The sequence below is a fragment of the Rhizobium sp. C104 genome (assembly GCF_022354505.1).
In the GTDB taxonomy this organism is placed as follows: Bacteria; Pseudomonadota; Alphaproteobacteria; order Rhizobiales; family Rhizobiaceae; genus Rhizobium; species Rhizobium redzepovicii.
Genome location: NZ_CP092352.1, coordinates 57672 through 519044, shown reverse-complemented (window position 1 = coordinate 519044; position 461373 = coordinate 57672). Strand labels below are relative to the sequence as shown.

The window sequence follows — 461373 nt, the reverse complement described above, 5'->3', positions numbered from 1 at the left end:
CCATATTTCGCTTTTCCAGACGCCGTATGGCTTTCCGTTACCGACGGCTCGTCGTTGTTCGAAGATCGCCAAGATCCGCATTACGAGCGGACGACCGACGAAAGCGCCTTCATCAAACCCGTCAATGACGAGGAGCCTTCCGATGAGCACTAACAGGAAGAAGCCAAAGTCCACCTTCGTCGGCAAGAGGCTTCGCCCCTACATGAAGTCCGATGGAGCCCCGCTGTCACAAGGAATGAAGGAACGTCTTCCCGAGGTCTTTCTAGTTCACGCGCGAAAATTGGCGCGAAATCGAAGATCAGAGGCAGAACTCGTCGCGCACGCCCGCAGCGATTATCGAAACGCATTTTAGGGGAAACCGTCAATGTCAAAGATTATTGCCACTCCCGTCGCCATGGCGACCACTTTCACTGCCCCCCGACGACCACTACAAAAACCTTTGCACAGGCTATGCTGGTCAACACAGCTTGCGCCCTTGCCGAGAAGCACAGCCGCTTGAAGGCAACGATCGAAATCCGCCGCAAGCACCCAAGAATGGGCCAGCCGATGGGACCGGCTGAAATCGACGCTTGGACGACCGACATCGAGCAGCTCCTGGCTGTCCACGGCGTCTTCCATGTCCAGCATGCGAAGATCAAGGCTGGTCTTGAGCAGTATTTCGCTGACGCGGGCATCCCGTGTCAGCTCCCGGCAAAAACAGTCAGCAAGTGACCGTAAGAGAAACGGAGGCCGCCCGATGAAGAGCACCATTGCGAACATTCTTGAAGATTACGCCCTGCCGTTTCCGGCTCGGTCTGCCCCGCCGGTACGCCCGCTGATCTGGCCGACTGTTGATGAGCTTACCGCAATGATCGTGACCGAATATTGCGCAGCGGCTTCTTACCGTGCCCGCCAAAGCCGCCAGCGGCGGCGTCGGCCAAGCAACTGCGCGGCGGCCATGAATGCGCACTTCATGACCGAAAGCAGCATAGCGGCAATCCCTGCTATCCGCCTGTAATATCAACGAAACATTGCACGCTCGACAACCTCGATTTCGAGGCCAGCGAAGCCATGCCTAAAGGAGGCTACCATGACGAAGCATACTTCAATGATCCAGGCGGCGGCTAGCGCCACTAGCCATACCCCGCACCGTGAACTAGCGAATGCCGCGTACTGCGACGTGATCATGCCGTTCATCGAAAAGTCACGGGTTAACCTGGCCAAGGAGCTGGTCGAGTATGACCAGGAAGCGAAATGCATTCTGACATCCTTTGTGATGCAGTACGCGTCCGCCAAGCGGCCATCTCCGAATTCGCTTCACGCTGAGTGCGTTCAGGCGTTCGCCGAAAAGAATGAAGAACGTGCGGCTAGCGGCCTTTCTCCATTGGAGGTCCCGAAGCACGGCCGGTTCCGTCGCTTTATCCATGCATTGGACGACATGCACTGCATGATGGCACGCCATGGGATCAAACTCGCGGCCAGCCACGCACGCTTCATTACATCGTTGCACGATCAGCCTCCTCAAATGCTCAAGGCGCTTCAGGTGCTGGCCGACGTTGGGAGTGATGTGACCGCCAACTTTACGAACGGCATGGTCACCGGCATCGGGCCGAAAGCCTAACGCAACTCTGCAGCCAATCGGATCCTGACGCCGCCAACATGTACGCCGTCAGGATCATTTCACCTGGTGTAATTCACACAAGGAACCCGCCTATGCGTGATGAACGTCCTACCGGAAACTTGAAGAGGCGCGTCGAGCATGAGCGTGCCGCTCTTCGTCGGAACATGCATCTCCCACCGCTTCTTGCATCACCGTGGACCGAAGAGGAGCCTCTGCTCACCTCCGAGTCCCAGTCGATCTCGCGATATGAATCACTTGGTCCGTCACCTCTTCGCCATGGCGGGGTCCGCAAGACGTCGCGGTCGAGCGAAGCGAACTATACCGGCTCGGAATATTTCAAAAACCGCCAAGTTCAAATCGAAAGCGGCGTCGAGATCCGTATCGCCAAGCTTCTCATGGCTGATCCGCTGACCAAGGAACTCCGGTCCCAGACGCACCGCCTCGTCTACAAGGATGACGATGACGAGGTTCACTCTCACGTGCTGGATCTGTTGCAGATCCGCACAGACGAGAAGGTCGTCGGACATGCGGTCAAAACCGAAGCTAACCGGCCCTATCTCCAGAAGATCGTCGATCACCTGAATGCAACAGGGCATCCGGAGATCGACTGGATCGAGGTCAAGACCGACAAGGATGCTCCGGCGTGGAAGTTGCACAACGCTATGGATTTCCTTTGGGCTCGCGCAAATATGCATGAGACTGATCTGGATATCGTCCGGCGCCGCGCCCTTCGCCTTGGCCACTCGGTAGAGTTCTGGCAGCTGTTCGATCGCGGTGTCCATCACTGGGGCCGCGAAGCCGCAATCTTCTATCTGATCGAGCAAGGCGAACTCGTTCCCGAGTTCGCCGACGACCGGATCACAAAAGTTTCTACGCTCTTGGTGAACATGCGCTGCTAGCGCCCACTAAACGCCCCCCACCAAATTCTGCGCATGCCGTCCGAGATGCAGTCTCGGCACGGGGAAACTCGTCCCAACGAAAGGCAATTTGAATGCTTAATTTCAATTCCGCAAACCCAAGCGTCAGCCCGACGGACATCCTCAATTATCGCGATCAGACCCTGCACGTCTGCGAGGTCGATCAAACCGGCGTCTACCTCTCTCGCGGCGATCAGGTGTGCACCTTCCTTGCGCACCGCGACCTCGTCAAGGCGCTGATCGATGGGACTGCGACGATTGAACACTCGTCGTCGGCACGCGCGGCTCGCACCTAACGCCCCTCATTAAACGCTAGCATAGAAAGGGATCTCGTTATGTTGGCACTCGCCTTCAAGCACGAATACACGCGCATCCAAGTGGGACCCGAGGATAGCGTCTTCGTCCGAGACCGGTATTCCCGGGCGACCGAATGGACAAATGACGGCTTCTATTTCTCGCCGGAAGATGATCATCGCGTTTCGGACTTCATCACCTATCGCGACTTCTACGAAGACCTGCTGTCAGGCGCGGCGAAGGTCAACTACGGCTACCACAGCGGAGCCGCAACGAAGATCCGCGCGACCTTCGGGGAAGGCAAGCAGTTGGAAGGCTTCAAACCGGCGCAGCAACAAGACGCCCGCCGCATGAAGTATTTCATGGATCAGCTTGAGAACGCGATCAGAGCAAACCATGGCGAAATGCCACCGGCGGTGGATCTGATCGAAGCTATCAGTGGCTGGCATGACGATTACAATTCGTTCTTGGCCACGAATGGCGTGTACGTGGAAACCGGTGAGAGTCATAACCACCGTCACAATCACAAGAAGACAATCCTCCAGTATGAAAAGCCGCCGTGCCTCCGCACGGTAAAGGATAAATTCGCACTCTACATGGAGTGCGAAAAAACATCCTCGCGCTCGTCCGCAAGCCGCCGATTTACACTCGACGCAGGAAGGTCGTGTCCGCCGAAAGCCTGGCCCTGTGGAAGAAGTTCGCCTTTAACTACGCTTCACCCCGGCGCCCGAAGGAATCGCACCTGCTGCGCGACCTGCAGGGGGAAGTCGCTCTTCAGAATCTTGAACGAAAGAATACTGGCAACCCAATGCGGCTTGACAAGCCGGGGCGCAAAGCATTCCACCGTCTCATCAAGTCAATGGACGCATGGTGGGTTTTCGCCCGTCGTCGCGGCATCAAGGCCGCCGTTAAAGCATTCCGCGCCCAGCAAACCGGCTTCGAAATTTGGCGTCCTGGCCAGCGCTTCGAATACGACGACTACATGTTCCATCTACAGGCGATCCTCACAGATCTCCAGGTCTGGGACAAGTTTTCCAAGCGCGTCCAGGACGCAATGTCAACGAAGCGCATCTGGCTGACGCTGGGTATCGACGCGTGCACGAGGTATGTCGTCGCGGCGGTCCCCAGCATGGAGCCGAACTCAGACGCTGTTGTCAGCGCATTGGATCTGTCCCTCTCTGACAAAACGTTTATCGCGAAAAAAGCCGGTGCGCGGTCGAAGTGGCTGGGTGGCGTTCGCCCGGAATCTGCGATCGCAGACAACGGTAAACCCTACATCGCTAATAAGACGGAAGATGCTTTCCATAATAGCGGCATTCCGTATTTCCACCCGCCGAAGGGCCAACCTTGGCACCGCGCTTTCGTAGAAAGCATGCTGATGAAGTTCGGCGCCGACATCTTGACCTATTTCGACGGCCAGACTTTCGTCAATAGCGTGGATAAGGGTGAATACGACGCTGAGGGCAAGGCAAACCTTGTTGTCGAAGAGCTGATGGCGCTCATCATCCGCTGGCTCGTCGATGTCTACCACCACGAACCTGTAGCCGAGACAGGTGAGACACCCCACAACGCCTGGGCCAAGTACATCCAGGAAAACCGCGTAAAATTCGCTCCCACCGAACACGAGAAGCGTCACTACTTCGGTATCGACTTCAGCGCCGTCATCCATGGGGAAGGCCTGTTTCACGACGGCATCCGCTATAATTCGCTCGAACTCAACCGCGCACGTCAGGTCCTGGGCAACAAGAAAATTCGGTACCGCGCCCACCCGGACAACATCGAGTACATCTCCATCTGGTTCAACAATCAGTGGGTCCCAGTCCGAAACAAGAGTGCCGTTCGCGAACGTACGAGCATGCGTGAATGGGCCGAGTTCCGCCGTCTGTTTCGCGAACGCAAACGCGCGAAGGCTAGCGAAAACTGGGAGATCATCGCGCGTGCCCGTCGTGAAATTCGCGAGGCCGCTGACAGCGCGGCGGCCCGCAGCAAGTTCTCTCCCGACGCCGAGCGCCCGAAGACACTCTACAAGCTCGTCAAACAGCTGAGCGAAGGGTCTCGCTATGAAGCTGAACTCATCGAGCAGGCCCTGAAGTACGGCCTGACGAAAGACGAACTCCGCGAGTTCGAGGATTTCGTCCCAGGTTCGACGTCCGGTGTCGTCGATGAGACCGCCGACCCGTCAGCGACCGACGCGGCCCCCGCCGAAACTGGAAACGGCACCGAAGCCCCGTCGTCGCCGTCGCAAACCGCCACCGAAACGGTTGCAGACGAAGCCATCAGCACGCCGCCGACGGGCGTTGCGTACCTCGAAGACGATGAAGACGAAGAGGAGGAGGACACAGGCAACTGGTGACCGCGATTAACTGCCCCGCTTCAGCGGGGCGGCGCCCATTCCCTGCACAGTGAGCCAACCGGCGTTGTTTTGCCAGCTACAAGGAGATTCCCATGGCTAACGTACTTGCTGAACTCGATTCCCAGACTGCCTTCGACCGCGTCCTTGCGGAACAGATCCGCATGCGTCAGCACTATGTCAAAACGAAAGTCAATCCGGTCCTTCGCGATCGCTTGAACCAGCTGGTGCGCAACGCTCGTGCCTGCTTGAATGGCGGCGGCATGAAACAGCGTGCCCTCGTTATCATCGGTGAATCGGGCTCGGGTAAGACCACTTCGGTCAATCACCATATCGCCCAGATTCCGGAGATGCAGCCCTATGTCAATGAGGAGGGCCGCTTGATCGATCCGGTGCTGCGCATGGACACGCCTGGTACCAACACAACCAAGTCCTTCGCTATTGCGATGCTTGCAGGGATTGGCATCCCCGCTAGCCAGCGTGCGTCCGAATTCGAACTGTACGCCGTCCTGAAACATCAACTTAAGGAGCAAGGCAAGCTCTTCGTGCTTGCAGACGAGTCTCAACACCTGGTTCGCGCCGCGCAGATCAAGACCGTGGAGAAAGTTCAGGATGTTCTGAAAAATCTCATGCAGATCGAAGGATGGCCGCTCCACATGATTTTCATTGGCACCCCCGCCCTCGCAAAATTCCTTCAAGGCGACAAGCAGCTCGCGAACCGCTGCCGTGTACTTATGCTTCCTCAGCTCGACCCGGCAAAGGACAGCGACTTCCTGGAACGTACCCTTAAAGAGATCGTCGTGGATGTTGGTGGGCTCAACATGGGCTGGAAAGAAAGCGAGGAACTCCCCCAGCGCCTCATCCGCGCCTCTTTCAGCTGCACCGGAACCGCTATCCAGTACATCCAGGAAGCGTGTTTCCGCGCAATGGATGAAGGCAAGACAGTGGTCAAAATCAAGCACTTCGCCAAGGTGTACGAGGCGAACACCGGGTGCAACAAGCAAGACAACCTATTTAGCGTCGTCGCCTGGGAGAAGATCAAACCCGAAAATGCTCTCCAGGAGTTCATGAAAACCGTGGAGGAAAGCGAATGACTTTTCCGATTTGCCTTCCCGTACCTGTGACCCCGCAGCGCGACGTGAACCCCTTGGGGTTCACGCAGCAGCTCGCGATCGCTAACGGGTTTCGCGATATCACCCACTTTGCTCGGATCACGGGCATTCGGCCAACCTTGCTTCTCGCCGGTGACCGCGAGGAGATCGAGTTGCTCGCCAACTGGTGCGGAAAGGATTTGACGCCTCTCTTACGCTATATCGTTCCAACGGGATCGAAGCGCGTGCAGCTGGGCGAGGCGATGGTGACGCGTTCCTATACACAATCCAAGACCACTCGCTTGTGCGCCCATTGCTTGGCGGACGATCTGGCCCAACCTTCCGCAAAACCTCATGATGCCTATGTGCGGGGTTCTTGGTCCTGGCGGCAGATCTTCGCCTGCCCCGTTCATGGTGTTCCTTTTATCGAAGGGCCGCGCATCGAAGAACTTGGAGATTTGTCGCAATGGGCGGCATCGGTGCCCGTGGAATCATTGCCGGATCCGTCCGACAGCTACTTTCACCAGCGTGTACTAGGTGGCGCCAATATTCCATTTCTCGATGCAGTCGATGCCGACGTCGCGACGGAGCTTTGCTCGATCCTTGGTCACCTCGCCAACACCGCGAACGCGCAGCGGATGTTGGAGCGGATCCCCGACGGCTTCGAAAACGCTACCTGCCGCCGGAAAGGCTTCGAGATCGCCAAACTCGGGCAGCAGGCCGTGCTCGATCTCCTTCAGGATCTTCCCGCAGCTACCGACCGCCGTATCAGCGTTCAAAAGGCGCTGTATACGCCGATCATTCGTTGGCTCGACTGGAATATCAACCATCCCAACTACGGTGCAGTCATCGACTTCTTTCAGAACTTCGGCGAGCAAAACCTCCCAATGGCGCCGGGCGAACGGTTCATTCGGGTCGTCAACGAGCGCATCGTTCATTCGATCAAAAGCGCGGCCGCTGAATACGATATTTCCGAGGCTCGCATCGAACGGGTCGTTCGCGAAAATAACGGGTACATTCGTGGCGCAAAGAACTTCAATCGCGCCGCAATGCACGACTGCATCGTCCGTGAGCAGGAAATGGTGACGACCTCGGAAGCGGCCAAGATGCTTGGGTGCACCGCCATCGGTATCGACGATCTACTGAAGGCAGGCTTGCTCGGCTATTCGCCAAATGATGGGCTCGGAGATCGGATCTTTCGGTTTGTCGCCAAGACCGAGATCGAAGAATTCCTGCAAAACCTCACGGAGAGCGTTGAAGAGGTCGACGAGATCGACAGCACCCAGATGCGACCGATCGCGGCCTCAAATTACAAGATCACCAAAGCTGTCCCTCACGTTCTCGGGCGGACGATTAAAGCTGCTGTTTTGTGCGGACATCCGGTCAGGCTTGATACAATTCAGCTGAGTATCGAGGATATGATCAGGGAGAAACGGGCGGAACCGAAGAAACCCGCGAGACGCGCGAAATACGAGGATACCCTTTCCGTCGGCGAAATCCGCGTTCAGTTGGACGTGACCGGCTCCACGGTTGAGGAACTCTTCCGAGTAGGCTTGTTGGTGGGCATGCCACGCCGCGAGAAGGCAAAGAACCACGCGCGTCGAGCTTCGAAGACTGAGATCGAAGCATTCAATAATACCTATATCTCAGCAGAGGAAGTGGCACCAAGCCTTGGCACGGTGACTACTAAGCTGGTCAAGAAGCTTGATCGGTTGGGTATCGACCCGGTCCTTCGCGGCGTCAAGCATGTGGCGAAAATCTATCGCCGGGAGGACTTGGTGAAGCATGCGTTGATCTGAAACTAGCGATCATTCTAAAAAATAGGCCCGACTATGTCGGGCTTTTTTTTATGCTTGGATTACAGACGGGTTAACAATGGAACGCTCTTAAGGGAACAAATGGAAAGTGGTTTTGGTCATTGCTTAGTGAGCCCCCTACAGCACAGGGGATTCCGGCGGGTCGATGGAAGAATGTTAGGGGCATCGACAGAACCCGCTATTTCAGCATCCGACCGGCCGCAAGACGTCCAAGGAATAACGCAATCTTGATCGGCGGCAGCAGTTTACCGAACACGGTATCGACCTATCTGACTGCCAATCACATCAAAAATGCTGGCTCCACAGGCCAGCGATGGGAGGTTGGGGGATGCTCCAAATTCGCAAATTGCTGGCTGCAATGGCAGCCGTCGCCGCGGTTGCCGTGTCGTCGTCCTGCACGACGAGTTCGACCGACTCGGTGCAAACCGGCTCGGTTGGATATAGTAGCGTCGACTACGGACTGAGACCCGCCTGCCGCGACGGCTTCGGCAACGATCGCCCTTGCAGCTATTAGGTTCAACGACGGCTCGAGGGCCAATGCTCTTCCGCTTGGAATCGCCTTGGCACATTGTCGTGCTTCCGGGTTGAAGTTGCCTAGCGGCGGATAGGCAAATCCCAAACGCGGTAGAGTTCGTTGAGCGCATCCCCCGTGCGGCATTCTATGGTTGGCAAGCCGGAATCCAGAAGCGCTTTCGCATATTTGACGTCGCTATGTCGCGTCTTCAGCAGAATCCAGCGAACCATCTCCCATTTGATGCTGTCTCTTGTGCCTTCGAGATGTCCGGCACGATCGGAACGGTTGATCAGCGTGCGCTTGAGATAACGGGCAAACCGCAGCCAATGATTTGAGGTGATCAGAATAGCGCCTGTCGCACGTTTCAAACGCTGCGGCATCAGCCGCGAGTAATTACCTTCCATAATCCACCGCTCTTCAAGAATTGCCGCGTCGTGAAGTTTGGCAAATTCTGCTTCCGGGCGAGTCTGCCAATCGGTATTGGGCAAATGATGCAGTTGGTCGAGATGCACGCTTTGGAAACCGAGCTTGTTCGAAAGGGCGACCGCCAAGGTTGACTTGCCCGTATTAGAAGGGCCAAGGACGACGATGCGTTCGCCAAGGGCGTGCAAAGGCAGCATGGGACACCGGTCGGAAATTTTGAGGTAGCTTCCACTGGCTGCAGTCAGTGTGACTGTCAACACACAATGAGCAGGCCTGCCTAATGCATGTCGCCCGGCAGCGCGCCCTAGACACCGCCGCCCGTCACCGACCCAATCCCCTGAAGCGACGGAATTAGTTGGTGACCCGGCTGTTGGAAAACCGTTACGAACCGCAGCAGGCGTGATACACACCGAGATGTTGCTCTAGGAAAGGCGGTCATGCGGTATCTTCGGTCAGGGCCGCGTCGGCTTCACACCCAGGAGATGGGCGTTCCGCGCGCCAAAGCGGTGGGTTTGAGGTCGGGCGAAATCGCCGACCGGAATATTCGCGTCATCCTGGAAGCGATCCGCCGGCATGGGCCGCTGACGCGCACCGAGCTTGGCCGACATAGCGGGCTGACCGGCCCCGGCATTACCAATATTCTGCGGCGGCTGGCGGAAGAAAAACTGGTCACATCAAACCGCCGCAACGGGCTTGGCGGCGGCGCAACTGCAACGGAATTCGCGTTGCGGCCGGAGGGCGCCTTCTCGGTCGGGGTCAAGCTTCGCCAGACGCGCGGCGAAATCGTCCTCATCGATCTCAGCGGCCAGGTGCACGACCGGGTCTATTTCGACGTGGATCCTGCGCACAGGGTCGGCGCGGTGCATGCCGTCGCCAGGGATATGGTCGATCGCCACGCGGCCTTGCCGGTCATCGGCCTCGGCATCGCCGCCAAAGACTGGACGGAGGAGGAAAGCGACGCGATCGCCGCGATGTCGACGGTCGCGAGGCCCTATGTCGAGAACGAATGCACGGCAAGCCTGCTTGCCGAGCGCACCATCGGCAGCGCCATGCCGGAGGGCTGTCTGGCGATGATCATCATCGACGACGACGTGCAGGCCGGTTTTCTCGTTCGCGGCGTTCCCTATTCCGGCGTGCATGGCCGGGCGGGCAGCATCGGCGAAATGCTGACCGGGCCAGACAATGTCCAGCTCAACACCGTCGTCGGGTTCCATTCCCTGCGCTCACGCATCGGCGACGAGGACTTCGCCCGCCTGCTCAAGGGCGAGGAATTCTCCTGCCCCTTGCTGTCACAATGGATACGCGAAGCCGCCGGCCACCTGCTCGATCCGATCATCGCCATGGCCGGCTTTCTTGCCCCGAGCGTCGTCATGATCGGCGGCGATCTGCCGCAAGGCATGATCGAAGCACTGATCCATCAGCTTTCCATCGAGCGACGCGACACCTCGACGAGACCGCTGCTGACGCCCTGGATTTCGCCGATGAAACCGGCGAGCTTCAGCGGCGGCGGCGTGGCACTCGGTGCCGCCCTCTTGCCCTTCCTCAACACGTTGCTGCTGCCGCCGGCTTCGGCCTGATGCTCAGGTCAGCGCTTCATCGGCATGGCTGAGATCGGAAGCCAGCGCCTTGTCCAGGACCTTTTGGATATTGGCGGCGCGGCGGAAGGACGGTTCCTGCGTCTTGCCGGCCCTTACGGCCTGGACGAAACGCTGGTAGTTGGTTTCGACGGGATCGAAAGACACGTCACGCCAGGTCGCGGTGTGCACGTCTTCGTCAAGACAGGCGCGCAGTGTCGATTGTCCAGTGTTGTAGATCATCTCGATCGAGCCGGTTTCGCCATAAACCCTGAGGCGCAGCTGATCCATCTGGCCAGCGGCCGTGCGCGTCGCCTGGATGGTGCCAATCGCGCCATTGGTGAAATCGACGTTCATCGTGAAGCTGTCATTGGCATCGAGGTCATATTCGCCAATCTTATGATCAGGTGCCTTGTCGAAGGTCTTCAGCCGCGCAAAGACATGGGCGACGTCGAGCCCGGAACCATAGGAGGCGAAATCGACAATGTGGATGCCGATGTCGCCGAGCGCGCCGTTCGATCCATGTTTTTTGCTCAGCCGCCACAGCCATTTGCTTTCGCTCTTCCAGTCGCCCCAGTGGCGGCCGACCAGCCAGCTCTGCAGGTGCGACGCCTCGACATGGCGCACCGCGCCAATTTCACCGGCGAGCACCATCTGCCGGCCTTTCTGCAGGGCGGGCGAATTGCGATAGGTGAAATTGACCATGCCGACCTTGCCCGAGCGTTCGATCGCCTCGGTCATCTCCATCGCCTTGACCGCATCGGTGGCGAGCGGCTTTTCACAGAAGACGTGTTTGCCGGCAGCGATCGCCTGAAGCGTCGTCGGGTGGTGGATGCTGTCGGGCGTGACATTGGCAACCGCGTCGAATTCGCCCCAGGCAAGGGCCTCTTCCAGCGAGGTGAAATGGTTGGCGATGCCATGTTCGCTGCAGAAGGCGGCAAGCCTTTCCGGAACGACATCGACGCCGCCCACGACGCTGACGCCTTCGATCGCCTTGAATCTCGCTGCATGCTGGTTGGCCATGCCGCCGGTGCCGAGAATGAGTAAACGCATCTTGTCCTCCATGAGTTCGCTCCCGGCTACCGCGCAGCCGGGCAAAACCGCACTTGCCATCGCGGCCGTCCGCGATCGCCTCATGCTTCTTCAGGAAAATTGCGGTGGCTGCGCCACGCGTCCGAAAGGGCGCTCCGTCACGGCGATGGCGCAGATCCTTTTCGAAAAATCGATCTCGATTTTCCGGAATTCTGCGCTAGCTGCTGTTGATTGTCGCCAGCATCTCAACCTCCCGGCTCTGGCCTCTCAAGCTGTGGCTTGACATCAAATCAAAGTAACTTAATCTAATTAATGCAGCACGGAAATGAGGAGAGGTCAACTGACCGCCAGGCTGTATTCGTTCAAAATGGGGAGGAGACCCATCATGAAGAGCGCCACCGTCAGCGCATTTGCGCTGAGCACAATATTATTTTCAGCATCCGTTTCATTTGCCCAGGAACTTGCAACCAAGGACCGGATCGGCCTTGCCGATGCGCCAAAATCCCTCGTCGTCCGCCTGACCAACGACAGCCCGAACAATTCCGATCCCGCCATCGCCGAAGGCTATCAGAAGCTCTTCGTCGACTTCATCAAGAAGCATCCCGATTGGAAACTGCAGATGCAGTTCATGTCCTCAGACATCGGCACCGAACAGGCCAAGATGCTGGAGCAGGCCAAGGCCGGCAATGCGCCCGATTGCGCCGCCGTCGACTCCTTCGTCCTCTCGCAGTTCATGGTCAATCATGTGCTGGCTGACTTCACGCCTTACTTTTCGAAGGAAGAAGTGGACGACCTCTTCCCCTTCATCCGCAGCGGCATCACCGACAAAGACCAGACGGTGCGGGCATGGTGGTGGGATACGGATTTGCGCGTGCTCTATCGCAACAAATCGATCGTCGCCGAGGCGCCTGCGACCTGGGACGATCTGAAGACAGCCGCCCTCGCCTCCACCAAGGAGGGTATGGAAGGTGTCCTGTTCAACGGCGGGCGCTGGGAAGGCACGACCTTCGACTGGCTGGCGAACTATTGGGCGCTCGGCGGCAAGCTCGTCGACGATACCGGCAAGCCGGTCTTCGGCGAAGGCGAGAACAAGGAGAAATTCCTGAAGGCGCTGAACTATTTCAAGGATCTCGTCGATTCCGGCGCGGCCCCCAAGCGCGTCAGCACGATCGCCAACTACGACGACATGAATGCTGCTGCGGCGGCGGCGACCACAGCCCTCTTCATCGGCGGCAATTGGCAATATGCCCAGCTGAAGTCCACGCTCGACGAAGCCGAGTTCAAAAACTGGACCTTCTCGCCGATCCCCGGCCCGACGGCCGATCAGCGCTCGACAGGCACCGGCGGCTGGACGATCGCCTCGTTCAGCAAGGACAAGGACAAGGTCGAGATGTGCGCCAACCTCGCACGCGAGGTCTATATGGGGCCGGCAAACGCACTGCAGCAGCAGCTGCCGACCCGCAAATCGCTGTTCGACAAGTATGAAGTCTTCTCGACCGAAGCCAACAAGACCTTCGCCAAGGCTCTGGTCGACGGACAGGCGCGCCCCGGCGTGCCGATCTATCCGGAAATATCAAACCAGATCCAGATCATGATGGGTGACGTGCTCTCGGGCACCAAAAAGCCGGAGGAAGCCCTGGATGCCGCATTCAGCGCGGCGATGGAGGCCTACAAGCGGCTGTGATGCGGTGGCGTCCGTGGCCAGCCCCTCATCCGGCTGCCGCCACCTTCTCCCCGTTGTGATGGGGATAAGGGGACAAGCCGCAACCTCTCCGTCCCTCACAAGCGCCTCGTCCGGCGCGTCCCCTCTCCCCGCAAGCGGGGAGAGGGTTAGGGTGAGGGGCAGCAGCACTCTCCAACGCTTCAGACAACGACGGCGCCTGTCCGCAGGCACCGTCGACATTGCCAAACCCGGACAGGGAAGCCAATGAGCCCTATTGCCATCGAGGTCGACAGCCCGCCTCAAAGCAGAACGTTCATGCGCCGTTTCGCCGGGGCGCCCCTGCCCTGGATCATGCCGGTGATCGTCGTCATCGGCATATTCTACCTCTACCCCGTCATCGACGTTTTCCGGCTTTCCTTCACCAATGCGACGCTGATCGGCGACACTCAGGACTACACGCTGGGCTCGATCGTCAATGCGCTGAGTTCGCCGCAGCTGCCCGACATTTTATGGGCGACGCTGATCTTCGTCGGCGGCAGTGTCGTCGGCCAGCAGATCCTCGGCCTTGCGGTCGCCGTCACCGTCATCCGCGGCGAAAAGCGCGGCCTGTTCGGCACCACCATCCTCAGAACGACGGCGCTCATCGCCTGGGTCGTGCCGGGCATTGCCGGCGGCATCATCTGGCAGATGCTATTTTCCGAAGCGCCTTACGGCGCGCTGAACAGCATTCTGAGATTGATGCATATGCCAACCGTCGCCTGGCTTTCCGATCCCGCCATGGCGCCCTGGTCGACGCTGATTTCCAACATCTGGCGCGGCACGGCCTTTTCGATGGTGGTGATGTATGCGGCGCTGAAGGCGATCGATCCCTCGCTCTATGAAGCCGCCGAAGTCGATGGCGCAACGGCCTCGCAGCAGTTCTTCTTCGTCACCCTGCCGCAGCTGCGCGCCGCCATCCTCGTCAACATGATCCTGATCACCATCCAGACGGTGAATACCTTCGACGCGATCATCACATTGACGGGCGGCGGCCCTGGCCGCGCGACCGAAGTGATCTCGCTCTACGTCTTCAACATCGTTTTCAGAAACTACGATCTCTCCGGCGGCAGCGTGCTCTCCGTGCTCATGCTGATCATCAGCCTCGGCCTTGCCTTCGTCTATGCCTCGTTCCTGCCGAAGGAGGAAGAGCAATGAGCGGGCGGACGGGAACGCGGCTCGGCGATGCCTTGAGCTATCTCTTCATGCTGGTGATGTTCGTCTTCTTCGCCGGCCCCCTCACCTATCTCCTGTCGATGGCGATGCGTGACAAGCGCGAGATCTATCGCGGCGCGGCGCGCTATATTCCTCAGAACCCAACCATCGACAATTTCATCACCGTGCTGAACAACAGCTATTTTCCAATCTATCTCTGGAACGGCCTCAAGCTTGCGGCCTTGAGCGGGATCGGCGTGCTGATCGTGGCGCTGCCCGCCGCTTACGCCTTTTCCCGCTTTCAGTTCCGCGGCAAGGGCCTGTCGATGATGGGACTGCTGCTCTTCCAGATGATCTCGCCGCTTGTCATCATGGTGCCGCTCTACCGCTACATGAACCGGCTCGGCATGCTGGACACCCATTTTGCCGTCGTCATGGTCTATATCGCGCTCGGCGTTCCGCTGGCGACCTGGCTGTTGAAGAGCACGGTCGACGGCATTCCGCGCAGCCTCGACGAAGCCGCCATGATCGACGGCTGCAACCGGTTTTCGGTGTTCTGGCGCATCATCCTGCCCTTGTCGGCGCCGGGTATCGCCTCGGTCTTCATCATCACGGTAATTGCCGGCTGGTCGCAATTCCTGGTGCCTTTCCTGCTGCTCACCAAAAATGACCTGATGCCGATCGGCGTCGGAATCTTTAACTTCCGCGGCATGCAGACCAACTCGTCCATCCAGCTGCTTGCCGCCGCCTGCCTGATCTCGGTCGTTCCGGCGATCGTGGCCTTCCTGTCGCTCCAGAGGCTGATCCTCGGCGCGATGACCAGCGGCGCGGTGAAGGGATGAGCATCGGTTCAGTCTCGATGATTGATGAAGGATTCGACTCTATGAACCAGACACTCGGCGCCAGGCCGTCCCCGATCTGACCGGCGCCAATGTCGAGGATGCCGGTGAGCACAACAGGGCGGTCGTCCTGCGCTGCATTCACCGCCAGGCGCCGATTTCACGCGCCGAAATCGCGAGGCGCACCGGGTTCACCAAACCGGCGATCGCCCGCATCGTCGACCGGCTGTTGGACGAGGGTCTGATCATGGAAGCCCGCCGCCGGCATGGGCTGCGGGGTCAGCCGGCGATCGAACTCGAGATCAATCCGGATGCCTGTTTTGCGATCGGCATCAACATCGACCGCGACCATCTGACGATCCTGGCGGTCGATGCCGTCGGCAATGTCCGCGCCCGCGTGCATCATGAGAAGCGTTTCATCCTGCCGGCGGAATTCCTGCAGCTGACATCAGATGCGATTTCGCATTTCCAACGCAGCCGGCTGATCGACGATGCGCGGCTCGCCGGCATCGGCCTGGCGATGCCGGATTGGCTCGGGGAGATTTCGCTGCTCGGTAAGCCCGAGGCCTATCAGGAGTGGACGGCGTTCGATGTGCGTGCAGCACTCGAAAATCTGACGCAGCATCCTGTCTTCATCGAAAACGAAGCCAATGCCGCAGCCCTTGCCGAGTCTCGATTACGGCCTCGGCGCCGAGAGCAGCAGCTTCTTCTACATCGCCATCAATGCCTGCCCGGGCGGCGGCCTCGTGCTCGACGGCAACGGTCACCGCGGCGCCATGGGCCTCAGCGGCGAAATCGGCTGGCTTCCCATTGCCGACGGCCGGGACGAGAAAGCCCACAAGGTCCAGCTTCTCGGCGAAATATTCTCGCTGTTTTCACTTTATGATTTTCTTGCCCGCCACGACGTCGAGGTGAGTGTTCCGCACGATCTGCTGACGCTCGATGCGCATGGCAGGCGCCTGGTTTCGCAGTGGCTGAAGGAAATGAGCGCGCATCTGGCCGTCGCGGTCAAGCATATCGGCTTGATCGTCGATCCCGACGCCGTCCTCGTCGGCGGCCGGCTGCCGATCCGCATCGTCGACGAGTTGCTGCGCTATGTGCACGAACATCTCGACGCCGAGGACACGAGCCTGCCCTCGCTCCATCGCGCCTCGCTCGGCGAGGATGCCTCCGCAATGGGGGCGGCAGCCATGCCGATGGCGGCGGCCCTGATGCTCGCATCGGCGGATGTCGCTCAACGCGCGCGTTCGCCGCTGAAAAACATGGATCGCCTGAACAGTTGAAACGGCCGGCAAGGCGCCGGGAATTTGATGAAGATGGGAGGATTTTGATGAAGATCGGCTTTTACACTTCGACATTCAATGATCGCCCGCTTGAAGAAGTGTTGGATTTCGCCGCATCGGCGGGGTTCGACGCGATCGAAATCGATGTCGGCGGCCATATCAAAACGCCGGATCGGGTGGAGGCAGCCGTCACGCTTGCCCGCAGCCGCAATCTCTTCGTCTCTTCGATCACCTATTTCGGCAATCAGCTCGATGCCGACCGCGAAAAACGCCGGGAGCTTCGGGCAAGGACCGCCGATTTTGCCGAGGCGATCGGCGATGCCGGCGTCCCGATCTTCGTGATCTTCCCCGGCCGCGACGACAGCGCCAGCGAGGAGGCCAATTATGACGACTTCGCCGATTTCGCAAACGAGTTGATCGGAAAGACGCAGTCCTCCGGCCTCACCTTCGCGATCGAGAATTGGCCGGGACCGAAGGACCATTTCATCGGTACAACGCCGAGAGGATGGCAGGAGCTTTTCCGCAGGATCGAAGATCGCCGCTTCGGCCTGGAATTCGATCCCTCACACCTCATCCGCATCGGCGTCGATCCCTATCAGGCGATGGAGGCGGTGAAAGACCGCATCGCCATCCTGCACGCCAAGGATACGGCGATCGATCATGAGGTGCTGCAAGCTGTCGGCTATCACGGCAAGGGCTGGTGGCAATACAAGCTGCCGGGTCAAGGCCTTCTCGACTGGCCGCGTTTCCTCAGCCAGACGCGCGGGCATGGCTTTGACGGCACGCTGTCGATCGAGCACGAGGACGCCGCCTATGGCTGGCCCGGCAAGGATCTTGCTGCGCGCAAGGAGGGCGAGCGTCTCGGCCTCACTTATCTCAAAACGGTCCTGAGCGGACTTTGACGGCGAATTCGGGAGGACTGTCATGGCCCATGTTTCGGTCAACAATGCACGCAAGGATTACGGCGCGTTCAAAGCCATCAAAGGCGTATCGGTCGACATCGGCGACGGCGAGTTCGTCGTTCTGGTCGGCCCATCCGGCTGCGGAAAATCCACCCTTTTGCGGATGATTGCCGGCCTCGAAGGCATCACCTCGGGCAAGATCCAGATCGGCAAGCATATCGTCAACGAGCTTGCGCCCAAGGATCGCGACATCGCCATGGTGTTCCAGAACTACGCGCTCTATCCGCATATGACGGTCGCCAAGAATATGGGCTTTTCCCTGCGGCTGAAACGCATGCCGAGGACGGAGATCGACCAGCGGGTCGGTAATGCCGCCAAGATCCTCGGCCTCGAAAATCTTCTCGAAAGATATCCAAAGCAATTGTCCGGCGGCCAGAGGCAGCGCGTCGCCATGGGCCGGGCGATCGTGCGCGACCCGGCGGTCTTCCTGTTCGACGAGCCGCTGTCGAACCTCGACGCCAAACTTCGGGTGCAGATGCGCTCGGAGATCAAGGAACTGCATCAGCGGCTGCAGACGACCACCATCTACGTCACCCACGACCAGATCGAAGCCATGACCATGGCCGACAAGATCGTCGTCATGAAGGACGGGCTGATCGAGCAGTCGGGCTCGCCGCTGGAACTCTACGATCGGCCGAACAATCTTTTCGTCGCCGGTTTCATCGGCTCGCCGGCGATGAATTTCATCCAGGGCAGCATGGGAGAAGGCGGCTTCAAAACCGCCGACGGCCTGCTGCTGCCGAGCGAGCGCCGCCCGAGCGATGCCGTGACCTATGGCATCCGGCCCGAGCATATCAGGCTCGACCCCGACGGCATCGAGGTAACGACTGTCGTGGTGGAGCCGACGGGTTCGGAAACGCTTGTTATCGTTCGGTTGGGCACACAGACGCTCACCTGCGTCTTTCGGGAACGGATCAGGGCCGCCCCCGGCGACGTGCTGAGGATCGCGCCCATCCACGATACCGTCCACCTGTTCGGGGCGGACGAACAGCGGATCACCTCTGGTGAAACCCCGCTGAACTGAGCCGGCCGATTGCCCCCTCCCCTTCGGCCGGGCGGCGGCCGGGAGCGCGTTTTCCGCGCCCCGGCCGTGAAATTTCTTCCTGCTCCGACATCCGAGCAGCATCCGCCAAGTGCTTGAACCACCGCTGAAAAGGTTAATATGCGTTAACCTTAAAATTCTTGGCCGGCATCGGAGAATCGCGGATAATAACGGTTAGAAGGGCCTTTGATCCCGAAAATCGTTATCCGAAAGATTGCTGCCGATGAACGCTAATTTGACCGCCTTGAACAAGGCGCCGTTGCATTTCGAGGATCAGATCCTCGAACAGGGCGACGTGATTTCAAAGAAGCTGCATCTGCTCAGTGTGCAGCGCTTTCCGCCGAATGCGAAGAAGACGCTGCGCAACTTCTCCCTGGCGGAGGTCGCCAATTATGTCGGTGCCTCGCAAAGCACGCTGAAGAAGCTGCATCTCGAAGGCAAAGGGCCCTGCCCGCAGACCTCGCCTTCCGGTCGGCGCTCGTATAGCGCCGAGCAGATGCTTGACCTGAGGCGCTATCTCGATGCCCACGGCCGGTCCGAGAGCCGCATGTATGTCCCCCAGCGCCGCGGCCACGAGAAGCTGCAGGTCATCGCGGTCGTCAATTTCAAGGGCGGCTCGGGCAAGACGACGACGGCGGCCCATCTTGCCCAGCATCTGGCGCTGACCGGCCACCGCGTGCTTGCCGTCGATCTCGATCCGCAGGCATCGCTGTCCTCGCTGCACGGTTTCCAGCCGGAGTTCGACCAGGCCTCGTCCCTTTATGAAGCGATCCGCTACGACGGCGAGAAGAAGCCGCTCTCTGACATCATCCATAAGACGAACTTTCCCGGCCTCGATATCGTGCCGGCCAATCTCGACCTGCAGGAATACGAATACGACACGCCGCTGGCGATGGCCGATAAGTCGAGCAATGACGGCAAGACCTTCTTCACCCGCATTTCGCGGGCGCTCGCCGAGGTCGATGACCGCTATGATGTCGTCGTTATCGATTGCCCGCCGCAGCTCGGCTACCTCACGCTGACGGCGCTTACGGCGGCGACCAGCGTTTTGATCACCATCCATCCGCAGATGCTCGACGTCATGTCGATGGGCCAGTTCCTGCTGATGCTCGGCGGCATCCTGAAGCCGATCCGAGCGGCCGGAGCCGAAGTGAACCTCTCCTGGTACCGCTATCTCATCACCCGCTACGAGCCGACCGATGTGCCGCAGGCACAGATGGTCGGCTTCATGTCGACGATGTTCCACGAATTCATGCTGAAGCAGCAAATGGTCAAGTCGACGGCGATCTCGGATGCCGGGATTACCAAGCAGACGCTGTATGAGGTCGAACGGTCGTCGATGAACCGGGGAACCTACGACCGGGCGCTGGAGGCGATGGATGCCGTCAACGTCGAGATCGCTGAGCTTATTCATCGGGCATGGGGGCGGTGAATTTGTCGGCTGACAAATTCACGGTTTCCTTGAACCGAATCAATTGATTGACCGCAATCGGAGGACGTGATGGCACGAAAGAATCTGCTGGAGGGGCTGGCCGACATGCCTGACGAGAATGCAGGCGCGCCGAACTATCCGATGCGCGGGGCGGGCCGGTCGCTCGTCCGCTCGCTGGACGAACTCGCCAAGCAGGCGGAAAAATTCCTGGAGGGCGAGGCGGTCGTCGATCTCGACCCCGATGTCGTCGAGGTCTCCTTCGTCAAGGATCGCCTGTCCGAGGATGACGAGGAATTCCGCGCGCTGGTCGAAGCGATCCGTGCGCGCGGGCAGGACACGCCCATTCTGGTGCGCCCCCACGCCAAGATCGACGGACACTATCAAGTGGTCTTCGGCCACCGGCGGCTGCGAGCCGCCCGCGAGCTCGGCCGTAATGTCAGGGCCGTTGTCAAAGCGATCGACGACCGCACCCATGTCATCGCCCAGGGGCAGGAGAATTCGGCCCGCGCCGATCTTACCTTCATCGAACGGGCGCTCTTCGCCGGGCGGCTGGAAGAACTGGGATACGACAGGGAGGTCATTTCGACAGCCCTTGCCGCCAATGCGGCGTCGATCTCGAAAATGATATCGGTGATGGATCGCATCTCGCCGGAGGTCGTCCAGGCGATCGGCCCCGCACCCGGCATCGGCCGCGAACGCTGGGTGGAGTTGTCGCTGCTCGCCGGCAAATCGGCCAATGCAGCAAGCGTCGCCCAGGTCCTGCAGGACGACAGCTTTCATCAGTTGCCTTCCGATAAACGTTTCGAAACGCTCTATGCGGCGCTCAACAAAAGCGCGCGACCGGTGAAGAAGACGGCAGCGGCAAGGAAGGTGAAATGGCAGCCGCGAGACAAGGCAGTCCAGGCGGAAATGAAGAATGACGGCAAGGCGTTCTCGCTCTCGATGAAAGCGAGGAATGCCGGCCGCTTCGGGGAATTTCTCTCCAGCAGGCTGGATGCGCTCTATGAGCAATTCCTCGCCGAGGAGAGCAAACAAGGAGACTAAACCGCAAAAGAAAAAGGCCCCCAAACGACCTGAGTCGTGGAAGCCCTTCTCCTATCCTTAAGCAAGACAGAGAATCGCATTTTCACGAATCCCAGTCAAGAAGTCCTGCAGCGCTGCGCGTGTCTTTTCAGACGCGTAAAAGACGCTCCAGCGCTCTTATCCTCGCATCGTTTCGGTGAGCGGATTTCTTTTGCCTGATGAGAGGTGAAGGAAATGGAGAGTGAATCTGTAACGACGCCCTTCGGGCGGCGGCCGATGTCGCTTGCCATGCTGCTGAAACAGCGGCGCGGCGAAGCGATCGCGGCCGGGACGACGCGCAACAAATGGAAACTGTTCCGATCTGTCTGCGAAGCCCGGGCAGGGCTCGACGTAACCGACCGGGCGCTGACAGTGCTCGATGCGCTGCTGAGTTTTTATCCGCAGGACGAACTCTCCAGCGAAGGCGGGCTCGTGGTCTTTCCCTCGAACATGCAGCTTTCGCTGAGAGCACGCGGCATGGCCGCCGCCACGTTGCGCCGGCACCTCGCCGTGCTTGTCGAGGCCGGCCTCATCTCCCGCAAAGACAGCCCGAACGGCAAGCGCTATATCAGGCGCAACAGGGAAGGCGGCATCGGCGAGGCCTACGGCTTCAGCCTGGCGCCGCTCCTTGCCCGCGCCGCCGAGATCGAAACGATCGCCGCACGCATTGCCGCCGACCGGCAGATGCTGCGGAGGATGAAGGAGCGGCTGACCATCTGCCGTCGCGACATCGCCAAGCTCATTTCCGCGGCCATTGAGGAAGCGGTTCCCGGCGACTGGGAGCGCATCGCTTCGACGTTCCAGGCGCTGTTGCAGCGCATTCCGAGAGCGGCAAAGCTCGAATACCTCGGGCCAATCCTCGATGAGCTTGAGACGATCCGCCTAGGCATCATCAACACATTGGAATTGCAAGGTAAAATTCAGATAGCGAGCACCAATGAATCCCAGATTGAGCACCACATACAGAATTCGAATCCCGAATCCCCATCTGAATCTGAACCGCGCTTGGAAACCGGGCAGAACCGGCGTTGCGAACCGAGGCCAGGGCTGGAAAGGCGCGAACCGGGAATGGCCGGCGAGGATGGGGAGGGATGGCGGGCCATTGTCCGGACGCATGCCGGGAAATTGAAATCCTTCCCGCTTGGCATGGTTCTCCAGGCCTGCCCTGATATCATCGACTACGGGCCGGGCGGCACGATCGCCAGCTGGCGGGATCTGATGATGGCGGCGGCCGTCGTGCGCTCGATGCTGGGCGTCAGCCCTTCGGCCTATGAGGAAGCAGCCTCGGTGATGGGGCCGGAGAGCGTCGCCACCGTCATGGCCTGCATTCTGCAGAGGGGAGGGCACATCAACTCCGCCGGCGGCTACCTCAGGGATCTCGCCCAGCGCGCCGAACGGAGCGAGTTCACGCTCGGCCCGATGCTGATGGCGCTGTTGCGGGCAAAGGAGCGGTTTTCAGACGGGCCGTCGCATGGGCCAGAGATAGGAACAGATCTCGTTCAGGCAGCGTCGCGATAGGGTCGTGCGCCGGGCTCGGTCCCGCCCAGTTCGAACTGGGTGACCAGTTCGCGCAGGCGCTCCGCCTCGCCAGCGAGCGTGACGCTGGCGGCGGTGGTTTCCTCCACCATCGCGGCGTTCTGCTGGGTCACCTGGTCGAGTTGGTGCATGGCGGAATTGACTTCCGACAGGCTGGTGGCCTGTTCGCGCGCCGAGCCCGCCAGCGCTTCCATGCGCTGGTTGATATCGACGATAAAGCGGCCGATGTCGCCAAGTGCTGCGCCGGTCTGGTTGACCAGCTCGACGCCGCCGGCGACCTTGGCGGATGCCCGACCGATCAGTTCCTTGATCTCCTTGGCGGCTTGGGCCGAACGCTGTGCCAATTCGCGCACCTCCTGGGCGACGACGGCAAAACCCTTGCCGGCCTCGCCGGCGCGGGCAGCCTCGACGCCGGCATTGAGCGCCAGCAGGTTGGTCTGGAAGGCGATCTGGTCGATGACGGCGATGATATTGTTGATCTGCCTGGACGATTCCTCGATCTGGCCCATGGCATCCACCGTCTGGGCCACCACTTTGCCCGATGCGAGGGCGCTGCGATTGGCGTCTTCGGCGACCCCTCGGGCCTCTTTGGCAATCTCGAAGGCTTCGGTGACCTTGGCTGTGACGGCGTTCAGCGCCGCAGCGGTCTGTTCCAGCGTCGCCGCCTGCCGTTCGGTGCGGCCGGAGAGTTCGTTGGAGCCGTTGCTGATCTCGCGGGTGCCGGAATTGATGATCGACACACTTTCGGAGACGGAGAGCAGCGTCCCGCCGAGCTGCTCGACGGAAGCGTTAAAATCATGTCTCAACGGTTCGAATTCCGGCGCGAACCGCTCCGAAAGCTTGAAGGCGAGATCGCCCGCCGCGAGCCGCTTCAGCCCGGCTGCCAGCCCCGATGTGGCGACCGTCAGCCGCTCGGCCGCGCTCCGTTCGGCCTGCTCCTGGTCGACCAGCCGGTTTGCTTCAGCCAGTCGCCGGTTCTCCTCGGCCTCGCTTTCGAGCCGGGTGCGGGCGATGGCGTTCTGACGGAAGACTTCCACCGACCCGGCCATCAGGCCGATCTCGTCGCGGCGCCCGGCATAGGGGATTGCCTTGTCGGTTTCGCCACTCGCGAGCGCCTGCATGGAGTGGGTAATGCGCTGGATCGGGCGCGACACATGCCGGGCGATCGCGATCAGAATGCCGAGGCCGATAATGGCGGCGAGGCCTGCCAATGCCAGTTCGATTTCGATTTTCGTCTCGAGCGCGCTGCCCGCTTCGGCGACACTCTCGGTGGCGATCTTGTCGACGATGGCGTTGACGGCGGCAATGCCGGTCAGGATCGCCTGCTGCGAGCGCGCCAGCTTTTCGGTGGTCGGCACTTCATCCGCCGGCTGCAGGCCGAGGCTGACCTTGACGTCTTTTTCCCAGACATCATGCGCCTGGCGCAGCGAGCGCTCGGCCTCGGTCAAGGACGCTGCAAGATCGATACCGCCGAGCTCGTCGAGCGATAGCGTCAGCGCGCCGTTGCTTTCGTCGAATTCCGTCTTGACCTCGGCCGCCGAGACGAAATTGGTCATCGACAGCACCCGGTCGACGACCGATGTCGCTTGCCTGAACTGCTGTTCGATATGGGCGGAGGCCAGCTTGGCGTTCACCGCCTCCTCCACCACCGCGGCGACCCGGGTCTGGCCGGTGACCGATTGGTAGCCGATCAGGAATGCGCTGCCGAAGCCGACGACGATCGTTGCCACCATGGGCACGAGGATCTGCATGCGTATGGAGAGTTTCATTGCCTGCACCTCAGTTCGGCAGCGTCGGCAAGGGGATGTCTTGCTTTTCCGCGGTCAAAGTTCCCAGAAAGGCGACCAGATCCTTGCTCTCCTCTTCCGTCAGCAGGAAGGGCGACATCGCCGGATCGAGTGACGGACGGCTGACGCCGCCGCTTTCATAGTGGGTGATCACCTCGTCCATGCTCTTCAGGCTGCCGTCATGCATATAGGGACCACGGTAGAGCGTATTGCGCAGGCCGGGCGTCTTGAAGGCATATTTATTGCCGGGGCTGCTCGGATCGATCTTGTAGCGGCCGATATCGTCGCTCGGCAGGCCGATGTCATGGAACTTGTTGTCGGTGAAATTCCAGCCGGAATGGCAGGCGGAACAGCCGGCTGTGCCGGTGAACAACTCGAAGCCCCGCTTGGCGCTGTCGGAGACCGCCTTCTCGTCGCCATCAACCCAGCGGTCGAAGGGCGACCAGTTGGAAACCACCGTCCGCTCATAGGTGGCGATGGCCGTCAGCAGCGTCTCCTTGCTGATGCCCTTGTCCGGGAAGACCTCGCCGAACCACTTCTTGTAGTCGGGTATGTCATGCATTTCACTCACGGCATCGTCGAGCTTGCCATTCATTTCGGCGGCAGCGGTGATCGGGCCCGCCGCCTGCTGCTCCAGGTTCGGCGCGCGACCGTCCCAGAAGAAAGGCGAGACCCAGGCAACGTTCAGAACCGTCGGCGCCTGGCGCCCGAGCGCGGTATTAGCCGCGCCGATCGGCGTCTTCACCGGCGTCTCGAAGCCGAAGGACGGGTTGTGACAGCTGGCGCAGGTCATATTCTTATTGCCGGATAGCCTGGGATCGAAGAACAGCATCTTGCCGAGCGTCGCCAGTTGAGGGGAATAGGCCGTCACCCCTTCGAAAGGCACGGTCAGCGGCCGTTTATAGGCGGAAAGATCGGCAGCCGCGCCGGGTTGGATTGCGGCCAATGCGAAGAGGGAAGCTGCAATCAGGAGACGCATCGTTCTAGCAAGTCCGGAGAAGTTTCTGACTGATGCTAAAATTAGCGCAATTGCATTAATGGTATCTAAAGCAAAATATACTTGAGGCCGACGTGAAGGTTTTGCTGGCTGAAGTTGTATCGCAGATATTTATCCCTGCGAAATACAATAGCAGGTTACTATTCCTCCATTGCAGATGAAAGACGACGCGTTTTAGCCTCACCCTGCTCTGGCTGACGAACTTTTCCTATTGAGAAGGGCTGCGCGAATCTGTTCGTTCTTGCTCAACAGGGGAGGGGGAACCGGTGCAGGCTGCTCCGGCGCCTCGGCCTTGCCGTTATTCTGCTTGAGGCTGAGGAAGCGTTTTTGCGCGACCAGCCGGTCTTCCGAAGACAGCGCTTCGACGGGCTCGCCGTCCACGCCATGGCGCATGGAATCAGGCTGGGCGCTGGCGAAATAGTAGCGCCGGCAATGGACATAGGCGGCGGTCGCGCGTCTCAGCGTCGTCACGCCCGCGTCGGCCTTCAGGAGCGGGCGCAATTCGTTGAAGAGGCCGACGGCAAAGGGGAGGATCGGATCTCCGGGCTTCGCCGGAAGCACGCCGACCGGCCGGATCAACAGCGTGTTGATCGCGTTTGCCTTCTCGACGTCGAGCTCGGTTGCCGCAATCGGCCCGCGGCTGATCTTCCAAGGTTCCATGTATCCTCCATAGCGACCGACTGTAATGGTATCTTGACGGACGGGGGCAATAGCGTTGCGGCTCGCATATTGCCAGCCCCGCTGCAAGTTGCCATTTCCGGGCGGATATAGGCCGGCCTTATCGGCCTGCCATTGCATCTAATCGTTTTTATCGCGGAATATCCATTGACCTCCAGCATCGATTACACTTCTTATCCGCGCCCAAGATGAGTGACCGGCCGCGGGGAGGATATATGCGGGTTTTCTCGAGCATAGACGAGCTGCGCCACACGCTCGATGCGCTGAAGCGCCAGGGACGGACCGTCGGTCTGGTGCCGACGATGGGCTATCTCCATGCCGGTCATATGGAGCTCGTATCGCGCGCACGGGCCGAGAACGATCTCGTCGTCGTCTCGATCTTCGTCAATCCGCTGCAGTTCGGTCCGGCCGAAGATCTCAGCAAATATCCACGCGATCTGGAGCGCGATTCGGCCATGCTCAAGCAGGCCGGCGTCAATTTCCTGTTCGCTCCCGGCGTCGCGGACATGTATGCGCGCCCGATGAAAACCGTGGTCGACGTCCCCGATCTAGGGCGGGAACTCGAAGGCGCGGTCAGGCCAGGGCATTTCGCCGGCGTCGCCACCGTCGTCTCCAAGCTCTTCAATATCGTGCAGCCGCAAACCGCCTATTTCGGGGAGAAGGATTACCAGCAGGTCGTCATCATCAAGCGCATGGTGGATGATCTGGCGGTGCCGGTGCGGGTGATATCGGTGCCGACCGTCAGGGATGCCGACGGCCTCGCATTGTCGTCGCGCAATGTCTATCTCAGTCCTGAGGAGCGTCGTGCCGCGGCAATCGTCCCGCAGACCCTCGACGAGGCCGAGCGCCTGATTGCCGACGGCCTCACGGATGCCAGGGAGTTGGAAGCAAAGCTCACGAAATTTCTCAGTCGCGAGCCTCTGGCAAAACCCGAAGTCGTCGCCGTCAGAGACGCCTCGACGCTTGAGCCGGTCAGCACGATCGAAGAGCCTGTCGTCGTGGCGCTTTTCGTTCGGTTCGGCTCGACGCGGCTTCTCGACAATCGAGTCGTCCGCAACAACCGGGTTGCCGGGGTTATCGGCGGGAAGGGCAAGCCGGGAAAGGGAGTGACGAAATGAGCGCCATCGGATCTCAAAAGCGTCTGACGCCGACCCGCATCTCAGCCATGAAGGGCGGCAAGCCGATCGTCTGCCTCACCGCCTATACGACGCCGATGGCGCGCCTGCTCGATGAGCATTGCGACCTGCTGCTGGTCGGGGATTCGCTCGGCATGGTGCTCTACGGCATGGAGACCACCCTCGGCGTCACGCTCGACATGATGATTGCCCACGGCAAGGCCGTGATGCGCGGCGTTAACAAGGCTTGCGTCGTCGTCGACATGCCGTTCGGCAGTTATCAGGAATCGAAGGAAGTGGCCTTCCGCAATGCCGTCCGCATCCTGCAGGAAACCGGCTGCGATGCCGTCAAGCTGGAAGGCGGCGAAGAGATGGCCGAGACCATTGCCTTTCTGACGAAGCGGGGCATCCCGGTCATGGGGCATATCGGCCTGATGCCGCAGCAGGTCCAAACCGCGGGAGGCTATCGCTCCGTCGGCCATTCCGAACACGAGACTTCGAAGATCCGGCGCGACGCGCATGCCATCGGCGGCTCGGGTGCCTTTGCCGTCGTCGTCGAAGGCACTGTAGAACCGCTCGCCCGGGAGGTCACGTCAGCCATCCACATACCGACCATTGGCATCGGCGCATCCTCCGCCTGCGACGGCCAGGTTCTGGTATCCGACGATATTCTGGGGCTGTTCAACGATTTCACGCCGCGTTTCGTCAAACGCTACGACGAACTCGGCAAGAGGATCGCAGCGGCCGTCTCCGCCTATGCCGACGAAGTCCGGTCGCGAAAGTTTCCGGCCGCGGAGCATACGTTCAAGCGCCGGTCCTGAGCAGGGACATCATCAGGTCCATCACCGCGCGAGCTGTCGTTCGCGCATGATATCGGCTGATCGGCGAACGGCCTCGGAGACCTGCAGCAGCTGTTTGGCCATCGGGGTCGAATTGCGCCAGACCATGCCGATCGTTCGCGATGGCTGCGGAGACTGGAAGCGGGAGATCGAAACCTGCGCCGAGCGCGTTTCCACGGGAACGGCCATCTCCGGGATCAAGGTGATGCCGATGCCGGCGCTGACCATTTGGACCAGGGTGGAGAGCGAGCTGCCTTCCATCACTTCGCGCGGGCGGGCCGAACCGATCTTGCAAAACGACAAGGCCTGATCGCGGAAGCAATGGCCCTCCTCGAGCAGCAGCAACCGCATTTCGCGCAGCGCCTCGCGTTCGGGCACCGGCTTGCCCTCGTCTTCGGGCCGCCGCACCAGCACGAACTCTTCCTTGAAGAGTTCGAGTTCGGTCAGCGATGGTTCCGACACGGGCAAGGCAACGATTGCCGTATCCAGCTGGCCTTGGGTAAGTTCGTGAACAAGCTTTGCCGTCTGCGTCTCGCGCACCTCGATCTGAATTCCGGCGAAAGTTTCGTTCAGATCGTTTATGATAATCGGCAGCAGATAAGGCGCAATGGTCGGTATGATGCCGACGCGCAGCCGCGACAGGAAGGAGTGGCGAGAGGCGCGCGCCAGCTCCCCCAGTTCGTCCACGCCGCGCAGGATCTCGCGGACCTTGAGAGCGAAGGTCTGGCCGAAGGCCGTCAGCTTTACTTCGCGCGCGCTGCGCTCGAAAAGCTCGCTGCCCAACTCCTGCTCAAGTTCTTTGATCTGCATTGAGAGTGCCGGCTGGGAGATGGCGCAGGCCTCGGCAGCGCGCCGGAAGCGGCCATCCCTTGCCAGGGCTTCAAAATAACGCAGCTGTTTCAGGGTCAGGTTCTTCATAAGCTAAGCTTATCGCAGCAATCAGGAAATCCAACTTAAAATTATCATGTGCTTCCGATATGAAGACAGCAAGGAGAGCGGGGGCGCCCACTCGGCAACGTTTGAATGGCAGACAGATCAAGCAATGAAGGAGACAATCATGGACAACCCCACGGACAGCACAGGCAAATGTCCCGTTGCACATCACAAGGCTCCAGCCGGCCGGTCGAACCGCGACTGGTGGCCGAACCAGCTGAACGTGCAGATGCTTCACCACAACTCCGGCCGCGCCGACCCGCTCGGCCAGGCCTTCGACTATGCCGAGGAATTCAAAAAGCTCGATCTCCAGGCGCTGAAGCAGGATCTTCACGCGCTGATGACCGATTCGCAGGATTGGTGGCCGGCCGACTTCGGTCACTACGGCGGCCTCTTCATCCGCATGGCCTGGCATAGCGCCGGCACCTACCGTATCACCGACGGGCGCGGCGGCGCCGGTCAGGGCCAGCAGCGTTTTGCGCCGCTCAACAGCTGGCCTGACAATGCCAACCTCGACAAGGCCCGCCGCCTGCTGTGGCCGATCAAGCAGAAATACGGCAACCGCATCTCCTGGGCCGACCTGCTGATCCTCACCGGCAATGTCGCCCTGGAATCCATGGGCTTCAAGACCTTCGGCTTCGCCGGCGGCCGCGCCGATGTCTGGGAGCCGGAAGAGCTCTACTGGGGTCCCGAGGGCACCTGGCTCGGCGACGAGCGCTACAGCGGTGAACGCCAGCTGGCAGAACCGCTCGGGGCCGTGCAGATGGGCCTCATCTACGTCAATCCGGAAGGCCCGGGTGGCAATCCCGATCCGATCGCTTCGGCGCGCGACATCCGCGAAACCTTTGCCCGCATGGCGATGAACGACGAAGAGACCGTGGCGCTGATCGCCGGCGGCCACACCTTCGGCAAGACGCACGGCGCCGGCGACCCGTCCCTGATCGGCGCCGAGCCGGAAGGCGGCGCGATCGAGGATCAGGGCCTGGGCTGGAAGAGCTCGTTCGGCTCCGGCGTCGGCAAGGATGCCATCACCGCTGGCCTCGAAGTCACCTGGTCGCAGACGCCGACCAAGTGGAGCAACTACTTCTTCGAAAACCTCTTCGCCTTCGAGTGGGAGCTGACGACGAGCCCGGCCGGCGCGAAGCAGTGGCAGGCCAAGAACGCCGAAGCCTCGATTCCGGATGCTTACGAGGCCGGCAAGAAGCATCTGCCGACCATGCTGACCAGCGACCTGGCGCTGCGTTTCGATCCGGTCTACGAGAAGATCTCGCGCCGGTTCCTCGAAAATCCGGCTGAGTTCGCCGACGCTTTCGCCCGCGCCTGGTTCAAGCTGACCCACCGCGACATGGGACCGAAGGTGCGCTATCTCGGCCCGGAAGTTCCGGCGGAAGATCTGATCTGGCAAGACGTAATCCCGGCCGTCGATCATCCGCTCGTCGACGACAAGGACATCGCCGAGTTGAAGGCAAAAGTACTGGCAACCGGCCTTGGCGTGCAGGAACTGGTCTCCACCGCCTGGGCTTCCGCCTCGACCTTCCGCGGCTCCGACAAGCGCGGCGGCGCCAACGGCGCGCGCATCCGCCTCGCCCCGCAGAAGGACTGGGAAGCAAACCAGCCGGCCCAGCTCGCCAAGGTGCTTGGTGTTCTCGAAGGCATCCGGACGGACTTCAACGCCGCTCAGACCGGCGGTAAGAAGATCTCGCTCGCCGACCTGATCGTCCTTGCCGGTGCAGCCGGCGTCGAAAAGGCGGCAACGGCCGGCGGTCAGTCCGTCAGCGTGCCGTTTACGCCTGGCCGCACGGACGCCTCCGAGGCGCAGACCGATGCGCATTCCTTCGCAGCGCTCGAGCCGCGGATCGATGGCTTCCGTAACTATGTGAACGGCAAGCGCCTGCAGTTCATGAAACCTGAGGAAGCGCTCGTCGATCGCGCCCAGCTGCTGACGCTGACCGGCCCCGAAATGACCGTTCTCGTCGGCGGCCTGCGCGTCCTGAAGGTCGGCCAGCCGGAACATGGCGTCTTCACCTCGCGTCCGGAAACGCTGACGAACGACTTCTTCGTCAACCTGCTCGACATGGGTACCCAGTGGGTTCCTGCCGCCGGCCAAGAAGGCGTCTATGAAGGCCGTGACCGCAAGACGGGTGCCGCCAGGTGGACCGGCACCCGCGTCGACCTGATCTTCGGCTCGCACTCGCAGCTTCGCGCCTTTGCCGAAGTCTACGGCCAGGCCGACGCCAAGGAGAAGTTCGTCAAGGACTTCGTCGCCGCCTGGAACAAGGTCATGAACGCCGACCGCTTCGACCTCGTCTGATCGGAAGCATTCGCCCGGGCGCCTTTTCGACCGCGCCCGGGCGTTTTTTTGAATAGCTTCAAATGGAAACAGCGCCCAAGTCCCCTCGCCACCGTGCGGAACTTTCCGGCGATGAACGCATCCTCGGCAGTGAGATAGCGCAAAGCGCCATCCTCCATCGCTCCCGATCTTGAGCGCGCAGGCCAAAGGCCTAAGAGACCGACACCCGCCCGTCAGGCGAGCAGCACCTTGCCGCCCGCCCGGAAGGGAAGCGCGCATTGCAGCGCATCGCCGATCTTTTCAAGAGGAAAGACTTCCCGCACCTCGGTCGCGATCACCTTCGCAACGATCTGCGCCGCCACTTCGGAATAGGCGCGCTGGACCTCGCCCATGTCTTCGGAATGAACCAATTCCCGGAGATGGAAAAAGGAAAAGATGATATCGGGATGGGCAGCCCAGAAGGAATTCGGGATGCTTTGGCCCGAGAGCAGGCCGTAATGGACGAAGTGTCCGCCAGGTTTGAGCGCAGCAGCGAGGATTGAGGCGCGCGCGCCGCCGACGCAGTCGAGCACGGCGTCCAGCCCATGCCGACCGGCAAGCCCGGCGGCCAGATCGCCGTCCGCGCTGTCGACGATGACGGTCTCGAGCCTGCCGCTGAGGCGCGCGCGCGATTCCTCGCTGCGGACGATCGCCACCGGCTCGACGCCGACGGCATTCGCCAGACCGATCAGGATCGATCCGATCGAAGAGGCGGCGGCGTTGACGGCGATGCGCATGCCCGGCCTCAGCCCGATCTTCTTGTGCAGCATCAGCCAGGCCGTCATCGGGTTGACGTAGCTCGTCGCCGCTTCGAAATCGGATAGCCCATCCGGAACACGAAGGCACCAGTCGGGATCGGTATCCTTGAATTCCTGCCATCCCCCGGCGCTGCGCACCGGCAGCACGCGGGTGCCGGGCGCAAGCCCGTAAACGTCCTCACCGCAGGCGTCGACCACCCCGAAGGCTTCAAAGCCGGGGATGAAGGGCAGGGTCGTGCGTCCGGCATAGGCGCCTGAAATGGTGATGATATCGGAGGGATTGATCGACCGCGCCAAGAGCCGCACCCGGACCTGATCGCGGCGTAGCACCGGCAATGCGGCCCGCTCGATCCCGACGACATCCTGAGCCGGTCCGAATTTTCGCACGACCGCCTGATATTGCATTGCATCCCCCGGACAACAGCGGTTAGAACAGCCCACCAATTTTCGGTGATCGCATGAGTGTTGACGACAGGCCTTTAGCATCCTTCCGGGTCTCGATGCGAGACATCGACATCTATGGTCATGTCCATAACTCGGTTTACCTCGATTATTGCGAGGATGCGGTCGTCGAGTTCCTGCGGCACCGGGAAATTCTCAGCCACTTCCGCCACACCTCCTCGGGCGTTGCCTATCACGTGAAGAAGGCCGAGATCACTTTTCACAATCCCATCGACGTCGACGACGTCGTCGAAGCCAAGGTGACGGTCGAGAAAATCGGGCGCACGAGCCTCTCTTTCGCGATCGAACTTTTTCGCCAGCGCGATGGCGCCCATTGCGCCTCGGCCGGATTCGTCTGGGTCTGCGTCGGCCTCTCCGACAGCCGCCCGACGCCGATCCCCGACGCCACCAGGGCAGCTTTGGGCTGACGGCCGATCTTCAAACCAGCGGGTGTCCATGCCGATCCATGCAGAGCTTCTTCGACATGCAACGGAAAGGCCGGATCAGCCGGCCCTGGCGATCGACGGCCGCTCCCTGAGCTACGGCGAACTCCATTTACGCGCCAACGCGATTTACCGCTTTCTCCAGGAAGTGCCGCGCTCGCCCCGTCGCACGCTCGATCTGCCCGGCGTGGAGAGACTTGCGGCCCTCAGCCTCGGCAACCACATCGGCTTCGCCGAATATTTCATCGCCGCCACCGCCTCGCCGCATACCTGCGCGGTGATCGACCCGATGATGCCGCCTGAGAGAATCGAGCGCATCATCGAGCGGCTGGCGCCTGACGTGCTTGTCGTCGACGACGATAGCGGCCCAAGCGCCGAGATCGGCCGCAGGCTCGGTATCTCAGTCATCACCGCCGGAGCCGAGCCCTTCGATCTCGCCGCGACGGAAGGCGAGCTGCCTGGAGAGGCCGAGGGGATTTTCCTGATCGGCTTTACTTCGGGCACCACCGCCGAGCCGAAAGCCTATTATCGCTCGCGCGAGCAGTGGCGCCGGAGCCTCGATCGTGGCCGCATGGTTTTCGAACTGGAAGGCGCGCCGTCCACAATGTGCCCCGGCGCCTTGGCGCATGGCCTCGCGCTTTACGCCATGGTCGAAGCCTTGGATGCCGGCGGCACCTTCCATTCGGTGAGGAAATGGGATGCCGCTGCCGTTGCGCGCATTCTCTCTGCCGAAGCGATCGAACGGCTGGTCGCCGTGCCCACCCATATAGCGGGCATTGCGAGAGCCTGGGCTGGCGAACAGCCTCTCACCTCCCTGCGCGACGTTCTGACTGCCGGCGCGAAACTGGACGTGAACGGCGTCGAAGCCATGCGTCGCCTTTTCCCAAGGGCGCGCATCCGCGAATATTACGGCGCATCCGAGATTGGTTTCATGACCGTCTCCACCCTTGTCGGCGGCGCGGTCGATTTTCCGATCGACCGCGTCGGCCAGGCCTATCCCGGCGTCGAGATTTCCATTCGCGACCCTGATGAAAACGACGTCGGCACCGATGTGCCGGGCACCATCTTCGTCAGGAGCGACCTGATCGCCGACGGCTATCTCTGGGGCGACGACGGTCAGGCGTTCCGGGTCACACCGGTTGGCGCCACCGTCGGCGATCTCGGTGAAATCGACGCCAATGGCATGCTGCGGGTGATCGGCCGGGCAGGCGGCATGATGATTTCAGGCGGCAACAACGTCTATCCCGCCGAAGTCGAGAGCGCGCTGAAAACCTGCCCCGGCGTCGAAGAAGCCGTCGTCTTCGGCCTGCCGGATGACTATTACGGCCAACGGATCGTCGCCGTCGTCTCCGGCGAGGCGATCGATGCGAAAATGCTGGCCGAGGATTGCGCCAGCAAGCTTGCCAGGTTCAAGATCCCCAGGCAATTCTACCATATCGCCTCCTGGCCAATGACGAGCAGCGGCAAGATTTCCAGGGGCCAGGTGGAAGCAGCGGTCATTTCGGGAGACGGCCTTGTCCTACGCCTATCAGCCTGACGAGGATTGGCAGCCGGTCGTGGTTGCGGCCTACCGCACGCCGATCGGCCGGGCCTTCGGTTCGCTTGCGACGGTCGCCGCCGAAGACCTGCTTGCGGCGATCATCCGCCGGATCGTTGCCGAAACCGGCATCGCGCCGGACGATATAGACGACGTGCTGGTCGGCAATGCCGCCGGCGGCGGCGGCAATATCGGCCGGCTGGCCGCCCTCACCGCCGGCCTGCCGTTGTCCGTTCCCGGTGTCGCCGTCGACCGGCAATGCGGCTCGGGCCTGGAAGCGATCATCATGGCCGCCCGCCTGATCCAGGCGAAAGCCGGCGCCTGTTTTCTCGCCGGCGGCGTCGAGAGCGTCAGCACCGCGCCGTGGCGCGTCGAACGGCCGAAAGCCAATGGGGCGCTGCCGCGCTTTTATGGCCGCGCCCGCTTTTCCCCGAAACGGTCGGCGACCCCGAGATGGGCATTGCCGCTGAAAACGTCGCCCGCCAATTCGCCATCGCACGCCAGAGGCAGGACGAATTCGCGCTCCGCAGCCACTGGCTCGCTGTCGCGGCCGCCGAGGCAGGCCTCTTTCAGCCGGAGATCGTCGACATCTCCACCACCCACGGACTGGTGGAACGCGACGAATGCCCGCGCCCCTCCACATCGCTTGAGGCGCTCGCAAATCTCCGGCCGGTCTTTGTCCGCGACGGTTCGGTGACAGCAGGCAATGCCTGCCCGCTGAATGACGGCGCCTGCCTGGTGCTGGTCATGAGCCGTGGAATGGCCAACAGCCTCGGCATCGGCAAGGGCCTCGCCCTCATCGACAGTGCTGCGGCCGGCGTCGATCCCAATCTGCTCGGCATCGGCCCCGTCGCCTCGACCAAAAAGCTGCTGCGGCGTCAGCCCGGGCTCTCGCTCGCCAGCATCGATGCCATCGAATTCAACGAGGCCTTCGCCGCCCAGGTTCTGGCATCGCTGGATCAGCTCGACATCCCTGCCGACACGGTCAACAGGGAGGGCGGCGCCATTGCTTTGGGCCACCCCTTCGGCGCATCCGGCGCGATCCTGGTTACGAGACTGTACAGTCAGTTGGTCCGCGCCGGCGTTCCCGGCGCCACCGGCCTCGCCATGATCGGCATCGGCGGCGGCATCGGACTGACGGCACTGTTCGAGTCTGTCGCGCTTTCCTGAGAAGGACCGCCTGCATCGGCTGGCAGTAAAAGACGGAGAGAGGGATGGGCGACGTTAGCCCCACCCTCCGTCCTGCTCGGCCTTGAGCCGAGCATCCACACCGCATCCACCGGCAGCCGTGGCATGGGTCCTCGGCGCAAGGCCTGGGATGACGGAGAGTGGGGTTGGCTTCTCGCCAAACTCCGCCGGAACCATCCAGCCGCCCCGCCTCCGTCCCTTGCAACACCTGACGACGCAGGTCTCCTTCCATCCCGGCCGAACGGCCCGATCCTAGGGCGAGCCGCCCTACTGCCTTGGCATAGGACGACAGCGACCGAGGGAGAATGGTTCGGCCTGACGATCCGGCGCATTCTCCCGTCCATCGGCTGCGGCCGGCCGCGCCGGAAATTTCGCGTGGCGTCCCCATACCGATGAAGTCGCCTGCCTCGCCGAGGCGGCGATTTCGGCAGCCATCTCAGGTCAACAGAGGAAATCCTCGCTAGGACAAGGAGACTATCCATGAAGATCGTCATTATCGGCGGCACCGGGCTTATCGGCTCGAAGACCGTGGAAAGATTGCGCAGCAAGGGGCACGAGGTGCTGGCGGCATCGCCGAATTCGGGCGTCGACACGATCACCGGCAAGGGGCTCGCGGAAGCGCTGGCCGGCGCCGAGGTGGTGCTCGATCTTGCCAACTCGCCCTCCTTCGAGGACAAGGCCGTCCTGGAATTCTTCCAGACATCGGGCCGCAATCTGCTGAAGGCAGCAGCCGCCGCCGGCGTGAAGCATCATATCGCCCTGTCCATCGTCGGCATGGAGCGGCTGCAGGGCAGCGGCTATATGCGCGCCAAGATGGCCCAGGAACAGCTGATCAAGGCTTCCGGCATCCCCTACACCATCGTCCATTCCACACAATTCCACGAATTCATGGCCGGTATCGCCCAGTCGGGCACATCAGGCCAGATGGTTCATCTGTCGCCGGCCTATGTGCAGCCGATCGCATCGGACGATGTCGCCGACGTCATGGCCGAGGTGGCGCTGGGGGCGCCCGTCAACGGCACGATCGAGATCGGCGGACCGGAGAAAATTCGTCTCACCGATATCGTGACGCGCCTGCTGAAAGCGACGAACGATCCGCGCCAGGTGATTACCGATCCTCACGCCCGTTACTTCGGCGTCGAGCTCGAGGATAATTCGCTGGTAACCGGCGCCAAGGCGCGGCTCGGCCGCATTCGCTTCGACGATTGGCTCAGCCGGCAGCCACAGCAGAAGAAGAGCGCCTGACGGCCGGGGCCGCTCTTCGCGGCCCTTGCCGCAACCGTTTCCATCAACGCAAGGAGACCAGACATGTTAGGAAAAATGATCTCGGCAGGGGCATTCGCCGTTGCCATTGTCACCGGCACCGCCGCGCATGCCGCAGGCGACAAGGCGAAGGTAACCCTCGTCTACGACCACGCGCTTCCCAACGTTCCCGGCAAGAGCATCAAGGCCGTGCTCGTCGAATATAGGCCCGGCGGCACATCGCCAGGCCACACCCACCCGAAATCCGCCTTCATCTATGCCACGGTTCTGGAGGGCTCGATAAAAAGCCAGGTCAATGACGGCCCGGTGAAGATCTACAAGGCCGGCGAAAGCTTTCCCGAATTCCCCGGCGATCACCACAGCGTCAGCGCCAACGGCAGCAAGACCGCGCCCGCGAAACTGCTTGCGGTCTTCGTGGTGAACTCGGACGAGACGGAACTGACGACCGACGACAAGTAAGCTGCCCTCGATGCCCGGCCCCGCCGGGCATCGTTCCTTGCTCTCGGTCAAGCAGATTGCAGCGCCATCTCCAGGTCGGCGATCAGATCGTCCGGATGTTCGATGCCGATCGACAGGCGGATGGTCGATTCCAGCACGCCGATGCGCTGGCGGACATCGGCCGGCACGCCGGAATGCGTCATGGTCGCCGGGTGGCTCGCCAGCGATTCCGTTCCCCCGAGACTGACCGCAAGCTTGAACACCTGGAGCGCGTTCAGGAATTTGAAGGAGGCCGGCTGGCCGCCGCGAATGTCGAAGGAAAAGGTGGAACCGGCGCCGGTGCATTGCGCGGCGAAGGTGCGGCCGGCCGGTGAATCCGGATTGTGGTAAGGCAGGTAGTGAACCTTCTCGACCTTCGGGTGATCGCGCAGAAAATCGGCGACGGCGCGCGCATTGCTGTTTGCCCGCTCCATGCGCAGCTGCAGCGTTTCCAGCGAGCGGCCGAGCATCCAGCAGGAATGCGGATCGAGCTGGGTGCCGATCGCGCCGCGCAACGCCTTGACCTGCTTGATGACTGCCTTGCGGCCGAGAACGGCGCCGGCGATCAGGTCGGAATGGCCGCCGACATATTTGGTCAGCGAATAGAGCGAGATATCGGCGCCGTGTTCGATCGGCCGCTGGAAAACCGGGCCGAGCAGGGTGTTGTCGCAGACGATGATCGGCACATGCCCCTGCTTTGCGCCGATCGCGTCGGCGACGCGCCGGATCATCGCGACATCGATCAGGCTGTTGGTCGGATTGGCCGGCGTTTCGATCAGGATGACGGAAACGCGGCCCTTGGCCATCGCCTCCTCAGCCGCCTTCTGCACCGATCCCTCGCTGACGCCATCGGCAAAGCCGACCGCGGCGACGCCGAAATTGAGGAAGGTCTTTGCCAGCAGGGTTTCCGTGCCACCATAAAGCGGCTGCGAATGCAGGATTGCATCGCCCGGCCGGACGAAGGCGAACAAGGTCGTGGCTATCGCCGACATGCCGGAGGAAAACAGCGCGCCGCTTTCCGTCCGCTCGTAGACGGCAAGCCTGTCCTCGACGATCTCGCTATTGGGATGGTTGAAGCGCGAATAGACGAGACCGGCGCCTTTGCCCGCCGGCGGCTCGCGGCGGCCCGAGACGTAATCGAAGAAGTCGCGGCCATCCTCGGCCGAATTGAAGACGAATGTGGAGGTGAGGAATACCGGCGGCTTGACCGCCCCTTCCGAGAGTTCGGGATCGTAGCCGTAGTTCAGCATCTGCGTTTCGGGATGCAGTGCATGATTGCCGATATGGGTTTTGGAAGGATGCGGGGCCGTCATGATCGTCTCCTCTGTCGGGATTGCCCAAGAACAAATTACATCAAAACCGCGTCTGAGGCGCAGTCATCGATGATGCTCCTCAACGATCAGTTGATGGCCTCGCCCAAAGTGTCTGCAACATAGGCGCCGCGCGCGCCCATCGGCAGCGGCGGGCCCGTCGTCGTGTCTCTCGCGGTCTGATGCTCCAGTTCGGCGTTGAGTTCTGCGCCGATGACGAGAATGACGACGGAAAGCCAGATCCAGATGAGGAAGCCGATCAGCGCACCGAGCGTGCCGTAGGTCGCGTTATAATTGGCGAAATGATCGAGATAGAAGGAGAAGCCGAGCGACATCGCCGCCCAGGCAACCGTCGTCAGAGCCGCCCCCCACGTCATCCACCGAAGCTTGGCAGGCTCCCGGCTGGGGCCGAAGCGGTAGACCGAGGTCACCGCCACCGCCACAACAAGCAGAAGCAGCGGCCACCGCAGGAGAAGCGCCATGTGCTCCTTGAACTGATCGAGCCAGAGATAGGAAAGCACGACCGGCATGACGCCGACAAGCACCACCATGACCACCGTCAGAAGCATTGCGCTCAAGGTGAAGCAGAGGCCGACGAGGTTCAGACGGATAAGACCGCGCTTTTCATTCTCCTCATAGGCCACATTCATCGCATCGAAGATCGCCAGCGTGCCGCTATGCGTGCTCCACAGCGCAATGCCGAGACCGACGAAAAAGGTGATGCCGAGCGCACTGTCGCGCTTGCTGACGAGCTCCTTGATCTGATCGGCCAGAAGGTCGAAGGCCCCCGGCGGCAACAGACCGGCCAGTTCGCGTAGATGCTCCGATATGGTGACCGGATCGGCGACCAGCCCGTAAAGAGACACCAGAGCCGCCATGGCGGGAAACAGCGCCAGCAGCAGATAGAAGGTCACACCCGCGGCAATGAGTGTCACCCGGTCGTTCAGGACTTCACGGTAAACTCGCCAGAACACATCGCGAAGACCGCTGAGCGGAATAGCCTCGGGCGTGGCGGCGCTGCGGCCATGATCGTCCACCGCGCGGCCGGGCTCCGCCGACGGAGCCGGCGCACCACCCTGCTTTGCCTGCAACAACACAAACGCCCCGATCGCCGCTGCCATCATCGCAGCGGCGATGGACAACTTCTTGAGCGGGAGCGCATCTGCCATTACCCTAATCCTCTGATTTGCTGCGTGGATAACGCCGCGTGCCGCAAAAGGATGCAAGCCGTTGCTTTCTTGTGGAGATTCGAAGCGCAGGGGAGGGGAGGCCGCGGCAACAACGGCCGTTTAGGGCAGAAACCCAGTATCATAATATACTGATTTTACTCAATAAGTTATTCGATACGGAAATGAAACAGGAGTTTAGTTTCATCACTGCCGTTTAGACTATATCTGCACCCGGCCGCCGTCGCCGCGATTTATGGGCCCCTGGAACGGGAAATTCGCCGCCACGCATCTTGGAAAGCGCGGCTTGGACCCGAATTCCGTCCACCGCCATCAGCTCGAACGTTGGATATCAAACGCGATAAACGATGCCACCCCTCATCAATAGCGCCGCCGAACATAACCGGCAATAGCCGCTCGCGTTGTTCACGGCAAACATCGCCCTTAGGGTCGAAAATGCCGCCCCCCGAGAAGCCACATCCGAAGGCGCCCCGCAGGAGCCTGGAAGCACGAGGCGGAAGCGCGCCGACGCCGAACGAATACAAGGAGCAACGCTGGAACGCGCCCTTCGAGGCTCCAGCCTTCGGCTTCCGTGCCTCCAGGGTGAGGTCCGTTGGAGGATGCCGCGCCCACCGCCCCCCAGAAGCCTCACCCTGAAGTTCCCCGCAGGGCCTCGAAGGACGAGACAGGAGCGCCCTGCCCAGTCCACGCGAGAACTTCTCCTGATCCCCACAAAGAACGGCGCCGGCGCTTAGGCCGATCCGCTCGAGCTTTAGACACGCAGCCAATGAGCTATTCGGCATTGGCGGCCGCGGGCCTCCTGCGCGCCCGGACAATCTCGCCGACATCGTTGTCATATCGCTCATCGGGGAAGTTTATAGTCCAGATGAGGCGACGCAACGATTCCGGAGCGATGTTTCGATAACCAAGTTTCTTCAGCCGGAGCAGAAGCAGCAAATGGTCGGTAACGACTATCAGCCGGGCGTAAGCGCTAAACTGATGCAACGCAGGGCGCATGGCAGCATAGGAGTTGAAGCCGAATGACGCGGCGATTGCCTCATCGCAGTGCGACGATTTGATGTAAGGATATTGGCCACGCAGAGCGTGCTTTAAGGCGACGACGTTCGAAGGCGAGAACCTGATGGCTGGGTTTAACATAGGACGATCCAGTGCTCTGGTCGAAGTCTGCCGATTACACTTCGACCTTGGGGAACACGGTCGTCGAGAGGTCTCACACGCCCTTCAACCCGGCAGCAGGTTTGGATAGGCCTCCAGACTCATATGGCAACCGTCAAATACCCCACCATCAAGGCATAGGCTCATCTTGAGGCCAACGGGATAGTTGGCGCGAACTCGAAACCCGAAATCGCATACCTGAACGGCTGCCCGCAACATCCGTTGTCCGCGGCGCTCAGATGAATGCTGGAAGTAACGCGGGAGCGTGTCCTTCGACGATAAGGCCTTCGCCTTCCGCATCTCAAGGACGAGGACCGTGGGGGGCGCCACGCGGCTTTCGCCTCGGTTGGCGTCGTTGGCCGCCGATGACCCTCCGAGTAGCAAGTGCCGATATCCCCGGGGACCTCATCCCGAGGCGTCCCGAAGGGGCCTCCAAGGGCGATGCGGGGGCGCCGGCTCCTGGTGAATTGCAAGGAGCAGCGTTGCGGCGTGCCCTTCGAGGCTCCAGCCTTCGGCTTCCGCGCTTCAGGATCAGGCCCGTCGAAGGGGTGCATCGAATGGCTTCCGCCTCGGTTGCCTTCGTTGGTGCACCGATGATCTTCCGGGCGGCAAGCGCCGATACCCAAGGGAGCCTCATCCCGATGCGCCCCGAAGGGACCTCGAAGGACAAGGCGGGCGCGCTGGAAATGGAGCAAAGAAAGGAGCAGCGCTGGAGCACGCCCTTCGAGGCTCCGACCTTCGGCCTACGCACCTCAGGATATGGACCCTCAGAGGATGCCGCGCCGCCACCCGACCCGGCGAACTCAGGATGACGCCCCCTTAAATGATACCGCACCGCCACGCCAGAGAAGCCTTATCCTGATGCGCCCCGCAGGCCTCTAAGGACGAGGCGGGCGCACCGACGCTCAGATGAAAATGCAAAGGGCAGCGCTGGAGTATACCATTCGAGACTCCGGCCTTCGGCCGGCGCGCACCAGAATGATAGAAGATGCCGCACGGCGCTAGAAGCAAGCGAGGATCCGACATGCAAAGGTGGCCGCAAGAACCCGGAATTAATTGCCGTTGTCCGCGGACAACAGAGGCCAACTCCAGAGCGACAGCGCAAGTTGTCCGCGGACAACGCAATGCAGACCCCGCGAGCACCCATCGGACGCCGCAATCATTTCCGACCTTCGTCCGACGTCACTCGCCACGCCGCCCAACCGTCAAGCTTGAATTTGCCGCTTTGCAGCACTACCTCGTGTTGGACCGAGCGCTCACCCCTCCGAGCCGCTTCGGTTCGACGGACAGCATCCCTCCTCCCGGGCTGTCAGTCACTATCGAAGCCCGGCGCCCTCTCCCGCGCCGGGCTTTCGTTATCTCGCCAAACCGCCGTCGTCGCCGACGAGGATGTCCGCACATTTGCCCACTGCCGGAATCTTTCAGGGATCGTCGTAGCAGAGCGCCCATTGATCGCCGATATACCAGCAGCGTCCGATCCGCGGCTCGGTCTTCCAGAGCAGGCTTTTGATGAACTCGATGCCCCCCGCTTGAAGGCAACCGTCAGCGCCTCGATCTCGCTGTCGTCGATCGTCAATCCACCATCGGCACGGACGAAATAGCCTGTACTGATCCAGCGCGCCGCAAGTCCACTGGCGCCGCGCTCGATTCGAAGTGCTGCGCCATGCGATGCATGACGGCCGCCACTCGACGGCCGCCCCTGGCGCGGCACGCCAAGCGGCAACACCAGGCGTCCACCGGGCCGCAGCCTTTCGATCCAGGGCGCCGCCGGACGTCCGACGGCGAAATTGACGTAGACCGCATCCATCTCTTGCCGCGGCCATTGATTTCCGGCAGCGATGACGCTGACATTGGGCCGATCGGCGAGCGCTGTTTGAGCGTGACCAGCCAGATCTCGATCCATCTCGACGGCATGGACATGACCCGCAGCACCCACCAACTCCGCCAGAATAGCGCTATAATAGCCGGTGCCGGCTCCGATATGGGCGATGCGATCGCCGATCTGGACGTCCAGTTCGTCCAGCAGCCGCGCATGCAGCGAAGGGCTGCCATTGTTGATCCCCTTGTCAGGTTGCAAGGCGAACAACGCATCCTGATAGGCCAGAACCAAATCGGAGGAAAGCAGCGGGCGATATCCGCCACCCAGATTGGCGACCTGCCATGGCGGCGCACCGAGGAATTTTTCGCGCGGCACTACGGCAAAGGCGGCCTCGATCCGCGGGTTCGTCGTTCCGGCGGCTGCCGCCACCTGATGGGCGTAGGCCCGACGGACCACCGCAAGTTCGTCGGCCGTGAACATCGCAATGGGCATGGCTCATCTCCGGCTTGTGTTTGAGATCTGTTCCGTTTTACGTCTCGCGTCCTAAGATCTCACGATCGACGGCCGACAGTCTTCTCAAGACCCCGGCAGTCATGACGGAAGTTAATTGTCGGTTTTCTTCCTTTGTGGAAAACTACGCTTTTACGTCAGAGGCTTACTCTAGCCGCTTTACAAAACTCCATTGATCGCAGCTGAGCCGGGCGCGTTGGATGGCCTGGTATGTCTGTCACCCGCCACGTCCCCCTGGTGCCAACGATGAAAAGGATTGAGTTTTTCATCGGGCCATGCCATATGCCCGGACACTCCGTATTGCCGCGGCTGCTGAACCCAGGCAACTCACGGAGAACAACATGAACGCGCCATCATCCATCTGCCGCACCAGCAACATTGCTGGGCATGTCATCAGGTCGGTCGTTGCACACGACGAACCGGAGCCGAGTTTTTTACATTCACTTGCGGACCTTGCAAGAGCTCTGCCATCGCCGGAGGCGTTGACTCGAAAGAGGGCATCGCTTCGTGCCGTCGTCACGACCCCCGACTTTCATCCCGGCAAACCCGTCCCCGTCGGTGTCGTTGCGGACCTTGAAGGTGCGGTTCTCCCGCACATGATCGGCTCGGACATCGGATGCGGGATGCGCATGGTGGTCCTCGAAGACGTTACGGCCGATCAATTATCGACACCACTTCTCGACCATCATCTTCGTCATCTCTTCTTTCAAGGTGGGCGTGATATCGCCCTAACGGGATCGGATCGGCACGCAATTCTGCGCGAGGGTCTACCTGGGCTCCTTGATAACCTACAACGGGCGAGTACTGGCCTGCTGTCCAAACTTGACCTTTCGCGGGCATGGGTCGATCTCGAGCGACATTCGGACAACGGGGTTTTCTCATGTGAAGACATCGATCCTGACTTCGCAGACTATGCGCAGATCGATGACGACCACCGCCGCGATGCTATCCTCGGCACGATCGGTGGTGGGAACCACTTCGTGGAACTCGGTTATGTCGATCACGTTGCGGATGGCGCATTTGCCCGAGCCGCCGGACTGAAGTCCGGCTCAGTCGTCCTTGTCGTCCACTCCGGCTCTCTCGACTTTGGACAGCGAGTGGGCACGGCAACAAAAGAGAGAGCGAGGATTGCTTCAAGATCTGGCGAGGATTGGCGGGTGCTCTCTATGGAGATGCAGCCGCACCTCTACAGACGATACTTGGATGGCCATGCGAATGCGGTGAATGCCGCCTTCGCCAACCGCTTCTTTATCGAACTGGCGGCGGTGGAGGCCGTAGCGCGCGCTTTGGGACGAGAAGTCGACCATCGTCTCGTCTATGACGCCCCACACAACACTGTTTGGCAAAACGGAAATATCGTACGCCATAGAAAGGGTGCGTGCCCAGCTAGGGGCGTCGGTGTCATGGCCTCCAGTCCATATGAATGGCTCGGCGAACCGGTCATCCTTCCCGGCTCAATGGGCGACGGCGCATGGCTACTTGCTGGATGCGGCTCGAGCAGCTTTCTGGAGTCGGCCGCTCATGGAGCGGGACGCAAGCTGTCGAGGCAGGAAGCGCGCTCGAAAACGAATATCGACGGGGGACTGCGTGTAGTCGGTCCCGTTGACCCCGAAGCCCGACTTTGCGGGGCCGGCAGGACGTTGTGGCCGAGATCCAGGCTCGCCTCAAGGAAGAAGCGCCGGCGGCATACAAACCAATCGACAGCGTTGTGGCGCCGATGGTCGAAGCGGACATGATAAAAAAAATTGCGAGGATCAGACCACTAATCACGGTAAAGGGATGATGCACATGGCAATGGCCAGAGACTTTCAGGCCTTAAGCAGGCCGCGTCGCCAACCAATCAGGCGCGCGGCGTCGTGCCACCCATGGCGTTTACGCTGTACCGCTTCGTGATCCTGTCGACGGGCATCCCGTCCTGAAGGGGAACCTGGGCCACCCTGTCATAGGTCTCAAAGCCCATCTTGGCGTAATAGCCAAGGCCGCTGATATTGTCGGCGCGGATGGTCGCATTGATGAATTCGAGTCCGAACGCTTCCGCTGCCGCAAGGGTCGCGGGAAAAAGCGCGCTGCCGACGCCTGCGGTCTTCGGGTTCAAACGGGCAAAGGTTGCAATGTCGGCGACGCCTTTCGGTGGATCGCCGTATAAGCTCAGCGATTGAAAACCGACCAGCGACTGATTGTGCTCGGCTACATGGCAGGCAAGCGGAAACTCGCCATCGATGAACCAGTCGGCGAATTCGGCAGCCGAAAGCGGGGTCTCGAGCGCTGTCGTTCCGCCGGCCCGGATAATCTCGTTCAGGAGAGCGCTCAGTTCCTCGGCGTCGGAGGAGACGGCTTTTCGGATGTGCATGTCTTGGCTACCTCGTTATCCCGACAACCTATCGGCGAGATTTTGAGATGAAAAGTCACCATTTGTCTGCCGAAATGACGCATCATCCAGCCCATCCGACAGCGATTTTCGCAGCCCCGATTGCGCGTAAACTGTCTTCAGGCGTTCAAACGCTGCTGCGTCTGCCGGTCGAAGAAATGAACCTTGGAGGTCTCGAAGGAAAGCTTCACCGGCTGTTCCGGGGCGAGTTCGACACGTTCGCGCACCACCCATGTCAGCTCGCGGCCATCGACTTCCACGGCGACATGGGTTTCCGATCCCGTCGGTTCGACCACCTTGACCACGGCATCGACCCCGTTCTCGCCGCCGAAGGCGATGTCTTCGGGGCGGATGCCGAGCGTCAGCGGCCGGTTGGCGGAATTGGCCGGCGCCCGCGAGAGCGCCACGCGCGACCCGCTGGAGAGCGCCAATGCCGGCTTTCCCGCGTCATCGATCGTCCCTTCGAGAAAGTTCATTGCGGGGGAGCCGAGGAAACCGGCGACGAAGATGTTGCGCGGCCTGTCGTAGAGTTCGAGCGGACTGCCGATCTGCTCGACGCGGCCGCCATGCAGCACGACGATCTTGTCGGCCATGGTCATGGCTTCGATCTGGTCATGAGTGACGTAGACGATGGTGGTCTTCAGCCGCTGGTGCAGCGCCTTGATCTCGGCGCGCATCTTCACCCGCAGTTTCGCATCGAGATTGGAAAGCGGCTCATCGAAGAGGAAGACTTTGGGATCGCGAACGATGGCGCGGCCCATGGCGACGCGCTGGCGCTGCCCGCCGGAAAGCTGGGCCGGCTTGCGGTGGAGAAGCGGCTGCAGGCCGAGAATGGCGGCGGCCTCGCCGACCTTCTTCTCGATCTCCGGCCGCTTGGCGCCGGCAAGTTCCAGCGCGAAGCCCATATTCTGGGAGACGGTCATCTGCGGGTACAGCGCGTAGTTCTGGAAGACCATCGCGATATCGCGATCCTTCGGCTGCAGATTGTTCACCACCCGGCCGTCGATGCTGATCTGGCCGCCGGTGATATCCTCGAGCCCGGCGATCATCCGCAGCAAGGTCGACTTGCCGCAACCGGATGGGCCGACGAGAATGGTGAATTCGCCATCGGCGATCTCGACGTCGACACCGTGGATGATATCGACCGGGCCGAAGGATTTCTTGACGTTTCTGATGCTCAAGCCAGACATGTAGGACCTATCCTCTATCGCTTCCTGCGCACGCGCAGCGCCTGGAACGGCTTGCGCGGGATTTTGACGCCGAAGGAGGCGTCCGGCTTGCCGCCGCGCACGACCGAGCCATGACGGGTCGGATGCGGAACGGGTGCCGCCACCTTCTCGGCCGGCGCGATCGTCATCTCCCAGGTGTCGATGATATCGACATCGTAATCGTCGCCATCTACCGGCAGGCCGGTGGACCAGACGACCGGCTGATGCTCGCCGAAATAGATCAGCCGGAAATCGCCGTCGCCGTCACACGCGCCCGACACGCGCGACCAAGGCCATTCGCCGATGATGCCGAGCGGCTCAAGTCCATGTTTGACGTCGGCTTCCAGGAGATCGCGAAGGAAGCCGATGCGCTTCCAGGCCTCGCCCCGCAGTTCGCCGCCCTTGGCCCACCAGATCAGATCTTCGGGATGGGAATAGGTCTCGCCATGGCCGGCATAGCCGCCGCGCGCCATGGTGATCCAGAAGCGATGCACGAGTTCTCCCGCATGAAGATTGCCCCAGGACTGCAGGATGTCGCCCTCATATTCCGGCTCGTCATTGACGACAGGCTTGCCATAGGCATCGCGCCATTCCTGGGTCCGCTTGACGTCGGGGTTCTGAATGCAGGTGTGGGTGACCCACGGCTTGCGATGATCGAAATTCGCGGTCACGTCGCCATTATGAATGGAGCGCAGGTGCTGGTAGGGATCGTTTTCCTCCAGAATGTGGAAGTAGCGATCCCACTGCGCCATGGGCTTGGTGTCGATGAGGAAGTCATATTCGTTGGCGAGCGACCACCAGACGTTCCGGTAGGCAGAAAGACGGGCGGCCAGATATTCGACATAGCGGAAATCCTGCGCCGCCGACATGTCGGCATAACCCCAGCGGTCATAGGGATGGAAGATGATGATATCGGCTTCGATGCCGAGCTCGCAGAGAGCCGAGACCTGTTTTTCGAAATGCTGGAAGGCCGCGGGGTTGGGCCGGTCGAAATCCTGCCTGCCTTCCGCGCCGCTTTCGAAGCAGGCATGCAGCGGCTCGTTGACATTATAGGGATAGTCCTTCGGGAATACGCCCATACGCATCTTGTTGAAACGCGCGGTCTTCAGCGTCTCCAACGTCTGCTTCTGCATGTCGAGCGGCTGATGCGTCCAGGCGTAGCAGGTCGTTCCGAAGGAGAGGAACGGCGTGCCGTCGGCATACGCGAAGTGGAATTTGTTGCGCACGCGCACCGGGCCGTGATTGCCGGCCGAAGGTGCCACCGCGGTCAAAACGCCGGTCCTGCCGTCAAGCGCCGCGGTCTTGGAGCGCGTCTTGAACGACCACTCACCCTCGCTGTCGGGCATGAAACGGATGCGGTAGGTGCCGTTGCCGTCATAGAAGCCCGGCACGCGCACGTCGCGGCTCTTCTGGGTGAACACGGCATCGAATGCCACGTCGAGATAGGGATTTCCGGCCGCTGGCCCCTCGAAGGCGGCCTCGAACACACCCCATTTTTCGACTGTTGCATCGGACATTCTGTCTCTCCTCGTAGAAAGATTTCGCGATCAGCCTTTGACGGCGCCGGAGGTGAGGCCGGAGACGAAGTAGCGCTGGAACATGAGATAGACAATCGTCGCCGGCAGGACGGTCATGACGATCGCGGCGTTAAGCTGGCCGTAATTGCTGGAGAACTGCCCCTGGAACGACATCAGACCGAGCGGCAGCGTCCACATGTGCTGGTCCTGCAGCAGCACCAGCGCCATGGCGAATTCGTTCCAGGTAGAAACGAAATCGAGGATGAGCAGCGCGGCAAGCACGGGCAGGCAGACCGGCAGGAAGATCCGCCGGAAGATAGTGAAGTGGGTTGCGCCGTCGATCAGCGCGGCTTCCGACAACTCCTTGGGAATGCCCTTGAAGAAGCCATGCAGGATGAAGACCTGATAGGGAACGCCGAAGGCGATATAAGGAAGGATGACGCCGGGATAGGTGTCGATCAGACCGAAGGAATTGACCAGGGTGAAGAGCGGCGCCAGCATCACCTGGAAGGGGATCATCGTGCCGAAGACGACGATGAGCAGCAGCGCCTTGCTGATCTTCAGCTTGATCTTGGCAAGCGCATAGGCGGCCATCGCCGACAGAAACAGGCCGAGCGGCACCTTGATGACCGTGATGATGACGCTGTTGAAGAAGGAGTTGGCGAAATTGCCGCGGCTCCAGGCAGCGCTGTAATTGTCATAGGCGAGCTCGGTCGGCGGCATGAAGGCGCCGGTGCTCGTCACGGCCGCCGGCGTCTTCAGCGAGGTGAAGACGATGAACACAAACGGCGCGACCCAGACGAGGGCGACGATGACAAGCGTGATCCAGAGGCCGATCAGGATGGGATCACGCTTCATCGACGATGGCTGGACGTCGAGATGCACGGCGGCGGTTTCGCTCGGCACTGCTGTCACGATTCGACCTCCTCGTGCTTCTGGGTCCATCTCAAATAGGGAATGACGACGGCCATGGTGATCAACAGCAGCACGACGGAGATCGCCGCACCCCGACCGAAATCGAAGATCTGCATGGCCTGGGTGAAGGCCCAGAGCGCCAGCATCTGGGTGGACTGTGCAGGCCCGCCGCCGGTCAGGCCGTAGACGATATCGAAGGCCTTCAGCGACGAGATGACGGAGAGAACGAGAACAATGGTGATCGTCGGGCGCAATGCCGGCAGCGTTACATGTTTGAACACCGCCCAGCGGCCGGCGCCATCGATCCGCGCGGCCTCGACCAGCGTCTGCGAGACATTCTGCAGGCCGGCCAGGAACAGCACCATGGAGAAGCCGACCGTCTGCCAGAGATAGGCGACGAAGACGGAGTAAAGCGCGATATCCTTGTTTCCCAGCCAGTCCTTGATCCAGCCCTGCATGCCCCAGGAGGTCAGCAGCTGGGCGAACAGGCCGAAGAAGGGATCGTACATCCACTTCCACATGGTTGCGACGGCGATCGGGGCGATGATGACGGGCAGGTAGAAGATCGCCCGCAGCCCGTTGCGGCCGAAGATCTTCTGGTTGAGACTGAGCGCCAGCAACAGCCCGACCAGCGGCGGGAAGATCAGGCTCATCAGGGTCCAGATCACCGTGTTGCGGAAGGCAACCCAGAAGACAGGATCGCGGGTGAAGATCGCCGAATAATTGGCCATGCCCACGAACTGCCGGTTGGCATCCAGCCCGTTCCACTTCTGGAAGCTCAGGATGACGACATTGAGCATCGGGTAGAGCGCGAAGACCGCATAGATCGCCAGCGCCGGCACCAGCAGGATTGCGGCTTGCATACGCGGGTCATGTGTCGATTGTCGAAGTGACATGCTTTCCTCCTGGCGGGGCGCTTGCGCAGCTCACGAAAGAATGTGCCAGCCGATCAACGCGGAGGTCGATCGACCGGCGCTTGGGAGGAATCAGGTTCTGCTTGCGATGAAGGTTTGCAGCTGCTTGGCCGCCTCGGCCGGCTCTGTGTTGCCGGAGGCGACGTCGTTGATGACGCGGAAATATTCCGTCGTCACATCGAGCGGGAAGGCCTGGTCGCCGTTCATGTAGACCTTGCCGTATTTCTGGAAGATCCCCAGCCATTCCGCCTCAAGCGGCTTCTGGTTGGCGTATTTGACATTCTTATTGACAGAGGTCGAGCTCAGCTGGCCGAGCAGATCCTGCTGCACCTTGGTCGACAGGAAATAGTCGAGGAATTTCGCGGCTGTGTCGGGATTCTTGCTCTTGGTGCTGATGTAATTGTACTCGGCGAAACCATAGAGACGCTCGGTATTGGTCGGGAAGGGGAAGATGCCGTAATCGTCGAGATTGGCGCCCGAGCCGTTGAGCTGGCTGACCAGCCAGTCGCCTTCGAGCATCATCGCCGCGCGGCCTGCGGTGAAGAGGCTGTAGGACTGCTTGTTGTCGATGCCCATGAAGGGCTGCAGCGTATAGTCCTTCGTCCACTTGGCGAATTCCGCGAAAGCGTCCGTCGCGCAAGGCTCCTTGGTCCAATCCAGCGTCATCGCCTTCAACGCGTCGTGCTTTTCGGCGCCGCACTTGGTCTCGAGGATGACATCCATCAGGCGCATGACGTGCCAGTTGACCGTGCCGCCGAAGGTGAAGGCGGGGATGCCGGCGGCTTTCAGCTTGTCGGCCGCGGCCAGAAGTTCCTCATAGGTCTTCGGCTCTTCCTTGATGCCGGCCTGTTCGAAAAGCTTCTTGTTGTAATAGACGGCCTCGCCCTTGAAGGTGAAGGGAACACCGTGCTTGCCGCCGGGATAGAGGTCGGCAAAAGCCGCAGCCGAGGGCAGCAGTTTGTCGGTCCATTTATATTCGGTGTAATATTTGTCGAGCGGCAGGGAGAGGCCGGCCTTCACATATTCGCCGCCGAGGCCAAGGCCCGCCCAGCTGAAATAAATGTCTGGGCCCTTGTCTGAGCCGGCTGCGACGCGCAGCGCCGTCTTGTGCTCGTCAACGGCGCGCTGAACGATCTCGACATGCGTTCCCGGGTTCGCCGCTTCGAAATCCGTCGCGACCTTCTTCAGCGCGCCGTTGGCGGCGTTGTTGTCGAAGTTGAGCGTCCAGAGCGTGATGTCTTCGGCAAGAACCGGCGTCGCGGCGAAAGACGCCATGCCATCGCGACGATGCTCGCAGTCTTCAATTTCGCGGATAGGGTCAGCATTACCGTCCTCCTCTTGATAAGCCGGCCCCTTGTCGCAGATGATCATTTACATGTCAACTGGTATGATGAGCTAACCATCACGATGCTGTGTGAATTTTGCGATGGAGGCTATGATGATAGCCGCCGATGCCGCGCCGGGGTCGATATGGCCGATCACCCGATCCCCGAGCCGTGATGCCCGCCCCCTGGCCGCCGTCATATCCCGGGTCGCTTCGCAGCCTTGGCGCGCTGCCCGCTCCGCTATGTCGAAGCATTCAGCAAGGGCCGCTCCCGACGCCCTGGCCTTGAGCGCCGCATCGGCCGCTGGCTTCCAGGCATCGACCATAGTCTTTTCGCCGGGCTCGGCCTTGCCGCGTTCCTGAATGCCCTGCGCCATCGCCGCGAAAACGCGCACGAACTCCTCGTCGCTCAGCTCCGGTCTGTCCTTGACGGCGGCTCCGGCCCGCATGAAAGCCGTCGCATAGAGCGGGCCCGATGACGCACCGACCGCATTCAAGAATGCCTTTGCCGCCGCGTTGAAGACGGCCGTCGGCGCAGTCTGCGCGGGGTCGAGTGCACCGACGGCTTTGGTCGCGGCCTCACAGCCGGCATCCATGGCAAGGCCATGATCTCCGTCGCCGATGGCGCCATCCAGCTCGCAGAGATGATCGCGCTGCGCCCCGATGTCCTCGGCGATTAAGGCAAAGAGGTGCTGCAGGTCTTTCGTCGCAATTGCCATGGTCACCTCGCAAACATGGCGCAATCGCAGGGATGATCGATCAGCCGCTGCAGCTCGTCGTCGAGATGCATGACGGTGATCGACGCGCCGGCCATTTCGAGCGAGGTGCAATAATTGCCGACGAGCGACGTATGAATGACAAGCCCAGCTTGATCGAGCCGCGCCTTGACCCGCCGCATCATGATGTAGAGCTCCATCATCGGCGTCGATCCTCAGCGAGTTGACGAGCACGGCGACACGATCGCCCCGCTCGGCCTTCATCTCACGGAAAATATTGTCCATCAGTTCGTCGGTCACCGCGTCGGCCGTCTTCAACGGCTCGCGGGCAACACCGGGTTCGCCGTGAATGCCCATGCCGATCTCCATCTCCTCCTCGCCGATCAGGAAGTTCGGCTTCAAAGTCTGCGGCAGCGAGCAGGGCGCAAGCGCCACGCCCATCGTATAGGTGCGCGCATTGGCGTGGCGCGCGACGCGCTCGACCTCGTCGAAGGAATAGAGAAGATCGCAGGCAGCACCGGCGGCCTTAAAGATGAAGACGTTGCCGGCAACGCCGCGCCGCTTCTCCCTCTGATCGGCAGGGGCGGAGGCGACATCGTCGGTGGTCAGCACGGTGCGCACCTCGATCTCGTCGAGCGCCAGCATTTCCGCCGCCATGTCGAAATTCATCACGTCGCCGGCGTAATTGCCGTACATGAAGAGCACGCCGGCGCCGCCGTCGACAGCTTTGGCGCAGGCGATGATCGGATCGGGCGGCGGCGAGGCGAAGACATTGCCGATCGCCGCGGCATCCGCCAGCCCCTTGCCGACATAACCGAGAAATGTCGGTTCGTGCCCGGATCCACCGCCGATCACCAGCGCGACCTTGCCCTTGCGTGGCCCGTTTCTGGCAATGATCGCACGCGGCATATCCTCCACCGCATAGAGATGCCGGGGATGGACCGCGAGCACGCCTTGCAGCATTTCATCGACGGCATCTGCGCCTGCATTGATAAGCTTTTTCGTCTTCACGCCGATCCTCCCAGAACGAGCTCCGACTGCATAGATGCGGCTGGCGCGCTGGACGTCAATCCGCGAGTGGCAAGACCGCAGTGGCGAATGGTGCGAGCCGCACCTCTTTGCCCAATGCGTCGCCGTCGACCCGTCGCTCTTCGCCGGTCAGATTGACCACGTAGATCTTGGCGCCGCCAGCATCCCGCGCCACGAAAGACAACACCTGGGAGGGCGAAGACGAAACGCATTCCTGCCAGGACGCGCCGGCGAGTGCCGACAAAGTCTGCACGGTATTGAAGAGCGGCCGCCGCCCGCCTCGTTCGGTCGGTTCATCAGGGCCGGCAATCAGGCCGAACGGGCCGGTCAGTGCCGAAAGCGTCAGGCCTTCGAGACCGGCATCCAGCACCCGGATCGCGTAGCCGAGCGCAAAGGCCTCGGCGAAACGCCCGTTATGACGCGGGTCGCGATTGGCCATCGGAATGCGCCCGCCGGCCGGATTGTCCATGGTCCGGCTGCCATAAGGGTTCTGTCGCATGGGGATCGTCGACGGGCCGATGCGATAGGGCTTGTCGCCGTAGATCGCGCGGACGGATCGCGTGATGAAGGGCAGCGCTTCCAATGTCTGCATGACGCTGAGATCGTCGGCCGCATGCACGATCGGGTTGGTGCAATGGCTGACGAAGTCGATCTCGCCAGCCGGCACGCGTTTGCGGTTGAGCTCGGTGAAATAGCTCAGCATGCCGCCGCCGATGCGAATGCCCGGGAAGGCGGCGCGAGCCGCGGCATAGATCTCTTCGAGGGGAGGGCAGTCCGGCCATTTGCTGCCGGGCGGCGTCGACTGCCGATCGACGGAAGGTGAGACCAGGATTGTATCCGGCCGGAAGTCCGCGCTCCGCATCTGGCGGGCAATCTCGGCCGCCTCGCTTGCTGGCGACACCTTGCAGGCAAGCGCGATCTCCAGGGTCGTGCGGCCGCGATGAGCGGCGGTGATCGCGGCAAATTTCTGCAGCGCTTCGGCGCCATGTCCGGCGTCCGGATCGAAATGGAAGAGAAGCTCGCGAGGCGCGATCTCCGACAGGAGAGAGCGGGCCGAGAGCGTTGCATCGGCCTGCTCCGGCGTAACGACCACGCCGATATCGGGCATGGTGCCGGCCCGTGTTCCGAGTTCGAGCTTTATGACACCGCTCGACGTCGCGGCTGAAAGCGCTGCGGAGCGGCTGGTGTCCCTGATCGTGAGCGACGTCTTCTGCCGAACCGGTTGGTTGGCGGGAATTTTGTAGGGCCAGGGCAGGGCAAGCGGCCTGACATAGGTCTTGTAGGAGGCATCGGACCAGTTCCTCTGATCCTCCATTTCGAAGGTGTCGCCTTCCATCCGGCATTCCGCCGTCACCTCAGGCATGACCTCATGGGAAATGGCGCGCATATCCTTGAACGGCTGCCAGGGCTCGATGATATCGGGAAATCGTGTCTGGACGATCCGGCCGTCGACATGTTCAACCGTTGCCGATGAGCCGGCCACGCCGACGATCGGATGCAGGATGCAGAAGCCGCAGCGATTGGTCTCAAAGCCGGTGTCGCTCGTGGCTTCGGCCTCGAAATCGAGCCGGTCCGGATATCCCCGGATGCGGACGTCGATGACGAGCTTCGTTCCATCCGGCCCCTCGCAACGCGCCCGATAAGCGATGCCGAAACTGTCGTCACCCTGCTCGATCCTGAGATCGGCGATGTCAGGACTGTAAGTGCCCCAGTCCCGGTCGCGGACGAGGTAGGAAATCGCCCGCAGCACCTCGATCCCCTGGTAGCGGATGGAGCGAAGGTTGCCATCGGCGAGATCGGCCGTCAGCTTTCCGGCCGTCAGGCGAACCGGCGGCGTTTCCACAGCATGGGTGCCGCAAAGCTGGAAGGCATCGGCCGTCATCGCAGCATCGCCCCGACATCGATCGTCTGCCCCCTGGAAGCACTGTCATAGGCGGCTTCGACGAGGGCGAAGGTCTTCAGATTGTCGGCGCCCGAGGTCGAATGCTCCGCGCCGCGCTTGAGCTGATCGACCCAATGCTGCTGGATCGCATAGACGCTCTCCTGGATATTGTGCCAGGGCCGCGAGGCCCAGGACAGCAGCTTCGGCGAAACATCCGTTATCGTAGTGCCCTTGGCGTTGGTGATTTCGAGGCCATACTCCTGCCTCAGGCGGATCGTGCCTTCGGCGCCGTCGAGCTCGATCAGGGTCTCCGGGAACGGCTCTTTGGAAAGCTTGGTGGCGTAGCTGACGTCGACGACCGAGGTGGCGCCGTTCTCGTGATCGAGCAAAATGGTCGCGATATCCTCGCCCTTGATGTTTGGATTGACCCGCCTGGTGCGGGCCGTGAGCGAGCTGACGTCGCCGAGGATATAGCGGGCGATATCGAGCGTATGGATGCCGAGATCTTCGATAATGAAGCGCTCGCCTTCGGCGAGATAGGGCTGGCCGGAGAAGACGTCGTAGCCCGAGCGGAAGGAAAAGCGGCCCCAGAAGGGCGTGCCGATGGCGCCGGTATCGAGCGCGGTGCGCAGCGCCTGGATCGGCGTCTGCCAGCGAAAATTCTCGTGCACCATCAGGGCGACGCCGGCCTCGCGACAGGCCTCGACCATCGCCTTCGCATCCGATAGCGTCTTGGCGAAGGGCTTCTGGCAGATGGCCGGCACCTTATTCCGAGCCGCCATTTCCACCAGCGCGCGATGGCTCTGGACGGTGGTGGCGATATCGACGAAATCGAAGCCGCCATCGGCTAACAAGGCCTCGGCATCGCTGTAGCGACGCTCGATGCCGAACTGGCCGCCGACGATGTCAAGCCGCTCCGGGTCGCGGTCGCAGATCGCGACGATCCTGGCGCCCTCGACATCGTTCCAGGCATGCATCTGGTTGATCGCAAAGAAGCCGCAGCCGATCAACGCACCTCTCAATTCAGTCATGTCAACCTGCCTTTGCCATCTGCATGAGGGTGACGCGCTGCTGCAGGCGGCGCTGCGCCTGGTCGACGACCACGGCGATGATGATGACGAGGCCCTTGATGACCATCTGCCAGAAGGAGGAGACGCCCATCATGACAAGCCCGTCGGAGAGAATGCCGATGACGAAGGCGCCGATGATCGTGCCGCCGATCGTGCCGCGGCCGCCCGACATCGAGGTGCCGCCGAGAACGGCTGCCGCGATCGCATTGAGCTCGAAGCTTTCGCCGGTGGCCGGATGGGCGGCCATCAGTTCCGAGGAGATGACGACGCCGACGATTGCTGCGCAAAGGCCGGAGAACATGTAGACGAAGATCTTCACGACATCGACGCGGATGCCGGACATGCGCGCCGCCCGTTCATTGCCGCCGACGGCGAAGATGTGGCGTCCGATCGGCGTCGAGCGGGCGACATAAGCGGCCGCCAGCGCCAGCACGATCAGGATCCAGATCGACACCGGCAGGCCGAGGATGCGGCCAGCGCCGAAGAAGTCGAAGCCGGTCGTGGCATATTCCGGCCGGCCGACGAGGTTGGGAAAGGTCTGGCCATCGGACGACAGCAGCGCCAGGCCACGAGCGACATACAGCGTGCCGAGCGTGGCGATGAACGGCGCGACGTTCAGCTTCGTGATCAACAGACCGTTGATGAGGCCGATGATAAGGCCGATCGACAGCGTGATCAGCACGATCTCGAAGAGGTTGAAATAGATGGTGTAGCCGATCGGCAGTTCGATGCCGTAGAGGATCAGCCCGCCGGCAACCATGCCGCACAGGCCGACGATCGAACCGACGGAGAGGTCGATACCGCCAGTGATGATGACGAAGGTCATGCCCATCGCCAGGAAGGCGTTCAGCGCCACATGTTTCGACATCAGGATCATGTTCGCCGTCGAGGTGAAGTTCGGCGCGAAGATCGCAAAGAAGATGATGACGGCGAAAAGTGCGATGAAGGTTCTGAGCTTCATCAGCGTCAGAAGCGCGGAGCCGTTGGCGCCTTTCGGCGCAAGAGTGGTAGACGTAGCCGCCATCATGACGCGAGTTTCCCTTGATGTCCGTGTCCCTTGGCCGAAGCCGCGATGATCGCTTCCTCAGTCGCCTCGTCCCGGTCGAAGACAGCGACCAACTGGCCGTTGCTCAAGACCGCGATGCGATCGGATAGCGCCATGACCTCTTCGAGGTCGGAGGTCGAAAACAGAATGGCGAGCCCGTTTGCCGCCAGCCGCCGCATGGTGCGGAAGACGTCGGCCTTGGCGCCGACATCGATGCCGCGGCTCGGCTCGTCCATCAGCAGCACCTTCGGATTGGTCATCAGCGCCTTACCGATGACGACCTTCTGCTGGTTGCCGCCGGACATGGAGGTGACCTCGAAATCCGGGTTGGGCGCCTTGATCGAGAGATCGCGGATCGCCTCCTGAATGGCGTTTTTCTCCGCGCCGCTGTCGATATGGAAAAGCCGGGTGAAACGCGAAAGGCTTGCGAGCGTCAGATTGGAGGCAATGGAAAGCACCTGCACCAGTCCTTCCCGCTGCCGGTCTTCCGGGATGAGCGCAAGGCCGCGGCGGATGCGCCGCGTCGTGTCGCGTGCCCGCACTTCCTTGCCGTCGATGAAGATCTTGCCACTCGAATGCATATGGCGCCCGATCACGCATTCGAAGAATTCGCTGCGCCCGGCACCCATCAGGCCGTAAATGCCGAGGATTTCGCCTGCCTTGACCGACAGGGAAACATCGTTGACGGCAAGCCCGCCGGTCGGTCTGGGAAGGCTGATATTTTCGGCGCGGAACATCTCGCTGCCGATGGAATGGGTAACGGATTTCGCAAAATCCTTGGCATCCGAGCCAATCATCGAGCGCACTATCCAGCGTGTATCGATGTCGCGGACCATGGCATGCCCGGTGACCTGGCCGTCGCGCAGCACCGTGATGTAGTCGCCGATCCGCATCAGCTCTTCCAGCCGGTGCGAGATATAGACGATGGCCACACCCTGCGCCTTCAGCTCGGCGATCACCTTGAACAGGATCTCGACTTCGGCCGCCGACAGCGCGGAGGTCGGCTCGTCCATGATCAGGATGCGAGCATTAAGCGACATCGCCTTGGCGATCTCGACGAGCTGCTGCTGGCCGATCGGCAGATCCTCGACCATCGTATCGGCCTCGATGCCGGCATCGAGGCGCCGCAGAAATTCATTGGCTTTCTCGACCTGCGCCTTGTGATCGATGCCGAGCAGGCCGCGAGTGATCTCGCGCCTCGCGAAAATGTTTTCGGCGACCGACATGTTGGCGAAGAGATTGAGCTCCTGGAAGATCATGCCGATGCCGTTGGCCTGCGCGTCGGCCGGACTGTCGAAGGAGACAGGTTTGCCGTCCAGGATGATGCGGCCGAGCGTTGGGCGCTCGACGCCGGCGATGATCTTCATCAGCGTCGATTTGCCGGCGCCGTTCTCGCCGACCAGAACGTTCACTGCGCCGCGGCGCAGCTCCAGATTGGCGCGCTTAACGGCGACGATGCCGGAATAGACCTTCGACACGTCGTCGAGGCGCAGGATGATGTCGTCCTCTCGTGCCTCTGCCGCCGTCATGAGCCGACCTTCAGTTCCGAGGGTGTGACGAACGGAAGCTCCCCGCTTTTCGGCAACGGAAAGGCGCCGATCACCGTCACCGTCTTGCCGGTCAGACCATCGCGCGGAACGGCGGAGAGAAAAGCGGTATTGGCCTTCTCGTTGAACGCCTTGCCGAACTGCGCCCATTCGATCTGGTTCTTGAACTCGTTGAAATTGACAAATTCCAGCGTATCGCGCAGTGCGGTGCCGCGCAGCGCCGGCCCGATCTGCACCTTGGCATCGGCCTTGCCGTCGCCATCGGCGTCGACATCGAGCGTTGCCGCGCGCGAGGCCGTATCGGCTGCGACGACCGTGCCGGTGATCTTCACCGCATAGGTCCAGGGCGAACTGCTCTGCTTGCGCGGATTGCCGTATTTCTCGCCGGCAGCATCCGGATTGGAGGTGGCAAGTTGCATGACGTCCTTCAGCTCGCCGGCGCGCTTTTCGAAATAGGGCACGACCTCAGGCTGCCAGATCGCCTCGACCTTGGCATTCGGGTCGAAAGCGGTCTTGGCCGCTTCAGCCGCCTTCTCCTCCGCAGTCGGCGTCTTGATGATCTTGCAACCGGGCAAGGCCGCCGCCACGACGGCGGCAAACAGGGCGCCCTTCATTCTCAACATGCGGGTAAACCTCGACGTCTTGCAAAATGCATTGCGGAGGGCGCAACGCTGCACCCTCCGCAATTGGTGCTGATCAATTCGTCAGGGCGAAGGTCTCGAGCTTGCCCGAATTGTCGGCGTTAATGAGAACGCAATCCATCAACTGCTTCTCTTCCTTCGGCGTCGTCTTGTTTTTGATGTAGGCGTCGGCCTGTTCCACCGCCAACTGGGCCTGCGCATAGGCCGGCTGCAGCACGGTCGCTTTGATGCCGCCCGACTTGATCGAGTCGCGCACGTCATTGGAACCGTCAAAGCCGACGACGATCACGTCCTTGCGGCCAGCGGCCTGAAGGGCTGCGATCGCACCCATGGCCATGGTGTCGTTGCCTGAGATGACGCCCTTGATATCGGGATTGGCCTGGAGGATGGTTTCCATCTTCGAATAGGCTTCCGTCTGGCTCCAGTTGGCCGACTGCTTGGCGACGGACTTCAGCTCCGGATAATCGTCGATGACGTCGTGATAGCCCTGCGAGCGGATGCCGGCATTGGTGTCGGAACTCCTTGCCTACCAGCTCGACGTAATTGCCCTTCTCGCCCATCAACTTGACGAATTCCTGCGCCCCGAGCTGTGCGCCCTGATAGTTGTTCGAAACGATCTGGGCGACGGCAACGCCGGTGGCGTTGATTTCGCGGTCGATCAGGAAGGAGGGGATGCCGGCATCCTTGGCCTTCTTGACGGCGGCGACGGAAGCGTCGGCGCCGGCATTGTCGAGGATGATCGCCTTGGCGCCGCGCCCGATCGCCGTATCGATCATTTCCGACTGCTTGTTGGCGTCGTCGTCATGGGTCATGACGAGGGTCTCGTAGCCGAGTTCCTTCGCCTTGGCTTCGGCACCGACGGCTTCGGCCTTGAAGAAGGGGTTGTCATGCGCCGGCGTGATGATGGCGATGAGATCGGCCGCAAAGGCCGGCATGGCCGTTCCGAGCGCCATCGCGCTGGCAAAGGCTGCAAGTGTCAGTCTGCGCGTCAGTTTCATTTTTTCCTCCCGTTGTGAATGAAGCCCCGTCTCCGGAGCGGTTACTCCGTCTCCCGGAGCGGTTAAGGGGGAGGGCATGCCTCCCCGGGCCGGTTCAGGTGATGCGCCGGATGCTTTCGGCGATCTCCTGCGGTTCGAAGACTTTCTTCCAGTCGTCGCGCATCAGCGCCGGAATGCCGAACTCGATTGCCTTGTTGCAGGCATCCGAGAACACGCCGTCGACCTCCTTGAAGATGACGGCGCCGAGCACGTTCATATGGCCGAGCAGAAAGTCGCGGGCGGCCTCCGCCGGCACGCCGCGCGCCACGCATTCGTCCATCGCCTGGCGCATGACGACGAGCAGCGAAGCGCAGACCGTTTCGGACAGGCCGGGTTCGAGCATGGCGAGCTGATCAACCGTAACCCTGTGCGAGCGCATGACCGGCGCCCAGATGAGCTTGGCGATTTCCTCACCGAGCGTATAGGCGCTGTCAGGCCCCTGCATCAGCGCCGAGACGATATGCTGTTTGGCAAACAGACCGCCGAAATGGTCCTTCTTGGCCTGCATATCCGTCTCGTCGTTGAAGATCGGCGGATGGCAGGGATGAGTGACGAAATAGGTGAGGTCGTCGCGCTTCGGCAGATGGCCGGCGAATGGGGCGGCGGCATCCAGCGCCACCACCATCGTGCCTGATGTGAGCTTGTCGACGATGCCGGCCGCGACCTTGCCGATCGCCGTATCCGGCACGGCGAGGATGACCACATCAGCGCCGTCGAGCGCGGCATCGACCGGCACGCAATCGAGGCCGAGATCGTTCTTCAAACGCGCCTTGCCAGCGTCGCTCACCTCGACATGGTGCACTTCAAAGCGCGAGCCTTTGAGATTTTTGGCAAGCCGGTATCCCATTTTGCCGCCGGCGCCGAAGAGAGCAATCTTGGTCATGTTTTCCTCACCTTTTCAGTTCTGGATAGGATCATATACTGGTATGATGAGTCAATCACCATATCATTACTTTGGTCGTTTAAGACCCATGTTTTTCGGCATCGAGCCGGTCGATCGCCTCGACGTTGCCGGCCGACGGGCCATCGGGATCGAATTCGGAAGCGAGCCAGACGTCTACGATCGACTTCGCCAGTTCCGGGCCGATCACGCGCGCGCCCATCGTGATGATCTGGGCGTTGTTCGATTTCGCCGCGCGTTCCGCCGAATAGGTGTCGTGGGTGAGTGCGGCGCGAATACCAGGCACCTTGTTTGCGGAAATGCACACACCGATGCCGGTGCCGCAGAACAGGATGCCGCGCTGATGTTCGCCGTCGACGATCGTCTGCGCCAGGCGCTGGGAGAGATCGGCGTAGAAGCCGGACTGGCTGAGATCGTGAACTTCGAGATCCGCCTTGCCGGCGAGATGGGCGGCAATGACATCGAGGAGCGGTTTGCCGGCGCTGTCGGCGCCAATTGCAATCTTCATAGCAGTTTCCTTTCATCGCCCTCAGGCATGGAAATCACCTTTCGATCGCCGCGCTGACGCGACGAAGAATGTCGAGGTAACCGTCGACACCCCAGGCGGAGCGGCCGATAAACAGGCCGTCGATATGCGCCTCGGTGATCAGTTCCTCACAATTTTCCGGATTGACGCTGCCGCCGTAGAGAATCGGCACCGCACGGCCAAGAATGGATTTCGCCACCTCGGCGATCTTGCCGTGCCGCTCCGACGCGTAGTCGGCGGTCGCCGGTATGCCCTTGGCGCCGATCGCCCAGACAGGCTCATAGGCAAGCAGGATCGGAGCCTTGTCGGCCTCCGTGTCGACGCCGCGCAGCGCCGCCTCGACCTGGCGCCGCAAAACCGCATCGGCCCGGCCCTCCTGGCGCTCCTGCAGTGTCTCGCCGATGCAGATCAGCGGCGTCAAGCCATGGCGGATCGCGGCGGAAACCTTGAGGCCGACGGTTTCGTCGGTCTCGCCGAAATGCTCGCGGCGCTCGGAATGGCCGAGCTCGACGATGTCGAGCTGGCAGTCCTTCAGCATCAGAGGAGAAATCTCGCCGGTCCAGGCGCCGGCATCCTCCCAGTGCATGTTCTGGGCGCCGACCTTCACCGAGGTCTCGGCCAGCAGCCGCTTGACCTCGCGCACCGCGGTAAAGGCGGGAATGACGAAGCGCTGCACGCGGGTATCGCGTTCCGCGTCCGTCGCTGCGAGGCGGTGCGCGAAAGCCAGAGCGTCCTCCACCGTCTTGTTCATCTTGAAGCTGGTGCCGACCCAGACGACCATCAGTTCTTCCTTCCCAGACGGATCTGCGCGAAATAGCCGTCCGTTCCGACCTGGCCGCCTTTCAGCGCGATCTGCAGGCCATTGGTCGGCGGGTAATCGCCATGGGCGAGGCATAGCGGCGAACCCGGCGTCTGGGGCAGCGGCAGAAGCGTCGTCAGCGCGTCGATCTTCAATTGCCGGAGCGCATGGCTCGACGTGTCGCCGCCGGCAACGACGGCGCGCGACAGCCCTTCCGCTTCGATCAGCCGTCGCAGGATCGTGCCGAGGGTACTGCCGAGCCGGTGGCGGGCGCCCGGCAGCCGGTCGATATCGGCGCCGCGGTCCGCGGATGGGCCGAGCGCCGTATAGAGGATGACGCTCTTGCCGTCTTTCAGCTTGCTGACACCCGCCTGCACGGCCGCTTCCACGGCGGCTTCGCCATTGGAAACCAGCGCGAGCGGGTCGAGCGCAATGCTCTCGAAACCGTTCTCGGCAGCCGTGCGAATCTGCCGCTCGGTGGTCGGCGAGACGCTGCCGGAGACGACGGCGAGGCGATCGACCGGGCCGATATCGGCAAATTCGGCGCCGATCTCACCGATCAGGCCGGCCTGCCGCCAGGCGCTGAGCAGGGCATATTCGACACCAGAGGAGCCGGCGACGAAACCTCCCGAACGGCCTGTGACCCGCAGCATCTGCCGGCCGGCGGCCGCCTGTGTTGCTGCGGAGTCGACATCGAGGAGCAGTATCCCTTCGCCATTCGATGTCAGCGCGTCGATCCGTTGGTCGGCGTCCGCCGCGGTGATCGCGACGAGATCGGCAAGCAGGACGGGGAGGGAGGTCTGCTTCGACAGATGGAGCGCAAGATCCGCCTCGTCCATCGGCGTGACGGGATGGCGGCTCATGACAGGGTGGCGGTCGATGCGGAAGACGCGGCCCTGATAGGCGGCGAAGAGATTGCCGAAGGCCGTATAGCGCTTCAATTGCGGCGCGCCCACGATAACCGGCACGATGGACTGTCCGAAACGCCTGCGGCCGATTTCGATCGCCTTGCCGATATTGCCGACCCCCGGGCTGGAATCGAAGGTCGAGCAGACCTTGTAATGGCAGATCGAAGCACCGAGCGAACTCAACCAGTCGAAGGCCGGCGCAAGGTGTTCCTCCATCCACGCCGGCGTTTCGCTGCGGCTCGTTCCCGCCAAGCCGATCGCGCGGCAGTGTTTGAAGCGGGCGAAGAATTCCGGCGAGGGAAGGTCGAGGAAGAGCACGGTCTCGACACCGTTCGAGGCAAGCGCCTCCATGACGTCGGTCGAGCCGGTAAAATCATCGCCGTAATAGCTGACGAGACGTCCGTCCATATCGCTCACGCGCCTTTGCCATCGCTGAATTTCGCAATCGAGGCGGCAAGCTCCGGATAATCTCTCGCGTAGACCTCCAGCGGAATGTCGGCGACCGCCGCCTGCCAGGCCTGCTGCACGGCGCGAACGCCGGCGGCCGGGCCGCCGGGATGACTGACGATGCCGCCGCCGCAGAGATAGAGGAGGTCGACGGTGCGGCCGGTGCGCTGATAGGTCTCCGGCGCCTGTCCGCCCCACTGGCCGGAACCTGCGACCGGAAGCGGCCGGTCGGCGGCGTCGAACAGCGGCGCGCTGATGGCCTTGAAAGACGAGACGAAGCTGTCATCGGGCTCCCAATATTTCACCCTGATGCCGTTGATCTGGAACTGGTCGACGCCCAAGAGCCGCCAGAACTGCTGGTAGACCTTGAAGTCCATGCCGGCGCCCGGATCGCGCGTCAGCATGTCCCAGCCGTTTCGATGCGCGTGCAGCACCAGGCTGGAGCGCTTGCGCAGAAAGCTCATGCCGCCGAAACCGATCGAGTTGATGTTGACGACAGCACAATTGCCGCCGGCCGCAGCGACGATGTCGTGGTTGCGCATCATCTCGTCGGGGTCGGCATGCGAGATGCCGAAGGCATACATCACCTTCTTGCCGGTCTTCTGCTCATGATCGAGAATGCGCGGCATGATCGCCGCGACGCGGTCCTTGAGCGGCGAATAGGCCGGGCTCATCAGTTTCTCGTCGTCCTTGATGAAGTCGACGCCCGATGCGATCAACTCGCCGACGAGCTCGGCCGTCTCGTGCGGTCTCAGCCCAAGTGCCGGCTTGACGATCGTGCCGATAATCGGCCGGCCTTCGACGCCGGTGAGGCGCCGACTGCCCGGTATGCCGAATTGCGGCCCGGGATGGGCGCTCTTGAAAGCCTCCGGCAGCTTCATGTCGACGATGCGGATGCCGGTCATGCCCTTGATCGAATAGACGCCGCCGATCGCGATGGTCATCAGAGCGGAGAGATCGGTGCCGATCGCCTCAAGCGGAAAGCCGATGTCGACATCGGCGCGGTGCAGCCGCGTGCCGGGAGCCGCCTCCGGCCAGGTCGGATGACGCCCATCCTCGAGCGGGTGGATCGCCATCACCCGGGCGGCGACACGCGCCTTCAGCTCCTCGGTCTCGCCCGGAACCGGCACGAAGGTCCCGGTCGACTGGTCGCTGGCGATCTTCTCCGCCATCGCCTCGACGCTGCCGGGCGTTTCGATGCGGTAGATCAGGGTAATCATCATGAACGGACGGCTGCTCCTCTCGGCCAACACAGATTGTCATGGCGTCAACTTGTGATCTGGTATAATGAGTATTCCAATCGATGAAAAGCGGAATCTTCGGCCGCGCAAATTTTCGTTGCGCGCTTTGTCCTTGATCCGAAAACTGTTAGGAGGAGACATTTGAGCCAGCGAGATCTCATGACCCAGCCCCTCGAACAGATCGTCCGCCGCAAACTCTCCGACGAAGTGTTTGATCGACTTGAGCGATTGATCACATCAGGCGAGCTCCAGCCCGGCGATGAAATGCCCTCCGAGCGGGTGCTGATGGAACGCTTCGGCGTCGGCCGGCCGGCAATCCGCGAAGCCATGCAGTCGCTCGCCAACAAGGGCCTCGTCAGCATTTCACACGGCGAACGAGCCAAGGTGCTCAGGCTGACGGCAAAGTCGATCTTCCGCCAGGTCGATCTCACCGCCAAGATCATGCTGTCGCAATCGGCGGATTCGCTCGAACATCTGAAGAGCGCCCGCATCTTCTTCGAGCGCGGCATGGCCCGCGAGGCCGCCCAGCGCGCCTCGGCAACCGACATCGCCGATCTCAGGGATATCATCGAGCGTCAGCGCATGTCGCTCGGGCGCGCCGAAGCGTTCATTGACGCCGACATGGAATTCCACACCCGCATCGCCCAGATCTCCGGCAATCCGATTTATGTCGCCGTCAGCGAAGCCATGCTTGCCTGGCTGAAGGAATATCATACTGAGATGCTGATCTGGACCGGCAAGGAAAAGTTCACGCTCGCCGAACACGACGAAATCGTCGACCGCCTGGAAGCCAACGACATCGACGGCTCGGAAACCGCGCTGCTCAAACACCTCGAACGCTCACGAGCGCTTTACGCGAAGTAGGGAGCTTTTGTTTAGCGACTGCTTGGGAACAATGATGTGCCGGCGAGGTTTTGGATAGGCCCGTCAGGCTAAAATCCCAAGGAGGATATGAAAATGCGTATGAAACTCGTAGCAGCTTCGCTTTTCGCAATCGGCATGGCCACATCGGCCTTCGCGCAGTCCAACCCAGCGCCGGCCGGCGCCACGATTGACAAGAACCAGGCCGATCAGGGTGGCGGCGCGGCCAGCGACATGAAGACCAAAAAGCCGATGGCGACCGATTCCACCACGACCAATTCCACGACCAGCGGCACGATGAAAATGGACAAGACCAAGTGCCCGAACCCGGTCAACAACTCGGCCAAACTCCAGACCCAGGGCGGCACCAGTAATGCCACGCCGATGGACGAAGCCTGCGCAGCCCATAACAACTGATCGGCTTCCCCAGACAAAAACCCCGCTTCGGCGGGGTTTTTGCCTCATCTCACAGCCCTTATCGGCGGCATCCCCGAGACAGCCTTGACTCATCGAAATGCGATTGGTATCAAGTTGGGTAATCGATAACCCAAAGCATCGCCCGTGACCACTTCACTCAACGACATAGCTGCCCGTGCAGGCGTTTCCGTCAAGACCGTGTCAGGCGCCTTGCATGGCGGCTCGGCGCGCATGTCGGAGGATACCCGGCAGCGGATCAAGGAGATCGCCGAGGAACTCGGCTATGTCACGAACTTCGCCGCACGCAGCATGCGGCAGGGGTGGATGCCGCTCATCGGCCTGGTCGCGGACGACTTGATCACGTCGCCTTTCGCGACGGAGATTATCAGGGGGCTCGACGGCGCTGTACGCGCCGCTGACATGGCCGTTTTCGCCATGACACTCGGCGGCCATCGCAGCGTGGCGTCGATCCTCGACGAGATGCGGCGGTTTCGCCCGCGGGCGATTGCCTATGCCGCCATGTATCACAAGAGCGTCGACCTGCCGCCCGAATTTGCCGATGCGGTCGGCGTCATGATCAACTGCCGCGATGCCAACGACCGCGTGACCTCGCTGGTGCCCGATGAAGCAGGGGCGGCGCTGGAGATTACCAACTACCTGATCGACGCCGGCCGGCGCAACATTGCCTTCATCAATCTGCCGGGGCTGCTTGCTGGCGACCTCCGCGAACTCGGTTTCCGGCAGGCGCTCGATCATGCCGGCATCGACGGAGCCGGCGCCATCGTCCTGCCTGCCGTCAGCAAGGCGATCTACAATGACCGGGCGCACAGCCTCGTGGGCACGCATGTCCATGCGCTGATGAACGGCCCACGGCGTCCCGATGCCATCCTATGCGGCAATGACCGCGTGGCGATGGAGGCCTATGCGGCGCTGCGCCGGACAGGCGCAAGCATTCCCGATGACGTCGCCGTTGCGAGTTTCGACAACCAGGTCGAGATCGCCTCGCGTCTCGACCCGCCGCTGACCACCATGGCGCTGCCCCATCGCGCCATGGGCCGCCAGGCCGCACAAATCCTGCTTGCCGAAGACCGGGCTCCGGTCGGAGTGCAGAAACTGCCGTTCCAGCTGGTGGAGCGGGCATCCGTATAAATTGAGAAAGTCCCATTCAATTGAGGAGGAATTCAAATGGGTAAACGATTACTTTGGTCTCTGGTCCTGTCCTCGGTGCTATCAGCATCATGGGCGCAGGCAGCCGAGAAAACCGCAATCCAGGTCATGCATCAGGGCGATCCCGGTTTTGTCGCCGCCTACGGCAAAGTCGCCGAACGGTTCGAGGCCGCCAATCCCGATGTCGACATACAGTTCATCTATGCGCCGCACGATGCCTATAACGAGAAGTTCAGCGCCGCCGTCATGGCCAAGCAACTGCCCGACGTCATGGAACTCGATGCGCCGTTCCTCGCCAACTACGTCTGGTCGGGTTATCTTCAGCCGATCAAGCCGCTGATCGACAAGGACCTCCTCGACGACATGACGGAGTCCAACGTCGCCCAGGGCACATACCCGATCGACAAGGACCTCTATGCAATCGGCCTCACCGACTCGTCGGTGGTTCTTTACGGCAACAAAAAATATCTGGAAGCAATCGGCGCCCGCATCCCGAAATCCGTCGACGATGCCTGGACCCGGGAGGAGTTCGAAACCTATCTCGAGAAACTGTCGAAGCTCGACGGGGTGAAGTGGCCGATCGACACTTTCCGCGGCTACGGCATCAAGACCGAATGGATCACCTATGCCTATGGTCCGATCCTGCAATCGGCCGGCTGCGATCTCATCGACCGCAAGGCCTGGAAATCCGAGGGAACGCTGGACAGCGATGCCTGTGTCGATGCTCTCGCCATGATGCAGAAGTGGGTCAAGAACGGCTGGGTCGTGCCGCAATCGGCCGGAACCAACCAGTTCTTCGCCGAAGGCAATCCGGCAGCGCTGGCGCTCGGCGGACACTGGGTTTATGCCGAGGCCGCCGCGACCATGAAGGACAACATCGTCGTCCTGCCGCTTCCGAAGTTCGGCGCCAAGGGTGCGAGCCCCAATGGCACCTGGATCTGGGCGATCACCAAGACGTCGAAACATCCCGATATCGCCGCCAAGTTCATCAGCTTCCTGCTGAAGGACAAGGAGTATAGGGCCTACGTCGCAAGCCAGTCGGGTTATCCCGGCCTGAAGAGTTTTGCGGCCGAATCTCCGCTCTATGCAAATGGTGGCCCGATGGCGATCGCCTTCGAACAGGCGTCCAAGACGGCCGTCTCGCGCCCGCCGCATCCTGCCTATCCGACAATCACCTCGGCCTTCATGCAGGCCGTCGATGAGGCGTTCAACGGCGGCGATCCCAAGGGGGCGCTGACGTCAGCCGCCAAGAAGATCGACGAGGATATCGAGGACAATGACGGGTATCCGCCGTTCGGCGACGGGCAATAAGAGCATCGCCGCCGACAGGTCGAAGCCCTGCGTTGTCTCCGGCAGGCATCGCAGGGTGGACCGGGATTAAGGGTTGGAGAGGAGGAGCTACATGGTCATGCAACAATCGATATCGTCGACATCCGTCCGAAAGGCTCCGGCGCGCCGGCATGACAGGGGACGGCTGATGCAGGAAGCGGCCATGCTCGCGCCGGCGGTGATTCTGTTGACCTTCTTTCTCATCCTACCGTTCCTCCTGTCCTTCTGGACGGCAATGACCAACCAGCCTCTGGTTCCGCGGCCGACGCCCGTCCGCTTCGTCTGGTTCAACAATTTCATCCGTATCTTCCAGGACGATCTTTTCTGGACCGCCCTTTGGAACGTCTCGCGCTTCACCTTCTGGATCATTCCGGCGCAGTGCGGCCTCGCCTTCGCGACGGCGCTGCTCCTGCATCAGAAGCTGCCGTTCCGCAATCTGCTGCGCGGCATGTTCTTCCTGCCGGCGATCACCTCGATGGTCGTGGTCTGCGTCATCTGGGGCACGCTGTTCCAGTATCCCACGGGACCGTTCAACCAGATCCTGGGCTTTCTCTCCGGCGGAGCGATCCAGCCGATCGATTGGCTCGGCGATCCGCAATGGGCGATGTTCTCGCTCGTCCTGCTCTCAGCCTGGCAGGCCTACGGCTTCCAGATGATCGTCTATCTCGCCGGCCTTCAGGGAATTCCGGACGAACTCTACGATGCCGCCAAGATCGACGGTGCGAACGCTTTCCGGCGCTTCTGGCATGTGACCATGCCCGGCCTGCGGCCGACCCATGTCTTCGTGCTGGTGATCACGACCATCCAGGCGTTCAAGCTGTATACCCAGGTGGCCATCCTCACGCAGGGCGGTCCAAAGAGCAGCACCGAAACGGTGGTGCACTACATGGTCCGTTCCGGCTTCGAGGAGCAGAAGATGGGCTACGCCTCTGCCGTTTCGGTCATCTTGTTCGTGATCGTTCTCATCATCGCGCTGATCCAGCGCCAGCTCCTGAGGCGCTTCGATGTCTGATATCGCACTCTCGATCCCGCAGGCCCGCACGGCGCGGCCCCGTTCCCCCGCAACGGTTCTTCGCATCATCCAGACGACATGCATTTTCATCATCGCATTGGTGATCGTGTCTCCATTGCTGCTCCTGGTCGTGGCAAGCCTCAAGGATGACCGGTTCCAGATTCTGGCCGATATGGGCAGCTTCCGCGCCTTCTGGGTTTCGAACCCGACGCTTTCCAACTATGCCGAGGTCGGCCACCTCTCGGGTGAACTCGCCTTCGGACGCTACCTCATCAACTCGCTGATCATCCTGGTCACGACGGTCTGTTCCGGCCTGATCGTGAATTCGATGGCCGCCTTTGTCCTGGCCTGGGGATCGTTCAAGGGCCGCGCCGTCATCCTGTCGATCGTGATCGCGCTCTATGTGATCCCGCAGGAAAGCATCATCATGCCGCTCGTGATCATGGTTTCCCGGGCGGGAATGACCGACACCTTCGCGGTACAGATCGTTCCCTGGGTCGCCAGCCCCCTTTATATCTTCCTGTTCTACCAGTTCTTCGCGCAACTGCCGAAGGAATTGCTGGAGGCCGCCGAGATCGACGGCGCGTCCTTTTCCGGGCGTATCGCTCCATCTTCCTGCCGCTCAGCCTGCCGGCACTCGCCACCGTGTCGATCCTCATGGGGATCGAGACCTGGAACCAGTATCTCTGGCCGATCCTGGTGACGCAGACCGACTATGCCCGGCCGATCGCGGTGGCCATCGCGACCTTCTTCGGACAGGACAGCATCTACTGGGATCGTGCGATGGCTGCCTCCGTTTTGATGATGATCCCGATCCTTGGGCTCTACCTCGCGTTCCAGCGCTGGTTCGTGAGCTCCTTTATTGGCTCCGCCGTGAAAGGTTGAATTGATGACAAGCCAAGCGATTTCTCCGTCCGATCAAGTGGGGCCGGAGACGATCAGCGCCGTCCTGCCCGAGGGGGCCACGATCCACGCCTGGATCAGGGCGCCGCATGCCGGCGCCACGGGTAGGCTGACGGCATATGTCGACGGGGACCCGGCCGGTGCTGTCGAAACATCAAATCCGCATGAATTCGAGTTTCGGCGGCTGACGCTGGAAAGAGGCGGAGAGGCGGCTTTCTCCTACAATCCGGTTACAACCGAAATATCGGTCCTCTATGCTTATCTCCCACCCCGCGTCCTGGAAGAAGGCATCCGGCTGCTGCATGTCCGACAATGCGCCGCCACACCTGAGGTCCCGGGCAGCTATCACTTCCGTCCGCTGTCTGGTTGGATGAACGATCCCAACGGATTCGGAAGGTTCGGCGGCAAGCTGCACCTGTTCTACCAGCATTATCCGCATAGCCCTCGATGGAACAACATGCATTGGGGTCATGCGGTTTCGGAGGACTATCTTCACTGGAAGCATCTCCCGATCTTTCTTTTCCCTTCCGATGAACTCGCTCAGCAGGCCGACGGGCGGGGCGGGGCATTTTCCGGCTCCGCGATCGCTCTTCCCGGCGATGAAGCCGGCCTTCGCATTTTCTTCACCGAGCACATGAAGGATCGGCAACCGGAGGAACAGGTTCAGTTCACCGCCACCAGCCGCGATCTTGTCAATGTCGAGCCGGCGAACCTGATCCTGCCAGCACGTCCCGCCGGGCTCGGCCTGACAACCGACTTCCGCGATCCTTACGTCTTTTCGGGGCCCGACGGCAAATGGAAGATGTTGGTGGGCACACGGGACCGCGAGGGCGGCGTCATCCTGCTCTACGAAACGGATGATCCGGCTGCGGCGACGGGATGGACCTTCCTCGGCATCCTTCACCGCGAGAACCGCTTCGGGATGACGGCGGCGGAGTGCCCCTGCATGGTGCCCCTCGACGGTCCCGCCAACGACCCGATGACGCGCTGGGCCATGATCTTCGGTCTGCTGACCAGCCGCGACCCGGCAACGGGCCGGCGCAACATCACGCTTGCGAGCGTCGGCCGTTTCGACGGCCAAAAGTTCTCCATGCAATTTGAACAGGAATTGGATTTCGGCACCGATGCCTACGCGTTCCAGGCCTTCGTCGACCATGCCGGCCCGATCGGCATCGCATGGCTTGCGAACTGGACGGATATATCAAGAGAAATCGACATGCCGACGGCGATGACCCTGCCGCGCCGGCTGGCATTGCAGAGCGGGGCGCTGATTACGCCGCCGGTCGCCGCTGTGGAAAGCCTGCGGCGGCACCGACTGGATGTCGGAGGCCTTCTGGAAGGCCAAACCGTCGCTCTCGCCAACGGCTCCGTCGAAATCCTGCTCACCTTGAAGGAAGCCGGCAACGCCTTCCGTTTGGAATTCGATCATTCCGAAGCAACCGTTGCGGTTCAGTTGAACGACGATGGGCTGAGCATTCCCTTTTCAGTGACGAATGCCAAGGCATCACCGCGCTATATCGCCGCCGGCGCACGCCCGTCGACCATCCGGATCTTCCTCGATGCGGGCTCGCTCGAGGTCTTTGCCGACGATGGCCGCTGGACGGGAACCAAGCGGTTACCCGGCTTCAAGGGCGTAAGCTCGGTGCGTCTGACCGCGCCCGAGGGCAATGTGTTCGCCGCCGAAATCTGGCAGCTCAGTCTTTAATCGCTGGAGGATGAAACGACATGGCATCGGTTACAATAGACGAAGCCCGCAAGCATTATGGTGCCGTTCCGGTGATCCACGGCGTCTCCGTCGATATTGAGGACGGCGAATTCGTCACGCTCGTCGGCCCCTCGGGCTGCGGCAAGTCTACCCTGCTCAGAATGCTCGCAGGGCTGGAGGAGATCAGCGACGGCGAAATCCGCATCGGCGGCCGGATCGTGAACGACGTGGCGCCGAAAGAGCGGGATATCGCCATGGTGTTCCAGAGTTACGCGCTCTATCCGCACATGACCGTCGCGGAGAATATGGGCTTCGCTCTGAAGCTTCAGGGGCGGAACAAATCGACGATCGAAAAGCAGGTGAAGGAGGCGGCCGACATTCTGGCGCTTGGGCCTCTCCTCGACAGATTGCCCAAACAGCTGTCGGGCGGCCAGCGCCAGCGCGTCGCCATGGGCCGGGCGATCGTCCGTCACCCGCAGGTCTTTCTCTTCGACGAGCCGCTCTCGAACCTCGACGCCAAGCTGCGTGTGACGATGCGGGCGGAAATCAAGGAGCTTCACCAGCGGCTGAAGACCACCACCGTCTATGTCACCCATGATCAGGTCGAAGCCATGACCATGGCCGACAAAATCGTCGTGATGCGCAGCGGCCGTGTGGAGCAGATCGGCAAGCCGCTCGAACTCTTCGACCGGCCGGCAAACACCTTCGTCGCCTCTTTCATCGGCTCGCCCGCCATGAATCTGTTCGGAGGCAAGGTCAGCGGCGGCAGCTTCGTTTTGGACAGAACCAGCCTGCCTCTGCCGCCCGGCCGGCAACCGGCGGACGCCGTCACCTATGGCATCCGCCCCGAGCATCTGTCGATCCGCGAGGACGGGGTGCGGGCCACCATTGTCGTCGTCGAGCCGACCGGATCGGAAACTCTCATCAACGCCAGGCTCGGAAATGCCGATATCACGCTGCTTCTGCGCGAACGGGTCGACTTTCAGCCGGGACAACAAATCTCGATCGCCCCTGACCTGTCGAAGGTGCATTTGTTTGGAACAGGCGGCAATCGCCTGAATTAAGATGGGGCGTTTTGGTCGGCACGCCGATTGCGAGTGTCGTAGAGTCCCCTCGCAAAATGCCCAGTTTTTGCGAGGGACTGCTTTGGTCATGCCATTTATGGATGGACCTTCTGAACATCTGAGGTTTCTAATGTCTCAACCGACAGATCGGAGCCGAGCGCGCTCAGGAAACTCGCGGCATGGAAAATGGCAGCCGGCGGCTTCGCGCCGGTCTCGCGGATCTCCCCGGACAGGATACGCTGGACCGCTTCGCAAATGATCGGCGCCGTGACGGCATAGATGTCCTGTCCCTGGGCGGAACTCCGGCGGCACAGCTCGCCTTGCGTGACGATCACCTCGACGGCGAAGCGCTGCGCCGAACGCCCGGTTTCGTCGATGGCCTGGGGCGAGGGCGTCGAGGGGTCGCGAACATCGCGCAGGGCTGTCGTGCTGAGAAAGGTATGCAGCTCGTTGGTCCTGATGTGGCGAGCGATCAGCGGCACCTCCGAAAATGGAAGCTCGACGAATGTCTGGCGGCCGAACGGGGCCGGCAAGACGGCCACCTTCTCTGCCGGCGGCTGGTGCAAGGGGCCAAGCTGGCCACCGCTGACCGCCAGGCGCTGCGCCCTGTTCTTCTCGCCTGTCACGCGCGTGCCTTTCGTGGGCAGCCAGCTGTCGAGCGCAACCCGGATTTCAACGGTGTCGGCGTGCTGCCATTCGTCCATCAGGGCTGCCACCAGCAGGTCGGCCAGTCCGCCGTAAAATCCCATCGCCGGGATGACGACTACGCCGGCTTTCCGGGCCGCAGCCTCATGCCGGTCGAACGTCGCCTGTACGCTCGGCTGTTCGGCCGTGACGTCGAGATAATGGATGCCGGCCCGCAACGCGGCACGCACGGCTGCGTCGGCCGTGTCCATGAACGGGCCGGCGCAGTTGATGACCGCCGCCGCTCCCGCAAGCGCCCGGTCGAGCGCCGCGTCATCCTCTATCGCTGCTTCGCGGCATTCGACGCCGCGTTCCGCAAAGCCCGCCTCCGCCAATCGTTCGGCGCTCCGTCCGATCGCGATCGGCTTGAGCCCGCGCCGCAACAGTTCGGCGACGACAAAACGGCCGGTATGGCCATTCGCGCCAAGGACCGCCACGGCCTCGGATAATGTTCTGGTGATGTCGGCTTGTTGGGTCGTGGTCATTGCTCTCTCCATCGCTACAGACCTGTCTGTACTCAATAAAACATACAGGTCTGTAGCGCGTCAATCAACTTTCTGCTAGGGTGACTGAATTGGAGATACGCGAATGACGAAAAGCACAGTGAACGCACCCGCCCCAGCCGTGAACGACGTGCGGGACAGAATTCTCGAGATGGCATCGGAACTCTTCTACCGCCGCGGCGTGCGTGCCGTCGGCGTCGATCTGGTGGTTGAAAAATCCGGTGTCGCCAAAACCAGCCTTTACCGCCATTTCGGCACGAAGGACGATTTGATCGCGGCCTTCCTGAAACGCGAGGACCTGGACTTCTGGAACACCTGGGACCAGGTAAACGAACAGCACGCGGATGACGCCGGAGCTGAACTCGACGCCCATTTCGAGTGGATCGGCGAACGAGTTGGCCGGGACAATTACCGGGGCTGCCCGCAGATCAACACGGCGGCCGAGTTTCCGGAGACCGGTCACCCCGCGCGCAAAGTCGCCGAAGCCCACATGCGGGAGATGCGGCGGCGCCTGAGGACCATCGCCGGGAGACTGGCGGTCGCGGCACCCGACCGGCTTGCCGGGCAACTCGCGGTGCTGATCAACGGCGCCTTTGTCAGCATGCAGGTGTTCGAGCCCGGCGAGGCCACCGGTTTGCTTCGTGATGCGGCGCACGCCCTGATCGCCGCCAGCCGCGGCTGACTCCCTGGAGGCAGATTTCTCGGCGTTGGGAAATGGATCAAGAGGAACGGGCCACGCATCGGGATCGAGAGTTCCCGACATTCGTCGATTGCTGTTCAGCCGAAATTTGTACCGCAATATCTCTTGTCGGCGCTCTTGCGCACACAAGGCTTTCGTAACAACAGGCCGCCGGTTCGGATCCCTTCAAGGCGCCCGTGGGCGAACCACTGATAAAGTTCTGGGACGCTCGCGGTCAGCACGAGCCGTACACGCGTCTTCGGGCCGACCCCCGTTAGGTGCCACGGTTCCCAGGCCAGGCCGTGAGTGCGAGATCGATCAGCCGCTTTAGCCGCGCATTGCAGGCGCCATCGCAGGCCTGTGCGGACATGCCCTGGACAATCGCTCCATAGAAGCGCGCGAGCGTATCGGTATCGGTATGCGCCGGCAATTCGCCTTCCTCGACGGCACGGTCGAAGCGGGCTTTGAGGGTCTGCATCGACGTCTCGCGCAACGCCGCTGTCATCCGCGCGACGGATGCGTTTTCTTCTGCATGCTGCAGGACGGCCGTCGAGACCATGCACCCTCTCGGCTTGTCCGGCTGGGTGTCGCCGTCAGCGATATCGTAGAGGTAGAGGCTCAGGGCATCGTAAGCCGGAAGATGGGATTGAAGGATTTCCGACCGGCGGCTGTTTTCACGAGCAATGCTGAAGTCGAGCGCCTGACGGTACAATTCCTCCTTCGAGCCGAACATCGAATAGAGAGTCGGGGATTGATCCCCATGGCCTTCGTGAGGTCGGCGGTCGACGTTCCTTCGTAGCCGCGTTCCCAGAACAAGCGTGCCGCGATGTCGAGCCCAACGTCGCGATCGATCGCGCGCGGTCTGCCTCGTTTGCGGACTAAATTCGTCATTAAAATAGCGATCCCTATTAAATTGTTGACAGGTTCCTTTCGACCATTATTATAGAGGTCACTATTTAATTTAGCAACGGAGTGATCCATGTCCCAAAAACTAGCAAACAAGATAGCCCTCATTACCGGAAGTTCGCGCGGTATCGGCCGGGCGGTTGCTCTCGCGTTTGCGAAGGAGGGTGCCGCACTGATTGGGGTGCACTACACTGCCAACGCGGATGCGGCCAATGCCACCGTACGCGACATTGAGGCGCTTGGTGTCAAGGCCATAGGTGTGAAGTCCGACCTCAGACAGGGCAAAGAGGCGGCCGACAGCCTCTGGGCGCAGTTCAGCGAAGCCGCGCGTACCGAGATGGGCTCGCCCGCTCTGGATATTTTGGTGAACAACGCCGGCATCGCGCCTGCACTGCCGCTGAAGCAGACGAGCGAAGCTGTTTTCGACGAGGTGATGACGATCAACTACAAGGCGCCGTTCTTCCTGATCCAGGCAGTGGCCGACCACATTCGTGACAATGGCCGTGTGATCAATGTCTCCACTGGGTTTACGCGGATCGCGGCGCCAACCCATCCCGCCTATGCGGCCTCAAAGGGGGCGCTGGAGACATTGACACTGGCGCTGGCACCTGAATTTGCAGCTCGCGGGATTACGGTCAATGCCGTGCTGCCGGGTGTAACGGAGACGGATATGAATGCCGAGTGGCTGGCATCGCCGGATGCGCGCGCCGGCGCCGAAGCCCTCTCGGTCTTCTCACGTGTCGGAAAGGCGGAGGACGTCGCCGACGTCATCGCCTTCCTCGCATCGAACGATGCCCGTTGGACGACGGGCCAGATGATTGATGCGACGGGTGGCGCCCGGATCTGATCTATCCATTGCGGAGATGAGAGTTTGCGTCAGAGTGCCCCGTAGCCCTTGGGTCTGGACTTAACCGTGGGGGCAGAACGGGTATGTCGACAAGCTTCCGCCCATCTTGATCTTTGAGGAGTTTCCGCTTTGCCATCGCCCGACTCCATCCACGACCAATCTGCGCGAAGCGTTATCGAGTGGGTCGGACGGAGAAATCAAGACTGGCGCATGTCGATGGCAATCCACAGAGATCAATGCTGCAGATCCGAGCTACGATATCGTTCATGTTCCGTTCGGCCTTAGCGTACGATTTCGGACTGCTCTCCAGTCGACGAGGACAGCCTAATCCGACACTATTCGTTGTCATTGCCGGATCGCCTGGAGATCGAACTGCGGAGACGTAATCACAATCGGCTCGGCTTTGTCATCCAGCTATGTCTGATGCGATACCCGGGTCGAGCGCTGGGGGCAGAAGAAACTCCGCCTAGCGCCATATGCTGAAGGCGCGTCGTCGATCAGGACGACTATGTTGTCGATGAGATGGTCCAGATCCGCCGCGATACCAAGGCCGCCAAGCGATTGCTGACCAGGCTCCTAAGGGTGCAAGGTCTCATGCCGAAGCGCATCGTCGCCGACAAACTGCGCTCGTACGGCGCGGCAAAGTGGGAAGTCATGCCAGATGTCGAACATCGATCTCACAAGGGTCTCAACAACCGCGCGGAGAACTCTCACTTACCGCTGCGAAAACGAGAACGAATGATGCAGGGATTTCGATCGGCCGGCGGCGTGCAGCGCTTCGTATCGATCTTCTCGGCTCTCCGAAATCTCTTCGTCACCCCGCATCATAAACGATCCGCTCTGGCCCCTCACATTCACCGCGTCCGCGCAATCGCATATTGGAAAGCCGTGACCAGCGCGGCTGCCTGATTGTCAGGTACAGCAGGGATAGTTCGATCACAGCTCGATAACGTGACATCTCCCCTTTTGGATATCCAAATTCGAGAACATGGATGCCTCCGTCTTCCAACTTAAGGGCTATTTGACATTCAAAAGGCTGGACACCGTGAAGATGTCCTTGTCACCGCGACCACAGAGATTGACGATGATGATCTTGTCGGAGGGCATGAGCGGGGCTGTCTTTACGACTTCGGCAATTGCATGAGACGGCTCTAGCGCCGGAATGATGCCTTCCACAACTGATAGAAACTGGAACGCTTCAAGGGCTTCGAAGTCGGTTACGGACGCGTAGCTTACGCGTCCCGTGTCCTTTAGCCACGAATGCTCCGGGCCGACGCCGGGGTAATCAAGGCCCGCGGAGATCGATTGTCCCTCGTTGATCTGCCCATCTGCATCTTGCAGAAGATAAGTACGGTTTCCGTGCAGAACGCCGGGCTTGCCTTTCGTCAACGATGCGCAGTGTTGCGATGTTTCAAGCCCTTTCCCGGCAGGTTCAACGCCGACCATGGCGACGCCAGTATCGGCTAGGAACGGATGGAACAACCCAATCGCGTTCGAGCCGCCACCAACCGCTGCGACCAGGAGATCGGGAAGGCGGCCTTCACACTCCAATATTTGCTCGCGCGCCTCTCTTCCGATTACCGACTGCAACGTTCTAACCATTTCCGGGTACGGGTGAGGGCCAGCGGCGGTCCCGATCAGGTAATAGGTGTCATCTACGTTCGATACCCAATCACGCAGTGCCTCGTTCATGGCATCTTTGAGCGTGCCGTTTCCCGACGTGACGGATCGCACTTCAGCACCCAAGAGCTTCATTCGGAAAACGTTAGGGGCCTGTCGCTCAATGTCTTTCGCTCCCATGTAAGGACACAGTCGAGACCGAACCGGGCGGCCATCGTTGCAGTCGCGACGCCGTGCTGGCCTGCGCCTGTTTCGGCTATGATTCTCCTCTTGCCCATCCGTTGGGCGATAAGCGTCTGGCCGAGGCAATTGTTTATTTTATGGGAACCGGTATGATTGAGCTCGTCGCGCTTCAGGTAGATGCGCGCGCCATTCAGGCGCGCGGTCACTCGTTCAGCAAAGTAGAGCGGACTAGGCCTGCCGATATATGTTCGGGACAACTCGTCAAGCTGATCCCAGAACGATTTGTCGGTCTTTGCGGCTTGCCAATTCTCAGTGACTGAGATCAGAAGCGGCATGAGCGTCTCGGCTACGAAGCGGCCGCCAAATATTCCGAAGAAACCGTCTTCATCTGGCAAGGCGTTGGCGTTCAGCGGCATACGATGCATGATTTTGCTCCTGGGTTATCGTCCGATACGGAGCTGGCGCAATTCGGATGGCGCGCGATGTTAAAATTTTTCTGCTGCCCGCCGGCGGCAAAATCGCAGTGTTAATTCTCATCGGCTGAAAGATAGCCCGCGCCATCGTGCTTATGAATGCCTAGACGAGGATTACGGTTGTTCGCTTGAGTGAAGGGCTCCAGTTCTTTTTGGAAACACTGCGTACGACTTCGACCGGCATGAGCTGCGCCGCTTCGCTGTCATTAATAACAGAGCGTGCGCAGCATCCCCTCGACATTGGGTTTTTTCTGGCACGATATTTTCGCCGGCGGCCTATTCTTAACTTGATTTTTGTCGGCGGCAGCAGGTTTGGGGCGAACGTTGTCGTGATGAGAACATCCAGTACAAAAAGAGGACAATATGGCGATGACCGTTAAGCCAAGGATCACTTTCATCGCCCACTCCTTTTTCGGGGCACACCAAATTGGGTTTTCACGAGCCGGATCATACATCTGCTTCATCGAGCGACGTTCCCGAAATTTTTTCAGTGAAGCCAGTAACAATACCGCCGACACACTGGAAAAGTTCACTGCGTGCAAGGCGCAGATACATATGCTGCAGAGGACGGCAATCTTCTATCGCAAAACGGCCATACCCGGTGATCCCAGCCTCTCAGGTACTCGGCCAACAACATTCCTCCCTCGCAAGGCCTCTGTCGTAACCGATCGAATCTTCGAGCCGTGGGACCTACAGCAGCAAAGCCGGTGGCGATCTGTTTGCATCCCAGCGATTTTGCGGCGCAAAGCCCCACCTTCTTCCGGCGATGATACGATAACTGCCTGCGCCCAGGTGTTGGCTGCCCGTCTTAGCGCGTCGTCGACCGCGTTGATTTCGGGCAGCGTCTCGAGTGACGGGTCCTCGACGGTTATCAACATCATTGTCGACAGGGACGGATCCGGACGCGTAAAATCTCTCGGCGGATGAAAATTAGGCTGCGAGGCCGGTTCAATAAAGCCACCTCTTTGGTTTTGAATAAGTCCTAGTAAGCACACCTGCTGTGGCGATGCGGCTTAAAAAGCGATTGGGCTGCCATCATAGGCGAAGAACCCCCCGGAATCAGCAGGCTGGAGGGAGTCAAGCGCTTGTAGAACCGCCTGCGCGGCGTTTTTAGGCTCCAACCTTTGATGGCCAGACGAGAACGGAGCGGAGAGCGAGGTCATGACACTTCCCGGATGCACTGTCACAACCACCGACGCCGGGTTCGCCCTGGAAACCTCGATCGCTGCCGTGTGGACGATCTGGTTGAGTGCTGCCTTTGAGGAGCGGTACGAAATCCATCCACCGAGCTGATTGTCGCCAATCGACCCGACGCGCGCAGACAGGAACGCAACGATTACGCGCCTTTTCCTAGCAAGTAGCGGAGCGAAGTGTTTCAGGATCAGCGCAGGTCCAACGGCATTGGCGGCAAACTGGTTCATCATCGCGTTTTGCGAAAGCTGTCGGATCGACTTCTCCGGCCCGACGCCGTTTATCGTCAGAGCGCCCGTCGCACAGACAACCAGATCGAATGCAGTTTCCCGAAGCCGGTCGGCGGCGCGATGGACGGTTTCCTCGTCCGTTATATCGAGCCCGTCCTCCCGGCGCGAGAGCCGAACCAGGTTCGAACAGCTAAGATCAGCTGCTAAGCAATTGGATATTGCCTGCCCGATGCCGCCGCTGGCTCCTATGACTAGGGCCGAGTAACCGGCCTGCAACGATTTCATCAGCGTATCGGCCATGGAACATTCCCTCCCGCAGTTTGGGTGGACGACCAATCCAGACAGATCAGCCGCGCGCCAACATCATGAAGCGTGACTGGTCCTCAGCTGAGCGCTCAAACTGGCCGATGAACACCGTCGTTATCGTTTTGGCACCCTGTTTCTGAATGCCGCGCATCGCCATGCACATATGCTCGGCTTCGATCATGACGGCCACACCCTTGGGGCGCAGGCTTTCGTCAAAAGCCTTTGCGATCTGCGATGTCATCGTTTCCTGCGTCTGCAGCCGACGGGCATAAATATCCACCAGCCGTGCCATCTTGGAGAGGCCGAGCACGCCGCCTTCCGGGACATATGCAATGTGGGCAACGCCATGAAAGGGAACCATGTGATGCTCGCAATGTGAATGGAATTGTATATCCTTGACGACCACCATGTCGCCGTAACCAGCAACATCGGAGAAAGTCTTTGCCAGAATGTCTTCCGGGGCGGTGTCGTAGCCGGCAAAGAGCTCACGATATGCTTTGGCCACGCGCGCCGGGGTGTCGTGGAGGCCCTCGCGCGATAGATCGTCGCCAGCCCAGCGGATCAAGGTGCGCACGGCGGCTTCTGCTTCCTCCTGCGTTGGGATGTCTGAAGCTCTTAGAAATTCGGTATCGGTGACGATCGCGTCCATCGGAACATGTCCTTCATTTATAACCGCGCTGGTACGTCGGTCGTCTTACGCCGGATCAAATTTCCCAGCATTCGAATAGCAAGTTTTTGATCTGCTACGCGGCCGTGGCGTAAGATCTGCGTGTCTTATGGAGCTCATCCCAATGTCGGCAAAAATCGTGATAGTGGGGAACGGGTCATTTTCGGGAGACGAAGCGGACAAGATCGACAGTTGCGATCTCGTCATCCGCTTCAACGGCTGCCGTTCGGCCGGTGAGGGTGGCATCAGAACCGATGTTGTTGCGGTGTCCAATACAGGCCGTCCCGCAGCGACGATGATCAGGCACAATGCGTGGCGCAACCATCCGGCCGTCAAGAATGCCGCGGAAATTTGGGGCGTTCGCGACGCTTTGAAGTTTGCTGAACTGAAGCCAACCATCGCGATACAGTATCCCGAGCTTGATGACTTCTGTGATGACCACACGGAGGAGTTCGCCAGCTTCTCCGCCGATGGCGGCAAGAGTTTTGCTGTCATTCCCGGCCGATACCATGATCTCCTCGATTTTGAGCTGCGCGCTTTGATGCCAGGCGGTTACGTGGTCCCGAGCTCGGGATTGCGCGCTGTTGCTTATGTGATTGGCGAGGTTGCGGTTCCTGGCGACCAGGTCTTGCTCGCTGGTTTCTCCCATCAGGGATGGGACGGGCAACCGTTTGCCGCCGAGCAGGCGCTTATAAGAATAAGCGGATCAGTAGAATGAAAAGCGATCAGCGCGTCGTGTCGATCGTCTTGACGTATTTGGGCGCATTGCCGTTTTGGCTGCTTATACTCGCGTCGGTGGCCGCCCCGCAGATTGAAGCTCAGCGCGCGTTTATAATTTATGGTGCGATTATCGGCTCATTCATGGCAGGAACGCTTTGGGGGAGTATTCAAAACGGCCGGCACGATGTCTTGGTTGTCGTTTCGAGTAACGTGTTGGCGTTGGTTGCATTCGCGACGCTCCTCATTGGATCCACCACAGTGAGCCTTCTCACTCAGATGATTTCGTTCGGTCTTCTGCTCGCCGCCGACGCCAGGATTATTGCTGAACACGATGACCTCGGCTGGTACTTGAAGCTTCGTGTAAGGGTCACGCTGGTCGTTCTATTCGCTTTCTGTCTGATGTTTGCGTTGCATTGGGCCGGGTAACGCGCAGTTATTGTCATGAGATCTGGACTGCATGGAGTGTTCGTAGGATTTGAGTCAGCCTAGCCGCATAGGAGAAGAGAGGCGACATCACGTCGTGATCCGGTCACGATAAGCAGAGCACGCCATCAGCTCTTTGTAGCATAGTGGATGCGGGGTCGTCCTACGCTGAAGGCCGTGTTGCGAGCCACATCAGTCACCGTAGGGACTACGAATACCTTACGCGCTTCTGGTGTTGTGATGTTTTATGCAGATCATCCGTTAAGCCAAAGCAGGGACGCATTGAGAAGAGAAGCAAATCCGACCCATAAGGCGTAGGGGACAAAGCACAGGCGCGCTGTGAGGTCTGTGGACACAGCGATGAACGAAACGATCAACGCCAGCAAACACAGGACAACGACAAGGCCTAACAACATCGCGTGGGCACCGAAAAACAGCGGTGTCCACAGCCAATTGAGCACCATCTGTCCAGCCCAGATCAAACCGCTCGGCTGCTTGAATCCGCTGGTCACCCATGTTCGCCATGCAGCCACGGCGATAAGAACATAAAGGATTGTCCAGGCCGGAGCGAAAACCCAGTTCGGAGGATTGAAGAATGGTTTATTCAGCGAACCGTACCATTCTCCAGGCCTGATTTTGAACCCGATCAGGAGCCCGACTCCAAGGACCAGCAAAAGGAAAAAAGCGAGTACCGTCGGGCTGCCGAAAGATCTGGACGTCATGTTTTCCATTTTCCTTGAACTTTAATGAGCTCACACGCCCCATCGCCACCAATGCTTATTGCGCCGGGAACTCAAGCCGGCGCACGTCGTAACCCAGCTCGCTTGCCTTTCTGACCATGCGTTGAAGTTTACTTTTGGACGGTACCGTCCGTGCGTAAATCCAAAGGTCGGTCATCGAGGGGTTGGCACTGATAAACCACGATTTGTCCGGGGATTTGTACAAGACCCAGTAATTGAACGTGATGAACCAGGGATAGCGGACGCGCATTTTCGCGTTCGTCGTTCCATAATCGGTGATGGTGCCGACGCCCTTGACGGTCTTCAGTCGGCCTTTTGGCGTATCCACCTTGCAACCATCCTCGACGAGGATCTCGTTACGCGATGGGCCGGGCCTATACGTCGAGTAGCCCGCGACGCAGCCGTCGGTCAGATACATCGGTCTCCTGCCGATCTCGAGCCAGGTGCCGCGATAATGATCAGGTCCGACCTTTACCACATTGGGTTCGGCCTGTGCCAGGCTCGTTGCCGACACAATGACGGCCAGCGCCAGCATCAGCGGCCGGATCTTACGAAGATGATTTTTCATTGAGACCTCCCTGGACTGTTACTCTGAGTTTCCGATGTTGATTGTTGACGCCGAATTCCCGCGTATCGGAGCGCGACAAAGGTCGTCAGGCTGGCGACCGCGAACGCGTTGAGATTTAAGAGTGTAGCCAAGTCGCTTTCGCTCCACACATGCAGCGGCGCACCTACAAATGATCGTGAAGCGACAAAAACGACGAATACAAAGGCAGCCATTCCCCGCTGCCACCATGTCTCCTCGGCACGGAATGACATCGCAGCCAACATGGTGCAGGCCGCAAAAAACAATTCTGTCCCGGAGTTTTGCCCGAATAGTTTCGTCTCGAACAATGTATCGAGTGTTCCAATGAGGGGTAGCGCAATTCTTGCAGCGAGCGGCGACCGCTTGGCCAGAAAAGGGATTGTCAGGAGAAGAGGAGCGGCTGCCAATGTCCAGAGCGACGCATATACGCCATCGCCGACAAGGTACCACACGTAGACCGGATAGAAGGGCTTATTTGCGATGATCACCCACGCAACGGTGACAGTCGCCTCGGTTAGCGGGTCCAGCCGTTGGTCGACAGCTCTCATCGCATCGGTGCCATCAGATAGTGGCCGACGCCCCATACGTCGCCAGCGCCATGGCCGAACAGCCCCGCCGTCGAGAGAAAGAACAGCCGCCAACGACGCTGCCAGAGTGCGGCGTCGGCACCGTATACCCCAGTAAAAGTCGGGCGGATTTGTTCGACGCGTCGATCGAAATTGGCAAGCCAGTCGAGCGCGGTGCGGCGATAATGCATGCCAGACCAACGCCATTCCGCTTCGACCTGGAAGAGATTGCCAAACCTGTGAGGCAGATCGTGAGCCGGCATGATCCCACCCGTGAAGAAATGTTGTGCGATCCAGTCGGCAGGATCGGCGCGGTCAAACCGATAGGATCTGTTTTTGTGGGTGAAGACGTGGAGGAAAAGCTTGCCGTCTGGCTTGGTCCAGCCCCAGATACGATGGAGCAGAGCGCGCCAGTTCGACATATGCTCGAACATCTCCACCGAAACCACGCGGTCGAACCGCTGGCCGGTCTCAAACTCGTTCATATCAGCGGTGATGACGTCGAGATTGCTTAGGCCATGCGTGTTTGCGAAGCCGAGAATATGTGAGCGCTGCGACGCGGAATTCGATACCGAGAGGATCCGTGCGTTTGGGAATTTCTGTGCAAGGTAGAGTGAAAGCGAACCCCAGCCGCAACCAAGCTCAAGAATTCTCATGCCGTCTTCGATTTCGGCATGCCTGACCGTCTCGGCAAGCGCCAACGTTTCCGCCTCAGCAAGAGAGATCGTGGCATCGGGATATAGACAACAGGAGTACTTCCGCTGCGGTCCAAGAACCTGTGCGAAGAATTCCGCCGGCACCTCGTAATGCTGACGGTTGGCTTCGACCGTATGAATGGCGACAGGAAACTGATCCATAGCATCCACGAAAGCCTGTTCCGCTTCGTCGGTCTCCGAAATCAACCGCCGTTTCATTCGGCTGCACAGCAAATCGATGGCGGCAAGCGATATCCTGTCTGGCATGGGCGCACGTTCGGCGGTGTTGATGGCAAAGGCCAGCATATTCATTGAACGTCTCCATTGGGATTGAACGAAGATTTACGGCGCGGGCCGGGGAAGAAGGCATTGACGCGCTGTTGCAGGGAAAGGAACTTGGCGCCGCGAGTGCGCAGCATGTAGTCTTCCAGTGGCGGAATACCGGAGACGTGGACGAGCAGCCAATACATCATTATCGGGGCCAGGAGCGAAAGCCAGCTCCATATAGGCCCGGCAAGCGCAAACAGCGGAAAGCAGCACCAAAACAGCCATTCAAAGAAATAGTTCGGATGGCGGGAATAACGCCACAGACCCACCTCGCAAACTCCTGTTCTTACGCCGGGTGACTTCCGAAATCGTGCCAATTGGGCATCCGACGCTGCTTCGCCGCCCAAGGCAATCAACCCGACCACAAGTGCAAGGAAGTCGAGAGGGCGTAAGAGATATCCGTCATTGGCCGACGCCAGATAAACGGCCAATACGAGGACGAAGGCGGCGACGGCCTGCACCTGCAGGAATACAAACAGCCGCCTCGGCGCGCTATTGCCCCACTCTTCGATGAATTTCGCGTAGCGGGGATCCTCTTTCGCGCCTCTTGTGCGCAGCCCGATGTGGCTGGCGAGCCTCAGCGACCAGATTGCCACGAGGATCAGCACGAGGGAGCGACGACTGAAGCTACCGTCTGCGAAAATTGCCGCTGCTATGCCGCCGGCTCCCACAGTCAAGGACCAGATCGTATCTATCCAGCCGCTGAGGCCAGTCGCGCGCTGTATGGCCCAGGCGCCAGCCATCACCACGGAGAGCCCGATCGCAATGATGACCAAGAGATAGACGTCCATCATATTCCCAACAAATATCTGTTTTGCGAAGGCCTCTACGCCGGGTTCGGCAAGTCGGTTTGCGGATTACGGCCAGAAACGCGAAAAAAACCTGCACGTGAGAAAACCGCAGCGAATTTCATCCGTAGAGATTGTCAATTCATGCCTTAGAATGACGAGAGAGCGTTTATGGAATTTGGACCTCGCAGCGCCGGTTCGCGCCGCCTTAAAGTTGGAATTATTGGTAGCGGTATCTCAGGTCTTTCCGCCGCTTGGCTTCTCGCAAAACATCATGACGTGACCGTATTCGAAGCTGCGGGTCGGATTGGCGGTCACAGCAATACTGTAACGTTTACGGCAGAGAGCGGCGAGGTTGCGGTCGATACAGGCTTCATCGTCTACAACGAAGTGACCTATCCCAATCTCACCGCAATGTTCGACACACTCGATGTCCCGACGGCTGCATCCAATATGTCCTTCGCCGTATCCCTCAACGAAGGAGAATTCGAATACTCCGGCGGCACAGGACTTGGCCTATTCGCCCAGTGGTCAAACGTCGCAAGCTCCCGCTTCTGGTCGATGATGCGCGATCTCCTGCGTTTCTACCGCAATGCGCCGCGCGATCTCGCGATGATGGGCGGCATTTCTCTTGACGACTATCTCTCTGAAACGATTACGGTCGTGCGTTTCGCGAGGATCATCTTTATCCGATGGCCGCAGCGATATGGTCGACGCCGGCAATCCAGGTCGGTGCCTATCCTGCCGCCAGCTTCGTCAAATTCTGCTGTAATCACGGACTTCTCGCTCTCTGGAATAGACCAGCGTGGCGCACCGTCAAGGGCGGCAGTCGGGAATACGTGGCGCGGATCACCGCTAGTCTCCCTGACCGGGTACGGCTTTCGACTCCTGTCAGAGAGATCCGCCGTCTCAGCGATCACGTCGAGGTCCGCGATTCATTCAACAAACGATATACGTTCGATGACGTTGTCGTTGCGACGCACGCGGACCAGGCGCTTCGGATGTTGGCCGATCCGAGTGAAGAGGAGCGAAGGATACTTGGAAGCTTCCGCTACTCGCGGAACGAAGCGGTTCTGCATGGCGATACCGGCTTTATGCCAAAGCGCGCTGCAGCCTGGTCAAGCTGGAATTACGTCGCAGGCAACAGGGGTTCCTATCCGCAGGATCATACGCAGCCTTCGATCACATACTGGATGAACAGGCTGCAGCCGCTTGGTTCTGCACCGCCCACCTTCGTCACGCTCAATCCGAGCCGTCCGCCACGTGCCGAGACGATCATCGCCACAGAGACTTATGAGCATCCGGTTTTCGATCTCGAGACAGACCGCGCCCAGCGCGCAATCTGGTCGCTTCAGGGCTCACGCAAGACATGGTTTTGCGGCGCGTACTTCGGCTCCGGTTTCCATGAGGACGGCATTCAGGCGGGGCTAGCGGTTGCTGAAGATCTCGGCGGTGTGCGACGCCCGTGGAAAGTCAGTGATGAAAGCGGGCGCATTATTCGCGTCCCATCGATGCGATCTTCCGACCTGCTGCCTGCTGATCGGGAAGTGCTTGCATGAGGATCACAAGCAGGACGTCATGGCCTCGCCATTTAGGCTGGTATGTCTCTTGCCGTTCAAACACTAACGAGGCAAGACCCCATGGCGCAGTTTAACGAAGCTACCAACTCACCGATCGCAGGTCCTGGTGAGCAGACGAGGGTTGGCGTTGGTGGGCTTATATTCGGACGGTTGATTAAGAACCTTCAGCACGGTCAGATGACTGTCGTCCTGCCGAATGGGGAAACCGTTACAAAGCGAGGCACTGAAATCGGACCCGAAGCGACGGTTGTCATTCGCCGATGGGATGCGCTTCGCAGGCTTGTGGTGTCTGGTGATCTCGGAGCGGCGGAAGGATATATCCACGGAGATTGGACAACACCGGATCTAACGGCGCTTATACGCTCGGTCGCCGTAAACGCCGATTTGCTGGAGCCAGCTCTGTCCGGAACTCGGATAGCAAGACTGGCTGGCCGCCTTCGTCATATCCTCAACGCTAACACCAAGCGCGGCAGCCGCCGCAATATTGTGGCGCATTACGATCTGGGCAACGAATTTTATGAGCAATGGCTTGATGGCTCGATGCTGTATTCCTCGGCCGTCTTCGAGAATTCCACGCAGACACTTGAAGCGGCGCAGCAAAATCGGCTCCAGCTCATCCGCGACAAGCTGGACGTATCGGATGGGCAACGCATTCTCGAGGTCGGTTGCGGATGGGGCGCTCTGGCGCTCGACCTCGCCACGCATTCAAATGCACATGTGATGGGTATAACCCTGTCGCCTTCCCAACTCGATTGGGCAGACCGCGTCATAGTGGCGGCCGAGAAAACAAGCCAGATCGAACTGAGGCTTCAAGACTACCGTGATGTTTACGGTAAGTTTGATCGTATTGTTTCTATCGAAATGTTCGAAGCGGTCGGTGAAGCCTATTGGCCGGATTACTTCGCGATGGTCAAGCGGTGCATGACATCAGGCGGGCGAACCTTGATGCAGGTCATTTCGATCGAAGAGAGCCGGTTCGACGCCTATCGGGGTAGCACCGATTTCATTCAGAGATACATCTTTCCCGGCGGATTTCTGCCTTCCGACGAGGCGCTGCGAAGCGCGGTCGAACGCGCCGGGCTTAAACTGACCGAAGTCGCGCACTTCGGCAAATCCTACGCCCGCACCCTTCGGGAATGGCGAAGACGGTTTGACGCGAATTGGCCGGCTATCGCTAGTTTGGGCTTCGACGAAACGTTCAAGCGAATGTGGCACTACTATCTTTGTTACTGCGAGGCAGGGTTTGAGGAGGATAGTATCAATGTCGGACTTTACACGATCGAGCATGCCTAAGACGGCGGTCTTCGGCAGGAACAGAATGAAATCGTTTGCGTGGGCAATCCCCGTTATCGTTGTTGGAGCTGCATTCCCGGCTGAAGCCTCCGACATAAACGGCAACTGGGCCCGTGGAGACGGAAATGCGCATGTGCGGATTGCGCCGTGCGGCGCCGATATCTGTGCGGTCAACACATGGATAAAGCCCGGTACGCCGAAGGAGAAGGAAGGCGACAAATTGGTGATGTCCATCAAGGAAGACGCTGAGGGCAGCTACTCTGGCACCGCTTTCGATCCGCAACGCGACCTGAGCTACAAGCTCACCGTGAAAATCGACGGCGACAGGATGACCACGAAAGGCTGTGTTATCGCCGGTCTGATTTGCAAGGGCGTGGACTGGACGCGCATGAACTGAGCCCGAAAATCCATCTGGGAGCCCCGTATGAAAACTTACCTGACAGCCTATACTGCAACACTGATCGCTCTCGTGGCAATCGATTTTGTCTGGCTGAGCACCATGGCCGACCGTCTCTATCGACCGACCTTAGGAGACATGCTGGCGCCGCAGTTCCGATTGGTGCCGGCAGTGGCATTCTATCTGATCTATGCTGCCGGGCTGACCTTCCTCGCTGTCAGGACAGGGTTGATGTCAGGATCGATAGCAACAGCAGTGATCTATGGCGCTGCCGTTGGTTTCATGGCTTATGCCACCTATGACCTGACCAATCAGTCCACCCTAAAAAACTGGTCGACCGTCTTGACGGTTGCCGACCTTATCTGGGGAACCGTCCTGTCGGCGGCAGCGTCAGGCGTCGGGTTTTGGGTCACGCAGCGGATCTTTGGCGCTGTTGCGCGCCCTTGACGCCTGAAGGCGACATCGGCCGACAGGCGCTATCGGGGTCCGAGCAAAAGACCTCGAGGCAAATTTTGGAGTTGATTTTTGATCCAGTAGTAGGCTGATGCGTAGGTTATGCCATGAATATGGAAATGCCGCTTCGAACCGGATTACTTCGAGATACATGCGCCAAGGCGAAAGTGTGGCCGACGTCGTCGTCGGGCGGGGCGCGAAAGGTCGGTCAATTGGAGGAAGAACCCGTCAGCTTAGATGCCGAACGGATCAAGGCGCTGATGTCCGCGGTCGCAGATTCGCGCGATATCGGCGCGTTCGAACTCCTCTATCGGCACCCGCGTGCGCTCTTACATGGTGAAGATGACGAGAGGAAACCGGATACTAGCAGAGGAGCTGGCGCAGGAGACGATGATGCGCGTGTGGCACAAGGCGGCATTGTTCGACCCGTCCAAGGCGCAGGCGTCAACCTGGATATTCACGATCGCCAGAAATCAGATGATAGACTCGGTTCGCAGAGCTTTAAGACCTGACTTCGATCCCAACGATCCGGCGTTCGTGCCAGATGAGTTCGTGGCCGCCGACCTGCTAATCGAGCGAAAGCAAAGCGCTGCAGCGCTGGGCCGGGCAATGACGGCTCTGAAGGGCAGATATGCGGAAGTGCTGCGCATGTCGTTCTTCGAGGGTCTCACCCATTCGACGATCGCGGAAAACCTAAACCTCCCAATTGGTACGGTGAAATCAAGGATACGACTTGCATGCGAGAAACTGCGCACAGCGCTTCAGGACGAAGCCAAATGATCGAACATCATCTGGATGACGACATGCTCCAGCAATATGCGGCCGGGACCCTGGCTGAAGGCTGGAGCGTTGCTGTGGCGTCTCATCTCGCCTTATGCCCGGCATGCAGATCCAAGCTGTCGGTCCTCGAAAGCGTTGGCGGTTATTTTATCGATAGTGAAACTGCTGATGAAACCGATGTCTCGCAAAGTTGGGCAAGCCTTAAAGCAAAAATCGATGCGGGCCAGATGGACAAGGTTGTGCCAATCAAGAAGCGGTCTGCTTCGGATCAGACATACCCGGAACCGCTGAGGACCTATATCGACGCAGCCGGCGGTCTGAAATGGCGTCAGCTTGGGCGCGGCGCTGCCCAAATGATGATACCGACCGGCGACGGAACAACGAAAGTGCGATTACTCAAGATTCCCGCCGGTCAACCGGTTCCGGAGCATTCCCATCGGGGCGTGGAATTAACGCTGGTGCTTGATGGGAGCTTCAGCGACGAGGTTTCGACATTTGCGCGAGGCGACGTCGAAATGGCAGACGACAGCTTGATGCATCAGCCGAAGGCTGATGCCGGCAAAGACTGTATTTGTCTTGCAGTGACCGAGGCGCCGCTCCGCTTCAAGAGCAGATTTTTGCGGTTGATACAGCCAATGCTCGGCATCTGACGGTCAGCATCATCGATCAACCATCGCACAGCTCAAGAGCGCCCGTGAATATTATCTCACCAGATCTTTCTTCAATTTTTGAACTGAAGCGGCCGTCATTCGTACAATCGATACCGAGCCAGGAGGCCGGCATTGAGAGGAGAGGATCACGAAGGAATTTCTGGTAGTTTCGGCCGTCGCGTTGGCGAGCATCATGACATGCAGCATGGCTGCCTATGCAGCCAACCCGAAGGTTGGTGGAGCCGCGATGTTCGAGGAAAAAAACATTGTCGAAAACGCCGCCAATTCGAAGGATCACACGACGCTCGTCGCTGCCGTCAAGGCTGCAGGTCTCGTTTCGACACTCGAAGGGAAGGGTCCGTTCACCGTGTTCGCTCCGACCAACGAAGCTTTCGATGCGCTTCCGAAAGGCACCGTCGAGACTTCTGCTCAAGCCTGAAAACAAAGATGAGCTCACCAAAATTCTGACTTGCCATGTGGTCGCCGCTGACGCGATGGCCAGCACCGTTGCCAAGATGAACAGGGACGATGGCGGCCAGCATGACATCAAGACCGTGGGTGGGTGCGTTTTGAAGGCCAAGGAAAACATGAGCAAGATCACGCTCACTGAAGAGGCAGGTGGCACGGCGACGGTGACGATCGCGGATGTGAAGCAGTCGAACGGTGTGATCCACGTGATCGATAAGGTACTTCTTCCCAAGATGTAACTGCAAGTGCCGGGCCGACTTATCGGCCCGGCATTGTCTCAATCTAAGTCACATCAACTGTTTCGTTGTATCCCGATCGTTCGAACGCCAGCCGAGTTTGACGCATAAATCTTCACCGGCAGCAACGCCACTGCGGGCACTTTCATAAGGTCCTTTGAGTATCGTGGTTTTCCCACGGAAAACAACGATTACTGTCTTTGACACCGGATTGTTGATTTCCACTGAGAGCTGACCCGGCGTTTCCACCGAGAAGTGACCCGCCTTTAGGTATCGTTTGTGTTGGTCGTGGTGGTCAAGTTCCTTCGTTTCTCCTTCGTTGTTTTGGGCTCATGAGCCGAGCTGTTCTTGAAGCGGAAGCTGTCGTTTCCGGTTTCCAGGATGTGGCAGTGGTGGGTAAGCCGGTCGAGCAGCGCGGTCGTCATCTTGGCGTCGCCGAACACGCTGGCCCATTCACTGAAGCTCAGGTTGGTGGTGATGATGACGCTGGTGCGCTCGTAGAGTTTGCTCAGCAGATGGAAGAGCAATGCACCGCCTGAGGCGCTGAACGGCAGGTATCCCAGCTCGTCGAGAATGACGAGATCGGAATGGACGAGTTGATTAGCGATCTGCCCAGACCGACCCTGCGCCTTCTCTTGCTCGAGAGCGTTGACCAGTTCGACCGTTGAGAAGAACCGGACCCGTTTATGGTGATGCTCGATGGCCTGGACGCCGATCGCGGTGGCAATGTGTGTCTTGCCCGTGCCGGGACCGCCGACCAGAACGATGTTGTTGGCGTCGTCGAGGAAGTCGCAGCGATGAAGCTGTTGCACGAGCGCCTCGTTGATCTCGCTGCTGGCGAAGTCGAAGCCGTTCAGATCACGGTAAGCCGGGAAGCGTGCGGTTTTGAGCTGATATGCGGTCGATCGGACCTCTCGTTCCGCAGTCTCCGCCTTGAGAAGCTGGGACAGGATCGGAATGGCAGCCTCAAACGCCGGCGATCCCTGCTCGGTCAGATCACCGACGGCGTGGGCCATGCCGTGCATCTTCAGTTGCCGTAGCATGATGACGATCGCGCCGCTTGCCGGATTATGACGCATGGCGAACCTCCGTCTTTCTCAAGGTATCGTATCGTTCGACATTGGCCTTGGGCTCATTGGTGAGCGTCAGTGCCTGAGGTGCGTCGAGGGTCGGCGGCGTGAAGGATTTGCCGTCGACCAGGCGATGCAGCAGGTTCAACACATGCGTCTTGGTCGGAACGCCGGACTTCAGCGCCATGTCGACGGCCGAGAGCACTGCCTGTTCGTCGTGCTGGAGAACAAGTGCCAGGATATCGACCATCTCGCGGTCGCCACCTGGCTTCTTGAGCAGATATTGTTGCAAGGTCCGGAATGCGTCTGGAAGCTCGGCGAACGGTGCGCCGTTGCGAAGAGCGCCGGGCTTTCGCTGCACCACCGCCAGATAATGCCGCCAGTCATAGATGGTCTGCCCCGGTCGATCATGGGAACGATCGATGACGCGACGGTGCTCGCAAACGATCTGACCTTCTGCCGCGACGACGACACGATCCGGGTAGACTCGAAGGCTCACCGGTCGATTGGCAAAGGATGCCGGAACGCTGTAGCGGTTGCGCTCCAGATGCACGAGGCAGGTTGGCGTGACCCGCTTCGTGTATTCGACAAACCCGTCGAACGGCCTGGAAACGGGCATCAAAGCTGGTGTTTCCTCTGCCCAGATGTCGGCGATGGTGCCACGCATCTGACCATGCGGGGTCTGTGCCCAGAACTCCTTGCAACGCTGCTCAAGCCAGTCATTCAGGGCTTCCAGTGATGGAAAGCGCGGGACCGGTTGGAAGAAGCGATGACGCGCATCCTGAACGTTCTTCTCGACCTGTCCTTTCTCCCAGCCGGAGGCCGGATTGCAGAACTCGGGCTCGAACACGTAGTGGCTGGCCATTGCCATGAAGCGGACGTTGACGTCGCGCTCCTTGCCACGGCCGACCTTGTCGATTGCAGTCTTCATATTGTCGTAGATGCCGCGGCCAGGAATGCCGCCGAAGACGCGGAACGCGTGATTATGGGCATCGAACAGCATCTCATGCGTCTGCAGGAGATAGGCTCGGACGATGAAAGCCCTGGAGTAGCTCAGCTTCGTATGCGCCACCTGCAGCTTGGTGCGCTCATTGCCGATGATCGCCCAGTCTTCCGACCAGTCGAACTGGAAGGCTTCACCAGGCTCGAACGCCAAGGGCACAAACGTGCCGCGGCCTGTCGTCTGCAATTCCCTCTGCCGATCATCACGCCATTCCCGAGCAAATGCCGCCACGCGATTGTAGGAGCCCTCGTAGCCGAGGCTGACCAGGTCAGCATGTAATTGCTTCATCGTCCGCTTCTGTTTGCGGCCCTTCTTGGATTCCGTCTTCAACCAAGCTGACAATCGATCCGCAAACTGGTCAAGCTTGCTCGGTCGCTCCGGGACGTTGAACTTCGGCTCCACGCCGCCGGCACGCAGGTATTTGCGGATGGTATTCCGGGACAGGCCGGTCCTGCGGCAAATCTCCCGGATCGATAGATGCTCTCGAAAATGCCAGCGTCGGATTACGCTCAGTAATGCCATGTCGATCACTCCAGAGCCCCCGCTGAAAACATGCGAGGGACGGTTGAAACATGGGTCAATTCTCAATGGAAATATCTGGCTGCGCCGGGTCAGCTCTCAGTGGAAATCAACAGCAACTAAAAGAAACGGCGGTCTAAAGCGCTATGGCATTTGTCATTCATTTGCATTATCATTCCACCGAAATGTGGAGATAGCTATGGCTGCAAATGCACTGGTACAAACTCGTATTGATGCCGAGGTTCGGGATCGTGCCTCAGCAGTGCTTGGAAATATGGGGCTTACGGTATCGGACGCGGTTCGGATCTTACTCACCCGGACGGCCAATGAGGGTGCGCTGCCGCTGGAGCTTCTTTCAGGCAGTGAGGCCCATGACGCTTGGTTTCGCACCAAGGTACTTGAAGCCCTGAACGATACTCGACCGGACGTTTCGGATGATGAAGTCGAGGCACATTTTGCTGAACGTCGAGCGGCAGCCCGCCTTAACGCGGGTGCTCGCAAATCGTGAAGCTTACCTGGTCGGCGTTCGCGCTATCGGATCGCGATGCCATCTTCACATACATTGAAGCAGAAAATCCCTCAGCCGCCATTCTGGTCGATGAACGGATCGTTGCTGCCGTCCGTCGGTTGGTAGATTTTCCCGCGAGCGGTCGTGTTGGCAGAATTGCTGGCACCCGCGAACTGGTAATTAACGGCACGCCGTACGTCGCGGCGTATGCAATTACCGAAACAGCGGTCCGCATTCTTCGCGTCCTTCATGGCGCGCAGGAATGGCCAGACTCTTTGCCAACGAGCTAGGCTTTGCTCTCGATGCTGAGAATCAAAGGGTTGTTGGTTCGAACTGTTTCAAGGCGAGGGAACTATGCAGATACGATTTCGTCCGCGCATCAATTTCCTTGAAACCTGGCGTCAGGGCGCATATATTGATATCAATGCCATCGTTTTAGCTAGATTGATATCAATGCCGGCTGTCACCATTCGCAATCTTTCTGATGAAACACATCGCGCACTGCGGGTGCGAGCGGCTCACCATGGCCGAAGCACAGAGGCCGAAATCCGGGACATTATCGAGGCCGCCGTTCGCCCATCTGAACGCGTGAAGCTCGGCTCTTTACTCGCGGCCATTGGTCGTGACGCTGAGCTTTCCAATAGCGACGTTGAAGCCCTGCAGCAAAATCGCGATAAGGCGCCCGCTGAACCCATGACTTTCGAATGATCTTGTTGGACACCAACGTGATATCGGAGCCATGGAAACCGGTTCCTGATGGAGCAGTGGTCGCTTGGTTGGACGCCCAAACCATCGAGACTCTCTTCCTTTCCGCAATAACAATTGCCGAACTTCGTTTCGGGATCGCCGCTATGCCCTCAGGCAAACGGCAAACTATCCTTCGCGATCGCCTGGAGGACGAAGTGCTTCCGCATTTTGCCGAACGCATCCTGCCTTTCGATTTTGCCGCCAGTCAATTCTACTCGGAACTGATGGCGCGCGCTCGAGTAGCCGGGAAGGCGATCAGCAAGGCGGATGGATATATTGCAGCCACTGCAGTAGCGAACGGCCTTGCCGTCGCAACTCGCGACACAAGCCCTTTTGAGGCCGCTGGGTTGAAAGTGATCAACCCCTGGATTCCATAAATATCATGTAATTTTAGGTGCCCTCGGTTCGACTCCACAAGGCGGTCAAGCGAGGCCAACGTCGTCAGAGATGCGGCGAACTCTCGCATGAGCCCGGCTACAAAGTGCGCGTTCGCCCGAATGACCGCAGCAACAGATTAAGGGAGACGGCAACCTTGTCGATGTCGCGAATGTCGCGGGAATATTGACCGGTATAGAGTTTGACAATCATGCTGTCACGCGCAGCGCCGCTGAGTTCGAAATACAGGTGCAGGTAATAGGCTTGCTTGTCGCCGCCGCGACTTATGCTGCTTCGTCGTTGAGTGACCTGTCCGAGTCTCCGCTTTGAACGGGGCGAAGCCGGGGAGTTTCAGCATGACCGATTTGGATTGAAATCGGGCCATGCTGGGGACCGCAACGACCGCTTTGTCCAGTGCCAGACTGACGATTTGGCCGGGGACGTCGTCGACGACAGCGGGTTCATCGAGCTTGAACGCATGAAACAAACGCCGGGGTTTCTCAAAGCAGATCAGCGACGCGATGAGCAGGACGACGATATTGATGCCTGACCACCACGCCGCGACCGGTGAAAACTGGCCTTGTACATGCGACGTTTCCGGTACGACGTTGACCAGAAGTCCAAGGACGGTGACCGTGATCATGATTGCGATCCAGGCGAAGCTGTAGCGGTCAAACTGGTTCGCCTCGTTGCCGCTGCCCTTTGGCGTCACCCTGAACGGCTTGCCAAATGGTCTCACCAGGCTGGAGACCACGGTCGGCAACATGCGGAATGTCGAAAAGGTCCCGACGGCGCTTGATATCACAGGCAGATAGCGCGTCGGCGTGATCCACAGCATCAGCAGAAAATAGGCCGCCAGCAGCGGCACCTGATGAGAGACATAATCGGCTATATCGGTGAAATAGAGCGGGAGCAGGCCGAACCAGAGATAGACGATCGGGACCAGCAATATCGTGAAGCGGACCAGATACTGCACCAGCCATGACGCCGGCAGGAACATGATCCGTTGAAAGAGCGTCAATCCCGGACCGCGCAGCGGGCCATTATAGAGGTAAAGGGTTTGAATACCCCCCTGACACCACCGTTCGCGCTGCACGAAATAACCGGTCAGGTTTTCGGCGGCCAGCCCCATCGATAGCCGCTCGTTCAGATAGCGCGTCTTGTAGCCTTTGTTGAGCATCGAAAGCGTTGTCAGCAGGTCTTCGGTGATCGACTCCGTCGGAAATCCGCCTATTGCGTCGACGGCCTCGCGGCGGGCAATCGAGCATGACCCGCAGCAGAAACTGACATCCCAGGCGTCTCGGCTGGGCGCGATCTCGTCGAAGAACAAGCGCTGCTCGTCCGGCCAGATATTCTCCAGACCAAGGTTTGATTGCACCGGATCGACATTGAAGAAGTGTTGCGGTGTTTGGACGATGCCGATGCTGTCATCTGAAAAGAAGGGCAGCGTCCGGCGAAGGAAATGCCGATAGGGCACAAAATCGGCGTCGAAGATCGCAATAAACTCGCCCGAGCTGACCTTCAGCCCGTTGTTCATGTTGCCTGCTTTGGCATGGCTGTTGTCACCGCGCGTGACGTGGATGACGTTCTTTTCTTCGCAATAGGCCTTCAGCCAATCCCGGCGTTGATCGTCAAGCACATACACATTCAATTTGTCGGCAGGATAATCCAGCGAGCGGGCGCCGATGATGGTTCGCTCGAGGACGTCGAGCGGCTCGTTATAGGTCGGAATGAAAACATCGACAGTCGGCAGCTCACGCTGCTCCCGCGCAAAGAAAACGCGTGCCAGCCTGTCCGCTTCCGCGCTGCGGTCGACGTAGCGGCTCATCAATACCAGAAAGAGGATGACTTCGACGCAGGCCAGAATCTCGACGATGAAGAGGATCCAGACCCAGTAGAAACTCGGACCGCCGTCGGGATAGGGAAGCACTGTCTCCGTCAAGCGCCAGAACATGTATCGCAATGCGAATGCACCGACAAACGCGCAGGTCACCACCCGTGTCCAGGTGTGACGGCGTGACCAATTGAACGGCCCCAGGAAAAAGAAGGCCATAACGAGAAAGGTCGGAACCAGCGCTAGAAGATACTGAACCACAGGCTTTTGACCCAGTTGGACACGTCGATGCCGTGTTTGGAAAACCGTACCTGCACTGTGCGCCCTACCTGGCAGGAGTTCGCAAAGTCATCGTTCATGAAGGATGGATCGAGGCGAACCCGAATGCGGGCGTTGCGTTGTGTCGACGGCGGCAAACTGGCGGCAAAGGAATCGGTCTCGACCGAAGCCGAGCTGCCTCTGACAGAAATGACAGTACCCTTGAAGACATCGCTGCGGCCGAACAAGCGCACCTGCGCAACAAGTTCCGGGTAGATCTCGTCATAGTTGACCTCGGGAACAAGGATATCCACAAACAGCTCTCGACAGTCGAGGAGGCGCATCAACTCGTCGTTCAGCACGACGTTGGAACCGTTGACGATACTCCTGGTCCAGACAACGCCGTCGAACGGCGCTATTGCGGTTGCGGATTCAAGGCTGCTGACGCGGTTCGCCTCTTTAACCAGCTGCTTTTGAACTTCGGTCGCTCGCGTCTCGTTTTCCGCAATGCGCGAGTTCAAGTCGTTGATGCGAACGACAACCTCGTCTTCACGCTGTCGCGAATAAGGCACGTCATTCTGTCCGTCGCCGAAGACAAAGATACCCTGGCGGACCGCATTGAGCCTTTGTTGCAATTGATCGACAGTCAGATTGCTGATTTCGACCTCGCCGCCGGTCGCAGCACCGGCCGCACGCGCAGCCTCAACCAGCTTCTGCGTCAGAATGCCTTTTGACTCGAGCTGCATCCGGCGGCTTAGATCGACCTGGGCGACCAGATCCTGAGCTTGCGACACCTCGACTTTCTTCCGCAGGATTTCGACCTCGCGTTCGAGATTGGCAATGGTGGTCTGCTTGTAGACTTCCAATCTGCCAGACAATTCCTCGCGAAGCGCGGAGAGCTCCTCGCGTTCCTTTTTAAGTGCCGCGACGCGGTCGAGCGCCGTGTTGCGATCTGCCTCGAGCGAGGCGAGGATTGCACGATTGACGCGCGTATTTCTAATTTCTGCGAGGGTTTGTCCCGCTTTGACCGGGCTGCCAACCTTGAGGGGTTCTTCCGCAATCGTGCCGTCGATTGGGGCATTAACGACAGCAAACCGCGCATTGACCGTGCCATCAAGGCTCGTAAAGCCGGTAATCGTCGGCAATGAAACGACGGTCACGAGTGTCAGCAGCAGCAGGCCGACAACGATGCGTGTGATGCGATGATTCCAGATCATGTTGGCATCCGAAGGTATCGCTTCTGCAGCCATCCGTCCCAATCGAGCTGGTCCGGATGCAACCCATTCTTGCATAATTTAGCGCATTGAAATTTTTAGACAAGTGATGGTCGCAAGCCTGCAGCAGAAACAGTTCGGCTCTGGACCAAATGCCGCCGGCATAGGCCTGGCATCGTGTCGATTGGCGCAGGGAATGGTCAAGCGATCTCAGGCGCGGCGACTGACGTGATTGGAAATCACTGCGCCGCGCCTGACAATGCTGCCACCTCATCAAGACAAAAACAGAATAATTCCACGCGATCGTTTTTCTAATTCGGTCGAAGTTTTTTGGTCGCGATCAGCATGACGAGATCTTCGGAGGCATCTGCGAGCTCCAATGCCAATTCCGCAGCCGACCATCCGTGTTTCTGCAAACTGACGAGCATCTCCACCATTGCGACTTCGACCTCTCGTCTGCAGCTCGAAATCGGCTTCAATTCGATTTGTTTCTCATCACATGCGGTCGTCATCTTAGCCTCCATTCTGCCAATGGGCAGCGTCACAAAATTCGCCAACGGGTGGATAGGGTAAGGGTTGCGTGCAAGCCTCGGCCTTATTACGCATCGACACAGACGGCCTCAGCCTGCGCGCAACCCCTTCGCCTCCTTATTTGCCGATGTCCGGCCTCAGGAGCGTCTCGCAAGAAGGTGAGCAGAGGAAACCCGCACGATTGGCGATAGGAGTTTTTCCTGGCGCCTGACAGTTATGCGAATAGGAATTGCTGTCGTAAGCCATTGCTCGCGCAAAGCGCGCACGAATATTGCCCCGATAGTTCACGACCTATCCTCCTCTGCTTGCATATTTTGTTGTGATTTAGTGTCGATCACGTTGAGAGTGCTTTGAAACTGCATTGCACTGGCAAGTGAGTATTTGGGCTTTCCAACCGTCCTTCGGAACTAGCCCGTGCTCATTTAAATACCGGAACAGGACGCAATTGTCGTTATCGCCGCATCCCGAAAATTATCGGTCCGTCCATTTCTGCTCGTATAGGAATATGATAAGTAGCTTATGCACGTAGGACTTCAGTCGATTCGGTTTGTCGGATGGGCTGCGCGGACGTTTCAGCCGGCTTATGCGCTGGAGAAATTCGATGGTTACGGAGTCTGGGGATGACCCCGCTGCTGGGAAGGAATGGCCGGCCCACCTGGAGCGGCGGCGCTGGCCGCGCGAACCGTCCCCGCAGAAAGAACATCGGGTGGACGTTCCGCCTGCATTGGTGCCGTTGCGGTTTTCGACGCGAGACCTGCCGCCGAAAGAACAATTCCAGTCCTGGCGATCACATATGGCGCCGCTTGTGGATGTTCACCTGCAGAACGGACAATCTGAGGACGACGGTTTTCTCGCGGAACAGACCGGCTGGCATCTCGGCGATATCCTCATCGTCCAGCAGCGCGTGCAGGCATGCAGCTATATTCGCGATCAGGCCATGCTGCGGTCGAGCCCAATCGATCACTGGAATGTCGGCGTACTTCGCAGCGGCCGGGCCTGGACCGAGGCCAATCGCCATGTCACGGAGACCGGCCCGGGCGAGATATTTTTCAGGTCTCTTGGTTACCCGTACCGCGGGCGGATGACCGATTCAGCCGCCGTGCTCGTCTTCCTACCCTATGAACTACTGACCCGTGATGCGCCTCTTCTGCAGAACGCCCACAACATCGCCCTCTCCGGTAGCCTCGCCGAATTGCTCGTCAGCTATATCGACGGCCTGGAAGCGAACCTCAGCAATTTGACGGTGGAGGAGGCGCCGCGGATCATCAGGACGATCGGCGATATGGTCGTTGCATGCGCTGCATCGTCCGCAAGTTTGGACCGCGGTCAGGAACAGACCAATACGGGGCTGATGGAGCGGGCGCATCGTTATATTCACCTCAATCTTCATTCAGACAGCTTGACGCCTGACGTCATGTGCCGGGCGTTGGGCATCTCGCGGACGCGGCTCTACCAATTGTTCGAAACGAGCGGGGGCGTCTTCAACTACATTCGCAAACGTCGATTGCTACAGGCCTATGCGGATCTAACCAACCCGTCCGACAACAGGCCGATCTCGGAGATTGCCGAGGCCGCCGGCTTCGACGTTGCAGCTAATTTTACGCGCGCGTTCAGCCATGAATTCGGGCTCAGCCCGCGTGAAGTCAGAAAGACCATAGCAACGGAGCGCCCGGCCATCCCGGCGACACGTTTCATGCGGCGTTCTGGGACAACGATCGGCGATTGGCTAACGCTCGCACGTTGATGCGGTGGGCTAGGCTTTCCGCAGTCGAAAGCTGTCATTGCACATAGACCGGTACCATCGCGGAGGTTTCGTCGCGGTAGGGCAGGCGGATTTGGAAGCGGTGCTCACCGCTCTGGATCGGCCAAAAGACGGGTCGGTCGGGGTCGGTGACGGCGAAGGGCTGGCCGTCGACATACCAGACGATTTGCGGCACATGCGGGTGGACATCGGCCTTCAGAGGCAGCCGGTCTAATGAAGCCGGCTGTTCCGGATTGCGCCAGATCTGGCTATTGCGCGCCGGCGTCGAGATGGCAAGATGGATCTTGGGATCGGACGCGTCGGTACTGGCGAGCGAATAGCTCTGGCTCCGCCCCGCTGTTGCACTGATCGGCAAAGGGTTGAGGCTGGCGTCCGAACGAAGCGATAGCGCAGCCGCCTTCGGCATCTCATCGGGCTTCAGCCATTCCACCAGCGTCTGGCTGCAGCTATTGTCATTCGTCTGCCCGTTGACGACGCATACCTCCATCGGTTTGCGGTCCGGCGGCGTCGGAAAACGCGCATCGGCGATGTCTCCAGGCTTGTTGCCGTGGACCCGGTCGATAACGGCGTGCACAAGTCGGGCGGCAGTGCCGGCGCCGGTCATCCGGCTCATGGTGCCGTCATCGCCCCTCCCGATCCAGACGCCGACGATGACCTTTTCCGAATAGGCCACGGCCCAGGCATCCCGGTAACCTTGCGAGGTGCCGGTCTTGATGGCGACCGGGAATGGATATTCCAGCGTCCCGTAGCGGTGGAAGCTTGGCAGCCGCGCCTGCGGATCAGACAGGAATGATGTAATCAACCGGGCCGTATCGAGCGAAATGACCCGCACGGGCTGCGGCTGCGGCTGTTCGCGCGCCCAGCGCAGATCCTGCAATTGGCCGTCGTTGGCGAGCGCCCCATAGGCCCGCATCAGCCTGTCCAGGCGTGTGGGCAATGAGCCGATCGCCATCGACAGACCGAAATAGTCGGCCGGGGTTTCGAGGTCGTGCAGACCGAGATCGCGCAAGAAGCGGAACGTCGTCTCAAGACCGATGCTACGCAGCAGATTGGTCGCGGGCACATTGCGCGAATTCGCCAGCGCCTGGCGGGGCAACATGGGCCCGAGGAATTCGCGGTCCGCGTCGCCGATGCCTGAGGCGCCTTCCGGCAGATCGAGCAGCATGTCGGTCGGCTTCAGCACGCCGCGCTCGAACCCCAGCGCATAAATGAAAGGTTTGAGTGTCGAGCCCGGCGAACGCTGCGTCCGCGTATAGTCGAAGGCGCCGGCATGCCTGCCGTAATAATTGCTCGAACCGACCTGGGCGAGGACCTCGCCGGTTTGCCGCGACACCACCATGACCCCGACTTGCTGCGCGCCCGCAGAGCGCCAGCCATCGAGATAGTCTCGCGCGAGAGCGGTCACGTCGGCCTGCAGGCCAAGGTCGATCGTCGTGTGGATCAGCGGCGCAACCGCGGAGGCAGGCGCTATCTCGCCGTTCTCGATGAGATCGTGATAGCGCAATATCAGGTGCAGGGCGTCCGGGCGGCGGGGCAGGGCGGGCATCCGCATGTCATCGAGCTGGCGGTGGGCGATCTCCGCCTCGTCAGCTTGAATGATCTTCTGTTTTGCCAGCGCGTCGAGGATGACCGCGCTGAACGGCCCGGCGCAAGCCCTCCGGCCGCAGCGGGTTCATCCGGGTCGGCGATTGCGGGATGGCTGACAGCAGCGCGATCTCGGCCCAGGACAAATCCGCCACCGGCTTGTCGAAATAGAGGCGCGCCGCATGGGCGATGCCGTGGCTGCCATTGCCGTAAGGCGCCAGCCGCAAATATTGCGCCAGTGTGGCGTCGCGCCCGTAACGCAGGGTCAGCAAGACGCCGGTGCCGGCCTCGAGCATCTTGTGCACGAAGGTGCGCGATTCCGGCTGCTGCATCCGCGCCACTTGCATCGCAATGGTCGAGGCGCCCGAGCGGCGCTTGACGGCACCGAAATTTTGCCAGGCCGCGCGGCCGATGGCATAGGGATCGACGCCGATATGGTCGTAGAACCGCCTGTCTTCGAGGGCAAGCGTGGCCTTCACAACGCGATCCGGCAATTGCTCCAGCGGCCAATAGCCGTAATCGATGCGCCCGCCGGCGCCGTCGGCATGGCCGATCTGCGCGAGGAAAGCGCCGCTGCGATCATAGAGGATCGGCGTCGGTGCCGGCGCGATCAGCTGCGCACGCTGATGGATGAGATAGGCATAGACCAAGGCGCCCGCTGCAAGAACCAGCGAGGAGAAAAGAACGAGCTTCGATCGGCGGCGTCCCAAGAGTGTCATTGCTCGGCTGGCTGGCTCCTCGCCTGATATCTTCCCTGGCTGCGTGGACTACTTGGCCACGACGATTTGCACGGCAGCGCTCGTTCCCTGCACGCCCTTCTGGTACATGGTTTCGGCGAAGGCCTGCGGCTGTGTATACGAACCGGGGATCAAGGCGCGCGTCCGGTAGGCGAAGGTGTAGTTGCCCTTCGGAAGCCTCTCGGACGCGCAAAACACCTGATCGTCCCCGTAGGACACCCAATCGGTCGGCAGGCTCGGCGCGATTGCCGGTGTAGCCTCGGCCGGGGCGGTGGCGATGTTGGGGTTGAGAGGATCCAGCCCCGCGGCCAGCGGCAGGGTAAGCGCCACATGGGTCCGATCTTCGGACACGACCAGTTCGACCCTTTCCTCTGACACATCGCCCACCTTGAGCTGGATAGCACCTTTGGCATCGGGGATCAGTTTCTCCAGCGGCGCATTGCCGGCGGGGACGCGGTAGAGCGTGCGGGTCAGGGCAAACCCCCGGCTCTCAGCTTGCGCGCTATAGCCGGCTTCAGCAGAGAGATAGGAGGTCTCCACCAGCGCGAGGGCGGGCGCCGTTCCCGTATTTTGGATGGTAACGGCGCTCGGATCCAGAGTGACCTGTCGCAAAACAGGGTCATTGGCGTCGAGCGCCAGATTTTGAACATTGCCGCTCTGGGTCAGCGTCAGCGGCAAGGGCGTCGTCGGCCTCTGCCAGGCGACCGCAAGCGCACGGATCGCAGCCGACGTCGCATTGGTCGAGCCCCAGCCATCGCTGTCGCCGAGCTGCAGCAAGGCGTTTGTCAAGGCGGGATAACGCGGATCCGTTTCAGAGGTCAGAGCCGCCGCGCGCACCATTTCGGCAAGGCTGCGGGCTTCCGAAGGCAGGATGATCGGGCTGCCTCCATCCTCAGCCTGGCCGTCATAAACCAGCTGGCCATTGCGAGAGAGGATGCGCACGCGCGACCACATCGTGTCGGCGAGACCACCGACAAGACGTTGGTCGGCATCGGGCGCACCAGCTGCGGCCGCCGTCATTCTGGCAACGCTGACATTCGGCATCAAGGCAGCCGAACGGGCGAGTTCGGCCATATAGGCGGGGTCGAGCCCGCCGCCTTCGGCCAGCGCCGTCAGAGCCTCGACCCGTTCGCGAACCTCGTCACCACTGAGCAGATGCGGATAATCCGAGCGTAGCGACAGTTTCAGCACGCTCGCAAGACGATCCGTCAAAGCCTTGTCGGTGGGTTCGCCCGCTTTGCCGGCCGCGACCAGGAAAGAATAGGCCCAGGCCGTCAGCGAGACATTGCCCTTGCTGTGCGGCCAGAAGCCGACAAGGCCGTCGGCATCGACCGCCTGGCCGATTATCAGCACGGTGTTGTGCACATCGCCGTCTATGCGCTTTTCAAGCTTCGCCGCTGCCAGGATGGGAGCGAAACTCTTGAACGCGACGCCGGAGGAGGCCAGCGATATCCGCTGCTCGGTGGAGCCGTAGGGAGATTCCACCAAAGTGTTGAGGCCGGCAACGAGCTTCACCAATGTCGGATCGGAGGTCAGCGTCATCGCACGCTGGAACGATCCGGGGCGCACATCTCCCTCAGTTGCGGGCAGCGTTTTCGAGCCGCCCGCCGGGATTTCGACGATCTGGTAATGTTTGGTCGGGATGCGGTCTGGTTTCAACGGCAGCGTGATTTCCACGGCGTCGCTGGCGTGGTCGGCCAGGCGCTCGACCCCGAAACGCAGCCGCACGTCGTCCTTGCCGGGCTTTGGCTCGGGCACCTGGGCGAGAATGCCGATATGAGCCGGCTTGTTCTCTTCCCAGGCAAAGGAAAGATCCTTGCTGCCCTCCAGCGTCAATCCGTCGGAAGCAATGGATGCAGCGCCGGCGCCGGCGCCACCCTCAACGACACGGGCAATGATGCCGGCCTCGAATTGGTCGCCAAAACGCAGGAAGCGAGGCAGGGCGGGTTGAGCGACGATTTCCTGTCGGATCAGCATTTCGCCGGTGCCGTAGCCGAAGCGGTCAGGACCGCTGACGGCCTTGGCACGCAGCTTGAAGACGGTCAGCGAGTTCCGGAAGCTTCACCTTGATCTTGGCAATGCCGTCGGCGCCGACCTTGACGTCGGGAAGATAGATCGGCACCGGCGTGAAATTCTTGCGGACGGAGATATTGTTGTCCGTGCCCCATTCCTCCCGCTCGTCGCCACCCGGCACCTCGTCCAGAGGAATGATGCCGAAGGCCATGTTGCGGGTGTCGCGCAGCGCCATGGTGGATTGGCGCTTGACGATAAAATTCGGCAGCGGATCCAGCGGCTGTTCCGTTGCCAGCGACAGCACGGCCTGGTCGATCATCCAGAAGGTGGCCTCGCCCGCGATCGGCTGACCGGTATCGTCGGCGAGATGCAGCGTGACCTCCACTTCATCGCCGGGGCGGGCCTTCTTCGGGTAATCCAAGGCAACGGCGACGATGTTCTTCACCGGTTTTACCGTCACCGTCTTCGTCGCGGCGATCGTGACAGGCTTGCCCTGGTCGAAGGGCGCGTTCGGCGAGGGGATGCTGGTCTCCAGCCGGCCGCGCATGATGAGGAAGTGCACGGGAATTTCAGGCGTATACTCCTTGCGGACCGGCACAGCATAATGGCCGTATCCATCGGCGATATCGACCCAATCATAACGGAACGTTCCCTCGGGCTCTTCGACGACGGCCAGCGCACGGGCTGTCTGGAAGGGCGATTGGATCAGCAGATTGGCGGTTTCTCCGGGGATGTAGCTGTCCTTGTCCGTGGTCACGACCGCGGTGCGAGCGGGCGGCTGTGCCCAGGTGACCGGCGTGGTGCCGCCGACGAAGAAGTCGACGCTCACCTGCTGTCGGCGGCCGATCCGGTCGCTGGCCTCGAGTTGAATGACGTAGACGCCCGCATCCTTTGCCTCGAGCGCCAGGGTCTGGATATCGCTGGTGCTGGTAATCTTGCGCTCCAGAACGGTCTCGTCCATGACCTGCGTGACGTACTTCGCCGAACCCTGGCTGAAGTCGCTCGCCTGCAGCGTCGACGTCCAGTTGCGATGGATCAGCCGCGCCGTCATCTCCAGCCCGGCGACGGGATCGCCATTGCCGTCGACAGCCAGGATCTCAGGCTCGATGGCGCCGGGCGTCGGCACGTAGCGCGGCACCTTCAGGCCAAGCACGAAAGGCGGGACGGCATAGACGGTAGTAATGCTGCGCACCTGCAGATCGTCGTCGCCGGTGACGGTCGCCTCGACCATGTAGCGGCGGGGTTGCGCCGTCGGCTCGATCGTCGTGTCGAAGCTGATGCGCGAGGCGCCGCCGGCGTCGGTGCTGCCGTCTCGTTCCAGCGCGGGCGAGGATTTGAACTCGTTGCCGCCGGAGTACCGGGAATCCGTCGAAAAAGGAAGCCTTCGTGGCCAGGCGGCGTCCAATTGTAGGGATACTGCACGGCGCGCCAGCGAATGGGACGATCCGCCAGCAGGCCGCCGGCGAAATAGCGCGCGACCAGGTCCACGTTGAAGGAGGAATCGAGAGGCACGGTCTGCGGATTGTTGAGGACCACTTCGAAAGTCGGCAGGCGATAAGCCTCCTTCTTGAAGGAGATGCTGCCGCATTGGACCCTGTTGTCGGCCGCGCTGCTTTGACTGCCGTCGCTCTCGGCGGTCTCGGCAGTATCGGCCTGGCTGTCGCCTGGCTGCGCCTCATCGGTATTGCCGTCGCTCGGACCGTCGGCGTTCTCGTCCTCACCGGAGGTCTGCGCCGGTTGAGTCTGGTCCGTAGCCTGCGCGGTGTCGCCCGGCTCGAAGTGAACTTCGTAATCGCCGGTCGCCGGCGTCTCCGAGTCGAATTTGTGATAAAAGCCGCCGAACGCGTCCAGCCGCACCGGTACGCGCCACTCCTGCTGATCGGGGCCGGTGATGACGATCTGGCCGCCTTGCGCCGGCAGCGTCAGGTGGCCTCCGAGGTAGCTTCGGACATATCCCTTGATATGCACCGGCTCCTCCGGGCGATAGATCGGCCGCTCGGTGAAGACGTGGCAGAGGGTGCGGCTCTGCTCGGTGCGGCTTTCCGCGGGATTGGTGGTCCAATCCAGCCAGGCGGCGGAGGGTTTGGTCCAGTTGTCTTCAGCATATTGGGCCGGGGCATGATCGGGATCGACGACCAGAGTATCCAGCCCCTTCGTCACGATGACGCGCCGGATCTTCGCGTCGGCGCGCTTCTGCAGCTCCCAGGAAAAGAAGCCCTGCGCGTCTGTCGTTCCTGCCGCAAGCGTGACGAATTTGCCGTCGCGCAAACCGTCGAGGCGAATCTGCGCCCCATCCATCGGCTTGCCGCTGGCAAGCGAGGTGACGGCAAAGCGGACCCGGTCCGGCTCCTCCACCGCGCTCAAGGTCAGGTCGGTGACCTGTACGCGAAGCCAATGCCGGGTTTGGCTGTCCACCGCGCGCAGGCCGACGAGATAGCTGCCGGGCTGGTCGGCACCGGCAATCCGGGCAAAAAGCGATTTCAGGTCCAGGCCGAATTTGGTGTCGACGCCGCCCTTGTGAATCGGCAGGTCGACGAACTGGGATATGGCGGGCGAACCCAGGGCCTTGACGCGCGCCTGGATCGCATCGGCTGAAATCTCGTCGTTGTCGGCCCATTTCTGCGGCTCCTTGCCGGGCAGAGGCGGTGCTTCGTCATCATCCGTATCGAGGCCGGATTGCGGGAAAGGCCAAAAATCGCGCGACAGCGGATCGATCGCGTGGATGCGCACATCGGCCCTGTCATAACCGCGCCCGCGCAACGGCACGAGTTGTGGGCCAAAACGCTCGACCACACCCTGCGACGCATCCCAGATGAGCGAAGACTGTTCCGGCGCGAAGGCGAATTTCTGGCCGAAGCCGTCAGCCAGCGGTCTGCCGCGGTCATCCGTCAAGGCGCCGGCAGCGACATCGAGCGTGTAGACCTTGTCGGTGAGAAAGCGGCCATTGACATAGAGACGCCCATCGCTTGCTTCCGCCGTCAGATCGTCCACCGGCGGAGAAATGCGCAAGGCGTCCCGGACCGAGAACTGTTCCCCAACCACCGGATTGCTCGAAAACCGGAAGATCATGCCGCGACCCTGGCGAGCGGCCGGCGCTGCATCGGCATTGTCGGCGGCGTTGCCGTCATCATCGACCGCGGCGCTGTAATCGCTGACGGTCGCGTTGGAGGTGCAGCGCATGATGCCATCGCTCGTAGTGGCGTCGAAGCCCCGCCCGCAATCGGAACTGGTCATGGTGAAGGGCACGGCGGTGCGCACGCGCAATTCAAAGGTCTGATCGCTGAAATCCGGCGTGTCGGCAAGCTTTAGCCGCAGGATGGCGACGCGGCCATCAGGTACGCTCTGATGCAACTTCACCACGTAGGATTGCTGATCGCCGCGGCTGTTGCGTTCTAGCGGCTGGATATCGAAATCTTGCGCCCCCAACATCAGACCGCCTTCGTCGCCAATGCCGGGCGCCGGACGCAGCTCGATCGACAGCAGCCGGCTCAGCGCCGCGACATCGACGGGTTCGGCAAAGGTCAAGGTGATCTGGTCAAGCTCGCTGACGGGATCATCGGTTGCAGCCGGAGCCGTCGATACCGGCACCGGCAGCAGCGGTATCAGTTCCGTCTCACCGCCGGCGCCCTTGTCATGATCCAGCATCTTGACCTTGACGCGGGCAAGGGGCTGCCACTTGTCGGCGGGCCTGAATTGCAGAGCGCGCGGGCCGAGCCACTGCCAGGCACCTGAACCAGCCGGTTCCATCGTCACCAAACGCTCGGGCGAATCTTCCGCGCCGCCGGTTGCGGGGCCGGTATCCGTGGCAAAGAAAATCGTCACGGGATCATAGGCGCGCAAAAACCTCTCCGGCACGATTTTGACGCCGTCGGCGCGCTGCAGAACATCCAGTGCCGGCGAGGGAGCGCCTTGCTGCGCGTGACCGCTTGAGATCAGCGTTGAAGACGCAAGGGCGAGGGCAATGAGAAATGCGATCTTTTTCATTGGTTTCACTTCGATCCCATGGGCTTCAGACCGGCACGCTGCAGATAATCATTGATAATTTCGGGCGGCGGGCCCGCCGGCGGTGGCGACAATCCAACCACCGAAGGCCTGACGATGAGTGTCGGCGCGTTGGCCGGTGCGCGTGCTTCCAGGAGGTAATAGCCTGCCGCAAGTTGCTTGAGCTGATTGACGCCTTCGCCGAGCGCCTGGCCCTTGGCATCCAGTAGCCGGCCGATGGCAAGGTCAGGATCGGAACGCAGGCCGACGCCGATATTGCCGCTATTCCTAACCTCGAAGCCGAACAGGGCGGTCGCGCCCGGTGCAAGCACGACCGGGGCTCCGATGCCGTCATTGACCGGCACGACCGGTGTCGCCGTCATGTCCAGGCTGCCCGACAAGGGGCCTTCATGCGTGGAATAGAGTGTCAGGACCGCCTCACCTGCTGCAAGATAGCGGTGGAACTCCGCTCCCGTCGGAAAGAGTTGCATGTCGCGGTGACCATCCTGCTCCAGGCCGACAATGACAGGTGCGTCGGTGCTGACGTCGAGCACCATCGGCTGGGCCGGGTTAAGACGGAAAGCCATGGCTTCACCCTCGAGCTTTACGCTCTGCGGCAGCGTCATCGATTTTGGTTCGGGCTTCGGCCAGGGCGACTGGCCGCCACGTTCCAGCCACAGCGCCACGAGGCCGGCGCCGTGATCGACGATCAGCTGACCGGGTCCGGAGACGGAAATACTGTCCCCGCGCAAGACCCGACCGTCGGCCCCGATAAACGTCGCCGCGCCGCCGGAAACGTTCAGGACATCTCCCTTCATGGCATCAACCGCGATTTCTTCCGATCCGACCGTCCCGAAAAACCGGCGCTTGATCTGATCGTTGCCGAGCGCAATTGCTTGTCCCGGTGACAGGCTGACGCGCGCCGAGCCGGCATCACCCGTCAGATTGACGAGCCAGATCTCCTCAGTCGACGTCACGATGCTGCGCGACAGGGGAGCTGCGGCCGACCAGACGTTCAACAGCTGAGAGGCTGAGGTGGCGGAGACGACGGCGATCCCGGGCGCCAGGTCGAGCGTCAGCCGTTTCACCCCAGTCGCCAGCTTTACCGGCTGCGCGCTGAAGGCTGGAACGGTTGTCGTCAAGGGGCCGTTCAGCTGCACCGCCTCGAGTTCGGCCGCATCGATCGGCCTCAGCCGCATCTGCAGGCTTTCATCGCTTGCGGCGTTCCAGATGTGCAGATCCTGGTTATCGGAGAGGGCGACCGCGCTGTTGAGGCCGACACCCATGCCGCGTGCGGCCGTGAGGCCCGGCTGGCCGAAGGCCGAATCCGCACGCCACAATCGAACCTTACCCGGCAAGGCAGGGATGGCTGGAATAACCGCCTGATCTCCCGGCGAAAGCGTCAGCGCGATCTCTGCATCGGGTTGCGCGGGGCTCACCCGCACATGGCCGGCGCCACGGGAGACCAGCCATAAACGATCCGATTGCGGAGCAAAAAGTCCCGATGCGGCGGCCGTGAGCGGACGATCGGCACTTGCGCCCGCAAGCAGATCGGCGCTGGCGCCGAGGTCCATGAGGCCGGCCGACGGCGCATGCGCGAGAGCAACGTTGAGAGAGAGATCGAGGCCATCGATGGCCACGGGCTCCAAGGCGATATCGCCGGGCTCCCGCATATCGCCGACGATGCTGCGCGCGGCGATCTTGATGGGTGCTGCCCCACCGTCGAGGGTCCAGACCGATGCGCGCCACTGTGCATCCCCCTCGGAAGCGGGCCAAGCGATAAAGGGTGTGCGGCCACGGGCAAGGGTTTGCGGCTTCCAGCCGCCATCGGCATCTCGTTTTTCGACGGAGAGAACCAGGTCGCTGGTGGACTGCGCCGCGACCAGCGTGAGCCGATCCTTTACATTGGCCGGCAAGGGACCCGGCAGAGGGAAAATAAAGACGGAGGCGCCGTTGACGGAGGCACTGCCGCTCTCTGCAAGCGCCGGCTGCGCTTGCTCCTGCGGCAGGGCGAACTGAACCTCGATATCCCCGAGATCGGCCTGGTCGTCGCCTTCCCCCTGATCATCGCCGTCGGCTTCTTGATCGTCGGGATTTTCATCCGCTTGGCTGCCGGCCGTGCCGGATGCTGCCGCCTGATCAAGCGCCAGTGTATAGGATCCGGCCGGCAGGCGGGTGGACAGCGCGATGTTCCAATCATCGCTGCGCCCCGTCAGGCGTTCGAGGACGGCGCCATGTTCGTCCTTCAGCACGCCCTTGATTTCGGTGCGGCCGAAAGTGCCGAGGCTGACGACACGGTCCGTCTCGACATTGAAGGAAAGCTCGGCCGGCAGGTTGACGAAGCGCGCCTCGCCCGGCTGCAGATCCCTGGTGTTCAGGGTAACCTGGTAATCCAGCCGGTCATCATGGGCGAGGCTCGTGAGGTCGATGCGATAGTGCCCGGCCTTCAATTTGCCGGTGAATTGGGGCGCGGCGACAAATCGGGCGATCTGCTCCTTGTCGTCACGAAACAGCGTGCCGATCATGCCTTCGGTCAGATCGATGCTGATATCCGCATCGGCCAAGAGATCAAACGTCCAGCCGTCGGCAACACGCGCGTCGCCCTTGCCCTGAGGCTCGCGCCACTGAAATGCCTGGCTCTGATTGAAGGCCAGCGGATGCGGTCCGTGGCCCTGCAGCTGCGGCGCGTCGATGACGGGTCTTAGCCGTGCGACAAACCGCGTGTCGACGTCGCGCGGCAGGATCACGAGGCGGTAATGCCCCGCCGTGAAATCCTGACTGAGACTGGAAAGTGGCCCCGGCACTGTGAGCGGCCATCCCTCGGCATCCTCGAGGCGAGCAGTAAGGTCTTCGCCGAGGGAGTAGAGATCAAGCTGATAAGATCCCGCACGTGTTATCTCGATCGGCACGACGGCGCCGCGCCCGCCGGAGAGAATGCCTCGGCTGGTGCCATCGGCGACCAGGGTTGCCGCCGTCGGAAGCGAGGCCGGCGTAACGGCGACGCCAAGATGGCCGGAGGAATTCTGCACGGAGAGGCCGACCTGATAGGTTCCGGCGCGCAGATAGGTTTGCAGCAGCGCATTGTGGCCATCGCCATTGTCCGACGCTTCCCCCAGCCCCGGCAGGAATGACGTGCCAAGGCGCAGCGATGTCTGCAAACGGCCAAGGGTTTCGATGCGGTAAAGCCCCCTTCCGCCACCTCGAGCCGGTAGGATTTCTCCGCGTTCTCGGCGAGATCGAGAAACTGGGATTGGCCGGCAATCAATGGGGATGCGGGGGGCGGGGGTGCAATCTGGCGCGCTGCGACAGCATCAGGCTGCCAACTGACGACGATCGACCGGGCAGCGGAGGGAACCGGGAAGCGCAGGGTCAAGGTCCGGCCTTTTGTGTCGACGCGCTCGTTGCTGGTCGCAAATGCGACCGATGTATTGTGCATGTCGATGGCGGCGATGGTCCCGCCTGGAGGTACGTGGACGTCGATCTGCAGATCCGCGGGTGATGCCGGCCGCGACAGGGCGTTCGCATCGTCATTCGCAGCACCTTTGGCCTGCGGCACGGGCGCCGGCATATTGGACATTGGCTGATCCGGCAGAGGTTGCGGCTGTGCCGCCGCATCGGCGGGCTGCCAGAGCGCCAGTGGCCGCAACTGCAGATCGGCGGGCAAGGCCACGGCACGAGGTCCCGTCAGCAGACCGGGCGCGGCATTGGTGATGATCTGGTAGCGCGTGGCCTTTTCGGCTTCCCGGATGCCAAAGGAAATGGTGGTGCGGGCGGGAGCTGCGGGTTGGACCGGTGGGACGAGGCCCGGCGTGCCGAAGGTGAGGTCGACGATGCCGACAGCATTGTTGTCGGGCAGCAGGCGCAGCAGATAATAGCCGGCGTCCAGATCGAAACGATCAGGATTGCGGCCGTCGACGCGCGGAGCATTGCCGACAAGAACCGGGCTGATGTCGGCATGCAGGGCAACGCCTGAGGTGCGGACCGCGATCTGGCCAGCTTGCGTCATCTCGAACAGCAGCGACGTCGGCCCGCGTAAATTGAAGCGCCGCCGCCAAGCCTGGCCCAGGCCGAGATGAGGCAGGTCGGACGCGACGATCGTGGCTTTGCCCCCACGGTCCTGGCGCAACAGCAGGGCCGTGGCCGGAATTTCATCGCCGCCTTCGCCGGCAATGTCGAGACTGATGAGATTGGCCACTGAGCCTTTAAATTGGGTCTCGGTGCCGAACCGAAGCCCCCGAAGCTGGAAAGGCTGGCCTTCATAGCCCGAGACTTCGACAATGCTCGGCTGGCCGTCTGTTGAAAGCGAAAGCGTGGCTGTCGGTTCGCGGCTGGCCTTATCGATCACGGCACTCTGAAAAGCCGTCGCCGTTTGAGAAGTCCGACCGGCCCGGAGCACCGCCGGCGCCGATTGCGGCAGCTCCAGACGGAAGGTATCGAGATCTGCCGGCGCCTCGAAACGGATCGAGCCGAAGGGTCCGATGACATTTTCGGCTATCCCTCCGGCCAGCGAAAGCTGCGCGCCGGTGCGAATATGGAATGGCTCTGCGGCGTCCGCGCTAGTCCAGACAAGCTTCTGACCGCCATAGGCCGTCACGAGATAGCGGCCGGCCTCGACCGTTCCCGTCAGCGTCCCCCGGCTCATGGGGAGGCCCGGCTTCAATTCGAAGATCGACATTTTCGGCGAGAGATCGGCAATATCGGTGCCGTTCCGCCACAAGCGCAGATCCTGCAGCGAGCGTCCGACCGCCTCGATATCGACGCGCCCGGAATCGGGAATGTCGATCCAATAGGATCTTTGCTGCAGATCGCTGAGATCGGCATGGATGGGGGTGAGCGAGGTCAAGGCGGCGTCGGGCTGTTCAAGCTCCTGATAGGCTTGCGCGGTGAGCTTGACGTCGCCGGCGGCTCCCTTGGCACCGAACACACGGACCTTGTAGGTGCCTTTGTCGAGCAGGGCATCGATCCGGCCGTCGCTGACTCCGGCTGCGCCCATGCGGTCGCCGGGGCCGGCGATCATGTCGACAAGCTGCAGCGCCACACCGGAAGTGCTCTGCGTGCGGATGGTGATATGGCCTGAAGTGTCGACGGTCAGCAAGGTGCTGCCATCCTGATCCGCAGGCAGTTGATCCGGGGCCAAATGCGGCTGCGACACGAGCCGGGGCGGCGCTTTTAAGGGCGCGGGTTGAGGCGCTGCGACGGCCGCCGGCGCCGATGTATCTTGTGCCGCCGCCGGCTGTGTCGTCGGTGCTGTTGATGGTGCAAGCTCGACGGCAGATTCTGGCGGCTTGCGGCTGGGAGAAGCGCCCGCTGCCACAAGCGCCTCAAGGCGCGTCTGATAGCTTGTTGCCAGGCATGCCGTCAGCCGGCCCGGATCGGTGTCTACGCAGGATTTGTTGCGGTCCGCCAACCAGCGGCGCTGCTGCTGGCGTAGATCGTTCAGCCTTGTCGGGTCGCCGTTGAGATCCGCCAATGCCTGCCGATAGGAGGGTGCCAACGCGGTGTCCTGGGCAATCAAGGCAGGGGAGGCACAAATCGCCTTTTCAATGGCGGACTGCGCTTTGCCGCAATCAAAGGATTGCGCATGGGAGGCCGCTGGGAAAAGACAACCACTGAGGGCAACAAGCAAACGCAGGCGAGAGATGAAAGCCATGGATAACTCGTTTTTTGAGTGGCCGGCACACTAGTCAATATGAACTATCCTCGATCAAGACAAGAGCCGGTTGCAGCAAGCCGAGAACCGCAACGCGCTCAATGTTTGACGTGGTTTATAAGTCGGCACTTGGATGTGGAGTGACCCGTAAAAACTCGCTCTTGCGGCAGGAGCGCAGGGCTAATTTCCGGCGTCGGACATGTCACATTTTTCCACTCCCTTCGTCCTTGTGAGCGAAAGGAGATTTCAATGCGACCGCTGCTTCTTGCCCTTTCCGTCCTCCAGCTTTTCAACGGGGTGCTGATGCTGGCTGCACCAGCGCTCTGGTATAGCGTCATACCCGGTGTCACGGAGACTGGCCCGTTCAATTCCCATTTCCTTCGAGATATCGGCCTTGGCTTTCTGAGCGCCGGCTGCGCGCTGGGCATGGCGAGCTGGTATGCGGCGATTGCACGGCCTCTGGTGGCTGTTGCCAGCGTCTTCCTGCTCGGCCATGCGCTGCTGCATCTCGCCGAAATGGGGCTGCATGGAACCGGTCCAGCCCATGCGATGCGGGATATCACGCTGATCGTCGTGCCGGCCTTGATGCCGCTTGCCGTGTTCAAGCGGAGGACCTCCCATGTTTAGGCGGCTCTTTCGGAATGCCGCGCGCAAATTCGGCGCGCGCTATGATTATGATGTCGGCTATATGGAAGATCTCGCCGAGTTGAGCCCGGGCGGATTCGCCAAGCTCGCCTTGCTCACACCCTTCACGCAGGAGCGTTTCGGCGTGCCGGCTGCACCTTATTATGCTGCGAAATTCATCGCGGCGCGCACGGCCGGATGTGGGCCCTGCGCCATGCTGGTGGTTCGCATGGCGGAGGAAGCCGGCGTCAGCGCACAGCAGCTCGCCTCGATCGCCCGGCCGGGTTCGGCGGATGCCGACATGCGGCTTGCCGCCGACTATGCGACAGCCGTTCTCGCGAACTCGTTCGACCTTGCTGACATGATTGAGACGGCCGCTTCGGGGAAAAAGGCCTCTGGGGCTTGCTTCAGCCGTCGCCGCCGGCCAATTCTACCCCACCTTAAAGCGGGGCGTCGGCGCGGCGCTGAGCTGCGACCTGCTGCCGGCTGAGTTTCGGGAGGTCGCATGAGAGCGCCTATGGGGAGGGATGTCGGGCCGATGCCGGAGGCGCTGCGCCGCCGGCTGGTCCGGCTCGCATATCGCTATCTCGGTTCGGTGAGCGACGCTGAGGACGTCGTACAGGAAGCCTCCATCAAGCTCCTTGCCAGCGAAGGTGTCCGCGACCGCGAGGCGTGGCTTGCCCGCGTCGTCACCAATGCCGCGCTTGATCGGCTGAGGCAGCTTAAGGCGCGGCGGGAGACCTATATCGGGCCCTGGCTGCCGGAACCGGTGGTCGAGACGGAGAGCCCGAGCGATCGCGAACTCGACATTTCCTTCGCCGTCATGCGCACGCTCGAGACATTGTCGCCGCTCGAACGCGCGGCCTTCTTCCTGCATGACCTGTTCGGCATGGATTTCGACACGGTGGGCGAGACGCTCGACCGCTCGCCCGCCGCTGTCCGTAAGCTCGCCTCGCGGGCCCGGCAGGCAGTGAAGGAGGGGCGGCCACGCTTTGCGGCGCGACCTGCCGACGTGGAGCGGCTGTTGATGGCGATCAGCGCTGCTGTGCAAAGCGATTCCGTCGACGCTCTTGCCGCCGCACTGGCCGAGGATATCGAGTTGATCTCGGACGGCGGCGGCAAGGTGATCGCGGCGCTCAGGGTTCTTCATGGCCCCATGGAAGTCGCAAACTTCCTCATGCACATCGCCCGCAAGCAGCCGGATGGCGGATGGCGTTTCGGACCCGCCCAGGTGAATGGCGGCGCCGGTATGCTGATCAGTTCCGAGGTCGGCCTTGACACGGTGATGGCCATCGACCTCGATACCGAGGGGCGGGTTGCGGCGGTCTATCTCGTGCGGAATCCGGAAAAGCTCGCCCATGTGGTGGGAAGCTGAGCCGGCGTTGCCACAGTGAAGGCTGCGCTTATGCCTTTGGCGAAACTGCGCTGATCGTAGGCCATGCTTCAACTCGTCCAGCCGGCTACAGTCCGAACAGATCATCATTGTGATAATCTTGCGCCAGCCAAGGTCGATTCGCAGGTGTCGGGATTTTCGCCCCGGAGCCAGGCACGCGTGGTCGTGATACAGGTAAGGAGGCAGCGATGCTGAAAACCGATACCCGCCAAGCGAATTGGCGCCGTGCCAATCCAGGCAAATATGATGCTCACCTCGCCGTGCAGCGAGCAATCAAGGCAGGCGAGCTGGAAAAGCAAACCTGCGAGGTCTGCGGGGTCGAAGCGGTCGATGCCCATCATGATCAATACGACGAGCCCTTAAGGGTGCGGTGGTTATGCCGACGTCACCACACGAGGCTGCACCATTATGGCGAAGACATGTTTCCGATCAGGAATGCACTTTAGAGGGCCGGATCAATCTGGTCTGTATTGGAACGCCGCTCCTCGACATCAAGCCCGATCGCACCATGTTCAAGCCGATCGCGCCGCCGCAGCCCGGAGACTTTCAGGTTGGAAGCGAAACGGCGCGTGTTTGCAAAAAGGGATAGCCGCCGAAGCTCCCGAACAGCCACTGAGGTAATTGTGATGTACGCCACGAAGAACATAGGGCAGGGCGACAAGCGCACCTTCTATCGCGAACTCGCAGGCCAGCTTCAAGGGCTTCTTGAAGGCGAACGCGACGCCGTTGCCAATGCCGCAAACCTCTCGGCGCTTGTCTTCGAGCTCGTTGCCGATCTGAACTGGGTGGGCTTCTATTTCCTGAGATCCGAAAACGAGCTGGTCCTCGGCCCGTTCCAGGGCAGGGTCGCTTGTGTGCGCATTGCCGTCGGCAAGGGAGTCTGCGGTACAGCGGTTGCGGAAGCGCGTTCCGTGCTGGTTCCGGATGTCCACGAATTTCCCGGACACATCGCCTGCGACGCCGCTTCCCGATCGGAGCTGGTGATCCCGCTGGTCAAGGACGGCGGAATTGTCGGCGTGCTCGATCTCGACAGCCCCACGCCTCATCGTTTCAATGCCGAGGATCAAGCCGGGTTCGAGGCGCTCGCCGCAATCTATGTCGCCGCGAGCGTTCTCTAAAGCGATTTTAGATGACCGTTCCAACGGATCAGTCGACTGCGACCATCACGTCGGAAGCCTTGACGACGGCATAGGCATTTCCACCGACGGTGAGACCGAGTTCGTCCACGGCTTCGTTAGTGATCGAGGACGTGACGATGACGCCATTGCCGATGTCAATGCGGACATGGGCGGTCGTCGCGCCTTTGGTCACCTCGATAATCTTGCCTTTCAGGCGATTGCAGGCGCTGATTTTCATAATGTTCTCGTCGTGCCGTCCAACGATCCGGCGGATTCGATCGCAGGCACGGTTTTCCGGATCACTGCCGAAGAACTGGCGGCAGCCGATGCTACGAAGTCTCCGACTACAAGCGTATCGAAACGGTGTTGGCGTCGCGATCCAAAGCATGGGTCTACGTTAAGGCCTGATCTGTTCCTTCATGCCGCCCGAGGAACGCCTCACCATCCGGCCTCAGAGCACGCCCTTCCTCAAGATGAAGTTTCCATAGGGGCGCGATTCAGCCGTCTGAATGATCGCAAACGATCGCATGGCGATCGGATAGTAAGCGAACCTCTCGACAGGTTGGCTGGCGATCGAACGCACTTCTGCCTCACTGCAAACGGCGATGACCTCCCTGTGCACTTCGAGCAACTCGCCTGGCGCGTCGACGGCCTCCATATGCATCAGCGGCGTGTCGCCGAATGTGTCCAAGGGCATCATTTTAAGGATCCCGCGAACTGCAGTCGGTGCATCGACACCCTCCAAGATGAGAAGCTTTCCGCTTGTGGTTTGGGTCGCCACCCGAAAGCCTGAGAAGTTTCGATCGACGATGGCCAGTTCGTCGCCATGACCCATGGAGGCCATAACCCACAACAAGTCGGCCGTGACGAACGGCGGGACGCCTTTCAGCATGTCATTTCCCTCCCAAGAGATGATCACCAGTTGGATCGTATCCGCAAAAAAACGATTGCGCAAACGTTTCGACGGCGCTAGCGTGATCATATTCGCGGATCCTTGGAGAGCCTGTTTAAAGGTTGGAAATCCGCCTGGGAGGAAAATTTGAGACGCTTTGTTGTTGTGCTGCCGGCAAACGCCGGAGCGCGCTCATGACGACGATTTCCGAAGTTGCAAAGGCGGCCGGAGTTTCGGTCTCCACGGTTTCCCATGTTCTCAACAAGACGCGCTACGTTTCGCCCGAGAAGGCGAAGCTCGTCATGGAGGCGGTGGACGAGATCGGATATATCCCGAACGCAGTTGCGCGCTCTCTCAAATTATCGTCGACGGGCACGGTCGGCCTGGTCATTTCCGCGATTTCGAACCCTTACTTCAGCGACATCATTTGCGCGATTGAAGCCGAGTGTTCCAAGCGAGGCTTGATCGTCTTCCTATGTGATACACAGGACGATCCAGATCGGGAACTGGAGCTCATCCGGCATCTGCATCAGCGTCGTGTCGACGGCATTATCCTTGCCGCTTCAGGCGCTCCTAAAAAGTCGCTGGACTATCTATTTGAATGCGATGTTCCCTGTGTGCTCGTCGACAGGCTCTCCGATGATCGTTTCGATCAGGTCGGAACCGACAACACGGCGGCAATCCGCATGCTGGTCGATCATCTCGTCACGCTCCATCACCAACGGGTTGGGATTATCCTCGGCCAGCCGGGATTTTCAACGACCGTCGAGCGCACTGAGGCTTTCCGCGCGGCTATGGCGGAGAAGGGAATAGAGGTCCCGCATGCCTTCATCAGCAATGGCAACCGCAGCACGGCTGACGCCACCGCTTCGACACACCGCTTGCTGGAGTTGACGGAGCCACCGACAGCAATCCTTGCCTCAAACAATCTTGCGATGATCGGCGCGATGAGAGCCATTCGGGAACGGGGGCTACGCGTTCCCGCGGATATTTCAGTGCTCGGAATCGATGATTTCGAATGGGCAGATTACTTCGAACCGCGCCTGACGCTGATGGCCCAGCCTTGCGATGAGATCGGCAGGAAGGCGGCGGACTTGCTGATTGCGCGGATCGGCAGCAAGCACCGCCCGCGCGAGACCGTTCGACTGTCGCCGGTTTTGCGGGTGCGTGAATCGTGTGGAGAAGCAGCATGAACCGGGTTGTTCTTTCGGCGAAAGGGGTCACCAAGCATTTCGGCGGCGTTCAAGCGCTGCGTGGCGTGGACTTCGATCTTAAAGTGGGTGAAATCCATGCCCTGCTTGGAGAGAATGGTGCGGGCAAATCGACGTTGATGAACCTGATGTCCGGCGTGCACACGCCGGACCAGGGAGAGATCTTCATCGATGGCAAACCCGCCCGATTTCACAGCCCGCGGGATGCACAAGCGGCAGGAATTGCAACGATTTTCCAGGAATTGGATCTCGTCTCGAGTTTGAGCGTCGCGGCCAATCTCTTTCTTGGGCGTGAGCTTGTCCATCCACATGGCATGCTCGACGGGAAGGCGATGCTGCGCGAAGCGCGCAAAAGACTGGAGGCAATCGACCGATCGATCGATCCCTCCCAGCTTGTCGGCGAGCTGTCTATCGGCCAGCGCCAGGTCGTCGCCATTGTCAAGGCGCTGTCCTATGCATCCCGCGCTCTGATCATGGATGAGCCGACAGCGGCATTGACGGTCGGCGAAGTCGATCGATTGTTCGATATTATGCGCGGGCTCGCATCGTCAGGCGTCGGTATCGTCTATATTTCGCATCGCCTCGAGGAAGTGCCGCAGATTGCCCATCGCGTGACAGTGATGCGCGACGGCAAGGTCGCCGGCGTTACCGAGCCGAACGCGCCGCAAGCCCAACTGGTGCAGCTTCTTGTCGGTCGTCCGTTGAACGAACTTTACCCGCCTCGATCGGATCGCGTCGGAGACGTGTTGCTGAGGATGCGTCAGGCCTCCTTCCGGCCGCACCGTGCGTCACCCGGGTGGCAGGCGCCATCAAAGATCGACCTCGATGTTCACCGCGGTGAAATTGTCGGCTTGGCCGGCGTGATGGGTGCAGGGCGAACCGAGCTTCTGAGCGCTCTTTACGGGACAGGCGTGCCGGGCAGGTGGCAGGGTGAGGTTACCATTGGCGGCAAACCGGCAAGGCTTCGATCCATCGCCGCCGCGCGCAGGGCTGGTCTCGCATTCGTCACCGACGACCGGCGCGGCGCCGGACTGATGCTGCGTATGTCCGTTGGCCTCAATCTCGTCATGTCGATCATTCGCCGAATTTCCCCAAACGGCTTGTTGTCTGCACGTCGACAGGATGATGCGATCAAGAGCTCGTTCGGGAATTTCGACATCCGTCCCAAGAATCCGGAGATCGCAGTGGGTGCCCTGTCCGGTGGCAACCAGCAGAAGGTCGTGCTTGCCAAGGAAGTGCTGGGCAATCCGAGCCTGTTGCTTCTCGACGAGCCGACCCGCGGTGTGGACGTCGGAGCCAAGGGGGAGATTTACGCTCGCTTGCGCAAATTTGCCTCGGATGGATTGGGCATCCTTGTCGCTTCAAGCGAGATGCCCGAGCTGATCGGCCTATGCGATCGAATAGTGGTTCTGCGCAATGGCTGCAGCGTTGCCGAATTTTCCGGCGGGGTGAGCGAACACGACGTTCTGGCCGCCGCCAACGGGAGGGAGGGATGATGTCCGAACAACAAATTACGTCGAGTTCTCCGATTCAACCCGCAAAGCGCATCGATCCGCTTGCGGTCATCGTCCGCTTCCAAAGCCTGATCGGCCTTGTGCTGGTCTTTGCCGGCGGCATCATCTTCTCGCCGCGTCGGCATGGGGTCATCCTGTTCATTCAACCCGACAATATCGCCAACATCGTCCGTGCGGTGTCCGAGACCGGCATCATCGCGATCGGGATGACCTTCGTGATCATAACCGCCGGGATCGATCTCTCGGTTGGGGCGACCCTTGGTCTTGCGAGCGTCGTCACAGCAACATTGATGGTCTCGGGCGGCTTTGGGCTGATTACAACGGTGCTGGCGGTGCTGCTGATGGGCACCTGTTTCGGCTTGATCCAGGGAGCGATCTCAAGCAAGTTTCGGCTTGAAGCATTTATCGTCACTCTTGCCGGTTTACAGGCAGCTCGCGGGCTGGCGCTCGTAGTTTCGGGCAATCAGTACATCAATATTTCCTATGGCGATGGCCCCGGGCTGGCGCCTCCCATCTTTGCGGTTCTCGGCGGTCGATTGTTCGGCAACGTCGTTCCTGTGGCCACGATCGTCTTCCTGATCTTTGCCTGTATCGCAACGCTGGTGCTGAACTCGACGAGGTTCGGCCGTTACGTCTATGCCGTTGGCGGCAACGAGCGCGCCGCTCGCATCTCCGGTGTTCCGGTCTCGGCAATCAAGATCGCCGTTTACGCCATCACCGGTTTTGCATCCGCGCTGGCCGGCATCGTCCATGCCGGGCAATTCAATTTCGGAAGCGCCAATGATGGCACCGGTTATGAATTGACGGCCATCGCGGCTGTCGTCATTGGCGGAACCAGCCTGTTTGGCGGGTCGGGTTCCATGGTCGGAACGATCGCCGGCACGATCATGCTTGGCGCCCTCGCCAATATTCTTCAGCTCAACAATATCACCCCAGCCATGCAGTTGCTCGCCACAGCGGCAATCATCGTTCTGGCGGCAGTCCTTCAATCCCTCGTTCGTCGCCGCGAAGGATTGGGCAGATAGTGTGGCGGCATCTCCCGGAAGGTGGATCCGGAACCAATGTGGAGGAGAAAGTAATGACACAGAATGCACTTCGATTTTCGAATGCCGGGCGCATGGCACTTCTCGCCGGTTCGTGCCTTTGTATTGCCGGCGTGGCCCAGGCTGCCGATCCGCTTGTGAAGGCTTGCGCCAAAGACGGCGAATTCGTTGTCGGCTTCTCGCAGGCAAACAACGCGGAGCCCTACCGCCAGCACGTCAACGATGAACTGGAAGCCGCCGCCAAGGCGGTCCCGCAGTTCACACTGCAGATCGCCGACGGGGCGGGCAACGTCAACACTCAGACGTCACAGGTCGACAATTTCATTACCCAAAAGGTCGATCTTCTGTTGATCTCGCCTTTCGAGGCGGCTCCGCTGACGCCCGCCGTCAAGCGGGCAATGGACGCGGGTATCCCGGTCATCGAACTCGATCGCAAGACGAACGGTGAAGCAGGCAAGGATTACACAGCTTTCATCGGAGGCGATAATTACAAGATTGCGCTGGCAGCCGGCGAATATACCAGCAAGACACTTCTTCCAGATGGCGGCGAGGCCGCCGTGCTGGAGGGCCTGCCGAGTTCGACGCCCGCAGTCGAGCGGCTCAACGGCTTCAAAGACGGCGTGAAGGCCAATTCGAAAATCCAGATCGTCGCAGAACAGGCGGCAGACTGGCTGCCGGATAAAGCACAAACGGCGTTCGCAGCCATGCTGCAGGCTCATCCGGATATCAAGATGGTCTATGCCAGCAATGACATGATGGCGGCGGGTGCTCTGCTTGCCGCCAAAGGTGCCGGCAAAAGCGTGAAGATCATCGGCACCGATGGCTTGCCTGGGCCTGCCGGGGGAATTGAAGCAGTCGCAAAGGGCGATTGGTCCGCGACCTTTACCTATCCTACCGGCGCGAAGGAGGCGATCGACATGGCAAAGTCGATATTGCTGGACTGCGCATCGTCTGTTGAGCCGACAGTAACAGTCGATACTACAGCCATCACGCCCGAAAACGCCAAGCAGATGATGGGCAAATAAAGTCCCAGGCTCCCCGGCTGGGCGCGTCTGCCCAGCCGGGTGGGACCAAATCGCTTCGTTGCGCGCTTGCATCGCCGCGGCGTTTGCCAGCAACCAGATCGGAAGCCGCTGTCGCACTTCGCCGGTCTATTGCATGAAACGCGCGCCCATCGGTTGGCGCGCGCATCCATAGCGACTAGAGGCGATAACGGCTGCGTTCTTTTGCGACCTGTTCTGGACTATAGGGGTCGAGCGCGTCATCGAACCTGGTCCATCCCTCTTTGGTGTAGGCGGCTCGGCGCTCGACCGGGTCGACCCAGTTGGATTGCTTGAGGATCGCTTCCGCCTCCGGGACAAGTGCGTCTTGAACCCTGGCTGTGACCAACGAGCCACCCCGGCGAACGCCTTCGGCATATACATTCGCGTCCTCGTCAGAGACGCCGGAACTCGTCATCGCACTGATAATGCCTCCTGTCGCACCGCCAGCGACTGCCCCAGCGGCGGCGCCTGCGGCGGTGGCGGCCAGCCAGCCGGCTGCGACGACAGGGCCGACGCCCGGGATGGCCATCAGACCGAGGCCTGTGAGAAGGCCGCCGGCGCCGCCGACGACTGCACCGATGCCGGCACCTGTACCGGCGCCTTCACCTGTATTCGAATGTTCACCGTGGCGACTGTCGGCATTGTTGGAAACGATGCTGATGTCGCTGGAAGGGATACCGGCGGATTCAAGCGCGCTGACCGCGGAGCTTGCGTCGGTATAATCGTCGAAAAGTCCAGTTACGGTTCTCATAGTCATTTCTCCTGAAGGATTTGTTGGGGTCACTTGGCGACGATGTTGCCCTGGTAGTCGAGTGCGATCATGACGGCCTTGCCGTCCTTCATCCCCGATGCCATCCAGATGCCCTTGTCATCCTTCTTGAGGTCTTTGACGTCGGTATAGCCGGCCTTTTCGATGCGGTCCTTGGCCTGCCCTTCGGTGAAGCTGTTGGCACCTTCGACCGGGGCGGTCGCATTGTTCGACCCAGGCGTTGCAATGGCCGGAGTCTTGCCGTCACTTGTCGTTGCGGGTGCCGTCTGGGCCATGGCTGACCATGCCGAAGCGCCCAGAAGCGCTGCGGCTAGAATGAACTTGTTCATGGGAATTTCCTCTCGTGGCGAACCTCTCAGATCCGTGATCACGAAACCCCATCCGACCCTAATCGTTCCACGTACCAGAACTTAAAGCACGAATGCGAATCTTTGCCTGATTTGCTATTGAACTCGCAAAAGTTTTTCTGCGATCGCTTACTGCTTCGTAGACAAAATGGACCCGATAGCGGCGGCCATTGTTGACGCGGAGTTCACTCACGCCTTTGCCCACCGGCTTTACGTCCCCAGGGTTGGGCACGAAAGTCCTTCAGCGTCTTGGACCGGTTCGGACCCAAGATCGCGGACAACGTCGAGTCTGCGATGAACGGTCTTCTGGAAACCTGGAGATCGGGTTATGCCGCGTTCAGAAGTTCAGCGCTAACCGGCATTCCCATATGATAGCCCTGGACGCGGTCGATGCGAAGATCCTTGAGCAGGGACAATTGTGCTGCCGTTTCGACGCCTTCCACCAGGATCGTATTCCCGCGATTGCGGATAAGAGCGACCATGTCCTGAAGCATCGTCAACCCGCGCGGGTTGGAGCAGTCGTGCAGGAATGTCCGATCGACCTTCACCGTCTGAAACTCGATCGCCCTCAGCCAGGAGAGGCCCGCGAAGCCGGAGCCGAAGTCGTCAAGCCAGATTTCGACGCCGAGAGTCCGCAGATCTGCAATGCACTTAAGCACCTCCGACTGCATATCCATATCTAGGCCCTCGGTGACTTCCAAGGCCAGCCGCGATCCGCTGACCCCGCAGCGAATAAGAATGTCAGCGACATTCGCAGCAAAGCCGGGGGAACGCAGCTGTATGGGCGACACGTTGACGCTGACGGTCGCCATGCGATCGGTCATCAGAATGTCACGGCATGCCGTCTCGATCGCCCACTTGCCCAATTCGAGGATAGCACCCGTTCGCTCTGCAACCGGAATGAATGTTTTCGGCGAAACCGCGGTGCCGTCCGGCATCCGAAGCCGCATCAAAGCCTCGACAGCTCTTGCTTTCTCATTCGTCAACTCGAAGATCGGTTGATAAACGAGCGAGACCAGTTTGCGATCAATGGCGGCCGTCAGCAGCGGGACGAGTTTACCGGCATTATCGTCCGGGCGAGGCAACAGCGGATCAAACCTGCGAATGCAGTTTCGGCCGCTTGCTTTGGCATGGTAGAGAGCAAGATCGGCCTCACGCACTATTCGTTCGACCTTCTCTCCAACTTTGTCGCGGGTGAAGGCGACGCCAATGCTGACGGTTACGATTGGGCTGTCATCCGGTCGCCCGTCGTGCTCAATCGCAAGAAACTCGACTTCCATTCTGATCTTTTCGGCCAGGCTCATCGCGATCTTGGGAGTTTCGACCGGCAAGACCACGATAAACTCTTCACCACCATACCTGCCGATCATGCCACCGGACGACTCTACGACGGCCTTCAGCACTTTGGCGATGACAGTCAGGCATCGGTCTCCTTCTTGATGCCCGTAGCGATCATTGAAGCGTTTGAAAAAATCGACGTCGATAAGCAACACGACGAAGTCGCGGCGTTCGTCTTTCCAGGCGGCCCAGCATTCGTCGAGCCGCCGATCCAGGGCGCGCCGGTTGCTTATGCCCGTCAGGTAGTCGGTGTTTGAAAGCTCAAGCAGTGATCGTCCACGCTCGGACGCTTCCCAGTGCTGATATCGGGCCTCCGCCGCGTTCAGCAACACGTTTCGACGCTCCACGTTCAATCGCCAATTAACGAAAGACGTGAAGACGAAGCACGAAATGTAGAACATCCCGAAGGCAAGCTTGTAGGTTTGGCTTGAAGGAAAAAACGCCTCGATCGTAACGAAAAATGCGCCGAGCACGAAGCTGGAAGTGATCACCGAAAGCCGAAACGGGAAACTGAAAAACAGGTTGGCGCCCATCATGAAGATGGCGCCAAATATCATGTAGTACGACATGGCGGTGACGTCGCTGGTGCCAATCGCCGGGTAAAGCCAGCCCAAATATCCGGCAAGCAGTGCGGAGGCGCATGTGATGTCCAGCCAGACGGTTTTTGCTTTGGCCAGTCGCAAGGCTTCGAAAGCCAGCAGCGCAATCGTTGCGACGACGAATCGCGCGGCGATCGTCGCAGGCGCAACATCGGGGATAAGCCATCGGTCGGGAAGTGCGAAGGCCACATAGACGGCGACTGCGATCCAAAGACCGTGCCGTGAGCTTCGCCTTCGGACAGCATCATTTTCAGTTTCCAGAGACTTGCGGGCCTCGGCGAACGAAAAGCTGTCGGTTGATTCGTCGCGCTGCACAGGAGCGTCAGCCGCGCTCATGCAACGATACCAGCCTGACTACAATCTAAAGAAGTTAAAAAGTAAGCCATGCTTCGGGCGCCCTCCAAAATTACGTTCGGCAACCTGCAACCGGTTTGTCTTATTACTTAACATTCGTAGAGGCGCACGTTCCGACCCGCAATAGTAGAATTACCCTTATCCCGTGCAGATTCTAGTCGCATCCCATTTCGAGGTTGATTATGCTTAACGCTATGTCAAGGGAGTCTCGAAATGGCACGAAGTCTTGTCTTGGACGGTGAAAGTCTTGTTGCACCGGGTGAAATTCGGCGGGCAGCAAGGAGGTTTGCTGCGACAAATCCCAGCGACCTTATCGTCGCGAAAGCCGAGCTTGCCGTCAGCCTCGATCTGTCGATCCGTCAGTTCAGATCCGGCGTCGAGCCTCGTGCGATCATCGAGCGGCTTAGCGAAGCCTTGCATCAATTACGGCGCCGCTTTCATCCGGAGGTGTGGGACGTCATCGTTCCGATCGCGCAATCTCATCCAGTTGCTCACTATCTGCACCAGGATCCATTGACCCGCTGGTCGTTTGAAAAGCCGCGCGGCTATTCCGGCGACGCACGTCTTCTCGACTTTATCTACGGCAGGCCTGAGATCGAGGACGATGTCGCATCATCGAGCACCTTGGGACGTTCGATCTACGCCTACACTCGAAATGCTTCGTCATCCGTCGCAGTAAGAGAGCGTCGAGACATTCTGGCGCGGCGCGTCGACGAAATCGCTTCAGCGCGGCCCGGTTCCACCGAAGTCCTGGCCATCGCGTCGGGGCATCTTCGTGAGGGGCCTTTGTCGCACGCGCTCGGCGCCGGCGCAATCAAACGCTGGGTCGCTTTGGATCAGGACCCGATGAGTGTTGGAACAGTCGCCCGCGATTTCGCCGGCACGTCGGTCGAGGCGCTCAACGGGTCGGTCAAATCCCTGCTTGCTGGGAGGCATGCGCTGGGCATGTTCGATTTTGTTTATGCGGCCGGTCTTTATGATTATCTCCCGGACGCTGTCGCTATAAAGCTGACGAAGAAGTGTGTCAGCATGCTTAAGCCTGGCGGCACATTCCTGTTCGCCAACTTCTCCCCGGCCACGGATGTCGACGGCTATATGGAGACATTTATGAACTGGGCGCTGCTGTTGCGCTCGGAACATGAAATGGGCTTGATCGCCAGTGAAAGCGCGGCTGGGGCGGATCTGAAAGTGTCTGTCTGGCCGGGCACGAATCGGAGCGTTGTCTACTGCGAAATTGAAAGACAGCCGTAAGCAGTAGGTTGGCCGAAAGGCAATGGCGTTGCGGGAAACAACGCCGGCGCACGGAAAAGGAGTGGCCGAGAAGCTGGGCTCGGCCGCAACAATGAGCAATAGCGGTAACCGGGTCAGATCAGGCCGTATTGTTCCGCCTTGTTGCGCAGGAACGGCAGCCCCCTTCCCATGACCTCTTCCATATCGCGTGCAACGGGGCGCCAGACGGCCAGGCCATAGGCCACTTCCGGCGGCATGTTGATGAAGCTTTCCATGGCAAGTCCGCCGTTGAAGCCGATTGCGGCGAGCGCGGCGTAGATCGCATCCCAGGGAATGTTGCCATAGCCTGGCGTGCCGCGGTCGCTTTCGGAAAGATGGATATATTTCAGGTGATCGCGGGCAACCAGGATGCCGTTTGCTGCGCCCTTCTCCTCGATGTTCATGTGGTAGGTGTCGAGGTGAACGAAGATGTTATCGGCGCCGACACGCTCCACCATGTCGACGGCCTGCTGGGCCGAATTGATCAGGTGGTTCTCATAACGATTCACGGCCTCGACGCCGAGTTGGATGCCGTACTTCTTCGCGTGCTTTGCGGCAGCGTCGAGCACCTTGGCAATATTGTCGTATTCGCCTTGCGTCGGCGGTATGCCGGTCCGCTCGCCAATGCCGCCGAAGATGACGCCGGACAGCGCCTCGGCGCTCATCTCAGCGGTCTTTTCGATCGCAATCTTCAGGTGCTCAATCGCCGCATCGGGGCGGACGGATGCCCAGGCATGCTCCGGCAGGCCGAGCGAGCAGACCGCGCGCAGCTTGCTCTTCCCAAGCAGCTCCCGGGTGTGTCTGGCATCGACAGCCGGCGCATTGAGCAGCGCAATCTCGATGAAGTCCATTTTATACTGCACCGCTCCGGCAATTGCCTTCTCGGCGCCTGCGCGATCCCAGTTCATGGTCCACATGCTAGTGTGGACGCCGAAACCCTGCATGGTCATATCTCCTATTTCGCGATTGTGATGAACTTGGCCGAGAACCATCGCAGCACCATCACGACGATGAGCAGGATGCCCCAGACGGCAGTGGTGAGATGCTGGTTGGCGCCGAGCAAATTGAGCCCCGAAGAGAGAAGCTGCAGCACGATGAGGGCCACGAAGACGGGCAGGACGCGGCCGAAGCCGCCGAACGGATTGATGCCGCCGAGGAAGCAGGCGAGTACGGTGATCAGCAGATAGGACTCTCCATGGCCGACGCGTACCGAATTGAAGCGCGCAAGCATGATGATGCCGGCCACGGCAGCCATCACGCCGGAGAGCATGTAGACAAGCACCAGGACCTTGCGGGTATTGATGCCTGAATAGCGGGCGGACTCGATATTGGAGCCGATCATATAGGTGGAAAAACCGAGCTCGGATCGCGCGAGCAGGATGTGGCTGGCGATCACGCAGGCGATCAGGATCAACAACGGTATAGGAATGCCGAGAATGCTGCCGTGGCCGATGGGAGCGATGAAGGTTGGGAAACCCGAAATATCGCCGCCGCGCGTCAGGAACTCGCCGAGGCCACGCAGGAAGATCATCATCGAAAGCGAAACGAGGATCGGATGGGCGCGGGTAAAGGCGATGACGAGGCCCATGACCAGGCCGCTTGCCGCGCCGACGACAAGTGCCAGCAGCGAGCCGAGCAGGAAGGCGATCGGGCCGGCATCGATCCCGCCTTTGGCTTGCAGCGTCCAGGCAAGCGTCAGGCCCGCCATGTTGGCAGTGAAGGTGATCGCCAGATTCAGGCCGCCGGTGAGGATCGGCATCAGCATGGCAAGCGTTAGGATGCCGAGCTCGGGAAGCTGAAAGGCGACGGATCCGAAGGTTGCGCCCGTCAGGAAATGTGGCGAGGCGAAACCGAAGACTATCAGCACGGTCGCCAGCGCGGCCAGCGGACCGGCCATATCAGCCCCGAAGATGGCGTTGAAGCGGGCTGCGAGGGTGTTCATCGCTTTTCTCCGCTTGCCGCAGGTTGGCCGTCGGTCGACATGCGGCCCCCAAAGACTGGCGCCAGCGCGCCGATGCGGGCGCTCGACAACGTGATCGCAACGAGGATGATCGCCCCGACGATCATCTTGAAGGCGAAGGGCGAGACGCCCATTAGGTTGAGGCCGTTCTGGGTGATCGAAACGAGCAGCACGCCCAGCACGCAACCGAGCACGGAGCCCTTGCCGCCGCCCAGCCGCGCGCCGCCGAGCACCACGGCAGCCAGGACATCGAGCTCGCGACCATAAAGTGCGTTCGGCACCACCTCCTGTGCGTAATGCGCCTGCATGAGCCCGGCGATGCCCGCCATCAGTCCAAGCCAGCCGAAGGCGATGAACTGCATGGCGCCGATATTGATGCCGAAGCGGCGCGCGCCGTCAGGATTGTCGCCGAAGGCGTAGAGCTGCCGGCCGGTCGTCGTGCGGGTAATGAAGAGCCAGGTGGCGAGCGTGCAGACGGCCATGACGAGAACGGGCAGCGTTATTTCCGCCCAGCTGCCGTCGGCCATTTCCCGCTCGTAAATGACCACGCGCGCGGTCAGCCAATCGGGCAGATTGTAGAGCGATACACCCTTGGTGAAGAACATCAGCAGGCCGAAATAGACGTTGAAGGTCGCGATTGTCGCGACGATCGAGATGATGCGGAAACGGTGGATCAGGAAAGCGTTGATCAGGCCGAGCACGATGCCGATGCCTGCCGCGATCAGGAAGCCGCAGGTCCAGCCACCCCCGCCGATCCGCTCGAGCGCAAGTACGGTGAGATATTGCACGATCGAGGCGGCGACGGCGAAGGAGATGTCGATCCCGCCTGATATCAGCACCACGAGCAGGCCGACGGCGAAGATGATGTTGACGGCGCTGATATTGAGCAGGTCGAAGGCATTGCCGAGTGTGAAGAAACGATCGGTCGCAAACGCCAGGAAGATGCTCATCGCGATGATGACGGCGATGAGCACGCATTCGGTCGTATAGGACAGGAACAGCTTACGCATAGATGGCCGCCTCCAGGCCCTTCAGTGTGGTCGTGCGCGGATCGTGCCAGCCGGCGATGCGGCCCTTTTCCATGTGAATGATCCGGTCGGCGTTGAAATAGACCTCCGGCACCTCGTCCGAGATGAGGATGATTGCCAGCCCAGCGTCGGCGAGACGGGCAACGATTTCGAAGATGCCGGCGCGCGCGCCGACATCAACGCCAACGGTGGGAGCGTCAAGGATCAGCACCTTGGGATCGGTGGCGAGCCATTTGGCGATCGCGACGCGCTGCTGGTTGCCGCCCGAAAGCGTCGAGATCGCATCGTCCTGCTTGCCGATCCTGACGCCGAGATCAGCAATCCAGCCGGCAACGAGCGCGTGCTTCTTATCGGGCGAAATCAGCCGGCCGCTCAGGATGCGGTTGAGCGAGGCCATGACCAGATTGTCGGCGATGGATTGCGGCTGGTTGAGACCGAGTGAAAGACGGTCCTCCGACAGATAGGCGACGCCGGCCGCAATCGCCTCGCGGTTGGACGCAAAATGCACCGCTCTTCCCTCCAGTTTGATCGTGCCGGCGGCCGGCCGACGCATGCCAAACAGCGTAAGCGCAAGTTCGGTGCGGCCCGAGCCGAGCAATCCTGTGATCCCGAGCGTCTCGCCACGGCGCAGATCGAAGGAAATCTCCTCGAACTCGCCAGGCCGGGAAAGCTTGCTGACGGAGAGCATGATCGGGTTCTGCGATCGGTCGCTGGCGCGAACGTTCTGATCGAAGGTCCGCCCGGTCATCAGCTCGGTGATCTTCGACTGTGTCATGCCCTCCACCGGAAAGACCCCGACGAGCGCGCCATCGCGCAGCACCGTGATGCGTGAGGAGATTTCCAGCACTTCCGCAAGACGATGGCTGACGAAGACCACGGCAACGCCCGAAGCCGATAGGGTGCGGACGATTGCCAGCAGATGATCGGTCTCCGTTTGGGTGAGCGAGGCGGTCGGCTCGTCCATGAAGACGATCCGGGCCTGCCCGACCAGCGCGCGGGCAATCGCCACGATCTGGCGCTGCGCGATGGCGAAGTCCTTCAGCGGTCTGTCGACCTCGAGGCTGACGCCGAGCCGAGCAAGCGCACCCTCCGCGATCGTCCGGATCGCGCCAAAGTTGACGAAGCGCGGGCGCGAACCGGAAAGCGTCTGAAAGGCGATGTTTTCCGCCACACTCATTTCCGGAAAGAGCGCAAGGTCCTGCCAGATGATCTGGATGCCGCGGGACTGGGCCATGCCTGGCGTGATGTGGGGTATCGTCTCGCCGTCGAAGACGATCTCGGCGCCCTCGGCAGGCCGATACACGCCGGAGATAACCTTGATGAGCGTGCTCTTACCGGAACCATTCTCCCCGGCCAGACAATGCACCTCGCCCGGCAAAACCTCGAAGGAGACGTTTTTCAGCGCCTTCACGCCGCCGAATGTCATGTTGATGCCGCGGAGCGAAAGAAGAGGCGGGGCTCTCACGCCCTCATCCGTTGCCGTGCTCATGCCGGTTGCCTGTCCGATCGAATGCCATGAAGGGTCGATGGCCCCGGCCTTGGCCGGATACCGCCTTCTTTGCCGAATGTCGGGCCGGTCGGCATGGACCGGCCCGACACCGGGGGAGGGGATCTCTTTCAGAGACCCATTGCGGCCAGGTCGTCGACCGTGTCCTTGTTGATCGGCAGCAACTGGTCGACGATGATGTCGTTGCCGGCCGGCTTGATAACCCCGAGACCTGGAATGTCGTCGCCTTCCTTGATGCTCTCGCCCTTGATCAGCCGATCGGCGAGCGTGACGAACACTTCGCCGGCCTGTTTCGGATTCCACATGAAGCCGCCCGATATCGCGTCTGATTTGATCAGCTTCTGGCCCTGGCCGGGTGAGAACGGGCCGAGGACGAAGATTTTGCCTGTCTTGCGGCGTTCTTCGACCGCGCGCCCAGCGCCGATCGGACCCTGGCTGCCGAAGGCGAGGAAGCCTTTCAGATCCGGATGAGCGGCAATCAGGTCGAGCGCTGTCGAGCGGCTTTTGTCGACGTCTTCCGCAACGCCATAACGATCGCCGACGAGCTTCATGTCCGGATAATTCGCCTTGATATAGGCAATTGCGGCATCGGCCCAGGCATTGTGCAATGGGACGGTCAACGAACCGACAAAGACGGCATATTCGCCCTTGCCGCCCATCTTTTCGGCGAGCAGCTTGCCATGCGCTTCGCCGAATCCGGTGGATGATGCGAGCTCGAAATTCCAGTCGGCACCCTTCTGCGAAGGAGATTCATGGGTAATGACCTTGATGCCGGCCGCCTGCGCCTTGGAAAGCACCGGCTCGAGCACCTTGGCGTCGTTCGGAACCACACCGATCACCTTGACGCCCTGAGCAATCAGGTCCTCGATGGCACGCACCTGCAGGGCCGGGTCGGCGCTGGTCGGCCCGATCATGAAGGCATCGACACCCAGTTTCTGACCCTGCTCCTTGATGCCGGCCTCCATTGCGTTGAACCATGGAATGCCGCCGATCTTGACGACAATGCCGACCTTCGGCGCGTCCTGCGCAAACGCGGCGACCGCGCCGGCAAGCGACAGCGATGCAGCCAATGCCGCTATGATAAGTTTCCTCATCCTCACTCCTCCTCAAAGGTCGCCCATGCGAACGACGACCCCCTGCCGCTTTTGCGGCAAGGTTGCTCCTGGTTGCTTCTTGGCGAGGGATACCCTTGCCTCCCGTCTCGCCTCCTCCGGCGAGCCATCCATGCACAATCGATCTTTCTTTTTGCACAATCGATGGTGCAATGACTATCGAACAAGGCAGGGCTTTCGTCAAGAGGGGTTTGTTTCTAAGGGAACGGCAGAGGAAGGGCAGGGCATGACAGGCATCAGCAAGAAAAAGGCGACCATCTACGATCTCTCGGTGCTATCGGGCGCATCGGCTTCCACCGTGAGCGCCGTGCTGAATGGAAGCTGGCGGAAGCGGCGTATCAAGGAGACAACGGCCGAGCTTATTCAGAAGCTGGCGAACGAGCACGGCTATACGGCGAACCTGCAGGCTCGTGGCCTGCGTTCGTCCCGCTCCGGCCTCGTCGGCCTTCTGCTGCCTGTGCACGACAATCGCTATTTTTCCTCCATGGCGCAGTCCTTCGAGGCCCAGGCCAGGAACCGCGGCCAGTGCCCGCTCGTCGTCAGCGCCTGCCGTGATCCGGAGGAGGAGCGTCAGGTTGTCGAGACGCTGATTTCCTATTCTATCGACGAACTCTTCATCGCCGGTGCAACCGATCCGGACGGTGTCCACGCGGTGTGCGAAAAGGCTGGGCTGAAGCACGTCAACATCGATCTGCCGGGCACGCTGGCGCCGTCGATCATCAGCGACAATTACGAAGGCGCGCGTATGCTGACACGAGCGATCATCGAGCGCGCGCAGGAGGATGGTCCGCTTTCACCCGACGATGTGTATCTGTTCGGTGGCCGCAACGACCATGCCAGCCATGAACGCATTCGTGGCTTTCGCGACGTAAAGCGCGCACTGCTGGGCGCAGATCCGGACATCTGCATCCAGCCGACTGGTTACTCCCCCGCCATGACCGCCCGCGCCTTTGAAGTCTTCTACGAAGGCCATGGAAAGCTGCCGCGCGCATTTTTCGTCAATTCCTCGATCAACCTCGAGGGGCTGATGCGCTTCCTCGCGCTGCATCCGCACGAGACCTTCGCCGATATCATCGTCGGCTGCTACGACTACGATCCCTTCGGCTCCTTCCTGCCGTTCCCCGTCTTCATGATCCGGCAGGACGGCGAGGCCATGATCACCAAAGGGTTTGCCATCCTCGACACCAACCGACCTCCAGTACTGACGCATCTTGTGCAACCATCACTCGTCCCGCCACGCACAGCGCTGACCGGCCCCCTCGATGCCCTGAAAGATATCGAGTAATCCCGTCTCCTTCGTTGGAAAATCTGATGCCAGACGGCGTCGGTGGGCCCGGGTCAATTGCAAATAGCATCGAGACATTCCAAAATCTCCAAAGGGAAGCCGTTGTTTTTTCTGGCATGTCGCACCGGGAAATAGAATGCCCCTTACACCAGCTGCTGTATGTCAAATTAGATAATATACATTATGGAACTTACGCCAACCGATAACGCAGCCAACCGGTGCAGCCAGTCAATCCAGACACAACTTCATCCTGTTGCCTTCTACTCACTCAGCATCGAGACTGAGGAGCGCGAACTCGGCCGGGCGGCGCGCGCCTATCATCCAATTTAGTCCTGATTGGCCGCCACCGGCAAACTGCCCTCGTTCGAATGACGTGTTTCAGTATGCCGTGCGGCGGAGACGAGGCGGCGCTTTGCGCGGATGGCGTGCCATTGCTGGTCGATCAGGACGCCGATGAGGATCACGCCGCCCATGACGGCGAAATTCAGCGACGACGGGATGCCAAGCAGATTGACGAGATTCTGCAGCTCCTGGAGCAGGACCGTGCCGAGCACCACGCCGACGATTGAACCTTCGCCGCCGCGGAGAGAAAAGCCGCCGAGGACAGCGGCGGCGATCGCGTAGAGTTCGTAGAACTGGCCATGGCTCGCCGGCGAAATCGAGCGTGTGTACATGGCGAAATAAGTCGCCGAAAGCGCCGTCAGCAGGCCGCAGATGACATAGGCCGACATGATCATCCGGCCGGTGCGGATACCGGAATAGCGGGCCGCCTCCTCGTTCTTCCCGATTGCATAGAGATAACGCCCGAAGACGGAGCGGTGCAGCATGATCCACATCACGACGGTTATGATGACGAGCGCGATGAAGGTGTTGGGAACGCCGTAGAACCGTCCGGCGGTCAGGAATTCGAGATCCGGGAAGTTCTGGCCGAACGCGAAGCCCGCCGTTCCGTCGGCGGTGTAGAAGCGCGCTGCCCCGCGATAGATCAGCAGGCCGCAGAGGGTGACGACGAAGGGCTGCAGCTTGAGCCGGGTGATCAGCCAGCCGTGGACGGCGCCTATGACCGCGCCAAGCGCGAGAATGAGCGGCAGTGCCAGCATCCAGGGCATGTCCTGGACGGCAACGAAATCGACGAACAGCACGCCGAGAAGGGCGACGAGCGAGCCTACGGAAAGCTCGATACCGCCGGTTATGATGACAAAGGCCTGGCCGATCGACAGGATGCCGAACAGGCCGATCAGGTTGGCGGTGTTGGCAAGATTGATCGGCAGCAGAAAGCGCGGATTGATGATCGCGACGACGATGCCGACGACGACGATCAAAAGCAGCAGTCCGAGATCCTTTTTGACCATTCGAGATCCATTCCCCGATACTTATATGTTGGCCGCAGCCGCTATTTTACCCTTTTGCCGACGGCAAGCAAAAGCACGCTTTCCTGGCTGAATTCATCCTCTTCCAATATGCCGGCGATCTGGCCCTCGTGCATGACGGCGATGCGGTCGGAAACGCCGATCACCTCTTCCATGTCGCTGGAGATCATCAGGACCGCGACCCCGGCATCGGCAAGCGCTCGCATCAGTCCGTAAATCTCGTTCTTGGCGCCGATATCGATGCCGCGCGTCGGCTCGTCGAAGATCATCACCCTCGGGCTCATCGACAGCCATTTGGCAAGCACCACCTTCTGCTGGTTGCCGCCGGACAGAGTGCCGGTTCGCGTCGAAACGGAAGGCGCCTTGATCGCCAGGCGAACCCGCTGCTTTTCGGCCGCCGCCGTCTCTTTTTCAGCAGAAAGCATGAAGCGTCTGGAAAGCCTGGGAAGGTCGGCAAGGGTGATATTCTGGGCGATCGGGAAATCGAGAAGAATGCCGTTGCGCTTGCGATCCTCCGGCACCAGGAAAATGCCGCGAGCGACGGCGTCACGAGCGGAACGGACGGAAATTTCCTGCCCGTCCTGCAGGATGCTTCCGCCATAACTCCGGTCGATGCCGAAGAAGACCCTGGCAAGCTCGGTACGGCCGGACCCGACCAAGCCCGCAAGCCCCATGATTTCTCCATAGCGGATTTCCAGATCGACGGGACGGCCAGGATAGGCCTCGGTGCGCACGCCACTTGCCTTCAGCGCAACCGAGCCCGGCGAGCGCTGCGGTTTTGCGGTCCGGGCCGCAAGCACCCGGCCGATCATCAGCTTGACCATCTGGTCGTGGCCGATGTCTTTCCTGGCGAGCGTGCCGACAAGCGTGCCGTCGCGCAGCACGACGACCCGGTCTGCGACGCGCTCGACCTCGTGGAGGCGATGCGAGATGAAAATGACGCTGATGCCATCCGCTTTCAGCAATTTGATAATGCTGAGCAGCCGCTCGGTTTCGTCCAGCGGCAGGCTGGACGTGGGCTCGTCGAAGATAACGAGCCTGGCGTTGATCGACAGCGCTTTGGCGATTTCCACCATCTGCTGCTCGGCAAGGGAAAGCGACGCCACGGGTGTGTCGGCGGAAAAATGCGCGCCCACGCGCCTCAAAAGCGGCTTCACCATGTCCCTTAGTCGATCGCGATCGACGAGCTTAAGCGGTCCCGCCTTCAGCGGTTCGCGCCCTAGGAAGATGTTGGCAGCGACGTCGAGATTCTCAAAGAGATTGAGTTCCTGATGCACGAAAGCGATGCCGGACGAGATGCTCGATTCCACCGTGAGGAAATGAAGCTCTGCCCCGTCGAGCAGGATCGTGCCCCGATCGGGTGCGATCACACCGCCGAGAATCTTCATCAGGGTCGATTTTCCAGCCCCGTTTTCGCCGACAAGGCCGATGACCTCGCCCGGCACGATGTCCATTGACAGGCCTTCGAGCGCAACGACGCCTGGATAAGTCTTGCCAACGCCGGAAAGCGAAAGGAATGGCGTTCCGGGCGCGCCCGGTGACGGGATGTCGGAACTATGGTTCATCGGCTGTCCATGGCTGCTGATGATGTCGGCATGAAATGCCTTTCGCGGCGGCGAGTGCCGCCGCCGCGAAAGAGGTTACTTTCCAGCCATGGCCTTCAGGTTGGCGGCATATTTGTCAACGTCATCCTTGCCGATGATCACCGTCGGGATGATGATCAAGCCATCGGCGGGAACGCCTGATTTGTCGCCCTTGAGGTAGGCGGCCATCAATTTCATGCCCTGATAAGCCCATTCGAACGGCTGCTGTACGACGGTTGCCGCGATCGTGCCTTCCTTGACACCGCCGAGCGTGATCGGATCGTCGTCAAAGCCGACGACGGTGATCTGGCCGAGTTTGCCGGCGTCGCGTAGCGCCTCATAGATGCGCGGCGTGTTGTAGGAGTAGAAGCCGACCATGCAGGTCAGGTCGGGGCTGGCCACCAGCGCATCCTCGACGTTCTTCTTGGCGCGCGTCTGGTCGATGTCGTCACCGCGAACATCGACAAGCTCGATCTTCGTGCCCTTGAGCCCTTCCTTCATCCCTTCGATGCGTTCGCGGGCGTTATCGGCGCCGAGCAGACCGACGAAACCCATACACTTGCCACCGTCCGGCATAGCCTTCTTAGCGATTTCGGCGGCCTGCTTGCCGGCATCGACGTTTGAAGAACCGATATAGGCGACGCGGTTGGTCTTCGGCGCGTCGCTGTCGGTGGTGAACAGAGCCGTCTGCGAGCCGATCTTATTCAGGCCATCCGTCTGGGTTTTGGGGTCGACAGCGGAGACCATGATCCCTTTAACGCCGGCGCTGACCAGATCTTCCATGAGTCGCTGCTGAATGGCGACAGCCGCCTGCTCAGGGTATTTCAGCTCCATCTGGTAATCCGGCATTTCGCCCTGCGCCTTCTTCACGCCGGCCTCTGCCGCTTTCCAGAAGTCGGACGCTCCGTTGACGACGAATGCAAGTGTCGGCTTGTCGGCGGCATGCGATACGGCAGCCGGTGCCGCGCTCAGCATCAAACCGGCGAAGAACAGGGCTGCATTGCGTTTCAGCTGTTTCATAATACACCTCCCGAGGGGCCGCAGTCGCATGGGCCCGTTTTCGACTTACGGCCGGCCGGATGCGCCCCCTCCAGGGCCGCCGCAAAGCGACGAGTGGCATTGGTCCGATCGCTCCGTGACGGTATAGAAGAATTTTAATTAGTAAATAGTATTATCAATGCGGATCAAAACATTTCATCATGCACCGACCGGGATGCAACTTTGTACTAGCAATGACCAATAACCGCAGGCATTGCAACAGTTGATGCAATTGCCAGCGCTTTCAGATAGATGCTAATAGTAATTACCAAACGACAAAGAGACTGTTCTCCTCGAATGCGACAAGCCAAGCCCCAAAAAAGCAATAAGCCCGCGGTGGACAAGCCTGCCCGCGTGACGATGATGGATATTGCCGCGGCCGCCGGCTGCTCCCAGGCCGCCGTCTCTTTCGTTCTCAACGACACACCCGGCACCCGGATCTCGCAGCAGACCCGCGACCGCGTGTGGGAGGCGGCGCGGGCTCTGGGATATACCGGGACGACGTATACGGCGAAGGCCTCTTATTCAGGGTTAGACAATGTGATCGGTTTCGCCGTGGATCAACTTGCCACCAGCCCGGAAGCGATCGTTGCGATCGAAGGCGCGCGGCAAGCTTCCTGGAACGCCGGCAATGTCCTTCTGGTCGCCCAGACGCTCAGCGATCCGGTCATGGAGCCGAAGGCCATCAAGGCGCTGACGAGCGGAGGCATATCAGCGCTCATCTATATGACGATCTATACCCGCCAGGTGGAGCTTCCGTCCTATGTCAGCAATCTCAACATCCCGACGGTCCTCTTGAATTGTTATACGGCGGACCATGCATTTCCGGCCGTCGTGCCGAGCGAGATTGCGGGAGGGCAGAGCTCCACCCGACATCTGATCACGCACGGACACCATCGCATCGCAACCATCACCGGCGAAATCTGGATGCAGGCTGCGCAGGACAGGCTGACCGGATATCGCCGCGCGCTGGCGACCGCCGATATCCCCTTCGATCCGGAATTGGTTATCGAAGGCGACTGGTCTGCCGGTGCCGGCTATGCCGCCACGATGAAACTGCTTGCTCTGAAAGAGCCGCCGACCGCGATCTTCTGCCAGAACGACCGCACGGCCATCGGCTGCTACGAAGCGCTCAAGGATGCGGGGCTTCGCATTCCCCAGGATATGTCGGTGGTGGGGTATGACGACGAAGAGATTTCACGCCACCTCGTCCCGCCGCTGACGACTTCGGTCCTTCCACATCTTGCCATGGGGCAATGGGCGATCGAACATCTCAACCCGGAAACCGTGCCGGGCAAGCGATATCCTATTGCCAAGCTCGAATGCTCGCTCGTCAAGCGCCACTCCGTCGCCGCGCCGCGGGCCGAGGCGCGGCAGGTTGTCGATGATTTAAGTACCTCGCCATAGGCCCCGGCAGCAGTGGCCGGGAAGACTTACTTGTCGGGCACCCCTCCGACGGCGAACGCAATGCTGACCGCACGGTTCACAGCCGCTGCAAGAACCGACATGTGGGTCTGGCCTGCATAGAGCTCGAATTCGGTACGCAATCCGTCTTCTGTGCTGCTCAATCGCTCCGCCATCTCCTGCGCCAGGAGGATCGTCCGCTCCGCCTTCCTCTTTTCCAGGCGTACGGCTGCATCCTCGTTGCGGTACTGAAAGGGGGCCAACTCGTCGCCTTCATATTCCCCGGCGGACAAATGCAGGAAGGCGGCATTTCCCGGGATGGGTTGACGCTGCGCCTCATTGTTGAGGATTTCACTGTTCTCCCAATAGATGGTCGGGCTGGCCGCAATCCAATTTGCAAACAGACCCGGCCGCTCAAACAGGGCATAGAGGGTAAAGAGGCCGCCGAAGGAATGCCCAAAAAGCGATCGGCGCCGCGGATCCAGGGTCACTATCTCCGCGATCCGCGGTATCAACTCGCTCTCGATGAAATCCGCCAGTTTGCCGGTCCCTCCGATGACCACCGGGGGACCGCCCTCAACAAAGGGCGGATAGGATTTGACCGGTGGAGGACCGAGGTCCCAAGACCGGCGGAGCGCATCATAGGGCTCGTCGGTGGGATAGCCGATCGCCGCGATCACCCCCAGCCGACATTCGTTCCCGTGGGGTAAGGCGCCTGAGTGACCAGGCTGGCAGCCGCGAAGGGGAAAGTGGCGTTGCCGTCGGTCATCACTAGAAGCGGCCATCCCCCCGCTGGCGGCTTCTCCGCCGGAATGGACAGGAATATGCGATAGGGCTCGCCGCCTGCAGCCGGAGCGAGATCGAAAAAGCACGTGCCGGGCAATGAATAGACGCTGACAGGTTCAGTCGTGAGAACGGTTTCTGATGTTTGCATAAGAGGACGTATCTCTCTTAATCGATGATGACGTGCGGCACGAAACGCGACAGGTTGGCGGTTATGCGCGAGCGGTCTTCGCGAACGGCAAGGCCACAGGCGCGATCACCGACGACCCAGCTGCCGAGCACGGCAAAGCCGCCGTCGCTTTCGAAAAGCGGGGCATAGGCCTGGACGACGAAGCCTTCGTCGCCATAATCGCCGGGAGCGGAAACGAATTCCCGGCCATCCCGGAATATCGTGACGTTCTCGCCCTCTCGCGACAGCAGCGGTTTGCGCACATAATCCGTCAGGGTCGCGGCTGCCGGGTCGTCGGCAAAATAGCTCGCCAGCAGGTTGGGGTGATTGCGGTGGCGCTGCCAGAGCAGAGGCAGAAGCCCCTTGTTGGAGAGCACGGCCTTCCAGGCGGGCTCGATGAAAACATCGCCGGAGCGCGCGAGTTCGCGGGCGAACGGCTCGCGCAGCATGAACTCCCATGGGTATAGCTTGAAGCAGCGGTCGATCACCCGATCCTGCAGGTCGGTATAGCGGCCCTCGGCATCGATGCCGATCTCGCGTATGTCGAGAAGCTCGACGCGATGGCCGGCCTGCACTGCGCAGTCCATCAGATAAACCGTCGTGCCTCGATCCTCCTCATTGTCGGTCATCACAGCGAAGTGGAAGATCGGCCCTTTGGGAAATTGCTCGAACGCCTCGACGAGGCTTTCCTGCAGGGAATTATACTGGTCCGCATCATTGGGCAGGGTACCCAAAGCCATCTGGTCGGTCAGCCAGTTGTATTGGAAATAAGCTGTCTCGAACACCGAGGTCGGGGTATCGGCGTTGTATTCGAGCAATTTGACGGAGCCGGCGCCGTCATAGGCAAGATCAAATCGGCCGTAAAGGTGCCGGTCGCGGCGCTGCCAGGAGCGCTGCACCACATCGCGCAGATCCTCCGGAATGGCCAGCCTGTCGAGCGTCTCTTCGCTTCTGACGATATCACCGACCAGATCCATGCACATGTCGTGCAGTTCCTGGCTCGGCTGTTCGATCTGCGTCTCGATTTCGTCGAGCGTGAAAGTATAGGCGGCATCGTCGAGCCAGTAAGGCTCGCCGTACATGACGTGAAAGCCGAAGCCGACGGCGCGCGCCTTGTCACGCCAATCAGGACGGGCCGGAAGGGTGATGCGCTTCATGTCAGCCGCCGAAACTAAACGACGAACGGCCACCAAAGCCTTGACGGGCGACGGTGCGGGTATTGACGTTGACCGGCTTGACGCTCTGGCGCGAGGGCGCAGTCAGACTGTCGTTGCCCGCGCCGCCTGAGCGAACCGTTGTCACCGTCTGCCCGGAGCGATTGCGGTAAATCGGCGTCGAACCGTAGTAATAACCCATCTCCTCCTGGCGCCGGCGATAGTCGGAATAGTCGCCGATGTTGTTCAGTGCCGAAGACAGCATGTAGCCTGCCAGGAACGGCATAAAGAAGCTGCCGCTGCCGCCGGTATTGTTGGGGACTGAATTGGCCGGCTGCTCCGAGCAATGGCCCGCGCCGTATTCGGCCTCGCAGGCGGCCATGCCGTTGAAACGCGGCGCGGTGGCGAGATGAGCCCGCATGGCATCCTGATAGCCGGCCTGGCAGACCTGCCGGTCCATGCCGGATTGCACGCATTGGTCGACGGAGCTGAACATGACCTCCGAAGGCGTCTGGTCGCCGCAACCGGATAGCGCCAGGGTGGAGGCAGCGATAGTGCCTAGGGCCAGGAAGGGTCGTCTGTGCCCGCTCTTACGTCTGCGCATCGTTCCCCTCCCCTCAATAGGTCATGCAGGCGGCGTTGAGAATACCGATGACCAATGCGATGCCGCCGCCCCATATGCCCGCGGCGATATCGTCGGCGGTGATCTTCTCATGCAGGTCCGGCATGGTGAAATTCGCAATATAGAAAGCAAGGATCTGCGCCAGAATGCCGATCACCGCCCATATGATGTAGTCGATGATGCTGACCGAATTGGCGGCGGCCGAAGCCAGCGGCAGGCTGAAACCGACAAGCGCGCCGAGAAATGCCGTCACCGCGGCGAGGTTGCCGGCACGAATGAGCTGAACTTCCTTTTGCGGCGTCAGGAATGTGTAGATCACCGCAAAAACAACGTAGGCGCCAAGACCAACGGCGAAATAACCAAGGAAGGCAGGCAGACCCGCCACGTAATCGAGCATTGAAAAACTCCTCCGTCAAAAATTGATAGTGTGTCAGACGCGGCGGACATCGGCTGGAGCAAGCCCATAACCGATCAGAAATTCCACCGAGCTTCCCGCTTGGCTCTGTCCGAGGTCGAGATCACGCTCGACATTGATCAGAAGCATTTCGCGCGTCGAGCCAAGCGGGCGGTAATACAACATACAGGTCTGGTGAATGGAGCGCTGCGCTTCACCATCCTCGACCTTTTCGACAAATTCCACCAGTTGCGCGCGCTCCGGGCCTTCGCCCCAGAAGCGGCTATAGAGGATACCGTCGGCATCGTAGGATGGCTGGCCGATCAGGCCGCCCGGCCCGGTCCAGCGGTTCCATTCGCTCTGCCCGGCCGGCACGACGCTGTCCCAGGATTGATAAAAGCTGATGTCGTCGACGGCATCGCCCGGCTGGCCCGACGCCGACATCACCTGGATCATCCGGTGGTCCTCATCGTAGTAGCGCGACAGAACCGTTGCGGCATCGAGCGAACTCTCGCCGTAGCCGGCAATGATGAAGGGGCCGCTCCGTGGCAGCGGCATGGCCGGCTCGCCGCCCAAAGCCTCGGCCTCGAGGGAGAGGAAATCGATCTCCAGAGCCCCGCCGATGGCGGCGCCCAAGGGGCCAAGTTCTCTGGGCAAGGGCTTTTCGTTCTTGTCTCTGCCGAACCAGCCGATCATGATACGTCTCCCATTCGAGCCCAAGCGACGGCAGCGGGATCTAGCCGCATTCCGCTGATGTAGTAAAGAGTCTCGCCGCCCCGCATCAGCACCTCGTCCCGGCAATTGAGGTCGGTGATGCCCTGGCTCAGCAAGCCCACCAGCGTGACGTTATGCTCACGCTTGAGGCTTAAAAATACGTCTCCATAGAGCAGTGGCCGTTGCAAAGGCGGAACCGGCAGGGAAAAGGCCGTATCGGTGGAGGCGGCCGATAGCAGCCGTGCGGCGATCTCCGAAGAGCCCGGATCGCGGGCTGCACGCGACAGCAGCTCCTCGGCGAGCGAGCCCACCGCCTCGACGCGCGGCCGGAGTTGTTTGACCATCTGGGCTGTGCGGTCGTCGGCGAAATAAGCGACGATATGGGCATTGGGCGCATGGTCTTCGGCAATCAGCACCGCGGCCAGCGTCTCGTCGTCATTTGCTCCGCGCGCGATGATTGCCCGCGCCTGCGCCACTCCGGCCCGCACCAGAGCGTCCGCATCGGCGAGCCGCTCGGTTCTGATATAGTCGGTGTAATCGCTGGCGGGATTCTCCGCCAGCTCCTTGGCAACCAGAACGCTCATTGGTTCGTTGGCCTGCCGTTCGGCATGCAGCAGCCGCAGCATCTGGTATGTCTGCCCCTCCTGCCAGCCTAAGACGATGATATGACCGCTGCGTTCGCTGTAGTCACCCAATCCGCGCATGCGGTTCCTCCAGATCGTGCCGATCGTTGTCAACAATTTGCCAAGAACGGCGGTGAAGATGGCAATGCCGCCGGGAAGGACGAAGAGGACGGCAATGATCCGGCCAAATCCCGATTTTGGGGAAAGATCTCCATAGCCGACCGTCGTGGCTGTCACCATATAGTAGTAAAGAAAATCGATCGGATTGCCGACGAGATCGCCTTCGCCGCACAGCATAAAGAGCAGGTAGGAGGCGGCCAGATGGATCACGAGAAGAATAAAAAGGGCGGACCAGGCCAATTCGCTGAGCGAGAGATATACACGCCGCAGCAATGAAGCGATAAATGGCACGCGATTCGCCCCCGTTCCCCGTGCGTAACCTAGCGAAATTTATTTACCGCGCCACCCCTTTAAGTGGCATATCGAATACCCAGATATTTTTCGAATTCCAACCGATGGAGGACTTTTTGGAGACCTGGAACCTCACCACTTTAACGCGCCTGTTCGCCGCCGATCCGGCGGCGCTCGGTGATGTGGACGTAGCCGTACCCGAACAGGGCGACGTCATATGCGTCACCCTTAAGGAAAAAGGCGATCTCGACGTCTTCGTCGCGGTCAGCGGAGAACGCGACATTCTTGTCAGCGCCGTTCTTTTGCCGTGCAAGGAGGTGCCCAATCGCGAAGCCTTCGAACGCATGGTGCTCAAGACGCACAAGTTCGTGCCGCTCTCCAGCTTCGGCATCACCACCATCGACGGTGAGGAATGGTATGAATTGTTCGGTTCGCTGTCGGCGCACTCGCCAGCCGACACGGTGGTCGAAGAGGTGGCAATTCTGGCGGCCAATGCCGTCGATGCGGCACACATGATTGATGAGTGGAAACGCGGGGAGATTGCCGCATGAGCACCTGGGGAAAGATTTTCACCGCCATTCGCGGCGGCATCAACGAGGCGGCTGAAGCCGCCGCCGACAACCAATCCATGCGCATTCTCGACCAGGAAATCCGCGACGCCGAACAGTCGCTGCGCCGGGCGCGATCCGATCTGGCCGGCATCATGGCCGCCAACAAGAGCGTCATGCGCCGGCTCGAAGAAAACCGCGCAAAGGAAACCAAGGATACCGACAGCGCTCGCGCCGCGATATCGGCCGGCCGCACGGATCTCGCTCAGGGCCTGGCGCAGCGCATCGCCGCCAGCCGTTCCGAAGTGCAGCGCGACCAGGAAGAGCTCGATCGGCTGCTGCCCCGCCAGCAGCAGATGCTGCGCACGATCCAGGACACCGAAGCACGCATTGCTCAGATGAAGCGCGAGGTGGAGAACGTCAAAGCCAACGAGTCGCTGCTGCGCGCTCAGTCGGCGATCGCCCATAACCAGTCGGGCATCAATACCCGTCTCGGCAGCGCCGTCGAAAGTCTCGAACGCATCAAGAAACGCCAGGAAATCACTGCCGGGCGCATCGAAGCCGGTGCAGAGCTCGCCGCGCTGGAAAACGGCGGCGATCTCGATCGTCAGCTGCGCGAAGCCGGCATTGGCGGTTCCAGCCATTCGGCTGATGACATTCTGGCACAACTAATGCTCCCCAAACATTCGGCCGAGCCGGTCTTGCTGCCCGCCCCCGCCGGCCAGAAAGACTGACAATCCCTGGGAACGGCAGCCTTGCCTGCCGTTCCCAGCACGTCTGCGGATTCGAGCGCCCGCGCGCTTGTTGGTTGAAAGCGGCGCGCGTGCGCCATCTTCTGCGACGAAGCCGGCCGGCATAAGCGAGAGCATGTCGTCGTTTCTAATTGACGCCGAGAAACTGCTTCAGCTCGGCCGTCTGCGGGTTGGCGAAGACCTCCTCCGGCCGGCCCACCTCGTGGACCCGGCCCTGATGCATAAAGACGACGCGGCTACAGACGTCGCGGGCGAACTTCATCTCATGGGTGACCATCAGCAGCGTCATCCCTTCCGCGGCAAGCTCGCGCACGACGGCCAGAACCTCGGCGACCAGTTCCGGGTCGAGCGCCGAGGTGATTTCGTCACAGAGAAGGGCTGCCGGCTGCATGGCGAGCGCCCGGGCGATGGCGACGCGCTGTTGCTGGCCACCGGAGAGTTCGTCCGGATAGGCGTCGAACCTGTGCCCAAGCCCCACCCGCTCCAGCATCTTGCGGGCGATGGCCTCGGCTTCGGCCTTCGGGGTCTTCTTGACCACCGTCTGCGACAGGATGACGTTGCCGCCCGCCGTCAGGTGCGGGAAGAGATTGAACTGCTGAAAGATCATGCCGACCTTGAGGCGCAGGGCCTTCAGATGCACTTCGTCATCGAGGAGTTGCGCGCCGGCCACGGAGATGGAACCGTCGGTGATGGTCTCCAGGCCGTTGATGCAGCGAAGCAGGGTCGATTTGCCCGAACCGCTTTTGCCGATAATGGCGATGACCTCGCCGGCCTGCACATCGAGATTGATGCCTTTCAGCACCTCGGTGGCTCCGAAGCTCTTGCGGACTTCAGTGATTTCGATGAGCGACATTGAGCTTCCTTTCCAGGATCTGGCTGCTTTTCGACAAGGGCCAGCAGAGGGCGAAGTAGATGAGGGCGACGAGCCCGTAGACGGTGAAGGGCTGGAAGGTGGCATTGGTGACCACGGTGCCGGCTTTCGACAATTCGACGAAGCCGATGATCGAGGTCAGCGCCGTTCCCTTGACGATTTGGACGGAGAAGCCGACCGTCGGCGGTATGGCGACCCTGAGCGCCTGCGGCAGGATGACATGGCGCATCTGCTGCAGCCGGCCCATGCCGAGGCTGGCGGAGGCTTCCCACTGACCTTTGGCGACCGATTCGACGCAGCCTCGCCAGATCTCGGCGAGAAAGGCGGCGCTCCACAGGGTCAGCGCCAATCCCGCAGCAAGCCAGGCCGGCACGTCGATGCCGAAGAGTCCGAGACCGAAAAAGGCGATGAAGAGCTGCATCAGCAGCGGCGTACCCTGGAACAGCTCGATATAATATTTCGCAAGCACCCTGAATGGCTTGCGCTTGCTGATGCGCAGGAACAGCAGCCCCAGCCCGACCGCGCCGCCGCCGACGAAGGAGACGAGCGAAAGCAGGATCGTCCAGCGGGTGGCGAGCAGCAGGTTTCGCAGGATGTCCCAAAGGGTGAACTCGATCATCGTGCTTTTCTCCTCGGGAAAATCAAGCCGCCGATCACGCCCAACACCTGCCGAAGCAGGATCGCCATCACCAGATAGATGGCTGTCGAGACGATGTAGGCCTCGAAGGCGCGGAAGGTTCGCGATTGTATGAAATTCGCGGCAAAGGTCAGATCTTCGGCGGCGATCTGCGACACGATCGACGAGCCGAGCATGACGATGACGACTTGCGACGACAGCGCCGGCCAGATACGCTGCAGTGACGGGACGAGCACGACATGGCGGAAGGTTTCGAAGCGCGTCATGGCAAGGCTCTCGCCTGCCTCGAATTGACCCTTCGGGGTTGCCTGGATGCCGGCGCGAATGATCTCGCAGCTATAGGCGCCAAGGTTGATGACCATTGCGAGGTTGGCGGCGGTCAATTCGGGAAGCTGGAGGCCGAGCGACGGCAGGCCGAAGAAGATGAAAAACAGCTGGATCAGGAACGGCGTGTTGCGGATCAGTTCGACATAGGCGGCAACGACAGGTTTCAGCCAGGCCGGCCCGAGTGCGCGCACCCAGGCACAGCCGATGCCGAGCGAAATGCCGAGCAGTCCGCCGATCGCGATCAGTTCCAAGGTGACCAGTATGCCCTTGATGATCTCAGGGTAATATTGAAGCAGCCAACCGAATTCGAAATGATAGCTCAAAGAATTGTCCCCTCTTGCGGTGACGAGCGGATGTCATCCCGCCTGCGGGCGCGGGATGACATCCGTAAGTCCGGGTCGTTCAGAGATCTGACGGGAGATCGGTGCCTAGCCACTTCTGCGATATGGCGTTCAGCGCGCCATTGGTTTTGGCGGCACCGATGATGCCGTTGACCTTCTCCAGAAGAGCTGCCTGCTCTTTGTTGAGGCCGATGTAGCAGGGCGAGTTCTTGATCAGGAATTTGAGCTCAGGGCGCTTGGGGGGATTTTTGGCGAGGATCGCCGCCGCCACGACGTTGCCGGTGGCGATGGTGTCGACCTGGCCGGATAGGAAGGCTGAGATCGTGCCGTTATTGTCCTCGTAACGCTTGATCGTCGCATCGGCCGGCGCGATCTTCGTCAGTTCCAAATCCTCGACCGAGCCGCGCGTGACACCAATGCTCTTGCCGGCGAGGTCTTCCGCCTTGGCAACCGAAACATCGGCCGGCGCGAACACGCCGTTGAAGAAGGGAGCGTAGGCTGTGGAGAAATCGATCACCTTTTCGCGCTCCGCATTCTTGCCGAGGCTTGATATGACCAAGTCGACCTTGTTGGTCTGCAGATAGGGCACGCGGTTGGCGCTGGTGACCGGCACCAGCTCGATCTTGACGCCCAGTTTTTCGGCAATGAGATTGGCGACGTCGATATCGTAGCCCATCGGCGCCATATCGGTGCCGACGCTGCCGAATGGCGGGAAATCCTGCGGAACCGCGACACGCAGCGTACCGCGCGCCGTGATGTCGGCGAGAGCATCGGCACGAGAAGCGGAGCCGATGCCGAGGCCTGCCGCCAGGGTCGCGATTGCGAAGAAAACTCGTATTGTCAGCATGCGTTCATTACTCCTTTGAAGTGCTGTTTTTCAGGGGCTGAGAGGCGGGGACGCGGTCCTGGGCGGGAGCGACAGGGAATTGCGCAGATCCGAAAGCGGGTCCGGGCGGGCGGTGAGGTCGAGGCCCATTTCCACGTCGTCGAGATGCTCGACGGAGAGTTCTGCAGCTCTGACGAAATCGCCCGCCTGCATGGCCTCGAAGATGCGGCAGTGCCCCTCGTGGGATTGTGCGGCGTGAAATTCAGATTGATAGAGCATCGAAATGAGGATCGTCCGCGCGGTCAGGTCGCGCAGGATATCGACGAGGATGGCGTTGCCGCTCAATTCGGCGATGCGGATATGGAAATCGCCCATCAGATAGGTCAGGCGCTGGCGGTCGCCCGCCGCCATGGCATTTCGCTCCTCGGTGAGATGCGCGTCGAGCGCCTTGCTGCCCTCCTCCGTCAGCGTCCGCATGCTGCGCAGCAGCCCGGCCTCGACGATCCGCCGCGCCTCATAGACCGCGATCGCATCTTCCGCGGACGGCTCGACGACAAACCAACCACGCCGAGGGCTGACATGCACGATGCCGCGTGTCTCCAGGCGCATCATCGCCTCCCGGACGCGGGTTCTGGACACGCCGAAGAGCGCTGCCAGCTGGTTTTCGCCAAGTCGCGTACCGGGCCGGATCTTGGCAGAAAGGATGCCGGAGACGATCGTCGCCTCGATGGATTTCTGCGTGGTCTCGGATGTGTGGCTATCTTGCATACAAGACAGAAAGCAAAGCGCATGCCAAAATCCTGTGTTCAGGATTTTCAAGATGTCGCGAATGCTGTGCGGGAAATTTGCCTGCCCGGAATGCAGATTGAACGCAATTTGTGCGGGCGCCGGCGCCCGAAGAAGCTGGTCAGTGCGACCGCGATCTTTCTCATCTGCGGTCGAACTGCCGCGCCGATCGTCTTCGTGCTTTTAGTTGAAACTCGAGGTCTTGAGGAATTCCGCGAGCCGTTCGGTCTTCGGCCGCACAAACATTTCCTTCGGGTCGCCCTCCTCGCAGATGACGCCCTGGTTCATGAAAATGACGCGCGATGAAACCTCGTAGGCGAAACGCATCTCATGGGTGACGAGCAGCATGGTCATGCCGTCGGCGGCGAGCCCCTTGATGACCTGCAGCACTTCGCCCACCAGTTCCGGGTCGAGCGCCGATGTCACCTCATCGAACAGCATCAGCCGCGGCGACATGGCGATGGCGCGGGCGATGGCGACACGCTGCTGCTGGCCGCCGGAAAGCTGACCGGGATAATGGTTGGTGCGAGCGGAGAGGCCGACACGATCGAGCCATTTTTCCGCGACGGCGCGGGCCTCCGGCTTCGTCATTTTCTTCACCTTGACGAGACCGAGCATGACGTTTTCGGCGGCACTCATATGCGGGAAGAGATTGAACTGCTGAAAGGCCATGCCGGTCAGCGCGCGCTGGCGGGCAATCTCTTTCTCGCCCTTGCGGCGGCGGGTTGCGCCGTCGACGCGGTAGCCGATCTCCTCGCCATCGAGACTGATCGTGCCGCCCTGGAATTCTTCCAGCATGTTGACGCAGCGCAGCAAGGTGGTCTTTCCGGAGCCGGACGAGCCGATGATGGAAATAACCTCGCCTTCCTCCACGGCGCAATCGACGCCTTTGAGGACTTCGTGGACGCCGTAAGTCTTGCGCAGACCCTTGATGTCGAGAATGGTCTTGGCCATCGGGGGAACTCCTCAGGACGGCAGGGCGGTCTTGCGCTCGACATATTTGCCGAAGTGCTCGATGCCGTAGTTGACGATGAAATAGAGACCGCCGGCCAGGAAATAAAACTGGAGGCTCATGAAATTGCGGGAGATGATCTCCTGCGTGCGCAGCAGCAGCTCGGCAACGCCGATGACGGAGAGCAGCGTCGAGGCCTTGACCATCTCGGCGGCCGTATTCACCCAGGCCGGCAGGCACTGTCGCATGGCCTGCGGCCACAGCACAGAGGTGAAGGTCTGGGTAAAAGTCAGGCCGATCGCCTTGGCCGCTTCGGTCTGCCCCTTCGGGATCGCCTGCAATGCTCCGCGGACGATCTCGCCGACATGCGAGGAGCAGAAGATCGCAAGGGCGAGCACCCCGGCGGAGAACGGCCCGAGATCGAGCCCAACGGCGGCGGAGACATAATAGCTTGCCAGTACCAGCACGAGTACCGGCGTGCCGCGGATAATATCGGTATAGGCGCGCACGATCAGCCGCAAAATAACGCCGCCATAAACGAGCGCCAGGCCGACGAAGACGCCGAGGACAGACCCTGCGAGAATGGCCAGCAGAGAGATCGACACGGTCACGCCGATGCCGTTGATAATGACGTAGCGGGCGATCCAGAGTTGTTCGAGAAAGGTGTGGGGCATCGGGTCTATCTCGGCAGGGCCAGACGGCGCTCGACGAAGCGCATCACGGCGGCGATCAGGAAACAGGTCGCGACATAGAGGGCGGAGGTGACCATCCAGGTTTCGATGACGCGAAAGCTTTCGACATTAATCTTGCGGGCAGCAAAGGTCAGTTCCGGCACGGCGATGGCGGCTGCAAGCGAAGTGTCCTTGAACAGCGAGATAATCGTCGAGGACAGCGACGGCAGCACGTTGCGCAGCATCAGCGGAGCGATAATGGAGCTGCGGATCTGCATCCCCGTCAGGCCGATGGCGAGGCCGGCTTCCGTCAGCCCTTTCGGGATCGACAGCAGGCCGGCGCGGAACACCTCGGCTAGATAGGCGCCGGAATAGAGGGAGAGAACCAGCACAAAGCTTTTTATCTTGTCGAGGCGCAAGCCCATCTGCGGCAGCGCAAAAAAGGCGAATAGCACCAGAACGAGAATCGGCAGGTTGCGAATGACAGTGACATAGACCCGCGCCGGCACCACCGCCAGGCGGTTTTTGGACGTCAGCGCGAAGGCCACGACCAGGCCTAACACGGCCCCGATCAGGATCGAGATCACCGCCAAACCGAGGCTTAGCGCAAGCCCGCTCAACAGAAAATCGAAATTGCGCCAGACGGCACCGAAGTTCAACGTATAACCCATGCGGGCCGCCCTTTCAGACTAACGCATCGTGCACGATGCGCAGATTCAAAGTGTTGCAGCGTCCTTTGTGCGCCTCGAAAGACGCGCGGGGCTGCAGCGGAGCGGGAGACAGGTCCCGCTCCGCATGGCCGTTACTTGAACTCAACGGGGAAACCGATCTGCGGCGGCGTCAGATCCTTGCCGAACCAGGTCTTGAAGGACTTGGCGTAAAAGTCGAACTCCACGCCGGTCATGGCTTCGTGCAGGGCGGTGTTGACAAAGTTCAACCAGTCCTGATCGCCGCGCTTGACGGCGCAGGCGTAGGTCTGCGGGTTCCAGCCGTAGCCGGCATCTTTATAGCGGCCCGGATTCTGCGTCATGTACCAGGCGAGCGACGACTGGTCGGTGGCAACGGCATCGGCGCGTCCCGACTCCAGGGCCTGATAGATCAGGTCGACGGAATCATACTGATCGACGGTGGCCTCCGGCAATGCCGCGTGCACCATCGTCTCGGCATAGACGTTCTGCAGAACCGAGATGGTGACGGAGGAACCGGCGGCCTTGAGAGCGGCGTAGTCGCCATATTTTCCGTCCGCCTTGAGCATCAGACCGACACCCTCGCGATAATAAGGAATGGTGAAGGCGACCTGCTGGGCGCGTTCGCCGGTAACGGTCATGAACTGGCAGGTGATATCGACCTTATCGGTGGTGATGTTCGGGATGCGAGCGTCGGAGGACTGGTTTACATATTCGATCTTCTCAGGATCGCCGAACAGCGCCTTGGCGATGATATGGCCCATGTCGACGTCGAAACCCTGAAGCTTGTCGTCGGCGCTCTTGAAGTGCCAGGGCGCGTTGGTGCTGCCCGTCCCGAGCACGAGATGGCCGCGGGCCAGCACTTCATCGAGCTTGCTGCCGTCGGCCAGTGCAGGCGTGGAGAGCAGCACAGCGGCGGCCAGCGACATCACGCCGGTGCGAAAGGAAATAGTCATGGCGTTCCCCTTATGGATGGTTCTCGTATATTCCAGTATAATGGACGCTTGTCTGTTTTACTGGAATAGCCTATCAAGTGCCATCAAGGACGAATTGTCAATGGGTCATGCTGAAAAAACGCGCAGCGGCGCACGTGGTGATTTTTTCGGCAGTGCAGCATTTTCCTGCCGCTTGCGAGGCTGATCGCCTGGCTGCGTTCCGACGTATCGGGGAATGCATATGGAGGCCGCAACGCAGCGGCCGGCAATGACTTCATTGCCGAAGCGAGGCAGAAGTCCAACCTTATGACAAGGGCAAGAGCGCGTGCTTCAGGTTATCCAGTGGGGTGCCACGCTCTACTCGAACCCGAGGCGCCGCGCGGCACCGAGACCCTGCGGAGCTGCCCTCAGACCTACGGTGCCGCGCCTTTAGGCGTGCAAGCAACGCTGTCGCTTTGATTTGAACTAAATCAGAATTCTTCCCAATCGGACTTCAGCGCGGCAGCCGCCGTTCCATGAACCGAGGCCGTGCGGACAACTTTTAAAGCCGACGGCATCGAAGGATGACGCCCCGCCTGCGACGACGAAGACCGTGTTTTCGGCCCGTCTTCGAAACGGAACTGCGCAAGGAGCTTGAAGAGTGCGGCAGCCTCCCGTGCAAGGCCATGGCTTGCAGCAGTCTGCTCCTCGACCATTGCGGCATTCTGCTGCGTTCCCTGGTCGACAGTGTTGATGGCCTGGCTGATGCCACCGAGCGCCGTCGATTGCTCGCGCGCCGCCTCGACGATCGCCGTGACGTTGGTATTGATTTCGTGAACCTGAGTGGCGATTTCCCGCAGCGCCGATCCGGCGTTCGTCACCAGGGCGACGCCGTTTGCGACGTGGGAACCGGACGCCGTAATCAGGCTCTTGATCTCTTTCGCGGCCTTCGCCGAGCGCTGCGCCAGTTCGCGCACTTCCTGGGCGACGACCGCAAACCCCTTGCCGGCCTCCCCTGCCCGCGCCGCCTCTACGCCGGCATTGAGCGCCAAAAGGTTCGTCTGGAAGGCAATCTCATCGATAACGCCGATGATGTTGGAAATTTCGTGCGACGAGGTTTCGATCTGATCCATCGCTCCGATGGCATCCCGCACCACCTGGCCGGAATGCTCCGCATGATCCCTGGTACGCGCCACCAGATGACCGGCCTCCTCGGCGCGACGGCTCGAATCCTTGACCGTGGTGGTGATTTCCTCAAGAGCGGCCGCTGTTTCTTCGACGGATGCGGCTTGCTGCTCGGTGCGCTTGGCCAGGTCGTCGGCCGCGGTGCGAATTTCGTTGGAACCGGCCGAAATCGCCTTGGCATTTTCGGCCACCGTTACCATGGCGTCCTTCAGCTTCTCCGAGGCGCTGTTGAAATCGGTGCGCAGCCGCTCCAGCGAAGGAATGAAAGGCTTCGCGATCGTCTGCGACAGGTCGCCGTCGGCAAAGTTTGTCAGGCAGTAAGCAAGTTGTTCGACATTCTCGACGCGAGCCGTAACGTCGGTTGCGAACTTGACGACTTTGAACACTTTGCCGTTCAGGTCGAAGATCGGATTGTAGGACGCCTGGATGTAGACTTTGCGTCCACCCTTCCCCACCCGCATGAATTCGTCGGCAATCAACTGGCCGCTCGCAAGCTTTCGCCAGAAGTCCTTGTAAGCTTCCGACTTCGAATAGTCAGCTTCGCAGAACATCGAATGATGTTTGCCCTGGATTTCGGCAAGCGAATAGCCGAGGGCGGCAAGGAAATTGTCGTTGGCACCAAGCACTTCGCCGCCCGGCGTGAATTCGATGATCGCCTGAGCCCGCGACAAGGCGTCGATCTTACCCGCATCCTCGGCGGATTTCAGCTTCTGCGCGGTGATATCGGTTGCGATCTTGATGACCTTGACCGGTCTCCCGCGCCGGAACACGGGATTGTAGGATGCTTCGATCCAGACCTCGCGGCCACCTTTTCCGAGCCGCTTATATTGCTGCTGCTCGAATTTCCCGGCTGACAGCTTCGTCCAGAAGGCCTTGTATTCCGCCGAGGATGCATAGGCGGGTTCGACGAACATGCGGTGATGTTGTCCAGCGATCTCCCGCAATTCGTAGCCGAGCGCCCTGCAGAAATTTTCGTTCGCGGTGAGGATCATGCCCGACATGTCGAACTCGATCATGGCTTGCGAGTTGGATAGAGCAGCGAGAGCAGCGATAGCATTTGCACCACGATCAAGAATGCTCACTCACAAATCCCCCACAGATTTCATCGCAGTCAATTCGGACACGTCACGAATATTTGCCTATGCCTATTAATGGGGATTTAATGATTAATATAAGGTTTAGCGGTCTGCTTTCGTTCTGAAATGGATGTTGCGCTCATCATGAGCGAGGCCAAAATCACTCAGCCGGTTTTCAATTGCGCCATCGCAAGCAGCGTGTCTGCGCTGATCGTTGCTGAGCCGTTCAGGATCGAAAGTGCTGTCGACGTGGTACCCGTGCCGTTGGCGACATCATACATGGCGGTGAAGCGTTTGATCAAATCGTCGACTTTGTCAGGATCTGCCAGATCCTTGATGTCGATGAAGTTGTCGACCATCTCGGCTTGCTTGTCGACGTCCATATTCGAGACATAACTGGACAGGTTGAAGGTCGTGGTAAAAAACTCGAAGAGCGCGCTGTCGCCCAGAATGCCATAGGCGCTCGATATCTCCGGCGCCTTGCGCTGGAAATAGAGCGCCAGGCGCACGCCGGTGTTGCTGTCACCCTGGTCGTCTTCGAGCGTCAGCCTGACATAGGAGTCGATCGTTTCCAGCACGTCGCCGCGCTGTTGCACCGTCCCTGTGGGATCGGCGGAAATATTGCCGTCCTGATCGAAATTGAACGAGCCGACGAGCTCGGCAAAGCGACTGTCGTCCAGCTTGTTGACGTAACTATCTTCGTCGTCGAGATCGGAAGAAAACATCTTCTCCAATTGGTCCGACGTGACATCGTCCGGGTCGAGCCCCTTTGCCTCGAGCGCAAAACTAACCAGGCGATCATCGGCCAGAAATTCGCTCGCCGTCGTGATCGTCGCCATCTGCTCACGGAAATAGCTGATCTCGTCATCCGCCGCGTCGGTCGCCTCGGTCAGTTCGTCCCCGTCGAGGTAGCGGATCTTGTTCTGTTTATAATAGGCGGCATAGTCGTCGACGACGGATTCCGACATGGCCTGCAAGGGAACGGTGACGTCGCCATCGCTGTCGAAGTTGAATGCTTTGCGAAAGGCGACGAACCGGTCGTCGTCTAGGCTGTTGACATAGCTTTTGGAATCCGTGGGATCGCTTTCGAGAATTTTCCGCACCTGGCTTCTCGAAACGCTGTCCGGATCGATGTCGAAGGCGCGCAACGCCATTTCCCACATTTCCGGGAGATCGTCATTGTCGTCATCGTCATCATCGGCATTTGACACGAGGAAATCATCGATCGAGGTGACGCTGGCGATGCGCGTCGTGTAGTTGTCGACGGCATCTTCCGTGTCGGTATTGGCGATCAGCACCTGATAATTTTCATCGAAGGCTGCCGTGGTCGTGGCGGTCTGTTCCGACGTCTGGGCGGTGTCGCCATCGGCAAGCGCGCCGTCCTCATCGAAATTGAAGGCGTCGTGCAGATCCGACAGGCCGATCGCGTCGGCAATATCGGCGCTTTTAAGCGCCGCGGAAATGAAAGTGTCGGATTCGTCGTCGGTCAGCCCGTAGGCGATCCTGAGATAGCCGACCAGCTTGTCGTCGCTCATCAACTGATCGACGGAGGTGATGTTTCCAATTTCCGCCGCGAAATAAGTGTCATAAGCCTCTCCGGTGTCCGAAGAGGCAATGGTCGAGGAAGCCACCGCATAACCGCTCGTCACCAGCGAGATCTGATCTTCCGACATCACGTCGCCGTCGGTCGAGCCGTCCTCGTTGAAGTTGAAGGCCTTCGCCAGGCTGACATAGACGTCGTCGCCGAGCTGATTGACGAAGCTGTCGGAATCGTCGAGGTCGCTCGTCAAAACCTGCTTCAGGAAACTGCTGGAGGTGTAATCGGTGCTGAGACCGAAAGCGGTCAGCGCATAATTCTTCAGTCTCGAACTCGAGAGGAAATCATCGACCGACGTGATCGACGAGATATTCTCTTCGAAATAATCCGTCTCGTCGGCAATGTCTTCCGCCTCGGTGTCGAAGGACTCCTCATAAGCATCGAGCAGAGTGTCCCGTTGCACATCAGATTGCGCCGTCTTCGTCTCTCCGCCGAATTTGAAGGCGGCGGCGAACTCGGCATAGCGGCCGTCGCTCAAACTGTTGGCGAAGCTCGATGAATCGCTGAGATCGCTTTCCAGCACCTTCTTCATGAAGGCCTTGGCATAGGTCATGTCGTCGAGCCCGTAGGCCTTCATGGCATAGGAGTAGAGCTTGTAATCGCCCATGAACTCGTCGACCGTCGTGACCTTGCCGATGTTTTCCTTGTAATAGGCGCTGTCGCGGGCAACCGTGCCCTGGGACGCCACGCTCGAGAGGCTGGCGTTGAGATTACGCGCGACTGCGAGATAGCTTACGTAGGTGGAAACCAATGCTTGTCCCTTTTCATGGGCGCGGCAGCGCGCGCGAAAGCCTGCCGGCAGCCGCGGTGAAATTTCGATCCTGCTGGGATGTCGTCGCCGGTCATGGCGATGCGCAGCCACATCCATGTGGCCGAATCAATTTAAGAGAACTATATAGTTCTATAATTAATTCAATAGGGAATTGAAAGACAAAAGTCGAAGCATCGCCTTTCGGGTCTACGAAGCCCCGACGCCGGCGGCGAAGATTGCGATGCAGCGGCGAAGATGGGCGAGCAGTCCGGCCCGGTCGGGCCAGGCTTGGGCGCGCCCTTCCGGCGGGCCCATACCGCCGAAGATCATGTCCATCAGCATCCGGGCTCCGCTCGCCGGATCATCAAGGGTCAATCTGCCTTCCGCCCGACGATCGCTCAACCAGTCGGCGAGGTGTTGACGGCTGGCAAGCATGCCTTCGTGCTGCAGAATGTCGATAAGCTCTGGAAACTGCGCCGCTTCGCGAAAGACGAGCTGCAGAAAACCGGCGCGGTCCGCATCCTTCTCCTCATCCATGTCGATCATGAAGATATGTTCGAGGCTTTCGGCGATCGGAAGGTCTTCCGCGGGCCTCGGCAGGTCGAGCATCAGGCGCCGATGGGCGCCCACCACGGCGGCAAACAGCTCTTCCTTGCTCTGAAACAGCTTGTAGAGCGTCTGTTTCGAGACACCTGCCTCGGTGGCCACCACCGCGGTGGTGCTTCCGGCATAGCCGTATTTTACAAAAACACGGCGGGCGATTTCGACGATATGCGTCCGCTTGTCCTCATCGCTGGAGACTTTCGGCCGGCCTCGCTTGCGCGGCTCATCTGCGGGCTCGTCAACACCATCCATGACGATCTAAACCGCTTTACCGAAGCGCACGCCGACGGCCCGGAAAAGCGGACTGCGATTTCTGAGGGATGAGTTTTTCGGTTGTGGCATTAGTAATTTCGATTTAGAGAACTAATCAGTTCTGTAATGCGTTGCATCCCCACCCTCTTTAGCGATGGAGCGCTTATGACGACCATTTCTGCCGCAACATCGATTTCTTCCTATTCCTATAGCAAGAACTCGACATCCGCATCCCAGGACCTCCTATCCTGTAATACGGTTTCGGCAAAAAAATCAACCACAAGCCAGCAGCTCGGCGAAGACTCGACCAACAGCGTCGAAAAACTCATGTCCCAGCTGATGTCGCTGACGATGAACGGCCTTAGCGGACAGTCCGGCTCCAGCGGGGAGCAGGACGGCGACGAAGGCATGGATGTTGCGCAGCTCGACACCGATGGCGACGGCTATGTGAGCAAGGCCGAGTTCGTCGCAGCCAGGCCATCCGACGTGACCGAGGATCAGGCGGGCACGCTGTTCGACAGCTTCGACAGCGAAGATTCCGGCTCGCTGTCGGTCGATGCGCTCACCGAGGCCATGTCCGCCCAGAGATCGGGGCGAGCCGGCGGGCCACCGCCGCCGCCCGAAGGCGATGACGAGCTTTCATCGCTGCTCTCCGATCTCGATACAGATGGAGACGGGCTGGTGAGCAAGGCGGAATTCGTCGCAGGCCGGCCGTCCGACGTGAGCGAGGATCAGGCAGGCACGCTGTTCGACAGCTTCGACAGCGAAAGCGCCGGCTCGCTGTCGGTCGATGCATTGACCGAGGCGATGTCCGCTCAGTCGTCGCAACGCCCCGAGGGACCGCCACCGCCGCCGCCCGCTGACGATGAGCAGACCGCATCCCTGCTGTCCGATCTCGATACCGATGGAGACGGGCTCGTATCATTGGACGAGTTCATGGTTGGCAGGCCGGACGACGTCACCGAAAGCCAGGCGAGCCAGCTATTCGATCTTCTCGACACATCGGGCAGCGGTTCATTGTCCGCAAGCACCACGAGCTGACAGCCGACAAGGAGCGTCGCGTCGCAGTCGCTGGAGAAGCTGCAATGCGGCGGTCTGACAGCGGCCCGGCAATCGAGCCGGCAGAGCTTTCAGCCGGGCCGCTGAACTATCGAAGTATTCACATGGTGCACCGTGACAGGCGCACCGCACCAGCGCGCGGATGAGCCGCAGCGCCTATCGCCATTACGGGGTCAATCCAGACAATCAGATCATCCACCGGTGTGGGCTTTGCCCGGCGCCAGCGATGTCGTGCGCCCGTTATTCGGGCCTGGAGGCCTCTCGTCACATGGCATGTTCCCAAACCTTAAAGGATTGAGCCATGAGCATTTTTGGAAGCATGAAAACCGCCGTCTCCGGCATGAGCGCCCAGGCAAACCGGCTGAGCACGGTTTCCGACAATATCGCCAACGCAAACACGGTCGGCTACAAAGCCGTCTCCACATCCTTCTCGTCGCTGGTGCTGCCGTCGTCCTCAGGCAATTACAATTCCGGCGGCGTCCAGACATCCGTGCGCCAGGCGATTTCTCAACAGGGCGACATTTCCTATACGACCTCGGATTATGACCTGGCGATATCAGGAGATGGCTTCTTCATCGTGCAAAGCGCCGACGGCACGCCGGTCCTCACCCGGGCCGGCGACTTCTCCGTCGACAGCGACGGCAACCTGGTCAACGGCGCCGGATTTACCCTCATGGGATATTCCTATGATTCAGGTGTGCCTGCGGTTGTTGTCAACGGCTTCGATGGGCTGGTGCCGGTCAACGTGTCCCAATCGGGATTGAGCGCGGTTGCTTCGACCAGCGCCTATTTCAGCGGCAACCTGAATTCCGAGGCAACCGTCGTCACCGACACGACAACGCTGCCGAGCGCCAACACGTCCGATGTCACCGACGATACGCAGAAGATGTCGCTGGTTGCCTATGACAGCCTCGGCGGCACCGTCCAGTACGACTACTATTTCACCAAGACGGGTGTCACGACGGATTCCGCCGGCGCGGTCACCGGAAGCACCTGGGAGGTAGCAGTTTACCGCAATGCCGATGCCACCACCGGCGGCACGACGTCCTTCCCTTACTCCTCCGACGCCGTCAGCGTTGCGACACTCTCCTTCGACGCCGACGGTCAGCTGACCTCTGCGACCGATACCGATATCGTCGATGCGGTCACCGCACAGACGATCACCATGGATTATTCGGACTTTACCCAGCTCGCCTCCGACTTCTCGGCGACGGGCTCGGCCGACGGTCAGGCCGCAAGTGCGGTGAGTTCGGTATCCATCGGCACGGACGGGGTGGTGTCGGTTTCCTATGCGAACGGGGCGACCAAGGCTCTCTATCAGATCCCGCTTGCGACGGTCGCCAGCCGCGACAATCTGACGCTGCTCAGCGGCAACGTCTACAGCGCCAACGGCCAGTCGGGCGTTACCGTCACCGGCTTTCCGCAGACAAACGGGCTCGGCTCCATCCAGTCCGGCGCCCTCGAGAGCTCGAACGTCGATCTCGCTGGCGAACTGACGGAGATGATCGAGGCACAGCGCAGCTATACCGCCAATTCGAAGGTGTTTCAAACCGGCTCCGATATCATGGATGTCCTCGTCAACCTGAAGCGATAGAGGGAGCAGCTGAATGTCGCTCACCTCCGCCTTGAACAGCGTCCAAAGTATTTTCAACAATACGGGCCAGCAGAGCAGCGTCGTCTCGACCAACATCGCCAATGTCGGAAATTCCGACTATGTGAGACGGGAGGCGTCGATCACGACGTCTCTCTCCGGCGCCCAGGTCGTCAGCATCAGCCGAGCGCAGGAAACTGCGCTGCTGGCGCAATATCTGCAATCGAACTCCAAGGACAGCGCCCAGCAGACGCTGGTGACCGGCCTCGAAAGCTTGAAGTCGCTGATGGGCGGCCACGACTACGAGACCTCGCCGAGCACATACCTCTCGGCATTTCAGCAGGCGCTGCAGACCTTCGCCACATCGCCGAGCAGCACGACCGCGGCGCAATCGGCCGTCACCGCCGCGCAGGATCTTGCCAATTCGCTGAATACCGCAAGCGACGGCGTCCAGTCGATCCGAGCCGATGCCGATGCGGAGATCGCCACGCAGGTCTCCTCGCTGAATACGCTGTTGTCGCAGTTCGAGACGGCCAACAATGCCGTCAAGCTGGCGACGGCGACCGGCGCCGATACCTCCTCGGCGCTCGACGAACGAGAAAAGCTGTTGAAGCAGATCTCCTCGATCGTCGGCGTCACCACGGCCGTGCGCGACAACAACGACATGGCGCTCTACACCTCCGACGGCACCGTGCTGTTCGAGACCGTACCGCGCACCGTCACATACGTGCCGACGACAACCTATGTGGCCGGAACGGAGGGCAATTCGGTCTATATCGACGGCGTTGCGCTCGACGCCGGCGAGGGATCGACGACCAGCGCCTCGGGCAGCCTGCAGGCGCTGCTGCAGCTTCGCGACGACATCGCACCGACATTCCAGGCCCAACTCGACGAGATCGCCAAGTCGCTCGTTCAGGCCTTCTCGGAAACCGACGGCAGCACCAGCGCGCCCGGACTTTTCGTCTGGACCACCGCGTCGGGGACATCAGGGGGAACACCGTCGGATTCCGACGATATCACCGGCATCGCGTCGTCGATCTCGGTCAATCTTGCCGTCGTTACCAGCGAGGGCGGTGATGCCACGAAGCTGCGCGACGGAACGATCAGCGGCATCACCGATCTCAACAGCTCGGGAGACAGCGGTTTCTCGGACAATCTCGACGCCCTCTATACGGCGTTGACGGAACAGCGCTCGTTCTCCTCGGACGCCGGTCTTTCCACCACGCAAAGCCTGATGGATTACGCCAGCTCCTCCATCGGCTGGTTGGAACAATATCGCAGCGATGCGACGTCGGCCTCCGAAAACACGACTGCCGCGCTGTCGCGCTCCGACGAGGCCTATTCCAACGAAGCCGGCGTCAACCTCGACGAGGAGCTGACGCTCCTTCTCGATATCGAACAATCCTACAAGGCGGCGACGAAGATCCTGAACGTCATCGACGAGATGTTCAAGTCGCTCCTCGACATAGCGAGCTAGTTATGAAAGCCTCTTTTGTCTCATCATCTGCGATGCAGAACGTCCTGCGGCTGACCATCAGCCAGTCCCAGAGCAAGCTGCAGCAGGCCTCGACGGAAGCGACGACCGGAACCTACGCCGATATCGGCGTATCGCTTGGCGCCGGCACCGCAAGAACGATCAACCTCACCAGTGCTATCGACCAGGCCGCCTCATTCCAGACGAGCAACGCCGTCGTCGAACTGCGCATGGACGCATCGCAGACCGCCCTTTCCAGCCTCAAGGATGCCGGCGACAGCCTGGTCTCGAACCTGACCGCGCTCCAGGCGAGCCAGGATACGACCAGCATCGCCGTTGCCCTGCAGACCGCAGCCTCCACGATTTCGCAGCTGATCTCGACGGCAAATACCTCAGTCAACGGCGAGTTCCTGTTTGGCGGAACCAACCTCGACAGCCAGCCGCTGACCGATCAGTCCTCCACGGTTTCGGATGCGATCGTCACGGCGCTCGGCGACTATGCAACCGGTCTTGGAAAAGACGTCAACGAGCTGACCGGAGAGGAAATCGGCACATTCATCATCGACACGGTCGAGCCGATGTTTTCCGAAAGCGGCTGGACGGACGCTTCCACAGGTTGGTCGACTGCCTCCAGCACCGACATGACGAGCCGTATCAGCGGCTCGGAAACCATCACCTCGTCCACCAACGCCAATTCCGAAGGCATGCGCTATCTGGCGCTTGCCTCCGTCGTCGTCTCCGCCCTCTTCGGCCAGGATCTGAGCTCCGATGCGCAGAGCACCGTCGCGACGAAGTCGATCGGTTATGCGGCGCAGGCGACATCGGGCATCGTCACACAGCAAAGCCAGCTCGGCCTCTCGCAGGAGCGGCTCGAAAAGGCAAATGACGCCCTCGATGCCCAGTCAAGCCTGCTCCAGGGAAAGCTCGTCGATCTCCAGGGCGTGGATGCCTACGAGGCGTCGACGCTCGTCAACCAGCTGCAGACGCAGCTGGAAACGGCCTACACGCTCGTCTCGAAACTCCAGGGCCTGAGCCTGGTCAACTATCTCTGACGGATTGAACATGCGGGAATTCAAACGGTTGCAAATGCCGGCCTTAACCAGAGAGCCTAACTCGAGCTGCTCCGAAATCGTGGCGGAGGCGGCCTTCGCGCTTGCCTCCGGCATCATCAACACGATCCCTTTCGTCGGAAACAAACTCGACGAACAACAGGCCCAGGCCTGGCCGCGATCGGGGATTTTCACCGATGACGGCGTCGAGATGACGGGCACGCCGCCTGAAATATTCGAGCTTTGCGAGCTCCTGGCGTCGTATATCGAGAAAGGCTCGTCATTCGACGTCTTCGAGGTTTTCCACAAGATTGCTCGGATCGACCGATTGATCGACTGGCGTCAGGGCGCCTTGCTTTCCCCGAGTCGGAAAACACAAGGCATTGATAGACTATGTAAAATACCCTCCGGAAGGTGTTGTAATCCGGCCCGCGTCGCCAGGGAGCATGGCATAGGTTGGGCTTGCATGTCGCCTGTGCGTTGCGGCAGGGTGGACCTTGCCTTAAAGGAGACCGAGGCTGCTTCCGAAGGTCTTTCGGCAACGGTCTTTCAGGGACCAAGTGTGTTGTCGATGTCAAAGCCGCGCGCGAAGCTGCCATTCTCCGAAGAGACCTCGCAGGCCATGCTGATCCGCGTCCTGCGCCCGCTGGTCAAACTCGCTCTCGCTTCCGGTTTTAACTTCACCGCCTTTACCACCGTGCTTCGCCGCCTTTACATCGAAGTGGCGGAGAAGGAATTCGCGCTGCCGAACAAGCAGCAGACGGATAGCCGCATCTCGCTCCTGACAGGCATCCACCGCAAGGACGTCAACCGGCTACGCGGACTGGCGCTCGACCCCTCATTCCTCACCGTCGGCGTTTCACAGACGAGCCGCATCCTTGCGCGCTGGCTTGCCGACCCGCTCTATTGCGACGCCGAGGACAGGCCGAGCGCCCTGCCCCGAACATCAAGCGACGGCAGTCCGTCATTCGAGAGCCTGGTGAGCGACATCACCAAAGACGTCCACCCGCGCTCCATCCTGGACGAATGGCTGGACCGAGGCATCGTCGTTCTTGATGAGGACGGCCGGGTCCAGCTCGACCTCTCATCGATCGTCCCGAATGCCGGGGACGACGCTCGCCGGCATTATTTCACCCGTAACCTTCGTGATCATGTGCAGGCGTCGGTCATGAACTTGATGAACGAGCCTCCTCCCTATTTCGAACGCGCCGTTCACTATGACGGCATGTCGCCCGCGCTGGCGGCCCGGCTCGACGAGCTTGCGCGCCAGGAAAGTATGACGCTGCTCCTGAAGCTCAACAAGATCGCCCATCAGGCGATCAAGGACGATCCCGGCGGCAGCAGCCGCTGGATCGCGGGGCTCTATATCATGACCGAGGAACGCGAAACGGATCCTGCGGCAGAAACCGCCTCCAATCAGGAGATCGACGAATGAGCCCGTCGGCGATCTCGAGAAGACAGTTTCTGCTGGGCGGCATCGCGCTTCAGGTCCTGCGGCCGGAACTTGCCGCCGCGCAGCCGACAGGCACCAGCGATCACCGAATCGGCGGGTCCGGTCTTGCCATCCAGGGAGGCGGCGAGAACGAAGATCATGGGATCGGCGGAACCGGTATTGTCGGGACCATCCAGGGTTTCGGCAGCATCATCGTCAACAATATCCACATACCGTTCAGCGCGACGACGCCGGTCGAGATCGACGGGCGACGCGTACCCGCGAGCGCGATGAAAGTCGGCCATGTCGCCCGGGTGCTGCTGACCGGAAAGCGCGCGGCCCGCATTACGATCGTCAGCGAGGTTCAGGGCCGTATCGACCGGATCGATAAGACCGGGATAAGGATACTTTCGCAAACCGTCGACACATCGGGTTTAGCGACGAAGGGCTTGCGGAAAGGCAAACGGGTCGCCGTGTTCGGCATCCGCAAACCAGACGGCACGATCATTGCCCGGCGTATCGAGCCCCGCTCCGTGTCCGACGGCGCCCATCTCCGCGGCGTTCCCGTCAAGAGCGGCAACCGCGTCCTGATCGGCGGCCTGTCGCTTGGAAGCACGCATGGCTACCTCGCCGGCAAACAAACGCTCGTGCGTCTCAAGGCGGTCGCCGACCGATTGGTGATTACCCGCGTTCAGACCGAACCCGTGGTGCCGGGCCTCAAACGCGGCACCGTCAATATCGAGACGTTCCGGCCAACGGACAGAGGCGAGGCGGGTTCCGGACTTGGGGCGCACCGTCCGGCTCGATGCGGCTCTCTGCCGATGGTCATGGCTTCGTCGATATCGGCGTCCGCGATTCGAGCAGAATGACCGGCTTTCCCGGAATGGGTCCCGATGGCTTTGGTTCCCGCCCGCCACACGGCCCTGGGGATGGACCGCGGCCCGATCACGCGCCTTTCGGCAGAGGCGGGCCCGGCGGAGATTTTCCCGCTCCGGACAGGCGAGGCCCGCCACCCGGCGCTGGCGAGCCACCTCCGGGGTCGCCGCCCCCGGATCCGGGTCCGCACTGAAAACGCAGTCACCCATATTGACATATGGGAAATTTTCCCATTTTATTGCCCTTGCGAATCCGCATTGGGTGATTCCAGGACGGGTTTGCCGATTGGCTAACGGGTTCGCCCCACGCCCGCTAGCCAATCGCTTGATTTCAAAATGCTTATTAAGACAAACCGCGTGCACGCGTGCGGCGATGGCCCACCGCTCGATGGCGCCGTCCGAACGAGATCGTCATTGCACAAGAGGAATCAGAAATTGCTTTTGCTGGAACGCGAACCGGATATTTCGATCGAGATGGACGAGCCGACCGTCGTCGCGACCTGGGAAAACCGCACGCAAATCATCGAAATCATGCAGAGCGCGCGTGAGATGAGCCAGGAATTCCAAAATCTTTGGAAGAACAGCGGCGAAACGGGCCGGCTCAGCCAGGACGATACGGATAGATTGGTCGAGCTGCTGCGCGAGATCGGCGACCTCAATAATACGCTGATGCGATTGGCCTAACTACCTTCACCGCCTGGTACGCTCGGCCTGACATATCCCACAATGTTCAAGAGCCCACTCGACAATCTCGGCGACCGAGCGATTTTCGCGGCGGGCAAGCCGTGCAAGATCACGTGCCTTTACACTTCGTACGGCAGCCGAAGTTCAGTCATATTGATCTCCTCTTCGATGAACATAACGCTCATTATTCCCGTCAGCGGGACGAAGATGTTGCTGCCAAAATAGCCGTAGTCTCTGATCCCCCCAATTTTGGACGCCTGTTACTGTCCCATACAGGCCAGTCAACTTCTAATCTCCAGAAGAATTAACCATATTTCAGCGTTCGCGCGAAATAATGGGGTACGTAGATCAGGCATCTCGCGAGCGAGAAGCCAAAAATTATTTGGAGACGGTCCTTTGGCTTTTACTATTGCCCGTAGCCTGGTGGCATTTGGTGTCGCCGTTTCAGCAGGTCTTTTCATGTCGATCGGGTTACAGCAATCGGCCCTCGAACGGCTGAAGGTCAACGGCCCGGTTTACGAGCAGGTCGTCTACGGCAAGGATTTGATCGCCGATATTCTGCCGCCGCCGCTGTTTGTGGTCGAATCCTACATGTTGTCCTTCGAGGCCAGCAAGTTTCCCGAGCTCACCGACACCAATCTTGCCAAGATCGCCAATCTCAAGGCCGCTTACGACGACCGCCGCGCCTATTGGAAAACCACCCAGCTACCGCAGGCGTTGAAGGACGAGCTTGAAAACGATGTCATCGCCAAAGGCGACAAATTCTGGGACGTGATGAACCGCGAGATCATTCCGGCGCTGACCGCCAAAGACGAGGACAAGGCGCATGGTGCGATCGAGCAATTACGCGTCGCCTTCCATTCGCACCAGGACGCTGTCGAAAAACTTGTCGCCAATTCCGATGCCTTCCTGAAGGGCGAGGAGCGCAATGCCGCCTCGGAAATCGTCACCTGGACGATCTATGCTGGTGGCGCTGGCTTCGGATCCTTCGCTTTGCTGCTGGTCGGGCTCTATCTCCTGCGCCGCCGGGCCATCGTGCCGCTCGACGGCATGAAAGCCTATATGGGCAACCTCGCTGACGGCGATTTTTCGACCGAGGTTCCCTATGCCAGCCGTTCCGACGAGATCGGCGCCATGTCGAAGGCCGTGGCGGTTTTCCGCCGCAACGCGCTCGAGCGGCAGGACGCGCAAAAGCGCGAGACGGCGCTTCGCGATGCGGAATTTGAACGCGAACGCAGCCAGATGGCCGAAAAGTCCGCCGAAGAGCAGGTCCGCGAAACGGTGATCGCTCAACTGACCCACGGCTTGGACCAGCTATCGCACGGCAATCTCGATTGCCGGATCGCCACACCCTTTGCCGCCACTTACGAGACTTTGCGCGCCAAGTTCAACGACAGCATGGATGCGCTTTGTGCCTCGATGGCCGAGATCGCCCAGACCTCCAAACAAGTGGATAGCGCCTCGGCCGACATTACCGGTGCAACCGAGAGCCTCGCATCGCGCACGGAACAGCAAGCCGCGATGCTCGAAGAGGCCACCGCCGCGCTCGGTGAGATGAACGCCAAGGCGAAAGACGCCTCCGATCATGCCGGCAAGGCGACCGGCATGATGGCCGAGACCCGCAACAGCGCCGAACATTCGGCGGCCGTCGTCCGCGAAGCGATCGCCGCCATGGAACGGATCGAGGGCTCGTCCTCGCAGATCGGCGACATCGTCAACGTCATCGATGAAATCGCCTTCCAGACCAATCTCCTGGCGCTGAATGCGGGGGTTGAGGCGGCTCGCGCAGGCGAAGCCGGCAAGGGTTTTGCCGTCGTGGCGCAGGAGGTGCGGGAACTTGCCATGCGCTCGGCCAACGCCGCCAAGGAGATCAGGGCTCTGATTTCCACATCGTCCTCGCAGGTTTCCAACGGGGTGGAGCTTGTCAACCGCACCGGCAAGGCACTTCAGGAAATCGAAGGACAGGTCGAGCAGGTTGCCGCGCTCATCGCCCGGATCGTGTCCGTATCCTCCGAGCAGGCGGTGGCGATCCGCGAGATCAATGCCTCCGTCAATGCTCTCGACCAAGTGACGCAACACAACGCGACGATGGCCGTCGAAACCGCTTCGGCCTGCCGCGCGCTCGGCACCCAAACGCAGACATTGGAAGGCGTCGTCAGGCGCTTTCAGATCGACGCGGCAGCGAGCATGTCAAGGCCGCGTCAAGCGGCTTGATTGCCGGCCTCTTCAGCCGGTGACGATCGCGACCACGGCGACGCAATCGCCTGATTTGACCAGTCCGGGAAAATGCCGGGCGCAGAGGATGCCATCCATGCCGGCGCGGACCTCGTGGGGGGCCACTCCGGTCCGCCCTGTCGGATAGATGCGAGCGATGACAGCATCCTTACCGACGGCTTCACCGAGATCGATGACGGGCTCGATCAACCCGCCCTCCTCAGCGAAGGAAAAACACCGGCCGTCCGGCATGTCGAGCCAGGCCGTCGGACCGATATCGGCGGCGCCCGCAACGATCCCGGCGTGGCGCAGCACGTTCATGGTGCCGCGCTTGGCAATCGCCGCACTCTTGGCCGTAGCCGTCCCGCCGCCGCCGAGTTCCGTGGTGATGAAGACCTTGCCCATCTCCTCGGCGGCAGTGTCGTACATGCCGACCGCATCGATCTCCAGCATCTTCATCGAATAGGGCGCGGCAAAGGCCGTCACATATTCGAACGCCTGCACCTCTTGCTGTTTGTTCGGCAGGATATGGGCCGCACAGAACGGGAGAAAATCGAGCGTCTTGCCGCCGGAATGAAAATCGAGAACCAGATCGGCCATCGGCAGGAGCACACGCTGGAAATAGTCGGCGATCTTCTGCGTCACCGTGCCGTCCGGACGGCCCGGAAAGCTGCGGTTCATGTTGCCCCTGTCGATCGGCGAAGTCCGGGTTCCCGCAAGGAACGCCGGATAATTCATCGCCGGCACGATAATGACGGCGCCGCGCACCGCCTCGGCCTTCAGCGAGCGGGCAAGGTCGAAAAGCGCGATCGGTCCCTCATACTCGTCGCCGTGATTGCCGCCGGTCAGCAGCGCCGTCGGCCCTTTGCCGTTCCTGACGACCGTTATCGGGATCATCACGGAACCCCAGGCGGAATCGTCGCGGCTGTAAGGCAGCCTCAGGAACCCGTGCTGGACGCCCTCGGCGGTGAAATCCACCGTCGCGCTGATCGGCGACGGCCGCAAGCCAATCTCTGTCATGACAGCCTCAATCCTTGACCATCAGCCTGCGCGGCACATCGGCGAAGCATTCGACGCCGCTTTCGGTGATCAGGATGCTCTCGGTCGTCTCGAAGCCCATGTCGTCGAGCCAGAGGCCGGTCATGAAATGGAAAGTCATGCCGGGCTTCAGCTCCGTCCGGTCGCCCGGCCGCAGGCTCATGGTGCGCTCGCCCCAGTCCGGCGGATAAGACAGACCGATCGGGTAACCGGTGCGGTTATCCTTGACGATGCCGTATTTCTTCAGCACCGCGAAGAAGGCGTTGGCGATGTCCTCGCAGGTGTTGCCGGGCTTGGCGACGGCAAGACCGGCCTCCATGCCTTCGAGCGTTGCTTTTTCGGCATCGAGAAAAGCCTGCGTCGGCTTGCCGAGGAAAACGGTGCGCGACAGCGGCAGGTGATAGCGGTTGTAGCAGCCGGCAATCTCGAAGAAGGTGCCTTCGCCCTTTTTCAGCGGCCGGTCGTCCCAGGTCAGATGCGGTGCGGATGCCTCGACGCCGGATGGCAGCAAAGGCACGATCGCCGGATAATCGCCGCCGATGCCATCGACGCCACGGGTGCCGGCATCATAGATTTCCGCGACCAGATCGCACTTACGCATGCCAACTTCGATTTTGTCGAAGATGCGGGCATGCATCGCCTCGACGATGCGGGCGGCATTGCGCATATATTTGATTTCGGTCTCGCTTTTGACCGCCCGCTGCCAGTTGACCAGCGCGGTCGCGTCGACGAAGCGCGCGTTCGGCAGATGTTTCTGCAGCGCGGCGAAGGCGGCTGCCGAGAACCAGTAATTGTCCATCTCGACGCCTATCGTCAGCTTGCTAGAGCCGCGCTCGGTCAGGATGCCGGAGAGGTAATCCATCGGATGGCGCTCGGTCGACTGCACGTAGTGATCGGGATAGCCGACGATGTTATCGTGCTTCAGATAGGTGGTGAACTTGGCGCCGTTGGCATCCTGCCCGCGGCCAAACCAGATCGGCTCGCCCTCAGGCGGAACGATCACCGCCTGGTGCACGTAGAAGGACCAGCCGTCATAGCCGGTCAGCCAGGCCATGTTCGACGGGTCGCTGACAACAAGCAGGTCGACGCCCTTCGCCTCCATGGCGCGCCGTGTCTTTTCCAGCCGCGCGGCATATTCGCCGAGCGAAAACTTCAGATTGGGCTGGGTCATGTTTCTTCCCTTCTTTTCCGTCGGTCAGCTTTCGAATGCGGTCCCAGCCTTCGCCGCGCCGGCGCGGGCAAAAGCGAGGGTGGCGATGGCGGTATCCTGGATGCCGGTTCCGGTGAGGTCGGCGAAGGTGATCTGGTCGTCGCTGGTCCGTCCCTGCACCCTGCCGGCGACGATCTGGCCGAGTTCGGCGAAGACGGCATCGGGCGCGACTAGGCCGGCGCCGATTGCGTGATGCAACTCGCCGAGACGCCGCGTCTGCATCAGGCTGTCGGCGACATAGAGGCCGGCGTCGGCGATGACGGCCGGATCGATCTCGTTCTTGTGCTCCGCATCCGAGCCCATGGCCGTCAGATGCTGTCCGGGTTCCAGCCACCCGGCCTGAATGATCGGCGCTTCCGAGGGTGTGGTGGTCACGACGATATCGGCGCCGGAGATTGCGCGCCTTGGATCCGATATCGCGGTGACGGGAAAGCCGAGCCTTGCGGTCAGTTCCGCTGCGGCGCTCTCGGCTTTTGCGGCATCACGCGCCCATATTCGGGCTTCGCGGATCGGCCGCGCCAGCGTCAAGGCTTCAAGCTGCAGCCGCGCCTGCATGCCCGCCCCGAAGACGGCGGCCATGGATGCATTTTCACGCGACAGACATTTGGCCGCGACCGCGCCGGCCGCCGCGGTGCGTATGTCGGTGAGATAACCATTGTCCAAGAGCAGTGCCTGTACCAGCCCGGTCCGGCTCGACAACAGCACCATCATGCCGTTGGTGCTCGGCAGCCCAATCTTGGGATTGTCGAAGAAGCCGGGGCTGATCTTGATCGCGAAGCTTTCGATCCCCGGGATATAGGCCGTCTTCACATCGACTTCGCCGCGATGTTCCGGAATGTCGAGTCGCAGGATCGGCGGCATGGCGACGGCCTTGGTCGCAAGCGCTGCAAAGGCCTGCTCGACGCAGGTTACCGCATCCAGGTCAAGGCCGATGATTTTCCTGAGCTCCGCTTCCGTCAGAATGATCATCCGGCTCACGACCCATCCTCCCCGAACATCGCCGCCTCACCGTTGATTACCCGTCGGTGCTGTTCCATGTCGACATTCCGCCCGGACAAGATCGCAACCACAGGACCGCCGGAGCGGATCTTTCCCGCAAGCAGGGCGGCGATGCCGACCGCACCCGCGCCTTCGACGATCTCCCGCTCGCAGGAATAGGCGTGGCGCATGCCGGCGGCGATTTCCGCCTCCGCCAGCAGGATGACGTCGTCGAGAAGCGCGCGGCACATGGCGAAGGATACGCGATTGTCGAGGCCGATGCCGCCGCCGAGCGAGTCGGCAAGGCTCGGCCTTTCCTCGACCTGCACCGGCCTGCCGGCGTCGAGGCTCGCCTTCATCGCCGCACCCCGTTCCATCGTCAGGCCGATCACCTTCGTCTTCGGGCTGACACCCTTGATCGCGGCGGCAACACCCGCCGCAAGACCGCCGCCGGAGAGAGGCACCAGAACCGTGGCTGCTTCCGGCAAAGCGTCGATAATCTCGAGCCCCAGCGTCCCCTGCCCGGCCACGACAGCCGGATGGTCGAAGGGCGGGACCATCACCAGCCCCTCCTCGCCAACCAACCGGTCGACCTCTAACTGCGCCTCGTCCTGCGACAATCCGACGATGCGGATATCGGCGCCGAGGCGGCGGATTTCCGAAATCTTGTTCTCCGGCACCAGCTGCGACATGCAGATGGTTGCGACGGCACCTTCAGCTTTCGCCGCATAGGCAAGCGCACGGCCGTGATTTCCGGTCGAGGCGGCGACGACGCCGCGCGAACGTTCCGCCGGCGACAAGGAGAGTACCGCATTGGTCGCGCCACGCAGCTTGAAGCTGCCGGTCGTCTGATGATGTTCGAGCTTGAGATGGACAGGTACACCGGCGAAGTCGCCAAGCGATGGCGACTGCATCATCGGTGTTTCGATAACCCGGCCGGAGATCCGCCGCGCCGCCGCGCGAATACCCTCCAGCGAAACGGGCAAGGTGCTCGCCATGATCTCAGCCTTTCCCGTAGGGCTTGGTCATCAATTGCCCGAATTCGGGCCGCGCCCGGTCATCGCCGCAAAGCCTCATGCAGGCCCAGGCGGTTGCGAGATTGCTGGTGACCACGGGCTTGCCGGTCTCGGCTTCGATGCGGGCGGCGACCTCGGCGGCGCGCAGAGCCGTGCAGGAGATGAACAATGCATCGGATTGCGGCGCCAGCGCCTGGCGTGCGAAGGCTGCGATGTCATCCGGCGCAATCCGCGCCATCTCGCGATCATCACTCAGGCCGAGACAGGTGAAACGGTCGATCGTAAAGCCGAGATCGACGAAATAATCCGCCATTGGCCGGCTGGTTTCGATCGTATAAGGCGTCAGCACCGAAATCCGGCGGGCGCCGAGCGCCCGGAGGCCCTTCACGGCCGCCGCCGTCGGCGTCACCACTGAAGCACCCGGCTTGGCCGCATTGATCGCCGCCTCGATATTGCGGTCGCCAATGACGACCGAAGCGGAGGTGCAGGAATACATGACCGCATCCAGCGTCTCATCCGGCAGGATCAGCGCAGCACCTTCCGTCAGCGACGGCTGCATCTTCAAGAGGTTTTCCGGTGTGACCGGATTGGCATAGCGGATGCGACTGACATAGACGCCGATGCGGTCGCTGGCGACCATTCGCCGGAAATCGACTTCCGTCGTGTGGTCGGTCGCCAGGATGATCAGGCCGATGCGCTTTTCGAGCGGCCGGTCGTCCAGCCGCGGCAGCCGGCCGACGGGAGTGATCTCGATTGCTGCGGTCATATCAATCATCCATCCTGGCGTAACGTTCCTCGAGCCAGCGCAAACCCACGACCGAGATCAGGCTGATGATGAGGAAGAAAACCCCGACCAGCGTCATCGGCTCGATGTAGCGGTAATTGCTGTTGGCGATGCTCTTTGCCTGGTTCATCAGTTCAAGCACGGTGATCGCCGAAAGCAGCGGCGTCTCCTTGAACATGGCGATGAAATAATTGGCGAGCGCCGGGATCATCGGCGGAATCGCCTGCGGCAGGACGACGTGGATCCAGGCCTGGCGCGTCGTCAGATTGGTGGCCTTGGCGGCTTCCCACTGTCCGCGCGGCACATTCTCGATGCCGGCGCGATAGACCTCGGCAGTATAGGTCGCATAGTGAATGCCCATGCCGATGACGCCGGCGGTGAGCGGCGACAGTCGGATGCCGATATCAGGCAACACGTAGAAGATGAAGTAGAGCTGCACCAGCAGCGGCGTGCCGCGGATGAATTCCGAGACGAAGCCGACCGTTCTCGAAATGGCGGCGACCGGCGACCGCCGCGCAATGGCAAGGCCAAGGCCCGCGGCCATGGCGACGGCAGCGCCGAGGATGGTCGCGAGAATGGTGATCTTGAACCCTTCGAGAAGGGTCGGCATGATCTGCCACACGAAGTCCCAATCCCATTCCATCCGATCAGCTCCTTATGCCGTCGAGGCTGCGGGCGATGCGCCGCTCCAGCCAGCGCATCGCCGCCGAAATCGCCAAGGCCATGAGAAAGTAGAGGATGAGGATCGTTGCGAAGGGCACCAGCGTATTGCCGGTCTGCGCACGCACCACCTGCGCCTGGAAGGTCATATCCGTCAGCGAGATCAGCGACACGACGGCCGTGCCCTTCAAAAGCTCGATCGCATTGTTGCAGAAGGTCGGCAGCATCAGCGGCAGCGCCTGCGGCAGGATGACGTGGCGCATGCGCTGGTAGCGCGACAGATTGAGCGCAACACAGGCTTCCGACTGTTCGCGCCCGACGGCCTTGACCGCGCCGCGCACCACTTCCGCCGCATAGGCGCCGACATTCAGGCCGAGCGCCAGGACACCCGCCTGCAGCGGCGTCAGGGTCAAGCCGGCAAAAGGCAGCACGAAATAGACCCAGAAGAGCTGGACGAAAATCGAGGTGCCGCGGAAGAACTCGATATAGGCGGTCGCCAGAGCCCTGACGGCAAAGAAGCGCGACAGGCGACCGAGCCCCGCCAGGAAGGCCATCACCAGCGCCAGTGCGGACCCCATGACCGTCAACTGAAGCGTGACCAGGGCGCCCTCAAGGATCAGTGTCAGATAGCCGGACCATACCGACATCGGCAACTCACTTCTCTGGAGATCGTGCGAAGGGCAAACCGGCCATGGAAGGACGCATGGCCGGCCGTTCTCATCAGGTTACTTGGCTGCGGCGCAGAGCTTGTCGCGGCTGGTCGACATCGCCGCCTTGGCCGAGAAGCCATAGGGCTCGATGATCCTGGCGAATTCGCCCGATTCCTTCAGTTTCTTCAGCTCGACGTCGAAGGCATCGCGTAGCGCGACATCCTGCTTGCGGAAGGCGGCGCCATCGCAATAGACCGGTGCATTGACCACCGGGGCGACGGTTTCGAGATTGGGGTCCTTCGCCTTGGCCATTAGGTCGTGGATCGACAGGACCGGCAGCGAATAGACGTCGATGCGGCCGTCCTGCAGCATCTTGATGCCGCTCTGGCCATCAGGAACGACGATGACGCGGTCACGCGGCACGCCGGCCTCGAGCGCCAGCTTCTCCTCGGTGCCGCCGCCCGGTGCGCCGATCTTGGCATCGGGATTGTCGGCGATATCCTTGTAGCTCGTCAGCTTCAGCGGATTGCCTTTCTTGAGAGCGAAGGCTTCGGCGTCGCAGAGGATCGGTTCGGAATAGGCGACGGCATTGCAACGCTCCGGCTTCATGAACAGGCCGGCGGTGATCGCGTCGTGGCGGCCGGCCTGCAGACCGGGGATCATCGCGCCATATTCCGAAATCGAGGCGACCACTTCCTTGACGCCGAGCTTTTCGAAGATTACGCGCGCCACATCGGGCGCGGCACCGGACACCTTGCCGTCGGCACCGACGGCTGTGAACGGCGGCTCGTTGGCGATGGCGATGCGGGCAAAACCCTGCTCCTTCAGTTGCTCGAGCTTGTCATCGGCGGCGGAAGCCGGGCCGGCGGCCGCGGCCAGAAGCACCGACAGGCTGACGGCGCTCAAAACATATCCTGCTTTCATGGTTCCCAACTCCTCTGGCTTTCCTTTGAGTTTTGTTCTTTGCGGGCAATGTCTGAGGTCAGACGCGGTGCCCAGCCGCTATGATCTTGCGCAGGAAGGTCTGCGTCCTCTCCTGCGTCGGATTTCTGAAGATATCGCCCGGCTTGCCTTCCTCGACGATCTTGCCTCGATCGAAGAACAGCACGCGGTCGGCGAAGTCATGGGCGAAGCCCATTTCATGCGTGACGAGAAGCATCGTCATATCGGTCTCGGAGGCCAGCCGGCGCATGACGTTCAGCACCTCTTCGACCAGTTCCGGGTCGAGCGCCGAGGTCACTTCGTCGAACAGCATGATCTTCGGCGACAGCGCCAGCGCCCGGGCAATGGCGACGCGCTGCTTCTGTCCGCCGGAAAGCTGCGCCGGGACGCTTTTCGCCTTGTCGGCCAGGCCGACCATATCGAGAAGCTCCATTGCCCGCTTTTCGGCCTGCGGACGTTTGATGCCCTTGGTCAGCATCGGCGCCAGCGTCACATTGTCGAGCACGCATTTGTGCGGAAACAGATTGAAGTGCTGGAAGACCATGCCGATCTTTTCGCGCATGCGATGAAGGTGCCGTTCATCGGCCGGCACCAGCCCGCTGCTGCCTGCCATATGGTAGAGTTGTTCGCCGTCAACCTCGATATGGCCGCCGCTGATCGTCTCCAGCGTCATCAGAATGCGCAGGATCGTCGTCTTGCCGGAGCCAGACGGCCCGATCAGCGCCAGCTTCTCACCCGGCATGACATTCATCGACAGGCCGTCGAGCACGGTCAGCGGGCCGTATCTCTTGACGATGTTGTCGATGCGGATGATGGGCTGAGGCATTCATGTCTCTCCCTGTTGAGACAAGCAATACCCTAACGATGACGGCCCATCAAAATCATGTCAATTCGTAAAATAATATCATGACAATTATTCTGAGAATGCTCAAAGGAGGGGCAGCGCCATCAAATCGCCAGCAGCAGCTCTTCCGGATTTCCCTGTGCCAAAGAAGCGACGATCCCAAGCCCGGTCCGCAACTCGCTTTCGGTCGTCGAGCCGAGCGAAATGCGCACGGCCGGCGTCGAGCCCTGGTCGGCGGTGCGGAACGATTTGCCGGGCGCGATCGCCACGCCGCGCAGCCTCGCCTGCGAGACGAAACCATCTTCCGCATGGTTGCCGGCGAGCGGCAGCCAGACATGCAGGCTTTGCGGGTGCGCCCGGTAGCTGAGGCCGGCCAGCATCTCTGCTGCGATCGCGTGGCGGCTCGCAAGGGCGCGGCGTTGCCAGTTGACCAGCTCCATCGCCGTGCCGTCGCTGACCCAGCGGCTGGCGATCTCGGCCATGGCAGGCGTCGCCATCCAGCTGGAAACGAGATGCCGGTTGGCGACGGCGGCGACATAGCGGTCGGGTGCGACGAGATAGCCGATCCTGAGGCCGGGAACGGTGATCTTCGTGAAACTCGTGACGTAGAGCGTCCGCTCCGGCGCAAAGGCGGCCATCGGCGGCGCCCGGTTCTCAACCATCGGACCGAGAATATCGTTTTCAATGATCGCGATGTCATGCTTGGCGGCAACGGCGGCAAGCGCCTGGCGACGCTCGGCACTCATCAGCGACGCCATCGGGTTGATCACCGAGGGCTGCAGAAAGATTGCCCGGATCGGCCCCGTGCGGCAGGCTTCATCAAGCGCCTCCGGGATCATGCCCTCCTCGTCGATCGCCAGCCCCTCGAGATGCAGGCCGAGATAGCCGCAGAGCGGCACCAGCGTATGGTGACTGACCGCTTCGGTGGCAATGGTCGAGCCGGGCGGCGCGACGCTCATCAGCGCGACCGTCATGCCCGAGGTCGCGCCATTCGTCACGCTAATATTCAGCGGCGACACGTCGAGCCCGCAGCGCGCCAGCCATTCGGTGGCGACCGTGCGGTGGCGCGGAAACACCATGTTCGGCCGGAACGACAAGGCGGAGACTGGAGGGCAGGTTTTCCGCAAGCCAGCCGAAGGCCTGGCGCAGCCTTTCCAGGTGGATCTGCTCGCAGACCGGCTTCAGGATCGACAGATCGATCACCTCGCCCAGCCGTTCCGGCAGATAAGGCGGCTCCGGCTCGCGCGGCCTGGTCTGGACGAAGCTGCCGCGGCCGATCTCGCCGGAGATCAGCCCCCGGCGGCTGAGTTCGTCATAGGCACGGCTGACCGTCTGCACGGAAAGATGCAGATCGTCCGCCAGCTTGCGATGCGGCGGCAATTGCGCCCCGTCGGAGAGCTTGCCGTCGGTGATCGCGTTGGCGATCTGCTCGGCAAGCGAGAGGTAAGCCGGCCGGCGGAGTTGCGAGGGATCGGGGCGCCACTTTGTCATGATTTTACACTGCTGAAAATCAGTTCAATTGACAATGCCAAAATGCGCTTCCATTGTCTTTTCGCTGCGTTTGAAATGATTTCTTTCTAAAGAAAGCACCATGAAGCTCGACGCCATCGACCTGCGCATTCTCGACGCCGTCCAGCGCGACGGCCGCATCACCAAGCTGGCACTGGCCGAAAGGGCAGGCCTGTCGCCGACGCCGTGCTGGATGCGGCTGCGCAAGCTCGAAAAGGCGGGCATCATTACCGGCTACCACGCCCGCATCGCCCCGCGGCGCATCGCGCCGGTCGCTAGCGTGATGATGGAAGTGACCCTCGCCAACCATCGCCAGACTGATTTCGAGCGCTTCGAGCGCGCCGTTGCCGCAATCTCGGAGATCGTTGCCTGCTGGTCGGTCGGGGGCGGCGTCGATTACATCCTGAAAATCATCACCGCCGACATCGACGCCTATCAGCGGCTGGTCGACGGGCTTCTCGACCGCGAACTCGGCATCGACCGCTACTTCACCTATATCGTCACCAAAACGGTGAAGGAAGAAACGGTGCTTCCGGTCTCTTCCTTCGCGGCATCCGACGAGGAACAGAGCCCCTCCTAGACAATCTCTCTAGCAGGCGGCCATCCTTTAGACCGTTTCTCTCTTCTGGCCTTCGCCAAAGGACAATCTCTCGCCCGCTCGTGTGGAAGACTTGCGTCACCGCCACGAGGAGATTGGACATGACCGCCGTTTTTGCCCGCCCCGCCTATCATGATGCGCTGTCGCGGCTTGCCGACCGTCATCTCCTGCGCGATCTCGCCTATGTCGGCGGCCGCTGGATCGTCGGCACGACAGGCAAAAGTTTCGAAGTTACCGATCCGGCCTCCTCAGGGACGCTTGCCTGGGTTGCGAGCCTCGGTATGGACGAGACGGCAACCGCAATCGATGCGGCGGCGCAGTCCTTTGCCGCCTGGCGCGCCATGCTGCCGCAGAACCGCGCGACCATCCTACGGAAGTGGCACGAGCTGATGCTCGCGGCCAAAGAGGATCTGGCGCTGATCATGACGCTCGAACAGGGCAAACCGCTTGCGGAAGCGCGCGGCGAGATCGATTACGCCGCCTCCTTCATCGAATGGTATGCCGAGGAAGGCAAACGGCTGAATGCCGAAAGCATCACCAGCCACCTGCCCGGGGCGGAAATGATCGTCCGGCGCGAGGCGCTCGGCGTCGTCGGCATCGTCACGCCCTGGAATTTCCCCTCTGCGATGCTGACCCGAAAGGCCGCCGCCGCGCTTGCGGCCGGCTGCACTGTCGTCGCCCACCCCTCTTCGGAAACCCCGCTTTCGGCGCTTGCCCTCGCCGAACTCGGAGAACGGGCCGGCATTCCCGCCGGCGTCTTCAATGTCGTCACCGGCCATGCCGCAACGATCGTCGGAGGCATGTGTGCCGATCCTCGCCTGCGGGCCATAAGCTTCACCGGCTCCACCGAAGTCGGCCGCCTGATTGCCGCCCAATGCGCCCCGACCATGAAGCGGCTGGTGATGGAACTCGGCGGCCACGCACCGCTGATCATCTTCGACGACGCCGATATCGAAAAGGCGGTCGAGATCGCCGTCGACGCCAAGTTTGCCACATCCGGCCAGGATTGCCTTGCCGCCAACCGCATCTTCGTCCATCGGCGGATCGCCGACGGCTTCACCAAGGCTTTTGCCGCCCGCATCGGGGAGCTGAAGGTCGGCGCCGGGCTCGAGGACGGCGCCGAGATCGGGCCGCTGATGCATGAGCGCGCTGTCATCAAGGTCGAGGAGCAGGTCGCCGACGCGCTGGCGCAGGGCGCACGCCTCGTCACCGGCGGCAAACGCCATAAGGCCGCCCGGCTCTTCTACGAGCCGACGCTTTTGACGGATGTGCCGGCAAATGCGCTGATCATGCGCGAGGAGACCTTCGGGCCTGTGGCAGCACTTGCCACCTTCGACACCGAAGAAGAGGTCGTCGCCCGCGCCAATGATACCGAATACGGCCTTGTCGCCTACGTCGTCACCGAAAACGGCGCCCGCCAGATGCGTCTCGGCCGCGCGCTCGAATATGGCATGGTGGCGGTCAACCGCGTGAAGATCACTGGCGGCCCTATTCCCTTCGGCGGATGGAAGCAGTCCGGCCTCGGCCGCGAGGGCTCTCGCCATGGGCTCGAGGCCTTCACCGAGCTCAAATATCTCTGCATCGACACCGCCGCTTAAAGCTCTTTGTTTTTACGCATGTCGTTATCCCGGAACCGCGGCACACTTCCGGGCGACATGCACTAACCGCCCATTTCAAAAAGAGGACAGGACATGCTCGACAAAAGCAACGAACTCACCGCCTGGGACCGCGATCACTTCTTCCATCCCTCCACCCATATGGGCATGCATGCGCGCGGCGAGACGCCGACCCGCGTCGTCGCCGGTGGCGAAGGCGTCTACATCACCGACACGACAGGGCGGAAAAGCCTCGACGCCTTTGCCGGCCTCTATTGCGTCAATGTCGGCTATGGCCGCCGGGAGATCGCCGACGCGATCGCCGAACAGGCAAAGAACCTCGCCTATTACCACGCCTATGTCGGCCACGGCACCGAGGCCTCGATCACGCTTTCGAAGATGATCATCGATCGTGCGCCTGAGGGCATGAGCCGCGTCTATTTCGGCCTGTCGGGCTCGGACGCCAACGAGACCAACATTAAGCTCATCTGGTATTACAACAATATCCTCGGCCGACCCGACAAGAAGAAGATCATTTCGCGCTGGCGCGGTTATCACGGCTCAGGCGTCATGACCGGCAGCCTCACCGGCCTGGCACTCTTCCACAATGCCTTCGACCTGCCGCGCGCGCCGATCCTTCATACCGAAGCGCCCTATTATTTCCGCCGGCCCGACCGCGCGATGGGCGAGGAGCAGTTCTCGCAATATTGCGCCGACAGGCTGGAGGAGATGATCGTCACCGAAGGACCGGACACGATCGCCGCCTTCATCGGCGAACCCATCCTCGGCACCGGCGGCATCGTGCCGCCGCCGAAAGGCTACTGGCAAAAGATTCAGGCCGTACTCGACAAATACGACATCCTGCTTGTCGCCGACGAAGTCGTGACCGGTTTCGGCCGTCTCGGCACGATGTTCGGCTCGGATCATTACGGCATGAAGCCGGATCTGATCACCATCGCCAAGGGCCTGACCTCGGCCTATGCCCCGCTTTCCGGCACGATCGTTTCGAGCAAGATGTGGCAGGTGCTGGTGCAAGGTTCCGACCAGTTGGGAGCGATCGGCCACGGCTGGACCTATTCCGCCCATCCGATCTGTGCTGCCGCCGGCATTGCCAATCTCGACCTGATCGATGAACTCGGCCTCGTCGAAAATGCCGGCGCGACCGGCGCCTATTTCCGCTCGGAACTGGCTAAAGCGGTCGGCGGCCATCGCAACGTCGGCGAAGTCCGCGGCGACGGGCTGATGGCGGCAGTCGAATTCGTAGAAGACAAGGATGATCGCAAGTTCTTCGACGCCGGCCGCAAGATCGGCCCGCAGGTCGCCACCGCCCTTCTCGAACGCGGCGTCATCGGCCGCGCCATGCCGCAGGGCGATATCCTCGGCTTCGCCCCGCCGCTCTGCCTGACACGCGAGGAGGCCGATATCGTTGTCAAGGCGGCGGCCGACGCCATCGAAACCGTCTTCAAGACGATCTGAGGAGAGCGCGGCATGATGATCCCCGAAAAGATGGCGGCCGTTCTGCTCACCGGTCATGGCGGGTTGGACAAGCTCGTCTATGACAGGCACGTGCGCGTTCCGACGCCTGCCGACGGAGAGGTTCTGATCCGCGTCACCGCTTGCGGCATGAACAACACCGACGTCTGGGTACGCCAGGGCGCCTACGGTACAGAGGACGATCCATCCGCCGTTTCCACCTGGCGCCGGCAGGGCAATACGCTGAGCTTCCCGCGCATTCAGGGCACCGATACGGTCGGCGATATCGTCGGCGTCGGTGCCGGCGTCGATCCGGCACGGATCGGCGAACGTGTCATGGTCGATTTTTCGATCTACAACCGCGACGACGACAGCCTTGCCGACATCGACTACATGGGCCATGGCCGCGACGGCGGTTATGCCGAATATATGGTCCTGCCGGCCGAGAACGCCCATGTCGTTGCAACCGATCTCACCGACGTCGAACTGGCCACCTTCTGCTGTGCCTATCTGACCGGCGAGCGCATGCTGGAGCGGGCAAGGCTTGCCGCCGGCGAACGTGTCCTCGTCACCGGCGCCTCGGGCGGCGTCGGCTCGGCGATCATCCAGCTGGCGCGCGCCCGCGGCGCCATCCCAATCGCGGTCGCCGGTCCCGGCAAGGAGGCGGCGATGCTTGAGATCGGTGCCGAGGCTGTGGTGACCTCGCGGCAAGGGCGATCTGGTCGAAGCCGTCCATTCCGCCAGCCGTGGCCAGCCGATCGACGTCGTCGCCGATCTCGTCGGCGGGCCGCTGTTCAACGACCTCTTGAAGATCCTGCGCCCGGAAGGCCGCTATACGACGGCCGGCGCCATCGCCGGCCCGGTCGTCCAGCTCGACCTCAGGACCATGTATCTCAAACAATTGGAGTTGCATGGTTCCAGCCAGGGAAGCCGCGCCGACTTCCGCCGGCTCGTCGGATATATCGAAAGCCGGAAGATCCGGCCTCTCGTTGGCGGCGTCTATCCGCTGTCGGAATTCCACCGCGCCCAGAGCGATTTCATGGCGAAAAATTTTGTCGGCAAACTGGTCGTGGTTCCGGACAAGAGATAAGCGCGATCCGATCACGCGCGCCGCCGAACCTTATCGGCTTTGCGGCGTTTCACGGCCATGGACACAGGCAAGACGACATACCTCACTTCTGCCGAACTCGGGCGAATTCGGCGCGCTGTCGGCATAGCCCGTCTGATGGATACGGCGGTTCGATTGCCGATCATCGGCGTCCGGATCGGCGCCGACTCGGTCCTCGGACTCATCCCGGCCATCGGGGATGTTGCCGGATCCCTGATCGGTCTTTTCATCATCGACGAGGCAAGACGGCTTGGCCTTCCTGGCCATAAACTCGCCCGCATGGCCGCCAATCTCGGTGTCGACGCCGCCTGCGGCACGGTTCCGCTGATCGGCGATCTCTTCGACGTCTATTTCAAGTCTCATCGCCGCAACGTCGGCATCATTCTCGACCATTTCGGCGTGAACGAAGACCAGCTGAACCGCAGAATTTGACGCGGTCGGCCGCCCCCTGCTGTTCCGTTGGCGAGGAGCCTCCACGAGACGCGACGCCGATCGACCATCGCGCTCCGTTAGAGCCAACAGAATGGTTCAATCTGAAAGGGCTTTAAAGCTCAGTCAAAGCACCCGCCGTCTTCACCGCGTGATCGAGAACAAATTGCAGCTTGGCAGCGTGGCCGAAACCTGGCTCGTCCGGCTGTCCTTTTCGCACGGCGTTTGCAAATCGCTGGAAATTGGTGATGACCGGTTCGACCTCGATCTTGCGCCAGATTGCCTTATCGGCGTCGGCACCTTCACAGGTCCTCAGCGTCGAGCCCTCGGGCGTATGCACCACCTCCAGCGCACCCTTGTCTCCGTGCAGGCGCAGGCGCAATTCGTTCAGATGGCCGGTCGCCCATCGCGTTGCATGGATGACGCCAGCCGCGCCGTTTTCGAGTTCAGCCATCATCAAGAAACTGTCATTTGCATCGAGGTCGTATTCCCCGATCCGGTTACCAGGGCTTTTGTCGAACACTTTAAGATGCGATGCCGCCGCCTTGACGTCGCTTCCGGCGGCAAAAACCGCGAAGTCGAGAATATGGATACCGACATCACCAAGCACACCATTGGAGCCGTGTTTCGTCGACAGCCGCCAGAGCCATTGCGACTCTTTGGTCCAGTCGCCCCAGGCCTTCGAGACCAGCCAGCTTTGGAGATAGGAGGCTTCGAAGTGCCGGATCGCGCCGAGACGCCCGTCCAGCACCATCTTGCGCGCTGCTTGCAGCGGCGCCACGTTGCGATATGTCAGGTTTACCATCGTGACCTTGCCGGAGGCAGCTGCGGCGTCGGCCATCTCCTTGGCCTCGCGGTAGTTCACCGCCAACGGCTTCTCGCAGAGCACATGCTTGCCGGCGCGAAGTAATTTCATCGTCGTGGAATAGTGGGCGCGATCCGGCGTCACATTGGTCACGGCGTCAAACTCCCCCCAGGCAAGGGCATCATCGAGCGATGTGAACGTCAGCGGGATAGCATGCCTGAGCGCGAAAGCCCGCAGCCGGACCTCGTCCGTATCGACGGCGGCAACAATTTTGACGCCGGCGATTTCCGAGAAATTCATGGCATGGGTATTTGCCCATCCTCCGGTTCCGAGAATGATCAAGCGCATCTTTGTCCTCATTTGTTTGTCGAATTATTGGCAGCAGAATCGGTCGTCTTTTCGCAAGCGCCCGACGCTCTTGCCAAGAAAGAGATCGACCCGTTTCTTCCGGGCCAATCCCCTGCCTTGGCGTCCACGCGAATAAGGTGTCTCAGCTCCTCAGCGGTAACCGGCTTCGCCGGCCTGATGCAGTTTCGGGCCGCGTTCGACGATCGGCTCCAGGGCCTTTTCTACCGGCACATTTGGGGCGTCGGTAATGCCAGTCAACGACCCTTGCGGGTTGTACGCCCATTTGACGCCGTTGATCAGCACCTTCTGGATGGTGGCGTCGTGATAGGTCGGATAGGTCTCGTGGCCGGGGCGGAAGTAGAAGATGTTGCCGGCGCCGCGCCGCCAGGTCAGGCCGGAGCGGAACACTTCGCCGCCCTGGAACCAGGAGATGAACACCGTTTCGAGCGGCTCCGGTACCGAGAACTGTTCGCCATACATCTCCTCGTTCTCGAGCTCGAAATGCTCGCCGATGCCGGCGGCGATCGGATGGCGTGGATTGATCGTCCACAGCCGCTCACGCTCGCCCGCCTCGCGCCATTTCAGCGCGCAGGGCGTGCCCATCAGCCGCTTGAAGATTTTCGAGAAATGGCCCGAATGCAGCACAAGCAGGCCCATGCCTTCCCAGACGCGCTTGGCGACGCGCTCGACGACGACGTCGGAGACAGCGCCGTGATCCTTGTGGCCCCACCAGGTCAGCACGTCGGTTTCGGCAAGCCGGGCTTCGCTGAGGCCGTGTTCCGGCTCCTGCAGCGTCGCCGTCGTCGCTGAAATGCCGGGATCGCTATTCAGCGCATTGGCGATCGTCGTGTGCATGCCCTCAGGGTAGATCCCCCGGACGATTGCATTGGTGTTCTCATGGATGTTTTCACCCCAGACAATGGTGCGAATGGTCACGTTGTTCACTCCTGGTGGTTAAACGGATCGAGCCTTGGGAAGAGCATCGACCCTGGGAAGATCAGGCAGCCTGCAGGGATGCCCGCTCCAGCGCCCGGCCTGAGTGGTCGAAGCGGTGGACATGGCCGGCAAGCGGTGCAAGGCCAAGCGTCTGGCCTGGCTCGTGACGGGAGACACCGGCCTCCCGCACGATGAGCGGCTCATCCGCCCCGATATCCATATAGACGAAGCTATCGGAGCCGAGGATTTCCGAATGGATGACCGTGCCGCTCCAAACCGGCGACTCGGCCGTGATGCGAACATGCTCTGCGCGCACGCCGATTGTATGGCTGTCATAGGGCTGTGCCAGCTCGCCCGACAGGAAGTTCATTCTCGGCGAACCGATGAAGCCGGCCACGAAGAGCGAATTGGGGCTTTCGTAAAGCTCCAGCGGCGTACCGATCTGCTCGACGACGCCGTCTCTCAACACGCAGATCCGATCGGCGAGCGTCATCGCCTCGACCTGATCATGGGTCACATAGATCATCGTCGTGTTGTGCATGCTGCGATGAAGCTTGGCGATTTCCAGCCTGGTCGCAACGCGAAGCGCCGCATCGAGGTTGGACAGCGGCTCGTCGAAAAGAAAGACCTTGGGATCGCGGACGATCGCCCGGCCGATTGCCACGCGCTGACGCTGTCCGCCGGAAAGCTGGCGCGGCAAGCGATCCAAATAGGGTGAGAGCTGCAGCATACCGGCCGCCTCTTCAACACGCTCGCGGCATTCGTCTCTGGTGCGCCCGGACAGTTTCATGCCGAAAGCCATGTTGTCGAAGACTGTCATATGCGGATAGAGCGCGTAGGACTGGAACACCATGGCGATCGCTCGCTTCGATGGCGCATGCTGGTTCACCGTCGTGCTGTCAAAGGAGAGGGTTCCTGACGTAATGTCCTCCAGGCCGGAGATAAGCCGGAGCAGCGTGGACTTGCCGCATCCCGACGGCCCCACGAACACCATGAACTCACCCCTGCGGATGTCCATCGTCACGCCCTTGATCACCTCGAAAGCACCGAAGCTCTTGCGGATGTTCTCCAGTCGGATCTCTGCCATGTCTACTCCCTCAACCTTTGACGCCGCCGGCGGTCAGTCCCGAAATGATCCGGCGCTGGAATATCAAAACAAGCACGACAACCGGGACGGTGACGATGACCGACGCCGCCATGATGTTGCCCCAGGGGATCTCGAATTCGCTGTTGCCCGACAGCAGGGCAATGGCCACCGGGACGGTCCGCTGCGTATCCGATGATGTGAATGTCAGCGCAAAAAGGAACTCGTTCCACGCGGCGATGAAAGCAAGCAGCCCCGTCGTCACCAGCGCCGGCCACATCAACGGCATGAACACCTGGGTGATGATGACCCATGGCGACGCGCCATCGACGATCGCCGCCTCCTCGATCTCAATCGGCAATTCCCGCATGAAGGTCGTCAACACCCAGACGGTGAACGGCAGGGTGAAGATCATGTAGGAGAAGATCAGCGCGAAAGGCGTGTTGAAGATGCCGAACCAGCGAATGAGTTCGAAGAGGCCGGCAAGAACAGCGATCTGCGGAAACATCGACACCGAAAGGATGGTCAGCATCAACAGCGCCCGCCCGCGGAAATTCACCCGCGCTAGCGCGAATGCGGCGGTGATCGAAAGCAACAGCGATGCGGAAACCACGACGCAGGCGACCATCGCGGAGTTCGCAAGACTGCGAACGAACCCGCCTTGGCCCATCACGGAAGTGTAGTTGGCGAAAGAGATCGAGGTCGGCCAGTAATCGACTTGGAAAAGCGCCGTGCCGGTCTTCAGGCTCGTCAGGATGGCATAGTAGAACGGAAACACCGCAATGATGACGATGATCGTGACGAGCAGGTAGAAGAGCGTATTCTTGGTGATCGAAAGCAGCATCAGCGTTCCTCCCCACCGAGCTTGACGCGGCCGAGCCACATATAAAGGACGGTGACGGAGGCGATGATCAGGAAAAGCACCGTTGAGGCGGTGGCGCCGTAGGCGAACTTGTCGAAGTCGAACAGGTTCTCGCGCGCCATCACCGACATGGTTTTCGTCTGCGCATTGTTGGGCGTCAGGACATAGATCAGATCGAAGATGCGCATCGCATCCAGCATCCGGAAGATCACGGCAACCATGATAGCCGGCCGGATCAGTGGCAGCGTCAGACGCCAGAACACCTTGATCGGATTGACGCCGTCGATCTTGGCGGCTTCATAGATGTCGCTCGGAACCATCTGCAGTCCCGCAAGGATCAGAAGCGCCATGAAAGGCGTCGTCTTCCATACGTCGACGACCAAAACGGCGATCATTGCCGTTTCCAGATTGGCGGTCCAGGCGATCTTCTCGCTGATCAGGCCGAAGCCGAGCAGAATCTCATTCAAGATACCGAACTGGTCGTTGAGCATCCAAGCCCACATCTTGGCCGAGACGATCGTTGGGATCGCCCAAGGAATGAGGATTGCGGCCCGTACGACCCCGCGTCCGACGAACCGGGCATTCAGCACCAGGGCGACGATCAGCCCGAGCACGGTCTCGATCAGGACCGAAAGGACGGTGAACTTGGCGGTATTCCAGACAGCATGCCACCAGACCGGATCGGCAAGCAGCCCGCGATAGACGGTTCTTCCGCTCTTCAGCGTCACCCACGACAGATAATTGGAAAAGCCGACGAACTGCGCGTTGCCAAGGTCGTTGAGGGACGCATTGGTAAAGCTGAAATAGATTGTTCTGAACAGCGGCCATCCGGCGACGATCGCCAGGATCAACAGCGTCGGCGCCAGAAACACCCAGGCAGAGCGAATGCGTTCGGATTGCAGTCTCCGTAGAGGCTCTGAGCTTGGAAACCCTTGGTTCAATCGCTTGTGGAACTACGATTTCTGTCATGAAACGCCCCTCCTCATCGACTCAGGCCGAAGACCGGACCGACGGCTTGACAGCCGCCGGTCCCGATAGTCACCAGGCGTCGCCCTTGAGGGTCGTCAGGTCGGCTTCGAGAAGCTCGAGGTTCTCGGCAGCTGAGCCGCTGCCGGACAGTGTATTGTGGACTGCAGTCCAGAACTTCGAGGACACTTCATTGTACTTGACTTTGGCCGTCGCCGAAGGGCGCGGCACCGCGTCCTGGAAGATGGGCTTCCAGTTCGGCATGAAGGGCTGTGCCGCGGCAACATCCTTGTCGTCATAAAGGTCCGTCAGCGTTGGCAAATTGGACAGCTCGACGGCACGCGCCTTTTGAACGTCCTTCGACGCCAGGAATTTTACCAGCGCGATGGCCGCTTCCTGCTTTTCGGAGTATTTCGACACCGCCAGATTCCAGCCGCCGAGCGTCGAAGACGGCTTGTCGCCGGCGGCTGCGACCGGTAGCGTCATCACGTCGAACTTGCCCTTAACGGCGCTGTCGGCACCATTGCCGAGGGAATAGGCATAGGGCCAGTTGCGCATGAAGACGGCGTTGCCGGTCTGCCAGACGCCGCGCGATTCTTCTTCCTGATAGGCGAGCACGCCTGGCGGTGAGATCGTGCCGATCCAGCCCTTGGCGCGCTCGAGTGCTGCAGCCGCCTTCTCATTGTTGATGGAGATCGCTCCGTCCGTCTCGACGATCTGGCCGCCGCCCGACGACTTCACCCATTCCAGCGCGTTGCAGGTCAGCCCTTCGTAGGAATTGCCCTGGAACACGTAGCCCCAGAGGTCCTTCTGTCCGGCCTGACGTTCTTTATCCTGAACCTCTTTGGCGGTGGCGGCCATCTCGTCCCAGGTCTTCGGCGGCTGCTTGCCGTATTTGTCGAGCAGGTCCTTTCGGTAAAACAGCGCCGGAGCATCGGTAAACAACGGCAGCGCCACGAGCCGGCCATTGACGGTCTGCGACGCGATGATCGACGGGAAGAACTGGCCGACCACGTCTTTGGTTGCCTCCTTCAAATCGATGAACTGGTCGGCAAGCTGCGGCGCCCAGATCACGTCGGTCTGATAGACATCAATGTCCTTGTTTCCGGCCGCAAGCCACAGGCGGTATTGGGAGAACTGCTCGCTGCTCGATGATGGCATGGTGACGAGCTTGACATGATTGCCGGTGTTCTTTTCGAAAACCGCCACCTGCTTCTGAAGAAATTCGATGCTTTTCCCGGTGGTGTTGGCGGCGAACGAAATTTCGGCGGCGCGGATCGGGCCGGCGACCGCGACGGCGAGCGCGGATAAGGCTAAGGCAAACTGTTTCATGATCTCCTCCCAGAAATTGAAATCGATTTGGCCCGCAGAACATTGCAGAAGGCCTTGGCGGCGTCAAGCCGACAAATCAGCACTTCACAGTTGTACAACATATCAATCATGGCATCATATACAGCTTAAGAGGCAATTTCTGGTGTCTGCAGGCGATGCCCCAAGTCGGCCGTATTGAAATCGATTTCAATCGCCGCTGAATTAGGCGCTTACCCGTTGCGCATCGCCAAAGCATCGTCCATTGATTGCCTAGATAAAGAAGACATCCGATGAAACTTCGTGAATTTGCAAAGCAGCTTGGGCTTTCTCCGACGACGGTCAGCCGTGCGCTCAGCGGCTACCCAGAGGTGAGCGAAGCCACGCGCGCCAGGGTTGCAAGCGAAGCAATGCGGCTTGGCTATCGCCCCGATATCAATGCCGTGCGGCTAAAGACCGGACGAGCCGGAGCGATAGGCGTTATGATGGGACGTTCAGGAGAAATTCATTTCGCGGAATTCGTGTCGGGAATGGCGCAGCGCCTGGAAACGGCCGATACGGATATTCTCATCACGCCCATCACCGCGCACAATGATGACGACGAGATCCAGGCCTATCGACGCCTGGTCGAAAGCCGCCGGGTGGATGCAGTGATCATTCATTCGCCACGTCCCCGGGACCCTCGGATCGAGATGCTGAACAGCCTCGGCGTGCCTTTCCTGGTTCACGGCCGCTCGGAGACCGAGCACGTTCACGCCTGGCTCGATATCGATAATGAAAATGCTGTGCGCAGGTCCACCGAACACCTGCTCGACCTCGGGCACCGGCGCATCGCCATGATCAACGGCCTCAGGGGCAAGACCTATTCGATCCACCGCGAGCAGGGTTTTCGGCTGGCGCATCAAGAGCGTGGGCTGACTGCCGATCCCAACCTGATGGTCTGCGATAAATTTTCCGACGAAAGCGGCTTTCGCCATGCCCGCTCCTTCCTCGAGAGAGCGAATGCGCCGACCGCCATCGTCGCGGGCTCCACGATGACGGCGCTTGGTGTTTACCGCGCCGTCCGTTCGCTTGGGATGACGGTGGGACAGGATGTCTCGGTCATCGCCCATGACGACGTCTTCCCTTATCTGACGGCCGAAAACATGGTGCCGTCGCTCTCGACAACGCGATCCTCGATGCGTGCTGCGGGCACGCGCTGTGCTGAGTTAACGCTACAGCTTATTGCCGGACGTGCCGCGGATGAGGTCCATGAATTGTGGCCGGTCGAACTGATTCTCAGGGAAAGTACCGCCCCACCGCCCTGACGGAGCAACCTCTCGACGCGTACAGAACCCGAGTGTCTTCTAAAGATGATCGATCGGAGCGACCTTCCCCGCCAAGAATGCCAGAGCCGCCGCGCCGACAAGGCCCGAGTTCTGATCCAATGCCGCCAGCATCACCTTGACATCCTTGAATGCCGGCATTGCCCACTGGCTGATATAGGCTTGAATGCCCGGTTGCAGACGTTCGAATTCGTGGGAGAGCCCTCCCCCATGACGATGATATCGGGACTGAAGATGTGGATCAGGCTGGTGAAGCCGCGACCGAGAACCTCCGCTTCCTCGTCGACCAGTTGATTTGCGAGACGATCGCCATATCTAGCCGCCGCAAAAACGCTGCGGCTGTCGATGGTGCCGCCACCGCTGCCTATCGTCGTCTCTCGGCTTTCCACCGCCCGCATTTGCGCGCGCCGCGCAAAAGCCGGCCCGGATCCATAGGCCTCGAAACAGCCCCTGTTGCCGCAAGGGCAAAGCTCGCCGTTCGGCACGACCGACATGTGGCCGACATGGGCGGCCATGCCCTTGCGACCGCGCACCACGCGACCGTCCGAGATAACGCCGCCGCCGATCCCGGTGCTGACCGTGACATAGACGAGGTTATCAAGGCCCTTGCCAATACCGAACTGCCATTCGCCGATCGCCGCGGCAATGGCGTCGTTTTCGAGATCGACCGGAAACGCAAACCGCTTCTGCAACTCTGCCTTCAGCGGAAAATCAACGAAGCCCGGAAGGGTCGGAATATCGGTTGCGACACCGGCGACCGTATCGAGTCGGGCCCGGGGCGGATACGCCGACGCCCACCACCGAAGCAGGCTTCGATGCTGCAAGCAGCCGATCGGCGAGGCCGCAAATCTGGGCGAGCACCCGGTCGGGGCCGGCCAGCGCATCCGTTGGTTCGGCCAAACGCGTCAGGATCCTGCCTTGCTCGTCGACAAGGGCAGCGCGCACCTGCGTTCCGCCGAGGTCTATACCAATGGCAACCTGCTGCATGTGAACCACCCGTTAGAGCGCGCGCATCCATGCCATTCGCTCATCGAGCGACGGCGCATTGAAAGCCAGGGAACCGAGAACCACCGTTTCCGCGCCGGATTGGCGCAAGAGAGGCACAGTGTGCTCGCGAATGCCGCCATCGGCCGCCAGCACGATCCGATCGGCCGCACCGCAGCCGGCGATGATCCGCTTTGCCTGTTGAAGCCGGGCGCCGGCCTTCTCGTCGAGGCCCTGGCCCTTTACGCCGATCGCCGTGCCAAGCAGCGTCACGAAACGCAGCCGGGAAGCGTATCTCTCGATCCGCTCGACCGGGGTATCGACCTTGAGAACCATGCCGGCTGCGACACCGCGGCGATCGAGAAGATCGAGAGCCTCGTTCGCGACGCTTTCGTTTTCGACATGAAGACTGATCAGGTCGCTGCCGGCATCGGCGAACTGCTCGATCTGCGACAGGATGATGCTATCGGCAACCATCAAGTGAACATGGATGGGGCGCGTGGAGACTTTGCGCACGCCGGCCACGAGATCGGGAAAAACAACATCGCCGGCGCGAAATGGCCATCGGCGACATCGATATGGAGGATGTCGACATGAGGATCGACACGTCCGAGATCATCGGCGAGACGCATGAGATCGGCCGACCAGACGGAGAATTCGGCAATCAGCCGATCCTTCGGAAGATCGTCGATCCAGGTCTTGGAGGGGGTAGGCATCGTTTCAAAGCTCCTTCAGAAAGTTGCCGACGGCAAGCCGAAAGTCGGCGACATATTGCGGACGGCTCTCGGTTTTCGGCGTGATCTGCACGAAACGCGCGCCGGCAATCCGCGCGGCAAGAGCGCGTGCGTGACCAAGAGGATGAATGCTGTCGCGATCATGGCCGATGACCAGCGTCGGAAGGGCGAGATTGCCGACTTCATCATCGGTCACATCAGGACCATCGTTGGAAATCCTGGTCAGCATTTCGGCGGTCACATCCAGAGGCGTGCGCGAGAAAAAGCCGGCAAGCGAGGCCAGATTGTCCGGCGCCTCGGCGGCGAGCCGCACGCCTATCGGTCCTGCCAGGAACGTGGTCTTTGCCTCGCCCAGTGGCAGAGTTTTCATAAGCCGCCCGACTTCGGCATTGGGCGCCATATTCTCCGGCGCGGGTGCCGTCAGCCAGGCCGGCCTTGCGATGATCAGAGCCTTGACGAGATCGGGCCGCTTGACCGCGAGACGCAAGGCGATCGCCGCACCCATCGAGATGCCGCCGATCATGATCGGCGGCGTAAGGTTCTTCTCGATATAGGCGGCGATATCATCGCAGAAGGTCGCGATCGACAACCGCTCCAGATTGCCGGCTTGGGAGTGTCCGTGGCCGCGCGCTTCGATCGTAACCCGGCGAAACCCCGCGTCGAGCGGAAAGACTTCATCGGTCTGCGCCGCGTCTCCGCATAGGCCATGCTGGAATATGACAGACGCACCCTCGCCCGCCATATCCACATTGAGAGTGACCCCGTCGCTAGTTTCGAACGGTTGAACCCGTCTCATCTTCCTGCCCCCGCAGAATGACCATTGAGGATATTCTTCAGGAAGGCCGCTACACCGGCCGCCTCCGAGGCCGAAAGACCATGCGTGACGAGACTGCCGTTAAAACCAATCGCCTTGAGACGGCCGAGATAATGCGTGTAGTCGAGGACACCCTTGCCGGCGGTCGCGAAACTACCGTCCGGATTGCGGTCTTTCGCATGCGCCATGACGATCCGATCGGCCAGAAGGTCGATGGCGGAAGACACGATGCTCCGCTGCTCATCCAGCGTCGCGACCTCGAAGAGATTGGCCGGATCGAGCACGATCTTGATGCGGGGGCTCTTCAGTGCCGTGATCAGCCGATGGGCTTTCTCAGCCGAGTCGACGACATTGGCAAGCTCGGGCTCGATGCCGAGATCGACCTCGTAGCGCTCGGCGATCTCGATGGCCGCCCCCATGGCCTCGAGGAGATCCTGCCAGGCCTCCGGCGTATTGTTGTCGGCATGCGCCGTCCACTGATCGATGGGGTCGCGTGTGCCGGTGCAGAGCGTGATCAAGGTCGTCGACATGCCGGCGCTGCGCTCGGCCAGAGTCGCCAAGTTGCGAAGGCCGGCCTCGCGAACGGCAGGATCCGGGTGGATCATGTTGAAGGTGCCGGAAACGGCGACAATCTCGACGCCGCTCTCGCGCGCCGCTTCGGCAACCGAACGGGCCTGGGCTTCCGTGATGATCTCCGGCATCGGCGGAAGGCCGGAGCAGGCCATATTGTATTGCGCGCAGGTGAACCCGGCCGCGGCGACCGAGTTGAGAACGGTTACCGGTTCCATTCCCTCGAAGGTCTTTGCGAAGATGCCGAGCTTCATCACACGCCACCCGTGACATCAGCCAGCGCGACCGGTTTGCCGCTTTCGGCAGAACGCGCGACGGCGACCATAGCCCGGACGGAGGCCAGGCCATCATCGATGTCGGCACCTTCCATCACTGCGCCATCCAGAATGGTGCGGGCGAAGCCTTCGACCTGACGGCGATAAAAATGACCGTCGGCGCCGAGAACGCGATGGGTCGCGCCGTCGGCTTCCCGGAAAATGTCGACTTCGCTGGTCTTGTAGTACCAGGGGTTATAGGTCTTGCCCAAAATGCTGCCGTTCTTACCATAGATCTGGAAACCTTCGTGCCAGTCCATGCGCACCTGGACGGTGAGATCGAGATGGCCGAGCGTGCCGGAGGCAAACTCCACATCGACGAACCAGCACCAGATGCCGGCCCGCTCGGACAGGCGCGCGGTGACGGCAACGATGTCGCCGGCAAAATAACGCGCCGTGTCGATCAGGTGGCAGCCATGCGCCAGCATGTAGTAGCGGCGCAGGTCGGCTTTCGGATTGGCAGCGGGCTTTCGCGCATTGGCGCTTGAAACGATCAGCGGCTGGACCGCATCGGTCATCGGATAGCGGTGGGTGCTGTCGCAATACCACGCCTTCAACGCAACCATCTCGCCCATCTCGTCGCGGATGAAGGATTTCGCCGCCTGAAGCCCGGCGTCGAAACGCTTCATATGCCCGACCTGAAACACCTTTCCCGACGTCTCGACTTCAGCCTTCAATTCAAGGCACTCTTCGACGGTGACACCGACGGGTTTCTCGCACAGCACATGCTTGCCCGCCTGAAGGGCGCGGATCGAGGCCGGAACGTGAAAGGCATCGGCGGTGGCGATGATCACGGCATCAAGGTCGGGGTCGGCCAGCATCCTGTCATAGTCGTCGTAGGTTTTTTCCGCTCCATGGGTGATCGCCATTCGTTCGCGGAGATCCGCGGCGACGTCGCAGATCGCATGGAGATCGGCATTCACAGCCTTCGTGCAGCTCTCGAAGTGCGCCGCCTGGGCAATCTGGCCGGCCCCCAATACGCCGATGCGAAGGCGCCGTTCCTGTTTTGCTGGCATCGATAACCCCCTCTAGGTCGGATGTTGAAGATGAACGCCGGTTTCGTCTTCGCTTCACAGCGCCACATGGGTTTGAGGATGGAAAAAATGAAGTTTCGCCGGATCGATTGCCAGATTGATCGATTGGCCTGCCTCGACCGTACTGACAGCTTCGAAGCGGGCGACGGCGTTGGCCGCACCGCTTAGGTCTTCGACGGCGTCGGGGTCGCCCGAGTTGATCCGAACTGCGTCGATTTTCAAATGCACGATCAACTCGGAGCCAAGCTCCTCGATCGATTTGACGACGACCGGGATCGTCGGATGGGAGGACCCGGACGGCAACCGGCTGTCGTAGAGGTCCTCCGGCCGAACGCCGAAGATCAGCGCCTTTCCCTCGAAGGCGGAAAGGCCGGGAGCCCGCTCGAAGGCGCCGTCGGACAACGGGATGGAGAAGCCCGGCAGATGGATCCGCATGCCCTCCAGACGCCCTTCGAACAGGTTCATCGACGGCGAGCCGATGAAGCCTGCGACAAACGCATTGACCGGGCGGTGATAGAGGGCCTTGGGCGTATCCACCTGCTGAAGCACGCCGCCCTTCAGCACCGCGACGCGATCGCCCATGGTCAGGGCTTCGGTCTGGTCGTGCGTCACGTAAATCGTCGTCACCCCCAACTGCCGCTGCAGGCTTGCGATTTCGGCGCGCATCTGAACACGCAGCTTGGCATCGAGGTTGGAGAGCGGCTCATCCATCAGGAATGCCGCGGGCTCACGGACCATGGCGCGGCCCATCGCAACACGCTGGCGCTGGCCGCCGGAAAGCTGGGCGGGCTTGTTGCCGAGCAGGCTTTCCAGCTGCAGTATCTTGGCAATCTCGTGAACGCGCTTGGTTCGCTCGGCCTTGGTCTTTCCGGCCAGCTTCATCGAAAAGGCAATGTTGTCGAACACCGTCATGTGCGGATAAAGCGCATAGCTCTGGAAAACCATGGCAATGTCGCGGTCCTTGGGCGCAAGATCGACGACATCCTGACCGCCGATGCTCAAGGTTCCACTGCTGATTTCCTCAAGCCCGGCAATCATGCGGAGCGCAGTCGATTTTCCGCATCCGGACGGACCGACCAGAATCAGAAACTCGCCGTCATGGATCGTCAGGCTCAGATCCTTGATCGCATGGTAGCTGTTTCCATAGGTCTTGCAGATTTTGTCCAGTACAACCACAGCCACGTCTCATCCTCCCGTGTCACACCGCTCACGTTTCGACCGGCGCTCTTCCCGCCACCTCCGAGCCTTTCGACAAGAAAGCTCAGGCCTGAGCTTCAATGTCAACAAAAGAATCGATCGCATTCCGCGCGCACCTTGTCGGGTATCTCACCGTATCCATTTGAAATATATCACGTTTGATCCGAAAAATCGAATTATTATGCGCGCTAAAATATTTTTACGCGCGTAACTTTTATGGCCAGCGCGGTCGCCGTTAAGGACCTTTAAACCCTGCGATCAAGATGTTGTTTTGCTCAGGCGGCCCACAAATTCGACACCGACCAGTTGCACGCTAATCGTGGCATCCCGGAATTGGGCGCGGCACCGGCGCATTTTCCCCCGCCATCCATGCCAGGCAGGTCCGGTTGTCCGGCAGGCCCCGGCGCCCTCCGCGTGCGGTCACGGAAATGGCAGCCGCCGCTGTGGCATAGGCTACACAATCAAGCGGGGTTTTGCCCTCGGCAAGGGCAAGAGCGTAGGCCCCATGAAAACAGTCGCCGGCGCCGGTCGTGTCGACCGCCTGGACCTGATAGGCCGGCAAAAGCCAGCGGGTGGGATCGCCTTTCTGGCGGAGGCAGGTTCCTCGTTCGCCATCGGTCAGCACGACAGCGGACCGCTCCGCTGACCAGAGCTTCTCCAGGATGATCGTTGGATCATCTTCACCGGTGTACTCTCTGGCGAAAGCGAGTGGCAGCACCAGATGGTCGGCGAAGGCGATGAGCCCGTCCGTCGCGGCACCCACCGTCCATTCGATATCGGCTATCACGGCAAGCCCGAGTGCTCGCGCCCGCGCCACGACGCTTTCCGAATGCGTGGCATAACCGTCGATCAGCAGGACTGGGGCCCGCATCAAAACGTCATCGGGCAGCGCATCGGATGTTCCGTGCAGCACATCGTCGTCATAGGCTATGAACCGGTCGCCGTTAGGAGCGACGGTGATCACGGAGCGGATCGGCGCGGCAGCGGCGTGGCGGGGCGCCAGGGATATGTCGACGCCCTCACGCTCGAGTTCGGCGCCGGCCGGATCGGTCGCAGCATCCTCGCCGAGCCAGCCGATAAAGCCGGCGCGCCCGCCAAGCCGAGCGACGGCAACAAGGGCCGTCGCAACATTGCCGCCATGGTCCGTGGCCCGTTTCGTCACCTTCCCCTTGCCGGCCGAAAGCCCGCGATCGACATAGATAATGTCATCGATGGCAAGGGCGCCGAAGCCTAGAACCTGGAGCGGGCGCGACACGTCTCAAGCACCGGCGGCCGCCAGCGCTTCCTCCGGCGCCATGCCATTGTGAATAACGAATTTGAAGGCGCGCGCGGCCATGGTCGTATCGCCGTGACCCCAGAGGTTACGGCCGACGACCGCGCCCTTGGCGCCGGCGCGCAAGGCTTCCGATGTCTGGACGAGCGCGCCGAGCAGCGTATCGGTCTTCGGGCCGCCGGCAATCACCACCGGAATCGGGCAGGTCGCGACGGTCTCGCGGAAGGATTCGAAATCCCCGGTGTAGCCGACCTTGATCACGTCGACGCCGGCTTCGAAACCGATGCGCACCGCATAGGCGATCTCATCCGGGGTGAACACGATCTTGCCGCCGTCGGAGAAATCACGGGGATAGACATGGGCGACGACCGGCATTTCGAAGCGGGCGGCAGCGTTGACCGTGTCGGTCAGCCAGCGGATATACTCTCCTTCGGTGGCGCCGCGCACCGGAATGGCGACGGCCAGCGCGTCCGCACCATAACGCACCGCGTCTTCCGGAGTGGCGATGAGTTGGCGAATCCGGTCGTCGGCGGTGAAGCAGCCGCCCTGAATGACGAGGGCGGCCTTTCCGGCATAATCCGACCAGAGGTGGCGCGCCGCGCCGGGCTGGATGCTGATGTAGTCGGGGCCTCCCGCCATCACGCGTCTGAGCGCGCCCGGCAGATCGGCAAGCCCGCCCTCGCGAACATTGCCATAACCGACAAAATGATCGACCGCGCCCCCAAACAAATGCCCCGATGGGTTTGAGAACAGGCGTGCGAGGCGGACTTTCGTTCCGAGACCCATGGCGATGCTTCCTTTGCGATTGCGGCGTCGAAAATGCCGGCGGCGTTGTTGAAAAACCCTAACTCGAAAACAAACAAATGTTCAATATTTCGAATTCTTTCGTTTTCACGCGGAAAGAGAATTTTTGACGTGCATTTTTTGCTGCTGAAGGCTATTTATGCAGCATAAGCCGCAGCATCAGGCGGTTGTCTTTCGTTTTTCAAAAGTCGCCTTATCACAACGAGGCGCGCCGCAGCCGGGATCGAACATGCTTGCAGAACAGAGGCGGCAGCAGATCATGCTGGAACTTCAACGAGTTGGTCAGGCCCGCACCCGCCAGCTCGCGGAATTCTTTGAGGTTTCGGAAGTCACGATCCGCTCCGATCTCGAAATCATGGACGCGAAGAAGCAGCTGATCAAAACGCATGGCGGAGCAATCGCCCTGCCGTCCGACTCGCCGGCCGCAGCCTTCGAGGAGCGCATGCAGCGCAATTTCGATGCGAAGCGGCGCATTGCTCAGGTGGCAGCGCGGCAGATCATCGACAACCAGTCGATCGTCTTCGACAGCGGCTCGACGCTGCTGCAGGTGGCCATGCAGATGCCGCCGGTCAACAACGTCGTGGTGGCGACGACGGCGATGAACATCGCCCAGCATCTGATGTACCGGCCGGGGCTCGACGTCCACATGATTGGCGGCCGGGTGTTTCCCAGCACCGTCAGCACGATCGTCTCGGATTCCGACAAGGCGGTCGGCGGGCTCGTCGCCCACCAGGCCTTCGTCAGCGCCCATGCGATCGATCAGGCCTTCGACGTCGTCGATGTCTCCGAGGATATTGCGCGGACCAAGCGCAACCTGGTTCGCATGGCCCGGCGCGTCGTGCTGGTGGCGGATTCGAGCAAGTTCGATATCGGCGCCTCCTCGAAAGCCTTCTCGCTGTCGCGCGTCGACCTGATCATCACCGACAGCAACATGCCGCACAGCATCCGCCACCGGCTGGAGAAACTCGGCGTGGAGGTCCGTTACGCGTGATCTTCAGCCTCTCTCTTCACGGGAGAAGCGAGCCGGGAGAGGCTTTGCCGCGGCTCTATGGCGCTCGGCGCCAGGGGGACGAGATCGGCTAAAACCCCAGTCGTCGAAGCGTCTCGCGATTCTTGCGAACGGCGGCGGCAGGATCGGTTCCGGCATGGCCCGACTCTTCCTCCACCACGATCCAGCCGGTAAACTCCGGCGCCGCCCGAACTGCCGAAATCACGGCGGGCACGTGGCAGACGCCTTCGCCGAGCATCGCCCAGATCCCGCCGGCGTCGACATCCTTCAGATGCACGTAGCGGATACGGTCCCGGTAGGCCGAAAGCGTATCGCCGATCTCCTGGCCGCCCCGCAGGATATGGCCGGTATCCGGCACCCAACCCACGCGTGGTTCCAGGAGAGCAAACAGCCGGTCATAGTCGGCTCTGGTGAAGAGCAGCGTATTGTGGTGCGAGGAAGGGTGGACGGCGACGGCGACGCCGGCCGACCGTCCGATCTCGGTCGCGCGATTATAGCACTCCGCCGCGATGGCGAACTTGTCCTCGCGCGGCCCATCCGAAACGACTGTGGCCGATCCCATCGAGACCATCGCACCGGGAAAATTCGCCGCGAAATCCACCCATCGCCGGGCCGTCTCCAGATCGGAAGCGATCTTTTCCGTCACCGTGAAACCGCTGGCGGAGCCGAAGGCAAAGGAAACCAGTGTCAAACCGGCCTCCGCAAGCGTCCGGGCAAAGTCGACAGGCTTAAGCGCGTAGTGACCGATCATCGTGTCGGTGATTTCGAGACCGGCATATCCGCCATCGGCGATGGCGCGCACCAGATCGTCCGGCCCGCCGCTCCACCCCTTGCCCAGCATCTCCCAAGTGAATGTCTGGCAGCCGATCTTCAGCGCAGCATCGTGCATAACTTGGTCCTGACCTATTCGTTGATGACAACCGAAATCGAAGGAGCTCCACGCAGGCGATCATCGCGGCCCTACGAAGGGCTTTGCCTCCGGGAATTGCGACGCTTCCCAACGTCTTGTCATTTCGTAGGGGAAAATGTTAGCGTGCGTCAACATAATTTATTGCTCGCGAATTCAACGTGCATCCGCGGCACTCCGCGCTTGGAACGGCAAGGTCAGGTTCTTCAATGGCACAGACACTCAGGATCGGCGTTGTGGGATGCGGCAGCATTTCGCTCGCCTATATGCGCAACGCGCCGCTGTTTCGCGGCGTCGAAATCACCGCCTGTGCGGACATCAATGCAGACGCCGCCAGGCGCCGTGCAGCCGAGTTCAACCTGCGGGCAGCAGAGGTCGATGCCCTTATCGACGACAGGAATATCGACCTGATCCTCAACCTGACGATCCCGGCCGCGCATTTCGACGTGTCGATGCGGGCGCTGTCGGCGGGCAAACATGTGTTCACCGAAAAGCCGCTCGGCGTCACGGCCGCGGAAGGCCGCCTGCTGGTGGGCGCTGCTGCCGAAAAGGATCTCATGCTCGGTTCGGCCCCGGACACCTTCCTGGGAGCGGCCGGACGCTATGCCCGGCGGCAGATGGAAGCCGGCGCCATCGGCAGGCCGGTGACGGGAACAGCCTTCATGATGGGCCGCGGCATGGAGCATTGGCATCCGGACCCCGGCTTCTACTACCAGGCCGGCGCAGGCCCGGTGATGGACATGGGCCCCTGATTATCTGACGATGATGGTCAATCTGATGGGGCCGATCCGCCGTGTGCAGGCCGTCGCCACAAGCGGGCAGGAAGAGCGGCTCATTACCGCCGAAGGGCCGAAACAGGGCACCACGTTCAAAGTCGGCACACCGACCAGCGTGCTTTCGCTGCTGGAATTCGATTGCGGCGCCACGGTTACCTTTGGCACTTCCTGGGACGTCTTCCGCCATTCCAACCACCCCATCGAACTGCATGGCACCGAAGGCTCGCTGCGCCTGCCCGACCCCGACAATTTCGGCGGCCGCATTGCGCTCTCCGACCGTGGCGCGCCTTGGGAGGAAACCGATACGTCAGTCGCACTCTTCGGTGCCGTCAACTGGCCGATCGCGGCACCGGACCGCGCCAATTATCGCATGCTTGGCCTTGCCGAGCTCGCCCGCGCCATCATCGAAGGCCGAGCGCCACGTGCTTCAGGCGATCTCGCGCTGCATGTGCTCGATGTCATGGAAGCAATCCTCCGGGCAGGTGAAACCGGTGTCGCCCAGACCATTCCGGATACTGTCGCCCAGCCAAGCGAATTGCGGGAAGACGAAGCAAGGAGCCTGCTCGCATGACGCAACTGGATGAATCCGCAAGACGCGCACTGGCCTGGCCCGGCGAGTCGCAGGAGCCGGTGGAAAGCTGTACGCCGGCGCTGGCGCGGCAACAGTATCTGGACGGTTTCGCAGATATCCAGTGGCCGCTCGAGGATGTGGCGGAGATCCTGGAAAGACATGTCGGCGCAACCCGTTTGAAGATCTGGCGCGGCCGCGCCGCGCCGCGCCAGCAGGCCCCCGCCTTGCTGTATCTTCATGGCGGCGGCTTTGTAATCGGCGCGCCTGAAACCCATGAGGACATCTGCCGGAGCCTTGCCAATATGGCTGGCGCCGTCGTGGTTTCGCCCGACTATCGCCTCGCCCCGGAACATCCATTTCCGGCAGCGATCGAGGACTGTGCGGCCACGCTCATCTGGATGAGGGATCAGGCTGATGCACTCGGCATCGATCCGGCACGAATTGTCGTTGGCGGCGACAGCGCCGGCGGAAATCTCGCCGCTGTCATCGCTCTTCTGGCGCGGGACGGACAGGTGCCTGCCGTCATCGGCCAGGTGCTAATCTATCCGGTGACCGACCAGTTGCAGGCAACCGACAGCTATTTGCGTTACGCAGAAGACTTCGGCCTGACGGCAGCGGCGATGCGATGGTTCCGCGACCACTATTTGCCGGACACCGCAAGCGGGTCCGACTGGCGAGCCTCGCCGCTGCGGGCGGCGTCGCTGGCGGGCGTGGCGCCCGCCGTCGTCATCCTTGCCGGTCACGACGTGCTTTTCGACGAAGGAGCCCTCTATGCCGAGCGGCTCAGTTCGGAAGCCCAGGCGACAAGCCGGACATGGCCCGGACAGATCCATGGCTTCGTCTCGAAGCGGCGGGCCATTCCGGAGGCCCAGGAGGCTCTTGAAGCCATTGCAACGGCATGGCGCGCCATGGACCCTGCGCTGGCCCGTTCAACTGCAACCGACGACTGATCTCAAGCCGAGTCGCGCATCACCAGCGTCGCTTCCAGGATCACCCTGTTCGTTGAAGGGGTAGTCCCCTCGTCCTCGCTTTCAATATGAGAAAGCAACAGTTCCACGGACTTTGCCGCGATCTCCGGTGCGTTCTGGGCCATCGTCGTCAGCGACGGGCAGGTATATCGGCTGAGCGGGTGGTCGTCGTGCCCGGCAATCCGCACATCGCAGTCGTCGCTGCGGCCGATTTTCAGGCCGGATGCGAAGGCCGCCGCCATGGCGCCGAAAGCGAAGCGGTCGTTGGCGCAGAGCAGAGTTTTGCCCGGTAGGCCGCCACGCGCGAGAATCCTCTGCATCTGCTCGTATCCGAGGCGCTCGAACTCCCAGGACGGCGGTGCGTCGCAATCGATGACCAGCGGCGAATGCCCTTCCCTTGTCATGGTCGCACGGTAGCTCGCCTGCCGCTCGCCGGCGTTTTCCGTCAGATGCGGAATTTCCAGGAATATCGGCGGCTCACCGGACCGGCAGAGATATTGCACAATGGCTGCCATGCTTTGGGCGTTGTCGTTGCCGACGTAAGGAAGATCGCCGCTGGCAGGATTGTCGAAGCAGACGACAGGGATCGCGTCTTTCAGCCTTTCCAGCGCGGAGCGGCGCGAACCGGCCCCGAGCGGCGCCACGATCGCGCCGGCCACCTTCAGCGACAGCAAGGTCCGCACCGCCTCCGCCTCCAGTTCCGGCCGCGTGTGCGACGAGATCTGGACCGGCCAAAATCCTTTGTCGCGCAACTCGAGCTCGATCAGCGACACGACCTGCACATAAAAGGGGTCCGACATGGTCGGGACCAGGATCCCGATATTCCTGGTCCGTTTGCGATTGAGATGCCGCGCGAAAAGGTTCGGCTCGAAATTCGACTTCTTGAGAGCCGCCTCGATACGTTTGCGTGTCACCTCTTTAATCTGCGAGGGATCATTGAAATATTTCGACAGCGTCGGACGCGACACGCCGGAGGCGGTCGCGAAATCATCCATCGATTTATAACTCTTCTTGGCCATTCAGTTCCTTAACGACGGGATGATCACGCTGGATCTATTTGATAATCGCACTGGCGGCACTGCCTTTCTAAACAGGAAATAATTGCCTCCCTCCGTCTGTTCCCCTCCTATGCCGGTGGCTGAAAACTTTCATTTGTTTACGAAAGTAAAGAAAAAATGCATCACAAGCAATACAAATTCTCCGAAAAAATATCGGCCTCGATGCTTCATAATATGTTTTATTATCAAATATTTAGCAAAGGATACATCACCCATGCGGACGTCGATTTTTTTCCGCATCGCATTTCTCCATTGACAGACAGGCACCTCAGGGAACCTAATTTGCCTACGGTCTTGAGGAGGATCGATCACTGAAAATCTATGGGAGGCACAGATGAATATCAGAAAATTCAGCGTGACCATGCGGGCTGCCGTGGCGGTGTGGGCGCTTTGCGCCACCTCGGCATTCGCCGACACCACCATCGAATTCATTCAATGGTGGGAACCGGAAATGCCGTCCGGTGCACTGCGCGGCATCATGAACGATTTCGAGGCGGCAAATCCCGGCATCAAGGTGACGCTCGTCAGCGGTCCCTATGCCACGACCCGTGACCAGATCGTCGTCGGCGCCGCCTCCGGGACCTTAAGCGACGTCGTCGGCCTGGATGGCGCCTGGGTCAACGGTCTCTCCAAGCAGGGCGCGATCGCCTCCATGGACGAACTGATGGAGAAGGCGAAATACGACAAGAGCCAGATCACCGATATCGTCAAGGTCGACGGCAAGAGCGTGATGTTCCCGCTGGCATCCTTCGTCTATCCGGTCTTCGTCAACCTCGATATCGCCAAGGCGTCGGGCGTCGACAAGCTGCCGACCACGCGCACGGAATTTGCCGAAGCCGCCAAGAAGATGACCGACGCGTCAAAGAACCAGTATGGCTGGGTTCTGCCGCTATCGCTGCAGTCTCCGAGCGGAATCCAGAACGACGTGATGTCCTGGGTCTGGGCCTCCGGCGCCTCGATGATGAAGGACGGCAAGCCTGACCTCGAAAATGAGGCCGTCGTCGGCACGCTCGATTATCTGGCTTCCCTCAACAAGGAAGGCGTTATTTCTCCCGGCATTTTCGCCAAGAAGGAACAGGACAAGGTCGAGGAATTCGTCAACGGCCGCGTCGGCATGATGGTCGATTCCCTCGCCCATGTGAATCTCATCCGCGAACGCAATCCGAAGCTCAAATTCGGCATCTCCGCCTTGCCGGCCACCGACGGCTATACGGGCAAACGCGGCATGCCCTATGCATCCTGGGGCATCGGCATCAGCGAGGGCAGCAAGCACAAGGAAGAAGCCTGGAAGCTGGTGGAATATCTGATGAGCCCGGACGTCAACGGCCGCCTGGTGTCGATTGCCAACGCCTTCCCCGGCAACGTCCATGCCAAGCCGGACTTCGTGGCATCGGACCCGATCTTCGCCGAAGCTTTCAAAATCTTCCAGAGCGGCTATCCTGCCAACGAATTCGTCGGCCTTCCGGTTGCCGAAGAACTGATGCGCGACATGAACGTCGAAGTTCAGAAGATGTTCGACGGTGGCCAGTCGGCCAAGGACGCGGCTGCCAATACCGAGAAGGCCTGGCTCGCGAAGTTCTGATGCCTGTCGCCCGGAAGTGCGCAGCGGTTGCGGGATAACGAGATGCATCAAACCAAAGACTAAGCACATCACTTTCACGAGACCGCCGGCAGCGCGACGTGGCGCTGCCGGCGTAAGTCGTCAAATCTCGGCAGAATGGGAAGTCACAGCTCATGAATCATTCCGCTCCGGCTCTGGTGGTTGCGCAACTCAACGCGCGGAAAAAAAGATGGCTTCGTTACAGCACCTTGAGGAAGCTGGTGCCGTATTTCTACGTGTCGCCGGCCACCTTTTTGCTTGTTCTGCTGATGCTGTTCCCGATGGTGATGGTCTTCAAATATTCATTGATGGACGGCGCCATCATGAAAAAGGACGCTGCATTCGCAGGCGTCCAGAATTACCTGACCATCTTCGAAAATCCGGTCTTCTGGCAGTCGGTCGGCCAGACGATGTATTTCACGATCATGAGCGTCGTCTTCCACTTCATCATCGGCCTGGCCTTTGCGCTGTTGCTGAACACCAACCGCGTCGATCCGCTGATCCGGAGCATATTACGTGTGCTCTTCATCCTGCCGTGGCTGTTCACGGCCGTCATCATCGCCATCATCTGGCGCCTGCTGCTCGACCCGAACGGCGTCGTCAACAGCGTGCTGATGGCGCTCCATATCATCAACTTCAAAGTCGAGTGGTTCTCGTCGACCCACACCGCCATTCACGCCCTGACCTTTGCCAACATCTGGGCGGGTTATCCGCTTTACATGGTCAGCCTGCTCGCCGGTCTCCAGGGCATTTCGAAGGAGCTTTACGAGGCGGCCGGGATCGACGGCGCCAATGAACTGGAAAAATTCTGGTACATCACCATTCCGCAGCTGATGCCGATCATCATCAGCATCGCGCTTCTCGATTTCATCTGGACGATGCAGGTTTTTCCGCTCGTCTGGATGACGACCGGTGGCGGCCCGATCTATTCGACGGAGGTTCTGTCCACCTTCACCTACAAGCTCGCCTTCTCCCAGTATGAATTCTCTCTGGCTTCGGCGAGTGCGATGATCATCCTCATCATTTCGATGAGCGTCACCTACTTCTACATCAAACACCAGCAGCGCAGGTGACCGCCATGGCAAAGCGTTCCTTCAAAAGCTCGGCCCTGCCGACCATCCTGACCTATCTCGGGCTGGCGGTCGGCCTCGTCTTTTCGACCTTCCCGATCGTGTGGATGTTTTTCAGCTCGCTGAAATCGAACACGGAAATCTTCGCCCTTCCGCCGCGGCTTCTGCCGGAGGATTTCACCGTGGCCGCCTATCTGACAATCTTCAACGATCCGGTGAAGGTACGGTTCTTCATCAACAGCTACTTCGTCGCCGGCGTCGTCACCTGCCTGACCCTCGTCATCGCCATCCTGACTGCCTACGGCTTCAGCCGCTATTCGTTCCGCTTCAAGAACACCTTGAACATCTTCATCATCAGCACCCAGACCGTTCCGCCGATCACGCTTCTCATTCCATATTTCGGCATGGTCGTCGCGTTCAGGATTTTCGACACCTATCTGGCACTGATCCTCACCTACATGGTCTTCACACTGCCTTACGCGGTGCTGCTGATGACGGGCTATCTCAACACCCTGCCGAAAGAGCTGGACGAGGCCGTGCTTGTCGACGGCGGCTCGAGCTGGACGGCGCTTTGGCGTGTCATCGTGCCCGTCTCCATTCCCGGGATCGTCGCCACGGCGGTCTACACGTTTCTGCTGGCGTGGAACGAATTCCTCTTCGCCCTGACGCTGACAAAGTCGATGGATCTCAGAACCGTTCCGATCGGCATCCAGCTGCTGATGGGCCAGCACGCTTTCGAATGGAATGAAATGATGGCGATGAGCGTGCTCGGCTCCCTGCCCCTGCTGGTGCTGTACCTGGTTGCCCAACGCTATTTCCTGGCGGGCATGACCGCCGGCTCGGTCAAAAGCTGAGGAGGGACCAATTCTTCTTAAGCGTTGATATCCGCCACGGCTTATTGCGAAACTTCGCCGACCGCGTGCAGGATCGAGTGGGCAATATCGGCAAAGCCAAGTCCGGCGGGCTGCGAGGAGACCCACTTGGGCGCGAATTGCAGGTGCGGCAGGACCGGGATGATATTGTTGACCCCGAAGGAATTGCGGATAAAGCCGAACATCGGCGCGTCGTTTCGAGAGTCGCCGACGAAGGCGGTCACGGTGGGCGTCTCAGTCGGATCGACACCAAACAGGCCGGTCAGAACCCGCTCGCTCATCGATCTCTTGTTGTAGTCGCCGATCCAGGTGTTGATGTGGATGGAGCTGATCGCCACCGTTCCGCCCATGGCCCTGATGCTGGACGCCAGATCCTCGACCTCGTGCGGATCGTGACCCTGTATGTCGATTGCGACATCCGCCAGCCGGAAGACCTGGTCGTGGGCGATCCTGAACGGCCTGCTCTTTTGCGTGATCAGCGCTTTGATCGCCTGCAGGTGCCGGCGTTGGCGCTCGCCCTGCAGGACGCCATCCTCCCAAAAGTCGAAGACGACGTCGCCATCCCGGCGGGTGACGCAATATGCGCCGCTTTCGCCGATGACGGCGGCCACCGGCCAGGCGCGGACGATATGTTCGCACCAGCCGGCTGAGCCGCCCGTGACCGGCACGACGGCAATGCCGGCCCGGCTGAGATCCCACAAAGCCTCAAAGGTCTGCGGCAGAAGTTTGCCCTCTGTCGTCAGGGTATCGTCGATGTCGGTGAACAGGTAGCGCACGTCCTGCAGCTCCCGCGCTGATGGCGCCAGGTCCACGTAGCTCATGTCGTCTCCTCGCTGCATGTCACCACGTCCAACCCGCTTTCGGCGAGGGCATTGGCGGCCGACGCTTCGCCGGGCAGTCGATCCGTGTAAAAACGGGTGAGTTTGCTGAATGGCGCAACCCGCACGGAGGCGGTGCGTGTCCACTTGCTGACATCTGCGGCGAGAATCTGTGTTTGTGAATTTTCAAGAAGCGCGTTGGTGATCTGGGCTTCGCTGTAGCTGAAATCCATCAGGCCGGTGAGCGGGCTCAGAGCACCTGCGCCGACCACGGCGTGGGTTGCATAGAATTTTTCGACGAACCGGATCACATCCGTGCCGACCACGTCGCGGTCATCGTGTCGCAAAAGACCGCCGGTCAAATGGACCTCGACACTCGGGGCGTCGCACAGGCTCAAGGCGACGTGAATGTTGTTGGTGATCACCGTCAGACCCTGGTGATCGCGCAGCGCGTCGGCAACGAATTGCACCGTGCTGCCGATGCCGAGAAACACGGTCGCCTCCGCCCCGATGTCGGCGGCGACGCGTTTTGCGATAAGCCGCTTGGCCCGCCGGTTGAGCTGGGCGCGGGCATTGAGCGAGATGTTGCTGCCCTCGACCGGCAGGTCGACGCCGCCGTGGAAGCGCCGCGCATGCCCCAGATCGCATAAGGCATTGATATCGCGACGAATGGTCTGCGTCGTCAAATCGTACCGACGTGCCAGCTCCTCGATGTACTGAACACCTTCGGTCTCGATCAGCGCAAGGATCTCGCGTTGCCGGCTCGATATGATCCGCTGCCCCATCGCCGCTCCTTAGGTGAGGTAGACACTGGGATCGTCTGTTATCACGCCGGTCAAACCCGCGTCCCAGAAAGATGCGAGCCGCCTTGGGTCGTTGCAGGTCCACGCCCGCACCTTGATGCCGCAACGAACGGCCTCTTCGAGAAACCCGATACTGAGAGCCTTATAGTCAAGATGGATGGTCGTTGCCGGGATCGACCGAAGGATATCCAGCCAATCCGCAGGCACCTTGCTCCACAGCATGGCGAGCTCGTAACTTGGATCGAGCGCATGCATTCCTTTCAGCGCAGCGGCATCAAAGCTCGAGATCATGATCCTGGTGTGCGGCGCCCGTGCCTTCAGATGCTGATCGACGACATTGACCAGTTGGTCGAGCGATTTGTGATGGGCATGCTGCTTGATCTCGACATTGGCGTTGAGGCCAAATTCGCCGAGGGCCGAGACGACCCGCGCCAGCGTCGGCAGCGGTTCCCCCTCGAATTGCGAGCCGAACCATGCGCCGGCGTCGATGGTCTTGAGATCCGACGCAGTGAGGTCGGCAAGATTTCCCTTTGACGATGAGCAGCGATCGATTGAAACATCGTGGATCACCACCGGGGTGCCATCGCCAAGAAGGGCGACGTCGAGTTCGACCCATTCCGCGCCTTGTTCGGCGGCTGCCCGAAAGGCAGCAATGGTATTTTCGGGCGCCACCGCAGAGGCGCCCCGATGCGCCTGAATTTCACTGCGTGGCGGGCCTGATCGCGGCTCTACGGTCGTCATCGTCTCATCTCTTTCGTCGTCTTCTGCTGGATGAAGAAATAAAAATCCCGCGTCAATCCGTGCGTTTTCCGGTATTGCTGTTAAAAGGGTGCATCGCATCAACACGGGCGAAAACGTCGATATTCGCATTCTCGGCAAAGTCCGGGCGGCCCGGCACCGTCAGGACGACTGTCCGCTGACTCTCACCCAATCGCACATGCAGGTGGCTTTCTCCGCCGATCGGCTCGAGCAACTCGACCGTCGCATTCAGGCGAACGGTCGGCTCCGCCGGCTCGGTGACGAGCAACGCGTCGGGGCGAAGGCCGACCATGTCGGTGCCGGCAGGCAATGCCAGGGTGCCTGCTCTGTCGGCGGCCCTGAGCACGTCGACCGGCACAAGGTTCATAGGCGGCGAGCCGATGAAGCTGGCGACAAACAAACTCGCCGGTCGATCGTAGACCGCCACCGGCGTGCCGACCTGTTCGACGAGGCCACCGTTCATCACGACCAGCCGGTCCGCAAGGGTCATCGCTTCAAGCTGGTCGTGGGTGACGTAGATGCTGGTGGTCTTCAGACGCCGTTGCAGCCGGCGAATTTCGACGCGCATCTGCACCCGCAACTTGGCATCGAGATTGGAGAGCGGCTCGTCGAACAGAAAGGCGGCCGGCTCGCGGACGATGGCGCGCCCCATCGCCACACGCTGGCGCTGCCCTCCGGAGAGTTCGCGAGGTTTGCGATCCAACATCGGTCCGATTTCCAGGATCTCGGCGGCCTCCGCCACGCGGCGGTTGATTTCCGCCCGTTCGGTGCCGCGGTTTTTCAAACCATATTCGAGATTTCCGCGCACGGTCATATGCGGATAAAGCGCATAGTTTTGAAAGACCATCGCAATGTCGCGGTCGGCCGGCTCCGCCTTGTTCACATTGCGGCCGGCAATCTCGACATCGCCTTCGCTGATCGTTTCCAGCCCGGCAACCATGCGAAGCAGGGTTGATTTGCCGCAGCCGGAGGGACCGACGAGCACGATCAGTTCGCCGTCTGCAACCGACAGGTTAATGCCTTTGACAGCCGGAACGGCACCATAGTTCTTCTTGACGTCGATGATATTGATCGTGGCCATTTCATTTCTCCGTTTCGACCAGGCCTTTGACAAAAAGGCGTTGCATGGCGACGATGACGAGGATGGGCGGCAGGGCGGCCAGAATGACCGCTGCCATCACGAGGTTCCAGCGCGGCTCGGCATCGGCAACCGCTGCCATGCGCTGAATTCCCATCACGACGGTATAGAAGCTCTGGTCGGTGGTGATGATGAGCGGCCAGAGATACTGGTTCCAGCCGAGCACGAAGAGGATGATGAACAGGGCGGCGATGTTGGTGATCGACAGCGGCAGCAGAATATCGCGGAAGAACTTCATCGGCCCTGCCCCGTCGACACGCGCGGCCTCCATCAATTCGTCAGGCACCGTCAGAAAGAACTGGCGAAACAGGAAGGTCGCCGTTGCCGAGGCGATCAGCGGAATGATGAGGCCGCCGTAATTGTTCAGCATCCCGAGGTCGGCGACGACCTTGTACGTTGGCACGATGCGCACCTCGACCGGCAGCATCAGCGTGATGAAAATCATCCAGAATGCCAAGGTCCGGAACGGAAACCGGAAATAGACGATGGCAAAGGCCGAAAGGATCGAGATGGCGATCTTCCCGACGGCGACGCCGACCGCCATGATCAGCGAGTTGATCATCATCGGCCCGATTGGCGGCGCTCCCGAGCTTGTCATCCCCGACGACAGCATCGTCGAATAGTTCTCGATGATGTGGCTTCCCGGGGTCAGCGGCACGACGCCCGACAAGAAGTCATTGGGCCCGTGGCTCGATGCGATGAAAGCGACGTAGACCGGAAACACAACGATTGTGACGCCGAGAATCAGCACAAGATGGGCCAGAAAATTCAGGAAAGGGCGATTTTCAACCATCCTCGGGCTCCCTCAATATTGCACGCGGCGTTCAATGAAGCGGAACTGCACCGCCGTCAGGGCGACGACGATCACCATCAGAATGACGGACTGCGCCGCCGACGAGCCTAGATTCAGCCCGATGAAACCGTCGAAATAGACCTTATAGACCAGGATCTCGGTTGCGCGCGCCGGCCCGCCCTGGGTGGTCGCATGGACGATCCCGAACGTATCGAACATCGCGTAAACGATATTGATGACGATCAAATAGAAGGTCGTCGGCGAGATCAGCGGGAAGACGATCGTCCAGAAACGCTTGGTCGGCCCGGCCCCATCGATGGCGCCGGCCTCCTGAAGCGAGCGGGGCACGGACTGCAGCGCAGCCAGGAAAAACAAGAAGTTATAGGATATCTGTTTCCAGGTGGCGGCGATCACGATCAGGATCATCGCGTCGTTGGGATTGATCAGATGGTTCCAATCGACGCCCATCGACCGCAGCATATAGGCGACGATGCCGATCGACGGATTGAACATGAACCACCAGAGAATGCCGGCAATCGCCGGGGCGACGGCATAGGGCCAAATCAGCAGGGTCGAATAAATTCGGGAGGTGCGGAGCACGCGCATTGCCGCGGCCGCCAGAAGCAGCGCGATCGACGTCGACAGCACCGTCACCAGAATGGCGAAGATCAGCGTGTGGCCGAAGGCATTGATATAGATCGGATCGGCAAAAAGCCGCCGGTAGTTTTCGAACCAGACGAAGATCGTCTTGAAGCCGAAGGCATCCTCGCGCAGGAAGGATTGCCAGAAGGCCGTTGCCGCAGGCCAGAGAAAGAATACCACGGTCACGCAAATCTGGGGGGCAATGAGCAGGTAAGGCAAAAGCTTGTTGGGAAATACGGTCCGTTTGGTTTGCATGAGCCCTCACACTGACGGATGGGAAACGGGGGCCGGTCTTTCGCCAGCCCCCGTCGCGGTGCCCATTAGTTGGCGGACTCGAAATCGCGAAGCTGTTCGTTGCCGCGTGCGACGACGGAATCGACCGCTTCCTTCGCCGTCTTCTTTCCACCCAGCAAAGCGGCAAACTCATCGTCGATGATGCCGCGCACCTGGACGTAATTGCCGAAGCGGATGCCCTTGGAATTGTCGGTGGGCGTCACCCGCGTCAGCTGTTTGATGCCGATGTCGGCGCCGGGGTTTTTCTCATAGTAACCCTGGTCCTGGCCGAGTTTATAGGCAGCTTCGGTGATCGGCAGGTAGCCGGAGAACTGATGCCAGTCGGCCTGAACCTCCGGCTTTTGCAGGTAGGTGAAGAACTTCGCCACACCCTTATATTCCTCTTCCGGACGGCCCTTCAGCGTCCAGAGGGTGGCGCCGCCGATGATCGAATTGAGCGGCTGCTTGATGACGTCATCGTAAAAAGGAAGCGGTGCAAAACCGACTTTGAAGCCTTTGGCGTTGTTGATGACGCCGGCCCGGCCGGCCGACGAGTTCATATACATCGCGCATTCTTGCGAATAGAACATCGGAGGCGCATTGTCGCCGCCGACAGGCCCGCCGAATTTGAACAGACCTTCGTCCTGCCACTTCTTCAAATTGTCCCAATGGCGGATTGTCAGATCGTTGTTGAAGGTGAATTCGGCGTCCAGGCCGCCGAAACCGTTAGCCTTGGTGGAGTACGGCTTGTCGTGCAGGGCATTGAGATTTTCGGTCTGGATCCAGGAGATCCAGGCGCTGGTGAAGCCGCATTTGGCCGCACCCGATTTCATGATGGTCCGCGAGAAGGATTCCACCTCCGCCCATGTTTTCGGCGGCGTTTCCGGATCGAGCCCGGCCTTCTTGAAGACGTCCTTGTTGTAATACATGATCGGCGTCGAGGAATTGAAGGGCAGCGATAGGACATTGCCGCTGGTGTCCGAGTAATAACCGACGACCGGGGCAATGAATTTGCTCTGGTCCCAGGCCTCGCCTTCGTCTTTCATCAGCTGGTAAACCGGGTAGACCGCCCCCTGTGCGGCCATCATCGTGCCGGTGCCGACTTCATAGACTTGGACGATTGCCGGCTGCTGCTTGGCACGAAACGCAGCGATCGCGCCGGTCAGCGTCTCGTCATAGGTGCCCTTATAGACCGGCACGATCTCATAATCGGACTGAGATGCGTTGAAGCCCTTGGCGATCTGTTCAAGCTTCGCGCCATTCTCGCCGCCCATCGCATGCCACCACTGGATCTTCGTGGCGGCCATGGCCGGGACGGATAAGGACAGGCTGGTCAATCCTGCAGACAGGAAAAAAGCGATCTTGTTCATCTTCACTCCCATTGGTCTCGGTCCGCAGCCTCCCGCTCCAGACGTCCGGCAATGGTAACAGCCATAGTTCACTTTGCAATAATGAAATGTTCAAATGAACATTTACCGAAAGCGGCAGGACGGCGCAATCAACGGATTGCGATTCCTGTCAATGACTTCCCTTCTCCGGTCTCGCGGCTTTCCATGGCAGCCGTCGTGCTTTATGACGATTTTGTGACAGTCCATGGAGTGCCGATGTTAAGCTGGTTTCGAAAACTCATGCCGCGGGAAGATCGATTCTTCGATCTCTTCGCTCAACACTCAAAAACCGTCGTCGGTGCGGCCGAAGCGCTCAACGAACTTTTGGGCGGCACGGACATTGAAGGCCATTGCGCCCGGATCGTTCAATTGGAGGATGAAGCGGACGAGATTACCCGGCAAGTGCTGCTTGCCGTGCGCCGCAGTTTTGTCACGCCCTTCGATCGCGGCGACATCAAGGATCTCATCCAGTCGATGGATGATGCGATCGACATGATGCAGAAAACCGTGAAGACCATCCGGCTGTTCGAGCAGAAGAGCTTCGACCCTGTAATGCAGGAAATGGGAAAGACGATCGTCCAGGCGGCACATCTGATCGCCGAAGCCCTTCCCCTTCTCGACCGGATCAGCGCCAACGCCCCGCGTCTGGCCGCGCTGGCGGAAGAAGTAACGCGCGTCGAGGGCCGGTCCGACGAGTTGCATGAGCAGGGCCTGAAGGATCTTTTCCGCCGCCACGGCGCCTCAAATGCGATGGCTTATCTTATCGGCAGTGAGATCTATGGCGAGCTTGAGAAGGTCGTCGACCGTTTCGAGGATGTCGCCAATGAAATCAGTGGCATCGTCATCGAGAACGTTTGATGGAAGCCACCCTCGCCCTTCCCCTCCTTGCCGCGCTCGTGGCTGTTGCCCTCTTCTTTGATTTCTTGAACGGCCTGCACGATGCCGCCAATTCTATCGCCACGATCGTGTCGACGCGGGTGCTGCGCCCGCAATATGCGGTGTTTTGGGCGGCTTTCTTCAATTTTATCGCCTTCTTGTTCTTTGGTCTGCACGTCGCAGAAACGCTCGGGACCGGCATTATCGATCCGGCGATCGTCACGCCGCAGGTCATCTTCGCGGCGCTGGTGGGCGCGATCGTCTGGAACATCGTCACCTGGGTCTTCGGTATCCCTTCGAGCTCATCGCATGCGCTGGTCGGCGGGTTGGTCGGTGCCGGTCTGATGAAGACAGGTTTCAGTTCGATCGTGTGGAGCGGATTGTTGAAAACGGCCGGCGCCATCGTGATGTCGCCGGCGGTCGGATTTTTCCTTGCGCTGCTGCTCATCCTGGTCGTGTCGTGGATCTTCGTGCGGCAGACGCCGTTCGCTGTCGATCGGACATTCCGGATCTTGCAGTTTGTCTCCGCCTCGCTCTATTCCCTCGGCCACGGCGGCAACGACGCTCAGAAAACCATGGGCATCATTGCCGTGTTGCTCTATTCGCAAGGCTATCTGTCCGGCGGCTTCCATGTGCCGCTCTGGGTCGTTCTCTCATGCCAGGGCGCAATGGCGCTCGGCACACTTTGCGGCGGATGGCGAATCGTCCACACGATGGGATCGAAGATCACGCGCCTCAACCCAATGCAGGGCTTCTGTGCCGAAACCGGGGGAGCCTTAACACTGTTCGGCGCAACCTGGCTGGGCATCCCGGTCTCGACGACGCACACGATCACCGGCGCCATCATCGGCGTGGGTGCCGCCCGTCGACTGTCAGCCGTTCGCTGGGGCTTGGCCGGCAATATCGTTATTGCCTGGGTCGTCACACTCCCGGCCGCCGCGACCATTTCAGCGCTCTGCTACTGGCTTTCGGACTTCTTCTAGAGCGTGATGCCGTGAGCGGTTTTCTCATGACATCATGCTCTAACTCTTTAATTTAGAACAGGATTCATCTTCGTCACCGGTGCGTCCCAGCTCCGTAGCGCATCGCAGACATCGGCTCTGCCCGGCGCGCCGATGCGGCCGCCGAAGACCTGGCATTTGAGCGCCGCCGCCATGGACGAGAAGCGCATCGTCTCGGCGGTCGGCACGCCGTCTGCGATCGCCAGAGCGAAAGCGCCATGAAAAATATCGCCTGCCGCGAGCGTATCGACGGCCCTCACCTTCGGAGCGGCAAGATGGAAGATTTCGCCGCTTCGGTCGTCGCACCAGAAGGAGCCGTTTTCTCCTGACGTAACGCTGATGAAGGCGTGCTCGAACTTTCGCTTCAGAAGGCCGACGGCCCTCGCCGGCTCGGCAGTTCCAGTGAGGCGCTCGGCGGCCGGCTGCGAGAACACGATGTGGCTGGCCGCCGGTGCCAGCATCTCGATTACGCCGTCGCCTGCAACGTCACCATCGAGAATGGCTGGTCTGCCCGCCTCTCCGGCGGCGAGCAGCGTCCGCAATGCCAGCTTCGGCCAGCGGACGTCGACCAGAACCGCATCGAAAGCAGACACGTCCTGTTTTGTCACCGGTTTGACCGTCTCGTGCAGGGCCGCATCGTAGAAGGGCACGATCAAGCGCTCGCCCTGATCATCGATAAGGATCGTCGAGACGGCCGAGCGGGCGCCTGCCACACGGACCATGCCGCTGGTATCGATGCCGCTGTTGCCGAGGTCGGCGATGATGCGTTCGCCGGTAGCATCATCACCGACCGCACCCCAGAGGCTGGCATGGCCGCCCAGCCGGGCGACCGCAAAGGCCGCGCTCGACGCCATACCTTCGGCGACCTGCAGCATATCGTAGGGGAGAATCTTGCCTTGACCGGTCGGCAACGAGCGCACGCGAAACAGCGTATCCAGGACGGCAGCGCCGACGCACAAAATGCGGCGCTCCGGATCGAAGGCATAGGAAGTCGTCAAAACCGTCGTCTCACCTGCTCACTTGACGGCGCCGGCCGTCAGCCCTGCCACGATCTGCCGTTGCGCAAACACCGTCAATATCAGCACGGGCAAGGTGACGATCAACGCCGCCGCCGCAAGCGGGCCCCAGCTAACCTGTTCGAATGACAGCATGTTGTAGACCGCGACCGGAAGCGTACGCGTTTCGCGGCTGGCGAGCACGATGCCGAAGACGAAGTTGTTCCAGGAGAAAATGACCGACAGGATGAAGGCGACGACAATGCCGGGTTTGGCGATCGGCAAAGCGACCAGGCGGAAAATCTGCCAGGGCGTCGCGCCATCGATGCTTGCAGCCTCTTCCAACTCCATCGGCGTCGTCTCGAAATAGCCGATCATGATCCAGACGACGATCGGCACGGTGACGACGAGATGGATGATGATCTGCGGCATCAGCGTGCCGAGCAGGTTCAGCCACTGAAACAGCAGGAAGAGCGGGATCAGGAAGGAAAGGCCGGGCGTCATGCGCGCGATCATGATGACCATCGCAGACTTCTCCGCCTTCAGCCGCGCGATGCCGTATCCGGCCGGCACGCCGATCAGCAGCGCCAGAAGCGTGGCGGCACCCGTCACCAGCACGGAATTCCAGAGATAGAGGAAGAAATTGTTCTCCTCGAAGACCTTCAGATAATTCGTCCAGGCGAACCGCTCCGGAATGAAGATCGGCGGATAGGCGCCGTTGTCGATCTCATATTTCAGCGACAGCGAGATCATCCACAGGAAGAACAGCACGACCGGTGAGATCATCACCAGGGCGACGAACAGCAGTCCGATGCGATCGAGTGTCTTGCGCTTCATCAGCGTGCCTCTCCATCGGACCAGTTGGCGCGCTGCCGCAGCATCAGAAGGACGAAGGAGAGCAGCACGATGAGGATGAAGAACACCACCGCCATGGCCGAGCCATAACCGATATCGTAATAGGCGAAAGCGGTGTTGTAGAGATAGATATTGATCGTTTCCGACGCCGTGCCCGGGCCGCCTTGAGTCATGGCATAGATGATGTCGAAGCTTTTCACCGCATCGATACTGCGGATGATCACGGCGATCATCAGGAAGGGCGCGATCATCGGTAGCGTCAGATAGCGGAATTTCTGCCAGACATTGGCGCCGTCGATCTCGGCGCTTTCATAGGGCTCGCGCGGAACCGCCGCCAGGCCGCCGAGCACGATCAGCATTATAAGCGGCGTCCATTGCCAGGTCTCGACCAGCACCAGCGAGGGGATGACGCTGTTCTGATTATAGATCCACTCCTGCGGGCCGATACCGATGAAGGAAAGAAGATAATTGAGGACGCCGAGCTGCGGATGGAACATCATGGTCCAGACAAGGGCGATGGCGACCGGTGTCGCCATCATCGGCATCACGAATATGCCACGCAGAAGGCCGCGCAGCGGAAATTGCGCATCGAAAATCAGCGCGGCGAGCGTCCCGAGAAAAAGCGGCGCCACGACGGAGAGCGTCGTATAGAGCACCGTATGCCACAGCGACTCCCAGAAGCGCATGTCCACGGCCAGACGGGCATAATTGTCCAGCCCGGCAAAGACCTGGGACTGGCCGAGCGTCCAGCTGTTGACGCTCATCCAAAGGGTAAACACCCATGGAAAAACGATGACGGCCGCAATGACGATCAGCGCCGGGATGACGAAGGGCCAGTAGTTGGGAGCAACGCGACCCGCGTTGCTCCTTGCCTTCGAGGCGGCCTTGGCGGCTGCGGCCGTTTCGATGCTTGCCGAGGTCATTATCCCTCGCTTTTCGCCAGGACGGGTTCGAACTGCGCCGTCGCGGCCTTGAGTTCGGCTTCCGGATCGGCGCCGCCAATCATATTGGTAAGACCGACGCCATAGATGTCGCGGAATTCGGTGACCGGAATGATGACCGGCAGTGCGAGCTGCGAGATCTTGCCGGAACCGACGACGGCATCGAGCCATGCGCCAGGCATCTTGACGCCTTCGCGGACTTTCGCATCCTCGAGCACGGACTGGCGAAAAGGAACGCCGGCGCCGGCCTGCAGCAGACGGGCGCCCATGTCATGCGAAATCGCCCATTGGCAGAAGAGGTAGGCGGCTTCCTTTTTCTGGCTGGCCGCGACGACGCCGAGCCCGTCGCCGAAGGTTCCCGCGGCCTGTGCTTTCGGGCCTTTCGGCATGATGCCGTAACCGACCTGGCCGACGACGCGCGACTTTTCCGGATTCTCGATCGGCGGCGCAAAACCGACGCCATCCAGCCACATGCCGATCTTGCCCTGCAGGAAGGCCGACTGTGCCTCAGCCCAGTTGAAGCCGGAGACGCCGGGAGGGGCGGTCTTGGTCATCAGCTTCTGGTAGAGCTTTGCGGCATCGACCGCTTCCGGCGAAGTCGTGCGCAGCTTCCCATCGGGGCCGAGCGGGCTCGAACCATAACCGAGCAGCAGCGACGTCCAGACCGGCGTATTGGCGTTTTTCAGGCCGCGGGCGACGAAGCCGTAGGTATTGGTCGACGGATCGGTGAGGGCTCCGGCCGCACTTGCCAGCTCTTCGAACGTCGTCGGGTAGGAAAGACCCTTCTTCTCGAACAGCGCCTTGTTCCAGTAGATGATCCAGTAATCGACCGAGAAGGGAAGAGAACGCAGAGCGCCGCCGGCGTCCTTGGCGAAGGCGAGGCCGGCTTCGGCGAAATCACCCTCCGTCAGCGATGGGTCGGTCAGCGCAGGATCCTTGAGGAAGCCGCCGATATCGGCAAGCCAGCCGCCCTTTTCGAACTGCCGCTTCTGGACGTGATAGCTCATGTGCACCACGTCGAAACTCGGCTTTCCCGAGCTGAGCTCGATGGTCGTCTTCTGGCGCTGCTGCTGCTCAGGCGTCGCTTCGGCATTGACCTTGATGCCGGTGAGCTCCTCGAATTCGGGTAGGTATTTCAGAAGTATTTCGCTGCGCGGGCTCTTGACCAGATTGACCTCGAGCGTGGTGCCGGCGAAGCGCTTCCAGTCGACGGCAGCCGACGCCGAGCGCAAGCCGAGCATGCTGCTCGCCCCGAAAGCGGCCGTGCCCGCCAGAAAGCCGCGTCTCGTCGGATTCAAAAATGATGGCATGGTATTCCTCCTCCTTTTGCCGGCGGTCTCCTCACCTCCGGCTGATTATTCCCGATTATATCCTCAGCGCACGATCCCTTGCACCGTTGATGTGTGCGACAAGGCTGTTGACGGCGTCCTCCGCCGATCGTCGTTCGATCGCTTCGAGCACCTTCAGGTGTTCGCCCATGACGGGCCCGACGTGACCGTCGATGCGAAACCGGTCCTGGCTGATCAGGCGCATCTTGATCGAGTTCACGCGGTAGGCGTTCGAAATGATGGTATTGCCAAGCGCATCGATAAAGGCGTCGTGCATGCCCCAGTCGACGGCCTGCGCGCGCAGTTCGAGCTCATGCGAGCCATCGCCGCTTCGAATGGCGTCGGCGATATCCCGATGCTGCTTCAAAAGCCCGGCGATCGTCTCGTCCGAAGCCGACCGGGTGAAGAGCGCCACGGCTTCCTTCTCCAGGAACACGCGCAGCTGAAACGCCTCGCGGATGAGATTGAGATCGATGTGGGCGATCTGCAATCCCCGCTGCGGCACCGTTTTGATCAGCCCCTCGGCTTCAAGCCTTGGGATGAGCTCACGGATGGCGCCAAGCGTCAGTCCGGTCAGCTCCACCAGACGGCGTTGCGACACGAACTGGCCAGGACGTACGTCACGCGCAAGAAGATGGCGCGTGAAGCTCGCATACGCCTTTTCCCGCAGCGTCGGCTGCTCGTCCATTCCGTCCATCGCCTCTTCCCGCAGCATGCTCGACTATGCCGCTTTCGACTGGAAAAGCTTATCGAAAGCCATAACGAGTTGCGCCTGCCCTTCGCCGGATATTGAACCGAGCGGTGGGCGAACCGCAAGCCAGATCTCCTCCGACATCACGTGCGCCACCATCGCCTTCACGGCCGGGACGACAGGATATTTCAACAGTTCGGCCACGAACCCCTCGATGCGGGGGTCGTCCTGGCCTTCTTCGGCCATCAGCTTGACGTCGCGGGGTACAAAATTCGCCATCCCGGAGATAGCCCCCTGGCCGCCGAGCCGCACGCCCTTGGCGAGATGCCGTTCATCACCCACCAGGATGATGAGATCGCTATGCGCCTTGAGCAGGCTTTCGGTATACGGCCAGTCGCCGGAAGAATCCTTGACGCCTGTGACGATCTTGGGGAAGGCGCTCCGCAGCCTTCCGATCAGCGACACGGTCAGCGGAACCATGGTGAGCGAAGGAAGGTTGTAGACGATGATATCCCGCGCCTTGTCGCCCAATATGGCGAAGACGGCCGAAAACCACTGGAAGACACCGTCGTCGCTGACGTTCTTGAAATAGGACGGTGGGGCAAGAAGGATATTGCGAGCACCCTCGGAAAGCGCATGATCGGCCTGCATCGCCGCGTCCTCGGCAGCGTCGACCAGCACGCCGACGATGATGTTTTTCGCGGCGATCCCGGCATCGAGGAAGGCCGCAAAGACGCGGTCCCGTTCCCGGCTCCCGATCGAGGAGCCTTCACCCGTCGTCCCGAACAGCGTGACGCTGGAGCATCCGGCAGCAAGGCACCGTCTTGCCTGCGCGATCATAACCTCAATCGCGATATCGCCATTGCCGTCGAACGGCGTGGCGAGAGCGACTGACAGCCCGAATTTCTGGGTCAAATATATCCCTCCCGATTATCGCAATCGATGTAGCAGAGTGACATGTTAGTTGTAAAGAGATGATTGCAGGCTGAGCACTATACGATTGTCGCGCAGGAACTCCCTCAACCGGCATGTCTTGCTGTCGGCCCATTTGCTCGCACCAGCGCCATCAGCATCGGCCCGATCGCAAACTCGCCTCTTTCGGTCCTGCGGGTGAGATCTCTGAGATAACCACCGGGCGAATTGATATACCCTCCCCTTTCCAGAATGCAGGCGATGACGGTCGCGGCATTTTCCGGGCCCATGCCGGAGCAAGCTTCCTCATAGGCCGAGGGGCTGACGCCGAGCATCGAGCGCACCAAGACCGCGGCGGACATCAGATCTCGCCAATTGCCGATTGTTCCGCCCGGCCCATAATCGAGAATTTGTGGGCAGGCTTGGAGAACAAGTGCAAGCGGGAAGGATTTCAGACCTAGGCCGGACACCGGAGCTGCCTTGCCAACCATTCCAACCGACGGCTTGAGCGGCCTCGGCCTTTGCTCACCCGGCGGTTCGGCCATAGCCTCGTTGCTTGTCGCTGCCTTTTCGCCCTGCTTCGTTTCGAAGCGTGGTTCAAGTTCATTAATTGAGTCGGGGTTTGAATTCTGTTTGTGACGCTCAATATGAGACTCATTGGCGTCTATTTTTTTTCTTTTAATCTGCCTTTCCAGCAAGTTGACGGCTTCGTCTCGCAGTAGGCCCATCTCGTCGAGCAACGATGCCAGCGCTTCGATACTCGCGACGCGCGGGATCCTGGCGACGATCGCACGAAACATCATCGTCATCTGCTCCCAGTCGCCCGGAACCGCTTCTTCGATCGCCGTTGAAATCAGCTTGGAAATGTCTCGCCGGCAAACCGTCAGCCGTTCCCGGGTTGCTCTCAGCAGTTCCCGGTCGGCAATCGCCTGAGCGGCAAGGCCTTCGATCTCGGCCGCACGGGCAAGCAGCGGCGCGACGCTGAAGCCGAAGGCTTCGCCGATGGCGCCAGCCCTGTCGCGGCGGGCATAACGCTTTCCATTCGGGCTGTCCTTGCGCAGGATCAGGCCAGCCTCGACCAGCACGGCCAGATGCCGCCGGAGTGTGGCCGGCGTCATGCCGCGGGCGCGGAGTGAAAGCTGCACGTTCGACGGAAAAACGATCAGGCCTTTTTCCTCGGAGATCTCGTCATCGGGATAGAAGGTCAGCAGCGCGTCGAGCACCGTCAGCGCCCGATCGGTCACGCCGAGCGCCGGCCTCGCTTCGCAGATTGCCCTGAACAGCTTCCACTTGCTGCGTTTCATCCCCGGCTCGATGGTCTCGGCCAGTTGCTGGCTTGCCAGCATGCCAAGCGACATCGGCCGCCGCCCAAAGGGCGTCGTCACATATCCACTCTCCATTTGCCTTCACCTTCGTTCAGGCAAAAGAAAACCATCCACCAATTTGGTGCCTAAGACGCTTGACTGTGATTCGTGGAAATGCGATTCTCGATGTGCTTAAGATCTGAGAAGGGCTTCCACGACGCCGTCGTTGGGGGCCTTTTTCTTTTGCGCGTTACGCTCCTCTGTCCTTGTTGAACTCCTGGAACAGGCCCTTCAGCCTTTCCTGGACGAATTGATCGAAACCGGGTGCGGTCTTGCCGTCGAAAACGAAGGTTGCCCCGGACGCTGTCTTTTTGATCGTAACCGGCACGCCGCTGACCTGGGTCTTGGCAATCGCCGGCTTCGACGCCGCCGTCCGCTTGGTTGCCAGCACCAGTGCGCGCTGAAACCTCTCGTCGCTTGGAATTCTTCGAGCGTCGTCCGCGGACAACTCGACGATGATCTTCTCGATATCGGCACCTTCAAGCCGCTCGCCCAGTTCCAGCCACCGCCGGCGGCCAATATCGGGCGCCGCACCGATGGCGTTGATGAGATCAAGGGGAACCTGCCGTATCACAATCAGCATTCTCGACAGCGCCGCCTTGTCGACGCCGAGCGCCGCCATGATCACATCGCGGCCGAAGCTGCGGTCTTCGAGCCTTGAGGCGAAGAGCGCGCGTTCGATATATGAGAGATTGGTTCGGGCGCTGTTTTCCTGGCCTTGGCTGACGACCAGCTGACCATCGGTGAGGTCGCGGACGACCGCGCGCACCCTGATGCCGAGCTCCTTGGTGGCGGCCAGGCGACGATGACCGTAGGCGACCTGGTAGCGTCCCCTGGTTTCGGGATGCGGGCGGACGAGGATCGGAACCTGCTGCCCATGCTCACGGATCTGTTCGACAAGCTGTGCCAACTCGGCCGCGTCGATCGCCAATCTGTCGCTGACGAAAGACGCGTCGATCAGGCCGGTATCGAGTTCGACGATGGCCTGGCCGGCGGCGAGCTGCCGTTCCAGCTCACTCGCCCGCTCCATCTTTTCGGTAATGTTGCCGAGTGTCTTGGTAATGCCGCCGACCGGGGCCGTACTGCGCTCCTGCGGCACGAATCCAGCGATCGGGCGATTGTCGCGCGGTGCGACAGTTTCCACCCTGGCCGGGTTCGGAGCGGAGATTTCGATGAGATTCTTGCGCGCCATCTATCTACTTCCTCCCCCAGGTCGAGCGGATATGCGCCTCGATCTCGCTGTTGACGAGATTGAGCGACTCCAGCGCCCGGTCATAGGTGCCGCGGGTGAACTGCGACCGCTCAACCTCATAAAGGGTCTGCTTGGTGACACCGGCGTCGGAGACCGCCGTCGATTTCACCATCGCATTGTGAAGCATCCGATTGCCGAAGATCGCCCGCATGAAACCGGTCATCTGGCTCTGCGGCCCATCGTTCGGCTCGAACCGCGTCACCAGATAGCGCATCCAGTCATAGCTGGTGCGCCCGCCGGCCTTCTCGACCACCGACATCAATTCGCTCGTCATCGTCAGGAACTGCGACATCGACATGACATCGAGCATCTGCGGATGAACCGTGATCAGGACCGAGGTCGCTGCGCAGAGCGCCGACATCGTCAGGAAACCCAACTGCGGCGGGCAGTCGATGACAACGACGTCGTAAAGGCTTTCGATCTCCGTCAAGACCTCGCCGATGCGCGCAAAGAACATCGTCTCCGCCCTACCTGAAGACATCGCCTTCGGCGTCTCGTGCTCAAATTCCATCAGCTCGAGATTGCCTGGGATGAGATGCAGATTGGGCGTGTAGGTGGCGCGCACGATGTCGGCGATGGGGCGCGGCTGCTCGTAGCGGATTGCGCCGTAGATCGTTTCGCCCTCGCCGACGTCGAATTCCGGCTGATGGCCGAACAAGGCGGACAGGGACGCCTGCGGGTCGAGATCGACGGCGAGCACGCGGTAACCCCTCAGCGCCATGAACTGCGCCAGATGGGCCGCGGTCGTGGTCTTGCCGGAACCGCCCTTGAAGTTCATGACGGAGACGATCTGGAGCTTTTCCCGGGCCTGCGGGCCGGGACATATTTCGGCGTTCCATTTCGCTCGTCGAGGACGCGGCGAATCCGATCCATATCGGTTGCGCTGTAGAGCCGCCGTCCGTTTGCCAGCGGATCGGGCCCGTGGCCGTCGGCAGCCACCTGCCGAAGATAACCTTCGCCGATGCCGATGAAGGCCGCAGCCTCAGCCGGCGAAAATGTTCTGATGGTCTTTTGGGATAGCGGCGGGAAGATTTTTGCCTGATGCTGCTGAAGTTGATAGGACAACTCTTTCGCGTCTGTTGCCAGAAGCGACGGGAGATGCTCTTGATCGTCCTGAAGAGCAAGACTCGGCTGCATGATCTGTTTCCCAAATAACTGCGCAATTTTGAACGAAAGCGCTTCAGTTGCGCAGTTGCTATATGCCGCGATTCGTGACCGAATTACAAATGCTTAACCAAAAGGCGGCTCGAGGCATGTCAAACGAGCGCGCGAATCTGGCGGTTTCGCAGGCCAATCGGCGGGTGATTCGCACCCTCCCGCAGTGCTGACGAGCAAGGCCGGCGGTCTCGTTATGCACATGAAATTCATTGAATTTTATGTGATGCCGCCGGCGGGACGGAAAGGCTCGGCCTGCCTATTGTCCGTCATCCTTCAGGTAGTTGCTGCCGTTGATCACCAGGAGCCCGTCGGAGGCTTTGTCCGGTTCGAATATGCTCAGGCTTTCCGTCTTGCCACTCGCGTCGGTGAGGTCCAGACGATAGCCGGAAAGCGTGTAGCGTCCGCTGGCGCCAGGCCGGTTGCCCGACGTGGTGACGCCCGATCGCGATCCGGCGATTTCGTTCGTCATCGAGGCGCCGGACCAGCCCGTGCGTTCGAACGTGCCGTTTGAATGAAGCGTCAGCGTGTGGCTGGAAGCGACCGATCCCGACGAGGTCGCGGTCATGCCGCTCGAGGCGAAGGTGGAGACCCATTCGCCGTCGAGCGTCGCGCCATCCTCAAACGGCGGCACTGCACGATGGTCATCCTCGTCGATCACCAGGTCGTCGCCCTTTTTCGAAAATGGCTTCGTCTCGATCTCGATCGTGCCGTAGGCAGAGGAGACGCTGCGCATCTCGATCGACCCGGCGGAGGAGAAGAAGCCGCCGCCGGTGAGCTTGTAAAGGCCGCAGTCGGCCGGGTCTTCCTTGCAGTGTTCGGCCATGCTCCGGCCGTCCTTCGGCAGTCTCCGTACTGAACAGGCCCCTCGGATCGAACATGGTGATCTCGCTATCGGAATAGAAATCCACGCCGCCGAAGACATTCGGCCGGACACCGGTATCGAGATGGGTGAAGACGCCGTCGAGCCCGCCGTCGCCGCCTGCCGGCACAAGATCGAAATCCTTATCGGAGGGATCAAGCTTGACCGAACGCACCAGCGCCTCGAAATCGGCTTCGGCACTTTCGCTTCGGTCGCCATTCAGGTTCAAGAGCACGAGCTGCAGATAGACCTGCCGCTTGTCGCTGGCGACGCCGACGACGATCTGGCTGATGCTCACATTCTTCTGATTGATGCAGCAGCGTTCTTCCACACGGATGTCGTGGCCGTTTATCGTAATCCCGTAATGCTTGATGAGGATATCTTCCTTGGCCATGTCAGGCAACGTCGCGACGAAGGTCTTCATTCCGGCCGGGAGGGACGCGCGCGGGCTCGACAGCGGCTTGGTGATCTGGATCAGGGCACTGCCGCGCTTGTCGTCATCCGTTTCCGGAAAATCCTTCTGCAGCATGAAGAGATCGCCCTTGCCGGCCTTCCGCCAGCCGGCATCAGGCAGCGTCACCGTCAGGCCGCCGATATCGGCAGGCGCTGCCAATGCCTGGGAGGAGGACAGAAGACAGAAAAACACGAGAACGAAGCTGAAGGCTGATTTGACTTTGCCAATTCGATCGACATGCGCGCAGCCCATGCGCCGCTCTCCTCTTCCTTCGACTACCGCCGACGGGATTTGGAGCCGCGCAAAAGCTTTTCAACCCGGAGCTTCCATGAAGATTTCTCAAACTCTCGCATAGACTATGCAGGCCTCCGACTCAGGAACCGGGCGCAATCAATTTCAGCGAGGGGAAATAGCTGCGATAGCCGCCGACATCCCGCGTCAGGAGCGGCAATTGTTGCACGGCAGCGTGAGCGCCGATGAAGAAGTCGGGAAGCACGCCGGTGCGCGTCCCGCCAGCCTTGCGATATTGCGTGAACACCTTGCCCGCAAGAAACAAAGCGGGCTTGGGTATAGGCCTCATGTCGAGGCCAGCCTCTTCCACAAAAGCCTCCAGCGTCTCGATCCTTTCATATCGAACCGCAAGTTCGGCATAGATTACATCGTTGATCAGCAGCGGACCTTCGATACTCGCTGCCTCGAGCTGAGCAATAGACCAATCCGACCATTTCGGATCGTCGGTCACGAGGTCCAGGAGCACATTGGTATCGACGAGTGTCACGTATTGCCGCGTGTCAAAGCCATGATGGCTTCCGTATCGAGGCCCTCGCCAGCATGACCGCGCAGCTTCTCGAAGCGGCTGGCCGGCCGTTTCTTGTCGGCGCGCGTCAGAACCACACTGCCGTCGGCAGCACGATGAAAATCGACCTTGCTGCCTGGAACGATGCCAAGCATATCCCGCACGCGCCGGGGAATGGTCACCTGCCCTTTCGCGGTAACGGTTGTGGCCATAGCGAGCGCCTTTGTAATACTCTTTTGACAGAAAGTATTACTTCATTCGACAAATTTCAAGGCTGCCGCTAATCCGCCATCGATTGGTAGAGCCAGTCAGCTAGCGTCTGCGCCGCCACCCGCGCGGCTGCGTCCGGAAGCAATGCGTCATCGGTCAATTCGACGCCGAAATACGGGGTCGACGGGTCCGTTATCACCGGCCGCTCGTCTTCGTTCGCGGCGAGATAGATCCGTGCGACGTCATCGATACCGAACTGTTCCGGGCCGCCGATTTCAACGATCCTGCCCAAAGGCGTTGCGAGGGTCAATTCGGCCAGAAAAGCGGCGACTTCAGCGGCTGCGACCGGCCTCATCAAGGCAGGAGGCAGCCGAAAGACGTCGCCTTGCGCACCGATGTCGATCAATCCGTTTATGAACTCGTAAAACTGGGTGGAGCGGAGAATCGTGTAGGGGCGATCTGAGGCTCGGATGAGATTTTCCTGCACCATTTTCGCGCGAAAATAGTCGCTTTCCACGAGCCGGGGCGTGCCGACGACGGAGAGGGCGAGATAATGCCCGACGCCTGCCTCGGAGGCGGCGGCAAGCAAATTCTTCGTCGACGCCCTGAAGAAATCCAGTGCCGCGCTGTCACCGAACGATGCGGCGTTGGTCACATCCACGACCGCGTCGGTTCCCGCGATAGCCGCGTCAAGGCCTTTGCCGGTCACCGTATCGACGCCAAACGACAAGGACGCGTCCGTAACCTCGTGGCCCGACCGGCGCAGCCTTTCGCTGAGCCGCGTTCCGATGAGGCCGCTTGCTCCCACCACGGTGATTTTCATGTCGGCATCCTCGCGATCGATTGGATCGACAATGACCGGAAGCCCAAAACCCTTCCATCATGCGTGTGGCTCGGCGCCTTCGCCTTAGGTATAGCGGAGTAGACCTAAGGTCTAGGATGACCCACCGGAACGGCAGCGATCTCACACTTGCTCTTTCGCGCCGAGGATCCGGGCTCGGTGCAACACTACCCCTCCGCGCAATGTATGGATTTCCATGAGTTGCGGCTGTGCTTTGACGGGACTACGGTTCGCAGCATGAGCTCGCCAGCCCCGACATCAAGAACGAGTGCTGCACCAAATGCGAATGATCCCCCGGCCTTGTCTGCCCGGCAGGAATGGTGGATGACGAGCCTGTGGTCGCACCGCCCCCGCGCCCTGTATCTGGGGCTTTTCGTCGCCGCGTATGTGCTCGGCTGCGGTTTTGCCCAATCACTCGCAATCGTGCCGGGAACGGGCATTTCCATCTGGCCTCCGGGCGGGCTTTTCATTGCAACGCTCATCCTCGCCCCCAGGCGCAGCTGGCCGTGGTGGATAATGGGAGGCTGTGCGGCTGAGCTGTTCAGCAATGCCCTCTGGTTCTACAGTCCGCTGCCGGCGGCTTTTCTGATATATGTCGGCAACGCTCTTGAAGCAGTGGTCGCGGCATGGCTGGTCAATCGGGCCTTGACGCGGCCGGCCCAGCTGGAAACCTTGCAGGAGGTTCTCGCATTCGTCGTCCTGGGCGCCGGAATTGCGCCGATCGTCAGCGCGACCGTGGGAAGCGCGACGCTCGCATGGTTCGGCATCCAATCGCAATCCTTCGTGACCGCCTGGCCTCTCTGGTGGATCGGTGATGCAACCGGTGTCCTGATCGTCGCGCCGCTGGCGCTCTCCGTCTTCCATAACTGGCGCGGCAAGACCCGCCTCTCGGCGGCGCAATGGGTGGAAGCTTGCGTCCTTGGGCTGATTTTTCTCGGTGTCGCCGCTCTTTCGCTCAGCGGCTACCTTCCCTTCGCCTACATCATCATGCCGCCCCTTCTTTGGGCGGCGGTCCGCTTCGAATTCAAGGGTGCGGCCATATCGCTCGTGCTCCTGGCCCTGATCACGGCCGTCTTCACGATAACAGGCGCCGGCCAATTTGTCGGCGATGCCGAATCCCAGAAACACAAGCAGATCATGCTGCAGCTTTTCCTGGCGATCTCGGCATTTTCGGCGCTGATCGTCGCTGCCATATCCAGGCAGCATCAGCTGGCCGTGCACACATTGCGTCAAAGCATTGAGACGTTGCGCGACAGGGAGCAAGAGCTCTCGCAGCTCGTCGATATGGTTCCGAGCCACGTCTGGCGTCTGACACCCGAGGGCGAACCAACCTTCTTCAACAGAAGGATGGTCGACTTCCTCGGCCTCGATGTCGCGGATGCGGACAGGCCCGGCATGAGCCGGCTGGAAGCGGTCATCGAGGCCGTCATTCACCCCGATGATGCAGCAGGCTTCCAGGATGCGCTCAATCATTGCCTCGTCACCGGCGAAAACTTCGCCTTGCGGTATCGGCTGCGCCGCGCCGACGGCGTCTATCACTGGATGTCGAGCCGCGCCGAACCGATGCGGGATCAGACCGGCATCATCGTCCAATGGTACGGCCTTTGCCACGACATCGACGATCAGGTCCGTGCCGAAGAGGCGGTGCGCCAAAGCGAGCGAGCGCTGCAGCAGATGATCGACGCGGTGCCGGTTCGCGTCTGGAGCGTTGAGCCGGCGAGCGGGTCGGTCTATTTCAACAAACGCTACCAGGATCATTTCCGCGCCGTCATCGCCGATTTCGACGCTCTCGGCGAGCCGCGCATCGAAGACCTGCTGCGGCAGCTGATCCATCCTGAAGACGCGCCCGACGTCCAGCGCACGCTGCGCAATTGTTTCGAAAGCGGCGGCGGTACCGCCATGCGGTTTCGCTGGCGCGAAAAGGACGACGTCTACCGCTGGGCGGAATGCCGAGTGGAACCCCGACGCGACGACGACGGAAGGGTCGTGCAATGGTACGGCGTGTCTCTCGATATCGACGAGGAGGTGCGTGCACTCGAGGCATTGCGTGAGCGCGAGCGCGAGCTCTCGCAGCTCGTCGACATGGTCCCGGCCCAGATCCGGCGGCTGACACCGACGGGAGAGCCTGTCTTCTTCAACAAACGCCTGATCGATTTCTTCGGTCTCGACGTCGGCGACATGGATAAGCCGGGCGTCAGCCGCCTGTCGGCTGTCATCAATACTCTCGTTCATCCCGACGACGCACCGAGACTGCTCCAGACGATTCACCATTCCCTCACCAGCGGCGATCCCTTCTCGATCAAATACCGCATGCGCCGTTTCGACGGAGCCTATCGCTGGGTCGACGGCCGCGCCGAGCCGCTGCGGGATCAGAACGACACGATCACGCAATGGTACGTCATCTCGGTCGATATCGATGACGAGATGCGCGCCCAGGAAGCATTGCGCGACCGGGAACGCGAGCTCTCGCAACTGGTAGACATGGTTCCGAGCCTGCTCTGGCGGCTCGATCCGGAAGGGACGCCGACCTTCTTCAACCAGCGCCTGAAGGATTTTCTTGGTCTCGACATCATTAATAGGGAAACGCCGAGGTTGAGCCGGCTTACGGACCTCATCGAGGCGGCCGTCCATCCCGACGATGCCTCCAGTCTCGCCCAAGCACTCAACCATTCTCTCGCCACCGGCGAGCGCTTCTCCAAGCAGTATCGCCTGCGACGCGCCGATGGCATCTATCGCTGGGTCAGAGGCAGCGCCGAGCCGCTGCGGGATGAGAGCGGCCGGATTGTTCAATGGTACGGTCTCTCGCACGACATCGACGATCAGCTACGTGTCGAGGAAGCGCTGCGAGAAAGAGAGCGCTCGCTCTGGCAGATCGTCGAAACGCTGCCGGCCATGATCGATTGCGCGGCTCCCGACGGAGAGCCGGTCTATCGCAACCCCCAGCTCCGCGACTTTCTCGGATATAAGCTCGAAGAGCTTGATGGAACGGGGAAAACCCGGCTGGACGGCACGCTCGACGCCGGCGTTCATCCCGACGACGTGGCGGGTGTCAAAGAGAATTATGCCCATTCATTGTCCACCGGCGAGCCCTATGCGCGCCGGCATCGCCTGCGGCGCTACGATGGCGAATATCGGTGGGTCGAGACGCGCGCTGCGCCGATGCGAAATGCCGAAGGCGTCATTGTCCAGTGGAACGTCATCTGCCTCGATGTCGACGCTGAAGTTCGGGCGGAGGAAGATCTACGCCAGGCGCGCGAGGGTCTTGCGCGGGCAAGCCAGATGGCGAGCCTTGCCGAGCTTTCGGCCTCCATCGCTCACGAGGTGAACCAGCCGCTCGCGGCTGTCGTCGCCAACTCGCATGCCTGCCAGCGCTGGCTGATGGCCGAACCGCCGAATATGGAGCGGGCGCAGAGGACGGTCGAGCGCATCATCCGCGACGCCAACTCGGCCGCCGATGTCGTCAGCCGCATCCGCGCCCTGTTCAAACAATCCGCGGACAGGAGAGTTCATACGACGCTTTCAGGCGTCGTTAGTGAAGCACGCAACCTCATGGCCGAAGAAGCGGCTCGCCGTCGCGCCCGTATGGAAGTGGAGGTTGATGGCAACCTTCCACTCATTGCCATCGATCGCATCCAGATCCAGCAAGTTCTGATCAATCTCGTCCGCAACGGCATCGAGGCGATGGACACGGTCGACGGCGACAGGGTGATCGGGATGCGCGTGCGCCATATCGGGAATGCCATTCAGACCGAAATCAGCGATCGCGGTCAGGGTATCGAGTTCCCCGAGAAGATGTTCGAACCTTTCTTCACGACCAAGGAAAATGGCATGGGCATGGGTCTGGCGATTTGCCGCTCGATCGTCGAGCTGCACGGCGGACGATTGTGGGCAGAGAAGAACGATCCGCACGGCGCGACGTTGATCTTCACCTTGCCAATAGAAACGAAGGTGGCGTCATGACGGAAGACGACCATATTGTCTTCATCGTCGATGACGACCAACGTGTCCGGGAGGCGCTCAGCGAGCTCATGGACGCGCATGGCATGCGCGCCATCGCCTTCGAATCCGCCGGCGATTACGTGACAGCGGACAAGCCCGATGTGCCCGCCTGCCTTATCCTCGATATCGAGCTGCCCGACATCAATGGCCTCGATCTGCAGAGGCAGATTGCCGACGGCGATCATCCGCCGATCGTCTTCATTACCGGACATGGCGACATCCCGTCCTCCGTGCGTGCGATCAAAAGCGGCGCCGTGGATTTCCTGACCAAACCGTTCAGTGACGCGGATCTCCTGACGGCAATCCATGCAGCGCTCGCCGAGGATCGGGAAAAGCGATCGGGACGCGCCGAGCTCGACATGCTCAAACGACACTATCTCGACTTGACGCCGCGCGAGCGCGAAGTGCTGCCGCTCGTGGTCAGCGGTCTTCTCAACAAGCAGGCGGCAGCCGAACTCGGAATCAGCGAAGTCACGCTGCAGATCCATAGAAGAAACGTGATGCAAAAAATGGCGGCGGCGTCGCTCGCCGACCTCGTGCGGATCGCGGAGAAACTGGAAATACCGATTACCCACTCGCGCCGGGTGGGGGGAATTGAACATGAACGAAACAAGACATGTCGTCGCCGTTGTCGATGACGATCCAAGACTGCTTGAATCGATGGGCGACCTTCTGGAATTGGCGGGTTATGTGGCCCGCGGCTTCCCATCGGCGGGCTCGCTGCTCGTCAGCGGGCTGTCGGACCTCGACCTGCTCATCACCGATATCGGAATGCCCGGCATCGACGGCTTCGAGCTTCGTGACCTGGTGAGAAAATCACGTCCCGAGTTGCCGGTGTTTCTGATTACGGGCCGCCATGAGATAGCCGATCAGGGCCGCGCTCAGGGAGGCGGCGGTTTCTTCCGCAAGCCGTTCGATGCCCAGGCCCTGCTGGCGGCTATCGCCAATGCTTTACACCAATCGAGAGATGGAGGGTAACATGAGAGTTGACCAGCCGTTGCTGCGGAGATCGGCGCCGTTATCATTGCAGGGCAGGTATGAAGAGGATCAGCCGCTCGTCATTATCGTCGATGACGACGCGTCGGTTCGCGAAGCGCTGTCGGAGTTAATCCTGTCGGCGGGTTTTCAGTCGGTCAGTTTTGCCTCGACCCGTGAATTGCTTGACGCCGATATCTTGGAAAACCCCGGCTGTCTGATCCTCGATGTGCGCATGCCCGGAGCAAGCGGCCTCCACCTGCAGAGCCAACTGGCCGAAAACGGCATTTCCAAGCCGATCATTTTTCTGACCGGCCACGGCGATATTCCGATGACCGTCCAGGCGATGAAGGCGGGTGCTGTGGATTTTCTCACTAAGCCGGTGCGGGACCAGACGCTGCTCGACGCCATCACTGCGGCCATTGCGATGGATGCAGAACGACGGGCCGAAGCCGCAATCGCCAAACGTAATGTCAAACGCGTGGAGACACTGACGCAGCGCGAACGTGAAGTTCTGCACGAAGTGGCGCGCGGACGCCTCAACAAACAGATCGCCTTCGATCTCGGCATCAGCGAAGTGACGGTCAAGCTGCATCGCAGCAACGTCATGCACAAGATGGAGGCCGCCTCGATCGGCGAACTGATCCGAGCCTGGGAGACGCTGCCGGCGCAAATGCGGCAAGCTGGCTCGCGTTAATTTTCTGCCGGGCGCTTTCCAATGGTTGAGGTATTCCGGTCTCGAACATCAGTTGCCTGTCCATTTGATGCGCCGCGTATCCGATTCGCGTTGAAAAAGACGACGCGGCGCCGGCAATGGGTTTCGCCGTCGCCCGCATGCGTTATCTCTAAATTAAAGCTCAGGGACATGACCTCATGCCCGGCCTGAGATTCCATAAAGGAGATCACGCCTGAACAACCGATCGCTAACCGCACCTTCCCCAGAAACCACCGCCTTCGACATCGAAGCAGACTTCTTGTCGGCCATGGGGAACGCCAAACGGCTTCACATCCTGCATGTCTTGACCGAAGGAGAAGTGTCGGTGAGCGACCTGGCCGAGGAAGTGGGATTGAGCCAATCTTCGACTTCCCAGCATCTGGCAATTCTTCGAGAACAAGGACTCGTGCAGACGCGAAGGGCTGCCCAGACGATCTTCTATTCACTTCAATCCGGCACGGCGAGGACGATGCTCGATACTCTCGCCGACATCTTCGGATCGCGCCGTCGATCCCCAGCAGAACGCGTCCAAGCCGGGCGCCTGACGAAATGACCAAGCCTCGCTCCCGCACTCGTGATTGGTCGCCAATTATCGAGGATAGGATGACCTTGCAGCCAATCAGGCCACATCGAGCCCTGATGGACGTTTGATGTACGCCTCCTAGACCACGGTGTGATTACGCCTCCGTTGCGAATGGAGATAATCAATCACATCAGCAACGAAACGGTCAGGAAGAGGCGATCATGGACGTATATGAGGCAGTCACCAGCCGACGGTCGGTGCGCGGATTCAAAGACAGGCCTGTGGCAAGGGAGATCCTTGAGCGCGTGCTGTCCGCCGCGGCTTGGTCGCCGTCGGGATCGAATATCCAGCCATGGAATACCTACGTGATGACCGGCGCGCCGCTGGCCGAGCTCAAGACATCAGCCGTCGAGCGCGTGGCCCACGGCGATGCCTGGGACAAGCGGCAGTACGAGATGTATCCTCCGGCGCTGAAGTCCCCTTACGGGGAGCGCCGGTCCGCTTTCGGCAAGGAGCGCTACAGCGCGCTCGGCATTGCGCGCGAGGATTGGGAGGCGCGCCAGCGGGCAGCGATCGCCAACTGGAACTGCTTCGGCGCGCCCGCCGCCTTGTTCTGCTATATCGACCGTGAGCTGGGTCCGCCCCAATGGGCCGACGTCGGCATGTACCTGCAGACCGTCATGCTGCTGCTCCGCGCCGAGGGACTGCACAGCTGCCCGCAGATGGCGTGGTCACAGGTTCGCGAGACGGTCGCGGAGGTCCTGTCGCCCCCGGACGGGCTTATCCTCTTCTGCGGCATGTCGATCGGGTACGAGGACGCCGCGGTCAGTTTTGCCCGTACGGGCCGCGCCCCGCTTGCCGAGACGGTCACGTTCGTCGACGATTAGCTGCTGCGCTCAGAAGACGAGAGACCCCTTCCATGTTTCCTGCGCATGATACGTCCTATCACGCGCGATATCGGAGAACGCCATGACCACGCATAAAGTCGGCTATCTCATCGGCAGCCTAGCCAAGGGCTCGATCAATCGCAAACTCGCCAAGGCGTTGGTGCGGTTCGCCCCGCCGGAACTTGAAATGTCGGAGATATCCTTCAAGGACCTGCCGCTCTACAGCTACGACTATGACGCCGACTACCCTCCGGCCGGCAAGGCATTCAAGGCCGCAATCGCCGCCGTCGACGCCGTGCTGTTCGTCACGCCCGAATATAATCGATCGATACCCGGCGGGCTGAAAAACGCAATCGACTGGGCAAGCCGCCCCTACGGCACCAACTCGTTCACACGCAAGCCGTCAGCGGTTATCGGCACGTCGCCGGGCGCGATAGGCACAGCAGTCGCCCAGCAGAATTTGCGCAGCGTGCTCAGCTTCTGCAATTCGCCCCAGATGAATGCCCCGGAAGCCTACATCCAGTTCACACCGGGGCTGATCACCGATGACGGCGAAGTCACGAACGAGGCCACCGCGGATTTCCTTCGCAAATTCATGCAGGATTTCCATGTTTTCATCGCAAGGGTGCGCTCGGTCCTGCCGAAAGACGCCTAGACGACGTTTAAAAGGAACTGGCCGCTCCCATGCGGCAGCAGCCAGTTTCCATTTTTCGAGCTACGTCTTTAAGCGAAAGCGTAGGAACCGTCTGGCCGCTTCGGCACGCGTCGCTGCCAGTGGATGTAGCCTTCCTCCTCCATTGCCTTCTCGTCCATCTCGACGCCCCAGCCGGGCCGATCCGGGCGCAGTTCGAGGTAACCGTCCTTCGGCAGATAGGGATCGACGACGTAGCGGGTTTCCCCTTCCCGCTTCTCGATATCGTTGCCGCCATAGACATAGGCCTGGCCCTTTGGCAGCCGGTATTCGAGGATGCGGAAATTCTGCGCCGCGGCCGAAAAATGCACGTTGACCGCCGTTGCCAGCGGCCCCATCGGATTGTGCGGCGCCACGCCGACGAAGAAGGCTTCGGCAAGTGTCGCAATGCGGCGCATTTCGCTGATGCCGCCGACGACGCAGATATCCGGCTGGATCAGATCGGCGCCCTTGACCTGCAACAGCCGTAGGAACTCGTTTCTGCTGTAAAGCGATTCACCGGTGGCGAGCACGCAGTTGAGCCCCTGTTTCAGATCGCCCCAGGCCTCGATGTTTTCAGGCCGCAGCGGCTCCTCGAAAAACAGCGGATCGTAGGGCGCCAGCGCGTTGCCGAGCTGGCGCGCGGCGATCGGCTCGAAAATCTTGGCATGGGCGTCGAAGGCGATCTCGTATTCGTCGTTGACCGTTTCGCGCAGCGAGCGGAAATAATCCGCCGAGGCTTTGACGACATTGCCCCAGCGATTGGCGTGCATGTCGATCCGCCAGGGGCTGAGCTTGAAGGCGGTGAACCCCCATCCCTCCTTCAGGCGATCGAACTCGTCGCGGGCCGCCGGCGCATCCGGCGCGGTGTAGACCCCGGCATAGACCTTGATGCGGTCGCGCACCTCGCCGCCGAGCAGCTTGTAGACCGGGACGTTCGCCGCCTTGGCCGCCAGATCCCACAGGCAGTGATCGAGCGCGGAGATAGCGGCAAGGCCGAGCGCGCCCGGCGGGAAACGGCTTTGCTGAATCAGCAAGTTGACGAGATAGTCGACCCGTGTCGGATCCTGGCCGGCCACAAAGGCATAGAGGTAATCGAGCAGCGGCGGCAGTGCCTTGTCGGGGCCGTGATTGTAGCATTCGCCCCAGCCGGTCAGCCCGTCATCGGTATCGAGCGCGACGATCACGCGCGGACGGTCCTTGTCGCGGGTCATGAAAACCCGCATGCGGTCGATCTTCATCATTCTGTCCTTCTAGCGATTGAAATAGCTGCGGCGCGCTACGCGCGTCTGCACGTAGACATGCTCTTTGTCGGTTCCGGGATTGTAGGCGCCGGCAGCTTGCGGCACCGAGACGTTGCCGCCGCTCGGGAAGCGCGACACGAATTCCTCGTCGATATCGCAGCCGAGCCCCGGGCCGTCAGGAACGGCGATCAGGCCGTCGACCTGCTGCGGATGCGGCACGATCGTCTGGCGTCGGCCGTCCCAGTCATCGTCGAGGCGCTCGAGAATGAGGGCGTTCGGAATGGCCGCCAGCAGATGGAGAGCCGCATATTCCGCCACCGGCCCCAGCGATCCGGAATGCGGCGCCATCTGGATATGATGGGCCTCGGCCATGGCGGCGATCTTCTTCATCTGGGTGATGCCGCCGGCCCGCCCGGTATCCGGCTGAATCACGTCGACCAGTTCCTTCTCGATAAGCTCGCGCTCGCCGAAGATGGTCGCCGAACGCTCGCCGGCCGCAAGCGGCACATGCGCTGCGTCGCGAATGCGGCGGTAGCCGTCGAAATTCTCCGGCGCGATCGGATCTTCTACCCACATCAGCTCATAGGGTTCGAGCGCCCGCACCAGCCGGCAGGCATCCGCAGGCGTCAGCCATGGCGGCCCATGCAGATCGATGGCGATATCCATGTCGTCGCCGACGGCATCGCGCAGCGCCGCGACCTTGCGGACCGGGTCGGCGACGCCGCCGCACTTGATTGCCTTGATGCCGCGCGCCTTGAGCGCAAGCGCCCGCTCGGGCGTATTGGCATGCGAATAGATCGGGATCCGGTCGCGCACCTTGCCGCCGAGCAGCATCCAGACCGGCACGCCAAGCGCCTTGCCCTTGATGTCCCACAACGCCATATCGATCCCGGTCATTGCACCGCCGCCGACCGTTCCAAGCATGCCGTGCCCCATCATGGTGATATGCATCTTCTGCCAAAGCCGTTCGATATGAGCCGGATCCTCCCCGATGAGGAGAGGCGCAAGGTCGTGGATCGCCGTCTCGACGACACGCGGCCAGCCCGAGCATTCGCCGATGCCGGTAATGCCCTCATCGGTATCGATTTTCAGAAAAAGCCAGTTCCGGGTGCCTCCGAATTGCTTAGAGGTAGCGCCGCCGGGACGATGATCGGAAGCCCAGTTGGAAGGGTCGGGCTGACCGACTTGCATGAGAAATGTGCGGATTCCGGTGATTTTCATCTCTGAGAACTTCCATTTTTCAGATGGTCTGGCTTCAGATTGCCGGGCTCCAAATTGACGGGCGCGACGTAGCGGAAACGCCTGGAATGATCGCGATCGCGCGGATCGGGGCGTGGGATCGCCGATATCAGCGCCTGCGTGTAGGCATGCTCGGGTGTGCGGCAGACCTGCTCCGCCTCGCCGATTTCGACGAGCTGGCCTTTGTACATGACGCCGACACGGTCGCACATGTAGCGGATGACGCCGATGTCGTGGCTGATGAAGATATAGGCGAGGCCGAGTTCGTCCTGCAGCCGCATCAGGAGGTCGAGCACCTGCGAGCGCACCGAGACGTCGAGCGCCGAGGTCGCCTCGTCGGCGACGATCACACGCGGATTGAGCGTAATGGCGCGGGCAATGCCGATGCGCTGGCGCTGGCCGCCGGAGAATGCGTGCGGGTAGCGTTCGCGCGCCCTCGGATCTAGGCCCACCTGCTCCATGAGGTGGCAGACCCGCTCTTCCAGCGCTTTCCCCTTGGCGACGCCATTGACGAGCAGCGGCTCGCCGATGATCTGGGAGACGGTCATGCGCGGATTGAGGGAGCCGAACGGATCCTGAAACACCATGCGCAATTCGCGGCGCGCGGCGGCCAGTGTGGGACCCTTTGCCGTTGCCAGATCGATGATGTCGCCGCCGGCATTGCGATAAAGGATTTCGCCGGCAGTCGGATCGATCAGGCGCATGATCGAGCGGCCCATCGTCGTCTTGCCGGACCCGCTTTCGCCGACGATGCCGAGCGTCTCGCCCGGCAGAAGCGAAATGGAAACATCGTCCAGCGCTTTCACTTCACCGAAATCCATCGAGACGTTGCGCAGTTCCAGGATCGGCGCTTTTGTCCTGTCGAGAGGGGGGCGTGCGAGGCGGATTTCGGCCTTCTGCTCGAGCTTCAGCACCGAGCCGATCAGCATGCGGGTATAGTCGTCTTGCGGCGCATGAAAGATTTGCTCGACCGGCCCATATTCCTTGGCGACGCCGTTATGCATCACCAGCACATCATCGGCGATCTGCGCCACCACACCCATGTCGTGCGTGATGAACAGAACGGCCATGCCGTTGGCCTTCTGCAGGCGGGCGATCAGGTCGAGAATTTCGGCCTGCGTTGTCACGTCGAGCGCCGTGGTCGGCTCGTCGGCGATCAATAGCTGCGGTTTGCAGGCGAGCGCCATGGCGATCATCGCGCGCTGGCGCATGCCGCCCGAATATTGGAAGGCATAGCGATCCAGGGCTTTTTCCGGAAAGGGAATCTCGACCTGCTTGAGCAGCGATATGGCCTCGGTGCGCGCCTCCGCCTTGCTCATCCGCGTGTGCAGGCGAAGCGCCTCAACGATCTGGTTGCCGACGGTGTGGATCGGCGATAGCGACGACATCGGCTCCTGAAAGATCATGGCGATGTCGCGGCCGCGGATCGCCCGGATCTGGCGTCCGCGCGGATTGAGGCTGGTCAGATTGGTCGAGCCGCCGTTCTGGTCGTTCAGGATGATCGATCCGGCCGCAATCCGGCCGGGTGCGTCGGCGATCTGCAGGATCGAACGCGCCGTCACCGACTTGCCGGATCCGCTTTCGCCGACGACACAGAGCGTCTTGCCCGGTTCGATCGAGAAAGACAGATCGCTGACGGCGCAAAAGACGCCGGTGCGCAGCGGAAATTCGACGGTCAGGTTTTTCACCTGGAGCAGCGGCCTGCCGGCAATGGGAACGATATCGGTCATGCCGGCCTCATTTGTTGTAGGGATCGGCCGCATCGCGCAGGCCGTCGCCGAGAAGGTTGAGCGCCATCACGGCAACGACGACGGCGCAGCCCGGCATGAAGAGCCAGGGTGCCGTGGCGATCGAACGAATGTTCTGGGCCTCGCGCAGCAGCACGCCCCAGGAGATGGTCGGCGGCTGCAGACCGAGCCCCAGGAACGAAAGCGAGGTCTCGGCCAGGATCATCGCCGGCACGGCAAGGGTGATCGACGCGATGATGTGGCTCGCGAAGCTCGGCAGCATATGGCGGAAGATAATGCGTCCTTCACGAACGCCGTCGAGCCTGGCGGCAGCGACGAATTCCTCGGTGCGCAGGGACAGGAAGCGGCCGCGAACGACGCGGGCGAGCTGCGCCCAGCCGGTCAGCGACAGGATGATCGTGATCATCATATATTGCAGCGTCGCCGGCCAATCCTGCGGCAGGGCCGCGGCCATCGCCAGCCAGATCGGGATCGTCGGCAGCGACAGCACGAAATCGATTAGCCGCTGCATGAAGAAATCGATGCGGCCGCCGTAATATCCCGAGATGCCGCCGATCACGATGCCGAGCATCAACGACAGGAAGACGCCGACGAGACCGATCGACAGCGAAACCTGCGAGCCTTGCACCGTTCGACTGAAGACGTCGCGCCCTAGCCGGTCGGCGCCGAAGAGAAGCAGCGGCGTGGTCTTGTCGGGCGAGGCGATCAGATGGATGTTTGTGTTGAAGAGGCCAAACACGGAATATTCATAGCCGCGCCCGAAGAACTGGACGTCGACACGCTTTGTCGTGTCTTCCTTGAAGATGGCGGCCAGCGTTTCCGGATCGCGGGTCAGCTTCATCGGATAATAATGCGGACCGAAAGAGAACCCGTTCTCGGTATCGATCAGATGCAGTTTCTGCGGCGGGTGAAAGGTCGCCCGCGCATTTTGCAGGTTCGGATCGTTGATGGCGAAGAAGCCGGGCACCAGGGCAACGATATACATCATCACGGTGACGACGAGCGCCACCATGGCCAGCCGGTGCCGGCGGAAAGCCCACCAGATCAGCTGCCATTGCGATGCGACGGCGGCGCGATCCGGCTGAATATTTGTAACGGCAATGTCGGCCACGTGAGGCTCCTATTCCAACCGGATGCGGGGATCGACCAGCGCAAGCAGGATATCGCTGATCAGAGAGCCTATCAGCGTCAGCGCACAGATCAGCAGAACGAAGGCACCCGCCAGATACATGTCCTGGGCCATCAGCGCCTGCAGCAGCAGGGGTGCGGCCGTCGGCAGGTTGAGGACGATCGCGACGACGACCGAGCCGGAGATGAGGTTGGGCAGCAGCCAGGCAATGGTCGAGATGAACGGGTTGAGCGCGATCATCATGGGGTATTTCATCAGCAGCCGGAATTCCGACAGACCTTTTGCCCGTGCGGTGGTCACGTAAGGCTTCGGCAGTTCATCGAGCATGTTGGCGCGCATGACGCGGATGAGGCTTGCTGTCGACGAGACGGCAAGAATGATGACGGGAAGCCAGAGATGCGAGAAGAGGTCTACCATCTTGGCGAAGCTCCAGGACGCGTTCTCGTATTCCGGCGAAAACAGCCCGCCGACATCCTGTCCGAATTCGACCGCCGCGATATACATCAGCACCAGCGCCAGCAGGAAGGACGGAACGGCCAGGCCGAAGAAGGTGAAGGCGGTGAAGAAATAGTCGCCTATCGAATATTTGCGCACGGCGGAATAGACGCCGATCGGCAGCGCAATCGCCCAGGTGGCGATCAATGTCGACAGAGCCAGAATAAGCGTCAGCGCCATGCGCTCCCATATGAGATCCGAGACCGGCTGCTGCCATTCGAAGGAGATGCCGAAATCACCGCGCGAGAGGATGCCCCATATCCATTTGAAATATTGGATGAGCATCGGATCGTCGAGGCCGAAACGCTCACGCAATTGCGCCGCCGTATTCTGATCGACGATCTCGTTGGAGGCTGCCAGCGTCGCGATATAGGTGGTGACATAGTCGCCGGGCGGCAGCTGGATCAGCACGAAAGCCAGGAAGCTGACGGCAAAAAGCGATGGAATCATCCATAGCAAGCGTTTGGCGATGAAGACCAGCATGGGCGCCTCTTGCATTGAACGCTGCCTTCCGTGCCTTGCCGGCTGTCAGGGCCGGCAAGGCATCTCGGAGGGCGAACCGAAAGAAAGCGCCGTACCGTCAGGCACGGCGCCGGAGATCCAAATCAGCTCGTGAAGGTGAACTGCTGCGGCAGCGCGGGCCCCGGATTGGGCCAGGACCAGCTGTCCGGCTCCTTTTCGGGAACATTGCGCAGGTTGTTGCGGATGATGCCGAAGCCACCGACGGCAAGGCAAAGCCCGACGGTCTCGAATTCCTCCGCGGCGATATCGAAGATCTGCTTCATGACCGCACCGCGCTTGTCGAGATCGGCCGTCGAACGCGCCTCGTCGAAAAGCTTCATGCGCTTCTTCTGGCTCTCCGGCGGTTCTTCGCCGCGTGCACCGTTGGAGGTGTACCACAGCGTCCACGGAATGGCGTAACGCGAGCCTTGCGGATGGAAGGCGAAGAAATCGCGCGGATCGAGCATCGGATCGAGACCGCCGGGGCCCGGCCATACCTGCGCATCGTGGGCATTGTCGTCGCCGCGGGTGTAATAAAGCGCCCGTTCGATGGTGTTGACCTTCATGTCGATGCCGATCTGGGCCCAATGCGTCTTGACCAGCTCGAGTGCGTCGACGAGGTCGGGATAGAGCGTCGGAATGACGTCGATCGAGAAGAACACCTTCTGGCCGTCCGGCCGGAGGCGGAAACCGTCGCCGCCCTTCTTGTAGCCGGCCTGATCGAGCATCGCGCCTGCCTTGTCGGCGTCAAATTCGGTGAACTGGCGCGCGTATTTCTCGTTGTACCAGGGATGGGTCGGACGCGGTCCGGCCTGGTAAGGCTCGCTCTGTCCGAAATAGACGATATCGATGAGCTCCGGACGATTGATGCCGATCGATAGCGCCTGCCGGAACGATTTATCCGCAAACATCTTGCGCATGGCAGGATCTTTGTGGGTGATGTTGAAGTAGATCTGGCACTGCTGCGAGGCTGAAGGCACGAGCGTCAGCAGACGATAATCGCCCTTCTGCATGTTCTGGGACAGCGTCGGCTTGTTGGCAAGCACGCTGATATGGCGCTCCTGGATGTCGATCTTGCCCGAGATGACGTTCAGCATTAGCGATTCGACGTCCTGCGAGATGCCGAAGTTGATCTCATCGATATAGGGAAGCTGATTGCCCTCGGTATCGACCTGCCAGAAATAAGGATTCCGGGTCATCACGACGCGGGTGGCGCCACCGACATAGGGCTCCTTGACCACCCATGGATCGAGCGTCGGCTTGTCGACATTGCCCCATCGCGTCGGAATCTCGATGTCGCCGCAGCGGCTGCGGAACAGTTCCGTCCAGCTGGTGACGCCGGCTTTCTTCGCATCGGCCTCGATATTGGGATTATATTTCGGCAGGAACTGGCTGCAGTAGTGCTTCGGAAAGAGCGTCGGATGCTGACCAAGCGGCGTGGCGAGGTTTTCCAGGTAAAGGGCGTTGGCCGCCGCAAAGGTGAACCTGACCGTATAATCGTCGACCTTCTCGACGGTTACCGGCTTGCCGGCGACAGCAAGCTGCGCCGGTGTCGCGCTGTAGAGCTCGGTGTTTTTGACGCAGTCTTCGATCGCGAAAACGACGTCATCGGCGGTAAAGGGATGACCGTCCGACCAGCGCACGCCTTCGATCAGATGGAAGGTGAATTGCGTCGCGTCGTCGCTGACTTCCCAGCGCTCGGCGAGGTTCGGCTCCACAGCGGTAAATTCGAGGTTCCAGCGCACGAGGCTCTGGTTGCCGACCATGCGCAGAATGCCGTTATGGTCGGATGAACCGCGAAGGCCGCGGCGCAGAGAGCCGCCATAGGTGCCGACTTTTTCGAACGGCTTGACCACCATCGGCTTCTTCGGCAGGCGCTCGGCGAGCGGCGGCAGTTTTCCATCTTTCACAAGTTGTGCAAGTGCGGGTGCCTCGCCGCCTGCGGCGAAAGCGCGGCCCGCGATGGACAGCGCCGCTGCACCGGCCATGCCGCCAAGCACGGCGCGGCGGGTAACGCCGCGCGACAGAATTTCATTAGGCATCGAGTTCCTCCCTTTCTATGCCGGCGCAACTTTTGAGCCGGCTGATGCGGCGGGCTCCCGACCTGCCGCTGCGCCCTCCTCGGCGCCCGGACGGAACCATAGACACGTTCCCAAATGATTACAAGAGTTGACAGATAATTACAAATTTTGTAGCGATGCAGCATGAAAGCTTGAATTACACGCCTTAAAATCCAGGCTGGAGCGCACAAAAGACGCCAATCTGTCAGAATCTGTGCAGCGCATTGAAATGTCGTTGGCGGACAACTGCCTGACGTTCAGAGAAAAGGACGATAATGACATTCGCGGCCGACGCCGTTCCGAACCGAGGCGCGACGCGCTTCAGCGACATCATCTACGAGAAGATCGTGGGGATGATCGCCGACGGCAATTTTCCGGTGAACGAACGGTTGCCGTCGGAGACGAAGCTCGCCGCCGATTTCGGCGCTTCGAGGCCCGTCGTGCGCGAGGCACTCGAGCGCTTGAGAGCTGATGGCCTGGTCGTTTCCCGCAAGGGCTCCGGCTCCTATGTCCGGCAAAGACCGGATTCGTCGATGCTGAAAATGGTGCCGGTCGGATCGCTCGCCGATGTCCAGCGGTTTTTCGAATTCCGCGCAGGCCTCGAAGCCGAGGCGGCGGAGCTCGCCGCGCGAAACTGGCAGCCCGCCGACAAGGAGAGGATAACGGCAGCGCTTCTTTCGATCGAGCAATGCCTGCGCAACGGAGAGCTCGGCGCCGAGGAGGATCAGGTTCTGCATGATGCCATCGCCATGGCGACCGGCAACCAGTTCCATATCACCGTGCGCGAATGGTTCAGGCCGCATTTCGCCATCGGGCATTCCGTTACACGAAGCCTGAGCCTGAAGCGCACGCTGGAGCAGATCCGCAGCGTCCAGGACGAGCATGCGGTGATCGTGGAGGCGATCTTCGCACGCCGGGAAACCGAAGCGCACGATGCGATGAAGAAACACATATTGAATGCTCGCGCCCGCATGTTCCAGGGCGTTTGAGCGAGAATGGGAGGAAGAACGATGAAACGGATCGCTATGACGGGGGCTGCCGGACGAGTTGGAACGCTGCTGCGCCCGCTCCTCCGCGCACATTTCGGGCACGTCAGCCTGATCGATCTGCAGGAGCCCACCGGGCTTGGCGACAACGAGACCTTCGTCAGGGCCGACCTTACAAAGCTCGACGAGACTAAGGCTGCGCTGAAGGATATCGACGGCGTCGTTCATCTCGCGGGTATCGCCAGCGGCACCGACATGAACGCCATTCTGCACGCGAATGTGCTTGGAACCTACAATCTCTACGAAGCTGCCCGGATCAACAAGGTCGAGCGGGTGGTCTACGCCTCCAGCAACCATGCGACCGGCTTCTATCCCCGCGGCGAAATCATATCGCCGCTCGATCCGATGCGTCCCGACAGCCCCTACGGACTTTCCAAATGCTGGGGCGAACTGGTGGCCGGGCTTTACTACGACACGTCAGGCATTCGCTCCCTTTCCATTCGCATCGGCAATGCCGGGACCTACCCCAACAGCGAGCGATCGATTGCGATCTGGATCAGCGCGCGGGATCTGGCGCAGTTGGTGCGGATCGGGCTCACTCATCCGTTGATCGCCGCGACGGTGGTTTACGGTGTTTCCGATACCGACGAGAAATGGTGGGACAACGATCTGGCGAGGAGGCTCGGCTACCAACCGGAAGACCGGCCGCGCGATCACGCCCGCATCGAACAGGGAGCCGAAGGGCCTGTCGCGCTTGCGTTCCAGGGTGGCGGATTCTGTGAAATCAACCACGATGGCACCATCCGCATGCGTAACGCCGAAGGTTTGGCAAAAAGCCTGGAGGCGGCCGAATGACGGCGCCTCGGATCATCCACCCGCAAGTCCGTTCCGTGATCGAGCAACCGCTGACGGTCGGTGAATCGCCGGTATGGGACGACGAGACCGGCACGCTGTGGTTCGTCGACATTCTGGCTCCGGCCGTCGTGCGGCTCTCGGCTTCGGGAAAGATCGACCGCTTCGACATGCCAGCGGCGGTCGGCAGCCTCGGGCTTTGCCGCGATCATAGGATTGTCGTCGGCCTCCAGACGGGCGTCCATCTCTTCGATCCGGCCTCCCGCGATATCGAATTTCTATGCGACCCGGTCGGGCGCGAGATGATCGGCCGACTCAATGATGGAAAGGTCGGTCCGGACGGGCATTTCTGGGTCGGCTCGATCAGCGAAGCCAAGCCGCAGATCGAAGAGGCCGCTCTTTACCGCGTCGGCGCCGATGGCAGCACGCGGACGGTTGCAACGAGACTGACCAGCTCCAATGGCCTCGCCTGGTCGCCGGACGGCCGGCGGATGTATCACTCCGACAGTCGGCAATGTTTCCTGCAAGCATTCGACTTCGATGCCGAGACGAGCAGTCTCGGTGAAGGACGTCGCCTTCGCAGCTTCACAGAAGATGAGGGGCGGCCGGACGGGGCGACGACTGATCGCGACGGGTTTTACTGGAGCGCCGGCGTCTCCGCCGGCCGCCTCAACCGCATATCGAGCGAAGGTGAAATCGTCGAGATCTACGTTCTGCCGGTCCCGGCACCGACCATGCCGTGTTTCGGGGGACCTGATCTCAGCACCCTCTTCGTCACCAGCCTGTCGACGGACCGCACCGGACGTTTCGAGGCGGGCACGGTCATCGCCTTCGACGTGGATGCAGAAGGGCTGCCGCCCTTCCGCTTCGGCAACCAATTATCTTGAAAGCGAACGGGGAAGAAAAATGAGCATCGCGATCATGCGCAAGGCGCTCACGGGCGTTTCGGGTGTTCCCGTCACGGCCTATGACAGCAAAGGCGAAGTCGAACCGCGGATTACCGCCAAGGTCTATGCGCGGGTGGCGGCCGCGGGCATTCACAACATCGTCGCTGCCGGCAATACCGGGGAATTCTACGCGCTGACGCCGCAGGAAATCCGGATCGTCCACGAAGCGGCGGTATCAGGCGTCGACGGCCGCGCGCCGGTGACGGCGGCGATCGGCCGGTCGCTGCGCGAGGCGATCGGCATGGCGAGGGATGCGTCGGCGATCGGCGCAACCGCCGTCATGTCGCATCAGCCCGTCGATCCTTTCGCAGCACCTTCGGCCCAGATTGGCTATTTCTGCAATCTTGCCGATGCGTCCACTCTGCCGCTCGTCGCCTATGTCAGGGCCGAGGGTTTTGGTGTCGACGATATCGTCCGCCTCGCCAACCACGGCAATATCGCCGGCATCAAGTTTGCCACGACCGATCTGATGCTCTTGTCGCGCGCGATTCCGGCGGCCGATCCCGATGGTGCCCTGTTCGTCTGCGGCCTGGCGGAGAGCTGGGCGCCGACATTCACCGCCGCCGGCGCGCGCGGCTTCACGTCGGGCCTCGTCAACGTTGCGCCGCAGCTTTCGCTTGCCGTCCACGCCGCGCTCGAAAAAGGCGACTTTGCCGCGGCACGGGCGATCGTCAACAAGCTCGAGCCGTTCGAGCGGATGCGAACCAAATTCCGCAACGGCGCCAATGTGACCGTCGTGAAAGAGGCGGTCACCTATTCCGGCCTCGATGTCGGCCCCGTGCGCGTGCCGGGGTTGCCGCTGCTCGACCAGCATGATCGCGAGGAACTTCATCGGCTGCTACGAGGCTGGGAGGCCGCGGGCAGCATTCAAACTGATCCGGACCGGCAGCAGCCTGCCAAGGCGGCCGGCTGAGTTCGACATTATTTCTGCAAACAACAGGATTGGGAGGTCTAGAGATGCTGAAACAGCTACTGACAACGATCGCAATTACCGGCGCCCTGATAACGACGCAGCCTGCCTGGGCTGCCTCGCCGCCCAATATGCTGGTCATAGGCACCAATCTCACCGGCATCCGCACGCTCGATCCGGCCCAGAACAATGCCCGTACCGTTTCCGAGCTGATCTCGAACCTCTACGACAATCTGGTGCAGCTGTCGCCGGACGATCTCAAGACGCTGAAGCCGATGCTTGCGACGCAATGGAGCGTCTCAGACGACGGCAAGATCATCACGCTCACCCTGCGCGACGACGCCGTCTTCCAGAGCGGCAACAAGGTGACCGCCGAGGATGCGGCCTGGTCGATCCAGCGCGTCATCAAGATGGGCCAGGTCGGCTCGACTGACGTGGCGCTCTGGGGCTTCAAGCCCGATAACGTCGAAAAACTCGTTCGGGCAAAGGACGAGCATACGCTCGAGATCGAACTGCCGCAGTCGGTGAATACCGATCTGGTGCTCTATTCGCTGGCCGGCTCGTCGATCGGCATCGTCGACAAGAAGACGGTGCTGTCGCATGAGGCGAATGGCGATTTCGGCGGCGCCTGGCTTTCGGCCAATTCCGCCGGCAGCGGTCCGTTCAGCCTGGCGCAATGGCGGCCGAACGACGTGGCGATCTTCAACGCGCAGCCGAAATACTGGGGCGGCAAGCCCGCCATGGCCCGCGTCGTCGCCCGCCACATCCCGGAATCCGGCAACCTCAGGCTGCAGCCTCGAAGCCGGCGACGTCGATGTCGGCCAGTATGTGGCAAGCGGCGATCTCGATGCGCTGTCCACCAACAAGGATATGGTCATCGACAATGTCCCGGGTCTTGGCTTCTATCATATCGCCCTCAATCAGAAAGACCCGGATCTGCAGAAGCCGAAGGTTCGCGAGGCCTTCCAGCACGCCTTCGACTGGAAGGCGATCTCCGGCAACATCATGCGCTATACGGGCTTTCCCTGGCAGTCGATGATCCCGCGCGGCATGATCGGCGCGCCCGATGAGGCTGCCGCCCGCTATGATTACGATCCCGCTAAAGCCAAGCAGCTGCTGGCGGAGGCCGGATATCCGAACGGCTTGAAGAAAGTGCTCAATCCGTCGGGGGCAGCGACCTTGCCCTTCGCCGAAGCGCTGCAGGCGAGCGCGCGGGCTGCCGGCCTCGATCTCGATCTGGTGCCCGGCGAGTTCACGCCCGCCTTCCGCGAACGCAAATTCGAAGTGCTGCTCGGCAATTCCGGCGCCCGCCTGCCGGATCCCTTCGCCGTCGCCACACAATATGCCTTCAACCCTGACAATAGCGACGAAGCGCGCCTCGGCAGCTATTATCTCTGGCGCACAGGTATGAAGGTGGACGATCTCAACACCCTCATCGATCAGTCGATGAAAGAGCGCGATACGGCCAAGCGCACGGATATGTTCAAGAAGATGGACGGCATCTATGCCGGCATGGCCGCCCCGCTCGTCATCTTCTTCCAGCGAACCGACCCTTACGTCATGCGCGCCAACGTCAAGAATTATCACGGGCACACGACGTGGTCGACGCGCTGGCATGACGTGACCAAGGAGTAGAGCGCGTGGCGAGCGCCGATCTGACATCGAAGCAGGAAAGCCGTCGCTCTCAAGCGGGCGGGTTCGCCGATGCGGCCCCGCACCCGTTGATGAGCTTGCTGCGGCGCCTGGCGGGACGCGTGGTGGCTGTTGTGACCACGCTGCTCGGTCTGCTTTTCCTGACCTTTTCGATGGGGCGCCTGCTGCCTGCCGACCCGGTGTTTGCTATCACCGGGCCGGAGGTCAGCAAGGAGGTCTATGATCGGGTTTATAACGAGCTGGGGCTCGGACAGCCGATCTGGATGCAGTTCCTCTCCTATGTCGGAAAGATCGCCACAGGCAATCTCGGCACGTCGGCGACGACGGGCCAGCCGATCCTCACCGATCTGATGACGATCTTTCCCGCCACCATCGAGCTTGCAATCATCGCCATGATCATCGGCGCCATTATCGGCATTCCCTTGGGCGTCACGGCTGCCGTCAGGCGCGGAACCATCATCGATCACATCGCCCGGATCGTTGCGCTTGCCGGCCACTCCATCCCGATCTTCTGGACCGGGCTGATGGCGCTCTTCCTTTTCTACGCCAAGCTCAAGCTGGTCGGCGCATCGGGCCGCATCGACGTCTTCTATGAGGGCCTCGTCACCCCCATGACGGGCTTTCTGCTGATAGACGCGGCGATACAGCAGCAATGGGACGTGTTTTACAACGCGCTTGGCCACATCATCCTGCCGGCGGCGATCCTCGGTTATTACTCCGTCGCCTATATCAGCCGCATGTCGCGAAGCTTCATGCTGGAGCAGTTGAGCCAGGAATACATCATCACTGCCCGGGCCAAGGGGCTCGGCACCCGCAAGGTCGTCTGGCGGCACGCCTTCCGGAACATCCGCGTGCAGCTGCTGACGATCCTGGCACTGACCTTCGGCGGGCTGCTCGAAGGCGCGGTGCTGATCGAGACGGTTTTCGGCTGGCCGGGGCTCGGCCAGTATCTCACCCGCGGGCTACAGATGAACGATATGAACGTCGTCATGGGTTCGGTTCTGACGATCGGCGCCGTCTTCCTGACGATCAACATCCTGTCGGATGTGCTCTACCGCATCCTTGATCCGAGAACACGGTGACGCCATGACGATCTCCTCAGAAGACGCAGACGCCCACACCCTCGGCTTTCGCAGTTGGTTGCGGGCAGATGAGCCTCAGGGCTGGTTCCAGTCGTCGGCGCAGCAAATCCATCAGGGCTGGCTGAAATTCAGCCTGCACCCGCTTGGGCTGGCCGGCCTCTTCATCATCGTGCTGCTGATCGTCGTGGCGACGGCCGCCCCCTTGCTCACCAGCTACGATCCGATCGTGCAGGATATGGCCGGGCGACTCGCGCCGCCCTCGGCCGCCCATCTTCTCGGCACCGACAATTTCGGCCGCGACGTCTTTGCGCGGGTGATCTACGGCGCCCGCACCACGCTTTACATCATCATGCTGGTGACGATCATCGTCGCACCGCTCGGCCTGCTGATCGGCACGGTCTCCGGCTATTTCGGCGGCATTGTCGATGAGATCCTGATGCGCATCACCGATATCTTCCTCTCCTTCCCCGGACTGGTGCTGGCGCTCGGTTTTGCCGCCGCCCTCGGCCCCGGGATCACCAATGCGATCATCGCCATTTCGCTGACGGCCTGGCCGCCGATCGCGCGGCTGGCGCGCGCCGAAACGCTCAGCCTGCGCAAAGCGGATTATATCGCCGCCGTGCGCCTGCAGGGCGCGACATCGCTTGCGATCATCACCCGCCACATCCTGCCGATGTGCATTCCCTCGGTGATCGTCCGCGTCACCCTCAATATGGCCGGCATCATCATCACTGCCGCCGGTCTTGGCTTCCTCGGCCTCGGCGCGCAACCGCCCTGGCCGGAATGGGGCTCGATGGCCGCCAGCGGTCGTGAGTTCATGCTCGATAGCCCTTGGGTGATCGCCGCGCCCGGCATCGCCATCGCACTCGTCAGCCTCGCCTTCAATCTCGTCGGCGATGCGCTGCGCGACGTGCTCGACCCGAGAGGTTCGGAATGACAGAGCCGCTCATCGACATTCAAAACCTCGAAATCGCCTATGGCGGCGGCCACATGCGCGCGGTGCGCGGCGTGAGCTTTGCGCTCGGGCAGGAAAAACTCGGCATCGTCGGCGAATCCGGATCGGGCAAATCCACCGTCGGCCGGGCGATCATGAAGCTGCTGCCGCCGACCGCGATCGTCCGCGCCGAGCGGATGGCCTTTCGCGACGTCGACCTCCTCAAGGCCGACGAACGAAAGATGATGACGATCCGGGGGCGGCGGATCGGGCTGATCCTGCAGGACCCGAAATATTCGCTCAATCCGGTCATGCGCATCGGCGAACAGATCGCCGAGACCTACCGTTTCCATCATCCGAAGGCGGGCGCGAAGCAGACCTATCAACAGGCGCTCGACATGCTCGAAGCCGTCCAAATCCGCGATCCCGAGCGCGTCGCCCGTCTTTATCCGCACGAAATATCGGGCGGGATGGGCCAGCGCGTGATGATCGCCATGATGCTGATCGCCGAACCCGAAGTGCTGATCGCCGACGAGCCGACCTCGGCGCTCGACGTCACGGTCAGGCTCGAAATCCTGGCGCTGCTCGACGAACTCGTCTCACGCCGCAATCTCGGCCTGATCTTCATCAGCCACGACCTCAATCTGATCCGCAATTTCTGCGACCGCGTCCTCATCATGTATGCCGGCCGTGTCGTGGAGGTGCTGGAGGCGCGCGATCTCGACAAGGCGAAACACCCTTATACGCAGGGGCTGCTGGCATCTTTGCCGACGATCGAGAATCCTCCTGCCCGGCTGCCCATCCTGAAACGCGACCCGACCTGGCTTGACGACCTCGCAATGGAGGTGCGGCCATGATCCGGATCGACAACCTTACTATCCGTTTCGGACACGGCCAGCGGCCCGTTGTCAGAGATGTGAACCTCACGGTCGAGAGGGGACGGCGTTCGGCCTGGTCGGCGAGTCCGGCTGCGGCAAGTCCACAGTTCTCCGGGCCCTCTCCGGCCTCAACGCCAATTATGATGGCAACATCGAACTCCAGGGCGAGACGCTGGACCGGCAGCGCAGCCGGCCGTTCTATCGCCGGGTGCAGATGGTGTTTCAGGACCCCTACGGATCGCTCCATCCCCGCAAGACCATCCGCTCGCAACTGAAAGAACCGCTGCGCAACCAGGGGCTGGAGACGAATTCCGTCGACGTCAACGCGGTACTCAGATCGGTCGGCCTCGATCCGGCGCTGAGCTACCGATTTCCGCATCAGCTTTCCGGCGGGCAGCGCCAGCGTGTGGCGATCGCCCGCGCCCTGATGCTGAACCCTGACGTCCTGCTTCTCGACGAACCGACATCGGCGCTCGATGTCTCTGTCCAGGCCGAGATCCTCAATCTGCTGCAGGATCTGCGCGCCGAGCGCGGCCTCACCTACCTCCTTGTCAGCCACGATCTCGCCGTCGTCTCCCATATGTGCAGCCGCGTCGCCATCATGGAAGCCGGCGAGATCGTCGAACAGGTCGATATCGAGGCCCTGCGCCGAGGCGCCGTCGAACATCCCTATTCGCAACGCTTGCTGCGGGCGAGCCGGATGTACGGGAGGGTGTAGCCGTCGATCGGTACGCCCTGCCGCTTCGCGGGTCACCGCAAGTGGGCGTCGATGGCGAAAATGATCTCTTCCCAATCGTTGGGATGAATTTCGTGGCCGCCACCTTCGAGGCGGACAAGCTTCGCGCCCCGGACGGTTCTTGCCAGCAGTTCGCCGTGCTCAACCAGATAAATCGGGTCGGCCGTTCCGTGTATGACGAGGAGGGACGCGGCCAGTTCCGCCAATTTTCCTTTCAAGGCCTGCCCGCCCCTCAACATGAAATGATTTGTGGCACTGACGAAGTTCTTCGCCCGCCTGACATCCCGTTCGACAAAGGCGCGCGCCCGCCCTTCGTCATAGGTGTGCGCCACCCCGGCGATCATCCGGGTGTCTCTGACAAGAAATTCGATCACCTGGGCATTGTCTGTCCAGTCGATGGCGTCACCCGTCGCGGCGTGCGCCATGTAGGCGTCAGTGGTATGCGGCAGCCCGCTAGTATCAATGCCTATTGGCGTGGTGGACATCAGCGTCAGCGTCTTGACGCGTTCGGGATAGGAGAGCGCTGCGATCTGGGCAATCGTGCCGCCCAGTGACATGCCGATCAGATTGACGCGGTCAATGCCGTAGCCATCCAGTACCCTGACGGCGTCCGCAGCCATGTCGTCCATGGTGTAAGGCGGTTCCCCCGGCTCGTAGATCGCCGAACGGCCAGTGTCTCGATTGTCATAGCGAATGACATAATATTTTAGAGCGGCGAGCTTCTGGCAGAACCCGTCCGGCCACCACAGCATCGACGCCATCGCGCCCATAATCAACAGGATCGGCTCATGCGCCGGGTCGCCAAAGGCCTGTGTGGCGATCTCGACGTCATCAAACTTGATATTGCGTTCAGTCACTTGGAGCGTCCTATACGTGTATCGGGTGAAGCGGCGAAGGCTTGGGTCCTGATATCAGCAGCCATAACCCATGATGGGGCTAAGGCAGGTGTGCCGCATCAGGCATTTTGCCTAGGGCGGGTTCAAAACACACATGGGATGACTACGTCTCCATCTCTGCTAATCTTAAACTTCACCTATCGGAGGACTTTGTGTCGACATCCCTCAAAAGTCCTTGTTCTCAGGCCGTGCAGCAGAACTCGATGCGATGGAATCCGCGTTCCGGGACGTCTCCGGCGGTCGGCAACGCTCCATTCTCCTCGGAGCGGAAGCAGGCGGCGGCAAGAGCCGGCTGGTCGAGGAGGTCGTCGACCGACTGTCAAGCATGATGCCGAAAAGTGTGAGCGGTTTTCGGACGACATCATGCTCTAAGTCCTTAATGTAGAACAGGATGATTTTAGGCCGGGTCGGCCTCCAGGCGTTCCGATCAAACAATAGGGCGCGGCTATTTCCAGCTCGTGTAATCAGCGGCGGTGCAACCAAACGGCGCACGATCTTGGCCAAACCGCTTCTTCAGCTGCTCGCATCCCCACTCGTTCAACGGCGCCGGCATGAGGTTGTTGATGTCCATGCCAGGCGATTGGAATTGCGTCGGCGAGCTCGTGACGTACCAAAGCCAGAAGCCGACCACACCGACGACGATCAGAAGCAAAGTGCCGAAGAAAAGCTGCAGCCGCCTCAAGATCGACACCGTCTTTTTGGGTTCTTCGATCAACACCGGCGCAGCCTGATCGCCGTCTTGCTGATGCCCCAGAGGTGCGAGAGCCGCGGCGCGCTCGGCATCCGTGAGCTCGACCCGCTGCAGACGATTGTCCAGAAGCACCGGCAGGGCCGTATTGCCGTGCCTGACGGCCATTCCGATCGCCTTGCCATTGGCTTCACCGACGATCAGCGGCTCCTGTCCGCTCTTCATCCGCGTGTAAGCCGATCGTCCCGTTTTGTCAGCGGCGATCTTGTCATTGTAGGTGATGGAAAGGACCCCGCGCTTGCGGTCAAATGCACTGATCTCGACGGGGACGGGGATCAGCCTGGCAGGCCGGCGCAATTGACCCTTGACCCGCCAAATGCGGATACCAAGAAAAATCATGCCCAGGCTCATGCCGCCAAGCAGGACCACGAACAGCGTGAGCGTGATGATCCTGTTCCAGAGCATGTCCAGACCCAGGCTCATTGTCGCGAGTTCCGGATGGTCGACGGAAATCACAAGATCGGTTTCATAATCGCCGGTATGGAAATCGACGAACATGACCTCGACCTCGGTGTCGTAGTTTCGTCCGCCGTAGCTGTAGACAAGGTGTGCCTCGCAGTCGGTGAAGACTGCCTTGCGTGTCGTGCATTTCCCGTTTTGCACGTCACCGTTCTCAAGCACCAAGGGATTCTGGCTGATCTGGAAATCGCGGATCACACCGGGTGCTTCCGAGACGAAGAGAAAGACGGCCAATGCCAGGATAATGGGCGTTGACCAGAAGTAAGCGTTCGGCGTGGAGATGACGTTGCGCGCCAGTGAGAGCGGGCGGCTGGGGAGAACAAGCGAAGACAACGGCGTCGGACCCCTCATGTGACAGCGCAGCGCGCCGGTAAAGCTTCAAAGCGGCCGATGACCAACGAGCGGAGTTGGCGTCATCCAGACCGGCTTGCACAATCCCATTGTGTGATACCGATCTACAACCTGTTGCGGGCGATCGGCAATGCTTTTCTACACGCGCAGGCCGCAATCCCGCGTTGGTCCTGTCGATAACGCGAGCGACACGAGATACATATTTCACTGATGCCTCCGGACGCAGCATCGAGACGATGAAAACCGAGCGATCGTCAGGCGATCGGTTTGCCGAGAGCCGGATTGACCTCGCCAAAACTGTTGCCTCTTCGCCTTTAAAGTTGCGTCACCGGTATGAAGGTTGATAGAGGAGCGGCGGCGGTATAGTTTCGCTTTCGCAAATCGACGAATGACACAAGGAATAGTTATCTCATGCCGACAGGTACGGTTAAATTCTTCAATGACGACAAGGGCTTCGGCTTTATCACCCCCGAGGATGGCGGACAGGACGTGTTCGTGCACGTGTCTGCTCTGCAGCGCGGCGGGTCGCTACGCGAAGGCGACAAGGTCAGCTTCGACGTCGGACAGGATCGCAAGACCGGAAAATCGAAGGCTGAGAACGTCTCAACCCTCTGATTCAAAGTCGAAGATTACCCAACCCGCGTTGAGCGGGTTGGGCTCGTCGCAACGCCATAGGCCGCGACGACGGTAATCGAGGTCTGTGCGTGTCGTTTTGGGGTACCGGGACGGCAGGAATGCTTCACGCATCCACGTCAGGCCGACGCGAGGCGCTATCTACGCCTCCGATAAAATGCTTTCGGCCGCCTTCTCAGCAATCATGATCACCGGCGAATTGGTGTTGCCCGAGATGATGGTCGGCATGATCGAGGCATCGACGACCCGCAGCTTCGCCAGCCCATGCACCCGCAATTGCGAATCAACCACCGCCATCGTGTCGCTGCCCATTTTACAGGTGCCGACCGGATGGAAGATCGTTGTGGCGATATCGCCGGCGCGGCGAATCAGATCCTCGTCACTCTGGTATTGCCTGCCCGGCAGCATCTCCTGCGGCCGGTACCTAGCGATGGCGCCGGCCTCCATCAGCCGGCGCGCATGCCGAATCGATTTCGTTGCCACGATCCGGTCGCCAACGGTCGAAAGATAATTCGGGCGGATGTCCGGCGCCACGGTAAAATCCGGGCCGCCGACATGCACGGTGCCTCGGCTTTCCGGCCGCAGATTGCAGACGGAGACGGTGACGGCGGGATATTTGTGCAGCGGCTCGCCCAGTCGGTCGGTGCTCAGGGGCTGCACGTGATATTCGAGGTCGGCGGTCGCAACGGCCGGATCGCTCTTGGCAAAGATGCCAAGCTGGCTCGGCGCCATAGACAGCGGCCCGGAGCGGCGCAGCATATATTCAAGCCCCATGCCCGCCCGGGTCAACAGGTTGTGATAGAGCTGGTTCAGCGTCTTTGCGCCCTCGATGCGGAAGACCGTACGGATTTGCAGATGGTCCTGCAGGTTTTCGCCGACACCCGGAAGTTCATGGGTGACATCAAGCCCGGCGGCGGACAACACATCCGGGCGACCGACCCCGGAAAGCTCCAGGATTTTCGGCGAATTGATCGCACCGGCAGACAGGATGACCTCGCGACCGGCGCGAGCCAGATGATTCTGCCCGTTTAGCCGGAACCGCACGCCGGTCACCATTCTGCCGTCGAATTCCAGCCGCTCGGTTTCGGCGCCGGTCAGCACACGCAGATTGAGCCGCTTCATCGCCGGGCGCAGAAAGGCCTTCGTCGTGTTCCAGCGCAGGCCCCCGCGCTGGTTGACCTCGAAATAGCCTGAGCCTTCATTGTCGCCATCGTTGAAATCGTCGGTCTTCGGGATACCGAGTTCTTCAGCTGCATCGCGAAAGGCATCGAGGATCGGCCAGGAAAGCCGCTGCTTTTCCACCCGCCATTCGCCGCCTGCCCCGTGCATCCGCGACTGGCCACGATAGTTGTCCTCGGATTTGAGGAAATAGGGCAGCACGTCGTCCCAGCCCCAGCCGGAATTACCCGCCTGCCGCCAGCCGTCGTAATCGGCCGCCTGGCCACGCATGTAGATCATGCCGTTGATCGACGAGCAGCCTCCCAGCACTTTTCCTCGCGGATAAGGCAGTGATCGGCCGTTCAGTCCTGCCTCCGCCGCCGTCCTCATCATCCAATCGGTGCGTGGATTGCCCATGCAGTAGAGATAGCCGATCGGCACATGCACCCAATGATACCGGTCGCTGCCGCCGGCTTCGAGCAGCAGGACGCGGTTTTTCGGATCGATCGACAGCCGGTTGGCCAGAACGCATCCCGCCGATCCGGCGCCGACGATGATGAAGTCGTAGCTTCCCGCATCAATGGCTGCATCATTCATACGCATGTTCATGCCGCCGCCCCCGCTGCCGCCGGCGGGACCGCTGTCAGACGCCGCCAGAGCGGTGCCATCGCTTCGGCGATATCCTGATAGAGAGCGTAACGCCGCGCATAGTGCGCCTCGAGCGAGACATCCGGACGATAATTCCGCTCTGCCCGAACCATGGCCGCAGCACCAGCGCCGAAGTCCGCGAAGACACCGACGCCGGTTCCGGCCGCAATCGCCGCTCCCAGCGCACCGGTTTCACGCGAGCGGGCAACGCTGACCGGAACGCCGAGCACATCGGCGAAGATCCGCGGCCAGATCAGGCTGCGCGAGCCGCCGCCGGACAGCACGGCTTCGTTGAAGACCGCGCCCGCCTTTCGGATCGTCTCGATGTGCTGGCGATGACCGAAGGCGACACCTTCGAGAAGCGCGCGAACGAGATGTCCCTTGGTGTGCCAACCGGCAAGACCGTAGAAGCCGGCGCGCGCGTGGCCGTCCTGCTGGGCGCCATAGAGATATGGATGGTAGATCGGATCGTCTGTCGTGGGCTCGATCGCCCCGGCCAGCGCGCAGCAGGCATCAAAGGGCGAAACGCCTTCAGCATGCTCGCCTTCGAAGAACTCCCGCACCAGCCATTCGAGATTGGCAGCCGAGGTGGCGCTGTTCTCCATCGCCATGTAGCGGCTGCGATCGAAGGTCGAGGACATGAAGACTGGCCCGCCGAGGTCGGGGCTGTCGATGATGACTTGGTTGATGCTCCAGGTGCCGGCAATGATCGAGGCGCTGCCGGTGCGTGCAACGCCCGAGCCGAGCGCCGAGGCGACGACGTCGAACAGTCCGCCGGCCACCGGTGTACCAGCGGCGAGCCCGGTTTGCCCCGCCACCTCTTCCGTTACCGTACCGGCAATGTCGGCGCTTTCGATGAGCGGCGGCAGGAGGTCCATGCAATCGTCCAGTCCATAGGCCTCCATCAGCGCCTTGTCGTAGCGGCGCGCGGCAAGATCCAGCAGACCGGCCCCCGACATGTCGGACACTTCGCTGACACGCTGGCCGGTCAGGCGGTTGACGACGAAATCCTTGGAGAAGAACACCGTACCGATGCGGTTGAACAGATCCGGCCGGTGACGCTTCAGCCAGGCAAGCAATGTCGGCGTCTGGGATGGCCACGGACGCTGGCGGGCAATCGGATAGGTCCGGTCACCAACACCGGCTTCTCGCCATTCATCGACCAACCCGGCCGCCCGCGTGTCGAGCGACTGGATGCCGATGAGCGGAGCGCCGTCGCGATCAAGCGCATAAAGACCGTTGCCATGCCCGGCGCAACCGATCGCGGCGATTTCCTCCGGCTGGATCTCTGCCTTTTCGATGCAGGCGCGGATGACCTGCCGTGCATTTGTCCAGAGTTCGTCCAACCCTCGCTCGACATGCCCCGGGCTCGGCATGCGGCTGTGTCCTTCTTCGGACGCAGCCGCGATCTCGTTGCCGTGGCGGTCAAAAATCACCGCCTTGATAACGGTGTTTCCGGCGTCGAGCCCCAAAAGATACTCTCCCATGCAGAACCCTCCCGAGATTCGAAATCGCTGCTCAGCCCTGCTGATAGAGCGCAAAGGCCTGGTCGCCGCTCGCGTCCTCGTGCACGATCGCCATCAGCCCGCGCACCACGGCACTCGGATTGGCGTGCTGATAGATGTTGCGGCCATAGACCATGCCCATTGCACCCTGCCGCATCAAGGCCGCGGATTTGTCGAAGACGGCACGAAGATCCTCCTTGCCGCCGCCGCGCACCAGAACCGGGCAACGGGCTGCTTCCACCACTCTGTGGAAATCCTCGGCATTGGTGGTTGGGTCCGCTTTGACGATATCCGCACCCATCTCACGGGCGAGCCGCGTCAACGTCACGATCTTGTCGGCATCGCCGTCGACCATGTAGCCGCCCTTTTCCGTCACCGGCTGCATCACCAACGGCTCGATCATCAGCGGCATGCCATACTTGTCGCAATCGGCCCGGACGCGGGAAATATTCTCAACGCACTGGCGGAAAAGGTCCGGCTCGTCCGGCAGCATGAACAGGTTGACGACGACGCAGGCTGCATCCATCTCGATCGCGCCGATCAATGGTTCGGCCTCGTTCTGCAGCACCGCCCACATGTCGCGGTGGCGGATCCGGTTATAGGGATTGCCCATGTCGATGCGCATGACCAGCGTCGGCTTGTCCTTGCCGGGCACATGCTGCAGCAGGTCGGCCTGGCCGTAATTCATCTGGATCGCGTCCGGCCCTGCAGAAACCAGCGCCTTGACGACGGTCTGAATGTCCTCCAGCCCGTTGAGGAAGGATGGTTCGTTGCAGACGCCGTGATCGATCGCCACATCGAGGCAGCGGCCGCCGCCGAACAGCCGGTTCATCCGGACTTTGCTGTTGTGTCGCATTCTGTGCTCCTTGGTTCGTTCCTTGCGGAAAGCATGTCTTCGTCGACGCCGTGGCGTTGGTTGAGAAGGGTGAGAAAACGGTCGCGCTCACGGGCGCGATGCGCGAGCGTCCAGCGCTTTTCCTGCGCCAACAGGTCGAGTGCGGCATCCATCATGTCGAGCGTAAGCTCGCCTGAAACGGCCAGCGTCGTGCGCCGCAAAAGCAGGTCGTCGAGATGTTCCACCGCTTCCTCGCGGATCAGGAACTGCACTTCGCGCATCGAGTAGGCGGCGTGCGGCAGCACTGCATCGGGGCCGGCCGCGATGAAGTCGCCAACCGCCTCGGCATCCGTGCCATATCGGGCAAACAGCTCAGCCATGCGCCGGCCGGAAAGGCCCTTGCTGGCCGCCATCTGCGTCAGCCAGGCGGCCGCGCTGGCGGGAAATGCCCGCCCGCCGCCGATCGGCCGATCGGTTGTCGCAACGCGGCGGCGCCTGCCGAGCCTTGCCAAAGCCATGTCGGCCGCCAGTTCCCCGAAGGACCGGAATGTCGTCCACTTGCCGCCGATCATGCAGAATACCGGCGGACCACCCTTGGAAGGCTCCAGCACGGTGCAGAAATGATCGCGCGGGATGCGGCCGGTAAAACTGTCGGTGCTGGCCGGCAGCGGCCGCACGCCGGAAAACTGGAAAACGATTTGTTCGGGCCGGATGGGAATGCCTGGCAGCACGAAGGCAAGCGATTGCAGGATATAATCCCGCTCGTCCGCCTCGCAGCGCACCGTTTCCGGATCATCGACGCGGATATCGGTGGAACCGACGAGAACCTTGCCGAGATAAGGAAACAGGATGCAGATCCGCCCGTCCTCGTTCTCGTAGTAGATCATGTGATCCGCGAGCGCGTCGCGCAGGTCCGCATTGTCGATGATGAGATGCGAGCCCTTGGTGCCGCCCATCAGCGGTGACGGCCGCGCTTCCGGCGAAAACAGGGTCTGATTGGCGATGTCGATCCAGCCGCCGGTGGCGTTGATGATCAGCGTCGGCTCGACGATAACGGACGCGCCGCCGATCTGGTCTTCGACACGATATTGGCCATCCTCTGTCCGATGCAGTTCCGCGTAATTCAGCGCCATCGCCCCGTATTTTGCTGAAAGACCATCCTGCAGAAGCTCGATACCCAGCCGCTCCGGATGGCTGACCCAGGCGTCGAAATAGGTGGCGGAACTCTTGATGTCGGGATTGAGCGCCGGCCATTTGGCAAGCGTCGTGCGCCGGCCGCGAAACTGGTGGCGCGGCATCAATGCCCGCTTGCGCGTCAGGAAATCATAGATCCTCAGGCCCGCCTTGATGGCGACGGCGCCACGGCGGCTCGGGCGACGGCTGAGGCCCAGGAAGCGGACGATGCCATTGCCGAGGCCGGAAAAGATATCGAACACCGGCACCGTCGTCGGCAGCGGCGCTACGTAGTGTGGCGCATTGCGCAGCAGCCGATCCCGCTCGACCAGCGATTCCTGCACCAGCTTGAATTCGCCATTTTCAAGATAGCGAAGCCCACCATGGACCATGCGCGACAGCGCCGAACTGGCCCCTGAGCAATAGTCGTGTTTCTCGACGAGCAGCACGTTCAGCCCCTGCAGCGACAACTCGCGAAAGACACTGATGCCGTTGATGCCGCCGCCAATGACGCACACGTCCACCTTCGGGCTCTGGCGGAGCCCGTCCAATATCTCTTCCCGTTTCATGATGGCGATCCGCTACCTGTCCATGTCAGTCAGTTTCGCCGCTATGGCCGAATCGATGGCCGCAAGATCGGCCGCATCCAGCCGGATGGTCCCGGCCCGCGCATTGTCGAGCGCTTGTGCCGGATTGCGCGCCCCGCAAAGTGCAAAAGTGATGCCCGGCTGCGCCAGCGTCCAGGCAATCACGATCTGGGCGATGCTCGCGCCGTGTTTTTCTGCGACCGGCCGGATGGCGTTGGCCAGCGCCGTCGCCTTCTGGCGGTTGTCGACTGAAAAGCGCGGATTGTCCTTGCGCTGGTCATCGCCTGAGAACACCCGGTCCGGACCGATGGTGCCGGACAGCAACCCCAGCGCCAGCGACGAGTAGCTCAGCGTCGCAATGCTGTTGGCCTTGGTCAGCGGCAGAAGCTCCGCCTCGATCTCCCGGTCGATCATGCTGAACCGCTCCTGGATCGCATCGAGACCACCAGCAGCAATATAGGCATTGAGGTCGTTGGGGCTGACATTGCTTGCGCCGATCGCCCGGATCTTGCCCGATGTGCGCAGGTCTTCCAGCGCCCGCATCGTTTCCTCGACCGAAGTCGTCGGATCTTGCCAATGGGTGATGTAGAGATCGATATAGTCGGTTCCGAGCCGCCTCAGGCTTTCCTCGACCTCATGCAGGATCGCGTCGCGGCCGAGATAACGGTGCACCGGCTTGCCGTCTTGAACGAAGAAATGACGACCCTTCTGCGTATGCCAGACGAGGCCGCATTTGGTGGCGATGACTGCCTTGTCGCGGCGCCCGTTCAGTGCCTTGCCGACGATCTCCTCGGAACGTCCAAGCCCATAGGCTGGCGCCGTGTCGATCAGGGTGACGCCGGCATCGAGCGATGCCTGGATTGCGGCGATGGATTCGGCCTCATCGGTCCCGCCCCACATCCAGCCGCCGATCGCCCAGGTGCCCAGTCCCACCGCCGAGGCGGAAACGCCGGATTTGCCGATCTCACGTGTCAATTGCAGTCCGCTCATGCCCATTTTCCTTCGCCATTCGCCAGTGCCAGCACCCGCGCACCTGTCGCCTCATCGGTCACCAGCGTATCCAGATGATTGCCCCTGAGAACGCTGAGGATCGGGCCCGCCTTGTTCGGCCCGCTCGCCACACCGATCTTGGTGGGGATCGAGGCGAATTCCGGCAGCGTCAGCGACACCAGCGAACGGTTGAGGCTGTAGTCGCAGACCTGGCCATGATCATCGAGCAGATGCGCCAGCAATTCGCAGGAGGCGCCGGACCGCTCGATCGCGGCGCGGTCGGTGCTTGAGGACGGATGCAGGTCGTAGTAGCTCGAATCGTCCGACAGGATCGAGCCGATGCCGACCACCGCCACCTTCGCCTCGCGGGCCCGTTTGAAAACGTCTGCGACGGAACGCATGTTGATCAGCATCGCCCGCTGCTCGGCATCATCGGCAAAGAGAGGCGCATGGATCTGGTAGGAACGTCCCCCAAGCCGGTCGGCCATCAAGGTCGAGACATGATTGACGTCGGTATAGTGTTTACCCTGCACGCAGCCGGTTGCTGGAATGACCTCGACATTGAACCGACGCGGCGGCTGCAGACCGGCAACGACGGCGCTCACCCCTTTGCCGCCGGTGATGCAGATCGTATCGCCGTCGATGATCTCTTCCAGCAGCAACCGCGCTGCCGCTTCGCCGACGGCCTGGAGCGCCGTCTGCGGATTGTCCGACACGGTCGGCACCACCACGGCGCGGCCGATGCCGCCAAGCGCTCGTAGCCGTTCTTCCATATCGACCAGCGGCTCGACCGGCGACTTGATCTTGATCTCGACCAGGCCGAGCTGGCGGCCGCGCTTGATCAAGCGGTTGACGGTGGCGTGCGAGATGCCGAGCTGATCGGCAATCTGCGCCTGTGTCAGCCCCTCGAGGAAATGCAGGACCAGGGCCTGGTGCATCTGCCGGGCGATGACGATTTCCTCGCGCGGCGCATTTGCGGGTTTGAGTTTGGCTATCGGCATATCAGGCAGCCTTCCGCTTGTGCAGGAAATGGTCGATCGAGACGGCTGCAAGCAGAATGCAGCCTTTGATCATGTCTTGCCAATAGACGGACACGTCAAGCAAGATCAACGAGCTCGTTACGACCGACAGAAGGGCAATGCCGAGAATAGCCCCAAGGATCGTGCCGGAACCGCCATTCAGCGACGCACCGCCGATCACCGCGGCGGCGATGATGTTGAGCTCCATGCCGACGCCAAAGGTCGGGGTCGCGGCACCGAAGCGGGACATGTAGATCACCCCGGCAACGCCTGACAGCGTGGCGCAGAGCACCGTCACCCAGAACTTCACCTGGTTGGTCTTGATGCCGGAATAGAGCGCCGCCTTCTCGTTGCTGCCGGTGTAGAACACCTTGCGGAAGGCGGTTGCCCGGCGCAGCAGGAAGTCGAACAGCACGACGACCGCAACAAAAATCAGGATCACATAGGGGACGCCATAGAATGTGCCCTGCCCGACCGCCTTGAACGAGGGCGGCAAGGTGAACAGCGACAGCGGCGTGCCCTTGGTGATGATCAGGCAGATACCACGCACGATGACCATGGCCGCAAGCGAGGTGATGAAGTGGTTGAGCCCGACGACCGTGACGAAGAAGCCCATGACACAGCCGATCAGGCCGCTGGCGATGATCCCGATCAGGGATGCGCTCCATGGATCGAGCCCCATCAGGAACAGCGAGCCCGACAGCACCATCGAGAAGCAGACGACCGAGCCGACCGACAGGTCGATGCCGCCGACAATCAACAGAATGGTCATGCCGACAACGACGATCCCTTCCACCGAGAACGACATCAGCATCGCCCGGAAGTTGCCGAGCGTCAGAAAATGCGGCGAGGCAAAACTCATGACGATGCAGAGCGCCAGGATGATCGCGATCAGTCCCGCCTCGCGCATCGTCCCCAGCCGTTTCCAGCCGGGCGCGCGTGCCTGATGTGCCGTTGCCAGTGTAGCGTCCGCCATGACCCTGTCTCCTGCCCCTGCTTTTTCCCTACGCGGCATGCTCTGATGCCTTTGAATTGTTGTGACCGCCGATACCGGAGGCGAGCCGCATGATCGTTTCCTCCGTCATCGCCTCGCCCTCGACCTCGCCTGCGACCGTGCCCTCGTGGATGACCAGCACCCGATCGCACAGGCCGAGAAGCTCCGGCAGTTCCGACGAGATGACGACGATGCCGATGCCGGAGCGCGCGAGATCGCGCAGCAGCCGGTGGATTTCCGATTTGGCGCCGACATCGATGCCACGGGTCGGCTCATCCATCAGAATGACCTTGGGATCGACCGCCAACTGCTTGGCAATCGCCACCTTCTGCTGGTTTCCGCCCGACAGCGACGAGACCGGCATATCGATGCCACCCATCCGTACGCCGAGCCGCCGGGCCAGGTTGTGGGCACGATCCGCCTCGGCCTTGGAATCCAACAGTCCCAGCGGTCCGGTCAGCGATTTCAAATCGAGAACGGCAATGTTCTGGGCGATGGAAAGATCAAGGAAAATGCCGGAGCCTTTCCGGTCTTCCGACAGGTAGACGACACCCGCCTGCGCTGCCTGCGCATAGGACCGCGCCCGCAGCCGCTGTCCATGCAGTTGCACCTCGCCGCCGGTTACAGGCCGCAATCCGCAAATACCTTCAGCTATCTCCGTGCGCCCCGAGCCGATCAGCCCGCCGACGCCGAGAATTTCACCCTTGCGCAGGTCGAAGCTCACATCCGTGAAGCGGCTGCCGTCGCCGAGATCGCGGACGCTCAAGATGATCTCATCGGTCCGCTCCGCCAGCGCCTGCTTTTCCGGATAGAGCTGGGTGATCTCGCGCCCGACCATGCGGCGCACCACATCATCCGGCGTCAAGTCCGCCACCTTCTCCGTCGAGACATAACGGCCATCGCGAAACACGGTGACCCGGTCGCACAGGCTGAAGATTTCGGCCATGCGGTGGCTGATATAGATGATCGAAATACCCTGCGCCTTGAGGTCGCGGATGATTCCGAACAGGACCTGCGTCTCCGATTCCGTCAAAGCAGCCGTCGGTTCGTCGAAGATCAGCACCCGGCAATCGAGCGTCAGCGCCTTGGCGATCTCGACAAGCTGCTGACTGGAAATCGACAGGTCGCCGACTTTGCGGCGCACGTCGATCGGCGCCAGACGATTCATCACGACCTGCGCATCCCGCTCCAGCCGGCCATAATTCATGAAAGGGGAGCGGCGGCGGTTGGTCGCGGCCATGAACATGTTCTCGGCCACCGTCGCATCGGGGCAGAGCGCGATTTCCTGATGCACGAGGCCAAGCCCGAGCGATTGCGCCACGGCCGGCGACGTCACCGTTACCGGCGCGCCATCGACGAGAACGTCCCCTTCGGTCGGCTGCTGCACGCCGGCAATGATGTTCATCAGCGTCGACTTGCCCGCGCCGTTTTCGCCGCAAAGCGCATGAACCTCGCCCTTCTCCAGGCTGAAGCTCACATCCGTCAACGCCTTCACCGCCCCGAAGTGCTTGCTGACATTGCGGATTTCCAGAACCGGCACCGACGCCATCATCGTCTCCTCCTCACGCTCGCGGTGGCTGTCCGGAGTTTCCTGCCTCCGGACAGCCGGCACAAAGGCTTACTCCTCGATGCCTTTGGTGCCCCGCCGCTTCAGATACTTGTCCCAGTAGAAGTCGTCGGCATTATCAGCCGTGACGATCGACAGGCCGTTGTCGACGAACGGAATGCTCATCGGGTTGAAGCCGGCGCGCTTGGCGTCGTTCATCGGGTCGATGAGTTCCGGATGCTTGGCCAGCCACAGAAGCATGAAGCCCATGTAACCCTGCATGCCCTGGTTCGGATTGATCGAACCGAACACTTCGCCTGCCTTGATCATATCGAGAATGTTGGCATTGACGTCGGCGCACATCACGAGGATCTTGCCGCCGCTTTCCTTGTTGGCCTGCGAAGCGCCGATGGCCGAATTCGCTTCCGGCATGAAGACGGCCCCAATGTTCGGATGGGCCTGCACCAAGCTCATCAGGCCCTGATAGGCCTTGTTCGGGTCCTGGTTGGACGCAGCGCGGCCGACGAGCTTCATGTCAGGATATTTTTCCTCCATGCGGGCGATGAAGGCGGCGATACGCTTGTCGTGGTTGTCCTGGCCCGGATTTTCGAGAACGGCATATTCACCCTTGCCACCCATCTTTTCGGCAATCGCGTCCGCCGCATAGGTGCCTTCGCGGGTATTGTCCGAGGTGACGAACGAGATGCGCTTGGAAAGCGGTGCATCGGCTGCGAAGGTCACGACCGCCGTGCCCTGGTCGATTGCCCGGTTGATCGGCTCGATGAACGGATCGGAGTTCATCGGATGAACGAGGATACCGGCCGGGTTCTGGGCCAGCGCCTGGTCGAAAGTGGCGATCTGCTTGTTGACGTCATATTCCGGCGTGCCGGTATAGGCGGTCTCGCAGCCGAGCTGCTGACCGGCCTGCTTGAACATTTCATAGACCGGGAACCAATATTCGACGCCCGATACCATGACGTTCATGACGTATTTTTCACCCGGCTTGCAGCGGAACGGATTTTCCGTGTCCGCGCTGGCCACGCCGGCCAAAAGCGTCGATGCAAGGACCGCCAATGCGGTCGTGCTTAGAAAATTGCGCAAGTTTCCTCCTCGAGGCCGAAGCCCCTCCCAAATATCCGGCGGCGCCTTAGCGGCTGCCGATGATCCATTGAAGACCGGAGTTCCTCCTCGAAATCCGGTATGGGCAGGTAATCCCAGACACAGCAGCCTGTCAATATAATTCACACACTGAAATATATTTCACTCGCTAGGTCTTTGGATCGGTTGTTTGCCGCACGCGTGGGCTAACGGAGCACGCCGGCTTCTTCGGCCGCTACTTTGAAAGCCAATGCGGCCGCGGCTGCATCGGCTCGCCCGTGGACGGCGTCCGTGCAGATCTTCTTGGCGGTGGCGAAGGATGCCGCTTTCTCACGCGGCCAACAGGTCATCAGATATGCGAGCGCGTCCCTGCTATTGCGGATACTTTTAAGATGGTCGCCATCCCCAACGATGACCTCAACGGGCTGGTCCCAAAAATCGCGGCGCATCGACATCTCCTCAGCTCTTCGGCTATGGCTGAACGTCATCTGCGCGGGCTCGTTCCAGCATGGGACTTTGGTCCCATACGGTCGGGCGAAAGATCCTTATGCGCTGCACGTGCGCGGTTCTCCTCCACTGGATTGTGATCCTCATTCGCTCTACAGCAAGGGACGTGTTCCGAGCCCGTCCCCTTAAGGTGCAATTCATCTATGACGAAAAAAATTTATCTCGCCGGTCCTGAAGTGTTCCTTCCAAACGCCCGTGAAATGCTCGACCGGAAGGCCGCGCTTGCCCGCGAGGCGGGACTTCACCCACTCTCACCTGGTGATCTGGAAATCCCGCAAACGAACTCGAAGCGCGAGCGGGCGGCAGCGATAAACGCAGTGGATGAGAAGATGATGATGGAGGCCGATGCCATCATCGCCAATCTCACACCGTTTCGCGGCATTGCCGCCGATACCGGGACGGCTTTCGAACTCGGCTTTATGTGCGCAAGCGGCAAGCCTGTCTTCGCCTATACGAATGTGGCCCGCGATCACAGCGGACGGGTGAGCGATCTTTATGGCGGCGCCGTCGCCTATGATGGTGAAGGTCGGCTGCGAGACCCGAACGGGATCGCGGTCGAGGATTTCGGCCTGGCCGACAATCTCATGCTGCACGCCGGGATCGAGCGGCGCGGCGGCGTCCTCATCGTCGGAGACGCGGCTCGCGATGCGCTCTATACGGATTTAACCGCGTTCAAGACCTGTCTCGCCATCGCAGTCGAGAAGCTGCGATAAAGGACTGTCCAGGCGTTTAGATGATCGAGATGCGCCGTTCGTTGGGCTTCCACGCTGAGCTATGGATTTGAGTTCCCCTTAAAGCGCTGACATATCGGAGGGAAGCGTTAAACCGAAGGCGTCACGCGCCATCAGGCAAGCAGCATCTCCGGGAACGCATTCGCGACAAACGACAGGCCGAATATCGTAGACGACGCAAGATGTCTCAACACCGACCCGACCGGACAATGCAGCGCAACGCGACCCGTTACAACGCATTCCCGTCTCATCTGCAGCGACGAAGCGCGGTGGCAGCAAATCGAGAGCAGCATCACTTTCCGTGGAAAATCTTGGCCAGTCAGGTGAAAAGGAGCAACACGCACCGCAGGTTTGGCAATCTAGATCGCTTAGTGAGTTCATAACCAGCTCCTACCACGGCACCTCCCGGCAACGCAAAGTGCTTAATACGGAAGATGACTTGAGGCGGAACGGATTCAGGCGGCCTTTGCGGTGTCCTCGCTATGACAAATCTCCATTGACAGCACTTTTAGGCATTCCTTGCTGAAAGCTGCCAATGAAGTGCCGAACGATAGAAGACGGCGAGCAAACAAAATCACGGACGAAACTGACCATTGACATTGGCGGTGTTAAGGCCGAAGCCGCACTCGGCTGCGCAATGCGCGGCCGTTTTCACGAGGATTCGAGAGATGAAGACCAAGGCGGCTGCAGCCAACGCCGGAAACCTGATCATGACGGGTATCGTGCTGATGCTGCTCGGCGATCTGCTCTTTGCGCTGAACGATGCTATGGGCAAATGGCTGCTCACGAACTTCGCCCTCGGTCAGGTACTGGTGATCCGCTCGGTCGGCTCTTTCATCGTGCTTGGGCCGATGATCGCACGGCAAGGGCCGATGGCCCTGTTCCGTGTCGAGCAGAAGCGCCTCCAGTTCATACGTGTTTTCATGGCGACCGCCGATGTCGCCCTGTTCTACGCGGCCGTCGCCTATCTGCCGCTCGCCGACGTCATGACCTTCTATATGGCCGGGCCGATCTACATAGCCGCGCTCTCGCATTTCTTTCTTGGGGAGAAGATCGGCTGGCGTCGCTGGCTAGCCGTTTTGGTCGGCTTCGCGGGCGTCGTCATCGCGCTGCGTCCGTCGACGGCGATGCTGTCGCTTCCGTCGCTCTTCGGCCTTGCCGGCAGCCTTGCCTTTGCGCTGTCGCTGGTGATGAGCCGTTATCTGCGTTCGACCAGCGACACGACCCTGGTGACGTGGCAGACGATCGCCGCCCTTGCCACCGGCATTGCGCTGAGCATCGGCCATTGGCAGCCGGCAACGCTCGTCAATTGGTCCGGCATGCTCCTGCTCGGTGTCGTCGCCACCTGCGCGCATCTCTTGATCACCCGCTCGCTGAAGCTCGCACCGGCATCGCTGCTGGCGCCGATGCAATATACGCTGCTGCTCTGGGCGATCGTGCTGGGCTACATCTTCTTCAACGATATTCCCGATATGCAGATCATCGTCGGCGCCGCAATCATCGTCTTTGCCGGGCTCTTCATCTTCCATCGGAAGAACCTGAAAGAGACGGTTCCGGTCGAAGCCGTCCCGCCCGACGGCCATTGAGGCTATAGCGCCGCTTATCTTTCAGTTTCGCACAGGACGCCGCTGTAACCCCTGGAATTCCTGCATTTCCACGGAACAATTTGGACGCCTGCACGCTACTCCCGAGCATTCAAACCCGGGAGATCGCAATGGCGTTCATGACCCTCGAAGACCTATCCTCGCAATTGAAGAAGATCGATTTCTGCATGCTGTCGACGAACGCCGGGTCGGGCCGCATCTCGGCCCGCCCGATGAGCAATAATGGCGACGTCGAATATGACGGGGATTCTTGGTTCTTTTCGTATGAGGACAGCAGGAAAATCACGGAGATCGAAGGCATCGACATGGTCTCGCTGACGTTCACGGCACCGCCCAGTCTCCTCGGCAAGCCGGGGATCTTCATAGCTGTCGAGGGCGTCGCCTCACTGGTGCGGGACAAGGCGGCATTCGAAGACCATTGGGTGCCCGATCTCGAGCGGTGGTTTCCGGAAGGTGTGGACACTCCCGGGATCGTTCTTATCAAAGTTTCGGCGTCCTCCATCCGCTACTGGGATGGTGAGGAAAACGGCGAGGTCACCCTACCCGGATTAGCGAGCTAAGAGAGCGGCATAACGGTGTGCCCTACTCTGCGGGCGGCTCTTCCCAGCCGAAGACGCTCCGGCCGGCGAAATCGGCGGACTGGCGGAATTCGCCGGCGATGATTTCCTTGAGGTCAGGGCCTGTCACATAGCGTTCCATCTGCCTGGATTGATTATCCAGGCGCTTGAGCGCCTGCAACTCTTCCTCCCGTCCGAGCCTGGCCTTCTGCACTGCCGATTTCATTACGCCGATCGTCTCGTCATAGACCTTGAGCGGCACCGGGAAGGGATGGCGGTCCTTGCCGCCATGGGCGATGGAGAAGCGTGCCGGATCGGAAAAACGGCAGGGTGCGCCGTGGACGACCTCGGCCACCATAGCCAGCGCCTCCACCGTGCGGGCGCCGACACCGGGAACCAGCAGCAGCTCTTCGAAATCCGCCGGCCCGCGGTCGGCTGCGGCAGCAAGATTTCCATGCAGACGCCGCATATTGACATCGCTCTCGCGCACGTCGTGATGCGCCGGCATGATCAGGTGCGGCAGCATCGGCTGCTCGGCTGGCTCGGGCGCCGGCTGCTTGACACGCAGCAGCGCGGCGGCCTCGCGGATGATCCGGTCAGGACCGAGTGTTGCCAGCAGATCGAGCTGGCCGCGCCGCGACCGCTCGGCGCGCCGGTCGGCCAGATTGACGATCGTGCCCTGGCTCCTGCCCTCGATTGCCGCATGCGGCGAGTCGACAAAACTCTCCAGCCCCTCCGACAGCCAGTGATAGCGCCGTGCCTGCCGCCTGTCGCCGTTCATGCCCTGTTGCACGACCACCCAATGGCCGTCATCGGCGACGATGAAACCGTGCAGATAAAGATCGAACCCATCCTGAAGCGCAGCGCTGTCGACCTTGGCGATGAGACGGCTCGTTGTCGCCAGGCCTTCGCCATCGAGGCCGACGCGTTCGCCGATCGAGACGAGCTCGTGCGGGGTTTTGCGCGATTGCGCGCCGCGGCCGCCGCAGACATGCAGGCCGAGTTCGCCGGCGCGCGGTTTCAGCCCGCGCTTCAACGCACCGAGAACACTTGTGGTGATGCCGGAGGAATGCCAATCCATGCCCATCACCGCGCCGAAGGACTGAAACCAGAAGGGATGAGCGAGCCTGCGCAGGAATTCGTCCCGGCCGTAGTGATGCACGATCGCTTCGGCGATCAGGGCTCCGAGCCGCGTCATCCGGTCGCCGAGCCAATGCGGCACACGTCCCCCGTGAAGGGGAAGATCGGCGCTGCCTGCGCGTTGTGACATCTCGTTTCCTTACGCTTTCCATCACTCCGACGCCGCACGGAACCCAAAAATATTCCAGGCGTTTGTTTTCGCAGTTAGAAGCCGAGGCAATCATGACCGCAATCGAGACCGTCTTCAATAACCCGAGCCTGCCCCAGGCAAAATCGCAATGGCCGGACGGCCGCGAAAAACGGAATAACAGCGCTTTGCGCCTGGAGGGCATCGCCGAGAAGGCGGCCTTCCTGATCAACGGCAACCGATATTTCGCCGAAGTTTCGCGGGCGCTGCGGCAGGCACGGCGCACGATCTGGATCATCGGCTGGGATTTCAATCCCGACATCCCGTTGGAACCGGAGCAATCCGACGAGACTTTGGCAGACCTGTTGCATGGGCTCGCGGCGGCCAATCCCGAACTCGAGATACGCATCCTCATCTGGGCGCTCGGGCCGGTCTATTCGGAAAAATCCCTGCAGGTGCTTCGCAAGAAGAACTTCCCTGAAGAATGCCCGGATCGACCTGCGTTTCGATCTTCAGGGTGCCGTTCGCGGCTCTCACCATCAGAAACTCGTCTGCATCGACGACGCCGTCGGCTTCATCGGCGGCATCGACCTGACGTCGCGGCGATGGGACACAAAGCGCCATCATGCCAGGGACAGGCTCCGGCGGGACCCCGAGGGCGTGTCCTACGATCCGCTCCATGACGTTCAGGCGATGGTCACGGGCGACGCCGCACGGCTGATCGGCGATATCGCCAGGCGACGCTGGGAAACAGCTACCGGCGAAAGGCACCCGCCGCTTGCCGAGCGCGCGCCCTTTCCCTGGCCGGACGATCTTGCTGTTTCGCTGCGGGATATCCCGGTGAGCTTCGCGCTGACGGAGCCGTCGACGACCTTGTGCGCCGGCATCAGCGACGGTATCGCCTCGACATTGGATATCATTTCGCGAGCACGGCGCCTGCTTTATATCGAGGCGCAATATCTCGCCTCCTTCCGCGTCGCCGACGCCATAGCCGCACGGCTGCAGGAGGAAGACGGGCCCGAGGTCGTCATCATCTGCACGCGCAGCTCCCACGGGCTGATCGAAAAGATTATCATGGGCGGCAATCGCGACCGCGTCATCCGCCTTCTCAAACGGGCCGATCGCGCGAACCGGCTGCGGGTCTATTTTCCCGTTGTGCCCGGGCCGACAGTGCCCGGGCCAATCGTGCCCGGGCGGACAGCACCAGCGACTGTCGACGAGGTCGAGGTGCTCATCCATTCCAAACTGATGATCGCCGACGATGAGCTGGTACGCATCGGCTCCTCCAATCTCAACAATCGCTCCGAAGGGATTGATTCGGAATGCGATATCCTATTCGAATCTGAAACAGACGAGCACCGCCGCGCGGTGGCGGAGCTGCGTAACCGCCTGCTGGCGGAATATCTCGGAACAGGCACCGAGACCGTTGCAGCCGCCTACGCGCAAAGCGGCTCGGTGATCGAAGGGATTGAGGCGCTGAATGACGGCGCCCGGGGTCTGAGAGAATTCGTCGTCGAGCTTTCCGGCAGCACCTCACCGGTCAGAGGGACCGGGTTCTTTGACCCGGCCCGGCCTTTCCTGCCGCTACGCCGATTGGGCCTCGGCGCGCTCGTCCGCTTCCTCGTCCGTCCCGCGTGACCTTCGGAAGACGATCTCACTGATGAGGAGAAGCGTCGTGCCGAGTGCCAACGGAATGAAGAAATAGGCGCAGCGAAACGCGATCAGCGCGCCGATCGAGGCTTCCTGCGGCACGGCATAGGAGACAGTCGCCTCCAGCACGCCGAGCCCACCAGGAACATGGGTTGCGAGAATTGCCGAATTGGCCAGCACATACGCCGTCACCGACCTGAAGAAAGCGACGTCGCCGAAGGCAGAGAGCATCTGGTGCAGGCAGGCGGAAACGAGGATGAAGTTGATCGTCCCGATCGCGACCTGCGCGACGGCAATCGAAAATCGCGGCAACTGAAACGACCATCGCCAAGCGCGCAACTTGCCGCGGATGAAAAACGCCAGCGCCGCATAGACGACCGGCACGATGAGCGCCAGCACACCGAAAATGCGTACATTGGCCGTATCAAGCCGCAGCAGGCGCCCGGCATCACCCGGATTGACGATTAGAGCAAGGCCGCCGAGCGTGATCAGCCCGAGCCCGACCGTGACGCCGCAGAACAGGATAATTTTCGCTACGTCCTCGGTCGTCAGTCCCCAGCGCGAATAAAAGCGGTAGCGGAAAGCACCGCTGCTCAGCCCGGCAAAACCGATATTGTGGCCGAGCGACAGGCTGATGAACGAAGCCAATGCAATTTTAGGATAAGGCAAGGATTTGCCGAGCGAACGGATCGCCAGCAGATCGAAACAGCCAAGACATAGATAGGATGCCGCAGCAAAGAGAAGCGCTGTACAGAAGCTTGAAAGCGGGATGCTGCGAACCGACTGGACGATCTGGTCGAGGCTGTACTGCTCGAAGATGCGATAGAGAAGAAAGACTGCAAAACAAAGGGCGGCAACCAGCAGTCCATTCCAGATCATGCTTTTCAAGCTCATCGATTGTCCTCGGGAGTGCGAGCGTGGTGGGTCGATAATCTGGAACGATCAAACGAGTTTTGTGTTCCCCCGGAACACGATCGATGTCCCAAGGGACGAGTTTCAGCGGACCCATGGCGGAAAAATCAATCAGACTCCTGACTTATAACGTGCACAGTTGTATCGGCAGCGACCGTAAGCTCGATCCCGGGCGCATCGCTTCGGTCATCGCCGAGGCGCAAGCCGACATCGTCGCGCTTCAGGAGGTCGATGTCCTCCGGCGCAGGACCGGCGGCATCGACCAGGCGCATATGATCGCCTCGCTGCTCGAAATGCAGGCCCATTTTCATCCGGCGCTGTCGGTTGCCGAAGAGCAATATGGCGATGCGATCATCACCGCTCTGCCGACAGGCGCGGTCAAGGCCGGCCCGCTGCCATCCATCGGCGAACAGCGCGGCGCCCTTTCCGTCGAAATCCTGGTCGGCGACAGAAAACTGCTGGTTGTCAACACTCATCTCGGGCTTCGCGGCCGCGAGCGCATGCGGCAGATGACGACGCTATTGAGCGCGGGCTGGCTGCGCGGCACGGCGGACGAACCGCTTCCCACTATTCTCTGCGGCGACTTCAACGCCATTCCGTCGTCGGCGACGTACCGACTTGCCGCGCGATCGCTGAAGGACGCCCAGCTCGCAGGCAAGGACCGGCCGAAAGCGACCTTTCCCTCCCGCTACCCGCTGATGCGTATCGACCACGTCTTCGTCAGCGACGATCTCGTCGTCAAGAAAGCGGCCGTGCTGCAAAACCGGCTGACGAGGATCGCTTCGGATCACCTCCCTCTTCTTGCAGAAATCTGCTTCGCCTGAACGCTGGCGCCACGCGCGACCTCCTAGGCGTTGTTATCCACTGAAAAACGACACGCATCAGCGCTTGCAGCGACATTGAAACGAATATTTCACGAATAATGTTATATGGAATATCTGTTCCGCCCGCGCATCATGTGTCCGGGTGATGGATGTTCAGTCGTTCGAGCGGATCGGGACCTTCACTCGAAATCGACTGCTCTCTTGGAGGAAGAGGAGGGGTTGATGTTGGCTAGGCTGTTGTCACGTGTGCGCATCCAGACGCAGGTGATGGTGTTCATCGCGCCATTCGTCTTGAGCATCATGGCCGTCGGCGCCATGGGCTTTTATGCATCGAGCCTGCTCCAGGGGCGGATGGATATTTCCAACTCCGTCCTGCAGTCCTTGAGCGGCTTTCGCAATCTATCTGCCGCGATGGCCGAATTCCTCGCCAATGCCACGCAGGAAAACAGAGACGCCGTCACCGCCAAGCTTGCCGATCAGCGTGCTCTTCTGAAATCCGGCCTCGACAGGCTCGCCGCGGATCGCAGCGGCCAGCAGGAGTTGGAACAGGCGCTCTCTTCGATCGATGGAATTTCGACACGCATGGACTCGCTGTGGCAGCTTCAAGAAAGCCGGACGGCACTCCTTGCCGATCTCCAGAAAGCGCAGAGCGTCGTCGTGTCGTCCCAGACGGATATCGTCGAGGGCTCCAAGGTTCTCCAACGCGCGGCCGACCTGCAGGAAGACGAGTCTCGCAACACGCTCGGCGACGCGCGGCGCATTTCGGATTTCGCGTCCTTCACCCAATCGCTGAACGACAAGGCCCAAGCCGCCGGCCCGATCAGTGGCGCGGATCTCGACGAACTCGCCCGGCAACAGCGCATCGTCGGAATGGCGCTCGGCGGCGATGCGCCGGACGCTAAAAAAGCGATCGACGATACCATCGCGACCCTGAAGCCGCTTGTCGAGGCTTCCGGCCAGACCGAGGCGCGCGTCGCTGGCCTTCGTGATGCGACGGCCCAGATCGTCGGCAGGCTGCCCGAATTGCAGGTCGTCGCCACGCGGCGGTTGAAGGCCGTGACGGATAAAGCGGCTGAAACGGCCAAGACGGTCGAGCGTGCCAAGACCAGCCAGAGAGACGGTCAGAAGCTGACGACCTCGGCATATGTGATCCAGATCGTCCTGGCGAAACTGACGCTCGCCCCGACGGACGCCAATCTCCAGCGGCTTTCGCAGGAAATCACCGCTGTCAGAAAAGGGCTGGATATGTTGATCTCGAATGCGGGCGGCGTTGCCCAATTCGATAATCTCAAACCGAAGCTTCTGCCGGCACTTGATAAGATGCAGAAGGCCGCCACCGATCTCGTCCGCATCAGCGCGCAGCGCCAGGAAGAATTCCGCGCCGCCGCTGCCGATGTCGACCGGATGTGGTCGCAACTGACGGCGTTCGCCGAAATGCAGCGGCAGAACGCAGCCGAGGAACGTACCGACGCCAATGCCATGTCTTTGGGAACGACGATCCTCGGCGCGGTGATCGCAATCCTTGCCGGCGTCGGGCTGACGGTCACACTCAAGGGCCCGATCAACCAGATCACCTCGGCCATGCGGCGGCTTGCGGATGGCAAGCTTGAAACGTCGATCGTCGGCGAGACCCGGGCCGATGAAATCGGCGATATGGCCCGCGCGCTCGAAGTCTTCAAGAACAATGCCATCGCCAAGGTCGAGATCGAGGAGCGTAGCGAGATCGAACGGGCGAAGGCTGAGGAGGAAAGGCATCGCAACGACGAGGAAAAACGTGCCGTCGAACAGCAGATCGACTTCGCAGTGACGGCCTTGGCCGAAGGGCTCGGGCGCCTGGCGCGAGGCGATATTTCACAGACGATCGCGTCGCCCTTCTTCGGCCGGCTGGAGCAGCTTCGCAACGACTTCAATTCGTCGCTGCTTCGCCTGCAGGAAACGATCGATCAGATCCGCACCAACACCCGCATGATCGAAGGCAATGCCGGCCAGATGGATCTGTCGGCAAGCAACCTCGCAAAGCGCACCGAGCAGCAGGCCGTCGCGCTTGAGGAAATCGCCGCGGCTATCGAGGAGATCACCACCACGGTTCGCTCGTCGGCAGCCTGCGCCGACGATGCCCGCGAGATCATCACCGACACCAAGAAGACGGCCGATTCCTCATCCGGTGTCGTCGCCAGCGCCATCGAGGCGATGAGCAAGATCGAAGCCGCTTCGGACGAGATCGTGCAGATCATCGGCGTCATCGACGACATCGCATTCCAGACGAACCTGCTCGCGCTCAATGCCGGCATCGAAGCAGCCCGCGCCGGCGAGGCTGGAAAAGGCTTTGCGGTCGTGGCTCAGGAGGTTCGCGATCTCGCTCAGCGCTCCGCCGAGGCCGGGCAAAGGATCAAACAGCTGATCGGGCGCTCGCGGACGGAGATTACCAACGGGGCGCGGGTCGTGCGGGAAACCAGCGAAGTCCTCGAAAGCATTTCCGCGAAAGTGGTCACCGCATCCGAGCAGATGGACGTCATTGCGCGGTCGAGCCGGGAGCAATACAACGCGCTGCACGAAGTCAATTCCTCCGTCAACCGGATGGATCAGATGACGCAGCAGAACGCGGCCATGGTTGAGGAAACGAGCGCGGCGACGAAGGAACTTGCCGACGAGACGAAGACGCTCCTGCAACTGATCGACCAATTCCAATTGGATGAAACAGAGACGCGTCGCGTGAACGCTGCATAGTGGGGCTCCGCTCTGCTTCGTAGCCGCCCGTGACGGGCGGGCGGGTCAGTGACGACTGTAGAGCGGCGGCATCACCTCTTCATCCGAGAGATCCGGATAGAGCCGCCGGCGTGTACGATCGAGCGCTTCCGCCTCCCTGCGATTCCGTTCCAGGAGTACGGCCGTGACGTCTTTATAGGGAGCGCCGTCCTTCAAGGCGACACGGACGATCCCGCCCTGCGAGAGGAAGTCGCAGAAGGATCGCACCGAGCGAAGACGTGTCGTAATCTCGATATAGCGGTCGTCATGTCCAGTCATGTTCGCCTCCTTAAGATGTAAAATGTCACGAACACTTCGGCAAGAAGATGACACTGGTTTCATGACGGTCCCAGACCCGATCGGCCATGTGCGGAAGCCGGTTCCAAATGCGCAAACAGGTGCAGATTTCGCTTTGGAGCTTTAGGCATTATCCTCTGGCGAATTTCCGATTCATAGTGGCGGCGACCAAGGGCAGCGCCGTGGTCGCGACGGTTCCGAGGGGCAGTCGCCTGATACCCCGGGTGATAACGAATGCCGCAGCCATCGCGCCGGCGAGCTTCAGCCACGGCTGATTGCCGAGCTGGGCATGGGCACTGGCATCTGCCCATCGGACGTTTTCAGTCACGACGGCCGCAGTCTGGTCTCTGATTACATGAAGGCGGGCCTGGAGGTTTTCGAGCTCCTTCCTCAGCTCCCGCAACCGACTTTCCAGAACATGCTCCTCCGAGACCAGGAACGGTTCCTCCATATAAGCATCGGCCGGTGTAAGAGCATCCTGGCCGAGCGTTGCGAGGTAGGCCTCGTACTCGGCTTCGCTCGCAAACCCCTCACGCCGGATCAGCTCCGGGTTGATGCTCGTCTCCTCTCCGTTCGCCGTCCGCGCGCCGACATCGTCGTGTCTCTGTTCCGCGCCGACACCGGCGGGCTCGTCCTTAAACATGATGCGTCTCCCGTTGTTTCCTCGGCAGAACGCTCGATGGCTCTATTTGATCCATCACGGCCGCGATGCGCTGAAACGCTCCGGCCGAAATTCCGCCAGCAGTGGATGACGGCGTCCGGTGGCGATCTCGTCCGCCAGCAGTTCGCCGGCGATCAGGCCGAGCGTGGCTCCACTATGGCTGAAGGCGACGAAATAACCCCAGATCGACGGCAGCTCGCCGAAGACCGGTTCGCCGTCGCCCGGAATGGGCTTCGGGCCGACACCATAATCGTCGATCTCGAGCGTGGGGTTGCCTTCGAGAACTTTTGACGCCTCGCGCAGCAGCCCGTCCAGCGTCGATTGTCTGACCTCATAACTGCCGTCCGGCTTCATTCCGACCTCTTCCTCGGACCAGGCCGAATCGAGCGCGAACCCGCCATTGGGCATGGGCCGGATGGCGACGCGGGGAGTGTTAAGCACGGCCTTCAGCGAATGGCGGATCGGCTTCGTCCTGACGAGAAGGGCGACCGGCGTTGCGTCGGCGATATGCTGACCGGCTTCGGCGACGATTGCCGGAACGGCGCTGCCCGCGGCAAGCAGCACAGAACTCCGCTTGCCAGTGCCTGCCGTCCGCCGTGCTCACGCCGCGGACGCGGGCGCCTTCGACATCAATTATCGCGCGCCCAGCGTCTGTCACGACCTCGCCGCCGAGCAAACGGAACTCCGCTGCGAGAATGCCGATCAGAGATGGGAGATCGACCCAGCCTTCCCCAGGATTGAAGATCGCACCCTGCACCGTCACCGCGCTGGCGTCGACGCCGGGCGTCGCGCCGGCAATGTTTTCCTGGGTCAGCCATTGCGCGTGATAGCCGAGATTGCACTCATAGTCGAAGACCTCGGCGATCTCGTTACCGGCGTCATCGGCATCCCAGGTCAGCCCGCCATCGAAACGCAGCCAAGGCGCATCCGGATATCGGGCGGCGAGCGTTCGATACCGGTCGATACCGGCGAGGCGCAGCCGGTGATAGGCGTCGGAGCGTTTCCGGGCAGAATTGAGCCAGGCGAGCGAACGGCTGGAGGCGCCATTGGCAAGCGGCCCGTCACTGACGAGCACGGTGGCGATCCCAAGGCGCGCGAGATGGACAGCCGTCGAGACGCCGAATATGCCGCCGCCGATGACGACAACCTTCGAAGGTTTTGGGGTAGCATTCATGTCGATAACCTTGTTTCCTGCTATGTCGAACGAATTCCGATGCATCCGTCGTGAGTGACGTTGGCGGCATGCTTCACGTCAGGGGCTAGAGGACTTCCGCAAGGAAGCGCTTCAGCCGCTCGCTTTGGGGATTGTCGAAGATCTGCTGTGGGCAGCCGGCCTCGACGATCCGGCCCTCATCCATGAAGACCACCTGATCGGCCACCTTCCGCGCAAATCCCATCTCGTGCGTGACGACGGCCATGGTCATGCCCTGGCGGCCGAGAGCCGCCATCAAGTCGAGAACGCCCTTGACCAGTTCGGGATCGAGCGCACTCGTCACTTCGTCGAACAGGATAAGCTCCGGATCCATGGCAAGAGCTCGCGCGATGGCGACGCGCTGCTGCTGCCCGCCCGATAGACCTGCCGGGCGATGATCCCTGCGCTCGGCAAGACCGACCTCGGCCAAACGCGCCTCGGCGATGCGTCGCGCCTCCTGCCTCGGCATCTTCTTGATCTTCGTCAGGGAAAGCATGACGTTCTCAAGCGCTGTGTGATCGGGAAAGAGGTTGAAGTGCTGGAACACCATCCCCACCCGCCGGCGCAACCGTTCCGGTTTCATGGCCAGAATGCTGTCGCCATCGAGCAGGATGTCACCGCCCTTCGGTTCCACCAGCCTGTTCATGCAGCGCAAAAGCGTCGATTTGCCCGAACCGGAGGGGCCGATGATGCAGGTGACGGTCCCGGCGGCGATGTCGAGGTCGACACCCTTCAGCACGTCGAGATCGCCATAGGCCATGCTCAGATCCCGGATGTTCAGGGCGCCGCCCTGGAAGCGCGGTTTCGTCTCTCCGGAAGATTTGGCCGCGGGCTGCGGGACGGCAGCGGCTTGCAACTCGCTGACCTCGGCCAGACCACTCGCAGCACCCGTACCGCGGCCCTGTTTTCCCAGGCGTAGTCTCACGTCGATGTAGTTGACCAAGTGGGTGAGCGGCACGGTGATGACGAGATAGAAGACGCCCGCCAGCAGCAAGGGCGACAGATTGCCCGTTACGACAGCCTGATCCTGCCCGACGCGGAAGATTTCCCGCTCGGAGGCGAGCAATCCGAGGAAATAGACGAGGCTGGAATCCTTGACGTTTCCGATGAACTGATTGACCAGCGCCGGCAGGACGCGCCGGATGCCTTGCGGGATGACGATCAGGCGCATGCCTTGCCCGTAGCTCATGCCCAGCGCTCGACAGGCTTCCATCTGGCCGCGCTCGACGCTTTGGATACCCGAGCGGAAGATTTCGCCGATATAGGCCCCGGCGATCAGGCTGAGCGCCAGGATGCCGAGCGGGAATGGCGACGGGCCGAAGATCTCTCGTCCGATCCGGGCAAAACCCTGACCGATGATCAGGATCGTGACGATTGCCGGCAGGCCGCGAAAGATATCGGTGTAGATGCGCGCGGGCAGCCGTAGCCAGCGGGACTGCGAGATGCCCATCACGGCGAGAGCCATGCCGATGACGACGCCGAGCACGGTCGAGGCGGCGGCCAGGATCAGGGTGTTCTTGAGGCCGACGCTGATCATGCTCGGCAGCACTTCCGCCATGGCGTCCCAATCCAGGAAGCTGCGGCGCAGATTTTCAAGCCAGTTCATCGAGATCCCCATCGAAGCCCACGCCGGGCATAAGGCCGTCCGCCGGAGCGGACGGCCTGCGGCCTCACTTCTTAGGAAGATACTGGTCCGGCATCGGCGAGCCTGGGAACCATTTTTCGTAGAGGGTCTTCCAGGTGCCGTCCTGCATCGCGTCGTGAAGGGCGCCGTTCAGCGCCGTGCGGAAGGCATCATTCCCCTTGCGGATCACGAAGCCCGCCGGCGCATCGAAGGATGGGATGTTGACCGCAACCTTCAGCGCAGGATAGCGCTCGCCATATTGTTTGGCCGCCTCGTAATCGAGGAAATGCGCATCGACCGTGCCATTGTTGAGGGCGGCGACGGCGGAATTGTTATCGGGGAATTTCACTAGATCGGTTCCACCGAAATTCTTGGCCGCATAGACCTCCTGCAAGGTGCCCTGAACGACGCCGAGACGTTTGCCCTTGAGGCCGTCGGCATCCTTGATGCCGGCATCCGCGGTCAAAACCGAGAGATAACCGGCAAGATAGCCGTCAGAAAAATCGACGGTCTTCTTGCGGGCTTCGGTGGTGCCGATCGCGGCGACGGCAACGTCGAAGCGTTCGTTTGCCACCGACGGCAGGAGGGCTGAAAATTCCTGGCCCGTGAACGTCACCTTGTCTTTCGGGAAGCCGAGGCGGGAGACGACGTTGAGAAACAGTTCGATATCGAAGCCGGTGAACTGACCGTCGGCCGTCGCAAATGTATAGGGCTTGGAATCTCCCATCGTGCCGACGCTGATCGTCCCCGTCTCGATCAGGTTATAGGGATTGTCGGCCGCAACGGCAGAGCCTGCCCCCATCGCAAGAAGGCACGTCAGAATGCCGGCCCGCAATGGGGCGAGGGTGGCCGCAAATGTTTCAAAAGGCTTCATCGTCGTTCTCCGCTCTGAAAGGAATGCTCTTGTCGGCATATTGCTTCGCCCACACTCTGTCGCGTATCAGCAGCAGAGCTTTATGGGCAGGATACCGGTCTCTGATATAAAGAGACCGGTCTCACAACATATTTGATATCTGTCAATTGACCGGCCGTCAACAACTCTTGTAGTCCTCGGTTATGGAAGATTCCGCTCATCCGAAACGGCCAGTCACGGTCGCCGACGTTGCGAAGGCCGCAAAGGTCTCGAAGGCAACGGCCGCCCGTGTGCTCGGCGGCTACGGCGTCGTCAGCGTCCAGATCAAGGATCAGGTGATGGCGGCAGCCGCCGCACTCGAATACCGCCCGAACGAGCTCGCCCGGAGCATGAGCACGGGACGGTCGGGCATCATCGGCGTGGTTGTCGGCGATATCGAGAACGCTTTCTTCAGTCTGGCAGTGCGCGGCATCAGCGATGCGGCCCGCCTTGCAGGCTTCAACATCATCATCGCAAATTCGGGCGAACAACTCGATGCTGAAAGATCGGCCGTCGACCTGCTGATTGGCAAGCGCGTCGATGGCCTGATCGTCACGCCGGCCCGCTGCGACCGCCTCGATCACCTGCAGCATGTCCGCCGCGCCGGCGTGCCGCTGGTTCTGTTCGACCGGGCCATCCCCGAACTCGATGTCGACGCCGTGACCGGCGACGACCGGGAGGCAGCCCTCACCGCGACCCGGCATCTGATCGGCCAAGGACATCGCCGCCTCGCCTATGTCTCGGCCATGGATGCCGAGAGAGGCGGGCTCACCGATATCGCGCTTATCTCGAATTCCGCCGTGCGCGAACGCGTGGAAGGCTTCGTCAGCGCTCTGACCGAGGCGGATTTGCCGAACCCTCTTCACTCCGTCAGGCTCGGTGCCACAGACCAGCATCAGACGGACGCGGTGATGAAACGTCTGCTTTCGGAAATATCACCGCCGACGGCGCTGCTGGCATCCGACAGCCTCGTCGGCTTGCGCATTTTCAAGTCGCTGCAATCGCTCGGCCTGTCGATCCCGCAGGATGTCTCGATGATTTCCTTTCTAGACGCCGACTGGACCAGCGTCACCGTTCCACCGATCACCATCGTCGACCAGCGCGTCTACGAGCTTGGCAAACTCGCCGGCGAACGGCTCGTCGCCCGCATCGAGCGCACCCCGCTTGCCGTCGAACATCTGCGCGTTACCACGAGCCTTGTCGTGCGCGGCTCCGTGGCGACGATCGGCCGGTGAGATCCGGGCTAAAGCCGATATGCTCTAATCATAGAGCTCGCCATGACCAATCTGCTCCTGCCTGGCAGATGTGTCGCTGATAGCGGGATCGTCGGCCGGATCGGGATCTTTCTTGTTGGCATCACGCAGAAACTGGGCGGCTTCAAGCAGCGCTGCAGTTATCTCTTCGGTTGCCCATCCGGCTTCATTGGCGGCGGCAACCAGTCCTTCCAATGCGTCGCGCGCGGCATCAGTCGCCTCTTTGAAGCGTTGCGCGGGCGCTTCGGTTTTCGGCGATGGAAAGGTCATCGGAATTCCCTCCACTAGGTTCTGACTATTGGAGATGAACGCAGCCCGCGGGAAATGGATGCACGATCATGCGGATTTCGGCGACGACATCCGCCTCAGATGACCGTCTGCAACAGAAACGGCGAGCGCTCTAGCGGACGCTGGGCAAGGATCCTCAGCATCGCCGGGCCTTGTATGCCGGTCGTCGTCGTGGAGCGGCCGTCGTGGTAGACCACCGTCATAACGCGGCTGAGGCTATCGTACCTGATCTGTGCGATCGTGCGCGTGTGAACCTGAAAGATGAATTCGTGGGGCTGAGATTTCCGCCTGGACCGCTTCGAGCTCATTGTGATGCCCCAGCAAAATGACGGCAGCATTGACCCGGCCGTCCCCAGCTCAGGATACGCGTGATAGTCGACAACACATCCCTCATCGAGTGCCTCCAATGCGCTCAATATTCGGCCAAGCGACAAAGCGGTCAGTTCCGGCAATCGAACCGGCAGCCTCCAGATCAGAGACTTGGCCTCACACTACAGACGCCGATCAAGCACATATTGTTTCCACGGTCGCGTGACATCGGCGTGACATGCAGATCACGGCTCGAAAACTTGTCCGAAACGGGCATTGTGAGGTGTCGATTTCACCAAGGGCAACGACAGCCCATCAATGCAATGTTCTATGTATTCCATAGGGACGGGCGGCGTGCGGCCAGTATCCGACGGTGCGTGCGAGCGACCGAATGGCTTCGTCCACGACGAAAACCGCATCCCCGAGCCGTTCGATCTCGCAATCCAGTTCGTACACCTCGACTTCGTCAAGACCTTCAGTGAGCAGCAACCGCTTGCTGGCCTCGATCAGGCGCTCCGTGCGCCCGACAATATCGAGAGCGCTTCGTATGATAATGTCGAGCATGCAGTTGCCCCCGCTTGAATGACCAAGTGTCGGGCATAATCGGAATGCTGACAATCCCAAAATCTTGTCAGATGCGCGCGCGGATCGTGTCGTAGAAATCCCACACCTCACGCAGCGCCGACTGGTGGCGGCGGCGCGGCAGAGAGGCGCGCCGTCCGGCAAAGGCGAAAGCAGCCGCGACCGCAGCAACGAGAAGGAGCGTCGAGGCCGGATAGAGCTTCACCGCCGCTTCCGTCTGACCCACCGCTTTCCCGGCCCCTCTCTTTACCGATCGGGCGCCATCACGGATTTGCTGCTGGAGCGTTTCGATTTGCAATCGCAGCGCGCTCAACTCTTCGCCCAGGCCGTGATCAGGCTGCCGGGGAACGCCGACGGAGGCCGTGCTCCTGTCGATAACGGCTTTCGGCACCGGCTCGCCGATCTTGCCTCCTTCGGGGTCGAGGGTAGCCGTCTCGGTGCTCTTGCGTCGCGGCATGATCCATCTCCTTCGCAAAAGTGATCACTCTGTGCTAGTCGTCATCGAACGAGAAAACCGGCCGATAGTGGCGCTCGGCAATCAGCAAGCTCCGGTCGGGCCGGATGATGTAAGTTTCCTCGACCTGCCGTCCCCATTGATCTGTGAAGCTGTGTGGGAAAGAAGAACCCACGGGCGATTTCGTCAACTTCGTGCGTGGCTGACCATTATAGGTGATGCTGCCGGGGATAGGGGCCAGTCCAGCCGACGTGTAATATCCTTCGCCGGTCGTGCAGCCCGCCAGAACAACGGCAAAGACCAGCCAAAATCCCGTGCTCCGCTTCATAGAACCTCCAGCCGTTCCGTCCTTTGGACGTCACTTACTCCATCGCCAATGTAACAGGGGACGACGGACATTGTTCCAGAATCGGCTGGAGACGTCGCAACAAGTTGCCCAACAGCATAAGGCTCGCCTTTGAGCGTATGGGCTTGGCGTTCGAACCCGTCCTTCAAGCCCCTCAGGCGGCGACTGCAGGAATAGGCAAGCCCAGGATCTCGGCATGTCGACAAAGTTTCTCCCAAGCCGCATCGCCGACCGGCACGCCTTCTTCCAACGCCGCACGGCGCCTTCGTGCCGCGCTGTCACCCGGCATGCGGACCGGGCCATTGTTCCAGGGCGCGGAAGGGTTGCTGCGGCAAGCAGAGGCGAGAAAATCGGACTGCGCGGTAAAGGCATCCAGCCCGGCGAAAAAGGCGGGATCGATGACTTGAAGAAAGGCGCTTTGCGAAAACACGCCAGGCGGCGTGTTCGCCCGGCCCTTGCCGGAAAGCCCCTGCCCCAGCAATTCGACGATCAGCCCGAGCCCAAAACCCTTATGTCCCTTCAATTGGCCGCCAAGGGGCATCATCGTTCCGCCGCGTTCGGTCACCTCGCGCGGGTCATCGGTCGGCTCGCCAGCGGCGGTGAAAGCCCAGGCCTCGGGAAACTTCTTGCCGGCCTTCGCCAGGTTTTGCGTCATAGTCGTGGTGGTGATCGAAGCTGAGACGTCGATCAGGATCGGATCCTCCGATGTCGGGAAACCGGCCGCCATCGGGTTCGGCGTCAGTAGCGGCTTGGTGCCGCCATAGGGCGCGACACGGCTTGCCGCGGGATGCGACACCGATAGCTGCACGATCAGGCCCTGCTCGGCAACCTGCCGCATGAAGGCCGAAAGAGCGCAGGTATGATGGCAGTTTCGGATCGCCGCGGTGACGACGCCATGATCGCGTACGCGTTCGCAGGCCTGGTCGATCGCCTTGGTCAAAAGCCATGCGCCGGGCAAGGATTTGCCGTCCCAGACAAAGGCCGCGCCGCGGTCATTGACCACCTGATAGCTGCCGGATTTCGCCAGCGAACCGTCCTCCAACGCTTCGACATACCAGTTCAGCAGACTGACGCCATGCGTTTCATGGCCGATCATGTCGCCTTCCACCAGGACAGCGGCTGTGGTTTCGGCCTTGTCGGGCTCCATCCCGGCGCCGGTCAATATCTGCTCGGCGAATTGAGTGAGGGCAATGCGGTCAATCAGCGGCATAGGCATCCATCCGTCATGTCATGGAAGACGCGGGCCATCCGAAAGAGTGTGGCCCGCGCTTTAAGTCCGCAAACCAGCTTACTTGAAGCGGATCTGCGACAGCTGCAGTTCGGAATTCGTTGCGATCGTCGGCTTGAAGTCGAGACGCGGCGAAACGCGGGTGAAACCGACCATATGGAACATCGGAATATCGGCGATGATCTCGGTGTTAACCTTGGCGAAAAGCTCCTTCCAGAGTTTCGTGCGCTCGTCGCCGGTGGCTGAGGTCGCCTTGGCGATGAGTGCGTCGACCGCAGGATCCCGAACCATGGAGTGAGAGCCGTCGGCCGCGTATTTCACGAATGCGGTGAAGACGGGATCGCCGGTCGCATTGTCGTGCTGCGACTGGGTCAATGTCGGACCGGAATCGGCGACGAAAGGTGCAACGAAATAGCCGTTCCATACGGAAACGTCATACATGTCGAGCTTGACGTTCAAGCCGACGTCCTGAAGCATGGCCATCATCGCTTCCATCGCTTCGGTGGCGTTGGGATATTGCCCATTGCGGCCGATGATGCGGATCTGTTGATCGACTGGGACGCCGTCGGCTTTCGCCGCCTTGACCAATTCCTTTGCTTTTTCGGGATCATAAGGCCAGGCGGGGATATCGGCATTGTAGCCGATCGTTGTGGGTACGACGAGTTGCGTGGCGATCTTCGCCTGTTCGGGAAACAGCGTTCCAAGCATTGCCTGACGATCGATGGCGAGGTTCATCGCTTCGCGTATGCGCCGGTCGTTGAGCGGCGCTGCCCGCGTATCGATGCGCAGCGATGTCGTCTCCGAATTCGGATAGGCGAAGTCGGTTTCCTTGTTGGTGGCATCCTGCACTGATACGGCCGGAACGATATCGGCTTCACCGGCATCGACCATGGCCGCCGCGACGGCGCTATCCGAACGGAACAGATAGGTCGCCTGCTCCACCTGCGGCTTGTCCCCCCAATAGTCCGGATTGCGCTTCAGCACGATCGACTGGCCGATCTCCCATTTGTCGAAGGTATAGGGGCCGGTGCCGACCGGCTTGCGGGTAAATTCGTCTGCGGGTGTCGCTTCGGCCGATTCGACGGCCATCACCGTCATCAGCAACGGAAGAATCGGCTGCGCCGGTTTTGTCGTAATGCGGATGGTGTTGGGATCAGGCGTCTCGAAGCTGAATTCCGTGCCGCCGAAATATTTGCCGCCGGTCTCGCAGCTGAGCTTCTTATTCTTGTTGCGCTCGATCGTGAACTGGACGTCTTTGGCGGTGAACGGTTTGCCATCGTGCCATTTGACATTCGGGCGCAGCTTGAACTCCCAGGTGTCGTCGTCAATCTTCGACCATTTCGTCGCCAGGCGGGGTTTGAGGCCGCCGTTGACGTAGTCGAATTCCACCAGCATCTCGTTGACGTTTTCGGAAATGACCCGGCCGACGTCTTGGCGCGCTGCCATACAGGGCTCGACGACATCGACGGTTTCGGCAAGTACAACAGTGACGTTGCTCTTGGCACCTTCAGCGTGAGCCGAGCCGATACTCAGCCCGATCACCGCGGTTGAAAAGCAGGCAGCTACCAAATGCAGTTTCATTTCGTTCTCCTCCCATGCGCCGGCGGCGCCCCTTAAAGCAAACCTCGTCTTGTCTTTCGGTGGTCCGGCCCTCGCCTCCTCATGCGAGAGCCAATCTAATACATAAGAGCACTAATATACTAGTTGAGAAATGCGATCAAGCGCGGCGCCCGAAACACGAGCTGTCACCCGTCTGAATTCTCGTTTTTTAGCCGTGGTAAAGCGCGTCAGTCCGCGCATCTCTTCATGGGTAAGAGCCGCTCAGCGGCACACGCATTGGGCCCGCCTTTAAGCCGGCGAATGATCGCGAAGTTTCGTCGCCGCGATCGATTTGATACTCCCCGGTCTCAGTTGCGCAGATCTTGGGGCAACAGGCCGGCGGGGAAATTCTGGTAAGCGACAGGGCGCAGAAACCTGCGGATCGACATGGTCCCGACGCTGGTCGCACCAAAATTGGTCGAGGCCGGATAAGGTCCGCCATGCACCATGGAATCGACAACCTCGACGCCGGTTGGGAAGCCATTGACCAACAATCTGCCCGCCCTCCTTTCGAGGATCGGCAGCAGGTCGCGGGCAAAGCCAAGATCTGCGTCGTCCATATGAATCGTCGCTGTCAGCTGTCCCCGGAAGCTTTCCGCAAGGGTGAGCATCTCTTCCGGCGAGCCGACGCGCACGACGAGACCGAGAGAACCGAACACCTCTTCGCTGAGCGAATGATCGGCAAGCCAGGCCGAGCCATTGGTCTCGAAAAGGTTCGGGCCGGCGTCCCGGCCGGCGCTCTTTGCAGAGAGAACCGGCGCAACGGCATTGCTTGCCCGCATGCGCTCGACACCTTCGTGATACGCGGCGGCAATGCCTTTGGTCAGCATCGTCTGCGGCGCCACCTTTTCGAGAGCCGACTTGGCAGCGCCGGCGAACCTGTCCGCCGCCGGCCCGTCGACGACGACGGCAATACCGGGTTTGGTACAGAACTGGCCGGCGCCAAGCGTCAGTGAACCGGCCCAGCCTGAACCGATCGCCTCCGCCCGGGCAGCGGTCGCAGCCGGCAGTAGGAACATCGGATTGACGCTGCCGAGCTCGCCGAAAAACGGAATCGGTTCAGGGCGCTGGGCGCAAAGGTCGAAAAGCGCACGGCCGCCGGCAAGCGACCCGGTAAAGCCGACCGCTTTGATAGCGGGATGCGTCACCAGAGCCGTTCCGACATCACGGCGCCCGCCCTGAATCAGGCTGAAGACGCCAGCCGGCATGCCGGTGCGCTCGATCGCAGCCGCGATCGCCTCGGCAATGATCTCACCGGTGCCGGGATGGGCTGAATGTCCCTTGACCACGACAGGGCAGCCGGCGGCAAGCGCGGCTGCCGTGTCGCCGCCGGCCGTCGAGAATGCCAGCGGAAAATTCGAGGCGCCGAAAACGGCGACCGGGCCGATCGGCCGCTGCACCAGGCGGATTTCAGGCCGCGGCGCCGGCTGCCGGTCGGGCTGCGCCGCATCGGTGCGAGCATCAAGATGTGCGCCTTTGCGAATATGCTCGGCAAACAGCTTGAGCTGGCCGGTGGTGCGGGCGCGCTCACCGTTGAGCCGGCCCTCGGGGAGCCCGGTTTCCTCGGTTCCGATCAGGGTGACCGCCGCGCCGCGCCTGTCGATTTCCTCGGCGACGGTCTCGAGGAAAATGGCGCGCTCCTCGCATGTCTTTGCGGAAAACGCCGCGAATGCGGCTTCGGCGGCGCGGCAGGCGCGGTCGACCAATTCCGTGGTGCCGACGGCGAAATCATGGGCCGGGCCGTGTGCCGGCTCGGAGCGAAAGGTCGTCGTTCCGGCAATCCACTCGCCAGCGATCAGATGCCTGCCTGAAGGGGTCCAGCTCATTGTTATCTCCTTGGCGGAGCCTCGCTCCGTCCATGTGCGGTGATTGCGCAAGATGCGCCGCGTAGAACATGATGCCGAAAAGTGTGCACGGTTTTCGGGCCTGATATCATCCTGTTCTAGCGGCCGTTCACCTTCCGCCATTCGGCAAAGAGTGTCAGATTGCTTTCATCGGTGGCCGGGTAGAGACCGATGATCGTATGCCCCTGCTTGACGCGCTCGGTGACGAAATCCTCGTAGGCGGTCATCTCCACCGCTTCGTCGGCGATCTCGTCGGCGATCTCGGCCGGAATGACGATCACGCTGTCGTCGTCGCCAACCATGATGTCGCCCGGGAAGACCGCCACATCGCCACAGCCTATCGGCACATTGATGTCGATTGCCTCGTGCAGCGTCAGGTTCGTCGGGCTGGAGGGACGGTTGTGATAGGCGGGGATATCAAGGCCACCGATCGTCATGGCGTCCCGGAAGCCGCCATCGGTGACGACGCCGGCGCCGCCGCGCATCATCAGACGAGTAATTAGGATGTCGCCGGCAGAGGCTGCGCGCGGATCCTTGCGGCTGTCCATCACCAGAACATGGCCGTCCGGGCAGGTCTCGATGGCAAGCCGCTGCGGGTGTTTCGGGTTCCGAAACACGTTCATCGCATTGCGGTCCTCGCGCGCCGGCATGTAACGCAGGGTGAAGGCCGGTCCCACCATATTGCGGCCCTTCGGCTGCACCGGCCGGACATCCTGGATCGTCTGATTTCTCAGGCCACGCTTGAACAGCGCCGAGCAGAGCGTCGCGACCGAAACACCCATCAGTTTTTCACGGGTTGCGGGGTTCATATTTCCTTCTCCTCGTTCGAATTCAGCTGCCGAAGCTGCGCGTTTCCACGGTCCAGTCGCGGGCTTTGCCCGTCAGGCTGCAACCAAGCCCCGGACGGGCGGGCACGATCATCCGGCCATCCCTGATATCGAGCTGTTCGTTGAACAGTGGCGCAAGCCAATCGAAATGCTCCACCCACGGTTCGTGCGCATAGGCGGCCGCCAGGTGCAGATGGATTTCCATGGCGAAATGCGGCGCCAGCCGCATGCGTTTCGCCTCGGCTTGCGTGCAGATGCGCAGAAAGGGCGTGATGCCACCGACCCGCGGGGCATCCGGCTGAATGAAGTCGACCGCATCGGCACGGATCAGGGCCATATGTTCGTCGGCGCTTGCCAGCATCTCGCCGGTAGCGATCGGCGTGGCCAGTTCGCGCGCCAGTGCCGCATGGCCCTCGGCGTCATAGGCATCGAGCGGCTCTTCGATCCATTCGAGATTGAGCGGTTCGACCAGCCGGCCGAAACGCAAGGCCGTGGTGCGGTCCCATTGCTGGTTTGCATCGACCATCAGCGGGACACGGCCATCGATATGGCTGGTCACCGCATCGAGCCGGCGAAGGTCGATCATCGGGTCCGGCTGTCCGACCTTGATCTTGATGCCGCCGATACCGGAAGCGATCGAATGGTCGATGGCGTTGCGGATTTCCTCGACGGTCGATGACAGGAAGCCGCCGGAGGTGTTGTAGCAGGCAACACTGTCGCGATGGGCGCCAAGCAGTTTTGCGAGCGGCAGGCCGGCGCGTTTCGCCTTCAGGTCCCAGAGGCAGATATCCATGGCGGCAATGGCCTGCGTCGCAATGCCGGAACGGCCGACCGAGGCGCCAGCCCAGCAGAGCTTGTCCCATATCCGCGCTGTATCGTTGGGGTCCTCGCCTATCAGATTGTCGGCAATCTCGCAGGCATGTGCATAAAGCGCTGGCCCGCCTGCCCGCTTCGAATAACTGAAGCCAAGGCCGCTATGACCCGCTTCGGAGAGGATCTCGCAAAACAGAAACGCAACCTCCGTCAACGGCTTCTGCCGGCCGGTCAAAACCTTGGCGTCGCTGATCGGCCGCGCCAACGGCAGATAGGCGAGCGACAGGGTGACCGATCGGATGGCGTCCAGCTTGGCCGGGCCGGCCGCAAAACCAGCCTTGGGCGGTTGCGCGGGGATCGTGCGTCGATTGGGATCAAACATCGTGGTGCCTCAGTTGATAGCCGGTTCGGGAGTCTTGCCACCGAATTCCGTCGTCAGGAAGTCGAAGTCGCAGCCTTTGTCGGCTTGCTCGATATGCTTGGAGAACATAAAGCCGTAACCGCGCTCGTAGTGTCGCGTCGGCGCCACCCAGGCGGCGCGGCGGGCTGCGATCTCCTCTTCCGAAACCAGCATATTGAGGCTGCGCGCCGGAATGTCGAGTTCGACCATATCGCCCGTTTTCAGCAACGCCAGCGGCCCGCCGATGTAGGATTCCGGCGCGGCGTGCAGCACACAGGCGCCGAAACTGGTTCCGGACATCCGGGCATCGGAGATGCGCACCATGTCGCGCAGGCCGAGCTTCAACAGTGCCTTCGGCATCGGGATCATGCCCCATTCCGGCATGCCCGGTCCGCCCTGGGGCCGGCATTGCGGAGCACGAGAACCGTGTCCGGCGTCAGCGGATAGTCGGGATCGTCGATGATCTTCTTCATCTCAGCATAGCTGTCGGCGACCAGCGCCGGGCCGCGATGGCGATGGAATTTCGGGTCGCAGGCCGCCGGTTTGATGACCGCGCCGTCGGGACACAGGTTCCCCTTGAGCACGGCCAGGGAACCTTCGTGATAGACCGGGTTAGACAGTGGCCGGATAACGTCGTCATTGTAGATCTTCACCTGGTCCAGACCATCCACCAAGGGTTTTCCCGTCACGGTGATCGCGGTGGGATCCAGCTTGTCGCCGAGCTGCTTCATCAGCGCACGCAAGCCACCCGCATAGAAGAAATCCTCCATCAGGTAGGTCGAACCGGAAGGACGGATGTTGGCGAGAACCGGCGTCGTGCGACCGATGCGATCGAGATCATCGAGCTCCAGCGGGACGCCGGCGCGCCGCGCCATGGCGATCAGGTGAATGATGGCATTGGTGGAGCAGCCGGTCGCCATGGCGACCGTGACTGCGTTGTCGACGGCCGCGGAAGTGATGATCTGGTCCGGCGTCAGATCCTCCCACACCATATCGACAATGCGGCGGCCGCAGGCCGCCGACATGCGCTGGTGGTTGGCGTCGGCTGCCGGGATCGAGGATGCGCCCGGCAGCGTCAATCCCATAGCCTCTGCGATCGCCGTCATCGTCGACGCCGTGCCCATGGTCATGCAATGGCCATAGCTGCGGGCGATTCCGCCTTCGATGCCCTGCCACTCCTCCTGGGTGATCGTGCCGGCACGGCGCTCATCCCAGTATTTGAAGCCGTCGGTACCGGAGCCTAGCGTCTTGCCGGCATAGTTGCCGCGAAGCATTGGGCCGGCGGGCAGATAAATGAACGGAATGCCCATGCTGGTTGCGCCCATGACAAGGCCGGGTGTCGTCTTGTCGCAGCCACCCATCAGAACGGCGCCATCGACAGGATGGCTGCGCAGCAGCTCCTCGGTCTCCATCGCCAGCATATTGCGGTAGAGCATCGTGGTCGGCTTGACGAAGTTTTCGGAAAGGGAAAGAGCAGGCAGCTCCATGGGGAACCCACCCGACTGAAGAATTCCGCGCTTCACCCACTCGGCGCGTTCACGGAAATGCATGTGGCACGGCTGGGCATCGGACCAGGTGTTGATCACGGCGATGATCGGCTTTCCCTGCCAGTCCTCCGGTGCGTAACCCATCTGCATGGTCCGCGACCGGTGGCCGAACGAGCGCTGATCGTCCGGCAGCATCCAACGGGCCGACCGCAATTGCTCGTAGGTTTTTCTTGCGGCCACGGCTCTCTCCCACACTTTCGCTTGCTTATCTCAGCGCTTGCACCAACTGATATTTTAGTTTGACATATATATCAATGGAAAGTTTGCGTTCTTGTGCATTAGGTCGTGCAAAGCTATGAATGGACTGAAAAGGATGCCTCACCATGAATTCCCAGTTCGCCTCCACATTCGGCCTGACTGCACCCGGTTTTCCGGTCGTCGCCGGCAGTACGGTCCAGCGGGTCTATGATGATCTGCGAAAGCGCATCATCACCATTCAGCTACCGCCAGACACCACGTTGTCGCGCACCGAGCTTACGGAGACTTATGAAGTCAGCCAGACTCCCATCAGGGACGCATTGCAGCTTCTCAAACAGGAGGGTCTGGTTCGCATTTATCCGCAATCCCGCACTGTGGTGACCAGGATCGACGTCCTGCAAATTTACGAGGCACATTTCCTTCGCGTGGCGCTGGAAACGGAGGTTTGCCGCCGCCTCGCAACCGATCCGGATCCGGATCCGAGCGTCATTACCCGCGCCCGGTCGATCATCAAGATGCAGTCGGCAGTCGCTGACGACGCCGATCAGATCGCGATCTTCCAGGAGCTCGACGAACTCTTTCACCAGACGTTGTTCGCAGGCGCCAAGCGCAGCAGCCTCCACCAATTGATACGCGAGCGGTCCGGTCATCTCGAGCGCATTCGTCGTCTGCATCTGCCCGAAAAGGGCAAGATCGCGAGCATTCTCGATGGGCACCACGCCATCATCGATGCGATCGCCGCTCGCGACGAACAGGGCGCGGTCGATGCGATCCGCGAGCATCTCAGCCGCACCGTCGCAAAAGTGGAAGACATGCGGAAGGAGTTCCCGGACTATTTCGTCTGATCTGCCGCGCCGCGGGTTTTGCCGAAGTCAATTGACCGGCGTCAGCAGCGGCCTGCCTGCAAAGAAGGCGGCAAGGTTGTCGACCGTCAATTGCGCCATCCTGTCGCGCGTTTCCTCGGTACCGCTTGCATGGTGGGGATAGAGCACAACATTATCGAGTGCTGCGAAGCGCGGATCTGGATTGGGTTCGTTGAGGTAGACATCGATGCCGGCCGAGGCGATCCGCCTTTCCTGCAAGGCCTTGATCAAGGCCGGCTCGTCGACCACGGTGCCGCGGGCAATGTTGATGAAGCTGCCCGTCGGCCCGAGCGCATTCAGCACGTCCGCCGATATCAGTCCTTCGGTCGAGGGTCCGCCAGGGGTCGCGACGATCAGGATATCAGCCCAGTCCGCCAGTTTTACCGGTGCGTCGAAATAGGCAAAATCGTTGCCGGCCTTCTTCGTCCTCCCATAATAGCCGACCGTTAGCCCGACAGCTTCGCATCGCTTGGCAATCGCCATCCCGATGCGGCCGAGGCCGACGATCCCGGCCTTCTTACCCGACGTCGATGTCGTCAGCGGCATCATGCCCTTCTTCCCCCAATCGCCGGAGCGCACATAGCGATCGCCTTCCGGCAGGCGCCGGCGTGCCGCCAGCATCAGAAGCAGTGCCATGTCGGCAACGTCGTCGCAAAGCACCTCGGATGTGTTGGTGAGCTTGATGCCGCGCCGTGTCATCGCCTCGACGTCCATCTGGTCGTAGCCAGCCGAGGAACAGGCGGCGAGCTTTAATGCCGGCAATTTCGAAAGCAGGGCTTCGTCGATCGTCACATGGCCGTTGCAGACCAGTGCGGAAGAGACCGGGCCTGCTTTCCGCAGGAGAGCATCCCGCTCTTCGCCTTTGACAAGATCCAGCCGGTGCAGCGTGTAGGTCTCTTCCAGCATCGCCATCTGATGGGGCCGGAGCGGATAGGCGACGATGACATCGGGCTTCATGCGGAAACGAGTCCTTCCTGTAGTTGGCGGGCGGCGCGTCGGGTGGCCTGGATTTCTGGATCGGGATCGAGGCTCGCGGCAAGAAGCGCCTGCGTGTAAGGGTGGGAGGGCGCGTTGAAGATCTGTTCCACCGGACCCTCCTCGACAATCTCGCCAGCCTTCATGACGATGACGCGATCGGCGAAATCGCGAACCACCGGCAGGTCGTGTGCGATGAAGAGGTAGGACAGGCCGAATTCGCGACGCAGGCCCTCAAGCAAGGCAATCACCTGCGCCTGGATCGACACGTCGAGCGCCGAAACCGCCTCGTCACAGATGATCAGCTTCGGCTCCATCGCGAGCGCACGGGCAATCGCGATGCGCTGGCGCTGGCCGCCGGAAAACTGATGTGGATACCGGTCGGCCATATCCGGTTTCAGGCCAACCTTGACCAGCAACTCGGCCACCCTCTCCTTCCATCTCGCTTTCGGCAGGATATCCGGGTGAATGACCCAGGCCTCGGAAATCAACCGGAACACGCTCATCCGTGGGTTGAGTGATTGCGTCGGGTCCTGAAAGACCATCTGCAAATCGCGACGCAGCCCGAATATTTCTCTAGGGGTCATCGCAAGCAGATCGTTTCCGCGGTAGAGGACCTTTCCCTCCTGCGGATCGTCGAGGCGAACGATCGCCCGGGCAAGAGTTGACTTGCCGGAACCGCTCTCGCCGACGACGGCAACCGTCTCGCCGGGCATGATGACGAAGTCCACGCCCTTCAGCGCCTGAAATGCGCCAAAACTCTTCTTCAAGCCGATGGCGCGCAGCAGCGGTTCGCCCTGCCGGTCACGCTCTTGCGCCATCGCACCCTTCCCGGGTGCGGCGGCAATCAGCTTCTTCGTATAGGCGTTCTGCGGGTTGCGATAGACTTCGGCCGCATTGCCGGTTTCGACGACGCAGCCGGAATTCATCACCACGACCCGGTCGGCGATCTCGGCAACGACGCCCAAATCGTGAGTGATCAGCAACAGGCCCATTCCGGTTTCCTGCTGCAACTCCTGTAGAAGTTCGAGCACCTGCGCCTGCACCGTAACATCAAGCGCGGTGGTGGGTTCATCCGCGATCAGAATATCGGGCTTGCAGGCGATTGCCATGGCGATCATCAGGCGCTGCCGCTGTCCGCCGGAGAACTGGAATGGATATTTCCGCATTGCCGCCTGCGGATCGCTTATCCCGACGCGCCCGATTAATTCGAGCGCCCTCGCGCCGGCGCGTTCCGCCGACTGGCCATGCGTCGTCATCATCTCGGTGATTTGCCAGCCGATCGGATAGACCGGATTGAGGTGGGCGAGTGGGTCTTGAAAGATCATGGCGATCTTGGCGCCGTTGATCGTCCGCCGCTCCTCGGTCGTCATTTTCAGCATGTCGCGGCCGTTGAGGAGAATGGTGCCGCTGGTGATCTTGCCGGGTGGCATGTCGATCAGGTTCATGATCGCCGACGCGGAGACAGACTTGCCCGAACCACTTTCCCCAAGGATCGCCAGGGTCTCGCCGCGATCGAGATGCCAGCTGACATCCTGCACCGCCTTGACGGTCCCGCTGGCGGTGTGGAACTCGACCGAAAGGTTACGAACGTCCAGAAGATGTTCAGCCATTTTTCTTGCCTCTCATTTCCCGGCCTCTCATTTCAAGCCGCCAGCGTTGCGTCGGATCGAGCGCGATGCGCAGCCAGTTCGACAGAAGATTGAGCGACAGCGTCGTCAGGATGATTGCAAGGCCGGGCCAGAAAGACAGCCACCAGGCATTGGTGAGATAGGGCCGCCCTTGAGCAACCATCAGACCCCAGGTGATCTCAGGCGCCTGAATGCCGATCCCCAGGAACGACAGCGAGGATTCCGCCAGCATGACGAAGGCGAAATCAAGCGTGGCGATGGTCACCAGCGTCGGAAAGATCACCGGCAGGATGTGTTGGAACACAATGCGCCGGTTCGATGCCCCCATGACCTGGGCCGCCTGCACAAACATCCGCTCGCGCACCTCAAGCACTTCGGCGCGGGCGGTGCGCAGATAGATGGGGATCCGGGTAATCGCCAGGACGAGGACGATATTGGTGACCGAGGGTTCGAGCATATAGAGCACGATCACCGCCAGAAGCAGCGACGGAAAGGACATGATGACGTCGCCGAGGCGCATGATCCATTGAGCGGCGGAAGAGCGGCTGTAACCGGCCACCAGACCGAGCGCCGTGCCGACGACGGAGGATGCAAGCACCGCCGCCGCGGCAACCAGCATGGTGTTTTGCGCCGCCACGACGACGCGGGCCAAAAGCGGCCTGCCTAGCGCATCGGCGCCAAGGATGTAAAGCCATCCGCGGGTGATATCGAAGGGCGGCGCGTTTCGGCCCCGCAGGTTCTGCTTGGTGGCGATGCCCTCCAGCAGAAACGGGCCGAACATCGCACAGAGAAGAACGATCAGTAGGAATAGAGCGGCGAAGAAGGCCAGCTTGTCCGCCCACAGCATGGTCAGCCAGCGGCCGATCGGGCCACTCGGTTTTTTCTCGACGAGGATTTCTGTGTCGGTCATCGCCATCGCTCAATACCGGATGCGCGGATCGAGCAGCACATAGGCAATGTCGATCAACAGGTTCATGATGAAGATCGCCAATGCCGAGACCATGATGACGGCCAACACGACGGCGAAATCGCGAAGCAGGATGGAATCGATCATCAGCTTGCCGATTCCCGGAAAACCAAACACCGTCTCGACGACGACGGCACCGTTCAAGATAGCGGCGGCCTGGTCGCCGATGACGGTGATCACCGGCAGCATGGCGTTGCGCAATCCGTGAACGAAGATGATCGAGTTGGAACGGACGCCCTTGGCGCGCGCCGTCTTCACGTAGGCGGAAGACAGAACGCTGATCATCGAGCCGCGCACCACCTGCAGAATCAGGCCAAAGGGCCGGATGAACAGCACGCTGACCGGCAGGACCCAGTGCCAGAAGGTTCCCGTTCCGGATGTCGGCAGGACATGAAGTTTGACGGCGAAAATGACGATCGCCACGATGGCAAGCCAGAAATCCGGGGCCGCAGCACCGATCAGCGAGAAGAAGGTGGCAAGACGATCGAAGACACCGCCGACGCGAAACGCCGCGAGCGAACCGATGACGATCGCGGCGACTGTGACCAGCGCCATGGTGATGACAGCCAGCCAGAAGGTCCAGACGAAGGCCTCCAGCACGACGTCCATGGCAGGACGAGCCTGCCGCAGCGACTGACCGAAGTTGCCCTGCGCGAGATCCGCGACATAACGGCCGAACTGGATGATCAACGGTTCATTGAACCCGTTCATTTCGCGGAATTGCTGGCGCATTTCCGTGGTCGCATCAATCGGCAGGTAGAGATCGGTCGGATCGCCGGTCAGCCGGGACAGGAAGAACACGATGACGATAAGCACCACGAGCGACACGCCGCTGGCGATCGCGCGTTTGCCGATGAAACTCTTCATGCCACTCCTCCCGAGTGAAACCCATAGGGACCGTTCGCCTGGTCTTCGCGTGTCCGCCGTCAGTTCCCTGTCGACAAGCGGAAACTGAAATATTAGTGTATCTAGAATTTTTGTGAACCCCCTTTCTCAAATTCATCAGCTCTTATCGACCGGCGGCTTCCGTCTCCAAGCGATATCGCCCGTGCCGATGATGGTTGCCCCAATGATGACCGCCGCGCCGATCCAGGTCTGGGGCGCAGGAATTTCCGAGAAAAACAAAAAGGCCATCAGCGCGACCATGGGCAGCCGGAGAAAGTCGAGCGGCGCCAGAACGCTTGCAGCCGCCATGCCGAAGGCGCGGGTGATCAGCGTCATGTTAAATGCCCCGAGTGCCCCTTGCATGGCGAGCAGCCCGAGTTGGCTCCAACTCGGCATCGACCAAACAGGCAGCATGACAATCAGGCCGAGCGGCACCGTCGTGATCAGGTTCCATGCAACCAGCCGGTCCGCGCTGTCCCTCAACGCCATTCGCCGCAGCATCAACTGGCTGGCCGCCGTCAAGACCGCTCCCGCCAGCGCAAAAAGCAGCCATTGGTCGAAAGCGGACGCTCCAGGGCGAATGATGATCATGACGCCGATAAAGCCTGCCACGATGCCAGCGACGCTGGAAACGCCGACACGTTCCTTGAGTACGAGCCACGCACCGAGAACGAGAAACATCGGCATGGTGAAATTGATCGCTGTGGCATCGGCCAATGGCGCATGCGCAAAGGCGATGAACAAAGCAACCAGCGAGGCAAGCTTCAGACCCGCACGCACGACATGCAGGACCCGGTAGGGAGAGGCTCTCAGACCAACGCGAGACACGATCCACGGCGAGACGGCTAGGAGCCCGAAAAACGATCGGAAAAAGCCGATCATCAATGGATGTACACCGCCGGCCAGCGAGCGCACGATGATTGCGTCGAGACTGTTTAACAAGGCGGCCGCCACCATCATGCAGACGGCAAGGCCTGTGCGACCGGGCTGCATTCCATTTCTCCTGATCGACGAGTGCAGCCCATGCCATATCGGTCGTTCGATACCGCAAGCGCGCTGACCAGCATCTGCAGCCACGGTCTTATCGCGATCCGCCAGCGGCCGTCCACACTAAAATACAAATATATTAGTTTTAAAAAATGCGGGCTGAGCGGCTTCACGTGACAACGGAATTACAGGGTTGCAAGAATCGAGGGAATACACTCTACGTCTGAGAATGAGCCGCAAAACGACCCGTGCTGGAGAAAATCACGCCGTCCCTCCTCTCGGGAAGGCCGGCTATATCTCCTCGGCCCGACAGTTCCGGCGGTGCGTGACCTCCTCACCACCGAATTAGCGGCCGGATGTAACCGCGACATCCCTCCCAGCTCTCGGGCCTTCGGAGCAGGACGGATAGGTCCGGGAATTTCACAACCCCACGTCTACTTACTCCATAAGGATATTTTCATGAAGCATATGCGCAATCTCCGCCTGATGATGGCAAGCACTGCCTTCCTGGCCCTCGCCGGCCCCTCCTTCGCGCTTGACGGCGCTGATATGATGAAAAAGCTCAATGCCGCTACCAGTGCCGGCGGCACGGTCATCACCTTCGAAAAGGCTGATGTCGATGGCGATACGGTAACCGCGACGGGCGTCCAGGTGGGATATGCAAACCTGCCCGGCGACACTTTGAAGATCGGCGAGCTCACCTTCGAGGGCGTCGAGGAGACCGAAGGCGGCGGCTATCACGCCAAAACCGTCTCTTTCCCGGATATCGACATGAGCCAGGAAGAAGGCCGCTTTTCCGCAAAGGACATCGAGATCGCGGGCCTCACGATTCCGGCCAATGCCACGGGCGAGACGCTGAACGACATCCTCCTTTATGAAACGGTCAGCACCGGGCCGATCGCTCTCAACATCAAGGGCAAGGACGTGTTTGCCATCGAGGGCATCGAGTTCGAACCTCGAGCGCCAGGATGGCGGCTTTACTTATGACGCCAATGTCGCTGGCCTTAAAGCCGACCTGTCGCAGGTCGAGGATGCGAGCGCGAAGGACGCCATCGAGAAACTCGGGCTGACCACGATCGACGGCACGGTGACGATGAAGGGCAGCTGGGAAGTCGATAGCGGCAAGATCGCTGTCGACGAATACGCTTTCGACTTCAAGAATATCGGCCGGCTGAATATCGCCGTCGACTTCTCCGGCTACACGCTGGCCTTCGTCAAGTCGCTGCAGGAAGCGGTGAAGACCGCCGAGGCCAATCCGAACAAGGAAGAGGCCAACCAGGCCGTCGGCCTTGCGATGTTGGGACTGATGCAGCAGCTGACGTTCAACAGCGCCTCGATCCGTTTCGACGATGCCTCGATCACCAAGAAGGCACTCGACTATGCCGGCGCCCAACAGGGCGTCACGGGCGACCAGCTGACGCAATCGCTGAAAGGCCTTGTGCCGATCATGATGGCGCAGCTCAACCTGCCGGAGCTGCAGAACCAGGTGTCGGCTGCCGTCAACACCTATCTCGACGGGCCGAAGAACCTGACGGTCAGCGCAGCACCGGAAAAGCCCGTTCCATTTCCGATGATCATCGGCGCCGCCATGGGTGCGCCGAACACCATTCCGTCGGTCCTTGGCGTCAAGGTCACAGCGAACGACTAAGCTGGCGCGCCAGCAGCTGGAGGCGGGTTCGGACCTGCCTCCAGCTCCATTTCCCCAGCCGAGATTCGGCGATTTCCTGGAATTGCTCTACAGCTCGTCGCTGCGACGCCTCACGGCGTGCTTCAGCGCGATCATGTGTCTTCGCCGCTCCAGCATATAATCGGCATAGCCGACGCAGAAAAACAGCAACGTTGGGCCGGCGTAGATGATGATCAGGGCCAATGCGATAAGGATGAATGCGGTCGTCATGATCTTGTTTCCATCATATTGGTCGTGCCGCATTTAAAGCGGCGACAGCGGATAGGCCCTCATCTCGGCTTTCCCTGTCCTTATTTGATAAAAATTCGCCGGCTTCCTATTCGTTCCGTCCCCGATCGATTTCCATTCGCGCCGCGGAGGCGAAGCGCGGCCTTTCCTCCCGCATCGCCGCCGTTACGCGCTTCAGCAGCGGGACCGACAGCAAATCCTCCAGCAAAACCGAAAGCTTCGGCTTCCAGTTCGGATAGCTGTCGCTGGTGCCCGGAATATTGGTCGGCGCTTTCTCGTCGGTGAGATCGGCAAGCCGCACCGATGTCAGAAGCGATGGAGTGCGCGCAATGAAACGATAGGCGCTCACCGTCAGATCTTGCAAGGCTTCCTGGCTTGCCCGCGCCGCCGTGAGCCGGGGCGGCACGTCGAGGCCCGCGGCGTTGAAGACCGCTTTCAGATACCTCCGCTCGCGCCTGCGGTGTTTGAGATGTTCTTCGGTGATATCGGGCGGCACGATACCGTGTTCACAGCGATCCTGAATGTCGGCGCCGCGCCACCAGCCGGCAAGCGTTTGGTGGTCATGCGTCGAAATGCAGGCGAGCGCGAGGACCGGATAGGCATTGGCGGGCTTGAAGCCCTTCTCATCCTGTTCATAGGAAAGGATCCGGTAGGAGAGAATGCCGGCGGTAGCCAGATCCTCTTGCAAGCCTTCGGGAATCATTCCAAGGGACTCCCCTATGACAAGGCATCGATGTTCGGCGGAAACCTCGGCGAGGATCTGCAACAGCCGGTCCTCGGGATAGCGGACGTAGGCGCCGCTATCCGGCCTGCTGCCTAACGGAACCAGGAAAAGGCGGCGGATCGCCGGGGCGTGATCAATACGAATGGCGCCGGCGTAGCGCATGGCGGTGCCGACCATGCGCCGGTAAGGCGACATCTCCCCTCCGGCAATTTCGGACGGCAGGTATCCGGCAAGGTGCCAGTCCTGCCCATCGACGGCGAATGGATCGGGAGGACTGCCGATCGTGGCCTGCGAGACATAGATATCCGGCTCGCTCCACGTCGCCGAGCCGTCGACCGCCTCCCCGACGGCAAGATCGAGATAGAGTCCTATCCTGAGGCCGCCCTTGCGCGCCCGATCTGCCGCCTGCATCAGCTGGCGGTGGGCGAGCCATTGCAGCCACATGTGGAAGCGAACATCATCTGCATGCTCGCGTTCGAAATCGCCGACAGCGTCGCTGTCGAAGCGCTGGAACTCGGCCGGCCATCGTTGCCAGCCGGCGCCCGCCCCGCGCTCGACCATGGACGAGGAGAGGCATTCGAACAGCGCATGCAGCCGAAGGCTGTCGCCGCCATGCGCGACAAATGCGTCGAACTCGGCTTCGTCATCAACACGGCGTTGTCGCCGCGCCGACCAGAGATCACGAAGGGCTTCAAGCTTGGTCCGCGCGACGCCGATGTAATCGACGAGATCGGATTGGCGAAGGCGCTCCAATTCCTGTTCGAGTTCGGAATTGCCGGCAAACCCCGGCACCTGATCGACCGCGATATAGAGCGGGTTGAGATGCTGGCGGCTTGAAGGTTCGTAGGGGCTGCAGCGGTTGGGATCGGCGAGGAACGGCGCGTGAATCGGATTGAGGCCGATGAAATCCGCTCCCAGCGCCCCCGCCAGATCGGCCATATCGGCCAGATCCTGGAAGTCTCCAATACCCCAGTTGCGTGCCGACCGGATCTCGTAGAGCTGCAGACTCATGCCCCAGATCCGGGTATCAGACAGGAAATCCGGAAGAAACGACGCCGGGATCTTCCCTCGCGCCGGCTTCGCTTTCCACTGCGGCGCGCCGGCCTCTTGATCCGCCGTCAATTCAATATTCAATGCCGAGAGTATCTTGCGCTTGGTCGCGGCCGAGATCACCACCTCCCGGTTTTCGGGACTGGGCCTGGTCGGGCTGATGCCGTGGCGGCGGGCGAGTTTGTCGAGTTCTGCGGATTTCATCATTCGACCCTTTCCTCCCACCGCCGTCACGCCTCGCTCAGGCTCCAGATCACTGCCCAGGGCGCCAAACCGCCGCCGTCGCGTCCGCCGAGCCGGAGTATCGTCTCAGCATCGTCCGGCGGCGAGTCGTGCGCTGTCGCCTCGTCGCCGAGGTTGGCGCGCAGGTGAAGATGCCGGCCTTCCGCAAGGGGCCAATCCACTGCGATCGCATGTCCCGCCGAGCGGTAGACAGCGCTTCCGGCCGTCGCGCCTTTCAGCAAAGGAACGATCCTCCGGTGCCGGAGGTCGAGAAGCGTTCTGTAAAAATCGAGCACCTCGGAGGAAGCGCGTTTCGACCAATCCAGTTTGGCCGCAGCGAAGGTCGATGGCGCCGTCGGGTCGAGAAGGTCGTCGGCGTCGAAGCCCGGCAGGCGCGAAAGCTCCTCGCGACGGCCCTTTCTGACCTTCTCGTTCAGCTCCTCGTCGAAATCGCAGAAAAACGGGAAAGGTTCTGCAGCGCCCCATTCCTCGCCCATGAACAGCATCGGAATCTCGGGCGCCAGCAGATAGATTGATATGACGGCTTTGACGGCGTCGGCCGGGCTCGACGCCAACACCCGGTCGCCCAGCGCCCGGTTGCCGATCTGGTCATGGTTCTGGATGAAGGAGATGAAGGCCGTCGGCGGCAGGTGACCGCTCGGCCTGCCGCGGCTTGCCCCCGATAAGGCATCGGTTCGCCCTGGAACACGAAGCCTTCCGCCAGCGCCCGGCCGAGCTTACCGGCGTCGCCGGCGTAATCGGCATAATAGCCGAAGGTTTCACCGGTGGCAGTGATATGCAGCAGATGGTGGACGTCGTCGTTCCACTGGGCGGTGAACAGCTTCGCTTCGCCTTTTTCGTCGCGCTTCAGCAGATCGCTGTCATTCTCCTCGTTTTCGACGATCAGATGAACGTGCCGGTCGCCGGCTGCAGCCCTGACGCGGCGGGCAAGTTCGTGAAGCAAATGCTCGTCGCTATCGTCCTTGATCGCGTGAACGGCATCGAAGCGGAAGCCGTCGAGCCTGAATTCGGTGATCCAGTAGATGGCGTTCTCAATGATAAATTCGCGGATCATCTCCGATCCGTCGCCGTCATAGTTGATGCCGTGGCCCCAGGGTGTCTTGTGATGGTCGGTAAAGAGCGGCGCGTAGGAAGGGATATAATTTCCGTCAGGCCCGAAGTGGTTGTAGACCACATCGAGGAATACCGAGATGCCGCGCTGATGGGCTGCGTCCACCAGCGCCATGAAATCTTCGGGCCGGCCATAACTGCTGTCAGGTGCATAGGGCAGCACGCCGTCATAACCCCAGCTGTAGCGGCCGGGGAATTCGCTGACCGGCATGACCTGCAACGCTGTGACGCCCAACTCCCTGAGATGATCGAGCCGCTCGATCGCGGCTGTGAAAGTCCCCTCCGGCGTGAAGCAGCCGATGTGCATCTCGTAGATGACCATTTCCTCCCACGGCCGGCCGCTCCAGTCGCTCGTCCTCCAGCGATAGGCGGTGAGGTCGACCACTTCGCTCGGGCCATGCGCATCCTGCGGCTGGAACCGCGAGGCGGGATCGGGAATTTCAAGACCGTCCGGCAGAACGAAGCGATAGCGCGTGCCGGCATGGGCATTCGGAACCGTGCATCGATGCCAGCCATCTTCCGCCGTCTGCATCGGCCGCGGATCGGCGCCTTCGATCTTCAACGACACGCTTTCATGCAGGGGAGCCCAGAGCCGAAACAGAATACCCTCTTCAGTGACTGCGGGGCCGAACGTCATATTGGTCAAGGGAAAGCCTTCTGTGAAGAGCATAGGATTTGGGTAACTTTTGCAGGAGCAAAAAGTTTCGTCCGCACGCGGACGCCATCGGGCATCCCTCGTTCAGCAAATGCTGGAAAGAGTATGACTCTATCCATCCCGAGTAGGATTTTATCCTACCGTATGCTATAACTATCCTGCAAAATAGGAGTGCAGCGTATGCGTTCGACGCAACAGATGAGCATCACACTTCCCGTGGAAATGGCGAAGCGAGTCAAGCAGCGGGTGTCCGACGGTGATTACGCCTCGGAAAGCGAAGTCATACGCGAGGGCCTGCGAGCTTTGCAGGAACGCGAGAATGCTGTCGAGCACTGGCTGCGAACTGAAGTCGTGGCCACCTATGATGCCCATAAGGCCGACCCCACAAGGGCCAAGCTTCTCGAAGAAGCCCGGAAGCGGCTCGAAGCACGCATGGACGAAATCGATCGGGAAGACGACTGATGAAGCGTTGCCATATGTCAAAACGCAACCAGTGGCTTGGTGAAAGCTCCGGACACTAAATTTGAAAGCCGCGCTTATGTTGTACAGCGATCAGCCGTGATGCGAAGATGACGACTATGGTCCACACTTTCAGCTTTGCCTCAATGTTTCTTATACTCGGGCTGTATACACCTGATCTGCCAGAGGACTTTTCCATAAAGTCGCTCGACTCCGTCGAAATTAAATGCCCCGGTTTTGGAAAAACTTCATCCGACGCGGTGCTTGTTGTGGAGTGCGATGGAAGCAAGCGGACGTTAAGACTTCGCGAAGAGCTTAAACTTTGACGGCAGTTCCTACATTAGAAATCCAGACACTCATGCAAAGGAAATATTGTCGGAGGTCGGCAAGATTATAAATGAGGATTTAAATATAGAACGTCGCCATCTGACATTTTGCGATCCAACGGTAGACACTCTCGGCAGATGCAAGACAGTTTACACTCTGAGTGGCACGAGGGATTTTGATGAGGCAGCTTTGGCGATAAACCCCAGAGATAATAAAATGGATAGCTTTTCATACTTTCTGATCGTCTCCTGGGAGGTAGGCAAATAGAAAGTGGAAATGCTCCAACTCCACCCGTTCGGGTTCAACCTCATCCAAGATTTCGACCGCACTCCGCCGCTGCGTTTCGACCGTCACGCCGCCGCGACTTTGCCCGAGAGTGCCTTGTCCATCGCCGCCTGAAGCTGTTCCTGGGTGAAGGGTTTGGTCATCCGGAGCATCCGGCCGAGGCCGTGGTCTTCGGAAAATTCGGCATAACCCGAGGCAAGAATAATCGGCAGGCTCGGGAAGGCTGAGCGGAGGTGGCGCGCAAGCTCGGCGCCTGTCATGCCGGGCATCGCATGATCGGTGATGACGAGATCGCAATCTCGTCCGTCAGCGAGGAATTCCAGGGCCTGCGAGGCGGAAGATGCCTCGCGCGGCAGGTGTCCGAGATCCTCCAGCATCGCCACAGTTCCCGTCCGGACAAGCGCATCGTCGTCGACGACGAGAATGGCGAGCGGCCGTGATACCGGGTTTAAGGCTTCCGTCGCAGGAGGCTCGACGGCCGGCTGCGTCTTGACGAAGGCCTCGGCGACGGGCAGCCAAAGGGATACGGTCGTGCCCTTGTCCCTCGCGCTCAATATCTGGATCGAGCCGCCGGATTGCGCCGCCAGGCCATGAACCATCGACAGGCCGAGGCCGGTGCCCTTGCCGACCCCTTTAGTGGTGAAAAACGGTTCGGCAGCGCGAGCGACCGTTGCCTCATCCATGCCCTCGCCATCGTCCGACACCGATATCCTGATGTAATTGCCGCCGGCGAGGCCGGCCGGCCGACCGTCTTCGGCCGCTGCCGCGACAACCGTCACGGCGCCGCCGCTTTCGAGCGCGTCGCGGGCATTGACGAACAGGTTGAGCAGCGCCAGCTCCAACTGGTTGCTATCCACCAGAAGCGGAGCCAGATCCGCCGGAATGCGCTTGTGGATTTCGATGCGCGGCCCCACCGCCTTGGCGAGCAGATCCTCGACGTTTTCGAACAGCCTGAGGAAATCGACCGCCTGCGGCTTCAACTCCTGGCGGCGCGCGAAGGCAAGCAGGCGCTGGGTCAGCGCCGTGCCGCGCTCGGCCGCCTGGATCGCATTCGTCAGCAGGCGTTCGCTGCGTTCATCCGCCGGAAGCCGCTTCTTCAGGAGGCCGAGGCTGCCGAGCACCGCCATCAGAAGGTTGTTGAAGTCGTGCGCCACCCCGCCCGTCAGGTGGCCGATCGTGTCGAGCTTCTGCGCCTCGAACAATTGCGCCAGCGCTTCCTCACGCTCGCGCGTCCTTTGATCGATCCGGTGCTCCAACTCCTCGTTAAGCTCCCGCAGCTGAGCGGCTGAGGCCTCGAGTTCGGCGGTGCGCTGGCGAACCCGAGCCTCCAGTTCGGTATTCAACCGTTCGAGTTCCCGCGTCTTCCTGTAAAGATCGGCAAAGACCCTGACCTTGGCTCTTAGCACCTCAGGCACGATCGGGACGGAGACGTAGTCGACGGCGCCCACCGCATAGCCGCGCAACCGGTCGGGTTCAGCTAGCATCACCGCGGAAACGAAGATGATCGGGGTGTTCTGATAGCGCGGATGCTGCCGGATCATGCCGACCAGCTCGAAGCCATCCTGTTCCGGCATGCAGACATCGACGAGGATCACCGCGATTTCGGTGCGCAGTAGGTGCTCGAAAGCTTCGCGCGCCGATTGCGCCTTGATGAGGTTTTCCTCGAGTTCTTCGAGAATGACCTCGTAGCTCAGAAGTTTCGCAGGCTGGTCGTCGACGAGGAGGATGTTGACGGGGTTCATGACCGGATCCTCAGCGGTGCAGCCACATGCGAAGCGCCGACAGAAGCTGTTCGGTATTGACCGGCTTCGCCAGGTAATCGGATGCACCCGCTTCCAGGCATTTCTCGCGGTCGCCTTTCATCGCCTTCGCCGTCAGCGCCAGGATCGGCAGCCGTCGGAACCGTGGCTCCGAACGGATGACCTGCATCGTCTCGTAGCCGTCCATTCCCGGCATCATGATATCCATGAGCACGATCGCCACCGAAGGCTCGTTGTTGATGACGTCGATGGCTTCGCTGCCGGTCGTGGCCGTCAGTACCCGCATTCCCCGGCGTTCCAGTACGCTGCTCAGCGCAAAGATATTGCGGGCATCGTCGTCGACGAGCAGCACGGTCTCGCCGACGAGATCCTCGTCCGAGCTGTGCAGTTCCTGCAGGGTCGCCTGTTTTGCCGCCGGCAGGTCGGCGACGACCCGGTGTAGGAACAACGCCGTCTCATCGAGGAGACGCTCCGGAGACTCGACGCCCTTCACGACGACGCTTCGGGCCATACTGTGCAGCGTCGCATCTTCTTCAGGGGAAAGCTCTCGACCCGTGAAGACGACCACCGGCACCTCACCGATCTCGGCGTCGTCGCGTATCTGCTCCAGTACATCGAAGCCGGACATGTCAGGCAGCGAAAGGTCGAGCACCACGCAATCCGGCGGATCCTGCCTGAGGGCGGCGAGCGCTTCCGATCCGGAGCCGACACTTGTGATGTCGATGTCGTCATGTCCGAGAAGCGCGGTGACGCTCAGCCGCTCGGCCTCGTTGTCTTCCACCAGCAGCAGATGCTTGCGGCGCGGTTGCGCGTAGGCCTTCAAGCGCGACAGCGCCTTGCCGAGGCCCTCGGGCGTCGTCGGCTTGCTCATGAAGGCGAAGGCGCCGCGGGTGAGCCCATGCTGGCGATCCTCGTCGAGGCTGATGATCTGCACCGGGATATGCCGCGTCTGCGGATTCTGCTTGAGCTGGCTCAGCACCGTCCAGCCGAGCATATCGGGCAGGAAGATGTCGAGCGAGATCGCCGCCGGCCGGTAGTCCTGCGCGAGTGACAGCGCATCGCTGCCACGCATCGCCACCAGAACCTTGAATCCGCTGTCACGGGCAAGATCGACCAGGACACGAGCGTAATGCGCATCGTCCTCGACGACGAGCAGCACCGAATCGCCGGCCGCTATCTGGTGGCGATCGTCTTCCACATGTTCGATGGTCTTCTCGGCGCGGCGGCTGGCTGCCGCCTCGGCGAACTCCACCACATTGGCCGATGGAAGGGACTTCGGCGCAACCGCGCCGGCGCCGACATAGGTGAGCGGCAGATAGAGGACGAAGGTGCTGCCGACGCCCGGCGTGCTGCGCAGCTGAATCTCGCCGCCGAGCAGGTTTGCCAGTTCGCGGCTGATCGCCAGCCCGAGACCGGTGCCGCCATATTTGCGGCTCGTCGAGGCATCCGCCTGCTGGAACGCCTCGAAGATGATGCGTTGTTTTTCCGGCGGAATGCCGATGCCGGTATCGACGACTTCGAAGGCAATGACCGAAGGCGCGTGCCGGAGCGACGGATGATCCGGGGACCAGCCACCCGCCGCCAACGCGACGCGAAGCGTCACACCACCTTGCGCGGTGAATTTGAAGGCGTTCGACAGCAGGTTCTTGAGGATCTGCTGTAGCCGCTTCGAATCCGTGATGATGCTCTTCGTGACATCACCGCCGATCTCGACCGCAAACGACAGGCTCCGGTTTTCCGCCTCGTGACGGAATGGCCGGGCCATCACCTCAAGCAGGTTGCTGACGAAAATCTCCTCGGCATCGACCGAAACCGTTCCGGATTCAATCTTCGACAGGTCGAGGATATCGCTGATCAGGTTCAGAAGGTCGGTTCCGGCGCCATGGATCGTCTTGGCAAATTCGACCTGCTTGCCCGACAGGTTGCCGTCGGGGTTTTCGCCGAGCTGCTGGCCGAGAATGAGGATCGAATTCAAAGGCGTGCGCAGCTCGTGCGACATGTTGGCGAGGAATTCGGATTTGTACTTCGATGTCAGGGCCAGCTCGGTGGCCTTTTCCTCGAGCGCGCGCCGGGCCTGCTCGATCTCCTGGTTCTTCGCCTCGACTTCGACGTTGCGTTCTTCGAGCTGCTGCGCCTTCTGCCCGAGCTGCTCGTTAGTCTGCTGCAGCTCGCGCTGCTGCGTCTGCAGCTCGGCGGCGAGTTTCTGCGACTGCTTGAGTAGGCCTTCGGTCTGCATGGTCGCTTCGATCGAATTGAGGACGATGCCGATCGACGTTGTCAGCTGGTCAAGGAAGGACAGCTGCAGCTCGGTGAATTCGCCGGCGGAGGCAAGCTCGATCACCGCTTTCACCTGCCCCTCAAAATGCACCGGCAGCACGATCGCGCTTCGCGGCAGGGTCGTGAACACGCCGGAACTGATCGGAACGACATTCTCGGGAAGGTCGGTGACAAGAATCCGGCGAGCATCACTGGCGCACTGGCCGACAAGTCCCTGGCCGAAATCGAGCCGCGGCGGATGCGCCGCCTCGACCCCTTGCGCATAGACCGACAGAAGCGACAGGAACGGTTGTTCCTCATCGGCATCGACCTGGTAGATCACTCCCTGATGCGCGCTGACGAGCGGCGCCAGCTCCGACAGCAGCAACTTGCCCACCAGCGTCAGGTCGCGCTGGCCCTGCAGCATATTGGTGAAGCGGGCCAGGTTGGTCTTCAGCCAGTCTTGTTCGGTGTTGCGCTCCGTTGTCAGGCGCAGGTTGTCGATCATCGTGTTGATATTGTCTTTGAGTTCGGCGACTTCACCGCGTGCATCGACCTTGATCGAGCGCGTCAAGTCGCCCTTGGTGACGGCGGTCGCCACCTCGGCAATGGCGCGCACCTGCGTCGTCAGGTTGGCGGCAAGCAGGTTGACGTTGCCGGTCAGATCCTTCCACGTCCCCGCCGTACCTGGCACATTCGCCTGGCCGCCGAGGCGGCCTTCGACGCCCACTTCGCGCGCCACCGTGGTCACCTGATCGGCGAAGGTCGCAAGCGTATTGGTCATGTTGTTGATGGTTTCGGCGAGTGCTGCCACCTCGCCCTTGGAGGCGACGGTGAGGTTCTGCTTGAGGTCGCCGTTCGCCACAGCCGTCACCACCTTGACGATGCCGCGCACCTGTTCGGTCAGGTTGGCGGCCATGACGTTGACGGTGTCGGTCAGGTCCTTCCAGGTGCCGGCGACACCCGGCACCTGCGCCTGGCCGCCGAGCTTGCCTTCGGTGCCGACTTCGCGGGCGACGCGCGTCACTTCACCGGCGAAGGCGTTGAGCTGGTCCACCATGGTGTTGATAGTGTTCTTCAGTTCGAGGATTTCCCCCTTCACGTCGACGGTGATCTTGCGGGAGAGGTCACCGCGCGCCACGGCGGTCGTCACCTCGGCGATGTTTCGAACCTGGGTCGTCAGATTGGCGGCGAGCAGGTTGACGTTGTCGGTCAAGTCCTTCCAGGTGCCGGCGACGCCGGGAACGACGGCCTGACCGCCGAGGCGGCCATCGGTGCCGACTTCGCGCGCCACGCGCGTCACTTCGCCGGCGAAGGAGCGAAGCTGGTCGACCATGGTATTCAACGTATCCTTCAGCAGCAGGATTTCGCCGCGCACGTCGACGGTGATCTTACGCGACAGGTCGCCATTGGCGATCGCGGTCGCCACCTCGGCGATGTTGCGCACCTGCGCCGTCAGATTTCCGGCCATCGAGTTGACGCTGTCCGTCAGGTCCTTCCAGGTGCCGGCGACGCCGGACACCTGCGCCTGGCCACCGAGCTTGCCTTCGGTGCCGACTTCGCGGGCGACGCGCGTCACTTCGCCGGCGAAGGCATTGAGCTGATCCACCATCGTATTGATGGTGTTTTTCAGCTCGAGGATTTCCCCCTTCACGTCGACGGTGATCTTACGCGACAGGTCGCCGCGCGCCACGGCCGTCGTGACTTCGGCGATGTTGCGCACCTGGCCGGTCAGGTTGGAGGCCATGGAATTGACGTTCTCGGTCAGGTCCTTCCAAGTGCCGGCGACACCCGGCACCTGCGCCTGGCCACCGAGCTTGCCTTCGGTGCCGACCTCGCGGGCGACGCGCGTGACTTCTGATGCAAACCGGTTCAGCTGATCGACCATGGTGTTCAGCGTTTCCTTGAGTTCCAGGATTTCCCCCGAAACCGACACGGTGATTTTCTTCGACAAGTCGCCATTGGCAATCGCGGTCGAGACTTCGGCAATATTGCGCACCTGCGCCGTCAGATTGCCCGCCATGGAATTGACGCTGTCGGTCAGGTCCTTCCAGGTGCCGGCGACGCCGAGCACGTTGGCCTGGCCGCCGAGCCGGCCTTCCGTGCCGACCTCGCGCGCCACACGCGTGACTTCACCGGCAAAACCGTTCAACTGATCGACCATCGTGTTGATGGTTTCCTTCAGCTCGAGGATTTCGCCGGACACGGTGACGGTGATCTTCTTCGACAGGTCTCCCTGGGCGACGGCGGTCGCGACTTCGGCGATGTTGCGCACCTGTCCCGTCAGGTTGGAGGCCATGGAATTGACGCTGTCGGTCAGATCCTTCCAGGTGCCGGCAACGCCGCGCACATTGGCCTGGCCGCCGAGCCGGCCCTCGGTTCCGACTTCGCGTGCGACGCGGGTGACTTCCGAGGCGAAGGCGTTCAACTGATCGACCATCGTATTGATGGTTTCCTTCAGCTCCAGGATCTCACCCTTCACGTCGACGGTGATCTTCTTCGACAAGTCGCCATTCGCGATCGCGGTCGAGACTTCGGCGATGTTGCGCACCTGCGCCGTCAGGTTGCCGCCCATCGAGTTGACATTCTCGGTCAGATCCTTCCAGGTGCCGGCGACGCCGCGCACATTGGCCTGGCCGCCGAGCCGGCCCTCGGTGCCGACTTCGCGGGCGACGCGGGTGACTTCCGAAGCAAAGGCGTTCAGCTGATCGACCATCGTGTTGATGGTCTCCTTCAGCTCGAGAATTTCCCCCGACACCGTCACCGTGATCTTCTTCGACAGGTCGCCATTGGCGATCGCGGTCGAGACCTCGGCGATGTTGCGCACCTGCGCGGTGAGGTTGGAAGCCATGGAATTGACGTTGTCGGTCAAGTCCTTCCAGGTGCCGGCGACGCCGGGCACCTGCGCCTGGCCACCAAGCCGGCCTTCCGTGCCGACTTCACGCGCCACGCGCGTCACCTCGCCGGCAAAGCCGTTCAGCTGGTCGACCATCGTGTTGATGGTTTCCTTCAGCTCGAGGATTTCGCCCGAGACGTCGACGGTGATCTTGCGTGACAGGTCACCGCGCGCCACGGCCGTCGTCACCTGGGCGATGTTGCGCACCTGCGCCGTCAGGTTGCCGCACATGGCGTTGACGGAGTCGGTTAGGTCTTTCCAGGTACCGGCGACACCCGGCACCAGCGCCTGGCCGCCGAGCTTGCCTTCGGTGCCGACCTCGCGGGCCACGCGCGTCACTTCCGAGGCGAAGGAGCGCAACTGGTCGACCATCGTGTTGATGGCTTCCTTGAGCTGCAGGATCTCGCCGCGCACGTCGACGGTGATCTTCTTGGAAAGGTCGCCGTTGGCAACGGCGATCGTCACCTCCGCGATGTTGCGCACCTGCGCCGTCAGGTTCGACGCCATCGAGTTGACGCTTTCGGTCAAGTCCTTCCAGACGCCGGTCACTTCAGGCACTTGCGCCTGCCCGCCGAGTTTTCCGTCCGTGCCGACCTCGCGGGCAACGCGCGTCACCTCGGAGGTGAAGACGCTCAGCTGCTTGATCATCGTGTTGACGATATCGGCCGAGCGCAGGAATTCGCCTTTGAGCGCCCGGCCGTCGACGTCGAGGGGGACGGTCTGCAGCAGATCGCCCTTGGCGACCGCGGTGATCGTCCGGGTGACGGCCGTCGTCGGCCACAGGAGATCGTCGATCAGGCCGTTGATCGATCCCTCCATCTCCGACCAGGAACCATCCGACAGGCCGAAGCGCACGCGCGTGCTCGTGCGCCCGTCGCGACCGACAACCTGGCCGACATGTTCCAGTTGCTGGGCCATGCGCTGATTGCCGGCGATAATGTCGTTGAGGGCATCGGCGATCTTGCCGGTGACGCCGGTCAGATCCGACCGCATCCGCACCGAAAAGTCGCCGCGCCTGACCGCGACAAGGACCTCCAGGAGCGCGCTGGCATCGTCGAATGCCATGGTTTTGTGGTCGTGGCCATTGAGGCTGTCTGCCGCGACGCTGTCGCGCGCGCGTTCACTGGTTTGGTTGCTCACGAAAATCCCCCTCTTCGACGACTGGTAATTTAGTGCTCAACGCGGAAAATGGTATGGGCTATCCCCGCATACAGCTTATCATCATTTGCCATTCAAAATGAACTTGGTAGCTGCATCAATCCACAACGCCCGCCTGAGACCTTTCAAAGGATTTGCGGATTTTCGTGCAGGCGGGAACAGTTCCGCGCCACCCGTCGTTTCCGTCGTGATAATGGAGAGCGACATGTCGAACGTCTCAAGGACAGGCAAGGAAGAGATCAACAGCGCGACCAGCCCGACCACCTTCGGAAAGTCGGTCGAGAGCCAAGCGCAAATGCAGGATGCGGCGGCGGAAGCCTCACCCGAAACGGGCGGCGAGATGCTCAACATCTACCGGCTGGAACCGATCGCCGCTCCCGACGATCCAAGATGGGACAATGCCCCCGGCCACGGCATCGTCATCGTGGCCGCCAGAACGCCGGGTGATGCAAGGATCGTCGCCGCGGCGCGCGAACTCGACTTCATGGAAGTGGATGCGGCTCCCGCCGAGGATGTGACCACGGTCAATGCCAGTGCCTTCCGCGACGACAAGCTCTATACTGTCATAGAGATCGACCGGAACAGACGCGATATCAAGCGCGGCATCGTCGAGGGCATGGTCTCGGTCGACACGATCCGCCCAGTCCAACCGGATTAGAGGCCACCCCTTTTTATTGGAGTTCTCATGAATACGGCCAATCTACAGCTCAAGGGGCTGATCATGGCGATGACGTCGATCTGCGACGCAATCGTCGACAAAGAAGTGCTGACGCGCGGGGAAATCAACGCCGCGCTGTCGAAGGCCCAAAAGGCAATCGAGGAGGACGACGATCATGAACTGTCGGGCGCCAACCGCGCCGCGATCCTGTTTCCCATCCGGGTGTTGCAACTCGCCGGTGAAGCCGCCGGGAAAGGTGAACAGCTGACATTTTCGGATTATGCGAAGCTTGTGGGAAAACTGAGCTGACGTCTAAGGTTTACAAAACGCCGCATCGCTCGGATGGATCCGGCACGCTGTCCGGCAGCTTGTCGAGCATTGTCGACTTTTCCAGATAAGTTGATTTATTTGGTCCTGTTTTCCCGGCGTTTCTGAGGCTATACCCCGGCCGAATACACACACGCACTGGGATTTCTACGTGACCAGCCTCAAATCACTTCTAGCCGCCTGCGGCCTCTCCGCCCTGATCGGCCTTGCCGCAACCCCGTCTTTGGCAGGTTCGACGACCTACCCACTGACGCTGGAAAACTGCGGCGCTGAGGTGACGTTCAAGAAGGCTCCCGAGCGGGCGATCGGCCTCGGCCAGAACAGCGCGGAAATCCTGCTGCTGCTCGGCCTTGAGGACAAGATGGTCGGCACCGCCTTCTGGCCGAGCAAGGTGCTGCCGCAGTTGGCGGAAGCCAATGCCAAGGTCAAGCTTCTCACAGTCGAGATGCCGACCTTCGAATCGATGCTCGCCGAAAATCCCGACTTCGTGGCCGTGGCGTTGCCAAGCCTGGTCGGACCGAACAGCAAGATCGCCAAGCGCGAGGATTTCGACAAGGTCGGCGTCGCCACCTATCTTTCGCCCAGCACCTGCCTCAGCACCAAGGACGTCAAGGACCAGTACGGCAGCCGCGCCGAACTGTGGAACATGGATCTGCTCTACAAGGAGATCGATGAACTCTCGCAGATTTTCGACGTCGCCGATCGCGGCCAGGCGCTGATCGCCGACTTCAAGGCGCGTGAAGCCAAGCTTCGCGGAAGCGTTGCCAAGGACGGCAAGAACCTCTCCTACGTCTTCTGGTTCTCCAGCCCCAGCCCGTCGGCCGACGCCTATGTCGGCGGCAAGAACAGCGCCTCCGGCTTCATCGCCGACGTGCTCGGCGGCCACAACGCAATCACCGCGGAAGCAGAATGGCCGACCGTCGGCTGGGAAGGCATCATCGCCGTCAACCCGGACGTCATCGTCGTCGCCAGCCTCGACCGCAACCGCTGGGAGCTCGACAAGCCTGAGGCCAAGATCAACTTCCTGAACACCGATCCGGCCGTCAGCCAGACCCCAGCCGTCAAGAACAAGGCGCTCGTCGTCATGGACGGCCAGGCGATGAACCCGACCATTCGGACGATTTACGGCGCCGAGCAGGTGGCCGAGCAGTTGAAGGCCCTCGGTCTCCTGAAGTGACGGACGCGGGCCGTCTCTTCAGGCAGTTGGGAGCGGTCGCCGCGCTGCTCCTGGCCTCCTTCTGTCTCATCGCTGTCGCCATCGGCGTCAGTGTCGGAATCGGTGATCTGCCGATTCCGCTGGCGACCACCTTTTCGGCCGTTACCAACCGGCTCGGATGGACCACGGTCGAATTGAACCGCATCCACGAAACGGTCATCTGGGATTATCGCCTAAGCCGCGCGCTGGTCGCCGCCTTTTGCGGCGCGGGCCTGGCGCTGTCGGGCGCCATTATGCAGTCGCTGCTGCGCAACCCGCTTGCCGAACCCTATGTGCTCGGCATCTCCGCCGGTGCCTCCACCGGCGCCGTGGCGATCGTCATCCTGGGGCTCGGCGCGGGCGCGGTGTCGCTGTCATCGGGCGCCTTTGCCGGCGCCTTCGCCGCCTTCTTCTTCGTGGCGCTGCTCTCGAACGGCACCCGCGGCGGTGCCGACCGCACCATCCTTGCCGGCGTGGCTGCCTCGCAGCTCTTCAATGCCTCGACTTCGTATATCGTCACGACCTCGGCCAATGCCCAGCAGGCCCGCGACGTGATGTTCTGGCTGCTGGGCAGTTTCAGCGGCGTGCGCTGGCCGGAATTCGCGTTGGTCTCGGTTGTCGTCGGCCTCGGTCTTGCCGCCTGTCTGTTTTATGCCCGCGTGCTCGACGCCTTCGCTTTCGGCGACGAGGCGGCCTCTTCGCTCGGCGTCAATGTCGGCCGCGCCCGCATGGTGCTCTTCGCGCTCACTGCCATGATGACGGCGACGATCGTCAGCATGGTCGGCTCGATCGGCTTTGTCGGCCTCGTCGTGCCGCATGTCGCCCGCTTCGTCGTCGGGCCGCTGCATATCCGCCTGCTACCGGCCTGCGCCATCGCGGGAGCGATCTTCATGGTGCTCGCCGATATCGCCGCCCGCGCCCTCATTCCCGGCCAAATCCTGCCGATCGGCGTCGTCACGGCGCTCGTCGGCGTTCCCTTCTTCTCGATCATCCTCTACCGGTTCCAGCGCGCGTCATGAGCATCAAGGCCGACAACCTCACCTGGAAAATTGGCAGGAAGACCATCCTGGACGGCGTTTCCCTGGAGGCTCAGCCGGGCCGGATGCTCGGCCTACTCGGGCCGAACGGCTCCGGCAAGACCTCACTGCTGCGGCTTCTCGCCGGCCTGAAGCGGCCCCATTCCGGCCGCGTCACTCTTGATCGGAACGACATCGGCACGATCAGCCGCCGCTCGATCGCCCAGCGCATCGCCTTCGTCGAGCAGCATGCGGCGACCAATGCCAATCTGAAGGTTATTGATGTCGTCAAGCTCGGCCGCTTCCCGCATCGTTCCATGTTCTCCGGCTGGACGAGAGCCGACGAAGAGGCGGTCGAAGCGGCACTTGCGCGTGCCGGTATGGCAGAGAAGCGAGACGATCGCTGGCAAAACCTGTCGGGCGGCGAAAAGCAGCGCACCCATATTGCCAGAGCGCTCGCCCAGTCGCCGCAGGAGCTGATCCTCGACGAACCCACAAACCATCTCGACATCCAGCACCAAATCGGCTTGATGCGGCTCGTCTCCAGCCTGCCGATCACCAGCATCGTCGCCCTGCACGATCTCAACCATGCCGCCATGTTCTGCGATGAGCTGATCATCATGCAGCAGGGTAGGATCGTCGCGTCGGGCGCACCTGAAGACGTGCTGAGCGAGAACCTTCTGCGCGACGTCTTTTCCGTCGAAGCCCGCATCGAAGCCTCGCCCCATCATTCGCGCCCGCATATCCACTATCTCAGATGAAAGTGGCCACCTCACGTCACGATCTGCAGCGGCAAAGCAGTCGTCTTTTTCAGCGTTTTCAGGACGATGCTTGACTTCACCGAGGCCAGATTATCGGTGACCCGGATCATTCTCTCGAGAAATTGGCTGAGATGGTCGAGGTCGCGCGTCATCACCTTCATCAGAAAATCGGCATCCCCCGTCTGCGAATAACACTCCAGAATCTCCGGCGCGGTTTCGATGAAGCGATGAAGCCGCTCGTTTCCACCTTCCGTATGCGCGCGCAGGCTGACGAGGGTATGAGCGACGACGGCAAAACCCAGTTTTGCAGGATTGAGGATAGCAACGACGCTCTGGATGTATTGCTCATTGCGCAGCTTTTCCAAACGGCGTGCGCATTGGGTCGCGGAGAGATTGACCTTCTGCGACAATTCACCCTGCGTCACCTCACTGTTTTGCTGGAGGGCGGCGAGCAATTTGATATCGAACTGGTCAAGCATGGCCCATCCAAATAAGCAGAATTTCCGCATAGTATAGCCAAATGACGCAGATTGTCTGCATCTTCATATCGCATTAGGCAGATAATCGCATAAAATCGCCGCGGAAGTTCCGTTAGTCTCCAGCCATTGGATAAAACGGAGGTGGACTTGTGTTTGAGAAACTGAATAACCGGCCGGCCGACAGCCTGCTTGCCCTCATCAAGGCCTTTCAGGTCGACGAGCGCAGCGGAAAGATCGACCTCGGCGTCGGCGTCTATCGCGACGCCATGGGCCGTACGCCGGTGATGCGAGCCGTAAAGGCGGCGGAACAGTTTCTTCTCGAGACCCAGGACAGCAAGAAATATCTCGGCCCGGAAGGCGATCTGCAATTCGTCCGACTGCTGCAACCCATTATTTTCGGCAAATCGCCGACGTTCGATCATCGCCTCGTCGGCATTCAGACACCCGGCGGCAGCGGCGCGCTGCGTCTCGGCGCCGAGCTCATCCAGACGGCAAATCCATCCGCTAAGGTTCTGTTGGGGACGCCCAGCTGGCCGAACCACGCGCCGATCTTCGCCTCGGCGCGGCTGGCCGTAAAGGACTACGCCTTCGTCGATCTGACGTCGCAACAGGTCAAATTCGAAAGCGTCGTCGACGCCCTGTCTTCCGCTGCGGAAGGCGATGTCGTCCTCCTTCACGGTTGCTGCCACAATCCGACCGGTATCGATTTCACCATGGAGCAGTGGCGGCAGATTACCGGACTCCTCGTTGCACACGGGCTGGTGCCGTTCATCGATCTTGCCTATCAAGGGCTTGGCGACGGTCTCGAACAGGACGCCGCACCTACACGGATGATCCTCGACGCGGTCGACGAGGCGCTGATCGCTTATTCCTGCGATAAGAATTTCGGTCTCTATCGCGAGCGCGTCGGCGCGCTCTACCTCATGACCCGCAATGTCGACGACATCGGCAAGGCCGAAAGCAATATGGCGGCCCTTGCCCGTGTGAACTGGTCGATGCCGCCCGATCATGGCGCCGCGATCGTCAGAACCATTCTCGAGAGCCCCGAAATGTCGGCAATGTGGCGCGCAGAACTCGAGGAGATGTGCGAGCGTGTCAACGGCAACCGCGCGGCGCTCGCCGCTGCAGCCGCCGATCTGGCCTTTATCAGCCGGCAGCGCGGCCTGTTCTCCAATCTCTCCATGTCGAAAGAAACGGCCGCAGCGCTGCGCGCCAAACACGGCATCTACATGGCCGATTCCGGCCGTATGAACCTTGCGGGCATGCAGCCGGCCGATGCCGGCGCCATCGTGACCGCACTTCGCGCTGAAGGCTGCTTGAAATGAGCAAGAAGGAAACGACCGGCCAGGCGATGACCCGTTCGCTCGTCGCCCATGGGATCGACACGGTGTTTGGCATCCCGGGCGCCCACATGTATGATTTCAACGATGCGCTCTACGGCGCCCGCGACAAGGTTCGGTTCATTCACACTAGGCACGAACAGGGCGCCGGATATATGGCCTATGGCTATGCCAAATCCACCGGGCGGATCGGCGCCTATACCGTCGTCCCCGGCCCGGGTGTTCTCAATTCCGGGGCAGCGCTTTGCACCGCTTACGGCGCCAACGCGCCGGTACTTTGCATCACCGGCAACATCATGTCCCACCTGATTGGCCAGGGCAGAGGGCAGTTGCACGAACTGCCCGATCAACTCGCGACAATGCGCGGGCTTACCAAGACGGCGGAACGCATCAATCATCCGTCCGAGGCAGGCCCCGTCATGGCCGAGGTCGTCGGCAAGATGCTCTCCGGCCGCCAGGGTCCGGGAGCGGTCGAAGCCCCATGGGACGTGTTTGGCCAATCCGGCCCCGAAGTCGATCTTTCCGTCGGTACGAGAGCGCCTCACCCGGCTGTCAACTCCGATCAGATCGCTGCCGCAGCGGCGCTGATAGCGTGTGCCAGCAATCCGATGATCATGGTCGGCGGCGGCGCGGCGGAGGCCGGCGCCGAGATCGCCGCGCTTGCGGAACTGCTGCAGTCGCCCGTCACCTCCCATCGTTCCGGCAAGGGCATCGTCGCCGACGATCACCCGAACTATCTGAATTTCGTCGCCGCCTATGAATATTGGAAGAAGACGGACGTTCTGATCGGTATCGGCAGCCGGCTCGAATTGCAGTTCATGCGTTGGAAATGGCTTCCCAAAGGCCTCAAGATCATTCGCATCGATATCGATCCGACCGAAATGGTCCGCCTCAAGCCCGGTGTCGGCATCGTCGCCGATGCCAAGGCGGGAACGCGGGCTCTGATCGATTTATTGTCAGGTTCCCGGCGCGACGATCGCACCCGCGAATTTGCCGACATCAACAAAGAGGCCAGATCTCGGTTCTCGGAAGTGCAGCCGCAGCTTGCCTATCTCGACGCCATTCGTGAGGCTCTTCCCAGAGACGGCTTCTTCGTCGAGGAGATCAGCCAGATGGGCTTTACCGCCCGTTTTGCCTTCCCCGTCTACGGCCCGCGCCAATACGTGACATGTGGTTATCAGGACAATCTGGGTTTTGGCTTCAACACCGCCTTGGGCGTGAAGGTCGCCAATCCCAATAAAGCGGTTGTTTCCGTTTCTGGCGATGGCGGATTCATGTTCGGCGTTCAAGAGCTTGCCACTGCCGTCCAGCACAAGATCAATGTCGTCGCCATCGTCTTCAACAATTCAGCCTATGGCAATGTTCTGCGCGATCAGAAGCAGGCGTATCAGGGTCGCTATCTTGGCTCGGAGCTGACCAATCCGGATTTTGTCGCGCTTGCCGAGAGCTTCGGTGTCCGCGCGTTCAAGGTGACAAGCCCCGACGAACTCAAAGAGAGGATCGAGAAAGCCCTCTCTCTCGACGAGCCCGTGCTCATCGAGGTTCCGATCGAAAAGGGATCCGAGGCAAGTCCCTGGCCGTTCATTCATCCGGCGCCGCACGCCGAATGAATCCCTATCTAGGCGACGGTCCCTTGAGAAAGATCGTCGCCAGCGGCGGCAACGTCAGCGACAGGGAAACCGGCCGCCCATGGGCGGGGATGGGTTCGCTCGACAGCGCGCCGTTGACGAGGCCGGAGCCACCATATTCGCGCGCATCCGTGGTGATCCGCTCGATCCACACGCCATCATCAGGCACGCCGATCCTATAGCCGTAGCGCGGCACCGGCGTGAAATTCGATACGACAAGGACGGATGAAGAGCGGTCCTTGCCATAACGGAGCATGCCGAGGACGGAGTTGGCGGCGTCGTCGGCTGCTGCCCATTCGAAGCCCTGGGGATGGAAATCGCCGAATTGCAATGACGGCTCTTCCCCGTAGAGGCTATTCAGGTCCTTGACCAGCCGCTGAATGCCGACATGCTGAGGCCGCTCCAGTACATCCCAGCTCACCGAAGCATCATGGTTCCATTCGCCCGGCTGGGCGATTTCGCTCCCCATGAACAACAGCTTCTTGCCGGGATGACCCCACATGAAAGCGAGGTAGCTGCGCAGATTGGCAAATTTCTGCCATTCGTCGCCCGGCATCTTCGTCAGCAGCGAGCCTTTGCCATAGACCACCTCGTCATGGGAGATCGGCAGCATGAACCGCTCGGAATAGGCGTAGATCATGCCGAAGGTCATCGTGCCATGATGATGGCTCCGATAGACCGGATCCTTCTCGATGTAGCTCAGACTGTCATGCATCCAGCCCATGTTCCATTTGATGTCGAAGCCTAGCCCGCCTTCTTCCGGCGGCTTCGTCACACCCGGCCAGGCCGTCGATTCTTCGGCGATCGTCATTGCATGCGGGCAGCGCTCGTGGACGATGCTGTTGAGGTGCTTGAAGAACTCAACCGCCTCCAGGTTCTCCCGGCCGCCATACTGATTTGGAATCCATTCGCCTTCGTTGCGGCTATAATCGCGGTAGAGCATCGAGGCCACGGCATCGACGCGCAAGCCGTCGACATGATAGCGCTCGAGCCATTCGAGCGCGCTGGCGATCAGGAACCCTTTCACCTCGTTGCGCCCGAGATTGTAGATCAGCGTATTCCAGTCGCGGTGAAAGCCCTCGCGCGGATCCTCATGCTCGTAGAGCGCGCTGCCGTCGAAGCGGGCAAGACCCCAGACATCCGTGGGGAAGTGAGCCGGCACCCAGTCGAGGATGATGCCGAGCCCGGCGCCATGGCAGCGGTCGACAAAATAGGCGAAATCCTCCGGCGTGCCGTAGCGGCCGGTCGGAGCAAACAAGCCGAGCGGCTGATAACCCCAGGAGCCGCCGAACGGATGCTCCATGATCGGCAGCAGTTCGATATGGGTGAATCCCATGTCGCTGGCATAGGGAACGAGGCGCTGGCTGAGCTCGACCCAGTCGAGATATCTGTTGCCGTCCCGCCCGTCGCGCAACCAGGAGCCGGCGTGCACCTCATAGACTGACATCGCGCCTTCCAGCCTTTCCTGGCGGGAGCGGTCCCTCATCCAGCCGTCATCCGTCCATCGAAACGGCGTCGACGATGCGACGATCGAGGCGGTGGATGGGGCAGCTTCGCTCGCCCTCGCCACCGGATCGGCCTTTTGCGGCAGGCAGGTGCCCTCGGCATCGACGATCTCGAACTTGTATCTTTCGCCGGCGGCGAGGCTCGGAATGAACAGCTCCCAGACACCCGCCGATTGCCTCAGCCGCATCGGATTTCGCCGCCCATCCCAGGCATTGAAGTCGCCGACGACCGAGACGCGGCGGGCATTCGGCGCCCATACGGCGAAACGAACGCCTGATATGCCGTCGATCGACATCGCCACCGCGCCAAGCGTGCGGCTCAGACTGTAATGCGTGCCCTCCGATATTAGATGGAGGTCGAGCTCACCGAGCAGCAGGCCGAAACTATAGGGATCCTCGGTGATCTGCACCGCATCCGGCCATGTGATCTTCAGCCGGTATCCGGTCCTCAAACCGGTTGCCGCCGCGAACAGGCCGGCGGGATGGGCGACACTGAAGGGCGTCACCACCCGTCCACTCCCAGCCTCGATGAGATCGACCGCCTCCGCCCCGGGCAGATAGACCCGCACGATGGTCATCCCGCCGCTTTCATGGGGACCGAGGATCGAAAAGGATCGCCGTGGCGCCCTTCGATCAGAGCCCAGAGGGCATCGTGCCCGATTCCGGCGAGAAGTTCCGAGCGCTCAACATTCATGCCGGGACCCCCGCCAGACGCGAGACGATTTCGGTGAGGCCGGAAAGCGGGATCGGAAGCCATTTCGGCCGGTTGCGGGCCTCATAGGCGATCTCATAGGCGGCCTTTTCGAGAAGAAAGGCATCGAGGACCCTCCGTCGTTGATCGGGTGGCATATCAAGCGCCTTCGATGCCGAAACCGCCTGCGCATAGGCGTCGAGAAACGCCTCTTCCGCCTGGCGCCCGAAGCGGGCGATGGCCTCGCGCCGGACTTCGTTCTCATGTTCGATGACGGCGTCGTTATCAAGCTGGGCGGTGGCGACGAGATAACTCAGTGACCTCAAAAGCCCGGCGACATCGCGCAGCGGATTGGTCTTGGCGCGGCGCTCGGCCAGGTTTTTCGCGGGCTCGCCCTCGAAATCGATGATGACGGCATCACCCTCGCTGACGAGGATCTGACCAAGGTGAAAATCGCCGTGCGTGCGCGTCATCAGCGTATGGCGCGTGGACTCGGCCAGCGTCGCGGCAAGCTCGACGAGTTCGGAGCGGCGCTTGAGCAACGGCGCTGCAAGCAGGTCGATCGCCGGATCGGCATTCTCCTCCCGTTCGGCAAGTTTCGACATGGCATAGGCGACTTCGCCGGCAACCGCCTTCTTCATCGCCTCGACTTCGCTGTCGCCGGCGATTACCGGGCTGAAGGCTTCGTCCGCAGTCTCCCCGGCAAGCACGACATGTAGTTCTCCGAGACGCATGCCGACCATCGCAACGAAGCTGATCAGCGGCTGGAAGACGTCGTCGCCCGGCTGGACGGCCGGGTCGTTCAGCACGAGTTCGTCTGCCCCGCGGCGCAGGTTGTTCAGCATCCAGTTCCAGGCATCGCCCTGATTGCGGATCGCGCCTTGGACGATGATCAATGTCGAGCGGCGTCCACTGGAGTCCGTGTGCGCGACCTCGCCGAGCAAGGGCGCGGTGTGATCGTAGCCGGCGCGGGTGAGATAGCGCGTCATCTCGACTTCCGGATGAATACCGGGAAAGATGTGCCTGATCAGCTTGATCATCGCCAGATCGCCGACGATCAGCGAACTGTTGGACTGTTCGGCCGAGAGCCAATGGACCGGAAGGTCGTCGGTGACGGCAAGACGGTCGAGCCGTTCCGTGCCGAGAAATTCGAGCGTGCCGGTGCGGCCGGTGGTGCGCGAGCGGTCGCCAAGCCCGCGCAGGATGCCGCGCGCCATCGCCTCCACGGCAAATCCGTCCGTCAGGAAACCGACGCGCCGGCCCTGGCGGACCCGACCGAGCGCAAGCTGCTGGGTCAGCACCGATGGTTGCGCATCGTCCCAGGCGACCGCCAGCGGCAGCTGGTAGGATTCGCTATGGTTCGGCAGCACGGCCTCCAGTTCGCCGAGAACAATCCCGTCGGCAAAGGGGATCGGCGTTGCGGAGATCAGACGCGCCGCCTGCAGCGGCTGGTCCTTTGCCCCGAACCACCGCCGCTTCGCCAGATAGGCCGGCAGAATTTCGTTGCTGAGAACGCGTGCAAGCTTGGGTTCATCGACAAGGTCGAGCAGGCCGCGACGGGTGACCATCGTCACCAGATCGGGAAGCTGCTCCGGCGGAGCGGTGCGCCATGCCGGCGGGTCGGCATCGGCTTCCAGCTGGAACCAGAAAAAACCGTAGGGCGGCAATGTCAGCAGATAGGTCAGCTGACCGATCGGCGGAAAGGGCGACATGCCGGTCAATTCGATCGGAACGCGGCCCTCGAAGCTCGACAGGTCGAGTTCCACGGCCTGCGGCAGGCGCGAGAGGTTTGCGACGCACATCAGCGTCTCGCCTTCATATTCCCTGAGATAAGCGAGGATCTTGCGGTTCTCCGGCGCGAGGAACCGCAGCGAACCACGGCCGAAGGCCGGATGCCGACCGCGCAGCGCCAGCATCTTGCGCGTCCAGTTGAGCAGCGAATGCGCGTCCGTGCTCTGTGCCTCGACGTTGACGGCCTCGAAACCGTAGAGCGGATCGGCGACCGGCGGCAGGACGAGACGCGCCGGGTCTACCCTGGAGAAGCCGCCATTGCGGTCCGGAGACCATTGCATCGGCGTCCTCACCCCATCCCGATCGCCGAGATAGATATTGTCGCCCATGCCGATCTCGTCGCCGTAATAGATCACCGGCGTTCCCGGCATAGAGAGCAGCAGCGCGTTCATCAGCTCGATGCGCCGGCGGTCGCGCTCCATCAGCGGCGCCAGGCGCCGCCTGATGCCGAGATTGATGCGGGCGCGCTTATCGGATGCGTAGGTTTCCCAGAGATAGTCGCGCTCGGCGTCCGTCACCATTTCGAGCGTCAGTTCGTCGTGGTTGCGCAGGAAGATCGCCCATTGGCAATTCTCCGGAATCTCCGGCGTCTGCCGCAGGATATCGGTGATCGGAAACCGGTCCTCCTTGGCGATCGCCATATACATGCGCGGCATTAGCGGAAAGTGGAAGGCCATGTGGCATTCGTCGCCGTCGCCGAAATATTCGCGCGTATCCTCCGGCCATTGATTGGCCTCGGCCAGCAGCATCACGCCGGGATGGGTGGCATCGAGAGCGGCACGGATGCGCTTCAGGATCGCATGGGTTTCCGGCAGGTTCTCGTTGATCGTCCCCTCGCGCTCGACAAGGTAAGGGATCGCGTCGAGGCGGAAGCCGTCGATACCGGTTTCCAGCCAGAAGCGCATCACCTTCAGCAGTTCCTCCATGACCAGGGGACTGTCGAAGTTGAGGTCAGGCTGGTGGGAATAAAAGCGATGCCAATAATAGGCGCCCGCCACGGCATCCCATGTCCAGTTGGACTTTTCGGTATCGATGAAAATGATGCGCGTTTCCGGGAATTTCTGATCGGTATCCGACCAGACGTAAAAATCGCGCTCCGGGGATCCGGCCGGTGCCTGACGGGCGCGCTGGAACCAGGGATGCTGATCGGAGGTGTGGTTGATGACGAGCTCGATGATGACGCGGATATTACGCTGGTGTGCGGCGTCGACGAAGGCGCGAAAATCCTCCAAGGTGCCGTAATCGGGGCTGACATTGCCGTAGTCGGCGATGTCGTAGCCGTCGTCGCGGCGCGGCGAGGGAAAGAAAGGCAGCAGCCAGATGGCATTGACGCCGAGCGCCGCGATGTGATCGAGCTTGGCGTGCAGGCCGGCAAAGTCGCCGACGCCATCGCCATTGGCGTCGTAGAACGACTTGATGTGCAGCTGGTAGACGATCGCATCCTTGTACCAGAGGGGCTGCTCAATGCCATCGGGGTTCATCGTGTCCATTCATGCCTCCGCTGCTCGAACGCGCCAGATCGCAAAGGGCAGGATCTCAGGGTTCAGGCTGATGCTCTGCCGTTTGCCGGTCCATTTGAAACGATGCCCACCGACCAGATCCTCGGCATCCAGCGTGCCGCCGTCGCCGAGCGACCAGTGCCAGAGCGGCAGTTCGACATCGCTTTGCTGAAAATTGTGAGGGTCGAGGCTGATCGCGATCAGCAGGACATTGTCGCGGGCCTTACTTGCCTTTTCGAAGAACAGGATATTGTCATTCCAAGCATTCAGAAGCGTCAGCCCGAGATGCGAATGCAGGGCAGTGTTCTCGTTCCTGATACGGTTGAGCATCCTGATTTCGTCGACGATATTGCCCGGCCGGTCATAATCCCAGGCGCGAATCTCGTATTTCTCGCTGTCGGCATATTCCTTGCGCTTGACATCGGGTCGCCCCTCGCAGAGCTCGAAGCCGTTATAGACGCCCCACAGGCCAGAGAGAGTGGCGGCAAGGGCGGCGCGGATCAGAAAGGCCGGGCGCGGCGCGTTCTGGAGAAAGTCCGGATTGATGTCATGGGTGTTGACGAAGAAGTGCGGACGGAAGAATTCCTTCGCCTCCGTCTCAGTCAGCTCGCGCATATATTGCTCGAGTTCCCATTTGGCGTTGCGCCAGGTGAAATAGGTGTAGGACTGGGAAAAGCCGATCTTCGCCAGCCTGTACATCACTTTGGGCTTGGTGAAGGCTTCCGACAGGAAGACCACATCGGGATGACGCGCTCTGATATCGCCGATCAGCCATTCCCAGAAGGGAAAGGGTTTGGTGTGCGGGTTATCGACGCGAAACAGCTTGACGCCCTGGTCCACCCATAGCTGGACAACATCCCTCAGCTCCATCCATAGCGAGGGCAGCGCGTCTTTGGTGTAGAAATCGACGTTGACGATGTCCTCATATTTCTTCGGCGGGTTCTCGGCATATTTGATCGTGCCGTCCGGGCGCCAGTCGAACCAGCCGGGATGTTCCTTCAGCCAGGGGTGATCCGGCGACGCCTGGATCGCAAGGTCGAGGGCGATCTCCAGCCCGTGCCGGCCCGCCTCCTCGACCAGCCGGCCGAAATCCTCGAAATCGCCGAGCTCGGGATGGATGGCATCGTGGCCGCCCTCCTCGGAACCGATCGCATAAGGGCTCCCGGGATCGCCGGGACCGGCCTTCAAGCTGTTGTTGCGCCCCTTCCGGTTGGTCGAGCCGATCGGGTGAATGGGCGGGAAGTAAAGCACGTCGAAGCCCATGCCGCGGATATCGGCCAGCCTCGGGATGACGTCGTCGAAGGTGCCGTGCCGGTTGGGATCACCGCTCTGCGAGCGCGGGAAGATCTGGTACCAGCTGGCAAAGGCCGCTTCCTTGCGCTCGGCATCGACGGCGCTTGCCGTGGAGCGGAGCCGGAACGGCCGCCTGTCGGCTTTGTTCATCAGCTCGGATGTCTGGGGATCGAGCAGGATCGCCGTCCGCTCGGCGTCCGAGGCGCTTTCGAGACTGTCGCTCAGGGCGTGCAGTTCGGGGCCGAGCGCTGCAGGCGCCCCGGCCTGTGCGGCGTGGACGAGGTTCAATCCCTCCTGCAACTCGAGCTTCAGGTCGAGCCGGGCGTCGTTCTTCTTGGTCAGCTCGTAGCGGAAGATCGCAAAAGCGTTTTTCCACGCCTCGACGGCGAACTCGTAGCGGCCGGTGCGCTCGAGCAGGAACTCGGCGCGCCAGCGGTCGTTTTCGATAAGATGCATCTCCGTCTCGTTCCAATCCGCCATGGCGTCGAGCGGCCGCCAGAGCAGGACGGCGGCGATCGGGTCGTGGCCGTCGGCGAAGATGTCAGCCTCGACGGTAACGATGTCGCCCACCACCCGCTTGACCGGAAAGCGCCCATCATCGACACGCGGCGTGATGTTTTCGATGGCAAGCCGAGGCGATGCCGTCGCCTGCGTGATCTCCAGGGCGGGTCTGGAGGTGATCGGCGTTGGCGCCTTGCCTTGGATGACCAGCGCCTCCCCTGCCCGCAGGCGGAGAACCCCACCGTCGGCTGCGACGGGCAGAAAGCCGGAGGCCGCTTCGCGAAGTGCCGTCACCGGCGCGGGCGCGCTTCGCCGAAGGTCTCTGTTCAGCAGGATGAAGCGCACATTGTCGGCGCTGCGCAGATCCTGCACCTCGGATTGCAGGAGTGCCGAGACCGGCCCATTGGCGTTGCGGATCAGGCGCAGCGATGAAGCAGGCGCATGGTCGATCGTGCCGATTTCGCTATTCGCACGCCGGATTTCGGAAGAGAGATCGAAAGCCAGGTCGTGACGCAATCCCCTGAGACCCGCCCTGTTGCCATGCGTCGGATCGAGCGGCGTGGCTGCGCCATATTCGAAGCCCATCGGAACCATCAGGCCACCCCCGAGCGAAGCGGCAAGGCGCAGGGCTCTCACGGCGCGCCGTTCAAGGATTTCGCGGCTCTCGGTTCCGTGCGCGATACGCCGCGCGAATGGCGGTTCCGGAAAAGCGATCTGCCAGCCGAGCGGCTGCTGCACGCGATGCTCGTCGATGAACCATCTCTCGTCGAAATCCCACCAGGCCATCGACGAAAAACAACCGTTGAAACCTGCCTCGTTGATACCCCCCTCACCGCAAAATCGGTGCCGGGCGTCCAGGCGAGGAATTGCGCCTCGGTCTTTTCGCGCACCGCCGCCATCAGCGATTTGAAAAACGCCGGCGTCGCCCGATCTATCCCAAGCACCCGATAGCCGGCGAGACCGGCGTCGGACAGCCGCTGCAGCCGTTCGGTCCATTCCGCCAACAGCTGCGATTGTCGTTCCGCCCCCATCGCCGCCATCGGTTCTGCCGGGTCCAGTGGCGAGCGTCTCGGATCGACGGGACGAAATCCCGCCTGAGGATGCCTCCCCCTGCCGTCGAGCATCAGATCCATCATCAAGGCAACGCCGCTCTTGCGGCCAGCCTCCGCCAGACGCGCCACCCCCTCCCCGACATCGCTTCCGAGCGACAGTTCAGGATCGAGACGATCGAAGTCCCGGGAAGCAAACACGCTGCGCTCCCCGTCCCGGTCGAAGAGGGGCGCCGTCAGCACGTGATCGAAACCGGTGTCCGCCGCATGGTCGAAAACCTCGCGCCATGCATCGATGCCCTGGAGAAGGAGCGGATTGGCATAATAGATCCGGGGTGGGGTGCTCAACACACCCCCGTTCGCAGAAAATAACATCGGCCGCCGCCTCGAGTTGCTTTTCAGGCAAACTTCCTTTGGCGGTTGTTGTTCCACCGGCACGGCCAATTCGCGGCTGTACGAAAGCATCAGCCGCATCGGCGCCGGATCGAGGGGACGTATTTCGTTCGAGCACCAAAGCCCGCCCAGGGGACGAAGAGACCTTGAGAATTCCAGCCGCATCCGGATAATCTTCCGCCGTCCGGGGAGAGGGAGTCAGGTGGCTATTGAGCGCGCATCCAAGCTTCGATCCATACTCGTCGCCGCAACCCTGTCGGCTTGCATACTGTGCCTCACCTCCTGGAGCATCGAAACCGATCGTTCGACAGAATTAAAACACGGCCTGTTCGAAATTCGCGAGGAGGCCAGGCGCTTCGTCGCGCAGGAGAACGCCAGTGAGCACGAGCAGTGGAACGTGCTGGAGCCCAACGCGAAGGTGCTGGTTCCCCGATGTGCGGTCCCGCTTCAGACACAGTGGACGCCGAAGAGCCTCGGCCGCTCAAAACCCAGCGTGATGGTCGTCTGCCCAGACGCGGTGCCGAATGCTGTGATGAAACGGTGGGATGTACATGTCCCAGTAGAGCGAAAGACGCACCACCCTTAAGGGCGAGCACCCGAGCTGATTTGATGTACTGAATGAGAGACCGATTGCAATAGAGGCGACCAGACGTGAATGCACCGGTAGAATTGTGCTCCTATCCCGAACTTGACGACCGGATCGTGATCGTTCGGGCGGGAGATGAAGTCGATGGCGTGTTTGTCCGGACCGAGAGGTTCAGCGTCCTGATCGATACGCTTGGAACGCCCGAGCTATGCCGGATGGCGCTGGATCTGCTAGAAGAAAAGACGGCGGCTCGCCCCTTGATTGTCATCAATTCGCATATGGATTGGGATCACTTCTGGGGAAATGCCGCCATTGCCGGCCGCGCTCCGATTATCGCGCATGCCGCAGCACTCGACCGCTTGCGTGATCCCTCCGAGCAACAGGTTCTGAAAGACAAGGCTGGCCAGGAACCGCGGTTTCGCAATGTCGAGCTCATCGGTCCCGATATAACCTTCTCCGGCTCGATGCTTCTCAACGGCGGCGATCTGAAGCTCGAACTCATCCATACGCCCGGGCACACGCCCGACCATATCGCCGTCTGGATTCCCGAGCTTCGCATCTGCCTGGCCGTCGATGCGGTGGAATATCCTATCCCCGAAGTCTGGAGTAAAAGTGCCGAAGACCTTCGCCTGATCCGTTCATCGCTGGAGCGGATCCGTGATCTCGAACCGAGGCTGGTCATCCCCGCGCATGGCCAGACATCTTCGCCTTCGACGGTGAAGGCAAATCTTGCCTATTTCGAAGCCCTGGCCGAACGTGTCGACGGGTTGAGCGAGAACCAGCTGGCGGACGTTCAGCTCAGCCGCTCAAGCGGTTTCCGGCTTGAAGATTTCATCGCCATCCCCGACGGCATGCCTGCGGAAACGGTGACGTTCTACCGGAACTGCCACGAGACAAACCTTGGCGCCACCCTTCAGGCCCACATGGAAAAACGGAAATCCGCGTAGATGGATCTGCAGGGGGAGAATGACATAAAGCCATTGGAAGGCGGACGAACCGGGCAGATCTGGCGCGACGGCGATACCGTCGTTAGACCATCAGGCGCGTGGACGCCCACGGTGCACCGGTTTTTGCGCCATGTCAGGGACAGAGGTTTTCTGGCGGCGCCGGAGCCGATCGACATCACAGGGAAAAACCAGGAGATCGTCAGCTTCGTCGCCGGGCGCGTCTGCGAAGACCTGGGCGACACGTTTGTCGGATCGGAGCGCATGCTGGTTTCGGCGGCCAGGCTTCTGCGCGATTTTCACGCGGCATCACAAGGGTTTCTGGAGCAGGATGGTGAAATCCAGACGTGGATGCTGCCGCCACAGGAACCGCGGGAAATCGTCTGCCACGGAGATTACGCGCCTTACAACGTCGCCACGACAGAGCATGAGGCTGTCGGGATCATCGATTTCGATACCGCGCATCCCGCACCGCGACTCTGGGATCTGGCCTACGCGGTCTATCGCTGGGCGCCTTTGTCCGATCCCTCCCATCCCGGCGTGCTGTCAGGTCTCGATGAACAGCTGCGGCGGGCGGAAATCTTCTGCACGGCCTACGGGGCAACGGCAAAAGAACGGCAACAGCTCCCGGAGATGGTCTGCGGGCGGCTCCAGGCGCTTGCCAATTTCATGCAGGCAAGGGCTTCGGCCGGAGACGAGACCTTCGCGGAGCACGTAGCCGCAGGGGACGCTCAGCTGTATCTAAGCGATATCGACTATGTGCAGCAACATCGAGACCGACTGCTGAACGCGCTCCTATAGCTAGAGCCACTTCCTCCGACGGAAGAAGCCAAAGAGGCCGAGACACAGGACGCCGATGACGCCGAGCACGACGAAGTAGCCATACTGGGTTTTCAGTTCCGGCATATCGCTGAAGTTCATGCCGTAAATGCCTGCGATCGCCGTGGGAACGGCGAGAATTGCCGCCCAGGCGGCGAGCTTGCGGGCAATCGCCGTCTGCTCGGTCTGGCCGATCATCACGCTAGCCTCGAAGGCGAAGGCCAGCACCTCGCGCAAAGCGTCGATATCTTCCTGAACCCGGCGCACGTGATCGGTCACATCGCGAAACAGCGACTGAAGCGTCGGATCCATGCCGGGAAGATCGATGTGCTCATATCGCCGGCAGACGTCGACGAGCGGCACAACGGCATTGCGCAGCCGCAAGAGCTTCCGCCGCAGCAGATAAAGCCGCTCGATATCGGACTTCCCCAGCTGTTCGCGCAGCACCAGATCCTCGAGCTTCTCGACCTCCTCCTGCACGACTTCGATGACCGGCATATAGTTGTCGACGATGAAATCGAGGATGGAATAGAGGATGTAATTTTCACCATGGGCGAGCGCCGCGGGCGTTGCTTCGCACCGTTGCCGCACCGACAGATAAGAGGACGAGTCACCGTGGCGAACGGAGACGACATAACCGCGGCCGACGAACAAATGCGTTTCGCCGAAGATGATTTCGTCATCCTTCATATGGGCGGTCCGGGCAACGATGAACATTGCGTCCCCATAAATCTCCAGCTTCGGTCGCTGGTGGGGCTGTGCCGCGTCCTCGATCGCCAGTGCATGGAGATTGAATTCGGCCTGGACCTGATGCAGCAGCACTTCGTCCGGCTCGTGCAGACCGATCCAGACGATGGCGTTCTCCCGACTGCGCCATTCGCCGGCTTCTTCTATCCTGATGTCGCGAATGCGCTGCCCATGCTGATACACGGCGGCAGCCACGACGCCGGGCCGTTCATAGGGCAACGATGCCGAACCGCCGCCCGCCTGCGCGGAAATTTCGTCCAGATCCTTCAGCCGTTCCAAATCCTGCCGTCCTCCCGCTCCCGCACGGATCACGCATCCGCACCAACGCCGGCCAGGCGTCGCGTCGATCATAATGCTATTTCGTAAAACATGCATCCGTCTCAGTGCGGAACCAAGAAACGCTGATTGCGCATTGGCTTTTGTCAGCTCTGCGCCAGCGACTCATTGCAGAACGCGCAACCCACATCACGTGTCCGTGGAAATGTCATCCCAGTCCTGATCCATGTAGCCGATCAGCCAGTTGAGGGCGTAATGCCATTCGTAGACCACGCCCTTGTCCAATCCGGTCGGCGGCTCTTCACCCTTCAGTCTTGCGTTCACGGCCGCCCAATCATAGCGGTAGATCAGGTCGGCGGCGTCGAGCAGTTCTTTTTGCGGGCGCAGTTTGGCGCGACGCATCAACCCGTCCGTTCCCAATTCGCGAAGCGTTTTCGCAATGAACGGGACGTCGCAGATATGGTCGGGACGTTCGAGCTGCGGCGAAATCCCGAGTGCCCACAACATGACGTGCACGCCTTCGTAACGCCACGCGAAGTTTGCGCGATCCTGATCGGAGGGATCAGGATCGTCCATGAAGGCCTTTTCTTTCGGGGTGAAAAAACTCACTGCATCGAACTGCCGGATGAGAGCCTGACCCATGGCATGGTCGCCGGTCTCGCCTTTCACGGCAACGATCGCAAGCGCGATCGTGCGTTGCACGACCGCCTTGGTATTTCGGCGGGTACTTTCGCTCTCGGGCTCGACGGTCGGCAGATGATCGATCGTCGGCACCCCTTCCGATTGAAGCTGAGCGATAGACCGGGCTTTGCGCGCCCCTGCCTCATCGGCGGGTTGCGAGACGGCTGCCTGAACCGGAAGGATCAATGCAAGAAGGGCAGAAAACAGGCGCTTCATCATGTATGGCTCCTCTCATCTCTTTGACGCATCGATAAACATTTCCAGCGCGATCGGGATATGTTTTGCGCAAAAGCGACGTCGGTTTCCGGAAGGGTTGGTAAACGGCATTTTACATATTGAGCAAATCGTTAAATTTTTCTCGGTACAAATGTCCCTAGCCAAGCCGGTATGAGGCCGGACCGTTCGATCGAGGACTTTCTATGCGTCGTCCAAACATTAAAACGAGTTTGCTGTTGATTTTCAGCGGTGTAGCTCTTCTTTTCGGTCTTGTAGCCTATCTCGCGGTCGACGGTCTTTGCAAAACGAACGGCTCGACCGAGGAAATTGCCACCGACTGGCTGCCAAGCGTGCAGGCGTCGCAGGCAATCAATCTCGCCATGACGAATTTGCGCCTCACTTACCGCGATCACATCATCGCGCAGTCGGAGGCGGAAAAGAAAACACGCGAAGAGGCAATCAAAGTTGCCGAGGATGCGATACGCAAATCGGTCGACGCCTATCTTCCGCTGGCGTCGTCCGATCGCGAGCGCGACCTGATCAAGACGATCAAGGAAAGCGTTGAAGGTTACATCTCCAGCAGCTCGCAACTCCTCGTCCTTTCCCGTGCCAACAAGACCGAGGAAGCCGGGCAATATCTCGGCGGGGGAATGCGCTCTTATTCCGACAAGCTCAAGGAAGCCACGGCGGCCCTGGTCGAATTGAACGTCATCGGCAGCAAGAAGGCCGCCGACCTCAGCACGGAGACCTTCGCCTCCATAGAATTCTACCTGCTTGCAACGATCGCTGTCGCCGGGTTGCTCGTTCTCGGTGCTGTCGCTTTCGTGCTGAAGGCAATCGCCAACCCGATTACCGGCATCACCACCTCGATGCGGCGTCTGGCAGAGGGGGACACAGGTTCACAGATCCCATTTGCCGACCGCGCCGACGAAATCGGATCCATGGCAGGGGCGGTGGAGATCTTCCGCCAGGCCGCCATCGCGAACAAGCGGATGGCGACAGAGGCCGAGGAAAACCGCGTCCGAGCGGAGGCTGACCGCGTTGACACCCAGAGGCTGGCGGAAGCCGACGCATCGGAGCGGTTGCGCATCGCCACCTCGGGTCTCGCCGCCGGTTTGAAGCGGCTGGCCGCAGGAGACCTTGCCTTCCAACTCGACGAGGCCTTCGCGCCCGATTTCGAGGCACTGCGCCACGACTTCAACCAGTCCGTCACCCAGCTTGGCGCGACGCTCCGGGCTATTTCCGACAGCATCGGCACGATCGATGAAGGCACGCGCGAAATCTCCTCCGGTGCAAGCGATCTGTCGAAGCGCACGGAGCAGCAGGCGGCCTCGCTTGAAGAAACGGCAGCCGCACTGGAAGAGATCACCGCAAACGTTGCGAACTCCAGCAAACGGACCGAGGAGACGCGCACGGTGGCCACCGAGGCAAACCGCAGCGCCGGTATCTCCGCGGAAGTCGTTTCCCACGCCGAAGAGGCAATGGAACGCATCGAGACCTCGTCGCAGCAGATCTCCAACATCATCAGCGTCATCGACGAAATCGCGTTCCAGACCAATCTTCTCGCGCTCAATGCCGGCGTGGAAGCCGCCCGTGCCGGCGAGGCCGGCAAGGGCTTTGCCGTCGTCGCCCAGGAAGTGCGCGAACTCGCCCAGCGCTCGGCAAGTGCAGCCAAGGAAATCAAGGGGCTGATCCAGAACTCTTCGAAGGAAGTTGAAAGCGGCGTCAAGCTCGTCCGCGACACCGGCCAGGCCCTGAAGACCATCGGCGGCTTCATCACCCAGATCAATCACCATATGGACTCGATCGCCACTTCTGCGAAAGAGCAGTCGATCGGCCTCAGCGAAGTCAACGTTGCGGTCAACAGGATGGACCAGACCACGCAGCAGAACGCGACCATGGTGCAGGAGTTAACGGCGGCAGCAGATTCACTCGCGCAGCAAGCCCAGACACTTCGCGAGCTTATCGCCCAATTCAGGCTCGACGATACGACGTCCAACCAATCGTCAGCCCTTCGCTCGACGGCAAGAACGATGGCGCAGCCGACAGCCCGCGCCGCGATCCATGCGGTTGCCGCTCGCCGCTAAAGCAGGTCGCGCAAAAGTGTGCAGCGGTTCTGCGGCAACTGCCCTCGCCCTCGCCCTAACCGCTTGCACAGACCAGAGATGAAGGCGCCCGGCAATGCCGGGCGCCTCTCTTTTTATCGTGCGGCGAAGGCCGGATTGCGCCGGGCGCCCATTCTCAGCACGAAATAGATCGCCCCGCCGATTCCGACGCCGAAGAACCAGCCATAGGTGCCCCACCAATCCGGCAGGATGCTGGTGAAGGTCGGCAGAATCGAGGAGAACAGCGCGCCGACCGCAAATGCGATGAAGGCATTGCCGTGCCAGCCGTTCTGGAAGCGGAACTCGCCATTCTCATGATAGAGCGCCTCGACGTTCAGCTGGCTTTTCCGCATGAGATAGTAGTCCACCATCATGATGCCGAAGATCGGCCCCATCGTCGACCCGATGAAGTTGACGAAATGCGCCGCACCCGTCTCCCAGGGAGCAAACGGATAAAGCACGAGAGCGATCAATGCGGCAATGTATCCGCCGCGTTTGAAGTTGATCTGGCGCGGGAAGACGTTGGCGAAGTCGAAGGCCGGCGAGACGAAGTTCGCCACGACGTTGATGCCGAGCGTGGCGATCGCGAATGTCAGGGCCGCAAGCAGCGCCAGGAACCAGCTTTCGAATTTCGCCGATATCATTTCCGGATGCAGCAGAACCTCACCATAGACGGTGAAGGCCGCCGTGGTGGTGACGCCTGCGACAAGGCAGAAGGCCAGAAGGTTGATCGGCAGACCCCAGAGATTGCCCTTGCGCAGCGCCTTTTCGCTGGTTGCGTAACGCGAGAAATCGCAGAAATTCAGATAGAGTGCTGCGAAATAGGTGATCCAGGTGGCGGCCACCGCGGCAAGTGCTGCAAACGAGCCGGGCTCGCCCGGCACGCCGGCATCCTTGGTCTTCTCGATCAGCACGTCGCGCGGGATCTCCGAACCGAAGGAGAAGGTGCCCGACTTGACGACCAGATAGACGGCCAGGATCAGCATCATGATCCAGACGGCCGGACCTGCCCAATCCTGAAACTTGCGAACCGTCTCCATGCCCCGCTGGATGATAAGCAGTTGCAGCGCCCAGACGACGATGTAGCAGATAAGTTCGAGGGTCGAGTGGCCGAGCATATGGCTGTTCTGATGGAAGGCGAGCAGGCTCTCGTTGCGGATCAGAAGAGCGACGATCGCGCCGGATGCGGCGGCGGTCTGCGCGCCGTACCAGAAGCAGGCGACCACCGCCCGAACCAGGGCCGGAACATTGGCGCCGAACGTGCCGAAGGAGGCACGGGCCAGAACCGGAAAGGGTACGCCGGTGCGCACGCCGGCATTGCCGACCAGGCTCATCAGCACAAAGATGACCAGCGAGCCGATGCCGATGGCGATGACGAAATTCACGAAGCTGCCGCACAGCAGGAACAGGCTCGCCGCCAGATAGTAGCCCCACAGGCTGTGAACATCAGATGTCCAGACGTTAAAGATACTGAACGCACCCCATTTGCGCTCCTCGGCGGGTGCAAGATCCTCGTTGTATAACGAGGGAGACGGATTTCGAATGCTCATGAATGCCCTCCCATATCCCCTGAGGCCGACTCGACCCCGGACGGAAGTTTGCGCCTCATTTAGGCATCTGACAATTTAATAGTCATATTGTACACAATGTCGGTGCCCGCGCTGTACAGATCCCGCTGGGCGCCTCGCGCGGATCAGTGCGCGCCGACAACGCGTCCAGCCAGACGAAACGGGCTTGCGACTGCAGCGCCGGCCGCGTCGAAGACATAGGCGCCGACATCGCCGGCGGATGTACGCTTGCCGCTTTCGAAGGAGGCAAGCTGCGCACCGAACTTGGCGAGTGATGCATAGCGATCATGCCCCAGTCCATCGGACGCCTGGATCGAGGTGATGTCGATGACCCGGAGCCTTTCTTTCACGGCGGCCTCCTCGATAACGGGATCGTTAATATCGAGACGCCCGACGCGCGGCCGCTCCCCTGCGATGAAGCTCGAGGCCACGAGCGCCCGGTCGTCCTTGGAAACGAGCAGGGATATGGGGATCGGCATTCGCCCGATATCCGCCAGTTGGGAGCGGAAGACATCGACGTCGATGTCGGGGGCAGCGAGGATTACCGCCAGTTTGCCGACGACATCGTCGCGATGCTGCAGCGTGAGCTGGCGGACCGTCTCCATGACCAGGAACCCACCCATGCTATGTCCGAACAGGACGATGCGTTTCACCTTGCCGGAGGCCGAAAGCGAGGTGACGAGGGAATCGAGCGCGCTACGCGAGGCGAGCGCCGCATCCCGGTCAGCGACATATCCGGCAACGGCTGCAGCCGAAGGCCAGGAAAACAGGATCGGAGCCCCCGGCATTTTCGCATCCGCGGCGATCTGCGCCGTACGATAGAGCGCCTCCTGGTAACTGTAGTTGTAACCATGCACGAAGATGCCGATGGTGCCGTCCGGCTGCACCGACCGGAGCGCCTCCTCAACGAAGGCGTCCTTTGCAAGCTGCTTGCGGCCGATGACGGCAAATTGCCGTTCGGGATCCAGTGTCGAGGTCGGGTATGCGATCGTGGTACCCTTCCTGTCCGGAGGGACCGAAAATGCATATTGCTCATAGGTGAGGTTGTCGGCCCATGCGCTCCCAAAACCGCCCCGCATGGTATCGGGGGTCCTGTTCGTCGCAGCCAGCACGCTAACCCGGTTCGAAACGGCCTCATCGGCCCGAGCCTGCAGATGCACCGGCTTCAAGACATCAGGCGACGGCCTCGAGACGCAGCCCGTCAGCGCCACCAGACCGAGCGCGACCAGCACGGCAGGAGCTATCTTCGCAAGCCCGTTCAAACGTCGTTGCTCCACCGAGCGATCCCTTCGCAGGTCAAGGCGCGCAGCGGCCGCTTCGGCCGCTGCGATGGCTGACGGACTCGTTCATGCCTCTGCCGGGACATCGGCCTTGACGGCTTCGTCTCTCGGGATCCTGAACCATGCGACGTAGAGCGCCGGCAGGAACAGCAGGGTGAGCGCGGTTCCCACAACGATGCCGCCCATCATGGCGTAAGCCATCGGTCCCCAGAATATTTCGCGCGAGATCGGGATCAGCGCGAGGGTGGCAGCCGCAGCGGTTAGCATGATCGGCCGCATGCGGTGCTCGGTCGCCTCGATGACCGCCTGCCAGGCCGCAACACCCTCGGCGCGCAGATGTTCGATCTGCACGACCAGGATGACCGAGTTGCGGATCAGGATGCCGATCAGCGCCAGTATGCCGAGGATTGCGACGAAGCCCATCGGCGCATTGCTGAGCAGCAGCGCCGCCACCACGCCGATCAGCGCCGTCGGGGCGACCGCGAAGACCAGGAAGAGGCGGCTGAAACTCTGCAGCTGGATCATCAGGATCGTCGCCATGATGAACAGCATCAGCGGAGCCACCGCCGCAATCGGCCCTTGCGCTTCGGCGCTGGATTCGACCGCACCGCCCACTTCCACTTTGTATCCCACAGGCAGGCTCTTCTGGAATTCCTCGACCTTCGGCTTGAGCTGGTCGACGATCGTGGCCGGCTGCGTCGAACCAATGACGGCCGCCTTGAGGGTGATCGTCGGCTGCCGGTCACGACGCCAAATCGTCGGCTGCTCGAGCTCGTAGCGGAAATTCGCAACCGCCGAGAGCGGCACGACCTTGCCGTTGGAGGTCGAGAGCTGCAGATTCTCAAGCGTCTGGATGGAATCGCGTTCGGAAGCCCGGGCGCGCCCGACGACGTTGACCAGATAGATGTCATCGCGGATCTGTGTGGCGGTAGAGCCTTCAACGATGCCGTTGAGAGCGGTGGCGATATCCTCCGAGGAGACGCCGAGCTGGCGCGCCTTGTCCTGCAGCACATCGACCTTGACCACACGCGAGGGTTCGTTCCAATCAAGCACCATGTTCGACAGCAGCGGATGTTGCCCGACGACGCCGGCAAATTGCTGGGAGACTTCCCGGACTGTCTGGATATCGGGGCCGCTGATGCGGTACTGGACCGGCTTGCCCACCGGCGGACCGATGTCGAGAAGCTTGACGAAGGCGTCGGTGCCCGGGAAGGTTTTCGTCAGATAGTCCTGCAGTTCCGCCCGCACCTTGTCGCGCACGTCGAGGCCTTTGGTGACGATCACCGTCTGTCCGAACGACACGTCGGGCGTCTGCACGTCGAAGGAAAGGATAAAGCGCGGGGCGCCCTGGCCGACATAGGTTGTCCAGTGATCTATATCCTTGTTGCCGGCCAGCATCTCTTTTTCGAACATGGCCATCTGCCTGTTGGTCTCGGCGATCGAACTGTTATGCGGCAGGTTCCAGTCGATGATCAGCTCGGGCCTGTCAGAATTGGGGAAGAACTGCTGCTGCACCAGCCCCATGCCGCCGATCGAGAGGCCGAAGACGCCGACAGTCAGTATGATGGTGATCCAGCGCCAGCGCATCGCCAACCCCAGAAGCCAGGAGAAGACGGCGGCAAAGCGGCCCTTCTTCTCATGATGCGACTTCATGGTCTTCGGCAGGATGGTGACGCCGAGAAGCGGCGTGAACAGCACCGCCACAATCCAGGAAACGACCAGCGAAACCGCGATGACCACGAAAAGCGTAAAGGTGAATTCGCCGGCGGCGCTGTTGTTGAGACCGACGGGAATGAAGCCGGCGACGGTGACGAGCGTTCCCGTCAGCATCGGAAAGGCGGTCGACGTATAGACGTAGGTTGCAGCTTTCCTCAGATCGTCGCCCGCCTCCAGGCGGGCCACCATCATTTCGACAGCGATCATGGCGTCATCGACGAGCAGCCCGAGCGCGATAATGAGTGCGCCGAGCGAGATGCGCTGCAGCGAGATGCCGGAATATTCCATCACCACGAAGGTGATCGCCAGCACGAGCGGTATGGAGATCGCCACCACCATACCAGCGCGAAGGCCGAGGCTGATAAAGCTGATGACGAGCACGATGACGATCGCTTCGAAGAGCGCCCGGGTAAAGCCGGAAACCGCCTCATCGACGACATGCGGCTGGTCGGAAACACGGTGGACGTCCACACCGATCGGAAGATCGCCGACGACACGTTTCATCTGCGCATCGAGCCCCTCGCCGAACTGCAGCAGGTTGGCGCCCTGTTTCATGCCGATGGCAAGTCCGATCGCCGGCTGGCCGTCGAACCGGAACAGCGATGAGGGCGGGTCCACATAGCCGCGCTTGATCGTAGCGACATCGGTCAGCGGGAAGAAGCGGTCGTTGATGCGAAGGTTGATCGACCGCAGGCTTTCCTCGGAGGTAAACTGTCCGCTCACCCGCAAGGCAATACGCTCCGGCCCGGCATCGACGAAGCCGGATTGCGTCACGGCATTCTGCGCCTGCAGGGTCTGAATGACAGACTGCTGGTCGATGCCGAGGGCTGCGATCTGGCGGGTGGAGAATTCGAGATAGATCGCCTCGTCCTGCGCGCCGACCACATCGACCTTGCCGACATTAGGCACGGTCAGAACCTCGGAGCGGGCATCTTCCACAAGATCGCGAAGCTGGCGCTGGGTCAGGCCGTCACTGGTGAAGGCGTAGATGTTTCCGAACACGTCGCCAAAGCGATCGTTGAAGAAGGGACCGACGACGCCGGTCGGGAAATCGCCCTTGATGTCGGCGATCATGTTGCGGATGCGCAGCCAGGTCGGCGCGACATCCCTTGCCTTGGTGGTCGGCAGCAGTTCGACGAAGACTGTCGTCTGGCCGGCGACGGTCTCGCTCTTCGTGTAGTCGAGCGATTCCAGTTCCTGGAGCTTCTTCTCGATCCGGTCGGTCACCTGCCGCGTCACCTCATCGGCGGAGGCGCCCGGCCACTGCGCGGTGATCACCATCGTTTTGATCGTGAAGTTCGGGTCTTCCTCGCGGCCGAGATTCAGATAGGAGAAGGCGCCGGCGAGAATGAAGACGATCATGAAGTACCAGACGAGCGACCGGTGTTCGAGCGCCCAGTCGGAGAGATTGAAGGACTTCACTGGCTGATCTCCTGGTCGATCCTGATGGCCTGGCCATCCTCAAGTTTATGCACGCCGGCCACGACCACCCGTTCTCCGGGGGCAAGCCCTTCGGTGACGCGGACAGTGCCGCCATCGACGACGTCTCCGTCGATCTTCACGCGGCGGCGCGAGACTTTCTTGCCCGGCACATCGACGATCCAGACGCTCGGGCCGTCGGTGGCGGCAAGGATTGCCGAAGACGGCAGCACGATCTCCGGATCGGCGGCGATGGTGGCTAAGGCTGTGATGACGGAGCCAAGCCTGAAAGCCTCAGGCGGATCGCTGAGCGCGATCTTGGTCCGGCTCGTCCGCGTAGCCGTCTCCGCCTCCGGCGCAATCTCGCGCACGACGCCGGATGTGCGGATCGTCGGATCGAGCTGCAGCGTCACCTCGAACGGCGCACCGATGTTCAACCTCTGGGCGGCGCCCTGCGGCACGTCGACAACGGCGTCGCGCTTGTCCGGCCGCGCGATTGTCACGACGGTCTGGCCGGCGGAGACGACCTGACCGACCTCGGCCGAGGTCGCCGTCACCACCCCGTCGAATTCCGCCCGAAGCTGGGCATAACCGAGCTGCTCCTTGGCTTTGTCGAGATTGGCCTGCGCCTTGGCGACGGCAGCTGCGGCCGTGCGTCTTGCCTGCTCGGCCTCTTCGAGCGCGGCCTCGGTGCCGGAGCGCGAACTCCAGCAACGCGCGCTGGCGCTGCTCGGTGGTCACGGCGTTTCTGAGCTGAGCGTCGCTGTTTTCCACGTCGGATTGGGCGCTGCGCACCGCAAGCTCCAGCCCCAGCGGATCGATGGCGGCAACCACGTCACCCTTCTTGACGACATCCCCGACATTGACATTGCGGGCGATCATTCGCCCGAGAATCCGGAAACCGAGTTCGGTCTCGATCGTCGGCTCGATCGTGCCCGTCAGGCTGAGCCTCGAAGCGGACGTCTGCTTGACGGTCATCGACAGCACCGGACGAGGCGCCTCCTTTCCGCTCTCGTCTTCCTTCGGCGCGCAAGAGGAAACCAGGGCCGTGCCCACCATCAGCGCGACTATCTTGAGACGAATACTCACTTGGAAGCTTCCTTGAGATAAGACACGATTTCACCGGGTCTGAGGAATTTGGTCCCGTCGGTCACCACGGTCTCTCCTGTCGAGACGCCCGATTTCACGATGAAGCTGCCGGTCTCGTAACCGGCAACGTCGACCGCCCTGACCGAAACTGCCGACGACGCGGGATCGACGATCCAGACGGCCGGTTTGCCATCCTTGGAGGTCATGGCCGACCAGGGCAATTGGATGACGTCCTGCGGGACGTAAGTGAATCGCCCGACGACGGGAGCGCCGAGCGGAATGGGAGCATCGCTCGTTATCGCGACCTTGACCCTGATCGTGCCGGTGGAGGAATCGATCGTCGGAGAAATTTCGCGAACCCTAGCCGTGATCTTCTGCGAAGGGGCCGACAGAAGGGTCACGGTTCCATCGCCGTCCACCGGACGCAGGAATGCGCTTTCGACCACTTCGAACACGGCGTCACGGTCGCCGTCATGAGCAAGGGTAAAGACAACCTGGGCTGCCTGCGCCACCTGCCCTACTTCGGCATTGCGCGCGGTGATCACACCGTCGGCATCCGCCTTCAACTCCGTGTAGGACAGAGTGTCCTGAGCCGTTTCCAACAGTGCCTGCGCCGACTTCGCCGATGCCTGCGCGGTCAGAAGCGCCTCTTGCGCCTGATCGAGCGCGGCACGCGTCGTCACCTGCGTTCGAAACAGACTCTGCTGGCGATCATAGGCAAGCTGCGCTTGGGTCTGCTGCGCCTCAGCGGACTGAAGATTGGCGGCGGCCACATCCAGGTCGGCCTTCTGCTCTTCCGGATCGATGCGCGCAAGCAGTTGGCCCGCCTTCACGCTCTGCCCGACCTCCACCAACCGCTCGACGATCTTGCCGCTGACGCGGAAGGACAGATCGGTCTGGATACGGGCCCGAACTTCTCCGGTCAGCGCGCCGCCCTCGGCCAGTGGCTCAGACTTGGCCACGACGACGCCGACCTGCCGCGGGATCGGCTCTGTCGGCCCGCTCGAATCGCTGCATGATCCGAGACCGATGGCGCATACGATCGCGATAGCGATCCGAATGGTTCTCATAGTTGACCTCTTGCTCTCCACGGCAGCTGCTATATAATTGACTGACGCATTAGTCAATGAAACTTTGCGCCGCAGGGACGAGTGCGCGCGCAACAGCGGGGAGGTGGGAAATGGCAGCTCAGAAGAAGCTCACAAGGGCGGAACAGAAGGCGCTACGGCCCGTCCAGATCCTGCATGCCGCCTTTGAGGAATTCGTCAAATGCGGCTTTTCCGGCACACGGGTCGAAGACATCGCCGACAGAGTCGGCGTCACCAAGGGCACGATCTACGTCTACTTCGAGACGAAGGAAAAGCTATTCGAAGCCATGATCATTCACTTCTCCGTGCCGTTTCAGGAGCTGCTCGCGATCGCCGATCGGCTGAGTGGCAGCGCTACCGACAGGTTGACGTCCATTCTCGGCCTCTTTTACGACCAAATCCCCGAGGACCGCACGACGCGCGAATTGACGCGGCTGGTCATTTCGGAGGGACAGCGTTTCCCCGACCTGATCGATCGCCACCACGATCAGTTCATCGCGCCGATCATTGCCAAGATCGACGCCCTCATCTTGGAGGGTGTGGCGGCGGGTGAGTTTCGTCCAATTCCGGTGGAATTTTCCGACATCGTAGTCGCGCCTATCCTGACGACGACGGTTCTGCGGCTGATATTCGACGACCGCCGCGTGCCCACTCCCAACAAGGAGGCCTTCCTGCGGACCTATTTCGACCTGCTGTTCAACGGCCTGCTCGCCAATCCCCTGTGATCACCAATGGCTCTCGGCGCCCGCAATCATCGCCCGTTTGCGGCAGCGCTGCGGCCAGTTATCGCCGAAAGCGGAAAAATAGGCGAAAGCGCACGTAGCTTTTCTGAAGTCTTTATGTGAAAACATCGCGTTAGCTTGTGTCTTCGAAGGCACAACCTCAATTCGCGACGGAATAAAAGTGGAACGCAAAGTCAATCTCAAGGATGTCGCGCGCGACGCTGATGTATCGCTGAGTACGGCCTCGCATGCGCTGAACGGAACCGCGCCGCTGACGGTCGAAGTGCGCGAAAGGGTCCTGGATTCGGCCAAACGCTTCAGGATATCTCGACCGCCGCAGGAAGAAGGCGACGATCGCGGCGCTGCGCGTCCTGCTTCTTGCCATTCCGGGCGATGCCGCGCCGGAGAGCGACCTTAACCTGGTGAGCTGGACCATCCTCAACGGCCTCAGGAAGGAGTGCGAGCGTCGCGGCATCCGGATCGTGCCTTTCGTCAGCACCGGACGGCGCATCGACGGCGCTGAGGTCAGGCAGATCGCGCTCTCCGAGCGCGCCGACGGCATCGTGGTGCTGAACGACGATCAGCCGGAACTCATCCGCAGCCTCTCTTCCCCTGATATGCCGGTTGTTATCGTCAACGGCGAGGATCCGGCCATGCTGGTCGATACGGTGACACCGGAAAACCGCTTCGGGGCGCGTCTTGGCATCGAGCATCTGCTGGCGCTCGGACATCGCCGCATCCTGCACCTGACCTGGAAGGGCCGCACGACCATCCAGCGCAGATATGACGGCTTTTCCGATGCCTATTTCGCTGCACAGCTTCCCGTGCCCGAAGACATGATCGTGGAGGCCGAAGGATATGAGCCTCGTCACGGCGAGGCTGCCATCAACGCGCTGCTCGACCGCGATCCCACGATGAAAGGTGCCACCGCCGTCTTCTGCGCCGCCGACAATCTGGCGCTCGGCTGCCTGAAGGCATTGGCCGATCACGGCATAGGCGTGCCTGAAGCGATCTCCGTGCTGGGCTTCGACGATATCGTCCCCGGCGAATTCAGCCGTCCGCCGCTTTCAACCGTCAGCGTACCTACCGACAAGCTCGGCGCTGCCGCCTTGGCGCTCATCGAACAGAGGCTGGTCGCCAACGACCCGCAGCGGCCGGCCCATCGCCTGGAACTCGGATGCCACCTCGTTCTGCGCGGCAGCATCGCCCCGCCGCGCTAAAAAAATCATCCGAAGGCGTCAAAGGCTGAAGCCTAAATCAACGCAAGCGCTCCGCCCGCAGGCGCGTATCCCGCGGGCTTTCGCCGAAGGTGCTACGATAGATGATGGAGAACCTGCCCGCATGCGCGAAGCCCCATATCGTGCAGATTTCGCGGACGGATTGCTGGTTCGTTGGATCCCGCAATTGCTCACGGGCCGCTTGCAGCCGGATCGTGCGCAGGTAACCAGCCGGCGAAGTCCCCCTGAAGGCCTTGAAGCCCGTCTGCAGGGCGCGAAGTGAAACGCCGACATCGTCCGCAACCATCGTCATGGTGAGAGGTTCGGCGATATTGGCATGCATATAGTCGATGGCACGCCGGACATGCCAAGGCGCAACCAGCGACACTTTCTTTTTTCCAGATGGCCGGACAGGCGGTGGTGGCCAAATCGGATGACAAGATGAGCGAGCGTTTCGCTCATCGTTGCCATGGCGAGAGGAGAAGACAGAAGCGGACCGCCGTTGCGCATGCCTTGCACGATCGTCTGCACCAGGTTGCCGATAAGCTGGCCCGATTGTGTCGAAAGATCCAGGATGGGCTCAAGGTCGAGCGATTCGGACAGCGGCGTTTCCGCAAGTGAAATGAGCGCACGTTTCACGATTTTCCAGTCGAGGAAGAGGACATCCGAAGTGTGCGGACCCTGGACGAAACGATCACCGGCCTCATGGTTATTGGCCATGAGAACATAACCCGCTCCACTTTCAACCGCCCTTTTCCCAATGGACACTCGAAAGGACCCTGTCTGCGGGAGGTAGAAAGCAAGGTGTTGGGGCGTCTCATTGAGCGTTCGAACTGTCCATGAACTTTGAAAGACGGAGTGAAGGACCGTAAACCCATCGCCTCTTCTCAAGTCTGCCGCCCAACGGAAGTTTCGGTCGTTGCCCAGCGGTTGTGCGGCAAAAACCCCATAACCGGTCGACAATGTTTTAACCATCGACTCGAAGTCGTGGCCTTGGTGCGTCGGTGCGAACTCATAATCCTCGCGCTCAGGAGCGCGCGCCGTGTTCTCGTACCTCATGCAGTTCGATCCTCTCTTTCAGCACCCGCCTCCCCATGGCCGAACGTTCCATCCCGCTCAGGCTTGAGTGGTGGCGAATGGGTTCTCCTCCAAACGCACGGACCCGCTCTTTGAGTCCCTGAAACAAGCTCATCTCGGCTGGCTTGGCCAATCTTGATGAGGTAAGCAAGCTCGGCAAACGAGGGACCGAATCCCTCATTTGACAGAAGCAACACGCCCCTTCAATGTGCTTCACACTCACAGTGTAAATCAAAACGATCTGCAAATGAAGTATGATCCGCTAGAACATGTTGCCACGCATTTTTTGCGCGATGCACAACCGGCCCGGGTGGCGTCCCGCAACGAGCGGGACCTCTTGCGGTTGATCTGGAAATCCCCAGGGATCGAGCGCTCCGACCTGACCGAGCCGCTCGACCTCACCCAGCAATCCCTGCACAGGATCGTCGCGCGGCTTCATGAGCGAGGAATGATCGTCTTTTCCCATGCCGAAGCCCGGCGGGCGGGCCCGCCCAGCCCGGAACTGACCCTTCGAAAAGACTGGTGTCTGACGCTCGGAATCGCCGTCAACGTCGGCTCGATCGGCCTCTGTCTCATGGGTTTCGGCGAACCTCTGGAGAATATGGAAATCCCGCAGGCAGGCGACTTGCTGTCGGTGGAATTGGAACGGATCGAAGCGGCAGTCGAAGACATTCTTGCCCGCCGGGGCGCCAAACGCCGAGACATTCTCGGCGTCGGCCTTGCGGTCGCCGGCCACCGTATGCTGGAGACCGCCTTCAATTGTCCTCTGCCGCTTGCTCATTGGTCACTGATCGATCTCGCACCTTTGCTCGGGAAGCAGCTTGCCTTGCCGGTCTGGGCGGACAATGTCGCCAGGACCGCAGCCTTGGCGGAAGCGATCTTCGGCGTTGGCCGAGATGCCGCGGATTTTGCTTATATTGCCCATCTTCACGGCTACGGTGGCGGCCTGGTTTCCGGAGGCATGCCGTTTCGCGGCAGTTTCGGCAACGCCGGCGAATTCTCCGTTCTCTTTGCGCGTGAGGACTATGACGACCGTCCCGCACTCAACCAGTTGCTCGAACATCTTCGCGCCAAAGGGCGCCCGGGCCTGACCCTGAACGACCTGAAGAACGAAGAACTGGTGGGTTGGGACGGCGTCGAGGAGTGGGTCGACCGGGTCATGCCGGCCCACAATCGCGCCATCAATGCGATCTGCGCGATCTTCGATCCGGCGCTCATCGTCCTTGGCGGCGAGCTTCCGCATTCCCTTGCGAGAATGCTGATCGAACGGACCGAATTCAACAATCTGCCTCGTCACGGCGCAGTGCGCGACGTTCCGCAGCTTGCAGTTGCGGAGATCATTGATGCTCCCGGCGCGATTGGCGCGGCCTTGATCCCACTCTTCGAAACCGTTTTGTGAGGCTCCGGCAGTCAAGCCCGTGCTTCCAACTCTGCATCCCCTCGTGCCGGGGCACGCAAGAATGCGTGACGGCGTCGCTAAGAAGGACTGAATCGCACTGCAGGATCAAGTTTGGCGCGCATCAGCCGGCGCGACGAGATTGGAAGCACTCAGCTCAGAACGGACGACGCGTTAGAATTCATCACTTCATCCCTGTACCTGCAATGCCTGTCGTGATGTATTTCTGCAGGAACAGGAAGACGACGGTGACGGGTAGCAGGCTGAGGAAGGTCATCGCCAGTATATAGTGCCACTGGACCGAGAACTCGCCCTGGAATGCGTTCAGACCGACCTGCAGGGTGAAATTCTCACGGCTGTTGAGAACGATGAGCGGCCAGAGGAAGTCGTTCCAGCGCCAGAGCACCGAAAAGATCGCCAGCACCGCAAGCGCCGGCGCTGTCAGCGGCAGGATGATGCGCCAGAAGATGCAGAATTCGCTCGCTGCATCGACGCGCGCCGCCTCGATCAATTCGTCGGGGATGGTCAGCATATATTGCCGCAGCAGGAAGACGGCAGTCGGAGAGGCGATCGTCGGCAGGATGACGCCCCACAGATTGTCGGCAAGCCCGACCCCGACGATGACGAGATAGGCCGGCACCATGACGACGGCGAGCGGGATCATCAGGGTCGAGATGATGATGACGAAAACCGTCGTGTCGCCGCGGAACTTATATTTCGACAGCGCAAAGGCGGCCATGGCATTGACGATCAGCGTCAGCAGCGTCGCGACCACGGTGACGAACACTGAATTCTTCAAGAAGGTCAGGAAGCTGAAGCGCGTCAGCGGGTCGGTGTAATTCTCGGTGGCGACGGTCAGATGCTGGACCGGCGTGATCCCCTTCACGTCGACGCTGACCGGCTGTCCCGGATTTGCCGGATCGACCATCTGGGCTTTGAGGCCGATGCGCCGCACCATGGCCATTTCGCGCGGCTGACCGTCGAGCGTGACCTGCCACAGGCTGAGCGGCTTGTCGAAGCCGGGCACGGTCTGCTCCACGGCGGCGCGCGGAAGCAGCGTCGGCGGAAAGCGGGTGATTTCGGCCGCCGGCTTCAGCGAGGAAAGTCCCGCCCAGACGACGGGAACGAGCACCGCCAGTGTTCCGCCAATCAGCCAGACCCATGACAGAATATCGGTGATGTCGATGCGTCCGGCCCGGCGCGTGCGCGTCATGAAGCGGATCGGGTTCATAGAGTTGTTCATTCAGGACTCCATTCGCTTGCCGAGGCGCAGTTGTATGAGGGTGAGAACCAGAAGCACCAATCCCATCAGAACCGAGGCGGCTGAGGCAAGGCCGAAGAGGCGGAGATCGCTGCTGAAGGCCATCTGGTAGATATATTGGACGATGAAGCTGTTGGCCGTGCCGGGCCCGCCGCCATTCGTCAGAACCCAGGCCTCGTCGAAGATCTGCACGGATTTGATCATCAGCAGGATGAAGACGACGAGCAGGTTCGGCGCAAGCAGCGGCAGCGTGATCCTGAAGAGGGTGCGGCGCGGCGAAGCGGCGTCGATGGAGGCGGCCTCGTAGAGTTCCTTCGGGATCGCCTGGAGACCGGCGAGCAGGATGAGGGTGTAAAAGCCCATATGGAACCAAACCGACACCACGACGACGAAGAAACGCGACCAGCCGACATCCAGCAGGAAAATCTCAGGCGGCACGCCAATCATCTGGAAGAAGGCGTTCAGCAGCCCGTTGCGATCGAGGAACCATTTCCAGATCAGGCCGATGACAACGGGCGACAGCAAGACGGGATAGAAGAACATCGCTCGGAAGAAGCCGCGTGCAAAGATCGCCCTATTGAGGATCAATGCCGTGATCAGTGCCACCAGCAATGTGGCGGTGACGTTCAATGCCACGAACCAGAGCGTGTTCCAAACCGCCGTCCAGAACAGCGATTCCTGGCAGGTTCCCGGCTGCAGATAATTGCCGCAGGAAAGCAGGGCGCGGAAATTGTCGAAGCCGACGAAGGGCCGCTCCGAGACGAAAAGATTGGTGCCGCCGGTAAAGGCGTAGCCGACCGCGATCGCGATCGGAAGGAATGTGAAGATGGCGAAGAGAACGAGGTTCGGCGCCAGGAACAGCCAGGGCATGCGCTTGCGGCCGAAGATGCACTCGACCGCATTCATCGGAGCCTCGACCACCCTCATCGCCATGTCGCCCGCCTGGGAGAGCAATGCACCAGCAGCAGCCATGGTCAGCGCCTCCCCTGTCGTGATCTGCGGGCAAAGGCCAAGCCGCTTTCGGGATCGAACAGGTGAACGCGTGCCGGATCGGCATCGATCATGATCCGGTCACCCTGAACAGGCGCGAAATGGCCGGCCTCATGGATGATGATCTGCTCGTCCTGGCCGGCAAGATTGCCGTAAACATAGGTCTCGGTGCCGAGGCCTTCGTGATACTGGACGATGAACGGCAGGCCCTTTTCGCTGGAGCGGGAGAAATGCGCGGGCCTTATGCCGGCAAGCACATCCTGTCCGACCGTAATGCCCTCGGGATCGACGTCGCCGACGATCCTGCCGCCGCCCGCGACATCGATGGCGACACCGCTCTCGCTGATGCCCGATACTTTCCCCTTGATGATGTTCATGCGCGGCGAGCCGAGGAAGCCGGCGACGAAAAGATTGCGCGGATGATCGAAGAGTTCCAGCGGTGCGCCGACCTGCTCGACCCGCCCGGCGCGCAGCACGACGATCTTGTCGGCCATGGTCATCGCCTCGACCTGGTCGTGCGTGACATAGATCATCGTCGTCTTGATCTCGCGATGGAGCTTGGTGATCTCAGCCCGGGTTTGGACGCGCAGCGCCGCGTCGAGATTGGACAGCGGCTCGTCGAAGAGGAAGATATCCGGTTCGCGCACGATGGCGCGGCCGATCGCCACGCGCTGGCGCTGGCCGCCGGAAAGCTGCTTCGGGCGCCGGTCGAGATAGGGTTCGATCGCCAGCATCCTGGCGGCTTCGGCAATGCGCGCCTCGATCTCGGCGCGCTTGAACTTCAGATTTTCAAGGCCGAAAGCGAGGTTCTTGCGAACGCTCATATGCGGATAAAGCGCGTAGGACTGGAAGACCATAGCGATTTTGCGCTCGGCCGGCGAAAGGGCGCTGACGTCGCGGCCGCCGATGGCAATGCCGCCCGACGTAACCTCTTCCAGGCCGGCAATGACGCGCAACAGGGTCGACTTGCCGCATCCCGACGGGCCGACGAAGACGACGAATTCGCCGTCCTTTATATCGAGGTCGACGTCATGCAGCACTTTGACGGAGCCATACGACTTGTTGACGGTGGAAAGTTTCAGTTCTGCCATGCCCCACTCCCGTCGGGTGCCGCCGTTTCGAAGACGACGTCGATTGCGTTCCAGCCTTGCGGCAGCGGTGTCGGTCTCGCGATCCGCACCTCGTTCATCAATATCCCGGTGACCCCCGCCACGTAGACGGCGGGCATTCCGCCCGGATAGTCTTGCAGGCCGATCACCCGCCCGTCCGCCCCGCGCGTCCAGGCATTGGCGCGGCCGCCACCGTCTGCCTTCGGCGCAAGGTCCGCGTTTGTCGGACGCAGGTCGTAGGCCTGCGCGGTGCCGAGTTCGCCGGGCCGTTGATCCACACCGATGCGCGCCAGCGATACATTGCGAATGCCGGCGGACGAAGCCGAAATGACGGTGATCGCCCCTTCCATGCGCCCGGTAATGTCTTCGACAATGAGGTTTTCGATGGCGCCTGCCGGGCGCTCAGCGACACGGTCGACGACGTTGACGGTCAGCGCCTCCCCCGAGCCCCAGAAGCCGTCGAGCGTTTCGCGGCACTCGACAGCAATCCGCGAAAACCTGACGTTCGATATCCGGCCGCCGTCGCGTGAGAAGATACCGAGCGCTCGGTTGGAAGATGAAACGCTACAATCCTCGAAGACGACATTGGTGACGTCGCCATGCGTTTCCGTGCCGATCTTCAGCGCGCAGCTGAGGCTCTGAACGGCGCAGCGGCGGATAAAAATATTCTCGCATCGCCCGATTGCGACACCCTGCGGGCCGATACTGGTCTTCAGGCATATGCCGTCATCGGCCGTCGATATCGCGCAATCCTCGATGACGGCGCCGCGGCAGGCATCGAACACGATACCATCCGTATTGGGAAGGCGGCGGTCGTTTTCGATCGTGACGTTGCGGACCGCGACATCGGTGCAGTCGACGAAGTGCAACGTCCACATCGGCGAACGGCTGATATGCAGCGCGCTGATCTCGACCTCGTCGCAGCTCTCGAAGACGACGACGCGGGGGCGGAATTCGGCCGGAATGAAGGTCCCTACCGTCTCGTCATCCCCGATGATGAAGCTCTCGCAGCCGGCTTCGATACGCCCCGGCCCCGTCAGGCCGATCCGCCGCGCGCCCTTGGCGACGATCATGCCGCGATCTGACTTCTCGGCGATCACCGAAACAGTCGTATGCGCATAGGCTGCATAGTCCGGAACCGGCCGCAGGATCGCGCCGGCGGCCAGATGCAGATCGACGCCCGAACGGAGCCGGAGCCCCCGGCAGATGTGGATGCCCGCCAGGAGCTCCAGGCGTCCGCCGCCGGAAGCCGAGAGATCGTCGATCGCCGCCTGCAGGCGCTCGGTATTGTCGCCGTCGAGCGCCTCGATCGAAACGAGGGAGGCGGCACTCATTGACGCTGACCGCTTTCGAGAAAGACTTCCGTCAGCAGCAGCATGGTCAACGCCTGGCCGTAAGGCGTCGGCAGGTTCGGGATGCGCCGGTAGAAATCGAGGTCGTGCCCCATCGGCGTGCCGTCCGAGACGCCGTGGACGACGCCCTCCTCGTCGATCTGCGCCAGCACCGCCGCAAGCGCACGCTCGGCATAGGCCCTGTCGCTTTCGTCCAGAATGCCGGCATCGATAGCGCGCAATATGCCGTAAGCGATGCCTGCCGTCGCCGAGGTTTCCAGCGGCGAGGACGGATCGTCGAGAAGGGTCGTGAACATCCCGTCCGGCCGCTGATATGCCTTCAGCGAGCGCACTTGGCTGACGAGAACATTCGAAAGGAAGCGCCGATCCTTCTCGCCGAGCGTCGGGACAAGATCGAAGAGTTCGGGAATGGCGACGGTGATCCAGGCATTGCCGCGCGCCCAGAAGGCGTTGGCGAAATTGTGCCGGCCGTTGAAGGTCCAGCCGTGATACCAGAGACCGCTGACCGGATCGGAGAGATAGCGTGTGTGGATCACGAACTGATAGACGGCCTCATCGATCCAGTCGTTGCGCTTGCAGAGCACGCCGGCCCGCGCAAGGAACAGGCAGGCCATGAACAGCGTGTCATCCCACAATTCGCCGTCGTTGAGGCGTTCCTTGACGACGTGCTGAAAGCCGCCCTCCTCCGTCTTCGGCAATTCCTTGACGAGCCATTCGGCCCAATCCTCGACCAGCGCGCGGAAATCGGGACGGTCGACATGCTGGACGAGGATTGCCAGTGGCAGCATCGGCGCCGTGCTGTTGATCTGGCGCGGCGGCAGGCCGCGCTCGATCTGGCCGGCATACCAGGCGACGAGCTCCTGCAGCGCTTTCTGATCGTTGGTGGAAATCGCACGTCGCAAGAATCCGTAGAGGCCGACGCCGACTTCCCAGTCCCACTCGTCGAACTGGATCCCGGAGGTGGAGCTTCCGGTCACGAGACCTTCCTTGATGCCTCTAAGCCGGCTGAAAGCCGTTGCCACGCGATCGATCGTCGTCAGGAGCGCGGCGTTATCGACAGATGTAGTGTTCATGCTGGGGACCTATGTTTTACGAGTAGAGCGGTCCGTCAGTACCGGCTTGGGACGCGGCACTGTCGTGGGTGAGAATCGGGTGCGGCTGATCATGTGTGAACGGCCGGCGCTTGCCGGCGATCGAAAGACCGTCGGCATAGGAAAGCGAGAGCACGGGGCCGCCCGGCGGCGTCAGCGTTAGCAGGCGAAGCGCAGGATCGAAGGAAACCGCCGTCTGGTACCGGCGTTCGAGGAAGGTTTTGAAGGCGTCGCCATTGCCGCATCCAACGATAGCAGCCCAGCCACAGAGCGACCCGTAGGAGCGCGCCTCGCGGCCGGCGGTCGGCCCCTCGGTGATCAGTTCCAGGCCGTTGGAGGCCCAGAGGGCGGAAAATCCCCGGCCCGACCGTGCGATCAGCCACTTGCCTTCGACAATGAGATCATCGAGGCCATCGCGGCCGATATAGGCATGCGTCCATGCGTGCCGTGCGTCGCCGGTGTCCTCGATGAAAAGCGCGACGTCGCGATGCTGGGCGACTCGCGGCAGGATGCCGTTGCCGGCCCAATAGGACGGCCTTTGATTGCCCCAGGGATCGTCCTCGCCGGGATGATTGACCCAGAAGTCGCGCCATTGGATGGCCGGCCAGCCTGATGTCGAGGACGTGCTGCTGGTGACCCTTCCGACCAGTCTTGTGATCGACCACCGTCGAAAGCTGCGCCGCCTCGTTCTTGAACAGCACGAGCTTTCCACTCTCGAGCCCCTGGCTGTAACGCGCCTCGACGCTTCTGCCCTGGAAGGGGCGGCAAGCTCGATCAGATCGGCGGGCGGCTCGTAACCGCCGGCGCAGAACATCGTCAATGCCGCCACGCCGTTGTTGAGCCAACCGGTGCCGAAAGCCACTTGGGCAAAGGGCGCAAGCTCGGTCAGCGGGCCGGCGCGCAGTTCCTTGTCGTAGGCGCGGCCCTGCGAGCCGGCCGGAACGCCGGCCAGCGTATGAAGGGCGATCATGCGGAAGATGAGGTCGATCTGGCCGCGGGCGCGATCGGCAATCCCCCTCTCGGCCCAGCGCTCCAGCGCCAGCAGGCCGATGAAATCGATCGGGTAATAGGCGGCCGAATTCCACTCCGCCAGGCCATGAGCCTCGACGCTGTCGAACCAGCGCCCGAGCCGCTCGACGGCGAGTTCCGCCTGCTGCCGTCCCGTCCGCCCGGAGGCCGAGAACACCGCATCGGGGAGAAACAGCCCGGCCAGCAGCTGGCTGGTATGGAAGCAGAGCACATGGTTCTCGCTCCAGAACCACATCGCGTCATTGCCCGGCTCGTCGACCCAGTAGCGATAAGAGAGAACGGAACGGCGGATGCGTTCGACCGTGGCCGCAGGCATCCGGTCGCCATAGGCGCCGAGCAGCCAGAGGAGGGGCACCATGATGAAGTCCGAGCAATCCTCCCGCGCATCGATCGAGGCAAGGGTCGCATCGACGATGCGCTCGAAGCTTTCCGGATCGTGATGGCCTGTTTCCATCATCGCGATGAGACGCCCGGCGCGATTGGCGCCGAAGCGGGCGCTGTATTCCAGCGCCTGCCGCTTGCGGGCGGAAAGCGACGCCTCTTCAGGCAATGGCGATAGGCTGCTCATGAAGGCGGCATCGATGACGCGGGTGACCGAACCCGGTCCGGAACCGATCGTCATGTGAATGCCGTGATAACCGTCCGCAATACCGCAGACTTCTTCGGCGATCAGACGGCTCTCGCCGGCGCGCAGGGTCAGTTTCGAATGGGCAAGAATCGGCCGCTCATGGCCATGGCCGACCACCTTGAGATCGACGGGCAGGTCGCGCTCGGGCGCCGTGTCGAAGATGATCTCCAGCGGCTGATTGATGAAGACGTCGCGGGCCGGGCGCACGCCGCGCGAAAGGGTTTCCAGCTCGCGCACCTCGTTCTGATCCAGCGGCACCGGCAGCAGCACGCAGAGCGGCTCCTTGTCCAGCATTTCGAGCTCGAAGAACCAGGTCGTGTCGCGCTCGGCGAGGTGTTCTGTATGGACGAGGATCTCGTTGTCGCCGGCCTCGAGCGTCAGCATGATCTCGGTTGCGCTCTCGACGTTGCGCCTGAAGGGTTCGAAGCGCACCGCCTCCTGCCCGTTGACCCAGATGCGGACGCCGCCGCAGGTCTTGAGCGCGAGATTGAGCGTGCGCGGGGCTTCCGTCCTGAACGTGCCCTTCAGCCATCGCCTGACATGTGCGGGCACATGCCAGAAGCTGGTAAACTCCACGCGGCGGTTCGAGCCGGGAAGATAGAGGCTTTCCGTCGGCCAGGACGTGTCCGGCTCCAGCGCCCGCCCGACCATGGTGGACCAGAAGGCCTTGCGGCACGGCAGGTCGCCGACATCGACGAAACCGTTGATGAAGCGATAGTTCACGCGATCTTCGGCCGGGGCCGGTTCGCCGGGAAAATAGCGCTCAATGAGGGCGGAAACGGCCCAGGCCGTCACCGTCTGCCCCGCCGCCACGCTGTATGCCGGGGCCATGCCATCAGGCCGCTTGATGCTTTCCGTTTTCAAAGATCGCCTCCTCCGCAATCATATGAAAATATTTTCATTAGGTTATTTGGGTGCATGATTTTTGAAAATTGCTCAAAAACATCGCTATTTGCGTAGAAAATAGCTTGACGGAACGAATGTCAAGTATATGAAATTCACTTATCGATGGCCAAGGCCGCGATTGATGAAAATGTTTTCATGGGAGGATGAAAATGAAAACGTATCTTTCAGGGGCTTTCGCACTGGCGTTGGCTACGGTTTCTTTCGCATGGTCGAGCGTGGCCATGGCGGAAACGCAGACGATCACCTTTCTCTTCACCGACGACGACCAGGCTTATGTCGAGCGGATGGAAGCGCTGAGCAAGGAATTCGAGACGGCGCATCCCGACATCAAGGTGAACTTCGTCTCCTCGGGTTACGATGCCGTCGCCAAACAGCTGCCGGTGCAGCTTGCCATCGGCGAAGGTCCCGACATCGCCAAGATCACCGACTGGCAGCTGGCGCCCTATTACCTCGACATGCGCCCGTTGATGAAGGATCCCGATGGCTTCGCCAAGCTGCACGGCGACAGCCTGAACACCCTTCGCTTCCCCGGCGTCAACGATCCGAATTCGATCAACGGCTACGTCGCGTCGCAGACCTTCAACCTGCCCTTCGTCAACAAGACGCTGTTCGAGCAGGCGAAAGAACCGCTTCCGAAGCCGACCGCCACGCTGAAGGACATCGTCGAAGCCTCGGCACGCGTCGCCAAGGCGACCGGCGCCCAGATCCCCTTTACGATGGACCGCTCGGGTCACCGTTTCTCCGGCGCGGCCTTCTCCTACGGCTCGAACTACGTCAAGGACGGCAAGTTCTCCTTCCCTGACGATGCCGCCAAGCACTACATCACCGATCTCTACAACTGGACGAAGGACGGCTCTTTCCCGAAGGAAATGTGGGGCGCGGCCGGCGGAACCCAGTACAAGAACATGGGTGACGAGTTCGTCAACGGCAATGTCGTGACCTATCTTGCCGGCAACTGGATGGTCAATCCGTTCCAGAAGAAGATCGGCGACGCCTTCGACTGGACGGCGATCAGCGCGCCCTGCGGCGATGCCGGTTGCTATGCGATGCCGGGCGGTACCGCGATCGTCGGCTTCAAGCGCACCAAGTACCCGCAGGCCGTCGCCTCCTTCATCGAGTTCCTCGGCTCTGAAAAGGTCCAGCGTGAAATCGCCGAAAACTACGTCATCCTGACCGGCGCCGACATCAAGGATCCGCAGTACAAGCTCGATAGCAAGAACGCCAAGGACGCCATGGCCGTCTTCCTCGCAAGCCGCAACAGCGCGCCGAAGGCAGCTCGCGACCTGGAACGCCTGAAGGGCTCCTCCGCCATCTATCAGCTCATTGTCCAGCGGATGAGCCAGCTGATCGTCGGCGAGCTTTCCCTTGAGGACACCTTCAAGGCGATGAGCGCAGACGTCGACAAGGTCAACGTCGCCCTCGCCGCCAACAAGTAAACGGCCGCGCCTGTCTCCCACAGATTGCGCGCTGCATCAGCCACGGCCTCGCAACGGGCCGTGGCTGATCGTTTTTTTGCCTCTGCCTATGCCAACATGCCGAACAGTTCGATCGGTTTCGAATTGTCGATGGACTGAACCACGCTACGTCTTCCCGCAACGAAAGGTAGCGTTATGGATATCATCAATCGAAACACCGGCTCCCGCTCGGACCTGAGACCAGCCGCCCTCGCCATTCTCTGCCTCGGCGTGATCGTGGCGCAGGTCGACACATCGGTTGTCAATCTGGCGGTCCAGCCGATAGGCCTCGACCTCAAGGCGTCGGTGACGCAATTGCAGTGGGTCGTCGACGCTTATAATCTCGTTTACGCAGCACTCCTCATCAGCGGCGGCCTGTTTGCCGATCTCTACGGTCGGCGCCGGATGTTCGTGATCGGCTGTGCGGTTTTTGCCCTGGCGAGCCTCGTCTGCGCCTTTGCCCCGAGCATCGCAATGCTGATCGGGGCCAGGGCCTTGACCGGTCTCGGCTCCGCCCTCCTGCTGCCGGCGTCGCTTTCACTGATCCGGGTCATCTACCGGGATGAGAAGCTCCGTGCGCGCGTGCTCGGAATCTGGGCCGGCTGCAATGGGATGTCGCTTGCGATCGGCCCCACCCTCGGCGGCTTTCTGATCCGCGGTTTCGGCTGGCGATCCGTTTTCTTCGTGGTCATCCCGATCGCGCTGATCGCGGCGGCGAGCGCGTGGCTTTTCATTCCGGAAAGCGCCGATCGGCAGGGCAGATCCTTCGACCTGCCGGGTCAGTTGCTGGGGATCGCATCCCTCACCGCCCTTACCCTCACCGCGATTGAATCATCGCATCTGCCGCCGCTGTGGACGGCGCTCCTGGCAATCGCCGGCGCGGCTCTCCTGCTGCTCTTCGTCATGGTGGAGAAGCGCCTGGAACAGACGGCCCTCGTTCCGATGTCGATGTTCCAGGACAGCCAATTCCGCGGGGCGATGGCCGGAACGGCGGCGATGACCTTCGGCATGTATGGCACGCTGTTTCTCTTTCCACTGGTCTCCCTCAGCCTCGGCCGCCTGGCCTCCTTTGAAGCAGGACTATCGCTGCTGCCGATGGCCCTCAGCTTCATCGCGATCTCCCCCTTCTCCGGCACGATCTCGGAGCGCCTTGGGAAAAAACGCACCATATCGGCAGGGCTGGCGCTGATGGGTTTGGGCAATCTCCTGCTCGGCGCATCCTTCCTGGCCGACTGGTTCGTTGCCGAAGAGATCGGGCTGCTGTTGACCGGCGTCGGCATGGGAATGGCGACGGGCCCCCTAACCGCGGTCGCGGTTTCAACCGTCACCGCCGATCGTTCCGGCACGGCGAGCGCCCTGATAAACGTTGCCCGCATGGTGGGCGCGACGATAGGCGTCGCCCTGCTCGGGGCGATCTTCGCCTTCCTCGGAGAAGCCGAAACCGGCTTCATCGTCGCGATGTCTGCAGGCGGCAGCGTGCAGTTGCTCGGGAGCATCCTTGCCTGGCGCTCACTCTGAACGCGCGATTGGGCGACTGCTGCGAAGGCGTCGTGACACGAGCCGCGGGAGAGGCTATAGGCGTTGTCGACCTGGGGGCAGCTCCAGGCGCCATATCAAATTATCAAGCGCCGGCACCCGGTCCTTCCGCCGGCGATCCAGCGACTGTCTATCGTATAGAGGTGCATCTCCATGCCGATGGGTTCCGAGCATCCGCTGCGCAGGGAGCTTCACAACGAGTTGCATGCCCGGCCGTCGCTTTATTTCGATGGCGACACCGATGTCTGGCATGTCGCTATCATCGGCGAGAATGGCCCTCCTTCGCTGCCCGGTTCCCTGCCGGGATTGGAAGATGTCACCACGACGGGCGAGGGCAATCACGGCATCGGCCGCGTCGGCGACGGCCGACTGAAATGGGAAGCCCATACCGAGTTCCTCACCCTCACCTTCGTGGTGCCGGCATCGGCCGAACCCGGCAGCAACCCGCCGGAAGCTTTTCGGGCCTGCTGCGGCCAGATTGGCGGAAAGGTCATCGCGGCCGTGCGCGTGCTGGTGCGTGACGAGAAGGACGGGCGCATCCTGGAAAAACCCAAACTCGACTATGTCGCTTCGCGGGTCGGCGGCGGCGACGCCGAGGTGCATTCGAACTTTCGGCTGACCGACAGCGGATTCCTCGAGTTCCTGTTCTTCAACCGCAACCTCAACGCCTATCGGACCGGCCGCATGGTCCGGCGTTTCCTGGAAATCGAGACATATCGGATGATGGCGCTGCTGGCGTTGCCGATGGCGCGCGAGACCGTGTCGAAGCTTTCCGCATTTGACCAGCGCCTCGATCTCCTGATCGTCCATATGCAGAGCGCCGTCAAAGTCGACAAGGCGCTGCTGTCCGAGGTGACGAGGCTCTCTTCCGATGTGCTCAACTTCTCGGCACTCGCCCGCCACCGCTTCGGCGCGACAAAAGCCTATGCCGAGATCGTGGCGAGCAGGCTGTCGGAGCTTCGAGAAGAGCGGGTCGAGCAAAGACAAAGGCTCGGTACGTTCATCGACCGACGCTTCCAACCGGCTGTCCGCTCGGTCTATGCGGCAGAACGGCGCCTCGACGAGCTGGCCGAACGCGTCAGCCTGGCCGGAGACCTTCTCAGAACCACCGTGCAGGTTCAGCTCGAGGATCAGAATGCCTCACTGCTGACCTCAATGGAAGAGCGGGCGCGCATCCAGGTGCATATCCAGCAGGCGGTCGAAGGCTTTTCGGTCATCGCCATCACCTATTATACCGTCGGCCTGGTGAAGATCTGCCTCGAAAGCATTTCCGCACTGGGCGTCGATCCGCACGTGGCAAAACTCGCTGTTCTCGGCGCCATCCCGCTCGTGCTCTTCGCCGTCTGGACCGCGGTCCGTCACGTGCGCCGAAGCATCGCCGGCGTGCCGCACGGCCCCACATCCGAAAGCCACTGACGGGGTCACCGCCGCCCTTTCGGAGCGGCGGTGTTCTATTAACCGCTCCGACAGATCGTCACGATGCCATTGCGTAGGGGCGATGGTCTCGTGCCCGACCGCTGCCCGTCTTGAACCGCCGCAACAGATCAGCAAGACTTTCGGTTTCCTGCGTCAGACTCTGGGCCGCCGCCGTGGTTTCTTCGACCATCGCGGCGTTCTGCTGGGTCACCTTGTCCATCTGGTCGCCGGCGGCCGAGACTTCGCGCAGGCTCGTTGCCTGTTCGCGGGCAGCAACGGCGATCTCGGCGACGGTCGCATTCATGGCGGTAACCTGCTCGACGATCTGTTCCAGCGAGAGACCGGATTCGCCGACCAGTTGAACACCGGTCTTGACTTGCGCCGAGGAGGTGGAAATCAGTTGCTTGATCTCCCGCGCCGCATTGGCGGAGCGCTGGGCGAGCTCGCGGACTTCCTGGGCGACGACGGCAAAGCCCTTGCCCGCCTCACCGGCGCGCGCCGCTTCGACGCCGGCATTCAGCGCCAAGAGGTTGGTCTGGAAGGCGATCTCGTCGATGACGCTGATGATGTTGCCGATCTTCGACGACGAATTTTGAATTTCCGTCATCGCGTCGATAGCCCGGGCGACGATTTCGCCGCCCTTTTCGGCATTGGTGCGGGCCGTCGCAACGACGGCCTGGGCGCGGCCTGCGCCCTCTGCCGTGCCGTTGACGCCGCGGGTCACGTCGCCGAGTGCTGCGACCGTTTCTTCCAACGAGGCTGCCTGCTGCTCGGTGCGGCGGGCGAGATCGTTGGAGGCGGTGGAGATTTCCGACAGACCGGAGCGGATGGTGGCGACCGCGCGAATGACAGAGTCGACCGCTTCCTCGAGGCTTGCGACCGAATTGTTGAAATGATCGCGGATCCTGACGTAGCGATGGTCGACTTCGCCGACGCGAACGGTGAGATCACCCTTCGACAACGCGTCGAGACCGACGGAAATCTGGCGGAAGGCATGTTCCATCACTTGCGCATCGGACAGCCGCTCGGCTTCCTGGCGCAGCCGCTCTTCTTCGGCGGCGAGGCGAGCTCGCTCGGCATTGGCTTCGGCGATCAGCTTGGCGCGGCCCGTCTCCTGGAAAACCTTCAGCGAACGCGCCATGGCGCCGAGTTCGTGGCGGTGCTCGACGCCCGTTATCGCGATCCCTTCCTCGCCGCGAGCAAGCTGCTCCATGGACTGGGCCATCTTGCGCACCGCAGAGGAAATCAGCAGGCCGACGAAATAGGAAAGCACGAGGCCGATGACGATCAGCAGCCCGCTGATGACGAGCGTCGTGCTGGTCGCGGAGGCGACCGTCGCCTCCACGGAACCATCAAGGGCCTTCTGGGCACCTGTCACGGTCGCCTGCAAATCCGTGAATTCGCCTGATATTTTCGGCGCGAGCACGCCAAGCTGCGTCTGGCGGATATTGCCGGAGGCCTGCAGCACCTCCTTCATGTCGCCGAGACGGGCGGTGTAGTTCTGCATGAGCTGCCCGGCACCCATCAGGCGCTTCTTCTGCAGCTCATTCTTCGCAGCCTTGGCGGCGGCGTCATTGAGCGCCACGGCTTCGGCGAGAGCCGCCTGCGCCGTGTCGTAAGCCGCGAAATCGTTGGAATGCACGAAGCGTTCAGAGAAATAGAGACTGCGGTTCAAGGCCTCCAGCGTCGCCGCCGTCATCTGCAGCAGCGTCACGTCGTTCTGGCGCCAGGCGCTGCGCACGACGTCGTTGAGCGCGATACTGGTCCAGGGGCCGAATTCGGTGACCTTGGAGATCAACATGTCGCGCCGAGCCTGCAAGGAAACGATCTGTTCGAAGGCCTTGCCGTAGGCGGCAATATCCTGGCGGATTTCTGCAAGCCCCGACTGCAGGTCCTTGTTGCCGGCAAAACGCGGGTCGTCCGCCTCGAAGGCCTTCACGCCGGCGCGGAAACTGTCGACGACAGCCTGCGTCGGGGTCGAACGGAAAGCCTCCGCCGACATCTGGATCTCGTGCAACTGGTCGCTGTAGTCGGAGATAGCCAGACTTCTGGCCGGCCGTGACACGATAGGAAGCGAAGATCGCGGCAAGCCCGTTCATGCCGGAGATCGCGCTGACGGTGAGCAGGCTCATCAGCAGGATCAACGGCACGAAGCCTGCGGTGATCTGCGCGCGAATGCCGAATTTATTCCAGAAATGCAACATCATAGGCCTCTTATGCTCACTGGCTCTTCGGCAGGTATTGGGCTATTTTCTCGGGTGTGACGAGTTCGAAGGGGACGTTGTTTTCGCGAGGCACCTTCTCCTTGTTGACGAGCTTCACGGCAGCGTCGACGGCCGCCGCCCCCTGCCCGACCGCACTCTGGAGAATGGTGACGTCGAGATCCCCGGCCACCATGGCGGCAAGCGCATCGTCGGTAGCATCGACGCCGGCGACGACGACGTCCTTCATCGGGATATTGGCCTTCTTCATGGCGCGGATCGCACCGAGCGCCATCTCGTCATTGTTGGCGATAACAGCATCGAACTTGACGCCGGCCGCCAGCCATTCCTGCATTTGCTGATCGGCATAATCGCGCGACCAATAGGCCGCTTGCTGCTCGACGATCTCAAGGCCTTTGCATTCCGGCGTCGCGATGACATCGGCGATGTCCTGGGTGCGGGTGCGGGCGGCCACATGGAAGACCTCCCCCATCAGCACGACGACACGGCCCTTGCCCTTGAGCAGAGAGCACACTTGCTTTGTCTCCAGCGTACCGGAGTTCTTCTCATCGGAGGCGACAACGACCTGATTGTCCGGCAAGTCCGAGAGATTGGAGGGCGTCGTGTTGATGTAGATCAGGGGAATGCCGGCATCCGCTGCGATCTTGGTCATTTGCGGTCCGAAATCGCCATCAGACAGCATCATGATAATGGCATCGACCTTGTCGGCAACGAACTGCTGAACCTGCTTCTTCTGAAGTTCGTTGTCGCCCTCGGCATTCGCGGTGACGAGCTTGAGGCCTGATATCGTCTTCCCGTGCGAGACGACGCCGTTCAGAAGCATCTCTCTGAATTTATCGAGATTGGTCATCGAAACCCCGATCGTCTGTGCATTGGCAACAGAGACCGATATCGCCAAGGCGATGGATGCAAGCGTGGCCGTTTTCATGAATTCCCCTACGCAATTCGGATGTGAATGCGTTATTTCAAATCTTGGTTAAATTTTACTTTTCGTGAGGAAACGAAAGTTAAGAACGGGGATAGGATATTGTGGCGCGGAAGCGCCTTCTTCGGCGGCGAGCAACCGACCTTGACAGGCTTCGTCTCGAACTTCGCGCGATGCACATAAATCTCTGTTTTTTTCCTATCTTCCGCCGAAGCCGGAGCTGACGGTGATGCCCCTATAGATCACCCTTTGCAGCACGATGGCCAGGACCACGCCCGGCAGCATAGAGATCGTCGCGCCGGCCATGATATAGTTCCACGCCGTGCCCTGCTGGGTCTGAAACAATGTGAGCCCGAGCGGCAGTGTGGCTTTTTCCACCCCGCTGGTAGCGATCAGCGGCCACAGGAAACTCTTCCACTGGGCGATGAAGGTGAAGAGCGACAAAAGGCCGATTGCCGGCATGGCGAGCGGCACGATGACGGTGACGAGAATGCGCAGGCGCGAGGCACCGTCCATCATCGCGGCCTCGTCGAGATCCTTAGGAATGCCGAGGATGAACTGTCGCAGCAGAAACGTGCCAAAGGACGAGAAGGCGACCGGCAGGATCATGCCATGATAGGTGTTGATCCAGCCGAGCTTGCTGACCAGGAGGAAAAGCGGGATCACCAGCATCACCTGCGGGATCATCAGCGTGCTGAGATAGGTAAGCAGCAGCCCCTCACGGCCGGGAAACCGCAGCCGCGCGAAGGCGTAGGCGGAAAGGCACGATACCGCGATCACGATCGCCGTGACGCCGCAGGCGACCACCAGGGAATTCAGCAGGAAGGTGCCGAATGGCAGAGCCACCAGGGCCTCGACGAATGTGCCCCAATGATATTCCTCGGGGAAGATGCGAACCGGCACGGCCATTACCTCGGCATTCGAGCGCACCGCGTTCGACACCATCCAGAAGAAGGGGAAGAGGAAAAGCAGCGCGATCAGTGAAAGGCCGGCATAACTGAAGAAGGTGCCGATGCGCCGCAGGAGACGATGCCGACCCGCGGAGACGGAATACGGATGCCGTGAGGTCGGGTCAGTCGTCATAATGCACCCATTTGCGCTGCATGTGGAACTGCAGGATGGTGAGCGCCATGATCATGACGAACATCACCCAGGCGAGAGCGGAGGCATAGCCCATCTGGAAATTGGTGAAGCCCTTCTGGTAGATGGCAAAGCCGAGGGTTGCCGTCGCCGAGCCCGGGCCGCCGCGCGTCATTGCAAAGATTTCGTCGAAGACCTGCAGCGAGGTGATCGCCGTCATCACGGTGGCGAAGAAGACGGTGGGCGAGATCAGCGGCAGACGGATGCGCCAGAAGCGCTGCCAGGCATTGGCGCCGTCGATCGTCGCCGCTTCGAGATAGTGTTTCGGCACCAGATCGAGGGCGGCGTTGAACATCACGACATTATAGCCGACATTGGCCCAGAGCGTGACGATCACGACCGCCTGCATCGCCCAGGTCGGGTTCAGCAGGAAATTCGGCAGGCCGAGGCCGAGCGAACGGATGACGGTGTCGGCCAGTCCATCCGGCGTGAAGATCAGCAGCCACACCACCGAAGCGGCAATCGTCGGCGTGAAGGTCGGCAGAAAGAAGATCACCCGGAAGATCGCCTTGCCGCGCTTCAGGCTGGATATCCAAACCGCCAGCAGCAGCGAGACGATGATGTTCACCGCCAGATATTCGACGGCGAAAAACAGCGTGTTTCTGAGGATGGTGTAGAAGGCCGGATCGACGGTGAAGAGCTTGATATAATTCTGAAGACCGACGAAGGACGGCGTCGAGATTAGCTGCCAGTTTGTGAAGGAGAGCGCCAGCGACGCCAGGATCGGCAGGGCCATGAAGATCATGAAGCCGAGAAAACTCGGCAGCAGGAACAGCATGGCCGTCTGCGTCTCAGGCTTCAGAAAGCGCTGCGGCCGACCAGGCTGCAGGGTCATTTCGGCAACGGCGCTTTCCGACATGTCTTCCTCCATGCGCGGCAATTCCTGCCGCGGCGGGCGCCTGCGCATCCTTTCGGACGCATAGGCTCTATTGCTGCGCGAGGCTCTGGATCGACTCCATCGTCTGCTTGGCGTCGGCGCTGCCGCCGAAGGCCGGCGGGAAATACTGGTTGAACAGATTTTCGACCGCCGCCCAGTTGTTGGTGATCACGTAGGGCACGGAATGCGCCAGAGAATAGTCGATGGCCTCGCCGCCATTGGTGATGTCCTTGGCGGCCACCTTGTACCAGGAGGATTGCGACGCCGCACGCGCCGGCAGCGCACGCCCCTGTTCGGCAAGATACTGCAGGGCCTCGGGACTGGTCAGCACCTGGATCGCCTTCCAGGCCGCATCCTTGTTCTTGCTCGTCGTGGCGATGCCGAAACCGGAGCCCGCCGTGACGGCGGTAAGCTCGCCGTCTCCGCGCGGGAGAGAGGTGGAACCAATTTTGAACTTGACCTTGTCCTTCATGCCGATGATCGACCATGGACCGTCGACATACATGGCGACATTGCCCGAATAGAACCGGCCTTGGATGACCGTGCCGGCATCGGCGCTCGATGGCACCAGCGGCGCCACCTTGTCCTTGGCGGCAAAGCCGATCACCCTCTCGGCCGCGGCAACGGCGCTCCGATTGGTGAGGTCGAGCTCTCCCGCGTCGTTGACATATTTATCGCCCCAGGCAGCCGCCAGGACCGAATAGTTGGTCGGGGTGATACCGAAGCCGTATTTACCGTCCTTGGTCAGCTTCTTGGCGGCATCGGTGAATTCGGCAAGCGTCCAGCCCGGTTTCGGCAGCGGAACGCCGGCGGCTTCGAGCGCGTCCTGGTTATAATAGATGACCCACGGACCGACGTCGTAAGGCAGGCCGTAAAGCTGCTTGTCGACGGACATGCCGCCGATGATCGAGGGGGTGAAAGCGCCGACATCGAATTTGTCGGCGGCGATCCGATCATTCAGGGGCTCAAGCAGCGAATAAAAATTCGGCATGCGCAGCGACTGCATGGAAACGATGTCGGCAAGCTGTCCCGACGCCGCCAGCACCGGCAGCCTCGTCCAGTAATCGACCCAGCCGGTCGTCGTCAGCGTCACCTTGATATCGGGATACTTGGCGGTGACCATCTCGGCCAGGTGCTGCCAGCCCTTGGTGTCGGCATCGGAACCGGTCCACATCTGCCAGGTCAGGTTGACCTGTTCGGCCGATGCGGCTGTGGCAAAAAGACTGCCGCCGATTGTGGCAAGCAAAAGCGCTTTCTTCAGAACCTTCATGGGTTTCTCCTCCCTCCATGACGCAATGAACACGCGGATGCGACCGAGTTCACGCCTTGAGGACGATCTCGATCACCGGGACGGTAACGTCAGGTCGCCGAACCGGCAGTTCGAGCGTGATCATGCCTTCCGGCACCATCACGCCGATATTGGAATCCACTTCCTTCGTCTGGCTGAGCCAACGCACTTCGCTGGCATCGTGCAGGAACTGCGCATAGGCGATCCTGTCGGCGAGGCCCTCGATATGAATGTGGCGGTAGGGCCAGTTGTAGACATGCAGATAGAGGCGATTGCCGCGCTGGGTATAGCGGCATCCGGCCGGCACCGGCAGTTCCGATGGCCCGGCACCGTAGATGGAGCGGCCGTTGATGGCCATCCAGTTCTGGTAGACCGCAAGCGCATCGACGGCGCGCGCGTCGAAGGTGCCGCGCCCGGTCGGGCCGACATTCATCAGCAGGTTGCCGCCGAGCGCGACGGAATCGATCAGCAGCTGGATGATCTGTTCCGGGCTCTTCCAGCTATCCTCGTCGCGGTGATAGCCCCAGGAGCCGCTGAAGGTGTGGCAGGCTTCCCAGAGCACCCCCTGGCTGGCGATGGCAGGCGCCACGCGCGGCGTATATTGCTCCGGCGTCGTCACATCCGGCAGCTTGCCCGGCGGCAGGTCGAGGCGGTTGTTGACGATGATTTCGGGCTGCAGCTCGCGCACCAGCTCGATCAGCCGCTCGCTTTCCCAATCGGCGCGTCCCTTGCCTGGCAGGCCGTGATATTCGCGGCCGGGATAGCTGAAATCGAACCAGATGATGTCGATGCGGCCGAAACCGGTCAGAAGCTCGCGCACCTGTTCGCGCATATAGGCGGCGTAATTAGCGATGTTGCGGCCGGCGTTCAGCGCCTTGGCGTCGGCATGGTTGCGGAGGGGATGGTGGACGTCGATCGGAAAATCAGGATGGTGCCAATCGAGCAGCGAATAATAAAAGCCGATCTTCAGCCCCTCGGCGCGAAACGCCTCTACCAGCGGCGTCAGCAGATCCCTGCCGCAGGGCGTATTCGTCGCCTTGTAATCGGTAACCTTGCTGTCCCAAAGGCAGAAGCCCTCGTGATGCTTGGTCGTCACCACGACATATTTCATGCCGGCGAGACGCGCCCGGCGGGCCCATTCCTTGGGATCGTAGAGATCGGGATCGAAATTGTCGAAATAGCGCTGGTAATGCTCATCGGTCAGCTCTTCGCGGTTCTTCAACCACTCGTGCCGGGCTCCGAGAGCATAGAGGCCCCAATGGATGAACATGCCAAGGCGATCATGGCTGAACCAGGCGTGCTTGCCCGCCTCTCCCGATACAGAATTTTCCGGCTGGTGTTCCGAACTCGTCACAGGTTTCTCCTCCCTGTTTTCCGGCTCCACACCATATCGAACCGGTTCGGTGACTGAACATCTTCCTTGATGCCCCGCCTGTCAAGCCGATTCCACCACAGCCGCCTATGAAAAGTTTTCCCAGCCATAAAGCGCCATTTCAGAAAAGTCTGTTGCACCGAGAAATAGAAACTGACATAACAAAGCTTTAGAACCGGTTCGATAGACATGACGACCATACGAGATGTCGCGCGCCTCGCGGGAGTTTCGATCTCGACCGTCTCGCTCGCGCTCAACAGCCCGAAGCGGGTCGGCGTCGAGACGCTCGACCGCATCCAGCAGGCGATAAAATCGACCGGTTACCGCATCGATCCGGTGGCCCAGACGCTGGCGCGCGGGCGCAGTTCGCTGATCGGTTTTGTTTCGGCCAATCTCGGCAACATGTTCTTCGGCGATATCCGCCGGGAGATCGAGCATCAGGCGCTCGATCACGGCTATTTCGTCCTGATCGCCGATTCTTCCGGCCGGGCCGAACTCGAACGGGCCTTGCTGGAGCGGATGGAAGCGCAGAAGATCGCCGGCATCGCGCTGGCGACAAACGGCCACGGCGCGGAATACGCGGCGTTCCTGCGCGATTTCAAGACCCCGATCGTGATGTTCGATCAGAAGGTGGAGGGCGCGGCGCGCGATTTCGTCGGCTCCGACAATCCGCTGACGACGACCATTCTGACGGAGCATCTGCTGCAGCTCGGCCACCGGCGCATCGGCTTCATTTCCGGCCCCTCCGGCCTGCATACCGCCGATGAGCGGCTGAAGGGCTTTATGGATACGATGTCCGCCGCCGGCGTGGATATCGACCCCTCGCTGGTGGTCGAAGGCGGCTACACCAGAACCGGCGGCCATGCGCAGGCGATGCGCCTGCTGACGCGGCGCGACCGCCCGACCGCCATCATCGGCGCCAACAACATGATGGGCCTGGCAGCATTGCAGGTGATGCAGGAAATGGGCTTCCGCTGCCCCGACGACGTATCGCTGGCGATGGTCGACGACGTGCCCTGGAGCAACGTCATCACGCCGCGCATCACCATGGTCGTGCAGGATGCGCAGAAGCTCGGCGAACTCGCGGCCCAGCGCCTGCTGGCAAGGATCGCAAGCCCCGAGGCCGCCGCCGAGCCGCCGCAGGATTTTATCCTGACGCCGAGATTCGTGCGCGGGGAGTCGACCAGGCGGCTCTGAGTTCCCTCCCTCGGGCTCTGCTGACTAGGCAAAGGACGAGGTGGGTGCTCAGGCGCTGATACATGCAAGAAGCAGCGTTGCGGCGTGCTGCGAGGCTTGGCCCTTCGGCTGCGCACCTCAGCATGAGGAGCGTCGGATGATGCCGACTAAGGCCAACAAGACGCTCTGCGCCCGGCGACACTCCAGCAAAACAGACAGCGACGATGCCGCTAGTCATTGAAAGATCGGAGGATTTGTCATACATGTGTGATGAATATAGATTCCGCATGCCGCCAATCTTGTCGGCATGCGGATCAAAGCCGGAGCGGGGGTCAAGGCGTGGCTATGCAGGCAAAGGATCGCAGCAGAGGCTCGGGGTCGCTGGTCTCGCAGGTCGGCGAAAGCCTCCGGCAAGCAATCCTCAGCGGCCAGTATGCCGCCGGCGACAAGCTTCCGAGCGAGCATGAACTCACCGAGACGCACAGCGTCAGCCGCACCGTAGTGCGCGAGGCTGTCGCTGCGCTTCGTTCCGATGGACTGGTCGAAGTGCGCCAGGGCGCGGGCATTTTCGTGATCGGCGCCGATCCGTCACTGTCAGGCAGAAAGGTCGACAAGGCCCGCGTCGCCTCCGATCTGGAGGTGCTCGAAATCCGGACGCCTGTCGAAATCGAGGCGGCGGGACTTGCCGCCTTGCGCCGCTCGCCGGCACAAGAGGAGGCGATCTTCGAATGCCACCGGAAAATCCTCCAGCGCATCGAGACCGATCAATCCATCCGCGAGGCGGATCTCGACCTCCATGTCGCGATCGCCGAGGCGACGAACAACCCGCTGTTCAAACACTTCCTGGAATCGCAGGGAACCGTGATCATCCCGCAGTCGCGGCTCGTTCCGGAAACGAGAACCGCCGAGCAGACCGCTTACCGAAAGCTGATCCACAGGGAACACGAAGCGATCGTCATGGCCATCTCCGACAGGGATGATCAGGCCGCGCGCAACGCAATGCGCGAGCATCTGGTCGGCAGCCAGGCCAGATACCGCAACCTGCTGAAGGATCTGCGAAGCTTTACGAGCTGAGGCCTGCCAGAAGCCGGAAATCACCAGCCAACCCGCCATCCGAACGTGGCGTCGGGAACGAACCTGCTGGCCGGTTTGCGCAGCCGCCTTTATTGTGATCGCCTCTGCACCGGCGCGCATCAGCGGGATGCATGGACGGACTGGCTACCCCGTCAGCGGCTGAAAGCTAATTGAAAGCTTCGAGGTCATAGGAAAGGGCAGCATCGTGGAGGAGACACGGTCTAAGTGGCGAGACGACGATGCGGTCACACCACCAGGAGGAGATATCAATGCGTTCTTCACGCAGCCTTTTTCACACCGTCGCTTTTTCCACGCTGCTGACCGCGGCATCCTTTGCTTCAACAGCTGCCCATGCGGCCGACAAGATCACCATCATGGTCGGCGGCTATGAGAAGCAGATCTATCTGCCCGCCAAGCTCGCCGAATCTCTCGGTTACTTCAAGGACGAGGGCCTCGACGTCGAGCTCCTGAACGAAGCTGCCGGCGTCGACGCCGAAAACCAGCTGCTGGCAGGCGCCGTCCAGGGGGTCGTCGGCTTCTACGATCACTGCGTAGACCTGCAGGCTAAGGGCAAATTCGTCGAATCCCTCGTCCAGTTCAGCCAGGCGCCGGGTGAGGTCGAGATGGTCTCGAGCAAGCATCCTGAGATCAAATCGCCGGCCGATTTCAAGGGCAAGACCCTCGGCGTTACCGGCCTCGGCTCGTCCACCAACTTCCTGACGCTCTTCATGGCCTCGAAGGCCGGACTGCAGCCGGGTGACGTCGTCACCGTTCCTGTGGGTGCCGGCGGCACGTTCATCGCCGCCATGCAGCAGGACCAGATCCAGGCCGGCATGACGACGGAGCCGACGATCTCGCGCCTCATCAAAACCGGCGAAGCCAGTGTTCTCGTCGACATGCGGACGGTCGAATCGACCCGAAAGGCGCTCGGCGGCACCTATCCGGCCGCCTCGCTCTACATGGAAACCGCCTGGGTCGACGCGCACAAAGACGAGGCGCAGAAGCTCGCCAACGCCTTCGTCAAAACCCTGCGCTACATCAACACGCATTCCGCAGCCGAGATCGCGGATAAGATGCCGAAGGATTTCTACGTCGGCGACAAGGACGGCTACATCAAGGCTTTGAACGACGGCAAGGGCATGTTCACGCCGGATGGCGTCATGCCCGAAGACGGTCCGAAGACCGTGCTTGCTGTGCTCTCGGAATTCTCCAAGAACGTCAAGGGCAAGCAGATCGACCTCTCCAAGACCTACACGACGGAATTCGTCAAGAACGTCAAGTAAGTCAGTCGCGCCGCTCCCGGCTCCCAAGCGGGAGCGGCCTCCGTTCGATCATGGGCTTTGCGTGCGCGCCCTCAAGCACGCCTCGGGTATTACCATGCAACAGGACAACAAACAGATCCCCGCGATCGAGCTGATCAATGTCAGCCGGCGCTTCGTCTCGCCGACCGGAAAATCACTGACCGCGCTGCGCGATTTCAACATGACGGTCGCCCGCGGTGAGTTCGTCGCCGTCGTCGGCCCCACCGGCTGCGGCAAATCGACGACGCTCAATCTCGTAACGGGCCTGGCACGCCCCTCCGCCGGCGAAGTCCGCCTGATGGGCGGGCCGATCACCGGCATCGATCCGCGGGTCGGCTTCGCCTTCCAGACCGACGCGTTGTTCCCCTGGAAGAACGTCATCGACAACGTCATGGCCGGGCCGCTGTTCCGCGGCAAGTCTCGCACCGAGGCAGAAAAGATGGCCCGCGGCTGGCTGGCGCGCGTCGGCCTGTCGAAGTTTCTCCACCACTATCCCCATCAGCTGTCGGGAGGCATGCGCAAGCGCGTCTCGCTGGCGCAGACCTTCATCAACGAACCGGAAATCCTGCTGATGGACGAGCCCTTCTCGGCGCTCGACGTGCAGACCCGCACCGTCATGCACGAGGAGCTCCTCAAGCTCTGGGCGGAGCGAAAGGCTTCTGTGGTCTTCGTAACCCATGATCTCGAAGAGGCCGTGGCGCTCGCCGACAAGGTTTATGTGCTCACAGCCGGCCCCGCCACGGTTAAGTCGGTCTACACGATCGATCTTCCCCGCCCGCGCGTCGTGTCGGAGATCCGCTACGAGCAGAACTTCATCGATTATTGCAAGACGATCTGGGAGGACCTCCGCGAAGAGGTCGAGACCAGCTACCGCCGCGCAAGCGAAGCGGCTTGAGAGGAGGATATCATGGCACATACCACTTTCGAGGCCGGTTCCGCCGCGCTGTTTCGCCCGGGCACATCAGATGCCGAGATCGAAGCCTCCGCGCTGAAGGCAATACGCCGGCGCAATACGCTCGTGCGTTTCTGGCAGATCGCCATCCTGGTCTTCGTGATCGGCATGTGGGAGCTCTCCTCCAACATGCAGTGGATCGATCCGTTCTTCTACTCAAGCCCGAGCGGCGTTCTTCAGCGTCTCTACGAATGGGCAACCGAGGGCACCACCGAAGGGTCGCTCTGGTATAATCTCTGGGTGACGATGGAGGAGGCGCTGATCGGCTTCTTCGCCGGCTCGATCACCGGCGTCTTCGTCGGCATCGGCCTCGGCCGCAACCGCTTCCTGTCGGACATCTTCTCCGTTTACATCAAGGCGATCAACTCGATCCCCCGCGTGGTGCTTGCCCCGATCTTCATCATGATCATGGGTCTCGGCCTGCCCTCCAAGGTCGCGCTTGCCTTCATCATGGTATTCTTCGTCGTCTTCGCCAACGCCTTTCAGGGTGTACGCGAGGCCGACCGCAACATGATCGCCAATGCCCGCATTCTCGGCGCCTCGGACTGGCAGGTGACCCGCACGGTGGTCATTCCCTCGGCGATGAGCTGGATCTTCGCCAGCCTGCACGTCTCCTTCGGCTTTGCGATCATCGGCGCGATCGTCGGCGAATTCGTCGGCGCGCGCTTCGGCATCGGTCAGCTTATCTCGATCGCCAAGGGCACGTTCGACGCGGCCGGCATGTTCGCGGCGATCCTGCTCGTCATGGTCGTCACGCTCGTTGCCGAATTCATCATGACGGTGATCGAGAACCGCCTGGCGAAATGGCGCCCGCAGCAGCACATGGATACGCAGTAATACGATCGACCTCCTCCCAAGGCAGATCGAAGAGAAGGCCGGGCATCATGCCCGGCCTTCTGCATTTGATGCGCTTCAGGTTCACGTGAGCGGAAGCCGCACGGTCACGACGAGGCCGCCGCCTTCAGCTTCGCCGAGCGAGACTGAACCGCCAGCGCCTTCGACGACTTCCCGGACGATCGCCAGCCCCAAGCCGCTGCCTTCCGCTTCGGTCCCCATGATCCGGTAAAATCGTTCGAAAACCTGTTCGCGCTCCCCGCTCGGAATACCTGGCCCGTTGTCTTCGACGGTTACGATGGCATGCCTATCGGCCTGCCCCACCGCAACAGTCACCCGTCCATTCGCCCGAGTATAGCGGATCGCGTTGTCGACGAGGTTGACCAGCATCTCCCGCAACATCGTCCCGTCGCCTTCGACGATGACGGGGCCGTCCGCTTCCAGACCGACGTCGATGTTGCGCCTCAACGCCTCTTCGGCATGCGCTTCCAAGATCTCGCGGGCGGCCTTGCTGAGGTCGGCCGCATCGCTGCGCGGGCGCCGGCTTCCGGGCTCGGCCCGTGACAAGGTCAGGAGCTGGCTGGCGAGGCGCGATATCTGCCGCGTGCTGGTGCGAAGGGCAAAAAGCGCCTCGTCGCGGCGGGCCGCATCGGCTTCGCGGGCCGCCACGCTTGCCTGGGTCGAAATCAGCGCCAGGGGCGTTCTCAGTTGATGGGCGGCATTCGATACGAACCGCCGCTGCGCGGCCATCTGGCTTTGGACACGCTCCATATAGTCGTTGAGCGCATGAACGAGCGGCTGCAGTTCGCTCTGCACCATCTCGGGCGGCAGCGGATCGAGACGGTTGCGGCCGCGCTGGCGCACGGCGTCCCGCAGTCGGAGAGCCGGGGCGAGGCCGCGTTGGAGCCCGAGGATGGTCACCAGGCTTGCAACGAAGACGAGCACGAACTGCTTGGAGAAGTCCGAAAGCCACAGCTGCCTTCGCATCGCGTACTGGCTGTTATGGGTCACGGCGACAGTGACCGAGATGGTGCCGTCATCAGGAAGACCGACGACGGGATGGTCGAGCATCATGACGCGCACATTGGCGCCATGGAATGCGCGATCCTCACCTACCCGTTGGACAGTCGGCAACGGCAAATCGGGAAAGCCGCTCACCAGACTGCCCCAGGCGGTGATCACCTGATAGGAGACCCGGTCACCGAAACCCGTATCGAACATCTCGAGCGCTGCCGGCGGCACGTCCACCTGAACATTGCCGCCCTCGTCGACGCGGACGGCCTCGGCGATGACGCGGGCCGAGGCCAGAAGCGTTCGATCCGTCACCAGCTTCGCCGTCGCATCCGCCGTCCAGAAGCTGTCGTAAAGATTGAAGCCGATCGCGCCGAGAAGGGTCAGCAGTACCCAGCAGAGCAACTGTACTCTCAGGCTCCGGCTGAGCCGCGCAATCGTCGCGCCGGCCTTTATGACGATGCTATTCGACATGTCTGAGGAGATAACCGAGCCCGCGCAGCGTCGCGATTTGAACCGAGCTGCTTTCGAGCTTCTTTCTGAGCCGGTGGACGTAGATTTCGATGGCGCTCGGATCCGCCTCGTCGTCGAAACCGAACACGCTTTCGGAAAGAGCGGCTTTCGACACCGTGTTGCCCAGCTTCATGACGAGCTGTTCAAGAACGGCATATTCTCGCGGCGTCAGCTGCAGCAGCTCGTCCGCGACGAAAAACTGCCGCGTTCCGCCGGAAAAACGCAGGTTGCCGACGGTGATCTCGGACGATGCGCGATCCTGTCCGCGGCGCACCACCGCGCGGATTCTCGCTTCGAGCTCGGCAATTTCGAAGGGCTTGGCGAGATAGTCGTCGGCGCCACTGTCGAGCCCCGCCACACGGCCGTCCAAGCTTGCATTCGCGGTCAGGATGATCACCGGAAGCTTGTTTCCCGACTGCCTTAGCCGCTTCAAAAGCGTCAATCCGTCAAGCTTGGGCAGCGCAAGGTCGAGGATCATCGCCGAATACTCGGCCACCTTGAGCATATGCTCGGCATCCTCGCCGTCATGGGCGATATCGATAGCATATTGCGCCTGCCGCAGGGCTTTGCCCAGCCAGGCCGCCAGATCCTTGTTGTCCTCCACCACAAGCAGTCTCATCCATCCCCCTTAGCACGGGCAGACGGTCTGGCGGAAGCGCGACACGGGTGGTTCTAGGCGTGCTCGGCCTCGCCCTCGACGGCAACGGCTGCGAAGTTCCGGTCTCCGGCCATCGGCACCTCCGTTCCCCAGATTTCGATCTGCGTCAGCGCCGGAAAGGGCGAGCCGTCCTCCGCCTTGATCAGGCGGTGCAGCTCCACCCATTCGACGATGCAGGGTTCTATGGAAAAGCCTTGCGCAGCACCGGACTTCACCAGCGGAAAGGAGCAGCTCCCGCCGTTCGAGAAGGTGACGCTGGCTTTCTCCCACCAGGAATCATGCGGGAAGTCCGCCCGGAGGTAGAAGACAATCTCATCGATGCGGACGGGCCGGCCGAATTCCACCGTCAGCGCGGCTTCAGGATCTCGATTGATGCCCCAGCTGGTATAGGGCCAAAAGCCATGATCGTCGTTGGCCTTTTCGCCATCGATGGCGTTGCGCGCGGCAAAGACGGCCTCACCCCGGGTTTCGACATTCGCGCGCGCATGCGGAAACAGCGTCCGATTGGCGTGATCGTCCCAGGGGTTCAGGGCGAGATTACGCCGCTGGGCAATCTCGTCGGGCCGCGCGCTTCGGACCGAAAGCCGATGAATATCGCCCCTGAAGGCGTTCGGCGAATAGGGTTTACGCTTGTCGCCGAACGGCACGGCGAGGCAATAATCGCATCCCTTCATATAGACCGGGCCGGGTTGATTCGCGCTGTCCAGCGCCAGAAAGATATGTCCGGGTTCGGACGCCTCCACGACTACGCAGTCGCCCTCGCGATAGCTCTGCCGATAGACCAGAAACGTCTCGCCCTGCCCCGTGGCGCTTGCCAGCACGAAGCCATCGGCATCCATGATCTTCAGCGTCAATTCCATGCTCGCCCTCCTCAGGCTAGACGATCCGCAATCTCAGAAGCTTGCCGGCAAACGGCAGGCGCAGCCGGTAGAGCTTCTCGGGCCAGGCCGCTTTCAGCCTGATGTCATCAACGTCGATCTCGTCGATCTCGATCGACCCGGCGCCATCGACGGAAATGCTGCCGAGATCGGCGAGATTGATCCGGCCGGGGGCAACGGTCGGCGCCACACATGTCATCAGCGACAGGACGGCCGGCTTGCCGCCGTCATAGGTATCGACGATCTCGACATGGCGACCCCGTTTCAGGGAGACCGTGCGCCGATAGCTGCGCACATTCGCTTCCGGGGGATAGGCGCCTGATATATCGAGAGAGATGCGCGCCTCGCTGTCGCCGAAATCGAAATCGACATCGCCGGCGCCGAAGGCTTCGCCGGCGGACTGCATGACGCCTTCGAAGGTCGGCAGATTGTGATAGGCCGATTGCATCGTCCATATTTCGTAACGCCGCGGCGAAAAGGTTTTTGCCGTGTAGGTCTCGACGCCGACGTCGATCAGGAAGGGTCGGCCGTTCTTGTAGAGCGTGAGGCTGCCGACATCGTTGTGATTGTGGCCTTCGCCGTTGTTGCCGGCCTTGACCGCGAGCGAAAATTGCCCGTCGCGGGCGATGAACAGGCCGATGCCGGGATAAAAGATATCCCGGCCGGATGCCGGCTGCGGTTCGGCGGCGGGGATCGTATGACCGACCAGCAGCTCCTGAACGCGGTACCAGAGGTTCCATTCGCCGGGCAGGTGCGGGGTCTCGGCTGCCGCCCGGTCGGCTGCGGCGAACGTCGCCAGCATCTCCGAACCAACAGACTTGCCGAACAGGTATTCCCGTAGGCTGCAAGGCTCGACCACCGCGGAGGAATCCGCGAAGTTGAAATAATGGCGGCCGGCAACATGCATGTTGGCGATGTATTCGGCCATATTGCGGATCTTCGGCTGCTGCCAGATCCCGTCGAACAGGCCGGGCGCCACGCTATCGAGCACGGTCAGCGCGCCGTTCAGGCAGAGTGCGGCATGGCGATAATAGACGACGCCCTCTTCGCAGGCCCCGTCCTCGGCATAATCCTTAAGGAATGCATCGAGACTGCCGAGCGCTTTTTCGACCACGGCGCGGCGTGTAGGCTTGTCGGTCTTGAGCGAGAAGGTGGTTAAAAGAACATTCTGGGTAATCCAGGCCGTCCAATTGTTCATCCGCTCCTCGCCGCTGCCCATCCACCAGAAATGCCGGCCGAGATAGGGTGTCAGGATGCGGGTCTCGATCTCGCGTTCCACACGCGCCGCAATCTCCGCGCTGATGCCGTCGAGCGCATCGCCGAGCAGGGCGACGATCGTCGCCAGAAGGGCTGCCGTTTCGGCCGCGAAGAGATCGACAACCGGCTGCGAAGTGTCGGGAAGCGGCAAACGCGGGCCGCCGCGCCCATAGGCATTATGCGCCGGAAGCTGCCAGCCGCTCTCCTCGGCAATCAGGAAGATGCCGTCGACGATCTTCGGCAGGAACCGCCCCCCCGCTTCCAAGAGTTCGGCTAGCACAAGATCATTGAGCATCCGCCGACGGGTGAAATAAAGCGCCTCGAAGTGCGAGCGGTTGCCGGTCTGCGTGTACTCCCGGTAATCGGAGGCAGTGATGAGAGGCCAGGCGCGCGCAAATGTGGCTTCGGCATCGCGCACGACCACATCCCGCGCAGTCTGCGGCACCGCGTTCCATCTCTCACGGTCGGAGTAGGTAGATCCCGGCGTGAAATCGCCGAGGACGTCCGGCAGCTTCTCTGAAATCTCGCTGAACATGTCCCTCCCCGCATTGGAAAAGCCTCGATGGCGGCATCGGCCTGATGCTCACCTATCATATGTTTTTGGCGCTCGCCATAAAATTTGTATGATCTATTCAGAACTTGTTTGACCAATACCGGAGATGTGCTATGTCCTTGGCAGGAGGAAGAACAGGCGGCGCCCGCGCGCCCAAACGGCTCTGGATTGAAGTTGGAGAATCCTGGAAGCCGCCAGCCGCAGAATGCCCGTCCAGGAGGAAGCATCGGTGTCCATATCGAATTCGGTCATCTCTAGGGATGGCGCCCCGGCCGTGGCCCGCCGGAAGGTCACCGTCCTGTCCAAGCGCCAGCGCAAGGTCCGCAATGCGCTCGTCGCCTATTCGTTCATCGCGCCGAACTTCCTCGGCTTCGCCGTCTTCACGCTCGGCCCGATCCTCTTCGCCTTCGCGCTTGCCTTCATGCATTGGGACGGCTCGAACGCGATCACCTTCGCAGGCCTCGACAACTTCTGGCGGCTCTTCGAGGACAAGGCCTTCATCGCGGCGTTCTGGAACACGATCATCTACACGGCTGCCTCGGTGCCGGCGACGCTCCTTTGCGCGCTCGGTCTCGCCGTTCTTCTCAACCAGAAGATCGTGGGACGGAATTTCTTCCGCACGGCAATGTTCTTCCCCTATGTCGCCTCGCTGGTCGCCGTCGCCGTCGTCTGGAACATGATCTTCAACCCCGAGATGGGGCCGGTGAACATGATCCTTTACACGCTCGGCCTTGACCCCAAGAACATGCCAGGATGGTCGGCCGACCGCCACTGGGCGATGGTGACGGTGATCCTCTTCGGCATCTGGAAGAACATGGGCTATTACATGGTCATCTATCTGGCCGGCCTGCAGGGCATCAATTCGGAGCTCTATGAGGCCGCCGATCTCGATGGCGCCAATTCCTGGCAGAAGTTCATCCATGTCACGGTGCCGCAGCTCGGGCCAACGACCTTCTTCGTCACCGTCATGCTGACGATCCAGTCCTTCAAGGTGTTCGACCAGATCTACATGATCACCCAGGGCGGACCCGGCACCTCGACGCTCGTCCTCGTCTACCACATCTACAACGAGGCCTTCATTTCCTGGGATCTCGGCTATTCCAGCATGGTTGCGCTCGTTCTGTTCTTCCTCGTGCTCGCCGTCACCGTCTTCCAGTTCCGGCGCCAGAGGGAGGATGGTGAATGAGGATCGCAGGACGCAAGGTGACCCTCAAATCGGTCCTCCTCTATGCGATCGTCATCACGGTGACGGTTGTCATGCTGATGCCCTTCGCCTGGATGCTCTCGGCATCCCTGAAGCTCAGCCGCGACGTCTTCGCCTTCCCGATCGAGTGGATACCGTCCGAGCCGCAATGGCATAACTACGTCGATATCTGGACGAAGATCCCGCTTGCGCTCTTCATCTACAACACCTCGAAGCTGACGATCATCGTCACGCTGCTGCAACTTTTGACCTCCAGCTTTGCCGCCTACGCCTTCGCCAAGCTGAATTTCCCCTACAAGAACACCCTGTTCCTCGGCTACATCGCCACCATCGCCATGCCCTGGCAGGTCTATATGGTGCCGCAATTCCTGCTGATGCGCGAATTCGGCCTCAACAACACCCATCTGGCACTGATCTGCCTGCAGGCTTTCACCGCCTTCGGCGTCTTCCTGATGCGGCAGTTCTACATGTCGATCCCGACCGAGCTCTGCGAGGCGGCCCGCATCGACGGCATGAACGAGTACCAGATCTGGGCGCGCATCATGCTGCCGCTGTCGAAGCCCGCGCTCTCGACACTGACGATCTTCACCTTCGTCACCACCTGGAACGATTTTCTCGGGCCGATGATCTACCTGACCAAGACCGAGCTGAAGACCGTCCAGATCGGCCTTCGCATGTTCATCTCGCAATATTCGGCCGAATACGGGCTCATCATGGCGGCCTCTGTCGTCGCCCTCATTCCGGTTCTCGTCGTCTTCCTCTCTCTCCAGCGCTTCTTCGTCGAGGGTATCGCCTCGACCGGACTGAAGGGTTAAATCCATGAACGCCGTCTCGTCCGTCGCCCCGCAGCCGATCACCGACCAGGAGGTCAAAGCCGCGCTCGATCTTGCCGTCGGGCAGATCAGGCGCAACCTTCCCGCCTTCACCCATGCCTCGCAGAACCATTCAAGCGTCGGAAATTTCTATCCCGCGGTGGCGAACGACCAATGGACCGCGGGTTTCTGGCCCGGAGAGCTGTGGCTCGCTTTCGAGCACAGCGGCGAGGCGGTTTTCCGCGATGCCGCGCAGATCCAGGTCCAATCGTTCCTGCATCGGATCGTGAACCGCATCGAGACGGATCATCACGACATGGGCTTTCTCTATTCGCCCTCCTGCATCGCCGCCTGGAAGCTTGTCGGAGATGAGGATGGCCGCAGGGCCGCCATCCTGGCAGCCGACCAGTTGATCGAGCGTTTCCAACCCGTCGGCCAGTTCATCCAGGCCTGGGGCCGCAAGGGGGTGGCGGAAGAATACCGCTACATCATCGACTGCTTGCTGAACCTGCCGCTTCTCTACTGGGCGAGCCGCGAGACCGGCGATCCGAAATATCGCGAGATCGCTCTCATTCACGCCCGCACCACGCTCGCCAATTCGGTTCGGCCGGACGATTCCACCTATCACACCTTCTACATGGACCCGGTCACGGGAGCGCCGGTGCGCGGCGCCACCAAGCAAGGTTACAGGGACGACAGCGCCTGGGCGCGCGGACAGGCCTGGGCCATCTCGGGAATGGCGCTCTCCTATCGCTATGAGCGGATCGAGGAATACCGCCAAACCTTCGACCGGCTGCTCGCCTTCTATCTCAACCGGCTGCCGGCCGACATGGTGCCCTATTGGGATCTCGTCTTTTCGGACGGCGACGGCGAGCCGCGCGACAGCTCGTCGGCGTCGATCACCGCCTGCGGCCTTCTGGAAATGGCCGATCTCGTCGAGCCGGAACCGGCCGCACGCTATCGCACCCTGGCGCGCCGCATGATGAAGAGCCTTGCCGATCACTACGCGGTCAAGGACCCAGCCGTCTCCAACGGCCTGGTGCTGCACGCCACCTATTCGAAGAAATCGCCGTTCAACACCTGCCGCGGCGAGGGTGTCGATGAATGCGTCTCCTGGGGAGATTATTATTACATGGAAGCTTTGACGCGCCTTTCGCGCAGCTGGTCTTCCTATTGGTGAATTCAGGAGGACCCGATGGCCAGCATTTCGCTTAAAGAGCTGAACAAATCCTACGGCGCGCTCACCGTCGTCCACGACATCGACCTCGAAATCGCTGACAAGGAATTCATCATCCTGGTCGGCCCCTCCGGCTGCGGTAAATCGACGACGCTGCGGATGATCGCCGGCCTCGAGGAGATATCGGGAGGAGAGCTCAAGATCGGCGGCGACGTCATGAACGACGTTCCCTCCAAGGATCGGGATATCGCCATGGTTTTCCAGAACTATGCGCTGTACCCGCATATGACCGTCTACAAGAACATGGCTTTCGGTCTGCAGCTGAGGAAGGTGTCGCGCGACTTCATCGATGCCCAGGTGCAGGACGCCGCCAGGATCCTCGACATCTCTCATCTCCTGAACCGCAAGCCGAAGGCGCTTTCGGGCGGGCAGCGCCAGCGCGTCGCGCTCGGCCGTGCGATGGTGCGCAATCCGGCGGTCTTCCTTCTCGACGAGCCGCTTTCCAATCTCGATGCCAAACTGCGCGGCACGATGCGTTCGGAAATCACCAAGCTGCACAAGCGCCTCAACGCCACCTTCATCTACGTCACCCACGACCAGGTGGAGGCCATGACCATGGCGGACCGGATCGTCGTCATGAAGGACGGGCACATCCAGCAGGTGGATACGCCGCAGAACCTCTACGACCGTCCCGTCAACATGTTCGTCGCCGGCTTCATCGGCGCGCCGCAGATGAACATGCTGCCCTCGACCATTTTGCGCCGGGACGACGGCTATATCGCCGTCTTCGACGGCCGGGAACTGCCGCTGCCCGCCCATTTCGACAAGGGCAGGATCGCCCCCTACGAGGGCCGCGAACTGGTGCTTGGCATCCGTCCGGAGAATTTCCACGAGCTGCCGCCGGCCGACATCGCACCGGAGAACCTGGCGCCCCTCAAGGCGGTCGTCGAACTGGCCGAGCCCATGGGCTCGGAAGTGCATCTGAACATGGTGGCAGGCGGGCGCAATCTCATCGCCCGCGTCTCGCCGCGCTACCGGCCTGATATCGGCGAGGAGGCGACGCTGGTCGCCGATATGACCAATGCGCAGCTGTTCGACAAGGAAACGGAACGCTCGATTCTATACTGAGGCGCCTGCGGGAGACGGCTATGCAGTGGTTGCGGGACATGTGGACGAGGGAGGGACCGGGCATTGCGAAGGATGCGCCGAAGAGGACCGGCCTTGCTCTGTTCGCCGAGATCCTCGTCCGCGAATGGTGGGAGATGGTCAAGCTGAACATCCTCTTCATCCTGGCCGGCCTCTTCCTCGTGACGCTGCCGGCAGCCCTCGCCGCCATGGCCCGGGTCTCGGTCGCCTTGGTGGAAGATCGCAACACCTATCTGCTGCGGGACTTCACGGAAGCCTTTCTGCGCTACTTCTGGCGCGCCACCGCCTGGGGCCTGGCGTTGAGCGGCGCGCTTGCAATCGGTATCCATGCGATTGTCACCTATGCCGCCGGCGCACGCGACAATCTGTTGCTGAGCGCACCACTGACGATCGCCCTCGTCGCCACCGCTTTCATCGCGGTCCTCGCCTGCCATCTCATCGTTCTCATGGTGATGCGCGATCTGCCGGCTTCTAGGCTGCTGCGCCTCGCCGCGCTCGCCTCGGTCATCCGCCCGCTCCCGGCGCTAGCCGCGCTCGCCTTCGCCGCCAGCCTGTGGCTGGCGCATATCCTCTTCTATCCGGTTTCGGTGTTCATGCCGGCAACCTTCAATTTTTCACTCGGAATGTTCGCCGTCGCATTCGGCGTCCATCGGGCGGCGGTGACGGTTCTAGACCTGCCAAACGCAACGCAGCCGCACCGCGAACCGCATGCACGAGACGCTTCATAAAACAACTGATCCAGAGATGATCCAGGGAAGGAGAACGGGAATGTATTTGGATAAATTCGGGAGGACGATGAGACTTGCCTTGGCAGGTTTCACCTTGGCCGCAACGACTGCCGGCGCAGCGCTTGCTGAGGACGCTGTGACGCTCAAATGGGCTTTGTGGGACTGGGACAAAACCGCCTATTACAAGCCGCTGATCGAGGCCTATCAGGCCAAACACCCCAACGTGAAGTTCGAGCCGATGGACCTCGGCTCGCAGGACTATCAGCAGATGATCTCGACGCAGCTGACCGGCGGCTCCAAGGATATCGACATCGTCACCATCAAAGATGTGCCGGGCTACACCAACCTGGTGCGCGCCGGCAACATCGCCGATCTCAGCAGCTTCGTGAAGGATCAGAAGATCGACCCGGCTCCCTATGGCGGCCTGATCGAGGAACTGACCATCGACGGCAAGGTCTATTCGCTGCCGTTCCGCTCCGACTTCTGGATCGTCTATTACAATAAAGACATATTCGACAAAGCAGGCGTCCCCTACCCTACCAATGACATGACCTGGGCGCAATTCGACGCGACTGCCGAGAAGCTTACCGGCGGCATGGGCACCAACAAGACCTACGGCGCGCTCCTGCATACCTGGCGGTCGACCGTTCAGCTGCCCGGCGTCCTCGACGGAAAACACACGCTGGTCGACGGCGACTACGACTTCCTCAAGCCCTGGTACGATAGGGCGCTCACCCTGCAGAAGGATGGGGCGATTCCCTCCTACGCCTTCCTGAAGACGTCAAACACGCATTATTCGGCGCTCTTCTTCAACGGCACGATCGGCATGCTGCCGATGGGAACCTGGTTCGTCGGCACCCAGATCACCAAGGTGAAATCGGGTGAATCGAAGAGCAAGAACTGGGGCATCGTCAAGTTCCCGCATCCCGATGGCGTCGCGGCCGGGACAACGGCCGCGCAGATCTCCGGGCTGGCGGTCAACGCCAATTCCGACCACAAGGATGCAGCTCTCGATTTCATCAAGTTCGTCACCGGTCCTGAGGGCGCTGATGTCATCGCGTCGACGGGCACCTTCCCCGCGCTCAAGACGGATGACGTCAGCGCCAAGATCGCGGCAACGCCCGGCTTTCCTGAGGATGCCGCCAGCAAGGAGGCGCTGAAGCCGTTGAAAACCTACCTTGAGATGGCGGTCAACCCGAACGCCGCCAAGATCGAGGTGGTGCTCAACCGTGTGCATGACGCGATCATGACCGACAACACCTCCGTCGACGACGGGTTGAAGGAAATGACCGAAGGCGTGAAGGCCATCAAGTAGGCCCACGAGATATCGACGGCCGCGGGTTACCATCCGCCCGCGGCCGATCGGGTTTTCCATGAATTTCGAGCTGACAATGATATATGATCCCGCCCGGGCCAATCCGCTTTTCGGCAATCCCCTGAAGACACGCGACGACCTCTCCAAGGCCGTCATCGATCTGTTCGAACCGCTGCTGCCGTATTTTTCCGAAGGCGGCGCTCGTGTGCGCCTCGGTGCAGCCGGCGCGATCTTCGACCGGGCAGCGGCGGATCTGGAAGGATTTGCGCGGCCGCTCTGGGGAATTGTTCCGCTCGCTGCCGGCGGCGGTGCGTTCCCGCATTGGGAGCTCTATCGGCGCGGGCTCGCAAACGGCACCAATCCTGCTCATCCCGAATATTGGGGCGATCTTACCGACCGCAATCAGCGGCTGGTCGAGCTCGCCGCCGTCGGCTTCGCCCTGGCGCTTGTCCCCGAGCATATCTGGGAACCGCTTGACGACAGCGATAAGAAGACGGTCGCTGCCTATCTTCTCAGAGCGCGCGAGCTGGAATTCATCGACAACAACTGGAAATTCTTTCGTGTGCTCATCGATCTCGGGCTGGAACGCGTAAGCGTGGCGTTCGATCACCGGAAAACCCTCGCCTATCTCGAAGAACTGGAAGCTTTCGACCTCGGGGAAGGCTGGTATCGCGACGGACCGGTCCGGCGGGTCGATCATTACATTCCCTTCGCCATGCATTTCTATGGCCTGATCTATGCGGTGCTGGCGCGCGGCGACGAGGCGCGCAAGCAGCGCTTCCGCCATCGCGCCGAAATCTTCGCCCGGGATATCCGCCACTGGTTCGGCCCTGATGGCGCCGCCCTTGCTTTCGGCCGCAGCCAGACCTACCGTTTCGCCGCCGGCGGCTTCTGGGGCGCGCTTGCCTTTGCCGGCCTCGAGGCGCTGCCCTGGGCCGAGATCAAGGGCTACTACATGCGCCATATCCGCTGGTGGTCGGCGCTGCCGATCGCCGACCGGGATGGCGTTCTCTCCATTGGCTACGGCTACCCGAACCTGCTGATGAGCGAGAGCTATAACTCTCCCGGCTCGCCCTATTGGGCGCTGAAATTCTTCCTGCCGCTCGCCCTTCCTCAGGATCACCCTTTCTGGGCGGCCGAAGAAGCGCCGCAGCCGGAATTCTCAGAGCCGGTGGCTTTGAAGCCGGCGGGCATGGTCGCCATGCATACGCCGGGAAATGTCGTCGTGCTCTCCTCCGGCCAGCAGCACGACAAGATGCGCGGCGCAAACGAGAAATATTCGAAATTCGTCTACTCCACCCGCTACGCCTTCAATATCGAAGCCGACGACCGCAATTTTGCCGCCGCGAGCTTCGACGGCACGCTCGGCCTCTCCGACGACGGCGTCCATTTCCGCATGCGGGAATCCCTCGAAGAGGCGTTGATATCGGGCGACCTGCTCTATTCGCGCTGGCGCCCCTGGAACGATGTCGCCATCGAGACCTGGCTCATTCCCGCAAACCCCTGGCACATCCGCATCCACCGCATAACCACGCCGCATGGGCTCAGTACCATAGAAGGTGGTTTTGCGATCGAACGCGCCGATTTCAATGCCGATCGATCCGAACAGGCGGAAGGCCGGGCCGTCTGGTACGGGCAGACGGATGTCAGCGCCATCGTGGATCTGTCATCCGGTCCGAGGGCCGGGCATACGATGAGCCCGATCCCGAACACCAACCTCGTCCATGCCAAGACCCTGCTGCCGCAGTTGCGCGGCGAACTCGGCCCGGGAACCACCGTGCTCGTCACCGCGGCGATGGCCCTGCCCAGCCGCGAGAACTGGGCAGAGGCGCTCGGCAATCCGCCGGCCCGTCCGGATCTTGACGAGCTGGAGCGGCACTTCGGTGAGAACGGCGTGCGCGTGCCGGCCTTTGATCTTCAGTCTTAGCTCGGGATCGGGCGCCCTTCGGGGCCTATTGCAGCGGCACAATCATTCGCTGCGGGGAGTGGCGCGATGACGCTGTCCGCGCGCCAGCTCGACAAAACGGCGCTTGACTTCGTCGAACAGCGCCGGCGGCAGCGGGCCCAATAACCGCTCTCATTGTCGAGCGGCCGAGCGTCCGGCCCCGGCCAAACAAAGCGATTGCTTTCCGTCAGTACGATGCACGATCGCTCGTCATCCAGCCCAAGACGCCGTTTCGTGGCGGCCGGGATTTCAACCGCATCAGCCGGATCGAACGGTGGCGAATGGGTCACCGGCAGCACTCGCACGATCGGCACTTCATCGTCCAGCGCGGTGACGATCGCAAGCACCAGGGCCGAACGATCCTTGTCGCCCTCCTCTCGACCTTCGAGATGCTGCCAATGCCAGAGATAAGAATAGCGGAAAAACCAACCAACCTTCGGCTCAGTCGGAAGCATGCTTATTCATTAGTTCGGAATCCAAATGCTCAAGCCCCGGCCCCATCTGCGACGCTTCGATCGCCGCAAGCTCTTCATCGCCGAGGGTCGTCGTCAGGTCGACACGACGATCGCGTTTCGTGAAACGGAGATAGTCTTCATAGGCTATCAATACCGTCCGCGGCCGACCGTTCTTTGTAATAATCACCGGCTCACGTACAGCCGCATCCTGATAGGCACCAAAATTCTTGGACACGGCAGCGGCCGTGACTGTGGATGTCATTCGGATCACCTATTTTCCGTAATATACGGGATTTCCGGATTTTTTGAGTTGAGATCGGATGCCGACTGCTTTTCACACAGTGCGGCGACCGGTAGCGTCACCAAATTAGGGCGGCCACGTCGACTCCAAGTACGCCGTTTAGCTATGATGCGACCCGTTCAGTATCGTAAGTTTCAGCGATCTGCCGCGCCAATTCTGCCATTTGATCGTCCGGTATCTGCAGAACGCCATGCTCACCCATCAACGCATGGTATTGCTGCTTTTCAAGCGGCACGCCCGAAGGCAGGGGAACGACGTGAAAATGTAAATGGCTATTGGCTTGCTGACTGCCGAGTGAAAGCACATAAATTCGCTCGGCGTCGAACACCCTTTTGAGGGCGCGCGACAAGATGTGAACCTTCTCCTGCAATCGAAGATATTCGTCTGTCGATATGTCTCGCGCCAGATCCTCCCGGTGCTCCCTCGGACTGACAAGGCAATAACCAGGAAGGGTCGGATATTTGCTCAGGAAGATGATGGTCTCATCGTCCTCGAAAATGCGATGATGAAAGCAAGCGGGGTCGTTGTTGACCAAGCCGCAGATAAAGCATGGCCTTGTTTCACTGCCGCGCACATAGGCCTTGAGATCAAATGGTACGCGTTCGATCATTGCTGACCCTCTCGTGCGCGCTTCGATTGTCGATGATACGTCGACCGATATTGCCATGGTATCCCAAAATCCGTCACGATCCTTCAGATTTGGCGAGTTCTATGTATTTATCTCGCGCGCCATTAATATTTTCGGATTACTTATAATAATCATACTGACCCCCTTAATTCATAGTTTAGCTCTCCTTAAATGCAATATTATTTAAGTGAAATCCAGCCTGCCCCAGTGGTATACTCCGACTTCATTTCGGAGTCATGGGAGGAGGATGCGATGCCTACCGTAATGGTCTGCCACAACGTCAAAGACACGAAACACTGGCTCGCCTCGCCTGTTCGCAAGCAGGTGCTGGAACCCGTCGGCGTCACGAATATTCGCACCTTTACAGACCCTCAAACGCCCAACCGCGTTGGTTTGGTGATGGAGGTCGCAGACATACAAAAGTTGATGGCCTTCATGCAGACTAAGACCGCGGCCGATGCGATGGCGAGTGACGGCGTCCTACCGGAGACCATGATGATCCTGGTTCAATCGTAACACACATCTCAACGGGACTTGGCAATGCAGCGCGGGCAACGCGGGAGGATGATATGACCACTCTATTCGTGAGGCACGAGGTCTCCGACTACGCCACATGGCGCAAGATATACGATGCGTTTGATCAGGTGCAAAAGGCCAATGGCGTTACGGCGCAAGCCGTCTACCGGGCCACTGACAATCCCAACGACATTACCGTCACGCACGAGTTCGCCACACTGGAAGCAGCTCAGGCCTTCGGCAAGCTCGAAGAGCTGAAGACGGCCATGCGCAACGGAGGCGTGCTCGGCACTCCGACCGTGTGGTTTGCCAATAAAACGTGAGATGGGGCAAACGACTGCAGCCGCTCTCGGCGCATGACTTGAAGTCGGGTCGTACGCGCTCTTCCGAGCGCTCCTATTGCCCGCTCCTCAGATCGCGCAGGAGATCCAGGCCGCGCTGGTATTTCTCCGTGTTCTTGCTGGCCTGTTCGGCCTGGCGAAGATTGTCTTCGAGGTCGGCCTGCTTGACCGGCAGCGCCAGCGGGTTTGACGCCGCGCGTCTGACAAAGTCGTCGTCCGCCTCGTCGGGCCGCCGTGTCAAGGCATCCACCGCGGAGATGATCGCCGGCGGAAAGCCTTCCTCCCTCAGCCTGTCGAGCGTCCACCCGTTTCCCTTCTCGGCGACGTCATGAAGGTAGGCGACCGTTCGCGTCTCGTCGCCGGAAACGAGAAGGGCTACCCGCTGGCAGTGCTCGAAGTACGGCCGGTCGGTCTTATCAGCCTGCCCTTCATGCGCCTCGAGAGCGATCTGGATGGCGTGATCGAGATGCTGAATCCGATTAAGGCCCTTCAGTCTTCCTGATCTTCCGCTGGGAGGACGGCTTTTCGCCTGTGGTCACCTCGATATCGGGCACGGAAGTCAGGGCGGCCCGGCCAAGCCTTGGTGGCGGCCGATCGAGGTCGCCGCTCTCACCGGCGCCTTGAAGCAGCGCCGCATCATCCCTATCGTCTTCATCGAGCAGGTCCTGCAGGGTCTCATGCTCATCGTCGCCAGCCAGTTCATCGCAGGCTTGCAGCCAATGGCGCTGGTCCGCACCATCAGGGCGGCCCTCGGCCTCCCAGATTTCATAGGCACGGCGGCGTATCTGCTCGTGCTTGTCTATAGCCATGATCTCCTCCAACACATTTCAATGAGCCGTTCAGGGCGTGTTGATGGTTGGAAGAAAATCCTCCACCTGTTTACGGTCATGTTTTGAAAGCGTCTCTACCCGTTCCGTCCAGAACCGTTCGGCCTCGGGCGGATCTCGATCCCATTGGCGGACTTCGGTGATATTGTCGTCAATCTTGGACCGGCGGCGCCCGCCGAGGCTAAGATATTCCTTCGCGAGCTTCAGGCTTGGAGTTTCGGTGTTGCTGTCGCCGTCTGTCTCAGGCCTTACGGTGCTGCGGACATTCTCCAATGTCCTTCGGCGATCCTTCTCGGCATCTCGCGTGTCGGCGGAGCGCGCGTCGTCGGTACCGCTTTCCGGCGGCACAACGGATCTGGACGTCATAGCGGTCCTCCTTCCATTCATGCAAAGGATGTTGTGATCCGATAACCCTCGCGGGTAGCGAGAGTTCCCGCCTATGGCAAATGATTTGAACGGAGGATCAACCGGAGCACTCGGCCGGCCGTCAGTGGACGGCCATGCTCACCATGCGATAGGGGTGCACGGCCTCGAACTGCGAGATCATCGCCGTTGCCTGCAGCAGCACGCGCTCGGCATTCTCAGGATCGTCGCGGGCGAGTTCGTCAGCGTTGACGCGGATCGCTTCGGCCATGTTGTTGGAAATTTCTGCAAACTGCATATTGCCCTCGACAAGGGCCTCACGTGCCGTGTCTTCCAGCGTACGAGCGATGTCGACGAAGATTTCCTCGCGTTCCTCGATGCTGAGGTCCTTGATGATATTGGTCATCTCTTCCATATCGCGCACTCCCAAAAGACGTGAGAACCGTCGTCTTTAGTTCGAACGCCGGAGTGGCGCTTCTGTTCCCTGGAGGGCGATGCAGGTGCCTCGGCACCGGCATCGTTGCCGCCCGATCGAGGCGCTGGATTGCCGACAGTCCGGAGCGGAAAGTTCAGCCATCATCGGCAAGTCTCCAGATTGCCCGCCTACTGCCCAGGGAATTTGACCATCGTGCCGCCGCCGGTCGCCTGATCCGTCGGGAAGACTTCGATCCGGGCTACGTCGACGAAGATGGGAAGCTCGATGGCATTGGCGATGATAGTGGCGATGTGGGAGGACTGTATCGGACGGTAGCCGTCGTAGAGCAGGGTCCGAGCCTGATTGCCCGCCATTGCGGTGCGATAAAGGTCCGTCTGGACGCGGCCCGGCACTACCTCCGTCACGCGAACCGAGCTTCCGAGCAGATCGCAGCGGAGATTGTCGCAAAACAGGCTGAGCCCGGCCTTCGACGGGCCGTAGGCCGCCATGTTCGGATAGGGCGCCTGGCCGCCGCTCGAACCGATATAGATGAGATGGCCACGCTTTCGCTCGACCATGGCAGGCAGGAACGCGCGGGTCAGATGCATCGGCGCTTTGAGATTGATGTCGATCATGGCATCGATCTCGGAAGGTTCGATCTCGCTGAACGTTGCCCGCGTCGAGAGAATGCCGGCATTGTTGACCAGGATGTCGACATCAACGCCATCAAGCTGCCGCACGATTTCAGCGGTGTCGCGGACATCGGCCCGGATCGGCTTGGCTCCGCTCTCCGCGGCCAATTCATCGAGTGCCTCGGCGTTTCGGCCGACGGCATAAACCGTCAGCCCCATGTCGCGCAGCCTGCCGACGGTGGCGCGGCCGATGCCGCTCGTCGCACCCGTGACGACGGCGACCCGATAGGCCAGCGGCTCAGACATAGATGTAGCCTCCGCTGACGACGACGTTTTCGCCGGTGGCATAGGTGTTGCGGCTCGACGCCATCATGACGATCCATTCCGCCATCTCGGCCGGCTCGGCCGCACGGCCAAGCGCGCTGGCCTTGGCGAGCTCGGGGAGAAATCCGAGCTCCTTTGCGCGGTCGGTCGCAAAACCGGCGGGTGCGACGGAATTGACAAGGATCTGATCCTTGGCGCATTCCTGGGCAAAAGATTTCGTCAGGCTGACGACGGCAGCCTTGGTTGCGGCATAATGGGCGTTTTGGGGGTGGGCCTTGAAAGCATCGACCGAGGTCACGTTGACGATCCGCCCCGTCACCGCGGGCGCGTTCACATGCTGGCGCATATGCAGGACGGCAGCGACCATCATATGATAGGTACCCTTGACGTTGATCGCATTTTCGAGATCCCACTCCTCATCGGTGATCTCAAGGATAGGCCGCCGGGGATAGATGGCGGCGCTGTTGACGAGCACATGGATCCGGCCGAGCGTGCCGGCGATCTCGTTAAACCCGCGATGCGCCGTTTCCGACTTGGAAATATCGGCAACGGCCGTTGCGACCTCGGCGCCCAGCGCGCGCAGCGCCGTAGCCGACGAAGCAAGCAGTTCCTCGTTGCGATCGATGAGCCCAATCCTGGTGGCCCCATGCGAGATCATGAGCTTCGCCGTCGTCAATCCGAGCCCGGAAGCGCCGCCGACGATGATTGCGGTCTGGTTCTTCAAAGTTCCACCTCGTTGTTTGGCGCTGCGCCATCATTGTATGTTATCACTTATATGCTAAGCTTGGCAAAGCTCAAGTGCATTCTGAAGGTTTCGAAATGATTCCACGCCTCCAGCCGAAGGTTTCAATCCCCCTGCCCCCCGCAGGTTTCTTCCAGCGGCTTGTCGAGGCGGGGTTTTCCGGCGATATCGAAACCGGCGCGGCAAGCCGAACCGTGTTTTCGACCGACAATTCCATCTACCAGGTCGAACCGACCGGCATCCTTTTTCCGCGGGCCGTCGAAGACCTGCAGGTCGTGGCGGCCGTGCTATCGGAACCCGCCTTCCGAGGGATCGGCCTCGCGCCGCGCGGCGGCGGCACCGGCACCAACGGTCAATCGCTGACATCGGGCATTGTGCTGGACTGTTCGCGGCACATGACGTCCGTTCTCGAGATCGATCCCGTCCGAAGGATTGCGCGCGTCCAGGCGGGCGTCGTCAAGGATCAGTTGAACCGGGCATTGAAGCCCCATGGCCTCTTTTTCGCTCCCGAACTCTCCACCTCCAACCGCGCCACCATCGGCGGCATGATCTCCACCGACGCCTGCGGCCAGGGTTCCTGCCTCTACGGCAAGACCAGCAACCACGTCCTCGGATTGCGCATCGTTCTTACGGACGGGTCCGACTTTTGGTCGCGCCCGCTCGACGCGGAAGCGTTCGAGGAGATCGCCGCGCGAGAGAGCCGCGTCGGCAAGATCCACAGGGCGGTTGAACGGATCGCCCGGGAAAAACACGAGCGGATCGCCGAAATCTTCCCGAAGCTCAACCGCTATATGACCGGCTACGACCTCGCCCATGTCAGGCGCGGCGACGGACACTTCGACCTCAATGCCATACTCTGCGGCTCGGAGGGAACGCTGGCGATGATCGCCGAAGCCGAGCTTAACCTCCTGCCGATCCCCGCCCATGCGGCGCTGATCAACATCCGCTACGGCGACTTCAACACCGCCCTGGAGGATGCCCGCAACCTCGTGGCGCTGAACGTCGCCTCGGTGGAAACGGTCGACGAGAAAGTTCTCGGCCTCGCGAAAGGCGACATCGTCTGGACCGGCATTGCGCGCTTCTTTCCCGACGATCCGGACAGCACGACGAACGGCATCAATATTGCCGAAGTGCTCGCCGACGATGAAGAGGAACTCGAACGCCAGCTTGCGGAGGTGACCGCCGCGCTCGACACGGGCGCGAATGCCCGCCATGCCGGTTATACGATCGCCCGGGGTCATGCCGATGTCGAGGCGATCTGGTCGATGCGCAAGCGCGCGGTCGGCCTGCTCGGCAACGTGGAAGGGCCGGTCAGACCCGTCGCTTTCGTCGAGGATACGGCCGTGCCGCCGGAAAATCTGGCGGCCTATATTCGCGAATTCCGCGCACTTCTCGATGGCGCCGGCCTTTCCTACGGCATGTTCGGCCATGTCGATGCCGGCGTCCTGCACGTGCGGCCGGCGCTCGACCTGACCCGCGCTGATCACGTCCGGCTCGGTTCGCGAAGTCAGCGACGCCGTCGTGGCGCTCACCCGCAAATATGGCGGCGTGCTCTGGGGAGAGCATGGCAAGGGCGTACGTTCGGAATATGTGCCGGAATTTTTCGGCGATCTTTATCCCAGCCTGCAGGAGATCAAGCGGGCATTCGATCCCGAGAATCGGCTCAATCCTGGCAAGATCGCGACCCCTTCCGCGGAGGGACTGACGAAGATCGACAATGTTCCGTTGCGCGGAGGCATCGATCGCATCATCGGCAACGAGATCCGCTCCGCCTTCGACAATGCCGCCTATTGCAACGGCAACGGCGCCTGCTTCGATTTCGACGAAACGAGCCCGATGTGCCCCTCTTACAAGGCGACGCGCGACCGGCGCTTTTCGCCCAAGGGCCGCGCCGCGCTGATGCGGGAATGGCTGAGGCTGCTGGCCGAGAAGGGCATCGACCCCCGCCAGGAGGCGGCGCGCCTGCGGCGGAGCATTCCGTTCGCCAGCCTCGCGCGGCGCGCCTTCAATTCGCTGAACCCGGCAAACCGCGATGACTTTTCCCACGAGGTGCGCGCGGCGATGGACACGTGCCTAGCCTGCAAGGCCTGCGCGGGGCAGTGTCCGGTGAAGGTGAGCGTGCCGGCCTTCCGCTCGAAATTCCTCGAACTGTATTACGGACGCTACCTCCGCCCGCTGAAGGATCCGCTGGTCGCGGCGATCGAAACCACCCTGCCGCTCGTCCGGCGCATCCGGCCCGCCTATAATCTGGTCGTGGGCACGCGCGCCGGCAGGACGATGATGCGTGTCGTCGGGCTGACCTCCCTGCCGCATTTGCCGCGGATCTCGCTCGCCAGGGAAGCCGCCCGCCTCGGCGTGCCGCTTGCGACCTCTCAAACGATCGAAGCTCTGCCGCCGCAAGAACGGCAGCGCTGCGTCGTCTTCGTCGCCGACGCCTTCACCGCCTATTTCGATCCTGACGTTGCGCTTGCCGCAATCGGGCTCGCCAGAAAAATCGGGCTCACGCCGTTCCTTGCAGCCTCCCACACCAATGGCAAAGCCCTGCATGTTCATGGCTATCTCGGACGCTTCGAGGCGGCGGCCAAGCGGACGGCCCGCTATCTCGAGCGACTGGATGAAACAGGCGTGGCGCTCGTCGGGCTCGATCCATCGATGACGCTCGCCTTTCGCAGCGAATATAAGGGGATATCGAAGGCGAATGTCCTGCTGCCGCAGGAATGGCTGGTCGCCAACCTCGATCGGCTCGCCGCCTCGCCTTCCGCTGCCGAAGGCAAAAGCTTCCGCTTGATGGCCCATTGCACCGAGCGCACCAATGCGCCCGCCTCCGTCGCACAATGGCAGAAAATATTCGAAAGCCTCGGCATCGACCTTCAGGCGGCACAAACCGGCTGTTGCGGCATGGCCGGCACCTTCGGCCACGAAGCCCGCAACCGACCGATCTCCGAACGCCTCTATGCGATGAGTTGGAAGCCCGAGCTTGATGCGGCCGGTGAAGCCGATATCCTCATGGCGACAGGATATTCGTGCCGCTCCCAGGTAAAGGAAATCGACGGCAAGCGTATCCCGCATCCGTTTCAGGTCATCAACCGGATAATTTCCGAAAAGCCGGACATCTCGTGATCATATGTGGCATGACATGTGATATGTGCTAAATTCGATCGTGGAAACCGGAGCACACAAGTGTCAATCATCACGCAACGAGGCAATCTCGCGGAAATCGTCGTTGCGAAGCTGATGGAGCGCATCGACTCCGGCCTTTATGCGCCCGGCGAGAAAATTCCGTCAAGTGCCCAGCTATGCGAGGAATTCGGCGTTTCCCGAACCGTCATTCGCGAGGCGCTCACCTCGCTCAAGGTCGGCGGCAGGGTGACCGCGCGCCAGGGCGCCGGCGTCTATGTTTCCGACAAGGATGCCAAGACTCTCAATTTCGAGATCAGCCGCATCGAGGATATTCGCTCGGCGATGCAAATCCTGGAATTGCGGCTCGGCGTCGAGATCCAGTCCGTCGCGCTTGCAGCCGCGAGGCGTACGCCAGAGGCGCTTGCCGAGATCGCCCGGGCCTACGACGCCCTCGAAAACCTGGTCACCGATGATGCCGTCGTCGAGGCGCGCGCCGATTACGAATTCCACCTTGCGATCGCCCGTGCCACCCGCAATCCGCATTTTCCGAGTTTTCTGGAAGCGGTGATGGAGAGCATCAATTTCGATCTCGTGCTCAAGCATCGGCAATCGGCGCGCGGCTACAGCGGTTATCTGAAGAAGATAAACAAGGAACATGCCGCCATTCTGGCCGCGATCACCCAGGGTGACGTCAAGGCCGCGAAGAACGCGCTGATCACCCACCTGGAAGAAAGCTTGCATCGTTACCGCACGATGCTCGACGAGCCGGCGAGCATCGACGCGGAAGATTGAAGCGCGCCGCCTAGCTTTCAGGCGGCGCATTCCCGATCATTTTCCCTGAGCAATCGCCTGCTGGCGAATCTGCGTCAGGCTCATTTTCGGCGTCAGCGCTTCCGGGTCGATTCGGATTTCGATGAGGCCGGGCTTGCCCGATGCCTCGCAGCGTTCGAAAGCGCCGGCGAAGTCCTCCGTCTTCTCCACGGTCTCGCCATGCAGGCCGTAGGACCGCGCCAGCGCGGCAAAATCCGGGTTCGTCAGGCGGGTGCCGGAAACACGGCCGGGATAGCTGCGCTCCTGATGCATGCGGATCGTTCCGTACATGCCGTTGTTGATGACGAGGAAGATCGCCCGGGCGTCATATTGCATCGCCGTTGCGAGTTCCTGGCCGTTCATCAGGAAACATCCGTCGCCGGCAAAGGCAACCACCGTGCGCGAGGGATCGGTGATCTTGGCGGCGACCGCCGCCGGCACGCCATAACCCATGGAGCCGTTGGTCGGCCCGAGCTGGGTGCGGAACGAGCGATACTGATAGAAACGATGAGCCCAGGCGGAATAATTGCCGGCGCCGGTGGTCAGGATGGCATCGGGTTTGAGATGGCCGCGCAGCCATTCCATGATGTCGCCCATCTGCACCGGACCCGGCACCTCGGGATGCTTGAGGTTTTCGAGGTAGTCGGTATGGGCAGTCCTGGTCCAATCCGTCCATACCGGTGCGACAGGCGGCTTCAGCTTTGCCGCCTGCGACAGGAAACCGGCGACGCTGGCATTGATCGGCAGGCTTGCGTGATAGACCCGCCCGAGTTCTTCGGCGCCCGGATGGATGTGAACGAGTGACTGCCTCGGAACGGGAATGTCGATCAGCGTATAAGCGCCTGTCGTCATCTCCCCGAGACGGGCGCCGATCGATATCAGCAGATCGCAATCCTTGACGTGCCTGATCAGCTTCGGCCCTGCGGCAAGGCCGAGGTCGCCAGCATAGTTTTCGTGGCGGTTGTCGAACAGGTCCTGACAGCGGAAGGACGCGGCGATCGGCAGGCTGAAGGCCTCGGAAAAGGCCTTGAGGTCATCCACGGCCTGCTGCGTCCAGCCGCCGCCGCCGACGACGGTCATCGGGCGCTTGGCCTGCGAGAGAAGACCGAGCAATTCCTCCAATTGCTGTTCGCCGGCAAAGGCTTCGACCTTTTTGTGGGGCGGCGTGTCGGCGACATCAACCATATCGGTCAGCATATCCTCGGGAAGCGCGACGACCACCGGTCCCGGCCGGCCGTTGACGGCGCGGTGGAAGGCCTGGCTGATGAGTTCGGGGATGCGGGCGGCGTCCTCGATCTCGACCACCCATTTCGCCATCTGGCCGAACATCCGGCGATAATCGATCTCCTGGAAGGCTTCGCGCTCCATCTGGTCACGCGCCACCTGGCCGATGAACAGGATCATCGGCGTCGAATCCTGGAAAGCCGTATGCACGCCGATAGACGCATTCGTGGCGCCCGGCCCGCGGGTCACGAAACAGATGCCGGGCTTGCCGGTCATCTTGCCATAGGCTTCCGCCATATAGGCAGCCCCGCCCTCCTGCCGGCAGATGACGAATTCGATGGCCTCTTCTAGGTCGTGGAAGGCGTCGAGGGCGGCAAGATAGCTTTCACCCGGCACGCCGAACACACGATCGACGCCGTGGATGTGCAAGGCATCGACGAGCACCTGGCCGCCGCTGCGCTTTGATGTTTCGTTTCTCATCGGGTTCCCTCTCCTGTTCGTTAGATGACGGCGTCTTCGAGGAAGGGCCGGTTCACCGTCACCCGCTCATAGCCGAATGGCGAAAGATCGAGGGTCTTGAAGCCGCCATAGGCGATCAGCTCCGAGAGACCCCGGCCCATCGCCGGCGACTGCTGCAGGCCGTGGCCTGAGAAGCCGTTTGCAAAGAGGAAATTTCCGACTTCCGTATGCGGCCCGAGGACGACATTGTGGTCGAGGGTGCAGTAGTCGTAATGGCCGGCCCAGGAGTTGACGACCTTGATCGCTTCGAAGGCCGGAACCCGGTTCGCCAGGATCGGCCAGATTTCCTCGTCGAATTCGTCATGCATGACGTCGAAATCGTTCGGGTCCACTTCCGGATCGTGTTTGGGATAGGTGCCCATCAGATAGAATTTGCCTTCCGGCCGGAAGAAAACGCCCGTGGGGTCGATCGTCAGGCCGACTTTTCCCTCGAGCGGCGTGCGGCAATCGACGACGAACAGCGAGCGCCGCCGCGGCTCGACGGGAACGTCGAGACCGGCCATCCGCGCAACCTTCTTGCCGTTGGTGCCTGAGGTATTGACCATCGTGCCGCATGCGATCGTCTGACCACTCTTCGTCGATACGGATACGACGCGGTTTCCCTCTCTGTTGACGGAGACGACCTCGTCTTCGATGTATTCGACCCCGAGCGAGCGAGCCTTCTTGCGAAAGCCTTGCAGCAGGCCGACACTGTCGAACCAGCCCTCGCCACGCTCACCGGTGCTGCCGAGCGTCAGCCCTTCGAGATTGAGCCAGGGAAACCGCCGGCCGAGGCCGTCAGGATCCAGAAGCGTCACCTCGGCGCCGCAGGAAAGCTGCGTCTCGTGATTGCGTCTCAAGACCTGATCGCCGCGCTCGTCCTCGGCAAGGAACAGGTAACCGGCCTCGTGAAAGCCGATCTCCGGCGTGTCGTCATCGATCGCGACGTTTTCCTTGAAGTTGCGGATGAACTCCGTGCCGAATTGCGAGACCTTGACGTTGATTGCATTGGAGAACTGGTGGCGGATGGAACTGGAGGAAAGCGCGGTGGCCGAACGCTGATAGGTCCAGTCCTTCTCGATCACCAGGACCGAGCCCTTGAAGTCGGGATTGGTCGCGAGGAAGTAGGCGGCCGAACTGCCGACTACCGCGCCGCCGACGATCACCACGTCATAGGATGACTTGGATGCTTGCATCGGCGTCTCACTTCTTCTCGTCTTCGAAATGGCCGGCGGCGGCAAAGCTGCCGCCCTGGAAGCGCACGGCCGGATCGTTGGGATCGCCCTGCCGTGTCTTCGCGAAGACCTTTTCTTCGTAGTCGTCGGCGCTGTCTTCCGGCTTGTAACCGAGGGAAGCCGCCGTGCGGTTGTCCCAGAAAGCCCGGCTGTTGTCGGACATGCCATAGGCGACCATGAAGCCGACGCGTTCGGCCGACAGGCTCTTTTCGACGAGCTGGCGGCAATCGCGATAGGAGAGCCAGGTGATGAGATGGCGCCGGTCCGTCGGCTCCGGGAAGGAGGAGCCGATGCGCAGACTGACCGTCTCGATGCCGAACTTATCGAAATAATAGCGGCCGAGGTTTTCGACGAAGGTCTTCGACACGCCGTAGAGGCTGTCGGGGCGGGTCGGCGCATTGCCGTCGATCGTCTCGGTGCGCTCGTAAAAACCGATAGCGTGAACGGAGCTGGCATAGACGATACGCTTGACGCCGTGCTGCCGGGCCGCCTCATAAATGTTGTAGCTGCCGACGATATTGGCGTTGAGAATGGTGTTCCAGGACGCTTCCAGCCCCTGGCCGCCCATATGGATGATGGCGTCGCAGCCCTCCACCGCTTTCGAGACGGCGTCGAAATCGGAAAGATCAGCCGGAACATCCTCCTCGTGCGGAGCAAGGTTTTCGCAGGGTTTGCGCGCCGACAGCCTGACGATCTTGCCGAGCCTTGTTCCGGATTCGCGCAGCTGGGTTCCGAGAGCGCCAGCCGCGCCGGTCAGAAGCGTGCGCTGATAATCGGTCATAATATTTTCCCCTTAGCGAAGTCTGGCCAGCGCATCGGCGGTGCGCTCGATGGCAATGGCGAGATTTTCGCGCGATGTTGCGAACGAAAGGCGGATATAGGGCTCGACGCCGAAAGCGGCACCGGGGACGGTGGCGACCTTCCCCTCTTTCAGGAGATAGGAGGCCAGTTCCGTATCGTTGGAAATCCGGGTGCCGTCAGGCGCCGTCCTGCCGATATAGCCGGCGCATTTGGGGAAGAGGTAGAAGGCACCTTCGGGCGCCCGCACTTCGAGGCCCGGTATCGCGGCGAAACCCTTGGCGACAAGTTGGCCGCGCGCCTTATATTCAGCGACCGCCGTCGTGACGAAGTCTTGAGGGCCGTCGAGGGCGGCGGCGGCCGCGACCTGGGTGATGGAGGACGGGCAGGTCGTGCTCTGCGACTGGAGCTTGTTCAAGGTCTTGGTCAATTGCTTCGGACCAGCCGCATAGCCGAGGCGCCATCCCGTCATCGCATAGGCTTTCGAGACGCCGTTGATGATCAGCGTGCGCTCTTTCAGCTCCGGGCAGGCGACGGCGAAGGAGGTAAACGGCACGTCGGCGCAGACGATATGCTCGTAGATCTCGTCCGACATGATGGCGACATGGGGATGGCGCGCCAGCACCGCGCCGAGCGCCCTCAACTCGTCCGCCGTGTAGATCGCGCCCGTCGGGTTCGATGGCGAGTTGAACAGGAACCAGCGCGTCCTTGGCGTAATCGCCGCTTCGAGGCGTTCCGGCGTGATCTTGAAGGCATCCTCGACGCCGCAGGCAACGACCTTCGGCACGCCGCCATGCAGGATGACGATGTCGGTGTAGGAGACCCAGTAAGGCGCCGGCACGACCACTTCGTCGCCGGGCTCCAAGGTGGCGAGGAAAGCGTTGAAGAGGATCTGCTTGGCGCCGTTGCCGATGGAGATTTCGTCCATGGCATAGTCGAGGCCGTTTTCGCGCTTGAACTTGGCGACGATTGCCTGGCGCAGTTCTGGCAGGCCGTCCGGCGCCGTATAGCGCGTGATGCCGTGCTTCATCGCCCCGATCGCAGCTTCGACGATGTGAGCGGGCGTATCGAAATCGGGCTCGCCGAGCGACAGGTCGATGACATGCTCTCCCTTGGCCCGCATTGCCTTGGCGGCCATGGAGACCGCCATGGAGGGCGAGGACTTGATCGTCGCGACACGCGTGCTTTCGAATGCAACCATATTCATGCCTTCTCTCCCTGGCTCCGGCTCCGGCCGTAAGCGCCAGCCTGTTCTTCGGTGATGTATCCATGCATGAGATCGTGTTCGACCGCCTCGCTCGGGCGGGCGGCCGGATCGCCGTAACCGCCGCCGCCCGGAAGCGACAGAACGAGGCGGCGGCCTTCCGGCACGAATTGCAGCCCCTTGCCCTTGAGAACCGTGCCGTCATCGAGCGCAACGGCGCCGGCCGCGCCGTCCAATCCGCCATCACGGCCGCGCGCGGGATGGCCGAGCCTGTCGAACATGGCGGAGAAGCGGAAGCTGAAGCCTTCGGCCGCCTCGATTTCGATCATCTGGCCGAGACCGCCGCGTTGCGCGCCGGCGCCACCCGACCCCTCCCGCAACTCCTTGCGCCAGACGATGACCGGGCCGACATTCTCCGTCGCCTCGATCGGCATCGTGTGCACGCCGCTCGGAAAGGCGGTGGCGTTCAAGCCGTCGAGGGAGGCGCGCGCACCAGTGCCGCCGGAATTGAACATCAGGATTTCCGCGCCCTTGCCGCCGATCTGGTCGGAAAGCGGGCGCACGCTCATATGCAGATTCCAGAGCGCGCTCGCACCTTCGGCCGGCACCTGGCCCGGGAGCGCCTGGTGCAGCGCGCCCAAAACGAGATCCGGCACGAAATGGCCGAGGACGTGGCGCACCGCGACCGGCGCCGGCCGCTTGGCGTTGAGGATGCAGCCTTCAGGCGCCACCACGTCGAAGGGGGCGAGAGAGGCCGCATTGTTCGGAATCTCCGGCGCCACCACGCATTTGATGCCGTAGCAGGCATAGGCCTTGGCATAGATGAGCGGCACGTTGATGCCGAACTTGCTCATGCCGGAGGTGCCGTCGAAATCGACGACGATGCCCTCGGGACCGATGCTGAGCCTGGCTGCCAGATGCACCGGCTCGTCATAGCCGTCGAGATCGAGGCTGTAGCTCCAGGCGCCATGCGGAAGGTTCCTCAGCCGCTCCAGCGTCGCCTCGCGGCTGTGCTTGAGGATGAAGCCGCCGATCGTCGACAGATCGGGGAGATTGAATTCCGTCAGCATATCGGCGAGCCGGCGATGACCCGTCTCGTTGCAGGCGGCGAGCGCATAGAAATCGCCGACAACCTTGTCGCTTTCGCGCACATTGTTGCGGACGATATGGATCAGCGTCCGGTTCAATTCGCCACGCTCGAAGAACTTCATGATCGGGATGAAGATGCCTTCTTCATAGACCTCGCGCGCATCCGGGCCGAAGCCTCGGCCGCCGACGTCGACGACATGGGCGGTCGAGGCGAAATACCCCACCAGCTTGCCGTGATGGAAGGAGGGGGTGACGACGGTGATGTCGTGCAGGTGACCCGTCCCCTTCCACGGATCGTTGGTGATGTAGACGTCGCCTTCGAAGATATTCTCCGGCCCGATATCGGCAATGAAATGCGCGACGGATTCCGCCATCGCATTGACGTGGCCGGGCGTACCGGTCACCGCCTGCGCCAGCATGCGGCCGTCGAGGTCGAAAACGCCGGCCGACAGATCGCCCGCCTCGCGGACGGAGGTGGAGAAGGCCGTGCGGATCAGCGTCTGCGCCTGCTCCTCGACGACGGAAATCAGCCGGTTCCACATGACCTGCATATGTATATCGATCATGGATTTGTTCATGTGACGATCCTCAGATCAGGGTTACGAGCAGGCAGCCGTCGTGCTGGACGATGGCCTTGAAGGAGGCGGTAAGGACCGCCGATGTCTCGCGCTCGACGATGACGGCGGGACCCTTGACGACGTCACCCGGCCTCAGCGTGGTCCGCTCGTGAATGCCGGCTTCGAGATAGGCGCCCTGCGAGGCCTCGAACAGGCGGCGGGTCTTGACCGGCGGCACGACACCGCCTTCGGCGACGGAAGGGATGCGCTCGACCGGCGGCAGCGGCGAACTCGCCTTGACCGACCAACTGACGATCTCGATATCCAAACCTTCGATGGCACGACCGAAGAAGCGCTCATATTCACGCTCGAACGCGGCTGCGATCGCTTCAGCGCTCGTTGAATCGAAGTTGTCGTCAGCAAGCGGCACCGGAATGTCCCAGCCCTGCCCGGCATAGCGCATGAAGAGCGTGCGTTCGATGACCGGAGCCCCGGCGTCGAGACCGCCTTCGACGAAGCCGAGCGCTTCAGCCTTCATGGTTTCCAGCAGCCGGTTGGCCTCGGCATATTCGAAATGCGACAGGTTGAAGACGGCGCTGCGGACCGATTCATAGCCGAACGGCGCCTTGAGGAAGCCGATCGCTGAACCGACGCCGGCGCCGGGTGGCACGAGGAAGGTCGAGATCCCCATCTTTTCGCAGAGCCGCGCGGCATGCAGCGGGCCTGCGCCGCCGAAGGTGATCATGGTGAAATCGGAAATGTTCTTTCCGTTCTCGACGGTATGGACGCGGCCGGCATTTGCCATGTTCTCATCCACCATCTCGCAGGTGCCGTAGGCGGAAGCTTCCGGGTCGAGGCCGATGACTGCGCCGATAGCGTCGCTCATCGCCTTACGGCTCGCCTCGATGGAAAGCGGGATGGCGCCGCCGGCGAAATTATCAGGATCGAGCTTACCGAGGATCAGGTCCGCGTCGGTTACCGTCGGATTCTTGCCGCCGCGCTGATAACAGGCCGGCCCCGGCTCGGAGGCAGCCGAATGCGGCCCGACGCGGATCTGGCGCATGCCGTCGACCGAAGCGATCGAACCGCCGCCGGCGCCGATTTCGACCATTTCGACGACAGGGATGGAAATCGGCATGCCGGATCCCTTGCGGAAGCGATAGGTGCGCGCGACCTCGAAAGTCTTAGCTGTCTTCGGCACCTGGTTTTCGATCAGGCAGATCTTCGCGGTCGTGCCGCCCATGTCGAAGGACAGAACTGTATCGAGGCCATATTGGCGGGCGATGTCGGCCGCAAAAATCGCGCCGCCCGCAGGACCTGATTCGACGAGGCGCACCGGAAATTCGGAGGCGCTCTCGACCGAAACGATCCCACCGCCGGAGTGGATCATAAAGACCGGGCAGCCGACGCCGATCTCCTTCAGCGACACGACGAGACGGTCGAGATAGGATTTGATCGCCGGCTTAACATAGGCATTGGCGCAGACCGTGTTGAAGCGCTCGAACTCGCGCATCTGCGGCGAAACTTCCGACGAGATCGAAACGGAAATACCAGGAAGCCGCTTCAGGATCGCATCGCGGACGGCAATTTCATGCGCGCCATTGGCATAGGCATGAATGAAGCCGATCGCGACACTTTCGTAACCGCCCGCCGCAATCTTCTCGACGGCTGCGGCGACCGAGGCCTCGTCCAGATCGAGCAGGACCTTGCCGGTAGCATCGATGCGCTCGCGTATGACGAAGCGGTCGGCGCGGGCGATCAGCGCCGGCGGCAGGGAAATATTGAGATCATATTGTTCGAAACGGTTCTCGGTGCGCATCTCCAGCACATCGCGAAACCCTTCGGTCGTCACGAAAGCGGTCCTGGCGCCGCGCCGCTCGATGAGAGCGTTGGTGGCAAGCGTTGTGCCGTGGATAAGGATGCCGATCTCCGAAAGAGCGATGCCCGCCATCTCGGCGACGGATTTGACGCCCTTCAGGATCGCCCGCTCCGGCGCCGTATAATCGGTCAATATCTTCGTCGAGTGAAGCGTCCCATCGAGGTCGAGAGCGATATCCGTAAAGGTGCCGCCGATATCGACGCCCACCCGGCAGTTTCGTGGCGTGCTGCTCACCGTCTTGTTCCCCAGTTCTCACGTTTGAGTCCGCGCTCATGCGGCCCCGCATCCAGCCATTCTTCACTGTTGCCAGCGCCGCTGCAACATTTCCGCTTGACGATCCTCGTATATGTCACTTATCATATAAGTGTCAATTGGAAAAACAGTCAAAAATCTCGAAACGCGCTTTCCAAGCGTTTTTGGAGAACGCCGAATAACTGAATAAAAATAATGGCTTCGCGTGACGACGAAGGGTGAATGCGGGCCGAACCCGCATCCCGAAAGACAAGAACATCAGAGTTGCTTCAACCAGAGGGAAAGCACAATGAAATCCATCTCAACGCTTCTTACGGCGACCACGCTCGCCTCCGCCCTGCTCTTTTCCAGCGCTTTCGCAGCCGACACGATCAAGATCGGCGTCGCCGGCCCCTTTACCGGCGCCAATGCGACCTTCGGTGAGCAGGTGTTCAGCGGCGTCTCGGCCTATGTCGGCGACGTCAACGCCAATGGCGGCATCAAAGGCAAGAAGATCGAACTGGTGAAGGGCGACGACGCTTGCGAACCGAAGCAGGCAGTGGCGGTCGCCAACCGTTTCGTCGACCAGGACAAGGTCCAGGCCGTGATCGGGCATTTCTGCTCGTCCAACACCATCCCCGCGTCCGAAGTCTACAATGACGCCGGCATCCTCGAAATGACGCCGTCCTCGACCAACCCGACCGTGACCGATCGCGGCTTCGACAATCTGTTCCGCGGCTGCGGCCGTGACGACCAGCAGGCCGTGGTGGCCGGCAGCTTCATTCTGGATACGCTGAAGCGGGACAAGATCGCCCTCATCCATGACAAGGACACCTATGGCCAGGGCCTGGTGGACGCCGTCAAGAAGACGATCGAAGCGCGCGGCGTAAAGCCGGTCATGTATGAGGGTCTCACCCGCGGCGAACGCGACTTCAATGCGCTCGTCACCAAGATCAAGAGCTCCGGCGCCAACGCCGTCTATTTCGGCGGGCTCATTCCCGAAGGCGGCCCGCTGATCCGCCAGTTGAAGGAACAGGGTGTCGACGTGGCCGTCGTCAGCGGCGACGCCTTCGCCCAGGCAGAACTCGTCGCAGCCGCCGGCGGCGCTCAGAATCTGAAGAACGTCTACTATTCGGCGACACCGGATCCGCTGGCGGATCCGTCCACGCAGGGCGTCCAGGATGCGCTGAAGAAAGCCAATATTACGCCCGCCAACTACGTGCTCTACGGCTATGCCAATGCGCAGGCGGTCGTCGCCGCGCTGAAGGCCGGCGACGAGCTGAAGGCCCAAGCCGACTATCTTCGCAACAACACCGTCGATTCCGCCATCGGCAAGATCACCTGGGATGCGAAGGGCGACATCAAGGACTTCAAGTTCGTCTTCTACAATTTCGACGACAAGGGAAGCCCTGTCTTGGTGAAGTAAGGCAATTTTGCCGGATCGGCCGGACCCCAAGGTTCGGCCGGCTTATCCATCCCCGAAAACATAAGAGGGGTTCACCATGGACTTTTACATCCTGGTTCAACAATTATTCAACGGCATCACGCTCGGGACGATCTACGGCCTGATCGCGGTCGGATACACCATGGTCTACGGCGTCATCCGGATGATCAATTTCGCCCATGGCGACGTCTACATGGTATCGGCCTATATCGCCGCCATCACCCTTGCCGTGCTTGCTTATTTCGGCGTCCAGTCGGTTCCCTTCGCCTTGATATCCGTGCTGGTGATAAGCTGCGCAATCACCGCCGTTTATGGCTGGGTGATCGAGCGCGTGGCCTATCGACCGCTTCGCGGCTCGACCAAGCTTGCTCCGCTCATCTCGGCGATCGGCATCTCGCTCATGCTGCAGAGCTATGTCCAGATCGCCCAGGGCGCGCGCGACCAGGGCGTACCGACGCTGATCCAGGGAGCGTTCCGGATCGGCAACGAAACTCACTTCGCGCAGATCACCTATATGCAGACGGTCATCCTGTTCGCCTCGCTGATCGCCATGGGTTTGCTCACCTATGTGATCAACTACACGAGGATCGGCCGCGAGTGCCGCGCCACCCAGCAGAATATCCGCATCTCGGCGATCCTGGGGGTCAATACCGACCGGATCATCTCGACGGTGTTCGTCATGGGCGCAGCGACCGCCGCCGTTGGTGGAACGCTGGTCACGTTCAATTACGGGTCTTTCAACTTCTTCATCGGCTTCGTCATGGGCATCAAGGCCTTCACGGCCGCGGTTCTCGGCGGAATCGGCTCGCTGCCGGGTGCTGTGCTCGGCGGCATCGTCCTCGGCCTGACGGAGGCGCTGTTCGCCGGCTATGTCAGCACCGACTACAAGGACGTCTTCGCCTTCGCATTGCTCATCACCCTTCTGTTTTTCCGACCGTATGGCCTGCTTGGCCGTCCTGAAATCCAGAAGGTCTGAGGAGGAGCAGAAATCATGGAACCCAATCGCCTTTACACGCTCCTCAAACAAGCGCTCCTCACCTTCACGGTCTCCATCATCTTGTTCGGCCCGATCTCGGGACTGGTGCTCGACGGATTTTCGTTCACCAACGAACTGACACGGGCGCTGCTGCTCGCCGCCATTGTCACGGTGGGCCGATCGGCGCTCTCACTATTTCAGATGAGCAGCCTCGGTCGAAAGCTCAGCCTGCGCATGGCAGGCAACAGCGCCGGCGTGACCGTCATGAACGGCCAGGAACGGTCGCCGATGCTCGTCCTTGCCCTGTTGTTTGTCGCAGGGCTGAGCCTGCCGTTTTTTGCCGACAAATATTTCCTAGGCATTGCAATCCTCGCGCTGATCTACTGCCTGCTCGGCCTGGGGCTAAACATCGTCGTCGGGCTTGCCGGCCTGCTGGACCTCGGCTACGTCGCCTTCTACGCCGTCGGAGCCTATCTACTGGCGCTCGGATCGCAATATCTTGGCCTGGGATTCTGGAGCGCGCTGATCCTTGCCCCGTTCCTCGCCGGCCTTTGCGGCATGGTTCTCGCCTTTCCCGTCCTCAAGATGCATGGCGATTACCTTGCTATCGTCACGCTCGGCTTCGGTGAAATCATCCGCCTGGTGCTGAACAACTGGCTTGAGTTCACCGGCGGCCCCAACGGCGCTCCGGTTCCGCCGCCGACCTTCTTCGGCCTCGAATTCACCCGCACGGCCAAACAGGGCGGCGTGCCCATTCATGAATATCTGGGCATCCCCTACAGTGCGGATTACAAGTTCTGGTTCCTCTATTTCGTGCTGTTTCTCGTCGTCTGCTTCGTTATCTACGCGGTGGAGCGGCTGCGCGTCATACCGCTCGGCCGCATGTGGGAAGCACTGCGCGAAGACGAGATCGCCTGCCGTTCGCTCGGCGTCAATCACGTCTTCACCAAGCTCACCGCCTTCATGCTCGGCGCTTCCACCGGCGGGCTGGCCGGCGTCTTCTTCGCCGCACAACAGGGTTTCGTGAACCCGACATCCTTCACGTTTTTCGAATCCGCGCTGATCCTGGCAATCGTCGTGCTCGGCGGCCTGGGATCGACGGCAGGCGTCATCGCGGCGGCTCTGGTCCTCACCATTCTTCCCGAGCTCCTGCGCGAGTTCGCCGAATACCGGGTGCTGGTCTTCGGCATTCTGATGGTCGTCATGATGATCTGGAAGCCGCGCGGGCTGGTGCGCATCAAACGCCCGGCTTTCTTTCCGAGCACGATGGAAGAAGGCGTCGGCAGCGCACTGTCCTTCCCCAGCAAGGCGGAGGCGGGGCGATGAGTAAAACCATCCTCGACGTACAGAACGTCACGATGCGTTTCGGCGGCATCGTCGCCAACAGGAACGTCAGCTTCACCGTCGAACGCGGCGCGGTGACCGCGCTGATCGGCCCGAACGGCGCCGGCAAGACGACGATGTTCAACTGCATCACCGGCTTCTATCGCGCCAGCGACGGCCGCATCATCCTGAACGGGCGCGATGGTCCGACCGATATCGGCGAGCTGGTGACGAAACCGATCACCGGCGGCTCGCACCTCGTCACCCGCGCCGGGATCGCCCGGACGTTCCAGAACATCCGCCTGTTCAAGGAAATGTCGGTCATCGAAAACCTTCTGGTCGCCCAGCATCTCGCAACCCGCAACAATATTCTGAGCGGGGTTTTCCGCACGCCGATGTTCCGCAAGGCCGAGAGAGAGGCAGTCGACCGCGCCTATCATTGGCTGCGGCAGATGAATCTCGCCGAAGACGCCAACCGCCTTGCCGGCGAGCTGCCCTATGGCCGACAGCGCCGCGTCGAGATCGCCCGCGCCATGTGCACGAGCCCGAGCCTCATATGCCTCGACGAACCGGCCGCCGGCCTGAACCCCTCGGAAACCCGGGATCTTGCGGAGGTCATCCATCGGCTCTGCGCCGACCACGACCAGACGGTGCTCGTCATCGAGCACGACATGGGCCTCGTCATGCGCATTTCAAACCACATCGTCGTGCTCGATCATGGCGAGGTCATCTCCGACGGCACGCCTGAACACGTCGCCAACGATCCGGCCGTCGTCGCGGCCTATCTCGGCATCAGCGAAGAGGAGGTCCATGCATGAGCCAGCCATCCGACACGCCGGTGCCGCTTCTAGAATTCGCCGACGTTCATGCCCATTACGGTCCGATCGAAGCGCTGAAGGCCATCAACGTTCATATCTCCGCCGGTGAAATCGTCAGCCTGATCGGCGCGAACGGAGCCGGCAAGACTACGCTGCTGTCCTCCATTTTCGGCGCGCCGCGCGCCTCGTCGGGCAGGATATTGCATCGCGGCGAAGACATCTCCCGCATGCCAACCAACAGGATTTCCCGACGCGGCATAGCGCTCGTTCCCGAGGGGCGTCAGATCTATCAGGAAATGTCGGTCGAAGAGAACATGATGATGGGCACGACGCCGATCGGCATGGCCTGGTTCGAAGAGGACCGGAACATCATGTTCGAGCTCTTCCCGCGCCTCAAGGAGCGCCGGAACCAGACCGCCGGCACGATGTCGGGTGGCGAACAGCAGATGCTCGCCATCGCCCGCGCGATGATGGCGCGGCCGGAGCTGATCCTGTTCGACGAACCGTCGCTGGGTCTGGCGCCGCTGATCGTCAAGCGGGTTTTCGAAGTCCTGGGAGAGATCGCGGCGATGGGCAAGACCATCTTTCTCGTCGAGCAGAACGCCAACCATGCGCTGAAGCTCTCTCAGCGCGCCTATGTCATGGTCAACGGCCGCATCCATCTCTCCGGCGACAGCGCCTCGCTTCTCGACAACCAAGACGTCCGCAAAGCCTATCTCGGACTGCACTGAACGGAAGACCTTCATGCTGCACAAGAACCTGATTGCCGGGGAATGGGTTGCAGGCGATATCTCGCTGAACATCAACCCGTCCAACACCAATGACATTGTCGGCGAATTCTCCCGCGCCAGCGCTGATGACGTCAGGACGGCCATCGCGGCCGCAAAGTCGGCTTTGCCGGTCTGGTCGCAATCGCCGATCCTGGCACGCCATGCCATCCTGAAGAAGACCGGCGACGAGATATTGGCGCGCAAGGAGGAGCTTGGAAGCCTGCTTGCCCGCGAGGAGGGCAAGACCCTGACCGAGGCAATCGGCGAAGTCACCCGCGCCGGCCAGATTTTCGATTTCTTCGCCGGCGAGGTTCTCCGCCTGTCGGGAGAAACGCTGCCATCGGTCCGCCCCGGCGTCGGCATCGATATCACGCGCGAACCGGTGGGCGTCGTCGGGGTCATCACCCCGTGGAATTTCCCGATCGCGATTCCTGCCTGGAAGATCGCGCCCGCACTTGCTTATGGCAATACGGTCGTGCTGAAACCTGCCGATCTCGTGCCCGGCTGCGCTTGGTCCCTCGTCGAAATCCTCCATCGGGCGGGCACACCCGCCGGCGTCGTCAACCTCGTCATGGGACGCGGCAGCGTGGTCGGCCAGGCCATGCTCGACAGTCCCGATATCAATGCGCTCACCTTCACCGGATCAGCGGCGACCGGAAAACGCGTCGCGCTTGCCTCGATAGAGCATAACCGCAAGTTCCAGCTGGAGATGGGCGGCAAGAACCCATTCGTGGTGCTCGACGATGCCGATCTCGACGTCGCCGTCGAGGCAGCTGCCAATTCGTCCTTCTTCTCCACCGGCCAGCGCTGCACGGCATCCTCGCGGCTGATCGTGACCGAAGGTATTCACGACCGCTTCGTGGCGGCGCTTTCGAAACGCCTCGAGGGTCTTGTGGTCGACGATGCGCTGAAGAGCGGCACGCATATCGGTCCGGTCGTCGATCAAAGCCAGCTGAAACAAGACATCGACTATATCGACATCGGCCGAAACGAAGGCGCAAGGCTCGCCTTCGGCGGCAACGGGCTGGAGCGGGCAGCACCCGGCTTCTATCTCGAACCGGCGCTCTTCACCGAAGCGACCAACCAGATGCGGATCGCGCGGGAGGAAATCTTCGGCCCGGTTGCCGCCGTCATCCGGGTGAAGGATTATGACGAAGCACTCGCTGTCGCAAACGACACAAGCTTCGGCCTGTCTTCCGGCATCGCCACCACAAGCCTGAAACATGCGACGCATTTCAAGCGCAATGCCGAAGCCGGCATGGTTATGGTCAACCTGCCGACGGCCGGCGTCGACTTCCACGTGCCGTTCGGCGGCCGCAAGGGCTCGTCCTTCGGCCCCCGCGAACAGGGCCGGTACGCCGCGGAATTCTACACCTCGGTCAAGACAGCCTATACATTTGCGTAAGGAAGGACACCATGAAGATTCTCGTGCCCGTCAAGCGCGTCGTCGACTACAACGTGAAGATCCGAGTGAAGCCGGATGGTTCCGGTGTCGAGCTTGCCAATGTGAAGATGTCGATGAACCCGTTCGACGAGATCTCGGTGGAAGAGGCGCTGCGGCTGAAAGAAGCCGGCAAGGCCGAGGAAGTGGTGGTCGTGTCGATCGGCCCTGCCAAGGCCGAGGAGACGCTGCGCACGGCGCTCGCCATGGGTGCCGACCGGGCGATCCTGGTCGAGACCGATGATGCGGTCGAACCACTGGCGGTCGCCAAGATCCTCAAGGGTGTCGCCGATGCCGAACAGCCGGGTCTGATCATCGTCGGCAAGCAGGCGATCGATGATGACAGCAACCAGACCGGCCAGATGCTGGCGGCACTGCTCGGTTCGGCGCAGGCGACCTTCGCCTCGAAGATCGAGATCGGCGACGGCAAGGCTGAGGTCACCCGCGAGGTCGATGGCGGCCTGCAGACGATCGAGATCAAGCTGCCGGCGGTGGTCACATCGGATCTGCGTCTCAACGAACCGCGTTATGCCTCGCTGCCGAACATCATGAAGGCGAAGAAGAAGCCGCTCGACAAGAAGTCGCCTGATGATTTCGGCGTCTCCACCACGCCGCGGCTGAAGGTGCTGAAGACCGAGGAACCCAGTGGCCGCAAGGCCGGCGTCAAGGTCAAGTCGGTCGCCGAACTGATCGACAGACTGAAGAACGAAGCCGGCGTGCTTTAAGGCAGGAAAGAGAGAACACCATCATGACCATTCTTCTTCTGGCCGACCACGACAATGTCAGCCTTTCCGACCAGACCGCCAAGGCGCTGACGGCAGCAAGCCAGATCGGCTCCGATATCCACATCCTCGTCGCCGGCAAGGGCGCCAAGACTGCGGCCGATGCCGCTGCCAAGCTCGCCGGCGTCTCCAAGGTGCTGCTGGCCGAAAGCGACGCGCTTGCCAACAATCTGGCCGAACCGCTTGCCGACCTGATCGTCTCGCTCGCCGGCTCTTATGACACCATCGTCTCTGCCGCCACCTCGGTCGGCAAGACCGTGCTGCCGCGCGTCGCTGCCCTGCTCGATGTCGCCCAGGTCTCGGAGATCATCGAGGTTGTCAGCCCCGACACCTTCAAGCGGCCGATCTATGCCGGCAATGCCATCCAGACGGTGCAGGCCAGCGATGCCAGGAAGGTGATCACCGTGCGCACCGCCTCGTTTGCCTCGGCTGCCGAAGGCGGCTCTGCAACGGTGGAGGCGATCGCGGCGGTCTCCGATCCGGGTCTGTCGCGTTTCGTGAAGGATGCGCTGTCGGCCTCCGACCGTCCGGAGCTGACCTCGGCGAAGATCATCCTCTCCGGCGGCCGGGCACTTGGCTCTGCGGAAAAATTCAAGGAAGTCATCCTGCCGCTTGCCGACAAGCTCGGGGCTGCCGTCGGTGCATCCCGCGCGGCCGTCGATGCCGGTTATGCGCCGAACGACTGGCAGGTCGGCCAGACCGGCAAGGTCGTCGCCCCGCAGCTCTATATCGCCGCCGGCATCTCCGGGGCGATCCAGCATCTGGCCGGCATGAAGGACAGCAAGGTGATCGTCGCCATCAACAAGGACGAGGAGGCGCCGATCTTCCAGGTCGCCGACTACGGCCTCGTCGCCGATCTGTTCGAAGCCCTGCCGGAACTGGAAAAGGCGCTCTGAATAGAGCGGCGGCATTAGAGCCGCTCCTCATGATGGATGGGGTCAGCCCGAATTTCGCTCGGATGATTTTCCCCGAAGCACGGTCATCTGTTCGTGCTGCACCTCGTTCGCATCATTCAGTACCGCGCGCCAAAGCCTGTTGCCGAGCCGAAGCGACACCCGTTTGGTACCCTCGTGTTCAGCCGTGCCGATTTCCACGGTGCTGACGAGTGAGCCATGTCGCATGTGACGGCGGAGATCGGCCAGGGACAGCCCGAACCGTTCCGCGAGTTCGGATGAGTCCAGGATAAAATCCCCATTCGGATCGCGCTCGATCAACACCGGCTCATTCCTCCCTCTGCTTGACAATCCACGACCAAAGTTCAGGCCACCGCCGAGATCGGAGCACTGTCGTTCGGCAGCAGCCGCGCCACTGCGCTGAGGAGATCGGTCTGCGATATCAGGCCGAGAATCCGGTAATCGTCATCGACAATGATGACGGCATGCGTGCGCCCGTCCGTCAGAATGGGAAGCAGCGACAGGGCCGGGTCCGAAGGCCTTGCCACCGCCGGTTTTGAAATTGCGCCGGCGATCGTATCGATGCTGGTCGACAATTCCCGCAAGCCGACGCTGCCGATCAGGCGGCCCTCCGGGTCCTTTACCGGCAGCGTGCGGATATTGTGCTTCAAAAGCAGGTGCCGTGCGGCATCCGGTTCCGCAGCTTCGCCGACGGCGATCACGTCGCGCGACATGATATCGGCGCAGCTGATCTTGCCGTTTGAGCGGATTGCCGCCTGCAGCTCGACCTGCTGCAGCAGCCGGCCGAGATCGGCGCGATCGATATCGAAGGTTTCGTCGAGCGCTGCAAGGGCCGCATCGACATCCTCCTCACGAAAACCCACCCGCACGGCGGACGGCAGGTCGATCGTGCGATGGGTGTTCTCAGCGGGTTTTGGAACGACATGCGGATAGTTCCGCCGGGAAAGCTTGTGGAACAGCAGGCCGAGACCGACAAGAAGGCAGGAATTCAGGGCGACCGGCACGAAGGGAAAGAGGAAACCCCAGCCGGCGACGACGGGGCCGCCGAGAACGGCGGTCAGCGCCGCAGCACCTCCCGGCGGATGAAGGCAGCGTGTGAAAGACATGGCGCCGATAGCAAGCGACACGCCGACGCCGGTCGCGATGATCGGATCGCGGATGAAATAGGCGGCAATGATTCCCATCAGGGCGGAAATGGTATTGCCGCCGATGATCGACCACGGCTGCGCAAGCGGGCTCGCGGGCACCGCGAAAGAAGCACCGCCGATGCCCCCATCGGCGCGACGATCAGGGGAAGGTGCGGCCCCTGCCCGAAGAGATAGCCGCTGATGACGCCGGTAAGGCCGATGGCCAGCAAAGCGCCGAGACATGCGATCAGCCGCTCGCGTAAGGTCGCGCCGGCCAGAATCGGTGAAAACAGACGGAAGCGACGGAAGCGGCTCGGTCCCACCTTCGGGGAAACGGGGTGCGGCATGACAAGACCAATGTTGAGCGAGGATTATCTGGCGGACTGAGGGAAGGCATGAAGGCTAGTTTGTGGCAAGCCTGATATCCCTGCCTTTTGTCGCGCTGAGGACTTCGTGGAAGGCGTTAAAGGCGCTGGGGCGATCGTTCTTGCGGTAGACCAGCAGCGTCTCGACAGGTCCCAGTTGATGAGTCTGGACGGATGTTGGCCAGGGCATGAGGTCGAGAACGGATCTCGGTATGACGCCGGCGGTATTGCCGGTCGCGACGCTCGCCAGTATCGCATGGTAGGAGCCATGCTCGCTCGTCGGCATGGCGGTCGATTTGCGCGCCCAGTTTTCGGCGATCCGGCGATAGGTGCAGCCAGGCTCCAAAGCGGCAATCGACCCGACACGCAGGTCGGCAGCGGATTTGACGGCGGGATGCCCTGATGGCAGCACGATCAACAGGTCCTCGACAAAGACCGGTTCCATCGCCAGCGCCTTAAGCTCGGCCTCGAAACTCATCTCTTCCCCGCGCATCGCCTTCGGCGGGCGGGCAATCAGCGCACAATCCAGTGCATCGGCCACGACGGCGCGGGCGAGATCGCGGGATGCGCCCATCGTCAGATGAAGCGACACATCAGGCCACATCCGGTTGAATTGCGTCAGCACCGCGGGCAGCCGGCTCGCCGCCGTGCTTTCCATGGTGCCGACGCGCAATGTTCCCGACGGGGCGAGAGGCCGCACGGCCTGGCGCGCTTCGAGTGCAAGCGCCATCAGCCGGTTGGCGTAGGCCAGGAACGTCTCCCCCTCCCGCGTCAACGTCATCTTCTTGCCGTCACGGCTGAACAGGGAAACACCGAGATCGTCCTCCAGCTGCCGGATGCGCGTCGTCACATTCGACGGCACCCGACCGACGGCCTTGGCAGCCTTGGTAACACTGCGATCGCCGGCGACAGCGCGGAATATTTCGAGCGACGAAAGGTCCAATGAAAGATCTCGTTTCCAGAATTATGGAGAAAGATAATTCTCCATACAAAAATCATCGCCGCCACTCAAGTCGTATTGCGATATAATTTGCCGGCGCAAGCGAAGAGGGAACAGTTGCCGAAAAAAACAACGCGGCGCCGAGGAAATAGCCACGGGCGGCCGATATTGCCGCCACTTGGCGGGAATTGCGGTGTTTGCAGCTGGCACGGGGTTTGCATCGGCAATTCCATCTGCAGATCGATCGGCGACGACCCCATGGCGCATCTTGTCTTGACCTGTCTTCTTCTCAGCATCGCTTCCGGCCTGAGCATGCGACGCTTTCTCCTGCCCTATCTCCCGGGAGGCGATCTCGCCGAGAAGTCCGCGCCCGTGACGATCGTCGCAAGCGCCGTTTTTCTGGGGGCGCTGGCCATTACCGTCTCCGATCAGAATCTCTGGGCGACATCCGCCATCCTGTCGCTCGGCCTGCTGCTGGCAGCCATGTTCGACGATGCCCGACCCAAACTGACGATCGCCCTCTCCGCCATCAGCCTGGCGGTCTATCTCGGCTTTCGTTCGATCAACTGAGCCATTCGGTTTTTCCAGGCGACGATCGAATACTCGCCTATTTGGCGATATCGAAGCCTCTGTCGAGATGCTGCATCCAAAGACGAAAATCATTCGTGAGCAGCGCCACATCATACCGCCACTCCGCCCGCAAAAGCTCCCAGCGGCCTGCGTCTCCACTATCAAGCAAGGCATGACCCCTCTGCCTGAGATTTTCAAACGCCTTATCGGCGGGATAAAGCACGGGGCGGTGCAATACGGGATGCAATCGGCTTTCCATGAAGCTCACTCCTCAACGATCGGCGCTCTTTACATATATCGTATTACGATATACATTGACAGCCGTGAACGCGCCGCGATACAGCCAAGGAATTCTCACCCAGCGCGGGAAAACAATCTCTATTGAAGAATGATATTTCATTGTTATTCTTCACTGAGGAATAAATCCGCTGGTGGGATCAGGGGCCCATCTAACGAGAAGAAACGTTCCGTGAGCGGCGACAGCAGCAACTTTCACGGCCTGCTTTTCGATCTCATGAACGCCTCCAAGCATGCGGAGTTGAATAATGACCATGGAGAGCAAACAGGCCGGCAAGATCTGGTCTGAATGGTACGCCTGGCATCCGGTCTTGCCGATCGACGACACCGTGTTCTGGCTCGAGACCGTCTACCGGCGGCAATCCCCGGACGGTCTTTGGCAATACCGCTCGTTCCGCCCCGAATCCGAACGCCGGCAGGCTCAGGCCTCCACGCCCGTCTATCCCGGCGCTTGAATCCGACCGACCGCCGATGAATCCGCTCAATCGATTTCCGTCGATCCAGATCGCTCGAGAGAATGCACTGGCGATGCCGGCGTAAACCCAACAATCGACCAAATCCCGGCCGCTTTCGGCAAATAAAGTCGGAGCCTTCCTCTACAGTCATTCCCGCACGGCGCAACCCGCAGAGCAAGAATGTGCTGATCAGCCGGTGAGAGGACCTGCCATGAAGACCTATAAGATCGCCCTTCTCCCAGGAGACGGTATCGGCCGCGACGTCACTGAGGCAGCCAAGGCCGTACTCGAAAAGGCGGCTGCGCGGAACGGATTCTCGCTTGTGACGACAAGCTATCCCTGGTCCTGCGACTACTATCTGGAGAACGGCAGCATGATGCCTGGCAATGGCATCGAAACGCTGCGCTCGTTCGATGCCATTCTGCTCGGCGCCGTCGGGTGGCCTCGCAAAGTGCCCGATTCCGTGTCGCTGCACGGGCTTCTGCTACCGATCCGCAAGGCTTTCGTGCAATATGCCAATATCCGCCCGCACCGGCTGCTGCCGGGTGTGCAGGGACCGTTGCGGTCGGAGAATTTCGACATCCTCTGCATTCGTGAAAATACCGAAGGCGAATATTCCGGCGCCGGCGGCCGCGTCCATCAGGGGACCGACAGCGAGGTGGCCGTGGAGACCTCGATCTTCACCCGCAAGGGCGTCGAGCGTATCCTGCGTTTCGGCTTCGAACAAGCGCGGGCGCGGGGCGGCAAGCTTGCCTCGGTCACAAAGTCCAACGCGCAGAGATATTCGATGGTTTTCTGGGACGAGACCACCGAAAGGCTTTCCGCTGAATATCCCGATGTCGAGGTGACCAGCTATCATATCGACGCCATGGCCGCCCGCATGGTCATGGCGCCTGAGAGCCTCGATGTGGTCGTCGCTTCCAACCTGTTCGGCGACATCCTGACAGACCTTGGCGCCGCCATCCAGGGCGGGCTCGGCTTTGCAGCCTCCGCCAACATCAATCCCGATCGCTCGGCGCCGTCGATGTTCGAGCCCGTCCACGGTTCCGCGCCGGATATCGCCCATCTCGGCATCGCCAATCCGATCGCCGCCATCTGGTCGGGCGCGATGATGCTGGAGCACCTTGGAGAAACGGTCGCCGCCGGCAAGGTGATGGCCGCAATCGAGGCAACGACTGCACGCGGCATCGGTGCAAGTCCCGGCAGGGACAAGACGGACGCAATCACGGCATCGGTGCTTTCGGCGCTCGATTAGGACAAGATGCGGACGAAGTGAGCGGATTGGGTCGCCCGACCTGAATCCGGTTTGGGCCGTTCAATGGTCGTCGTGATCGTGATGCGAAGGAAGGTCGAGGCCGAACGTGTCGACCAAATCTGCCACCTGTCCCGGGCTGAGATAACGGGGATTGAGGTTGCGCAGCAGCAGATAGAGCTTTGCCGTTTCCTCTAGTTCCTCGGTCGCAAAGACCGCCGCTTCCAGGCTATCGCCGGCAACGACGGGTCCGTGATTGGCCAGAAGCACCGACGAATACTTGCCTGCCAGCCCGCGGATGGCGTCGGCCACCGCCGGATCGCCGGGACGATAATAGGGCACCAGAGCGGTTTCGCCGGCGCGCATGAGATAATAGGGGGTCATCGGCGGCAAGGCGGCGCGCGGATCGATCTCCGGCAGCATGGTCAGCGCCACCGCGTGCGTGGAGTGAAGGTGGACGATGGCGCGGGCGCTGCCGCGTGTGTCGTAGAGGGCGGTATGCAGCGGAATTTCCTTGGTCGGCTTGTCGCCGGAGAGCAGCCAGCCTTCGGCATCGAGCCTGGAGATCCGTGCCGGATCGAGAAAACCGAGCGAGGCGTTGGTCGGCGTCACCAGCCAGCCGCCATCATCGAGCCGCAACGATATGTTGCCCGACGAACCGGGCGTCAGCCCGCGCTCAAACAGCGAGCGGCCGTATCGGCAAATTTCTTCACGCTGGCGCGCGTCGGACATGACATTTCCTCCAAGATTACGCGGTTGCGCCTTCGATCAGCTCAAAACCGAGATCGACGGCCTGGGGCGGCGCGTTGGCGACGACCAGCTGCGCGGCGATCTGTCCGGTCGACACACGCGGCGTTCGGATGGTCGACAAGGGCTGCGGCATCGCCCGGCCGATATCGAGGCCGTTATAGCCGAAAATGGCAAGCTTCGAAGGGATAGCGATCCCCTCGGCCAGACAGTGAAAATAGCCGCCGAGCGCCATATCGTCATTGGAGAAATAAACCGCATCGAGATCCCTCGTCCGGGCAAGCAGCCGCTCCAGCCCTAGCCTGCCGTTTTCCACCGACGAAGCGCCGGCGAGAATTTCGCGCGCGACGAGAGGCACGCCGCCGGCCTCCAGCGTTTCGCAAAAGCTTGAAAACCGCTTGCCGGCGCGGGTGTCACGATTGAGATCGTGACCGACATAGCCGATCCGGCGATAGCCCCGCTTCAGCAGAAAGCCAGCGCTCTCCCGCCCGGCCGCGCGGTTCGAGAAGCCGACCGCGATATCGAGTGCATCTCCGTCGAGATCGAGCAGTTCCACGACCCGGCATCCGCTGGCGCGCAGCATCTTCACTGTCCCGTCGGTATGTTCGTATCCCGCCAGCATGACCGCCGCCGGCCGCCAGGCGAGCATCGCAGCGGCAAGCGCCTCCTCCTTACCCGGATCATAGTCGGTGACGGAGAATACCGCCTGGTACCGGTTCTCCTCCAGGACGGCGCTGGCGCCGCGCAACACATCGGGGAAGACGATGTTGGACAGCGAGGGGATGACAAAGGCGACCAGGCGCGAGCCGGTGGAGGCCAGCGTCCCGGCGATCCGGTTCGGCACATAGCCCAGCCGCTCAACCGCAGCCATCACTCGCTCCCGCGTCTTGCCGGAAAACGAGCCGTGATTGCGCAGCACGCGCGACACCGTGCTCTCGCCAACACCGGCTGCTTCCGCAACCTCGGCAAGCGTCACCGTCACCTGCGGTTTGAATTCCATCGTATGTCCGAACCCAAGCTCTATTGGAATGGTCTGCCGATATGTCCGTCGGCAACCGCCGCGCTACCACCATTTTTCACCGCTCCCATCAAGAAGCAAGGATTTTTTGGCAGCGCTACCAATTTGCTGTTGGCAGCGCTGCCAAAATGGATTAGTAAGAATGGCAGCGCTGCCAAAAATGGCTTGGCGTGCTGCGGGAGGACCGACAGGAGACCGCGGCAACAATAGGAGGAGAAAATCATGACTCTGCAGACACAGGCGCCGCCCGTTGGCGCACTTCCCGCACGGACGGCGGAAGACCGCGCCTATGCCAAGGTGTTCTGGCGCATCGTGCCGTTTTTAATGTTGTGCTACGTGGTTGCCTATCTCGACCGCGTCAATGTCGGCTTCGCCAAACTGCAGATGTCGAGCGAACTCGGCCTCTCGGAAGCTGCCTATGGCATCGGCGCCGGCATTTTCTTCATCGGCTATTTTCTGTTCGAGGTGCCGAGCAACGTCATCATGAACAGGGTTGGCGCCCGGATGTGGATTGCCCGCATCATGGTCACCTGGGGCATCATTTCCGCCGCCTTCATGTTCACCTCATCGGAAACGGTCTTCTATGTGCTGCGCTTCCTACTGGGCGTTGCCGAAGCCGGATTTTTTCCCGGCATCATTCTCTATCTCACAGCGTGGTATCCGGCCGATCGCCGCGCCAGGATCATCACGACCTTCATGTCCGCGATCCCGATATCCGCCATTTTCGGCAATCCGCTTTCGGGTCTCCTGATGGACAGTTTCCATGGCACGCACGGCCTTTCCGGCTGGCAATGGATGTTCCTGATCGAAGCCGTTCCGGCCATTCTTTTCGGCGTCGCGACCTTCTTCTATCTTGATGATACGATCCATGACGCGAAATGGCTGAACGATGAGGAAAAGCGCGTGCTGACGGCCAACATCGAAGCGGAGAACCGGGTCAAGACAACCAGCCCGCACAGCATTGCCGCAACGCTGACCGACCGCCGCGTCTGGCTGATGTGCCTGATCTATTTCTGCTTCGTGCTCGGGCAATACGGCCTGAATTTCTGGATGCCTTCAATCGTGAAAGCCTCAGGCGTCAGCGGAAACCTCAATATCGGCCTGATTTCCGCGATTCCCTATATCTGCACATTCGTCGTCATGCTGGCCCTCGGGCGCTCGGCCGACAGGCTGCGCGAACGCCGGTGGCACCTAGTCGTCCCGGCCGTCGTCGCCGCCGGTGGTTTTGTCGCGGCGACGATAGCGACCAGCACGACGATCTCGATTGTCTGCCTTTCGCTCGCCGCCGCAGGCGCCATCAGTTGCGCCCCGCTCTTCTGGTCGCTCCCGACAGCTTTTCTTGCCGGCACGGGTGCAGCGGCCGGCATCGCCTGGATCAACTCGGTCGGCAACCTTGCCGGCTTCCTAGGGCCATTTCTGGTAGGCTATCTGAAGGACTTCACCGGCACCAACAGCGCCGGCATGTATCTGCTGGCGGCTGCGTTGATCATCGGCTCGCTCGCCGTGTTGACGGTTCCCGCCAAAACCGTCAATCGCTGAACGCGCGCATCCCCGAAAATCGGAATCGATTTTCGCAAAGGATTATGCGCAAATTCAAAATGTTAGAGCGTCCTTAGCGTGTCTTATGGACGCACGGCGCTCTAAGGCCCCTCCGGGACTGCACCCGGAGGGCACAGAGTTTTTCTCACGAGACCGGAGAACCTCCTGATGTCACCACTTGCTGAAAATCCAGGCCCTGTCGTCGTCGCGGCCGTCATCGGTCTCGGTTCCATGGGGCTGGGGATGGCCCGGTCGATGAAGCGCGCCGGGCTCGATGTCGTCGGATATGACATCACGCCGGCGGCGGTGGATCGCTTCATCGCCGACGGCGGACGTGGGGCGGCGACCCCAGTCGGCGCCGCGAAGGACGCCGACATCGTCGTCTCCGTCGTCGTCAACGGCGCCCAGACCGAAGCCGTGTTGTTCGGGCCGAAAGGCGTCGCGAACACGATGAAGCCCGGGGCCGTCTTCATCTCCTCGGCCACCATGGATCCCGCCGTTGCCCGCGATCTGGCACGAAGGGTACAAGCTCTCGGCCTGCATTATCTCGACGCGCCGATTTCAGGTGGCGCAGCCAAGGCTGCGCTGGGCGAGCTGACGATCATGGCGTCCGGCTCCAGACAGGCTTTCGACGCCGCCCGTCCGGGTCTCGACGCCATGGCCGGCAAGGTCTACGAGCTCGGCGACGCCGCCGGGGCAGGCGCGGCCTTCAAGATGATCAACCAGCTTCTCGCCGGCGTGCACATCGCCGCCGCCTGCGAGGCCATAACATTTGCTGCCAAGCAGGGCCTCGACCTCGACAAAGTCTATGAGGTGATCACCGCCTCAGCCGGCAATTCGTGGATGTTCGAAAACCGCGTGCCGCATGTGCTGGCCGGAGACTATACGCCGCTCAGCAGCATCGAGATTTTCGTCAAGGATCTCGGTATCGTCCAGGACATGGCCCGATCCGAGCGTTATCCGGTGCCGCTCGCGGCGGCGGCGCTGCAAATGTATCTGGCCGCCGCCGGCGCCGGCATGGGCCGTGATGACGATTCCTCGCTCGCACGGCTCTATGCCCAGCTTTCCGGGGCGGAATTGCCCGGTTCCAACAAAGGGGAACGCTAGCCATGCCGGTTTTCGCCGCCAACCTGACGATGATGTTCAACGAATGGGCATTCCTCGACCGCTTCGACGCCGCAGCCGATGCCGGCTTTGCCGCCGTCGAATACCTCTTTCCCTACGAAGCTGCGCCGGAGGCAATCGCCGAACGGCTTGCCCGCAACAATCTGCAGCAGGCCTTGTTCAACCTGCCGCCGGGCGACTGGGCGGCAGGCGAGCGCGGCATCGCAGCCCTTCCCGGACGGTTCGATGCGCTGAAGGCCGATGTCGAACGGGCACTCGACTATGCGGCGGCGACCGGCGTCAAGCGGTTGCACCTGATGGCGGGCATCGCCGACCCTCATGATGAAGCCGCCGCCGCCTCTTATCGGCGCTCCGTTACTTATGCTGCCGGGCGGCTTGCGGACAAAGACATCGATCTCGTGCTCGAGCCGATCAACGGCCGAAACATGCCAGGCTATTTCCTCAAGGACTTCGGCGCCGCCGAAACGCTGATTGCCGAATCCGGCCTGCCCAACCTGAAACTCCAGTTCGACATCTATCATCGCCAGATCATCCATGGCGACGTCACAATAGCGTTGCGGCGCCTGCTGCCGATTACCGGCCATATCCAGATCGCCAGCGTGCCCTCCCGCAACGAGCCGGACGGGGAAGAACTGAACTACCCCTACCTTTTCGGCGAAATCGACCGCCTGGGTTACGACGGGTTCATCGGCTGCGAATACATCCCGCGCGGCCATACACTGGACGGCCTCGGCTGGTTCAGATCTTTTGCACGGAGCTAGACAATGGCCATTTTGCTCGGATCAATCGCCGACGACTATACGGGCGCGTCCGACCTCGCCAATACGCTGACGAAGAACGGGCTGCGCACGGTGCAGACGGTCGGCATCCCCGATCCGTCGCTCGCTCTGCCTGACGTCGACGCCGTCGTCGTTTCCCTGAAGATCCGCTCCGTCCCGGCTTCGGACGCGGTGACTGCCGCAACCAGCGCCGAACGATGGCTGCGCCGGCGCGGCGCGAGCCACGTGCTCTACAAGATCTGTTCGACCTTCGATTCCACCGATGCCGGCAATATCGGACCCGTCACCGAGGCATTGAGACACGCTGCGGGCGGCGGCATCGTGCTGGTCACGCCAGCCTTCCCGGAAGCAGGTCGCACCGTCTATCTTGGCCATCTTTTCGTCGGCGGACAGCCGTTGAACGAAAGCCCGCTCAAGGACCACCCCTCAACCCGATGCACGACGCCGATCTCGTGCGGGTTCTCACCCGGCAATCGCATGGTGCTGTCGGGCTGATCGATCTCACCGCCATCGCGGCCGGACCTTGCGCCGTCAAAGCGAGGCTCGAGGCCCTGCGCGCGGCCGGCGTTACCGCTGCCATCGCCGATGCGATTTTCGAGCGGGATCTTGAAACGCTCGGCGAGATCGCATTGGAAACACCGGTATCCACCGGCGCATCCGGGCTCGGTCTCGGCCTTGCCCGCGCGTTGGTCCGCTCCGGTCGGATATCGTCCGGCGGAGCGGCGCCGGCAGACGTCATTCGCCCGGTCGGCGGGCTTTCCGCGATCGTTGCCGGCAGTTGCTCCAAGGCAACGTTGCGCCAACTCGAGGTCGCCGAACGGTCGATGCCAGTCCTGCGGCTCGATCCGGAACGGCTGCTTGCCGGCCCGGATGAGATCGCCGCGGCGATTTCCTGGGCTGGAGACCGCATCGCCGCCGGCCCCATCGTGGTCGCCGCAAGCGCCGCACCCGAAACCGTGGCCCGGCTGCAATCCCTTTACGGACGGGACGCATCCGGCCATGCGATCGAGACCGCAACCTCGATCATCGCAGCCGAACTGGTGGCAAGAGGCGTCCGGCGCCTCGTGGTTGCAGGCGGAGAAACGTCGGGCGCAGCGGTCGACAGGCTTGCCATTCCAGCATTTCTGATCGGGCCTGAGATTGCGGCCGGCGTGCCGGTGCTGCGCACGGTCGGCAATGCCCAGGGCGACATGCTTCTGGCTTTGAAGTCAGGCAACTTCGGAGGTGAGGATTTCTTTGCGGCAGCGCTGGCGATGATGCACTGACCTATCTCCGGTCTGGCGGAAGTACCGGCGGAAACGGCACCCGCCGGCACCGCCGATTCCCCCGCCAGCACGGCGCTTGAACACGCTGCCTTTGGCCTCGTCATTCCCCGCCTTCGACGATGGCGTCCTTGCCATGCGCTGCCGCGCGCAGCCCGAAACGGCAGACATGATCATCGAGCGCACGGGCGCCCGCCAAGAACAAACCATGAACTACGACGACCGGCGCGTGGGCGATGCAAGCCTCAGAATATCGCGAAACGGTCAGATTCGGTATTTTGTGCCGCCATATGACGCCTTTCAGGAGAATCCGGCGCGGTGCAGGTGACACACTACGATCACTGAAGGGCTCGGATCCCGGCAAATGCGAGGCCTTCCACAGAAGAGCGGGACAACGATCTCGCCCGCGGGAACAGAATATTCTTCTTCGAGACACCATGCTCCCACTGGGAGCCGAACACTGGGGAATTCACGTGAGCAAGAGCCTTCCGGAATTCAAATATATGACATTCGATGTCGTCGGCACGCTCATCGACTTCGAGAGCGGCCTCAAGACCTGCATCGGCCATATCGCCGCCGAGGCGGGAACGACCGTCGACGGCGAGCAGGCGCTGACCCTCTACCGTGCAGCCCGCTATGCCGAGGATGCCAATCTCTTTCCCGACGACCTCGTGCGCGTCTACCTGGCGATCGCGCCGAAGCTCGGCCTGCCCACTGAGCAAAAATATGGCGAACAGCTGCGGGATTCGGCCAAGGGCTGGAAGGGTTTTGCAGACAGCGCCGCAGCGCTGGCCAGTCTTGCGAAGGATTACCGCCTCGTTGCGATGACCAACGCCCGCCGCTGGGCATTCGATTTCTTCGAGAAAGAGCTCGGCAATCCCTTTTATGCCGCCTTCACGGCGGATGATACGGGCACCGAGAAACCCGATCCCGCATTCTTCGAGAAGGTATTCGCCTACGTCGTCTCGCAAGGACATTCGAAGGACGACATCCTGCATGTCGCCCAGAGCCAATACCACGATATCGGCATTTCCAGGAAACTCGGGCTGACCAATTGCTGGATCGAGCGGCGACATGCTGAGAAGGGTTACGGCGGCACGATCGAACCGGCCGAGTTCACCAAACCCGATTACCATTTCACCTCCATGGCCGGCCTTGCCGATGCCGTGGCCGCCGCGCGCGCCTGACTTTGAAAGCAGATCGGACCTGCCCGGAACGGGCAGCCCGCCACACAAGAAAGGGGAATGAGATGAACGACAAAATCACCAATTGGACCAGATCCGACGACGCCATGGTCGAAAGCGCCATCCGCCGTGGCGCCACCCGTCGCGAGTTGCTGCATATGATGCTTGCGGGCGGCGTGGCCATGTCGGCCGGCGGGCTCGTGCTTGGCCGCGCCGGCAAGGCGCTCGCCGCCACGCCCGTTTCCGGCGGCTCGCTCAAGGCGGCCGGCTGGTCGTCCTCCACGGCCGATACGCTCGACCCCGCCAAGGCGTCGCTGTCCACCGACTATGTCCGGTGCTGCTCCTTCTATAACCGCCTCACCTTCCTCGACAAATCAGGCACGCCGCGGATGGAGCTTGCCGAAGTGATCGAGTCCAAGGATGCGAAGACCTGGACGGTCAAGCTGAAGAACGGCGTTACCTTCCATGACGGCAAGCCGCTGACATCAGACGACGTGGTCTTCTCGCTGAAGCGCCATCTCGACCCGTCCGTCGGCTCGAAGGTCGCAAAAATCGCCGCCCAGATGACCGGCTTCAAGGCGGTCGACAAACAGACCGTCGAGATCACGCTCGCCAGCCCGAACGCCGACCTGCCGACCATCCTGTCGATGCATCACTTCATGATCGTTTCCGACGGCACGACCGATTTCACCAAGGCCAACGGCACCGGCGCATTCGTCAAGGAAGTCTTCGAGCCGGGCGTTCGCTCGGTCGGGATCAAGAACAAGAATTATTGGAAATCCGGCCCGAACGTCGATTCCTTCGAATATTTCGCGATCAGCGACGACAATGCCCGTGTAAACGCACTGCTTGCGGGCGACATCCATCTTGCAGCCACGATCAATCCGCGCTCTATGCGCCTCGTCGAGGCCCAGGGCGACGGCTTCACCTTGTCTAAGACGACGTCCGGCAACTATACCAATCTCAACATGCGACTGGATATGGAGCCCGGCAATAAGCGGGACTTCATCGAGGGCATGAAGTATCTCGTCAACCGCGAACAGATCGTCAAATCGGCGCTACGCGGTCTCGGCGAAGTCGGCAACGATCAACCCGTTTCACCGGCGAACTTCTATCATGACGCAGAGCTGAAAGCGCGAGCCTTCGATCCTGAGAAGGCGAAGTTCCACTTCGACAAGGCCGGCGTGCTTGGCCAATCCATCCCGATCATCGCTTCCGATGCGGCGAGCTCGTCGATCGACATGGCCATGATCATCCAGGCGGCCGGCGCCGAAATCGGCATGAAGCTCGATGTGCAGCGAGTGCCATCCGACGGTTATTGGGACAATTACTGGCTCAAGGCGCCGATCCATTTCGGCAATATCAACCCGCGGCCGACCCCGGATATCCTCTTCTCCCTGCTCTACACCTCGGACGCTCCGTGGAACGAAAGCCACTACAAGTCGGAGAAGTTCGACAAGATGCTGATCGAGGCGCGTGGCTCTCTCGATCAAGACAAGCGCAAGACAATCTACAACGAGATGCAGGGCATGGTCGCCCAGGAAGCCGGCACTATCATTCCGGCCTATATCTCGAACGTCGATGCCACGACTGCCAAGCTCAAGGGCCTGGAAGCCAACCCGCTCGGCGGCCAGATGGGATACGCTTTCGCGGAATATGTCTGGCTTGAAGTCTGATTAAGCAAAGGAGACTGGGGCAGCAGCCGCGCCCCAGTTCCTCCATCTGCATTGATGGAACTCAACTCGAACGCAAAGGGAAGACGCCCGTGAACCGCCAGGTCTTATCCCTTGTACTGAGCAGATTGTTCGTCGCCGTGATAACTCTGGTGATCGTCTCCTTCGCCGTCTTCTTCGCGACAACGCTGTTGCCTGGAGATACGGCGACGATCCTGCTCGGCCAAGCCGCCACGCCAGAAGCCGTCGAGGGCCTGCGCAAGGCCATGCATCTCGACGAGCCGGCGCTCTTTCGTTTCCTGCGCTGGTTAGTCGGACTGCTGCAGGGCGACCTCGGCACGTCCTATGCCAACAACATGCCGATCGCCGCTCTCATCGCCGGCCGCTTCGTCAACACGCTGAAACTTGCCGGCGTCACCGCGCTTTTCTCAGTGCCGATCGCGCTCACGCTCGGGATCACTGCGGCGATGTTGCGCGGCACCCTTTACGATCGGATTGTCACGGTGATCACGATCGGCGTCATCTCCGTGCCGGAGTTCATGGTCGCGACCTCCGCCGCGCTCATCTTCGCCGTCTATCTGAAATGGCTGCCGGCGCTGTCTTTCGCCAATGAGGTCCATAGTATGACCGACCTGTTGCGCGTCTATGCCATGCCGGTGATCACCCTCACCTTCGTTGTCTCGGCCCAGATGATCCGCATGACGCGCGCAGCTGTTATCGAGACGCTCAACACACCCTATGTCGAGATGGCATTGCTCAAAGGCGCCTCCCGGCCGCGCATCGTATTTCGCCATGCACTGCCGAATGCGCTTGGCCCGATCGTCAATGCCGTTGCGCTTTCGCTGTCCTATCTGCTCGGAGGCGTGATCATCGTCGAGACCATTTTCAACTATCCCGGTATCGCCAAGCTGATGCTGGATGCCGTCGCCACCCGCGATCTGCCGCTAATCCAGAGCTGCGCGATGATCTTCTGCCTGGGCTACCTGCTGCTGATCACCGTCGCGGATATCATCGCCATCCTTTCCAATCCGAGGCTCCGATGACCATGACCAGTTCCGAAACCACCTCCGGCCGGCTGTCCGGGACCCGGTTTGGCTATCGCTTCAACATCGTCGGCGCGATCGGCTTCACTGTGATCCTCTCCTGGGCGCTCGTCGCGATCTTCGCGCCGTTGATCATCCCCTATCCCGTCGGCGAAATTGTCGATCTCGACTATTTCGGCCCGATGAGCCGGGAACTCTGGCTCGGCTCCGATTATCTCGGCCGCGACATGCTCTCGCGGATTCTGATGGGCGCGCGGTACACGGTCGGCATCTCGCTGGCGGCGGTAACGATCGCCTGCTTCAGCGGCGTCGTGCTCGGCATGATCGCAGCGGTCGCCGGCGGCTGGCTGGACACGATCCTCAGCCGCTTCCTCGACGCCCTCAATTCCATCCCGAGCAAGCTGTTCGGTCTGGTCGTGGTCGCCGCCGTCGGCTCCTCGATCCCGGTTCTGGTCCTGACACTGTCGGTGATCTACATTCCCGGCGCCTACCGCTTCGCCCGGGCGCTGGCCGTCAACATCAATGCGATGGATTTCATCACGGTCGCGCGCATCCGCGGCGAAAGCACCCTCTATCTCATTCGCTCGGAAATTCTGCCCAACATCGTCGGGCCGGTGCTCGCCGACCTCGGGATCCGCTTCGTCTTCATCGTTCTGCTCCTTTCCGGGCTTTCCTTCCTGGGCCTTGGCGTTCAGCCGCCCTATGCCGACTGGGGTGCGCTGGTGCGCGAGAATATCGGCGGGCTGCCGTTCGGCGCGCCGGCAGTGATGTTTCCCTCACTTGCGATCGCCAGCCTGACGATCAGCGTCAACCTGCTGATAGACAACCTGCCGCAGAAGATTCGCGACCGGAGCGTGTCATGAGCAATTTCATTGAAATCCGCGACCTGAAAATCGAGGCCACCACCGATTCCGGCCGACGTGTCGAAATCATCAAGGGTGTCAGCCTCGACGTTGCCGAAGGCGAGATCATCGCGCTGATCGGCGAGAGCGGTTCGGGCAAGACGACCATCGCCCTGACCCTGATGGGCCATACCCGTGCGGGCTGCCGCATCACCGGCGGCAGTGTTTCGGTCGGCGGCAAGGACATGGTCACGCTCAGCGAGAAGCAGCGCGCCAAGGTGCGCGGCACCGAAGTCGCCTATGTCCCGCAATCAGCCGCCGCCGCCTTCAACCCGGCCACAACGATCATGGACCAGGTGATCGAAGTCACCCGTATCCATCAGCTGATGTCGCCGGAGGCTGCGCGCGCCCGGGCGGTCGAGCTCTTCCGGGCGCTGTCGCTGCCGGAGCCCGAAACGATCGGCAGCCGTTACCCGCACCAGGTTTCCGGCGGCCAGCTGCAGCGCCTGGCCGCGGCCATGGCGCTGATCGGCGACCCCACCCTCGTCATCTTCGACGAGCCGACGACGGCGCTCGACGTGACGACCCAGATCGAAGTGCTGCGCGCTTTCAAATCGGTCATGAAGAAGGGCGGCATATCAGGCGTCTATGTCTCGCACGACCTCGCCGTCGTCGCGCAGATCGCCGACCGCATCGTCGTGTTGAAAGGCGGGGAGGCCCAGGAAACCGGCACCACCAATGAAATCCTCAACAATGCGAAGCATCCCTATACCAAAGAGCTGCTCGCGGCCTTTGAACCGAAATCGCGCGGCGCGGCAGCACTGGCAGCAAGTGCGACCGCGCCGCTTCTGAAGATCGAAGATCTTGTCGCGGGTTATGGACAGCGCCAGGCCGACGGCCTGCCCCTCGTTCGCGCGGTCGAGCACGTCAGCCTGAAGGTGGAGAAAGGGCGAAATCTCGGCATCATCGGCGAATCCGGGTGCGGCAAGTCAACACTCGCCCGCACCATCGCCGGCATCCTGCCGGCGGCAATCGGCAAGATCGTCTTCGACGGCACGGAGCTGCGCCGCAGCGCTCGCGAGCGTTCGCGCGACCAGTTGCGCGAGATGCAGATCGTCTTTCAATATGCCGATACCGCTCTCAACCCAGCAAAATCGGTCGAGGACATTCTCGCCAGGCCCCTGGTTTTCTACCATCGTATGGATCGGCAGGCGCGAAATGCCCGGATTGATCAACTTCTAGACATGGTGCGCCTGCCCCGCAGCCTGCGCCATCGCCGGCCGGGAGAACTCTCGGGCGGGCAGAAGCAGCGCGTCAATTTCGCCCGGGCGCTCGCCGCCGATCCGAAGCTGATCCTCTGCGACGAGATTACCTCGGCGCTCGACACGGTGGTTGCCGCCGCGGTCATCGACCTGCTCAAGGAATTGCAGCGGGAACTCGGTCTCTCCTACATCTTCATCAGCCATGACCTCTCTGTGGTAGAGGCGATCTGCGACGAGATCGTGGTGATGTATGGCGGCCGGAAGGTCGAGGAAATCACGCCCTCGACGGTGAAGGCGCCGACGCATCCCTATTCGCAGCTGCTCTTCTCCTCAGTACCGACGCTTGATCCGGCCTGGCTCGACGGTCTCCAGCAGGATCCTGAACTGGTGCGGGCGTATTGTCGGCAATGAGGGTCGCCGTCGCGATCGTTTGTCCGGCAACGTTCCACCGGAAATCAGGTAAAAACAAAATGTTAGAGAGGTTCTGCGCTTCGGCGAAAGGCTGAACCGCTCTAGAGTATGAAACGGAGACGACACCATGCCTGCACCGCTCGATCGCGTCGATACCACAGCGGAGCTGCCCGTTGCCGCCGATGCTGTGGTGATCGGCGGCGGTATCGTCGGCATTTTCGCGGCCTATTATCTTGCCCGGCGCGGATTGAAGGTTGCGCTCGTCGAGAAAGGCCTTGTCGGGGCGGAGCAATCGAGCCGCAACTGGGGCTGGTGCCGGCAGCAGAACCGCGACGCCCGGGAACTGCCGATGTCGACGAAGAGCCTCGATCTGTGGGAGCGCTTCGCTGCCGAGACTGGGGAGGATACCGGGTTTCGCCGCTGCGGCCTCTTCTATCTCAGCAATAGCGACGAGGAACTGGCCGGCTGGGCACGCTGGCGCGACTTCGCGCGTTCGGTCGGCGTCACGACGCATATGCTGAGCGGTGCAGAGGCAACCGAACGCGGGCGCGCCACCGGCGCGTCGTGGAAGGGCGGGGTGTTTTCGCCGACCGACGGCACCGCCGATCCGGCACGCGCCGCGCCCGCCGTCGCGCGGGCGATCCTGAAGCTCGGCGGCACGGTGCATCAATCCTGTGCGGCCCGCGGCATCGACATCGAAGGCGGCAGGATCGCCGGCGTCGTCACCGAGCACGGCACGATCCGGACAAAAATCGCGATCCTGGCCGGCGGCGCCTGGGCCTCTACCTTCTGCCGCCAGCTCGGCATTCGATTTCCGCAGGCATCGATCCGTTCGTCGATCCTTTCCGTTTCGCCTGGGGCAAGCGGGCTGCCGGACGCACTCCACACGTCCGCGGTCTCCGTTACGCGGCGCAGCGATGGCGGCTACACGCTGGCGATCAGCGGCCGCGGCCGCGTCGATCCGACCGCGCAGCAGTTCCGCTTCGCCCGAGAGTTTCTGCCGATGTTCGCCCGGCGATGGCGCAGTCTCGCGCCCGGCGGCTTGGAGGGGTTTCGTTCCGGCCACGAGTCTCTTGCACGCTGGCGGCTCGACAGGCCGACGCCGATGGAGCGCATGCGCATCCTCGACCCCGCGATCAATCAGGCGACCATCCGCCTGACGCATGCGCGCGCGCTCGAGCTTCTACCCGCCTTGAAGAAAACCGGCATCAGCGCGGCCTGGGCGGGCTATATCGACAGCACACCCGACGGCGTGCCGGGGATCGGCGAGATCGCCTCCCTTCCCGGCTTCATCCTTGCTGCGGGCTTCAGCGGCCACGGCTTCGGCATCGGGCCGGGCGCCGGTCATCTGATTGCCGATATCGCCACAGGCGATGAGCCGATCGTCGATCCCCGGCCCTATCATCCGGACCGTTTCGGGACATCCGCCTGGGGCAAAGTGGCCGACTTTTGATTTCGGCTCGGCCGGAGGGACATTGCATGAAAAACGCCCACAAATTCTATATCGGCGGTGAGTGGGTCGATCCCGAAAGGCTGAGAGAGCTTCACGTGATCGATCCGTCGACCGAACAATCCATCGGAACGATAGCGATCGGCAGCATGGCCGATGCAGAGCGGGCGATCGAAGCCGCCCGCGCGGCCTTTCCGATCTTCTCACAGTCGACGAAGGCGGAGCGGCGGGCGCTCCTTGAGCGAGTTCTGATGATCCTGAAGCGCCGTCAGCACGAGATCGGCGACATCATCTCCCGCGAAATGGGTGCCCCGCTGGCCATGGCACGGGCGGACCAAGCGGGGCTGGGTGCGGCGCATTTCGAAGAGACAATCCGGGCTTTCGATGAGTTCGACTTCGAATATCTGCAGGGCTCGACCCGGATCGTTCACGAACCGGTCGGCGTCGTGAGCATGATCACGCCATGGAACTGGCCGATCAATCAGATTGCCTGCAAGGTGGCTCCCGCGCTGGCGACAGGCTGTACGATGGTGCTCAAACCGTCTGAGATCGCGCCCTTCAACGCTCTCGTCTTTGCCGAAGTCATGCATGAGGCGGGTGTCCCGAAAGGCGTGTTCAACCTGGTTCAGGGTGACGGACCGACTGCCGGCGCGGCGCTCGCCGGCCATTCCGATGTCGATATGGTCTCGTTTACCGGATCGACGCGGGCGGGGATCGCCGTCGCGCAGGCAGCGGCGCCGACCGTCAAGCGGGTGCATCAGGAACTCGGCGGAAAGTCGCCGAACATCCTATTGCGAAGCGCCGATCTTGGTTCGGCGGTCGCAGCCGGCCTGCGCCGGTGCTTCGCCAATTCCGGACAGTCATGCAATGCGCCGACCCGGATGCTGGTGCCGGCCGAACGCATGGATGAAGCGAGTGCCATCGCAGCAAGGGCGGCAGCATCGCTGACGGTCGGACCGCCTCATGACCCGGGCACTGATCTTGGTCCGGTGGCGAGCGCTGCCCAATTCGCCAAGATCCAGGCGCTGATCGAGAAAGGCATTGCCGAGGGCGCCGAATTGGTGGCCGGCGGTCCCGGGCGCCCATCCAATCTGAACGCGGGCTATTACGTGCGTCCGACGGTATTTGCGTGCGTGAAGAATTCGATGACCATCGCACGGGAGGAGATTTTTGGCCCCGTACTGTCGATCATCGGCTACGACACCGAGGACGATGCTGTCGCGATCGCCAACGACACACCCTACGGTCTCGCCGCCTATATCCAAGGCGACCCGCAGGAGGCGCGGACGCTCGCCCGTCGGCTTCGCACCGGCATCGTGCGCCTCAATCAATCCGCATGGGATAGCGCAGCTCCGTTCGGCGGCTATAAGCAGTCCGGCAACGGCCGCGAATACGGGAAGTTCGGATTGCAGGAATTCACCGAGATCAAGGGTATTGTCGGGCACGCAGATTAGGCATGCTCTGACGCGCCTGCCGGCTCAAAGCCGCCGTCACTTTCCGACCGACGATATTCGATGCAAAATACGGCGAATCCGCTGCAACCAGTGCATTCTGCCGCACCCTTTTCTTGATACTGCCGGCTATCATTCACCTTGAGGCCGCCATGTCCCCTTTAATCCACCACATCAGCAGCGATGAAACTCTACCCACGTCATCAGATGTCGTCATCATCGGGGGCGGGATTGTTGGCGCCAGCGCGGCCTATTTCTTGGCACGGCGCGGTCTATCGGTAGCGCTTGTCGAAAAGGGATATGTCGGCTGCGAACAGTCGAGCCGGAACTGGGGCTGGTGCCGTCGGCAGAACCGGGATGAACGTGAATTGCCGCTTGCCAATCTGGCGTTGCGCCTATGGGAAGAGCTGACCGTAGAGATCGGGCATGACCTTGGCTTTCGCCGTTGCGGGCTCCTCTATGCAACCGCTGATCCAGAAGCAGCTCGGTGAATGGGAACGTTGGCGCGAGGTTGCCCGAAGGTTTGACGTCAATACCCGAATGCTGACCGCCAGCGAGGCCGCCGCCGCTGTTCCAGCGGCCGACGGCCGCAAATGGCTGGGCGGTGTCCACGCGGTGGACGACGGCAAGGCTGAGCCCTGGCTCGCCGCTCCTCGGATAGCCGAGGGCGCGCGCAAACATGGCGCGACCATTCATCAGAACTGCGCGGCGCGCGGCCTGGATATCACCAATCGCCAAGTAAGCGGCGTCGTCACCGAGAAAGGCCTTATCCGCACCAATAGGGTGCTATGTGCCGCCGGCGCCTGGGCTTCTGCTTTTCTGCGCGTGCATGCGGTTTGCCTGCCGCAGGCCAGTGTCCGTCAGACCGCCTTGCGGACCGGTCCTGCACCCGATTTTGGAGGCGCAATCTATACTTCTGATTGCGCCCTGACGCGCCGGATCGATGGCAGCTACACCATAGCCGTCAGCGGCAGAGCGACGCTCGAGCTCACGCCGCAGAGCATCCGCTATGCTCGCCCGTTTCTGCCGATGTTCCTGAAACGACGGAAGGCCGTCGAGATCGGCATAGGCCGCTCGTTTTTCGAGGGTCCGGAAACACTCGGTCGCTGGCGTCTCGATAGGCCGACCCCCTTCGAACGCATTCGCGTACTCGATCCTGCTCCGGACATTCGGATGACGGCTGCCATAATGGCGCGGATAAGAGCCCTGCTCCCCGCCGTTGCCGAGGCCGGCGTCACGTCTGCTTGGGGTGGATATGTCGACTCCACCCCGGACGCCATACCCGCGATTTCACCGGTGGACAGCATCGGCGGAGTGTTTGTCGCCGCAGGTTGTTCCGGACACGGCTTCGGCGCCGGCCCTGGCATTGGCCATCTGGCGGCGGATCTGGTCGGGGGCGACACGGCAATCGTCGATCCGACACCATTCCGCCTCTCGCGTTTCAGGGACAGATCGAAAATTGAGGTTGGCGCCATCTGACGCAATTCATTCGCGTGGAAGCACAGGCACAGAGCGATTGCGAGCTGGCGCATTTCTATGGGGTCAAAGCGCGATCTTGCCCGATCCGTAACAGAGAAGGATTCGCACACCGAGTTAACGTGATGAACTGCTGCACATTTCCCCCAATCAGTTTCCAACACCCGGATGGGAAATCATATGTCAATTCAAACTGCCAGTGCCTCTGTCAGAAAGCTGGCTTTCATCCACACGGTGTCCGATCTTGTTTCGGAGTTTCGGGCCCTTGCTAAAGAACATTTGCCCGACTGGAAGCCGTTCGCGATCCTCGACGAGAGCCTGTTGAGAAATACCATCGAGCGCGGGTCTTTATGCCATCTGACGAAACGAAGGCTGGCTACCTACGCATGGTCAGCAGTCGACGCCGGGGCAGATGCGATCGTCGTCACATGCTCAACGCTTGGGCCGGCGGTCGATGCCATTGCGCCGCTTTGTCCTGTGCCGCTGTTCCGTATTGACGAAGGCATGGCCAAAGCCGCTGTCGCGCATGGAAACCGCATAGGCGTCCTAGCGACATTATCTACAACGCTGGTGCCGACAGCAGATCTGCTGAGGCGCCAGGCATGCGAGGCGGGCAAAAATGTCGTGATCGACGATGTGCTTGTTCACGGGGCGTTTCAATTCCTCGCCGATGGGAACGTCGAAGCGCATGACGCGCAAATCCGCCGAGCGCTGGAAGAGCTGTCGCAGAAGGTCGACGTGATCGTTTTTGCGCAGGCCTCGATGGCTCGTGCAGTGCAGGGCATGCACCACGGTCTTCCAGTTCTGACAAGCCCGGTACTTGGGATCGAAAACGTGAAACGGCGTTTGGCGGCGCCAAAGGACCAGGGCGGAACCTAACGGAGTTGGGGTGCGGTAGAGCGGAAAATGACACCTCGACGGTCAGCGTCGACGACGCTTGATCACCATGCGGAAGGACTCCGGGAATCTCTTTCAGGAGACCGCGGCCATCCGCACGATGCTGGCAGGCGAAGTCCTGCGGCCGTCGGCGGTCTGAAAGTGGGAAATTCTTTCGTTCAACAGTTCCACCTGCTGCCGAAGCCTGTGAATTTCCGCGGTGTTTTCCTCCACCATTGCTGCGTTGTGCTGGGTGATATGCTCGACGTCGCGAACGGCGTTGTTCACCTCGTCGATGCCCTTGTATTGCGTGGTCGTGGAAGCAGAAATGACCTGCACCAGTCCATTAATCGAGGTGAAGTGCTCCATGATGGCAGAAAGCGCATGGCCGGTTTCCTCGACGAGGGTGACGCCGGCGCCAACCTGCGATGCGCTGTTGGAGATGAGGTCCTTGATCTCGCGGGCAGCCTTGGCGCAACGCTGGGCAAGCTCACGCACCTCCTGAGCAACCACGGCAAAACCTCTGCCGGCCTCGCCTGCGCGCGCCGCTTCCACACCCGCGTTGAGGGCAAGAAGATTGGTCTGGAACGCGATCTCGTCGATCACACCGATGATGCTGGTGACCTTCTCGGACGACCGGTTGATGGCGCCCATGGCATCGACGGCCTTCGCCACGACGGCTGCGGAATGCTCGGCCTGGCGGTGTGCTTCCGCAACCGAAAGTGATGTCTGGCGGGCGTTTTCAGCGGTCGTCCGCACGCTGTCGGTCAGTTCACCCAGCACCCGCGAACTCTCCTCTAGCGCTGCGGCCTGCTGTTCCGTGCGCCGCGCCAGATCGTCGGCGGCGCCTGAAAGATTGGTGCTGCCCTCGGCTATCTCGTAGGTCGTGTTGCGGACCTCGGCGAGCGTCAGGCGCAACGCATCGATGGCGTGATTGTAGGTTTGCGCCATCGCGACATAGTCTGCGGCCAGATCCTCGCTCATCTCGGCCGCGAGATTGCCATTGGCAAGCTTGCCCAGCATGTCCGACAGCGCCGTCAGAGCCTCACTCTGTTCCGCCTCGATGCGCGCCTGCTCGGCGGCGCGGCGGGCCTGCTCCCGTTCGTCCCGCGCCCTGTTTGCCTCGGCCACCTCTTCCAGCCTTGTCTTCTCAAGCGCCTGATCGCGGAAAACGGTCACCGAGCGGATCATGTCGCCGATTTCGTCGCCACGCTTGCCGTCGCCGATGGCAACGTTCAGATCGCCGGCGGCAAGCCGCATCATCGTCTGGGTGATCCGCTTCAGCGGCCCACGCAGAGTTTCGATCAGCATGAGGCCGCCGATGATCGCAAGCACGGTGCCCGCAATCATCGCCGCGAGCGACATCGTCGCCGAGCGCTGGCTGATTTCCTTGCCGCTCTCCTGCGCCGTGCTGACGAACTGTTCGAGCGTATGGCTTGCGTCGGCCACAAGTGCGGTCGCCGCCTCCTTGTCCGCGCGCCACCGGTCGGCGATCGAGATCAGAAGCGAGGTGTCCTTCTCGATCGTCGCAAGCGACGGCTCGATCTTCTTGGCAAGATCCTGCAGCGCGGCATTTTTACCGCTCAAGGGAACAAGCTTTGCAGCGCTTTCGCGCAATGCCTTGAGATCGGCGAGAACCTCATCCCGCGACTCTGCATCGACCCGCCTGTTCAGTTCACTCAGGTGCAGGCGCAGATCGTCGATCGATTTGAAGGCGGTGTTGACGATCGCCACCATCGAACGAAGCGTTGAAATGCTCGCATCCATGCCGGTAAAGCGCTCGATCGCCGTGTCCGCATTGCCGGAGGCGAGTTTTGCAAATTGTTCCTGCAGGCCCTGCAGATCCTGATCGACGGGAGCGTAAGCTTCGAGCGTCAGGCGGCTGTCCTTGGCCATGGGGGCGAGCTTGTCCAGGACCGGCTTTAGCGCAGCGATCTGGCTTTGAGCCTTGTCGGAGGCAAGCGCCCCGCTGTCGGCGACCTCTTTGACCAGCGGCGGCAGAAGGCTGCCGATGGCCTGGCCGAGCTTCTGAGGGTCGGCTGCCGCCGCGGTCGCCTTGCGCAGTTTGGCAATGCGACCCGCGAGATTCTTATAGGCCGAGGCGTCGAGAAGAAGCGCCCGGACGAAGGCCTCCTTGCCATTCGCCTGATCCTGGAGAACGTCGAGCTGTTTGCGCGCCGTCTGGCTTTCCTTAAACAGCCCGGCCACCGCGTCGTCGATCGCCTGTTCGGTATTGACGCGCTCCTGCGACACAGCCCATAGCGCGTCGGCGGCGCGCTGCATCTTAGCCCCGAGTTCGCGCACCGCGGCGATCTGCTGCTTTTGTGCAGGATCGATCAGCATGGCATCGAGCGTCGCCGCGCCCTTCTGCTGATCGGAGATGCTGGCGATCAATCGATCGCGCGTGGCCGCTGTCGGAAGATCGGTAAAGGCGGTCAGCGAGGATCGCAGTTGCTGGAAACTGGAAAGGGTATCGATCGTCTGCCGGGTCAGGGTCATCTGCCCGTTCAGCGTGCCGGCGGTGAAATAACCGAAAAGACCGATGCCGGCGATGAGAACGATCAGCGGCACGACGAAGAAGAGCACCTTCGTCACGATCCGCATACGTTGCAACAGTCGGTCAATCAACGCCATAAGGAAGCCCCCGCCCAGGAAATTGCCTGCTTCTCCGGCGCGACCAATCACATCGACATACAGCTTCAGCGGTCATGTCGATGTGACCGCAATTAGCAGTCGTTGCGCCAGCTTGTCACGATAGCCAGAACTCTTAAAAAAATGGTCAATGGTGTCGAGTTTTTTGGAACATACGAAATAGCGATCGAGGGCGCATTTCTGCGCCCTCGTCTCGTCTTCTCAGCCGATCGCCATCAGGCTGGCATTGCCGCCGGCTGCGGCGGTGTTGATCGACGTGGACACCTCCTCCAGCAGCCAGTTCAGGCAATAGGCCTCGGGATCGCTAGCCAATTCCTCGCTCGTCGCAGCCTGGACCAACAGAAGCGGCCCCGGCAGAGCAGCGATCCTCTGATTGACCACCAGAACCCTGTCGCGATCGCCTTCGACAAGTGCGCCGGAGAACGGCCCGTCTTTCTCCCAATCCGACGTCCAGGAAACCCGGCCGGAGACGGCGGCCGGCAGGTCCGCCAGGACCGATTTCGCGAAGGAACCCGCATCCACGACAACGTGGTTGCCGGTCGACAGGGCTGCGGCGATCTGGCGATAGAGCCCGGTTTCGGTCTGCGGCACGGCTAGAATGCGGCCGCGGGGATGGAGCGCATAGAGATTTCGCTCGCCGACCGGACCGGTGAGTTCGCGTTCGAGCCCGAGCGCCGAACGGCTTGCATATCTGCGCGCCGCTTCCCCTTCGGCCGGCAAACCCTTCTTGTCGAGCCAGACGATATAATCGCGAAGGGCAAGGTCCGTATGGACGGAATCCTGCTGCGGCGGCACGGGAGCGCGCTGCACCAGCCGGCCGATATAGAGCGGACCACCGGCCTTCGGACCCGTTCCCGACAGGCCGCGGCCGCCGAAAGGCTGCACGCCGACGACGGCGCCGATGATGTTGCGGTTGACGTAGAGGTTGCCGGCCTTGATGCGGCTGGTCACATGCGCGATCGTTTCGTCGAGCCGGGTGTGAAGCCCGAAGGTGAGGCCGTAGCCGGATGCGTTGATGTCGTCGATCAGGCGATCGAGGCCGTTTCGCTTGAAGCGGACGACATGCAGGACCGGCCCGAAGATCTCCCGCGTCAGGTCCGACAGGGCCTTGATCTCGATGATCGTCGGCGGAACGAAGGTCCCGACCGCGGCACTTTCGGGCAGCGGCAGCTGATCCACCTTGCGGCCGGCGCCGCGCATCTGCTCGATATGCTGGTCGATCTCGGCCTTCGCGCCATCGTTGATGACAGGACCGACATCGATGCTCAGCCGATCGGTACGGCCAATCGTCAGTTCGCGGAAGGCGCCCTTCAGCATGGCGAGGGTCCGGTCGGCCACATCGTCCTGCAGGCAGAGGACGCGGAGCGCCGAGCAGCGCTGGCCGGCGCTGTCGAAAGCCGAGGCAATGACATCGGCCACCACCTGCTCGGCGAGAGCCGAGGAATCGACGATCATGCCGTTCTGGCCGCCGGTTTCGGCAATCAGCGGGATCGGCTTGCCTGACGAAGACAGCCGTTCGGCGAGCTGCGCCTGGATCATTCGGGCGACTTCGGTCGAGCCGGTAAACATGACGCCTGCCGTTTCCGGGGCACCCACCATGCCGGCACCGAGGCGGCCGCTGCCGGGCACGAATTGCAGGGCGCCGACAGGCACGCCGGCCTCATGGAGGATCTTGACGCTCTCCGAAGCTATGATCGGCGTGACGCCGGCAGGTTTGGCAAGCACGGGATTGCCGGCCACCAGTGCGGCGGCCACCTGCCCGGTGAAGATCGCCAGCGGGAAATTCCACGGGCTGATGCAGACGATGGGCCCGAGGGGCGCATGGGACGGCCCGAGCGTCTTGCGCGCCTGTTCGGCGTAGTAGCGCAGGAAGTCGATTGCCTCGCGCACCTCACCGACGGCATTGGCGGCGGATTTGCCGGCTTCGCGCATGATGATGCCCATCAGCGTCTTGATGCGGGCCTGCATGATGTCGGCCGCCCGCTCCAGGCAGGCAGCGCGCTCGGCCGGCGGCACCGCGGCCCATTGCGGCGCATGCTTGGCCGCCATCGCGACGATCCGGGCCGCCTCTTCGACCTTCAACTCAGTGACCGTGCCGACGACGTCGCGGTGATCGGCAGGATTGAGGACGTCACGCGTCACCCCATCCGTGGAGCCATCGGCAAGGATCGGAAGTGCGTGCCAGGGATTGGCAGCCGAGGCGGCGAGCGTCTCGGCCAGGTCGAAAAGTGTCGCCTCGTTCGAGAGATCGAGACCGTCGGAATTGGCGCGGGCGCTGCCGTAAAGCGCCTTCGGCGCGGCGATCTGCACGTGAGGTGCGCCGACGACCGGCATGGCGGCGACCGTCTCGGCAGGATCGGCGATCAGCGCCTCGACCGAGACATTCGGATCGGAGATGCGGTGCACGAAGGAGGAATTGGCGCCGTTTTCCAGCAGACGCCGCACCAGATAGGCAAGCAGCGTCTCATGCGTTCCGACAGGCGCATAGATGCGGCAGGGCCGATCGAGCTTTTCCTTGCCGACGACTTCATCATAGAGAGGTTCGCCCATGCCGTGCAGGCACTGGAACTCGTATTTGCCGACGGCGAAATCGGGACCGGCGAGATGATAGATCGTCGCCAGCGTCTGCGCATTATGGCTGGCAAACTGCGGGAAGACGGCGTCGGGCGCGTTCAGCAGCTTGCGCGCGCAGGTGATATAGGCGACGTCGGTATAAATTTTGCGGGTATAGACCGGATAGTCGTCGAGGCCATCCAGCTGGGCGCGCTTGATTTCCGCATCCCAATAGGCGCCCTTGACCAGACGCACCATGACCCGGCGCCTGGAACGGCGGGCGAGATCGATGACATAGTCGAGCACGAAGGGGCAGCGCTTGCCATAGGCCTGCACGACGAATCCCAGCCCATTCCAGCCGGCGAGATCAGGAGCAAAGCAGAGTTCTTCGAGCAGATCGAGCGAAAGCTCCAGCCGGTCGGCTTCCTCGGCGTCGATGTTCAGGCCGATATCGTAGGACTTGGCGAGAACGGCGAGCGCCTTGACCTTCGGCAGCAGCTCTCCCATCACCCGGCCGGCCTGCGCCCTGACATAGCGGGGATGCAGGGCCGAAAGCTTGATCGAAATACCAGGGCCGTCATAGATGCCGCGCCCGTTCGAGGCTTTGCCGATGGCGTGGATCGCCTTTTCGTAATCCTTGAAATAACGTTCGGCATCGGCAGCCGTCGTCGCGGCCTCGCCCAGCATATCGTAGGAATAGCGGAAGCCGCGCGCTTCGAGCGGCCGGGCGCGCTTCAGTGCCTCCTCGATCGTTTCGCCGGTGACGAACTGCTCGCCCATCATGCGCATCGCCATATCGACGCCGCGACGGATGACCGGCTCGCCGGCACGCGCGATCAGCCGCGTCAGCGCCGCGGACAGGCTGCGGTCGTTGACCGTCGACGTCAGCTTGCCGGTGACGACGAGGCCCCAGGTGGCGGCGTTGACGAACATGGATTTGCCGCCGCCGATATGCGAGGTCCAGTTGCCCTCGGCGATCTTGTCGCGGATCAGCGCATCGCGGGTGTCGGTATCGGGAATGCGCAGCAGCGCTTCGGCAAGGCACATGAGCGCCACGCCTTCCTGGCTGGAGAGCGAATATTCCTGCACCAGCCCCTCGACGCCGGTGCCCTTATGCTTGGCGCGCAGCGCCTCGATCAGCGTGCGGGCGGTACTGCGAATGTCGTAGCGCTTCGCCTCGGAAACGCGCGCGGCCGCAACGAGGGGCGGCAGGCATTCGGTTTCCGGGCGGCGATAGGCCGCCGTGATGGCCTGGCGAAGTTCCGATTGCGGCCGGATCGGCGGGGCAAAGGCGGCGAAGGGTGCGCCGCCGGCGGGTTCTTTGGAGGAAGCGGTGTCGATCGCTGCGTTCAACATGGAAGTCCCTGATCAGTGAATGTTTCGTCTAACGGATAAATGGAACACCGGGCTCATCGTCCCAGGTGTCATGATCCGTAAAAATCGGGCCGGAATATTCCGTCTCGTGAAGCGGACGCGCATTGGGCTTGTCCCGCTTGAGGGTGAAGGCGGCAGCGACCGCTCTTATCGCCACCGGCCGGTAGTGAGCGAGCAGATCCAGTCTTTGATCGCCATCCGCTTTTCTCTCATGCATCTATGATCCCCCTTTTTGCGCGTCGCAGCTACCGATTCCGGCAATGCGCCGAGCGTCCGCGCCCTTCCTCCCATTGCCGATGCATAATCTACCACAGCCGCAAATCGCGATCTCACTTGATTTCAACGGTTTTCAAGCTGTATGAACTTATAAATCGAGCACAGAGAGTTCAAATGGCCACAGAAACCGACATCTTTAGTGAATTGGACCAGTTCGACAGGAAAATCCTCGCCGCACTCGCCGAGGACGGCAGGCTGTCGATCACCGATCTCGCCGCGCGCGTCGGGCTTTCGAAGACACCATGCCAGATTCGCTTCAAGCGGCTGATCGGCGACGGCTATATCGAAGGCTTCAAGGCCGTCCTCAATCCGTCGAAAATGCAGCTCGACCACATCGCCTTCGTCGAGGTGAAGCTTTCCGATACCCGCGAGGATGCGCTGAAAAGCTTCAACGAGGCCATCAAGAAGATCCGGGAAGTCGAAGAGTGCCACATGATCGCCGGCAGGTTCGATTATCTCCTCAAGATCCGAACCCGCGATATCGGCCGCTACCGCCGCGTGCTGGGCGAGCGCATCTCGACGCTGCCCCATGTTGCCAACACCTCGACCAATGTGGCGATGGAGACGATCAAGGAAGGCTGGGACAAATTCGGCTCGAGCCTTTCGTGAAGGAAGACGGCTGCCCACAGTCCTGCTAAGCCGATATTCGGCGACTGAAGCTGAGTGCGAGGATCAAGATGGACCAAGCCAATGGCGTCCCATTATCGGCCGACGAACAGCGTGAAGCGCGCCGACTACAATATCTTCCCTGGGAACGCATTGTAGCGGACCTCGATCATCCGGCACACGTCGCCCGCAAGGCAGCGCTTCGGCGGGCATGCGGCGCGGAGCTTGCCGAAACCTCCTATATTGCCGAGAACGCCGCGATCTTCACCGAGAGCCTGGTGATGGGCGAGCGGTCGTGGATTGCGGGACACGCACTCGTTCGCGGCGATGTGATCCTCGGAGAGGACTGCTCGATCAATCCCTATGCCTGCGTTTCCGGCAAGGTGACGTGCGGCAATGGGGTGCGGATTGCCTCGCACGCATCGATCGTCGGATTCAATCACGGCTTCGACGATCCGGATCGCCCCATCCACCGCCAGGGCGTCGTCAGCCTCGGCATCGTCATCGGCGACGATGTCTGGATCGGCGCCAATTGCGTGATCCTCGACGGCGTCACGATCGGCAACGGCGCCGTCATTGCGGCCGGGGCGGTGGTGACGCAAGATATTCCTGCGCTTGCGATTGCCGGCGGCGTACCGGCAAAGGTGCTGCGGAGCCGGGGCGCACCGGCCAGGAAATCCGGCATCGCGGAGATCGAAGATCGACTGGTCAGGCTCGGGCAGAAGGTGAAGGAACAATGGCCGGATATCCTTGCGCGCTGGAAAACCTCTGAGGGCTATGAAATCGCTGGAAGCGGACGGCGGCAGGCGGCCGGCGATCCGGCATCTCTGCGATGCCATCGAGATCGCCGCCGGCTTCGATCAGCTGCCGCCCGGGCTCGATGCCTCGCAAACCGTCGAGCGTCTCCGGGGTCTTCAGGAGCGGGAGACAGGCCTCTTTCCGGAGGCGCATTCGCATGGGCAGGACCGGGCGTTGAGAGAAGATCCGAAGGCACTCTACAACGTGCTTTCGGTCGGCTATGCGCTCGAGTTGCTCGGCTCCAGGCCGCGACACTCGATCCAGGCGGTTCAGATCGATGCGCAGGAACTGGAGCAATGGCTGAGCGCGCTGCCCTGGTTGAGCCGGGCGTGGCACGCCGGCAGCGTCATCGATGCCATCGGAACCGCTATGTATTTCAACGCCAGGTATTTCGGCATCAAAGGGCCACGGCAGGCGCTCTTCGAGTGGCTGAGCCGCAATGCCAACAGAGTCTCGGGCCTATGGGGCGAACCGACGGCGCTCGAAGGATGGCTCCAGCCGGTGAACGGTTTTTACCGTCTGACACGCGGCACCTACGCGCAGTTCGGCGTGCCGCTCCCGCACCCGCACGCCTCGCTCGAAACGGTCCACCTGAATTACCGCAATCACAAGGGCTTCGTTGCTCAGAAATACAATGCCTGCAACCTGCTCGATACGATCCATCCGCTGCTGCTGATTGCCCGGCAGACCGATTACCGGCGGGCCGATGGCGAAGCGATTGCCCGCAATCTCATTTCACGAGCGCTGGATAGATGGCGGGATGGCGAAGGATTCCCCTTCGCCGACGGTGGCGAACCGAGCTTGCAGGGAACGGAAATGTGGCTTTCCGTCATCCACCTGGCGGCCGATTTTGTCGGCCTGTCGGATCGCTTCACCTTTGTTCCGAAGGGCGTGCACCGGACGGCGACTCCGGGATTGGGCTTGTAGCTTTGGCCTTCTCGATCAACCGTGCAATGACGCCGTCAGCCAGGCGGCGGCGAGATCGCGCGCATTGCTTCGCTTGGTCTTGACGGGCACGATGACATTGTAACGCCCTTCGGCGGCAAGCTCACTGCTGTCGGCCTGCACCAGGGTTCCATCCTCCAGAAACGTGCCGACCAGCATGCGCCATCCCAGCGCGATCCCCTGCCCGGCGCGTGCGGCGGCGATGGTTTCGGTATAGTGGTTGAACCGAAGCGATGGCTTGACTTCGATATTGGCGCCAATCAGCGAAACCCATTGCGACCAGTTGTACCAGGACCGATCGACGACGTCCGTTTCGATGAATTCGTCGGCCGAGCCCAGCGGCCCATCTCCCCGACGCCTGAGGTAATCCGGAGAGCAGACGGGGGAAATGACGTCGCCGCGCGAGGCGATGACGGTTCCATCGCTGAAGGGCGGCAGACCGTAGCGGATCGCCACATCGACCTCTCCGCCGTCGAGCGCGATCGGGCTGTCTTGTGAGATCACCCGCACCAGAATGCCGGGATTTGCCCGGCGGAATTCGGCGAGCCGCGGCAGCAACCAGAAGGAAGAGAATGCGACGGTCGCCCCGATCGTCACCACGTCCTGACTGCGCGATTGGAGCGCTTCCACACTCTCGGCGATATCGGCAAAGCTCTTCGCCAGTGTCGCGCCAAGGCTGATGCACGCCGCCGTCGGTTCGATCGCCCGGTGCGTGCGCACGAACAGAGACTGGCCGAACTCCTCCTCCAGCAACGCAATCTGCCTGCTGACCGCCGCCTGGGTGACGCCGAGCTCGGTCGCGGCCAGGGTGAAGCTTTTCCTGCGCAGCACCGCTTCCAGCGTCACCAGCGCCGTCAGTGATGGAAGCCGTCTTCGAAATTGCATCTTGGAGACCTTTTCACATGAGAAAAGATTATGCGAACGTGATTTTTTATGCCGTTGAAAGCCCTGCACTGCAAGTGCAATCTAGGGAAACTCTCGCATAAGAGGTTCTCATGCTAAACAGGCTTCCTTCTTCCATTTCGGCGCTGCTGGACTCCCGCTCGGAAGGCCACTCGCTGCCGGCCGGCCTCTACATCCGCGAAGACGTATTCGAAGCGGATATCGAGGTCTTCTTCCACAAGCACTGGATCTGCGTCGGCCTCGACTGTGATGTTCCGGAGCCCGGCGACGCCACGGTCGTCGATATCGGCAAGACAAGCCTGATCCTGCTGCGCGACGACGACGGTGAAATCCGCGTCCTGCACAATGTCTGCCGCCATCGCGGCTCTCGCCTTCTCAATCCGGGCAAGACGATCGTTTCGAAGCTCGTCTGTCCCTATCACACCTGGACCTATGAGCTCACGGGCGAGCTCAGCTACGCCCCCCATATGGGCAAGGAATTTGACAAGGATTGTCACGGCCTGAAACCCGTCACCTTCAAATCGATCGGCGGCCTGATCTACGTCTGCCTGTCCGACAATCCGCCCGAGGACATTGCCGGACTCGAACAGGCGATGGTCGAGCGCCTTGCTCCCTATGATATCCGCAATGCCAAGATCGCCCACCAGACCGACGTCATCGAGGACGGCAACTGGAAGCTGACGATGGAGAACAATCGCGAGTGTTATCACTGCTCCGCCAACCACCCGGAACTCTGCGTCTCCTTCGTCGATCTCGACTTCGGCTTCGATCCGGAAACGCTGAGCCCTGAGGATCGTGAGCAGGCCGAGGAGCATTTCCGGATGTACGAGGAGCGCACGCAGGCATGGGAGGCCGACGGTTTCCCTTCGGCTGCTGTTGAGCAGCTTTCCGACTGCGCCACGAACTTCCGCACGCAGCGGCTGATCATATCAGGTGCGGGCGAATCCCAGACCCACGACGCCACCGCCGCATCCTCCAAGCTCCTCGGCCAGATGACCCGCAAGGATCTCGGAGACACGCATCTCTGGGGTCATAACAGCTGGAACCACTTCATGGGCGACCATGCTGTCGTGGCAACCGTCATCCCGCTGTCGGCCGGCAAGACGCTGGTGAGAACCAAGTGGCTGGTGCACAAGGACGCCGTCGAAGGGGTCGATTACGACATCGACAAGCTGACGGATGTCTGGGTCGCCACGACGGATCAGGACGCCGATCTCGTCGCCCGTTCCCATGCCGGCGCTCTCGATCCCGCCTATCAGCCGGGCCCCTATTCCCGCTTTTCCGAGACGAACCTCGACAAGTTCGCCAGCTGGTACATCGACCGGATGCGCGCTCATGGATACTAGGACCCCGCAAGCGCTGCTCGCAAGGGCCGCCCGTCACGACGTCTGGAATCCCGAGGAAGACGATGCGCTCGTCTGTCTCGACGTCCAGCAGGAATCCCATGACGTCAAGACTTTCACCTTCGCATCTCCTGACGGGAAGCGGTTCGCCTTCAAGGCCGGACAGTATTTTCTGTTCGACCTCGAGCATAACGGAGAGGCGGAAAGCCGATGCTACAGCATCTCGTCTTCGCCTTATCGCACGAACGCCTTCTCCGTTACGGTAAAACGCGTTCCGGGCGGCAAGATCTCCAACTGGCTTCACGACACCCTGGTTCCGGGAGCGTCCGTCAAGGCGAACGGCCCGCTTGGCAATTTCATCCGGCCTGAGGCGTCGAAGCCGAAACTTCTGCTGCTCTCCGGCGGTTCCGGTATCACGCCAGTCATGTCCATTCTGCGGGAACTCGCCGACAGCTGCGAGCCTGCCGACGTCGTCTTCATGCATGCGGCGCGCACGCCGCAGGATCTGATCTTCCGCGACGAACTCGCCTGCATCGCCCGCAGGCTCAAGGGCCTTCGGCTGCACTTCCTGCCGGAAACAGTTGCGGGCGAGGCGTCATGGCCTGGCCTCACCGGCCGCATTTCGGCGGACTATGTCAGGCTCGCGGTTCCCGATATTGCGGAACGGATGGTGATGTGCTGCGGTCCCGCCCCGTTCATGGCGGCCGCACGCAGCATTTCCGCGGAGCTCGGCGTTCCCGCCGCGCACTATCTGGAGGAAAGCTTCGACGCCGCGGTCATCGACGAGTCTGAAATCCCGGCGATTCAGGAGGCGGCCGCCGAGGTTTTTCAGGTCACTTTCTCGAAGCAGGCCCGCAGCATCGAGGTAACAGGCGACCAGAGCGTGCTCTCCTGTGCGAAGAAGTCAGGCGTCAGGATTCCATCCTCCTGCGCCAACGGCGTTTGCGGCACCTGCAAGTCGAAGCTGACATCAGGCACGGTCGACATGAACCACAATGGCGGCATCCGCCAGAGGGAAATCGACGCCGGCTTTTTCCTGCCCTGCTGCTCGAAGCCGCTCAGCGATCTCGTCATCGAACGCTGAGCGACACCGCACTATTCACCGACAACAGGGATCACGCGGATGCTGCGAGACGAAAACGAATCCGTCGAGCTGGCCGGCTCAACCGTCTTTAAGGACGAGCGCAAGCAGGCTTACCTCAATCCCGATGGAGCGGACCGGCCTCTCATCAGTCCTGTGCCGGCGGCCACACTCGACCGGGCACGCCGCTACCGGCTGGCGCGGCTGCGCATGAAGATGCTCGAATGGGATTGCGGCGCCCTGCTGCTCTACGATCCCGTCAACATCCGCTATGCCTTCGACTCGTCGAATATGAGCATCTGGACGATGCACAATCCGTCGCGTTACGCGCTGATCCTGGCCGAGGGCCCGGCGATTATTTTCGAATTCGAAGGCGCCGAACACGTCAATGACGGGCTGCCCGGCATCGACGAGATCCGGCTGGCAAAGTCCTGGATCTTCTTCACCGCCGGCAACCTCATCGAACCCCGCCTGAAAGCATGGGCTGACGAGGTCGCGGATCTTGTGACCGGCAATGGCGGCAACAGGCGCATCGCCGTCGACAGGCTCGAACCATCAGGCGCCTTCGAACTCACGGAACGCGGGTTTACCCTTCTCGACGGCCAGGAGCTGGCCGAACGGGCGCGGTCGATCAAAAGCGCTGAAGAAATCGAGCTGATGCGCTGGACGATCCGCGTCTGCGAAGCGGGAATGGCGCGGATGTACGAAGTGTCAGAGCCGGGCCGTACCGAGCGGGAAATCTGGGCCGAGCTGCACTTCGAAAATGCGCGCAGCGGCGGCGAATGGCTAGAAACCAAATTGCTGACCGCAGGCCCCCGAACCAATCCCTGGTATCAGGAATGTTCGGACTACGTCATCAAGCGCGGCGAGATGATCTCCTTCGACACCGATATGATCGGCCCCTACGGCTATTGCGCCGACCTCTCGCGCTCGTGGACATCAGGCCATGTGGCGATGAACGCCAAGCAGAAGGAGCTTTACGCGGCAGCCAGGGACCAAATCGAGCACAATCTCTCGATTATCCGGCCCGGCATGACGTTCCGGGAGTTCAACGAACTGTCGTGGCAAATCCCGGAGAAATACCAGCGCTATCGCTATACGCTGGCCCTGCACGGCACCGGCATGGCCGATGAATGGCCGGGCGTGATGCTGCATCCGGATTTCGATCCCGATTTCAGCGGCATCATCGAGGAGAACATGGTGCTCAACGTCGAAAGCCTGATCGCCGAAGCCGGATCGGAAAGCATCAAGCTGGAGACCCAGGCCCTGATCACATCAAAGGGCGCGGAGCGGCTGGACACCTTTCCGTGGGAAGAGATCTGAGGTGCGTTTAAAGCATGTCGCGCAAAAGTGTGCTGCGGTTTTGCCAGGCAAAGCGCGAAGCGCTTTTGCCGCAACGACATGCGAAAAACAAAGACCTAAAGCGCAAGGAGCGAATCTGAAAGATCGCGAAGCGCTTTAGTGCGCTCTCAAAGCCGCCGCGCGATGCTGTGATGGGGTCTGCCCAAAGGTCCGCTTGAAGGTTCGCGTGAACTGGGAGGCATTTTCGAAGCCGACGTCAAGCGCGATCTCGATAAGCGGCGCCTTCGACTGGACCAGGATCGATTTTGCCCGCTCCATGCGAACCCGATTATAGGCCTTGGCGGGAGACATTCCCGTCTTGTCGATGAAAATTCTCTCCAACTGCCGCCGTGACAGCCCAACCATCCCGGCAAGCTTCTGGATCGATATGCTGCCGTCGACGAACTGTTCCATCGTAATCATCGCCGCCTTGACGCGGGCGTCGTCATAGTCGTCATACAGCGGGCGGCGGGGCTGGATGTCCGCCGGCGCCCGGGCCTTCTCGATCTGAAGCACCTCAAGCGCATTTCGCTCGGCATCCCGGCTGATATATTTCCTGACCAGCAACGCGGCCATGTCGGCCGAACTGCTGCCGCCGGCGCAGGATCCGCGCTGGCGATCGAGATTGAAGAGCCGGTCGGATCGAACGCCGAGGTCGGGAAACCGCTCGCGAAACTCCTTGTAATGCAGCCAGCTCACGCAGGACTCGTGCCGCTTCATCAGGCCAGCGGCCGCAAGAATGAACGAGCCCGTGCAAACGCCGATCAGCGGGACCTTCTTGGCATCCGCCTGCCTGAGAAAGTTGATGGTCTGCTGGTCGACAGGGTTCTCCACAGTCAGAAGTCCGCCGACGACCACGATGTAATCGAATTTCAACGGATCGACGAAATCGGAGGTCGGGGCAACCTGAACTCCGCAGCTCGAGGTGATCAGATGCCGCGTGCTGCCGATCACCTGCCAATCTGCAAGCACCCTCCCGGAGCGATCCTGCTCGTCGCTGGCAAGCCGCAGCGTATCAATGAAGAGTGCGAAGGCCGACAGCGTAAATGACCGCGACAGCACGAATCCCACTTTAAGCCGAGCACCGGGTTTCGCGGCGCCGTCTCCCTGCCGATGCTGCTCCGGTCGCATAGTCATCTCCTTGCCGCCTCTCAAAACTCGGAAAATGCGCTCATCGAATTTGAAATCCGTGTGCCAGTGGATCACGCTCGTCAACAAAAATGGTGTTGTGGCCGATGACCCGCGCCCAGCCGCCAATGCTTGGAAGGATGCCGCGATAAGGTCCGACCCTCGCCTCGGCTTCGACCCGGCCCTCGAAAATGGTTCCGATCAGGCTTTCATGACGGTATCTCGACCCGACATCGAGCCGCCCCTTGGCGTGGAGCTGCGCCATGCGCGCCGAAGTGCCGGTGCCGCCCGGCGACCGATCGATGGCCTTGTCGCCATAAAAGACCGCACAGCGTCCGTCCGAAACGTCGTTCACCGGACGGTCGCACCAGATCGCATGATGTACGCCGCGGATTCTGGCATCGTCGGGATGAACGGGATCGCAGACATCGGCAAGCGCTGATCTGAGCTTCTGGCTGCAGCCGACGATGTCGGAGGCGCTCATGCCGTCGAGCCCGCTCCAATTCTCTTGCGGCTCGACGACCGCATAATAATTGCCGCCATAGGAGATATCGACGCGCAGACGGCCCATACCAGGCACATCGACCTCGACATCCGCCTCATGGAGATAGCTCGCTACATTGTGGAGACGAACGGAATCGACATAGCCGCCCTTCTCCTCATAGGTCACATCAACCCTGCCCGCTGGCGTTTCGATGGCGACCCTGCCGGGCTTGCGCGGTCTGACCAGCCCCTCCTCGATCGCAGCGGTCACGGTACCGATCGTGCCGGCGCCGCACATCGGCAGGCAGCCGCTGACCTCGATGAAAAGAACGGCGAAATCGCAGTCCTCTCGATAGGGGATAGATGATCGAGCCCGACATGATGTCATGCCCCCTCGGCTCGAACATCAGCGCCCTGCGGACCCAGTCGTGGTCGCGGACGAAGATTTCCCGGCGCTCGCCCATCGGCACGTGCGGAAGCAGCGGACCGCCGCCGGCAACAAGGCGGACGGGGTTGCCGCAGGTATGCGCATCGATGCAGAAGAAGCTGTTTCTCATCCTCGGATCCTCCTCATCTCGCCTTCGGCAGCCTGTCGCGGTCGAGCAGGCCGCGGGACAACCGGTCGAGCAGAACGGCGACCGCGACGATTGCCAGGCCGGCTCTCAGGCCAAGCCCCATCTCCATGCGCGTCAGGCCGCGCGTCACCTCGGCGCCGAGACCGCCTGCGCCGACGAGGCCGGCCAGCACGACCATCGCCAGCGACAGAAGAATGCACTGGTTGAGCCCGACCAGCAGCGTCTGCTTGGCCAGAGGGATTTCGATCTTCCAGAGGATCGAGCGCGGCGGCGCGCCGATCGCGCTGCCGAGTTCGATGAACACCTTCGGCACCTGGTTGAAGGCCAGCGTCGTCAGGCGCAGCATCGGCGGAATGCCGTAGACGATGGTGGCGATAATCGCCGGCACGCGCCCAAGGCTGAAGATCATCACCGCCGGAATGAGATAGACCCAGGGCGGCACGGTCTGCATCACGTCGAGAATTGGCCGAACCACCGCCTCCAGCGTCTTGTGCCGCGAGCACAGGACGCCGATCGGAAAGGCGATGAGCACCGAGATCATCACGGCGACGGTGACCAGCGCAAGGGTCTGCATCGATGCCGTCCACAGCCCGACTAGCAGGCAGAAGCCGAGGCAGAGACCGGCAAGGATCGCGGCGCGCAGGCCGACGGCAAAGAATGCCAGGACGACGACGATCGCGATCAGCGCATAGGGCGGCACGAAGAGCAGTGCTGCCTCGATAGCCGAAAGCACCGTTTCCACCAGATAGCTGATGGCCGCAAACAGCGGGTGAAGATTGGTGTTGAGCCAATCGACTGATGGGGCCAGGAAGGCGCCGGGCGAAAACTGCAAGGTCGAAAGATTCATGCTTTCCTCCCTGTTCCCAAGCGAGCGGCACTCTGGGTGATCCGGTCAATCACCATGGTCAATACCACGATGGCGATCGCTCCATTGATTGAAGTGGCGATGTCGAGTGTCCTGATCGCGCCGTAGATCGTCTCTCCGAGCCCGCCGGAGCCGACGATGCCGGCGATGACCACCATGCCGAAGGCCATCATCAGGCTCTGGTTGATACCCGCCATGATGCTCGGCAGGGCAAAGGGAAGACGGATCTTGAAGAACATCTTTGCCGGCGTCACCCCGAGCGCCTCCCCAAGTTCGATGAATTCCTTGGGGGTCATGCGGATACCGAGCGAGGTCAGGCGGATTGCCGGCGGCACCGCGACGATCACGGTTGCGATCAGCGCAGTTGCCGGCCCGTAGCCGAGCAGGGCGATCGCCGGCAGCAGGTAGATATAAGGCGGAAGCGTCTGGATCAGATCGAGGCCCGGCTCCATGAATCGATCGAGGGCGGTGAAGAAGCCGGCGGCGATGCCGATCGGGATGCCGATCGCCAAGGCGATCACAGTCGCGGTCAGAACCAGAGCCAGCGTGCTCATCGTCTCCGGCCAGAGCCCCATCCAAAAACAAAGCGCCAGCGCGATGCCGCTCAAGAGGGCGAACCAGACATTGACCAGCCGCCAGCCGATAAGCGCCACGACCAGGGCGATCAGATAGAAGGGCGGAAGCTGCAGGAGCCA

At 61.1% G+C, this 461373-nt stretch carries 374 protein-coding genes and 50 pseudogenes (2 of these 424 running past the window's edge); 184 read left to right on the top strand and 240 right to left on the bottom strand.

Annotation, left to right across the window (positions count from 1 at the left end):
• Both MF410_RS30550 and MF410_RS30545 read right to left on the bottom strand, forming a co-directional pair.
• Positions 1 to 186, bottom strand: the 5' portion of a protein-coding gene (locus MF410_RS30550) for a hypothetical protein (protein WP_130696067.1). 90 nt of this gene lie to the left of the window's left edge; 186 of the gene's 276 nt are visible here — the first part of the coding sequence; the start codon lies at positions 184 to 186; its stop codon lies beyond the left edge, outside the window.
• A gap of 162 nt (positions 187 to 348) precedes the next feature.
• On the bottom strand, positions 349 to 750 hold the full coding sequence (locus MF410_RS30545) for a hypothetical protein (protein ID WP_239620779.1): 402 nt from the start codon (positions 748 to 750) through the stop codon (positions 349 to 351).
• Here MF410_RS30545 and MF410_RS30540 point away from each other — a divergent pair.
• From MF410_RS30540 to MF410_RS30525, 4 genes are all read left to right on the top strand, one after another.
• Positions 737 to 997, top strand: coding sequence for a hypothetical protein (locus MF410_RS30540; protein ID WP_130696069.1), 261 nt, complete (start codon positions 737 to 739; stop codon positions 995 to 997). The genes MF410_RS30545 and MF410_RS30540 overlap by 14 nt on opposite strands.
• A 72-nt stretch (positions 998 to 1069) precedes the next feature.
• Complete coding sequence (locus tag MF410_RS30535; protein WP_130696070.1) at positions 1070 to 1600, top strand: hypothetical protein; 531 nt, start codon at positions 1070 to 1072, stop codon at positions 1598 to 1600.
• 38 nt (positions 1601 to 1638) lie between these two features.
• A complete protein-coding gene (locus MF410_RS30530; protein ID WP_130696071.1) occupies positions 1639 to 2499 on the top strand; it encodes a hypothetical protein in 861 nt (286 codons plus the stop codon).
• Between the two features lie 92 nt (positions 2500 to 2591).
• On the top strand, positions 2592 to 2813 hold the full coding sequence (locus tag MF410_RS30525; RefSeq protein ID WP_130696072.1) for a hypothetical protein: 222 nt from the start codon (positions 2592 to 2594) through the stop codon (positions 2811 to 2813).
• A gap of 225 nt (positions 2814 to 3038) precedes the next feature.
• On the opposite strand, the gene MF410_RS30520 is transcribed toward MF410_RS30525, so the two are convergent.
• A complete protein-coding gene (locus MF410_RS30520; RefSeq protein WP_239620778.1) occupies positions 3039 to 3338 on the bottom strand; it encodes a hypothetical protein in 300 nt (99 codons plus the stop codon).
• Positions 3339 to 3475: 137 nt separating this feature from the next.
• On the opposite strand from MF410_RS30520, the gene MF410_RS30515 reads away from it, so the two are divergent.
• From MF410_RS30515 to MF410_RS30500, 4 genes are all read left to right on the top strand, one after another.
• The gene (locus MF410_RS30515) at positions 3476 to 5164 is read left to right on the top strand and encodes a hypothetical protein (RefSeq protein ID WP_239620777.1); all 1689 of its coding nucleotides are present in this window, start codon (positions 3476 to 3478) and stop codon (positions 5162 to 5164) included.
• A 92-nt stretch (positions 5165 to 5256) separates the two neighbouring features.
• Positions 5257 to 6255 carry an ATP-binding protein gene (locus MF410_RS30510; RefSeq protein WP_130696074.1) on the top strand — a complete coding sequence of 333 codons (999 nt, stop codon included), beginning with the start codon at positions 5257 to 5259 and terminating at the stop codon, positions 6253 to 6255.
• A complete protein-coding gene (locus tag MF410_RS30505) occupies positions 6252 to 8051 on the top strand; it encodes a TniQ family protein (RefSeq protein ID WP_130696075.1) in 1800 nt (599 codons plus the stop codon). The genes MF410_RS30510 and MF410_RS30505 overlap by 4 nt, the downstream gene beginning before the upstream one ends.
• Positions 8052 to 8397: 346 nt before the next feature.
• Complete coding sequence (locus MF410_RS30500; protein ID WP_097624274.1) at positions 8398 to 8583, top strand: hypothetical protein; 186 nt, start codon at positions 8398 to 8400, stop codon at positions 8581 to 8583.
• 80 nt (positions 8584 to 8663) lie between these two features.
• Here the strand turns inward: MF410_RS30500 and MF410_RS30495 are convergent, their stop codons facing one another.
• Positions 8664 to 9203, bottom strand: a complete 540-nt coding sequence (locus MF410_RS30495) for an AAA family ATPase (protein ID WP_097624273.1) — start codon at positions 9201 to 9203, stop codon at positions 8664 to 8666.
• A gap of 240 nt (positions 9204 to 9443) precedes the next feature.
• On the opposite strand from MF410_RS30495, the gene MF410_RS30490 reads away from it, so the two are divergent.
• Positions 9444 to 10583, top strand: a complete 1140-nt coding sequence (locus MF410_RS30490) for an ROK family transcriptional regulator (protein WP_097624272.1) — start codon at positions 9444 to 9446, stop codon at positions 10581 to 10583.
• A gap of 3 nt (positions 10584 to 10586) precedes the next feature.
• Here the strand turns inward: MF410_RS30490 and MF410_RS30485 are convergent, their stop codons facing one another.
• The gene (locus tag MF410_RS30485; RefSeq protein WP_239620776.1) at positions 10587 to 11633 is read right to left on the bottom strand and encodes a Gfo/Idh/MocA family oxidoreductase; all 1047 of its coding nucleotides are present in this window, start codon (positions 11631 to 11633) and stop codon (positions 10587 to 10589) included.
• Here MF410_RS30485 and MF410_RS30480 point away from each other — a divergent pair.
• The 10 genes and pseudogenes from MF410_RS30480 to repC (MF410_RS30435) all read left to right on the top strand — a co-directional run bounded on the left by MF410_RS30480 (position 11620) and on the right by repC (MF410_RS30435) (position 22604).
• Entirely contained in the window at positions 11620 to 11895 is a 276-nt protein-coding gene (locus MF410_RS30480) for a hypothetical protein (RefSeq protein WP_239620775.1), read from the top strand. The two genes, MF410_RS30485 and MF410_RS30480, sit on opposite strands and share 14 nt — an antisense overlap.
• A 102-nt stretch (positions 11896 to 11997) precedes the next feature.
• On the top strand, positions 11998 to 13296 hold the full coding sequence (locus MF410_RS30475) for an ABC transporter substrate-binding protein (protein WP_097624271.1): 1299 nt from the start codon (positions 11998 to 12000) through the stop codon (positions 13294 to 13296).
• 243 nt (positions 13297 to 13539) lie between these two features.
• On the top strand, positions 13540 to 14469 hold the full coding sequence (locus MF410_RS30470; protein WP_239620773.1) for a sugar ABC transporter permease: 930 nt from the start codon (positions 13540 to 13542) through the stop codon (positions 14467 to 14469).
• A complete protein-coding gene (locus tag MF410_RS30465; protein ID WP_239620772.1) occupies positions 14466 to 15308 on the top strand; it encodes a carbohydrate ABC transporter permease in 843 nt (280 codons plus the stop codon). Before MF410_RS30470 ends, MF410_RS30465 begins: the two co-directional genes overlap by 4 nt.
• Before the next feature lie 41 nt (positions 15309 to 15349).
• Positions 15350 to 16588 (top strand): annotated as a pseudogene (locus tag MF410_RS30460) (ROK family transcriptional regulator).
• Positions 16589 to 16635: 47 nt separating this feature from the next.
• Positions 16636 to 17490 (top strand): sugar phosphate isomerase/epimerase, encoded by an 855-nt coding sequence (locus tag MF410_RS30455; protein ID WP_097624269.1) that lies wholly within the window; start codon positions 16636 to 16638, stop codon positions 17488 to 17490.
• A gap of 22 nt (positions 17491 to 17512) precedes the next feature.
• Positions 17513 to 18574, top strand: coding sequence for a sn-glycerol-3-phosphate ABC transporter ATP-binding protein UgpC (gene ugpC / locus MF410_RS30450; RefSeq protein ID WP_097624268.1), 1062 nt, complete (start codon positions 17513 to 17515; stop codon positions 18572 to 18574).
• Between the two features lie 241 nt (positions 18575 to 18815).
• Positions 18816 to 20024, top strand: coding sequence for a plasmid partitioning protein RepA (gene repA, locus MF410_RS30445; protein WP_097624267.1), 1209 nt, complete (start codon positions 18816 to 18818; stop codon positions 20022 to 20024).
• Between the two features lie 69 nt (positions 20025 to 20093).
• On the top strand, positions 20094 to 21068 hold the full coding sequence (gene repB, locus MF410_RS30440; RefSeq protein ID WP_097624266.1) for a plasmid partitioning protein RepB: 975 nt from the start codon (positions 20094 to 20096) through the stop codon (positions 21066 to 21068).
• Between the two features lie 213 nt (positions 21069 to 21281).
• Entirely contained in the window at positions 21282 to 22604 is a 1323-nt protein-coding gene (repC, locus tag MF410_RS30435; RefSeq protein WP_097624265.1) for a plasmid replication protein RepC, read from the top strand.
• Here repC (MF410_RS30435) and MF410_RS30430 read toward each other — a convergent pair.
• The 3 genes from MF410_RS30430 to MF410_RS30420 all read right to left on the bottom strand — a co-directional run bounded on the left by MF410_RS30430 (position 22586) and on the right by MF410_RS30420 (position 26066).
• Positions 22586 to 24391, bottom strand: a complete 1806-nt coding sequence (locus tag MF410_RS30430) for a methyl-accepting chemotaxis protein (protein ID WP_097624264.1) — start codon at positions 24389 to 24391, stop codon at positions 22586 to 22588. The two genes, repC (MF410_RS30435) and MF410_RS30430, sit on opposite strands and share 19 nt — an antisense overlap.
• Positions 24392 to 24401: 10 nt before the next feature.
• Entirely contained in the window at positions 24402 to 25388 is a 987-nt protein-coding gene (locus MF410_RS30425; RefSeq protein ID WP_097624263.1) for a cytochrome c peroxidase, read from the bottom strand.
• 198 nt (positions 25389 to 25586) lie between these two features.
• Positions 25587 to 26066, bottom strand: a complete 480-nt coding sequence (locus MF410_RS30420; protein WP_097624262.1) for a ProQ/FINO family protein — start codon at positions 26064 to 26066, stop codon at positions 25587 to 25589.
• A 233-nt stretch (positions 26067 to 26299) separates the two neighbouring features.
• Between MF410_RS30420 and panC the strand changes: the two genes are divergently transcribed.
• Together panC and panB are read left to right on the top strand one after the other, a co-directional pair.
• The gene (gene panC, locus MF410_RS30415; RefSeq protein WP_097624261.1) at positions 26300 to 27202 is read left to right on the top strand and encodes a pantoate--beta-alanine ligase; all 903 of its coding nucleotides are present in this window, start codon (positions 26300 to 26302) and stop codon (positions 27200 to 27202) included.
• Positions 27199 to 28020, top strand: a complete 822-nt coding sequence (gene panB / locus MF410_RS30410) for a 3-methyl-2-oxobutanoate hydroxymethyltransferase (protein ID WP_097624260.1) — start codon at positions 27199 to 27201, stop codon at positions 28018 to 28020. Before panC ends, panB begins: the two co-directional genes overlap by 4 nt.
• Before the next feature lie 21 nt (positions 28021 to 28041).
• Here the strand turns inward: panB and MF410_RS30405 are convergent, their stop codons facing one another.
• On the bottom strand, positions 28042 to 28956 hold the full coding sequence (locus MF410_RS30405; protein ID WP_097624259.1) for a hydrogen peroxide-inducible genes activator: 915 nt from the start codon (positions 28954 to 28956) through the stop codon (positions 28042 to 28044).
• A 139-nt stretch (positions 28957 to 29095) separates the two neighbouring features.
• Here MF410_RS30405 and katG point away from each other — a divergent pair, with 139 nt between their 5' ends.
• Positions 29096 to 31282 (top strand): catalase/peroxidase HPI, encoded by a 2187-nt coding sequence (gene katG, locus MF410_RS30400; RefSeq protein WP_097624258.1) that lies wholly within the window; start codon positions 29096 to 29098, stop codon positions 31280 to 31282.
• A 212-nt stretch (positions 31283 to 31494) separates the two neighbouring features.
• Here the strand turns inward: katG and MF410_RS30395 are convergent, their stop codons facing one another.
• Entirely contained in the window at positions 31495 to 32463 is a 969-nt protein-coding gene (locus MF410_RS30395; protein WP_222148726.1) for a zinc-dependent alcohol dehydrogenase family protein, read from the bottom strand.
• A gap of 53 nt (positions 32464 to 32516) precedes the next feature.
• Here MF410_RS30395 and MF410_RS30390 point away from each other — a divergent pair, with 53 nt between their 5' ends.
• From MF410_RS30390 to MF410_RS30370, 5 genes and pseudogenes are all read left to right on the top strand, one after another.
• The gene (locus MF410_RS30390) at positions 32517 to 32927 is read left to right on the top strand and encodes a thioesterase family protein (RefSeq protein WP_097624256.1); all 411 of its coding nucleotides are present in this window, start codon (positions 32517 to 32519) and stop codon (positions 32925 to 32927) included.
• 28 nt (positions 32928 to 32955) lie between these two features.
• Entirely contained in the window at positions 32956 to 34479 is a 1524-nt protein-coding gene (locus MF410_RS30385; protein WP_239620771.1) for an AMP-binding protein, read from the top strand.
• Positions 34457 to 35649, top strand: a pseudogene (locus MF410_RS30380) (thiolase family protein). The gene MF410_RS30385 and the pseudogene MF410_RS30380 overlap by 23 nt, the downstream one beginning before the upstream one ends.
• A gap of 498 nt (positions 35650 to 36147) precedes the next feature.
• Positions 36148 to 36912 carry an SDR family oxidoreductase gene (locus MF410_RS30375; RefSeq protein ID WP_097624253.1) on the top strand — a complete coding sequence of 255 codons (765 nt, stop codon included), beginning with the start codon at positions 36148 to 36150 and terminating at the stop codon, positions 36910 to 36912.
• A 63-nt stretch (positions 36913 to 36975) separates the two neighbouring features.
• The gene (locus MF410_RS30370) at positions 36976 to 37389 is read left to right on the top strand and encodes a cupin domain-containing protein (protein WP_097624252.1); all 414 of its coding nucleotides are present in this window, start codon (positions 36976 to 36978) and stop codon (positions 37387 to 37389) included.
• 47 nt (positions 37390 to 37436) lie between these two features.
• Here MF410_RS30370 and MF410_RS30365 read toward each other — a convergent pair whose 3' ends face one another.
• The 3 genes from MF410_RS30365 to MF410_RS30355 form a co-directional block, all read right to left on the bottom strand.
• A complete protein-coding gene (locus MF410_RS30365) occupies positions 37437 to 38720 on the bottom strand; it encodes a cystathionine gamma-synthase family protein (protein WP_239620770.1) in 1284 nt (427 codons plus the stop codon).
• Between the two features lie 86 nt (positions 38721 to 38806).
• On the bottom strand, positions 38807 to 39886 hold the full coding sequence (locus tag MF410_RS30360; protein ID WP_239620769.1) for a YihY/virulence factor BrkB family protein: 1080 nt from the start codon (positions 39884 to 39886) through the stop codon (positions 38807 to 38809).
• Between the two features lie 789 nt (positions 39887 to 40675).
• Positions 40676 to 41041 (bottom strand): hypothetical protein, encoded by a 366-nt coding sequence (locus tag MF410_RS30355; RefSeq protein WP_239620768.1) that lies wholly within the window; start codon positions 41039 to 41041, stop codon positions 40676 to 40678.
• 575 nt (positions 41042 to 41616) lie between these two features.
• Here MF410_RS30355 and MF410_RS30350 point away from each other — a divergent pair.
• Positions 41617 to 41871: a hypothetical protein gene (locus MF410_RS30350; protein WP_239620767.1), complete on the top strand. Its 255-nt coding sequence runs from the start codon at positions 41617 to 41619 to the stop codon at positions 41869 to 41871.
• Positions 41872 to 42480: 609 nt separating this feature from the next.
• Here the strand turns inward: MF410_RS30350 and MF410_RS30345 are convergent.
• Positions 42481 to 43370 (bottom strand): annotated as a pseudogene (locus tag MF410_RS30345) (rRNA adenine N-6-methyltransferase family protein).
• Between the two features lie 359 nt (positions 43371 to 43729).
• Here MF410_RS30345 and MF410_RS30340 point away from each other — a divergent pair.
• Positions 43730 to 45124, top strand: coding sequence for an RtcB family protein (locus MF410_RS30340; RefSeq protein WP_239620766.1), 1395 nt, complete (start codon positions 43730 to 43732; stop codon positions 45122 to 45124).
• Between the two features lie 104 nt (positions 45125 to 45228).
• Here the strand turns inward: MF410_RS30340 and MF410_RS30335 are convergent, their stop codons facing one another.
• The 19 genes and pseudogenes from MF410_RS30335 to oiaX all read right to left on the bottom strand — a co-directional run bounded on the left by MF410_RS30335 (position 45229) and on the right by oiaX (position 65405).
• Positions 45229 to 45738: a GNAT family N-acetyltransferase gene (locus MF410_RS30335; protein WP_239620765.1), complete on the bottom strand. Its 510-nt coding sequence runs from the start codon at positions 45736 to 45738 to the stop codon at positions 45229 to 45231.
• 137 nt (positions 45739 to 45875) lie between these two features.
• Positions 45876 to 46946, bottom strand: coding sequence for a sn-glycerol-3-phosphate ABC transporter ATP-binding protein UgpC (ugpC, locus tag MF410_RS30330; protein WP_239620763.1), 1071 nt, complete (start codon positions 46944 to 46946; stop codon positions 45876 to 45878).
• 14 nt (positions 46947 to 46960) lie between these two features.
• Positions 46961 to 48481: a DUF5060 domain-containing protein gene (locus tag MF410_RS30325; RefSeq protein ID WP_239620762.1), complete on the bottom strand. Its 1521-nt coding sequence runs from the start codon at positions 48479 to 48481 to the stop codon at positions 46961 to 46963.
• Positions 48482 to 48511: 30 nt separating this feature from the next.
• Entirely contained in the window at positions 48512 to 49396 is an 885-nt protein-coding gene (locus MF410_RS30320) for a carbohydrate ABC transporter permease (protein ID WP_183854210.1), read from the bottom strand.
• Entirely contained in the window at positions 49393 to 50292 is a 900-nt protein-coding gene (locus tag MF410_RS30315; protein WP_088686090.1) for a sugar ABC transporter permease, read from the bottom strand. Before MF410_RS30315 ends, MF410_RS30320 begins: the two co-directional genes overlap by 4 nt.
• A 90-nt stretch (positions 50293 to 50382) precedes the next feature.
• Positions 50383 to 51635, bottom strand: a pseudogene (locus MF410_RS30310) (extracellular solute-binding protein).
• A 70-nt stretch (positions 51636 to 51705) separates the two neighbouring features.
• Positions 51706 to 52353 (bottom strand): dihydroxyacetone kinase subunit DhaL, encoded by a 648-nt coding sequence (gene dhaL, locus MF410_RS30305; RefSeq protein WP_097624243.1) that lies wholly within the window; start codon positions 52351 to 52353, stop codon positions 51706 to 51708.
• Between the two features lie 2 nt (positions 52354 to 52355).
• Positions 52356 to 53361: pseudogene (locus tag MF410_RS30300) on the bottom strand (dihydroxyacetone kinase subunit DhaK).
• Between the two features lie 55 nt (positions 53362 to 53416).
• Positions 53417 to 55261 carry a hypothetical protein gene (locus MF410_RS30295; RefSeq protein ID WP_239620761.1) on the bottom strand — a complete coding sequence of 615 codons (1845 nt, stop codon included), beginning with the start codon at positions 55259 to 55261 and terminating at the stop codon, positions 53417 to 53419.
• A complete protein-coding gene (locus tag MF410_RS30290) occupies positions 55258 to 56292 on the bottom strand; it encodes a Gfo/Idh/MocA family oxidoreductase (protein WP_239620760.1) in 1035 nt (344 codons plus the stop codon). Before MF410_RS30290 ends, MF410_RS30295 begins: the two co-directional genes overlap by 4 nt.
• A gap of 1 nt (position 56293) precedes the next feature.
• Positions 56294 to 57358, bottom strand: a complete 1065-nt coding sequence (locus MF410_RS30285) for an ABC transporter permease (RefSeq protein ID WP_054185406.1) — start codon at positions 57356 to 57358, stop codon at positions 56294 to 56296.
• The gene (locus MF410_RS30280; protein ID WP_239620758.1) at positions 57355 to 58905 is read right to left on the bottom strand and encodes a sugar ABC transporter ATP-binding protein; all 1551 of its coding nucleotides are present in this window, start codon (positions 58903 to 58905) and stop codon (positions 57355 to 57357) included. The genes MF410_RS30285 and MF410_RS30280 overlap by 4 nt, the downstream gene beginning before the upstream one ends.
• The gene (locus MF410_RS30275) at positions 58902 to 59546 is read right to left on the bottom strand and encodes a DUF2291 domain-containing protein (RefSeq protein WP_183854200.1); all 645 of its coding nucleotides are present in this window, start codon (positions 59544 to 59546) and stop codon (positions 58902 to 58904) included. Before MF410_RS30275 ends, MF410_RS30280 begins: the two co-directional genes overlap by 4 nt.
• 73 nt (positions 59547 to 59619) lie before the next feature.
• Positions 59620 to 60562 (bottom strand): annotated as a pseudogene (locus MF410_RS30270) (D-ribose ABC transporter substrate-binding protein).
• Between the two features lie 94 nt (positions 60563 to 60656).
• Entirely contained in the window at positions 60657 to 61484 is an 828-nt protein-coding gene (locus tag MF410_RS30265; RefSeq protein ID WP_131710576.1) for a phosphogluconate dehydrogenase C-terminal domain-containing protein, read from the bottom strand.
• A gap of 79 nt (positions 61485 to 61563) precedes the next feature.
• Entirely contained in the window at positions 61564 to 62010 is a 447-nt protein-coding gene (locus tag MF410_RS30260) for an RpiB/LacA/LacB family sugar-phosphate isomerase (protein ID WP_003592019.1), read from the bottom strand.
• Between the two features lie 34 nt (positions 62011 to 62044).
• Positions 62045 to 62809, bottom strand: coding sequence for a triose-phosphate isomerase (locus MF410_RS30255; RefSeq protein WP_131710575.1), 765 nt, complete (start codon positions 62807 to 62809; stop codon positions 62045 to 62047).
• Positions 62809 to 64143 (bottom strand): four-carbon acid sugar kinase family protein, encoded by a 1335-nt coding sequence (locus MF410_RS30250; RefSeq protein WP_097624491.1) that lies wholly within the window; start codon positions 64141 to 64143, stop codon positions 62809 to 62811. Before MF410_RS30250 ends, MF410_RS30255 begins: the two co-directional genes overlap by 1 nt.
• A 5-nt stretch (positions 64144 to 64148) precedes the next feature.
• Entirely contained in the window at positions 64149 to 65405 is a 1257-nt protein-coding gene (gene oiaX / locus MF410_RS30245; protein WP_239620756.1) for a 3-oxo-isoapionate-4-phosphate decarboxylase OiaX, read from the bottom strand.
• 177 nt (positions 65406 to 65582) lie between these two features.
• Between oiaX and MF410_RS30240 the strand changes: the two genes are divergently transcribed.
• The 8 genes and pseudogenes from MF410_RS30240 to ugpC (MF410_RS30205) all read left to right on the top strand — a co-directional run bounded on the left by MF410_RS30240 (position 65583) and on the right by ugpC (MF410_RS30205) (position 73881).
• Positions 65583 to 66287 (top strand): transcriptional regulator NanR, encoded by a 705-nt coding sequence (locus MF410_RS30240; protein WP_097624233.1) that lies wholly within the window; start codon positions 65583 to 65585, stop codon positions 66285 to 66287.
• Positions 66288 to 66380: 93 nt separating this feature from the next.
• Positions 66381 to 66701 carry a hypothetical protein gene (locus MF410_RS30235; protein WP_097624232.1) on the top strand — a complete coding sequence of 107 codons (321 nt, stop codon included), beginning with the start codon at positions 66381 to 66383 and terminating at the stop codon, positions 66699 to 66701.
• 144 nt (positions 66702 to 66845) lie between these two features.
• Positions 66846 to 67850 carry a LacI family DNA-binding transcriptional regulator gene (locus MF410_RS30230; RefSeq protein WP_183781636.1) on the top strand — a complete coding sequence of 335 codons (1005 nt, stop codon included), beginning with the start codon at positions 66846 to 66848 and terminating at the stop codon, positions 67848 to 67850.
• Positions 67851 to 67886: 36 nt separating this feature from the next.
• Positions 67887 to 69179 carry a sugar ABC transporter substrate-binding protein gene (locus MF410_RS30225; protein WP_097624230.1) on the top strand — a complete coding sequence of 431 codons (1293 nt, stop codon included), beginning with the start codon at positions 67887 to 67889 and terminating at the stop codon, positions 69177 to 69179.
• A 91-nt stretch (positions 69180 to 69270) separates the two neighbouring features.
• The gene (locus MF410_RS30220) at positions 69271 to 70209 is read left to right on the top strand and encodes a sugar ABC transporter permease (RefSeq protein WP_097624229.1); all 939 of its coding nucleotides are present in this window, start codon (positions 69271 to 69273) and stop codon (positions 70207 to 70209) included.
• Positions 70202 to 71094, top strand: a pseudogene (locus MF410_RS30215) (carbohydrate ABC transporter permease). Before MF410_RS30220 ends, MF410_RS30215 begins: the two are co-directional and overlap by 8 nt.
• Before the next feature lie 4 nt (positions 71095 to 71098).
• Positions 71099 to 72817: a GH32 C-terminal domain-containing protein gene (locus MF410_RS30210; protein ID WP_239620753.1), complete on the top strand. Its 1719-nt coding sequence runs from the start codon at positions 71099 to 71101 to the stop codon at positions 72815 to 72817.
• Between the two features lie 20 nt (positions 72818 to 72837).
• Positions 72838 to 73881 carry a sn-glycerol-3-phosphate ABC transporter ATP-binding protein UgpC gene (gene ugpC / locus MF410_RS30205; RefSeq protein WP_239620751.1) on the top strand — a complete coding sequence of 348 codons (1044 nt, stop codon included), beginning with the start codon at positions 72838 to 72840 and terminating at the stop codon, positions 73879 to 73881.
• A gap of 95 nt (positions 73882 to 73976) precedes the next feature.
• On the opposite strand, the gene MF410_RS30200 is transcribed toward ugpC (MF410_RS30205), so the two are convergent.
• Positions 73977 to 75050, bottom strand: coding sequence for a saccharopine dehydrogenase NADP-binding domain-containing protein (locus tag MF410_RS30200; RefSeq protein ID WP_239620748.1), 1074 nt, complete (start codon positions 75048 to 75050; stop codon positions 73977 to 73979).
• Positions 75051 to 75153: 103 nt separating this feature from the next.
• Between MF410_RS30200 and MF410_RS30195 the strand changes: the two genes are divergently transcribed.
• Positions 75154 to 75750: a TetR/AcrR family transcriptional regulator gene (locus MF410_RS30195; protein WP_097624226.1), complete on the top strand. Its 597-nt coding sequence runs from the start codon at positions 75154 to 75156 to the stop codon at positions 75748 to 75750.
• Between the two features lie 271 nt (positions 75751 to 76021).
• Here MF410_RS30195 and MF410_RS30190 read toward each other — a convergent pair.
• Positions 76022 to 76638 (bottom strand): annotated as a pseudogene (locus MF410_RS30190) (TetR/AcrR family transcriptional regulator).
• Between the two features lie 88 nt (positions 76639 to 76726).
• On the opposite strand from MF410_RS30190, the gene MF410_RS30185 reads away from it, so the two are divergent.
• The 3 genes and pseudogenes from MF410_RS30185 to MF410_RS30175 all read left to right on the top strand — a co-directional run.
• Positions 76727 to 77500, top strand: a complete 774-nt coding sequence (locus tag MF410_RS30185) for an SDR family oxidoreductase (protein ID WP_097624224.1) — start codon at positions 76727 to 76729, stop codon at positions 77498 to 77500.
• A 291-nt stretch (positions 77501 to 77791) separates the two neighbouring features.
• Positions 77792 to 77947, top strand: a pseudogene (locus MF410_RS30180) (DUF4158 domain-containing protein); the annotation flags it as partial.
• Between the two features lie 39 nt (positions 77948 to 77986).
• Positions 77987 to 78409 (top strand): annotated as a pseudogene (locus MF410_RS30175) (DDE-type integrase/transposase/recombinase); the annotation flags it as partial.
• A 108-nt stretch (positions 78410 to 78517) separates the two neighbouring features.
• On the opposite strand, the pseudogene trpB reads toward MF410_RS30175, so the two are convergent.
• The 4 genes and pseudogenes from trpB to folE all read right to left on the bottom strand — a co-directional run bounded on the left by trpB (position 78518) and on the right by folE (position 82152).
• Positions 78518 to 79728 (bottom strand): annotated as a pseudogene (gene trpB, locus MF410_RS30170) (tryptophan synthase subunit beta).
• Positions 79729 to 79982: 254 nt separating this feature from the next.
• A complete protein-coding gene (locus tag MF410_RS30165; RefSeq protein ID WP_239620745.1) occupies positions 79983 to 80240 on the bottom strand; it encodes a hypothetical protein in 258 nt (85 codons plus the stop codon).
• 549 nt (positions 80241 to 80789) lie between these two features.
• Positions 80790 to 81497, bottom strand: coding sequence for an SDR family NAD(P)-dependent oxidoreductase (locus tag MF410_RS30160; protein WP_239620743.1), 708 nt, complete (start codon positions 81495 to 81497; stop codon positions 80790 to 80792).
• Between the two features lie 46 nt (positions 81498 to 81543).
• The gene (gene folE / locus MF410_RS30155; RefSeq protein ID WP_097624222.1) at positions 81544 to 82152 is read right to left on the bottom strand and encodes a GTP cyclohydrolase I FolE; all 609 of its coding nucleotides are present in this window, start codon (positions 82150 to 82152) and stop codon (positions 81544 to 81546) included.
• Positions 82153 to 82294: 142 nt separating this feature from the next.
• Here folE and MF410_RS30150 point away from each other — a divergent pair, with 142 nt between their 5' ends.
• Both MF410_RS30150 and MF410_RS30145 read left to right on the top strand, forming a co-directional pair.
• Positions 82295 to 82888 carry a Urease operon accessory protein gene (locus MF410_RS30150; RefSeq protein WP_097624221.1) on the top strand — a complete coding sequence of 198 codons (594 nt, stop codon included), beginning with the start codon at positions 82295 to 82297 and terminating at the stop codon, positions 82886 to 82888.
• Positions 82885 to 83316 carry a DUF3429 domain-containing protein gene (locus MF410_RS30145; RefSeq protein WP_179867061.1) on the top strand — a complete coding sequence of 144 codons (432 nt, stop codon included), beginning with the start codon at positions 82885 to 82887 and terminating at the stop codon, positions 83314 to 83316. Before MF410_RS30150 ends, MF410_RS30145 begins: the two co-directional genes overlap by 4 nt.
• A 251-nt stretch (positions 83317 to 83567) precedes the next feature.
• Here MF410_RS30145 and MF410_RS30140 read toward each other — a convergent pair whose 3' ends face one another.
• Genes MF410_RS30140 through MF410_RS30120 form a run of 5 tightly spaced genes read right to left on the bottom strand, consistent with a single transcriptional unit; the run spans position 83568 to position 87021 of the window.
• Positions 83568 to 84035 (bottom strand): TspO/MBR family protein, encoded by a 468-nt coding sequence (locus MF410_RS30140; RefSeq protein ID WP_097624219.1) that lies wholly within the window; start codon positions 84033 to 84035, stop codon positions 83568 to 83570.
• 55 nt (positions 84036 to 84090) lie between these two features.
• Positions 84091 to 84621: a lipocalin family protein gene (locus tag MF410_RS30135; protein ID WP_097624218.1), complete on the bottom strand. Its 531-nt coding sequence runs from the start codon at positions 84619 to 84621 to the stop codon at positions 84091 to 84093.
• A complete protein-coding gene (locus tag MF410_RS30130; RefSeq protein ID WP_097624217.1) occupies positions 84618 to 85187 on the bottom strand; it encodes a hypothetical protein in 570 nt (189 codons plus the stop codon). The genes MF410_RS30135 and MF410_RS30130 overlap by 4 nt, the downstream gene beginning before the upstream one ends.
• Positions 85184 to 86212 carry a cyclopropane-fatty-acyl-phospholipid synthase family protein gene (locus MF410_RS30125; protein ID WP_097624216.1) on the bottom strand — a complete coding sequence of 343 codons (1029 nt, stop codon included), beginning with the start codon at positions 86210 to 86212 and terminating at the stop codon, positions 85184 to 85186. Before MF410_RS30125 ends, MF410_RS30130 begins: the two co-directional genes overlap by 4 nt.
• Entirely contained in the window at positions 86209 to 87021 is an 813-nt protein-coding gene (locus MF410_RS30120; RefSeq protein WP_097624215.1) for a DUF1295 domain-containing protein, read from the bottom strand. The genes MF410_RS30125 and MF410_RS30120 overlap by 4 nt, the downstream gene beginning before the upstream one ends.
• Positions 87022 to 87186: 165 nt before the next feature.
• On the opposite strand from MF410_RS30120, the pseudogene MF410_RS30115 reads away from it, so the two are divergent.
• From MF410_RS30115 to MF410_RS30085, 7 genes and pseudogenes are all read left to right on the top strand, one after another.
• Positions 87187 to 88574: pseudogene (locus MF410_RS30115) on the top strand (NAD(P)/FAD-dependent oxidoreductase).
• 81 nt (positions 88575 to 88655) lie between these two features.
• Complete coding sequence (locus tag MF410_RS30110; RefSeq protein WP_097624213.1) at positions 88656 to 89888, top strand: cyclopropane-fatty-acyl-phospholipid synthase family protein; 1233 nt, start codon at positions 88656 to 88658, stop codon at positions 89886 to 89888.
• A gap of 25 nt (positions 89889 to 89913) precedes the next feature.
• Positions 89914 to 90285 carry a DUF2147 domain-containing protein gene (locus tag MF410_RS30105; RefSeq protein ID WP_239620741.1) on the top strand — a complete coding sequence of 124 codons (372 nt, stop codon included), beginning with the start codon at positions 89914 to 89916 and terminating at the stop codon, positions 90283 to 90285.
• A 27-nt stretch (positions 90286 to 90312) separates the two neighbouring features.
• Positions 90313 to 90732 (top strand): DUF2177 family protein, encoded by a 420-nt coding sequence (locus tag MF410_RS30100; RefSeq protein WP_097624211.1) that lies wholly within the window; start codon positions 90313 to 90315, stop codon positions 90730 to 90732.
• A gap of 339 nt (positions 90733 to 91071) precedes the next feature.
• The gene (locus MF410_RS30095) at positions 91072 to 91518 is read left to right on the top strand and encodes a sigma-70 family RNA polymerase sigma factor (protein WP_239620738.1); all 447 of its coding nucleotides are present in this window, start codon (positions 91072 to 91074) and stop codon (positions 91516 to 91518) included.
• Positions 91515 to 92168, top strand: coding sequence for a ChrR family anti-sigma-E factor (locus MF410_RS30090; protein ID WP_097624209.1), 654 nt, complete (start codon positions 91515 to 91517; stop codon positions 92166 to 92168). Before MF410_RS30095 ends, MF410_RS30090 begins: the two co-directional genes overlap by 4 nt.
• A 193-nt stretch (positions 92169 to 92361) precedes the next feature.
• Positions 92362 to 92875 (top strand): annotated as a pseudogene (locus MF410_RS30085) (fasciclin domain-containing protein).
• 263 nt (positions 92876 to 93138) lie between these two features.
• Here the strand turns inward: MF410_RS30085 and istB are convergent.
• Positions 93139 to 93951, bottom strand: a complete 813-nt coding sequence (gene istB / locus MF410_RS30080; protein WP_239620351.1) for an IS21-like element helper ATPase IstB — start codon at positions 93949 to 93951, stop codon at positions 93139 to 93141.
• The gene (istA, locus tag MF410_RS30075; RefSeq protein WP_130713392.1) at positions 93941 to 95467 is read right to left on the bottom strand and encodes an IS21 family transposase; all 1527 of its coding nucleotides are present in this window, start codon (positions 95465 to 95467) and stop codon (positions 93941 to 93943) included. Before istA ends, istB begins: the two co-directional genes overlap by 11 nt.
• 196 nt (positions 95468 to 95663) lie before the next feature.
• Here istA and MF410_RS30070 point away from each other — a divergent pair, with 196 nt between their 5' ends.
• From MF410_RS30070 to MF410_RS30055, 4 genes are all read left to right on the top strand, one after another.
• Positions 95664 to 95972, top strand: a complete 309-nt coding sequence (locus MF410_RS30070) for a type II toxin-antitoxin system RelB/DinJ family antitoxin (protein ID WP_062578764.1) — start codon at positions 95664 to 95666, stop codon at positions 95970 to 95972.
• A complete protein-coding gene (locus MF410_RS30065; protein ID WP_097536147.1) occupies positions 95969 to 96262 on the top strand; it encodes a type II toxin-antitoxin system RelE/ParE family toxin in 294 nt (97 codons plus the stop codon). Before MF410_RS30070 ends, MF410_RS30065 begins: the two co-directional genes overlap by 4 nt.
• 163 nt (positions 96263 to 96425) lie before the next feature.
• Positions 96426 to 96680, top strand: a complete 255-nt coding sequence (locus MF410_RS30060) for a plasmid stabilization protein (RefSeq protein ID WP_003550301.1) — start codon at positions 96426 to 96428, stop codon at positions 96678 to 96680.
• Positions 96677 to 97096, top strand: coding sequence for a type II toxin-antitoxin system VapC family toxin (locus MF410_RS30055; RefSeq protein ID WP_097629453.1), 420 nt, complete (start codon positions 96677 to 96679; stop codon positions 97094 to 97096). Before MF410_RS30060 ends, MF410_RS30055 begins: the two co-directional genes overlap by 4 nt.
• Positions 97097 to 97193: 97 nt before the next feature.
• Here MF410_RS30055 and MF410_RS30050 read toward each other — a convergent pair.
• From MF410_RS30050 to MF410_RS30040, 3 genes and pseudogenes are all read right to left on the bottom strand, one after another.
• Positions 97194 to 99189: pseudogene (locus MF410_RS30050) on the bottom strand (glycosyltransferase).
• Positions 99171 to 100403 (bottom strand): HlyD family efflux transporter periplasmic adaptor subunit, encoded by a 1233-nt coding sequence (locus tag MF410_RS30045; protein ID WP_131710562.1) that lies wholly within the window; start codon positions 100401 to 100403, stop codon positions 99171 to 99173. Before MF410_RS30045 ends, MF410_RS30050 begins: the two are co-directional and overlap by 19 nt.
• Before the next feature lie 308 nt (positions 100404 to 100711).
• Positions 100712 to 100912, bottom strand: a complete 201-nt coding sequence (locus MF410_RS30040; protein WP_003591985.1) for a hypothetical protein — start codon at positions 100910 to 100912, stop codon at positions 100712 to 100714.
• 620 nt (positions 100913 to 101532) lie between these two features.
• Here MF410_RS30040 and MF410_RS30035 point away from each other — a divergent pair.
• Positions 101533 to 102675 carry an AraC family transcriptional regulator gene (locus MF410_RS30035; protein WP_097629451.1) on the top strand — a complete coding sequence of 381 codons (1143 nt, stop codon included), beginning with the start codon at positions 101533 to 101535 and terminating at the stop codon, positions 102673 to 102675.
• 34 nt (positions 102676 to 102709) lie between these two features.
• Here MF410_RS30035 and MF410_RS30030 read toward each other — a convergent pair whose 3' ends face one another.
• From MF410_RS30030 to MF410_RS30010, 7 genes and pseudogenes are all read right to left on the bottom strand, one after another.
• Complete coding sequence (locus tag MF410_RS30030; protein ID WP_239620735.1) at positions 102710 to 104239, bottom strand: penicillin-binding transpeptidase domain-containing protein; 1530 nt, start codon at positions 104237 to 104239, stop codon at positions 102710 to 102712.
• 40 nt (positions 104240 to 104279) lie between these two features.
• Positions 104280 to 104996, bottom strand: coding sequence for a biosynthetic peptidoglycan transglycosylase (locus tag MF410_RS30025; RefSeq protein WP_239620734.1), 717 nt, complete (start codon positions 104994 to 104996; stop codon positions 104280 to 104282).
• Positions 104997 to 105044: 48 nt separating this feature from the next.
• The gene (locus tag MF410_RS36845; RefSeq protein ID WP_345774739.1) at positions 105045 to 106991 is read right to left on the bottom strand and encodes a hypothetical protein; all 1947 of its coding nucleotides are present in this window, start codon (positions 106989 to 106991) and stop codon (positions 105045 to 105047) included.
• Positions 106992 to 107016: 25 nt separating this feature from the next.
• Positions 107017 to 108258: a hypothetical protein gene (locus MF410_RS36840; RefSeq protein WP_345774738.1), complete on the bottom strand. Its 1242-nt coding sequence runs from the start codon at positions 108256 to 108258 to the stop codon at positions 107017 to 107019.
• On the bottom strand, positions 108168 to 111011 hold the full coding sequence (locus tag MF410_RS36835) for an MG2 domain-containing protein (RefSeq protein ID WP_345774737.1): 2844 nt from the start codon (positions 111009 to 111011) through the stop codon (positions 108168 to 108170). Before MF410_RS36835 ends, MF410_RS36840 begins: the two co-directional genes overlap by 91 nt.
• 5 nt (positions 111012 to 111016) lie before the next feature.
• Complete coding sequence (locus MF410_RS30015; RefSeq protein WP_239621020.1) at positions 111017 to 114166, bottom strand: hypothetical protein; 3150 nt, start codon at positions 114164 to 114166, stop codon at positions 111017 to 111019.
• Between the two features lie 2168 nt (positions 114167 to 116334).
• Positions 116335 to 116658, bottom strand: a pseudogene (locus MF410_RS30010) (lysozyme inhibitor LprI family protein); the annotation flags it as partial.
• A 249-nt stretch (positions 116659 to 116907) separates the two neighbouring features.
• Between MF410_RS30010 and MF410_RS30005 the strand changes: the two are divergent.
• From MF410_RS30005 to MF410_RS29980, 6 genes and pseudogenes are all read left to right on the top strand, one after another.
• The gene (locus MF410_RS30005) at positions 116908 to 117285 is read left to right on the top strand and encodes a hypothetical protein (RefSeq protein WP_097629448.1); all 378 of its coding nucleotides are present in this window, start codon (positions 116908 to 116910) and stop codon (positions 117283 to 117285) included.
• On the top strand, positions 117278 to 117772 hold the full coding sequence (locus tag MF410_RS30000) for a hypothetical protein (RefSeq protein ID WP_097629447.1): 495 nt from the start codon (positions 117278 to 117280) through the stop codon (positions 117770 to 117772). Before MF410_RS30005 ends, MF410_RS30000 begins: the two co-directional genes overlap by 8 nt.
• 15 nt (positions 117773 to 117787) lie before the next feature.
• Positions 117788 to 118657 carry an RNA polymerase sigma factor SigJ gene (gene sigJ, locus MF410_RS29995; protein ID WP_206099922.1) on the top strand — a complete coding sequence of 290 codons (870 nt, stop codon included), beginning with the start codon at positions 117788 to 117790 and terminating at the stop codon, positions 118655 to 118657.
• A gap of 206 nt (positions 118658 to 118863) precedes the next feature.
• Positions 118864 to 119121, top strand: coding sequence for a hypothetical protein (locus MF410_RS29990; RefSeq protein ID WP_097629445.1), 258 nt, complete (start codon positions 118864 to 118866; stop codon positions 119119 to 119121).
• 14 nt (positions 119122 to 119135) lie between these two features.
• Positions 119136 to 119264 (top strand): annotated as a pseudogene (locus MF410_RS29985) (tRNA (N6-threonylcarbamoyladenosine(37)-N6)-methyltransferase TrmO); the annotation flags it as partial.
• A gap of 37 nt (positions 119265 to 119301) precedes the next feature.
• Positions 119302 to 119793: a GAF domain-containing protein gene (locus tag MF410_RS29980; protein WP_097629444.1), complete on the top strand. Its 492-nt coding sequence runs from the start codon at positions 119302 to 119304 to the stop codon at positions 119791 to 119793.
• Between the two features lie 28 nt (positions 119794 to 119821).
• Here the strand turns inward: MF410_RS29980 and MF410_RS29975 are convergent, their stop codons facing one another.
• A complete protein-coding gene (locus tag MF410_RS29975) occupies positions 119822 to 120031 on the bottom strand; it encodes a molybdopterin-binding protein (protein WP_097629443.1) in 210 nt (69 codons plus the stop codon).
• Here MF410_RS29975 and MF410_RS29970 point away from each other — a divergent pair.
• Positions 120029 to 120201 (top strand): annotated as a pseudogene (locus MF410_RS29970) (gamma-glutamylcyclotransferase); the annotation flags it as partial. The gene MF410_RS29975 and the pseudogene MF410_RS29970 overlap by 3 nt on opposite strands.
• 43 nt (positions 120202 to 120244) lie before the next feature.
• On the opposite strand, the gene MF410_RS29965 reads toward MF410_RS29970, so the two are convergent.
• Positions 120245 to 120685: an RbsD/FucU domain-containing protein gene (locus tag MF410_RS29965; RefSeq protein WP_097629458.1), complete on the bottom strand. Its 441-nt coding sequence runs from the start codon at positions 120683 to 120685 to the stop codon at positions 120245 to 120247.
• Positions 120686 to 120879: 194 nt separating this feature from the next.
• On the opposite strand from MF410_RS29965, the gene MF410_RS29960 reads away from it, so the two are divergent.
• Genes MF410_RS29960 through MF410_RS29945 form a run of 4 tightly spaced genes read left to right on the top strand, consistent with a single transcriptional unit; the run spans position 120880 to position 125478 of the window.
• A complete protein-coding gene (locus tag MF410_RS29960) occupies positions 120880 to 121878 on the top strand; it encodes a LacI family DNA-binding transcriptional regulator (protein ID WP_097629442.1) in 999 nt (332 codons plus the stop codon).
• Positions 121875 to 123392, top strand: a complete 1518-nt coding sequence (locus MF410_RS29955) for a sugar ABC transporter ATP-binding protein (protein WP_097629441.1) — start codon at positions 121875 to 121877, stop codon at positions 123390 to 123392. Before MF410_RS29960 ends, MF410_RS29955 begins: the two co-directional genes overlap by 4 nt.
• Positions 123392 to 124435, top strand: a complete 1044-nt coding sequence (locus MF410_RS29950) for an ABC transporter permease (RefSeq protein ID WP_239621026.1) — start codon at positions 123392 to 123394, stop codon at positions 124433 to 124435. Before MF410_RS29955 ends, MF410_RS29950 begins: the two co-directional genes overlap by 1 nt.
• A 53-nt stretch (positions 124436 to 124488) precedes the next feature.
• A complete protein-coding gene (locus MF410_RS29945; protein WP_054185432.1) occupies positions 124489 to 125478 on the top strand; it encodes a substrate-binding domain-containing protein in 990 nt (329 codons plus the stop codon).
• A gap of 175 nt (positions 125479 to 125653) precedes the next feature.
• Here the strand turns inward: MF410_RS29945 and MF410_RS29940 are convergent, their stop codons facing one another.
• The 4 genes and pseudogenes from MF410_RS29940 to MF410_RS29925 all read right to left on the bottom strand — a co-directional run bounded on the left by MF410_RS29940 (position 125654) and on the right by MF410_RS29925 (position 128885).
• Positions 125654 to 126247, bottom strand: coding sequence for a general stress protein (locus tag MF410_RS29940; protein ID WP_239621019.1), 594 nt, complete (start codon positions 126245 to 126247; stop codon positions 125654 to 125656).
• Between the two features lie 29 nt (positions 126248 to 126276).
• Positions 126277 to 126594 carry a hypothetical protein gene (locus MF410_RS29935; RefSeq protein WP_097629439.1) on the bottom strand — a complete coding sequence of 106 codons (318 nt, stop codon included), beginning with the start codon at positions 126592 to 126594 and terminating at the stop codon, positions 126277 to 126279.
• Between the two features lie 160 nt (positions 126595 to 126754).
• Positions 126755 to 126844 (bottom strand): annotated as a pseudogene (locus MF410_RS29930) (type II toxin-antitoxin system RelE/ParE family toxin); the annotation flags it as partial.
• Positions 126845 to 126938: 94 nt separating this feature from the next.
• Positions 126939 to 128885 (bottom strand): EAL domain-containing protein, encoded by a 1947-nt coding sequence (locus tag MF410_RS29925; protein WP_131710551.1) that lies wholly within the window; start codon positions 128883 to 128885, stop codon positions 126939 to 126941.
• Positions 128886 to 129116: 231 nt separating this feature from the next.
• On the opposite strand from MF410_RS29925, the gene MF410_RS29920 reads away from it, so the two are divergent.
• Positions 129117 to 130154, top strand: a complete 1038-nt coding sequence (locus tag MF410_RS29920) for a class I SAM-dependent methyltransferase (RefSeq protein WP_239621018.1) — start codon at positions 129117 to 129119, stop codon at positions 130152 to 130154.
• A gap of 113 nt (positions 130155 to 130267) precedes the next feature.
• On the opposite strand, the gene MF410_RS29915 is transcribed toward MF410_RS29920, so the two are convergent.
• The 5 genes from MF410_RS29915 to MF410_RS29895 form a co-directional block, all read right to left on the bottom strand.
• A complete protein-coding gene (locus tag MF410_RS29915; protein WP_097629457.1) occupies positions 130268 to 131116 on the bottom strand; it encodes a sugar phosphate isomerase/epimerase in 849 nt (282 codons plus the stop codon).
• A gap of 11 nt (positions 131117 to 131127) precedes the next feature.
• Positions 131128 to 132114: an ABC transporter permease gene (locus MF410_RS29910; protein ID WP_239621017.1), complete on the bottom strand. Its 987-nt coding sequence runs from the start codon at positions 132112 to 132114 to the stop codon at positions 131128 to 131130.
• Entirely contained in the window at positions 132111 to 133142 is a 1032-nt protein-coding gene (locus tag MF410_RS29905) for an ABC transporter permease (protein WP_097629435.1), read from the bottom strand. Before MF410_RS29905 ends, MF410_RS29910 begins: the two co-directional genes overlap by 4 nt.
• The gene (locus MF410_RS29900) at positions 133135 to 134649 is read right to left on the bottom strand and encodes a sugar ABC transporter ATP-binding protein (RefSeq protein ID WP_183854175.1); all 1515 of its coding nucleotides are present in this window, start codon (positions 134647 to 134649) and stop codon (positions 133135 to 133137) included. The genes MF410_RS29905 and MF410_RS29900 overlap by 8 nt, the downstream gene beginning before the upstream one ends.
• Before the next feature lie 128 nt (positions 134650 to 134777).
• Positions 134778 to 135761 carry an autoinducer 2 ABC transporter substrate-binding protein gene (locus MF410_RS29895; protein ID WP_183854174.1) on the bottom strand — a complete coding sequence of 328 codons (984 nt, stop codon included), beginning with the start codon at positions 135759 to 135761 and terminating at the stop codon, positions 134778 to 134780.
• A gap of 244 nt (positions 135762 to 136005) precedes the next feature.
• On the opposite strand from MF410_RS29895, the gene MF410_RS29890 reads away from it, so the two are divergent.
• Positions 136006 to 137064 carry a LacI family DNA-binding transcriptional regulator gene (locus MF410_RS29890; RefSeq protein WP_239621016.1) on the top strand — a complete coding sequence of 353 codons (1059 nt, stop codon included), beginning with the start codon at positions 136006 to 136008 and terminating at the stop codon, positions 137062 to 137064.
• 326 nt (positions 137065 to 137390) lie between these two features.
• Here the strand turns inward: MF410_RS29890 and MF410_RS29885 are convergent, their stop codons facing one another.
• From MF410_RS29885 to MF410_RS29875, 3 genes are all read right to left on the bottom strand, one after another.
• Complete coding sequence (locus MF410_RS29885) at positions 137391 to 138416, bottom strand: ABC transporter permease (RefSeq protein WP_097629431.1); 1026 nt, start codon at positions 138414 to 138416, stop codon at positions 137391 to 137393.
• A 41-nt stretch (positions 138417 to 138457) separates the two neighbouring features.
• Positions 138458 to 139999, bottom strand: a complete 1542-nt coding sequence (locus MF410_RS29880) for a sugar ABC transporter ATP-binding protein (protein WP_097629430.1) — start codon at positions 139997 to 139999, stop codon at positions 138458 to 138460.
• 75 nt (positions 140000 to 140074) lie between these two features.
• Positions 140075 to 141037 (bottom strand): sugar-binding protein, encoded by a 963-nt coding sequence (locus tag MF410_RS29875; protein ID WP_064843990.1) that lies wholly within the window; start codon positions 141035 to 141037, stop codon positions 140075 to 140077.
• A gap of 315 nt (positions 141038 to 141352) precedes the next feature.
• Here MF410_RS29875 and MF410_RS29870 point away from each other — a divergent pair, with 315 nt between their 5' ends.
• Positions 141353 to 142462, top strand: coding sequence for a LacI family DNA-binding transcriptional regulator (locus tag MF410_RS29870; protein ID WP_097629429.1), 1110 nt, complete (start codon positions 141353 to 141355; stop codon positions 142460 to 142462).
• Between the two features lie 26 nt (positions 142463 to 142488).
• Here MF410_RS29870 and MF410_RS29865 read toward each other — a convergent pair.
• The 6 genes and pseudogenes from MF410_RS29865 to MF410_RS29840 all read right to left on the bottom strand — a co-directional run bounded on the left by MF410_RS29865 (position 142489) and on the right by MF410_RS29840 (position 147329).
• Positions 142489 to 143393 (bottom strand): annotated as a pseudogene (locus MF410_RS29865) (alpha/beta hydrolase-fold protein).
• Positions 143394 to 143410: 17 nt separating this feature from the next.
• Positions 143411 to 144568 (bottom strand): glutathionylspermidine synthase family protein, encoded by a 1158-nt coding sequence (locus MF410_RS29860; protein ID WP_097629427.1) that lies wholly within the window; start codon positions 144566 to 144568, stop codon positions 143411 to 143413.
• Position 144569: 1 nt separating this feature from the next.
• The gene (locus tag MF410_RS29855; protein WP_097629426.1) at positions 144570 to 145169 is read right to left on the bottom strand and encodes a DUF1190 domain-containing protein; all 600 of its coding nucleotides are present in this window, start codon (positions 145167 to 145169) and stop codon (positions 144570 to 144572) included.
• A 13-nt stretch (positions 145170 to 145182) separates the two neighbouring features.
• Complete coding sequence (locus tag MF410_RS29850) at positions 145183 to 145584, bottom strand: DUF350 domain-containing protein (protein WP_003591545.1); 402 nt, start codon at positions 145582 to 145584, stop codon at positions 145183 to 145185.
• 33 nt (positions 145585 to 145617) lie between these two features.
• The gene (locus MF410_RS29845; protein ID WP_097629425.1) at positions 145618 to 146277 is read right to left on the bottom strand and encodes a YjfK family protein; all 660 of its coding nucleotides are present in this window, start codon (positions 146275 to 146277) and stop codon (positions 145618 to 145620) included.
• Positions 146274 to 147329 (bottom strand): ion channel, encoded by a 1056-nt coding sequence (locus tag MF410_RS29840; RefSeq protein WP_097629424.1) that lies wholly within the window; start codon positions 147327 to 147329, stop codon positions 146274 to 146276. Before MF410_RS29840 ends, MF410_RS29845 begins: the two co-directional genes overlap by 4 nt.
• Before the next feature lie 104 nt (positions 147330 to 147433).
• On the opposite strand from MF410_RS29840, the gene MF410_RS29835 reads away from it, so the two are divergent.
• Positions 147434 to 147880: a YjfI family protein gene (locus MF410_RS29835; protein WP_239621025.1), complete on the top strand. Its 447-nt coding sequence runs from the start codon at positions 147434 to 147436 to the stop codon at positions 147878 to 147880.
• Positions 147877 to 148611, top strand: coding sequence for a PspA/IM30 family protein (locus MF410_RS29830; RefSeq protein WP_097629422.1), 735 nt, complete (start codon positions 147877 to 147879; stop codon positions 148609 to 148611). Before MF410_RS29835 ends, MF410_RS29830 begins: the two co-directional genes overlap by 4 nt.
• Positions 148612 to 148756: 145 nt before the next feature.
• Here MF410_RS29830 and MF410_RS29825 read toward each other — a convergent pair whose 3' ends face one another.
• The 12 genes from MF410_RS29825 to MF410_RS29770 form a co-directional block, all read right to left on the bottom strand.
• Positions 148757 to 149482 (bottom strand): amino acid ABC transporter ATP-binding protein, encoded by a 726-nt coding sequence (locus tag MF410_RS29825; RefSeq protein WP_097629421.1) that lies wholly within the window; start codon positions 149480 to 149482, stop codon positions 148757 to 148759.
• Positions 149460 to 150119: an amino acid ABC transporter permease gene (locus tag MF410_RS29820; RefSeq protein ID WP_097629420.1), complete on the bottom strand. Its 660-nt coding sequence runs from the start codon at positions 150117 to 150119 to the stop codon at positions 149460 to 149462. The genes MF410_RS29825 and MF410_RS29820 overlap by 23 nt, the downstream gene beginning before the upstream one ends.
• Complete coding sequence (locus MF410_RS29815) at positions 150116 to 150787, bottom strand: amino acid ABC transporter permease (RefSeq protein WP_097629419.1); 672 nt, start codon at positions 150785 to 150787, stop codon at positions 150116 to 150118. The genes MF410_RS29820 and MF410_RS29815 overlap by 4 nt, the downstream gene beginning before the upstream one ends.
• 79 nt (positions 150788 to 150866) lie before the next feature.
• Positions 150867 to 151652, bottom strand: a complete 786-nt coding sequence (locus MF410_RS29810) for a transporter substrate-binding domain-containing protein (protein ID WP_097629418.1) — start codon at positions 151650 to 151652, stop codon at positions 150867 to 150869.
• 30 nt (positions 151653 to 151682) lie between these two features.
• A complete protein-coding gene (locus MF410_RS29805) occupies positions 151683 to 152399 on the bottom strand; it encodes a GntR family transcriptional regulator (protein ID WP_097629417.1) in 717 nt (238 codons plus the stop codon).
• A 201-nt stretch (positions 152400 to 152600) separates the two neighbouring features.
• The gene (locus MF410_RS29800) at positions 152601 to 153371 is read right to left on the bottom strand and encodes an amino acid ABC transporter ATP-binding protein (protein WP_097629416.1); all 771 of its coding nucleotides are present in this window, start codon (positions 153369 to 153371) and stop codon (positions 152601 to 152603) included.
• A 12-nt stretch (positions 153372 to 153383) separates the two neighbouring features.
• A complete protein-coding gene (locus MF410_RS29795; RefSeq protein ID WP_097629415.1) occupies positions 153384 to 154043 on the bottom strand; it encodes an amino acid ABC transporter permease in 660 nt (219 codons plus the stop codon).
• 5 nt (positions 154044 to 154048) lie between these two features.
• On the bottom strand, positions 154049 to 154711 hold the full coding sequence (locus tag MF410_RS29790) for an amino acid ABC transporter permease (protein ID WP_097629414.1): 663 nt from the start codon (positions 154709 to 154711) through the stop codon (positions 154049 to 154051).
• 131 nt (positions 154712 to 154842) lie between these two features.
• The gene (locus tag MF410_RS29785; protein ID WP_097629413.1) at positions 154843 to 155682 is read right to left on the bottom strand and encodes a transporter substrate-binding domain-containing protein; all 840 of its coding nucleotides are present in this window, start codon (positions 155680 to 155682) and stop codon (positions 154843 to 154845) included.
• Positions 155683 to 156131: 449 nt separating this feature from the next.
• Positions 156132 to 157907: a PAS domain-containing methyl-accepting chemotaxis protein gene (locus MF410_RS29780; protein WP_097629412.1), complete on the bottom strand. Its 1776-nt coding sequence runs from the start codon at positions 157905 to 157907 to the stop codon at positions 156132 to 156134.
• 158 nt (positions 157908 to 158065) lie between these two features.
• On the bottom strand, positions 158066 to 160249 hold the full coding sequence (locus MF410_RS29775; RefSeq protein WP_097629411.1) for a DUF1217 domain-containing protein: 2184 nt from the start codon (positions 160247 to 160249) through the stop codon (positions 158066 to 158068).
• 207 nt (positions 160250 to 160456) lie between these two features.
• A complete protein-coding gene (locus MF410_RS29770) occupies positions 160457 to 161104 on the bottom strand; it encodes a TetR/AcrR family transcriptional regulator (protein WP_097629410.1) in 648 nt (215 codons plus the stop codon).
• A gap of 165 nt (positions 161105 to 161269) precedes the next feature.
• On the opposite strand from MF410_RS29770, the gene MF410_RS29765 reads away from it, so the two are divergent.
• From MF410_RS29765 to MF410_RS29735, 7 genes and pseudogenes are all read left to right on the top strand, one after another.
• Positions 161270 to 162145 carry an EF-hand domain-containing protein gene (locus tag MF410_RS29765; RefSeq protein WP_097629409.1) on the top strand — a complete coding sequence of 292 codons (876 nt, stop codon included), beginning with the start codon at positions 161270 to 161272 and terminating at the stop codon, positions 162143 to 162145.
• 319 nt (positions 162146 to 162464) lie between these two features.
• A complete protein-coding gene (locus MF410_RS29760; protein WP_097629408.1) occupies positions 162465 to 163757 on the top strand; it encodes a flagellar hook protein FlgE in 1293 nt (430 codons plus the stop codon).
• Positions 163758 to 163770: 13 nt separating this feature from the next.
• Complete coding sequence (gene flgK / locus MF410_RS29755) at positions 163771 to 165231, top strand: flagellar hook-associated protein FlgK (RefSeq protein WP_097629407.1); 1461 nt, start codon at positions 163771 to 163773, stop codon at positions 165229 to 165231.
• Between the two features lie 2 nt (positions 165232 to 165233).
• The gene (locus MF410_RS29750; RefSeq protein ID WP_097629406.1) at positions 165234 to 166280 is read left to right on the top strand and encodes a flagellar hook-associated family protein; all 1047 of its coding nucleotides are present in this window, start codon (positions 165234 to 165236) and stop codon (positions 166278 to 166280) included.
• A gap of 568 nt (positions 166281 to 166848) precedes the next feature.
• Entirely contained in the window at positions 166849 to 167712 is an 864-nt protein-coding gene (locus tag MF410_RS29745) for a DUF6502 family protein (protein ID WP_097629456.1), read from the top strand.
• Positions 167709 to 168778 (top strand): annotated as a pseudogene (locus MF410_RS29740) (DUF5666 domain-containing protein). Before MF410_RS29745 ends, MF410_RS29740 begins: the two are co-directional and overlap by 4 nt.
• Before the next feature lie 241 nt (positions 168779 to 169019).
• Positions 169020 to 169268 (top strand): hypothetical protein, encoded by a 249-nt coding sequence (locus MF410_RS29735; RefSeq protein WP_097629455.1) that lies wholly within the window; start codon positions 169020 to 169022, stop codon positions 169266 to 169268.
• 45 nt (positions 169269 to 169313) lie between these two features.
• Here the strand turns inward: MF410_RS29735 and MF410_RS29730 are convergent.
• A pseudogene (locus MF410_RS29730) lies at positions 169314 to 169403 on the bottom strand (plasmid stabilization protein); the annotation flags it as partial.
• A gap of 261 nt (positions 169404 to 169664) precedes the next feature.
• On the opposite strand from MF410_RS29730, the gene MF410_RS29725 reads away from it, so the two are divergent.
• Complete coding sequence (locus MF410_RS29725) at positions 169665 to 171482, top strand: methyl-accepting chemotaxis protein (RefSeq protein WP_097629403.1); 1818 nt, start codon at positions 169665 to 169667, stop codon at positions 171480 to 171482.
• 12 nt (positions 171483 to 171494) lie between these two features.
• Here MF410_RS29725 and doeB read toward each other — a convergent pair whose 3' ends face one another.
• The 10 genes and pseudogenes from doeB to MF410_RS29675 form a co-directional block, all read right to left on the bottom strand.
• On the bottom strand, positions 171495 to 172502 hold the full coding sequence (doeB, locus tag MF410_RS29720; protein WP_097629402.1) for a N(2)-acetyl-L-2,4-diaminobutanoate deacetylase DoeB: 1008 nt from the start codon (positions 172500 to 172502) through the stop codon (positions 171495 to 171497).
• Between the two features lie 7 nt (positions 172503 to 172509).
• Positions 172510 to 173691 carry an ectoine hydrolase DoeA gene (gene doeA, locus MF410_RS29715; RefSeq protein ID WP_097629401.1) on the bottom strand — a complete coding sequence of 394 codons (1182 nt, stop codon included), beginning with the start codon at positions 173689 to 173691 and terminating at the stop codon, positions 172510 to 172512.
• 24 nt (positions 173692 to 173715) lie between these two features.
• Positions 173716 to 174708 carry an ectoine utilization protein EutC gene (gene eutC / locus MF410_RS29710; RefSeq protein WP_097629400.1) on the bottom strand — a complete coding sequence of 331 codons (993 nt, stop codon included), beginning with the start codon at positions 174706 to 174708 and terminating at the stop codon, positions 173716 to 173718.
• Complete coding sequence (gene eutB, locus MF410_RS29705) at positions 174705 to 175706, bottom strand: hydroxyectoine utilization dehydratase EutB (protein WP_097629399.1); 1002 nt, start codon at positions 175704 to 175706, stop codon at positions 174705 to 174707. Before eutB ends, eutC begins: the two co-directional genes overlap by 4 nt.
• Before the next feature lie 4 nt (positions 175707 to 175710).
• The gene (gene eutA, locus MF410_RS29700; RefSeq protein WP_097629398.1) at positions 175711 to 176490 is read right to left on the bottom strand and encodes an ectoine utilization protein EutA; all 780 of its coding nucleotides are present in this window, start codon (positions 176488 to 176490) and stop codon (positions 175711 to 175713) included.
• 1 nt (position 176491) lies between these two features.
• On the bottom strand, positions 176492 to 177151 hold the full coding sequence (gene ehuD / locus MF410_RS29695) for an ectoine/hydroxyectoine ABC transporter permease subunit EhuD (RefSeq protein ID WP_097629397.1): 660 nt from the start codon (positions 177149 to 177151) through the stop codon (positions 176492 to 176494).
• Positions 177152 to 177155: 4 nt separating this feature from the next.
• Positions 177156 to 177815 carry an ectoine/hydroxyectoine ABC transporter permease subunit EhuC gene (gene ehuC, locus MF410_RS29690; RefSeq protein WP_097629396.1) on the bottom strand — a complete coding sequence of 220 codons (660 nt, stop codon included), beginning with the start codon at positions 177813 to 177815 and terminating at the stop codon, positions 177156 to 177158.
• A gap of 78 nt (positions 177816 to 177893) precedes the next feature.
• Positions 177894 to 178742: an ectoine/hydroxyectoine ABC transporter substrate-binding protein EhuB gene (ehuB, locus tag MF410_RS29685; RefSeq protein WP_097629395.1), complete on the bottom strand. Its 849-nt coding sequence runs from the start codon at positions 178740 to 178742 to the stop codon at positions 177894 to 177896.
• Between the two features lie 58 nt (positions 178743 to 178800).
• A complete protein-coding gene (gene ehuA, locus MF410_RS29680; RefSeq protein WP_012556276.1) occupies positions 178801 to 179586 on the bottom strand; it encodes an ectoine/hydroxyectoine ABC transporter ATP-binding protein EhuA in 786 nt (261 codons plus the stop codon).
• Between the two features lie 122 nt (positions 179587 to 179708).
• A pseudogene (locus tag MF410_RS29675) lies at positions 179709 to 181130 on the bottom strand (PLP-dependent aminotransferase family protein).
• A gap of 65 nt (positions 181131 to 181195) precedes the next feature.
• On the opposite strand from MF410_RS29675, the gene MF410_RS29670 reads away from it, so the two are divergent.
• From MF410_RS29670 to MF410_RS29650, 5 genes and pseudogenes are all read left to right on the top strand, one after another.
• A complete protein-coding gene (locus MF410_RS29670; RefSeq protein ID WP_097629393.1) occupies positions 181196 to 181693 on the top strand; it encodes an Lrp/AsnC family transcriptional regulator in 498 nt (165 codons plus the stop codon).
• 119 nt (positions 181694 to 181812) lie between these two features.
• On the top strand, positions 181813 to 183309 hold the full coding sequence (locus MF410_RS29665) for an NAD-dependent succinate-semialdehyde dehydrogenase (protein WP_097629392.1): 1497 nt from the start codon (positions 181813 to 181815) through the stop codon (positions 183307 to 183309).
• A gap of 93 nt (positions 183310 to 183402) precedes the next feature.
• Complete coding sequence (locus MF410_RS29660) at positions 183403 to 184782, top strand: aspartate aminotransferase family protein (protein WP_097629391.1); 1380 nt, start codon at positions 183403 to 183405, stop codon at positions 184780 to 184782.
• Positions 184783 to 184794: 12 nt separating this feature from the next.
• Positions 184795 to 185869, top strand: a pseudogene (locus MF410_RS29655) (alcohol dehydrogenase family protein).
• A 57-nt stretch (positions 185870 to 185926) separates the two neighbouring features.
• Entirely contained in the window at positions 185927 to 186319 is a 393-nt protein-coding gene (locus MF410_RS29650; protein ID WP_097629389.1) for a DUF4112 domain-containing protein, read from the top strand.
• Positions 186320 to 186431: 112 nt separating this feature from the next.
• On the opposite strand, the gene MF410_RS29645 is transcribed toward MF410_RS29650, so the two are convergent.
• From MF410_RS29645 to MF410_RS29620, 6 genes and pseudogenes are all read right to left on the bottom strand, one after another.
• Positions 186432 to 187469, bottom strand: coding sequence for a Gfo/Idh/MocA family oxidoreductase (locus tag MF410_RS29645; protein WP_097629388.1), 1038 nt, complete (start codon positions 187467 to 187469; stop codon positions 186432 to 186434).
• Positions 187470 to 187619: 150 nt separating this feature from the next.
• Complete coding sequence (locus tag MF410_RS29640) at positions 187620 to 188405, bottom strand: ThuA domain-containing protein (RefSeq protein WP_131710543.1); 786 nt, start codon at positions 188403 to 188405, stop codon at positions 187620 to 187622.
• A gap of 61 nt (positions 188406 to 188466) precedes the next feature.
• Positions 188467 to 189492, bottom strand: a complete 1026-nt coding sequence (locus MF410_RS29635; RefSeq protein ID WP_131710542.1) for an ABC transporter ATP-binding protein — start codon at positions 189490 to 189492, stop codon at positions 188467 to 188469.
• A gap of 10 nt (positions 189493 to 189502) precedes the next feature.
• Positions 189503 to 190333 carry a carbohydrate ABC transporter permease gene (locus MF410_RS29630; protein WP_003591439.1) on the bottom strand — a complete coding sequence of 277 codons (831 nt, stop codon included), beginning with the start codon at positions 190331 to 190333 and terminating at the stop codon, positions 189503 to 189505.
• Positions 190333 to 191320: pseudogene (locus MF410_RS29625) on the bottom strand (sugar ABC transporter permease). Before MF410_RS29625 ends, MF410_RS29630 begins: the two are co-directional and overlap by 1 nt.
• 69 nt (positions 191321 to 191389) lie before the next feature.
• On the bottom strand, positions 191390 to 192649 hold the full coding sequence (locus MF410_RS29620; RefSeq protein WP_097627972.1) for an ABC transporter substrate-binding protein: 1260 nt from the start codon (positions 192647 to 192649) through the stop codon (positions 191390 to 191392).
• 269 nt (positions 192650 to 192918) lie between these two features.
• Between MF410_RS29620 and MF410_RS29615 the strand changes: the two genes are divergently transcribed.
• The gene (locus MF410_RS29615) at positions 192919 to 193932 is read left to right on the top strand and encodes a substrate-binding domain-containing protein (RefSeq protein WP_054185265.1); all 1014 of its coding nucleotides are present in this window, start codon (positions 192919 to 192921) and stop codon (positions 193930 to 193932) included.
• Positions 193933 to 193971: 39 nt separating this feature from the next.
• On the opposite strand, the pseudogene MF410_RS29610 reads toward MF410_RS29615, so the two are convergent.
• From MF410_RS29610 to MF410_RS29575, 8 genes and pseudogenes are all read right to left on the bottom strand, one after another.
• Positions 193972 to 194937: pseudogene (locus MF410_RS29610) on the bottom strand (ROK family protein).
• 12 nt (positions 194938 to 194949) lie between these two features.
• Positions 194950 to 195650: pseudogene (locus MF410_RS29605) on the bottom strand (ribulose-phosphate 3-epimerase).
• A gap of 4 nt (positions 195651 to 195654) precedes the next feature.
• Entirely contained in the window at positions 195655 to 196464 is an 810-nt protein-coding gene (locus MF410_RS29600; RefSeq protein ID WP_097627975.1) for an alpha/beta hydrolase, read from the bottom strand.
• On the bottom strand, positions 196461 to 197306 hold the full coding sequence (locus MF410_RS29595) for a sugar phosphate isomerase/epimerase (RefSeq protein WP_097627976.1): 846 nt from the start codon (positions 197304 to 197306) through the stop codon (positions 196461 to 196463). The genes MF410_RS29600 and MF410_RS29595 overlap by 4 nt, the downstream gene beginning before the upstream one ends.
• Positions 197306 to 198382, bottom strand: coding sequence for a Gfo/Idh/MocA family oxidoreductase (locus tag MF410_RS29590; RefSeq protein WP_097627977.1), 1077 nt, complete (start codon positions 198380 to 198382; stop codon positions 197306 to 197308). The genes MF410_RS29595 and MF410_RS29590 overlap by 1 nt, the downstream gene beginning before the upstream one ends.
• A 54-nt stretch (positions 198383 to 198436) precedes the next feature.
• Complete coding sequence (ugpC, locus tag MF410_RS29585) at positions 198437 to 199582, bottom strand: sn-glycerol-3-phosphate ABC transporter ATP-binding protein UgpC (protein ID WP_239621012.1); 1146 nt, start codon at positions 199580 to 199582, stop codon at positions 198437 to 198439.
• A 328-nt stretch (positions 199583 to 199910) separates the two neighbouring features.
• Complete coding sequence (locus MF410_RS29580; protein WP_097627979.1) at positions 199911 to 200852, bottom strand: PfkB family carbohydrate kinase; 942 nt, start codon at positions 200850 to 200852, stop codon at positions 199911 to 199913.
• A 3-nt stretch (positions 200853 to 200855) separates the two neighbouring features.
• Positions 200856 to 201656 carry a class I fructose-bisphosphate aldolase gene (locus MF410_RS29575; RefSeq protein WP_064844122.1) on the bottom strand — a complete coding sequence of 267 codons (801 nt, stop codon included), beginning with the start codon at positions 201654 to 201656 and terminating at the stop codon, positions 200856 to 200858.
• 247 nt (positions 201657 to 201903) lie between these two features.
• Here MF410_RS29575 and MF410_RS29570 point away from each other — a divergent pair, with 247 nt between their 5' ends.
• Positions 201904 to 202665, top strand: coding sequence for a DeoR/GlpR family DNA-binding transcription regulator (locus tag MF410_RS29570; protein WP_097628134.1), 762 nt, complete (start codon positions 201904 to 201906; stop codon positions 202663 to 202665).
• 88 nt (positions 202666 to 202753) lie between these two features.
• Here the strand turns inward: MF410_RS29570 and MF410_RS29565 are convergent, their stop codons facing one another.
• Complete coding sequence (locus MF410_RS29565) at positions 202754 to 203572, bottom strand: sugar phosphate isomerase/epimerase (protein WP_097627980.1); 819 nt, start codon at positions 203570 to 203572, stop codon at positions 202754 to 202756.
• 227 nt (positions 203573 to 203799) lie between these two features.
• Here MF410_RS29565 and MF410_RS29560 point away from each other — a divergent pair.
• Both MF410_RS29560 and MF410_RS29555 read left to right on the top strand, forming a co-directional pair.
• Positions 203800 to 204937: pseudogene (locus MF410_RS29560) on the top strand (Gfo/Idh/MocA family oxidoreductase).
• A complete protein-coding gene (locus MF410_RS29555; RefSeq protein WP_097627982.1) occupies positions 204934 to 205887 on the top strand; it encodes an alpha/beta hydrolase in 954 nt (317 codons plus the stop codon). Before MF410_RS29560 ends, MF410_RS29555 begins: the two are co-directional and overlap by 4 nt.
• A gap of 2 nt (positions 205888 to 205889) precedes the next feature.
• On the opposite strand, the gene MF410_RS29550 is transcribed toward MF410_RS29555, so the two are convergent.
• Positions 205890 to 206924 (bottom strand): LacI family DNA-binding transcriptional regulator, encoded by a 1035-nt coding sequence (locus tag MF410_RS29550; protein WP_239621010.1) that lies wholly within the window; start codon positions 206922 to 206924, stop codon positions 205890 to 205892.
• Positions 206925 to 207297: 373 nt separating this feature from the next.
• Between MF410_RS29550 and MF410_RS29545 the strand changes: the two genes are divergently transcribed.
• The 3 genes from MF410_RS29545 (at position 207298) to MF410_RS29535 (ending at position 210487) form a co-directional block, all read left to right on the top strand.
• Positions 207298 to 208545: a sugar ABC transporter substrate-binding protein gene (locus tag MF410_RS29545; protein ID WP_097627983.1), complete on the top strand. Its 1248-nt coding sequence runs from the start codon at positions 207298 to 207300 to the stop codon at positions 208543 to 208545.
• 152 nt (positions 208546 to 208697) lie between these two features.
• Positions 208698 to 209636 carry a sugar ABC transporter permease gene (locus tag MF410_RS29540; RefSeq protein WP_097627984.1) on the top strand — a complete coding sequence of 313 codons (939 nt, stop codon included), beginning with the start codon at positions 208698 to 208700 and terminating at the stop codon, positions 209634 to 209636.
• A 5-nt stretch (positions 209637 to 209641) separates the two neighbouring features.
• On the top strand, positions 209642 to 210487 hold the full coding sequence (locus MF410_RS29535; RefSeq protein WP_097627985.1) for a carbohydrate ABC transporter permease: 846 nt from the start codon (positions 209642 to 209644) through the stop codon (positions 210485 to 210487).
• Between the two features lie 41 nt (positions 210488 to 210528).
• On the opposite strand, the gene MF410_RS29530 is transcribed toward MF410_RS29535, so the two are convergent.
• The 7 genes from MF410_RS29530 to ugpB form a co-directional block, all read right to left on the bottom strand.
• Positions 210529 to 211326, bottom strand: coding sequence for an HAD-IIB family hydrolase (locus tag MF410_RS29530; RefSeq protein ID WP_097627986.1), 798 nt, complete (start codon positions 211324 to 211326; stop codon positions 210529 to 210531).
• Entirely contained in the window at positions 211323 to 212108 is a 786-nt protein-coding gene (locus MF410_RS29525) for a DeoR/GlpR family DNA-binding transcription regulator (RefSeq protein ID WP_088935962.1), read from the bottom strand. The genes MF410_RS29530 and MF410_RS29525 overlap by 4 nt, the downstream gene beginning before the upstream one ends.
• 9 nt (positions 212109 to 212117) lie before the next feature.
• Positions 212118 to 212867: a glycerophosphoryl diester phosphodiesterase gene (locus MF410_RS29520; protein ID WP_097627987.1), complete on the bottom strand. Its 750-nt coding sequence runs from the start codon at positions 212865 to 212867 to the stop codon at positions 212118 to 212120.
• Between the two features lie 52 nt (positions 212868 to 212919).
• Positions 212920 to 213966: a sn-glycerol-3-phosphate import ATP-binding protein UgpC gene (locus tag MF410_RS29515; RefSeq protein WP_064844152.1), complete on the bottom strand. Its 1047-nt coding sequence runs from the start codon at positions 213964 to 213966 to the stop codon at positions 212920 to 212922.
• A gap of 1 nt (position 213967) precedes the next feature.
• Positions 213968 to 214816: a sn-glycerol-3-phosphate ABC transporter permease UgpE gene (ugpE, locus tag MF410_RS29510; protein ID WP_097627988.1), complete on the bottom strand. Its 849-nt coding sequence runs from the start codon at positions 214814 to 214816 to the stop codon at positions 213968 to 213970.
• Between the two features lie 12 nt (positions 214817 to 214828).
• Positions 214829 to 215713: a sn-glycerol-3-phosphate ABC transporter permease UgpA gene (gene ugpA, locus MF410_RS29505; RefSeq protein WP_097627989.1), complete on the bottom strand. Its 885-nt coding sequence runs from the start codon at positions 215711 to 215713 to the stop codon at positions 214829 to 214831.
• Positions 215714 to 215778: 65 nt separating this feature from the next.
• Complete coding sequence (gene ugpB, locus MF410_RS29500; protein WP_097628135.1) at positions 215779 to 217101, bottom strand: sn-glycerol-3-phosphate ABC transporter substrate-binding protein UgpB; 1323 nt, start codon at positions 217099 to 217101, stop codon at positions 215779 to 215781.
• 234 nt (positions 217102 to 217335) lie between these two features.
• On the opposite strand from ugpB, the gene MF410_RS29495 reads away from it, so the two are divergent.
• Positions 217336 to 217977 (top strand): DUF47 family protein, encoded by a 642-nt coding sequence (locus MF410_RS29495; RefSeq protein ID WP_064844982.1) that lies wholly within the window; start codon positions 217336 to 217338, stop codon positions 217975 to 217977.
• Positions 217977 to 218978, top strand: a complete 1002-nt coding sequence (locus tag MF410_RS29490; RefSeq protein WP_097627990.1) for an inorganic phosphate transporter — start codon at positions 217977 to 217979, stop codon at positions 218976 to 218978. Before MF410_RS29495 ends, MF410_RS29490 begins: the two co-directional genes overlap by 1 nt.
• A 47-nt stretch (positions 218979 to 219025) precedes the next feature.
• On the opposite strand, the gene MF410_RS29485 is transcribed toward MF410_RS29490, so the two are convergent.
• From MF410_RS29485 to MF410_RS29425, 13 genes and pseudogenes are all read right to left on the bottom strand, one after another.
• The gene (locus tag MF410_RS29485; RefSeq protein WP_097627991.1) at positions 219026 to 219994 is read right to left on the bottom strand and encodes a sugar kinase; all 969 of its coding nucleotides are present in this window, start codon (positions 219992 to 219994) and stop codon (positions 219026 to 219028) included.
• Positions 219995 to 220012: 18 nt separating this feature from the next.
• Entirely contained in the window at positions 220013 to 220828 is an 816-nt protein-coding gene (locus MF410_RS29480) for a carbohydrate ABC transporter permease (RefSeq protein ID WP_003591396.1), read from the bottom strand.
• Entirely contained in the window at positions 220828 to 221769 is a 942-nt protein-coding gene (locus tag MF410_RS29475; protein ID WP_097627992.1) for a sugar ABC transporter permease, read from the bottom strand. The genes MF410_RS29480 and MF410_RS29475 overlap by 1 nt, the downstream gene beginning before the upstream one ends.
• Complete coding sequence (locus MF410_RS29470; RefSeq protein WP_097627993.1) at positions 221769 to 223097, bottom strand: sugar ABC transporter substrate-binding protein; 1329 nt, start codon at positions 223095 to 223097, stop codon at positions 221769 to 221771. The genes MF410_RS29475 and MF410_RS29470 overlap by 1 nt, the downstream gene beginning before the upstream one ends.
• A 55-nt stretch (positions 223098 to 223152) precedes the next feature.
• Positions 223153 to 223812 carry a GntR family transcriptional regulator gene (locus tag MF410_RS29465; protein WP_097627994.1) on the bottom strand — a complete coding sequence of 220 codons (660 nt, stop codon included), beginning with the start codon at positions 223810 to 223812 and terminating at the stop codon, positions 223153 to 223155.
• A gap of 24 nt (positions 223813 to 223836) precedes the next feature.
• Complete coding sequence (locus tag MF410_RS29460) at positions 223837 to 224721, bottom strand: dihydrodipicolinate synthase family protein (protein WP_097627995.1); 885 nt, start codon at positions 224719 to 224721, stop codon at positions 223837 to 223839.
• Between the two features lie 104 nt (positions 224722 to 224825).
• Positions 224826 to 226118: a plasmid replication protein RepC gene (repC, locus tag MF410_RS29455; protein WP_097627996.1), complete on the bottom strand. Its 1293-nt coding sequence runs from the start codon at positions 226116 to 226118 to the stop codon at positions 224826 to 224828.
• Positions 226119 to 226272: 154 nt separating this feature from the next.
• Positions 226273 to 227274, bottom strand: a complete 1002-nt coding sequence (repB, locus tag MF410_RS29450; RefSeq protein ID WP_097627997.1) for a plasmid partitioning protein RepB — start codon at positions 227272 to 227274, stop codon at positions 226273 to 226275.
• Between the two features lie 4 nt (positions 227275 to 227278).
• A pseudogene (repA, locus tag MF410_RS29445) lies at positions 227279 to 228232 on the bottom strand (plasmid partitioning protein RepA); the annotation flags it as partial.
• Positions 228233 to 228748: 516 nt separating this feature from the next.
• Positions 228749 to 230057 (bottom strand): annotated as a pseudogene (locus MF410_RS29440) (hypothetical protein).
• 121 nt (positions 230058 to 230178) lie between these two features.
• Positions 230179 to 230583, bottom strand: a complete 405-nt coding sequence (locus MF410_RS29435; RefSeq protein ID WP_097627999.1) for a type II toxin-antitoxin system VapC family toxin — start codon at positions 230581 to 230583, stop codon at positions 230179 to 230181.
• The gene (locus tag MF410_RS29430; protein WP_097628000.1) at positions 230580 to 230813 is read right to left on the bottom strand and encodes an AbrB/MazE/SpoVT family DNA-binding domain-containing protein; all 234 of its coding nucleotides are present in this window, start codon (positions 230811 to 230813) and stop codon (positions 230580 to 230582) included. Before MF410_RS29430 ends, MF410_RS29435 begins: the two co-directional genes overlap by 4 nt.
• A 68-nt stretch (positions 230814 to 230881) precedes the next feature.
• Positions 230882 to 231634 (bottom strand): NAD(P)H-binding protein, encoded by a 753-nt coding sequence (locus MF410_RS29425; RefSeq protein ID WP_097628001.1) that lies wholly within the window; start codon positions 231632 to 231634, stop codon positions 230882 to 230884.
• A gap of 342 nt (positions 231635 to 231976) precedes the next feature.
• On the opposite strand from MF410_RS29425, the gene MF410_RS29420 reads away from it, so the two are divergent.
• The 7 genes from MF410_RS29420 (at position 231977) to MF410_RS29390 (ending at position 239406) form a co-directional block, all read left to right on the top strand.
• Positions 231977 to 235612 (top strand): PAS domain-containing protein, encoded by a 3636-nt coding sequence (locus MF410_RS29420; protein ID WP_239621008.1) that lies wholly within the window; start codon positions 231977 to 231979, stop codon positions 235610 to 235612.
• Positions 235609 to 236289 (top strand): response regulator, encoded by a 681-nt coding sequence (locus tag MF410_RS29415; RefSeq protein ID WP_239621024.1) that lies wholly within the window; start codon positions 235609 to 235611, stop codon positions 236287 to 236289. Before MF410_RS29420 ends, MF410_RS29415 begins: the two co-directional genes overlap by 4 nt.
• Positions 236252 to 236629, top strand: coding sequence for a response regulator (locus MF410_RS29410; protein WP_239621006.1), 378 nt, complete (start codon positions 236252 to 236254; stop codon positions 236627 to 236629). The genes MF410_RS29415 and MF410_RS29410 overlap by 38 nt, the downstream gene beginning before the upstream one ends.
• Before the next feature lies 1 nt (position 236630).
• Positions 236631 to 237323, top strand: coding sequence for a response regulator transcription factor (locus MF410_RS29405; RefSeq protein ID WP_097628005.1), 693 nt, complete (start codon positions 236631 to 236633; stop codon positions 237321 to 237323).
• 211 nt (positions 237324 to 237534) lie between these two features.
• Positions 237535 to 237894 carry a metalloregulator ArsR/SmtB family transcription factor gene (locus tag MF410_RS29400; RefSeq protein ID WP_097628006.1) on the top strand — a complete coding sequence of 120 codons (360 nt, stop codon included), beginning with the start codon at positions 237535 to 237537 and terminating at the stop codon, positions 237892 to 237894.
• A 191-nt stretch (positions 237895 to 238085) separates the two neighbouring features.
• On the top strand, positions 238086 to 238751 hold the full coding sequence (locus MF410_RS29395; RefSeq protein WP_097628007.1) for a nitroreductase: 666 nt from the start codon (positions 238086 to 238088) through the stop codon (positions 238749 to 238751).
• A gap of 82 nt (positions 238752 to 238833) precedes the next feature.
• Complete coding sequence (locus MF410_RS29390; protein WP_012556237.1) at positions 238834 to 239406, top strand: NADPH-dependent FMN reductase; 573 nt, start codon at positions 238834 to 238836, stop codon at positions 239404 to 239406.
• A gap of 68 nt (positions 239407 to 239474) precedes the next feature.
• Here MF410_RS29390 and MF410_RS29385 read toward each other — a convergent pair whose 3' ends face one another.
• The 6 genes from MF410_RS29385 to MF410_RS29360 all read right to left on the bottom strand — a co-directional run bounded on the left by MF410_RS29385 (position 239475) and on the right by MF410_RS29360 (position 247819).
• Positions 239475 to 240662 (bottom strand): galactarate dehydratase, encoded by a 1188-nt coding sequence (locus MF410_RS29385; protein ID WP_003591364.1) that lies wholly within the window; start codon positions 240660 to 240662, stop codon positions 239475 to 239477.
• A 12-nt stretch (positions 240663 to 240674) separates the two neighbouring features.
• The gene (locus tag MF410_RS29380; protein WP_097628008.1) at positions 240675 to 241886 is read right to left on the bottom strand and encodes a mandelate racemase/muconate lactonizing enzyme family protein; all 1212 of its coding nucleotides are present in this window, start codon (positions 241884 to 241886) and stop codon (positions 240675 to 240677) included.
• Positions 241883 to 243634, bottom strand: coding sequence for an ABC transporter ATP-binding protein (locus MF410_RS29375; RefSeq protein ID WP_097628009.1), 1752 nt, complete (start codon positions 243632 to 243634; stop codon positions 241883 to 241885). Before MF410_RS29375 ends, MF410_RS29380 begins: the two co-directional genes overlap by 4 nt.
• Positions 243635 to 243641: 7 nt before the next feature.
• Complete coding sequence (locus MF410_RS29370; protein WP_097628010.1) at positions 243642 to 244763, bottom strand: ABC transporter permease; 1122 nt, start codon at positions 244761 to 244763, stop codon at positions 243642 to 243644.
• A 9-nt stretch (positions 244764 to 244772) separates the two neighbouring features.
• On the bottom strand, positions 244773 to 245759 hold the full coding sequence (locus MF410_RS29365; RefSeq protein WP_097628136.1) for an ABC transporter permease: 987 nt from the start codon (positions 245757 to 245759) through the stop codon (positions 244773 to 244775).
• Between the two features lie 122 nt (positions 245760 to 245881).
• On the bottom strand, positions 245882 to 247819 hold the full coding sequence (locus MF410_RS29360; RefSeq protein WP_097628011.1) for an ABC transporter substrate-binding protein: 1938 nt from the start codon (positions 247817 to 247819) through the stop codon (positions 245882 to 245884).
• A 293-nt stretch (positions 247820 to 248112) separates the two neighbouring features.
• On the opposite strand from MF410_RS29360, the gene MF410_RS29355 reads away from it, so the two are divergent.
• From MF410_RS29355 to MF410_RS29315, 9 genes and pseudogenes are all read left to right on the top strand, one after another.
• The gene (locus MF410_RS29355; RefSeq protein WP_097628012.1) at positions 248113 to 248826 is read left to right on the top strand and encodes a FadR/GntR family transcriptional regulator; all 714 of its coding nucleotides are present in this window, start codon (positions 248113 to 248115) and stop codon (positions 248824 to 248826) included.
• A 21-nt stretch (positions 248827 to 248847) separates the two neighbouring features.
• Positions 248848 to 249678, top strand: a complete 831-nt coding sequence (locus tag MF410_RS29350; RefSeq protein WP_097628013.1) for an NAD(P)-dependent oxidoreductase — start codon at positions 248848 to 248850, stop codon at positions 249676 to 249678.
• A complete protein-coding gene (locus MF410_RS29345; protein WP_097628014.1) occupies positions 249675 to 250562 on the top strand; it encodes an SMP-30/gluconolactonase/LRE family protein in 888 nt (295 codons plus the stop codon). Before MF410_RS29350 ends, MF410_RS29345 begins: the two co-directional genes overlap by 4 nt.
• Before the next feature lie 19 nt (positions 250563 to 250581).
• Positions 250582 to 251535: a dihydrodipicolinate synthase family protein gene (locus MF410_RS29340; protein ID WP_097628015.1), complete on the top strand. Its 954-nt coding sequence runs from the start codon at positions 250582 to 250584 to the stop codon at positions 251533 to 251535.
• A gap of 44 nt (positions 251536 to 251579) precedes the next feature.
• Positions 251580 to 253167: pseudogene (locus MF410_RS29335) on the top strand (ABC transporter substrate-binding protein).
• Positions 253168 to 253172: 5 nt separating this feature from the next.
• On the top strand, positions 253173 to 254267 hold the full coding sequence (locus tag MF410_RS29330) for an ABC transporter permease (RefSeq protein ID WP_097628017.1): 1095 nt from the start codon (positions 253173 to 253175) through the stop codon (positions 254265 to 254267).
• 4 nt (positions 254268 to 254271) lie between these two features.
• A complete protein-coding gene (locus MF410_RS29325; RefSeq protein ID WP_097628018.1) occupies positions 254272 to 255204 on the top strand; it encodes an ABC transporter permease in 933 nt (310 codons plus the stop codon).
• Positions 255201 to 256058, top strand: coding sequence for an ABC transporter ATP-binding protein (locus MF410_RS29320; RefSeq protein WP_097628019.1), 858 nt, complete (start codon positions 255201 to 255203; stop codon positions 256056 to 256058). The genes MF410_RS29325 and MF410_RS29320 overlap by 4 nt, the downstream gene beginning before the upstream one ends.
• Positions 256055 to 256797, top strand: a pseudogene (locus MF410_RS29315) (ABC transporter ATP-binding protein). The gene MF410_RS29320 and the pseudogene MF410_RS29315 overlap by 4 nt, the downstream one beginning before the upstream one ends.
• Positions 256798 to 256829: 32 nt before the next feature.
• Here the strand turns inward: MF410_RS29315 and MF410_RS29310 are convergent.
• Positions 256830 to 257672, bottom strand: a complete 843-nt coding sequence (locus MF410_RS29310; protein WP_097628021.1) for an alpha/beta hydrolase — start codon at positions 257670 to 257672, stop codon at positions 256830 to 256832.
• A 214-nt stretch (positions 257673 to 257886) separates the two neighbouring features.
• Between MF410_RS29310 and MF410_RS29305 the strand changes: the two genes are divergently transcribed.
• The gene (locus tag MF410_RS29305) at positions 257887 to 258096 is read left to right on the top strand and encodes an AAA family ATPase (protein ID WP_275593047.1); all 210 of its coding nucleotides are present in this window, start codon (positions 257887 to 257889) and stop codon (positions 258094 to 258096) included.
• Between the two features lie 60 nt (positions 258097 to 258156).
• Here the strand turns inward: MF410_RS29305 and MF410_RS29300 are convergent, their stop codons facing one another.
• On the bottom strand, positions 258157 to 259269 hold the full coding sequence (locus MF410_RS29300; RefSeq protein WP_179867147.1) for a hypothetical protein: 1113 nt from the start codon (positions 259267 to 259269) through the stop codon (positions 258157 to 258159).
• A 411-nt stretch (positions 259270 to 259680) separates the two neighbouring features.
• Here MF410_RS29300 and MF410_RS29295 point away from each other — a divergent pair, with 411 nt between their 5' ends.
• Positions 259681 to 259884 carry a cold-shock protein gene (locus tag MF410_RS29295; RefSeq protein ID WP_003572688.1) on the top strand — a complete coding sequence of 68 codons (204 nt, stop codon included), beginning with the start codon at positions 259681 to 259683 and terminating at the stop codon, positions 259882 to 259884.
• Positions 259885 to 260043: 159 nt separating this feature from the next.
• On the opposite strand, the gene MF410_RS29290 is transcribed toward MF410_RS29295, so the two are convergent.
• From MF410_RS29290 to MF410_RS29245, 10 genes are all read right to left on the bottom strand, one after another.
• Positions 260044 to 261669 carry a GMC family oxidoreductase gene (locus MF410_RS29290; protein WP_165503870.1) on the bottom strand — a complete coding sequence of 542 codons (1626 nt, stop codon included), beginning with the start codon at positions 261667 to 261669 and terminating at the stop codon, positions 260044 to 260046.
• Positions 261666 to 263195: an FGGY-family carbohydrate kinase gene (locus MF410_RS29285; RefSeq protein WP_239621000.1), complete on the bottom strand. Its 1530-nt coding sequence runs from the start codon at positions 263193 to 263195 to the stop codon at positions 261666 to 261668. The genes MF410_RS29290 and MF410_RS29285 overlap by 4 nt, the downstream gene beginning before the upstream one ends.
• A gap of 31 nt (positions 263196 to 263226) precedes the next feature.
• Positions 263227 to 264045 carry a class I fructose-bisphosphate aldolase gene (locus MF410_RS29280; RefSeq protein WP_179867152.1) on the bottom strand — a complete coding sequence of 273 codons (819 nt, stop codon included), beginning with the start codon at positions 264043 to 264045 and terminating at the stop codon, positions 263227 to 263229.
• A complete protein-coding gene (locus MF410_RS29275; RefSeq protein WP_097628025.1) occupies positions 264042 to 265790 on the bottom strand; it encodes a glycerol-3-phosphate dehydrogenase/oxidase in 1749 nt (582 codons plus the stop codon). Before MF410_RS29275 ends, MF410_RS29280 begins: the two co-directional genes overlap by 4 nt.
• A 12-nt stretch (positions 265791 to 265802) precedes the next feature.
• Positions 265803 to 266798 (bottom strand): aldo/keto reductase, encoded by a 996-nt coding sequence (locus MF410_RS29270; protein WP_097628026.1) that lies wholly within the window; start codon positions 266796 to 266798, stop codon positions 265803 to 265805.
• Entirely contained in the window at positions 266795 to 267799 is a 1005-nt protein-coding gene (locus MF410_RS29265) for a sugar-binding transcriptional regulator (RefSeq protein ID WP_017991367.1), read from the bottom strand. The genes MF410_RS29270 and MF410_RS29265 overlap by 4 nt, the downstream gene beginning before the upstream one ends.
• 1 nt (position 267800) lies before the next feature.
• Positions 267801 to 268793, bottom strand: coding sequence for an ABC transporter permease (locus MF410_RS29260; RefSeq protein ID WP_018480686.1), 993 nt, complete (start codon positions 268791 to 268793; stop codon positions 267801 to 267803).
• A 28-nt stretch (positions 268794 to 268821) separates the two neighbouring features.
• Positions 268822 to 270360, bottom strand: a complete 1539-nt coding sequence (locus MF410_RS29255; RefSeq protein ID WP_097628138.1) for a sugar ABC transporter ATP-binding protein — start codon at positions 270358 to 270360, stop codon at positions 268822 to 268824.
• Between the two features lie 69 nt (positions 270361 to 270429).
• Entirely contained in the window at positions 270430 to 271458 is a 1029-nt protein-coding gene (locus tag MF410_RS29250; protein WP_026230460.1) for a substrate-binding domain-containing protein, read from the bottom strand.
• Positions 271459 to 271661: 203 nt separating this feature from the next.
• On the bottom strand, positions 271662 to 271904 hold the full coding sequence (locus MF410_RS29245) for a DUF982 domain-containing protein (protein WP_097628139.1): 243 nt from the start codon (positions 271902 to 271904) through the stop codon (positions 271662 to 271664).
• A 201-nt stretch (positions 271905 to 272105) separates the two neighbouring features.
• Between MF410_RS29245 and MF410_RS29240 the strand changes: the two genes are divergently transcribed.
• On the top strand, positions 272106 to 272675 hold the full coding sequence (locus MF410_RS29240) for a nucleoside 2-deoxyribosyltransferase (RefSeq protein ID WP_097628027.1): 570 nt from the start codon (positions 272106 to 272108) through the stop codon (positions 272673 to 272675).
• A gap of 78 nt (positions 272676 to 272753) precedes the next feature.
• Here MF410_RS29240 and MF410_RS29235 read toward each other — a convergent pair whose 3' ends face one another.
• Positions 272754 to 273074 carry a YkgJ family cysteine cluster protein gene (locus MF410_RS29235; RefSeq protein ID WP_097628028.1) on the bottom strand — a complete coding sequence of 107 codons (321 nt, stop codon included), beginning with the start codon at positions 273072 to 273074 and terminating at the stop codon, positions 272754 to 272756.
• A gap of 287 nt (positions 273075 to 273361) precedes the next feature.
• On the opposite strand from MF410_RS29235, the gene MF410_RS29230 reads away from it, so the two are divergent.
• Both MF410_RS29230 and MF410_RS29225 read left to right on the top strand, forming a co-directional pair.
• The gene (locus MF410_RS29230; RefSeq protein ID WP_097628029.1) at positions 273362 to 274279 is read left to right on the top strand and encodes a DMT family transporter; all 918 of its coding nucleotides are present in this window, start codon (positions 273362 to 273364) and stop codon (positions 274277 to 274279) included.
• Between the two features lie 128 nt (positions 274280 to 274407).
• Positions 274408 to 274857, top strand: a complete 450-nt coding sequence (locus MF410_RS29225; protein ID WP_097628030.1) for a pyridoxamine 5'-phosphate oxidase family protein — start codon at positions 274408 to 274410, stop codon at positions 274855 to 274857.
• A 22-nt stretch (positions 274858 to 274879) separates the two neighbouring features.
• On the opposite strand, the gene MF410_RS29220 is transcribed toward MF410_RS29225, so the two are convergent.
• Entirely contained in the window at positions 274880 to 276124 is a 1245-nt protein-coding gene (locus MF410_RS29220; protein WP_097628031.1) for a DUF763 domain-containing protein, read from the bottom strand.
• Positions 276125 to 276216: 92 nt separating this feature from the next.
• Here MF410_RS29220 and MF410_RS29215 point away from each other — a divergent pair.
• Positions 276217 to 277759: pseudogene (locus MF410_RS29215) on the top strand (phospholipase D-like domain-containing protein).
• Here the strand turns inward: MF410_RS29215 and MF410_RS29210 are convergent.
• Positions 277706 to 278665 (bottom strand): lysylphosphatidylglycerol synthase domain-containing protein, encoded by a 960-nt coding sequence (locus MF410_RS29210; RefSeq protein WP_097628033.1) that lies wholly within the window; start codon positions 278663 to 278665, stop codon positions 277706 to 277708. The pseudogene MF410_RS29215 and the gene MF410_RS29210 sit on opposite strands and share 54 nt — an antisense overlap.
• Before the next feature lie 113 nt (positions 278666 to 278778).
• Between MF410_RS29210 and MF410_RS29205 the strand changes: the two genes are divergently transcribed.
• Entirely contained in the window at positions 278779 to 279507 is a 729-nt protein-coding gene (locus MF410_RS29205) for an endonuclease/exonuclease/phosphatase family protein (RefSeq protein WP_097628034.1), read from the top strand.
• Between the two features lie 222 nt (positions 279508 to 279729).
• Positions 279730 to 282234, top strand: coding sequence for a methyl-accepting chemotaxis protein (locus tag MF410_RS29200; protein ID WP_097628035.1), 2505 nt, complete (start codon positions 279730 to 279732; stop codon positions 282232 to 282234).
• 45 nt (positions 282235 to 282279) lie between these two features.
• On the opposite strand, the gene MF410_RS29195 is transcribed toward MF410_RS29200, so the two are convergent.
• From MF410_RS29195 to MF410_RS29170, 5 genes and pseudogenes are all read right to left on the bottom strand, one after another.
• Entirely contained in the window at positions 282280 to 282531 is a 252-nt protein-coding gene (locus tag MF410_RS29195; protein WP_097628036.1) for a hypothetical protein, read from the bottom strand.
• Between the two features lie 148 nt (positions 282532 to 282679).
• A complete protein-coding gene (locus MF410_RS29190) occupies positions 282680 to 283192 on the bottom strand; it encodes a hypothetical protein (RefSeq protein WP_097628037.1) in 513 nt (170 codons plus the stop codon).
• Positions 283193 to 283246: 54 nt separating this feature from the next.
• A pseudogene (locus MF410_RS29185) lies at positions 283247 to 284384 on the bottom strand (FAD-binding oxidoreductase).
• Positions 284385 to 284469: 85 nt separating this feature from the next.
• Complete coding sequence (locus MF410_RS36680; RefSeq protein ID WP_275593046.1) at positions 284470 to 286008, bottom strand: amino acid ABC transporter permease/ATP-binding protein; 1539 nt, start codon at positions 286006 to 286008, stop codon at positions 284470 to 284472.
• 64 nt (positions 286009 to 286072) lie between these two features.
• A complete protein-coding gene (locus MF410_RS29170; protein ID WP_097628038.1) occupies positions 286073 to 286900 on the bottom strand; it encodes an ABC transporter substrate-binding protein in 828 nt (275 codons plus the stop codon).
• 182 nt (positions 286901 to 287082) lie between these two features.
• On the opposite strand from MF410_RS29170, the gene MF410_RS29165 reads away from it, so the two are divergent.
• Positions 287083 to 288153 (top strand): LacI family DNA-binding transcriptional regulator, encoded by a 1071-nt coding sequence (locus MF410_RS29165; protein ID WP_097628039.1) that lies wholly within the window; start codon positions 287083 to 287085, stop codon positions 288151 to 288153.
• A 24-nt stretch (positions 288154 to 288177) separates the two neighbouring features.
• Here MF410_RS29165 and MF410_RS29160 read toward each other — a convergent pair whose 3' ends face one another.
• The 11 genes and pseudogenes from MF410_RS29160 to araD form a co-directional block, all read right to left on the bottom strand.
• Positions 288178 to 288441: a hypothetical protein gene (locus MF410_RS29160; protein ID WP_097628040.1), complete on the bottom strand. Its 264-nt coding sequence runs from the start codon at positions 288439 to 288441 to the stop codon at positions 288178 to 288180.
• A gap of 95 nt (positions 288442 to 288536) precedes the next feature.
• A complete protein-coding gene (locus tag MF410_RS29155; protein ID WP_037074096.1) occupies positions 288537 to 288767 on the bottom strand; it encodes a hypothetical protein in 231 nt (76 codons plus the stop codon).
• Positions 288768 to 289083: 316 nt separating this feature from the next.
• A complete protein-coding gene (locus MF410_RS29150) occupies positions 289084 to 289332 on the bottom strand; it encodes a hypothetical protein (protein ID WP_097628041.1) in 249 nt (82 codons plus the stop codon).
• 67 nt (positions 289333 to 289399) lie between these two features.
• Positions 289400 to 289807, bottom strand: coding sequence for a hypothetical protein (locus tag MF410_RS29145; protein ID WP_097628042.1), 408 nt, complete (start codon positions 289805 to 289807; stop codon positions 289400 to 289402).
• 34 nt (positions 289808 to 289841) lie between these two features.
• The gene (locus MF410_RS29140; protein ID WP_097628043.1) at positions 289842 to 290132 is read right to left on the bottom strand and encodes a hypothetical protein; all 291 of its coding nucleotides are present in this window, start codon (positions 290130 to 290132) and stop codon (positions 289842 to 289844) included.
• 172 nt (positions 290133 to 290304) lie between these two features.
• Entirely contained in the window at positions 290305 to 291366 is a 1062-nt protein-coding gene (locus MF410_RS29135) for an Ldh family oxidoreductase (RefSeq protein WP_183779670.1), read from the bottom strand.
• Between the two features lie 72 nt (positions 291367 to 291438).
• Positions 291439 to 292959 carry an ABC transporter substrate-binding protein gene (locus tag MF410_RS29130; protein ID WP_097628045.1) on the bottom strand — a complete coding sequence of 507 codons (1521 nt, stop codon included), beginning with the start codon at positions 292957 to 292959 and terminating at the stop codon, positions 291439 to 291441.
• 326 nt (positions 292960 to 293285) lie between these two features.
• Complete coding sequence (locus tag MF410_RS29125; protein WP_097628046.1) at positions 293286 to 294803, bottom strand: aldehyde dehydrogenase (NADP(+)); 1518 nt, start codon at positions 294801 to 294803, stop codon at positions 293286 to 293288.
• Between the two features lie 116 nt (positions 294804 to 294919).
• Positions 294920 to 295630 carry a ribonuclease activity regulator RraA gene (locus MF410_RS29120; protein WP_097628047.1) on the bottom strand — a complete coding sequence of 237 codons (711 nt, stop codon included), beginning with the start codon at positions 295628 to 295630 and terminating at the stop codon, positions 294920 to 294922.
• A 22-nt stretch (positions 295631 to 295652) separates the two neighbouring features.
• Positions 295653 to 296843 carry a mandelate racemase/muconate lactonizing enzyme family protein gene (locus tag MF410_RS29115; RefSeq protein ID WP_097628048.1) on the bottom strand — a complete coding sequence of 397 codons (1191 nt, stop codon included), beginning with the start codon at positions 296841 to 296843 and terminating at the stop codon, positions 295653 to 295655.
• A gap of 9 nt (positions 296844 to 296852) precedes the next feature.
• Positions 296853 to 298588 (bottom strand): annotated as a pseudogene (gene araD / locus MF410_RS29110) (L-arabinonate dehydratase).
• Positions 298589 to 298731: 143 nt separating this feature from the next.
• On the opposite strand from araD, the gene MF410_RS29105 reads away from it, so the two are divergent.
• Entirely contained in the window at positions 298732 to 299451 is a 720-nt protein-coding gene (locus tag MF410_RS29105; protein WP_018245653.1) for a GntR family transcriptional regulator, read from the top strand.
• A 27-nt stretch (positions 299452 to 299478) separates the two neighbouring features.
• Here the strand turns inward: MF410_RS29105 and MF410_RS29100 are convergent, their stop codons facing one another.
• The 5 genes from MF410_RS29100 to MF410_RS29080 all read right to left on the bottom strand — a co-directional run bounded on the left by MF410_RS29100 (position 299479) and on the right by MF410_RS29080 (position 304920).
• Complete coding sequence (locus tag MF410_RS29100; protein WP_097628050.1) at positions 299479 to 300426, bottom strand: 2-hydroxyacid dehydrogenase; 948 nt, start codon at positions 300424 to 300426, stop codon at positions 299479 to 299481.
• Positions 300423 to 302057 carry an ABC transporter ATP-binding protein gene (locus MF410_RS29095; protein WP_097628051.1) on the bottom strand — a complete coding sequence of 545 codons (1635 nt, stop codon included), beginning with the start codon at positions 302055 to 302057 and terminating at the stop codon, positions 300423 to 300425. The genes MF410_RS29100 and MF410_RS29095 overlap by 4 nt, the downstream gene beginning before the upstream one ends.
• Positions 302050 to 302991: an ABC transporter permease gene (locus MF410_RS29090; protein ID WP_179867149.1), complete on the bottom strand. Its 942-nt coding sequence runs from the start codon at positions 302989 to 302991 to the stop codon at positions 302050 to 302052. Before MF410_RS29090 ends, MF410_RS29095 begins: the two co-directional genes overlap by 8 nt.
• Before the next feature lie 3 nt (positions 302992 to 302994).
• On the bottom strand, positions 302995 to 303909 hold the full coding sequence (locus tag MF410_RS29085) for an ABC transporter permease (RefSeq protein ID WP_097628053.1): 915 nt from the start codon (positions 303907 to 303909) through the stop codon (positions 302995 to 302997).
• A gap of 135 nt (positions 303910 to 304044) precedes the next feature.
• Positions 304045 to 304920 (bottom strand): DMT family transporter, encoded by an 876-nt coding sequence (locus tag MF410_RS29080; RefSeq protein ID WP_097628054.1) that lies wholly within the window; start codon positions 304918 to 304920, stop codon positions 304045 to 304047.
• A gap of 453 nt (positions 304921 to 305373) precedes the next feature.
• Between MF410_RS29080 and MF410_RS29075 the strand changes: the two are divergent.
• Positions 305374 to 306562 (top strand): annotated as a pseudogene (locus MF410_RS29075) (hypothetical protein).
• Positions 306563 to 306649: 87 nt separating this feature from the next.
• Here the strand turns inward: MF410_RS29075 and MF410_RS29070 are convergent.
• The 3 genes and pseudogenes from MF410_RS29070 to treZ all read right to left on the bottom strand — a co-directional run bounded on the left by MF410_RS29070 (position 306650) and on the right by treZ (position 310626).
• Positions 306650 to 306811, bottom strand: coding sequence for a hypothetical protein (locus MF410_RS29070; RefSeq protein WP_003591297.1), 162 nt, complete (start codon positions 306809 to 306811; stop codon positions 306650 to 306652).
• 106 nt (positions 306812 to 306917) lie between these two features.
• A complete protein-coding gene (malQ, locus tag MF410_RS29065; protein WP_239621022.1) occupies positions 306918 to 308807 on the bottom strand; it encodes a 4-alpha-glucanotransferase in 1890 nt (629 codons plus the stop codon).
• Between the two features lie 26 nt (positions 308808 to 308833).
• Positions 308834 to 310626, bottom strand: a pseudogene (gene treZ, locus MF410_RS29060) (malto-oligosyltrehalose trehalohydrolase).
• A gap of 165 nt (positions 310627 to 310791) precedes the next feature.
• On the opposite strand from treZ, the gene MF410_RS29055 reads away from it, so the two are divergent.
• Positions 310792 to 311073: a type II toxin-antitoxin system ParD family antitoxin gene (locus tag MF410_RS29055; RefSeq protein ID WP_097628058.1), complete on the top strand. Its 282-nt coding sequence runs from the start codon at positions 310792 to 310794 to the stop codon at positions 311071 to 311073.
• Between the two features lie 674 nt (positions 311074 to 311747).
• Here MF410_RS29055 and MF410_RS29050 read toward each other — a convergent pair.
• The 3 genes from MF410_RS29050 to MF410_RS29040 form a co-directional block, all read right to left on the bottom strand.
• Positions 311748 to 313424: a response regulator gene (locus MF410_RS29050; protein ID WP_097628060.1), complete on the bottom strand. Its 1677-nt coding sequence runs from the start codon at positions 313422 to 313424 to the stop codon at positions 311748 to 311750.
• A gap of 10 nt (positions 313425 to 313434) precedes the next feature.
• Entirely contained in the window at positions 313435 to 319734 is a 6300-nt protein-coding gene (locus tag MF410_RS29045) for a HAMP domain-containing protein (RefSeq protein ID WP_097628061.1), read from the bottom strand.
• Positions 319735 to 319815: 81 nt separating this feature from the next.
• The gene (locus tag MF410_RS29040; protein ID WP_179867146.1) at positions 319816 to 319959 is read right to left on the bottom strand and encodes a hypothetical protein; all 144 of its coding nucleotides are present in this window, start codon (positions 319957 to 319959) and stop codon (positions 319816 to 319818) included.
• Between MF410_RS29040 and MF410_RS29035 the strand changes: the two genes are divergently transcribed.
• The 5 genes from MF410_RS29035 to MF410_RS29015 all read left to right on the top strand — a co-directional run bounded on the left by MF410_RS29035 (position 319946) and on the right by MF410_RS29015 (position 323709).
• On the top strand, positions 319946 to 320410 hold the full coding sequence (locus MF410_RS29035) for a hypothetical protein (RefSeq protein ID WP_179867154.1): 465 nt from the start codon (positions 319946 to 319948) through the stop codon (positions 320408 to 320410). The genes MF410_RS29040 and MF410_RS29035 overlap by 14 nt on opposite strands.
• Before the next feature lie 27 nt (positions 320411 to 320437).
• Entirely contained in the window at positions 320438 to 320719 is a 282-nt protein-coding gene (locus MF410_RS29030) for a hypothetical protein (RefSeq protein WP_097628063.1), read from the top strand.
• Positions 320720 to 320888: 169 nt separating this feature from the next.
• Positions 320889 to 321914, top strand: coding sequence for an ABC transporter substrate-binding protein (locus MF410_RS29025; protein ID WP_097628064.1), 1026 nt, complete (start codon positions 320889 to 320891; stop codon positions 321912 to 321914).
• The gene (locus MF410_RS29020; protein ID WP_097628065.1) at positions 321911 to 322951 is read left to right on the top strand and encodes an iron ABC transporter permease; all 1041 of its coding nucleotides are present in this window, start codon (positions 321911 to 321913) and stop codon (positions 322949 to 322951) included. Before MF410_RS29025 ends, MF410_RS29020 begins: the two co-directional genes overlap by 4 nt.
• Complete coding sequence (locus MF410_RS29015; RefSeq protein ID WP_097628066.1) at positions 322948 to 323709, top strand: ABC transporter ATP-binding protein; 762 nt, start codon at positions 322948 to 322950, stop codon at positions 323707 to 323709. The genes MF410_RS29020 and MF410_RS29015 overlap by 4 nt, the downstream gene beginning before the upstream one ends.
• 11 nt (positions 323710 to 323720) lie before the next feature.
• Here the strand turns inward: MF410_RS29015 and MF410_RS29010 are convergent, their stop codons facing one another.
• A complete protein-coding gene (locus MF410_RS29010; protein WP_097628067.1) occupies positions 323721 to 324188 on the bottom strand; it encodes an Lrp/AsnC family transcriptional regulator in 468 nt (155 codons plus the stop codon).
• Between the two features lie 149 nt (positions 324189 to 324337).
• On the opposite strand from MF410_RS29010, the gene MF410_RS29005 reads away from it, so the two are divergent.
• Both MF410_RS29005 and MF410_RS29000 read left to right on the top strand, forming a co-directional pair.
• On the top strand, positions 324338 to 325513 hold the full coding sequence (locus MF410_RS29005) for an amino acid aminotransferase (protein ID WP_097628068.1): 1176 nt from the start codon (positions 324338 to 324340) through the stop codon (positions 325511 to 325513).
• Complete coding sequence (locus tag MF410_RS29000) at positions 325510 to 327138, top strand: thiamine pyrophosphate-dependent enzyme (RefSeq protein WP_097628069.1); 1629 nt, start codon at positions 325510 to 325512, stop codon at positions 327136 to 327138. Before MF410_RS29005 ends, MF410_RS29000 begins: the two co-directional genes overlap by 4 nt.
• 4 nt (positions 327139 to 327142) lie before the next feature.
• Here the strand turns inward: MF410_RS29000 and glgB are convergent.
• The 3 genes and pseudogenes from glgB to MF410_RS28985 all read right to left on the bottom strand — a co-directional run bounded on the left by glgB (position 327143) and on the right by MF410_RS28985 (position 335860).
• Positions 327143 to 329355, bottom strand: a pseudogene (gene glgB, locus MF410_RS28995) (1,4-alpha-glucan branching protein GlgB).
• A complete protein-coding gene (gene treS, locus MF410_RS28990; protein ID WP_097628071.1) occupies positions 329352 to 332633 on the bottom strand; it encodes a maltose alpha-D-glucosyltransferase in 3282 nt (1093 codons plus the stop codon). Before treS ends, glgB begins: the two are co-directional and overlap by 4 nt.
• Positions 332634 to 335860: pseudogene (locus MF410_RS28985) on the bottom strand (alpha-1,4-glucan--maltose-1-phosphate maltosyltransferase). It abuts the gene before it with no gap.
• A 220-nt stretch (positions 335861 to 336080) separates the two neighbouring features.
• Here MF410_RS28985 and MF410_RS28980 point away from each other — a divergent pair.
• The 3 genes from MF410_RS28980 to MF410_RS28970 all read left to right on the top strand — a co-directional run bounded on the left by MF410_RS28980 (position 336081) and on the right by MF410_RS28970 (position 338209).
• The gene (locus tag MF410_RS28980; RefSeq protein ID WP_179867150.1) at positions 336081 to 336464 is read left to right on the top strand and encodes a hypothetical protein; all 384 of its coding nucleotides are present in this window, start codon (positions 336081 to 336083) and stop codon (positions 336462 to 336464) included.
• Positions 336465 to 336529: 65 nt separating this feature from the next.
• Complete coding sequence (locus MF410_RS28975; protein WP_097628072.1) at positions 336530 to 337411, top strand: MBL fold metallo-hydrolase; 882 nt, start codon at positions 336530 to 336532, stop codon at positions 337409 to 337411.
• Positions 337412 to 337435: 24 nt separating this feature from the next.
• On the top strand, positions 337436 to 338209 hold the full coding sequence (locus MF410_RS28970; protein WP_097628144.1) for an aminoglycoside phosphotransferase family protein: 774 nt from the start codon (positions 337436 to 337438) through the stop codon (positions 338207 to 338209).
• Here the strand turns inward: MF410_RS28970 and MF410_RS28965 are convergent, their stop codons facing one another.
• Together MF410_RS28965 and MF410_RS28960 are read right to left on the bottom strand one after the other, a co-directional pair.
• Complete coding sequence (locus MF410_RS28965) at positions 338210 to 339253, bottom strand: magnesium and cobalt transport protein CorA (protein WP_097628073.1); 1044 nt, start codon at positions 339251 to 339253, stop codon at positions 338210 to 338212.
• 186 nt (positions 339254 to 339439) lie between these two features.
• Positions 339440 to 340150 carry a DUF4272 domain-containing protein gene (locus tag MF410_RS28960; RefSeq protein WP_097628074.1) on the bottom strand — a complete coding sequence of 237 codons (711 nt, stop codon included), beginning with the start codon at positions 340148 to 340150 and terminating at the stop codon, positions 339440 to 339442.
• 200 nt (positions 340151 to 340350) lie between these two features.
• Between MF410_RS28960 and MF410_RS28955 the strand changes: the two genes are divergently transcribed.
• Entirely contained in the window at positions 340351 to 342234 is a 1884-nt protein-coding gene (locus MF410_RS28955; protein ID WP_239620997.1) for a HAMP domain-containing methyl-accepting chemotaxis protein, read from the top strand.
• Between the two features lie 113 nt (positions 342235 to 342347).
• Here the strand turns inward: MF410_RS28955 and MF410_RS28950 are convergent, their stop codons facing one another.
• The 5 genes and pseudogenes from MF410_RS28950 to MF410_RS28930 all read right to left on the bottom strand — a co-directional run bounded on the left by MF410_RS28950 (position 342348) and on the right by MF410_RS28930 (position 350394).
• Positions 342348 to 343802, bottom strand: coding sequence for an NCS1 family nucleobase:cation symporter-1 (locus MF410_RS28950; RefSeq protein ID WP_097628076.1), 1455 nt, complete (start codon positions 343800 to 343802; stop codon positions 342348 to 342350).
• A 143-nt stretch (positions 343803 to 343945) separates the two neighbouring features.
• On the bottom strand, positions 343946 to 345097 hold the full coding sequence (locus MF410_RS28945; RefSeq protein WP_097628077.1) for an alpha/beta fold hydrolase: 1152 nt from the start codon (positions 345095 to 345097) through the stop codon (positions 343946 to 343948).
• Positions 345098 to 345166: 69 nt separating this feature from the next.
• Positions 345167 to 348238, bottom strand: a complete 3072-nt coding sequence (locus MF410_RS28940; RefSeq protein WP_183779661.1) for an efflux RND transporter permease subunit — start codon at positions 348236 to 348238, stop codon at positions 345167 to 345169.
• Positions 348235 to 349324, bottom strand: a pseudogene (locus MF410_RS28935) (efflux RND transporter periplasmic adaptor subunit). Before MF410_RS28935 ends, MF410_RS28940 begins: the two are co-directional and overlap by 4 nt.
• On the bottom strand, positions 349321 to 350394 hold the full coding sequence (locus tag MF410_RS28930) for an efflux RND transporter periplasmic adaptor subunit (RefSeq protein ID WP_097628080.1): 1074 nt from the start codon (positions 350392 to 350394) through the stop codon (positions 349321 to 349323). Before MF410_RS28930 ends, MF410_RS28935 begins: the two are co-directional and overlap by 4 nt.
• A 110-nt stretch (positions 350395 to 350504) precedes the next feature.
• Between MF410_RS28930 and MF410_RS28925 the strand changes: the two genes are divergently transcribed.
• Together MF410_RS28925 and MF410_RS28920 are read left to right on the top strand one after the other, a co-directional pair.
• Positions 350505 to 351137, top strand: coding sequence for a TetR/AcrR family transcriptional regulator (locus tag MF410_RS28925; protein WP_097628081.1), 633 nt, complete (start codon positions 350505 to 350507; stop codon positions 351135 to 351137).
• Positions 351138 to 351315: 178 nt separating this feature from the next.
• Positions 351316 to 352354, top strand: a pseudogene (locus MF410_RS28920) (LacI family DNA-binding transcriptional regulator).
• A gap of 37 nt (positions 352355 to 352391) precedes the next feature.
• Here the strand turns inward: MF410_RS28920 and MF410_RS28915 are convergent.
• A pseudogene (locus tag MF410_RS28915) lies at positions 352392 to 353410 on the bottom strand (AraC family transcriptional regulator).
• A gap of 265 nt (positions 353411 to 353675) precedes the next feature.
• Here MF410_RS28915 and MF410_RS28910 point away from each other — a divergent pair.
• Positions 353676 to 354827: an ROK family transcriptional regulator gene (locus MF410_RS28910; RefSeq protein ID WP_097628084.1), complete on the top strand. Its 1152-nt coding sequence runs from the start codon at positions 353676 to 353678 to the stop codon at positions 354825 to 354827.
• A 181-nt stretch (positions 354828 to 355008) separates the two neighbouring features.
• Here MF410_RS28910 and MF410_RS28905 read toward each other — a convergent pair whose 3' ends face one another.
• From MF410_RS28905 to MF410_RS28880, 6 genes and pseudogenes are all read right to left on the bottom strand, one after another.
• On the bottom strand, positions 355009 to 356055 hold the full coding sequence (locus MF410_RS28905) for a carbohydrate ABC transporter permease (protein ID WP_179867155.1): 1047 nt from the start codon (positions 356053 to 356055) through the stop codon (positions 355009 to 355011).
• 12 nt (positions 356056 to 356067) lie between these two features.
• Positions 356068 to 357057 carry a sugar ABC transporter permease gene (locus MF410_RS28900; RefSeq protein WP_239620994.1) on the bottom strand — a complete coding sequence of 330 codons (990 nt, stop codon included), beginning with the start codon at positions 357055 to 357057 and terminating at the stop codon, positions 356068 to 356070.
• 2 nt (positions 357058 to 357059) lie between these two features.
• Positions 357060 to 358166, bottom strand: coding sequence for a sn-glycerol-3-phosphate ABC transporter ATP-binding protein UgpC (gene ugpC, locus MF410_RS28895; protein ID WP_097628087.1), 1107 nt, complete (start codon positions 358164 to 358166; stop codon positions 357060 to 357062).
• Positions 358154 to 359518, bottom strand: a complete 1365-nt coding sequence (locus MF410_RS28890; RefSeq protein ID WP_097628088.1) for a glycoside hydrolase family 28 protein — start codon at positions 359516 to 359518, stop codon at positions 358154 to 358156. Before MF410_RS28890 ends, ugpC (MF410_RS28895) begins: the two co-directional genes overlap by 13 nt.
• Positions 359515 to 360609, bottom strand: a complete 1095-nt coding sequence (locus tag MF410_RS28885) for a glycoside hydrolase family 88 protein (RefSeq protein ID WP_097628089.1) — start codon at positions 360607 to 360609, stop codon at positions 359515 to 359517. The genes MF410_RS28890 and MF410_RS28885 overlap by 4 nt, the downstream gene beginning before the upstream one ends.
• 16 nt (positions 360610 to 360625) lie before the next feature.
• Positions 360626 to 363148, bottom strand: a pseudogene (locus MF410_RS28880) (hypothetical protein).
• 191 nt (positions 363149 to 363339) lie between these two features.
• On the opposite strand from MF410_RS28880, the gene MF410_RS28875 reads away from it, so the two are divergent.
• From MF410_RS28875 to MF410_RS28865, 3 genes are all read left to right on the top strand, one after another.
• Positions 363340 to 364626 carry an ABC transporter substrate-binding protein gene (locus MF410_RS28875; protein ID WP_097628091.1) on the top strand — a complete coding sequence of 429 codons (1287 nt, stop codon included), beginning with the start codon at positions 363340 to 363342 and terminating at the stop codon, positions 364624 to 364626.
• A gap of 174 nt (positions 364627 to 364800) precedes the next feature.
• Positions 364801 to 366162 carry an MFS transporter gene (locus MF410_RS28870; RefSeq protein ID WP_097628092.1) on the top strand — a complete coding sequence of 454 codons (1362 nt, stop codon included), beginning with the start codon at positions 364801 to 364803 and terminating at the stop codon, positions 366160 to 366162.
• 171 nt (positions 366163 to 366333) lie between these two features.
• The gene (locus MF410_RS28865) at positions 366334 to 367596 is read left to right on the top strand and encodes a DUF3422 domain-containing protein (RefSeq protein WP_097628093.1); all 1263 of its coding nucleotides are present in this window, start codon (positions 366334 to 366336) and stop codon (positions 367594 to 367596) included.
• A 58-nt stretch (positions 367597 to 367654) separates the two neighbouring features.
• Here the strand turns inward: MF410_RS28865 and MF410_RS28860 are convergent.
• The 6 genes and pseudogenes from MF410_RS28860 to MF410_RS28835 all read right to left on the bottom strand — a co-directional run bounded on the left by MF410_RS28860 (position 367655) and on the right by MF410_RS28835 (position 375402).
• Positions 367655 to 369800, bottom strand: a pseudogene (locus MF410_RS28860) (methyl-accepting chemotaxis protein).
• A 16-nt stretch (positions 369801 to 369816) separates the two neighbouring features.
• Entirely contained in the window at positions 369817 to 370746 is a 930-nt protein-coding gene (locus tag MF410_RS28855; protein WP_239620991.1) for a substrate-binding domain-containing protein, read from the bottom strand.
• 195 nt (positions 370747 to 370941) lie between these two features.
• Complete coding sequence (locus MF410_RS28850; RefSeq protein WP_097628095.1) at positions 370942 to 371826, bottom strand: carbohydrate ABC transporter permease; 885 nt, start codon at positions 371824 to 371826, stop codon at positions 370942 to 370944.
• The gene (locus MF410_RS28845) at positions 371816 to 372790 is read right to left on the bottom strand and encodes a sugar ABC transporter permease (protein ID WP_179867151.1); all 975 of its coding nucleotides are present in this window, start codon (positions 372788 to 372790) and stop codon (positions 371816 to 371818) included. Before MF410_RS28845 ends, MF410_RS28850 begins: the two co-directional genes overlap by 11 nt.
• A 19-nt stretch (positions 372791 to 372809) precedes the next feature.
• Positions 372810 to 374030, bottom strand: a complete 1221-nt coding sequence (locus tag MF410_RS28840) for a sugar ABC transporter substrate-binding protein (protein ID WP_239620989.1) — start codon at positions 374028 to 374030, stop codon at positions 372810 to 372812.
• A gap of 49 nt (positions 374031 to 374079) precedes the next feature.
• Positions 374080 to 375402, bottom strand: a complete 1323-nt coding sequence (locus MF410_RS28835; protein WP_097628097.1) for an alpha-L-fucosidase — start codon at positions 375400 to 375402, stop codon at positions 374080 to 374082.
• Positions 375403 to 375609: 207 nt separating this feature from the next.
• On the opposite strand from MF410_RS28835, the gene MF410_RS28830 reads away from it, so the two are divergent.
• From MF410_RS28830 to MF410_RS28810, 5 genes are all read left to right on the top strand, one after another.
• Positions 375610 to 376617 carry a LacI family DNA-binding transcriptional regulator gene (locus tag MF410_RS28830; RefSeq protein ID WP_131710486.1) on the top strand — a complete coding sequence of 336 codons (1008 nt, stop codon included), beginning with the start codon at positions 375610 to 375612 and terminating at the stop codon, positions 376615 to 376617.
• Positions 376618 to 376941: 324 nt separating this feature from the next.
• Positions 376942 to 377670 carry a FadR/GntR family transcriptional regulator gene (locus MF410_RS28825; protein WP_097628100.1) on the top strand — a complete coding sequence of 243 codons (729 nt, stop codon included), beginning with the start codon at positions 376942 to 376944 and terminating at the stop codon, positions 377668 to 377670.
• A gap of 269 nt (positions 377671 to 377939) precedes the next feature.
• Positions 377940 to 378953, top strand: coding sequence for an ABC transporter substrate-binding protein (locus MF410_RS28820; RefSeq protein WP_097628101.1), 1014 nt, complete (start codon positions 377940 to 377942; stop codon positions 378951 to 378953).
• Between the two features lie 94 nt (positions 378954 to 379047).
• Positions 379048 to 379866 carry an ABC transporter ATP-binding protein gene (locus tag MF410_RS28815; protein ID WP_097628102.1) on the top strand — a complete coding sequence of 273 codons (819 nt, stop codon included), beginning with the start codon at positions 379048 to 379050 and terminating at the stop codon, positions 379864 to 379866.
• A gap of 12 nt (positions 379867 to 379878) precedes the next feature.
• A complete protein-coding gene (locus tag MF410_RS28810) occupies positions 379879 to 380760 on the top strand; it encodes an ABC transporter permease (protein ID WP_097628103.1) in 882 nt (293 codons plus the stop codon).
• Between the two features lie 81 nt (positions 380761 to 380841).
• Here the strand turns inward: MF410_RS28810 and MF410_RS28805 are convergent, their stop codons facing one another.
• Genes MF410_RS28805 through MF410_RS28790 form a run of 4 tightly spaced genes read right to left on the bottom strand, consistent with a single transcriptional unit; the run spans position 380842 to position 385609 of the window.
• Positions 380842 to 382242, bottom strand: a complete 1401-nt coding sequence (locus MF410_RS28805) for a sensor histidine kinase (RefSeq protein ID WP_097628104.1) — start codon at positions 382240 to 382242, stop codon at positions 380842 to 380844.
• Positions 382232 to 382900 carry a response regulator gene (locus MF410_RS28800; protein WP_097628105.1) on the bottom strand — a complete coding sequence of 223 codons (669 nt, stop codon included), beginning with the start codon at positions 382898 to 382900 and terminating at the stop codon, positions 382232 to 382234. The genes MF410_RS28805 and MF410_RS28800 overlap by 11 nt, the downstream gene beginning before the upstream one ends.
• 53 nt (positions 382901 to 382953) lie before the next feature.
• Positions 382954 to 383799, bottom strand: coding sequence for a carbohydrate-binding protein (locus tag MF410_RS28795; RefSeq protein WP_097628106.1), 846 nt, complete (start codon positions 383797 to 383799; stop codon positions 382954 to 382956).
• 16 nt (positions 383800 to 383815) lie between these two features.
• Positions 383816 to 385609 carry a heparinase II/III family protein gene (locus MF410_RS28790; protein ID WP_097628107.1) on the bottom strand — a complete coding sequence of 598 codons (1794 nt, stop codon included), beginning with the start codon at positions 385607 to 385609 and terminating at the stop codon, positions 383816 to 383818.
• Between the two features lie 223 nt (positions 385610 to 385832).
• Between MF410_RS28790 and MF410_RS28785 the strand changes: the two genes are divergently transcribed.
• The 7 genes from MF410_RS28785 (at position 385833) to MF410_RS28755 (ending at position 393936) form a co-directional block, all read left to right on the top strand.
• Positions 385833 to 386813 carry a sugar ABC transporter permease gene (locus tag MF410_RS28785; RefSeq protein WP_210295846.1) on the top strand — a complete coding sequence of 327 codons (981 nt, stop codon included), beginning with the start codon at positions 385833 to 385835 and terminating at the stop codon, positions 386811 to 386813.
• Positions 386810 to 387646 carry a carbohydrate ABC transporter permease gene (locus tag MF410_RS28780; protein ID WP_097628108.1) on the top strand — a complete coding sequence of 279 codons (837 nt, stop codon included), beginning with the start codon at positions 386810 to 386812 and terminating at the stop codon, positions 387644 to 387646. The genes MF410_RS28785 and MF410_RS28780 overlap by 4 nt, the downstream gene beginning before the upstream one ends.
• A 4-nt stretch (positions 387647 to 387650) precedes the next feature.
• Complete coding sequence (locus MF410_RS28775) at positions 387651 to 388823, top strand: glycoside hydrolase family 88 protein (RefSeq protein WP_018245935.1); 1173 nt, start codon at positions 387651 to 387653, stop codon at positions 388821 to 388823.
• A gap of 15 nt (positions 388824 to 388838) precedes the next feature.
• The gene (gene ugpC / locus MF410_RS28770) at positions 388839 to 389948 is read left to right on the top strand and encodes a sn-glycerol-3-phosphate ABC transporter ATP-binding protein UgpC (protein WP_018245936.1); all 1110 of its coding nucleotides are present in this window, start codon (positions 388839 to 388841) and stop codon (positions 389946 to 389948) included.
• A gap of 20 nt (positions 389949 to 389968) precedes the next feature.
• Entirely contained in the window at positions 389969 to 390694 is a 726-nt protein-coding gene (locus MF410_RS28765; RefSeq protein WP_097628109.1) for a YesL family protein, read from the top strand.
• Between the two features lie 40 nt (positions 390695 to 390734).
• Positions 390735 to 392009 (top strand): sugar ABC transporter substrate-binding protein, encoded by a 1275-nt coding sequence (locus MF410_RS28760; protein ID WP_047620768.1) that lies wholly within the window; start codon positions 390735 to 390737, stop codon positions 392007 to 392009.
• Between the two features lie 76 nt (positions 392010 to 392085).
• Positions 392086 to 393936 carry a DUF2264 domain-containing protein gene (locus tag MF410_RS28755; RefSeq protein WP_097628148.1) on the top strand — a complete coding sequence of 617 codons (1851 nt, stop codon included), beginning with the start codon at positions 392086 to 392088 and terminating at the stop codon, positions 393934 to 393936.
• Between the two features lie 42 nt (positions 393937 to 393978).
• Here MF410_RS28755 and MF410_RS28750 read toward each other — a convergent pair.
• From MF410_RS28750 to MF410_RS28740, 3 genes and pseudogenes are all read right to left on the bottom strand, one after another.
• A pseudogene (locus MF410_RS28750) lies at positions 393979 to 394409 on the bottom strand (plasmid maintenance toxin (PemK-like)).
• Positions 394396 to 394671, bottom strand: coding sequence for a type II toxin-antitoxin system Phd/YefM family antitoxin (locus tag MF410_RS28745; RefSeq protein ID WP_097628110.1), 276 nt, complete (start codon positions 394669 to 394671; stop codon positions 394396 to 394398). Before MF410_RS28745 ends, MF410_RS28750 begins: the two are co-directional and overlap by 14 nt.
• Before the next feature lie 142 nt (positions 394672 to 394813).
• Positions 394814 to 395320 carry an HIT family protein gene (locus tag MF410_RS28740; protein WP_239620986.1) on the bottom strand — a complete coding sequence of 169 codons (507 nt, stop codon included), beginning with the start codon at positions 395318 to 395320 and terminating at the stop codon, positions 394814 to 394816.
• A 270-nt stretch (positions 395321 to 395590) separates the two neighbouring features.
• Here MF410_RS28740 and MF410_RS28735 point away from each other — a divergent pair, with 270 nt between their 5' ends.
• Together MF410_RS28735 and MF410_RS28730 are read left to right on the top strand one after the other, a co-directional pair.
• Positions 395591 to 395854 (top strand): hypothetical protein, encoded by a 264-nt coding sequence (locus MF410_RS28735; protein WP_097628112.1) that lies wholly within the window; start codon positions 395591 to 395593, stop codon positions 395852 to 395854.
• A gap of 53 nt (positions 395855 to 395907) precedes the next feature.
• A complete protein-coding gene (locus tag MF410_RS28730) occupies positions 395908 to 396177 on the top strand; it encodes a cyclase (protein WP_097628113.1) in 270 nt (89 codons plus the stop codon).
• A gap of 73 nt (positions 396178 to 396250) precedes the next feature.
• On the opposite strand, the gene MF410_RS28725 is transcribed toward MF410_RS28730, so the two are convergent.
• From MF410_RS28725 to MF410_RS28700, 6 genes are all read right to left on the bottom strand, one after another.
• Positions 396251 to 396670 carry an HD domain-containing protein gene (locus MF410_RS28725; protein WP_097628114.1) on the bottom strand — a complete coding sequence of 140 codons (420 nt, stop codon included), beginning with the start codon at positions 396668 to 396670 and terminating at the stop codon, positions 396251 to 396253.
• 4 nt (positions 396671 to 396674) lie between these two features.
• The gene (locus tag MF410_RS28720; RefSeq protein WP_097628115.1) at positions 396675 to 397004 is read right to left on the bottom strand and encodes a DUF2934 domain-containing protein; all 330 of its coding nucleotides are present in this window, start codon (positions 397002 to 397004) and stop codon (positions 396675 to 396677) included.
• 30 nt (positions 397005 to 397034) lie between these two features.
• Positions 397035 to 397388, bottom strand: coding sequence for a hypothetical protein (locus MF410_RS28715; RefSeq protein WP_097628116.1), 354 nt, complete (start codon positions 397386 to 397388; stop codon positions 397035 to 397037).
• Positions 397389 to 397509: 121 nt separating this feature from the next.
• Entirely contained in the window at positions 397510 to 397800 is a 291-nt protein-coding gene (locus MF410_RS28710) for a hypothetical protein (RefSeq protein ID WP_097628117.1), read from the bottom strand.
• 188 nt (positions 397801 to 397988) lie between these two features.
• Entirely contained in the window at positions 397989 to 398738 is a 750-nt protein-coding gene (locus MF410_RS28705) for an SDR family oxidoreductase (RefSeq protein ID WP_097628118.1), read from the bottom strand.
• Positions 398731 to 399480 (bottom strand): SDR family oxidoreductase, encoded by a 750-nt coding sequence (locus MF410_RS28700; protein WP_183779658.1) that lies wholly within the window; start codon positions 399478 to 399480, stop codon positions 398731 to 398733. The genes MF410_RS28705 and MF410_RS28700 overlap by 8 nt, the downstream gene beginning before the upstream one ends.
• Before the next feature lie 95 nt (positions 399481 to 399575).
• Between MF410_RS28700 and MF410_RS28695 the strand changes: the two are divergent.
• Positions 399576 to 402618, top strand: a pseudogene (locus MF410_RS28695) (FAD-binding and (Fe-S)-binding domain-containing protein).
• A 60-nt stretch (positions 402619 to 402678) separates the two neighbouring features.
• Positions 402679 to 403410 (top strand): FadR/GntR family transcriptional regulator, encoded by a 732-nt coding sequence (locus tag MF410_RS28690; protein WP_097628120.1) that lies wholly within the window; start codon positions 402679 to 402681, stop codon positions 403408 to 403410.
• 36 nt (positions 403411 to 403446) lie between these two features.
• Here the strand turns inward: MF410_RS28690 and MF410_RS28685 are convergent, their stop codons facing one another.
• The 6 genes from MF410_RS28685 to MF410_RS28660 are packed head-to-tail and all read right to left on the bottom strand — an operon-like array spanning position 403447 to position 412146.
• Positions 403447 to 405132, bottom strand: a complete 1686-nt coding sequence (locus MF410_RS28685) for a thiamine pyrophosphate-binding protein (protein WP_097628121.1) — start codon at positions 405130 to 405132, stop codon at positions 403447 to 403449.
• A 20-nt stretch (positions 405133 to 405152) separates the two neighbouring features.
• Positions 405153 to 406346 carry an FAD-binding oxidoreductase gene (locus tag MF410_RS28680; RefSeq protein ID WP_239620983.1) on the bottom strand — a complete coding sequence of 398 codons (1194 nt, stop codon included), beginning with the start codon at positions 406344 to 406346 and terminating at the stop codon, positions 405153 to 405155.
• Positions 406347 to 406353: 7 nt separating this feature from the next.
• Complete coding sequence (locus tag MF410_RS28675; protein ID WP_097628123.1) at positions 406354 to 407166, bottom strand: NAD(P)-dependent oxidoreductase; 813 nt, start codon at positions 407164 to 407166, stop codon at positions 406354 to 406356.
• Positions 407167 to 407178: 12 nt separating this feature from the next.
• Positions 407179 to 408390, bottom strand: coding sequence for a pyridoxal phosphate-dependent aminotransferase (locus MF410_RS28670; RefSeq protein ID WP_097628124.1), 1212 nt, complete (start codon positions 408388 to 408390; stop codon positions 407179 to 407181).
• On the bottom strand, positions 408387 to 410054 hold the full coding sequence (locus MF410_RS28665; RefSeq protein ID WP_097628125.1) for a hydantoinase B/oxoprolinase family protein: 1668 nt from the start codon (positions 410052 to 410054) through the stop codon (positions 408387 to 408389). The genes MF410_RS28670 and MF410_RS28665 overlap by 4 nt, the downstream gene beginning before the upstream one ends.
• A 10-nt stretch (positions 410055 to 410064) precedes the next feature.
• Positions 410065 to 412146: a hydantoinase/oxoprolinase family protein gene (locus MF410_RS28660; protein ID WP_097628126.1), complete on the bottom strand. Its 2082-nt coding sequence runs from the start codon at positions 412144 to 412146 to the stop codon at positions 410065 to 410067.
• A 307-nt stretch (positions 412147 to 412453) separates the two neighbouring features.
• On the opposite strand from MF410_RS28660, the gene MF410_RS28655 reads away from it, so the two are divergent.
• From MF410_RS28655 to MF410_RS28620, 8 genes are all read left to right on the top strand, one after another.
• Positions 412454 to 413569, top strand: coding sequence for an ABC transporter substrate-binding protein (locus MF410_RS28655; protein WP_097628127.1), 1116 nt, complete (start codon positions 412454 to 412456; stop codon positions 413567 to 413569).
• A gap of 76 nt (positions 413570 to 413645) precedes the next feature.
• Entirely contained in the window at positions 413646 to 414563 is a 918-nt protein-coding gene (locus MF410_RS28650) for a branched-chain amino acid ABC transporter permease LivH (RefSeq protein WP_097628128.1), read from the top strand.
• A gap of 15 nt (positions 414564 to 414578) precedes the next feature.
• The gene (gene livM / locus MF410_RS28645; RefSeq protein WP_131710462.1) at positions 414579 to 415889 is read left to right on the top strand and encodes a high-affinity branched-chain amino acid ABC transporter permease LivM; all 1311 of its coding nucleotides are present in this window, start codon (positions 414579 to 414581) and stop codon (positions 415887 to 415889) included.
• Positions 415886 to 416704, top strand: coding sequence for an ATP-binding cassette domain-containing protein (locus MF410_RS28640; protein ID WP_239620981.1), 819 nt, complete (start codon positions 415886 to 415888; stop codon positions 416702 to 416704). Before livM ends, MF410_RS28640 begins: the two co-directional genes overlap by 4 nt.
• Positions 416701 to 417435: an ABC transporter ATP-binding protein gene (locus MF410_RS28635; protein ID WP_097628131.1), complete on the top strand. Its 735-nt coding sequence runs from the start codon at positions 416701 to 416703 to the stop codon at positions 417433 to 417435. The genes MF410_RS28640 and MF410_RS28635 overlap by 4 nt, the downstream gene beginning before the upstream one ends.
• Before the next feature lie 13 nt (positions 417436 to 417448).
• Positions 417449 to 418879 (top strand): aldehyde dehydrogenase family protein, encoded by a 1431-nt coding sequence (locus MF410_RS28630; RefSeq protein ID WP_239620979.1) that lies wholly within the window; start codon positions 417449 to 417451, stop codon positions 418877 to 418879.
• Between the two features lie 11 nt (positions 418880 to 418890).
• A complete protein-coding gene (locus MF410_RS28625) occupies positions 418891 to 419640 on the top strand; it encodes an electron transfer flavoprotein subunit beta/FixA family protein (RefSeq protein ID WP_222134769.1) in 750 nt (249 codons plus the stop codon).
• A 23-nt stretch (positions 419641 to 419663) separates the two neighbouring features.
• Complete coding sequence (locus tag MF410_RS28620) at positions 419664 to 420593, top strand: electron transfer flavoprotein subunit alpha/FixB family protein (RefSeq protein WP_222134770.1); 930 nt, start codon at positions 419664 to 419666, stop codon at positions 420591 to 420593.
• Between the two features lie 42 nt (positions 420594 to 420635).
• On the opposite strand, the gene MF410_RS28615 is transcribed toward MF410_RS28620, so the two are convergent.
• The 3 genes and pseudogenes from MF410_RS28615 to MF410_RS28605 form a co-directional block, all read right to left on the bottom strand.
• The gene (locus MF410_RS28615; protein ID WP_097629787.1) at positions 420636 to 420914 is read right to left on the bottom strand and encodes a DUF6522 family protein; all 279 of its coding nucleotides are present in this window, start codon (positions 420912 to 420914) and stop codon (positions 420636 to 420638) included.
• A 41-nt stretch (positions 420915 to 420955) separates the two neighbouring features.
• Positions 420956 to 422085 (bottom strand): annotated as a pseudogene (locus MF410_RS28610) (HPP family protein).
• A 55-nt stretch (positions 422086 to 422140) separates the two neighbouring features.
• Positions 422141 to 423046, bottom strand: coding sequence for a LysR substrate-binding domain-containing protein (locus MF410_RS28605; RefSeq protein WP_097629785.1), 906 nt, complete (start codon positions 423044 to 423046; stop codon positions 422141 to 422143).
• Positions 423047 to 423301: 255 nt separating this feature from the next.
• Between MF410_RS28605 and MF410_RS28600 the strand changes: the two genes are divergently transcribed.
• Positions 423302 to 423613, top strand: a complete 312-nt coding sequence (locus MF410_RS28600) for a hypothetical protein (RefSeq protein WP_097629783.1) — start codon at positions 423302 to 423304, stop codon at positions 423611 to 423613.
• Between the two features lie 37 nt (positions 423614 to 423650).
• Here MF410_RS28600 and MF410_RS28595 read toward each other — a convergent pair whose 3' ends face one another.
• On the bottom strand, positions 423651 to 423872 hold the full coding sequence (locus tag MF410_RS28595) for a hypothetical protein (protein WP_097629782.1): 222 nt from the start codon (positions 423870 to 423872) through the stop codon (positions 423651 to 423653).
• Positions 423873 to 424164: 292 nt separating this feature from the next.
• On the opposite strand from MF410_RS28595, the gene MF410_RS28590 reads away from it, so the two are divergent.
• Together MF410_RS28590 and MF410_RS28585 are read left to right on the top strand one after the other, a co-directional pair.
• Complete coding sequence (locus tag MF410_RS28590; RefSeq protein ID WP_097629788.1) at positions 424165 to 424365, top strand: hypothetical protein; 201 nt, start codon at positions 424165 to 424167, stop codon at positions 424363 to 424365.
• A gap of 211 nt (positions 424366 to 424576) precedes the next feature.
• Positions 424577 to 425620 (top strand): tartrate dehydrogenase, encoded by a 1044-nt coding sequence (locus MF410_RS28585; protein ID WP_097629781.1) that lies wholly within the window; start codon positions 424577 to 424579, stop codon positions 425618 to 425620.
• Positions 425621 to 425680: 60 nt separating this feature from the next.
• On the opposite strand, the gene MF410_RS28580 is transcribed toward MF410_RS28585, so the two are convergent.
• Both MF410_RS28580 and MF410_RS28575 read right to left on the bottom strand, forming a co-directional pair.
• Positions 425681 to 426349 carry an aldolase gene (locus MF410_RS28580; protein WP_097629780.1) on the bottom strand — a complete coding sequence of 223 codons (669 nt, stop codon included), beginning with the start codon at positions 426347 to 426349 and terminating at the stop codon, positions 425681 to 425683.
• Positions 426350 to 426365: 16 nt separating this feature from the next.
• A complete protein-coding gene (locus tag MF410_RS28575; protein ID WP_097629779.1) occupies positions 426366 to 427364 on the bottom strand; it encodes a LacI family DNA-binding transcriptional regulator in 999 nt (332 codons plus the stop codon).
• Positions 427365 to 427604: 240 nt separating this feature from the next.
• Here MF410_RS28575 and MF410_RS28570 point away from each other — a divergent pair, with 240 nt between their 5' ends.
• The 14 genes and pseudogenes from MF410_RS28570 to MF410_RS28505 all read left to right on the top strand — a co-directional run bounded on the left by MF410_RS28570 (position 427605) and on the right by MF410_RS28505 (position 443758).
• On the top strand, positions 427605 to 428921 hold the full coding sequence (locus MF410_RS28570) for an MFS transporter (protein WP_097629778.1): 1317 nt from the start codon (positions 427605 to 427607) through the stop codon (positions 428919 to 428921).
• Positions 428922 to 429089: 168 nt separating this feature from the next.
• The gene (gene ltnD, locus MF410_RS28565; protein WP_097629777.1) at positions 429090 to 430028 is read left to right on the top strand and encodes an L-threonate dehydrogenase; all 939 of its coding nucleotides are present in this window, start codon (positions 429090 to 429092) and stop codon (positions 430026 to 430028) included.
• 2 nt (positions 430029 to 430030) lie between these two features.
• Complete coding sequence (gene otnI / locus MF410_RS28560; RefSeq protein ID WP_097629776.1) at positions 430031 to 430807, top strand: 2-oxo-tetronate isomerase; 777 nt, start codon at positions 430031 to 430033, stop codon at positions 430805 to 430807.
• 3 nt (positions 430808 to 430810) lie between these two features.
• Positions 430811 to 432090 (top strand): annotated as a pseudogene (gene otnK / locus MF410_RS28555) (3-oxo-tetronate kinase).
• Positions 432091 to 432166: 76 nt separating this feature from the next.
• A complete protein-coding gene (locus MF410_RS28550) occupies positions 432167 to 432415 on the top strand; it encodes a hypothetical protein (protein ID WP_143541942.1) in 249 nt (82 codons plus the stop codon).
• Between the two features lie 145 nt (positions 432416 to 432560).
• On the top strand, positions 432561 to 433274 hold the full coding sequence (locus MF410_RS28545) for an HAD-IA family hydrolase (protein ID WP_097629773.1): 714 nt from the start codon (positions 432561 to 432563) through the stop codon (positions 433272 to 433274).
• Positions 433275 to 433336: 62 nt separating this feature from the next.
• A complete protein-coding gene (locus MF410_RS28540) occupies positions 433337 to 434947 on the top strand; it encodes an ABC transporter substrate-binding protein (RefSeq protein WP_097629772.1) in 1611 nt (536 codons plus the stop codon).
• An 89-nt stretch (positions 434948 to 435036) separates the two neighbouring features.
• Positions 435037 to 435987 carry an ABC transporter permease gene (locus MF410_RS28535; RefSeq protein WP_097629771.1) on the top strand — a complete coding sequence of 317 codons (951 nt, stop codon included), beginning with the start codon at positions 435037 to 435039 and terminating at the stop codon, positions 435985 to 435987.
• Positions 435984 to 436850 carry an ABC transporter permease gene (locus tag MF410_RS28530; RefSeq protein WP_097629770.1) on the top strand — a complete coding sequence of 289 codons (867 nt, stop codon included), beginning with the start codon at positions 435984 to 435986 and terminating at the stop codon, positions 436848 to 436850. Before MF410_RS28535 ends, MF410_RS28530 begins: the two co-directional genes overlap by 4 nt.
• Entirely contained in the window at positions 436847 to 438502 is a 1656-nt protein-coding gene (locus MF410_RS28525; RefSeq protein ID WP_222134771.1) for an ABC transporter ATP-binding protein, read from the top strand. Before MF410_RS28530 ends, MF410_RS28525 begins: the two co-directional genes overlap by 4 nt.
• Before the next feature lie 127 nt (positions 438503 to 438629).
• Complete coding sequence (locus MF410_RS28520; RefSeq protein WP_097629768.1) at positions 438630 to 439955, top strand: FAD-binding oxidoreductase; 1326 nt, start codon at positions 438630 to 438632, stop codon at positions 439953 to 439955.
• Positions 439956 to 439981: 26 nt separating this feature from the next.
• Positions 439982 to 441406 carry an aldehyde dehydrogenase family protein gene (locus tag MF410_RS28515; protein ID WP_222134772.1) on the top strand — a complete coding sequence of 475 codons (1425 nt, stop codon included), beginning with the start codon at positions 439982 to 439984 and terminating at the stop codon, positions 441404 to 441406.
• A 149-nt stretch (positions 441407 to 441555) separates the two neighbouring features.
• A pseudogene (locus MF410_RS28510) lies at positions 441556 to 442882 on the top strand (FAD-binding oxidoreductase).
• Positions 442883 to 443059: 177 nt separating this feature from the next.
• Positions 443060 to 443758, top strand: a complete 699-nt coding sequence (locus MF410_RS28505; RefSeq protein WP_097629765.1) for an aspartate/glutamate racemase family protein — start codon at positions 443060 to 443062, stop codon at positions 443756 to 443758.
• A 93-nt stretch (positions 443759 to 443851) separates the two neighbouring features.
• Here the strand turns inward: MF410_RS28505 and MF410_RS28500 are convergent, their stop codons facing one another.
• The 3 genes from MF410_RS28500 to MF410_RS28490 form a co-directional block, all read right to left on the bottom strand.
• Complete coding sequence (locus MF410_RS28500; protein ID WP_097629764.1) at positions 443852 to 446389, bottom strand: methyl-accepting chemotaxis protein; 2538 nt, start codon at positions 446387 to 446389, stop codon at positions 443852 to 443854.
• 219 nt (positions 446390 to 446608) lie between these two features.
• Positions 446609 to 450316, bottom strand: a complete 3708-nt coding sequence (gene putA / locus MF410_RS28495) for a trifunctional transcriptional regulator/proline dehydrogenase/L-glutamate gamma-semialdehyde dehydrogenase (RefSeq protein ID WP_097629763.1) — start codon at positions 450314 to 450316, stop codon at positions 446609 to 446611.
• Positions 450317 to 450344: 28 nt separating this feature from the next.
• Positions 450345 to 450551 (bottom strand): hypothetical protein, encoded by a 207-nt coding sequence (locus MF410_RS28490; protein ID WP_097629762.1) that lies wholly within the window; start codon positions 450549 to 450551, stop codon positions 450345 to 450347.
• 173 nt (positions 450552 to 450724) lie between these two features.
• On the opposite strand from MF410_RS28490, the gene MF410_RS28485 reads away from it, so the two are divergent.
• The gene (locus tag MF410_RS28485) at positions 450725 to 451219 is read left to right on the top strand and encodes an Lrp/AsnC ligand binding domain-containing protein (RefSeq protein WP_097629761.1); all 495 of its coding nucleotides are present in this window, start codon (positions 450725 to 450727) and stop codon (positions 451217 to 451219) included.
• Positions 451220 to 451287: 68 nt separating this feature from the next.
• Positions 451288 to 452941: pseudogene (locus MF410_RS28480) on the top strand (acyltransferase).
• Positions 452942 to 452956: 15 nt separating this feature from the next.
• On the opposite strand, the gene MF410_RS28475 reads toward MF410_RS28480, so the two are convergent.
• Positions 452957 to 453844, bottom strand: coding sequence for a LysR substrate-binding domain-containing protein (locus MF410_RS28475; RefSeq protein ID WP_239620976.1), 888 nt, complete (start codon positions 453842 to 453844; stop codon positions 452957 to 452959).
• Positions 453845 to 453954: 110 nt separating this feature from the next.
• On the opposite strand from MF410_RS28475, the gene MF410_RS28470 reads away from it, so the two are divergent.
• From MF410_RS28470 to MF410_RS28460, 3 genes are read left to right on the top strand one after another with little or no spacing between them, the layout of a single operon-like run.
• Complete coding sequence (locus tag MF410_RS28470) at positions 453955 to 455208, top strand: aromatic ring-hydroxylating dioxygenase subunit alpha (RefSeq protein WP_131711821.1); 1254 nt, start codon at positions 453955 to 453957, stop codon at positions 455206 to 455208.
• Positions 455198 to 456289 (top strand): FAD-binding oxidoreductase, encoded by a 1092-nt coding sequence (locus tag MF410_RS28465; RefSeq protein ID WP_097629757.1) that lies wholly within the window; start codon positions 455198 to 455200, stop codon positions 456287 to 456289. Before MF410_RS28470 ends, MF410_RS28465 begins: the two co-directional genes overlap by 11 nt.
• Positions 456290 to 456328: 39 nt before the next feature.
• Positions 456329 to 457609, top strand: a complete 1281-nt coding sequence (locus tag MF410_RS28460) for a Xaa-Pro peptidase family protein (protein WP_097629756.1) — start codon at positions 456329 to 456331, stop codon at positions 457607 to 457609.
• Positions 457610 to 457744: 135 nt separating this feature from the next.
• Here the strand turns inward: MF410_RS28460 and MF410_RS28455 are convergent, their stop codons facing one another.
• The 4 genes and pseudogenes from MF410_RS28455 to MF410_RS28440 form a co-directional block, all read right to left on the bottom strand.
• Positions 457745 to 458758, bottom strand: coding sequence for a GlxA family transcriptional regulator (locus MF410_RS28455; protein WP_097629755.1), 1014 nt, complete (start codon positions 458756 to 458758; stop codon positions 457745 to 457747).
• A 40-nt stretch (positions 458759 to 458798) separates the two neighbouring features.
• Positions 458799 to 459795, bottom strand: a pseudogene (locus tag MF410_RS28450) (4-hydroxyproline epimerase).
• Positions 459796 to 459808: 13 nt separating this feature from the next.
• Entirely contained in the window at positions 459809 to 460660 is an 852-nt protein-coding gene (locus tag MF410_RS28445) for an ABC transporter permease subunit (RefSeq protein ID WP_097629753.1), read from the bottom strand.
• On the bottom strand, positions 460657 to 461373 hold the 3' portion of the coding sequence (locus tag MF410_RS28440) for a proline/glycine betaine ABC transporter permease (RefSeq protein WP_097629752.1). It continues 132 nt past the right edge of the window; 717 of the gene's 849 nt are visible here — the last part of the coding sequence; its start codon lies off the right edge, out of view; its stop codon occupies positions 460657 to 460659. The genes MF410_RS28445 and MF410_RS28440 overlap by 4 nt, the downstream gene beginning before the upstream one ends.

Bases quoted from the DNA above. Each gene is read 5' to 3' on its own strand.
- MF410_RS30540 (WP_130696069.1), top strand. From the start codon at position 737: ATGAAGAGCACCATTGCGAACATTCTTGAAGATTACGCCCTGCCGTTT.
- MF410_RS30545 (WP_239620779.1), bottom strand. From the start codon at position 750: ATGGTGCTCTTCATCGGGCGGCCTCCGTTTCTCTTACGGTCACTTGCT.
- MF410_RS30535 (WP_130696070.1), top strand. From the start codon at position 1,070: ATGACGAAGCATACTTCAATGATCCAGGCGGCGGCTAGCGCCACTAGC.
- MF410_RS30530 (WP_130696071.1), top strand. From the start codon at position 1,639: ATGTACGCCGTCAGGATCATTTCACCTGGTGTAATTCACACAAGGAAC.
- MF410_RS30525 (WP_130696072.1), top strand. From the start codon at position 2,592: ATGCTTAATTTCAATTCCGCAAACCCAAGCGTCAGCCCGACGGACATC.
- MF410_RS30510 (WP_130696074.1), top strand. From the start codon at position 5,257: ATGGCTAACGTACTTGCTGAACTCGATTCCCAGACTGCCTTCGACCGC.
- MF410_RS30505 (WP_130696075.1), top strand. From the start codon at position 6,252: ATGACTTTTCCGATTTGCCTTCCCGTACCTGTGACCCCGCAGCGCGAC.
- MF410_RS30500 (WP_097624274.1), top strand. From the start codon at position 8,398: ATGCTCCAAATTCGCAAATTGCTGGCTGCAATGGCAGCCGTCGCCGCG.
- MF410_RS30495 (WP_097624273.1), bottom strand. From the start codon at position 9,203: ATGCTGCCTTTGCACGCCCTTGGCGAACGCATCGTCGTCCTTGGCCCT.
- MF410_RS30490 (WP_097624272.1), top strand. From the start codon at position 9,444: ATGCGGTATCTTCGGTCAGGGCCGCGTCGGCTTCACACCCAGGAGATG.
- MF410_RS30480 (WP_239620775.1), top strand. From the start codon at position 11,620: ATGAGTAAACGCATCTTGTCCTCCATGAGTTCGCTCCCGGCTACCGCG.
- MF410_RS30485 (WP_239620776.1), bottom strand. From the start codon at position 11,633: ATGCGTTTACTCATTCTCGGCACCGGCGGCATGGCCAACCAGCATGCA.
- MF410_RS30475 (WP_097624271.1), top strand. From the start codon at position 11,998: ATGAAGAGCGCCACCGTCAGCGCATTTGCGCTGAGCACAATATTATTT.
- MF410_RS30470 (WP_239620773.1), top strand. From the start codon at position 13,540: ATGAGCCCTATTGCCATCGAGGTCGACAGCCCGCCTCAAAGCAGAACG.
- MF410_RS30465 (WP_239620772.1), top strand. From the start codon at position 14,466: ATGAGCGGGCGGACGGGAACGCGGCTCGGCGATGCCTTGAGCTATCTC.
- MF410_RS30455 (WP_097624269.1), top strand. From the start codon at position 16,636: ATGAAGATCGGCTTTTACACTTCGACATTCAATGATCGCCCGCTTGAA.
- ugpC (WP_097624268.1), top strand. From the start codon at position 17,513: ATGGCCCATGTTTCGGTCAACAATGCACGCAAGGATTACGGCGCGTTC.
- repA (WP_097624267.1), top strand. From the start codon at position 18,816: ATGAACGCTAATTTGACCGCCTTGAACAAGGCGCCGTTGCATTTCGAG.
- repB (WP_097624266.1), top strand. From the start codon at position 20,094: ATGGCACGAAAGAATCTGCTGGAGGGGCTGGCCGACATGCCTGACGAG.
- repC (WP_097624265.1), top strand. From the start codon at position 21,282: ATGGAGAGTGAATCTGTAACGACGCCCTTCGGGCGGCGGCCGATGTCG.
- MF410_RS30430 (WP_097624264.1), bottom strand. From the start codon at position 24,391: ATGAAACTCTCCATACGCATGCAGATCCTCGTGCCCATGGTGGCAACG.
- MF410_RS30425 (WP_097624263.1), bottom strand. From the start codon at position 25,388: ATGCGTCTCCTGATTGCAGCTTCCCTCTTCGCATTGGCCGCAATCCAA.
- MF410_RS30420 (WP_097624262.1), bottom strand. From the start codon at position 26,066: ATGGAACCTTGGAAGATCAGCCGCGGGCCGATTGCGGCAACCGAGCTC.
- panC (WP_097624261.1), top strand. From the start codon at position 26,300: ATGCGGGTTTTCTCGAGCATAGACGAGCTGCGCCACACGCTCGATGCG.
- panB (WP_097624260.1), top strand. From the start codon at position 27,199: ATGAGCGCCATCGGATCTCAAAAGCGTCTGACGCCGACCCGCATCTCA.
- MF410_RS30405 (WP_097624259.1), bottom strand. From the start codon at position 28,956: ATGAAGAACCTGACCCTGAAACAGCTGCGTTATTTTGAAGCCCTGGCA.
- katG (WP_097624258.1), top strand. From the start codon at position 29,096: ATGGACAACCCCACGGACAGCACAGGCAAATGTCCCGTTGCACATCAC.
- MF410_RS30395 (WP_222148726.1), bottom strand. From the start codon at position 32,463: ATGCAATATCAGGCGGTCGTGCGAAAATTCGGACCGGCTCAGGATGTC.
- MF410_RS30390 (WP_097624256.1), top strand. From the start codon at position 32,517: ATGAGTGTTGACGACAGGCCTTTAGCATCCTTCCGGGTCTCGATGCGA.
- MF410_RS30385 (WP_239620771.1), top strand. From the start codon at position 32,956: ATGCCGATCCATGCAGAGCTTCTTCGACATGCAACGGAAAGGCCGGAT.
- MF410_RS30375 (WP_097624253.1), top strand. From the start codon at position 36,148: ATGAAGATCGTCATTATCGGCGGCACCGGGCTTATCGGCTCGAAGACC.
- MF410_RS30370 (WP_097624252.1), top strand. From the start codon at position 36,976: ATGTTAGGAAAAATGATCTCGGCAGGGGCATTCGCCGTTGCCATTGTC.
- MF410_RS30365 (WP_239620770.1), bottom strand. From the start codon at position 38,720: ATGACGGCCCCGCATCCTTCCAAAACCCATATCGGCAATCATGCACTG.
- MF410_RS30360 (WP_239620769.1), bottom strand. From the start codon at position 39,886: ATGGCAGATGCGCTCCCGCTCAAGAAGTTGTCCATCGCCGCTGCGATG.
- MF410_RS30355 (WP_239620768.1), bottom strand. From the start codon at position 41,041: ATGTTAAACCCAGCCATCAGGTTCTCGCCTTCGAACGTCGTCGCCTTA.
- MF410_RS30350 (WP_239620767.1), top strand. From the start codon at position 41,617: ATGGCTTCCGCCTCGGTTGCCTTCGTTGGTGCACCGATGATCTTCCGG.
- MF410_RS30340 (WP_239620766.1), top strand. From the start codon at position 43,730: ATGAACGCGCCATCATCCATCTGCCGCACCAGCAACATTGCTGGGCAT.
- MF410_RS30335 (WP_239620765.1), bottom strand. From the start codon at position 45,738: ATGCACATCCGAAAAGCCGTCTCCTCCGACGCCGAGGAACTGAGCGCT.
- ugpC (WP_239620763.1), bottom strand. From the start codon at position 46,946: ATGTCTGGCTTGAGCATCAGAAACGTCAAGAAATCCTTCGGCCCGGTC.
- MF410_RS30325 (WP_239620762.1), bottom strand. From the start codon at position 48,481: ATGTCCGATGCAACAGTCGAAAAATGGGGTGTGTTCGAGGCCGCCTTC.
- MF410_RS30315 (WP_088686090.1), bottom strand. From the start codon at position 50,292: ATGTCACTTCGACAATCGACACATGACCCGCGTATGCAAGCCGCAATC.
- dhaL (WP_097624243.1), bottom strand. From the start codon at position 52,353: ATGGCAATTGCGACGAAAGACCTGCAGCACCTCTTTGCCTTAATCGCC.
- MF410_RS30295 (WP_239620761.1), bottom strand. From the start codon at position 55,261: ATGACGGCCGATGCCTTCCAGCTTTGCGGCACCCATGCTGTGGAAACG.
- MF410_RS30290 (WP_239620760.1), bottom strand. From the start codon at position 56,292: ATGACTGAATTGAGAGGTGCGTTGATCGGCTGCGGCTTCTTTGCGATC.
- MF410_RS30285 (WP_054185406.1), bottom strand. From the start codon at position 57,358: ATGATGGCGGCTACGTCTACCACTCTTGCGCCGAAAGGCGCCAACGGC.
- MF410_RS30280 (WP_239620758.1), bottom strand. From the start codon at position 58,905: ATGACGGCGGCAGAGGCACGAGAGGACGACATCATCCTGCGCCTCGAC.
- MF410_RS30275 (WP_183854200.1), bottom strand. From the start codon at position 59,546: ATGTTGAGAATGAAGGGCGCCCTGTTTGCCGCCGTCGTGGCGGCGGCC.
- MF410_RS30265 (WP_131710576.1), bottom strand. From the start codon at position 61,484: ATGACCAAGATTGCTCTCTTCGGCGCCGGCGGCAAAATGGGATACCGG.
- MF410_RS30260 (WP_003592019.1), bottom strand. From the start codon at position 62,010: ATGAAGATTGCAATTGGCGCCGACAGCGCCGGCAAACCGCTCCTCGAT.
- MF410_RS30255 (WP_131710575.1), bottom strand. From the start codon at position 62,809: ATGGTCGTCTGGGTCGGCACCAGCTTCAAGATGAACAAGACGGTGGAG.
- MF410_RS30250 (WP_097624491.1), bottom strand. From the start codon at position 64,143: ATGGACGGACGTCTCGTCAGCTATTACGGCGATGATTTTACCGGCTCG.
- oiaX (WP_239620756.1), bottom strand. From the start codon at position 65,405: ATGATGATTACCCTGATCTACCGCATCGAAACGCCCGGCAGCGTCGAG.
- MF410_RS30240 (WP_097624233.1), top strand. From the start codon at position 65,583: ATGACCCAGCCCCTCGAACAGATCGTCCGCCGCAAACTCTCCGACGAA.
- MF410_RS30235 (WP_097624232.1), top strand. From the start codon at position 66,381: ATGCGTATGAAACTCGTAGCAGCTTCGCTTTTCGCAATCGGCATGGCC.
- MF410_RS30225 (WP_097624230.1), top strand. From the start codon at position 67,887: ATGGGTAAACGATTACTTTGGTCTCTGGTCCTGTCCTCGGTGCTATCA.
- MF410_RS30220 (WP_097624229.1), top strand. From the start codon at position 69,271: ATGGTCATGCAACAATCGATATCGTCGACATCCGTCCGAAAGGCTCCG.
- MF410_RS30210 (WP_239620753.1), top strand. From the start codon at position 71,099: ATGACAAGCCAAGCGATTTCTCCGTCCGATCAAGTGGGGCCGGAGACG.
- ugpC (WP_239620751.1), top strand. From the start codon at position 72,838: ATGGCATCGGTTACAATAGACGAAGCCCGCAAGCATTATGGTGCCGTT.
- MF410_RS30200 (WP_239620748.1), bottom strand. From the start codon at position 75,050: ATGACCACGACCCAACAAGCCGACATCACCAGAACATTATCCGAGGCC.
- MF410_RS30195 (WP_097624226.1), top strand. From the start codon at position 75,154: ATGACGAAAAGCACAGTGAACGCACCCGCCCCAGCCGTGAACGACGTG.
- MF410_RS30185 (WP_097624224.1), top strand. From the start codon at position 76,727: ATGTCCCAAAAACTAGCAAACAAGATAGCCCTCATTACCGGAAGTTCG.
- MF410_RS30165 (WP_239620745.1), bottom strand. From the start codon at position 80,240: ATGAAGCAGATGTATGATCCGGCTCGTGAAAACCCAATTTGGTGTGCC.
- MF410_RS30160 (WP_239620743.1), bottom strand. From the start codon at position 81,497: ATGGCCGATACGCTGATGAAATCGTTGCAGGCCGGTTACTCGGCCCTA.
- folE (WP_097624222.1), bottom strand. From the start codon at position 82,152: ATGGACGCGATCGTCACCGATACCGAATTTCTAAGAGCTTCAGACATC.
- MF410_RS30150 (WP_097624221.1), top strand. From the start codon at position 82,295: ATGTCGGCAAAAATCGTGATAGTGGGGAACGGGTCATTTTCGGGAGAC.
- MF410_RS30145 (WP_179867061.1), top strand. From the start codon at position 82,885: ATGAAAAGCGATCAGCGCGTCGTGTCGATCGTCTTGACGTATTTGGGC.
- MF410_RS30140 (WP_097624219.1), bottom strand. From the start codon at position 84,035: ATGACGTCCAGATCTTTCGGCAGCCCGACGGTACTCGCTTTTTTCCTT.
- MF410_RS30135 (WP_097624218.1), bottom strand. From the start codon at position 84,621: ATGAAAAATCATCTTCGTAAGATCCGGCCGCTGATGCTGGCGCTGGCC.
- MF410_RS30130 (WP_097624217.1), bottom strand. From the start codon at position 85,187: ATGAGAGCTGTCGACCAACGGCTGGACCCGCTAACCGAGGCGACTGTC.
- MF410_RS30125 (WP_097624216.1), bottom strand. From the start codon at position 86,212: ATGAATATGCTGGCCTTTGCCATCAACACCGCCGAACGTGCGCCCATG.
- MF410_RS30120 (WP_097624215.1), bottom strand. From the start codon at position 87,021: ATGATGGACGTCTATCTCTTGGTCATCATTGCGATCGGGCTCTCCGTG.
- MF410_RS30110 (WP_097624213.1), top strand. From the start codon at position 88,656: ATGGCGCAGTTTAACGAAGCTACCAACTCACCGATCGCAGGTCCTGGT.
- MF410_RS30105 (WP_239620741.1), top strand. From the start codon at position 89,914: ATGAAATCGTTTGCGTGGGCAATCCCCGTTATCGTTGTTGGAGCTGCA.
- MF410_RS30100 (WP_097624211.1), top strand. From the start codon at position 90,313: ATGAAAACTTACCTGACAGCCTATACTGCAACACTGATCGCTCTCGTG.
- MF410_RS30095 (WP_239620738.1), top strand. From the start codon at position 91,072: ATGGTGAAGATGACGAGAGGAAACCGGATACTAGCAGAGGAGCTGGCG.
- MF410_RS30090 (WP_097624209.1), top strand. From the start codon at position 91,515: ATGATCGAACATCATCTGGATGACGACATGCTCCAGCAATATGCGGCC.
- istB (WP_239620351.1), bottom strand. From the start codon at position 93,951: ATGCGTCATAATCCGGCAAGCGGCGCGATCGTCATCATGCTACGGCAA.
- istA (WP_130713392.1), bottom strand. From the start codon at position 95,467: ATGGCATTACTGAGCGTAATCCGACGCTGGCATTTTCGAGAGCATCTA.
- MF410_RS30070 (WP_062578764.1), top strand. From the start codon at position 95,664: ATGGCTGCAAATGCACTGGTACAAACTCGTATTGATGCCGAGGTTCGG.
- MF410_RS30060 (WP_003550301.1), top strand. From the start codon at position 96,426: ATGCCGGCTGTCACCATTCGCAATCTTTCTGATGAAACACATCGCGCA.
- MF410_RS30055 (WP_097629453.1), top strand. From the start codon at position 96,677: ATGATCTTGTTGGACACCAACGTGATATCGGAGCCATGGAAACCGGTT.
- MF410_RS30045 (WP_131710562.1), bottom strand. From the start codon at position 100,403: ATGATCTGGAATCATCGCATCACACGCATCGTTGTCGGCCTGCTGCTG.
- MF410_RS30040 (WP_003591985.1), bottom strand. From the start codon at position 100,912: ATGACGACCGCATGTGATGAGAAACAAATCGAATTGAAGCCGATTTCG.
- MF410_RS30035 (WP_097629451.1), top strand. From the start codon at position 101,533: ATGGTTACGGAGTCTGGGGATGACCCCGCTGCTGGGAAGGAATGGCCG.
- MF410_RS30030 (WP_239620735.1), bottom strand. From the start codon at position 104,239: ATGCCCGCCCTGCCCCGCCGCCCGGACGCCCTGCACCTGATATTGCGC.
- MF410_RS30025 (WP_239620734.1), bottom strand. From the start codon at position 104,996: ATGACACTCTTGGGACGCCGCCGATCGAAGCTCGTTCTTTTCTCCTCG.
- MF410_RS36845 (WP_345774739.1), bottom strand. From the start codon at position 106,991: ATGCTGATCCGACAGGAAATCGTCGCTCAACCCGCCCTGCCTCGCTTC.
- MF410_RS36840 (WP_345774738.1), bottom strand. From the start codon at position 108,258: ATGGTCGAGGCGACCGTCACCGGCGACGACGATCTGCAGGTGCGCAGC.
- MF410_RS36835 (WP_345774737.1), bottom strand. From the start codon at position 111,011: ATGAAAAAGATCGCATTTCTCATTGCCCTCGCCCTTGCGTCTTCAACG.
- MF410_RS30005 (WP_097629448.1), top strand. From the start codon at position 116,908: ATGCGACCGCTGCTTCTTGCCCTTTCCGTCCTCCAGCTTTTCAACGGG.
- MF410_RS30000 (WP_097629447.1), top strand. From the start codon at position 117,278: ATGTTTAGGCGGCTCTTTCGGAATGCCGCGCGCAAATTCGGCGCGCGC.
- sigJ (WP_206099922.1), top strand. From the start codon at position 117,788: ATGAGAGCGCCTATGGGGAGGGATGTCGGGCCGATGCCGGAGGCGCTG.
- MF410_RS29990 (WP_097629445.1), top strand. From the start codon at position 118,864: ATGCTGAAAACCGATACCCGCCAAGCGAATTGGCGCCGTGCCAATCCA.
- MF410_RS29980 (WP_097629444.1), top strand. From the start codon at position 119,302: ATGTACGCCACGAAGAACATAGGGCAGGGCGACAAGCGCACCTTCTAT.
- MF410_RS29975 (WP_097629443.1), bottom strand. From the start codon at position 120,031: ATGAAAATCAGCGCCTGCAATCGCCTGAAAGGCAAGATTATCGAGGTG.
- MF410_RS29965 (WP_097629458.1), bottom strand. From the start codon at position 120,685: ATGCTGAAAGGCGTCCCGCCGTTCGTCACGGCCGACTTGTTGTGGGTT.
- MF410_RS29960 (WP_097629442.1), top strand. From the start codon at position 120,880: ATGACGACGATTTCCGAAGTTGCAAAGGCGGCCGGAGTTTCGGTCTCC.
- MF410_RS29955 (WP_097629441.1), top strand. From the start codon at position 121,875: ATGAACCGGGTTGTTCTTTCGGCGAAAGGGGTCACCAAGCATTTCGGC.
- MF410_RS29950 (WP_239621026.1), top strand. From the start codon at position 123,392: ATGTCCGAACAACAAATTACGTCGAGTTCTCCGATTCAACCCGCAAAG.
- MF410_RS29945 (WP_054185432.1), top strand. From the start codon at position 124,489: ATGACACAGAATGCACTTCGATTTTCGAATGCCGGGCGCATGGCACTT.
- MF410_RS29940 (WP_239621019.1), bottom strand. From the start codon at position 126,247: ATGAGAACCGTAACTGGACTTTTCGACGATTATACCGACGCAAGCTCC.
- MF410_RS29935 (WP_097629439.1), bottom strand. From the start codon at position 126,594: ATGAACAAGTTCATTCTAGCCGCAGCGCTTCTGGGCGCTTCGGCATGG.
- MF410_RS29925 (WP_131710551.1), bottom strand. From the start codon at position 128,885: ATGAGCGCGGCTGACGCTCCTGTGCAGCGCGACGAATCAACCGACAGC.
- MF410_RS29920 (WP_239621018.1), top strand. From the start codon at position 129,117: ATGGCACGAAGTCTTGTCTTGGACGGTGAAAGTCTTGTTGCACCGGGT.
- MF410_RS29915 (WP_097629457.1), bottom strand. From the start codon at position 131,116: ATGCAGGGTTTCGGCGTCCACACTAGCATGTGGACCATGAACTGGGAT.
- MF410_RS29910 (WP_239621017.1), bottom strand. From the start codon at position 132,114: ATGAACACCCTCGCAGCCCGCTTCAACGCCATCTTCGGGGCTGATATG.
- MF410_RS29905 (WP_097629435.1), bottom strand. From the start codon at position 133,142: ATGCGTAAGCTGTTCCTGTCCTATACGACCGAATGCGTGCTCATCGCC.
- MF410_RS29900 (WP_183854175.1), bottom strand. From the start codon at position 134,649: ATGAGCACGGCAACGGATGAGGGCGTGAGAGCCCCGCCTCTTCTTTCG.
- MF410_RS29895 (WP_183854174.1), bottom strand. From the start codon at position 135,761: ATGAGGAAACTTATCATAGCGGCATTGGCTGCATCGCTGTCGCTTGCC.
- MF410_RS29890 (WP_239621016.1), top strand. From the start codon at position 136,006: ATGACAGGCATCAGCAAGAAAAAGGCGACCATCTACGATCTCTCGGTG.
- MF410_RS29885 (WP_097629431.1), bottom strand. From the start codon at position 138,416: ATGGTCAAAAAGGATCTCGGACTGCTGCTTTTGATCGTCGTCGTCGGC.
- MF410_RS29880 (WP_097629430.1), bottom strand. From the start codon at position 139,999: ATGAACCATAGTTCCGACATCCCGTCACCGGGCGCGCCCGGAACGCCA.
- MF410_RS29875 (WP_064843990.1), bottom strand. From the start codon at position 141,037: ATGAAACAGCTGAAACGCAATGCAGCCCTGTTCTTCGCCGGTTTGATG.
- MF410_RS29870 (WP_097629429.1), top strand. From the start codon at position 141,353: ATGCGACAAGCCAAGCCCCAAAAAAGCAATAAGCCCGCGGTGGACAAG.
- MF410_RS29860 (WP_097629427.1), bottom strand. From the start codon at position 144,568: ATGAAGCGCATCACCCTTCCGGCCCGTCCTGATTGGCGTGACAAGGCG.
- MF410_RS29855 (WP_097629426.1), bottom strand. From the start codon at position 145,169: ATGCGCAGACGTAAGAGCGGGCACAGACGACCCTTCCTGGCCCTAGGC.
- MF410_RS29850 (WP_003591545.1), bottom strand. From the start codon at position 145,584: ATGCTCGATTACGTGGCGGGTCTGCCTGCCTTCCTTGGTTATTTCGCC.
- MF410_RS29845 (WP_097629425.1), bottom strand. From the start codon at position 146,277: ATGATCGGCTGGTTCGGCAGAGACAAGAACGAAAAGCCCTTGCCCAGA.
- MF410_RS29835 (WP_239621025.1), top strand. From the start codon at position 147,434: ATGGAGGACTTTTTGGAGACCTGGAACCTCACCACTTTAACGCGCCTG.
- MF410_RS29830 (WP_097629422.1), top strand. From the start codon at position 147,877: ATGAGCACCTGGGGAAAGATTTTCACCGCCATTCGCGGCGGCATCAAC.
- MF410_RS29825 (WP_097629421.1), bottom strand. From the start codon at position 149,482: ATGTCGCTCATCGAAATCACTGAAGTCCGCAAGAGCTTCGGAGCCACC.
- MF410_RS29820 (WP_097629420.1), bottom strand. From the start codon at position 150,119: ATGATCGAGTTCACCCTTTGGGACATCCTGCGAAACCTGCTGCTCGCC.
- MF410_RS29810 (WP_097629418.1), bottom strand. From the start codon at position 151,652: ATGCTGACAATACGAGTTTTCTTCGCAATCGCGACCCTGGCGGCAGGC.
- MF410_RS29805 (WP_097629417.1), bottom strand. From the start codon at position 152,399: ATGCAAGATAGCCACACATCCGAGACCACGCAGAAATCCATCGAGGCG.
- MF410_RS29800 (WP_097629416.1), bottom strand. From the start codon at position 153,371: ATGGCCAAGACCATTCTCGACATCAAGGGTCTGCGCAAGACTTACGGC.
- MF410_RS29795 (WP_097629415.1), bottom strand. From the start codon at position 154,043: ATGCCCCACACCTTTCTCGAACAACTCTGGATCGCCCGCTACGTCATT.
- MF410_RS29790 (WP_097629414.1), bottom strand. From the start codon at position 154,711: ATGGGTTATACGTTGAACTTCGGTGCCGTCTGGCGCAATTTCGATTTT.
- MF410_RS29785 (WP_097629413.1), bottom strand. From the start codon at position 155,682: ATGACTATTTCCTTTCGCACCGGCGTGATGTCGCTGGCCGCCGCTGTG.
- MF410_RS29770 (WP_097629410.1), bottom strand. From the start codon at position 161,104: ATGGATGGTGTTGACGAGCCCGCAGATGAGCCGCGCAAGCGAGGCCGG.
- MF410_RS29765 (WP_097629409.1), top strand. From the start codon at position 161,270: ATGACGACCATTTCTGCCGCAACATCGATTTCTTCCTATTCCTATAGC.
- MF410_RS29760 (WP_097629408.1), top strand. From the start codon at position 162,465: ATGAGCATTTTTGGAAGCATGAAAACCGCCGTCTCCGGCATGAGCGCC.
- flgK (WP_097629407.1), top strand. From the start codon at position 163,771: ATGTCGCTCACCTCCGCCTTGAACAGCGTCCAAAGTATTTTCAACAAT.
- MF410_RS29750 (WP_097629406.1), top strand. From the start codon at position 165,234: ATGAAAGCCTCTTTTGTCTCATCATCTGCGATGCAGAACGTCCTGCGG.
- MF410_RS29745 (WP_097629456.1), top strand. From the start codon at position 166,849: ATGTCAAAGCCGCGCGCGAAGCTGCCATTCTCCGAAGAGACCTCGCAG.
- doeB (WP_097629402.1), bottom strand. From the start codon at position 172,502: ATGACAGAGATTGGCTTGCGGCCGTCGCCGATCAGCGCGACGGTGGAT.
- doeA (WP_097629401.1), bottom strand. From the start codon at position 173,691: ATGACCCAGCCCAATCTGAAGTTTTCGCTCGGCGAATATGCCGCGCGG.
- eutB (WP_097629399.1), bottom strand. From the start codon at position 175,706: ATGGCGAGCACCTTGCCCGTTTCGCTGGAGGGTATTCGCGCGGCGGCG.
- eutA (WP_097629398.1), bottom strand. From the start codon at position 176,490: ATGACCGCAGCAATCGAGATCACTCCCGTCGGCCGGCTGCCGCGGCTG.
- ehuD (WP_097629397.1), bottom strand. From the start codon at position 177,151: ATGGAATGGGATTGGGACTTCGTGTGGCAGATCATGCCGACCCTTCTC.
- ehuC (WP_097629396.1), bottom strand. From the start codon at position 177,815: ATGTCGGTATGGTCCGGCTATCTGACACTGATCCTTGAGGGCGCCCTG.
- ehuB (WP_097629395.1), bottom strand. From the start codon at position 178,742: ATGAAAGCAGGATATGTTTTGAGCGCCGTCAGCCTGTCGGTGCTTCTG.
- ehuA (WP_012556276.1), bottom strand. From the start codon at position 179,586: ATGCCTCAGCCCATCATCCGCATCGACAACATCGTCAAGAGATACGGC.
- MF410_RS29670 (WP_097629393.1), top strand. From the start codon at position 181,196: ATGAAGCTCGACGCCATCGACCTGCGCATTCTCGACGCCGTCCAGCGC.
- MF410_RS29665 (WP_097629392.1), top strand. From the start codon at position 181,813: ATGACCGCCGTTTTTGCCCGCCCCGCCTATCATGATGCGCTGTCGCGG.
- MF410_RS29660 (WP_097629391.1), top strand. From the start codon at position 183,403: ATGCTCGACAAAAGCAACGAACTCACCGCCTGGGACCGCGATCACTTC.
- MF410_RS29650 (WP_097629389.1), top strand. From the start codon at position 185,927: ATGGACACAGGCAAGACGACATACCTCACTTCTGCCGAACTCGGGCGA.
- MF410_RS29645 (WP_097629388.1), bottom strand. From the start codon at position 187,469: ATGCGCTTGATCATTCTCGGAACCGGAGGATGGGCAAATACCCATGCC.
- MF410_RS29635 (WP_131710542.1), bottom strand. From the start codon at position 189,492: ATGGCAGAGATCCGACTGGAGAACATCCGCAAGAGCTTCGGTGCTTTC.
- MF410_RS29630 (WP_003591439.1), bottom strand. From the start codon at position 190,333: ATGCTGCTTTCGATCACCAAGAATACGCTCTTCTACCTGCTCGTCACG.
- MF410_RS29620 (WP_097627972.1), bottom strand. From the start codon at position 192,649: ATGAAACAGTTTGCCTTAGCCTTATCCGCGCTCGCCGTCGCGGTCGCC.
- MF410_RS29615 (WP_054185265.1), top strand. From the start codon at position 192,919: ATGAAACTTCGTGAATTTGCAAAGCAGCTTGGGCTTTCTCCGACGACG.
- MF410_RS29600 (WP_097627975.1), bottom strand. From the start codon at position 196,464: ATGAGACGGGTTCAACCGTTCGAAACTAGCGACGGGGTCACTCTCAAT.
- MF410_RS29595 (WP_097627976.1), bottom strand. From the start codon at position 197,306: ATGAAGCTCGGCATCTTCGCAAAGACCTTCGAGGGAATGGAACCGGTA.
- MF410_RS29590 (WP_097627977.1), bottom strand. From the start codon at position 198,382: ATGCCAGCAAAACAGGAACGGCGCCTTCGCATCGGCGTATTGGGGGCC.
- MF410_RS29575 (WP_064844122.1), bottom strand. From the start codon at position 201,656: ATGGGTCTCGGAACGAAAGTCCGCCTCGCACGCCTGTTCTCAAACCCA.
- MF410_RS29570 (WP_097628134.1), top strand. From the start codon at position 201,904: ATGCTTGCAGAACAGAGGCGGCAGCAGATCATGCTGGAACTTCAACGA.
- MF410_RS29565 (WP_097627980.1), bottom strand. From the start codon at position 203,572: ATGCACGATGCTGCGCTGAAGATCGGCTGCCAGACATTCACTTGGGAG.
- MF410_RS29555 (WP_097627982.1), top strand. From the start codon at position 204,934: ATGACGCAACTGGATGAATCCGCAAGACGCGCACTGGCCTGGCCCGGC.
- MF410_RS29550 (WP_239621010.1), bottom strand. From the start codon at position 206,924: ATGGCCAAGAAGAGTTATAAATCGATGGATGATTTCGCGACCGCCTCC.
- MF410_RS29545 (WP_097627983.1), top strand. From the start codon at position 207,298: ATGAATATCAGAAAATTCAGCGTGACCATGCGGGCTGCCGTGGCGGTG.
- MF410_RS29540 (WP_097627984.1), top strand. From the start codon at position 208,698: ATGAATCATTCCGCTCCGGCTCTGGTGGTTGCGCAACTCAACGCGCGG.
- MF410_RS29535 (WP_097627985.1), top strand. From the start codon at position 209,642: ATGGCAAAGCGTTCCTTCAAAAGCTCGGCCCTGCCGACCATCCTGACC.
- MF410_RS29530 (WP_097627986.1), bottom strand. From the start codon at position 211,326: ATGAGCTACGTGGACCTGGCGCCATCAGCGCGGGAGCTGCAGGACGTG.
- MF410_RS29525 (WP_088935962.1), bottom strand. From the start codon at position 212,108: ATGGGGCAGCGGATCATATCGAGCCGGCAACGCGAGATCCTTGCGCTG.
- MF410_RS29520 (WP_097627987.1), bottom strand. From the start codon at position 212,867: ATGACGACCGTAGAGCCGCGATCAGGCCCGCCACGCAGTGAAATTCAG.
- MF410_RS29515 (WP_064844152.1), bottom strand. From the start codon at position 213,966: ATGGCCACGATCAATATCATCGACGTCAAGAAGAACTATGGTGCCGTT.
- ugpE (WP_097627988.1), bottom strand. From the start codon at position 214,816: ATGGTTGAAAATCGCCCTTTCCTGAATTTTCTGGCCCATCTTGTGCTG.
- ugpA (WP_097627989.1), bottom strand. From the start codon at position 215,713: ATGCAAACCAAACGGACCGTATTTCCCAACAAGCTTTTGCCTTACCTG.
- ugpB (WP_097628135.1), bottom strand. From the start codon at position 217,101: ATGAACAAGATCGCTTTTTTCCTGTCTGCAGGATTGACCAGCCTGTCC.
- MF410_RS29495 (WP_064844982.1), top strand. From the start codon at position 217,336: ATGTTAAGCTGGTTTCGAAAACTCATGCCGCGGGAAGATCGATTCTTC.
- MF410_RS29490 (WP_097627990.1), top strand. From the start codon at position 217,977: ATGGAAGCCACCCTCGCCCTTCCCCTCCTTGCCGCGCTCGTGGCTGTT.
- MF410_RS29480 (WP_003591396.1), bottom strand. From the start codon at position 220,828: ATGAAGCGCAAGACACTCGATCGCATCGGACTGCTGTTCGTCGCCCTG.
- MF410_RS29475 (WP_097627992.1), bottom strand. From the start codon at position 221,769: ATGACCTCGGCAAGCATCGAAACGGCCGCAGCCGCCAAGGCCGCCTCG.
- MF410_RS29470 (WP_097627993.1), bottom strand. From the start codon at position 223,097: ATGCCATCATTTTTGAATCCGACGAGACGCGGCTTTCTGGCGGGCACG.
- MF410_RS29465 (WP_097627994.1), bottom strand. From the start codon at position 223,812: ATGGACGGAATGGACGAGCAGCCGACGCTGCGGGAAAAGGCGTATGCG.
- repC (WP_097627996.1), bottom strand. From the start codon at position 226,118: ATGGAGAGTGGATATGTGACGACGCCCTTTGGGCGGCGGCCGATGTCG.
- repB (WP_097627997.1), bottom strand. From the start codon at position 227,274: ATGGCGCGCAAGAATCTCATCGAAATCTCCGCTCCGAACCCGGCCAGG.
- MF410_RS29430 (WP_097628000.1), bottom strand. From the start codon at position 230,813: ATGGCCACAACCGTTACCGCGAAAGGGCAGGTGACCATTCCCCGGCGC.
- MF410_RS29425 (WP_097628001.1), bottom strand. From the start codon at position 231,634: ATGAAAATCACCGTGGTGGGAGCAAGCGGCCTCATCGGAACGCGGCTC.
- MF410_RS29420 (WP_239621008.1), top strand. From the start codon at position 231,977: ATGACGAGCCTGTGGTCGCACCGCCCCCGCGCCCTGTATCTGGGGCTT.
- MF410_RS29415 (WP_239621024.1), top strand. From the start codon at position 235,609: ATGACGGAAGACGACCATATTGTCTTCATCGTCGATGACGACCAACGT.
- MF410_RS29410 (WP_239621006.1), top strand. From the start codon at position 236,252: ATGAACGAAACAAGACATGTCGTCGCCGTTGTCGATGACGATCCAAGA.
- MF410_RS29405 (WP_097628005.1), top strand. From the start codon at position 236,631: ATGAGAGTTGACCAGCCGTTGCTGCGGAGATCGGCGCCGTTATCATTG.
- MF410_RS29395 (WP_097628007.1), top strand. From the start codon at position 238,086: ATGGACGTATATGAGGCAGTCACCAGCCGACGGTCGGTGCGCGGATTC.
- MF410_RS29390 (WP_012556237.1), top strand. From the start codon at position 238,834: ATGACCACGCATAAAGTCGGCTATCTCATCGGCAGCCTAGCCAAGGGC.
- MF410_RS29385 (WP_003591364.1), bottom strand. From the start codon at position 240,662: ATGAAGATCGACCGCATGCGGGTTTTCATGACCCGCGACAAGGACCGT.
- MF410_RS29380 (WP_097628008.1), bottom strand. From the start codon at position 241,886: ATGAAAATCACCGGAATCCGCACATTTCTCATGCAAGTCGGTCAGCCC.
- MF410_RS29375 (WP_097628009.1), bottom strand. From the start codon at position 243,634: ATGACCGATATCGTTCCCATTGCCGGCAGGCCGCTGCTCCAGGTGAAA.
- MF410_RS29365 (WP_097628136.1), bottom strand. From the start codon at position 245,759: ATGCTGGTCTTCATCGCCAAACGCTTGCTATGGATGATTCCATCGCTT.
- MF410_RS29360 (WP_097628011.1), bottom strand. From the start codon at position 247,819: ATGCCTAATGAAATTCTGTCGCGCGGCGTTACCCGCCGCGCCGTGCTT.
- MF410_RS29355 (WP_097628012.1), top strand. From the start codon at position 248,113: ATGACATTCGCGGCCGACGCCGTTCCGAACCGAGGCGCGACGCGCTTC.
- MF410_RS29350 (WP_097628013.1), top strand. From the start codon at position 248,848: ATGAAACGGATCGCTATGACGGGGGCTGCCGGACGAGTTGGAACGCTG.
- MF410_RS29345 (WP_097628014.1), top strand. From the start codon at position 249,675: ATGACGGCGCCTCGGATCATCCACCCGCAAGTCCGTTCCGTGATCGAG.
- MF410_RS29340 (WP_097628015.1), top strand. From the start codon at position 250,582: ATGAGCATCGCGATCATGCGCAAGGCGCTCACGGGCGTTTCGGGTGTT.
- MF410_RS29325 (WP_097628018.1), top strand. From the start codon at position 254,272: ATGACGATCTCCTCAGAAGACGCAGACGCCCACACCCTCGGCTTTCGC.
- MF410_RS29320 (WP_097628019.1), top strand. From the start codon at position 255,201: ATGACAGAGCCGCTCATCGACATTCAAAACCTCGAAATCGCCTATGGC.
- MF410_RS29300 (WP_179867147.1), bottom strand. From the start codon at position 259,269: ATGAGGGGTCCGACGCCGTTGTCTTCGCTTGTTCTCCCCAGCCGCCCG.
- MF410_RS29295 (WP_003572688.1), top strand. From the start codon at position 259,681: ATGCCGACAGGTACGGTTAAATTCTTCAATGACGACAAGGGCTTCGGC.
- MF410_RS29290 (WP_165503870.1), bottom strand. From the start codon at position 261,669: ATGAACATGCGTATGAATGATGCAGCCATTGATGCGGGAAGCTACGAC.
- MF410_RS29285 (WP_239621000.1), bottom strand. From the start codon at position 263,195: ATGGGAGAGTATCTTTTGGGGCTCGACGCCGGAAACACCGTTATCAAG.
- MF410_RS29280 (WP_179867152.1), bottom strand. From the start codon at position 264,045: ATGAACCGGCTGTTCGGCGGCGGCCGCTGCCTCGATGTGGCGATCGAT.
- MF410_RS29275 (WP_097628025.1), bottom strand. From the start codon at position 265,790: ATGAAACGGGAAGAGATATTGGACGGGCTCCGCCAGAGCCCGAAGGTG.
- MF410_RS29270 (WP_097628026.1), bottom strand. From the start codon at position 266,798: ATGAGCGGACTGCAATTGACACGTGAGATCGGCAAATCCGGCGTTTCC.
- MF410_RS29265 (WP_017991367.1), bottom strand. From the start codon at position 267,799: ATGCCGATAGCCAAACTCAAACCCGCAAATGCGCCGCGCGAGGAAATC.
- MF410_RS29260 (WP_018480686.1), bottom strand. From the start codon at position 268,793: ATGGCGGACGCTACACTGGCAACGGCACATCAGGCACGCGCGCCCGGC.
- MF410_RS29255 (WP_097628138.1), bottom strand. From the start codon at position 270,360: ATGGCGTCGGTGCCGGTTCTGGAAATCCGCAATGTCAGCAAGCACTTC.
- MF410_RS29245 (WP_097628139.1), bottom strand. From the start codon at position 271,904: ATGCGCCGCGATTTTTGGGACCAGCCCGTTGAGGTCATCGTTGGGGAT.
- MF410_RS29240 (WP_097628027.1), top strand. From the start codon at position 272,106: ATGACGAAAAAAATTTATCTCGCCGGTCCTGAAGTGTTCCTTCCAAAC.
- MF410_RS29235 (WP_097628028.1), bottom strand. From the start codon at position 273,074: ATGAACTCACTAAGCGATCTAGATTGCCAAACCTGCGGTGCGTGTTGC.
- MF410_RS29230 (WP_097628029.1), top strand. From the start codon at position 273,362: ATGAAGACCAAGGCGGCTGCAGCCAACGCCGGAAACCTGATCATGACG.
- MF410_RS29225 (WP_097628030.1), top strand. From the start codon at position 274,408: ATGGCGTTCATGACCCTCGAAGACCTATCCTCGCAATTGAAGAAGATC.
- MF410_RS29220 (WP_097628031.1), bottom strand. From the start codon at position 276,124: ATGTCACAACGCGCAGGCAGCGCCGATCTTCCCCTTCACGGGGGACGT.
- MF410_RS29210 (WP_097628033.1), bottom strand. From the start codon at position 278,665: ATGAGCTTGAAAAGCATGATCTGGAATGGACTGCTGGTTGCCGCCCTT.
- MF410_RS29205 (WP_097628034.1), top strand. From the start codon at position 278,779: ATGGCGGAAAAATCAATCAGACTCCTGACTTATAACGTGCACAGTTGT.
- MF410_RS29200 (WP_097628035.1), top strand. From the start codon at position 279,730: ATGTTGGCTAGGCTGTTGTCACGTGTGCGCATCCAGACGCAGGTGATG.
- MF410_RS29195 (WP_097628036.1), bottom strand. From the start codon at position 282,531: ATGACTGGACATGACGACCGCTATATCGAGATTACGACACGTCTTCGC.
- MF410_RS29190 (WP_097628037.1), bottom strand. From the start codon at position 283,192: ATGTTTAAGGACGAGCCCGCCGGTGTCGGCGCGGAACAGAGACACGAC.
- MF410_RS36680 (WP_275593046.1), bottom strand. From the start codon at position 286,008: ATGAACTGGCTTGAAAATCTGCGCCGCAGCTTCCTGGATTGGGACGCC.
- MF410_RS29170 (WP_097628038.1), bottom strand. From the start codon at position 286,900: ATGAAGCCTTTTGAAACATTTGCGGCCACCCTCGCCCCATTGCGGGCC.
- MF410_RS29165 (WP_097628039.1), top strand. From the start codon at position 287,083: ATGGAAGATTCCGCTCATCCGAAACGGCCAGTCACGGTCGCCGACGTT.
- MF410_RS29160 (WP_097628040.1), bottom strand. From the start codon at position 288,441: ATGACCTTTCCATCGCCGAAAACCGAAGCGCCCGCGCAACGCTTCAAA.
- MF410_RS29155 (WP_037074096.1), bottom strand. From the start codon at position 288,767: ATGAGCTCGAAGCGGTCCAGGCGGAAATCTCAGCCCCACGAATTCATC.
- MF410_RS29150 (WP_097628041.1), bottom strand. From the start codon at position 289,332: ATGCTCGACATTATCATACGAAGCGCTCTCGATATTGTCGGGCGCACG.
- MF410_RS29145 (WP_097628042.1), bottom strand. From the start codon at position 289,807: ATGCCGCGACGCAAGAGCACCGAGACGGCTACCCTCGACCCCGAAGGA.
- MF410_RS29140 (WP_097628043.1), bottom strand. From the start codon at position 290,132: ATGAAGCGGAGCACGGGATTTTGGCTGGTCTTTGCCGTTGTTCTGGCG.
- MF410_RS29135 (WP_183779670.1), bottom strand. From the start codon at position 291,366: ATGCCTATGCCGCTGATTGACCGCATTGCCCTCACTCAATTCGCCGAG.
- MF410_RS29130 (WP_097628045.1), bottom strand. From the start codon at position 292,959: ATGAAACTGCATTTGGTAGCTGCCTGCTTTTCAACCGCGGTGATCGGG.
- MF410_RS29125 (WP_097628046.1), bottom strand. From the start codon at position 294,803: ATGAGCTGGACCCCTTCAGGCAGGCATCTGATCGCTGGCGAGTGGATT.
- MF410_RS29120 (WP_097628047.1), bottom strand. From the start codon at position 295,630: ATGAACCCCGCAACCCGTGAAAAACTGATGGGTGTTTCGGTCGCGACG.
- MF410_RS29115 (WP_097628048.1), bottom strand. From the start codon at position 296,843: ATGTTTGATCCCAATCGACGCACGATCCCCGCGCAACCGCCCAAGGCT.
- MF410_RS29105 (WP_018245653.1), top strand. From the start codon at position 298,732: ATGAATTCCCAGTTCGCCTCCACATTCGGCCTGACTGCACCCGGTTTT.
- MF410_RS29100 (WP_097628050.1), bottom strand. From the start codon at position 300,426: ATGAAGCCCGATGTCATCGTCGCCTATCCGCTCCGGCCCCATCAGATG.
- MF410_RS29095 (WP_097628051.1), bottom strand. From the start codon at position 302,057: ATGGCTGAACATCTTCTGGACGTTCGTAACCTTTCGGTCGAGTTCCAC.
- MF410_RS29090 (WP_179867149.1), bottom strand. From the start codon at position 302,991: ATGGCGATGACCGACACAGAAATCCTCGTCGAGAAAAAACCGAGTGGC.
- MF410_RS29085 (WP_097628053.1), bottom strand. From the start codon at position 303,909: ATGAAGAGTTTCATCGGCAAACGCGCGATCGCCAGCGGCGTGTCGCTC.
- MF410_RS29080 (WP_097628054.1), bottom strand. From the start codon at position 304,920: ATGCAGCCCGGTCGCACAGGCCTTGCCGTCTGCATGATGGTGGCGGCC.
- MF410_RS29070 (WP_003591297.1), bottom strand. From the start codon at position 306,811: ATGACGACCGCATTCATCCTTATCGCATTGGCCCTGATCATCATCTAC.
- malQ (WP_239621022.1), bottom strand. From the start codon at position 308,807: ATGAAATCCGCAGAACTCGACAAACTCGCCCGCCGCCACGGCATCAGC.
- MF410_RS29055 (WP_097628058.1), top strand. From the start codon at position 310,792: ATGCGTTCGACGCAACAGATGAGCATCACACTTCCCGTGGAAATGGCG.
- MF410_RS29050 (WP_097628060.1), bottom strand. From the start codon at position 313,424: ATGAACCCCGTCAACATCCTCCTCGTCGACGACCAGCCTGCGAAACTT.
- MF410_RS29035 (WP_179867154.1), top strand. From the start codon at position 319,946: ATGGAGAGCGACATGTCGAACGTCTCAAGGACAGGCAAGGAAGAGATC.
- MF410_RS29040 (WP_179867146.1), bottom strand. From the start codon at position 319,959: ATGTCGCTCTCCATTATCACGACGGAAACGACGGGTGGCGCGGAACTG.
- MF410_RS29030 (WP_097628063.1), top strand. From the start codon at position 320,438: ATGAATACGGCCAATCTACAGCTCAAGGGGCTGATCATGGCGATGACG.
- MF410_RS29015 (WP_097628066.1), top strand. From the start codon at position 322,948: ATGAGCATCAAGGCCGACAACCTCACCTGGAAAATTGGCAGGAAGACC.
- MF410_RS29010 (WP_097628067.1), bottom strand. From the start codon at position 324,188: ATGCTTGACCAGTTCGATATCAAATTGCTCGCCGCCCTCCAGCAAAAC.
- MF410_RS29000 (WP_097628069.1), top strand. From the start codon at position 325,510: ATGAGCAAGAAGGAAACGACCGGCCAGGCGATGACCCGTTCGCTCGTC.
- treS (WP_097628071.1), bottom strand. From the start codon at position 332,633: ATGGACACGATGAACCCCGATGGCATTGAGCAGCCCCTCTGGTACAAG.
- MF410_RS28960 (WP_097628074.1), bottom strand. From the start codon at position 340,150: ATGATGAAGCGCCTGTTTTCTGCCCTTCTTGCATTGATCCTTCCGGTT.
- MF410_RS28955 (WP_239620997.1), top strand. From the start codon at position 340,351: ATGCGTCGTCCAAACATTAAAACGAGTTTGCTGTTGATTTTCAGCGGT.
- MF410_RS28950 (WP_097628076.1), bottom strand. From the start codon at position 343,802: ATGAGCATTCGAAATCCGTCTCCCTCGTTATACAACGAGGATCTTGCA.
- MF410_RS28930 (WP_097628080.1), bottom strand. From the start codon at position 350,394: ATGAGAACCATTCGGATCGCTATCGCGATCGTATGCGCCATCGGTCTC.
- MF410_RS28925 (WP_097628081.1), top strand. From the start codon at position 350,505: ATGGCAGCTCAGAAGAAGCTCACAAGGGCGGAACAGAAGGCGCTACGG.
- MF410_RS28910 (WP_097628084.1), top strand. From the start codon at position 353,676: ATGAAGTATGATCCGCTAGAACATGTTGCCACGCATTTTTTGCGCGAT.
- MF410_RS28905 (WP_179867155.1), bottom strand. From the start codon at position 356,055: ATGAACCCGATCCGCTTCATGACGCGCACGCGCCGGGCCGGACGCATC.
- MF410_RS28900 (WP_239620994.1), bottom strand. From the start codon at position 357,057: ATGGCTGCTGCTGGTGCATTGCTCTCCCAGGCGGGCGACATGGCGATG.
- ugpC (WP_097628087.1), bottom strand. From the start codon at position 358,166: ATGGCAGAACTGAAACTTTCCACCGTCAACAAGTCGTATGGCTCCGTC.
- MF410_RS28890 (WP_097628088.1), bottom strand. From the start codon at position 359,518: ATGAGTGCCGCCTCCCTCGTTTCGATCGAGGCGCTCGACGGCGACAAT.
- MF410_RS28885 (WP_097628089.1), bottom strand. From the start codon at position 360,609: ATGAACACTACATCTGTCGATAACGCCGCGCTCCTGACGACGATCGAT.
- MF410_RS28875 (WP_097628091.1), top strand. From the start codon at position 363,340: ATGAAAACGTATCTTTCAGGGGCTTTCGCACTGGCGTTGGCTACGGTT.
- MF410_RS28870 (WP_097628092.1), top strand. From the start codon at position 364,801: ATGGATATCATCAATCGAAACACCGGCTCCCGCTCGGACCTGAGACCA.
- MF410_RS28865 (WP_097628093.1), top strand. From the start codon at position 366,334: ATGCCGATGGGTTCCGAGCATCCGCTGCGCAGGGAGCTTCACAACGAG.
- MF410_RS28855 (WP_239620991.1), bottom strand. From the start codon at position 370,746: ATGAAAACGGCCACGCTTGCATCCATCGCCTTGGCGATATCGGTCTCT.
- MF410_RS28850 (WP_097628095.1), bottom strand. From the start codon at position 371,826: ATGACGACTGACCCGACCTCACGGCATCCGTATTCCGTCTCCGCGGGT.
- MF410_RS28845 (WP_179867151.1), bottom strand. From the start codon at position 372,790: ATGCGCAGGCGCCCGCCGCGGCAGGAATTGCCGCGCATGGAGGAAGAC.
- MF410_RS28840 (WP_239620989.1), bottom strand. From the start codon at position 374,030: ATGAAGGTTCTGAAGAAAGCGCTTTTGCTTGCCACAATCGGCGGCAGT.
- MF410_RS28830 (WP_131710486.1), top strand. From the start codon at position 375,610: ATGACGACCATACGAGATGTCGCGCGCCTCGCGGGAGTTTCGATCTCG.
- MF410_RS28825 (WP_097628100.1), top strand. From the start codon at position 376,942: ATGCAGGCAAAGGATCGCAGCAGAGGCTCGGGGTCGCTGGTCTCGCAG.
- MF410_RS28820 (WP_097628101.1), top strand. From the start codon at position 377,940: ATGCGTTCTTCACGCAGCCTTTTTCACACCGTCGCTTTTTCCACGCTG.
- MF410_RS28815 (WP_097628102.1), top strand. From the start codon at position 379,048: ATGCAACAGGACAACAAACAGATCCCCGCGATCGAGCTGATCAATGTC.
- MF410_RS28810 (WP_097628103.1), top strand. From the start codon at position 379,879: ATGGCACATACCACTTTCGAGGCCGGTTCCGCCGCGCTGTTTCGCCCG.
- MF410_RS28805 (WP_097628104.1), bottom strand. From the start codon at position 382,242: ATGTCGAATAGCATCGTCATAAAGGCCGGCGCGACGATTGCGCGGCTC.
- MF410_RS28800 (WP_097628105.1), bottom strand. From the start codon at position 382,900: ATGAGACTGCTTGTGGTGGAGGACAACAAGGATCTGGCGGCCTGGCTG.
- MF410_RS28795 (WP_097628106.1), bottom strand. From the start codon at position 383,799: ATGGAATTGACGCTGAAGATCATGGATGCCGATGGCTTCGTGCTGGCA.
- MF410_RS28790 (WP_097628107.1), bottom strand. From the start codon at position 385,609: ATGTTCAGCGAGATTTCAGAGAAGCTGCCGGACGTCCTCGGCGATTTC.
- MF410_RS28785 (WP_210295846.1), top strand. From the start codon at position 385,833: ATGCCCGTCCAGGAGGAAGCATCGGTGTCCATATCGAATTCGGTCATC.
- MF410_RS28780 (WP_097628108.1), top strand. From the start codon at position 386,810: ATGAGGATCGCAGGACGCAAGGTGACCCTCAAATCGGTCCTCCTCTAT.
- MF410_RS28775 (WP_018245935.1), top strand. From the start codon at position 387,651: ATGAACGCCGTCTCGTCCGTCGCCCCGCAGCCGATCACCGACCAGGAG.
- ugpC (WP_018245936.1), top strand. From the start codon at position 388,839: ATGGCCAGCATTTCGCTTAAAGAGCTGAACAAATCCTACGGCGCGCTC.
- MF410_RS28765 (WP_097628109.1), top strand. From the start codon at position 389,969: ATGCAGTGGTTGCGGGACATGTGGACGAGGGAGGGACCGGGCATTGCG.
- MF410_RS28760 (WP_047620768.1), top strand. From the start codon at position 390,735: ATGTATTTGGATAAATTCGGGAGGACGATGAGACTTGCCTTGGCAGGT.
- MF410_RS28755 (WP_097628148.1), top strand. From the start codon at position 392,086: ATGATATATGATCCCGCCCGGGCCAATCCGCTTTTCGGCAATCCCCTG.
- MF410_RS28745 (WP_097628110.1), bottom strand. From the start codon at position 394,671: ATGACATCCACAGTCACGGCCGCTGCCGTGTCCAAGAATTTTGGTGCC.
- MF410_RS28740 (WP_239620986.1), bottom strand. From the start codon at position 395,320: ATGATCGAACGCGTACCATTTGATCTCAAGGCCTATGTGCGCGGCAGT.
- MF410_RS28735 (WP_097628112.1), top strand. From the start codon at position 395,591: ATGCCTACCGTAATGGTCTGCCACAACGTCAAAGACACGAAACACTGG.
- MF410_RS28730 (WP_097628113.1), top strand. From the start codon at position 395,908: ATGACCACTCTATTCGTGAGGCACGAGGTCTCCGACTACGCCACATGG.
- MF410_RS28720 (WP_097628115.1), bottom strand. From the start codon at position 397,004: ATGGCTATAGACAAGCACGAGCAGATACGCCGCCGTGCCTATGAAATC.
- MF410_RS28715 (WP_097628116.1), bottom strand. From the start codon at position 397,388: ATGACGTCCAGATCCGTTGTGCCGCCGGAAAGCGGTACCGACGACGCG.
- MF410_RS28710 (WP_097628117.1), bottom strand. From the start codon at position 397,800: ATGGAAGAGATGACCAATATCATCAAGGACCTCAGCATCGAGGAACGC.
- MF410_RS28705 (WP_097628118.1), bottom strand. From the start codon at position 398,738: ATGTCTGAGCCGCTGGCCTATCGGGTCGCCGTCGTCACGGGTGCGACG.
- MF410_RS28685 (WP_097628121.1), bottom strand. From the start codon at position 405,132: ATGAGAAACGAAACATCAAAGCGCAGCGGCGGCCAGGTGCTCGTCGAT.
- MF410_RS28680 (WP_239620983.1), bottom strand. From the start codon at position 406,346: ATGCAAGCATCCAAGTCATCCTATGACGTGGTGATCGTCGGCGGCGCG.
- MF410_RS28675 (WP_097628123.1), bottom strand. From the start codon at position 407,166: ATGACCGATTATCAGCGCACGCTTCTGACCGGCGCGGCTGGCGCTCTC.
- MF410_RS28670 (WP_097628124.1), bottom strand. From the start codon at position 408,390: ATGAATATGGTTGCATTCGAAAGCACGCGTGTCGCGACGATCAAGTCC.
- MF410_RS28665 (WP_097628125.1), bottom strand. From the start codon at position 410,054: ATGAACAAATCCATGATCGATATACATATGCAGGTCATGTGGAACCGG.
- MF410_RS28655 (WP_097628127.1), top strand. From the start codon at position 412,454: ATGAAATCCATCTCAACGCTTCTTACGGCGACCACGCTCGCCTCCGCC.
- MF410_RS28650 (WP_097628128.1), top strand. From the start codon at position 413,646: ATGGACTTTTACATCCTGGTTCAACAATTATTCAACGGCATCACGCTC.
- livM (WP_131710462.1), top strand. From the start codon at position 414,579: ATGGAACCCAATCGCCTTTACACGCTCCTCAAACAAGCGCTCCTCACC.
- MF410_RS28640 (WP_239620981.1), top strand. From the start codon at position 415,886: ATGAGTAAAACCATCCTCGACGTACAGAACGTCACGATGCGTTTCGGC.
- MF410_RS28635 (WP_097628131.1), top strand. From the start codon at position 416,701: ATGAGCCAGCCATCCGACACGCCGGTGCCGCTTCTAGAATTCGCCGAC.
- MF410_RS28630 (WP_239620979.1), top strand. From the start codon at position 417,449: ATGCTGCACAAGAACCTGATTGCCGGGGAATGGGTTGCAGGCGATATC.
- MF410_RS28625 (WP_222134769.1), top strand. From the start codon at position 418,891: ATGAAGATTCTCGTGCCCGTCAAGCGCGTCGTCGACTACAACGTGAAG.
- MF410_RS28620 (WP_222134770.1), top strand. From the start codon at position 419,664: ATGACCATTCTTCTTCTGGCCGACCACGACAATGTCAGCCTTTCCGAC.
- MF410_RS28600 (WP_097629783.1), top strand. From the start codon at position 423,302: ATGGCGCATCTTGTCTTGACCTGTCTTCTTCTCAGCATCGCTTCCGGC.
- MF410_RS28595 (WP_097629782.1), bottom strand. From the start codon at position 423,872: ATGGAAAGCCGATTGCATCCCGTATTGCACCGCCCCGTGCTTTATCCC.
- MF410_RS28590 (WP_097629788.1), top strand. From the start codon at position 424,165: ATGGAGAGCAAACAGGCCGGCAAGATCTGGTCTGAATGGTACGCCTGG.
- MF410_RS28585 (WP_097629781.1), top strand. From the start codon at position 424,577: ATGAAGACCTATAAGATCGCCCTTCTCCCAGGAGACGGTATCGGCCGC.
- MF410_RS28580 (WP_097629780.1), bottom strand. From the start codon at position 426,349: ATGTCCGACGCGCGCCAGCGTGAAGAAATTTGCCGATACGGCCGCTCG.
- MF410_RS28575 (WP_097629779.1), bottom strand. From the start codon at position 427,364: ATGGAATTCAAACCGCAGGTGACGGTGACGCTTGCCGAGGTTGCGGAA.
- MF410_RS28570 (WP_097629778.1), top strand. From the start codon at position 427,605: ATGACTCTGCAGACACAGGCGCCGCCCGTTGGCGCACTTCCCGCACGG.
- ltnD (WP_097629777.1), top strand. From the start codon at position 429,090: ATGTCACCACTTGCTGAAAATCCAGGCCCTGTCGTCGTCGCGGCCGTC.
- otnI (WP_097629776.1), top strand. From the start codon at position 430,031: ATGCCGGTTTTCGCCGCCAACCTGACGATGATGTTCAACGAATGGGCA.
- MF410_RS28540 (WP_097629772.1), top strand. From the start codon at position 433,337: ATGAACGACAAAATCACCAATTGGACCAGATCCGACGACGCCATGGTC.
- MF410_RS28530 (WP_097629770.1), top strand. From the start codon at position 435,984: ATGACCATGACCAGTTCCGAAACCACCTCCGGCCGGCTGTCCGGGACC.
- MF410_RS28525 (WP_222134771.1), top strand. From the start codon at position 436,847: ATGAGCAATTTCATTGAAATCCGCGACCTGAAAATCGAGGCCACCACC.
- MF410_RS28520 (WP_097629768.1), top strand. From the start codon at position 438,630: ATGCCTGCACCGCTCGATCGCGTCGATACCACAGCGGAGCTGCCCGTT.
- MF410_RS28515 (WP_222134772.1), top strand. From the start codon at position 439,982: ATGAAAAACGCCCACAAATTCTATATCGGCGGTGAGTGGGTCGATCCC.
- MF410_RS28505 (WP_097629765.1), top strand. From the start codon at position 443,060: ATGTCAATTCAAACTGCCAGTGCCTCTGTCAGAAAGCTGGCTTTCATC.
- MF410_RS28500 (WP_097629764.1), bottom strand. From the start codon at position 446,389: ATGGCGTTGATTGACCGACTGTTGCAACGTATGCGGATCGTGACGAAG.
- putA (WP_097629763.1), bottom strand. From the start codon at position 450,316: ATGTTGAACGCAGCGATCGACACCGCTTCCTCCAAAGAACCCGCCGGC.
- MF410_RS28490 (WP_097629762.1), bottom strand. From the start codon at position 450,551: ATGCATGAGAGAAAAGCGGATGGCGATCAAAGACTGGATCTGCTCGCT.
- MF410_RS28485 (WP_097629761.1), top strand. From the start codon at position 450,725: ATGGCCACAGAAACCGACATCTTTAGTGAATTGGACCAGTTCGACAGG.
- MF410_RS28475 (WP_239620976.1), bottom strand. From the start codon at position 453,844: ATGCAATTTCGAAGACGGCTTCCATCACTGACGGCGCTGGTGACGCTG.
- MF410_RS28470 (WP_131711821.1), top strand. From the start codon at position 453,955: ATGCTAAACAGGCTTCCTTCTTCCATTTCGGCGCTGCTGGACTCCCGC.
- MF410_RS28465 (WP_097629757.1), top strand. From the start codon at position 455,198: ATGGATACTAGGACCCCGCAAGCGCTGCTCGCAAGGGCCGCCCGTCAC.
- MF410_RS28460 (WP_097629756.1), top strand. From the start codon at position 456,329: ATGCTGCGAGACGAAAACGAATCCGTCGAGCTGGCCGGCTCAACCGTC.
- MF410_RS28455 (WP_097629755.1), bottom strand. From the start codon at position 458,758: ATGCGACCGGAGCAGCATCGGCAGGGAGACGGCGCCGCGAAACCCGGT.
- MF410_RS28445 (WP_097629753.1), bottom strand. From the start codon at position 460,660: ATGAATCTTTCGACCTTGCAGTTTTCGCCCGGCGCCTTCCTGGCCCCA.